Consider the following 446122-nt stretch of genomic DNA (forward strand, 5'->3'; position numbering starts at 1 on the left):
CCCGCAGGCTGCCTCGTCCCCGCCCAGCCAGGTCGACCACCCCAGCCGGCGCAGCGCATCGAGGCGCGCGGGCGGCCTGCTGTCGCGACGGATCCGCAGTTCGACATCCCAGGCGAATTCATGGCCGACAAAGGCGCGGACCCACTCGACCAGCAGCGGCAGGTCGCAGCCCTGCGGGGTCAGGCGCAGATAGCGCTCGAGCGTCAGCGGGCCGAGCACCAGCCGGAACCGGCCCTGCCGGTCGGCAACCACCTCGCCCGCCACGGCGCCCGCCCCCATCACGCTCGGGGCGCTGGTGCTTCCCAGCCGGCTTCGCTCCTCGGGCGCGATGCAGATCCAATGCGGCATGAACTCCCGCAGCCGGACCGGGATGGCGAAGAAATGCGCCAGCGTGCCCGCCAGGCCATCGGGATGGCGCGTCTCCCGGCCCAGGTGCGGGGCCGCGGCCAGCCGTGCGTGCGACGGCAGCACCGAATCGAGGATCTCGCCCGGATCGTGACCGGTCAGGCGCGCGACATAGCGGCTGAAACGCTCGTCCCCGCGGCGATCCAGCCCCTCGGTCGACTGGCTCTGCGCCCAGGCCCGGTAGATGTGCGTGAGGTAGCGGTGATGGAACAGATCGAGAAAGTCCGCGAGGGTGCTGTCGCCCGCGTTCTCCATGCGGTCGCGCACGATCTCGGTGAAATGCAATGGCAGCGGTCCGTTCGATCCGAGCATGCCCAGCCCGTACAGCCGGATCAGCGGCCGCGACGGGTCGTTGCCACCTCGGTGCGCGGCGGATTGCGACGGCATCGCGATCTCGGCGATTTCGCGCGGCGCGAAGGCCAGGGCCGCGGCCTGCCCCAGGCGAAAGGCTTCCTGCCGCGGTCGCGCCGCCAACCCGATCGGCGGCTGGTCGGGCCTGGCGGCGGCAAGCCGGCGCAGCAACGCGAAGAAGCCGAACCTCCAGGGCGCATGGCTGGCCGCGTCGAGCATCTCGGCCATCTGCCGCGCCACGGTGCCGGCGCCGGGGAGTTCCTCGTTCATGCCGTGGAATCCCCGTGGCCGCCCACGCGTGCGCCGATGCGGACCGGGCTGTCGGTCGCCATGTCGTGGTGCTCGCGCCGCGTCAGCCCGGGCAGCGCCCCGCCGGCATGTCCAACGAGCTCGGGAGCGAATGCCGAGAGCACTTCCGCGGGCTGCCCGGGTGCCAGCAGATCGGGACCATCCAGCCGGTCGAAGCCTTCGATCACCCGATCGATGCTGTCGCGGGCACAAAAAATGTCCAGTGGCGAGGAAAAGCGGGCGCCCTGTGCATTCAACTGTGCCCATGTCGGCGCGGCGCTCCCGCCCGGCTCCGCGAGGCACTGCGAGCCGGCCCGGCCAGCCAGCGCGCCGGGATCGCGGACCACGCGCACGAACTCTTCGTGCCACTGCTCGAACAGCGCGCAGCGCCCCCTCGCCCCGTCGATGGAGGAATCCCGGTCGTCACGCACCGACAGCGACCGGGAAGGCCGCGGCACCGGGGGGCCTTCGTGCAGCAACGAGGTCACGACATCCGCGCGCCGACGGTGCCGCGCGCCCGCGATGTCGAGCAGGCCGAAGGGGTCTGCCTCTGCCTCGCGATGCGGCAAGTGCTCGCGCGGCGGCGGATCCCACGGCTCGGGGGCCGACGCGGCTTCGAACGCACCGCGATCTGCCACGGCCAAAGACCGCCTCATGGCAGCACGCCCCAGGTGGCCTGCAACCGATGGCTCGCATCGACGAAACGTCCCTCGGCGTCCTGTTGCCAGAAAGCGCTGCCGGCATGCGCGCTCCAGGTCCGGTCCGGCCAGTCGGACCAGGGCAGGAAGCGAACGCCACGCACATGCGCGACAGGATCGATCGCCGGCCTCGGTGCCGTCCATCGATCGATCACGGCCTGCATCCGATGGCCTGAGGGGTCGTCGCGGCCACTGGCATTCGCGAAGGCGGGGCCCGGCGGCAGGCCTGGCGTGCCGCCAGCGCGCGACTGCTCGTCCCACAGCGCCCGGACCGCGATCGCCAGCGTCCGGATGTTCGCCGGCGAGGCCGCCGCCAGATGGCGCCCAAGCATCCGGGCCAGCCAGAACTGCCAGTCTCGCGGCTGCGCCGCATGGTTTTCGAAGTGGCGCCGGATCCAGCTCGGCCTTGCCGCCTGATAGACGACCAGCGGATGGCGGTGTCCGAGGCTGTCGCCCGAGGTCGCGATGACACCGAGAACGCATTGCCGCCGGGCGAACGGCAAGGTTCCGGGCGGCAACACGAAGGCCACCGGCAACCCCGGCCGCCGCTCCGCGCCCGACAGGGACTGCCCGGCCTTGTCCCCCGCGGACAAGGTGCATCGGCGCGCTTCTTGCGCGAGCCAGGCCCGCCAGGCCTCGATCTCTCCCTGTCCCGTTCCGAAGCGGACGAAGTCCGCATGACCGGACAACTTGCCCCAGATGGCGGGCGGTGTCACCTGCCACGACGCGATCAGTTCGCCGAACATCGGATCACCCCATGCGCCCGGGGCAGCGAAACCCCTTGAGCAGATCGCTGTTGAACGGATGCGGCTGACTGCCGGAACCGATGTCGAGCAGCGCGCGCCGTCCGTCGAACTGGAATTCGACGCTCGTGCGTCCCGGGGTCGCCGTGCTCACGAGACGGCCCTTGTCCAGCAGTCGCAACAGCGCCCAGGGCCCGCTGGCGCCCACGGTCGAGGTCGGCCCCGACACCCGCGGATTCGCGCTCAGTTCCGCCATCGATCCACCGCGCGGACCGGGCCAGTGGATGGAAAGCGCCTGCACCGGCCCATGGACATAGCGCTGGCCTTGCCCATCGATGTCGATGCCGAGGTCGGTGATGCTGGGCTCGAGCTCGAGTACCTTCAGCTCCAGCTTCCACCCGAGCTTCCTGCCATCTGCCTCGCGAAAGAAGAGATCGCGGATCTGCCGTGCCCGGTCGAAGGCCTCGAGGTTCGGACCGCCGAGCGCGAGCAGCTTGAGCAGCTCTCCCGCCAGCGTGGGCCCGGTGGTCCCCGTTGCGGCCACGGGTGCCGCCGGGCCCGCGGGGACCTCGAGACTCGCAAAGTTCCCCGGATCCTTGTAGCGCCAGGGACGCACGCTGGTATCGACAAGGGCCGCCAAGTGCTTTGCGAAGAACTCGTCGGCCGCCCCTCCCACGGCGAACATCAGCGTGAAGTCCTCGATGGAGGCATCCTGCACGGTCGCCGCCAGCGGGTAGCGGCCTTCCACGCCACGCCGGCAAGGCTCGCCGACCTGCTGCGCCATCAACCCCATGAGACGATCGAACTGGAGCTGCGCCTGGCCACGCAGGATTGCGGTCGCTCCCTGCACCACCTTGCTGCCGCCGCTCGTGGCCAGCGCGGTCAACACTTCGCGAAAAGGCGCCGGCAGCTTCCCGGCTTCGAGCAGCAGGCGCGCGCCGACCTCGGCACCACCGGGCGGCAGGCTTTGGGCGCTCAAGGCCGTGTCGGCCACCACCAGCAGCGTGTAGAACTCGTTGATCAGGCCGGTGACGGCTTCGAGCCCCGGCTTCGCGGTACCCGCCGTGCCACCCGGTAGCGCGCCCACGTCGGGCTGCCCGGTGACCAGTTCGCGCAGCGCGGCAAAACGGTCGTCCACGATCTGCCGTTCCATCCGCTCCTCGGCGCGAATGCCGAGGCGACGCCCCATCGCTTCGGTCTGCCGGCTCATCTGTTCGGCAGCCTTGTCGAGCAATCCCCTGGTCTCTTGCGCCGGAACCATCAACGGGCGCGACAAGGTGGTTTCGCGTGCGGCGGCGCGCGCGAGCCGACTCAGCGGCGAGTCGGGGGCAGCAAGCTGCCGCAGCACACCGAGGTCGAAGCCCAGGTTCGTGGCGGCTGCGTCGCTGCCGCCGACCGGGCGCACCGAAGCAAGAAAGTGCTCCCAGTGCTTGGCGTACTCCTCGAGGTAGCGGCGCCGGATGTCGGCCAGCCGCGGGTCGCCCTGTGCATCGCGCGCCGAGCCTTCGATCGAGGAAGCGGCCCCTCGCCCCATGACCCAGCCATCGTCATCGAACGCACGCGCAGCGAACTCCGGCAGGCGCTTGTCGAAGACCTCGTGATAGCCTTCGTAGGTGAAGAGGCCCGGCACGCCTTGATCGAGCGGCAACCCGCCGTCGCGCGAGAAGACGGCTCCGGCCTGCGGCCCGACCGCTCGAATCAGCGTGAAGGCTTGCGGCGCCTCCGCTTCCATCGCCGCCTTCGCGCGCTCGTAGATCCGCTGGGTCGACGCCTGCGTGCCGAGAAAATCCTGCGCCGCGCGCACCAGCGCCGCATCGGGCAGTGCATCCACTTCGAGCGCGCGTTCGCCCGAAAAGAGCGCTACTGCATGCTCGACCACCGCGGCCCGGCCGCCGAATGCGGTGGCGCCGCCGGACAGTTCCCAGTCCCCGAGCACCCAGTCGCGCACCTCGGCCGCGCCGCCCTTCATGTAGCGCGACCGGTCGAACAGCAGCTTGTAGGCGCGCAAGGCGTCGTAGGCCGCCTTCGCATCGCCCTCCTTCACGCGCTGCGACAACACGACCTCCATGCGCCGCACGATGGCGGGCAGCAAGGTGCGGTTCTGCAGGCGGGCATAGGTCTCGCCGGCCGCCGCCAGCACGCCGGGTGCGGCATAGAGCCCGTAGAGATAGGCACCACCCGGGTCGTCGAGATCCAGCCCGGGTTGACTGGGCAGTTCGCGCGCGGCGTTCAATGCATCGGTAACGTCGGTGGTCCTGAGGCCGTCGAACAACGAGCGCACCTGCAGCGACAGTGCATTCGTTCGCTGGCTCGCCGCCTCGAGATAGCGCTGGTTGTTGCCGAAACTCAGCGCCAACGCACCGGCCAGCCAGACGAACAGCACGATCACCAGCGCGTGCCCCAGGATTCGCATGAGCCTGAAACGGAACTCCCAGCGCAGGTTCGGGCGCACCAGGTGCGCTTCGGGAATGATCACCCGGGCCAGCACTCCCTGGATGAAGAAGCCTTGCTGGCCACGCGCCGCCTCCGGGTCGGCGTGTTCCTGCGACGCGCAGGCCGAAGGCACGTCGCGGGTTTCTGCGAGCCGCCGGCGCATCCGTTGCAGCAGCGTCGCGCCATCCGCCGGCAATTCGGCGCCCGCTTGCGCGCCGCTCGTGAAATAGACGCCGCGAAGCGCCTCGCGGTTCTGCGTGTCGTCGAACCGGGACGAGAGGAAGACCTGCTCCAGCAAAGGCAGCAATCGCGACGACAGTCCCGCCAGCTCGCGCGGCAGCGCGAAGAGGCGGCGTCGGCGCTCGACGTCAAACTCCTCGTTCAAGCGGGCATGAAGGCCGGCCTCGATCCGCTGCTGGAGCAGCTCGAACTCGGCACGAACCCGTGGGTGCAAGCCCTCCCCCTCCGGCGCCGGGCTGCCGCGGGAACCGAGGCGCCCCTTCAGCGCGAGCGGCAAGGTGAAACCCCAGGGCTGGGCGCGGCTGTCGCTCGTGAGCGAATGGAAGTACTCGCGGAAGCCGCGCAACCGGTCGATCTGAGCCACGATCACATAGACCGGAAAGCGGATGCCCAGCACTTGACGAAGCTCGGCCAGTCGATCGCGCAGCAGTGCCGCATGCTCGGATCGTTCGGCATCGCCCTGGGCGAGCAGCTCGGCCACGCTCAGCACGACGATCACGCCGTTGATCGGCGCGCGCACGCGATGCGAGCGAAGCAGGCCAAGAAAGCCGCGCCACTCGGCGGGATCGCGGGCGGCATGGTCGCGCTGGGTGGTGTAGCGGCCCGCGGTGTCGATGAACACCGCCTCGTTCGCGATCCACCAATCGCAGTGCGACGTTTCGGCCGGAGCATCGGACAGCATCGTCCGGCTCTCCAGCCCCCATTGGCGCGCCAGCGGAAACTGGAGCCCCGAATGGCGCAGAACTGTCGTCTTGCCGACGCCGGGGCTCCCGAGGACCATGTACCACGGCAGTTCGTACAGGTGACGCTTGCCATCCAGCATCCGGTGCAGGCGGCCGAAGCCGCGCATTTTCCGCAGTGCCGCCACGGCCGCCTGGATCCCGGCGGCCACGCGCCTGAGTTCTTCCTTCGCGGCCTCGTGTTCCTGGGGCAACGCCTTGCGAAACAGGAACCTGGCGAGCAGGTCGTCGTTGCTGCGCAAGGCCTGCCAGAGGCGGAAGCAGCCGTAGAGGGCATAGAGCGACAGGACCGCGACCAGGAGCGCGATGCGCGTTCCAATCGGCGTGAGCGGCCTGGCCTCCCCGATCGCCAGGGTCGGTCCCGCATGCCATATGAGAAGGCACAGTGCCCCGACGCCGACGAGGCTGTAAGGGCCCGAGGCCAGCCAGAGGATGCCGAGCAGCAGCAACAGCACGATCAGCGCGAGCCGCACTTCGCGCGAAGCCATGGGGCGCACGCCGCTCAGGGCCAGCAGGTCGCCCGTGAACCAGATGACGCAGGCGGCCAGCACGACGGCCAGCAGCGCCAGGAATGGCCGCGACACCACGAATGCGCCCGCTTGTTTGAGGTATGGCATGGATCCGGCGACCTTTCTCTTCAGCGATGAAGCGGCGGCGGGCTTTCGCTCCGCGCGGGCGCAGGCGCCTGGGCGTGCGGATCGATGCCCGAGTCCTGGGACACAACGATGTCGACACGCCGGTTGCGGGCACGGCCCTGCGCCGTGGCGTTGTCGTCGAGCGGAGCGGCGTCGCCTTGCCCGATGCTTCGGATGCGCGCGGCCTCGACGCCCTTGTCCCGCAGCAAGGCAGCCACGGCCGCGGCGCGCTTTTCGCTCAGCACCTGGTTGTCGGGAAACTCGCGCGTGCGTATCGGCCGGTTGTCGGTGTGCCCGACGACCTGCACGCTGCCGGATACCTGCCTGATCTCGCCGGCAACCTTGTCCAGCACCGGAAGGATTCGCGCACCGAGACTCGCGCGGCCGGGCACGAACATCTCGTCGCCCCGAAAGCTGACGGTGCTGTGGCGCGCGTTCTCGTCGACGTTCACGCTGCCGCGCGCGATCTCGGACGACAGCAGTTCCTTCAGCCGCGGCGGCCGGGCCGCCGAAGCCATCGGCGGGTTCGGCGGACGCATCCGCCCGATGGCGGCCAGCCGCTGCGTCAGGTCCCCGCTCATCGCCGAGAGCTGGTATCTGTACCAGCCGAACAGGCCTGACAGGACGAACGCGGCCACGAGGCTCGTGATCCATACCGGCACGCTGCGCGCCAGCCGAAGCCGTCCCGCCGGCCCCCCTTTCCAGTGCGGCGAGAGTTCATGCGGCACCTGGGGACGGACTGTCGCGAGCAGTTCGAACAAGCGGTGACGCACGGCTTCGAGTTGCCGGCTTCCGTGGTCGGCGGTGCTGTAGCGGCCCTCGAAACCGAGGCCGAGGACCTGGTACATCAGTTCGAGCAGATCGGCATGCTGCTCGGGATCGGTGGCCAGCCGGCCGATCAGCAGGAAGAACTTGTCGCCGCCCTTGGTGTCGCCATGGAAACGCGCCGCCAACTGGAGGCCGGCCCAGACACCCGCCTCGCCCGCCTGCCCGCCTCCCCACGCGGTGCTGTTCGCGGCCTCGTCGATCGCGGTGCACAACGCGTAGCTCGCGGCCAGCGCATGTTCATGGCGAATCCTCGCGGCGGCGCAGATGGACTGGAAGGCCGCGACTTCGCGCTCGAGCAATCCGTGCCACACCTCGACCTCCTCCTCGCCGAGGGACCGCGGCAGATCCGCCAGCGCACGCAGCAGCGGCTGGGCCGCTTCGAGCAACGGATTCCTTGCCGCCGCGATGGCCGCCAGGCGCTCGCGCACCGAACCGCCCTCGTCGAGCGACGCACTCGCGACGCCGGCATGGAAGTCATCGGCACCGAATGCCGGATCGCTCTTTTCTTCGGGGTAGTGCATGGTGCGGGGCAGGCAAGCAGGTGCGAAAGCGATGCTCAGGGCTCGCATTCGGAACCGTCGTCGACGATCCGCTCGAAGCGGCTGTTGCGGATATGGCAGGTCTTCATGCGTGCGTCCGTCATGCGCCAGACGCCGGTGCCCTGCGTGTTCTCGATCGCGACGGTGGCCGCCAATGGCACGCCGCGGTCTCGCTGTCGGCCGATCGTGAAACTCATGTGCTCGAAGCTGCAACCCTCGATCGCGAGCCGCGTGCCGGCCACGAGAACGGCCCCACGGCCCGTGCAGCGGCGAAAAGTCGTTTCACCGGTGCTGCCGATGCCTTCGCGCGCATGCGAGACCGTGTCGCCGCCCGCGAAGACACACTCCTCGAAGACCACGCCGAAACTGGCGTCTCTGCCACCGAGAATCGCAGTGCCGGAGGTCCTGCAGCGAACGAAGCGCACGTCGTCCATCACGCCGAAGTCATGGCTCGGGGCGATGAACCGGCAATCCATGAATCGGCAGCCGGACATGGCGTCGAGCCGCACGTTGCCCTCGCCCGCGAAATCGCAGTCGACGAAGCGCAGGTTGTGCCAGGCCACGCCCGCGAAGAAACCCGCGGTCAGGTCGGCACCGGCAATGGTCATGACCGCGCGGCTGCCGTCGAGCAGCCGGGCGTGCTCCCTGGCGAGCTGGGCAATCGGCGTACTCATGCCCTGCCCTCCGGATCGAGCGAGGCGCACGCTTCGCAACGCAAGGCTTGCATCATTTCTCCCGCACTCCCCAGAGTTCCATGCGCAACCCTGGAAATTCCGCCGCCACGTGCAGCGCCAGCCCCCCATGGCGAACCATGTGCTCCCAGAGGGCACCGTGCGGGTCGAGCTGGAAATAGACGAAGCCGGCGTTGAACGGGATCTGCCGCGGTGGAACCGGCAGGACCTGGAGCGGAATGCCTGGCAGATGCGACCGGATCAGTTCGGGCAGCCGATCGCTGGGCCCGGCCTTGCAGCAGGCGACGAACTGGCTGGCCAGTTGATCGGGCGGCAGGTGCGCCGCCACGGCGAAGACCAGGCTCTGATAGCCCTGGAGCTCCGCGGGCTCGACGCTCGCGACGTGCACGCCGTGGGCCCGCTCCGCCAGCGCGATGGAATGGGCGCTGCGCACCAGCACATCGTTGAGCAGCGACTGCACTTCGGCGACCAGCCCCTTGAACGACAGGTAGGGGTCCACATGCCGGTATCCGCCATGGGCCGGAGGCCGGCGATGGCCGGTGCGTCCGAAGGTGGCCAGTTCGCCGCCGAATGCGCGCAGCGCCATGAACAACTGCTGCGGCGAGGTGTCCCTGACCTGCAGCCAGTGCTCCAGCAAGGGCTCGTAGCGGTTGAGGGTCTGCAGCAGCAGGAAGTCCGAGACCTCGGCGGTCGCGCCGGACTTGCCGTCGCCGCCGGTCAACCTCGCGGCGAGCGCATCGGCGCGCAGGCGGCACAGCCCGTGCAGGTGCGTGATCCAGTCGCTCAGCAACGTACTCGCGCCATAGCCCGACACCGGCGGAATCAGGCGGTGATCGAGCGCGATGCTGCCATCGGATCGCAGCACGCTGACCCTGGCCAGCGGCAGGCCGATCCAGGCGTCCGACAGTTCTCGCTCGGGCAGCAGGCGCAGACGCAGGCGCGAGAGCTGCACCGTCTTCGGTCCCTGACCGATGGAGTTGGCGTCACGCAACTCGGTGTCGAATACACCGAAACGCGCGAGCGAGCCCATCGATGCAGCAGGGTCGTCGAAGGTGGTCTCCTCGCCGTCGGGCGTGCGGATGGGCACCGCCAGGTGAATGACCTGGTCGACATGCTCCGCAAGCACCGTGAGCGGTGCGGGAGCAAGGGCCTGGCCGGGCACGTCGAACGGCGTGCCATCCTGGAACACGCCGGCGGCGCCGGCCAGCACCAGCTTGCCGAGCGACAGCGACTCGGCATCGATCGCATACCGGTGAAAGCCCCAGTAGAACGGATCGAGCGCGACCGACCGCTTGTGCGCCAGGTGCTCGAGGTAGCGCTCCTGCTGCTGGAACAGCTGTGGGCGCAGGAAGAGTCCCTCGCTCCAGACGACCTTGTTGTACCAGCTCATGGTTCGGCGCCCGTTTGCATGGCCGCTGCTCAGTCGGCGGGAACGACCCGGATGCCGCGCGCCTGCAGCCGGACCTCGAGCTTGAGCTTGTGGGCCGGCAGCACGGCGCGGTACCAGGCGATCTCGGGCGCGGCCTCCACCTGCTGCACGGCGCGCCAATCGGAGAGCCCCAGGTCCCGATAGCCGGCCAGCACGCCGATGGCGCCCAGGTCGGGATGAGATTTGCGACGGATCGCACGCGTTTCGCCGGGTCGCAGGATGAACTCCTCGCGCACGAGCATGTCGGCGCCGATCAGCGCCTTGTCGTTGCCATGCAGCGTGAAGTAGTCGGCCGCCTCGAAGGCCGCGCTGGACTTCAGTTCGTAGAGGCGAACGAGGATCGGCGCCGGTCGGCCCTTGTCGTCCGGATTGACCTCCGCCTCGGCCATGACGGCGAGCTCCAGGCGGATCTGTTCCTTGGGCGACGGGAACTGGGCCATCGCCGGCCGCGCCATCAGCGGCACGACGAGCAGCGCATCGCGTCGGTTGAGGCGCATCGGACAAGCCAGGAATGAGGCAGCGGGAACGCGCATGTCGGGACCTCCGCTCAGGACTCCTTGTTGCCCTTGATGTCGTACCCCGCGGTCACGGCGCCCGCGCTGCCGCCCTGCGCGTTCTGCACGGCGTACTCCTGCCTGATCTTCGAGAACGAAAGCCGCACGCGCTCCTTGATGCGCAGTTCGTCCGAGTTCGCGCCGAACGTGTGGACCGCGGTGACGATCACGTCGGTGAAGGTGTACTTGAGGTACTCGAGCGGGCTGCCGCCGGCCTTGCGCACGGTCAGCCTGGCTTCCTGGACGTGCTTGCCGGTCAGGCAGTACTTCATGAGGTTGGGACTGGCGCGGTCGATGTGGTGGTCGAACTCCAGGTCTTCCACCGTGGCCTTGCCGGCGCCGCCGCCCGAACCGGCATGCATGAACGACTCCTGGAACGCCTTCCAGTTGAAGGCGAGCACCTCGATCTCGTTCTTGTGCTCGGCATCCAGGGACTCGCCCTCGATGCCGTCGATCTTCAAAAAAATGTCTTGAGACATGCGAACTCCCTGTTCTGTCGTTGTCGGCTTCCGAAAGATGCATGGACCGCGGGTCGCGGCTTGAAGGGAACAAGTGCCGGTCAGGCCTCTTCCCTGAGCGAGGGCAGCCTGGCCACGAGCCGCAGCGAGACCGTCAGCCCCTCGAGCTGGAAGTGCGGGCGCAGGAAGAACTTGGCGCCGTAGTAGCCTGGATTGCCCTCGAGTTCCTCGACCACGACCTCGGCGGCGGCGAGCGGCCGTCGCGCCTTGGTCTCCTGCGAGGAGTTCGCGGGGTCGGCATCGACGTAGTTCATGATCCAGCCGTTGAGCCAACGCTGCATGTCGTCGCGCTCCTTGAAGCTGCCGATCTTGTCGCGCACGATGCACTTGAGGTAGTGCGCGAACCGGGTGCTGGCGAAGAGATACGGCAGGCGCGCCGCCAGGTGGGCGTTGGCGGTGGCGTCGGGGTCCATGTACTCCTGCGGCCGCTGGATCGATTGCGCGCCGATGAAGGCAGCGCTGTCGGAGTTCTTCCTGTGCACGAGCGGTATCAGGCCCGCCTTGGCAAGCTCGGCCTCGCGCCGGTCGGAGATCGCGATCTCGGTCGGACACTTCATGTCGAAGCCGCCGTCATCGGTCGGAAAGGTGTGGCACGGCAGGTTTTCCACCACGCCACCCGACTCCACGCCGCGGATCATCGTGCACCAGCCATGGCGCTTGAAGCTGCGATTGATGTTCACCGCCATCGCATACGAGGCGTTGCTCCAGACGTAGTTGCGATGGTCGGCGCCCTCGGTTTCCTCCTCGAAATCGAAGGCGTCCACGGGGTTGGTCTTGGCACCGTAGGGAAGCCGGGCCAGGAACCGCGGCATGGCGAGGCCGACGTAGCGCGAATCCTCGGTGCCGCGCAGCGAGTTCCACGGCGCGTGCTCGAGGTTCGATGTGATCCGCGCGAGATCCCTGGGATTCGCGAGCTCCTGCCAGGACTCCATGCCGAGCAGCGAAGGCGCCGAGCCGGCGATGAACGGGGCATGCGAGGCGGCCGCCACCTTGGCGATCGCCGCGAGCAGTTCGACGTCGGCGGGCGTGTGGTCGAAGTAGTAGTCGGCCACCAGGCAGCCGTAGGGCTCGCCACCGAGCTGCCCGTATTCCTCTTCGTAGATGCGCTTGAAGACCGGGCTATGGTCCCATGCCATGCCGCGGTGGCGGCGCAGCGTGCGGCGGACCTCGTCCTTCGAGACGTCCATGAACCGGATCTTGAGCTTCTCGTCGGTCTCGGTGTTGCTGACGAGGTGGCTCATGCCCCGCCAGGCCGACTCGACCTGCTGGAATTCCTCCTTGTGCAGCACGAGATTGATCTGCGCCGACAGCTTGCGGTCGATCTCGGCAATGATGGCCTGGATGCTGGTGTAGGCATCGTCGGTCATGGTCGCGGCGTTGAACAGGGCCTGTTCGGCCAGGGTGCGCACGGCCGCTTCGACCGCGCCGCGGGCTTCTTCCGTCTTGGGCCGGAATTCCCGGTCGAGCAGCTCGGCGAAGTCCGGGGCTTCGACGTAGCGCCCGGGTGCGGGCTCGGCAAGAACGATGGCGTCGCTGGATGACATGGGCATCTCCTGGGAGCGGTTCGGCCGCTCAGGCGCAGGCCACGATGCCGGGATCGCATCCGAGTTCGGACGCCGGCCTGGCCGATGACGCCAGGGACCTCAGGAGCGCGGGATCCTGCAGAAGCCGGTTCATCAGGTCTTCGGCACCCGCCTTGCCGTCCATGTAGGTCTGCAGGTTGGCGAGCTGGCTGCGTGCCTCGAGCAGGCGCGCGAGCGGTTCGACTTTCTGGGCGATGGCCGCCGGCGAGAAGTCCTCCATGCTTTCGAACGTGATGTCGACCATGAGTTGCCCTTCGCCCGTCAGCGTGTTGGGGACCGCGAATGCGACGCGCGGAGCGATCGCCTTCATGCGCTCGTCGAAGTTGTCGACATCGATGTCGAGGAATTTCCGCTCCGCGACCGGTGGCAGCGGCTCGGCCGGCTTGCCCGAGAGATCGGCGAGCACGCCCATGACGAACGGCAATTCGATCTTTTTTTCGGACCCGTAGACCTCCACGTCGTATTCGATCTGCACACGCGGCGCCCGGTTTCGAGCGATGAACTTCTGGCTGCTGTTGTCGATCATGAAACCCCTCCTGAAAAGACAGTGAATGACGAACCTGCGCGGAACAGGCCCCCGAACGAAAACGATGCCCGGTTGTGCGGGTTGGCCACCTCAGGCGTACTCGATGTGACAGGCGATGCGCTTCTCGGCGGCGTCCGCCGCACCTTGCGCAAGCGTTTCCACGCCATGGCTGCGAAGGCCCACATGCACGCGGGTGATCTCGCGCCTGCTCCGCAGCGCGTCGAGCCAATGCCCCGACAGCACGGGCAACAGCTGTTGGTCCATGAACGCGGCAAGCTGCCGGGCGCCGGTGTCGCGGACCGGGCACCGCCCGATGACATGGGCGATGAGATCGTCCGCGTAGCTCAGGTCGATCCCGTGCTGCTCGCCCATCCGCTCCGCGATGCGCCGCAAATGCAGCGCGGCAATCCCCGCCAGGACCGGCGTCGACAGCGGCAGGTACGGCACCACCGTCACGCGGCCGAGAAAGGCCGCGGAAAAGACCCGGCGCAGCGGCGCTGCCAAGCCTGAACACAAGGCCTCGACCGAAGGCATCGATGCCGCGTCTCGGCAGGCATGCTCGACGAACGCCGAGCCGGCGTTGCTGGTGAGCAGGATCGTGGTGTGGCGAAAGTCGATGCGCTGTCCCTCGCCATCCTCCATCCATCCCTTGTCGAACACCTGGTAGAAGACCTCGTGCACGTCGGGATGGGCCTTCTCGATCTCGTCCAGCAGCACGACGCAGTAGGGCCGGCGGCGCACGGCTTCGGTGAGCACGCCGCCCTCGCCATAGCCGACGTAGCCCGGTGGCGCGCCGCGCAGCGTCGCCACGCTGTGCGGCTCCTGGAACTCGCTCATGTTCAAGGTGACGAGGTTCTGCTCGCCGCCATGCATCGCCTCGGCCAATGCAAGCGCGGTTTCGGTCTTGCCGACACCCGAAGGCCCGGCCAGCAGGAACACGCCCGCGGGCTTGCAGGGATCCGTGAGACATGCGCGCGCCGTCTGGATGCGCCGGGCGATGAGCTCGAGGGCCCCCGTCTGGCCGAGCACGCGCTGCTCGAGCGTGCGTTGAAGCTCCAGCACGGCCGCTGCCTCGTCGGTGAGCAACCGGCCCGCGGGGATGCCGGTCCACTCGGCGACGATCTTCGCGACGACCGCCTCGTCCACCTGGAGGAAGACCTGCGGCGTGCCTTGCTGGAGACCTCGAAGCTCTTCCTCGAGCGCCGACGCGTCGAGGTGCGGAAGATGGTCCGGCTCATCCTCCCCCTCCTTTTCTTCTTCAGCCCTCAGCGCCTGGATTTGCCGGACCAGCGCCCTCTCCCCCCTCCACTTGACCTTCTGTGCCCTGAGCTCGTCGCGGATCTTTTCGAGCGATTCCCGCGCCGCGAGCATCCGCGCCAGTCGGGTCTCGCAGCCCTGGGCAATCCGGGTCTCGTCACGCAGCAAAGCGACCTCCACCGCGAGCGACGCGATCCGTTGCCGCAGGCCGATGACAGCCGGCGGCGGCACGTGCAGCGACATGGCGACGCGTGCGCAGGCGGTGTCGAGCAGGCTGACGGCCTTGTCGGGCAACTGCCGCGCGGGCAGGTAGCGCTGCGACAACACGACGGCGGCACGCACCGCTTCGTCGAGCACGGTCACGCCGTGGTGCGCGGCAAATGTCGATGCGAGTCCTCGCACCATGTCGATGGCGGCGGAGGCCGGCGGCTCCATGACCTGCTGCACCTGGAAGCGGCGCGCGAGCGCGGGATCCTTCTCGATGTGCCGCTTGTATTCGCGCCAGGCGGTCGCGCCGATCACGCGCAGCGCGCCGCGCGCGAGCACCGGCTTGAGAAGATTGGCCGCATCCGCCGCCGCGCCCTGGCCACCAGCGCCGACCAGCATGTGCACCTCGTCGATGAACAGGATCACCGGCTGCGTCGATTGCGCGGCTTCCTGCAGCAGCGACTTGAGCCTGGACTCGAATTCGCCACGCAGGCCGGCGCCGGACAGCAGCGCGCCGACGTCGAGGCTCAGCAATCGTGCGTTGCGCAGCTTCGGCGGGACCTCGGCCCTGGCGATCGCGAGTGCCAGCCCCTCGACGACCGCGGTCTTGCCCACGCCGGCCTCGCCGGTGAGCAGGGGGTTGTTCTGGCGCCGGCGCAGCAGGATATCGACCATGGCGCCGATCTCCTGGCCGCGGCCGATGACGGGATCGATCCGCGCGGCGCGCGCACTCTCGGTGAGATCGGTGCAGTAGGTGACCAACGCTGCGCCGGACGGCGTGGCCAGCTCCATCGCACGACCCGCTTCGCACGATGGCGCCGGCATCGTGCTCGATCCATCGTAAGGCCCCTCCGCATCCTCGGGAGAGCCTGTCACGAGCGCAAGCAGCTCGTCGGGCCGCCGTTCGGCCGCCAGGGCGCGAAACGCGGGTGCAATCTCGAACAGCACGCGCCGAAGGTCCGGGCTCCGCAGCAGCGCGCTCATCAATTGCACGCCGCGGATGCAAGGATTGCCGAACTCGAGGCTGGACAGGAGCCATGCGCGTTCGATCGCGGTCTCGACGTGAGGCGAGAAGTCGCTCAAGGACGAGGCGCCGGCCGGCAGGCTGGACAAGGCTGCGGCAAGGTCGGTATCGAGCCGTTGCGTATCGATGCGATGGTGAAGGCACAGGCGGTGCAGATCGCCATCGCCGGCCTGGCGCAACTGGTGCAGCCAGTGCACGAGTTCAACCTGAGGATTGCCGCGCAATCTCGCGAACGACGTCGCCGATTCGATCGCACGAAACAGCGTGAGGTCGAGCTTTCCGAACAGGGCCCGGCGAGACCGCGTCATGGCCGTTCGCCCTCGTACGTGGGCCTCGTGCACGCCTGCGCGAAACGACGCGCTGCATGTGCGCATGGCGGCATCGATCGCTGCTTTTTTCTCTCCCTCATCGTGCGCTCCCGTGATCCTCGATGAGCGCGATTCTGTGGAGGGGGTAGCGTGTTTTTTCGTCCCCAGTTTCTAGCAATAGTTAAATGCGCACAGGCATAACTTCAACCGTGATCTTTGCCCCCAACGAGTCTTTCCAGAGCGTCAAAAGAGACGCGTGCACCCAAGAAAAAGCCCTCGAGGTTCGCGAGAACCTCGAGGGCTTGCGGCTGTCGCTTCGGCGTTCGAGAACGCCGACGGCGAGATCACATGTTGTCGATCATCACCTGGCCGAAGCCCGAGCAGCTCACTTGCGTGGCGCCGTCCATCAGGCGGGCGAAGTCATAGGTGACCCGCTTGCTGGCGATCGACTTTTCCATCGCGCTGATGATCAGGTCGGCGGCTTCCTTCCAGCCCATGTGGCGCAGCATCATTTCGGCCGAGAGGATTTCGGAGCCGGGATTCACGTAGTCCTTGCCGGCGTACTTGGGCGCGGTGCCGTGGGTGGCTTCGAACATGGCGACCGTGTCGCTGAGGTTCGCGCCCGGAGCGATGCCGATGCCACCGACCTGCGCGGCCAGTGCGTCGGACACGTAGTCGCCGTTGAGGTTGAGCGTTGCGATGACGCTGTACTCGGCGGGACGCAGCAGGATCTGCTGCAGGAACGCGTCGGCGATGCTGTCCTTGACGGTGATGTCCTTGCCGGTCTTCGGGCTCTTGAACTTCATCCACGGGCCGCCGTCGATGAGTTCGGCGCCGAACTCCTTCTGGGCCAGGGCGTAGCCCCAGTCGCGGAAGCCACCTTCGGTGAACTTCATGATGTTGCCCTTGTGCACCAGCGTGACGCTCGGCTTGTCGTTGTCGATCGCGTACTGCAGCGCCTTGCGCACCAGGCGCTCGGTGCCCTCCCTCGACACCGGCTTGACGCCGATGCCCGAGGTCTCGGGGAAACGGATCTTCTTGACGCCCATTTCCTCTTGCAGGAACTTGATGAGCTTCTTGGCCTTGTCGCTCTCGGCTTCGAACTCGATGCCGGCGTAGATGTCTTCCGAGTTCTCGCGGAAGATGACCATGTTGGTCTTGTGCGGCTCGCGCACCGGGCTGGGCACGCCTTCGAAGTACTGGATGGGACGCAGGCAGACGTAGAGGTCGAGTTGCTGGCGCAGCGCGACGTTCAGCGAGCGGATGCCGCCGCCGACGGGCGTGGTCAGTGGGCCCTTGATCGAAACGACGTAGTCGCGCACGGCGTGCAGCGTTTCCTCGGGCAGCCATACGTCGGGACCGTAGACCTTGGTCGACTTCTCGCCAGCATAGACCTCCATCCAGTGGATCTTCTTCTTGCCGCCATAGGCCTTGGCCACCGCCGCATCCACCACCTTCAGCATCACGGGCGTGATGTCCAGACCGGTGCCATCGCCTTCGATGAAGGGGATGATCGGCTGGTCGGGCACATTCAGGGAGTTGTCGGCGTTGACCGCGATCTTCTGGCCTTCGGCCGGGACTTTGATGTGCTGGTAGCTGGACATGAAGGGGGAAAACTCCGAGGGTGGACCTAATTCAGGACGACTGTCTGCGAATTCAGACAGCGAGGGAGATTCGCTGTACAGCCCGCGAACAAATCGCTGTACATTTTAGACGCAACCCATCAGTGGGCGTTTGTCAACCTGCGGGCCGCCGGCCTCGTTAGTGCCTGACCTTCTGCTCGCCGGGAGGCGTTTCCAACCAATTCTCGATAGAGGAATCATCAATGAGCAAACTTCTCGCAGTCATGATCGCTGGCCTGTTCGCAGCCGGCGCCTATGCCCAAAACCCGGCTGGCACCACCCCCGAACAAGGGAACGCCAGCAACAGCAAGGCGCAGCAACGCGCTGAAGCCCGCAAGGACGCACGTCCTGCTGGCAAGGTGGCTGCTCCCGCTGGCGACATCGCCAAGACGCCCGAAGGCGGCGCCATCGGCACCGACAAGGCTGCCACCTCCGGCGAGAAGCGCGCTGAAACCCGCGACCAGCGTCGTCGCAACAAGGACGGCAGCGTGAAGCGCAAGTCGACCCAAGGCGGCACGCCCAACTAAGGATTCGTCCTCTTGAAAGAAAGCGCTCCATCGGGGCGCTTTTTTTTCGCCCTCATTCCTTGCTCATTTTTCAGGGGACGCGCCTGTCAACCGCGACGAATGCTTTCCGTTGAACATGCACCTCCACCGGGAGGTGGTCCATACCTAACAATCTCAAAGGATTTGTCATGAAGAAGCTGTTCGCTGCCCTGGTTGCCGGTCTCGTCGCATTCGGTGCCTTTGCCCAACAACCCGCCGAACCCGCTGCGGCCGCTCCCGCGGTCACCAAGGCCAAGGCACCCGCCAAGAAGCACGCCGCCGCCAAGAAGCACAAGGCCCGCAAGGTCGCCAAGGCCCACGTCGCCACCAAGAAGGCGTAAGCTAGCCGCCTTCACAGGCCATGCCCGCCAGGCCCGCGTCAGCGGGCTTTTTTCATGGGGCCGGGCACGGCCTTCTTTGTATGGAAGAGTCTGAAAGAACCCCGATGCTCCAGCGTTTTGCCGCCCTCCTGGCCTGCTCCGTCGCCATCTCCGCCGCCCTGCTCGCTCCGGCCCACGCCCAGCAGGAACCCCAAACCAACCTCCCGCGCACCAAGCTGTCGATCGGCCTCTACACCATCGATGCGCAGATCGCCCAGGCGCCGGTCGAGCGCCAGGTCGGCCTGATGTTCCGCAAGGAGATGCCGCAGGCCGAAGGCATGATCTTCGTGTTCGAGCAGCCGGCCACCCAGTGCTTCTGGATGCGCAACACGCTGCTGCCGCTGACCGCAGCCTTTGTGGCCGAGGACGGCCGCATCGTCAACCTGGCCGACATGAAGCCGCAGACCGACGATTCGCATTGCTCCGAGGAGCCGGTGAAGTACGTGCTCGAGATGAACCAGGGCTGGTTCAAGAAGAAGAACATCAAGAAGGGCGCGAAGATCACCGGCGAATTGTTCGCCGCCGGCAAGCGCTGATTGCTTGCGTGCCCGCGCCGCCAACCGATAGCGGTTGGCCCAGCAAAAAGCCCCGCATGCGGGGCTTTTTCATTCGTGAAAGCACCGTGATGGTGCCTCTCGTCGGTCTCAGCCGAAGTTCTTCTCGGCGAACTCCCAGTTGACCAGCTTGGCCAGGAAGGTCTCGACGAACTTCGGACGCAGGTTGCGGTAGTCGATGTAGTAGGCGTGTTCCCAGACGTCGACCGTCAGCAGCGCCGTGTCGGCGGTCGTCAGCGGCGTGCCGGCGGCGCCGGTGTTCACGATGTCCACGCTGCCGTCGGCCTTCTTCACCAGCCAGGTCCAGCCCGAGCCGAAGTTGCCCACGGCCGACTTCACGAAGGCTTCCTTGAAAGCGTCGTAGCTGCCCCACTTGGCATCGATGGCCTTGGCCAGCGCGCCACTGGGAGCGCCGCCGCCCTGCGGCTTCATGCAGTTCCAGAAGAAGGTGTGGTTCCAGATCTGGGCCGAGTTGTTGTAGATGCCGCCGCTGGACTTCTTGACGATCTCCTCGAGCGTCATCGACTCGAACTCGGTGCCCTTCTGCAGGTTGTTGAGGTTCACCACGTAGGCGTTGTGGTGCTTGCCGTAGTGGTACTCGAGGGTCTCCTTCGAGTACTCGGGTGCCAGTGCGTCGAGGGCGTACGGCAGGGGTGGGAGCACATGTTCCATGGTTTTTTCTCGTGGGTTGGTTGTGGGGAATCGATGATTCTAGAAAGGAAACGTGGCGCTCACGTCGGACGCGTTCCCGTCGCGCCGCGTGACGCGACGGTCAGATCGACGGAGCCATCGGACAGGCGGGCAACGACGGCATCGCCGGGTGCGAGCGCCTTCGCGCTGACGACGGCGCGGCCGTCGGCGTCGGTGATCCAGGCATAGCCGCGCTGCAGCACGAGCGCGGGATCGAGCAGCCTCAGCCGCAGCGCGACGCGCTCCAGGCGCTCGCGGCGCTGCACCAGCGCACGGTCGAACTTCGCGGGGAAATCGTCGGCCAGCTTCTGGGCCGCTTGCGATTGCCGCTGAGTCCTCGACAGCACCGCATAGTGCAGGCGCTGTGCGTGATGCGCGAGCCGCAGCTGCTGCCGCGCCACCAGCGTCGAGGGACGGCCCAGCCGGCCGGCGGCCTGGTCGAGCCGCTGGCCCAGCGCATCGAGCCGCGCGCCGATGGCGTCGTCGAGGCGCTCCTCGAGCAGCGCGAGGGCATCGAGCCACAGCGCCCGCGGCGCGCTCACCAGCTCCGCCGCGGCGGTGGGCGTGGGAGCGCGCAGGTCGGCGCAGAAATCGGCGATGGTGAAGTCGGTCTCGTGGCCCACGCCGCTGATGAGCGGCACCGGGCTCTGCACGATGGTGCGCGCCAGGCTCTCGTCGTTGAAGGCCCAGAGGTCCTCGATCGAGCCGCCGCCGCGCACCAGCAGGATGACGTCGACCGCGGGCTGCAGCGCATAGAGCGACTGCAGCGCGCGCACCAGTTCGCCGGGCGCACCGGCGCCCTGCACCGCGGCGGGAGCCACCGTCACGGGAATATGGGGCACGCGCCGGCGCAGCGCGGTCACCACGTCGTGGAGCGCCGCGGCGCCCAGCGAGGTGACCACGCCGATGGCGCGCGGCATCACCGGCAGCGCGCGCTTGCGCGCCGGGTCGAACAGGCCCTCGGCCTCGAGGCGCGCCTTGCGCTGGAGGAACTGCTCGAACAGGGCGCCCTGCCCGGCCCGGCGCAGGCTCTCGACGACGAGTTGCAGGTCGCCGCGCGGCTCGTAGACCGCGAGGCGACCGCGCACCTCGACCTGGTCGCCGTCGCGCGGCGAGAAATCGAGCAGGCCCGCCGCGCGGCGGAACATGGCGCAGCGCAGCTGGCCCGACTCGTCCTTGAGCGAGAAGTAACAATGTCCACTCGCCGCGCGCGAGAAACCGGAGATTTCGCCGCGCACGGAAACCGGATTGAAGCGGGCATCGAGCGCATCGGCGACCGCGCGGCACAACGCGCCGACGGCCCATACGCGGGGCCCGGCGGGCGGATTCGGGTCACGCAAGTTCACAGAACCGCCGAATCGTGATTTAGCACTCTTCCACAACGGGTGCCGCGGGCGGGGCGCCGCGCCCCCGGGGTCGGACAATTGCACGGTTTCTCGTGCAAGTTGTTGATTTCATTAAAAAAAGCGGTGCCCAAAATTCAATCGATCTAATGGAAAGCCCAGTTGGCGCGGCTCGCGGCGACTTGCGCAGCAGGTTAATCACAAAGTTATCCACAGAATCTGTGCGTCTTGGCCGACACGCAAACAAGCGCCGTGGCGATGGTGGGCTCGGTGGATAATCGCCGCGCATTGACAGCCTACGGGGCCGGAGGATTCCTTGTTTTCCATCATAGTTGCTGCAGGTTGGCCCATCTGGCCGCTGCTCGCTTGCTCGGTGATCGCACTCGCGCTTGTTATAGAACGTTTCACAAGTCTCAAGACGGTGAAAGTGCTGCCGCCCAAGCTGCTCGAAGAAACCATCACGGTGTCGCACAACGCGGTGCCGGGGCCCGACGTGGTGACCAAGCTGGAAAACAACTCGATGCTCGGCCAGGTGCTGGCCGCCGGCCTGCGGGCGCTGAACGCCAATCCGCGCTGCACCGAGGACGACCTGCGCGCCGCCATGGAGGCCTCGGGCCGCACCGTGGCGCACCGGCTGGAGCGCTACCTGCCTGCCCTCGCCACCATCGCCTCGGCCGCCCCGCTGCTCGGGCTGCTGGGCACGGTGATCGGCATGATCGAAATCTTCGGCTCGCAGTCGCCCACCAGCGGCGCGGTGGGCTCGGGCAATCCGGCGCAACTCGCGCACGGCATCTCGATCGCGCTCTACAACACCGCCTTCGGCCTGATCGTCGCAATCCCGACACTGATCTTCTGGCGCTATTTCCGCAGCCGCGTCGACGAGTACCTGCTGAACCTGGAACTCTCGGGCGAGCGCTTCGCGCGCCATCTCAACGCGCTGCGCAAATGAGCGCGCCCACCGCCGCCATGGCCGCCGCCGGGAGCGCCCGATGAGCCGCGGCCGCATGCAGTTTCGCCACGGCGCACGCGACGAGCCCGAGATCAACCTGATCCCGTTCATCGACGTGCTGCTGGTGGTGCTGATCTTCCTGATGCTGTCGACCACCTACAGCAAGTTCACCGAGATGCAGCTGCGGCTGCCGACGGCGGACGTGGACGCGCAGCGCGACTATCCCAAGGAAGTGATCGTCGGCGTCTCGGCCGACGGGCGCTACTCGATCAACAAGACGCAGTTGCCCGACCGCGCCGTGGACACCGTGGCGGCGGCGCTCGCCGCGGCCGCCACCGGCGGCAAGGACAGCGTGGTGATCATCAGCGCCGATGCCAGCAGTCCGCACCAGGCCGTGGTGACGGTGATGGAAGCGGCGCGCCGCGCGGGCCTGATGCAGATCACCTTCGCCGCCCAGTCGACGGCGCAAGCCGGGCACTGAGTTGCCGTCGCAGGGGCGCAACGGCACCGACACCGGCGCAACCGCCTCGCGGCTTCGGCACGCCTGGCTGCGGCGCGGACCTCTCGCGCTGCTGCTGTGGCCCTTGTCCCTGCTCTTTCGCACCCTGGTGGCGCTGCGCGCGCTGCTCTATCGCCTCGGCTGGCTGCGGGCCGAACGCATGCCGGTACCGGTGGTGATCGTCGGCAACGTGATCGCGGGTGGCGCGGGCAAGACGCCGGTGGTGATGGCCGTGGCGCGGCATCTTCGTGCGCGGGGTTGGCGGGTGGGCGTGGTGTCGCGCGGCTACGGCCGGCATACGGACGACTGCCGCGAAGTCTTGCCCGACAGCGATCCGCGCGAGGTCGGCGACGAGCCGGCGCTGATCCGGCGCAGCACGGGCGTGCCGGTGTTCGTGGCGCGCCGCCGCGCCGAGGCGGCGCGCGCGCTGCTCGCGGCCCATCCCGCCACGCAGGTCATCGTGAGCGACGACGGCCTGCAGCACCTGGCGCTGGCGCGCGACGTCGAGATCTGCGTGTTCGACGACCGCGGCATCGGCAATGGCTGGCTGCTGCCGGCCGGCCCCTTGCGCGAACCCTGGCCGCGCGATTGCGACCTGGTGCTGCACAGCGGCGAGCACCCAGCCTTCGCCGGCGGCTTCACCGCCACGCGCCAGCTGGCGACCTACGCGGTGGCGAACGACGGCACCCGGACGCCGCTGGCCTCGCTGGCTGCGCGCCCCATCACGGCGCTGGCGGCGATCGCGCGGCCCGAGGCCTTCTTCGAGATGCTGCGCGCGCAAGGCATCGAACCCGAACGAACCATCGCCCTGCCCGATCACCACGATTTCGTCGACTGGCAGGACGACCTGCCGGCCGACCACCTGCTGCTGTGCACCGAGAAGGACGCGGTCAAGCTCTGGCGCCAGGCGCCCCGTGCGCTGGCCGTGCCGCTGCTGTTCGAACCCTCCGACGCCTTCCTCGCGGCACTCGACGCAAAGCTATCATCGACCGATGGACACCAAGCTGCTTGAACTGCTCGTCTGCCCCGTCACCAAGGGCCCCCTGACCTGGAATCCCGAAAAGCAGGAACTCTGTTCGCGCAGCGCGCGCCTGGCCTATCCGGTGCGCGACGGCATCCCGGTGCTGCTCGAAAACGAGGCCCGCACCCTGTCCGACGACGAGCTCGGGCTGTGAGCTTCACGGTTCTGGTGCCGGCCCGGCTGGCGTCGACGCGGCTGCCCGACAAGCCGCTGGCCGACATCGCCGGCGTGCCGATGGTGGCGCGCGTGGCGCAGCGCGCGGCGCAATCCGGCGCGGCGCGCGTGGTGGTGGCGGCGGACCATGCCTCGATCCTCGCGGCCTGCCAGGCCCATGGGGTGGAGGCGATCCTCACGCGCCAGGACCATCCGAGCGGCAGCGACCGCCTCGCCGAGGCCTGCGAACAGCTCGGTCTCGACGGCGACGCGGTGGTGGTCAACGTGCAGGGCGACGAGCCGCTGATCGAGCCGGCGCTGATCGACGCCGTGGCCGCGGCGCTGCTCTCGCGGCCCGATGCCGCGATGAGCACCGCGGTGCATGCCATCGATTCGGTGGCCGACTACCTCAATCCCAACGTCGTGAAGGCCGTGCTCGACGCGCAGGGCAACGCGCTCTATTTCAGCCGTGCGCCGATCCCGTGGTGGCGCGACGGCGCCGCGCCCGGCGTGCCGCCTGCGCGGCTGCCCTCGCCGGCGCCGCTGCGCCACATCGGCATCTACGGCTACCGCGCGGGCTTCGTGCGCCAATTTCCCGCGCTGCCGCCCTCGCCGCTCGAAGGCATCGAGGCGCTCGAGCAGTTGCGCGCGTTGTGGCATGGGCACCGCATCGCGGTGCACGTGAGCGACGCGGCGCCGGGTCCGGGCGTGGATACGCCGGAAGACCTGGCGCGGGTGCGGGCGCTGTTCGCCGCTACGACTTGAGCATCACCTGCCACAGCCGACCGGCCGGATCGGTCACGCGGACGTCGTAGAACCTCGGGTGCTCCCAGGTTTCGAACGGCAATCCGATCCGCTCGAGCGTCTCGAAGAAGGCATCGGGGTCGGCCTGGCTCGACACCGAGACGAAGATCTCGGTGCTCGCGGAAGGCTTGGACGGCGCCTCGGTGAAGTAGAACTCGAAGCCTTGATGGCCGGGCGCCACGTAGGAACGCCCGTCCTGGCTCGCGAACCCCAGCAAGGCCAGGAAGCGCTCCATGCGGGGCTTGTCGTTCGATCCGAGGATCACGGAAATCATGGCGTCGGCGCTTTCGGTGTCAGTCGCATTGCAGCTTCTTGTACTTCATTCGCGGCCGGCAGTTGCACTTGGCCCGCATCTCGTCGATGGTTCTGAACACGCCGTCCGAATCCTTGACCTTCTTGACCACCGTCGCCTTGTGCCCGAGCTTGGAGAGTTCCTCGAGCTCCGCGGCGTAATAGGGACTGTTGGAACCCTGCACGCCGATGGTCTGGAAGGTGTAGCCCTCGGCGGCGCGGTCGCGGATCCACTGCCGGTTGAAATCCACCGCCTCGCACATCCGGCGCCGCCACTCCTCGGGATCGGTCACGCCCTTGAGATTGGGGAAATTGTCGGGCCAGTCGTTCTTGATGGTCCGGGCGCCGAGCCTCGACGCGACGGCCTCGACGGCATCCTGCCCTTCGCCCAGCAGGATGACGCCCGCCAGGCCGTACGGGTCGATCCAGCCGATGGGGTTGGGCGCATAGGCAAAGAAGTTCTCGCCGCCGGCCAGGCCGATCGGGTCCTCGCTCACGAAGCGCCCGACATCGGGGTCGTAGTAGCGAAAGCGGCTGTAGTGCAGCCCGCTTTCGGCGTCGAAGTACTGGCCCTGGAACCGCAGGTTCTGCTCGACGGGCTGCGTCCCGGCGCGCGGCGTGCTTGAAGGCACCTCCACCTTGAGCGTGTTGCCCCAGGCCTTGTAGCTCGCGCTCCAGACGATCTCGCCATCCTCGCTGCTGAGCTCGCGCGGCGTGCCGAGGTGGTCGGTGTGGTAGTAGCGGATGCGCCAGGCATCGAGATCCACCACCGAGGCGCCGGCGTCTGGCTCGTCCTGCGCCGGCACGACGGGCGCTGCCTCGCCCTCGCCCCGGCTGCGCGCCTGGATCTGGCGTGCGGTGGCCAGCATCCGGTCGACGAAGGCGGTGCGGGACCGGCGAGGCTGCCAGTCCTGCTCGTCGTCGTCCTCTCGCGCCTCGCCCGCCGGCTCGCCCCGGAGGACTTCGGCCTGGACCTGCGCGACCGGCACGAAGCCAAGCCCCTGGTAGAGATACAGCGTCTGCAGCGCGCCGCGCTGCTCGCTCAGCAGCCGGTTGCCGTCCCATTCGAACAGCGTGCGTCCGAGCCGATCGCTTTTCTCGATGCGGCGCCCGAATGCGTCGTAGCGGTAGCGCGTGGTCTGCGTCGTGGTGCTGCCGCCCTGGCCCTGCCGCACCACGGTGACGCCCTGGAGCTGGTGCTCCACGTCCCACTCGAACTGCATGCGCGTGTGCCGGCCGATCCTCTTCTCGACCAGGTTGCCGTGGCTGTCGTAGCGGTAGCGCTTGTCCTCGAACACCTCGACGCGGTTGTCCTTGATCGCCCCCGCCGAAGGGGCGGCACCGCCGCCGGCGTCCGCGCCGGGCAGCAGGTTGTGGGCCGGATCGAACGCGAACTGCTCCTGCGACATCGGCTGCAATGCCGACAGCAGCCGGCCGATGCGGTCGTAGCCATAGCGCGCGCGGCCATGCCGGCGATCGACCAGTTCGAGCAGGTTGCCGCCAGGGTCGTAAACATACTGGCGCGCCAGCACGAAGCGCTCGTCCCATCCCGGCACGGCATCGGTGCCGGCACCGGGATCGACCCGCGCCTCGTCCGGCCGCGGGCGCGCGGTGGCCTGGGCCAGCAGGCGGCCGACCGGGTCGTAGCGATAGCGGCTCTCCAGCGCGCCCTGGCTGCGCGCGACCTCCCGATGCAGCGCATCGCGCTCGATGTCGCAGACCACCCGGCCGTCGAGGTTGATCTGGTGCAGATGGCCCGACCCGTAGTGGAGCCAGCGGATCTCGCGCCCGTCGGGCAGCACGGTGGCCAGCCGGTTGCCGAGCGCGTCGTAGCGATGGCGCTGCGTCGTGCGCAGCCCCTGGCCGACGCGGGTCTCCTCGAGCAACTGGCCCATGGCGTCGTAGCCCAGCGAGATCCGGCCGCCGTTGTCGTTGGCGGCCTCGACCAGCCGACCCGCGGCATCGTGGCGATAGTGCGTGGACTTGTGCTGCGCGACGCGCCGCCCCCGCGCGTCGAGCACGTGGCCGGCCACCAGCTTGTGCACCAGCCGCCCGCCCGCGTCGCGCTCGTAGCGGGTCACGATCGCCTGGCCGGCGGCGCTCGCCGCGGCAGCCGTCACCTCGTCCGTCAGGCCGAAGCCCCAGGGATCCTCGAAGGTCGGCGCGGTGCGCCTCGGCGGCAGGGCCTGCGGCGTGCCCGGCTGGCGCGATTGCTCGCGCGCCAGCCGCTGGTCGAGCCGCTGGCGCAGGGTCAGGCAGCCGAGCTCGATCTTCGCGAGCAGCAAGCCCGCGGGATCCCGCACGTAGCGCGTGTGGCGACCGTCGAAGCCGGTCTCCTCGACCAGCCGGCCCAGCGCGTCGTAGCCGAAGTCGTAGCGCACGGCGTTCTCGTTGTAGAGCGCCACCAGGCGTCGGGCGCCGTCGTACTCGTAGCGCAGTTCGCCGCCGGCCGCATTGCGCCGCACCAGCGGCAGTCCATCGAGCGCGAGCAGGTATTCGGTGCGGGCACCCAGCGGACTCACATGCGCCGTGAGGCGGCCCGCCGCGTCGTACTCGAAGCGCTCGACCGTGCCGTCGGCGCCGACGAGCGAGCGCAGCCGTCCGAGCTCGTCGCGCTGGTAGCGGGTGGTGTGGCCCAGCGCATCGGTCACGCTCTCGAGCCGGCCCCACTCGTCGTAGCCGTAGCCCGTGGGCTGCCCCGAGCAATCGACCTGCCGCACGACCTGTCCCGCCGCGTTGTAGCTCAGGTGGCGCGTCTTGCCGAGCGCGTCGACGATGGCGACCGGCAGGCCGCGGTCGTCGTACCGGTAGCGCGTGGGCTGCCCCAGCGCGTCGATCACCTCGACCAGGTTGCCGCGCGCGTCGTAGCGGTACCCGGTGGTGGCGCCGAGCGCATCGGCCAGGCTCGCGGGCTGGCCCGTCGCCGTGTCGTAGCGCACGGTGGTCACCACGAACTCGGTGTCGGTGGCCCCCGGAACCTGCACGCGCACCGGCCGGCCGCGTTCGTCATAGCCGTATCGCGTGGTCCGCCCCGCCGGATCGGTCAGCGCGAGCAGGCGGCCGAAGGCATCGAGCTGCCGCACGGTGCGCCCGCCCATCGCGTCGACCGTGGCGGTCCATTCGCGGTCGGCGTTGAATTCGTAGACCTCGACACGGCCCAGCTGGTCGGTCACGCGGGTCGCGCGCGCCAGGTACTCGAAGTCGTAGCGCTCGCCGTTCGAGATCTCGCTGCAACGCACCCGGCCATGAGGCGCCTCCACGTCGTAGGCGTAGGAGGCGCGCAGGCCGCCGGGCTCGGTGTGCGCCACCAGCACGTGGTTGCGGTACTCGAATTCGCGCCGCATGCCGCCGAGCCGGTCGGTCACGCGGACCAGGTCGCCCGCGCGGTCGTACTCGTAGCCCACCAGCGGCGTGCGACGCCCGCCGTCGGCCGACAGCAGCTCGACCTTGCGCAGCCGCAGCGGCTCGCGCGCGCCGGGCACGACGTGCTCGAAGCCGAGCAGCAGCACCCGCCCCGCGCTGTCGACGATGCGCTCGGGCAGCGCCGAGGGGCCGTGTTCGATGTCGATCCGGTTGTCGTTGCGGTCCATGATCGACGCCAGCAGGTAGCGGGCGCTCCGCCCCGCGCCGCCGGGGAAGCGCCGGAAGACGAAGCGCTGCTCGCCATCCAGGCCCTCCAGCTGCAGCCGCTGCGCATCGAGCGCCCTGAGCGTGAAGCGTTCGAACTCGTTGTAGTGGCTGGCACCGGGCTTAAGCGCGGGAAAGACGATGTCGCGGCCGGATTCGTCGACCAGCACGAGCTTCGCGCGCCCCTGGATGCGCCGCTCCTCCACGACGAGGCCCAGCGGCAGGGTCCAGCCCTGCCCCAGCCAGCCGACGCGCGCATTGCGCGAGACGTAGGTGCGCTGCCACGGCAGCGGCAGCGGTGCTGGCAGGTCGAAGTCGAGCTCGAGCCCGCCACCCAGCACCTTGCAGCCGAGCACCGGGTTCACGGGCTTGCCCACCACCGGGCACATCGGGCAGACATCGGGCTTGCGATCCCCCGGCGTGCTCGAATCCTCCCCGTCCGCCAGCCTGCGCGGATGCGGCTCGCCGCCCTCGTGCGGCCGCTCCTTGTGCTTCTTCTTGAACTCCTTGAGCTTGCGGATCGCCGCCGCGATGTCATCGCCCTTGGTGATGCCGGCCTTGGCCATCAGTTGCGCGGCCTTGGTCGCGCCGCCCGCCGCCGCGCCCACGCCGGCCGTCGCCAGCGAGACGGCCACGGCCTCCGCGGTCTGGCCGAGGATCACGCCCACGGCCTCGCAGCCCTTGCCCTGCTTGACCATCTCCTCGACCTGCGCGGCGATCTCGCAGAGCTGGTCCTGCAGCATGTCGGCCGCGAAGTCGAGCAGGTCGTCCATGGTGATGGAGCCGTCGCGCAGGCCGTTGATCACGCCCACCACCTGCTTGCCCGCCTCCACCGCCTGGGCACCGAACTTCTGCAGCCCGTCGACCGCGCTGCTCATCGAGCCCAGCGGATCGGAGAAGAAGGCCTTGATGCCGCCCCACACGCTGCCGAGCATGTCGCCCACCGCGGCCACGTCGCCGGTGATGGTGTTCCAGGCGCCCGAGAGCACGTCCTTGCCGCAGCCCGCGGGGTCCGCGAACATGCGGTCCTTGCTGGCCACGCCGAGGGCGGCCATGTTGGTCTTCATCTGCTCCCAGCAGGCCTTGTCGGCGATCGCCTGCTCGGGGTTGATGCTGGTGTAGACCTTGGCCGGCGCATTCCCCTTGTTGATGGTGCCCATGTGGCCGTTGAACACGGCCAGGCCGCCATCGATGTGCAGCGTCTGCGACCACTCCTTGGGCTCGAACTCGTCCATGTACGTGCCCGACATGACGCCCTTGCCCTTGCCGGCCTCGCCGCCGCGGCTGACCGGCACGCGCGAGCGGTCGAGGAAGTACTCGTTGGTGCGGCCGTCGGAACGGCTGGCGGTCTGCACCGATTCGTCGAAGTACGAGATCGTCCAGTAGGGAACCGGCACGCCCTTGTCGGGCTTGAGCGGCGTGTACTTCCAGTCGGGCGCCTTGGCCAGCGCGAAGTGTTCGTGGCGTTTCTCCGCCTGCTCGGGCGCGGCCATGCGTTCAGCGCTCCATGATGCTGAGGCTGGCCTGCGACCAGTCCTGCGCGCCGGTGGTCAGCCGCCAGACCAGCGCCAGCGTGCCCAGGTCGAGGTCGATGTGGACGGTCGACAGGTCCATGTCCAGCGGCACCACGATGCCGTCGTGGTCCGCCATCAGCGCGGTGGCCTTGAGCGCCGGCAGGCGAAAGCCGCGCACGGCCTCGAACAGGCCCTCGAGCTCCACGTCCTCGTCGCCGCGCAGATAGCCGTTGGTCTGCTGGTCGTCGGGCGCGCAGTTGAAGTAGCGCAGGTCGAAGTCGCGCGGCAGGTGCGGCGCGACCTGCTTGCGCCAGGCCTCGTCGGTGGTGCCGATGCGCGAGACGCGCGGCTGCCAGTCGCCGGGCACGGGCGCGAAGTTGAGAGTGCGGTAATGGCGGCCGGGCGCGGCGGCCAGCGTCTCCTCGGGCGACAGCAGCTGCGGCGCCGGCCATTCGCGGTCGCGCTCCCAGCGCTCGCCGCGTTCGCCGCGGTGCCGGCCGCCGAAGCCGACGCCGACCGGGTTGGCGAGCCAGGCATCGCGCGGCTCGTCGTCGCCGCTCGGATGCTCGCCGCCGAAGGCATGCTCGTAGAGCAGCGGCACGCCGCGCACCGGCGCGGGATGCGACAGCTCCCAGCCCCCCATGGCACGGTAGCGCCAGTGGCGCGGCCCGGTGAGCTGCAGCGACTTGCGCAGCGCGCCCACCTGCACGTGCGCGAGCCAGCCATGGGCCGGTTCGCCGCCCGGCGCCCTGGCCTCGCCGGTCACCAGCACGTCGGTGCGTTCGCGAAACGGGATCAGGTCGCTGGGCTGCAGCAGGCTCGACGCACCCGGCTCTCCCGCGTAGCGGTCGGCCATGTTCAGCGGCGGCTGCTCCTCGAGCGGCGACAGGCCCTGGGCCGTGATCGCGAAGGTCGCCTTGGCGGCGAGGCTGTGGTATTCCTTTTCGTCGTACAGCTCGGTGTCGAATCCAAAGGCGGGGTACGGGGTCTCGTTGATCAGGGCGATGGCCATCGTCAGTTCATGTGGATGTGCTGGCCGTCCATGTCGACGACGGTGGCGCCGTTGACCTGGATGCGGTCGCCGCGGATGGCGATGGTTCCGTCCGACTTGAGCGTGATCGACGAGGCACCGCACACCAGCGTGAGCTCGTCGCCGGCCTGGTGCACCATGGTGCTGCCGGCGTTCACGCTGACCGTCTTGCCCGAGCTCAGCGAATAGCTGGTGCCAACCGTGGTCGCGTAGCGGGTGCCGACGTTGTGCGTGTGCAGGAAGCCCACGTTGCTCATCCACATCGCGCCCACGTTGAGGTTGTAGGCGGCGCCGATGTTGGTCATCTGCGCGATGCCCACGTTCTTCAGGCTGGTCAGGCCGATGGTCTCCTGCTTGTTGGAGCCCACCGTGAGGTTCTGGTTGACGCCGATCTTCACCTTCTCGTTGTTGCCCACCGTCTCCGTGCGGTTGACGCCGATCTTGATGGTCTCGTTGAGGCCGACGTCCTCCTTGCGGTTCTCGCCGATCGAGATCGTCTCGTTCTGGTCCACGCGCTCGCCGCGGTTCTTGTGGATGGTGATGCGCTCGTTGCCGTCGACGGTCTCGGTGCGGTCGTTGTGCACCGTGATGGTCTCGTCGTGGTCCACGGTCTCGGTACGGTCGTGGCCCACGTGCACCGTCTCGTCGTGGTCGATGGTCTTGGCGCGGTCGTGACCCACCCAATGGGTCTCGTCGTGCTCGACCTCGATGTCCTGGTTGCGCTCGGCATGCAGCCACACCTGCTCGGCGCCCTTCTTGTCCTCGAAGCGCAAGGCATTGGCGTTGGCGTCGGTCGCGCCCTCGGAGCTGCGCGTGAGCAGCCCGCTCTGCGTGGCGTTGGCCGGCAGCTCCCACGGCGGCATGTTGTCGGCGTTGTAGACCCGGCCCGTGACGATCGGCCGGTCGGGATCGCCGTTCTCGAAATCGACGATCACCTCCTGGCCGATGCGCGGGATCTGGATGCCGCCGAAGTTGGTGCCGGCCCAGGGCGAGGAGACGCGGACCCAGCACGAGCTGTTCTCGTCCTTGGTGCAGTAGCGGTTCCAGTGGAAGCTCAGCTTCACGCGGCCGTACCGGTCGGTCCAGAGCTCGCGCCCGGCCGGGCCGGTGACGATGGCGGTCTGCGGGCCGGTGGTGCGCGGGCGCGGCACCGTGGGCGCGTCGGCGCGGTAGACCTTGCTGGTCGGGATCACCTCGAAGTCGACGCGGCACTCGAAGCCCTGCTGGTCGCTCGCGTCGCCCACGTCCTGCAGGTGCAGCCGCGCGTCGGTCACGAGGTACTGCCGGTTGGCCTCGTCCTGCGGATGGCGCTCGAGTTCGAGCAGGCAGCCCGGCACCACGGCGCGCAGGTTGCCCGAGCCGCTGGCGCGCTCGCCGCCGACGCCGGCCTCCTGCATGCGCACGCGCGCCAGCTGCTCGCCCTCCGACTCGACCACGTAGTCGCCGGGCCAGCCGTAGCGCTCGCGGTCGCTCTGCGCGGTCTTGCGCGGCATCGCGCTGACCTGCTGCAGCCGCGCCTTCGGCCGCTGGAAATCGAAGTCGTCGGTGACCCAGCGCCCGCTCTGCAGGCATTCGGCGGCCTGGAAGCTGTCGCAATGCTCCTCGGCGATGGTCTCGTCGGCACCGCGGAACGGCACCTTGCGGTAGGCGGCGTTGGCGTAGGGCTGGTGCGAGGACATGTCGTCCACGATCACCAGCTTGTGCGAATCCTCGGCGTGCTCGAAGTAGTAGTACAGGCCCCACTCGTGCAGCAGCCGCGCCACGAAGTCGTGGTCGCTCTCGCCGTACTGCACCTGGAACTCGCGCGGCGGATAGCTCTGCGTGGCGCGCAGCTCGAACGCGAAGCCGTAGCTGCCGAGCACCTCCTGCACGATCTCGAGCACGCTCTTGTTCTGGAAGATGCGGTAGTCGCTGGTGCGCACCGCCAGCGTCAGCCAGGGCTCGATCACCGCCTCGTAGAGCGCGCGGCGGTTCTCCAGGCGCAGGAAGCGCATGCGCGTCACCAGCCCGGAAATGTGCCGCTTGCTGCCACCCGCGCCTGGACGGCCGTCCAGCACGATGTGGGCCGTGAGCGTTTCGCCCACCATCGGCTTGATGTTGACGTTGGCCGCCTGGCGCGGGCTGTGGCCCGGGGTTTCGGGGGTCGCGAGCACCAGGCTGTAGCGGAAGAGCCGGCTCAACCCCTCCTCGCCGTCGATGGACACCGGCTGGAGGGCCGGCCGCCCCCCGAGCATGGGCATGGCCGCACAGCTGGCGTCGAGGATGCAGCCGGCCTGCGAGGAAGCAATGGGCATGAAGTTGGATGTGTCCCGTGATGCGATGAGGCGCCGGATCGTGGACACGATGGCGTCATCTTTGTTTCTTCTTTTAACTTTCCGGATCAGTCTACGAAGAGCCGCCTTTGGGGGTCAAGAAGTCCTAAGTACTGCTTTCCCGCCATCGGCGCCCTCGATGTCCGGCGAAATTGTTCACGGGGCCGCGTGCTATCCTCGACGCAATTCCGTCCGCCGCACTCTGTCTTTGTCGAGGAGTGCGTGCGCGACGCGACACAAATCCAAGAACCCTCCGAGGACACCATGAGACTGATTTTGTTGGGCGCGCCCGGGGCGGGCAAAGGCACGCAGGCGGCCTTCATCTGCCAGAAGTACGGCATTCCGCAGATCTCCACCGGCGACATGCTGCGTGCCGCCGTCAAGGCCGGCACGCCGCTGGGCCTGCAGGCCAAGGCCGTGATGGATGCGGGCGCGCTGGTCAGCGACGACCTCATCATCAATCTCGTGAAGGAACGCATCGCCCAGCCCGACTGCGCCGAAGGCTTCCTGTTCGACGGCTTCCCGCGCACCATTCCGCAGGCCGACGCGATGAAGGCCGCGGGCGTCAAGCTCGACTACGTGCTCGAGATCGACGTGCCCTTCGGCGACATCATCGAACGCATGAGCGGCCGCCGCTCGCACCCGGCCTCGGGACGCACCTACCATCTCAAGTTCAACCCGCCCAAGGTCGAAGGCAAGGACGACCTGACCGGCGAGGAACTGATCCAGCGCAAGGACGACGAGGAAGAGACCGTGCGCAAGCGGCTCGACGTCTACAGCCAGCAGACGCGTCCGCTGGTCGACTACTACTCGGCCTGGGCCAAGGCCGATCCGGCCGCCGCGCCGAAGTACCGCGCCATCCAGGGCGTGGGCACGGTCGAAGAGATCACGCAGCGCGCCCTGGCCGCACTCAGCAGCTGAGCCCCGGCTCGAATCGCGAGCCGCGCGCGGGCCCCGGGTCCCGCGACGCGGCTTTTTCTTTGCCCCCCGTTTTCAGATCAGCGCGAGCGTCAGCGCGATGCGCGCCTTGACCGGCGTCAGCGTGCCCGCGTCGCGCAGCTTGTCGCCCGGCTTCGCCAGGATGCGCCCCTGCGTGCAGCGGGTGGCGCGCAGCACCGCGATGCCGGCCTCCTGCGCCTCGAGTGCGGCCGCCTCGAGCGCATGGTGCAGCGTGCCGTTGCCGGTGGTCGCCAGCACGAGGCCGCGCAGCGGCGAGGTGGCCGCGCCATGCGCACGCAGCGCATGGATCAACGCACCGCTCGCGCCCGCGTGGCTCGTCACGATCTCCACGCGCGGCCATGCAGCCTCGTCCTCGGGAAGACGGTCAAGGACCGCGCCTGCTTCCGAAGACGGCCAGCCACGCACGCGCCGCACCTCGCCCTCCTCCACGTAGCCCACCGGCCCCGCGTCGCCCGCGTCGAAGGCATCGAGCCGGTAGGTGTGCACCTTCTGCACGTCGAAGGCACCGAGCACCGTGCCCGCGCAGACCGCGGTCACGCCCTGCGCATCCGGCGTCGCGGCCACGGCGATCGCGTCGCGCACGTTCTGCGGGCCGTCGGGCGACAGCGCGGAGGCCGGGCGCATGGCGCAGGTCAGCACGATGGGCTTGCGCGGCGCCAGCACCGACTGGAGGAAGAAGGCGGTCTCCTCGAGCGTGTCGGTGCCATGGGTGATCACCACGCCGGCCACGTCGGGCTGCGCCAGCCAGTGGGCGCAGCGCAGCGCCAGCGCGCGCCAGATCGCGAAGGACATGTCCTTGCTGTCGACCTGCGCCACCTGCTCCGCCGCCAGCGTCACGCCAGCGGGCGCCTCGATGCCGCCGAGCAGGTCGGCCACGCCCACCTCGCCGGCGGTGTAGCCGATGTTGTCGCCGCTGTTCGCCGCGCGGCCCGAGATGGTGCCGCCGGTGCCGAGCACCACCACGCGCCGCGGATTCGAGGGGGAAGAAGTCGCCATCGCTTGCCAACTTTGAAAAACTGGTTAAAAATACAGGTACTGGATGTTCAGCCAGTGCCGCAAGGAACCACCATGCAGTTCGCCGTGAAGCTTACCGCCCGCCAGCAGCAGATCCTCGATCTGATCCAGAGCGCCATCGCCCGCACCGGGGCGCCGCCCACCCGTGCCGAAATCGCGAGCGAGCTGGGCTTTCGCTCCGCCAACGCGGCCGAGGAACACCTGCAGGCGCTGGCCCGGAAGGGCGTCATCGAACTCGTGAGCGGCACCTCGCGCGGCATCCGCCTCAAGGGCGATGCACTGCGTTCGCTCGCCGAGTCGCGCAACAGCCAGTTCTCGCTCTCGCTGCCCGGCATGGCCCAGCTCGCATTGCCGCTCATCGGCCGCGTCGCCGCCGGTTCGCCGATCCTCGCGCAGGAGCACGTCGACCAGACCTACTACGTCGAAAACACGCTGTTCCAGCGCCAGCCCGACTACCTGCTCAAGGTGCGCGGCATGTCGATGCGCGACGCCGGCATCATGGACGGCGACCTGCTCGCCGTGCAGGCCACCAAGGAGGCGCGCAACGGCCAGATCGTGGTGGCGCGCCTCGGCGACGAGGTGACCGTCAAGCGCCTCAAGCGCAACAAGCAGGTGATCGAGCTGCACGCCGAGAACCCCGACTACCCGACCATCGTGGTCCAACCCGGCGAACCCTTCGAAATCGAAGGCCTCGCGGTCGGCCTGATCCGAAACACCATGCTGATGTAGCCCCGCCGAGCCGGCCCGGCGGTCTGCATCGCCGAGCCGCTTCGCGGATCCGCATCCCGCATACCCCATCCGGTCGCCGCAGGTGGCGGGCGTATGGCGCTTGGTCGCCATCACCCTGCTGCGCCCGATGACAACGAATCCTGCCTGTGTTCAACCTCAAACCTTCTTGGAGTTCACATGGGAATCGCCCTCCTCACCTTCGTCGATCTTTGGATGCCGCTGCAATCGCTCGCGAACCGCTGGCTGCCCGCCCGCCCCGCGCGCCGCAACGATGAGAGCCTGTGCGCCAGCGAGCTGCGCTACGTGTCGGTACGGCCGTCGCGCGCGGCTCGTGGCGATGGCGCCCCGAACGCATTCCCGGCCACGCCCGCGGCGCAGGCGCCCTCGCGTCCGCTGCGGGTGGTGCGTCTCGTCGATCGCCAGCAGGGCGGCGCGCGCAACAGCAACCGGGTGGTGATCTCGGGCCGGATGGCCGACGTGTGCGCCGAGCTCGATCGCCTCGCCGCGCTCGAAGCGCTCGAAGCACCCGCCGGGGCGGCCCGCCCCGCGCACCTGCACTGAAAGCGTCCTTCGGCGCGTCTCGCGCGCCGCCTCGGGGCCGGGTCCATGGGCAACCTCGCCCTTTGCCCGGCCTTCGAGCCGCTTCTCCGGCCTTCGCCCCGTTTTCGCCCCTCGAGGGCGGCAGGGCCGTATCCAAACGTTCTACGGCGCGCCGATTCCATGCTGCGAGGCACAATGGCATGCCATGAATATTGTGATCCTCGACGATTACCAGGATGCGGTGCGCAAGCTGCACTGTGCTTCGAAGCTCGATGCCTACGCAGCCAAGGTCTACACCAACACCGTCAAGGGCATCGGCCAACTCTCGGTGCGCCTCAAGGACGCCGACGTGATCGTCCTGATCCGCGAGCGCTCCCAGATCTCGCGCCAGCTGATCGAGAAACTCCCCAAGCTCAAGCTGATCTCGCAGACGGGCCGTATCAGCAGCCACATCGACGTGGCCGCCTGCACCGAGCGCGGCGTGGCCGTGGCCGAGGGTTCGGGCTCGCCGCAGGCGCCGGCCGAACTGACCTGGGCGCTGATCATGTCGGCCATGCGCCGGCTGCCGCAGTACATCAGCAACCTCAAGCATGGCGCCTGGCAGCAGTCGGGGCTCAAGTCGGCCTCGATGCCGCCCAATTTCGGCCTCGGCTCGGTGCTCAAGGGCAAGACGCTCTGCGTCTGGGGCTATGGCCGCATCGGCCAGCTCGTCGCGCGCTATGGGCAGGCCTTCGGCATGCAGGTGGTGATCTGGGGCCGCGAGGCGAGCTGCACCAAGGCACGCTCCGACGGCTTCCAGGTGGCGCAGAGCCGCCAGGAGTTCTTCGCGATGGCCGACGTGCTGTCGGTGCACCTGCGGCTCAACGACGAGACCACCGGCCTGATCACGCTCGAGGACCTCTCGCGCATGAAGCCGACCTCGCTGTTCGTCAACACCTCGCGCGCCGAGCTGGTCGAGTCCGATGCGCTGCTCGCGGCGCTCAATCGCGGCCGCCCCGGGCTGGCGGCGATCGACGTGTTCGAGAGCGAGCCGCCGCTGCAGGGCCATGCGCTGCTGCGCCTCGAGAACTGCATCTGCACGCCGCACATCGGCTACGTGGAGCAGGAGAGCTACGAGATGTACTTCGGCCAGGCCTTCGACAACGTCGTGAGCTTCATCAAGGGCAACCCCACCAACATCGTCAACCCCGGCGCACTGCAGGTCCGGCGGTGAAACCGTGAGCCAGCCGGCGCCGAGGGGCGCACTCTGGGCGCTGCTCGCCGGCAACTTCGTGATCGGCACCGGGGTGATGGTGGTGCCGGGCACGCTCAACGAGATCAGCGTCTCGCTCGATGTCAGCGCCGCCACCGCGGGTCAGCTGATCACGGCCGCGGCCTTCGTCACCTGCCTCGGCGCGCCGCTGCTCGCGGCCGCGGTGGCCGGCTGGGACCGGCGCCGGCTGCTGGCCCTCACGATGCTGTGGTACGCCGCCTGGCACGCGGTGTCGGTCTTCATGCCGAGCTTCGGCGCCCTGTTGCCGGTGCGCATGCTGGCGGTGATCGCGCCGGCCATCTTCACGCCCCAGGCGGCCGCCTGCGCCGGCATGCTGGTGCCGCCCGAACAGCGCGGGCGCGCGGTCACCTTCGTCTTCCTCGGCTGGTCGATGGCCTCGGTGCTGGGCCTGCCCATCGGCGCGCTGATCGGCGGCCATTTCGGCTGGCGCGCGGCCTTCCTCGCGATCTCGGCGCTCAGCATCGTGAGCGCGGTCTCGGTGTGGCTCACGCTGCCCAACGGCATCCGGCCGGCGGCGCTCACGGCCGCGGCCTGGGCGCGCGTGCTGCGCAGCCCGGTGCTGATGGGCATCGTCTCGATCACCGCGCTGCAGGGCGCCGGCCAGTTCGTGCTGTTCAGCTACTTCGGCCCGATCCTCAAGCAGCGCTTCGGCGCCGACGCCACTGCGCTGAGCCTGATGTGGGGCTGGTTCGGCGCCTGCGGCCTGCTGGGCAACATGGTCGTGAGCCGCGTCATCGACCGCGCGGGCGCGGGCCGCATGGTGCTCGCGACCACGGGACTGATCGCGCTGAGCCTGGCGCTCTGGCCGCTGGCGGACAGCCTGTTCTGGATCGCGGTGGTGGTCTCGCCCTGGGGCCTGGGCTGCTTCTCGACCAACTCGGCGCAGCAGGCCCGGCTGGTGGGCCTAGCGCCCGCGCTGGCGCCGGGCTCGGTGGCGCTCAACAGCTCGGGCATCTACATCGGCCAGGCCTTCGGCGCCGCGCTCGGCGGCTGGCTGCTGGCGCGCGACGCCATGCACTGGATGAGCTGGGTCGGGCTCGCGCTGCTGCTGGTCGCCATCGTGCTCAGCGCGAGCATCGACCGCAGCCGCCGGCCGGCCTGAACGGCGCGGCGAAACCCCGTCGCACCGGCGCCCGCAGGCCTCCCCGAGAAACACCGGGGAAACCCTTCTCCCGCCAGACTGCAAAATCGCTGCTGCAGCGGACGGCGTGCGCACGCGCGCGGACGGCCCGCCCGATACCTCTCAACCTTTGAAAAACCCCAGCCACACATGACAGTGAACTACACCCGGATCGGCGTCGTCGGCGCCGGTGCCATGGGGCGCGGCATCGCCCAGATCGCGGCCCAGGCCGGCAGCGAGGTGCTGCTGCTCGACAGCTTCGAGGGCGCCGCGGCGCGCGGGCGCGATGCCATCATCGCCCAATGGAACAAGCTGCACGAGAAGGGCCGCATCGACGAGGCCACGCGCGATGCCCAGATCGCGCGCGTGAAGATCGCCGAGTCGGCGCAGGCGCTGGCCGGCTGCGACCTCGTGATCGAGGCCGTGGTCGAGAACCTCGAGGTCAAGCGCAAGCTGTTCGCCGAGCTCGAAGCCATCGTCGCGCCCGATGCGACGCTGGCCACCAACACTTCCTCGCTCTCGGTGACCGCGATCGCGGCCGGCCTCAAGCACCCCGAGCGCTTCGCGGGCTTCCATTTCTTCAACCCGGTGCCGCTGATGAAGGTGGTCGAGGTGGTGGCCGGCTTCAAGACAGCGCCCGAGGTCTGCACCCGGCTCGCGGGCTATGCCGCGCAGATGGGCCACAGCGCGGTGCAGGCGCAGGACACGCCCGGCTTCATCGTCAACCACGCCGGCCGCGGCTACGGCACCGAGGCACTGCGCATCGTGGGCGAAGGCGTGACCGACTTCGTGACCGTCGACCGCATCCTGCGCGAGCAGGCGGGCTTTCGCCTCGGCCCCTTCGAGCTGCTGGACCTGACCGCGCTCGACGTGTCGCATCCGGTGATGGAATCGATCTACCGCCAGTACTACGACGAGCCGCGCTACCGTCCGAGCGTGATCACCGCGCAGCGCCTCGCGGCCGGCGCGCTGGGCCGCAAGACCGGCGAAGGCTTCTACCGCTACGAGGACGGCGCCATGCAGCAGGCGCCCGAGGCACCGGCGCCGAAGCTCGACACCCTGCCCGCCGTGTGGGTCTCGCCACGCGCCGCGCGCCGCGCCGAGCTGCTGCGCCTGGTCAACACGCTGGGCGCGCAGATCGACAGCGGTGCCACGGCCTCGCCGCAATCGCTGATCCTGGTCGCGCCGCTGGGCTTCGACGTCACCACCGTCGCGGCCGTCGACCGCCTCGATGCCACGCGCACGGTCGGCATCGACATGCTGATCGACGACGCGGCCAGCAAGCGCCGCGTGCTCGCCACCAACCCCGCCACGCGGCGCGACATGCGCGACGCAGCCCACGCCCTCTTCGCGCGCGACGGCAAGGCCGTGAGCGTGATCCGCGACAGCGGCGGCTTCGTCACGCAGCGCGTGATCGGCACCATCGTCAACATCGCGGCCGACATGTGCCAGCAGCGCGTGTGCACGCCGGGCGACCTCGAGACCGCGGTGCAGCTGGGCCTCGGCTATCCGCGCGGCCCGCTGGCCATGGGCAACCTCTACGGTCCGACCAACATGCTCGAGGTGCTGTTCAACATGCAGACCGTCTACGGCGATCCGCGCTATCGCCCGAGCCCGTGGCTGCGCCGCCGCGGCGCGCTGGGCCTGAGCCTGCTGCACGAGGAAGAGTGAGCCGCGACATGACCGCCGAACTCAAGAGCACGAGCGAAGGTCGCACCATGGTGCTGACGATCGCCAATCCCAGCCAGCGCAACGCGCTCGGCCCCGAGATCTATGCCGCCGGCATCGAGGCGCTCAACGGCGCCGAGAACAGCAGCGAGATCCGCAGCGTGGTCATCGTGGGCGAAGGCCCGTGGTTCTGCGCCGGCGGCTCGCTGCAGCGGCTGCAGGCCAACCGGCAGCGCGAGCGCTCGGTGCAGGCCGAGAGCATCGAGGGGTTGCACAACTGGATCGACTCGATCCGCACCTTTCCGAAGCCGGTGATCGCGGCCGTCGAGGGCCCGGCCGCGGGCGCGGGCTTCTCGCTCGCGCTGGCCTGCGACTTCGTGGTGGCCGCGCGCGACGCGGTGTTCGCCGCCTCGTACAGCAACGTCGCGCTGTCGCCCGACGGCGGACTGAGCTGGCATCTCGCGCAGATGCTGCCGCGCCAGCTCGCGAGCGAATGGCTGATGAACGGCGAGCGCATCGGCGCCGAGCGGCTGCATGCGCTGGGCCTGGTGAACACGCTGAGCGATCCGGGCCAGGCCCTGGCCGGTGCGCTCGCGCTGGCCGCCAAGCTCAACGAGCGCGCGCCCAACTCGCTCGCGAGCATCAAGGAGCTGCTGAGCGAAGGCCGCGGCGCCACGCTCTCGTCGCAGCTGAGCCAGGAGCGCGACCACTTCGTGCGCAACCTGCACCACGCCAATGCCGGCATCGGCATCGCCGCTTTCCTCGAGAAGAAGAAGCCCCAGTACGAGTGAGTACGCGTGACGGGCAGCGGCGCCTCGCGTCGCTCCCGTGACAACCCTACGCCTTTCAGTCGCCGACAGGACAGACCATGGACGACCCCATTCTTACCATCGAAGAACGTGAAGCGATCAACAGCGGTCGCTGGTTTTCTTCCCTCTCCCCTTCGCTCAGGCACGACATCCTCCGATGCGCATTCGTCAGACGGTACAAGGACGGCGACCTGATCGCCGCGCGCGGCGATCCGCCCGAGCACTGGATCGCCTGTGCCAAGGGCGCGGTGCGCGTGAGCTCCACGGCCGTCTCGGGCAAGCAGGTGACGCTGACCTACGTGGAGCCGGGCATCTGGTTCGGCGACGTGGCGATGTTCGACGGGGACCGGCGCACGCACGATGCCTATGCGCATGGCGACAGCACCATCCTGTGCGTGGCGCGCGCCGACTTCCAGAAGATCCTGGCCGCGCACGTCGAGCTCTACGAGGCGCTGATGCGCCTGCAGGCACGGCGCATCCGCACGCTGTTCGGGCTGGTGGAAGACCTCAACACATTGCCGCTGCGCGCGCGGCTGGCCAAGCAGCTCATCCACCTGGTGCGCAGCTACGGCGTGCCCAACCTGGACGACGGCAGCCAGATGCGCATCGGCCTGCAGCTGGCGCAGGAAGAACTCGCGCAGCTGCTGGGCGCCTCGCGCCAGCGCGTGAATCAGGAACTCAAGACCATGGAACGCGAGGACATCATCCGCATCGAGCCGGCCGGACTGGTGGTGCTCGATCGCGCGGCATTGATGCGCGTCTCGGAATCGGATCGATAGCATGAGCCAGGATTTTTCGAACTTCGTCGGCACCCGCGCGGTGTCGCAGCAGCACGCCTTCGACGTCGACGCGCTGTCGGCCTGGCTCGAGAAGAACCTCGAGGGCTTCAAGGGTCCGCTCACGGTCGAGATGTTCAAGGGCGGCCAGTCCAACCCGACCTACAAGCTGGTCACGCCCACGCAGAGCTACGTGATGCGCGCCAAGCCCGGCCCGGTCGCCAAGCTGCTGCCCTCCGCGCATGCGGTGGAGCGCGAGTTCAAGGTGATGAGCGGCCTGGCCGGCACCGACGTGCCCGTGCCGCGCATGCACTGCCTGTGCGAGGACGAGGCCGTGATCGGCCGCGCCTTCTACGTGATGGAGTTCATGCAGGGCCGCGTGCTCTGGGACCAGTCGCTGCCGAACATGAGCAATGCCGAGCGCAGCGCCATCTACGACGAAATGAACCGCGTGATCGCGGCGCTGCACACGGTGAAGTACGCCGAGCGCGGCCTCGCCGACTACGGCAAGCCCGGCAACTACTTCGAGCGCCAGATCGGCCGCTGGAGCAAGCAGTACGTGGCCTCGATCACACAGCCCATTCCCGAGATGGACAAGCTCATGGAGTGGCTGCCGGCGCACATGCCCGCGAGCGCGCGCGACGAGAACATGACCTCGATCGTGCACGGCGACTTCCGGCTCGACAACCTGATGTTCCACGCCACCGAGCCGCGCGCGATCGCGGTGCTCGACTGGGAGCTGTCGACGCTGGGCCATCCGCTGGCCGACTTCAGCTACCACTGCATGTCCTGGCACATCTCCGGCGCGACCTTCCGCGGCATCGCGGGCCTCGACCACGCGAGCCTGGGCATCCCGACCGAGAGCGAATACATCCGCAAGTACTGCGAGCGCACCGGCCTCACCACGCCCGAGGCGCTGGCGCCCGACTGGAATTTCTACCAGGCCTACAACCTGTTCCGCATGGCCGCGATCCTGCAAGGCATTGCCAAGCGGGTCGAGGCCGGCACCGCATCGAGCGAGCAAGCCGTGGCCTCGGGCCGCGGTGCCCGTCCCATGGCCGAAATGGCCTGGCAATTCGCGCAGCGAGCATGAGCCTCCCGGCTTTTCACGTCGCCCTCCGGCATGTGATCCGCCGCCCCTCGCGGGGGAGGCCCGGCCCGCTCGTGCGCTCACGAAACGCACAACGCACCCTGTGCGCACACGGCCGTACCGGCGGCTAGGCACCACCCGAGCCGCCCGCCCTTCACCCCCAACGGAGACCCCCATGGATTTCGAATACTCGGCCAAGACCAAAGACCTCCAGAAACGCGTCAGCGCGTTCATGGACGAGCACATCTATCCCGCCGAAGCCGAATACGCCGCCGAGCTCGCGGCCAACACGGCGGCCGGCAAGCGCTGGACCGCGCTCAAGACGGTCGAGAAGCTCAAGGACAAGGCCAAGGCCCAGGGCCTGTGGAACCTGTTCCTGCCGGTCGACAGCGCGGCCGCCTCGGGCTATGACGGCGCCGGCCTCACCAACCAGGAATACGCGCCGCTGGCCGAGATCATGGGCCGTGTGCCATGGGCTTCGGAAGCCTTCAACTGCTCCGCGCCCGACACCGGCAACATGGAAACCATCGCGCGCTACGGTTCCGAGGCCATCAAGGCACGCTGGCTCAAGCCGCTGCTCGAAGGCCAGATCCGCTCGGCCTTCGCGATGACCGAGCCCGACGTGGCCTCGAGCGACGCGACCAACATCTCGACGCGCATCACGCGCGAAGGCGACGAGTACGTCATCAACGGCCACAAGTGGTGGATCTCGGGCGCCGCCGATCCGCGCTGCGCCGTGTTCATCACCATGGGCAAGAGCGATCCCGAGGCGCCCAAGCACTCGCAGCAGAGCATGGTGATCGTGCCGGCCGACGCCAAGGGCATCCGCATCGTGCGCCCGCTCAACGTGATGGGTTACGACGACGCGCCGCACGGCCACGTCGAGATGTACTTCGAGAACGTGCGCGTGCCGGTCGACAACATCCTGCTCGGCGAAGGCCGCGGCTTCGAGATCGCCCAGGGCCGCCTCGGCCCGGGACGCATCCACCACTGCATGCGCCTGATCGGCCTGGCCGAGCGCGCGCTCGAGCTGATGTGCCGTCGCGCCTCGTCGCGCGTGGCCTTCGGCAAGACCGTGGCTTCGCAGACCGTGACGCAGGAACGCATCGCCGAGGCGCGCTGCAAGATCGACATGGCCCGCCTGCTCACGCTCAAGGCCGCCTGGCTCATGGACGTCGCCGGCAACAAGGTCGCGAAGAACGAGATCGCGATGATCAAGGTGGTGGCGCCTTCGATGGCCTGCCAGGTGATCGACTGGGCCATGCAGGTGCATGGCGGCGGCGGCATGTGCGACGACTTCCCGCTCGCCTACGCCTATGCCGGCGCGCGCACGCTGCGCTTCGCCGACGGTCCGGACGAAGTGCACCGCAACGCGATCGCCAAGTGGGAGCTGGGCAAGTACGCACCGGGCAAGGCCGAGGCCGAGATGCCGGTCACGCGCTTCTGAGCGAGCGCTTTCCCAAAAGAAAAGGGCGCGATCTTCGCGCCCTTTTCTTCTTCCGCCGGCGATGAAGGTTCAGAGCTTCTTCTGCATGAACATCGCGCTGCCGAAGGCCGGGTCGAGCTGGTAGTCGGCGAAACCTTCGCGCTCGTAGGCCTTGCGCGCGGACACGTTGCCCGACAGCACCTCGAGCGTGAGCTTGCAGGCACCGCGTGCGCGGGCCTCCTGCTCCACCTTTTCGAGCATACGCTGCGCGAGCCGCTGGCCGCGGTGGCTGGGCGCCACGACCACGTCGTGCACGTTCACCAGCGGGCGGCAGGCGAAGGTCGAGAAGCCTTCGACGCAGTTGATCAGTCCAACTGGTTGGCCGTCGTCGTAGGCGAGCACGCTGAAGGCCTGGGGACGGGCCGCGAGCGCGGCCGGCAGTTCGGCACGCACCTGCGCGCTCAGGGGCGTGCCACCACCGGCCGGATCGCGCGCATAGCCATCGAGCAGTTCGACCAGCGCCGCGGCCTGCGCGGAGTCGCGATAGTCGGCGAGCACGACCTCGATCGTCACTTCGCACCTTCCACCGTGGCCACGAGGCGCCTGGCGCTGGCTTCGGCCACCTGTGCATCGCGCGCCTCGACCATCACGCGCAGCAGCGGCTCGGTGCCGCTGGCACGGATCAGCACGCGGCCGGCGTCGCCGAGCTCGGCCTCGATGCGCTTCGTTTCGCTGGCCAGCGCCGCGTTGTCCTTCCAGTTCTGGCCGGGCGAAAGGCGCACGTTGATCAGCGCCTGCGGGAACAGCGTCACGCCCTCGAGCAACTGCGCCACGCTCTTGCCGCTGCGCACGCAGGCCTGCAGCACCTGCAGCGCGCTCACGATGCCGTCGCCGGTGGTGTGGCAGTCGAGCGCCAGCAGGTGGCCCGAGCCCTCGCCGCCCAGCAGCCAGCCGTGCTTCTCGAGTTCCTCGAGCACGTAGCGGTCGCCGACCTTGGCACGCACGAACTCGATGCCCTGTCCACGCAGCGCCACCTCGACCGCCTTGTTGGTCATCAGCGTGCCGACGACGCCGGCCGGCTTGCTGCCGCGCGCGATGCGCTCGGCCACCATCAGGTAGAGCAGCTCGTCGCCGTTGAAGAGGCGGCCGCTGGCGTCCACCAGTTGCAGCCGGTCGGCGTCGCCGTCGAGCGCGATGCCGTAGTCGGCCTTCTGGGCCGTCACGGCGGCGATCAGGGCTTCGGGGTGCGTGGCACCGAAACCGTCGTTGATGTTGAGGCCGTCGGGCGTGCAGCCGATGCTCTGCACCTCGGCACCCAGCTCGTGGAACACGTCGGGCGCCACCTGGTAGGCCGCGCCGTGGGCCGCGTCGACCACCAGCTTCAGGCCGCGCAAGGTGAGGTCGTTGGAGAAGGTGCTCTTGCAGAACTCGATGTAGCGGCCGGCCGCGTCGTTGAGGCGGCGCGCCTTGCCCAGGCCGGCCGACTCGGCCCAGACCGGGTCTTCCTCGAGCGCGGCTTCCACCGCGAGTTCCCACTCGTCGCTGAGTTTGGTGCCCTGCGCGCTGAAGAACTTGATGCCGTTGTCGGGATAGGCGTTGTGGCTCGCGCTGATCACCACGCCGAGGCTGGCGCGCTGCGCGCGCGTGAGGTAGGCCACGCCCGGGGTCGGCAGCGGACCGAGCAGCACCACGTCGACGCCGGCCGAGTTGAAGCCCGATTCGAGCGCCGACTCGAGCATGTAGCCCGAGATGCGGGTGTCCTTGCCGATCAGCACGGTGGGCCGGGCCTCGGTCTTCTTGAGCACGCGCCCCACCGCATGCGCGAGGCGCAACACGAAGTCGGCGGTGATCGGCGAACGGCCGACGGTGCCACGGATGCCATCGGTGCCGAAGTACTTGCGAGTCATGTTCTTGTCTTTTCTTTGGATGTTTGAAGGAATATTTCTGGAGAAAGCTGGCCCGGCTGCCGTGGCGATCCGATGGCTATGCGGCGGCCTTCATCGCGCGCCAGACCGCGAGCGCGGCGACCGTGTCGCGCACATCGTGCACGCGCACGATGGCAGCACCATGATCGACTGCGAGCACGGCGGCGGCCACGCTGGGCACCATGCGCTGCGCGGCCTGCTCGATGCCGGTGACGGCGCCGATCGAGGACTTGCGCGACCAGCCCAAAAGCAGCGGATGGCCCGCGCCGATCAGCTCGCGCTGCCGGGCGAGCAGCGCGAAATTCTGCGCCACGGTCTTGCCGAAGCCGATGCCGGGATCGAGCGCGATGCGTTCGGGCGCGATACCGAGCGCGCCCAGGGCATCGAGCTGCGCGCGCCAGAAGTCCAGCACCTGCGGCACGACCTCGCCGTCCATCGGCGCGGCCTGCATGGTCTGCGGATCGCGGTGCATGTGCATCAGGCAGATGCCGCACGAGGGATGCGCGGCGACCGCCTCGCGCGCGCCGGGCTGGCGCAGCGCCCAGATGTCGTTGACGATGTCCGCGCCGAGGTCGAGCACCGCGCGCATGACCTCGGGCTTGTAGGTGTCGATGGAGAGCGGGACGTTCAGGCGCACCGCTTCGCGCACCACCGGCAACACGCGCGCCAGTTCGGCCTCGAGCGGCACGGCGGGACTGCCGGGCCGGGTGGATTCGCCGCCGATGTCGAGGATGTCGGCCCCCTCCTCCAGCAGTTGCTCGCAGTGGCGCAGCGCGGCCGCGGTGGAGGCATGGGCGCCGCCGTCGGAGAAGGAGTCGGGCGTGACGTTCACGATGCCCATCACGCGCGGCTGCGTGAGGTCGATCGTGAAGCGGGAGGTCTGCCAGGAAGACATGGGGAGCGTCGTCATGCGGCGGTGACGGCCCGAACATGGAAAACGGGGCCTGAGGCCCCGTTGCTGTTTGATGCCAGACGCACTTCTCAGGCGGCGGTCGGCGAAGGTTCTGGATTCACGGCCGGCGTGCCGCCGTTGCCGCCACCGTTGCTGCCCGAGGGGGGCGTGCGCGGCGTCCAGTCCTTGGGCGGGCGCGGCTCCTTGCCGGCCATGATGTCGTCGAGCTGCTCGGAGTCGATGGTTTCCCATTCGAGCAAGGCCTTGGCCATGGCGTGCATCTTGTCGCTGTTCTCTTCGATCAGGCGACGCGCCAGCGCGTACTGGTCGTCGATGATGCGGCGCACTTCGGAGTCGACCTTTTCCATGGTCTGCTCGCTCATGTTGGTGGTCTTGGTGACCGAGCGGCCCAGGAACACTTCGCCTTCGTTCTCGGCATAGACCATCGGGCCGAGCGCATCGCTCATGCCGTACTTCATGACCATGTCGCGCGCCAGGTTGGTGGCACGTTCGAAGTCGTTGCTCGCGCCGGTGGTCATCTGGTGCATGAACACTTCCTCGGCGATGCGGCCGCCGAACAGCATGCTGATCTGGTTCAGCATGTACTCGCGGTCGTAGCTGTAGCGGTCCTGCGCCGGCAGGCTCATGGTCACGCCGAGGGCGCGGCCGCGCGGAATGATCGTGACCTTGTGGACCGGGTCGCACTTGGGCAGCAGCTTGCCGATGAGGGCGTGGCCGGACTCGTGGTAGGCCGTGTTGCGGCGCTCTTCCTCGGGCATGACCATGCTCTTGCGCTCGGGGCCCATGAAGATCTTGTCCTTGGCCTTCTCGAAGTCCTGCATCTCGACCACGCGCGCATTGCGGCGGGCGGCCATCAGGGCGGCTTCGTTGCACAGGTTGGCCAGATCGGCACCCGACATGCCGGGCGTGCCGCGCGCGATCACGCTCGGGTTCACGTCCTGGCCCAGCGGGACCTTGCGCATGTGCACGCCGAGGATCTGTTCGCGGCCGCGGATGTCGGGCAGCGTCACGTAGACCTGGCGGTCGAAGCGGCCGGGGCGCAGCAGGGCCGCGTCCAGGATGTCGGGGCGGTTGGTGGCAGCCACCACGATCACGCCGAGGTTGGTCTCGAAGCCGTCCATCTCGACCAGCATCTGGTTGAGGGTCTGCTCGCGCTCGTCGTTGCCGCCGCCGAGGCCGGCACCGCGCTGGCGGCCCACCGCGTCGATTTCGTCGATGAAGATGATGCAGGGGGCGTTCTTCTTGGCGTTCTCGAACATGTCGCGCACGCGGGCCGCGCCCACGCCGACGAACATTTCGACGAAGTCGGAACCCGAGATCGAGAAGAACGGGACCTTGGCTTCGCCGGCGATCGACTTGGCCAGCAGGGTCTTGCCGGTGCCGGGCGGGCCGACCAGCAGCAGGCCGCGCGGAATGCGGCCGCCGAGCTTCTGGAAGCGCTGCGGGTCCTTGAGGAAGTCGACGACTTCGCGCACCTCTTCCTTGGCCTCGTCGCAGCCCGCGACGTCGGCGAAGGTGACGGTGTTGTTGTTCTCGTCCATCATGCGCGCCTTGCTCTTGCCGAAGCTGAAGGCACCGCCCTTGCCGCCGCCCTGCATCTGTCGCATGAAGTAGACCCACACGCCGATCAGCAGCAGCATCGGGCCCCAGCTGACCAGCAGGGTCATGAGCAGGGAGCCCTCCTCGCGCGGCTTGACGTCGAACTTGACGTTGTTGGCGATCAGGTCGCCGACCAGGCCGCGGTCGAGGTAGGTGGCCGTCGTGCGGATCTTGCGGTCGTCGTTGGTGATCGCGACGATCTCGCTGCCGCCCTGGCCTTCCTGGATCGTGGCGCTCTTGATGCGGTTGCCGCGGACTTCCTCGAGGAAGTCCGAATAACCGATATTGCCTGCGCCGGCGGCGCCGCGGGTGTCGAACTGCTTGAACACAGTGAACAACACCATCGCGATGACAAGCCAGACGGCAACTTTGGAAAACCACTGATTGTTCAAACGAAGCTCCAGTCGAAAGCGCGTGACGGGAAGATGAAAATACGCGCTTGGGTACGCAGTTGCGCCCCATTTTAGGCTTTTCAAGCTGCGAAAAGCTCGGATTTCCCTAAAGCAGCCATAGCCTGACAAGGGTTTGGGCGGTTTTCGGTATCAACGCGTATCAGACGCCGGTTTTCAGGCCGATCCCGACCATGAAGGTCTCGGCCGAGCGGTCGCGCGAGGCCTTGGGCTTGAACGGCTTCACGATGCGGAAATGGGCCTTGAAGAGCTTCACGAGCTGGTCGTAGCCGCTGCCGTGGAACAGCTTGGCCACCAATGCCCCCTCGGGCTTGAGGTGGTGCTGCGAGAAATCGATGGCCAGCTCGATCAGGTGGGCGATCCGCGCCGCGTCGGCCGACTCGATGCCCGAGAGGTTGGGCGCCATGTCCGAGACCACCACGTCGGCCTTGCGGCCGCCCAGCGCCTCGGTGAGCTGGGCCAGCACCCTGTCCTCGCGGAAGTCGCCCTGCAGGAAGTTCACGTCCTCGATCGGCTCCATCGGCAGGATGTCGATCGCGACGATGGTGCCCTCGAGCGCGCCGGTGGCGGCCCCGCCCGGCGACATGCGCCGGCGCACGTACTGGCTCCAGGCGCCGGGAGCCGACCCGAGGTCGACCACCAGCTGGCCGGGCTTGATGAGGCCCAGCGCCTCGTCGATTTCCTTGAGCTTGTAGGCCGCGCGGGCGCGGTAGCCCTCCTTCGTGGCCAGTTTCACGTAGGGATCGTTGACGTGGTCGTGCAGCCACGCCTTGTTGACTTTCTTGGGCTTCGCCTTGGTGCTCATGGATTGGCCTGGGTACCGGCCCCGGTTTCTTCGGGGGCCGGCGGGTCGGCTCGTGGAGGTGCTGTTCTACGTCCGATAATACGGGGATGCCCGCCATTCAACTTACCCCTGCCGAGCGCAAGGTGCACCGCGCCGAAGCTCACCACCTGGATCCGATCGTCATGGTCGGTGGCGACGGGCTCACCCCTGCCGTGAAGAAGGAGGCCGATGCGGCCCTCAAGGCCCACGGCCTCATCAAGGTGCGCGTCTTCTCCGACGACCGCGCCGCGCGCGAAGCGATGCTGCAGGAGCTGGCCGACGAGCTCGATGCCGCCCCGATCCAGCACATCGGCAAGCTGCTGGTGCTGTGGCGTCCCAAGCCCGTGAAGGAACGCGTCGTCGACGAGGACCGCATGCCCGGCCCGCGCGACGTCAAGATCGTCAAGTACAGCAAGCGCGGCGGCCAGCGCCCCGAGATCAAGACCCTGCGCGTGCTCGGCAACCAGCGCCTCACGCCCGGCGGCACGATCAAGCGCGCCAAGGCCAAGCGGCCGCTGTCGGCCAAGAAGCGCAACCAGGCGGACTGAGCTTGGCGCCAGCACAGGGCGCCACGCGCCATATCCTCTGCATGAAATGGGGCACCAAGTACGGCCCCGAGTACGTCAATCGGCTCTATGCCATGGTGCGCCGCCACCTGAGCGGCGATTTCCGCTTCGTCTGCCTGACCGACGACGGCCAGGGCGTGCGGCCCGAAGTCACCTGCCTGCCGATCCCGCCGCTGAACCTGCACCTGGCGCCGGGCCAGCGCGACGGCGCCTGGAAGAAGCTGACGACCTTCGAGGCCGACCTGCACGGCCTGCGCGGCACCGCCCTCTTCCTCGATCTCGACGTGGTGATCGTCGGCAGCCTCGATGCCTTCTTCGAACACCCGGGCGACTTCCTGATCATCCGCGACTACGACCGCTTCTGGCGGCGCGGCCGCATCACCGGCAACTCCTCGGTCTACCGCTTCGAGCTCGGCGCGCATGCCGACGTCCTCGGCTACTTCCGCGATCATCTCGACGAGGTGCAGGCGCGGTACCGCAACGAACAGACCTACCTGTCCGACGTGCTGCACAGGCAGGGCAAGCTGGCCTACTGGCCCGACGGCTGGTGCCCGAGCTTCAAGTACCACGGCATCCCCGCCTGGCCCTCCAACTACTGGAAGGCGCCGTTCGTGCCGCGGGACGCGCGGATCATGGTGTTCCACGGCGAGGTCAACCCGCCCGATGCGCTGGCCGGCCGGCGCAACCGACGCTTTCGCTACATCCGCCCGGCGCACTGGGTCGCCGAGCACTGGACCGAGTAAGGTCCTTCCGGGCCTCAGCGCGGCCGCTGGCCGCCGCTCATGCGCCAGAGCAGCACGCTGGCACACAGCCACTGCACCAGGTACATCCCGCTGCCCACCGAGTGCCAGAGCTTGAGGTTCTCGCGCGCCACGATGCGCGGCGCCACGGCGTACTGCTGCAGCAGCGCGAGCAGCATGGCGGCCAGCACCAGGAACAGGGCCGTCAGCACCGGCGGCGTCATGCCGTCGTCGGCCTTGGCGCGGAAATGGATCAGCAGGATGAGCCCGCACAGCAGCGCGATCCAGCTCTGGGCCTCGAACAATTGCGCCGCGAAGTTGCCCGCCACCGAGGGATTGCCGAGCCGCGCGAACAGCATCGGCACGACGAGAAAGCCGATGGTCGTGAGGCTGCCCCACCAGAGGGCGGCCAGCATCAGCGCGACACGGTCCTTCATCGCAGCGCCGTTCAGAGGTAGCTGACCGCCACGATCTCGTAGCGCTTGAGGCCGCCGGGCGTCTGCACCTCGACGCTGTCGCCCTCTTCCTTGCCGATCAGCGCGCGCGCGATCGGGCTCGACACGTTGATCAGGCCTTGCTTCAGGTCGGCCTCGTCCTCGCCCACGATCTGGTACTTGACCGGATCGCCGCTGTCCTCTTCCTCGAGTTCGACCGTGGAGGCGAAGACCACCTTGCCGCCGGCATCGAGCTCGGTCGGGTCGATCACCTGCGCGGCCGACAGCTTGCCCTCGATCTCGATGATGCGGCCCTCGATGAAGCCCTGGCGATCCTTGGCGACCTCGTACTCGGCGTTTTCGCTGATGTCGCCCTGGGCGCGTGCCTCGGCGATCGCATTGATGATCGCGGGCCGCTCCACCGTCTTGAGGCGGCGCAGTTCGTCGCGCAGCTTCTCCGCGCCGCGCTTGGTGATGGGGATGGTTGTCGCCATATATCGTTCTCCATAAAGCGAAACCGCCGAACGCTGCCGTTCGGCGGTCGATGGGGGAAGGCTCTCAAACGAGAGGTCGTCCGGTCAGCCGGCTCAGGATGGCGAGCGGGCTCGAAGCGGGATTGTATTGCTTCGCCGCGTCCAGGTGCAGGGTCTGTTCGAGCATGTACTGCCCGGCCATCACCGCGTGCGAGGTCTGGTCGGAGAAGCACACCCAGACCGAGCCGGGCGGGAACTCGGCGTTCTCCTGCGGCGAGGTCTTCTGGTAGTCGAGGTCCGACTTCATGCCGTCGTGCAGCTGCAGCATCAGGTGGTCGTACTCGCTGCGGAAGGACTTGGTCACGTGCAGCGCCTGCAGCAGCCTGGCCTGCCAGCGCGCATAGGGCTTGGCGCGCGGCAGGAAGCGGCGCGCGATATCCTCGAAGGGCTCGCCCACGCGCCAAACGCGCGGCGCGCCATCGGGATTGACGTTGGTGAACACGCGCAGGATGCGCTCGCCGTAGTTGGGCCGCGAGGGAAAGGCGTCGACGTGCAGCCGCCGGTCGTCGGCACGCCACGACTGCACGCGCGTCTCGACCTGCGCCGGGCGGTAGCTGGTGGGCGCGAGCCGCAGCGCGGGCACGTAGTGCGGCAGCAGCCCATGGATGAGCTGCTGCGCCTGCGCGCGAAAACGCCCGACCATGCCGGCCGCGAGTTGCTGCACCGCCTCGTCGCCCACGGCGCCCTTGAGCCTGCCGTTGGCGTCGAGGCTGATGTTGCGCACGTCGGGCGACAGCAGCGCGGGCGTGAGCAGCGCGCGTTCCTGCGGCAGCAGCTCGAAGCCCAGCCGCGGGAAGTACAGCACCTTGCCGGCCTCGAGCGCGGCGATCCACGCCTCGTTGGGCGTGGCCGCGCTCCAGTCGTCCAGCGCCAGTTCGACGAGCTGCGTTTCCATCGCGAGGCTCAGGCCGCGGCCAGCTGCGCGTGCATCTCCTGCACCGAGATCACGTCGAGGTCGTCCATGTAGCGCATGCCTTCGACCGCGGCTTCGGCGCCGAAGATCGTGGTGAAGGTGGTCACGCGCGCCAGCAGCGCCGAGGTGCGGATCTGGCGCGAGTCGGTGATCGCGTTGCGGCGCTCCTCGACCGTGTTGATGACCAGCGCGATCTCGTTGTTCTTGATCATGTCCACGATGTGCGGGCGGCCTTCGGTCACCTTGTTCACCGTCGCGCACTCGATGCCCGCGGCGTTGATGGCCGCGGCCGTGCCCTTGGTCGCGATCAGCACGAAGCCCAGCTGCGCCAGGCCACGCGCGACCTCGACCGCGCGCGTCTTGTCGTTGTTCTTCACCGAGATGAAGGCCTTGCCCGACTTCGGCAGGTGCGTGCCGGCGCCGAGCTGCGACTTCACGAAGGCCTCGCCGAAGGTCTTGCCCACGCCCATCACTTCGCCGGTCGACTTCATCTCGGGGCCGAGGATGGTGTCCACGCCCGGGAACTTGACGAACGGGAACACGGCTTCCTTCACGCTGAAGTACGGCGGCGTCACTTCCTTCGTCACGCCCTGCGACGCGAGCGACTGGCCCGCCATGCAGCGGGCCGCCACCTTCGCGAGCTGGATGCCGGTGGCCTTGCTGACGTAGGGCACGGTGCGCGAGGCGCGCGGATTGACCTCGAGCACGTAGATCGTGTCCTTGCCATCCTTCTGCTGGATCGCGAACTGCACGTTCATCAGGCCGACCACGTTCAGCGCCTTGGCCATCGCGGCGCTCTGGCGCTTGAGCTCGGCCACGGTCTCGGCCGACAGGCTGTACGGCGGCAGCGAGCAGGCGGAATCGCCCGAGTGCACGCCGGCCTGCTCGATGTGCTCCATCACGCCGCCGATCAGGGTCTGGCCCTCGGCGTCGCGCAGACAGTCGACGTCGCATTCGACGGCGTCGTTGAGGAAGCGGTCGAGCAGCACCGGCGAATCGTTGCTGACCTTGACCGCCTCGCGCATGTAGCGCTCGAGGTCGCGCTGCTCGTGCACGATCTCCATCGCGCGGCCGCCGAGCACGTAGCTCGGGCGCACCACCAGCGGATAGCCGAGTGCCGCGGCCTTCTCGAGGGCCTCGGCTTCGGTGCGCGCGGTGGCGTTCGGCGGCTGCAGCAGCTGCAGTTCGTGCAGCAGCTTCTGGAAGCGCTCGCGGTCTTCGGCCGCGTCGATCATGTCGGGCGAGGTGCCGATGATCGGCACGCCGTTGGCCTCGAGGTCGAGCGCGAGCTTCAGCGGCGTCTGGCCGCCGTACTGCACGATCACGCCGACCGGCTTTTCCTTGTCGACGATCTCGAGCACGTCCTCGAGCGTCAGCGGCTCGAAGTACAGGCGGTCCGAGGTGTCGTAGTCGGTCGACACGGTTTCGGGATTGCAGTTGACCATGATGGTCTCGTAGCCGTCCTCCCGCATCGCGAGCGCGGCATGCACGCAGCAGTAGTCGAACTCGATGCCCTGGCCGATGCGGTTGGGACCGCCGCCGAGCACCATGATCTTCTTCTTGTCCGAGGGGTCGGCCTCGCACTCGTCCTCATAGGTCGAGTACATGTAGGCGGTGTCGGTCGAGAACTCGGCCGCGCAGGTGTCCACGCGCTTGTAGACCGGGCGAACGCCGAGCTCGCGGCGCTTCTCGCGGATCGCGGTGTCGGTGGTGCGCAGCTGCTTGGCCAGGCGACGATCGGAGAAGCCCTTCTTCTTCAGCGCCAGCAGCGTGTCGCGGTCGATGTCGGCCAGCGACTTGGTCTCGAGCTCGAGCTCGATCTTCACGATCTCCTCGATCTGCACCAGGAACCACGGGTCGATCTTGGTCAGCGCGAACACCTCGTCCACGCTCAGGCCCTGGGCGAAGGCATCGCCCACGTACCAGATGCGCTCGGGGCCGGGCTCGCCGAGTTCCTTCTCGAGCACTTCGCGGTCCTGCGTCTTCTCGTTCATGCCGTCGACGCCGACCTCGAGGCCGCGCAGCGCCTTCTGGAACGATTCCTGGAAGGTACGGCCCATGGCCATCACCTCGCCCACCGACTTCATCTGGGTGGTGAGGCGCGAATCGGCCTGCGGGAACTTCTCGAACGCGAAGCGCGGAATCTTGGTGACCACGTAGTCGATCGAGGGCTCGAACGAGGCCGGCGTGGCGCCGCCGGTGATCTCGTTGCGCAGCTCGTCGAGCGTGTAGCCCACGGCCAGCTTGGCCGCGACCTTGGCGATCGGGAAGCCGGTGGCCTTGGAGGCCAGCGCCGACGAACGCGACACGCGCGGGTTCATCTCGATCACGACCATGCGGCCGTCCTTCGGGTTGATCGAGAACTGCACGTTCGAGCCGCCGGTGTCGACGCCGATCTCGCGCAGCACGGCCAGCGAGGCGTTGCGCAGGATCTGGTATTCCTTGTCCGACAGCGTCTGCGCGGGCGCCACGGTGATCGAGTCGCCGGTGTGCACGCCCATCGGGTCAAGGTTCTCGATCGAGCAGACGATGATGCAGTTGTCGGCCTTGTCGCGCACGACCTCCATCTCGTATTCCTTCCAGCCGAGCAGCGATTCCTCGATCAGCAGCTCGTTGGTCGGCGAGGCCTCGAGGCCGCGCTTGCAGATGGTCTCGAACTCCTCCGAGTTGTAGGCGATGCCGCCGCCGGTGCCGCCGAGCGTGAAGCTCGGGCGGATCACGGTCGGGAAGCCCACGCTCTTCTGCACCGCCCAGGCCTCGTCCATCGAGTGCGCGATGCCCGAGCGCGCCGAGCCCAGGCCGATCTTGGTCATCGCGTCCTTGAACTTCAGGCGGTCCTCGGCCTTGTCGATGGCCTCGGGCGTGGCGCCGATCAGCTCGACCGGCTTTCCGGTGGCCGCGCCCTGGTACTTGTCGAGCACGCCGTTGCGCCAGAGGTCGAGCGCGCAGTTCAGCGCGGTCTGGCCGCCCATGGTCGGCAGGATCGCGTCGGGACGCTCCTTGGCGATGATCTTCTCGACCGTCTGCCAGGTGATCGGCTCGATGTAGGTGACGTCGGCCGTGGCCGGGTCGGTCATGATCGTCGCGGGATTGCTGTTGATCAGGATGACCTTGTAGCCCTCCTCGCGCAGCGCCTTGCAGGCCTGCACGCCGGAATAGTCGAACTCGCAGGCCTGGCCGATGATGATCGGGCCGGCGCCGATGATGAGGATCGATTTGAGGTCTGTGCGCTTAGGCATTCTCTTTCTCCGTCTTTTCCGTCTTGTTCTTTTCCATGAGTGCCGTGAAGCGATCGAACAGGTAGCCGATGTCGTGCGGGCCGGGCGAGGCTTCGGGGTGGCCCTGGAAGCAGAACGCGGGCTTGTCGGTGCGCGCCAGGCCCTGCAGCGTGTTGTCGAACAGGCTCACGTGGGTGGGACGCAGGTTCGCCGGCAGCGACTTCTCGTCGACCGCGAAACCGTGGTTCTGGCTCGTGATGCTGACGCGGCCGCTGTCGAGGTCCTTGACCGGGTGGTTCGCGCCATGGTGGCCGAACTTCATCTTGAAGGTCTTCGCGCCCGAGGCCAGCGCCATGATCTGATGGCCCAGGCAGATGCCGAAGGTCGGGATGCCGGTCTCGATCAGTTCCTTGACGGCGCTGATCGCGTAGTCGCAGGGCTCCGGGTCGCCGGGGCCGTTGGCCAGGAAGATGCCGTCGGGCTTGAGCTTGAGCACGTCGGCCGCGGGCGTCTGGGCCGGCACCACGGTGATGCGCGCGCCGCGCTGGGCGATCATGCGCAGGATGTTCTTCTTGACGCCGTAGTCGAAGGCCACGACGTGGAAGCGCGGCGTGATCTGCACGCCATAGCCCGACCCCAGCTTCCACTCGGTCTCGGTCCACTCGTAGGTCTGCTTGACCGACACGACCTTCGCCAGGTCGAGGCCGGCCATGCTCGGCGCGGCCTTGGCGGCGGCGATCGCCTTGTCGATCAGCGCCTGGGTGACCGCTTCCCCTTCGGCCAGTCCCAGGATGCAGCCGTTCTGCGCGCCATGCGTGCGCAGGTGGCGGGTCAGCTTGCGGGTGTCGATGTTGGCGATGGCGACGGTCTTGCCCTCCACCAGGTACTGCGACAGCGTCGCGGTATGGCGGAAGTTGGAGGCGATCTGCGGCAGGTCACGGATGATGAGGCCCGCGGCATGGATCTTGTCGGCCTCGATGTCCTCGGGATTGACGCCGTAGTTGCCGATGTGCGGATACGTGAGCGTCACGATCTGCTGGCAGTAGCTCGGGTCGGTGAGGATTTCCTGGTAGCCGGTCATCGCGGTGTTGAACACCACTTCGCCGACGGTGGAGCCGGTGGCTCCGATCGAGTTGCCTTGAAAGACCGTGCCGTCTGCGAGCGCCAGGATGGCGGGCGGGAAACTTCCCTTGAGAGACAAAAGCACTGGGTTCTCCGGATGGTTACGGTCGCCCGGCGTCCCGGGCTTCGAAGCCTTGGGACTGCTGCTTAAGGGGAAGATGGCGTGGAATGCGGCCGGGCGACGCTGATTTGCGAGTAAGCCCCCGATTGTAGCCCGGCGGCCGCGGCCTCTTGCCTCGCGGGGCATGAAGATTCGCTAGCGCGTACACCAGCCATGCGTCAATGGCATGAACCCGGCGGGCAACTGAGAATGTTTCTTATCCTTTGAGGGCCGACGCGCCGCTGGCATGCAGGCAGATGGCGGCGGCCGCGGCCACATTGAGCGATTCCTCGCCGCCGGGCTGCGCGATGCGGATGTGGTGCGTGGCCAGCGCCTCGAGCGCGGCCGACACGCCCTGCCCTTCGTGGCCCAGCAGCCAGGCGCAGGGATGCGGCAGCTTCGCCGCGTGCAGCCAGTTGCCGCGGTGCGAGCTGGTGGCGACCAGCGGCACCGCCAGTGCCGCGAGCGCCTCGGCATCGACACCCTCGATCAGCCGCAGGCCGAAATGGGCGCCCATGCCCGCGCGCAGCACCTTGGGCGACCAGAGCGCCGCCGTGCCCTTGAGCGCGATCACCTGCTGGAAGCCGAAGGCGGCGGCGCTGCGCAGCACCGAGCCGACATTGCCGGCGTCCTGCAGCCGGTCGAGCACCACGGTGGGTGCCTCGGGCAGCACCGCGGGCCGCTCGGGCAGCTCGAGCAGGAAGCCCATCGGCGCCGGCGATTCCAGCCCGCTCGCCGCCTTCAGCAGTTCGTCGTCGACGACCACGGTCTTGGCGGCATCGCGCGACCATTCGGCGGGAACCTGCGGCCAGAACGACAGCGAGAACACGGCCACCGACGGCGTCACGCCACGCGCCAGCGCGGCGCGGCACAGGTGGTCACCCTCGAGCCAGATGCGGCCCAGCTTGCGGTAGGCGCCCGGGTCCTGCGCCAGCTTGCGCAGGTCCTTGAGCAATGGGTTGTCGCGTGAGCTGATGCGGCTCGGACCCGCGGGCGTGGTCATCGGATCAGGGCGCCGAGCGCAGTTCGATGGCCACGACCTGGGTCTGCACCGCAACCGCGGGCAGCGTGGATTCGACCTGGACCACCGGCATCGCCGGCGCCATGCGCGCCAGCGCGGCCGCCACGGGACTGAACGAGCGCCGGTGGTGCACGCAGGCGCCATGCTGCAGCAGGGCCTCCAGATGCTCGGGCGTGCCGTAGCCCTTGTGGCCCGCGAAGCCGTAGTGCGGAAACTCCTGGTGCAGCTGCTCGCAGAGCCGGTCGCGGTGCACCTTGGCCAGGATCGACGCGGCCGAGATCGCCTTCACTCGCGCATCGCCCTTGACGATGGCTTCGGCCAGCACGTCGAGCTGGGGCAGCCGGTTGCCGTCCACCAGCACCTTGGCCGGCTTCAGGCGCAGGCCCTCGACCGCCCGGCGCATCGCGAGCATGGTCGCCTGCAGGATGTTGTGGGTGTCGATCTCCTCCACGCTGGCCTGCGCGATCGAGCAGCACAGCGCCTTGGCCATGATCTGGTCGTGCAGGCGCTCGCGCTGCAGCGCGGTCAGGGTCTTGGAGTCGGCCAGGCCGCGAATCGGGCGCTCGTCGTCGAGGATCACGGCCGCGGCCACCACCGGCCCGGCCAGCGGACCGCGTCCCGCTTCGTCCACGCCCGCCAGCAGGCCGGGAGCGTCCCAGGCCAGGGGCGCCTGCTCAGCCTTCAAGAACTTTCTGGATCGCATCGGCGCACAGTGTCGGCGTATCGCGCTGCAGTTGCACGTGGAGTTCGGCAAAACGCGCCTCGAGCGCGCGCACCCGCTCGGGCGCGTCGAGCCATTCGAGCGTGGCCTGGGCCAGCGCCTCGGGCGACGCGGCTTCCTGCAGCAATTCGGGCACCACGAAGTCGCGGCACAGGATGTTGGGCAGCCCGACCCAGGGCTGGAGCTGCTTGCGCTGCATCATCCGCCACGAGAGGCTGTTCATGTTGTAGGCGATGACCATCGGCCGCTTGAACAGCGCAGCCTCGAGCGTGGCGGTGCCGCTGGCGATCAGCGTGACGTCGCAGGCGGACAGCGCGGCATGCGACTGGCCGTCGAGCAGCGTCACCGCGTCGCCCAGGCCGCTGGCCTTCAGCAGCGCCTCGACCTCGGCGCGCAGGCCCGGCAGGATCGGCGCCACGAAGCGCAGCGCGGGCCGCGCCTTGCGCATCAGCGCGGCGGCTTCGAAGAAACGGGCCGCCAGGTAGCGGACCTCGGAGCGCCGGCTGCCCGGCAGCAGCGCCACCACCTGCGCGTCGGGCGCGAGGCCCAGCGAGGCGCGCACCGCCGCACGGTCGACCGTCATGGGAATCACGTTGGCCAGCGGATGCCCGACGTAGCTCGCCTGCACGCCCTGCGAGGCCAGCAGCTCGGGCTCGAACGGGAAGATGCACAGCACGTGGTCGGCCGCGGCGCGGATCTTCTCGATGCGCTCGGGCCGCCAGGCCCAGATCGACGGGCAGACGAAGTGCACCGTCTTCATGCCGCGCCCGCGCAGGCCGGCCTCGAGGTCGAGGTTGAAATCGGGCGCGTCGACGCCGATGAAGAGCTCGGGCCATTCGCGCAGCAGCCGCGCCTTGAGCTGGCGCCGGATGCCCGCGATCTCGGCGTAGTGGCGCAACACTTCGATGTAGCCGCGCACCGCGAGCTTTTCCTGCGGCCACCAGCTCTCGAAACCGTGCGCCAGCATGCGCGGGCCGCCGATGCCGGCGGTTTGCAGATCGGGCCAGCGCGCGGTGAGGCCGTCGAGCAGCAACCCGGCCAGCAGGTCGCCGGATGCTTCGCCGGCGACCAGCGCGAAGCGTCGCTGCCCGTTGGATGTCATCGCTGGACGCTCAGCGCGCGATGCCGCGCGTGGAAGTGGCGAGGAAGCCGTCCATCAACGCCACGTCGGCCGCGGCATCGGGCGTTTCGGCAGCCAGCGCGGCGATGCCGGCGCGCGCCTCCTCGAGCGTCTTGCCCTGGCGGTACAGCAGCTTGTGCATGTCGCGGATGGCCGCGATGCGCCCAGCCGAGAAATCGCGCCGGCGCAGGCCGACCAGGTTCACGCCGCGCACCGCGAGCGGGGTGCCGTCGACCACCATGTAGGGTGGCACGTCCATCGCGACATGGGTGCCGAAGCCGATCATCGCGTGCGCGCCGACGCGCATCCGCTGGAGGATGCCCACCAGCCCGCCGACGGTGACCCAGTCGCCGATATGCACATGGCCGGCCAGCGTGGTGTTGTTGGCCATGGTGATCTGGTTGCCGAGCTGGCAGTCGTGCGCGATGTGCACGTAGGCCATGATCCAGTTGTCGTCGCCGATACGGGTGACGCCCGCATCCTGCACAGTGCCGACATTGAAGGTGCAGAACTCGCGCACCGTGTTGCGGTCGCCGATCGTGAGCTCGGTCGGCTCGCCCGCGTGCTTCTTGTCCTGCGGTACCGCACCCAGCGAGGAGAACTGGAAGATGCGGTTGTCGCGGCCGAGGGTCGTGTGACCCTCGATCACGCAATGCGAGCCGATGACCGTTCCCGCACCGATACGCACATGCGGACCGATCACGGTATAGGGACCGACCGCGACCGACGGATCGAGTTCGGCCTTGGGATCGACGATGGCCGTCGGATGAACCTGCGTCATGCGCCGATCGTCAGGCGTTGATCTGGCGCATCGCGCACATCAGCGAGGCCTCGCAGGCCAGCTCGCTGCCCACCAGCGCCCGACCCTTGAACTTCGAGATGCCGGCCTTCATGCGCTCGATCTCGACCTCCAGCGTGAGCTGGTCGCCCGGCTCCACGGGCCGCTTGAAGCGCGCGCCGTCGATCGCGGCGAAGTAATAGACGGTGTTGTCGTCGGGCACGATGTCGAGCGAACGGAACGACAGCAGCGCCGCGGCCTGCGCCATGGCTTCGAGCATCAGCACGCCGGGCATCACCGGGCGATGCGGGAAATGGCCGTTGAAGAACGGCTCGTTCATGGTCACGTTCTTGAGCGCCGTGATGCGCTTGCCCTTCTCCATGTCCAGCACGCGGTCGACCAGCAGAAAAGGATAGCGGTGCGGCAGCAGCTTGAGGATTTGATGGATGTCGAGCGTCGTCGTCATGGTGGTCTTCTGTTCCTGCATCGTCGTCATTGTTGGGGGGGAGCCTTCTCCAGCGCCTTCAGTCGTTCGCGCAGGCTGTGCAACTGCTTGAGCGTTGCAGCGTTCTTTTCCCAGGTCGCATTGTCATCGATGGGGAACATGCCGGTGTACTGGCCGGCCTTGCGGATGGAGCGTGTCACCACGGTGGCGGCGGACACGTGGACGTTGTCGGCCACGCTCAGGTGGCCCAGCACGATGGCACCGCCCCCGAAGGTGCAGTTGGCGCCGATGGTCGCGCTGCCGGCCACGCCGACACAACCCGCCATCGCGGTGTTGCGGCCGATGCGCACGTTGTGGCCGATCTGGATCAGGTTGTCGAGCTTCACGCCGTCCTCGAGCACGGTGTCGTCGAGCGCGCCGCGGTCGATGCAGGTGTTGGCGCCGATCTCGACGTCGTTGCCGACGCGCACCGCGCCGAGCTGCTCGATCTTGACCCAGCCCTCCTTGCTCGGCGCGAGACCGAAGCCGTCGGCGCCGATGACCACGCCCGGATGCAGCAGGCAGCGCTCGCCGATCGTGCAGTCCTCGCTCACGGTGACGCGCGACTTCAGCACCGTGCCGGCGCCGATGCGCGCGCCACGCTCGATCACGCACAGCGCGCCGATGCGGGCCGTGGGGTCGACCTGCGCTTCGGGATGGACCACGGCCGAGGGATGGATGCGCTCGGCCTCGGGCCGTGCATGGCTCGACTTCCACAGCTGCGTGAGCCGCGCGAAATAGAGGTAGGGATCTGCCGCGACGATGTAGGCCCCGCGCGCGGCTGCGGCCTCGCTCATCGCGGGCGACACGATCACGCAGGCGGCCCTGGAGGCCGCGAGTTCCTGCTGGTATTTGGGATGGCTCAGGAAGCTGAGCGCATCGGGCTGTGCATTCTGGAGCGGGGACAGCCGCTCGATGGACAGCGTCGCATCGCCATGAAGCTCGCCCCCGAGGGCGTCAACGATGGCTCCTAGCTGCAGCGCCACGCCGGTACGCGGCGTTACTTGCCGCCCGTGGGCGAGGAAGCGGGCGAAGGCGTGCTCAGCGAGGCGTTGAGCGCCTTGATCACCTTGTCGGTGATGTCGTGCTTCGGGTTGATGTAGATCGCTTCCTGCAGGATGGCGTCGTACTTCTCGGCTTCGGCAACCTGCTTGACCACGCGGTTCGCACGGTCGTAGACCTGTTGCAGCTCTTCGTTCTTGCGGGCGTTGAGGTCTTCCTGGAACTCGCGGCGGCGGCGCTGGAAGTCTCGATCCTGCTCGATCAGCGTGCGCTGGCGCGCGTTGCGCTGGCTTTCGGGCAGCGTGGCGGCTTCGCGCTCGAACTTCTCGGAGGCGGCCTTGAGGGCATCGCCCTGCGCCGTCAGGTCCTTCTCGCGCTTGAGGAACTCGGCCTCGAGCTTGGCCTGCGCCGCCTTCGCGGGCTGCGCTTCGCGCAGCACGCGGTCGGGATTGACGAAGCCGATACGAAATGTTTCCTGCGCCTGCGCCCATGCAGGCGCCGCGACCCATGCCATCGCGGGAATCAGCAACGCGCCTGCCGCGGCGCGAATCAAATGCGTCATTAGAAAGAGGTTCCGATCTGGAATTGCAGGCGCTGGATTCTATCCTTCGGGATCAGGATGACGCCCGTGTTCGGGTCCTGCACTTCCTTCTGCTGGCGCACCGGCACGGCGTAGGCGATGCGCAGCGGGCCGAGCGGCGAGATCCAGCTGATGCCGAGGCCGACCGAGGCACGGATCTTCTTCGAAGCCTTCCACTGCTCGTCGGTGAGGCCGGCCGAGCGCGAGCCGAAGACGTTGCCGGCGTCGAAGAAGCCGTACAGGCGCAGCGTGCGGTCGTTGCCGGCGCCGGGGAACGGCGTGCTGAGCTCGGCGTTGAAGATCGCCTTCTTGGTACCGCCGAGCGCCGCGCCTTCGGTCTGGCCGAGCAGCGGCACGTCGCGCGGACCGAGCGAGTTCTGTTCGAAGCCGCGCACCGAGCCCAGGCCGCCGGCGTAGAAGTTCTTGAAGATCGGGTAGACCTTGCCGCCGAACGCCTTGCCGTAGCCGACTTCGGAGTTGATCGCGAAGGTGTACTGCTTGTTGATCGGGAAGAACTGCTGGTACTGGTAGTTGGTCTTGATGTACCGCATGTCGCCGCCGACGCCGATCTCGAGGTTGGCGCGCTGCAGGCGGCCCTTGGTCGGGACCAGGGCGCTGTCGCGGTCGTCGCGCGCCCAGCCCACGGTCAGCGGGATGCCCCAGACGCTGTCGTTCGCGCAACCGTCGATCACGTCGAAGGTGATGCCCGGCACGAGACTCGGGACCGGACGCGTCGTGCAGCCGAAGTAGCTGCGGTAGGCGTTCGGGGTCAGGAACGCGTAGGTGTTCTTGGACTTGAAGGCGTAGCGCTCCACACCGATGCCGAAGAACACGGTGTCTAGCTCGCTGAACGGCACGCCGAAGCGGATCGAGGCGCCCTGGTTGACCAGCTGGTAATCGCCATCGACCGCCGTGTTGTAGGGGCGGGTCGTGTTGTGATAGACGCTGATCGTGCGCGAGATGCCGTCCTTGGTGAAGTACGGATCGGTGGTGGTCACCGAGATCGTGCGGTTCGACTTGCTGGTGTTGACCTGCAGGCCCAGGTAGTTGCCCGAGCCGAACACGTTTTCCTGCTGGATGCCGAAAGTCAGCGAGACGCGCTCCGCGCTCGAGTAGCCGGCGCCCAGCTGCAGCGAACCGGTGGGCTTCTCGGCCACGGTGATCAGCAGGTCGACCTGGTCGGGCGAGCCCGGCAGCTCCTGGGTCTCGACGTTCACTTCGGTGAAGTAGCCCAGGCGGTCCACGCGGTCGCGCGAGAGCTTGATCTTGTCGCCGTCGTACCAGGAAGCCTCGTACTGGCGGAATTCGCGGCGGATCACTTCGTCGCGCGTGCGGGTGTTGCCACCGACGTTCACGCGGCGCACGTAGACGCGGCGCGAGGGCTCGGCCTGCAGCACCAGCGTCACGCGGTTGTTGACCCGGTCGATCTCGGGCTTGGCCTGCACGCGCGCGAAGGCGTAGCCGAAGGTGCCGAAGTAGTCGGTGAAGGCCTTGGTGGTCGCGTTGACCTGCTCGCCGTTGTAGGGTTCGCCCGGCTTGATCGTGACCAGCGTCTTGAACTCGTCGTCGCGGCCGAGGAAGTTGCCGTCGAGCTTGACGCCCGCGACCACGAACTTCTCGCCTTCGGTGATGTTGACCGTGACCGACAGGTCCTGGCGGTCCGGCGAGATCGCGACCTGGGTCGAGTCGACGCGGAATTCGAGGTAGCCACGCGTGATGTAGTAGCTCTTCAGCGTCTCGAGGTCGGCATTGAGCTTGGCGCGCGAGTACTGGTTCGACTTGGTGTACCAGCTGAGCCAGCCGCCGCTGTCCTGGTCGAACAGGTCGAGCAGCGTGCTCTCGCTGAAGTCCTTGTTGCCGACGATGTGCACTTCGCGGATGCGCGCCGAGTCGCCCTCGGTGACCGTGAAGGTCAGGTTCACGCGGTTGCGCTCGATCGGTGTGACGGTGGTCACGACCTGTGCGTTGTAGAGGCTGCGGCTCACGTACTGGCGCTTGAGCTCCTGCTCGGCGCGGTCGGCCAGGGCCTTGTCGTAGGGCCGGCCTTCGGTCAGGCCGACTTCGCGCAGCGCCTTCTGCAGCGCGGCCTTGTCGAATTCCTTGGTGCCGACGAAGTCGACGTCGGCGATGGTCGGGCGCTCCTCGACGATCACCACCAGCACATTGCCGTTGACGTCGATGCGCACGTCCTTGAACAACCCCAGATCGAACAGCGCGCGGATCGCGGCGGAACCGCGGTCGTCGCTGTAGGTGTCGCCCACGCGCAGCGGCAACGACGCGAAGATCGTTCCGGGCTCCACGCGTTGCAGGCCTTCCACGCGGATGTCGCGCACGGTGAAAGGCTCGACGGCCCAGGCTGCCGTGGCCGCCAACGTGCTGGCCACCAGTGCGGCAACGCTACGCAGGCGAAAGCGACTGAAGTTTTTGTTCATCTGTGAATTGATCCGGCGCGGAAAGGGCCGGCAAGATAGTTAACCAAAGAGCCGCGATGTGTCGTTGAACAAGGCAATCGACATCATGACCAGGAGCAGGGCAACGCCACCGCGCTGAAGCCAGTCCATCCAGACGTCGGAGACGCTTTTACCGGTCAGGCCCTCCCAAAGATAATACATCAGGTGCCCCCCATCGAGGACCGGCAGCGGGAGCAGATTGAGCACGCCCAGGCTCACGCTGATGAGTGCGAGGAACACCAGGTACTGCGTGAGCCCCAGGCTGGCGGACTTGCCGGCGTAGTCGGCGATGGTGATCGGGCCGCTGAGATTCTTGATCGAGGCCTGGCCGATGACCATCTTGGCCATCATGCGCACGGTCAGTGCCGAGACCTCCCAGGTACGGACCACGCCGCGCCAGACGCCATCGACCGGTCCCTGCCGCACGGTCACCATCTCGGGCGGCGCGCCCACGTAGGCACCGATGCGGCCGACCTTCAGGCCGCCCTCGTCGCGCACCTCGGGTACGACCTCGAGGGTCTGGGCACGGCCTTCGCGCTCGATCCGCCACGGCTGCGCCTGCGCCTTGCCGTCCTTGACCGAGGCACGGATCGCCTCGCGCAGCTGCTGGCCATCGACGATGGCGGTGTCGCCGATGGCGCGCACCAGGTCGCCGCGGCGCAGGCCCGAGCGCTCGCCGGCGCCGCCGGCCATCACCTCGCCGATCTCGGGGCGGGTCATGGGCGCGAGCACGCCGATCTTGCGGAACATCTGGGCATCGGCATCCTTGGCCTCGATGCGGCTCAGCGGCAGCACCAGCGTGCGGGCCGGCTGGCCGCCCTGCCCCGCCACCTCGAGCGTCAGGTCGTGGCCGTCGAGCGCGCCGCGGGTCATGCGCCAGCGCAGGTCCTCGAAGGACTGGACCTCGCTCAGATCGTCGCCCTCGAAGCCGGCACGGGCGATGTGCTCGCCGCCGCGCAGCCCGGCCTGCTCGGCCAGCGAGGCCGCCACCGGCCGCGCCAGGGTCGCCACCGGCTCCTGCACGCCGATCCAGTTCACGGCCGTGTAGAGGGCCACCGCCATCAGCAGGTTGGCGATCGGGCCGGCCGCGACGATGGCCGCGCGCGAGCGCAGCGGCTGGGTGTTGAAGGCGCGGTGGCGCTCCTCGGGCGCCACCGGAGCCTCGCGCTCGTCGAGCATCTGGACGTAGCCGCCGAACGGGAACAGGCCGACGACGAACTCGGTGTCCTGCCCCGGATGCTGGCGCCGCGGCTTCCAGGTGTAGACGGGCTTGCTGATGCGCCAGAGAAAACGGCCGAGCAGCGAGGGGCTGTCCGGGCTGCCGAAGGGCAGCGTGGCCACGCCGAAGCGCTTGACCTTGACGCCGCAGGCCACCGCGACCCGGTAGTGCCCGAACTCGTGCACGGTGATCAGCAGGCCGAGCGCGACGATGAACGCGACGAGGGTGAGCATCCGGAACCTTGCTTCTGGGAATCGGCGACGCGGGTGGGCGTCAGGCGGAAAGGCGCAGCGCCGCGGCATTCGCGGCGGCGCGGGCGCTGGCGTCGATGGCCAGCAGATCGGCCAGCGACGCCGGCTTGGAGGGCGCAACCGCCTCCAAAGTTTCCATGTTGACCGCATGAATGCGGTCGAAGCGCAGCCGGCGCGCCAGGAAGGCCTCGACCGCGACCTCGTTGGCGGCATTGAGCACGGCCGTGGTGCCCGGCACCGCGCGCAGCGCCTGCCAGGCCAGGTCCAGGCCCGGGAAGAGCGCCGCGTCGGGCGCGGCGAAGCTCAGGTCGGCCAGCTGGCGGAAGTCCAGCCGCGTGGCCCCGCTCTCGATGCGCTCGGGCCAGGCCAGGCCGACGGCGATCGGCACCCGCATGTCGGGCGTGCCGAGCTGGGCCAGCACCGAGGCGTCGGTGAATTGCACCATCGAATGGACCACGCTCTGCGGATGGATGACCACCTCGATCTGCTCGGGCGCCACGCCGAACAGGTGCCGCGCCTCGATCACTTCGAGGGCCTTGTTCATCATGGTGGCCGAGTCGACCGAGATCTTGCGCCCCATCACCCAGTTGGGATGGGCGCAGGCCTGCTCGGGCGTGACGGAGCCCAGGGTGTCGGGCGCGCGGGTGCGGAACGGACCGCCCGATGCGGTGAGGATGATCTTGTCGATGCGCCGCGCCCAGGTGGACGGGTCCTCGGGCAGCGACTGGAAGATGGCCGAGTGCTCGCTGTCGATCGGCAGCAGCGTCGCCCCGCCCTCGCGCACCGTGCGCATGAACAGGTCGCCGCCGACCACCAGCGCCTCCTTGTTGGCCAGCAGCAGGCGCTTGCCGGCGCGCGCGGCCGCCAGGCAGGGACCCAGGCCGGCGGCGCCGACGATGGCGGCCATGACGGCATCGACCTCGTCGTGCGACGCTATCTCTTCGATAGCGCCCGCACCAGACAGAACCCGGGTGGGCAGATGGTTCTGCTGCAGCTTTTCGGCCAGCGCGGCCGCATGGGCCTCGCTCGCCATGACCGCGAAGCGTGGGGAGAAGCGCGCGCACTGCGCGAGCATCTCGTCGACCTTGGTGGCGGCCGAGAGCGCGAAGACCTCGAAGCGCTCGGGATGGCGCGCGATGACGTCGAGCGTGTTGGCGCCGACCGACCCGGTCGAGCCGAGCACCGTCACGCGTTGTCTGGGGAAAGTGTTCACAGAAAAGCCAGCATCATTGCAATGGGCAGCGTGGGCAAGAGGGCATCCACCCGATCGAGCACCCCGCCATGGCCGGGCAGCAGCCGGCTGCTGTCCTTGGCGCCCGCGCTGCGCTTGATCAGCGATTCGACCAGGTCGCCGACCACGCTCATCGCCGCCATGAAGACCACGCCGAGCAGCAGCAGCCACCAGCCGCGCGTCGCCAGCCGGCTGTAGAGGCTGGCCACCGTGGCCTGCGCCGAGGCATCGGCCCAGACCCAGGCCAGTGCCAGCACCACCACGCCCGCCATGCCGCCCCAGACGCCTTCCCAGCTCTTGCCGGGACTGATGGCGGGCGCGAGCTTGCGGCGCGTGAACTTGAGGCCGAAGGCGCGGCCGGCGAAATAGGCGAAGACGTCGGCGACCCAGACCAGCACCAGGATCGACAGCAGGAAGTTGATGCCGATCAGGCGCGCCTGCACCGCGGCCAGCCAGGCCACCCAGAGCGCGAGCAGCCCGCCCACCAGCCTGATGCCGCGCGGCACCTTGGGCCAGCCCGGAACGGCGGCACGCAGCAGCGCCGCGCCACCGAGCACCCAGGCGGCGCTGGCGACGATCCACAGCGGCAGCAGCGGCTGGGCCAGCAGCCCGAGCCACCACGAGAACGCGCACAGCGCCACCATCTCGAGGCCCAGGAACACGGACACGCGCTGGCCGTAGCCGTTGAGACGCCCCCACTCCCAGGCCGCGGCGCCGATCAGCACCAGCATCACGCAGCCGAAGGGAACGTAGGAAGGATAGAAAAGCGCCGGCAGCAGGATCGCCAACAGGACGATCGCCGTGAGGATGCGTTGCTTGAGCATGCAGCGGGGTCGTCCGGAAAAGAGGGATCAGGCGGTCTGGCGCGATCGGGCGTCGGTCGTGACCTGCGCCGAGGTCTTGCCGAAGCGGCGCTCGCGGTTCTGGAATGCGGCGATGCCCTCGTCGAGCGCGGCCTCGTCGAATTCGGGCCAGAGCTTGTCGCTGAAGAACAGCTCGGCGTAGGCGCTCTGCCAGAGCAGGAAGTTCGACAGCCGCTGCTCGCCGCCGGTGCGGATGAACAGGTCGGGGTCGGGCACGTGGGCCAGCGCCATCGCGCGGTCGAGGTTGAGCTCGGTCAGCGGCTCGCCGCGCGCGGCCAGCTTGGCGGCGGCCTGGGCGATGTCCCAGCGGCCGCCGTAGTTGAAGCACACGTTGAGCACCAGGCGGTCATTGGCCGCCGTGGCGTTCTCGGCGTCGACCAGCCCCTTCACCATCTTCGGCGACAGGCCGCCGCGCTCGCCGACGAAGCGCAGTTGAACGCCGTCGCGGCCGAGCTTGGGCACCTCGCGCGCCAGCGCGCCGACCATCAGGTCCATGAGGCCCGAGACTTCCTCGGGCGGACGGTTCCAGTTCTCCGAGGAGAAGGCGAACACGGTGAGCACCCGCACGCCGCGATCGACGCAGGCCTTGACGCAGCGCCGCAGCGACTCCACGCCCTGCTTGTGCCCCGCCACGCGGGGCAGGAAGCGCCGCGTGGCCCAGCGGCCATTGCCATCCATGACGATGGCGATGTGGTGCGGAATGGTCTGCGGCTTGGAGGCGGCCATGGGCAGCCTCAAACGGCCATGATCTCCGCTTCCTTGGCCGTGATCAGGCGATCGATTTCCGCGATGTGGCGGTCGGTCACTTTCTGGATCTCGGCTTCGGCGCGCTTCTGGTCGTCTTCCGAAGCCAGCTTTTCCTTGACCAGCTTCTTGACCGCCTCGTTGGCGTCGCGGCGCAGGTTGCGCGTCGCGATCTTGGCGCTCTCGCCTTCGTTGCGCACCAGCTTGGTCATCTCGCGGCGGCGCTCCTCGCTCATCGCCGGCAGCGGCACGCGGATCAGCTCGCCCATCGAGGCCGGGTTGAGACCCAGGTCGCTTTCGCGGATGGCCTTCTCGATCTTGGCGCCCATGCCCTTTTCCCAGGGTTGCACGCTCAGCGTGCGCGAGTCGAGCACCGACACGTTGGCCACCTGGCTCAGCGGCACCTGCGAGCCGTAGTATTCGACATGGATCGAGTCGAGCAGCGCGGCGTTGGCACGGCCGGTGCGGATCTTGGTGAGGTTGTTCTGGAAGGCAGCGATCGACTGGTTCATCTTCGCGTCGGTCGTGCTGCGGATATCGGCAATGGTCATTCTCAAATACTCCTAGGCATGCACCAGCGTGCCCTCGTCCTCGCCCATGACGACGCGCTTGAGCGCCCCGTTCTTGAAGATCGAGAACACCTTGATCGGCAGCTTCTGGTCGCGGCACAGCGCGAAGGCCGCCGCGTCCATGATGCCGAGATTCTGCGCGATGGCCTGGTCGAAGGTCAGGCTGGCGTAGCGCGTCGCGTCGGGATGGGTCTTCGGATCGGCGCTGTAGACGCCGTCGACCTTGGTCGCCTTGAGCACCAGCTCGGCGCCGATCTCGGCGCCGCGCAGCGCGGCGGCGGTGTCGGTGGTGAAGAAGGGGTTGCCGGTGCCGGCAGCGAACACCACGACCTTGCCTTCCTCGAGGTACTGCAGCGCCTTGGGCCGCACGTAGGGCTCGACCACCTGCTCGATGGCGATGGCGGACATCACGCGCGCCACCAGCCCCTGCTTGTTCATGGCATCGGCCAGCGCCAGCGAGTTCATCACCGTGGCCAGCATGCCCATGTAGTCGGCCGTGGCGCGGTCCATGCCGACCGAGCCGCCCGCGACGCCGCGGAAGATGTTGCCGCCGCCGATCACGACCGCCACCTCGACGCCCATGTTCACGACCTCGGCCACTTCCGCGACCATGCGCACGATGGTGGCGCGGTTGATGCCGAAGGCATCGTCGCCCATCAGTGCCTCTCCCGACAGCTTCAACAAGATTCGCTTGTGGGCTGGGCGGGGATCAGACATGGGCAATTTCCTTTGAGAGTGAGCGGGGGCGAGTGTAGGGCTTGGCGGTGAAAAGGCGACAGCATGCACCGGCACGCTGTCGCCTTCTGGCGGGAACGGTCTCAGGCAGCGGCCTTGGCGGCGGCGACCTGGGCCGCGACTTCGGCGGCGAAGTCGTCGACCTTCTTCTCGATGCCTTCGCCGACCACGTACAGGGTGAAGCCCTTGACGGTGGTGTTGACGGCCTTGAGCATCTGTTCGACGGTCTGCTTGTCGTTCTTCACGAAGGGCTGGTTGTGCAGCGAGACTTCCTTGAGGAACTTCTGCACGCCGCCCTCGATGCGCTTGGCAACGATGTCGGCGGGCTGCGGCTTCTTGCCTTCGGCTTCGGCGGTCTTGCGGTCTTCTTCCGCCTTGCCCGCTGCCACGGCGCGTTCCTTCTCGATCAGCTCGGCCGGGACGTCCGAGGCGGCGACCGACACGGGCTTCATGGCGGCGATGTGCATCGCGACGTCCTTGGCGGCGGTGTCGTCACCCTCGAACTCGACCATCACGCCGATGCGCGTGCCGTGCAGGTACGAAGCCAGCTTGCCGTTGCCGGCGAAGCGCTTGAAGCGGCGGAAGCTCATGTTCTCGCCGATCTTGCCGACCAGGCCCTTGCGCACGTCTTCGAGCGTGGGGCCGAAGCCGTCCTGCTCGTAGGCCAGCGCGCCCAGCGCGGCGATATCGGCCGGGTTGTTCTGCGCGACCAGCTTGGCGGCGGCATTGGCCAGGGCCAGGAAGCTGTCGTTCTTGGTGACGAAGTCGGTTTCGCAGTTGATCTCGATCATCGCGCCGGCGGCGTCGTCGACATAGGCGGCCACCACGCCTTCGGCGGTGATGCGGCTCGATGCCTTGCCGGCCTTGTTGCCGAGCTTGATGCGCAGCAGCTCTTCGGCCTTTTCCATGTTGCCGTCGGCCTCGGTCAGAGCCTTCTTGCACTCCATCATCGGCGCGTCGGTCTTGGCGCGCAGTTCGCCGACCATGCTTGCGGTGATTGCAACCATTGTTTCTCTCCGTATTCAGAAAATCAGATTAAAAAAAAGGGGCAACGAAGCCCCTTCTTCAGGCGCGGGGACGCGCAGCTCAGGCCGAAGCGCTTTCTTCGACTTCGACGAATTCGTCGCTACCTTCGGCGATGGCCTTGACCACGTCGCTGGTCGCGCTGTTGCGGCCTTCGATGATCGCGTCGGCGATGCCACGGGCGTACAGCGTGACGGCCTTCGACGAGTCGTCGTTGCCGGGGATCACGTAGTCGATGCCTTCGGGCGAGTGGTTGGAATCCACCACGCCGATCAGCGGAATGCCGAGCTTCTTGGCTTCGGCCACGGCGATCTTGTGGAAGCCCACGTCGATCACGAAGATGGCGTCGGGCAGCGCGGTCATGTCCTGGATGCCGCCAATGTCCTTCTCGAGCTTCTCGATTTCACGGGTGAAGGTGAGCTGCTCTTTCTTGCTCAGGCTGTCGAGGCCGGCTTCCTGCTGGGCCTTCATGTCCTTCAGACGCTTGATCGAGGTCTTGACGGTCTTGAAGTTCGTCAGCATGCCGCCGAGCCAGCGGGTGTCGACGAAGGGCACGCCGGCGCGGCGGGCTTCGGTGGCGACGATTTCGCGCGCCTGGCGCTTCGTGCCGACCATCAGGATCGTGCCGCGGTTGGCCGTGAGCTGCTTGGCGTACTTGGCCGCCTCCTGGAACATCGGGAGCGACTTTTCCAGGTTGATGATGTGGATCTTGTTGCGATGACCGAAGATGAACGGGGCCATCTTGGGGTTCCAGAAGCGGGTTTGGTGGCCGAAATGGACACCGGCTTCCAGCATTTCGCGCATGGTGACGGACATTGAAATTACTCCGAAGGTTGGGTCTAAAATCCAGCCCGTTTTTGCACTCCGCCGGACGCTGCAAACCGGCTTGGCCGGCCACGCTGCATCAGCGAAGTCGCAACACCTTGATTGGGCTGGTTTGCGAATGTGTTTCCTCTGCGTGGCGCTCGTCCCTTACAGGCAAAGTACCGCGTGAGCGAAACCCAAAGAGTATAGCACGCGCCTCAGACACCCCCCTGCCCCGCCCGCCTTGCCAGCCCCTGAAGCTCCTTCGTCCCGTCATCCGTCGCGAACCGCGCGGCGGACACGCACGCTCGATGCCCCGTCCCGCACCCGGGAAACGCCCTGCGAGGCCAATGCTCTGGCATGCTGCACCGCACGACGAGACGGCACTGCTGCTTCAAAAACAATAGCTGCAGGCCCTCGTCAGATGGGCGTCAGCTCTCTTTTTTATTCTGAATCTCAATGAAAATCGCGATCGTGGGCGCCGGCATCATCGGTGTCACCACCGCCTGGGAGTTGGCGTCCGACGGCCATGAAGTGGCCGTTTTCGAACGCCGGGGCGCCGCCGCCGAGGAGGCCAGCTTCGCCAATGCCGGCGTGGTCGCGCCCGGCTATGTCACGCCCTGGGCGGCGCCCGGCATGCGCCTGAAGGTGCTGCGCTCGCTGCTGTCGTCGCACGGCGCCATCAAGCTGCGCTGGCCGCTGTCCTCGCGCGACCTGGGCTGGATGTCGCGCTGGCAGAAGGCCTGCAAGCTCGAAACCTACCTCGCGAACCGAGCGCGCATGCAGCGCTTGGCCTTCTACAGCCGCACCCGGCTGCACGAGGTGAGCGAAGCCCGCGAACTCAGCTACGAACGCAGCGACGGCTACCTGGTGCTGCTGCGTTCCAAGCGCGAGCGCAAGCTGGTCCAGCCCGGCCTCGAGGTGCTGCGCGGCGCGGGCAGCGTGTTCCGCGAAGTCGATGCCGACGAGGCCCGGCTGATCGAGCCCGCCCTCAATCCCGACACCGCGCTGGCCGGCGCGATCTACCTGCCCGAGGACGAGGTCGCCAATTGCCGCCAGTTCGCACTGTTGCTCAAGTGGGAGGCCGAGGCACTCGGCGCGCAGTTCCATTTCAACTGCGACATCGCGCCGCTGAGCCGGGCCGCGCCCACTTCGGTGTCGCTGGCGAGCGGCTCCGATGCGCTGCGCTTCGATGCGGTGGTGGTCTGCGCCGGGCTCGGCTCGGCCTCGCTGCTGCGCCCGCTCGGCCTGCGGATCCCGATGGCGCCGGTCTACGGGCACTCGGTGAGCGCGCCGGTGCGTGAGCCGCTCAATGCGCCGCGCAGCGCGATCATGGACGAGCGCTACAAGGTCGCGATCTCGCGCCTCGGCCAGCGCGTGCGCGTGGCCGGCAGCGCCGAGATCGGCGGCTCGGCCGACACGCTGAGCCAGCCCGCGATCCTCACGCTCTACAAGGTGCTGCAGGACTGGTTCCCGGGCGCGGCGACCTTGCAGTCGGGCGTGCAGCAGTGGAAAGGCGCACGGCCGATGCTGCCCGACGGGCCGCCGGTGCTCGGCGCGAGCGGCATTCCGGGCGTGTGGCTCAACCTGGGCCATGGCTCCAGCGGCTGGGCCCTGTCGTGCGGCAGCGCGCGCGTGGTGGCCGACCTGATCGCCGGGCAGGACCCGGGTGTGGACCTCGAAGGCCTGGGCGTCGAGCGGCTCGGAAGCTGAGGCTCAGGCCTCGTCCTTCGGGCCCCACTGGCGCGGATAGGCGGCCGGCTTCTCCACCGGCAGGGGCGGCGGCTCCGGCGGCCGCAGGCGACGGGCCAACCCGGACAGCAACGCGGGCCCGACCAGCACGCACACGGCCAGGCACAGCAGGTCGGCGGCCATCAGCAGCCAGCGCCACGCGCCCGCGGAACCGTCGATCAGGGGATCGAGCCAGCGGATCAGCCCGAAGCCCCAGCCCACGCTCGCGGCCCAGGCCAGGTCGCGCAGCGGCACCCAGCGCAGCGATTCGGCCAACAGGAACACGCCCCAGACGGCGGCCAGCCATCCCAGCGCCCAGCCCAGGCCCTCGTCCAGCACCATGCCCGTGACGACAAAGGCCGCGAACCACGCGAACAGCAGCGCGATCAGCCAGCCGAGGAGTCCGAGGCGTTTCATCGCGCGATCATAGGCAGGGGCAGAATCGCCCGATGCATCGCATCACCGCCGCCACCGCCGCCGACCTGTTCGACCTCGCCGCCACGCGCCGCATCGAGCAGGCCGGCGCGGCCGCCCTGCCCGCCCACGCGCTGATGCGGCGCGCCGGACTGGCGGTGGCACGGCTCGCGATGGCGATCGCGCCGCACGCCCGCACGGTCTGGGTGGCCTGCGGGCCGGGCAACAACGGCGGCGACGGCTTCGAGGCGGCCGCGCAGTTGCGGCAGCGCGGGTTCGAGGCCATCGTCAGCTTCGCGGGCGACGAGACCCGACTGCCCGCGGACGCGAAGGCCTCGCTGCAGCGGGCTCGCGATGCCGGCGTGGTCTTCGCCTCGGAGCCGCCCGCGCACTACGAACTCGCGATCGACGCCTTGCTCGGCATCGGGACCGGCCGGCCGCCCCAAGGCACGATGGCCGACTGGCTGCGCCGCATGCATGGCGAGCCGCATCCGGTGCTCGCGGTCGACGTGCCGTCAGGACTGAATGCCGACACCGGCACGCACTCGCTTGGCGAGTTGCCCGGGCAGAGCGCGGCATCGCGACGCATCTGCCTGAGCCTGCTGACCCTGAATCCCGGCCTCTTCACGGCCCAGGGCCGCGACGCGGCCGGCGAGATCTGGTTCGACGACCTCGGCTGCGGCGCGACAAGCGAACCGCCCGTGGCACGCCTGCCGGGCACCCCGTCGCTCGCGCCGCGCGCCCATGCCTCCCACAAGGGCAGCTACGGCGACGTGGCCGTGATCGGCGGCGCCTCGGGCATGGCCGGCGCGGCACTGCTGGCCGGGTCCGCCGCGCTGCACGCGGGCGCGGGCCGCACCTTCGTCGGGCTGCTCGATCCGGGCGCGGCACCGGTCGACCTCGCACAGCCCGAACTCATGCTGCGCGACGCCCGCTCGCTCGATCTCTCGGCAATGGCCGTGGTCTGCGGCTGTGGCGGCGGTACCGCGGTGCGCGAGCTGCTGCCGCGCGTGCTGTCGACCGCCCGCGCGCTGGTGCTCGATGCCGATGCGCTCAACGCGCTTGCGAGCGACGACGGCTTGCGGACTCAATTGAAGGCGCGCACGAAGCGCGGCCGGCCCACGGTGCTGACGCCGCATCCGCTCGAGGCGGCGCGGCTGCTCGGCGGTACGGCCGGCGAGGTGCAGGCCGATCGCCTGGCGGCCGCGCGCCGGCTGGCGGCGCAAACGGGCGCCGTGGTCGTGCTCAAGGGCTCGGGAACGATCGTCGCCGACGACGCGGGCACGGTGCCCGTCCTCAATCCGACCGGCAATGCCCGCCTCGCGAGCGCTGGCACCGGCGATGTGCTCGCCGGCATGGTCGGCGCGGGCCTGGCGGCGGGCCGCGGCGCCTTCGACGCCGCCTGGGAAGCGGCCTGGCACCACGGCCACCTGGCCGACGCCTGGCCGGCCGACGCGCCGCCGCTGACGGCCGGCGCGCTCGCGCGCCAGTCGCCCCGCTGACGCGCTTCTAGCCGCGACCGACGAAGGGCATCTTCGTCGCCATCACCGTGTGGAACAGCACGTTGGCCTCGAGCGGCAGGTTCGCCATGTAGAGCACCGACTGGCCGACGATCTTCACGTCGATCAGCGGCTCCACCGCGAGCTCGCCATTGGCCTGCGGCACGCCCTTGGCCATGCGCGCGGCCAGCTCCGTCATGGCATTGCCGACGTCGATCTGGCCCACGGCGATGTCGTGCTTGCGCCCGTCGAGCGAGGCCGTCTTGGTCAGTCCCTCGACCGCATGCTTGGTCGCCGTGTAGGCGGCCGAGTTCGGCCGCGGCGCGGTGGCCGAGATCGAGCCGTTGTTGATGATGCGGCCACCCTTCGGCGTCTGCGCCTTCATCGTGCGGAAGGCCTGCTGGATGCAGAAGAACATCCCGTTGAGGTTGATGTCGACCACGCCACGCCATTGCTCGGGCGTCCAGTCCTCGAAGGAACCGGGCGGGTTGCCGACGCCCGCGTTGTTGAACAGCAGGTCGACGCGGCCGAAGCGCTCGACGGTGGCGCCGAACAGCGCCTGCACCGACTCGGCGCTGGCCACGTCGGTGGGCACCGCGAAGGCGCGCGCGCCGGCGCCCGATTCCTCGGCCACCTGCTCGAGCGGCTCGAGGCGGCGGCCCGCCAGGGCCACGCTCCAGCCGTCGCCCAGCAGGGCCAGCGCCGCGGCGCGGCCGATGCCGGTGCCGGCACCCGTGACGATCGCGATGCCCTTGTTCTTCTCTGTACTCATGCCCGGTGTCTCCTTCTCGGCGTGTTCATGGATTCGAATGGATTGGATGCGATGGATGAAGGAGGCATTCAGCCGCGGCGCGTCTTGCGCCCCTTCATCTTGTTGGCGGCCTTCTTGACCGCCGACTTGAAGGCCTGCATCGCGGACTGCGGGCCGCCCGCGGCCTGTTCGCGTCCGCCGCGGGTGCCGCCGGCCGGCGCCTCGGCCTTCTGGCGCGCGCCGCGCTTGGCCGAGGCCTTGACCGGCACGCCGCCGGCCGGGGCCCCCTTGTCCTTCATGGCGCGCGCGGTGAGCTCCTCGCCTTCGCGCACCAGGCGGAAATCGATCTTGCGGCCGTCGAGATCGACGCGGCTGACCTGCACCCGCACCCGCGTGCCGATGGCATAGCGAATGCCGGTGCGCTCGCCGCGCAGTTCCTGGCGCATCTCGTCGAACTTGAAGTACTCGCCGCCAAGCTCGGTGATGTGCACCAGGCCCTCGACGTACATCGCATCGAGCGTGACGAAGATGCCGAAGGTGGTGGCCGCGGTGACCACGCCGCCGTACTCCTCGCCGAGGTGCTCGCGCATGTACTTGCACTTGAGCCAGGCCTCGACGTCGCGGCTGGCCTCGTCGGCGCGGCGCTCGTTGGCGCTGCAATGCAGCCCGGCGGCCTCCCAGGCCTGCACTTCCTTGGTCGGCGCGACCGTGGCCTTCTGCGGCTTGGTGGTCGGCGCCTTCACGCGCGAGGCCAGCCGCTTGGCGAGCTTGGCATGCGCCTCGCCCGGCGTCGGCAGCATCGGCAGCTGGTAGCGCGTCTTGCCGAGGATGGCCTTGATCACGCGGTGCACCAGCAGGTCGGGATAGCGCCGGATCGGGCTCGTGAAGTGCGTGTAGGCCTCGTAGGCCAGGCCGAAGTGGCCACTGTTGATCGGCGTGTAGATCGCCTGCTGCATCGAGCGCAGCAGCATGGTGTGGATCTGCTGCGCGTCGGGGCGGTCCTTGGTCGCCTCGGCGATGGCCTGGAATTCACCGGGCGCCGGGTCGTCGGTGATGCTCAGGCCCACACCCATGGCCTTGAGGTAGCCGCGCAGGATTTCCTTCTTCTCGGGCGTCGGGCCCTCGTGCACGCGGTACAGGCCCGGGTGCTTGCCCTCGGCGATGAAGTCGGCGCTGCAGACGTTGGCCGCGAGCATCGCTTCCTCGATCAGCCGGTGCGCCTCGTTGCGGGTGCGCGGCACGATCTTCTCGATGCGGCCGGCGTCGTCGCAGATGATCTGCGTCTCGGTGGTCTCGAAGTCGACCGCGCCACGCTTGCCGCGCTGCTTGAGCAGGGCCTTGTAGACGTCGGCGAGATTCAACAGGTCCTTGACGCGCTCCTTGCGCTTGGCCGCCTCGGGGCCGCGCGTGTTGCCGAGGATGGCCGCCACTTCGGTGTACGTGAAGCGGGCATGGCTGTGCATCACCGCCGGATAGAACTGGTAGGCGTAGATCTCGCCATCGGCCGCGACCAGCATGTCGCAGACCATGCACAGCCGGTCGACCTCGGGGTTCAGCGAGCACAGGCCGTTCGAGAGCTTCTCGGGCAGCATCGGGATCACGCGGCGCGGGAAGTACACGCTGGTGGCGCGGTCGTAGGCATCGATGTCGATCGCCGAGCCGGTACGCACATAGGCGCTGACGTCGGCAATCGCAACCAGGAGGCGCCAGCCCTTGCCGCGGCCGACCTTCGCGGGCTCGCAGTACACGGCGTCGTCGAAGTCGCGCGCGTCCTCGCCGTCGATCGTGACCAGCGGCACGTCGGTGAGGTCGACGCGGCCCTTCTTGTCGGCCGGACGCACTTTCTCGGGCAGCGCCTTGGCTTCCGCCAGGCACGCTTCGGAGAACTCGTGCGGCACGCCGTACTTGCGCACCGCGATCTCGATCTCCATGCCGGGATCGTCGATCTCGCCGAGCACTTCCTTCACCCGTCCCACGGGCTGGCCGAAGAGCGCGGGCGGCTCGGTGAGCTGCACCACGACCACCTGCCCCACCTTGGCGGGACCGGTCGCGCCCTTGGGAATCAGCACGTCCTGGCCGTAGCGCTTGTCCTCCGGTGCCACGAGCCAGATGCCACCCTCGTGCAGCAGGCGGCCGATGATCGGCTGCTCGGGGCGCTCGATGATCTCGACCACGCGCCCTTCGGGTCGCCCGCGGCGGTCGAGCCGCACCACGCGCGCCTTGACGCGGTCCTTGTGCAGGACCGCGCGCATCTCGTTGGGGGGCAGATAGATGTCGGCTTCGCCGTCGTCGCGTTGCACGAAGCCATGTCCGTCGCGATGGCCCTGAACCGAGCCTTCGAATTCATCCAGCAAGCCGCTGGAAGTGACATTATTTTTGATATGATCTCCTTCTTTCCTGAAATTCAAAGCGTACCTGCTTCGGCAAGTATGCGGGCCCAGATGGCGGAATTGGTAGACGCACTAGTTTCAGGTACTAGCGAGTAACATCGTGGAGGTTCGAGTCCTCTTCTGGGCACCAAGTTTAAATAGACTCTCACCGAGTCCTTCGATTCAAGCCACCGGTCTCCGGTGGCTTTTTTCTTGCCCGCTCCGATCATGGTCGTCATCGACGTCGGCGCGCGCGCGGTCAGTCCGCGCATCGATGCCTGTGTCGTGAACGCATCATCGTGCGCACAAAATTGCGAGCCCGCGAGAAAATCGTTTTTGATTTGATATACTCGTAGGCTTTCCTGAAATGCCCAGATGGCGGAATTGGTAGACGCACTAGTTTCAGGTACTAGCGAGTAACATCGTGGAGGTTCGAGTCCTCTTCTGGGCACCAGATCCAAGAGCAGCTTCAAAAGGTTCTTGAGATTCTTCGAATGAAGCCACCGTTTCACGGTGGCTTTTTTCTTGTCCGTTCGAATCATCAAACGGGCAGCGCGATCAGGTCGTGCCCCTCGGCGCCCACGATGCGCGCGCGCGTGAACTCCCCCACCTTGAGCGTCTTGCTGATCTTCTCGGGCGGCAGCAGCCGCACGGTGCCGTCGATCTCGGGCGCGTCGGCGTAGGTACGTCCCACGCCGCCCTTGCGGCCCAGCGCCGGCGCGGAGTCGACCAGCACCTGCATCGTCGCGCCCACGCGCTCCTGCAGCTTGGCGATCGACACCGCCTCGGCCACTTCCATGAAGCGCGCGCGGCGCGCCTCGCGCTCGGCCTCGGGCAGCATGCCGGGGATGTCGTTGGCGGTGGCGCCCTCGACCGGGCTGTAGGCAAAGCAGCCCGCGCGATCGATGCGCGCTTCGCGGATGAAGTCGAGCAGATGCTCGAACTCCTCTTCCGTCTCGCCCGGGAAACCGGCGATGAAGGTACTGCGGATCACGAGTTCCGGGCACACTTCGCGCCAGCGCGCGATGCGCTCGAGGTTCTTCTCACCGCTGGCAGGACGCTTCATGCGGCGCAGCACATCGGGGTGGCTGTGCTGCAGCGGCACGTCGAGGTAAGGCAGCACCTTGCCGCTGGCCATCAGCGGAATGACCTCGTCCACGCTCGGATAGGGGTAGACGTAGTGCAGCCGCACCCAGGCGCCATAGGGCTCGGCGATCTCGCCGAGCGTGCGCACCAGCTCGAGCATGCGGGTCTTGACCGGCTTGCCGTCCCAGAACCCGGTGCGGTACTTGACGTCCACGCCATAGGCCGAGGTGTCCTGGCTGATCACCAGCAGTTCCTTCACGCCACCCTCGAACAGCGCCTTCGCCTCGCTCAGCACGTCGCCCACGGGCCGCGACACGAGGTCGCCGCGCATCGAGGGAATGATGCAGAAGGTGCAGCGATGGTTGCAGCCCTCGCTGATCTTCAGATAGGCATAGTGGCGCGGCGTGAGCTTGAGGCCCGCCACGCCGAAGCTGTTGGGCACCAGGTCGACGAAGGGATCGTGCGGCTTGGGCAGGTTGGCATGCACCGCATCCATCACCTCCTGCGTGGCATGCGGGCCCGTGACGGCCAGCACGCTGGGGTGCATCTGCTTGACCAGATTGCCGCCCTGGTCGCCGGTCTTGGCACCCAGGCAGCCGGTGACGATCACCCGGCCGTTCTCGGCCAGCGCCTCGCCGATGGTGTCGAGGCTTTCCCGGACGGCATCGTCGATGAAGCCGCAGGTATTGACGATCACCAGGTCGGCGCCCTCGAAGGACTTGGCGGTCTGGTAGCCCTCGGCGCTCAGCTGCGTGAGGATCAATTCGGAATCGGTCAGGGCCTTGGGACAGCCCAGGCTCACGAAGCCGACCTTGGGGGCGGCCATCGTGGCTGTTTTTTCGTGGGAGGCAACTTCGCTCATAGCCTCCTATTGTCCCAGCTATCCGGGGCCACCGGTATTTCAGGGACGCTTGATGCCAAAGGCGCCCAATACCTGCTCGGTGCTTTTCTGCATCTGCTCCTGCATCTGCAGGAAGACGTTCTTCGATTGCTCCACGTAGTTGCCCATCAGGCCCTGCAGCATCGGCGACTGCATGCTCATGAAGCGCGACCACATCTCGGGCGTCAGGCCCTCGGCCTTCTCGGCGAGCTGCGCCTGCACCTCGGTCATGGCCTGGATGTTCTTCTCGAGGTAGGGCGCCATGTAGCTCTGCATGGCCTGGCCGTAGAAGCGGATGATGTTGGCCAGCACCTGCTCGGTGAACATCGGCGCACCGCCCGCCTCTTCTTCGAGAATGATCTGCAGCAGGATGCTGCGCGTGAGGTCGTCGCCGGTCTTGGCGTCGCGCACCACGAACTGGGCGCGCTCGATCACCAGCTGCTTGACCTCGGTGAGCGTGATGTAGGTGGACGTCTCGGTGTCGTAGAGCCTTCGGTTCGGGTACTTCTTGATCACACGCTGTACCGGCTTGACCCCGGACTTCTTGCTCTGCACTGCGGACTCCTTCACATGGACGCCCATGTCATCGGATGATTCTAGGGAGCGGTTTTGCTGCATCGCGACAAGGTTTACCCTGACCGCGTGCGCCCGCCGGCCGCGCGCTCACTCGGCGGCGGTGGCGTATTCCGCGCCGCAAGCCGCGCAGGCGGCCGATTCGGGCCGCTCCGCCGCCTCCTCGCGGAAGCGCAAGGGGCTCTTGTGACCATAGACGACCCAGCAACGCGGGCAGTGCTCATGGCCCGCCGTCGGCAGGTAGGCACGGGCGCGCTGCTCGGCGCGCTCCTGCGTGACCGGCATGCCCTGCCGCGCCGCGCGCTCGACCTCGCGTGCCGCCATGGTGTCGAGGCGGCCGCTCGCACGATCGTTGATGCCGTAGACGGCCCGCGCGAACTCGATCGGCGCCTGCTTCATCAACGCGGCCAGGCGTGCCTGCGCGCGCTCGCGATCCATCGCGATCGATCGCGCGTTCATCGGGCGATCCCCAGGGAGAAATGAAAAGAAAAAAGGCTCTGCACGACAGCCAAGTTAGCACAAGAAAATGGCCCGGCGGTGGCCTGCGGCGGACATCCAAATGGACGATTGCCACCACGGGAATCCGGCCGAAGGTCAGGCCGCCAATCCAGCGGACGGCCGATCGGGGGAATGGCGCCCGGACGAGGCCCGGACAGATCGATGGAAATAATTCTACCCACGGGTAGGATCTTCCTTCCCTCTCGCAAAGCCGGTCGCCTGGAGGCGACGCATCGGCGTCACGCCACACCAGAATCACCGGTTGGATGAGGAGACGGGAGACGAAGCTTCGAGCTTCATTGCAAGGGAGAGGAATCTCCCCGAAATCTCCCGTTGGGCCTGAAGACTGGTCTTCTTCAGAGGGAGATTTGGTAGGCGCGATTGGACTCGAACCAACGACCCCCACCATGTCAAGGTGGTGCTCTAACCAGCTGAGCTACGCGCCTGCGATTGTTTCGAGAAGCTGAAAGTATAGCAGGAGAAATGGCGGTTTTCGGGGCGGCCGCCCCTTTTTCATCGGCGTCGCGCGGATCGCACGCCGGCCACCGCCGTGACCACGCCCAGTACCTGCGCGAGACGCGCCGCATCGGCGATCTCCACGGTGAAGGTCATCCAGGCCGTGCCCTTGACCGACTGCGTCTGCACGCCGATCACGTTCATCTTCTCGCGCGCGAAGACATCGGAGATGTCGCGCAGCAGGCCCTGCCGGTCGGCAGCCTCCACGGCGACGTCGACCGCGTAGACCGGCGCGTCGCCCTTGGTCGCGCCCCACTCCACGTCGATCACGCGCTCGCCGTCGCGCGCGGCCATCGTGCGGAAGTTGCTGCAGTCCACGCGGTGCACGCTCACGCCATGGCCGCGCGTGACGAAGCCCGCGATGGCATCGGGCGGCGCCGGCTTGCAGCACTTCGCGAGTTGCGTCATGAGCGAGGACACGCCGACCACCAGCACGCCGCCCTTGCCCGACTTCTCGCTGGCGCGCGGCTTCTTGATCTGCACGCCGTCGTCGGGATTCGCCGGCGGCTCGGGCGGACGCAGCAGCGTCTCGATGTTGCGCAGCGAGAACTCGTCCTTGCCGACCACTTCGAACAGCTGGTCCGCCGACTTGAAACCCAGTTGCGATGCGAGGTCCTCGAGCCGCATGGCCGTGCGGCCTTCGCGCTGCAGCAGCTTCTCGACCGCCTCGCGGCCACGCGCCACCGTCTCGTGCGTGATCTGCGCATTGAACCAGGCGCGCACCTTGGCGCGCGCCCGATGGCTCGCAAGGTAGCCGAGCTCCGCATTGAGCCAGTCACGCGAGGGGCCGCCCTCCTTGGCCGCGATGACTTCCACCGTCTGTCCGTTCGACAGCGGCGTGTTGAGCGGCACCATCGCGCCGTCGACGCGCGCGCCACGGCAGCGGTGGCCCAGCGTGGTGTGCACCGTGTAGGCGAAGTCGACCGGCGTTGCGCCCTGCGGCAGCTCGACGATCGCCGCGTCGGGCGTCAGCACGTAGATGCGGTCGTCGAACAGGCCCTGGCCCTGCAGGCCGCCCGACAGGTCGCGCTCCCAGGCCAGCAGCTGGCGCAGCACCGCGATCTTGGCGTCGTACTCGCCGCTGGCCCACACGCCCGCGTAGCCCTTGTGGCCGGCTTCCTTGTAGGCCCAGTGCGCCGCCACGCCGTGCTCGGCGTGGTCGTGCATTTCCTCGGTACGGATCTGGATCTCGATCGGCTTGCCGACCTGGCCATCGACCAGCGCGCGCACCACCGTGTGCAGCGACTGGTAGCCGTTGGGCTTGGGCCGCGCGATGTAGTCGTCGAACTCCTCGTCGATCGGCTGGAAGTGCGAATGCACCCAGGCCAGCGCGGCGTAGCAGTCCTTCACGTCGGGCACCACCACGCGCAGCGCGAGGATGTCGAACACCTGCGCGAAATCGAGCGACTTGCCGCGCATCTTCTTGACGATGCTGTAGATGTTCTTCGGCCGCCCCTGCACGGTCGCGCCGATGCCCTCGGCATGCAGCTCGCGCTCCAGCCGCGAGCGCAACTGCTCGACGTAGCTCTCGCGCTCGATGCGCTTCTCGTCGAGCAGGCGCGCGATCAGCTTGTAGGTCTCGGGCTCGAGGAAACGGAACGAGAGGTCCTCGATCTCCCACTTGACCTGCCAGATGCCGAGCCGGTTCGCGAGCGGCGCGAACACCTGCAGCGATTCACGCGCCACGCCCTCGGGCACCGGCTTCTTGCTCGCGGCCGCGTAGCGCAGCGTCTGCAGGCGCGAGGCCAGGCGCAGCATCACCACGCGCAGGTCGCGCGAGAACGCCAGCAGCATCTTGCGCACGTTCTCGGTCTGCGCGCCGGCACCTTCGTTCTGGTGCGCGCGCGCCGCCGCGCGAGCCTGTTCCTGCACGCGCACGAGCTTGGTGGTCTCCACCGCCAGCGCCGCGAAGTTGTCGCCGAAGACCTTGGCGATGACTTCCTGCGGACGGTTGAGGTGCGAACAGGCGTAGACCAGGTAGCTCGCGCCCTGCATGGCCTCGGAGCCGCCCATCTTCTTGACGATGGCGGCCACCGCGTCGGCATGCGCCAGCGCGTTCTCGCCGGTGTCGAGCAGTTCGTCGGCGATCAGCGGCTCGGCGAAGGCGCGCGCCCGCGCGAGCATGTTCTCCATCACCGGCGAGCGCTCAGCGGTGGCCGCCGACAGCGGATAGTCGACGACGATGCCGTCCGAAGCCGGCATCCCCTGGAGGCTGGAGGACTCGCGCTTCACGCCGCCCTCAATCGAACAGAAAGTCCGCGACCACCGCGGCCTGCGCGGGATCGACGAAGGTCGGCGCATGACCGACGCCTTCGAACTCGACCAGCGTGGCGCGCGGGCCGCGCTGAGTCATCGCGGTGGCGGTCTCGCGCGACAGCAGGTCGGACTGGGCGCCGCGCGTGACGAGCACGCGCGCCGTGATCGCGTCGTAGAGGCCCCACATGATGGCGCCGCCCTGTGCCGCGGCTTCGGGCGTGATGGCGCGCAGGCCGACCGCGAGCGCCGGGTCGTAATGCAGCATCCACGGACCGTCCGTGCTGGCCGGCGCATCGACCTTGGCCATGCCATCGGCGCTGCGCTGCGAGGCCGGCACCACCATGGGCCGCGTCAATTCGAGCCACTGTTCGGGCGTGTGCGGACCGAAGCTGGTGGAGATCGCCCACAACGCGTCGGCCGCCTGCTGCAGGCTGTCGTAACGGCCGCCCTGCCCTACGTAAGCCGCGATGCGCTGGATCGCCGCCGCCTCGATGGTCGGACCGACGTCGTTGACGACGAAGCGCCGCACCGGTGCAGGCAGCGGCAGTTCCTTGTGCCCGGCCAGCACGAAGCCGATCAGGCCGCCCATGCTGGTGCCCACGTAGTCGAGCGTCTGGATCGGATGCTGCTGCTGGAGCTGCGCGAGCAGCGCCACCATGTCGCCCGCGTACTGCGGCACCTGGTAGGCCACCGGATCGCGCAGCCAGTCGCTGGCGCCGCGGCCGGCCACGTCGGGACAGACCACCCGCACCCGGCCTTCGGCGCGCGCCACGAGCCCACGGGCCAGCGCATCGAAATCGCGGCCTTGCCGGGTCAGACCGTGCACGCAGAGCACCAGGTGCGGGCTGCCCGCGTCGCCCCACTGCCAATAGGCCATGCGGTGGCCGCCGTGGGTGTCGTTGCACGCCACGTGGTGAAGCGTCGGTTCGGTCATGGAAACAGGGCCGTTCTGGTGCGGATAATCTTCTCGTCGCATCCTAATTCATCCGGAGATTCATCTTCATGCTCAAAGGCAAAACCGCTCTTGTCACGGGGTCCACCAGCGGCATCGGGCTCGCCATCGCCACGTCCCTCGCCCAGCAGGGCGCCGACATCGTGCTCAACGGCTTCGGCGACGCCGAGGCGCCCAAGGCGCAGATCGCGGCGCTCGGGGTGCGCGCCGAGTACCACGGCGCCGACATGAGCAAGCCCGACCAGATCGAGGACATGATGAAGTTCGCGGCCGACAAGTTCGGGCGCGTCGACATCCTGGTCAACAACGCCGGCATCCAGCACGTGGCCAAGGTCGAGGACTTCCCGCCCGAACGTTGGGACGCGATCATCGCAATCAACCTCACGAGCGCCTTCCACACCACGCGGCTGGCGATTCCCGCGATGCGCGAAGCCAACTGGGGCCGCGTCATCAACATCGCCTCGGCCCACGGGCTGGTGGCATCGGCCCAGAAATCGGCCTACGTGGCGGCCAAGCACGGCATCGTCGGCTTCACGAAGTCGGTGGCGCTCGAGACCGCGACCACCGGCATCACGAGCAACGCGATCTGCCCGGGCTGGGTGCTGACGCAGCTGGTGCAAAAGCAGATCGACGACCGCGCGGCACGCGAAGGCATCAGCGCCACGCAGGCGCAGAACGACCTGCTGGGCGAGAAGCAGCCCTCGCTGCAGTTCACCACGGTGGAACAGCTCGGCGGGCTCGCCGTGTTCCTGTGCTCGCCCGCGGCCGACCAGGTGCGCGGCGTGGCCTGGCAGATGGACGGCGGCTGGACCGCTCAATAAGAAGAATGCATGGGCGAGGCGCGCCACGCGCCCCGCCCCGCGGCCCTTTTACTTGAGCTGCACCGATCCCGAGACGTTGACCACCACGCTGGTCTTGCCCGCCTCGATCGGCACCTGCGCGTCGGCCGAGAAGGACTTGGCCGCGGCCGCCATCATGCGCGGGCGGATCGGTCCGCCGTCGTTCGCGTTCACCGACACCTCGCGCAGCGTGTAGCCCGCGAAGCCGAAGTTCTTCGAGAGCTCGGTCGCCTTCTGCTTGAAGGCGTCGATCGCGAGGGTCTGCGCCTCCGCCTCGGTCTTGGCGCGCTGCTCGCGGCTCAGGCCGAAGCCCACGTTGCCGACGGTCAGCGTCGTGATGCGGCCGGCCGTCTGGGCGATGCGCGGGAAGTCGCGGCCCTCGAGCACGAGTTCGGCCGTGCCCTGCCAGCCGTTGATCTTGCCTTCGCGCGTGTAGCGCGGCGACAGGCTGAAGTTGCCGGTGCGCACGTCGAGCTGGCCGGCCTGCGCGTTCTTGCGCGCCTCGGTCAGCGCCGCGTCGAGCGCGGCCTTCAGCTGCGTCTGCACGCTGCCGGCATCGGTGCCGTCGCGCGTGGTCACGAGCGTCATGCTCAGCAGGTCCTGCTGCACCTCGACGGTTCCGTTGGCGCTGAGCTGCAGCACGTTCTGCGGCGGCGCCATGACGGCGTTCTGCGCCATGGCCGTGCCGGCCAGGCCGGCCCAGGCGGCGCACGCCGCGATCAAGGTGATGGTTCTTTTCAAGATGGCTCTCCCAGGTTGTAGGTACGTCGACGACGTACGAGAAGAAGACGGGTGCTCGGTGCACCCGCCCTCGCGGCGCGAGCCGTGGCTCGCGCACTGCGCTCAAGGTCGCTGGCTGCGCGGCACGGGCAGGAGCCGCGCGGCCGGCATCGGTGCCGGCACGATGCGCTCGGCCGGCTGCGATTCTGCCGAATGCGCGGAGATGCCCGGCGCGGTCCACTGCCCGCGCACCTGCTGCCGCAATTCGTAGAGCTCGGCCGGCGTGAGGCGCCGCCCCGCGATGGCTTCGCCGCGGCGCATCTCGTCGCGCTGCGCGGCGCGGTGCGCGGCCACCGCGGCCCGCAGGTCGTAGCGGCGCCCATCGGCCACGCGAAGGAATTCGGCCGCCGAGATCGACGGCACACAGGCACACGCGAGCAGAAGCAGGGGTGCGGCGGATGAATGAAGTCTCTGCGCAAAAGTCATAGGGCAGAGGCACTGTGCCACCGCCACGCTTACATCGGATGACTGGACCGCGAGCGGTCGCAAGTTTTGTAACTTAGTGTCAAGGTCAAAGCAAATCCGGCTCAACCGGCTTCCAACGCCTTCAGAATCGGCGTTGTTACAAATTCGATGTTGTTGAAATGACTCAAGTTCCCGCTCGCACCGACAAGATCGTGATCGTCGACGACGACGCCCGCATCCGCGACCTGCTTCGCCGCTACCTGACCCAGGAAGGCTTCGAGGTGATCGTGGCCGAGGACGGCAAGGCGCTCAACCGCATCCTGTTGCGCGACACGGTCGACCTGATCGTGCTCGACCTCATGATGCCCGGCGAGGACGGCCTGTCCATCTGCCGCCGCCTGCGTGCCGCCAACGACCGCACGCCGATCATCATGCTCACCGCCAAGGGGGAGGACGTCGACCGCATCGTCGGCCTCGAGGTCGGCGCCGACGACTACCTCGGCAAGCCCTTCAACCCGCGCGAACTGCTGGCCCGTGTGCACGCCGTGTTGCGCCGCCGTCCGCCGCTCGAGGCGCCCGGCGCGCCCTCGACCGAGAACGAGACCGTCACCTTCGGTCCCTTCGCCTTCGACCTCGGCTCGCGCACGCTCAAGAAGGACGGCGAGGAGCTCTCGCTGACCACCGGCGAGTTCGCGATGCTCAAGGCGCTGGTGCGCCATCCGCGCCAGCCGCTGTCGCGCGAGAAGCTGGCCCAGCTCGCGCGCGGCCGCGAGTTCGAGCCCTTCGACCGCAGCCTCGACGTGCAGATCTCGCGCCTGCGCAAGCTGGTCGAGTCCGACGCCGCGGCGCCGCGCTACATCCAGACGGTGTGGGGCGTGGGCTACGTCTTCGTGCCGGACGGCACGGCCTGACGCGGCACCAGCGGTGGCCATCGGCCTCCCCACCGGAAGAGAAGTCCCCCAGGAGGACGGCGCCCAGGTCACGATGCCCAGCCCGCTCGAGGGCGCGGCGCAGCGCGACCGGCGCCCCGGGCTCAAGCTCGGCTTCAGCCTGTTCTGGCGCACCTTCTTCCTGCTCGCCCTCCTGCTGATCGGCTGCACCGTCGCCTGGCTGCAGACCTTCCGCTCGCTCGAATACGAACCGCGCGCGATCCAGACCGCGCACCAGATCGCCTCGCTCGTGAACCTCACGCGCGCGGCGCTGGTGTACTCGGACGCGATCACGCGCGTGTCGCTGATCAAGACGCTGGCCGACCAGGAAGGCGTGCGCATCCTGCCGCGCGAACCCAACGACCGCGTGCAGCCCTACACCAGCGGCGCGCTCGACCAGCGCGTGACCGAGGAGCTGATCGACCAGCTCGGCGCCGGCACCACGGTGGCCAGCCGCGTCAACGACGAGGCCGGCCTGTGGATCGGCTTCACGATCGAGAGCGACACCTACTGGCTGTTGCTCGACCCCACGCGCTTCAGCCGCGTGGGCGGGCGCACCTGGCTGGTCTGGCTCAGCACCGCCATGGCGTTGTCGCTCGCGGGCGCGGCGCTGATCACGCGGCTCATCAACCTGCCGCTCAAGCAGCTCTCGCGCGCCACCATGCAGGTGCGCGAGGGCGAGTACGAGGCGCACCGGCTCGACGAGCGCGCGCGCACCAACGAGATCCGCGCGGTCAACATCGGCTTCAACCGCATGGCCGACCAGCTCGCCAAGATCGAGCAGGACCGCGCGATCATGCTGGCCGGCATCTCGCACGACCTGCGCACGCCGCTCGCGCGGCTGCGCCTCGAAACCGAGATGAGCGTGGCCGATGAAGACGCACGCGACCACATGGCGGCCGACATCGCGCAGCTCGACGCGATCATCGACAAGTTCCTCGACTATGCGCGGCCCGACCATGTCGACCCCAAGCCGATCCTGCTGCGCGACGTGGTCGACTCCTGCACCTACGCCGTGCAGGACTACGAGGAGATGAGCATCACGGTCGACGTGCCGCCCGACCTGCGCGTGATGGGCGACGAGGTCGAGCTCACGCGCGTGATCTCCAACCTGGTCGAGAACGCGCGCCGCTACGGCAAGACGCCCGCCACCGGCATCGCCGACGTGGTGATCCAGGCACAGGCGAGCAACGACGCGGTGCTGATCAAGGTGCGCGACCGCGGCGCCGGCGTGGAGCCGGCCCAGCTCGCGCAGCTCACCAAGCCCTTCTTCCGCGGCGACGCGGCGCGCACATCGGCCGCCGGCGCGGGCCTGGGCCTGTCGATCGTGGCGAAGAACATCGAACGCATGGGCGGCACCTTCGCGCTCACCAGCACGCCGGGACGCGGCCTCGCGGCGCACATCCGCATGCCGCGCGCGATGCCGGCGCCGCCGCGGCCCGCACAGCCGCCGGTCCGCAAGCTCTGAAAGAAAAGAACCGCGCGCTCAGCGGTGCAGCAGCACCACGGCGCGCGCTTCCATCGCGCGGCCCTCGCCCACCGGGCCCAGCTTCTCGGCCGTCTTGGCCTTCACGTTGACCTGCTCGCCCGCGATGCCCAGCGTCTGCGCGATGCGCTCGCGCATGGCGGGGATGTGCGGCGCCAGCTTCGGCGCTTGCGCGATCACGGTGCTGTCGACGTTGCCGATCTGCCAGCCCTCGGCGCGCACGCGGCGCGCCGCTTCGGCCAGCAGCACGGCCGAGTCGGCGCCACGGAACTGCGCGTCGGTGTCCGGAAAATGCCGGCCGATGTCGCCCAGGCCCGCGCCGCCGAGCAGCGCGTCGGTGATCGCATGCAGCAGCACGTCGGCATCGGAATGACCGAGCAGGCCCGCGACGTGCGGCACCTCGACGCCGCCGAGGATCAGCTTGCGCCCCGCCACCAGCTGATGGACGTCCCAGCCCTCGCCGACGCGGATGTCGAAGGCATCGCTCATTGAAGTACCTTCGTGCTTCGCACTGCGGTGCGAGCTTGCTTGGGGCGGCCCGGCGCGGCGCTCATGCGACCGCCTTCTTGCGCGCCAGCAGCAACGCCTCGGCCAGCGCGAAGTCCTCGGGATAGGTGACCTTGAAGTTCTGCGCGCTGCCCGGCACCAGCAATGGCGCCAGCCCCACTGCCTCGATCGCGCCAGCCTCATCGGTCACCGCGTCGCCGACGCGCTCGAGCGCATCGAGCAGCATGCCGATGCGGAACATCTGCGGCGTCTGCGCAAGCCACTTGTCGGCGCGCGGCAGGGTCTGCGCCACGCGGCTGTCGGCCGTCGACACCTTGAGCGTGTCGGCCAGCCGGTGCGCCAGCAGGCCGCCGACGGCATCGTGCTCGCAGGCCGCGACCAGCGCCTCGATCTGGCTCGGCGTCACGAGGCAGCGCGCCGCGTCGTGCACCAGCACCCAGTCGTGCGCGCCCGCGCCCTTCTGCCGCAGCGCCAGCAGGCCGTTGCGCACCGAGGCCGCGCGCGTCACGCCGCCCACGCGCAGCAGGTGCTCGTCCTGCTGCGGGAAGAGCGGCAGCGCGGCGTCCACGTCGCGGTCCTCGGGCGCCACCACCAGCGCGATACCGGCGAAGCGCCCGTTCAGCGCGCGGAAGGCCTCCAGCGTGTGCGCCACCATCGGCGCCCCGGCCAGCCGCCGGTACTGCTTCGGCTGCGGGGACTGCGCATGGCCGGCACGGTGGCCGGAACCGGCGCACGGGATCAGCACGAAGAGGCGGGAGGAAGACATGGCGAAGCGGACGGTCGGCCGGTGCGCCGACAAGCAGAAGAAGGGCCGCCATTCTAGAATCGACCCCATTGCACACCCCTCGCCAGCCGGCGCGGGGTGTTGTGCATTTCCAGCAAGCCTTTCATGGACCTCCCCCACCTCACGGCGGGCAAGCGCTTCACGCTGCCGCGCCCCCCGCTGTCGGCCGACGCGCTGCTGCTGGCCCAGCTCGCGCGGCGCGAAAAGGCCGCCGGCCGCGCCACGGCCATGTTCACGGCCGACGCCAACGATGCCCAGCGCCTGATCGACGAGATCGCCTTCTTCGCGCCCGAGCTGCGCTGCGCCCTGTTCCCCGACTGGGAGACGCTGCCCTACGACAGCTTCTCGCCGCACCAGGACCTGATCAGCGAGCGCCTGGCCACGCTGTGGCGCATCAGCCAGAAGGAAGCCGACGTGGTGCTGGTGCCCGCCACCACCGCGCTCTACCGGCTGGCGCCGCCGTCCTTCCTCGCGGGCTACACCTTCCATTTCAAGACCAGGCAGAAGCTGCAGGACGCCAAGCTCAAGGCGCAGCTCACGCTGGCCGGCTACACCCACGTCACGCAGGTGGTGAGCCCGGGCGAGTACGCGGTGCGTGGCGGCCTGATCGACCTGTTCCCGATGGGCTCGCCGGTGCCCTACCGCGTCGACCTGTTCGACGACGAGATCGACTCGATCCGCACCTTCGACCCCGACACCCAGCGCAGCCTCTACCCGGTGCCCGAGGTGCGGCTGCTGCCGGGCCGCGAGTTCCCGATGGACGACGACGCGCGCGCGCGCTTTCGCGGCCGCTGGCGCGAGCTGCTCGAGGGCGACCCGACCAAGAGCCGCATCTACAAGGACATGGGCAACGGCGTGGCCACCGCCGGCATCGAGTACTACCTGCCGCTGTTCTTCGACGAGACGGCGACCGTGTTCGATTACCTGGGCGAGGACACCACCGTCGTGCTGCACGGCGAGCTCGAGCCCGCGTTCCAGCACTTCTGGCAGGACACCGGCGAGCGCTACCGCCTGGTGCGCGGCGATCCCGAGCGCCCGGCGCTGCCGCCCGAGGCGCTGTTCCTCAACGCCGAGCAGTTCTACCAGCGCGTGAAGCCGCATGCGCAGCTGTCGATCCGATCGACCGCCGACGCCGCGCCCTTCGCGGAGTTCGACACCCTGCCCGCCTTCTCGGTGGTGCGCGGCGCCGACGATCCGCTGGTGCGGCTCAAGGCCCACATCGCCGCCACGACGCACCGCGTGCTGATGATCGCGGAGAGCGACGGCCGGCGCGAGAGCCTGCTCGATTTCCTGCGCGCCAGCGGCGTGAGCCCGCCGGCCTTCGACTCGCTGGCCGACTTCGAGGCCGCGGCCGACGAGAAGATCGGCATCGCCACCGCCGCGCTGGCGGCCGGCTTCGCCTGGCGCGAACAGGGCATCGACTTCGTCACCGAGACCGAGCTGTTCGCCACCGGCAGCACCGGCCGGCGCCGCAACAAGAAGCAGGAGCAGGTCAGCGACGTCGAGGCGCTGATCAAGGACCTGTCGGAGCTCAACGTGGGCGACCCGGTGGTGCACTCCGCGCACGGCATCGGCCGCTACCGCGGCCTGATCCACATGGACCTGGGCCAGGGCAGCGATGCCGAGGGCAAGCCGCTGCTGCAGGAAATGCTGCACCTGGAGTACGCCGACAAGGCCACGCTCTACGTGCCCGTGAGCCAGCTGCACCTGGTGAGCCGCTACACCGGCGTCAGCGCCGACGAGGCGCCGCTGCACAAGCTGGGCTCGGGCCAGTGGGACAAGGCCAAGCGCAAGGCCGCCGAGCAGGTGCGCGACTCGGCCGCCGAGCTGCTCAACATCTACGCGCGCCGCGCCGCGCGCGAGGGCCATGCCTTCCGCTATTCGCCGGCCGACTACGAGGTGTTCGCCAACGACTTCGGCTTCCAGGAAACCGCCGACCAGAAGGCCGCGATCCATGCCGTGGTGCAGGACATGATCTCGCCGCAGCCGATGGACCGCCTGGTCTGCGGCGACGTCGGTTTCGGCAAGACCGAGGTCGCGCTGCGCGCGGCATTCATCGCCGTCACCGGCGGCAAGCAGGTGGCCTTCCTCGCGCCCACCACGCTGCTGGCCGAGCAGCACTACCAGACCCTGGTCGACCGCTTCGCCAAGTGGCCGGTGAAGGTGGCCGAGATGAGCCGCTTCCGCTCGGCCAAGGAAGTCTCGACCGCCGCCAAGGGCCTGGCCGAGGGCACCGTCGACATCGTGGTCGGCACCCACAAGCTGCTCTCGGAGTCGGTCAAGTTCAAGAACCTGGGGCTCTTGATCATCGACGAGGAGCACCGCTTCGGCGTGCGCCATAAAGAGGCCATGAAGGCGCTGCGCGCCGAGGTCGACGTGCTCACGCTCACCGCCACGCCGATCCCTCGCACGCTGGGCATGGCGCTCGAGGGCCTGCGCGACCTCAGCGTGATCGCCACCGCGCCGCAGCGCCGGCTCGCGATCAAGACCTTCGTTCGCAACGAGGGCACCGGCGTGATCCGCGAGGCCGTGCTGCGCGAGCTCAAGCGCGGCGGCCAGGTCTACTTCCTGCACAACGAGGTCGAGACCATCGAGAACCGGCGCCAGAAGCTCGAGGAGATCCTGCCCGAGGCGCGCATCGCCGTCGCCCACGGCCAGATGCCCGAGCGCGAGCTCGAGCGCGTGATGCGCGACTTCGTGGCCCAGCGCTACAACCTGTTGCTGTGCTCGACCATCATCGAGACCGGCATCGACGTGCCGACCGCCAACACCATCGTGATGAGCCGCGCCGACAAGTTCGGCCTGGCGCAACTGCACCAGCTGCGCGGCCGCGTCGGCCGCTCGCATCACCAGGCCTATGCCTACCTCATGGTGCCCGACACCGAGGGCCTGACCAAGCAGGCGGCGCAGCGGCTCGACGCGATCCAGCAGATGGAGGAGCTGGGCTCGGGCTTCTACCTCGCGATGCACGACCTCGAGATCCGCGGCACCGGCGAGGTGCTCGGCGAGAACCAGAGCGGCAACATGATGGAGATCGGCTTCCAGCTCTACAACGAGATGCTCAGCGAGGCCGTGCGCTCGCTCAAGGCCGGGCAGGAACCCGACCTGCTGTCGCCGCTGTCGGTCACGACCGAGATCAACCTGCACGCCCCCGCCCTGCTGCCCGACGACTACTGCGGCGACGTGCACCTGCGGCTGTCGTTCTACAAGAAGCTCGCCACCGCGAAGAACCCCGACCAGATCGACACCCTGCTGGAGGAGATCGTCGACCGCTTCGGCAAGCTGCCGCCGCAGGCCCAGACCCTGATCGACACCCACCGCCTGCGCGTGCTCGCGCGGCCCTACGGCGTGGTCAAGGTCGATGCGGCGCCCGGCGTCATCAACATCACCTTCAAGAAGGATCCGCCGGTCGATTCGATGGCGATCATCCACCTGATCCAGAAGAACAAGCACATCAAGCTGGCCGGCAACGAGAAGCTGCGCATCGAGCGCGAGCTCAAGGAGCCGAAGGAGCGTGCGCAGATGGTGCGCGATGTGTTGCGCAGCCTGGGCCAACCCACCACCAAGGAAAGCATTCCCGCATGAGCGCCGTCGCAGAAATCTCCCCTGGCCTCGTCCTGCAGCGTTTTTCGCCGCCGCTCGCCCTCCAGGACTTCAAGCTCATCGCCTTCGACATGGACTCGACGCTGATCAGCATCGAGTGCATCGACGAGATCGCCGACGCGGTCGGCAAGAAGGCCGAGGTGGCCGCGATCACCGAGGCCACGATGCGTGGCGAGATCAAGGACTTCAAGGAGAGCCTGCGCCGCCGCGTCGCGCTGCTGAAGGGCGTGCCGGTCGGCGCGCTGCAGCAGGTCTACGACGAGCGGCTGAAGCTCAACCCCGGCGCGGCCGAACTGGTGGCCGCCTGCAAGGCGGCGGGCCTCAAGGTGCTGCTGGTCTCGGGCGGCTTCACCTTCTTTGCCAACCGCGTGAAGGAGCGCCTGGGCATCGACTTCGCGCGCTCCAACCTGCTCGACGAGGCCGACGGCCTGCTCACGGGCCAGGTCGCGATGCAGAGCTGGGGCGACATCTGCGACGGCGCCGAGAAGCGCCGCACCCTGCTCGAGGTGGCCTCGCTGATGGGCATCTCGGCGCAGGAATGCATCGCGGTCGGCGACGGCGCCAACGACCTGCCGATGATGGGCGAGGCCGGGCTGTCGGTGGCCTATCACGCCAAGCCCAAGGTGCGCGAGCAGGCGATGGTGGCGATCGACGAAGGCGGGCTCGACCGCCTGCTCGAGGTCGTCCGGCCCTGACCGGTCAGGCCGGGCTGCCGGCCGCCGGCGACCTGGCCGCGGTACCCAGCAGCCGCTCGCGCATCGACGGCACCACGGTGTCGGCCGCGCGCTCGAGCTGCTCCACCAGGCCGCCCACGCCGACCGCGAAGCGCGCGCCCGAGGCGCTCGAGGCCGAGCCCAGCGCGATGATGCCGATGCCCTCGGTGACCACGCCGCGCGAAAACGCATAGCCGCGCTCGCGCGTCTCCTGCACGCGCGCCTTCACGTAGTCGGCATCGACGTCCTGCCCGCCGGGCTTGAGGCGCGCGTTGCTGCGATGGATGGTGCGCGCCACGTGGTCGTCGCTGCTGGCCGCGAGCAGCGCCCAGCCCGTGCCCGACATGCACAGCAGCCGGCGTGTGCCGGGCTGCACGTTGAACTGGATCGCGCGGCTGCCGAAGATCACGTGCACGTACTGCGCGTAGATGTCGTTCTCGACCGCGAGGATGGCGGTGAAGCCGGTCTCGCGCGCGATGTCGCCGAGCACGGTGAGCAACTGCCCGCCCTGGAACATCGAGTCCATCACCCAGTCGCCGATCGAGGCCAGGCGCGGCGTGGCGAGGTAGGCGCGCAGCGAGGAGTCGTAGCGCAGGTAGCCCAGCGTGGCGACGCTCTTGAGCAGCACCTGCGCGCTCGACAGCGGGTAGCCGAGCCGCTCGGAGATCTCGCGCACCGTCACCGGCCGCCGCACCTCCCGCAGGTACTCGAGCACCTGAAACACCCGCCCCGCCGTCTTGATGACCGATTGCTCCACTTCATGTTCTCCGCGGTCCCAGCCGGCATGTTGCGCGCTCGACCGCCCGGGCCGGACCGCGCGCGATGCTACTGCAACTCGATGCCGGTGATGCCCACCAGCCGCTTCCAGCGCTCGATCTCCTCGGCCTGGTAGCGGCGCAGTTCGGGCGCCGAGGACATGATCAGTTCGGTGCCCTGCTTGCGGTAGTAGGCCTGGATCTCGGGCGTCTGCGCGGCCTTCGCGAACAGCGTGCCGAGCTGCTCGAGCGCGGCCGGCGGCGCCTTCGAACTCACGGCGGCCGCGACCCAGTTGAACGCGAGGTAGTCGGGATAGCCGGCCTCGCCGACGGTGGGCACCTCGGGCAGCACGATCGAGCGCTTGGGCGCGGTGAAGGCCAGCGGCCGCACCCGGCCCGAGCGCGCGAGCTCGTTGGCGCCGGTGGCGTCGACCACCGCGAAATCGACCTCGCCCGTGAGCACCGCGTTGACGGCCTCGCCCGCGCCCTTGTAGTTGATGCCGGCGGTCTTGATCTTGGCCATCTCGTTGAACCACTCGGAGTAGAGCGTGTACGACATGGAGCCGCTCGCGTAGTTGAGCTTGCCCGGCCGCTTGCGCGCATCGGCCACGAGGTCGGCCAGCGAACGGTGGGCCGAGGCCGCCGGCACGATGACCAGGCAGGCGCCGCGCGACAGCAGCGTGATCGGCGCGAAGTCGGCGATCGGGTCGTAGGGCAGCTTGCGGAAGGTGGCGGCATTGGTGGTCAGCGTCGAGTTGCTGCCGATGAACACCGTGTGGCCGTCGTGCGGCGGATTCAGCGCCGTCTGCACGCCGATGAAGCCGTTGCCGCCGGGCTTGTTCTCCACTGTCACCGCCTGGCCCGAGAGGTCGCCGATGCTCTTGGCGAACAGGCGCGCCGTGATGTCGGTGCCGCTGCCGGGCGGGAACGGCACGATGAAGCGCATCGCGTGCGAGGGAAAGGCCCGCGCCTGCGCGAGGGTGGGCAAGCTCGCGGCACCGGCCAGCGCCGCGCCGGTGCCGAGCAGCAGCCGGCGGCGGTCGCGAGAGAAATCACTCATGGGGGTCGTCTCCTGGTTTCCTGTCTTCAGCGCCGCGAGCCCAAGAGCTCGCGCGCCACCACCCAGCGGTGCACCTCGCTGGGTCCTTCGTAGATGCGCATCAGCCGGGTCTCGTTGGCCATCTGCTGCAACGGCATTTCCTTGGTCATGCCCATGGCGCCGAAGACCTGCATCGCCATGTCGATCACGTCCCAGGCCATCTCGGTGGCGTAGACCTTGATCATCGAGACCTGCGAACGCGCCTCCTCGCCGCGGTCGATGCGCGCGGCGGCCTCGTAGGTCATGAGGCGGCAGGCATGGATGCGCGTGGCGGCATCGGCCACGCCCCACTGCACGCTCTGGCGGTCGGACAGCAGCGCGCCGAAGGTCTTTCGCATCGGCGCGTACTCGCAGACCATGTCGAGCGCGCGCTGGGCGCGGCCGATGCACCAGGCCGCCATCTGCACGCGCCGGCTCGACAGCCGCGCCTGCATCGGCGCGAAGCCCTGCCCTTCCTTGCCCAGCAGCTGGCCGGCGCCGACGCGGCAGTCCTGCAGCACCACCTCGTAGGTCGACACGCCGCCGAGCATCGGGATGCGGCGCTCGACGATGAAGCCCGGCGTGTCCTTGTCGACGATGAATGCCGAGATGCCGCCGCGCGAACCGAGCGCCTTGTCGGTCACGGCCATCACGATGGTCCAGTCGGCGCGCGCGGCGCGGCTGATCCAGATCTTGCGGCCGTTGAGCACCCAGTTGCCCTGCGCGTCGCGCTCGGCGCGCGTGCCCATCGCCGACGGATCGGCGCCCGCGCCGGGCTCGGAGATGGCGATCGCCGAGACCGTCTCGCCGCGCGCATAGGGCGCGAGGTAGCGCTCGGTCTGCGCCGCGTCGGCCGTCTTCAGCAGCATGCGCAGGTTCGGCGAATCGGGCGGCAGGTCGTAGGGCACGACGGTCTTGCCGAGCTCCTCGTTGACGCCCACCATCGCCGTCACCGGCAGGTCGGAGCCGCCGAGTTCGGCCGGCGCATCGAGCCCCCAGAGGCCGAGCTCGCGCGAGAGCACATCGAGCCGCTCGTGCTCCTCGGGCATGAGCATCAGCTGCCCGCCCTCGGCTTCGCGCTTCAGCACCGCCGGCTCCAGCGGCAGCAGTTCGTCGCGCACGAAACGCGCGACCAGGTCCTTGAGCATGCGGTGCTCGTCGTCGAGTTCGAAGTTCATGCCCCGCTCCCTCACTCGCCGGCCACCGCGCGGCCGGCCTTGAGCCGCGCGATGGCTTCCTCGCCGAGGCCGGCCTCGCGCAGGATCTCGCTGGTGTGCTGCCCCACCGTGGGCGCCTGGCGGTACACGCGCGTCGGCGTGGCCGAGAAGCGCGCCGTGGGCCGCAGCTGGCGGATCGGTCCTTCGGTCGGATGCTGCGCGTCCTCGAACAGGCCCACGGCCTTCAGGTGCGGATGCGCGGGCAGGTCGTCGAGCGCATAGATCGGCGTGGCCGGGATGTCGAGCTTCTCGCACAGCGCCATCCACTCGGCGGTGGTCTTCAGCGGCGACAGCTCGCGCAGGTGGCCGTAGAGCGCGCGCACCTGCGCGTTGCGCTCCTGCCGGTTGGCGATGCTGTAGCGCTCGGCCAGCTCGGGCTGGCCGACCTCGACGAAGAAGGCCTGCCAGTGGCGTTCCGTGTAGGGCAGCATGCTGATCCAGCCGTCGCGCGTGCGCGCCGGCTTGCGCCCGCCCTCGAGCAGCCGCGGATAGCCTGCCTTCACCGCCGAGCCCTGGAAGGTCATGCCGCCCATGTGCTCGGCCAGCACGAAGGCCGCCATGGTCTCGAGCATCGGCACTTCGACGTACTGGCCCTGCCCGCTGCGCTCGCGGTGCAGCAGCGCCGCCAGCACCGCGTTGCACACCGCGAGGCCGGTGGTCTTGTCGGCGATCAGGCTGGGCGTGTAGTCGGGCTGCTCGCGCCCCACCGAGCCCACGCCCACCAGCCCGCAGGCGGCCTGGATGATGTCGTCGAAGGCCGGCTTGTCGCGGTGCGGGCCGTCCTGGCCGAAGCCGGTGGCGGCGCAATACACCACCTTGGGATTGAGCTTCGCCACCGCCTCGTAGCCGAGCCCGAGGCGCTCGACCGCGGCCACGCGCATGTTGTGCACCACCACGTCCACCTGCGGGATCAGCGCGCGCAGCGCGGCCACGCCCTCGGGCGACTTGAGGTCGACCGCGAGCGAGCGCTTGTTGCGGTTCACGGCCAGGAAGATCGAGCTCATGCCCGGGTGCTGCGAGATGCCGTTGGCGCGCATCATGTCGCCCTCGGGCGGCTCGACCTTGATCACGTCGGCGCCGTAGTCGGCCAGCATCTGGGTGGCCAGCGGGCCGAGCACCACGGCCGTGAGGTCGAGCACGCGGATGCCCTTGAGCGGGCCCGAGGGCGCGTTGGAAGTCGTATCGGTCATAGGGAGAAAGGAAGAGGGATTCAGTTGGGCAGGCCCACGAGATGCCGCGCCATCACCACGCGCTGGATCTGGCCGGTGCCCTCGACGATGTCGAGCGCCTTCACGTCGCGGAACAGCTTCTCGATCAGGTGGTCGCCGCGGCCACCCGCGAGGCCCAGCACCTCCATCGCGAAGCTCGTGGCCTCGAAGGCGGCCGGCGGCGCGAGCGCCTTCGAGGCCGAGGCCTCGAGCATGTTCGGCTGGCGCCGGTCGGCCAGCCAGGCCGCGCGCAGCGCCATCAGCAGCGCGGCCTTGAGCTTGCGGCGCGAGCGCTCGAGCCGGTCGCGCAGCCGCAGGTCGGAGGCCAGGCCCTGGGCCTGCATGAAGGCCGCGGCCTCGTCGAGCGCGGCGCGGCCGATGCCCACCGCCATGCCGGCGATGGCCGGGCGGCCCGCGTTGAAGGTGTTCATCGCGCCCTTGAAGCCGCCCGAGCGCTGCTCGTAGTAGGCCTCGCCGCCGAGCAGGTTGGCCGCGGGCACGCGGCAGCCCGAGAGGAAGAAGGAGGTCGACTCGTAGGCCTTCAGGCCCATCTTCTTCTCGATGCGGAAGTCGCCGAAGCCCGGCGTGCCGCGCTCGACCACGAAGGCGCGGTGGCCCGCGCGGCCCAGCGCCGGATCGATAGTGGCGAACACCACGGTCCATTCGGCGCGGCCCGAGTTGCCCGAGAAGGACTTGGCGCCGTCGAGCACCCAGTGGTCGCCGTCGCGCCGCGCGCGGGTCTTGATGTTGGCCACGTCGGAACCGCCCGAGGGCTCGGTCATCGCGAAGGCACCCCAGATCGGGCGCTGCGGATTCACGAAGGGCGAGAGAAAGCGCTGCTTCTGCTCGGGCGTGCCCATCGAGAGGATCGGCGGCTCGCCCAGGCCCGGGCCCGGCAGCGCGACGCCGATGCCGCGGTCCCAGTAGGCGCCCTCCTCGGCCAGCAGCACCTGGGCCACGGCCGAGCCGGCCTTGTTGGGCGCGGGCGCATCCGCGCCGTCGGGTACCGCGTCAGCCGCGCGCCAGCGCGTGCGGCCGAAGCCCTCGGCCAGCATGCGCACGAAGAAGGGGTCGTCCACCGGCAGCGGTGCGCCCGCGCGGTCGGCGCGCCAGCCCGCGGGCCGCATCTCGTCGCGCCCGAGACGGCGCAGGGTCTGCAGGCGGGCCTGGTCGTCCGCGCTGATCGAAAAATCCATCTCAGGCTCCCTGGGTCGTTGGGTCGGTGGTGGCAAGAAAGTCGATCGGCGCGGCGATCGCGGCCGGCAGCGCGTCGTCGCGCGCGGCATCGGCGCCGCCGAGCAGCAGGCCCAGCGCGCGCAGCTCGCGCAGCTGCTTCTCGACCGGGTAGTCGCGCATGAAGCCCGCGCCGCCGAGGATCTGCACCGCGTTGGCGCCGATGAAGACCGCGTTCTCGATCGCCTCGATCAGCGCCGTGGCCGCGGCCTCGCGCGCGGGCCGGCCGGCATCGAGCCGCCACGCGGCCTCGTGCAGCAACTGGCGCGCGGCATCGACCGCGCTGTGCATGTCGACGATCAGGAAAGCCAGCGCCTGGTGGTGCGCGATCGGCTTGCCGAAGGCGACACGCTCGAGCGCATAGCGGCGCGAATAGTCGGCCGCCGCATGCATCTGGCCGACCAGCAGCGCCGCGAGCTGCACGCGCGCATGGGCCAGCGCGAGCGCGGCGGCCGCGGGGTCGGTCCACGCGGCCTCGACCGGCGCGCGGTCCACGCGCAGCTCGCTCGCGCCCGCGGCGCGCAGGCCGGCACCGGGCAGTTCGGCGAGCGCGATGCCCTGCGTGACCAGGCGCAGCCCGTCGCGGCTCAGCACCGCGAGCAGGTCGACGCGGTCGGTCGGCAGCCAGGCCGCATGGCCGCTCAGCGCATCGCCATCGCTCGTCCATTGGCCGCGCGCATCGAACACCAGCGCCGCGCGCGCATCGGGCCGTGCCAGCAGCGGCTGCAGATGGCGCTGCAGCGCCGCCTCGCCGCCGAAGGCCCGCAGCGCCTGCGCGACCGCGCCGATCGGCTGCAGCGCCAGCGCCGCGCCGGGGCAGCCGGCCGCGAGCCGCTCGGTCACCAGCACCCGCGCAAGCGCGCCGAGGCCGGCACCGCCCGCGGACTCGGGCCAGTCGATGCGATCGAAGCCGATCTGGGCCGCCTCGCGCCGCAGGGCCTCGGGCAGCGCGCGCTGCGCTTCGAAGGCGCGCTGCGAGGGCAGCAACTGTTCGTCGGAGAAACGCTGGGTCGTCTCGGCCACCAGCGCGAGTTCCTCATCGAGTGCGAAATCGATCATGGCGTGCTCCGCGCTCAGTGGCGTCCGAAGACGGGATCGCGGCGCTGCGCCATCGCGGCCACGCCCTCGCGGAAGTCCTGGGTCTGGAAGTGCTGGCGCTGCTCGCCGGCCTCGCGCTCGACCGCGGCGCGCACCGCCTCGACCAGCCCGGCGCGCAGGCTCGCGCGCGTCGATTCGACCGCGATCGGCGCCGAGATCGCGATCTCCTCGGCCAATGCCTGGGCACGCTCGCGCACCTGGTCCTGCGGCGCCAGCTCGTCGACCAGGCCGATGCGCAGCGCCTCGGCGCCATCGATGCGGCGGCCGGTGTAGAGCAGCAGCGCGGCCTGCTGCGCGCCGACCAGGCGCGGCAGCGTGTGGCTCAGCGCGAAGCCCGGGTGGAAGCCCAGGCGCGCGAAGTTGGCGCTGAAGCGCGCCTCGGCGCAGGCGACGCGGAAATCGGCCACCAGCGCAAGGCCCAGCCCGCCACCCACCGCCGGGCCCTGCACCGCCGCGATCACCGGCTTGGTCACGGCGAACAGCCGGATCGCCTGCCGGTAGAGCTCGCCCGGGTCGCGCCGCTCGCCGGCGGCGGGTGTGGGCGACGAGAAATCGGCGCCCGCGCAGAAGGAGCGCCCCTGCGCCGCCAGCACGATGGCGCGGCATGCCGGGTCGGCCTGCAGCGATTCGAAGGCTTCGGCCAGCGCCGAGATCAGCGCGAGGTCGAAGAAGTTGTGGGGCGGCCGGCACATCTCCACCGTGGCCGTGTGGCCGGTGCGGTGGATCGAGAGGTCGGACGGATTCGCTGCGGTGCTCATGGGACTCCTGTCTGGCTGTTCTTTTTCAACGATATAACAGATACATGTTTTTTAAAAGCACATATGTATTATTATTTGGCCAGCCCGAAGCCCGGGCAGGTCGGCGAACGACCGGTTCAGTCACGAACTCAGGAGCAAAAAAGATGGAGACAAGCAGGCGCCGGCTGTTGCTGGCATTGGCGGGTATCGCGGGCGCGGCGGTGGCGGGACCGGCCTTCGCGCAGGGCACGGCCTTCCCGACGCGACCGATCAAGATCGTGGTGCCGTTCACGCCCGGCAGCGGCTCGGACAACTCGGCGCGCTACTTCGGCGACCAGCTCGCCGCGCAGCTCGGCCAGGCGGTGGTGGTCGAGAACAAGCCCGGCGCCAACGGCATCATCGCGCTGCAGCAGGTGAAGAACGCGCCGGCCGACGGCTACATGCTGCTGCTGGCGAGCAACTCGCCGATGGCCGTGAACCCGCTGACCATCAAGGACCTGGGCTACGACTCGGTGAAGGACTACAAGCCGGTGTCGGGCCTGACGCGCGGCATGAACGTGGTGGTGGTCTCGAACGATTCGCCGTTCGCGAGCATCGAGGCGCTGCTGGCCGCCAGCAGGAGCAAGTCGCTCACCGTCGGCACCTACTCCGCGGGCTACCAGCTCGCGGCGGCCTGGCTCGCCAACGTGGCCGGCGGCGACTTCACCAACGTGCCCTACAAGGGACAGGCGCCGATCATGACCGACGTGATCGGCAACCAGCTCGACTTCGCGCTGGTCGACCTCGGCGGCGCGATGCCGCTGATCAAGGGCGGCAAGCTGCGCCCGCTCGCGGTCTCGGGCGAGGCGCGCAACCCCGACCTGCCCAACGTGCCGACGATCCGCGAGAAGGGCTTCAACGAGTACGTGCAGTACAGCTGGGTGTCGTTCTACGTGCGCTCGCAAACGCCCGACGACGTCACCGCGAAACTCGCCGAGGCGCTGCAGAAGACGCTGGCCACCGAGGACGCGCGCGCCTTCGTGCGCAAGTCGGGCGCCGAGCTCATGCCCTATCCGCCCGAGAAGATGCAGCGCTTCCACCTCGAGGAGATCGCGCGCTTCCGCAAGATCGCGGCCATCGCCAACATCAAGCCCGAGTGACCCAGAATGGCGGCATGAACCAAGCTGCCTCCTCGTCCGAAGCCCCCCTCTACAACGCGCCGGCGCTGGTCGCCTATGCCGATGCCCTGCTGCAGAAGTGCGGCCTCGCCGCGCCGATGGCCGCGAGCGTGGCGCGCACGCTGGTCGAGGGCGACCTGCTGGGCCACGACACCCACGGCCTCGCGCTGCTCGCCGGCTATGCGAAGGAGCTCGAGGCGGGCGGCATGGCGCGCGAGGGCGCGCCCGAGGTGCTGTCGGACCGCCCCGCCGCCGTGCTGTGGGACGGCCGGCGCCTGCCCGGCCCCTGGCTCATGGAACAGGGCCTCGACCTGCTGGTCCCGCGCGCCCGCGAACTCGGCACCGCCTCGCTGGTGATCCGCCGCAGCCACCACATCGCCTGCCTCGCGGTCTACATGCTGCGCGCGCTGCAGGAGGACATGCTGATGCTGCTGGCCTGCTCCGACCCCAACACCGCGAGCGTCGCGCCCTTCGGCGGCACGCAGGCGGTGTTCACGCCCAACCCGCTGGCGCTGGGCTTCGGGCTCTCGCAGGGCGGCGTGATGGTCGACATCTCGGCCTCGATCACCACCAACGGCATGAGCAACCGCAAGCGCGCGGCCGGCGAGACATTCGCCGAGCAGTGGCTGATCGATGCGCAGGGCCGGCCCTCGAACGACCCGCAGGTGCTGTTCGACAGCCCGCCCGGCACCCTGCTGCCGGTGGGCGGCCTGAGCCATGGCCACAAGGGCTACGGCATGGCGCTGCTGGTGGAGGCGCTGACCGGCGGCCTCGCGGGCCATGGCCGCGCCGACCCGCCCGAGGGCTGGGGCGCGACCGTGCACGTCACGCTGCACGACCTGCATGCCTTCGGCGGCAAGGCGGCCTTCCTGCGGCAGATGGACGAGGTCGCCGAACGCTGCCGCGGAAATGCGCCCATCGACCCGGCGAAGCCGGTGCGGCTGCCGGGCGAAGGCGGGTTGAAGCGTCGGGAGGCGCAATCGAGGGACGGGGTGCGGCTGCACCCGTCGATCGCGCGTTCGCTCCAGGAAGTGGAGCAGCGGCACGGCCTGCGGCTGGCGCAGGCGCTGGCCTGATCAGTTGTCCTGGTCGTCGCCGTCCTCGTCGGACGGGGCGGCCTCGCCCGCGGGCCGCGGCTTGCGCGTCGCGGGCCGCGCGAGGATCTCGAGGTAGAACTGCTTGCCGCCCTCGGCCACCACGTGGTCGATGCTGGCGGTGATGGCCGACAGGTGGATGGTCTGGGCGTTGTCGGCGCTGCTGCCGAAGCGGCAATCGAAGTCCCAGTAGTCGGCGCCGGCCGGCAGTGCATGGCCTCGCTCGCGCTTGATGTACTTGCGGATTTCGTGCTTGGTGGCTTCGAGGAGGCGGTCGGGGTGCTTGCCCTCGACCTGAAGCTGGAAGGTTTTTCTCATGGGTGATGGTAACCAATGCCCCGCCGCGCCACTGTGTACAGTCGGCGGCTCAACGGAAAGCAGGTGAAAGACATGGCGCGCGCGAACGACTGGGCAAGCAAGGTGATGGCATTGATCAACGGCGGCAATCCCACCGCGGCCATCGCGCAGATCAAGGTCGCGCCCTCGGTCAAGGACCTGAAGGCGCTGCAGACCATCATGACGCTCTCGAAGATGAAAGGCCGCTATCCGAACGTGGATGCGGCCATCGCGGACAACCTGGCGCTGCTCGCGGCGCCCCGGCTGCACCGCGCGCCCTGACGGCCGGCCTTACAGCGCCTGGCCGAGGCGCTTGACGCCCTCTTCGATCTTCGCCACGTCGGCGGTCGCGAAGCTCAGGCGCAGGGTCGCCACGTCGGGGTTCTCGGCATAGAACGGCGCGCCGGGCACGAAGGCAACCAGCTTCTCGATCGCGCGCTTGGCCAGTTCGTTGGCATTGGCCAGCTTGCCGTTGGCGCCCGTGAGGCGGGCCCAGAAGAACAGGCCGCCATTGGGCTGGGTGAAGCTCACCGCGTCGCCGAGTTCGCGCTGCAGCGCCTGGCCCATGGCCTTGGCGCGCTGGCCGTAGACCTCGCGCACATGCGCCAGCGTGGCCGGCATGCGGCCGCTCTTGAGGTACTGGGCCGCGGTTGCCTGCGAGAAGGTGCTGGTGTGGGCGTCGCTGAACTGCTTGCACATGGTGGCCTTGGCCAGCAGTTCGGCCGGGGCGATCATCCAGCCGATGCGCAGGCCCGGGCTCAGCACCTTGCTGAGGCTGCCGCAGTGCGCGAGCAATTCGCGGCTGCCGGGCACGTCCTTGCTCAGGGCCATGATCGAGGGCGGCGGCGCCTCGCCGAAGTACAGGTCGCCATAGGGATCGTCCTCGACGATCAGCGTCTGGTACTTCACGGCCAGCTCGAGCACCTTCTTGCGGCGCTCCAGGCTCAGCATCGCGCCGCTGGGGTTGCCGAAGGTGGGGATCAGGTAGACGAACTTGGGCTTGTGCTCGGCGATCAGCTTCTCGAGCTCGTCGGTCTTGACGCCGTTGGCGTCGATCGGCGCGCTGATGAGCTGGGCGCCGTAGAGACGGAAGCACTGGATGGTGGCCAGGAAGGTCGGGCCCTCGACGATCACCTTGTCGCCGGGCGAGATCATGGTCTTGCCCAGCAGATCGAGCGCCTGCTGGCTGCCGGTGGTGACGATCAGGCCGCTGGGATCGACCTCGACGCCCTTGGTCTTCATGAAGGCGCTGAGCTGCGCGCGCAGCGGCTCGTAGCCTTCGGTGGCGCCGTACTGCAGCGCGCCGCCCGCCTCCTCGGTGAGTGCCTTCTGGCTCGCCTCCTTAAGGCCCTCGACGTCGAACATCGCGCTGTCGGGGAAGCCGCCCGCGAAGCTGATGATGCCGGGCTTGCCCAGCAGCTTGAAGAGTTCGCGGATGGCGGAGGTTTCGACGTTGTCGAGGCGGGAGGCGAATTGCATGGTCAGTCTCACTTTCTGGCCGCCATTGTGGCGAAAGCCGCGGGAAATTAAGTTGCGTAGGTCATTCCCGTTTCAGCGATATATTGCGCCTGCCTTTGTCCCGCCCCATGAAAAAAGAAAACATCGCGCCCTTCTTCGCCATCCTGCAGGCCGCCAACCCCACGCCCGAGACCGAACTCGAATACGACACGCCCTTCGAGCTGCTGGCCGCCGTGCTGCTGTCTGCGCAGGCCACCGACGTGGGCGTGAACAAGGCGACGCGCAAGCTGTTCCCCGTGGCCAACACGCCGCAGGCGATCCTCGACCTCGGCGTCGAGGGCCTCGAGGGCTACATCAAGACCATCGGCCTGTACCGCAGCAAGGCCAAGCACCTGATCGAGGCCTGCCGCATGCTGGTCGAGCAGCACGGCGGCGAGGTGCCGCGCACGCGCGCCGAGCTCGAGGCCCTGCCCGGCGTGGGCCGCAAGACCGCCAACGTGGTGCTCAACGTGGCTTTCGGCGAAGCCACGATCGCGGTCGACACCCACATCTTCCGCGTCGGCAACCGCACCGGGCTGGCGCCGGGCAAGACGCCGCTCGAGGTCGAGCTCAAGCTCGAGAAGCGCGTGCCGGTCGAATACCGGCTGCATGCGCACCACTGGCTGATCCTGCACGGGCGCTACGTCTGCGTGGCGCGCACGCCGCGCTGCTGGGACTGCGCGGTGTCGACCTACTGCGACTACAAGCCGAAGACGCCCGCGCCCAAGCGCTGAAGCCGCATCAGGCCGGCCGAAGCTCGACCACCTGCCAGCCGCCGAAGGGCAGCGGCGTCGACGGCCACTCGGTGGCATCGCGCGGACAGCGCGTGCCCGCGTGCAGCAGCGACACGGCGCGCAGCACGCCCGCATGCGCGACCCACAGCGCATCGCCCTGCCCGGCTTGCCATTCGTCGTAGGCGCCGGCCACGCGCGCCATGAAGGAACGCACGCTCTCGCCATGCGCGCCGGCGCGGGTGTCGGCGAAGTCGGCGGTCCAGGCATCGAGCTCGGCGCGCGCGATGGCCGACCAGGACTGGCCTTCCCAGGCGCCGAAGTCCATCTCGGCGATGCGCGCATCGTGCTTCACGGCGAGGTCGGGCCGCAGCTTGGCGATCGCGCCGGCCAGCGTGGCACAGCGCCGCAGCGGGGACGACAGCACGGCGAGCCCCGGCGGCAGTTCCCGCGCGATGCGCTCGGCCGCCTCGCGCGTGGCCTCGGCCTCGGCCTCGAGGTCGCTCGCGCCGTAGCACAGCCCCGCCTCGGCGATCACCGGCGCATGCCGCAGCAGCCAGAGCCTGCGCATGCTCATGCCCGCCACGCCAGCGCGAGATAGATCGCGATCTCGCAGACCTGCTGCGTGGCGCCGAGCCCATCGCCCGTGAAGCCCTGCAGCCGACGTCGAAAGAGCCGCGCCATCCACAGCGCCGCCAGCGCCGCCGCGAGCAGCGCCGCCAGCGCATGCACCGCGCCGTGCGACAACGCCAGCAGCGCCAGCGCGGGCAGCGTCCACAGCACGCCGATCGCCAGCGCACCGCCGCCGATCGCATCGGCCAGCGGCTTGGCCTTGCTCGCGCCGCTGTCGCCCACATAGGGCAGCCAGCGGATCAAACCGAGCGGCGCGAGCCTCGACAGCACGTGCGCGCCGACGATGGCCGCGGCCACCGCATGCAGCCCGCCGCCGGCCAGCACCGCGATCAGCGCGCACTTGAGGCCCAGCGCCAGCACCAGCGCGATCGCGCCGAAGGCACCGATGCGCGAGTCCTTCATGATCTCGAGCGCCCGCGCCCGGTCGGCCGAACCGCCCAGGCCGTCGGCCACGTCGGCCAGCCCGTCCTCGTGGAAGGCACCGGTCAGCATCACGGTCGCGACCGTGCTCAGCACCGCCGCCGCGAACGCGCCCGCCAGGCCCGGCAGCCCCATCGCCACGCCCACGAACACCAGCGCCGCCACGCCGCCGGCCAGCCAGCCGATGCCCGGCAGGTGCGCCGCGCTCGCGCGCAGCATCTGCGGGCTGTAACCGACCCAGGCCGCGAGCCGGCCCGTGACCGGCACGCGGGTGAAGAACTGCAGCGCGAGCAGGAAGTGCCGCAGGCCGCTCATCGATCTCAGGCGTCCTTGCGCGAGACGCCGGCCGATTCGAAGCTCGCCATCTCGCGCACGATGCGGCAGGCCGATTCGAGCAGCGGCCAGGCCAGCGCGCCGCCCGAGCCCTCGCCCAGGCGCAGGCCCAGGTTCAGCAGCGGCTCGAGCCGCAGCCGCTCGAGCAGCAGCGCATGGCCCGGCTCGGCCGAGACGTGGGCCGCCACGCAGCGCTGCGCCACGTGCGGTCGCAATGCCTGCGCCACCAGCACGGCAGCGCTCGCGATGAAGCCGTCGAGCACGATCACGCGCCGTTCCTCGGCCGCCTGCAGCACCGCGCCGACCAGGGTCGCGATCTCGAAGCCGCCGAGCGCGGCCAGCGCGTCGAGCGGCGCGGTGGCATCCGCATGCAGCGCCAGCACCTCGCGCAGCACGGCGCGCTTGCGCGCCAGCCCGTCGGCGTCGAGCCCGGTGCCGGCGCCGGTGCAGCGGTCGATGTCGATGTCGGCCAGGCGCGCCAGCAGCAGCGCGGCGGCCGAGCTGTTGCCGATGCCCATCTCGCCGAGCAGCAGCGCATTGCCCGGCAGCGCGCGCACGATCTCGCGGCCATTGGCGATGGCCTGCGCGCATTGCGCGGCGCTCATCGCCGGACCGGCCGAGGCGTCGGCGGTGCCCGCCGCGATGCGCCGCTGCACCAGGCCGGGCCGCGGCTGGAAGTCGCGCCGCACGCCGCAGTCGGCCACGGTCAGCGCCAGGCCGTGCTGGCGCGCGAGCACGCTGACGGCGGCACCGCCGGCCAGGAAGTTCTCGACCATCTGCCAGGTCACGTCGCTCGGATAGGCCGAGACGCCGCGCGCCGCCAGCCCATGGTCGGCCGCGCAGACCAGCATCTGCGGCGCCTCGAGTGCCGGCGACTCGGTGCCGAGGATGGTGCCCAGGCGCAGCGCCAGCGCCTCGAGCCGGCCGAGCGCGCCCTGCGGCTTGGTCTTGTTGTCGAGCACGGCCTGCAGCCGGGCCGCGAGCGCGGCGTCGGCGATGTCGGGCACCGCGGGAAGAAGGTCGTCGTGGGTCATGCGATCAGGCCGGCGAGCACGCCGGCGTCGAAGTGGTTGTCGATGAAGTCGGCCAGGCCGTCGAAGGTGGCGTCGAGCGTGGGCGCCGCGACGCCGAACAGCGCCTGCAGCGCCGCGGGGTCCTCGAACAGCCCGTGCAGATAGAGGCCGAGCACGTTGCCGCGCGCGTTCTGCCAGGCCAGCCCTTCGGGCATCACCGCGCCGCCGTCGCCGGCCATCTGCGGATGGGCCGCGGTCTGGCCGTGGTGGATCTCGTAGCCGGCCACCGCCACGTTCGACAGCGCGGCCCATGCACCGGCCAGCGTGCCGAAGGCGGCCTCGCGGCGGCGCACGGTCTTGTCGCGCTCGAACACCGTCACCAGCGGCAGCAGGCCCAGGCCGGGCGCGTTGCCGTCGATGCCATGCGGATCGACCAGCGCCTCGCCGAGCATCTGCAGACCGCCGCAGACGCCGAGCACCGCGCCGCCGCGCGCCGCGTGCTCGGCCACCGCGCGGTCGAGCCCCTGCGCGCGCAGCCAGGCCAGGTCGCCGCTGGTGTGCTTGGAGCCGGGCAGCACGATCCAGTCGGCGCCCGCCACGTCGGCCGGCGCGCGGGCCCAGACCAGGCGCACGCCGGGCACGTTCTTCAGCGGCTGGAATTCGTCGAGGTTGCTGATGCGCGGATAGGCGATCACGGCGACGGTGCGCGTCACCGCGCCTGAGGACCGGCTGCGGTCGTCGAACACGCCGTCCTCCTCGGGCAGGCCGTGCTGCCACCACATCGGCAGGGTCGCGACCACGGGCACGCCGGTCATCTCGCGCAGTTGCTCGGGCGCGGGCGCGAGCAGCGAGGCATCGCCCCGGAACTTGTTGAGCACGAAACCCGCGAGCAGCGCGCGGTCGGCCTCGGGCAGCAGCGCCCAGGTGCCGTAGAGATGGGCGAAGGCGCCGCCGCGGTCGATGTCGGTGGCCAGCAGGCAGCGCGCCCGGGCATGGCGCGCGATGCGCAGGTTGACGATGTCGCTGGCCATCAGGTTGATCTCGGCCGGCGAGCCGGCACCCTCGATCACGACCACGTCGTTCTCGGCGCGCAGCTCGTCGAGCGCGCGCGCGAGCTGCGGCCACACGCGCTCGCTGCGTCCGCGCCACGGCAGCGCCGACAGGGTCTCGTCGACCTGCCCCATCAGCACCACCTGGCTGTGGGTGTCGCGCTCGGGCTTGAGCAGCAGCGGGTTCATGCGCACCTCGGGCCGCGCCCGGGCCGCGAGCGCCTGGAAGTACTGAGCGCTGCCGATCTCGCCGCCCTCGACCACACGCGCGTTGTTGCTCATGTTCTGCGCCTTGTAGGGCGCCACCTTGAGGCCCTGGCGCGCGTACCAGCGGCACAGCGCGGTCGCGATCCAGCTCTTGCCGGCCCCGCTGGTCGTGCCCAGCACCATCACGCAACGCGCCCCGCCGGTGTGCTCTCGCGCGCTCGCCGGCGCCGCCGCTGCCTGGAAATTCATGGCGGGATTGTCGTTGAGCGCGCGCGGGTGCCCGAAACGCAACGCCGGAATGCGGCTTCCGTCACGCAACCGGCCCGGTGAACCCACGGGCTGCATCCGGTTCGGCGAATCCTCCGTATACAGGGCTTCCCCGTCACAGCGCCCCGCGACCCCGCCCCATGCCCGCCCTCAACGACCTGGCCCTCACCGTCGAAGAACCCGAACCGGACCGTTTCCACTGGGTCCTGCTCAAGGCGCTGGACAGCGGCGAGGCCGAGGTGCTCGACTACCGCGTCTACCGCCGTGCCGCGCGCGCCGAGGCCAGCTATTCGAATGCGCTGGTGATGGGCGTGGCGGAGCTGCAGAGGATCAGCGCCGCGCGGCCGTCCGATCCCGACGCCTGAATGCGCGCGTTCAGGGCGCGAAGCCCGAGCGCCGCACCACCGGCTCCCACTGCTGCCGGTAAGCCTTGAGCATCTGCACCGTCTCGGCGTTGCTGCTGACCACCGGCGTGATGTAGAGCGCATCGGCCGCCTTCTGCAACCCCGGGTCCTGCATCACCTCGCGGATCTTCGCGGCCAGCAGCTGCACCTTGGCCGGCGGCATGCTGCTCGGCGCGAAGAAGGTGTTCCAGCCGTCGGCATCGATCTTCATGCCGGCCTCGCGGAAGGTCGGCAGCGAGGGCGCGAAGCTCGCGCGCTTCTTGCCCGACACGGCCAGGATGCGGATCTTGCCAGCCACGTGCTGCGCATAGAGCGAGTCCAGCGTGTCGATGGCGATCGGCAGCGAGCCGCCGGTCAGGTCGGCCGCCAGCGGCGCCGAGCCGCCGTAACCCTTGATCTGCGGCTGCACGCTCAGCGCATCGCCGACCATCAGGCCGAAGAAGTGCGGCAGGCTGCCGGTGGCTGGCACGCCGAAGACCGCCTCCTCGGGATGGGCCCAGAGCCGGCCCACGAGGAACATGGCGCGGTCGAGCTGCAGCTTCTGCCCCACGGCCAGCGCGAAGTCGTAGCTGCTGACCTGGGTGACGGGCACGAAGTCCTTGTCGGGGTCGTAGCCCGCGTCCTTGATCACCAGCGGCGCCACCACCATCACGGCGGGATTGCCGAGCATCAGCACGTTCTCGGTCGCGGCCGCGCGGCGCAGCTGCTTGGCCGCGAGCCGGCCGCCCTCGCCCGCGCGGTTCTCGACCGTGACGGCCACGCCGAGCTTGGGGCCGAGCCGCTCGGCGATCAGGCGCGCGATGCGGTCGGTGCTGCCGCCGGGCGCGTAGCCCACGACCAGCGTGAGCGGGCTCTCGAGGTTCTGCGCCTGCGCGGGCGCCAGGATGCCGCCGATCGCGAGCGCGAGGCAGCAGGCGGCGAGTCGTCGCCGGGAGGGAAAAAAGGGCACGGGGGATCTCCTCTCGCCAGCGGCTGGTGGCCGGCTTTTGTTACGCTGTTTATATGCAGGTAACAAATAGTTGATCTAATCCATCATCGGGCGCCGCGGCGGCGCCGCCACACACCCGCACCCTTCGTGAGTTCTTCCCCTCCTGCCTTTCCCGACGCGGCCGCGCTGCTCGCGCCCCGCTGCCTCGACGACCTGCTGCTCTACCGGCTCGCGCGCGCCGCGCGCACCGGCGGCGGCATGGCCACGCGCCTGGTCGAGGGCGGTTTCGGCATCACGCGCCGCGAATGGGGCATGGTCGCGATGCTCGCGCAGACCGGCGAGATCACGCCCTCGGCGCTGTCGGACTGCCTGAGCCTGGACCGCGTGCGCACCTCGCGCGGGCTGCGCAGCCTGGTCGAGAAGCAGCTGGTGGAACGGCGCCGCGACGACGAGGACCGGCGCGAGGTCCATGTGCGGCTGAGCGCCGCGGGGCTGCAGCTGTTCGACGAGCTGTTCCCGCGCATCGCCGAGCTCAACACCGGGCTGCTCGACGGCCTGCCGGCCGGGCATGTCGAGATCTTCCTGCAATGCCTGCGGCGGCTCGAGCAGCGCGGCAGCGCGCTGAGCGCGCAGGGCGTGGTGCCCGAGAAGGCCGACCGCCGTTCGGGCGGCACGCGCCACCGCTGGCCGAAGCGGGGCGCGTGAGGACGACGCGAAGCGCGCTCAGCTTTGCGGGCCGCGCGGTGCGCTGTCGCCCGAGGCCACCGCGCCCGGCACGTCCCAGCCGCCGCCGATCGCGCGGATCAGCCCCACGGCCGCCTGGTACTGCGCCGACTTCACCTGCAGCGCCTGGCGCCGGTTGCGCAGCTCGCTGCGGCGCGCGTCGAGCAGGTCGAGCTGGCTGATGTAGCCGTTGCGGTAGCGCGTGTCCGACAGGCTGGTCGCGCGCGCGGCCGAGGCCACGGCCGTGGCCTGCACGCCCGACTGCTCCTGCAGGATGCGGATCGACGCCAGCTGGTCCTCGACCTCCTGGAAGGCCACCAGCACCTGGTTGCGGTAGCTCGCCAGCGCGCCGTCGAGCTGCGCGTTGGCGCTCTGCAGCCCGGCCTCGCGGCGGCCGCCGTCGAAGATCGGCAGCGACAGCAGCGCGCCCACGCCCCACGAGCGGGCCGACCACTTGAACAGGTCGCCGACCTCGGGCGAGGCATAGCCGGCGGCGCCGGTCAGCGAGATGTCGGGGAACCACGCGGCCTGCGCCACGCCCACGCGCGACTGGGCCGCGAACACCGCGTTCTGCGCGGCCGACACGTCGGGCCGGCGCGTCAGCACCGTGGCCGGCACGCCGGGCGGGATCGCCGGCAGCGCGGTGGTCCAGTCGGCCGGCCGCACGCCGAAGCTCGAGGCCGAATCGCCCACCAGCACCGCGAGCGCATGCTCGACCTGGGCCCGCTGGCGATCGATCGCCAGTGCATCCGACTCGGTCGACGAGACCTCGGTCTGCACGCGCGCCACGTCGAGCTCGGCGATGTCGCCGGCCTGCTGGCGGCGCTGCGACAGGCGCAGCGTGTCGCGGTAGGCCTCGACCTGCTCGCGCACCAGCACGCGCTCGGCATCGAGGGCACGCAGCGTGAGGTAGGTCTGCGCCACCTCGGCCTGCACCGCCAGCCGCGTGCTCTGCAGCAGCGCCTCGCGGCCGGCCGCGTCGAGCCGCGCCGCGTCGCTGGCGCGCGAGAGGCGGCCGAACAGGTCGAGCTCGTACGAGAAGGTGGCGCCGGCATTGGTCATGGTGGCCGGCGAGGTGCTGGCCGTGGCCTTGTCGAGCCCGGCGCCGCGGTTGGCGCCGGCGCTCAGGCCCACCTGCGGCAGCCGGTCGGCGTTGACGCTGCGCGCGATGGCGCGGGCCTCGGCCAGCCGCGCCGCTGCGCCCTGGATGTTGTTGTTGCTGACCTCGGCCTTGGCGATGAGCTCGTTCAGGACCGGATCGTTGAAGGCCTGCCACCAGGCACAGCGCGCGGCGCCCTCGGAAGGCACGGCGCGGGTCCAGCCGGCGGGCGGCGTGGCGCCCTGCTCCTTGAACTGGGCCGCGGCCGGGGTCTCGGGCAGGCCCGAGGGCACGCTCGCGCAGCCGGCCAGGGCCAGCGCCGCCACCAGGGGCAGCACGGCCGCGCGCAGCGGCGCCGAGAGGGATGAGAGCTTGAAGTTCATGATCGACCTTCCTTCTTGTTCTGTGGTTCGTTCGTCATTCATGCGAGGTCCGCGGCGAGGCCGGCACCGGATGCAGGCCGCCGCCATGGCCGCCGCCCGATCCACCGTGCGAACCGCCCGAGGCCGGCGCCGGATGGTCGGCCGACACGAAGTCCTCGCCATGCGGCACCTCGCCGTGCAGCTTCAGCGGCCGGTTGCCCGCGATGCGGCGCATCAGCACGTAGAACACCGGCGTCAGGAACAGCCCGAAGGCCGTCACGCCGATCATCCCGGCGAACACCGCCACGCCCATCGCCTTGCGCATCTCCGAGCCCGCGCCGGTCGACAGCACCAGGGGCAGCACGCCCATGACGAAGGCCAGCGAGGTCATCAGGATCGGGCGCAGGCGCAGCCGGCTGGCCTCGATCGCGGCCTGGATCGGCGTGCGCCCGGCGAACTCGAGCTCGCGCGCGAACTCCACGATCAGGATCGCGTTCTTCGCGCTGAGCCCCACCAGCACGATCAGCCCGATCTGCGTGAAGACGTTGTTGTCGCCTCCCGAGATCCACACGCCCGCCATCGCGGCCATGATGCCCATCGGCACGATCAGGATGATCGCGATCGGCAGCGTCAGGCTTTCGTACTGCGCGGCCAGCACCAGGAACACCAGCAGGATCGCCAGCGGGAACACGAGGAAGGCGGAGTTGCCGGCCAGGATTTCCTGGTAGGTCAGCTCGGTCCACTCGAAGCTCACGCCCTTGGGCAGCGTCTCGGCCGCGATCTTGGTGATCGCGTCCTGCGCCTGGCCCGACGAATAGCCGGGTGCCGGGCCGCCGTTGATGTCGGCGGCCAGGTAGCCGTTGTAGCGCATGGCGCGTTCCGGGCCGAAGGTCGAGTTGACCTTCATCAGCGCGGCCAGCGGCACCATCTCGCCCGAGCTCGAGCGCACCTTCAGCAGGCCCACGTCCTCGGCCCGCGCGCGGTAAGGCGCATCGGCCTGGACGCGCACGGAGTACGTGCGGCCGAACTTGTTGAAGTCGTTGGCGTACAGGCTGCCCAGGTAGATCTGCATCGTGTCGAAGATGTCCGTCACCGGCACGCCGAGCTGGCGCGCCTTGGTGCGGTCGATGTCGGCATACAGCTGCGGCACGTTGACCTGCCAGCTCGTGAACATGCCCGTGAGCTCGGGCGCCGCATAGGCCTTGGCCATGAAGGCCTTGACCGCCGCGTCCATCTGGTCGTAACCGACCGAGGCCCGGTCCTCGATCTGCAGCTTGAAGCCGCCCGTGGTGCCCAGGCCCGCCACCGGCGGCGGCGGGAACATCACGATGAACGCGTCCTGGATGCTGCCGAAGGCCTGGTTGAGCTGGCCCGCCACCGCGCCGCCGCTCTGGTCGGCGCGCTTGCGCTGGTCGAAGGGCTTGAGCGTGGCGAACACGATGCCCGAGTTCGAGCTGTTGGTGAAGCCGTTGATCGACAGGCCCGGGAAGGCGATCGCGTCCTCCACGTTCGGGTTCTTCTTCATGATCTCGCCCATGCGCTGGATCACTTCGTCGGTGCGGTCGAGCGTGGCGCCGTCGGGCAGCTGCGCGAAGCCGATCAGGTACTGCTTGTCCTGCGCCGGCACGAAGCCGCTGGGCACGGCCTTGAACAGGCCGAAGGTCACGCCGACCAGCGCGAGGTAGATCACCAGCATCAGCGTCTTGCGCGAGATCACGCGCTTGACGCCGCCGCTGTAGGCCTCGGAGCCGCGATGGAAGAACTTGTTGAAGCCGCGGAACAGCCAGCCGAAGGCCCGGTCCATGCCGCGCGTCAGTGCGTCCTTCGGCTGGTCATGGCCGCGCAGCAGCAAGGCGGCGAGCGCGGGCGACAGGGTCAGCGAGTTGATCGCCGAGATCACGGTCGAGATCGCGATGGTCACCGCGAACTGGCGGTAGAACTGGCCCGTGAGGCCGCTGATGAAGGCCAGCGGCACGAACACGGCCACCAGCACCAGCGCGATCGCGATGATGGGCCCGGACACCTCGCGCATCGCGCGGTAGGTCGCCTCGCGCGGCGTGAGCCCCGCCTCGATGTTGCGCTCGACGTTCTCCACCACCACGATGGCGTCGTCCACCACGATGCCGATCGCCAGCACCAGCCCGAACAGGCTCAGCGCGTTGATCGAGAAACCGAGCACGTGAAGCACGGCGAAGGTACCGATCACCGACACCGGCACGGCCAGCAGCGGAATGATCGACGCGCGCCAGGTCTGCAGGAACAGGATCACGACCAGCACCACCAGCATGATGGCTTCGAGCAGCGTGTGGATCACCGATTCGATGGACGCGCGCACGAACTGCGTCGGGTCGTAGGCGATGCGGTATTCCAGGCCTTCGGGCATGTTCTTGTTGAGCTCGGCCATGGTCTTGCGCACGTTCGCCGAGATGTCGAGCGCGTTCGAGCCCGGGGCCTGGAACACGCCCATGCCGACGGCCGGGTCGTTGTTCAGCAGCGAGCGCAGTGAGTAGTCGGCGGCGCCCATCTCGAGGCGGCCGATGTCGCGAAGGCGCGTGACGGCGCCGTCGGTGCCGCTCTTGACGATGATGTCGCCGAACTCTTCCTCGCTCTGCAGGCGCCCCTGCGCATTGATCGAGAGCTGCATGTCCACGCCCGACAGGCCCGGCGAAGCGCCGACCACGCCGGCCGCGGCCTGCACGTTCTGGCCGCGGATGGCAGCCACCACGTCGGAGGCCGAGAGGCCGCGCTGCGCCACCTTCTGCGGGTCGAGCCAGACGCGCATCGAGTAGTCGCCGCCGCCGAAGATCTGGACCTGGCCCACGCCTTCGATGCGCGCCAGCGGGTCCTTCACGTTGAGCACCGCGTAGTTGCGCAGGTAGTTGATGTCGTAGCGGCCGTTGGGCGACACGAGGTGGACCACCATCGTGAGGTCGGGCGCGCTCTTCACCGTGGTGATGCCGAGCCGGCGCACTTCCTCGGGCAGCCGCGGCTCGGCCTGCGAGACGCGGTTCTGCACCAGCTGCTGGGCCTTGTCGGGGTCGGTGCCGAGACGGAAGGTCACCGTCAGCGTCATCACGCCGTCGGTGGTGGCCTGGCTGCCCATGTAGAGCATGCCCTCGACGCCGTTGATCTGCTCCTCCAGCGGGGTCGCCACGGTCTCGGCGATCACCTTCGGGTTGGCACCCGGGTACTGGGCGCGCACCACCACCGAGGGAGGCGCGACTTCCGGGTACTCGGAGATCGGCAGACCGCGCAACGCGATCAGGCCGGCTATCAGCATCAAGAGCGACAGCACGCCGGCAAAGATCGGCCGGTCGATGAAGAATTTAGAGAGATTCATTTCGTTGGCTCCATCGCGCGGACAGCGCGATCCACGCCGCTTCGAAAAAGACGAGCGGCATCCAGGTGGCTCCCATCAAGGAACTTCGAGTAACGCTGGCGAGCCGGCCGGTGCCGCTGTCGCCGTTGTCGGTGTCCCGGGTTTCCCGGCGCGCCGGCCTTCAGGCTGGCGCGCGGGGCCCGGTGTCGTTCAGGACTTCGCGGCCTGCGCCACTTGTTCCGTCGGTTGTTGCGCCTTGCCGTCGGCCTTGGCGTCCATGGTCACGGTCTGCGGTGCCACCAGCGCACCCGGGCGGATGTGCTGCAGGCCGTTGACCACCACGCGGTCGCCCGCCTTCAGGCCCTTGCTCACGACACGCAGGCCGTTGATCGAGGCGCCGAGCGCGACTTCGCGGTAGACCGCCTTGTTGTCCTCGCCCACGACCATCACGAACTTCTTGTTCTGGTCGGTGCCGATGGCGCGTTCGCTGACCAGCAGCGCGGTGTCGTTACGGGCCTGGCCCATGCGGATGCGGGCGAACTGGCCGGGGATCAGGGCGCCGTCCTTGTTGTCGAAGGAGGCGCGCACGCGCACCGTGCCGCTGCGGGCGTCGACCTGGTTGTCGATCAGCTGCAGCTTGCCGACGAAGGGCGTGCCCTCCAGGCCGGCCGTGCCCATCTGCACCGGGATCGATTCGATCTGGCCGCGCGCGCTGGAACCGCTCGGCAGGTCCTTCAGGGCCCGCGTGATCACCTGCTCGTCGGCATCGAAGCTCGCGTAGATCGGGCTCACCGAGACCAGCGTGGTCAGCACCGGGGCGCCGGGACCGGCCGCCACCAGGTTGCCCACCGTGACCTCGATCTTGCCGATGCGGCCCGAGACCGGGGCCCGCACCTGGGTGTAGCCCAGGTTCAGGCGCGCCGACTGCAGCGAGGCCTGGGCCGCGCGCAGGTTGGCCTCGGCTTCGCGGCCGGCGTTCACGCGCTCGTCGTATTCGCGCTGGGCGATGGCCTGCTCGTCCCACAGGCGCTTGGCGCGCTCCTGCTCGCTGCGGCTGAAGGACTGGCGGGCCTGCGCCGACGCCACCTGCGCCTCGGCGCGCTCGACCTCGGCCGCGTACGGCGCGGGGTCGATGGTCACCAGCAGGTCGCCCTGCCTGACCAGCGCGCCTTCGCGGAAATGCAGCGACTGCACGGCACCCGCGACGCGGGAGCGCACGTCGACGCGTTCGACTGCTTCGAGGCGGCCCGAGAACTCGTCCCAGGCATTGATCTCGCTCGGCGCCACCGCCGCGACCGAGACCGGAATGGCTTGCGGCGCGCCCGCGGCCGGCGCGTTGGCCTCGGCCTTGAAGCTGTGCATGCCCAGCACCGCGGCGGCCACCGCCAGCAAGGCGGTGACGCCGGTCACGGCGGGCCACAGGCCCTTGCGGGCCGCGGAGGAAAACGTTGGCTTGTTGTTCGACATGGTGATTCGTCCTTCTCTCAGATGACTCAAATGACTCGGATGACTTTTCGGGATGCAACAGTCCGTCCTGGCGCCCTCGCACCAAGAAAAACGGAAATTTCGGAAAAAGGCCGGCCGCACCGGGTGCCCCCGGTGGCTCGGCGCTAGCGGCTGGCTCTGCGGCTGGCGGCGCTGGCTAACTGGGCTTCGGGGTCGCCCCGGGGGGCGGTGTGGTGGCCGCGAAGAATTCGCGGAAGTGCTGCTGCACGGTCGCCTCGCAGACCTTGCAGCCCATGCACTCGGCGTCGTAGAGCGCCTTGGGCCACTCGGCCGCGTTGCTCAGCACCGCGCTCGTGACCTCGATGCCGGCCGAACGCAGCCGGCCCGCGAAGGTCAGCGCCTCGTCGCGCATCGCGTCGTCCTCGCCCACCAGCACCAGGGCCGGGGCCAGGGCCGAGAGGCGCAGCGAACCGCTGGGCACCGCATAGGGGTGCGTGGCGTTCGACGGGCAGCTCAGGTACTTCTCCCAGCCCGTGGCCCAGCGGCATTCGGGCGAGTCGTTGGTCGCCTTGCGCAGCGAGGCCGTGCCGGCGCAGGGATCGAGCATCGGCGACAGCAGGATCTGGCCCGCCAGCGGCGGATGGGCGCGGTCGCGCGAGATCAGCGCCACCGCCGCCGCCAGGTTGCCGCCGGCTTCCTCGCCGGCCAGGTAGACCTGGGCGCCGCGGCCGCCGAGCTTGACGCGCTGCTTGTAGAGCCATTCGAGCGCCGCGTAGCCGACCTCGATCGGCTCGGGAAACGGCGACTCGGGGGCCAGCGGGTAGTCGAGCGAGACCACCACCGCACCGGAGCCGGCCAGGAGGCGCGCCACGTTGCGGCCGTTGTCGAGGCCGCCGCAGATGAAGGTGCCGCCATGGAAGTGCAGCACCAGCGGCACCGTTTCGCCCTTGGGGCGCTGGCCGTAGACACGGGCGCCCACCGGATCGCGGCCGGGCAGCTCGATCGACAGATCGGCTTCCGCGCCTTGCCCCGCGGCGAGCGCGGCTGCTTCGGCGGAGCGGGACGATGGACGGGGTGACATGGGACGACCTCGGGAAATGGGCGATGGTTGAAATATAAGGCGCCGACTGTCGCGTTAAACAGGGATGCAAGCCCTACTCTGTTTCCAAACTACGAACAATCGGACCGGGTCACCAAAGGGTTATGGCCTTGTGTGAGAATCCGCACCCCCCGGCGAGGGCCGGGTCTAGAGAACAGGCATTCGATGGATCAGATCCAGGCCATGCGGATCTTCGTCCGCGTCGTGGAAGCCGGCACCTTCACCCGCGCGGCGGACTCGCTCGCCCTGCCCAAGGGCACCGTCACCAAGCAGATCCAGGCCCTGGAATCGCGGCTGCGCGTGAAGCTCCTGAACCGTACCACCCGCCGGGTGACGGTCACGCCGGACGGCGCCGCGTATTTCGAACGCGCGGCGCGCCTGCTCAACGACTTCGACGACATGGAGGCCAGCATGACGAATGCGCAGTCCAGCCCCACGGGCCGGTTGCGCATCGACGTCGGGACCTCGGTCGCGCGGCTGGTGATCCTGCCGGCCCTGGCCACCTTCTGCGACCGCTACCCCGAGATCCAGGTCGACCTCGGCGTCAGCGACCGCACGGTGGACCTGATCAGCGACAACGTCGACTGCGTGATCCGCGCCGGCGACCTCGCCGACCAGTCGCTGGTGGCGCGGCGCATCGGCACCCTGCATTTCGTGACCGTGGCCTCGCCGGCCTACATCAAGCGCTATGGTGCGCCGCAGCATCCGAACGACATCGAGAAGCGCCACCACGTGGTGAGCTACTTCTCGGGCACCACGCGGCGCGTCTATCCGCACGAGTTCAAGAAGGGCGACGAGCACATCGAGCTCAACGGACCCTACCGCGTGTCGGTCAACGAGAGCAACGCCCACATGGCGGCCGTGCTCGGCGGCTTCGGCATCTCGCAGTGCATCACCTTCATGGCCGAACCGCATCTGGAGAGCGGCGAGCTGATCGAGGTGCTGTCCGACTGGCAGCGCGACCCGCTGCCGATCCACGTGGTCTACCCGCCGAACCGCCACCTGAGCGCCAAGGTGCGCGCCTTCGTGGACTGGGCCGCCGAGCTGTTCGCGAAGAATCCGCGGCTGCAGCGGCGCTGAGCGCGATGCTGTTCTCGCCCGAGCGCCACGAGCCCCTGCGGACCGACGCCTGGGACGAGGGCCGCGCGCGCGAGGCCATCGAGCGCATCGTGCGCGACACCGAGGCGCGCTTCACGCCCGAGGGCCTGTGGCCCATGCATCCGGACGATGCATCGAATCCCGACCCGCAGTACCTGCTGTACTGGGGCGCGAGCGGCGTGATCTGGGCGCTGCACCATCTGCAGGAGCGCGGCGCCACGCGGCTGGCGCGCGACTACGCGCCGGTCGTGCCGGGCCTGATCGCCGCCAACCGCGCGGCCATGGGCTGCCCCGCCGATGCCGGCTTCGCGGCCTACCTGATGGGCGACACCGGCATCCGGCTGCTCGAGCACCGGCTGCGGCCCTCCGACACCGTCGCCGACGAACTCGCGCGGCTGTGCGGCGGCCACCTCGACGACCCCACGCTCGAACTGATGTGGGGCACGCCCGGCACCATGCTCGCGGCGCTGTTCATGCACGAGCGCACCGGCGAGCAACGCTGGGCCGGCATCTACCGCGACACCGCGCGGCGGTTGTGGTCGCAGCTCGAATGGTCGGAGGACTTCGGCTGCCATTTCTGGACCCAGCAGCTCTACGGCCAGCGTTCGACCTACATCGATGCGGTGCACGGCTTCGTCGCCACCACCGTGCCGCTGATCCACGGCCACCACCTGCTCGGCGACGCCGAATGGAACGCCTGGCGCGACTGCATCGCCAACACCGTGCAGCACACCGCCGACCGCGAAGGCGCGCAGGCGAACTGGCGCCCGCGCCCGTTCCCGCTGCCCGATGCTTCGCGGCCGAAGCTGGTGCAGATGTGCCACGGCGCACCGGGCTTCGTGATCTGCCTCGCGGATTTTCCGGGCGACACGCTCGACGAGCTGCTGCTGGCCGCCGGCGAAACCACCTGGCAGGCCGGCCCGCTCCACAAGGGCTCGAACCTCTGCCACGGCACCGGCGGCAACGGCTATGCCTTCCTCAAGCTGCACCGCCGCTTCGGCGACGCCGCCTGGCTGGACCGGGCGCGCGCCTTCGCCATGCACGGCATCGCGCAGACCGAGGCCGACCTGGCGGAACACGGCCACCTGCGCTATTCGCTGTGGACCGGCGACCCCGGCTTCGCGATCTACCTGTGGGATTGCATCGAGGGCACGGACCGCTTCCCGACCCTCGACTGTTTCTTCTAGGCCGGCGGCCGCCGCGCGCGCAGCTCGCCGGCCGTCGTCGCCCAGGCCTTGCCCAGCATGCGCGTGAGATAGGCCCCCGAGGCCCAGCCGACCTGCTGCGCCACCGACAGCACCGATTCGTCGGTGCTCTGCAGCAGGTGGCGCGCGCGCTCGAGGCGCCGCTGCTGCTGGAATTCGAGCGGCGACAGCCCGTAGGCCGCGCGGAACAGCCGCTCGACCTGCCGGCGCGAGAGCCGGTGCCGCGCCGCGAAGGCCTCGAGCGGCAGCGCCGCCGCGAGCTCGGCCTCGATGTCGCCGGCCAGCAGCGCGGCGATCACCGCGCCGGGCGTGCCGCGGCCATCGGGATGCACCAGCGGATTGGCCATGAGCCGTGCCGCCTCCATCACCAGCGCGCCGCAATGGGCCACGTGCGCCATCGAGGGCTCGGGCGATGCCGGCGTGCCGGCCATCTCGAGCAGCCGGTGCGACAGCAGGTTCAGCGCGCCGCTGCCCGCGCGCAGGCCCTGGCCGGCTTCGCGATGCCGTGCGCGCGCAGCGCCGTGTCCCAGAACTCCGAATCGACATAGACCGCGAGGTGCGTCTGGCGCAGGGTCATCGCGCTGGTGGCATGGGCGGCGCCGGCCGCGAACCAGAGGAAGTGGCCGGGCGAGGACTGCAGCGCGTCGCCGCGCGGATCGATCACGTCGAAGCGCCCCGCCAGCGGCACGAACAGCATGTCGCAATCGTGCGCATGCGGCGTCGTGGCGTAGCCGTCGAGCGTGCTCGCCACCGGCGTCGCCTTGTGGGCGAGGCGGTCGGAGAACGCGGAGATCCGCGGTCCGGCTGGGGCGGCTGGGGACGGCATGGGGCCGATTGTGTGGTCAATCGCGCGGCCGATGTCGCATTCGTGCGCGCGGGCGTCGCGAGCGGAGGCACGCGCGGATCGATCGGCAGGAAGACTAGGACCTCCCCTCCACCCGTTCCGCCAAGGACCTCCATGACCGCCAGCCTCCGCCCGCCACGGCGCCTCGCCCTGATGGCCGCCGCCGCCCTGCTCGCCGCCGCCTGCGGTGCCGCGGCCGCCGCCGACACCTATCCCGCCAAGCCGATCACCATCGTCGTGCCCTTCCCGGCCGGCGGCGGCACCGACGTGATCTTCCGCGCGGTGCAGGTCAGGCTGCAGGCCGAGCTCGGCGTGCCGGTGATCATCGACAACCGCGCGGGCGCCGGCGGCACGGTGGGCACGGGCTATGCCTCCAAGGCCGCGCCCGACGGCTACACGCTGGTGGCCGCCACCACCACGACCATCGCCTCGGCCCAGGCCGTCTACCCCAGGCTGCCCTACGACCCGCTGGCCGACCTCGCGCCCGTGGGCACGCTGGGCACCACGCCCTTCGTGCTGGTGGTGGCACCCACCCTGCCCGCGAAGAACCTCGCCGACTTCATCCGCGATGCCAAGGCCAGGCCCGGCACGCTCAACTACGGCAGCATCGGCAACGGCACCGCGAGCCACCTCGCGGGCGAGCTGTTCAAGCAGCGCACCGGCATCGAGATGACGCACATTCCCTACCGCGGCGCGGCGCCCGCGCAGACCGACCTGATGGCCGGCCAGATCCAGGCGCTGTTCGACAACCCCACCGCGCTCGCGCCCCAGGTGCGCGCCGGCCGCATGCGTGCGCTCGCGATCAGCCAGCCCTCGGCGGTGTTCCCCGAGCTGCCGAGCTTCGAGGCCGCGGGCATCAAGGACTTCAAGCCCGAGCTCTGGTACGGCCTGATGGCGCCCGCGGCCACGCCCAAACCGGTGGTGGAGCGGCTGCGCTCGGCGCTCGACAAGGCGCTGCAGGACCGCAACCTGCGCGCCGACATGATGGCCAAGGGCGTCTCGCCCGCGAGCTGGTCGCCCGAGCAGTTCGGCCAGCGCGTGCGCGCCGACATCGCGCTGTGGGGCGGCATCGCGCGCTCCGTCAACGCGAAGGCGGACTGAGATGACGATGCAGCTCGTTCGCGTCTTCGCCCGCCCCGGCACCCGCGCCGGCGGCAACCCGGCCCCGGTCTGGCTCGATGCCGATGCCATGTCCACCGAGGACATGCAGGCCCGCACCCGCGAGAGCGGGCACGAGTCGGTGTTCGTGCTCGCGCCCGACGATGCCGCCCGGCACCGCCTGCGCATGCGCTACTTCGTGCCGCGCCACGAGATGGAGATGTGCGGCCATGCCACGCTCGGCGCGCTGTGGCTGCTGCACGAGCGCGGCCGCTGGAGCGGCGAGCCGATCGCGGTGCAGACGCTCAGCGGCACGGTGCACGGACGCTTCGTCGACGGCGCGGTCGAGATCAGCCAGCCCAGCGCCAGCATCGCCGCGGTCGACGCGGCCCTGGTGCGCGAGATCGCGCAGTGCCTGGGCATCGGGCTCGCGCAGATCGTGTCGCCGGTGCTCAACGCCGCCACCAGCCGCGTGAAGACGCTGGTGCGGCTCGAAAGCCCCGAACTGCTGCACGGCCTGTGGCCCGACTTCGCGCGCGTCGAGGCACTGTGCGACCGGCTCGGCTCGACCGGGCTCTACCCCTTCGCATCGAACGCCGACGTGTAGGGCACCGAGGTCAGCGCGCGCCAGTTCCCGCGCTCCTCCGGCTATCCCGAGGACGCGGCCACCGGCATCGCCGCCGCCGCGCTGGCCTGGGGCCTGCGCGAGATGGCGCTGGTCGGCGCCGATGGCACGCTGGTCACGGTGCGCCAGGGCGAGGCGATGGGCTCGCCCTCGGCGATCCAGGTGCGGCTGCCCGCGCAGGCCGAGGCCGCCGAAGGCTGCTGGCTGCGCGGCGACGCGCAGGCGATGGAGGCGCTGCCGCATGACTGATGCCGACCGGCGCCTGGAGGCGCTCGCCGCGCAAGCGGGCCACGACGCCTCGCCCGCCGCGCGCCCCGCGGGCCGCTATGCGAGCTTCGCGCGCGCCGGCGACCTGCTGCATTCGAGCGGGGTGGTCGGGCGCGAGAACGGCGTGGTGATCGCGGGCACTATCGACGACAGCGACGCGGGCATCGCGCTCGGCGAACGGGCCGCGGTCGCCGCCGCCATCGCGCTGCTGCGCGCCGCGCGCACCGAGCTCGGCGACCTCGACCGGGTGCAGAAGATCGTCGCCCTCACCGGCTACCTGCAGGCCGGGCCCGGCTTCACGCAGCATGTGCGGGTGATGAATGCCGCGAGCGAGCTGCTGCGCCAGGTGTTTCCCGACCAGCCGCTGCCCGCGCGCACCACGGTCGGCGTGGCCTCGCTGCCGGGCGGCGGCGCGGTCGAGATCTCGCTGGTGCTGCAGGAGCGGCCGGCGGACTGAAGGCGGGGTCTCAGGCGCCGAGCCAGCGCACCACCAGCGGCACCAGCAAGGCCGTCGCGATGCCGTTGAGCCCCATCGCGAGCGCCGAGAACGCGCCCGCGGTCTCGTTGACCTGGATCGCGCGCGCGGTGCCGATGCCGTGCGCCGTGATGCCGACCGCGAAACCGCGCACCGCGGGCTCCTTGATGCGCAGCAGGTTCAACAGGCCCGTGGCCATGATCGCGCCCGCGATGCCGGTGATGGCGGCCGCGACCGCCGACAGCGACGGCAGGCCGCCGATCTTTTCCGACACGCCCATCGCGATCGGCATGGTGGCCGACTTCGGCGCCAGCGACATCAGCAGCTCGTGCGAACCACCCAGCGCCCAGGCGATGCCCACGGCCGACACGATGGCCGCCACCGAGCCCGCGAGCAGCGCCACGCCGATCGGCAGCCACAGCCGGCGCAGCCGCGCCACCTGGCTGTAGAGCGGCACCGCCAGCGCCACCGTGGCCGGCCCGATCAGGAAGTGCACGAACTTCGCGCCCTCGAAGTAGGTGTCGTAGGGCGTGCGCGTCGCCAGCAGCACGGCGACGATCACGATCACCGACACCAGCACCGGATTGACCACCGGGTTGGCGCCGCTGCGCCGGTGCAGCCACAGCGCGCCCAGGTAGGCCAGCAGCGTGAGCGCGAGCCACAAGAGCGGCGACTGGGCCAGGAAGACCCAGATCTCGGACAGCTTCGCGGGCGCGCTCATTGGGCGTCCTTGCCGGTGATGCGGATCATCCAGCGTAGCGTCAGCGCGGTCACCGTCATCGTGAAGGCCGCGCCCAGGATGCCCGCGGCCAGGAACGGCAGCCATTCGCGGCCCACGCGCTCGAAGTGCAGCATCACGCCCGTCACGGCCGGGATGAACAGCAGCATCAGGTTGCGCAGCAGATGGCCCGAGGTCTCGCCCAGGCTTTCGGGCACGCCGCCGCGCCACAGCAGACCCGCGAACAGGAACAGCATGCCGAGCAGCGGACCGGGCACCGGCAGGCTCAGCCACTGCACCAGCAGTTCGCCGGCGAGCTGGCAGAGAAAGAGCGTGGTGATGGCGTAGAGCATGGCAAGGTCCTCGTGGTCGTTCCTGTCGGCTAGTTTGCACCCGCCAGGCGCTGCCATGCGGCGTGCAGCGCGGCCTGGCTCGCGGGCGGCAGCACGCCCATGCGCACCTGGCCCGGCAGGCCGAACGAAGCGCAGTCGCGCAGCTTGATGCCCTCGGCGCGCAAGCCGGCCAGCAGGCCCGCGAAGTCCGTCGCCATCGGTTGCGCGAGATGGTAGTTCGCCACGCTCGGCGCGGTCTGCCAGCCCATGCGCGCGCACAACGCGAGCTGCGCGGCCTTCCATTCGCGCAGCGTGGCCAGGCTGTCGCGCACCCAGGCCTGCACCGCGGGTTCGGCCCAGGTCGACAGCATCGCCACGCCGTGCGCGCCCACGGGCCAAGATGAACCCAGGCGCAGCAATGCGCCCACCGCCTCCTGCGCGTCGGCCGGCGCGATCGCATAGGCCGCGCGCACACCCGTCATGCCCAGCGCCTTGTTGGGCGACCACATCTGCCAGAGCCGGTCGAGCCGCGCGGGCGCCAGCGCGAGTTCGCCATCGAGCCGCAACGGTTCGTAGGCGCGGTCGAGCACGCAGGGCACGTCCTCGGGCAGCGCGTCGATCGACGCGGCCAGGCCGGGCTGCGCCTGCCCCTGCGGCGCCGACGGATCGCAGCACCACGCGAGCCGCGGCCGCCGCACCGCCTGCGGCGCGCGCACCACCTGCAGGCCCCAAGCGCGCGCGGCGGCCGCGTAGTCGCCATAGGAGGTGGCCGGCAGCACGACCTCGCCGTGCGCGCCGCGGTCCTCCTGCGCCACCCAGGCGGTGATGCGACGGATGAACTCGCTCGCGCCGGCCGCGATCACGATGCGCCAGGGCGCCACGCCATGCAGCGCCGCGAGCCGCGCGCGCAAGGCCGTGTAGGCCGGATCGGGATAGCGCGTCGCATCGGCCGCGCGCACCCGCGCCAGCGCCTCGGGGCACGGGCCGCAGGCATTGGCATTGGTCGAGAAATCGTGGGCGGGTGCGCCGAGCGCGTCGGGGCCGCCATGGTTCGGGGTGAAGTCGAGCTCGCTCATCGCACCCCCATGAACAGCAGGACGACCGGCAGCCAGGCGGCCAGCGCCAGCAGCAGCACGGCGCGCTGGCCGAAGCGGGCCGCACGCGCGGTGTCGGCGGGCATCGCGGCCCGGCCCTCGGCGTTGAGCGCATAGACCGCGGGCTTGGCCAGCCGCACGCCGAGCAGCAGCGCCATCGCGGCCATCGGCCAGCCGCTGTTGGGCGACGGCGTGCGGCGCGCCTCGCGCGCGAGGCCGCGCGGCCAGCGCCCGGCCGCCAGCGCGAGCAGCAGCACCGTGAGCCGCGCGGGCAGCCACGACAGCAGGTCGTCGGCGCGCGCGGCCCACTTGCCGGCCCAGGTCCAGTCGCGGCCGCCGCGCTCGCCGCGGTAACCCCACATCGCATCGGCCGTGTTGGCGAAGCGGTAGAGCGCCGCGCCCGGCAGGCCCAACAGCAGGAACCAGAACAGCGGCGCCACCAGCGAGTCGTTGAGGTTCTCGGCCAGCGATTCGATCGCGCTCTCGCGCACCTCACGCTCGCCGAGCTGCGAGACATCGCGGCTCACGAGGCGCGCGAGCCGCGCCCGGCCCGCTTCCAGCGATTCGCCGAGCGCGGCCTCGACCGCGAGCACCTCGTCGCGCAGCATGCGCCAGGCGAACAGCGGCTTGAGCAGCAGGCCCAGCAGCAGCGCGAAGGCCCAGGCCGGCAGCGCGTTCTGCATCGCGGCCTGCAGCGCCACGGCGATCGCGAGCACGGCCAGCGCGCCCGCGCACCAGGCGATGGTGCCGAGCACGAAGGCGCGCCCGGCCTTGCCGGAAGCCGCGCCGAACGGCGGCGCGATGCGCGCGCCGGCCCAGCCCAGGTAGCGCCCGATCCACACCACCGGATGCCAGCGCGCGGGCGGTTCGCCGAGCCAGAGGTCGACCGCGAGCGCGATCCACAGCGCGGCCAGCATGGCCAGCACGGGAGCGGTGAAATCGATGGCCGGCATGGCGCGATTGTCCCGAATCAGAGGGCCGGCCGCGGCCGGCGGTGCCGCTGCCACTGGGTCAGCGCGCCGAGCGCGAGCAGCGCCGCCATGCCGAACAGCGTCCAGAGCGTGCGCACCACCGAGTCGCTGCGCGGCGCGGGCACGGTCTCGGGCTGCGGTTCGAGCCGCAGGCCGCGCACGGGTTGGGTCGCGGCCTCGTCGCCTTGTTTGCTTTCAGTGGGTGCCGGCGACTCGGCCTGCGTGGCCGGGGCCGTGGCGCCCCGCACTTCCACCGGCACCACCACCGGCTTCGGCGGCGCGGCCATCGCCGCGCGCGCGAAGCGCTCCACCGCCACGTTGCGCTCGCGCAACCCGCTGGCCTGCGCCGCCTGCGCATAGGCCCGCGCGACCTCGCGCCGCGTCGCGGCATCGGGCGACCAGTAGTTCAGGCGCACCGCATCGAGCATGCGCTCCAGCGTCTGCGCGAAGGCCGCGCGGTTCGTGCCCTCGAGCCAGGCGCGGGTGCCGAGCCGCTCGCGGTCGCGCACATAGGTGTCGTGCAGCGACTGCCACTGGTCGGGCCGCACCGTGGCCGGCGCGGTCACCTGCCAGCCCCAGAGGAACTGCGCGGTCTTCAGCACCTGCAGCGCGCCGCTGTAGCCCTCGGCCTGCTGCGCAGCGATCCATTGCGGATGCAGGTAGCGCGTCTGCATCTCGCGCGCGATCGCGCCGGCGGCGGTGTCGGTGCGCACCGCGCCGGTGTCGCGCAGGTTCTGCACATAGAGCGCCGGATCCTTGCCCGTGAGATGGCGCACCGCCTGCGCGATGCCGCCGAGGTACTGGAACGGGTCGTCGTTGGTGAGCACGCCATAGAGGTTGGAGCTGCGCGCCATCAGCGCCGCGTCGACCTGTGCGAGATTGCCCGCGAAGGCGCCGGGCCGCGCGGCGCCTTCGAGGCCCTGGCCATAGGCATGGCCCATGCGGTCGATGAACAGGCCCGCCATCTGCGCGTCGCCGCCGCCGCGGCGCTGCGAGCGCCAGAGCTCGCTCGCGAGCGCGGCCTCCTCGAGACCGGCGCCGTAGCTGCCCTGCTCGTTCGAGAACACGCGCGCGGTCGACCAGCGCGCGGCCTCCGCCTCCGACGCACCCCCGGCCCGCAGCCGCCGCGCCAGCGCCTCGCTGTGGCGCGCGACCGCATTGGCGCCCGCGGGCTCGCGCAGCGCCGCCACCTGCCGCACCGCCTCGTCGAGCCAGCGCATCACGTGCGGGAACTGGTCGCGGTACGAGCCCGTCACGCTGACCAGCACGTCGATGCGCGGCCGCTTCAAGGCCGCGGCGGGCAGCACCTCGATGCCGTTCATGCGCCCCGCATCGTCCCAGCGCGGCCGCACGCCCATCGCGTGGAAGGCCTGGCTCTCGAGCACGCCCTGGTGGCGCGAGGCCTCGCCGGCCCAGAGCGTGAACGCGATCTTCTCGGGCGCCTTGCCGCCGTGGGACTGCGCATAGGCCGCGATCCAGGCGTCCATGGCGGCCACGCCGGTGTCCCAGGCCGCGCGCGTGGGCACGCGGCTGGGATCGAAGCCGTAGAGGTTGCGGCCAGTGGGCAGGCTGTCGGGATTGCGTACCGGATCGCCGCCATAGCTCGCGCGCAGGTAGCGGCCGTCGAGGGCCGTCAGCAGGCCCTCGATCTCCTCGTTGTGCGCGAGCGTCGCGTCGAGCTGGCGCACGCGCATGGCCAGCGCGCGCAAGGTCTCGGCTTGCGCGGGCACGGTGGTCGCGCCGTCGAAGGCCGAATCGTCGAGCACCCGCGCCACCCAGCGCCCCAGCGGCGAATCGGCCATGTCGGCCGGCTCGCGCAGGAAGGTCTCGTCGAGGTCCTCGCCGAGCGCGGTCGCCAGCGGCTTGCCGACGATCTGCAGCAGCGTGGCGCGCCGGCGCCGGGCATCGGGCGCCTCGCCGAAGGTCGCGAGGCCCAGCGGCTGCGCGGTCTGCGCGAGTTCGTCGAGGTAGGGATGCAGCACCGCCACGAAGCCCGCGAAGTCGCCGCGGATGCGCGCTTGCGTCCAGGCCAGGTCGCGGTCGTAGTGCCGAGCCACGAAGTCGGCCAGCAGTTGCCGTTCGAGCGCGGCCTTGACCGGGCCGGGCGCGAGCGTCTCCCAGTCGTGCATGCGCTCGTGCATCCGCGCGAGGCCCGGGCGCAGGCCGGCCGGCGAGAACATCGGCGTGGAATGGCTGACCATGGTCGCTCGGCCGCGGCGCTTGGCGGTGGTGGCCTCGCCGAGGTTGTCCATCACATAGGGATAGACGTTGGGCAGGTCGCCGAGCACCAGCAGCGGATCGTCCTGCACCGACAGCCCGCGCTCCTTGCCGGCCGACCATTCGGCCGTGCCGTGCGTGCCCACGTGCACCACGGCCGAGGCGCCGAACTGCGTGCGCAGCCAGAGATAGGTGGCGAGGTAGGCATGGCCCAGCGGCACCGCCGAGCGATGGTAGACCTGCTGCGCCTTGTCCATCACCCTCGTGCCGGGTTCGAAGCGCGGCGGCTGGCGCAGCACCACCACGTTGCCGAAGCGCACGCGCGGAATCACGAAGGCCGGCGCGCCGTCCACCGTGCGCAGCTGGGTCGAGCTTTCGGGCGCGCCCCAGTAGGCCTCGATGCGCTGCTGCGTCTCGACGGGCAGCGCGCGGAACCATGCGAGGTAGCGCGCGAGCGGCAGCGTGTCGGCCAGACCCTGCGCGAGCAGCGGCTGCAATTCGTCGGTTCCCGGCGCCGGGTAGGACGCCTTGAGCGTGGCCTGCACCTGCGCGATCAGCGTCTCGGGCGCGGGCGCCTCGGTGCGGTAGCCGGCCGACTGCATGGCCGCGATCATGCGGCTCACGCTGCGCGGCACGTTGAGGAAAGAGGCGCCGAAGTTGGCCTCGCCCGGCGGGTAGTTGTAGACCAGCATCGCGACCCGGCGCTGGTCCGCGCTCGTGCGCTGCAGCCGCAGCAGCGCCGCGGCCTTGTCGGCGACTGCATCGATCTGCGCGGGCAGCGACTGCAGGCTGCCGCTCGCGGCATCGCGCGCGCTCACGAGCATCGGGTCGGTCATGCCGGCCAGTTCGCTCGGGCTGTAGTAGGCCGCGATGTCGGACTGCGCGAGGCCGTCCTTGCTTTGCGCCCATTGCGCCGCATCCATCGCAAGCGACGGCAGGGTCTGCAGCACCGGCACGCCGATGCGCTCGAGCTCGGCCTTGCGTTCGTTGGGCGTGAAGACCAGCGCGGCATTCACGATCAGGTCGGCCACGCGGCGGCCGCCCTCGGCCTGGGTCATGCGCGTGTAGAGGTCCTTCTGCTGGCGCGGGCCGTAGAAGGCATAGGCGCGCAGGCCGCGCTGCGCGAGCGCGGCGATCAGCGTGTCGAGCCAAGCCGTGTCCTCGCCGGTCACGGTGGCGGCATTGACCGCGATCGCGACCGTGCCGTTCGTGCCGGGCAACTGTTCGACCGCCTCGATGCTTGTTTCGATGCGCGGCCACCCCGGGTGATAGAAGCCCGCGAGCGGCGTCGCCACGGGTTCGGGCAGACCATCGGACACGCCGACCCTGGCGAGCGCCTGCATCGACGCCGAGAGGTTCGCGCTACCCGCGAAGCGCCAGTAGGCACGCAGCCGCTGCGCCCAGGCCGCGTCGACGCCACGCTCGGCCGCGAGCGGCGGCGCGGCCGTGACCTGGCCCCGGGCCACCAGCGCGAACTCGCCGACCAGCACATAGGGCGCCGCGCTGCGCGCGATCGCGTCGCCGAAGCGCGCCGCCGCGGTCTGCGCCACGCTCTGGTGCGGCGCGTCGATCACCAGCAGCCGCGCGCCCTCGAGCGCGGCCGACAGGGCTTCGGGCGAATCCCGCGTGGCCGACAGCACCTGCAGCGGCAGTCCGGCCTGCTGCGCCGCGGCCTGCAGCCGCGCCACGCGTGCGGGCGATACCAGCGAGGTCGCGAGCACGACCACCGGCCCGGTGGACGACTGCTGCGCCCAGGCCGGCAGCGCCGCCAGCCACGCCAGCAGCCACAGCGCGACCCAGCGCCGCGTCAGGCTCACTTGCCGCCCTGCACCGGCACCGCGTCGGCCGGCACGTAGACCATGGTCCCGTCCTTGAGGCGCCAGGCCGTGCCCGCGCGCTCGCCGTCGCCCTCGCCGGTCGTGCCGCTGGCCTTGAAGCGCGTGATCTTGCGGCCCTCGCGCGTGACGATCTCCATGTTCGGCTGGCCCTCGTTGCGGATCACCGTGACCTTGTCCTGCGCGAAGGGGTTCATCGGGTTGTTGATGACCGCGATCATCAGCATGCCGATCACGACCATGAAGACGTCGATCAGGTTGATGGTCGAGAGCACCGGATCGTCGTCGTCGCCGTCCAGGCTGCTGAGGATCGAGAACTGCCGTTTGCTCATGAGAGCCGGTCCCGCGCGTCGAGCAGCATCACCAGCTCGCGCATCAGCCAGCGCCGGCGCACGGTGTAGACCACGAAGGCGATCGAGGCCGAGGCCAGCGCGACGATCACGCTCGCGAAGGCCGGCGCGAGGCTCTGCGCCACGCCCTGCGATTCGCCCGAGGCCACGGCCACCAGCGCGGGGCCCATCGGGATCATGGTGGCGATCAGGCCCAGCATCGGCGCCACGCGGCTGCACAGCCGCACGCCCTCGAGTTCCTTGAGCACGGCCAGCTCCATCTGCTCCTGGCTGGCCTGCGCATGCCGCGCCAGCACCAGCGCGCGCGCAGGGTCGCGCCGGCGCTGCAGGTATTCGACGCCGAAGGCACCGAGGCACCACACGGCATAGACGAAGGACAGCAGCACGCCCAGCGTCACCGGCCACAGGAACAGGCGCGCGAGCTCGAACAGCACGGTATCGAAGGCCAGCATCAGGCGGACTCCAGGTCAGGCGAAGAAGGATCGGGATCGAACAGGTCCGAGGGCCGGCCCCAGGCCTCGTCGAACACCAGCGACGACAGTGGCGCGCGCCGCGCCCAGCGCTCGCGCTGCAGCATCGGCTCCTCGTAGAAGCCGTGCACCGGCCCGAGGCACAGCAGCGCGATCGGTTCGGCGCCGGGCGGCAGGCCCAGCAGCGCCGCCACCTCGGCCGGATCGAACAGCGAGACCCAGCCCATGCCCAGCCCCTCGGCGCGCGCGGCCAGCCAGAGGTTCTGGATCGCGCACGCGGCCGAGGCCAGGTCCATCTGCGGCAGGGTGCGGCGGCCGAACACATGGTGCTCGCGGCCGTCGGCCAGCGTCACCGCGAGCAGCTCGGCCGCGTCGAGCAGGCCCTCGACCTTGAGCCGCATGAAGGCATCCTCGCGCTCGCCGAGCGCGCGCGCCGTCAGCACGCGTTCGCGCTCGACTGCCGCATGCAGTCGCGTGCGCAGGGCCGCGTCGCGGATGCGGATGAAGCGCCAGGGCTGCATGAAGCCGACGCTGGGCGCATGGTGGGCCGCCTCGAGCAGCCGGCGCAGCAGCGCGGGCGCGACCTCGCCGCCCGCGAAATGCCGCATGTCGCGCCGCTCGTGGATGGCGCGGTAGACCGCCCTCGCCTCCTCGGCCGCGAACGCCTGGCTCATCCGGCTCAATCCTCGATGCCGCGCTGCGCCGGGATGCCGGCCTTGAACGCATGCTTGACCAGCGTCATCTCGGTCACGGTGTCGGCGAGTTCGATGATCTCGGGCGGGCAGCGGCGGCCCGTGAGCGCCACGTGCACCTGCTTGGGCCGCGCGCGCAGGGTCTCGAGCACGCCCTCGAGCGGCAGCCAGCCGTAGATCAGCGGGTAGGTGATCTCGTCGAGCACCACGAGGAAATACTCGCCCGAGAGGATCGCGGCCTTGGCCTTTTCCCAGCCGTCGCGCGCGAGCTGCCCCGAGCGCTCGAGGTCCTGGCTCTTCCAGCTGAAGCCGTCGCCCAGGCCCTCGATCGGGATGCCGATCTGCTCGAACATGCGGTGCTCGCCGAAGCGCGCGCTCGGCACCTTCATGAACTGGTAGATCTTCACGGCCTTGCCGCGGCCATGCGCGCGCAGCGCCAAGCCGAAGGCCGCGGTGCTCTTGCCCTTGCCGTCGCCGGTGTTGACGATGACGATGCCGCGGCGTTCGCCTTCGGGCTTTTCGTAGGGCTTCTCGCTGGGTGGGGTTTCTATCTGCATGGGGTGGTCTCTTTCAAGGCTGTCGAATGCGGGCAGCCGGACGCAGAGGACGCGAAGGTTTCGCGAAGGACGCCAAAGAAGACATCCAAAATTTTTCTTTGCATTCTTTCGCGCCCTTTGCGAAACCTTCGCGTCCTTCGCGTACGGCTGTCCGATCCCGCATTCATCGCGGCAACGCAATCCATTGTTCCGCCACGCGGTGCACGCGGATGCGGTGATCGAACACCTGCTCGAGCGCCGCATGCGTCGCGGGATCGCTGCTGCCGCCGTGGTGCACCACGCGGCCGCGGTCCATCACCACGAGTTCGTCGGCGGCCAGGGCCATGGGCAGTTCGTGCAGCACGCTGACCACGGTATGGCCCGCGGCGACCAGCGCGCGCACGGTCTGCATCCAGTCGGCCTGGTGCGGCGGGTCGAGGTTGGCGAGCGGCTCGTCCATCAGCAGCAGTTCAGCCTCGACCGCGAGCGCGCGCGCCAGCAGCACGCGCTGGCGCTCGCCGCCCGAGAGCTGGCCCAGCGGCCGCTCGCGCCAGTCCCAGGCCTGGGTGGCGCGCAGCGCGCGTTCCACGGCGGCGCGGTCGGCGGCGTCGGGCGCGGCCAGCCAGCGCTGGTGCGGCAGGCGACCGAGCATCGCGACGTCGTAGACCAGCAGGTCGTCGGCCGCGCCCTCGCCCGCCACGCCCTGGCCCAGCCACGAGAGGCGGCGCGCGCGCTGGCGCGCCGGCAGCTTCGCCGCGGGCTCGCCGAACAGGCGCAGCTCGCCGCGGTGCGCGAGCAGGCCGGCCAGCACCTTGAGCAGGGTCGACTTGCCGGCGCCGTTGGGGCCGACGATGCTGGTCCAGCGCGCGGCGCCGATCGCGAGATCGATGCCGTGCAGCACCTCGGTGCCGCCGAGCGCCGCGCTCACGCCGCGCACCTCGAGCGCCTGGGCGGTGGCGGCCGTCATGAGGCCGTGCCCCTCGCGGTGCGCCGGTGCATCAGCCACAGCAGGTAGCTGCCGCCCAGCACCGCGGTGAGCACGCCCACGGGCAGCTCCTGCGGCGCGATCAGCCAGCGCGCCAGCAGGTCGGCCGCCATCAGCAGCAGCCCACCCATCGCGGCCGACAGCACGATCAGCCGCGCATGCGTGGTCTTGACCACCGAGCGCACCAGGTGCGGCGCGGCCAGGCCGACGAAGGCGATCAGGCCGGTCTGCGCCACCGCGGCGCCGGTGGCCAGCGCCAGCACCACCACCAGCGCGGCGCGCATCGCGCCCAGCGGCAGGCCCAGGCTGCGCGCGGTGGCCTCGCCGAGCGCCAGGCCGTCGAGCACCGGCGCCAGCGCCCAGGCCAGCAACAGGCACAGCGCGCAGGCCAGCGCCATCACGGCGCAGGCGCTCCAGCCGACCAGGCCGGTGTTGCCGAGCGTGAAGCCCTGGATCGCCTGCAGGATGTCGGCCGAGGCGATGGTGATCAGGTCCTTCATCGCACCGAGCACCACGCCGACGATCACGCCCGCGAGCAAGAGCCGCAGCGTCTGCTGCACGCCACGCGCGAGCAGCAGCGTGAGCATCACGGCCGCCATCGAGCCGAGGAAGGCCGCGCCCGTCAGGCCCAGCCGCACCACCCACTGCGCGCTGGCGGCCGAGCCGCCGAAGAACAGCAGCGCCAGCGCCACGCCCAGCGAGGCGCCCGAGGCGCTGCCGAGCAGGAAGGGATCGGCCAGCGGATTGCGGAACAGCCCCTGCGCCACCGCGCCGGCCAGCCCGAGCAGCGCGCCCGCGAGCCAGGCGCCGAGGGTGCGCGGCAGCCGGATGTCCCAGACGATCTGCAGCGCCACGGGATCGTGGCGCGCCGACAGGAAGCTCTCGAAGCCGGTGCTGCCGATGCCCAGGCCGAGCAGCAGCAAGGCGGCGCCGAGCACCAGCAGCGCGAGGCCGAACAGCACCACGCGGCGCAGGTGGCCCGCGGGCATCAGCGCGCGCCTCCCTTGCTTGCCTTGTCGCCCAGGCACTGCGCCATCAGCCGTGCCGCCTCGTCCATGCGCGGACCGGGGCGCACCAGCACGTCGGACTGCTCGGCCGTGAAGCGGCAGATGCGCCCTTCGCGCACCGCGCGCATGGTGCTCCAGCCCGGGCGCTGCTCGAGGCCCTGCGCGCTGCGCACGCTGACCATGATCAGGTCGGGATTGGCGCGCACCACGTATTCGGGGTTGAGCTTGGGAAAGGGGCCGAGCGCCGCCGGCACGATGTTCCTGGCACCCAGCCGCGTCAGCGTCTCGCCGATGAAGGAGGACTCGCCGGCCGCGTACGGGCCGCTGTTGACCTCGAAGTACACGCGCACGCCGCGCGCGGCGGCCGGCAGCGACTGCGCCGCGGCCGACACCGCGGCATCGATGGCGCGCCAGACCGCCGGCGCCTCGTGGGTGCCGAGCACCTGGTCGAGCTTGCCGAGCACGCGACGCACGTCGGCATGGTTCTTCGGCTCGAGCACCAGCACCTTGAGGCCCAGCGCCTCGAGCCGCTCGGTCACGCGCGAGGACTTGGCGAGCAGCACCACGTCGGGCCTGAGCGCCACCACGGCCTCGACGTTGGGATCGATGCCGCCACCGAGTTGCGGCAGCGTGCGCACCGATGCGGGCGAATTCGAATAGCGATCGACGCCGACCAGCCGCGCGCAGGCGCCGAGCGCGCAGACCGATTCGGTCAGCGAGGGCAGCAGGGTCACGATGCGCTGCGGCGGCTGCGGCAGCTCCACGCTCACGCCGCGCTCGTCGACCACCTCGAGCGCGCTCGCGGGCGGCGACCACAGGCCGAGGCCCAGCGCGAGTGCCGCCAGCGCGGCGGCGAGAAACTTCTTCATCGGCCCGGCTCCTTCAGCGTCAGCGGCAATCCGGCCGTCATCAGCGTGACGCGTTGGCAGGCCGCCGCCACGTCCTGGTTGAGCCGCCCCAACGCATCGACGAAGGCGCGCGTCTCGCGGCCCAGCGGGATCACGCCCAGGCCGATCTCGTTGCCCACCAGCACCACGGGACCGCGCGCATCGCGCAGCGCGCCCAGCAGCAGGTTGACGTGCGCGGCGGGCGTGCGCGAGACCGGCCGCGCGCCCTCGGCGCGCAGCGGCATCAGCAGGTTCGTGAGCCACATCGTGAGGCAGTCGACCAGCACCAGCGACTCGGGCGTGCTCTGGGTCACGATGGCGCGCGCCAGCTCGACCGGTTCCTCGATGGTGCGCAGGCTGGGCACGCGCTCGGCGCGGTCGGCCTGGTGGCGCACGATGCGCTCGCGCATCTCGTCGTCGTAGGCCTGCGCGGTGGCGATCAGTACCGCGCGGCGCTGCTTCGGCGCGGCCGCCAGCCAGTCGGCCGCGCGCTGCTCGGCGCGACGCGACTTGCCGCTCTTCTGGCCGCCGAGGATGAATTCGTGTTCAGGCGTCAACGCGATGCTCCTGGGCAGCCGGTGCCCCGGTTTCGAGCGGCGCGGCGTCGAACAGCCGCGCGGTGGCTTCGGGACTGGAGGCGAACCAGGCGTGGAAGTAGCTCGCGCGCACGCAGCCGTGCACGTAGAGCGCCTCGCCACCGGCCGTGCCTTGCGGGCGGCGCGAATGGGCGGCCGGCACGAGCGGTGTCTCGCAGCGCGAGTAGTGGAAGGTATGGCCGCGCAGCGTGTGCGCGCCCAGCGCGAGCGCCTGCGGGCCGAGGCCGGCGAGCCGCTTCTGCAGCGTGACGCGCCCGGGCAGCAGGCCCCAGAGCGCATGCACCGCGGCTTCGTTGCCATCCCCGGGCACCGCGATCTCGTCGAACAGCGCCATCATCCCCCCGCATTCGGCCCAGATCGGCCGGCCCGCGGCCGCATGGGCGGCGAGCGCGGCGCGCAGGTCCGAACGCCGCGCGAGCGTGGCGGCATGCAGCTCGGGATAACCGCCGGGCAGCCACAGCGCATCGCAGTCGGGCAGCGCATCGCCGGCCAGCGGCGAGAAGAAGACCAGCCTGGCGCCGAGCGCACCCAGCGTGTCGAGGTTGGCCGGGTAGATGAACGAGAAGGCCGCGTCGCGCGCGATGGCGATGGTGCGGCCCGCGAGCAGCGGCGCGATCGGGGCGACCTCACCGGTGGAAGGTGGCTCGAAGCGCACCTGCGGCAGTTGCAGCGACCCCAGCGGCGTGCCGGCCAGCGCATCGGCCACGCGGTCGAGCCGCTCGGCCGCGTCGCCCAGCTCGTGCGCCGCCACCAGGCCCAGGTGGCGTTCGGGCAGCGAGAAGCCCGCGTCGCGCGGCAAGGCGCCGAGCCAGTCCGCGGGCTCGCGCAAGGCGCCGCGCAGCATGTCGGCATGGCGCTCGCCGGCCACGCGATTGGCCAGCACGCCGGCCCAGGGCATGCCGGGCCTGAAGCTCTGCAGCCCATGCGCCAGCGCGCCGAAGGTGCCGGCCATCGCTTGGGCGTCGATCACGGCCAGCACCGGCAGGCCGAAGCGCTGCGCCAGGTCGGCCGCGCTCGGCGTGCCGTCGAACAGGCCCATCACGCCCTCGACGATCACGAGGTCGGACTCGGCCGCGGCCGCATGCAGCCGCGCGCGGCAGTCGGCCTCGCCGGTCATCCACAGGTCGAGCGAATGCACGGGCGCGCCGGTGGCGAGCCGCAGCCAGTGCGGGTCGAGGAAGTCGGGCCCGCACTTGAAGGCGCGCACGCGCCGGCCCTGGCGCGCATGCAGCCGCGCGAGCGCTGCGGCCACGGTGGTCTTGCCCTGACCCGAAGCGGGCGCGGCCACGAGCACGGCGGCGCAGCGCGCCGCGCGATCGGGCAGGTGCTGGCTTACTGGGGCGTCCACTTCAATCCGACGTACGCGTTGCGGCCACCGGTGACGTAGCCGCGCGCGAGCATGTAGTCCTTGTCGCCCACATTGTCGATGCGCGCGACCAGGTCGACGTCGCGCACGATCTTCGTGCTGGCCACGAGGTTCAGCAGCGTGTAGCCGCCGAGCTTGCGCGTGTTGGCCGCGTCGTCGTAGCGCTGGCTCGAGGCCTGCACCTCGGCGCCCAGCGTCCAGCCGCCGAGGCGCCAGTCGGCACCCAGGGTGCCGTAGCGCTTGGCGCGGCGGGCCAGCAGCTTGTCGGTCGCGAGGTCGCGCGGATCCTGGAAGTCGAGCGAGGCGCGCAGCGTCACGTCGCCGATGCGGTGGCCGGCCGACAGCGTCACGCCCTCGTAGCGCGCCCGCGCGGTGCTGCCGTAGCAGCCGAAGGACGAGGCGCAGCCCCTGGCGGTCGAGTCGAACACGATCAGGTTGCGCACGTTGTTGCGGTAGACCACGATGCCGGCGTTGGTCGGGCCGTCGGTGTACTTGAGGCCGAGCTCGACGTTGCGGCTCGACTCGGGCTGCAGGTCGGGTTTGCCGTATTCGCTGAAGCGCTGGTAGAGCGTGGGCGCGCGGAAGGCGGTGCCGGCCGAGGCGGTCACGCGCAGCTTCGGCGTGATCGCGAAGCCGTAGGCGGCGCTGCCGGTGGTCTTGCCGCCGAACTCGCTGTCGTCGTCGTGGCGCACGTTGAGCTGCAACGAGTGCGGGCCCTGCACGAAGCCGTAGCCGAGCGAGACCGCGTCCTGCGAGCGCTTGCGCGCCAGGCCCTTGTCGGTGCTGCTGGTGGGGGCGTTCTCGAGCCGGTCCTCGCGGCGTTCGAGCGCGGCCGTCACCAGGTGCGGACCGAAGCGCAGTTCGTTCTGGAACAGGTAGCCGCGCAGCCGGGTCTCGGTGCGGTAGTACGAGGGCATGGTGCTGTAGACCGACTGCGAATCGGTCACCTGCAGCCGGGTGCTGTAGACCTCGTTCCATTGCGCCGACCAGGTCAGGCCGGCGGTGCGCAGCCGGTTGCGGCTCTGGTCGTCGAGGTAGTAGGCCGGCGGCTTGCTGCCGGACTTGGCGGCGTCGTAGTGCGCCTTGGTATCGCTCGACAGCGCGGTGGCCTCGAGCCGCTGGCCGGGCGCGATCTGCCAGCCCAGGCGCACGTTGCCCGAGGTGGTGTTGTAGCCGTCGCGGTCGGGGCTGGTGAAGCCGTCCTTGGGCAGCGTGCGCTTCTCGAGCGGCTGGATGTTGAAGCCGCGGCTTTCCTCGTGCGCCACGCCGAACGAATAGTCGAAGGCGTTGGCCTTGCCGCTGATCGCCGCCTCGGTGCGGAACAGGCCGTGGCTGCCGACACCCACGCCGATCGAGGGCGACACCCCCTCCTCGCCGCGCTTGGTGAACAGCTGGATCACGCCGCCGATGGCGTCGGAGCCGTAGACCGCGGCGGCCGGGCCGCGCAAGACCTCGATGCGGTCGATCTGCGCCAGCGGGATGCTCTCCCAGGCCGCGCCGCCGGTGGCCTGCGAGTCCACGCGCACGCCGTCGATGTAGACGGCGGTGAAGCGCGTCTCGGCGCCGCGGATGTAGACGCTGGTCGAGTTGCCGACGCCGCCGTTGCGCACGATCTGGATGCCGGCCTGGCGCGCGAGCACGTCGGCCACGCCGGTGGAACCGCTGCGCTCGATGGTCTCGCGGTCGATCACCGAGACATCGGCCACCAGGTCCGACAGCGGCTGCGCGGTGCGGTTGGCCGTGACCACGGTCTCGCCGAGCGCGCCGGCCGGAGTCTGGGCCGAGGCCGCCAGCGGCAACTGGGCCAGCAGCAGGCCGCCGAAGGCCGGCACCAGGGCCAGCGGCAGGCCGGCCAGGCGCATGCCGATGCGGGACGCGGGAATGCGAGCGCGCGAACGGCGCGAGAAGGAAACGCAGGAAATCATGGAGTGAGCGAACGAACGTCTATGCCCCTTGCCGGCCTCCCCGCCGGCGCCCGGGGCGCCATTGGTCCGTGCCTGCATCGACGAAGCGAAGAGCATGCGCGAACCGCCTTGTTGGCCGGTATCCGGGCTGGCAGACCGGCCCTCGCCGCCTTCCCAGGCGCCTGTTTCAGGGCGCCCAGTGGCTCGTGTGGAGAGGGTGGCGCCTTGCGGCGCCGTCTGCTTGACCGTTGCGGGGGCAGCGCAGGCGGCTTCGGTGCCGGCGCGCGGCCGGTCCCTTCACTCCTGCTTCCCGTTGAACCGCGGCGCGTGAACCACGCCGCAGGCACCAACGGGCGAGATTCTAGGCGTTGCGCCGCGCGCCTTAAGTCGAAAGTTGCGTGCGCCCGACGCTCGCCGCGTCCCGCGCACTAACATCGACGGGCTATGGGATGCCATCACCACCACCCCGCATGACCCTGCGTTCCTCGCCATTGCTGCGCCTGCGCTCCGCCCTGCAGCGCCTGTTCGGCGTATCGGGCTGGCAATCGATGCTGCTGTGGTCCATCGTCGCCGGCCTGCTCGGCACGCTCGCGACCGAGGGCTTCCGCGCCGCGCTGCGCGGCTTCGAGCACGTCGTGCTCGGCCCCGGCGACAGCCTGGTCGCGATGGCGCGCGCGCTGCCGTGGTGGGCGCGCATCGCCTTCCCCGCCGTGGGCGGCCTCGTGGCCGGCGGCCTGCTCGTGCTCGCGAAGCGCGTGGCGGTGCGCAGTGCCACCTCCAACTACATGGAGGCGATCGTGCTCGGCGACGGCCGCATCCCGGTGGCGCAGACGCTGGTGCGCAGCGCCTCCTCGCTCGTGAGCATCGGCACCGGCGGCTCGATCGGCCGCGAGGGCTCGATGGTGCAGCTCGCCGCGCTGGCCGCCTCGCTGCTGGGCCGGGTGTTCCGCTTCCCGGTCGAGCGGCTGCGCCTGCTCGTGGCCTGCGGCGCGGCGGCCGGCCTCACGGCCGCGTACAACGCGCCGATCGCGGGCGCCTTCTTCGTCGCCGAGATCGTGCTGGGCTCGATCGTGATGGAGAGCGTGGGCCCGATCCTGATCGCGGCGGTGGTCGCCAACATCGTGATGCGCGCCCTGCCCGGCTACCAGCCGCCCTACCAGATGCCGGTGTTCCCCGAGCTGCATGGCGCGGAGATCCCGCTGTTCGCGCTGCTCGGCGTGCTGCTGGGCTTCGCGGCCGCGGGCTTCCTGCGCGCGCTGCAGGGCAGCCGGGCGCTGTTCGCGCGGCTGCCGTTCGCGCTGCCGTGGCGGCTCGCGCTCGGCGGGCTCGCGATGGGGCTGGTGTCGGTGCCCTGGCCCGAGGTCTGGGGCAATGGCTACAGCGTGGTCAACGCGGTGCTGCACACGCCCTGGACCTGGACCCTGATCGCCATGGTGCTCGCGGCCAAGCTGGTCGCCACGCTGGCCACGGCCGGCTCGGGCGCGGTGGGCGGCGTGTTCACGCCGGCGCTGTTCTTCGGCTGCATGGTGGGCGCGCTGTTCGGCCATGCCGCGCAGGCGCTGTGGCCGCATGCGGTGTCGGCCCCCTACGCCTATGCGGTGGTCGGCATGGGCGCCTTTCTCGCGGGGGCCACGCAGGCGCCGCTGATGGCGATCCTCATGATCTTCGAGATGACGCTCAACTACCAGGTGATGCTGCCGCTGATGCTGGCCGGCGTGATCGCCTATTTCGTCGCGCGCTCGGCCAACGCCGGCTCGATGTACGAGATCACGCTGCGCCGGCGCGAGCAGCAGGACGAGCAGCTGCGGCTGCGCTCGCTGCACATCCGCGACCTGGTGCAGCCGGCGCAGACGGTGGTCGGCCCCGAGGCCGATCGCGAGGCGATGAGCCGGCTGTTCCTGCAGCACCCGGTGAAGTACCTCTACGTGGTCGATGCGAACCAGCGCTACCTCGGCGTGGTGCCCCTCTCGGCGCTCGGCACGGCCGCGGCCGAGGTGCGCGCGGCGGACCTGCTGTCGCAGGCCATCGCGCCGATCACCGCCGACACCAGCCTGGGCGAGGCGCTGCAGCGCTTCCTCGAGCACCTGGGCGAACGGCTGCCGGTGATCGAGAGCCCGGCCAACCCGGTGCTGCTGGGGGTGGCCGCCAAGAGCGCGTTGCTCGCCACCTACGTGCGGCTCAGCGAAGTTTGATGGCGCGGCGCGCAGGCCGCAGAATGCCGTGCCAGGCGCGGCGGGTGCCCCGGAGGACCGCCGCTTTCACGGGAAACTACAATCGCGCACCATGCCCGCCTCCAGCCCCATCGACCAGATCGCCGAGCGCGTGGAACGCCTGCTCTTGCGTCACGAAGAGGTGCAGCGCACGAATGCGCTGCTGCAGGAACAGGTCGATGCGCTGACGCGCGAGCGCGATGCGCTCAAGTCGCGGCTCGCGGCGGCGCGCACGCGGCTCGACGCGCTGCTCGAGCAGTTGCCGGCCGTACCTCCCTCCGAAGATTCCCCCGCATGAAGCAGATCGAAGTTCAGATCATGGGCCAGAGCTACCTGCTCGGCTGTCCCGATGGCGGCGAAGCGCAGCTGCGCGACGCAGTCGAACGCGTGGACGCGGCCATGTGCAAGATCCGCGACGCGGGCAAGGTCAAGGCGCGCGACCGCATCGCGGTGCTGGCCTCGCTGAACCTGGCCTTCGATCTCGCGGCGCAGGAGAGCACGGCGAAGGCCGCGCCGCCCGCCGAGCCGGCCCCGACTCCGGCCGCGGCCCCCGCCGACGACGGCGCGGTCGATCCGAAGGCCGCGCAACTGATCCACAAGCTCGATCAGGCACTGGCCGGCGACGGACATCTGCTTTAAGCGTTACGCGCTTTCTTTCTCTCGCTTGCAGAGATCGGCGCGCACTGCAAGAACTTCGATGCAAACCTGCCCACGCCGCAGGGACTCCCCTCAAAAAACCGGAAAGCGCCCGGGCGCGAAGGCGTAAAATCGTTCCTGTCTGCGGTGCGCGTTGGGCTTTATATGTCCTTGTTCCAATGCTCTACGGAGCCGGGCTTGGTATATCGCTCGACGGGTGTGATCATCTCGCGTCAGATGAACCCGAAGTCTTGCTGCCCTCGCCCACCTGAACCCCGGTTCAGGATGCGAGTCTGGCGCCCATTCGCAGACACCTATTCCTCTTCGTTGCGCTGAGTGCGCATCGAACATCGGCGATCCCCGGCATGGCGGGATCGCCCCAAGAACCCACGCTGTATTTGCATCGATACATCCGATCCTGGCTCGCGCGCGACCGTGCGCGCCGGGCCGCAGCTACGTTTCAGATAGCATTGCGGCCCATCCCCCTCCCTTTTTCCCTCGACCCGAGGCCCGTTGCCATCGCTGCACGGCGCCCTTGCCTTACCCGAAAGTCCGTGGCGTGAACGTGACCAGCCTGCTCGACCCCCTCCTGATCGCCGAACTCGCCGTCCTCGGCCTCGGCACCGGTTTTCTCGCGGGCCTGCTCGGCATCGGCGGCGGCATGGTGATGGTGCCGTTCATCACGATCATCATGGGCCACCGCGGCGTGCCGGCCGACCTCGCGGTGAAGATGGCGATCGCGACCTCGATGGCCACCATCATCTTCACCTCGGTGTCGAGCGTGCGCGCGCACCACAAGCGCGGCGCGGTGCGCTGGGACATCGTCAAGCGCCTCGCGCCCGGCATCGTGATCGGCAGCCTCGTGGGCAGCCTCGGCATCTTCGCGCTGATCAAGGGCACGGCGCTGGCGATCGTGTTCGCGCTGTTCGTGGGCTTCTCGGCCACGCAGATGTTCCTCGACCGCAAGCCCAAGCCCACGCGCCAGATGCCGGGCACCGCGGGCCAGCTCGGCGCGGGCGGTGCCATCGGCCTGGTCTCGGGCCTGGTCGGCGCGGGCGGCGGCTTCATCAGCGTGCCCTTCATGACCTGGTGCAACATCTCGATCCACAACGCGGTCGCCACCAGCGCCGCGCTGGGCTTCCCGATCGCGGTGGCCAACGTGGCCGGCTACGTGATCAGCGGCCAGTCGGTGCAAGGCCTGCCCGAAGGCTCGTTCGGCTACATCTGGCTGCCCGCGCTCGCGGTGATCGCCGTGTGCAGCGTGCTGACCGCGCCGCTGGGCGCCAAGGCCGCGCACAACCTGCCGGTGAAGAAGCTCAAGCGCGTGTTCGCGAGCATCCTCTACCTGCTGGCGGCCTACATGCTCTGGAAGGGCCTGCGCGGCTGAGCGCGCGGCCCTCTTCCGCCCCTCCTTTTCTCGACGCCACGACGCGCCCGGCCGGCGCGTCGCGCAGGCGCGCGCCGCAGTTTTTCTCAACCAGCGCCAGCAAATCTCGATGGTTCGCGGCGGCTGAAAACAGGACCATTCCGTTCACGCAAACCACACGAGGAACGGACATGAGCAAGAGACTTTCGGTTGCCATCATCGGCGCCGGCATGGGCGGCCTGGCCACGGCCGCGGCGCTGCGCCGCGTCGGCATCGACGTCATGGTCTACGAACAGGCCGAGAAATTCACCCGCCTGGGCGCGGGCATCCAGATCGGCTGCAACGCGATGCAGGTGCTGCGCGGCCTGGGCCTCGAGGCGCGCATGCGCGCCGAGGCCTTCTACCCGCGCTCCTGGAACAACAAGGACGCCTACACCGGCGAGGTGCGCTTCGACATGATCTTCGGCGAGACCGCCGAGCGGAAGTTCGGCGCGCCCTACCTGCTCGCGCACCGCGGCGACCTGCATGCCGCACTGCACAGCGCGGTGCCCGACGAATTCATTCGCCGCGGCCACAAGCTCGCGGGCTTCTCGCAGGGCGACGGCGGCGTCGAGCTGCGCTTCGCCAGCGGCGCCACCGTGCATGCCGACGCGGTGGTGGCGGCCGACGGCGTGCACTCGCTGGTCAAGGACCAGCTGTTCGGCAGGTCCGAGCCCAACTTCACGGGCCGCATCGCCTATCGCACCACCTTCTCCGCGGCGCTGCTCGGCGGCCAGGAGATCGACCAGTGCACCAAGTGGTGGGGCAAGGACCGCCACATCGTCATCTACTACGTCAAGCCCGACCGCAGCGAGGTCTACTTCGTGACCAGCCAGCCCGAGCCCGGCTTCAGGCTCGAGTCGTGGTCCACCAAGGGCGACATCCACGCGCTGCGCGAGGCCTTCGCCGACTTCCATCCGCAGGTGCGTCACGTGCTGCAGTCCTGCCCCGAGGTCCACAAGTGGGCGCTGGTCGACCGCGACCCGCTGCCGCGCTGGAGCGAGGGCAACATCACGCTGCTCGGCGATGCCTGCCACCCGATGACGCCCTACATGGCGCAGGGCGCGGCGATGGCGATCGAGGATGCGGCGGTGCTCTCGCGCTGCCTCCAGGGCACGGACCGCGACGGCGTGGCCGAGGCCTTCCAGCGCTTCGAGGCCACGCGCAAGCCGCGCACCTCGCGCGTGCAGCTGACCTCGCGCACCAACACCTGGCTGCGCGATCCGCAGGACTCCGACTGGGTCTATGCCTACGACGCCTGGAACACGCCGCTGGCCGAAGCGGCCGTGGCCTGAAGGGAGCGAGAACATGACGGACAAGACCCACACCTCGGCGAAGTTCCAGCGCGGCCTCGCCACGCGCAAGGCGGTGCTCGGCGCGGAATACGTCGAGAAGTCGATCGCCGAGGCCGACGACTTCAACTGGCCGATGCAGCAGCTCACCACCGAGTACTGCTGGGACGAGATCTGGAACCGGCCGGGCCTGGACCGGCGCAGCCGCAGCCTGCTGAACCTCGGCATGATCAGCGCGCTCAACCGGCCGCACGAGTTGCGGCTGCATGTGCGCGGCGCGATCAACAACGGCATCACGCCCGCCGAGTTGCAGGAGGTGTTCCTGCAGGTCGCCATCTACTGCGGCGTGCCCGCGGCGCTCGACAGCCTGCGCAACGCGCGCGAGGTGCTCAAGGAGATGAAGCTCGCCTGAAGCTTCGCCCTTTTGAAAAGCATCGGAGACAACGACATGGACAACCAGGCAATGCTGAGCCGCCGCGCGCTGCTCGCGCTCGCGGCCGCGTCGATGGGCACGGCGGCCCTCGCGCAGCCAGCCACCACGCGCGGCAAGGTCACGAAGATCCTCGTGGGCTTTCCGCCGGGCCAGGCCACCGACATCGTGGCACGGCTGATGGCCGAGAAGATGCAGGCCGTGACCGGCGAGAACTACATCGTCGACAACAAGCCCGGCCAGGGCGGCAGCATCGCGATGGGCCAGCTCGCGAAGTCGCCCAACGACGGCTCGACGATGATGCTCACGCACATGTCGGCCGTGGCCACCAACCCGCACCTCTACCGCAGCGTGCCCTACGACTCGCTCAAGGACTACGAGGCGGTGGGCCTGGTCGGCGACCTGCCCTTCGTGCTGGTGTGCCATCCCTCGCTGCCCTTCAGCGACGCGCAGGGGCTGGTGGCCTATGCCAAGGCCAACCCGGGCAAGCTCACCAATGCCTCCTCGGGCAACGGCACGGTGTCGCACCTCGCGATGGAGGAGTTCAAGCGGCGCGCCGGCATCGACATCGTGCACGTGCCCTACAAGGGCAGCGCGCCGGGCCTGACCGACGTGGTCGCGGGCAACGTCTCGCTGGCGCTCGAGACCGCGGCCGGCGTGCAGGCCTTCGTGCAGGGCGGCAAGCTGCGCGCGCTCGGCGCGGCCACCGCGAGCCGGCTCGACGCGCCGCTGGCCGTGCCCACGCTGATCGAGCAGGGCTTCGCCGACTTCCGCGCCTCGACCTGGCTGATGCTGCTCTACCCGGTCGGCACCTCGAAGGCGCTGGTGGCCTCGACCCACGACGCGATCGCCAAGGCCATGCGCAAGCCCGAGGTGGAGCGGCGCATGCGGAGCATCGGCGCGCTGCCGCGCTACAGCGCCAGCCCCGAGGAAGCCGCGGCCTACGTGGCGAGCGAGTTCAGGAGCTGGGGCGAACTGGTGCGCCGCAGCGGCGTGCAGATGGATTGAGCCGCGCGCTCAGGACGCCGGGGCCTGCGAGCGCAGCCATTGCTGCATCGAGGCCTCGGTGTCGCTGCCCTCGCGCACCAGCCATTCGCAGAAGCTCTCGGTCACCGGGTCGGCATGGGCCGTGCTCGCGAAGTAGCGCCGCTGCTTGGCGGCCAGCACACCGAAGGGCGCGCACAACCGGCCCGCGATGATGTCGTCGAAGGCGAGGAACAGCGGCACCAGCGCGAGGCCCAGCCCGTCGATCGCGGCCTGCAGCGCGAAGTACATCTGCTCGAAGCGGATCGCGCCGCCGGGCTTGAGCCCGGCCACGCCGGCCGCCGCGAGCCAGTCCTCCCAGGCATAAGGCTCGGTGGCGAAGCTCACGAGCGTGTGCGTGGCCAGGTCGCGCGGCTCGCGCAGCCGGCCGCCGTCGAGCAGGTCCACATGGCACACCGGCAGGATCAGCTCGCTCATGAAGGGCCGCGACACGCAGTGCGGCGGCGGCTCGAGCGCGCCCGCGATCGCGATGTCGTAGCGGCCCTCGTCGAAGTTGACCGGCGCCAGCAAGGTGGTGAGCCGCAGGTCGACCTCGGGCCGTTTGCGCTGGAAAGCCGGCAGGCGCGAGAGCAGCCAGCGCATGGTGAAGGTCGGCGGCGCATTGATGCGCAGCGCGGTCGGCACCGCCTGCTCGCGCAGCTGCATCGAGGCCACCGCCACGCGGTCGAGCGTGGCCGTCAGCTCGCCGAGATAGAGGCGCCCGGCCTCGGTCAGCGCGAGCTGCGAGGAGGTGCGCCGGAACAGCGGCACGCCCAGCCATTCCTCGAGCAGCGCGACCTGGCGGCTGATGGCGCCGTTGGTCACGCTCAGTTCTTCCGCGGCGCGCGTGAAGCTCACGTGCCGGCCCGCGGCCTCGAAGGCCCGGATCGCGTTCAGGGGTGGAAGTTTTCTGGACATGACGGGGCGACTGTAGGCCGCGATGGGTGCAAGCGGGTTGCGTTTTTCTCAACGGGCTTCAGTTTTACTCGGTGGCGGGGCCTGGGGAAGGGGCCGAGACTGGCGTTCTCATGACGACCACCCAGCATCTGTTCCTGCCGAGCGCGGCCTGCCGTGTCGCGGTCCACGTCGACGGCCCCGCGGACGGCCCCGTCGTGCTGCTCGCGCACGCGATCCTTTCATCCTCCGTTCTGTGGCGCCGCCAGGCCGAATGGCTGGCCGCCGAGGGCTGGCGCGTGCTGCGGCCCGACACGCGCGGCCATGGACGGTCGGAGGCGCCCTCACCGCCATCACTGCCCTGGCGCATGGGCGACCTGGCGCGCGACGTGGTCGAGATCCTCGATGCGCTCGACATCCGCGCCGCGCACTACGTCGGGCTCTCGCTGGGCGGCATGTGCGGCTTCGCGCTGGCCGAACGGTATCCCGAGCGCCTGGCCAGCCTGTGCCTGTGCGACTGCCGCGCCGACGCGCCCGCGGCCTTCGCGCGGCCCTGGGACGAACGCATCGCGCTCGTCGAGGCCCAGGGCTGCGAAGCGCTCGCGGGCCCGACCATCGAGCGCTGGCTGGGCCGCGGCTTCATCGAGGCCCATTCCGCCGAGGCACGGGCCCTGCATGCGGCCGCGGCCGGCACTTCGCGCGCGGGCATGATCGGCTGCGCGCGCGCGATCCAGCAACTCGACCACCGCGCGGCCGCGCGCGGCATCCGCGTGCCCACGACCCTGCTCGTCGGCGCCAACGACGCCGCGCTGCCCGATGCGATGCGCGAGCTGCGGACCGAGATTCCCGGCGCGCACCTGGAGATCGTTCCGGACGCGGGTCATTTGCCGAACATCGACCAGCCCGAACGCTTCGACGCCGCGCTGCGCGCCCACCTCGAGCGCGCCCGCCGGGCCGCCTGACACTGCGCCGGCCCTTCCGCGCGGCCTACTGCACGCGCTGCTGCCGCCACTCGCGCGGCGAGCAGCCGAAGCGCTCCTTGAACGCGCGGCTGAAATGCGCCGCGTCGTTGAAGCCGCGGCCATAGGCGATCTCGGCCACCGGCCGGCCCGCGAGGCGCGGCTCGAGCAGGTCGCGGCTGCAGGCCTCGAGCCGACGCTCCCAGATGTACTGCGCGGGCGTCAGCGGCTCGCTCTTGAAGACGCGATGGATCTGGCTGGCCGACACGCCGAGCTCGGCCGCGAGGCTGCCCACCGACAGCGCGGGGTCGCCGAGCTGTTCCTCGATGCGCCGCTTCACGCGCGCGAGGTGGTAGGCCGTGAGGCTGCTGAGCGAGGGCGCGCTGGCCGCCGGCAAGGTCTGCAGCCCCGCCACCAGGATGTTCTGCACGCCATTGGCCACCGCGAGCGCCGAGGCCGGCTGCAGCGTCTCGATGTCCTCGCGCAGGGTGCGGATCATGCCCAGCAGCAGGTGGCCCGCGCCCTGGCGGCCCGACACGGTGGTGGCCGTCAACGCCTGCGTCTCGCGCAGCTCGCTGCGCAGCCGGTCGCCGGGCAGCTTGAGCACGATCTGCTCGAAGCGGTCGTCGAACAGCAGCTGGTAGGGCCGCGTGCTGTCGTAGAGCGCGAAGTCGCCGGCCTCGAGCACCGCGTCGCGCCCGTCCTGGCGCACCACGCCGCGGCCCTGGGCCTGGATGCTCACGAGGAAGTAGTCGTCGCCCGAGCGCGCGATGTGGCCCGAGGTGCGCAGCACCTTCTGCGGGCCCGAGCGCACCACCGACACGTCGAGCCCGGGCAGCGTGTGCTGGCGGATGCTGCCCTCGAAGTCCTCGGACTCGTCGGGCCGCACCGGATCGCAACCGAGCTGCACATAGACGTTGCAGATCATGTCGGTCCAGTAGGCCAGCCGCTGCGGGCGAGCCACGGCATCGGTGCTGAGCAGCGTGTTCATCGGTGGAATCTCGAAAAACGGGGATCGGCGGGCATGCAACGCAGGAACAAGAACGCCGCAAGCTGCGGTCAAGGCGTTCCAGCGCGGCGAATCTACGCTTCATGCAACCCGCATGCCACCGCGCAAACCCGCGCCGGGGCGAGGCGGCGAATCCACGTTCCCCACCGAAAGGCCCCGCCATGCCCACCACCGTTCATCCCAAGCTCCGCGTCGCCGCCGTGCAGGCCGCGCCCCTGTTCCTCGACCTCGACGGCACCATCGACAAGACCATCGACCTGATGGCGCAGGCCGCCGCGCAGGGCGTGAAGCTCATTGCCTTCCCCGAGACCTGGATTCCTGGCTATCCCTGGTGGATCTGGCTCGACTCGCCGGCCTGGGGCATGCAGTTCGTGCAGCGCTACCACGACAACTCGCTGGTGATCGGCTCGGCCGAGTTCGAGCGCCTGCAGGCGGCCGCGCGAGCGCATTCGATCTGGCTCTCGTTCGGCTTCAGCGAGAAGGCCGCGGGCAGCCTCTACATCGCGCAGGCGCTGATCGACGACCAGGGCCAGGTGGCGCAGACGCGCCGCAAGCTCAAGCCCACGCACGTGGAGCGCACCGTGTTCGGCGAAGGCGACGGCGCCGACCTGCACGTGGTGCCCACCGCCATCGGCAACATCGGCTCGCTGTGCTGCTGGGAACACCTGCAGCCGCTGAGCAAGTACGCGATGTACTCGCAGAACGAGCAGATCCACTGCGCCGCGTGGCCGAGCTTCTCGCTCTACCGCGGCGCGGCCAACGCGCTGGGCGCCGAGGTCAACAACGCCGCGAGCCAGGTCTACGCGGTCGAGGGCGGCTGCTTCGTGCTCGCGCCCTGCGCCACGGTGTCGAAGGCGATGAGCGAGCTGATGTGCACCGATGCCGGCAAGCAGCAGATGCTGGGCGTGGGCGGCGGCCATGCGCGCATCTACGGGCCCGACGGCTCGGCCCTGGGCACGCCGCTGCCCGAGACCGAGGAAGGCCTGGTAATCGCCGACATCGACCTCGGGATGATCTCGCTCGCGAAGGCCGCGGCCGATCCGAGCGGCCACTACTCGCGCCCCGACGTCACGCAGCTGCTGCTCAACAAGACGCGCCGCGAACCCGTGGTGGTGCAGCTCACGCCCGTGCCCGAGGGCAATGCGGCCGAGCCGGTCGAGGCCTGAGCGCGCACGAAGGAGCCGCGCCATGGAATCCGCCATCGACGAGCACCTGAGGTGCCCGCGCACGCGCACCCGCCGCGTGGAGGACGACTACACACCGCCCTACCCCGTCTGGTCGGCGCGCGCCGACCGCGCGGTCACGCAGGTGGTGATGGGCTACTTCGGCGTGCAGTCGCTCGGCGCCGCGCAGCAGGGCCGCGCCTGCGCCGCGCTGATGCGCATCGCGCGCGACTTCGCGCGGCCCGATGGCCCGCTGCACCACGACCTCACGCACTACGTGGATGCCGAGGGCCACGACAACATGATCGCGATCGCCTACTGGACCGATCCGGCCGCCTTCGCGCGCTGGAGCGCGACGCCCGAGATCGACGGCTGGTGGCAGTCGGAGGAGCGGCTGCACGAGGGCCTGGGCTACTTCCGCGAGATCGTGTCGCCGCGCGTGCAGCACTTCGAGACCATGTTCAACACGCCCGACCGGCTCGAGGGCATCGGCGTGGCCATGGGTGGCGTGAGCGGCGAACTGCAGGAGCATGGCTACTGGGGATCGATGCGCGACCGCATCCCGTTGTCGCAGACCGATCCGATGTCGCCCTCGGGCACGCGCGCGGCGGTCGGCGACGCGCCCGCGCCGGGCCGGCGCGTGCGCATCGCGGGCCATGAACACGTCGCGATGATCCGCTCGGGCCAGGAATGGACCGACACCACCGGCCAGGAGCGCACGCTCTACCTCGAGGAGATGGAGCCGGTGCTGCGCGAAGGCATGGACTTCCTGCGCGACCAGGGCCTGGCCATCGGCTGCTACAGCAACCGCTACATGCGGCATCTCGATGCGCAGGGCGCGCCGCTGCAGAAGTCCTTCGGCCTGAGCTTCTGGCGCTCGCTGGCCGACATGGAGCGCTGGGCCGAATCGCATCCGACCCACGTGGCGATCTTCGGCAGCTTCATGCGCTATGTGCAGGCGCTGAACTTCCAGCTGCAGCTGCGCGTGTACCACGAGGTGTCGGTGCTCAAGGCCGACGAGCAGCGCTACGAATACATCAACTGCCATGCACGCACGGGATTGATGAACGGTTGAGAGCGCCGCATGGCGGATGCCTTAGGATTCGCGCCCCGAACCCCAGGACCCCGATCATGTGGCGCGAATTCGAAAGCCTCGTCGAAAGCTCGATGAAGGAATGGAAGATCCCGGGGCTCGCGCTCGCGGTGATCGAGGATGGCGAGGTCTCGCTGCTGAAGGGCTATGGCGTGCGCGACCTGCGCGGCAGCGAGCCCGTGACCGCCGACACGCAGTTCCTGCTGTGCTCGATCACCAAGTCCTTCACCGCGGCCGGGCTCGGCCTGCTGGTCGACGAGGGCCGGCTCGCCTGGAGCCGGCCGGTGCGCGAAGTCATCCCGGAGTTCCGGCTGCACGATGCGGTGGCGACCGCGCAGCTCACGGTGCGCGATCTGCTGAGCCACCTGAGCGGCCTGCCGCGCCACGACTGGCTGCACATGCCGGCCGACCTGACGAGCGCGCAGATGCTGCCGCTGCTGCGCCACCTGGTGCCGAGCCGCGAGCTGCGCGAGGCCTTCCAGTACTCGAACCTCGGCTACATGGTCGCGGGCATCGTGATCGAGCGCCTCAGCGGACAGGGCTGGCAGGACTTCATGACCGAGCGGCTGCTCAAACCGCTGGGCTTCACGCGCTACGGCTTCGGCATCGACGCGCTGGTGGCGGCCGCCGATGCGGCCCGCCCGCACACCATGGTCGAGGGCGATCCCGTGCCCGCGCAGCTGTGGCCGGTGCCGACGGCCGCGGGCGGCGGGCTCAATGCCAGCGCCGCCGATCTCGCGAAGTGGATGCGCTGCCTGCTCGACGAAGGCCGCGTGGGCGACACGCCGCTGCTGTCGGCCAGGACGGTGCGCGAGATGGGCATGCCGCGCGCCTGGATGTCGCGCTCCGAGCATGCCGAGATCGGCGATTCGCACTACGGCCTGGGCCTGTTCTGCGAGAACTACCGCGGCGACCGCACGCTCGCGCATTCGGGCTCGTGGTTCGGCTGGGCCACGCTGATGACCGTGGTGCCCTCGCGCCGCGCGGGCGTGGCGGTGCTGACCAACCGCGCGCCGGGCGCCGTGACCTCGATCCTCACCTTCGCGGCGCTCGATCGCATCGCGGGCCGCGAGCCGGTCGACTGGTTCCAGCGGCTGCTCGCGAAGCGCCGCGCCGACCTGGTGCAGCAGCGGGTCGACGAGAAGGCGCGCACGGACCGGCGCCGCACCGGCACGCAGCCCAGCCATGCGCTCGAGGAGTACGCGGGCCGCTACGAGCATCCGGCCTACGGCTGCATCGAGATCGCGCACGAGGGCGACCACCTCGCCTGGCACTGGCGCGGCGCCGCCGGCGCGCTCACGCACTGGCACTACGACATGTTCGTCACGCCGGACCGGCCGACGGTGTTCCACCCCGACAACCTCGCGCTGAGCTTTCTCTACGACCGCGCGGGCCGCATCGACCGCATCGCGGTGCCCTTCGAGCCGATGGTGGAGGACATCGTGTTCAGGCGCGCGAAGGACGCGCCGCCAACCTAGGAAGAGAAAGGCCTAGGCGAACAGCCCCTTGTGCTCGCCGCGCAGCAGCGCCTTCTGCACCTTGCCCATGGTGTTGCGCGGCAGCTCCGGCACGATGAAGCAGCGCTTCGGGATCTTGAAGTTCGCGAGCTTCGCCTTGAGCTCGGCCACGATCGCGTCGCCATCGAGCGTGGCGCCGGGCTTCGCGATGACGATCGCCACGCCGACCTCGCCGAAGTCGGGGTGCGGCACGCCGACCACCGCGCTCTCGGCCACGCCGGCCATCTCGTTGATGTAGCCCTCGATCTCGGCCGGATAGACGTTGTAGCCGCCGCTGATGATCAGGTCCTTGCTGCGCCCGACGATGGTGATGTAGCCGCGGCCGTCGATCTTGCCCACGTCGCCGGTCTTGAAGAAGCCGTCGGCCGTGAACTCCTCCTTGGTCTTCTCGGGCATGCGCCAGTAGCCCGCGAACACGTTGGGACCGCTGACCTCGATGCCGCCGATCTCGTCGGTGGTGCAGTCGCGGCCCTGGTCGTCGCGCACGCGCAGCTGCACGCCCGGCAGCGCGAAGCCGACGGTGCCGCCGCGGCGCTCGCCCTGCTCGGGGCGGTAGGGGTTCGAGGTCAGCATGATGGTCTCGCTCATGCCGTAGCGCTCGAGGATGGTGTGGCCGGTGCGCTCGCGCCACTCGTCGAAGGTCTCGATCAGCAGCGGCGCGGAACCCGCGACGAACAGCCGCATGTTGCGCACCGCCTCGCGCGTGAGGCCGGGCTCGGCCAGCAGGCGCACGTAGAGCGTGGGCACGCCCATGAACACGGTGGCCTCGGGCAGCTTCGCGGCGATGCGCTTGGGATCGAACTTCGAGAACCAGAGGATCTTGCTGCCGTTGAGCAGCGCGCCGTGCAGCGCCACGAACAGGCCGTGCACGTGGAAGATCGGCAGCGCGTGGATCAGCACGTCGCCCTCGGTCCAGCCCCAGTAGTCCTTGAGCACTTCGGCATTCGACAGCAGGTTGCCGTGCGTGAGCATCGCGCCCTTGCTGCGTCCGGTGGTGCCGCTGGTGTAGAGGATCGCGGCCAGGTCGTCGGCCGACTTCGTGGCCGGCTTGTGCACGTCGCTGCAACTGGCCGCGACCTCGAGCAGGGTGCCGCTGCGGTCGTCGTCGAGCGTGAACACGTGGCGGGTGCCGGCGGCCGTGGCCAGCGGCGCTACCCAGGCCGCGTTGCGGCTGGTGCAGACCACCACGGCGGGCTCGGCGTTGCCGATGAAGTACTCGATCTCGGCGCTCTGGTAGGCGGTGTTGAGCGGCAGGAACACATAGCCCGCGCGCAGGGTCGCGAGGTACAGCAGCATCGCCTCGACCGACTTCTCGACCTGCACCGCGATGCGCGCGCCCTTCTCGAGCTTCAGCGCGTCGAGCAGGTTGGCGATCATCGCGCTCGCGCGGTCGAGGTCGCGCCACGAGTACGCGAGGCCGTTGTCGGTCTCGACCGCGATGGCGTCGAGGTCGGCGGGAAAGGCCGCGCGCAGGGCGGCGAACAGGTTGGCGTTGGCGGTCTTCTTCATCGGTCGGACTTCACAGGAGGCGAAAAACGAAAGGCGGGTCAGAAATCGGGCGCGCGCTTGGCGAGGAAGGCGGCGATGCCTTCGCGGTGCTCGGCCGAGTCGGCGTAGTCGTAGGCGGTGGCGACCAGCGCGGCGACCGGCTCCACCTCGGGCGGCGCGGTGTTGGCGCCGGTCACGGCATGGTGCAGCACGGCGAAGGTGCGCTTGTGCATGCGCGCGGTCTGCGGCGCGAGCCGCGCGATGCGCTCTGCATGCGCCTCGGCCGCGGCGGCCACCTCGGCATCGGGCAGCACCGAGAGCAGGAAACCCGCGTGGTAGAGCCGCGTGGCATCGTGCACGCCGGCGGCCAGCAGCATGTCGCGCGCCAGCGTGTCGCCGATGGCGCCATGCACCAGCGCGGCCTCGCGCGGCGCCATCGGAAAGCCGAGCTTCGCGATCGGCGCGCCGAACTTCGACGAGGCGCCCGCGAGGCGGATGTCGCAGCAGCTCGCGATCTCGATGCCCGCGCCCATGCAGGCACCCTCGACCTGCGCGACCAGCGGCAGCGGGCAGTCGAGCAGCGCCTGCAGCGCGGCCCAGACCTCGTTCTCGTGGAATTCGCGCAGGCTCGCGGCCTCGAAGCGGAACGACGGGTACTCGGAGATGTCGCCGCCCGCGCAGAAGGCGCCGCCCTCCCCGCGCACGATCACGCAGCGCAGCGCCGGGTCGGCGCCGAGGCCGGCCACGAGCGCGCGCAGCTCGCGCCACATCGCGCGCGTCATCGCGTTCAGGCGCGCCGGGTTCGACAGCGTGAGGAACGCGAGCGCGCCCTCGCGGCGCAGGCTGACGCTGCCCGCGCTCATTCGAGCTTGGCGCCCGAGGCCTTGACCACGGCGGCCCAGCGCTTGATCTCCGAATTGACGAAGCCGCCGTACGCGGCCATGGTCAGGTTCGGGATCTCGGAGCCGTTCTGCGCCCAGATGGCCTTGAGCTCGTCGCTCGCGAGCGATTTCTTCATGTCCTCCACCACCTTGGCCTGCACGTCGGCCGGCGTGCCCTTGGGCGCCCAGAGGCCGTACCAGGTGGTCACGGTGTAGTCGGGCAGGCCCACCTCGGCCGCGCAGGGCACGTCGGGAAAGGCCGGGTTGCGCTTGGCACCCGCCACCATCAGCGCCTTGATGCGGCCGCTCTTGATGTGCTGCGCCGAGGAACCGAGGCCGTCGAACATCAGGTCGACGTTGCCCGAGATCAGGTCGGCCAGCGCCGGGCCCGCGCCGCGGTACGGGATGTGGGTGATGAAGGTGCCGGTCTGGATCTTGAACAGCTCGCCCGCCAGGTGGTGCGAGGTGCCCGCGCCGGCCGAGCCGTAGTTGAACTTGCCGGGGCTGCGCTTCACGAGCGCGATGAACTCCTGGATGGTCGCGGCGGGCACGCGCTTGGGATTGACCACCACCACCTGCGGCACGTTGGCCAGCAGCATCAGCGGCACGAAGTCCTTCTCGATGTCGTAGTCGAGCTTGGGATAGATCGAAGGCGCGATCGCATGGTGCACCGCGCCCATGAACAGCGTGTAGCCGTCGGCCGGCGCCTTGGAGGCGATGCTCGCGCCCAGCGTGCCGCCCGCGCCGCCGCGGTTGTCGATCACCAGGGTCTGGCTCGTGAGCTTGGCGAACTGGCCCGACAGCGGACGCGCGAAGGCGTCGGTGCCGCCGCCGGCCGGGAACGGCACGACCACGTTGACCGGCTTGGTCGGCCAGTTGCCCTGCGCGGTCGCGGCGCCGCCGCAAAGAACCGCCGCGCCCGCAGCCGCCAGGCGCAACACGTCGCGCCGCTGAAAACTCTGGTTCATCTGTCTCATCTCCTGTCGTTGTGGATCGCCGCGCGAGCGACGGCCGGCGCTGTATGCGCCGGGCTTGAGGCCCGATCAGCCTTTCTTGAAAAACAGACTTTCGACGTCTCCCGACACGGCCACCTTGCCCTGCGCGAGCCAGTCGCGGTGCCGGTCCAGACGCTTGAGATCGTATAGGTAGTTCACCATGAGGCCATAGGACTGCTTCTGTCCCTTGGGCGACGGATCGCCGGCCCAGTTGAGGCGCTCGACGCGCGCGCCGTTGCCCAGGTGGAAGCGCGCGACCGGGTCGGCCGGCGTGCCGTCGACCAGCGAGCGGCCCAGGTACTCGGCCGCGCACTGCAGCAGCCACTGGCGCAGCGGCGACTTGGGGTCCAGGCTCGCGGCGGCATCGACGGCGGCCAGCAGCCGGTCGGGCGTGGGCGGCAGCGAGCCCACGAGGCGGCCGATCTCGGCGGCGCGCTTCTCGTCGAGGCGCGCGGTCATGTCGGGGGCGTTCTTCGCGAGCCAGGTGCGAAAGCCCGGGATCGGCGACAGCGTGGCGAAGGTCTTGAGCCGCGGCAGCTCGTCCTGCAGGGTCTCTACCACGCGCTTGATCAGCGAGTCGCCGAAGCTCACGCCGCGCAGGCCGTTCTGCGTGTTGCTGATCGAATAGAAGATCGCGGTGGTGGCGCGCGCCGGCGGCACCGGCACGGCCGTCTCGTCGAGCAGCGGCGTGATGCCGTCGCTCACGCGGTCGACCAGCGCCACCTCGACGAAGATCAGCGGCTCGTTGGGCAGCCGTGGATGGAAGAAGCCGTAGCAGCGGCGGTCGCTGTCGTCGAGCCGGTTCTTCACGTCGTTCCAGCTCTTGATGTCGTGCACCGCCTCGTAGCGGATCAGCTTCTCGATCAGCGAGGCCGGCGAGTTCCAGTCGATGCGGCGCAGCTCGAGGAAGGCGACGTCGAACCAGGTCGAGAACAGCTGCTCGAGCTCGGCGTCGAGCGCGAGCAGGCGGCGGTCGCCCTTGAGGCCGGGCAGCAGCTCGGCGCGCAGGTCGACCAGGAAGCGCATGCCCGCGGGCTCGACCGCGAAGCGCTGCAGCAGGCGCATCCGCGGCGACACCAGCGCGCGGCGCAGCTTGAGCTCGGCCTGGCCCTCGTCGGGCGTGCCGACGGCGGCCTGGTGCTGGTCGCGCGCGGTCTTGAGCTTTTGCGCGTCGGCGGCGAAATGCTCGCTCATCAGGGCCCAGAAATCGCGCCGCTCCTCGGGCGTGGCGGCGGCGTATTCGATCGCGATGGCATGGGCACGGCGGCCGCCCTCGACCTCGCTCACGCGCGGGTCGATCACCGACTGCATGGCGGCCAGCACGCGGCGCAGCGCGCGCGGCGACAGTGCCTCGTCGGCCTTGCGCAGGGTGGCTTCGAGCCGCTCGGCGGTGGTGCGGGCGCTGGGCTTGGGCGCGGACTTGGCGGCACCCTTCGCGGGGGCGTCGGAGGCCACCGGCACCTTGCGTTCGTTCTTGTCGCCCGTGCGCAATCGCGCCTGGAACCATTCGGTCGCACTCATCGTGGATGCACTCCCATGCAGAAAGAAAAAGACGAGGAAGAGATGGCGGACGCGGACACGACGGCGCCGCGCTTCATGGCATGACCCGCGATTTCTGCTGGTTGCGCATCACCTCGCGCAGCGCCTCGCGCTGGCGCGTCATGTGGGTGCGCATCGCGGCATCGGCGCCTTCGCTGTCGCGCGCCTTGAGCGCCGCGAACACCGCGAGATGCTCCGACAGGCTCTGCTCGAGCCGCCCCGGCGCATGCAGCTGCTGCTGGCGCGCGAGCTTGAGGATCTTGCGCAGGTCGCCGATCACCTGGGCCAGCCACTTGTTGTCGGCCAGCTGGATGATGGCCTCGTGGATCAGGTGGTTGGTGGCGTAGTAGTCGTTGATGCGCTTGGCCTTGGCGTGGCGCACCAGCCGCTCGTGCAGGGCGTCGAGCTCGTGCAGCTCGGCATCGCTGGCGTTGCGCGCCGCCTCGAAGGCGCAACGGCCCTCGAGCAGCGCGATGACCGGGAAGATCTCGTCGAGGTCGCGCTCGGTCACCTCGCGCACGAAGCAGCCGCGGCGCGGCTCGTGGCGCAGCAGGCCTTCGGCGGTGAGCACCTTGAGCGCCTCGCGCAGCGGCGTGCGCGAGATCGACAGGCGCTCGCACAGCGCGATCTCGTCGACGAAGCTGCCGGGTGCCAGGGTGCCGTCGAAGATCTGCTCGCGCAGCGTGGTGGCGACTTCGTCGTGCAGGGAGTTGTGGACCAGGCGCATGGCGGGTTCGATCGCGTAATTTCCTGTAATTACGCGTAATTCTGAGCCCGGATGCGAGGCAGCGCAAGGGCCGCGCGTGAAACGCGGGGCTCCGGACTTACCCTGGTCAGACGATAGGTTGCGTGGCCGGCGGTGCGGCACGCAGCAGGTGCAGCAGGCGCGGGACGGGGCGGTGCCCCACCCTCCCCGGCTCCCGGTGCGGCGTCAGGCCTTGCTGGCCACCGGCGGCGGCGCCTGCTCGCGGCGCGAGGCCCAGACCCACAGCGCGATGCCGCCCAGGATCATCGGCACGCAGAGCCACTGGCCCTGGCTCAGGTCGAGCGCGCGCAGGCCCAGCTCGTTGCCCGGGTGGGCAAAGATCTTGTCGGGCTCGCGGAAGAATTCGGCGATGAAGCGGAAGATGCCGTAGCCCACGAGGAAGAAGGCCGACACCTGGGCCTGCTTGCGCGGCTTGCGCGCGTAGAGCCACAGCAGCACGAACAGCAGCAGCCCCTCGAGCAGGAACTGGTAGACCTGCGAGGGATGGCGCGGCAGCATCGAGCCGCTCTGCGGGAACACCATGCCCCAGGGCAGGTCGGGGCTGCTTAAGCGGCCCCAGAGTTCGCCGTTGATGAAGTTGCCCACGCGGCCCGCCGCGAGCCCGGTCGGCACGCAGGGCGCGACGAAGTCCATCACCTGCCAGAACGGCCGCGCGCGCGAACGCGCGAACCAGACCATGGCCGCGATCACGCCGAGCATGCCGCCGTGGAAGCTCATGCCGCCTTCCCAGACCTTGAAGATCTCGAGCGGATTGAACAGGTAGAACTCGGGCCGGTAGAACAGGCAGTAGCCGAGCCGGCCGCCGACGATGACGCCGACCACGCCGAGGAACAGGATGTCCTCGATGTCCTTGCGCTGCCAGGCCCCGGCGCCCACGAGGCTGCGGTAGGGCTCGTGCTTGAGCCGCAGCGTGCCGAGGAAGTAGAACAGCGCGAAGGCCGCCAGGTAGGTCAGGCCGTACCAGTGGATGGCGATCGGCCCGAGCTGCAGGGCGATGGGATTGATCTGCGGATACATGAGCATCCGCGGATTGTGCCCGCGCCGCATGACGCGGCCGGGGGCGTGGGGGCATCCGGGGGCGCGGGCCTCAGCGCCCGAACTTCCACCAAACGATGCCGGCGACGGCGGCCGGCACGGCGAACACCAGCAGGAAGATCGGCAGCTCCTCGGCCACGCTGTAGCCGGCCTCGATCACCCCCACCGCCATGTTGATGCCGGCGCCGACGAACCAGGCCGGCACGAACCAGAGCGCGGCCGTGCCCAGGGCCGCGTCGCCGCCGCCGCCGAGCACGCGGCCGGCCAGCAGGAAAAAGGCCAGCAGCACGAAGCCGCTGCCCATCACGATGAGCGTGTGCATCGCTTCTCGGCGCGATGCGTCAGCGCGTGGTGTAGCCGCCGTTGGCGAAGATGGTCTGGCCGGTGATCCACCAGCCCTCGGTGACCAGGAAGCGCACGATGGGCGCGATGTCCTCGATGTCGGTCAGGCCCTTCTTCGAGAACTTGCTGAGCGCGGCGGCGCTGCTGTGGTAGTCCACCGCCTCCTTGCTCTCCTGGCCGTAGAAGAAGGGCGTGTCCATCGGGCCCGGGCCGATCGCGTTGACCGAGATGCCGCGCTCGCCGAACTCCTTGGAGGCGGCGCGCGTGTAGTGCTCCACCGCGGCCTTCGAGCCCGGGTAGATCGCATAGAACGGCGTGTAGGCCGCGAGCAGCGAGCTCACGATCGTGACGATGCTGCCGCCCTCGGCCAGCGTGCGGCCGGCCTGCTGGATGAAGAAGAAGGCGGCCTTGGCATTGGCGTCGAAGCTCTTGTCGTAGTCGGCTTCGGTGACCTCGAGGATCGGCTTCTTGATGACCACGCCCGCGGTGTTGATCGCGATGTCGACCTGGCCGAACTGCTTGACGGCCTGGTCGAACAGCTTGACGTTGTTCTCGACCACCGCGAGGTCGCCCTGCACCAGCAGGGTGTCGGCGCCCTTGGCCTCGAGGGCGGCGGCGGTCTTCTCGGCATCGGCGCGCGAGCTGTCGCTGTTGTAGTGGATGGCGACGCCGCGCACGCCCCCGTCGACCAGTTGCTGGGCGACGAGCGCGCCGAGGTTCTTGCCGCCGCCGGCGATGACGGCGACCTTGTTCTTCAATGTGCGTGCGGACATGGGGATCTCCTGGGTTGAAAGCCATTGATGTGTGACACGGGGGCAGTGTATTGATCGTCAGACGGCCGATAAATAGGCAATTCGAGGCTAGACTGTTCGGAAATCCCCAAACAATCCCTTCCCGCCCGGCGCCCTTCTCATGGACCGCATCGACCTCCTCCAGGTCTTCCTGCGCGTGGCCGAATCCGGCAGCTTCACGCGCGCCGCCGACCGCCTCGGCCTGCCGCGCGCCACCATCTCGACCGCGGTGCAGCAGCTCGAGGCGCGGCTGGGCTCGCGGCTGCTCCACCGCACCACGCGGCGCGTGGGCCTCACGCCCGACGGCGAGGTGCTGCTCGAGCGCGCCCGCGCGCTGGTGGCCGACATGGACGACCTCGAGCAGCAGTTCCTGCCCGCGCACGGCAGCGTGGGCGGGCGGCTCAAGGTCGACGTGCCCAGCCGCATCGCGCGGCTTTTGATCGCGCCCGCACTGCCCGATTTCTTCGCGCGCTACCCGGCGCTCGAGCTCGAACTCGGCTCGAGCGACCGCGCGGTCGACCTGGTGCACGAGGGCGTGGACTGCGCGCTGCGCGTGGGGCCGCTGGCCAGCAGCAGCCTGGTGGCGCGGCCGCTCGGGCACTTCACGCTGGTCAACTGCGCGAGCCCGGCCTACCTGGCGCGGCACGGCACGCCGCGCACGCCGGCCGACTTGCCGCAGCACCTGGCGGTGAACTACGCCTCGCCGACCAGCGGCCGCGCGGCGCCCTGGGAATGGCAGCGCGACGGCGAAACCGCCTCGCTGCGCATGCGCAGCCAGGTGACGGCCAACAACGCCGAGACCTACATCGCCTGCGCGCTCGCGGGCCTGGGGCTGATCCAGATCCCGCTGTACGACGTGCGCACGCAGCTCGCGGCCGGCGAGCTGGTCGAGCTGATGCCCGACGCGCGCGCCGAGCCGCTGCCGGTGCACCTCGTGTACCCGCACCGGCGCAACCTGTCGCGGCGCCTGCAGGCCTTCGCGGGCTGGCTCGAGACGCTGCTGGCCGCCGCGCTCGACGGGCCGCCGCCCTCTTCCGCCGCTACGCCGCGCCGCGCGCGGCCGCCGGCTGGCGCTCCCGCACGAACGCGATGAAGCGCTCGAGCGCCGGGTTGGCGGCCTCCGCCGGCCACACCAGGCTGGTTTCGCAGCGCGGCAGCGCCGACGCGGCGCGGCGCCGGCCCGCGGGCGCGAACTCGCCGGCGCCCCGGTAGACCACGCCCGCGCGCCGGAACTGCGTGACGCTCTCGGGCACCCAGGCCACGCCGATGCCGCCCGAGACCAGGTTGACGATGGTCTGCATCTGGATCGCCTCCTGCGCCAGCTGAGGCACGCGCCCGGCCGCGTGGTAGAGCGCGAAGACCGCGTCGTGCAGCGAAGGCACGATGCGGCGCGGGAAGATCACCAGCGGCTCGGCCAGCACCTCGGCCAGCGGCAGCTTCTCGGCGCTCGCGAGCGCGTGCCGCTGCGGCAGGGCCAGCACCAGCGGCTCCTGCGACACCGCCAGCCGCGCCAGCCCCGGCGGCGCGGCGCCCGGCGAATGCAGCATCAGGCCGGCATCGATCTCGCCGCGCGCGAAGGCCTCGAGCTGCACGTCGCCCGTGGCCTCGACCAGCTCGAGCGCCACCTCGGGGCAGAGCACGCGGAACTCGCGCACCCAGTCCGGCAACTGCTCGAAGCCCACGGTCGAGACGAAGGCGATGCGCACCCGCCCCACCTGCCCGGCCGCGGCCGCGCGGGCGCGCGCCGGCAGCGCCTGGGCGCGCGCCAGCAGCTCGCGCACGTCGGGCAGCAGCGCCTCGCCGGCCGGCGTGAGCGCCACGCGGCGCCGCGTGCGGTCGAACAGCACCACGCCCAGGGTCTTCTCGAGCTGGGCGATGGCCTGCGTGACCGGCGGCTGGGTCATGTGCAGGCGCTGCGCGGCGCGGCCGAAATGCAGTTCCTCGGCCACGGCCACGAACTGGCGCCAGGCCCGCAGGTCGATCAGGCTTTCATTCATATGCCAAGCATATCAATCAGCCTCTCAAAATGGATTGGAAGCAATCAATCAGAAGTCCGATACTTGGCGCTCCCCGGTTTTCCCTCCCCACGATCGAAGAGACACCCACCATGGACACCAAGCCAATCCAGATCAATCGCCGCAGCGCCAACATCGTCGAAGGCAAGAGCCGCGCGCCCAACCGTTCGATGTTCTACGCGATGGGCTACGAGGAAGGCGACTTCAAGAAGCCGATGGTCGGCGTCGCCAACGGCCACAGCACCATCACGCCCTGCAACTCGGGCCTGCAGAAGCTGGCCGACGCGGCCATCGCGGGCATCGAGGAAGCCGGCGGCAACGCGCAGGTGTTCGGCACCCCCACCATCTCCGACGGCATGGCCATGGGCACCGAAGGCATGAAGTACTCGCTGGTGAGCCGCGAGGTGATCTCGGACTGCATCGAGACCTGCGTCGGCGGCCAGTGGATGGACGGCGTGCTGGTGGTCGGCGGCTGCGACAAGAACATGCCCGGCGGCCTGATGGGCATGCTGCGCGCCAACGTGCCCGCCATCTACGTCTACGGCGGCACCATCCTGCCGGGCCGCTACAAGGGCCAGGACCTCAACATCGTGAGCGTGTTCGAGGCCGTGGGCCAGAACGCCGCCGGCAACATGAGCGACGAGGACCTGCTCGAGATCGAGAAGCGCGCCATTCCCGGCACCGGCTCGTGCGGCGGCATGTACACGGCCAACACCATGTCGAGCGCCTTCGAGGCCCTCGGCATCTCGCTGCCCTACTCGTCGACCATGGCGAACCCGCACGACGAGAAGGCCAACTCGGCCAAGGAATCGGCCAAGGTGCTGATCGAGGCGATCAAGAAGGACCTGAAGCCGCGCGACATCGTGACCAAGAAGGCGATCGAGAACGCGGTGGCGGTGATCATGGCCACGGGCGGCTCGACCAACGCGGTGCTGCACTTCCTCGCGATCGCGCACGCGGCCGGCGTGGAATGGACCATCGACGACTTCGAGCGCATGCGCAAGAAGGTGCCGGTGATCTGCGACCTGAAGCCCTCGGGCAAGTACCTCGCGGTCGACCTGCACCAGGCCGGCGGCATTCCGCAGGTCATGAAGGTGCTGCTCAACGCCGGCCTGCTGCATGGCGACTGCATCACCATCAGCGGCCAGACCATCGCAGAAGTGCTCAAGGACGTGCCCGACGTGCCGCGCGCCGACCAGGACGTGATCCGCCCGATCGACAAGCCGATGTACGACGAAGGCCACCTGGCGATCCTCAAGGGCAACCTGTCGCCCGAAGGCGCGGTCGCCAAGATCACGGGCCTCAAGAACCCGGTCATCACCGGCCCGGCGCGCGTGTTCGACGACGAGCAGTCGGCGCTCAAGGCCATCCTCGACGGCAAGATCGTGGCCGGCGACGTGATGGTGCTGCGCTACCTCGGCCCCAAGGGCGGCCCGGGCATGCCCGAGATGCTCGCGCCCACCGGCGCGCTGATCGGCGCGGGCCTCGGCGAGAGCGTGGGCCTGATCACCGACGGCCGCTTCTCGGGCGGCACCTGGGGCATGGTGGTGGGCCACGTGGCGCCCGAAGCGGCGGCCGGCGGCACCATCGCCTTCGTCCACGAGGGCGACTCGATCACCATCGATGCGCACGCGCTCAAGCTCGAGCTCAACGTGCCCGAGGCCGAGATCGCCAAGCGCCGCGAAGGCTGGAAGGCCCCGGCCCCGCGCTACACGCGCGGCGTGCAGGCCAAGTTCGCGTTCAACGCCTCGAGCGCGAGCTCGGGCGCGGTGCTCGACAAGTTCTGAAGCCCGGCGCTCAGGCCGTGGCGGCCGGTGGCTGCCACGGTTTCGCCACGTCCTCGTAGCCGATGGACTTCGGGCGCAGGCGCGGCAGCAGGTCGTCGAAGCGCGCGAAACGCAGCACTTCGCGCGGCGGACCGCGGTCCAGGTCGTCCACGACCAGCACGGCCGGGACCTCCGCGCCGCTGCCGCGATAGTCGAGCATGACCACCCTGCCGTGGTCGGCCTCGAGCACCAGGAGGCGCCGCGGCTCGTCGAAGCCTTGCTTCCACGGCGTTTCGCCGGGCGGGAACACGATGCGGTCCGACAGCTCGGCCAGCGTCGCGAGGTACTCCATCGGCATCAGGTAGCGCAGGACCTCGCTGTACGGCTGGCCGTCGCCGTCGGCGATGTCGACCCAGCGGCACGAGACGCCGCCGCCGTTCTTCACGCGCCACAGCGCCACGAGCGCACGTGGCAGCCGCAGGCCCAGCCGCGCCTCGGTCTGCGCGACCAGCGCATCGTCGGCCACCAGTTGCGGCTCGGAGCCGTCCTTGCGCTGCACGGCATTGAGATGGAAGAAATGCGACTGCGCCTCGCCCCAGAACATCGAGGCGCGCCATTGCTCCGGTGCCTCGCCCAGCGGCGGGCCGAGATCGCGCGCGACCGTTCGCGCCACGCCGCGCTCCGGACGCACGCGCCGCAGCGCCGCGAAGAAATCGTCGAAGCTCTCGAAGGCGATGTCGACCGGCTCCACGCCGGGCTGGCGATCGAAGTCCGCGATCAGCACCCGCGCCTGCGGCCCGCGCGTGTAGTCGAGCAGGGTCATGTCGCCGTAGCGGGCCTGCAGCACCACCAGCTTGTCGGCGCCGGCCGGCACGTCCTCGGGATCGTGCGTGAAGTCCTCGTAGTGCTCGGCCACGGTGCGCAGCTCGGCCAGCGTCGCGAGGCTCGAATAGTCGATGGAGAAGGCACCGCGCCAGTCGTCGTGGAACGGCCCCGCGTCGCGCTTCAGCGGCACGTAGAGCCAGCCCACGTAGCCGCCGTTCATGCGCCCATAGAGCGCGCGCAGCGTGTCGGGCAGTCGAAAGCCCAGCCGCGCCTCGGCGGCTTCGATCATGGCTTCGCTGGCCGCGAACGGCGGCTTCTCGACCGGCGTGCCGCGCTGCGCGAGCGCTTCGCGCGCGGCATTGGTGCGCCAGTAGCCGGGGGACTCGAAGAAGGTGTCGCGATCGAGCGGCGCCGGATCGATGTCGAGTTCGGGCTCGGCCTCCGCTGCGGGCGATGCGCGCGATGGCGTGGCAGCCACGGGCTCGGGCGCCGCGGCCTCGAGCCGGATGATCGCCGCGCTCACGGCGACTGCCAGCACGAACAGCGCCGCGGCCCACTGCGCATCGGCGCCCGAGAACACAGCGATCGGCGCGGTGGGCGCCAGCAGCATGCTCAGGCCCAGACCGAGCAGGTAGAACACGCCCGCGAGCACCGCCTGGATCGGCAGCGTCACCAGCGCCGACAGCACGATCCGCTTCGCACCGCCGAGCCGCCAGGCCAGCGTCCAGGCATTCCACTTGCCGAGCGCATAGAGCACGGTGAACAGCGGCGTCGCGAGCAGCACGATCCATGGCGAGCGATGCAGCCAGCCGGCCGCGCCCATGGCCAGCACGATCAGCAAGCCCATGGCGATCCGCAGCACGGGCGCGAGCCCGCTCGACGGCATGCGTGTGGTCATTTCGATCCTCCCCGGTGAAGCGCCGCGATGCATGCGGCGCGTCGGAAGAGTTTCACATGCGGACCACGGCGGGCCCGTCAGCGCACAGGACTCAGCGGCGTGGGCGCGATCCGGTGCCGGTCTTCAGGCCCATGTTGGCCTTCTGCCGGTCGATGCGCGCCTGACGGCGCGCGTCCTCGCGCTCGACCACCTTGCGCTTGGTGTAGCCCGAGGCATCGGCCCAGGCCCACCAGGCCACGGCGAGCGCGAAAGGAATCAGCACGATCCACCAGCTCCAGGTGCCGACCGGGCCGACTTCGAAGTATTTGAGGGCCACGCCCAGGATGCCCAGCACCAGAAACCACATCGCGAATCCTCCGGGTCGTATCGCGCGATGCGGTCGCGCGCCGGTGGCCGGCGCTCCCTACAATCATCATCGCGTTGAGCCATCGAATGTAACTCAGCCCTTACACAAACAGAGAATCCGATCCCCATGAAAAGAGCCCTGCTGTTCGCGACCCTGGCCCTCGGCCTGGCAGCCCCCGCCTTCGCCGACCTGGCGCTGGCCACCTCGAAGAACTGCATGAGCTGCCATGCGGTCGAGCGCAAGGTGCTCGGCCCCTCGTTCAAGGACGTGGCGGCCAAGTACAAGGACAACGCGGGCGCGGCCGACATGCTGGCCGGCAAGATCATCAAGGGCGGTTCGGGCGTGTGGGGCCCGGTGCCCATGCCGGCCAACAACCAGGTCAGCGAAGCCGACGCGAAGAAGCTCGCGGCCTGGATCCTGTCGACGAAATAAGGCGGCCCCTCAGATCCGCGGCTCGATGTCCGCGGGCAGCGAGGGCCGGCGCTCGATGCGGTCCTCGAGCTGGCCGATGTGCGCGGCCAGCGTGTTGTCGGACTGGTCCGAACGCAGCCGCACCGCGGACTCGAGCTGGTCGATGCGCGCCAGCAGCGCCGTCTGGCGCTCTGCGTTCTGCGCCATGTGCTGGTTCTCCTGCGCCTGCAGGAAGTTGCGCAGCTCGGTGAAGCGCGAGGCCTCGGCCTTGTCGGCGAGGTCGCGCTGCACCTGCATCTCCTTGGTGTGGCGCTTGGTGTCGAGCAGCACCGCGCTGTGCAGGTACAGCACGTAGACCAGGAAGAAGGCCGCCAGCACCACGGTGAGCCCCAGCATGATCAGGCCCAGCGGCGCCGAGACGGTCATGAAGCCCAGCCACACGTCGGTGGGCGTGGACAGCGTGCCCCAGTTGAGCGCGGCCAGCGCCGCGATCAGCAGCACGATGACGAACAGGAAAGCGGATCTCACGCCCATGGGGGCCTCCTTCGGAAAGATCGAACACGTTGGGAACCCGCGCGCTTCGAGGCGCGCGGTGGTGCCAGCGGTTTTACCTCAGCGAAGGGGCCTGCCCGGCCCTCGGCCCGGCACAGACGCCCCTGTCCTACAGCAGGAATGCCGTGTTGATCAGTTCGTCTGCGACAACTGCTCCAGGATCGCCGGGTTCTCCAGCGTCGAGGTGTCCTGCGTGATCGCCTCGCCCTTGGCGATGCTGCGCAGCAGCCGCCGCATGATCTTGCCGCTGCGCGTCTTGGGCAGGTTGTCGCCGAAGCGGATGTCCTTGGGCTTGGCGATCGGACCGATCTCCTTGGCCACCCAGTTGCGCAACTCGGTGGCGATCTGTTTCGCCTCCTCGCCGGTCGGGCGCGCGCGCTTGAGCACCACGAAGGCGCACACCGCCTCGCCCGTCACGTCGTCGGGACGCCCCACCACCGCGGCCTCGGCCACGAGGTCGGTCTTGGACACCAGCGCCGACTCGATCTCCATCGTGCCCAGCCGGTGGCCCGAGACATTGAGCACGTCGTCGATGCGGCCCGTGATGCGGAAGTAGCCGCGGTCCGCACTGCGCACCGCGCCGTCGCCCGCCAGGTAGATCGTGCCGCCCATCTCTTCGGGGAAATAGCTCTTCTTGAAGCGCTCGGGGTCGTTCCAGATGGTGCGGATCATCGAGGGCCAGGGCCGCTTGATCACCAGCATGCCGCCCGCGCCGTTGGGCAGGTCCTTGCCGGTCTCGTCCACGATCGCGGCCATGATGCCCGGCAGCGGCAAGGTGCACGAGCCCGGCACCAGCGGCGTGGCGCCCGGCAGCGGCGTGATCACGTGGCCGCCGGTCTCGGTCTGCCAGAAGGTGTCGACGATCGGGCAGCGCTCGCCGCCGATATTTCGGTGGTACCACATCCACGCCTCGGGATTGATCGGCTCGCCGACCGAGCCGAGGATGCGCAGGCTCGTGAGATCCCAGTTCTTCGGATGCACCTTCTCGTCGCCCTCGGCCGCCTTGATCAGCGAGCGGATCGCGGTGGGCGCGGTGTAGAACACGCTGACCTTGTGCTTCTCGATCATCTGCCAGAAGCGTCCCGCATGCGGGAAGGTGGGGATGCCCTCGAACACCACCTGCGTGGCGCCGGCCGCGAGCGGGCCGTAGGCGACGTAGGTGTGGCCCGTGATCCAGCCGATGTCGGCGGTGCACCAGAACACGTCCTCGGGGCGGATGTCGAAGGTCCAGTCCATCGTCATCTTGGCCCACAGCAGGTAGCCGCCGGTGGCGTGCTGCACGCCCTTGGGCTTGCCGGTGGAACCCGAGGTGTAGAGGATGAAGAGCGGGTGCTCGGCATTCACCGGCTCGGGCGCGCACTCGCTGCTCTGGCCGGCCAGCGCCTCGGCGAAGGTCTTGTCGCGGCCTTCGACGCGGTTCCAGGCCGAGGGTGTGCGTTCGTAGACGAACACGGTCTTGATCGACTCGCAGCCGCCGAGCGCGATGCCGTCGTCGACGATGGCCTTGAGCGGCAGCTCCTTGCCGCCACGCAGCTGGAAGTTGGCGGTGATGACCGCGACCGCGCCGGCATCGATGATGCGTTCCTGCAGCGCCTTGGCCGAGAAGCCGCCGAACACCACGCTGTGGGTGGCGCCGATGCGCGCGCAGGCCTGCATCGCGATCACGCCCTCGACCGTCATCGGCATGTAGACGATGACGCGGTCGCCCTTCTGGATGCCGGAGGCCTTGAGCGCATTGGCGAACTGGCTCACGCGCGCGAGCAGTTCCTTGTAGGTGACCTGGGTGACGGTGCCGTCGTCGGCCTCGAAGACGATGGCGGTCTTGTTCTCGACGGGCGTGCCGATGTGGCGGTCGAGGCAGTTGGCGCTGGCGTTGAGTTCGCCGTCGCCGAACCATTGGTAGAACGGCGCGTTCGATTCGTCGAGGATCCTGCTGAAGGGCTTGGCCCACTGCAGGTGGCTCGTGGCCTGGCGGCTCCAGAAGCCCTCGAAGTCTTCCTCCGCTTCCTTGCACAGCGCCTCGTAGGCGGCCATGCCGGAAATGCGGGCGCCTTGCGTGGCGCGGGCATCGGGCGGGAACACGCGGTTCTCGACCAGGACGGATTCAATGTTCTTCGATGCGCTGCTCATGTCTCGTGTCTCCTGGATGAATTGCGGCCGTAATGTCGGCGCGACCACTTACGGGCCACTGACGCCAAACTGGCGTGCTGCTGACAGACCCCCGATGTTAGAGCCCGGGGTTATCACGAGTGCGTCACCGGGACACCCCTAGAATCTCGCTCCCCGTCACACACGCCCCCTCGATGTCCTCCCCCGACCCTTTCGATCCCCGGAACATGCCTGTTCACGCCCGCACCTCGCCGTTGCGCCCGCTGCCACGGCTGATCTTCGCGAGCCGCTGGCTCCAGCTGCCGCTGTACCTGGGGCTGATCGTGGCGCAGGCGGTCTACGTGGTGCATTTCCTGGTCGAGCTGCTGCACCTGGTCGAGGCCGCCTTCGGCAGCCAGACCGCGCTGCAGGCGCTGGTCAACAGCATCGGCTACAAGACCACCGCGCCGGTGGCCGCGCTCAACGAGACGGTGATCATGCTGGTGGTGCTGGCGCTCATCGACGTGGTGATGATCTCGAACCTGCTGATCATGGTGATCGTGGGCGGCTACGAGACCTTCGTGAGCCGCATGGACCTCGAGGGCCACCGCGACCAGCCCGAGTGGCTGAGCCACGTGAACGCCTCGGTGCTCAAGGTCAAGCTGGCCACCGCCATCATCGGCATCAGCTCGATCCACCTGCTCAAGACCTTCATCAACGCCGACAACTACACCGACAAGGTGCTGATCGCGCAGACGGTGATCCACATCGCCTTCCTGTTCTCGGCCATGGCCATCGCCTACACCGACCGGCTGATGGCGCATCCTCCCGCCGACCACTGAAACTCAGGCCGCCAGCGGCAGGTCCCAGGCCGGCACCTCGGTGAAGCGCCGCGCCAGGAAATCGAGCATGGTGCGCAGGGTGGCCGGCATGTGCTTGCGCGAGGTGTAGACCGCGTACATGCCCACCACCTGCGGCTCGAAATCGGGGAACAGCGGCACCAGCTCCCCGCCGTGCACGAGCTGCGCCGTCAGGTAGGTCGGCAGCATCGCGATGCCCGCGCCCGCGCGCGCCAGGCCCATCAGGCTGGCCGCGTCGTTGGCCGACACGTTGCCGTCCACGGCCACCGACACCGGCGCGCCGTCGCTCTTGCGCGTGAAGCTCCAGAGGCTGTGACCGAAGTAGGAATGCGTGAGGCAGTTGCGCTGCGCGAGTTCGTCCACGCGCTGCGGCGTGCCGTGCTCGGCCAGGTAGGCCGGCGAGGCGCAGACCACCGAGCGGCAGTCCGTGAGCCGGCGCGCGATCAGGTTGGGATCGATCTCGGCCGCGGTGCGGATCGCGAGGTCGATGCGCTCGTCGACCAGGTTCACGGTGCGGTCGAGCAGCACCAGGTCGACCATCACGCCCGGATAGAGCCGCACGTAGTCGGCGATCGCATCGGCCAGTTGCGCCTGCGCGAACGAGGTGCCGGTGGTGATGCGCAACTGCCCGCGCGGCGCCTCGGCCGGATGGCGCACCGCGGCCTGCATGTCGCCCGCGAGCTCCAGCAACTGGCGGCAGCGCGGCAGCAGTTCCTCGCCCGCGGCCGTGAGGCTCAGGCGCCGGGTGGTGCGGTGCAGGAGGCGCGCGCCGGTCCATTGCTCGAGCTCGGCCACGTAGCGCGTGACCACGGGGCGCGACATGTCGAGCAGGTCGGCGGCGGCCGAAAGGCTGCCCGCGTCGACCACGGTCACGAACACCCGCATTGCGTTGAGACGGTCCATTCGAACGATTTTAGGAATAAAGAAGCGCGAATTTCGAGGTATTTCTTTCGAAATGAGAAACCTAAGATGAGCCTCATCGCCCTCTTTCCATCGCTCGTTCCAAGGAGTCCTCCATGAGCCACATCGCCATCATCGGCGCCACCGGTCGCGCCGGCGGCCGCCTCCTCGAAGAAGCGCTGCGCCGCGGCCACACGGTCACGGCCATCGCACGCCATGCCAGCGCGAAGCTTTCCGATCGCGCCAACGTCAAGGCCGTCGACCTCGACGTGCTCGACGGCACCGCGCTCGAGAAGGCCCTGGCCGGCCACGACGCCGTGTTCAGCGCCGCCCACTTCGCGACCGTGCCGCCCGCGGCCATCATCGAACCCGCGAAGCGCGCGGGCGTGAAGCGCCTGCTGGTGGTCGGCGGCGCCGGCAGCCTGTTCGCGGCACCGGGCCTCAAGGTCATCGAGACGCCGAACTTCCCCGAGGCCTACAAGGCCGAGGCCTCGGCCGGCGGCGTGTTCCTCGAGGCGCTGCGCGCCGAGAAGGAACTCGACTGGACCTTCCTCTCGCCCTCGGCCGAATTCGTCGAAGGCGAACGCACCGGCAAGTTCCGCCTCGGCCAGGACGACCTGCTGGTCAGCGCCGAGGGCCGCAGCTGGATCACGTTCGAGGACTACGCGATCGCCTTCATCGACGAGCTCGAGAAGCCGGCGCACTCGCGCCAGCGCTACACGATCGGGTACTGAGCACGGGATCGGACCGCCGAACGCAGAAGGAAGACAAAAGCTACGCAGAAATCGCAGAAAAGAAATTTCTGGATTTCTTCTGCGACTTCTGCGCGACCTTCGCGACTTCTGCGTTCGGCTGCCCGCCTTTTCAGCGGCCCGTCATGTTCTCGGGCACCACCCACTGGTCGAACTGCTCGGCCGTGAGGTGGCCCGAGGCGATCGCGGCCTCGCGCAGGCTGGTGCCTTCCTTGTGCGCCTTCTTCGCGATGTAGGCCGACTTGTCGTAGCCGATGTGCGTGTTGAGCGCGGTCACCAGCATCAGCGAGCGCTGCACCAGCTCGGTGATGCGCTCGCGGTTCGGCTCGATGCCCACGGCGCAGTGGTCGTTGAAGCTCACCATGCCGTCGGCCAGCAGGCGCACGCTCTGCAGGAAGTTGTGGGCCACCATCGGGCGGAACACGTTGAGCTCGAAGTTGCCCGAGGCGCCGCCGATGTTGATGGCGACGTCGTTGCCGAACACCTGCGCGGCCAGCATCGTGACGGCCTCGCTCTGGGTCGGGTTGACCTTGCCCGGCATGATCGACGAGCCCGGCTCGTTCTCGGGAATGCTCAGTTCGCCGATGCCGCTGCGCGGGCCGCTCGCGAGCCAGCGCACGTCGTTGGCGATCTTGTTCATGCTGGCGGCGAGCGTCTTCAGCGCGCCGTGGGCGTGCACCAGCGCGTCGACGCTGGCCATCGCCTCGAACTTGTTCGGCGCGGTCACGAACGGCAGGCCGGTGAGCTTCGCGAGCTCGGCCGCCACCTGCTCGGCATAGCCCTTGGGCGCGTTGAGGCCGGTGCCCACGGCCGTGCCGCCCAGCGCCAGTTCGCTCAGGTGCGGCAGCGCGGCGCGCACATGCGCCTCGCCATGCGCGAGTTGCGCCACGTAGCCCGAGAACTCCTGGCCCAGGGTGAGCGGCGTGGCGTCCTGCAGGTGGGTGCGGCCGATCTTCACGATGTCGGCGAAGTCCTTCGACTTCTGCTCCAGCGTGCCGCGCAGCTTGGCGATGGCCGGCAGCAGCTTGTGCGTGATGGCCTCGACGGCCGCCACGTGCATCGCCGTCGGGAACACGTCGTTGCTCGACTGGCTGCGGTTCACGTCGTCGTTGGGATGCACCAGGCGGCCCTCGCCGCGCTCGCCGCCCAGCAGTTCGCTCGCACGGTTGGCCAGCACCTCGTTGACGTTCATGTTGGTCTGCGTGCCCGAGCCGGTCTGCCAGACCACCAGCGGGAACTCGCCCGGGTGCTTGCCGGCGATGACCTCGTCGGCCGCGGCGACGATGGCGTTGGTCTTCTTCTCGTCCTGCAGGCCCAGCGCGTGGTTGACCACGGCCGATGCGCGCTTGACCTGGGCCAGGGCCTTGATGATCTCGCGCGGCTGCTGCTCGCCCGAGATGTCGAAGTTCTGCAGCGAGCGCTGCGTCTGCGCGCCCCACAGCTTGTCGGCCGGCACGTCGATCGGTCCGAAGGTGTCGCGCTCGGCACGGGTCTTGGGGGAAGTCGTCATGAGAAAAGCTCCGCAGTCTTGGAAATGGGTGCGCCCGCTCGCCGGACGCGGCCCCGAGTATCGCCGGATAAGAATGGCTCTCATCTGACGCGGCCATTGCGTTCCAGACTACAGCCGTTCGCAGGCGGCGGATTGACACGCTTCATGTCAAAAAGTTATAATCATCGTCTTTCGCGGACCTGCAAGTCATTTACAAAACCCATTACCGGATGACGCTGCAGCTCCCACCGGCACTACTCGCGGATCTTCGAATCCCGTCGCGGTGCAGGTTCTCCCGCCGGGCCCTGCCCGGCACACCGGCCGGATAGTTCCGGCCCCACTGCCACGTCAGGCTTCTCCAGGCGGCGCCCCTCGACCAGGCCCGTCGCCCTGCGAGCGAAGCATCCGGCGGGCACTGGTTTCGTCGCCACGTCGTCCTCAGTGCCTTCCGGCAGCCATCGGCTGATGGCGTGGCCGCTGCCGTCCCGCCTCCAGGCGGAACGGCGCCCGTCCAACCTTCGCACAAGGAGCCCGGCATATGGCCAAAGGAATTCTCATCGACCACGTCTTCAAGGTCTTCGGCGACGCGCCCGACGACGCGCTGGCGCTGGTGCGCCAAGGTCTGTCGAAGAAGGAGATCCTCGCGAAGACCGGCCAGTCGATCGGCGTGTTCGATGCCACCTTCGAGATCCAGGCCGGCGAGATCTTCGTGATCATGGGCCTGTCGGGCTCGGGCAAGTCGACGCTGGTGCGGCTGCTGAACCGGCTGATCGAGCCGACCGCGGGCCGCATCGTGATCGACGGCGCCGACATCAACGAACACTCCGACGCCAGGCTGCGCGCGCTCCGCCGCAAGGACATCAGCATGGTGTTCCAGTCCTTCGCGCTGATGCCGCACATGACGGTGCGCGAGAACACGGCCTTCGGGCTCGAGCTGTCGGGCACCGGCAAGAAGGAGCGCCTGGCGCAGGCCGACCTCGCGCTCGCGCAGGTGGGGCTGGCGGGCTGGGGCGACAGCTATCCCGACGAGCTCTCGGGCGGCATGCAGCAGCGCGTGGGCCTGGCGCGCGCGCTGGCCTCCGATCCCTCGATCCTGCTGATGGACGAGGCCTTCTCGGCGCTCGACCCGATCATCCGCACCGAGATGCAATCCGAGCTGCTGCGCCTGCAGCAACAGCAGCGCCGCACCATCGTCTTCATCTCGCACGACCTCGACGAGGCGATGCGCATCGGCGACCGCATCGCGATCATGAAGGACGGCCAGGTGATCCAGGTCGGCACGCCCGACGAGATCCTGCGCTGCCCGGCCAACGACTACGTACGCAGCTTCGTGCGCGGCGTGGACGCGGCGGCCGTGTTCAAGGCCGCCGACATCGCGCGCAAGCCCCTCACCGTGGTCTGCGAGCACCCCGAGCGCGGCGCCCGCGCGGCGCTCAAGCTGCTCGAGGACCAGGACCGCGATTTCGCCTACGTGACCAGCCCCGACCGGCGCTACCTCGGCACGGTCTCGGCCGACACGCTGCGCGCGGCGCTCGACGGCCATTCGGGACCGCTGGGCCTGCGCCATGCCTTCCTCGCCGACCTCGGCACGATCGAGGCCGACGCGCCCGTGGCCGGGCTGATCGGCCAGGTGGGCCAGGCGCCCTGCGCGGTGCCGGTGGTGGCGGCCGACGGCCGCTTCTGCGGCGCGATCAGCAAGACCACGCTGCTGAAGTTCCTCGATCGCGACACGCCGCCGATCGATCCCGCGCTGCCGCCCGCCCCCGCCGCGAGCGCCGCCCCGGCCCATGTCCTGGCCTGAACCCGATTTCGAAGGAACCGCCGAGATGAACGACACCACCCTGCCCTCCGAACTCGCCACCGCCAACGATGCCGCCGCCGCGCTGGCGCAGCAGCCCGCGCCGGCGCCCGTCGCGCTCGATCCCTGGGAGGCCCTGTCGGCCGCGCCCGATCCCGCGGCCACCAGCGCCTGGCTCGACGCACCCGTGCCGCCCGACGCCGCGCACCAGCTCGCCGGCCAGGCCGACGCCGCCGGCTTCCAGCTGCACCGCCTCTGGGACGGCTCGCTGCCGGTCGAGTCCTGGATCAACCAGGGCCTGGGCTGGGTGGTCGAGCATTTCCGCCCCTTCTTCCAGACCGTGCGGCTGCCGATCGACAGCACCCTGAACTCGGTGCAGAGCCTGCTGACCGGGTTGCCGACGCTCGCGATGATCGCGCTGATCGGTCTGCTGGCCTGGCAGTTCGCGGGCCGCGCGCTGGCCATCGGCAGCACCGTCGCGCTGCTGCTGGTCGCGATGCTGGGCATCTGGCCCGAGGCCATGGTCACGCTGTCGCTGGTGCTGACCTCGCTGGTCTTCTGCATGGTGATCGGCCTGCCGCTGGGCGTGCTGCTGGCCAGCAGCGACCGCGCCCAGCGCGTCATGCGCCCGGTGCTCGACGCGATGCAGACCACGCCGGCCTTCGTCTATCTGGTGCCGGTGGTGATGCTGTTCGGCATCGGCAACGTGCCGGGCGTGATCGTGACCATCGTGTTCGCGCTGGCGCCGCTGGTGCGCCTGACCAACCTGGGCCTGCGCCAGGTGCGACCCGACCTGATCGAGGCCGCGCGCGCCTACGGCGCTTCGCCCTGGCAGATGCTGGTGAAGGTGAAGCTGCCGCTGGCCATGCCCTCGATCATGGCCGGCATCAACCAGGCGCTGATGCTGTCGCTGTCGATGGTCGTCATCGCTTCGATGATCGCCGTGGGCGGCCTGGGACAGATGGTGCTGCGCGGCATCGGCCGGCTCGACATGGGCCTGGCCACCGTCGGCGGCCTGGGCATCGTGCTGCTCGCGATCTCGCTCGACCGGCTGACGCAGGCCATGGGCCGGCCGCGCCGCGGCGGCCAGCGCTGGTGGCATGGCGGACCCGTGGGCCTGGCGCTGTGCATGCTGCAGCGCGCGGTGGCGCCGGGCGCATCGCGCGGCGCGGAAGAAGCCGTGCCGGCCCTTTCGACCCAGACCCGCTGAAGCTTCAGGAGGAACACGACGCATGAAGACATCCATGAATCCCATCGCGCGCGGCCTCGGGCTGCTGGCCCTGGCCTTCGCGGCCGCGGCGACCTTCACCCTGCCGGCGCACGCCGCCACCGACCTGCCCGGCCAGGGCATCGTCGTCAAGCCGCTCAAGAGCTCGCTGGCCGAGGAAGCCTTCCAGACCCTGCTCGTGATGCGCGCGCTCGAGAAGCTCGGCTACACGGTCGAGCCGATGAAGGACCTGGAGCCCGCGACCGAGCACCTGGCGATCGCCAACGGCGACGCCACCTTCATGACCAACCACTGGAGCCTGCTGCACGCCGACTTCTACAAGAACAGCGGCGGCGACGCGAAGCTGTGGCGCCAGGGCGTGTACGCCGACGGTGCGGTGCAGGGCTACCTGATCGACCGCAAGACCGCCGAGCAGTACCACATCACCAACATCGCGCAGCTCAAGGAGCCGGCGATCGCGAAGCTGTTCGACACCGACGGCGACGGCAAGGCCGACCTCACGGGCTGCAACCCCGGCTGGGGCTGCGAGCTCGCGATCGAGAACCACCTGGGCGCCTACGGCCTGCGCGACACCGTGACGCACCGCCAGGGCAGCTATGCCGCGCTGATGGCCGACACCATCGCGCGCTTCAAGCAGGACAAGCCGATCCTCTACTACACCTGGACGCCCTACTGGGTCAGCGCCGTGCTGCGACCCGGCGCCGACGTGGTGTGGCTGCAGGTGCCGTTCTCGGCGTCTCAGAGTGGCGAGAACGTGGACACGCGCCAGCCCAACGGCAAGAACTACGGCTTCCTCGCCAACCAGGAGCGCATCGTCGCCAACCGCGAGTTCGCCGAGAAAAACCCGGCCGCGGCGAAGCTGTTCGAGGTCATGAACGTGCCGATCGGCGACATCAATGCGCAGAACCTGCGCATGAGCGAAGGCGCCAACAGCCAGCAGGACGTGGAGCGGCATGCCGACGGCTGGATCCGCGCGCACCAATCGCTGTTCGACGGCTGGATCGCGCAGGCGCGGGCCGCGGCCCAGTAGCCATCGGCCGCGCGGCCGGGATCAGAAGGCGACCCGGTCGGCGCCCTTGAGTGCCAGCATGGCGCGCGCCTCCTCGGGCGTGGCGATCTCGTGGCCCAGTTCCTCCAGCAGGCGGCGCACCTTCGCCACCTGCTGCGCGTTCGAAGTCGCCAGCTCGCCGCGCGCGATCTGCAGCGAATCCTCCAGGCCCACCCGCACATGGCCGCCCAGCGTCGCGGCCGCCACGGCCAGCTGCATCTGGCTCGCGCCCGCGCCCAGCACCGACCATTGGTAGCCGGTGCCAAAGAGCTTGTCGGCGGTGCGCTTCATGAAGACCAGGTTCTCGAGGTCCGCGCCGATGCCGCCGAGGATGCCGAGCACGAACTGGATGAAGACCGGGGCCTCGAACAGGCCGCTGTCCATGCAGAACTTCAGGTTGTAGAGCTGGCCCACGTCGTAGCACTCGTGCTCGAACTTGATGCCGTGCGTTTCCAGCGCACGGGCCGCCATGCCGATGTCGCGGAAGGTGTTGCGGAATATGTAGCCGTCGGACTCGCGCAGGTAGGGCTCCTCCCAGTCGAACTTCCATTGCTTGTAGCGCTGCGCGAGCGGATGCATGGAGAAGTTCATGCTCCCCATGTTGAGCGAGCACATCTCCGGCGAGAAGCGCAGCGCCGGCGCGATGCGTTCGGCCACCGTGTGGTTGAGGCTGCCGCCGGTCGACAGGTTGACCACAGCGCCGGTGGCGGCACGGATGGCGGGCAGGAAGGCCTGGAAGCGTTCCGGCTCGATGGAGACCGCGCCCGTCTCCGGATGCCGCGCATGCAGGTGCAGCACCGCGGCGCCGGCCTCGGCCGCCTCGATGGCCTGGCGGGCAATGTCCTCGGGTCGGTAGGGCAGCGCGTCCGACATGGTGGGCGTGTGGATGGCGCCGGTTACGGCGCAGGTGATGATGACTTTTCTAGAAAGCTTGGTCATGGCGTGGCCGATGGGGTGGGTGTGCGAAGGGGTTCGGGCATGGCATCCAGCCCGATGGGGGCACGTTGCCAGACCAGTTTCAGGACGGTCTCCACGCCCGCCTGCGGCTGCGGCGCGGTGCGCAGCTCGACCGTGTCGCCGGCCAGCCGCACCTCGCGGCGCAGGCGGGTCCCGACCCAGTTCGGGTAGCTCGAGATGTCGACGTGATGCACGATCCAGTCGCCCTCGCGGACGTAGCGCCCGGCATAGCCGATCGACGAGCGGTACGCCGCTGCGCTCTCGGCGTCGGTGGCGTCCTGCCGGTCCGAGCCCGAAAGGCACGCGCGGCCGTCGTGCGTGATGAGCGCCGTCATGCGGCCGTCGGAACCGTAGTGGATGACGCCCGAGGGCCGGGCGCCGTAGACGTCGAAAAGGCGTTCGCCACGGGGGTCCACGGCATAGGCCTCGCGCAGATACCAGGTCCCGAGCAAGGTGTCGTCCGCTACTGCGCTCATGGCAGCACCGCCACGGCCCGCACCCAGCCGGCCGAGGCCTTGTGGATCTTCACGGGGAAGCAGATGACGTGGAAGCCGCTGGCGGGCAGGAGGTCGAGGTTGGTCAGTTTTTCCATCTGGTAGTAGCCCGTGGTGCGGCCGGCCTTGTGCCCCTCCCAGATCAGGGAGGCGTCTCCGGTGGCGGCGTAGCGCCGGGCGGTGTGCGAGAAAGGGGCGTCCCAGGACCAGGCGTCGGTACCCACCACGCGCACGCCCTGCTGCGTCAGCCAGAGCGTGGCCTCGCGGCCCAGGCCGCAGCCGCTGTCGAGGTAGTCGGGTTGGCCGTAGCGCGCGGCGGCGGCCGTGTTCACCAGCACGATGTCCAGCGGCTGCAGCACGTGGCCGATGCGCTTCAGCTCCGTGCCCAGGTCATCGACCGTGGCGACATGCCCGTGCGGCAGGTGGCGCAGGTCCAGCTTCACGCCGGGGCGATGGCACCAGTCCAGCGGCACCTCGTCGATGGTGGCCGCGGGCCGGCCGCCGTCCATGGTCGAGGCGTAGTGCCACGGCGCGTCCATGTGAGTGCCGTTGTGGGTGGACAGGTCGATTCGCTCCACTGCCCAGGCCTCGCCATCGGGCAGGTCCTCGGGCCGCAGGCCGGCGAAGGGCCCGGCCAGGGCCGAGAAGGTCTCGCGGTGGTGCTGGTAGCGGATGCGCGGCCCGTTGCCCGGGCGGTCCACCGGCAGGTCGTTCTCGATGGCGACGGACAGGTCGATCAACTGCATGGATGCCCCCGCCCTCACTGCTGCGCCAGGCCGATGGACTTCACCAGTCCGGGCCAGCGCTGCGTTTCCGTCTTGAGGTGCGCGGCGGCCGCCTGCACCGTGCCGCCCACGGGCTCGTTGGCGAACTCGCGGAACTTCGCGGCCACCTCGGGCTGCGCGAGGACCGCGTTCGCCTCGCGATTGAGGCGCGCCACCACGTCGGCGGGCGTGCCGGCCGGCGCCACCAGCATGAACCACAGGGAGAAGTCGATGCCCGGCAGGCCGGCCTCCGCGAAGGTAGGCACCTCGGGCAGCAGGCTGGTGCGGGCGCGGGTGGAGACGGCCAGCGGCCGCACCTTGCGCGACTCGATGAAGGGCCGGATGGTGCCCACGTTGTCGCACAGCGCCTGCACGCTGCCGCCCAGCAGGTCGGTGATGGCGGGGGCGGCGCCCTTGTACGGCACATGGGTCACGCTGGCGCCGGCCTCACGGGCGAACAGCCCGGCGCAGATATGGTGCGGCGAGCCCTCGCCGGCGTTGGCCAGGGTCAGTTGGCCCGGATGCTGGCGCGCGAAGGCCATCAGCTGGCGCAGGTCGCCCACGGGAGTGCCCGGGCCCGCCACCAGCACCAGCGGCGCCGACGAGACCTGCACGATGGGCGCGAACGCGCGTGCCGGGTCGTAGGGCATGCGTGCGTACAGCCCCGGGTTCACGGCCAGCGGGCCCAGGCCCGCGAGCAGCAGCGTGTAGCCGTCGGGCCGCGCCTTGGCCACCGCGTCGGCGCCGATGTTGCCGTTGGCGCCGCCCCGGTTGTCGACCACGAAGGGCTGGCCCAGGCGCTGCGAGAGCTTGTCCGCGAGCAGGCGGGCGATGTTGTCGGTGCCGCCGCCCGCGGGGTAAGGCACGACCAGGCGAACGCTGCGCTCGGGGTACTGGGACCAGGCCGGCGCGGCGGCGAGCACGGCCAGGGAAAAGGCGGCGGCAGTGCCGCGCAAGAAAGTGGACAGGGTCATCGCGTCTCCGTCGGCGGTCGATCCGCCCTTTCATTTAGTTAGTCGATTGACTAATCGTAAACGCGGAATCGTTCCCCCTGCAAGTACCGTTACCATCGGCCTCGATGCCCGCACCCACCACAGCACCGCCCGCCAAGACGCCTCGCGCACCTCGCAAGACCGATGGCCGCGAAGCCATCCTGCGCGCGGCCGAGCGGCTGTTCGCGGAGCACGGATTCGAAGGCTGCTCGCTGCGCGCGGTGGCCGACCTGGCCAAGGTCAACCAGGGGATGATTCATTACTTCTTCAAGTCGAAGGACGCCCTCTTCCTCGAGACCTACATGCGCGGCGGCCAGCCGCTGGTGGACGAACGCATGCGGCTGCTCGATGCCGAAGAGGCGCTGCAGGAAGGCCGCCCCATCGGGCTCGAGCGCCTGATCGAGATCTTCCTGACGCCGGCCGTGACCCTCGCGCTCAGCGGCGCGCGGGGCCGCAACTTCCTGCGCATGCAGGCCCATCTGCAGCTCGACGGCACGCGCTTCGGCAGCAAGCTGCGCAGCTCGCTCTACGACGACTCCTCGCGTCGCTTCGTGCGCGCCTTCGCGCGCAGCCTGCCCGGGCTCTCGCAGGAGCAGGTCGCCTGGCGCTTCATCTTCGTGCTGGGCACCTACCAGTACGTGCTGGCCGACACCGGCCGGCTCGAAGTGATCTCCGACGGTGCGAGCAACGGCCGCGAATTCGACAAGGCGCTGCGCGAGATGATCCCGTTCCTGGCGGCGGGCATGCGCGCGGCGGGGCCCGCCTGAACGCTCCAGCCGGCGAAACCCGGCGCTGAGATAATCGGGGGGCGTTTCCACACCCTAAAAAAAGCCCCCCCACCATGACGACCACGATCCAGCAGGCCGACCTGATCGAATCGATCAGCGCCGCGCTGCAGTACATCAGCTACTACCACCCCGCCGACTACATCGCCCACCTGGCCAAGGCCTACGAGCGCGAGCAGAGTCCCGCCGCCAAGGACGCGATGGCGCAGATCCTCACCAACAGCAAGATGAGCGCGACCGGCCAGCGCCCGATCTGCCAGGACACCGGCATCGTCAACGTGTTCCTCAAGGTGGGCATGGACGTGCGCTGGGGCGGCTTCACCGGCAGCCTCGACGACGCCATCAACGAAGGCGTGCGCCGCGGCTACAACCACCCCGACAACACGCTGCGCGCCTCGGTCGTGGCCGATCCGCAGTTCGACCGCAAGAACACCAAGGACAACACGCCCGCGGTGATCTTCACCGAGATCGTGCCCGGCGACAAAGTCGAGGTGACGGTGGCCGCCAAGGGCGGCGGCAGCGAGAACAAGAGCAAGCTGGTGATGCTGAACCCCGGCGACAGCGTGGTCGACTGGGTGCTGAAGACCGTGCCGACCATGGGCGCCGGCTGGTGCCCGCCGGGCATGCTGGGCATCGGCATCGGCGGCACGGCCGAGAAGGCCGCGCTGCTGGCCAAGGAAAGCCTGATGGACGACCTCGACATGCACGAGTTGCAGGCCAAGGCTGCGCGCAAGGAGGAATTGACCAAGGTCGAGGCCCTGCGCCTCGAGCTGTTCGAGAAGGTCAACGCCCTGGGCATCGGCGCGCAGGGCCTGGGCGGCCTCGCGACCGTGCTCGACGTCAAGATCAAGATGTACCCGACCCACGCGGCCAGCAAGCCGGTGGCGATGATCCCGAACTGCGCCGCCACGCGCCATGCGCACTTCGTGATGGACGGCAGCGGTCCGGTCTACCTCGAGGCGCCCTCGCTCGACCTGTGGCCCAAGATCGACTGGGCACCCGACGAGAAGAAGAGCAAGCGTGTCGACCTCGACAAGCTCACGCCGGCCGAAGTCGCGAGCTGGAAGCCCGGCGACACGCTGCTGCTCAACGGCAAGATGCTCACCGGCCGCGACGCCGCGCACAAGCGCATCCAGGACATGCTGGCCAAGGGCGAGAAACTGCCGGTGGACTTCACCAACCGCGTCATCTACTACGTGGGCCCGGTCGATCCGGTGAAGGGCGAGGCCGTGGGCCCGGCCGGCCCGACCACCGCCACGCGCATGGACGGCTTCACCGAGATGATGCTGGCCCAGACCGGCCTGATCGCGATGATCGGCAAGGCCGAGCGCGGCCCGGTCGCGATCGAGGCGATCAAGAAGCACAAGAGCGCCTACCTGATGGCCGTGGGCGGCGCCGCCTACCTCGTGAGCAAGGCGATCAAGACCGCCAAGGTGGTGGGCTTCGAGGACCTGGGCATGGAAGCCATCTACGAATTCGACGTGGTCGACATGCCGGTGACGGTGGCGGTCGACGCCGGCGGCACCAGCGCGCACATCACCGGCCCGGCCGAGTGGCAGAAGCGCATCGCCAGCGGCGAATTCAAGACCATCACGCTGGAACCCGCTTGAGCCTCGCCGCGCGTCCGCAGCCGCCCGCTTCCGCTTCGCCCGTCGGCGTGTTCGACAGCGGCGTGGGCGGGCTGAGCGTGCTGGGCGCGCTGCGCGCCGAGCTGCCGCGCGAGCGCTTCGTCTACTTCGCCGACACCGCGCATGCCCCCTACGGCGAGCGCGGCGACGCCTACGTGACCGAGCATTCGCGGCGCGTGGTCGATACCCTGGTGCGCGAGCACGGCATCAAGGCGCTGGTGGTGGCCTGCAACACCGCCACCACGGCCGCGATCCACGTGATGCGTGCCGAGAACCCCGAGCTGCCGATCGTCGGCCTGGAGCCCGCGATCAAGCCCGCGGTGGCGGGCAGCGCCACCGGCCACGTCTCGGTGCTGGCCACGCGCGGCACGCTGGCGAGCGCCAAGTACGCGGCGCTGCGCCATACCTTCCCCCATCCCGAGCGCATCCGCTCGGTGCCCTGCGACGGGCTGGTGGCGGCGATCGAGCGGCTCGACGAGCTCGCCATCGACCAGCTCTGCGCCCACTACATGACGCTGGCCGGCCCCTTCGGCGGCGACGCCGGCGAGACCGACACCGTGGTGCTCGGCTGCACCCACTATCCGCTGCTGCAGGACCGGCTGCGGCGGCATGCGCCCTCGGCCGTCCGCTTCCTCGATTCGGGCGTGCCGGTGGCGCTGCAGACGCGGCGGCTGCTCGCCGCCGCGGGCCTGCTGCAAGAGCACGCGAGGCCCCTGGACGACGCCTGGGTGACGCTGCGCAGCAGCGGCGACGCAGCGGTGCTCGAGACCGCCGCATCGCGCTGGCTGGGCCTGCGCCCTTCCGACCTGCTGCCCGATCGGCCGCAGGCGAGCACGGCCTGAACGGCCGCCCCATCCCATGCGCCCGCTGCGCCATCTCGCCCTCCTGCTCGCCGGCCTGCTCGCGGCCGGCGCGGGCCATGCGGCCTGCGAGAGCGGCCTGGCCGAGCGCATGCACGCCAAGCTGCATCCGCAGCGCCCGCTCGACGAGCGGCTGGCCGCCTGCAAGCCCTGGCCGGCCTATCCGGGACGCAGCATCGTCGTGCTGCCGATGCCGCGCGAGACCAGCGACAACGGCGCCAAGGTCTACGACCTCGAGGTGCTGCTGATCCAGCGGCCCGACAACGGCAACACCGAGCGCGACACCGTCATCGGCCGGATCTTCCAGGCCGAGGCGCTCGACGAGGACCGCCGCAACCTGATCCAGGACGTGCGCATCGACACTTCGCGCTACGTGCTCGCGAGCGACACCCGCGCCTTCGGCCTGCGCGTGCGCTACCGCGACATCGGCACGGCCAGCGCCGCGAGCGAGACGCTGCGCCTGTACGTGCAGCAGGGGGCGAAGCTGCGCCAGGTGCTGCAGGAGATCGAGCTCGACCGCGAGAGCGGCGAATGGGATGCCTCGGCCTGCGCCGGGCATTTCGAGAAGCTGCGCACCATGCTGTCGGTGGCCAAGGCCGCGAGCAACGGCTATGCCGACCTGATGCTGTCGCGCACCGTGGTGCAAAGCCGCGCGCAGCCGTCGGAGGACCAGGGCTGCGTCGAGAAGGCGCTGCCCGCGCGTTTCAGCGCGGTGACGCTGCGCTACGACGGCGAGCGCTACAAGGTACCGAAGTCGCTGCGGCAGTCTTCGTTCTGACATCGCGTCTTTACCGTCGAGCACCCCGGTGTTTCACGGAAATGTCATTCCAAAGTACCAGCATGCGCGGTTTGTTCAAAACAACCACCGCGCACCATGACAACGCCCACTCCGCTTCGTTCGACCCGCATTCCCTTCAAGCCCATGCTGCTCGCCAGCGCCCTCTCGCTGATGCTGGCCGCCTGCGGTGGCGGCGGTAGCGACGGCGGTTTCGTCGGCTTCCCGCCGCCGCCCACGAACACGGCACCGCCCGCGCCCCCGCCGGCGCCGCAGGGCCAGCTCGTCTCGAGCGCGACCTTCACGCCCAATGCCGGCACCAAGGTCGGCTCCTCCGACGCCTCCACCGCCTTCGCGCTGCCCGACGGCTTCATGATCGTGGCCGATGACGAAGCCAACGTGCTGCGCGTGTACCCGCGTGCCGGCGGCGCCGCGGTCAAGGAATGGAGCTACCAGGACAACGGTCCCAAGCTGACCGACGAGCTCGACCTCGAGGCCGGCGTGCGCATCGGCGACACGCTGTATCTCACCGGCTCCAACAGCAACAAGAAGGACGGCTCGGACGCGCCCGCGCGCTCGCACCTGCTCGCGGTCAAGGTCAGCGGCACCGGTGCCGCCACCACCTTCGACTACGTCGGCGAGTTCGCGCAGCTCGAGAGCCAGCTCGTGGCCTGGGACACGGCCAACGGCCACGGCCTGGGCGCCAACCACTTCGGCTTCGCCGTCTCGGCCGCCAAGGGCGTGATCCCCGAGCAGGTCAACGGCTTCTCGATCGAGGGCATGGCCTCCTCGCCGGGCGACACCGCGCTGTGGCTGGGCTTCCGCGCCCCGCAGACCGACACCGCCACGCGCACCAAGGCACTGATCGTTCCGGTGCAGAACTACGCCGCGCTGGTGAACAAGACCGCCAGGCAGGCCAGCTTCGGTGCGCCGATCGAGATCGACCTCGGCGGCCGCGGCATCCGCTCGATCGACAAGGGCACCGATGGCCGCTACCTGATCACCGCCGGCCCCGCGGGCCCAGCCAGCGCCGACGTAGACCGCAACTTCGCGCTGTTCGCGTGGAGCGGCAATGCGGCCGACGCGCCGGTCGAGCTCTCGAACGACCTCGACGTGCTGCGCAAGAGTTCGACCAACCTCGACCCCGCGCAGACGGCTTCGGCCGGAAGCTTCGAGTCGGTCGTCGAGGTTCCAGGACCGGTCCAGGCCGGCACCCAGGTCCAGTTGCTGCTCGACAACGGCGACAGCATCTGGAAGAACCAGAGCAAGCCCTCGAAGGACCTCTCGCCAGCCGACCAGAAGTTTGAAGGCTTCGTCGTGCGCCTGGGCCAGCCCTGGGTCGACACCGCGGCGCCGGTGCTCAAGAGCGCATCGCCCAAGGGCAACGACGGCAGCGTGGGCGTGAACTCGAAGATCACGCTGAACTTCAACGAAGGCGTGCGCCTCGGCGCCGGCAACATCGTGCTGCACAAGGCCGACGGCAGCGTGGTCGAGACCTTCTCGGCCACGAGCCCGGCCGCGCGCGTGCAGCGCGCCTTCAACGTGCTGACCTTCACGCCGAGCCAGCCGCTCGCCGCGTCCACCGGCTACTACGTGACGGTCGACGCCAATGCGGTCCTCGATGCCAAGGGCAACGCCTTCGCGGGCGTGTCCGACGCGAGCACCATCGCTTTCACCACCAGCGCGCCGCCTTCGTACGGCCCCGGCGACATCCTGTTCCTGGGCCTGAACGCCGACAGCCCCGATGCCTTCGCCTTCGTGCTGCTCAAGCCGATGGACAGCGGCACGCGCATCATCTTCACCGACCGCGACCGCACCGCCGACAAGGAGTTCGACGGGGTCACCAACGAGAGCGCCTACGTCTGGACCGCCGACCGCGACCTCGCGGTGGGCACCATCGTGACGATCCAGCCGGACGTGAGCAAGGGCACCAACCCGCTCGCCAACATCGGCACCACGCAGGGCGCGGGCGGCGGCCTCAGCGCCACCAACGAGACGGTCTACGCCTTCGTCGGCGGCACCATCGCGGGCCTGGGCGACGGCGCGGCCGGTGCGATCAGCGGCGTGGGCAACTACCTGGCGAGCATCACGGTGGGACCGGCCACGGGCGCCGGCAGCATCCCCGCGACGCTGAGCGCCGCGGGTGCCGCGATCAACTTCCCCGACAGGTTCGACGTGCTCTACAACGGCCCGATGCTGCCGGCCTCGCCGACGCCGGCCGACATCGCGAGCTTCGCGGCCAGCGTGAAGAACACGGCCAACTGGAAGACGCAGGTCAAGGCGGCCTGGCCGATCACCAACGGCAGCCTGTTCGGCGGCTCCTGAGACCTACCCCTGCCCTCGCAGCGCGGCCTCGCGGCCGCGCCGCACGTCGATCGGCCACAGCAGCAGCAGGCCGGCGACGAAGAGCACGGCGGTCGACAGGATCGCGATGCGCTGGTTGCCGGCCGTGAGCCAGGTGACCGCGCCGTAGGCCAGCGGGCCGACGATGCTCGCGAGCCGCGTGGCGAAGGACCAGAGGCCGAAGAACTCGGCCATCTGGGCCGGCGGCGCGAAGTAGCCGGTCATCGCCCGGCCGGCCGACTGGCTCGAGCCCATCGCGAGGCCCGCGATGGCCGCGGCCCACCAGAAGCCGCCCTTGGTCGTGACCACCGCGGCGATCACGCAGACCGCGACCCAGGCCACCAGCGTGACGGCCAGCGAGGTCTTGTGGCCGATGCGGTCCTGCACGTAGCCGAAACCGAAGGCACCGAGCGCGGCCGCGATGTTGAGCACGAAGATCAGCACCATGGTCTCGCTCGCGACGAAACCGATCACCTGCTCGGCATAGATCGCGGCCAGCGTGATCGCCACCGCCACGCCGCCCTGGTAGCAGACGGTGCAGGCCAGCAGGGTCATGAAGTCGCGGTAGGCGCGCGCCTGGCGGAAGGTGGAGCGCAGCTGTTGCCAGGCGCTGGGCGCCCTGGCGTCGCCGAGGGCCTGCGCACTGGGCCTGGCGCGCTCGGGCAGCAGCACGAAGGTGGCGCAGGCGGCCGTGCCGTAGATCGCGGCGGTGATCAGCATCGTCACCGGCACGAAGTGCGAGGCCGGCAGGCCCCGCGCCTGCGACCACAGCACGTAGGCCAGGCACAAGCCCAGCGCCAGCATGCCGCCGACATAGCCGAAGGCCCAGCCCCAGCCGCTGACCTTGCCCATGCCTTCGGGCGTCGCGAGCTCGGGCAGGAAGGCGCCGGTCAGCGACTCGCCGTAGGAGTAGAAGGTGTTCGACACCACGATCAGCAGCATCGCGACGGCCACGCCCGTGGCGCCCGAGAAGCGCGGCGAGAGCGCCAGCGCCGCGGTGCCGATGACGCAGCCCACGGTCGTGATGACCAGCAGCCGCTTCTTGGCCGCGCGCAGGTCGGCCCAGGCACCGATGGCCGGCATCGTGAACATCACGATCGCGTAGGAGATGCTGAGCGCCACCGTCCAGGCGAACGGGCCCCAGGGCGCGCCCTTGGCGATGCCGCCCACGAAATAGGCGGCGAACACGGCCGTGATGACCACGGTCGTGTAGCCCGAGTTGGCGAAGTCGTACATGGCCCAGCCGAACACCTCGCGCTTGCGCACGCCGGCGTTGAGGGCGGAGGAAGGAAAGAGCGCTGCCATGCGGCGGATGGTGGTGGCGCCGCGTGGCAGGCGTGTGGCGCTCAGTGCAGGTGGCGCGGGCGGCGTCCGCCGCCATGGCCGCTGCCGCCGCCACCACCGGTGCCGCCGGTGCCGCGCGGGCGCTTGCCGATCTCGAGCGAGTTCACCAGCGCATCGAAGCGGTCGCTGAACAGGCGGTCGATCTCGGCCACCACGCCGCCGAGCTCGGCGCCGTCGAAGTGGCGCTCCATCAGGTTCACCACGTCCTCGATCAGCAGGTCGCGCTGCACCTGCATGATCGCGGCTGGATTCGGGCCCACGAACAGCATCACGAAGTCGTCGCGCGACTCCTCGTCGGGGTCGCCCTCTTCCTCGTCGAAATCGGTGTCGTAGAAGGTGACCTCGATGGCCGCGCCGCGTTCGGAGAGTTCGTTCAGCGCCATGCACATCTCGTCGAGCGCCTGGCGGAAGTCCTCGTCGCCGGCCACGGTCCAGCACATCTGGAGCATGTGGTCCTTGGGCTCGAAACGGATGCCGGGTTCTTCCTCGTAGGAGCTGGCGGCACCGTCGGCGAGCGACTTGGCGCCCGCGTATTTCCACAGCGGCTTCAGCGCTTCCTGGATCTGGTCGAAACCGACGTCCGAACGCAGGGCCACGTCGCCATGCACATGAATTTCGAATGGAGCGTTGTAGCGAGGCATTGAATGCTCCCTTGTTAGATGTGGTGCCCGGAACGGGGGTCGAACCCGTATGCCCCGATTAAGGAAGCGGCGGATTTTAAGCCTGAGCATGGCATCCGCACCGGACTAAGGATGGGCTTGGATGAGGCTTGCTGCAGCAGGTTTTCCCCGAGGCCAGTGCCTTCGATCATATCCCGGTGCGCGATGCAAACCGCCCCGGTTCCCCTCCGCCTGGCTCCTAGCCGGCCCCTGGAATCGGGGCCTTTCAGGAGCACCTCATGGCGAAGGTCAAACTCACCAAGTCCGTCGTTGACACATCGCAGGCTCAAACCTGCGACGTGGAACTCCGGGATACGCTCGTTCCGGGCTTCTTGTGCAAGATTACACCAACGGGCCGCAAGGTCTTCATGGTTCAGTACCGCACGAACTCCGGCGTGCGGCGCAAGCCGGCAATCGGCCAGTTCGGCGAACTGACGGTCGAACAGGCGCGATTGCTTGCGCAAGACTGGCTGGCCGAAGTCCGGCGCGGGGGCGATCCCGGACTCGACAAGGCCGAATCCCGCAAGGCGCCGACGGTCAAGGAGCTGTGCGGCCGGTTCATGGACGACCACTCCAAGCCGCACAACAAGCCCAGCACACAGGCCGGCTACCAGTACCAGATCGACAGCTTCGTCATCCCGGCCTTCGGCAGCAAGAAGGTTCACGAGGTCACACGCCACGACATCACCGCGCTGATGAAGCGCATGGAGAAGTCGCCCACCCAGGCTAACCGGGTGCTGTCGCTCGTCCGCAAGATGTTCAACCTGGCCGAGCTGTGGGGCTACCGGCCCGATGGCTCCAACCCGTGCCGCCACGTCCCCAAGTACCCGGAAAAGGGTTCGACCCGGCTCATCACCGACGACCAGATGACCAAGCTGTTCACCTATCTGGAGAAGGCCGAGGCCGAAGGCTTGGAGCATCCCACCCACCTGCTGGCAGTCCGGCTGCAATTCGAGTTCGCCGCACGCATGTCGGAAGTCCTGCTCTTGCAGTGGGATTGGCTCGACCTACCCAACGGCCGGGTGGTCTGGCCGGACAGCAAGACCGGCGATATGTCCAAGCCCTTGAGTGAGGAAGCCCGCCGGCGGCTGACCAATGCTCCTCGCTACGGCGATTCGCCCTATGTCTGCCCGGCGATCCTCGACCACAGCAAGCCCCTCAGCACCCACACCTACTATCAGGCGTGGCGGCGCATCCTTGACCGTGCCGGTGTGCCGAAGGTCGGCACTCACGGTATCCGCCACCGCTCGGCGACCGACATTGCCAATTCGGGCGTTCCCCTAAAGGTCGGCATGGCGCTGACAGCGCACAAGACCGCGGCGATGTTCATGCGCTACGTCCATACCGAGGACGATCCGGTGCGGCAAGCGGCCGAACTAGTGGCGGCCCGGCGCAAGACGATCACGGGTGCGCAACGCCAGGCGGAGGTCGAAGCATGAGAAGGAGGCCCACCCGGGAAATCCGAGACAGTGTCTCGGAAATGTGGACGCGGGCTCGCCCCTTCTCCTTGACTTCCATTCGTCTATAAACGAAAATAACAATGTACCGAATCGAGCACTACCTCTCGGCCGACGTACAGAAGGATCTCTACACCGACTGGCTGCGGCGCTTGCGTGATGCACAAGCCAAGGTGGCGGTCATCCGCCGCGTGGCCCGTATCGAGCAAGGCAACTTCGGCGACCACAAGTTTTGCCGAGATGGCGTGTGGGAGCTGCGCATCGACGCGGGGCCTGGCTATCGGGTTTATTACGGCCTAGCGGGGCAACGGTTGGTGCTGCTGCTGTGTGGTGGCGACAAGCGCACCCAGGATGCGGACATTGACCGGGCGGTGGGCTATTGGCAGGACTGGCAACGGAGAATCGACGAATGAGAGGCAAATCCCATGACGAGGCGATGGCCGAGCTGTACCGCAACGATCCGGCGCTCGCACTTGAAGTCATCAACAACATCCTGGCCGATGGCGACCAAGCCGAACTGATGACCGTGCTGCGCCAGCTTGCGCAGACAGTCGGCGGCGTGCAGGCGGTGGCCGAACAGGCTCACCTTAACCCGACGCAGCTTTACCGCACGTTGTCGCCGAAGGGCAATCCCGCCCTGAACAGCTTGACCGCCATCCTCAAGACGATGGGCCTACGCTTGGCTGTGCAGCCGCTGGCTTCTGCGCCCTCGGCGCACGCGGCTTGATGTTCGATGCCTATGGCAAGCATCGTTCATCCGATTCACTTTGAAGACTACAGCGGCGTTCAATTTGAGCGCCTTGCTTTTGCTTATCACGTTCGTACCGGCTGGCGCGACCTGATCTGGCACGGCCAATCGGGTAGCGACCAGGGACGAGACATCTTCGGAATCGAGGAGTTTGACGATCGACCTTCGCGCAAGACGATTATCCAGTGCGCTAATCGTGACATGCTGACCCTGGCGAAAGCCCGAACCGATATGGAGAAGGCTGTCGAGGCTACTGGCGGTACGCCAGATGCTTTCAAATTCATCTGTCGTGGTGCAGTCTCTGACGCCAGCAGAACACGGATCAGCGATAGCGCTGCTGCACTTGGCGTAGCGCATGTGACGATCTGGTCGAGCGTCGAGTTCGAGGAGAACCTGCGTTTGCGTGGCGAATACCTCTTGCACCGCTTCGTCCAGGGAGTCGAGTTCCCCGAAGCCGAAGCTGAGATCCGAAAATTCGTTGATGACTTCCCTGGCTTATCCGACGCCGAGGCGCTGGGTTTGATGGCTGCCGTATTCGACCGGCCTGCTTTTCGCACACCTTTTCAACAGGAAAGTTCGCTACCCGCCTTCCAGCAAGCTGTTGAGGACACCATTCGAGCACTCAACACCGGAGCGTGGAGAACACGTGAAGGCACCGAAATTCGGCGCATTCCATCGATCCATCACATCAGAGATCAGCGTGTTCGCAAGGTGCTGGCCCAGGTTGTGCGTCAAGTCGATGAACTGCGCCGCATCTTCGTCTCTCGCCTCCGAGAAGGCGAGATCCGGCATTGTGAATGCGGCAAGGCGGACTGCCCCACCTACATGCTCAGTTCTCGTGTAGCGGACGAACTGGATTGCGCCCGTGACCGCATCCTCGCTACCTTTCGCTCGGTGCATGCACCGTTCGATGTTGTCGTCCGCTAAACGCGGAGAGGTCGGCAATGGCGGCGCAAATTGACCTGTTCAGTTCTCAGCATCTTGAAGCTGCCTGCCGTGTGCTTGCAGACACCGAGCGCGGCTTGAGTGGCACACAGATTGGGAGGCTGCTGCAAGAGATGGAAGTGATCGACCCATCGCCGGGCATGACGAAGTGGAAGCGGTTGTTCAACGCGCTCGCCGAGTTGCAGAACAAGCATCAGCGAGGCAACCATCTGATTATGTTCATCAACCGCGCAATGAACCCGGTGAACTACGTGCGCGATCCTGGAACATTTGCTTGGCTGCGGGATGAACTCAATGTCGTGCTGGCGTTCTCTGGCTTCTATGTTCGCGACGATGGCAAGGTGGGATATGCCGACAAGGCGACGACGTTGGATGCAGCCCGCGCACGCGCTGGACGTCTCAAGGCGGCGCTGGAAAGCAGAGTCGTCCATGCGGAGGTCTTGAATTACTGCCGAGCCGAGCTGTTGGACGAGAACTATTTTCATGCGGTCTTCGAGGCGAGCAAGGGTGTCGCCGAGCGAATTCGCATACTGTCGGGGTTGACCGGCGATGGTGCCGACTTGGTGAACAAGGCGTTCGCGGGTCAGCAGCCAATCTTGGTCTTGGGACCACTGAGCACCGAGTCCGAAAAGAGCGAGCAGAGAGGATTTGCGAACTTGCTAATCGGTCTGTTCGGCGCCGTGCGCAATCCCTTGGCCCATGCCCCGAAGACGAATTGGCCTATGTCTGAGCAGGATGCGCTCGACATCTTGACGCTGGTTTCACTGATCCATAGAAAACTGGATGGCGTGCAGAAAGCGGCAGTGTCCTTTTCGTAGGCGTCGCAACGCCGTCCTGATCGATTGTTGTATCGTGATACGACAATCACCTGCCTCCTCTGAATAGACCGTCCCAGCCTGTTGAACGAGATTCAAATGGCTTAAAACAAGGAATCTTCATGTCGCAAGCGGCGTTCAATGTCTTCGATGCGCTGTCCGCTTGGGGCAAGACGCTTTCCAACTGGCAGCGGTGCCTGCTGGTCAAACTCGTTGGCGCCGTCGATTTCCCGGACGAGGCTTTGGATGAGGTCTACCGCGAGTACTTGATGGACCAGCAACTGGCCACCACGGAGATGCCACGCGCCACATGGGACATCGCCTTGCCCCAGATCCAAGGCGGCCCCACAACGGACTCAAGCGTAGTGACCGCCATGACCGCACTGACCGGCGTCAACGCCCTGGCGCCGGGTGAAACACTGACTTTCGGGCGCAAGCTCACTGTGATCTATGGTCCCAACGGTGCGGGCAAGTCCGGCTATGCGCGAGTGCTCAAAGCCGCATGCTTCACCCGTTCCAAGCAAACCGCGATTCTCGGCGATGTGAAGTTGGCCAAGCACAAACAACCCACGCCTAGCGCGACGTTTGCCTTCGACGACGGCTCCAACACGACATTTGTCTACAAGGAGCCTTGCCAGCGACTGCGCGACAACTTCGCGGTGTTCGACTCGACCTGCGTGCGTGTCCATCTGGATGAGCGCAATGCCTTCCAAGTCATGCCTTATCTGTTCGATGTTTTTCCCCGCATGGTGGAGGTCTTCGGAAAGCTCCAGCGCAAGCTGCGCGATGACATCGCTCTACGTTCCCACGCTACGGACAAGTTCGCGATTCCAGGCAGCACGTCCGAAGTCGCTTCGCTGCTGATCACCCTGACGGCACAGACGGACCTCGTTGGCTTGCAGGCATTGGCCGCCTTCGGCGACGAGGAGCGCGCGCGCCTGGAATCGGTTGTCCAGCAACTCGCGACACTCAGGACCACCGATCCCAAGGAGATCATTCGCCAGAATGAGCAGCGCATCATCGATCTGGACGCACTGAAAGCATCGATCTCAGGTTTGCACATGGCTGTATCGCCTGCAGTCGCGGAACAGATCACCAATGCCGTCAAGCAGATTCAGACGCTGACGGAAAAGGCGTCAGCGCTCTCAGCGGCACAGTTGGGCGAGGAGCCGGTGCAGCCCATCGGCACAGCAGCATGGCGTGACCTGCTGGCTGCGGCCATTGCTTACAACGCCGAAGCCTATCCTGACGAGGCGTTTCCACCGAAGGCGGATGCGGCCCGATGCGTGCTTTGCCATCAGGTTCTCGACGAAGACGGCATTGCACGATTGACCCGCTTCTATCAGTTCGCAACCAGTGGTGTCGAAGCGCAGCTTGGCCAGGCCAAGACAACGCTCGCAGGGTATGGCACGAAGTTGTCGAAGATCAGTCTCGCCTTCTTCGACGAGGGCAGTGTCGCGCGCCGGACCTTGACCGAGGTGGATGCCGCAATGGCCGCGGCGGTTTCCAGTCATGTCGAAGGCTATCGGGAAGTCATCGGAGCATTGGCGCGGGCGGTTGCCGGTGCCTTCGACCCTGGCTTGAGCATGTTGGACCATGACCCGGTCTCGGTACGCATCACGGAGTTGGTTGAGCGCCTGAAATCCGACAACGATGCCTTGCGACAGAAGGACCCCAAGGTACTGATGGGGTCGTTGATGGCAGAGGAGCGATTGTTACTCGATCGCCAGGTGCTCTCCGGCCAGTACGATGCCATCGCTGCGGCGGTGGCAGACCTCAAATGGGTGGTGAAGGCCAATTCGTGCATCCGCGGCTTTGCCGTATCCCAACGCGAAGTGACCAGCAAGCAGAAAGCGCTGGCCACAGAACTGGTGGCGCAGGGCTTCATCGCGCGATTCACGGAGAACTGCGCCGCCCTGCAGCTCAAGCTGCCGGTGCAATTCCGCTTCGCGGGCGATGCTGGAACGACTGATCGCAAAATCGAGATTGCCAACGCCAGCGTGGCCGGCATCGACCCGTCTTCGGTGCTGAGCGAGGGCGAACAGACCGCCGCGGCATTGGCCGACTTTCTCACTGAAGTGGAACTCAACGGTTCCTGTTTGGGCGTGGTGTTCGATGACCCCGTGACCTCGATGGACCATGTACGCAAAGAGGCGATCGCACAACGCCTGGTGGACGAAGCCGCCAAGCGGCAGGTGATCGTCTTTACGCACGACATCCTGTTTACGAACTATCTGGCGACGGCTGCGGTGGAAAAGGGTGTCGATTTCGCGGGCCGGACCGTGTGGCGTGGCGAGGCCGAAGAGCCAGGTGTCATCGACAGCCTGGCCTTCCCTCACGAACATTACGAAGGTGCTGCACACGATCGCGCACGAAAGCACCTTGACGTCGCCCGCACGCTGGATGGCGACAAGCAGCGCGACAGCCTGGAGAAGGCGTGTGGCAGCCTGCGTACCGCCTATGAGGACTTCATTCAGCGAAAGCTGTTCGGCAATGTCGTGCGCCGCTGGCGGGAGAACATCACCTTCACCCTCAGTCAGGTGTATTTTGATGAAGGCATTGCTGCACAGGTTCACACGCGCATGGTGATGTTATCCCGATACATCGATGCTCACTCCCACTCGCCAGACTTCCACGAAGTGCCGTTGACGATTGATTTCGTGGTTGACGAATTGGCACAGATGGACCGCATCAAGGCTGAGTACAACACAGCGCGCAAGGCATGGGAGAAAGCCAAGCCCCAGGCGGCGACCTTTAGCTGATCCGGACTTCAATGGCAAAGCCCACGATTGTTCTCGACAAGAACTACCTGCAAGGATCGACGGCGGCGCACATGCTGCAACTCGCGCAGTCGCACCAGTTGCTGATGGCCGACGTACTTTTCTACGAGTTGATCTCGTCGTCCGAACCGGGACGCTCGCGCTGCTTCGCCAAGTTTCCCAAGATCGAGAACCCGGTGATCTTGGTCAATCACGTAGGGGCGCTGCTGAAACAGGAGATAGAGTCGCACGAAGCCTGCGGCAAGCCCTCTACGCGGTACGAGGATATCCGCTTCCAATTCAACGAGGCGCTGACCGGCGCGAACTACGCGCTGCCGCCTTCGGCGGCTGAGGCGCTTCAGGAGCAGACGGCGGAACTTCGTGAAGATGTCGAACGATTTCTTGACCGGGTGCGCTTGATTCCGACCCTAATCCCAAATCTTCTGGAAGGCACCAGCGCGGAGCGACAGTCACTGCGGGAGGCCGCCGAGGAGGTCATCGCGACCAATACCGATGCAATGTTGAAGTTCTACGGGAGCCTGGAAGTCCCTTCGGGCGAACTTCCACTACCGCCTGCCACGATCATGACCCGGGATTGGGCACTATTTCGTTGGCAGCAGGTCCAGTTGCTTTTCGCGCTGGACGCATATTGTCGTTATGGTGGACGTGTTCCCGACACACTGAGCGGAAAAGCCTACGAGAAAATCGAGCACGATGTTCTCGACGCGCACTACCTCCTGTTGGGAACACTGGAAGGATCGTTCGCCACGCGAGAAAAGAAACTGCAGCGGTGGTTTGGTCTGCTTTGTCCCGACGGCCAGCTCTATTCCTAGCCAGTGGCCTTGCGCAGGCATCTTTTCAGATCGTCGGGTAGACCACCTTCTCGTTGTGATCGCTGAAATCGTCGCTCCACGTCAGCTTGATGGAGTGCTTGCTTTTGCTACCCAGTGATATGGACGCAATCAATTCCACCGACTGGAGCGTGTCCAGTGTCTCTAGCGGAAATTTCGAGTCGATGTCCGATTGAACCAGGCAGTCGTTGCCATCGGGAAACGACAGCGACACGTTGCGCGCGGCCGATTTCCCCTTGTTCCAGATTTTCAGCCGTCGGTTGTTGCTGCCGATCTTGATGAACGTCGCGCCGAGGTCCGCTTTCTTAATGTTGAGGATTTCAGTGGCTTCTTTTTCCAGAAGTAGCTTGTTCAGTCGATCCTGGCTCTCAATCAACTTGTTCTGTTTCTGATTGAATCTGAACGTCGTCCAAGTGGCGTACGCGGACAGCAAAAGAGCGCCTATGGCGATGGCATCACCAACACTGATTGGGAAGGGCATCATCGGATCTTGATGTTCTTGCTGCCGCGGAATGCCCTCTTCAGCGATTCGTGCAGTTCCTTCTGAAGATCTTTGACGACGGCTTTCCCGATCTCCTTGGCATGCGCTTGCACGTTCTCATCGTTGGCTCGGATGAGATCATCCTTGGAAATCTGCAACCCACAGTTGCCGCAGGTGAACAGTTCGCTCGTCTGCCCATCAGCGCCGTCGTGTGAAAACTCAGTGCCACCGCACGTTGGGCAATTCAGACAGACCGACCGGTTGTACTTGTCCGCTTTGAACGTCATGCCGTATCTCCGATCGTGTCAACGCTGTGAGCCGTGAATGATCGCAGCGAAGAAAAGAATAGCATCGCTGCACGGGGATCTTTCGTCGACGCGATGCCTATTTATTCTATCTGACAGTCTTCATTGCGTCCCGGCGTGCCGCCGCCGGGTTCGAGGGCTGCGCCCCGCGCTTCGTGCCGAATCGCGGCCATTCGGCTTTGCCCCCTGACGCCTCCGGCCCTTTCGAGCCTGCGCGTTCCGCTTGCCCTAAAAGCCGAGTGTGTGCAGCGGGCGGGTGTGGGCAGTCTTGCTGTTCCCTTCACCGTATCACGGCGTTCTCGCCGTCAAGGGCGGCGCGCGCCATGCGCGCTTGCGTCCTGTCGGCCGTCTGCGACCCCTGACTGCTTGCGCTGCGCCGTGCCCCGGAAGGGTCGGGCAATTCCGCCCGGCATCCTTGCAGGAGTTCACCATGAACAACGCACTCATCACTGACGAGCAGCGCATCGTACTGCTGGCCAACGGCCGCGAATCCTTGGAGAACCCGGACTTTGATCCGGCCCCCGTGGTCAAGCTGTTCACGCCGGACGCCGGCGCGACCTGGCTGCTGACCGAGATTGATCCTGACGACCACGACCACGCTTTTGGTCTTTGCGACCTGGGCCTGGGGGCGCCGGAAATCGGCTGGGTCAGCCTGGGCGAGTTGGCGATCGTGCGCGGCGGGCTGGGCTTGCCGATCGAGCGCGACCTGTCTTTCCGCGCTGAGAAGCGGTTGAGCGCCTACGCGCGCGAGGCGCGGCTGAGCGGGCGGATAGCTGTCTGACTCGGCCTTGGGCGGATGGCCCAGCAGCGCATCCCGTATCGGGATGCGCTTACTGCATCGTCAGCGAGGCCAGTCGTCGCTACGAACGCCTTCAAAGAAGCCAGGGCCGACTTCGATACGCAGTGAAGAGTGACGGCGCAAGATCTTCTGCGCTATCTCGGGCGATGCGTAGTCCGTGAAGTCGAGGAGGTAGCCGTAGACCATTTCACCGCTACTGCCGTCCAACTCCATTGCTTCTACATCGGCGAGATTGCCAACCTCATGCAGTTCGAGGCCCAGCAGTTCGGCATAGGATTGCGATACGCTGCGCGGCGGTGGCTCGCCGTCGTGGTCGTCATCCCCCCAGTTCGTATCGAGTTCCGCTTTGGTGACTTGGCAGTCCACTGACCCAAAGCACTGGCTGCCCAATCGCTCCACGCTCAAAGTGCCCTCCACATTCACGATGTGGCCCGCGTAGGGACGCTCAGTGTCGATGCCCAAGCCAACATGGCCATCCAGGTCGATTTCCAGCGAGCTGCCAACGGGGACGTTTTCAGACTCAACCTCGAAATCGAAATAGACCTCATCAATGCCATCGTAATTGGCGTTGGCCATCTCGCTGTTCACGTCATCGTCTTCGATGACCACCTGATCCACATGCTCACGCAGATAGTTATCGAAGCCTGCGTGAGAGGCGTGAATGTGTGTGTGGGGTGCTCGTTCCTTGAAGGCTGCGTCGATCAGCTCATGCAGTTGGCTTGGCGCGGGGGCTGCGCCAAGTTCGCTGGCGCGCCTATCGAGCGAGTCGTAGTCGAGTACAACGTGGTAGACATTGCTCAAGTCTTTGGGTTCGAGTGCGGCTACCTGGGCGGCCTGGTAGGCGGCAAGGCTCTTGTAGCCGAGTGCAGCAACAATGATTTGCTGCGCATGGCCAAGCTGCACAGGGGCGGCCACAGAAACGCTGTTCTTGCGAACAGAATGGGCAAGGTCGGAAATGCCGATGGGCATACGATTCTCCTGATTTCAGCGCAGGCCAATCGAGCGATTACTTGGCCTACGCCCAGGCGATATCGCATGGTGGTGGCAAGAAATACGGGGGGAAAGCAGAACGCAGTCTTGATTGAGCCGCTCGAAGCTCAGGCGGACAGGGCCTTGCCCACATTGTCCGCGAAAAATCCGCCGAAGACAAATCCCGCGATGCCCAAACTGCATGGGCGTCCCCGGCCACCTGGGAGATGGCCGGTCGCGCTGTCGTGCTGCGCATCGAGCCGCCTGCGGCGTCTCGCCCCTGACGGGCTTCCATCGTTCCCTCGCTCCGCTCGGCTGACGCCTCCGGCCCGGCTTCCAGCTTCGGGCCTGCGCGCTTCGCTTGCCGTGCGGTCGGCGTGTGGGGAAGGCCGTTGCCTTGTCCAGCCGTCTCCCCTGACTTCATCACCTTCACCGCGACTGTAGCCCGCGCCCGTGTGCCGTCAAGGCGCGCAGGGCCGTGTCCTCGGCTGCGCCTGCGGGCCGCACCAACCCTGCGCTTGCCTCCTTGACGGCGCCCGTTCGCGCGCTCCTGACCGTCGCGGGCGATGAACTCAGGAAAGACGGTGGCAACAGGGCCAACCGGGTTCCTCGTGCCGACCGCACCGAACAGCCGAAAGGCTGGGCTCCGAATCTAGGAATCCGGTGTGCGGTTTTCTTCAACAGCCTTTTTGTTCAGGAGAAAGACATGCAACTCGCATCCCGTTTCGCTTCCCGCTCCCCTTCGCTGCGCAGTGACTACCCGCTGTCCGATGACCAGATTCATCGCGTGGCCCCGTCCATCTTCGCGGATGCCCCGCACGAAAGCCGTTCGCAGCGGTACGCCTATATCCCCACCGCCGCCGTGCTGACCGAGCTTCGCAAGGAGGGATTTCAACCCTTCATGGTGACGCAGACCCGCGTGCGCGATGAAGGCAAGCGCGAGCACACGAAACACATGCTGCGCCTGCGCCACGCCAGCCAGATCAACGGCGCAGAGGCCAACGAAATCGTGCTGCTGAACTCGCATGACGGCACCAGCAGCTATCAGATGCTGGCCGGAATGTTCCGCTTCGTTTGCAGCAATGGTCTTGTGTGCGGCGACACCGTGGCGGACGTGCGCGTACCCCATAAGGGCGACGTAGCCGGTTCCGTCATCGAAGGCGCTTTCGAGGTGTTGAGCGGCTTCGAGCGGGTGAAGGATTCCCGCGATGCCATGCGCGCTATCACGCTGGATGAAGGCGAAGCCGAAGTGTTCGCCCGTTCCGCGCTGGCCCTCAAGTACGACCCCACCGACAAGAAGCCCGCGCCCATCACCGAATCGCAAATCTTGATGCCGCGCCGGTTCGACGACCGCCGCCCCGACCTGTGGAGCGTGTTCAACCGCACGCAGGAAAACCTGACCAAAGGCGGATTGCATGGCCGCAGCGCCAACGGACGCCGCCAGCAGACCCGCCCGGTGCAGGGCATTGATTCCGATGTGCGCCTCAATCGCGCCCTCTGGATGCTGGCCGATGGCCTGCGCCAGTTGAAAGCCTGAACCGTTTCCCCGCCGGAGGGGCGGTTCCCCTCCATTCCCTTGTTTCACTCGATTGGAGATTCACCATGAACGCCGTTACCCAAACCGAAGCCCGCGCCGTCAATACCGCCGCCGCTATCCCGTTGGAAGCCGCCGACCCGACCAAGAACCTGATTCTGGTTCCACTGTCGCGGCTGGTGCTGCGCCCCACGGGCCGCAACGTGCGCAAGACCCCGCGCATGTCCATCCCCGAACTTGCCGCAAGCATCCAGCGTGTCGGCCTGCTGCAAAACCTGATCGTGATTGCATCCGCCGATGGCGAGCATTACGAAGTCGTGGCCGGTGGCCGTCGCCTCGCAGCCCTCAAGCTGCTGGCGAAAAAGCACCGAATCAGCAAGGAATGGGAAGTGCCTTGCCTGCTGGTGGCCGATGGCACCGCCCGCACCGCCAGCCTCACCGAGAACGTGCAGCGCGAAGCCATGCACCCGGCAGACCAGTTTGAAGCCTTCGCGGCGCTGGTGGCCGAAGGCCGCCCCATCGAGGACATTGCGGCGGATTTCTCCGTTACGCCGCTGGTGGTGCAGCGCCGCTTGAAGCTGGCGAACGTGTCGCCCCGCCTCATGGCCGACTATCGCGCCGATGCCGTGAGCCTTGACCAGTTGATGGCCCTTGCCATCACCGATGACCACGCCGCGCAGGAAAGCGCGTTCTACGATGCGCCAACCTGGCAGCGTCACCCGTCCAACCTGCGCGAACGCCTCACCGAAAGGGAAATCGACGCCTACCGGCATCCGCTGGTGCGCTTCGTCGGGCTGGACAGCTACGAGGCCGCAGGCGGTGGCATCCGCCGTGACCTGTTCGCCGAAGATGACGCGGGCGTGTATCTGACCGATGCCGCGCTGCTGGAAGGGCTGGCGTTCAATAAGCTGACGGGCATTGCTGCCGAGGTGAAGGCCGAAGGCTGGGCATGGGTGGATGCCACGCCAGGCGTGACCCATGCCGACCTGCACGCCTTCCAGCGTGCGCCGAAGGAGCGGCGCGAACCGAACAAGCGTGAAGCCGCACGCATCGAGAAGCTGCAAACCAAGATGCACGAACTGGCCGAAGCCGTGGATGCTGCGCTGGACGCTGACGATGAGGAAAAGGCCGACGCCTTGCAGGAGGAAGGCGAAACCCTGGGCGAGCAGTTGCAGGTGCTGGAAGATGGCTTGCAGGACTACGGCGCGACCGTGAAGGCCGCAGCCGGTGCCATCGTCACCATCGACCGCAACGGCGAAGCCGTGATTCATCGCGGCTTGATGCGCGAGGCCGAGGCCAAGGCGCTGCGCACGCTGGAAAGGCTGCGCCAAGGTTTCGGCAGCGAAGGCGAAGCCGCGAACGACGACGAAGGCGAGGACGACGAGCCACCCAAGACCGCCGCCATGTCCGACCGGCTGGCGCAACGCTTGAGCGCCCACCGCACCGCCGCGCTACAAATCGAAGTCGCCCGGCATCCGCAAGCCGCGCTGGCCGCCGTGGTGCATGGCATGGTGCAGACCGTCTTGCAGGAACGCCGCTACGGCCGCAGCCGTGATTCTCTGCCGCTGGGCGTGGGCCTCAAAGTGCAAGACCGGCTGGAAGGCATGGCCCCGGACTGGCCGGAAACTCCCGCCGCCGTGGCGCTGTGCGAATTGCAACAGGTGGCGGGCGAAGCCTTGCCGGAGGACAGCGCCGAACTGTTTGCCGCGCTGCTGGCGAAGCCGCAAGATGAACTGGTGCGGCTGCTGGCCGTGTGCGTGGCTTCCACGGTGGACGTGGTGACGCCCCGTGCCACACCGCACCAGCCCGGCGAGGAACTGGCGCAGGCCGTGGGCCTCGACATGGCTGCATGGTGGAAGCCGACCGCAGAAGGCTACTTCAAGCACGTTTCCAAGGCCGTGATTCTGGAAGCCGTGGGCCAGTACGCGCCCGAGCACGTCACGCGACTGGCGAAGTTGAAGAAGGCCGACATTGCCAGCGAAGCCGAGCGGTTGGCCGATGGCACGGGCTGGATGCCTGCCATCTTCAAGACCGAAGGCCCGGAAGCTGCGCCGCAGGAAACGCAGGCGCAGGATGCCCCGGAGGATGCCGAGGCAATGGCGGATGAACCCGCCGAGGCGCTGGCCGCTTGACCCGCGCCGAAGGCAAGCGCCCCGGCCTCGACCGGGGCGCTTCGCTGCAAGGAGAAGCCCCCATGACCCGCATCACCAGCAGCCGCCCGCGCATGGCGGCGATCTACGCGCCCAGCACGGTACGCGCTCGCCGCTGGCACGACGATGGCGACGTGCGCGGCTACCGCCCGCCCTCGGGCTGGTCGGCCCGCGCCGACCTCACCGACATTCACCCCATCACGGGCCGCGCCTTGCCGCGTGCCGTGTGGTGGCTCATCGAGACGAAGGAATAACCGCGTTCAGCACCGCGCCCAGGCCGTTCCGTCCTGGGCGCGGTGGACGCAAAATCCGGGCGCGGCAGTGGCCGCGCCCGGTGTTCAAGGCCAGCAGCCGAGTCAGAACGCCGCCGCCTTCGCGGTGGCTCAGGCGGTGGCGTTGAAGGCATCGCTGTAGCGCGCGATGCCTTCGGGCACTGGCCCATGCAGGGCCAGCGCCATGAAGTAGCCGGGCGGCACGCCCGGCAGTTGCAGGCCCGCATGGGCCTGAAAACCAAAACGCGCGTAATACGCGGGATCGCCTAGCAGCACGCAGCCTGCGGCCTGCATGGCCCGCAGTTCAGACAGCGCCTGCTCCATCAGGCGCGAGCCGATGCCGTGCCCCTGCCTTTGCGGCAGGACGGAGATCGGCCCCAACCCGTACCAGTCCTCAGCCTGGCGGCCGTGGCCGTCGGTGATGGTCACGGGCGACAGGGCCACATGGCCGATGATCTGGCCGTGTTCTTCGGCCACGATGGAAAGCGTCAGTTCGTTGGCAGTGCGCAGTGCGCGCACGATGAATTGCTCGGTGTGGCTGGTGTGCGGCGCATCGGCGAAAGCGGCCGTCGTGACGGCTTCGATGGCAGCAATGTCGTCCGGGGTTTCGTGTCGGAGCTGGAGAGTCATGGGCTTGTCTTGGGTTACTTCCTGAAAATATAGAACGGCCTGGGCGTGTCGGCGCGAGGCGCCGCCGGGCTTTCGGGCTGCGCCCCGTGCTTCGTGCCGAATCACGGCCATTCGGCTTCAATCCCTCACGCCTTCGCGCCTGTGGCGCTGCGCGCTTCGCTTGCGAGGAAGGCTGCGCCCCGCCGCAATGGGCGGAGCTTGTGGGGCTACGCCCCGGCTTGCTGCGGCAGGTTGTGCAAAAGCGTGCCGTCCTCGACGCTGGCGATTCGTTGCCTGTACGTCACGAAGGACGGTTCACCGACACACCGCTCGGCCTCGCCCGATGGAGCTTCCTCACCACGCCTCAAGCATGTGCCGCGAGCTGCGGCTGGGGCGCTCTGGCCTTGTCGTCGGGGCATTGACCTGGCCCGCGTCAGGGCGCAAGCCGGTGAAGCCGTCACGCGGGGATGCCGAGTCGGCCCTGTCTCCATTCGGGAGCGGGCGGCCTGTGCGTCCTTGTCTTGTTGTGAATCCTGGCGGTGGCGCGGCTGCGCCTTGGGCTTCATGGCCGCAACCTTCCAGCGAAAACAATTTCCCCTGCGCTGCGCGCATTCCTCGCGGGACAAATTCTTTTCGCCTCCAGGTTCTCCACGGTGTTGCGACCGCTGCGCGGTGCGGCCAGCCCATCCCCCGCCGGACGGATCACAACAAGGACGCACTGGCGCGACCTTGTTCAACCCGAAAGGAGAAATCATCATGGCCAACATCGGCACCTTCACCGCAGACAAAGACGGCTTCAACGGCCAGCTCCGCACCCTGACGCTCAACGTCAAGGTCAAGCTGGTTCCCAACGACAAGGGCAACAACGAGAGCGCCCCCGACTTCCGCCTGCAAGCGGCTGGCCACGACATCGGCGCGGCGTGGAAGAAAACCAGCGAGGCCGGACGCCCCTACGTGTCCGTGACCCTGGACGATCCTTCATTCCCGGCAACGGTCTATGCCCGCCTGATCGAGAACGAGGACGGCACGCACGACCTGATCTGGTCGCGCAACAAGCCCAAGGCGGCCTGACGGCCGCCCACAGCGCCCCGCCCATTGCGGCGGGGCGCTGTGCTGCTCATCGCAGCACCGCACGCACGGGGTTCGGCAACGGGTGCCTCTTGGCATGTTCACCAGGGCCGGTATTCATCGGTGGATGGCCCGCAGCCCGTGGCGTAGCAAGCCCAGGATGGCGTGTCGGCGCTGCAAGCGCCGCCGGGCTTTCGGGCTGCGCCCCGTGCCGGCAAGCCGTCACGGCCATTCGGCTCCAATCCCTCACGCCTTCGCGCCTGCGGCGCTACGCGCTGGCGCTTGCACTCCAGGGGAAAGCCCTGTGGGCTATCCCCGCCGCGCGATGCTTGGCGCCCCTCGATGCCGCCGAACCGGCTGCGCCGGATCGGCCCGGCCAGCGCCTACGGCTGGGCCGCTGCCGCGAGCTAGCTTTCAGCCTCGCTCATCAGCACCGCCGTGCTGCATTCGAGCGCGCCGGCAATCTTGAAGATCAGCGATAGCGTGGGCTGGTGTTCGCCACGCTCCACCTTGCCCATGTGCGAACGCTCGACGCCGGCCAGGTGCGCCAGCGTCTCCTGGGCGATGCCGCGTTCCGTGCGCAGCGCACGCACCGCCGCGCCGAAGGCTTGAGCCAGCTCGGCGTCGAAGGTGGTGGCGCCGGCCGGTCGGCCGGGCTGGACGGATCGCTTCTGCATGGACAGAAGCGTCGATTCGCAGCACAATTAAAACCACGTTATCTTTAACTCATTCATCAAAAGCTCACTGTTCTGCGCTTCTACAGAAATCCGCATTTGCGGGTTTCAACAAAGGCGCGAAATCACGGAACCGCCATCGTGTTTATGCCCAAATCCGCAGGTACGGCTTTGCGCTTTTGCGCTTCGGCGGATTCGTGCGGCCGGAGGGTGGCGCCATGACGGCACTCATCACCGAGGACGACCGCGCGCGCCTGCTGGCCCACGGCAAGGCCCGCGCCGCTGGCGAGGCCATCGACCCGGTGCCCGTGGTGCGGTTGTTCACGCCGGACGCGCATGTGACCTGGCTGCTGGCCGCGCTCGATCCTGCGGACGGCGATACGGCCTACGGCCTGATCGACCTCGGGCTGGGGATGCCAGAGCTGGGGACGGTGAAGCTGTCCGACCTGGCCGGCATCGTCGGGCCGCGCCAGCAGCCCGTGCTACGCGACCTCTATTTCCGCCCCACGCGCACGCTGTCGGAATACACCCGGCTGGCCGAGCGCGACGGAGCGATCCCGGACTGAATACGGCCTACTGTGACTTTTTCAGTCTGGCGTCATGCCGGGCAGGTCTCAATCGGGATTCTTGCGGCATACCCCGGCCAGTCTGATCGAAACAGTCATGATGCCTGGCTTGGGTTGCGGCAGGCTGGCCGATACGGCGTCCCACGGTCGGGGCGCTGCCACCGCCGCATTGAGACGGAAACCGCAACGCATCGGAGCCAATCGGTCTTGACAACCCCAGTCACCATTTTTACCCATGACGTTCTGACGATGGCGATGTAGCGCGTAGCCCAGCCGTGGCGGCGATTCCTGTTCCCAGGAGGTTGCGTCATGGCCGACCGCGCCGCCGAGCCTTGGTATCCGACTGCCGCGTATCTGTACGTGCTGCATCTGGACAGCCTTGCGCTCGCCTGGGAGTACCTGCGCAGGCACCCCGACTACCGGCTCGACTGGCTGCGCCATCGTCGTCGGTCGCAGGCGGCACAGGAAGCGGCGCAACGCTGGGGCTTGCGCCTGCTGGAAGACCCGGCCCTGGATGCGCGCGACGCGCATCCGGCCTGGCTGCCCGGCCACGCTGCGATGGTGCAGCTCTACCCGGATGAAGATCCGCCACCCGATGCCTCGATCTTCGCGTTCTGGCGCATCCCTGGCCATAAGCAACTGCTCCATGACGGCAAACGGCTGGCGCTGATCGCGCGCAGCCCAGGCCATTGCCTGCGCTTTGCGCTGGCCCCCGGCCTGGAAGACGGCATGGCTGTCGCCTATGCCCATCGCGGCGGCACTGCCGCGCCTGTGCGCGGTCATGTGCCCGGCGTGACCTTCGCCGCCACGCCCAGGCCAACACCTTCCGCGCTGCTGGAACTGCACACCTTGCAGGCGCTCGACGCGACCCTGGCGGGCGCGTCCTCGCGTGAGGTCGGCGAAGGCTTGTTCGGTGCCGACGCCGTGGCCGACTGGTACGCCGACGGCGGCTTGCGCTCCAAGGTGCGCCGCTTGGTGCGGCGTGGCGATGCGCTGATGCGCGGCGGCTATCGCCGCCTAGCACAGCTTGCGCCGCTTGAGAAGGGTCGTTTTGAAGGCGACGCAAAACGACCCTGAGCAAGTGGGCCGCGTTTTCTGAGACTGCCTCCATCCGGTTGCGCTGTGTGGCCGGAGCTTTGAAAGCTATGGAGGTTCACACCATGCGTCCTGCTCCCTTGCGGCCTGCCGCCGCTGTCTCGACCGCTGCCGCGCAGCCCCAACGCTATCTCACCAACGACGAAGCCGCCGAGTACCTGCGCCTGTCGCCGCGCACGCTGGAAAAGCAGCGCGTGATCGGCGGCGGCCCGCGCTTTCGCAAGTTCGGCCGGCGGGTCATGTACGCCGTGGCCGACCTCGATGCCTGGGCCGCCGACCGCAGTTTCGAGACGACTTCCGATCCCGAGTACGCCGAGCACCACTCGGCCGACAGCCGTGCGCGCTGATCGGCGGCGCGTGGATGGCCTTCGCCATGTCCACACCCTTGCAGGAGCGCGAACAGCTCGACCTGTTTCGCGCGCTGCCGGGCGACATGGCGCCACGCGACAGCCAGGACTTGATGGCCTTTCCGTTCTTCTCGCTGGCGAAGTCCAAACGGGTCAAGCCCATCGACTTCCGGGCGGGCAACGTGACGATCCGCGTGGAAGGCACGCAGGAGCACGGCATCGCCACGATCTGGGATGCCGACATCCTGATCTGGGCCGCCAGCCAGATCGTGGAGGCGCGCGACGCGGGCCTGCGGCCTTCGCGCTTGATGCAGGTACGCCCCTACGAGGTGCTGCGCTTCATTGGGCGCGGTACGTCGCTGCGCGACTACCAGCGCCTCAAGGCTGCGCTGGATCGGCTGCAATCGACCACGGTGGCCACGTCCATCCGCGAGACGACCGGGCGGCGATTGCATCGGTTTTCCTGGATCAACGAGTGGAAGGAACTGGCCGATGCCAGCGGCACGCCGCTGGGCCTCGAACTGATCCTGCCGGACTGGTTCTTTGCCGGCGTGCTCGACGCCGCCCTGGTGCTGACCATCGACCCGGCGTATTTCCGGCTCACGGGCGGCATCGAGCGGTGGCTGTACCGCCTGGTGCGCAAGCACGGCGGGCGGCAGCCGGGCGGCTGGCAATTCGACTTCCAGCACCTGTACCGCAAATCGGGCAGCGTGGCGCGCTACTACGACTTCGCCGCCGACCTGCGGGCGCTGGTGGCGCGGCAAGCCTTGCCGGGCTACCTGTTGGGCATCGAGCACGCGTCCGGGATTTCCTCGCCGCTGCTGACCTTCCGGCCCGTGCCGCAAACGGCACGGGGATAACTTCGGGAGAGTCTGTGGATGGACTCGTGCTATCAGGCAACAGAGGTGTCGTGCTATCAGGCAACGAATCCTCGTGCTATCAGGCAACAAAATCGGCCGCAAACCCGCGCCAGCACTGGGTTTCGCGTCCCTCTAACTTCCCTAACTTAAATTCTCTAACTTTTAGTAGAAGCGCCGCGCCACGGTGGATAACCACCACACGGCATGAAAGGCAGCAGCAAAAGCCCGGCTTTCCAGCATGGAGGGCCAAGCCATGATCGTTGCTCTGCTCAATCAGAAAGGCGGCGTGGGCAAGACCACGCTCGCCACGCACATCGCCGGCGAGCTGGCGATGCGCGGGCAGCATGTCATGCTGCTGGACGCCGACCCGCAGGGTTCATCGCTAGACTGGACACAGCGCAGAAGCCAGCAAGGCTTGCCAAGGCTGTTCAGCGCCGTGGGCCTCGCACGCGAAACGCTGCACCAAGAGGCGCCAGAACTCGCCAGGCGGGCCGATCACGTCATCATCGACGGCCCGCCCAGGATCGCTGCCTTGGCGCGTTCCGCGCTGCTGGCGGCCGAGCGCGTGCTGATTCCCGTGCAGCCCAGCCCCTATGACCTGTGGGCCAGCGCGGAGATGGTGGCGCTGATCCGTGAGGCGCAGGTGTTTCGGCCAGCGCTGCGCGCGGCCTTCGTCATCAATCGGCGCGTCAGCACCACCGTGATCGGGCGCGAAGCGCGCCAGGCTCTGGCCGACCAACCGCTTCCTGCGCTGCGCGCGGAAGTGCATCAGCGCATCGTGTTCGCCGACAGCGTCGCCGCTGGCCGGCTTGCACGCGAGACGGCGCCGGACAGCACCGCCGCACGCGAAATCACTGCGCTGGTCGATGAACTATTGCGGTGGACGACATGACAACGACGCCGCCACCGAACAGCAAACGCACGGCCAAGCGCGTCGGCATCGGCGCGCGTCCGCCCGCGAATCCGCACGCCGAGGCGTGGATTCGCCAGGGCGATGCCGATGCGCTGGGCAAGGGCGACCTCTACACGGCTCGCCTGACCCTCGACATCACGCCCGCGATGCGGGCGCGCATCAAGGTGTCGGCCTTCACGCAGGGCGTGACCGTGGCCGACCTGCTGCGCGGCCTGCTGGAGCGGGAGTTTCCAGAGCACCGCAGGGAGAACACCCCATGACTGCATCCGTTTCGTCTGCCGCCGCGCCTGTTGCGTGCGCGGCCACGGCTGCGCACGCAGCACCTTCCGGCCAGCCTGCCAGCACGCCGCTGACGCGCGTGGCGCTGGCCTACATCGAACCGCGCTTCAAGCTCTACCTGCGCTTCGGCGAACCTGCGCGCACGCTCCAGCTCGACCGCTGGCGGCGCTGCGCGGTGTTCCTGCCGGGCGCCATGTTCAGCCGCATCCGCTGGCAGGCCAACGACTACGGCACGATCCGCTGGCAGCTCATGGTGATGCAGGCTTGCACGCCGCTGGATGCGGCGCAGCGCATCCCCGGCGTGCAGCCGGGCGCGCGCCTGCTGCTGCACGCCGAGGGGGAGAACCAGGTGCGCGCCGTGCTGGAGCGCATCGACGCCATCGAGGCGCTAGGCATCGCGCCATCCGCCGCTTCGCCCGTGTACTGGCGCACGCTCGCCAACCGGCTCGCTGCGCGTCTGCCGCTGCCCGAATACACCGCCGAGCGGCACGCCGCCTGGCTGACCGGGAGGGCACTGCCATGACCGCCGTTTCGACTGCCGGCGCCGCGTCGCGTCCTCGCTCGCCCCGCGCACGTTTGCGCGCTCGCCTCGTACTGGCGGGCCTGTCCGCCTGCGGCCTCGCTGCGCTGGCCTGGGCGTCCTTCGTGCAGCCGCTGCCGCGCCTGATCTACAACCCGTCCGACAGCGTGGCGGTCGGCTGGTATCGCGTCAATCCGCAGCGCCACGGCACCGGCTCGCTGCCGCGTCGGCTGGAAGTGGGCAGCATCGTCCTGACCACGCTGCCGCCAGACGCCGCCGCGCTGGCCGCGCAGCGCGGCTACCTGCCGGCGCGCGTGCCGCTGCTCAAGCGCGTGGGCGCCATCGCGCCGCAGGAGGTGTGCATCACTGGCCGCATCGTCCGCATCGACGGCGTGCCTTCGGCCGCTGTGCTGCCTGCCGACCGCTGGGGCCGGCCGCTGCCATCCTGGCAGCAGTGCCGTCGCCTCGAACCCGGTGAACTGTTCCTGCTCAGTGTGACCAACCCGGCGTCGTTCGACAGCCGGTATTTCGGGCCGGTCAGTGTGGGCGCCGTGATTGGCGTCGCGCATCCGGTCTGGCTGGAGTCCCGCCCATGATGGCCGCCGACTTGCTGCACGTTGCCGTGCATCTTGTCGTGCCATCGGGCGTGTCGTGCTGCTGGCCGTCGCCGTGTCGTCGCGCGTGCAGTGCGAGCGCATCCGCGCCGCACTTCGCGCTGCCTTCGGCGCAGCCGTCCAACGTGCAGGTGTCTTGCCTCGAACGCGCCCGGCCTGTGGCCGTCGCTGCGTTCGCCGGCGTGCTGGCTGCTCGTGCAGCAGCGCCGCCGGGCCGCCGCTGCCCGGAGCGCCAGCGAGGGGCAAAGGCGGAAGGCAAGATTGAAGGGCGCGGCACCACGGTGCGCGCAAAGCCAGTCTGCACATGGGTTTGGGGCAGCACGCGCCACAGGGTGGCTTCGTGCCGCCAACAGCGCAAATGCCATGCAGGCATTGGGAACACCGTGTGCCGCATCCGCTCGGGCGCGATGGGCTTGGCTGGAGGCGCATCATGAGCCAGCGCGGAAACTCGGATGGTGATGACCGTTTCCGCGTGCGGCCAGGCAAGCCGAAGCAGCGCGGCGACACCTTCATTGCGCAGGTGCTGCGTCAGACCAGCAAGGCGGCTGGCGTTACAGGCGGCAAGCGCGGAATGGGTGGCAAGGTGAGGGGCAAAACCACCGGCAAGGCGCCTGGTTCTCGTCTGGGGCGCGGGCATACGGCGGCGAGCTTCACGGGCCAGTCCTTGACTGCCTATTCACGCCGGGCCACGGTCAAGGTTCGGCTGGTGTATTTGCAGCAGGCCAGCGGCAAATCGACGGTGCAGCACCTGCGTTACATCGGGCGCGAAGGCGTGGATCGCCAGGGCGAACAGGGACGGGCCTATGGGACCATCACCGACGAGGCGGACACGGCAGCTTTCGAGGAACGCGGGCGGGGCGACCGTCACCAGTTCCGCTTCATCGTCTCGCCCGAGCATGCCGACCAACTCGAAGACCTGCGCACCTATACCCGCCACCTGATGCAGCGCATGGAGGCTGATCTGGGCACCCGGCTGGACTGGGTGGCGGTGGATCACTGGAACACCGACAACCCGCACACCCACGTCGTGCTGCGCGGCAAGGACGATACGGGCAAAGACCTCATCATCTCGCAGGAGTACATCACCCGCGGGATGCGCGAGCGGGCGATGGAGCTGGCCACCGAATGGCTCGGGCCACGCACCGAGCTGGAGATCCAGCGCACTCTGGCCCGCGAGGTGGAGCAGGAGCGCTGGACTTCTCTGGATCGAACCTTGCAGCGTGAAGCGGTAGAGGGATTGGTGAAAATCGAACGCTTCAATGATCCCAAGCTGCAGCGCCAGCGCCTGCTGCTGGTCGGGCGACTGCAACGGCTTCAGCGCATGGGCTTGGCGACGGAAACCCAGCCTGGCACCTGTGCCGTCCACGCCGAAGCTGAGTCCACCCTGCGGGCGATGGGCGAGCGCGGCGACATCATCCGCACCATGCAACGTGCGATGGGCGGCAGGCAGCGCGACCTGGCCGTGTTCCAGCCGGCCGAAGATGGGCACTCCATCATCGGCCGCGTAGCGGGCAAGGGGCTGGCCGACGAACTGTACGACCGGGGCTATCTCGTGGTCGATGGCATCGACGGCAAGGCGCACTACGTCGCGCTGTCGCCCAGGACGAAACTGGAGCAGTATCCGATGGGCGCGGTGGTCGAGGTGAAAGGCTCTGCCGAGATACGGGCGGCGGACAAGACCATCGCCGCGATGGCAAGCAATGGCCTGTACCGCACCGACCATCACCTTGCCATCGCGCAAGGGCAGACTGTCCCTGGCCGCGATCCGCAAGAAGTCGTGGCAGCCCATGTCCGGCGCCTGGAAGCCCTGCGCCGGGCTGGCATCGTGGAGCGCGTGGCCGAGGGGCTATGGAAGGTGCCGGACGACCTGCCCGAGCGTGGCCGCCAGTACGACGCGCAGCGCCTGGGCGGCGTGGCCGTGGAGCTAAAATCGCACCTGCCCATTGAGCGTCAAGCTCGCGTCATCGGCGCCACCTGGCTCGACCAGCAGTTGATCGGCGGCGGCTCCGGCTTGGGTGATTTGGGTTTTGGTAGCGAGGCCAAGCAGGCAATGCAGCAGCGTGCCAACTTCCTGACGGAACAGGGGCTGGCCGAGCGGCGCGGGCAGCGCGTGATCTTGGCGCGCAACCTGCTGGGCACGCTGCGCGACCGGGAACTGACGCTCGCCGCGAAGGACATTGCCGCCGAAACCGGCTTGGGGTATCGCCCCGTGGCTGACGGCCAGCGCGTGGCCGGCATCTACCGGCGCAGCGTGATGCTTGCCAGCGGACGCTACGCACTGCTCGATGAGGGTATGGGGTTCAGCTTGGTGCCTTGGAAGCCGGTGCTTGAACAGCGGCTGGGGCAGCAACTCGTCGCCACAATGCGAGGCGGGAGCGTGTCATGGAAGATCGGGCGACGGCGCTACCTGTCCATCCAATGATGAATGGAGCAAATCAGAGATTCAACACGCCCCCTCATTCGGGCCAGCAATCACTGGGATTTTACCGTGTGTTGGCTTTGATACCGAGGTGATGGACTGCACAACTCTCTCCGTCTGTTTGTGACAGAGGGCTGACTTCAAAGCTTTGCTACTACCGTACGCAAGTGAGGCACGTTTCGGCAATTCCGGTGTGTTTTCTTCTAGTATTCTTCTACCAACAATGCACGTATCTGTTGCAGCGCAGCAGGATCGTCCATGGTGGTGAGGTCACCCGGATCGCGCCCCTCGCACACGGCCTGGATGGCGCGGCGCAACAGTTTGCCGCTGCGGGTCTTGGGTAGCACTGTCACGAAGCGCACCCGTGCCGGGCGCGCCACGGCACCCAACTGCTCGTCCACCCGCTTCATGATCTCGCCCTCCAGCTTGAGTTTCGAGGCATCGTCGTAGAGCGAAGAACTGTCCTTGGCCACCACGAAAGCCATCGCCACCTGCCCCTTGAGCTGGTCGGCAACCCCTACCACCGCCACCTCGGCCACATTGGCGTGGCTGGAAATGCTTTCCTCGATCTCCCGCGTGCCCAGGCGGTGGCCCGCCACGTTGATCACATCGTCGGTGCGGCCCAGGATGTAGAAGTAGCCATCCTGGTCGCGAATGCCCCAGTCGAAGGTGCTGTAGACCAGCTTGCCGGGAATGCTCTTCCAGTAGGTGTTGACGAAGCGCGCGTCGTCCTTCCAGACCGTCTGCATGAAACCCGGTGGCGTGGGCCCTTCGATGACGACCACCCCTTTCTCATCGGCACCGGTGAGTTCTTCGCCGGTGGATTCGTGCAGCAGCTTGACGCTGTAGCCATACATCGGCACACCCGGGCTGCCGAACTTGCTGGCTTTCTTCTCGACACCGTTGGCGATGGTGAGAATGGGCCAGCCGCTCTCCGTCTGCCAGTAGTTGTCGATGATGGGCACCCCCAGGCTGTCGCTGATCCAGCGCGCGGTGGGTTCGTCCAGCGGCTCACCGCCCAGGAACAGGGCCTTGAGGCTGGAGAGGTCGTACTGCTTGAGGTAGGCCGGGTCCTGCTTCTTGAGCACGCGCACGGCGGTGGGCGCACTGAACATCACCGTCACCTTGTACTTCTCCACCAGGCGCCACCAGATGCCGCCATCGGGCCGGATCGGCAGGCCTTCGTACAGGATGGTCGCCATGCCCGCGATCAGCGGGCCGTAGACGATGTAGCTGTGCCCCACCACCCAGCCGATGTCGCTGGTGGAGAAGTAGGTCTCGCCGGGTTCGCCCATGAAAATGTGCTTCATGCTGGCGGCCAGGGCCACGAGATACCCGCCCGTGTCGCGCTGCACGCCCTTGGGCTTGCCCGTGGTGCCGCTGGTGTAGATGGTGTAGCTGATGGCGGTGGACTCCATCCACTCACAGGGCACCTGTGCGTCCAGGTGCTGCTCGCGCAGGGCCGCGTAGTCGTGGTCCCGCCCGGGCACAAGGCTCATCGGCGCCAGGCCACGGTTCACCATCACCACCGACGCTGGCTTGTGGGTGGACAGCCGCAGCGCTTCGTCCAGCAGCGGCTTGTACTCAACCACCTTGCCGCCGCGCGATCCGGCATCGGCGCTGACGATGGCCACAGGGGCGGCGTCATCGATGCGGTTGGCCAGCGAATGGCTGGCGAACCCCCCGAACACCACCGAGTGGATGGCGCCAATGCGCGCACAGGCCAGCATCGCGAAGGTGGCCTCGGGAATCATGGGCATGTAGATGAGCACGCGATCGCCCTTCTTCACGCCCTGCCCCAGCAGCACCGCCGCCATGCGCTGGACCTCGGCATGCAGCTCCCGGAAGCTGTAGGTGCGCTCGGTGTCCGTTTCGGTGGACACGTAGATCAGCGCGTTCTGGTCTGCGCGGTCTTTCAGGTGCCGGTCCACCGCGTTGTGGCACAGGTTGGTCAGCCCGCCCTCGAACCAGTGCGCGAACGGTGGGTTGTCGTGGTTGCACACCCGGTCGAAGGGCTTGTGCCAGTCCACCAACCCGGCCTGTTCGGTCCAGAAGGCATCACGGTCGTCGATGGAGAGATTGCGAAAATCATTGAATCTCATCAGGATGTACTAGGTTAAGTTAAGTATGACGTCACTGGCCGCCAAAGCTGTACCAACGAACTTGTTCTAAATCAAACAGAACGACCACACATCTGCGTCTGCCTTGAGAGCGAACATTTTCTTAATCCGATCTGAAGTAGAAGTAATCAGAGCACCCCTCTGCCGCTCAATTGGCGTCGACAGGATCATCCCTGCTTACCTCAGGAAAAATCCAGATCGAAAACACCATAAACCCGCCCAAGAAAAATGCAGCCCAACCAGCCGTTCGAAGATCAATCGAAAACTCATACAAACCTATCACCCCGAAGAGCATCAAAATCAGTATGGAAATAATTACTTTGAATTTAGTTGGCATTTAATCACTCCGGATATTTGGCAGTCATGTTAGAAGCTTGCCGATTTCACAACGCCATCATTTGAATTGGGTGTACGAACTGTTTTTCGAAGATCTTGCTTCAAATAACGCGTGCTGTAGCCGTTAAAGATATGACCCCAAAATCCTCTTTTGAGATCGGAGGTTCCAAACAACCAATCAAAAATAGGGGTTCCGATACCCATATTAACTTCCATCATCAATGGATGATCGTGATGCGCCGTATGATGCCGGCGCGCAGTATTAATAATCGGCGTATTTCGAATAAGCCAGTTGTCGTTCACATGGCATGAGAAATGAACGAGTTCATAGAACATGTAGCTACCCGTCAGCGCGGCCATCAACAGCCAGCCGAAATTAGGGGAGAGAATCCAGCCAGCGACGAGCGATGGCACGAGAGACAGCAAGGTAAGCACGATCATTGTGAAAGGGGGAAAGAACGTTACACGCCAATCTCTATGATCCGCGAAACGCATTTCTTCGCGCGTAAAGAACTGATGATGCATCAATGTGTGTCGCACATAGAGCGCCCGGAAAATGACGTTCTTGCGAGGCCGATGCATTACATGCGCATGCAGCAAGTATTCGGTGAGTTGATAAGCCATGAAACCCAATGGCAAGGCCAGCCATTCCCACAGTTGGACGTTGCGAAGATTGGCAGCATAGATGTAGAGCGCCGTGAAACCGCTGATGGCAATGATCGCCAAGTGCAGCCAACCGTGGTACCAACCCGCCACACGATGTCGATACTCTTTGCGATATCGACGCTGGCGTTCCTTCATCATAGTAGATTGAAGCTCCATGAAAACCTCCAATTAAATTCACCCCAACAGGGGCATGCCTGCCAACAACACTCGATTTCAGCCGCAGTCAATACCTTGACTTGCTTCGTAGCCAGTTTTCAATATCTGCGGAAGCAATGCTCCACTCATTATCAAAATTTGCAACCATGACCTTCATGAAAGATTCGCAAGAATCAGCGGAAAGATTCAAGTCACCGGTGTGATCCAAAAGAAGAGCGAAAGCCAACTGCCGCGGCTCGGCACCTTCGTACCCCCATTCGAACCCCATTTCCGCATAGCGACGCAGGTCGGTCCGGTCAGGCAACAATTGGCCATCGGCGAGCACTTTAATTCCATCGATAGTTCGATCGCCCGTATATGTCTTCATATCTCGCCCCTGGTCAAGTTTGAGGTTCCGCATCCACGGCACCCGCGATAATTTTCATAACCTCCACGTCCCCGAGAGCTCCGCTCAACGAGCCCGTGTAAATAATTTCACCGCGCTCAATCACCACTAGTTTATCTATGTAATCTGGAACATGATGCAAATTGGATTCAGCCATCACAATGGCTTTCCCAGATTGGCGAATCGCGGCGACTCCCTCCGCTACAAGTGGAATGATGGCGGGTGAGAGACCTTCAAAAGGTTCGTCGAGTAAAAGGAGTTCTGCGTCGAGAGCCAATGCGCGGGCGATAGATACCATCTTGCGCTCGCCACCCGAAAGCTCTGCCCCCCCGCGTTTACGGTATCGTTCCAGCTTGGGGAAAATACGATATGCTTCCGAAATGCGCTCCGCAGCAGGTCTGCCACAGGTACGAGTCCACGTCGGAAGTTCAATGTTTTCCTCGACCGTGAGGTCGGCATACACTTCCGATTCTTCAGGGGAAAAGCCAATGCCCAGTTGCGCAATCTGCCATGTGCTCAAGCGCGCAAGATCTTTATCTTCCCACGAGATGCGCCCGGAAACGGGCCGAAGATAGCCCATCAACGACCGAAAAGTGGTGGTCTTTCCCGCTCCATTTCTGCCGAGAAGACATACCAGTTCACCGGCGCGAACCTCAAGACTGATACCTCGAAGAATTCGACTTCCCTGGATGTCCACGGTCAGTTCGGACACGTTCAGCATGGCTGGTGTTCCCCCTCGTTTTTTTTCTGACTACTGTGGACAGGGCCGATCACTGCTTCAAGCATCAAGGAGTCCTTAAAGAAAACATCCGGAGACATATCTCCAATCACACGCCCTTCCTGAAGCGCGATCACCCGATGCGAGTAACGTGCGACCAGTGTCATGTCATGCTCGACTTGAATGATGGCGCTCACCCCTTCCGAGCGTGCCGCCTTCACTAACAGTTCCATAATCCCGTATTTGTCTCCACTTGAGACGCCCGAAGTAGGTTCATCTAAAAGGATGGCCTTAGGACGAAGTGCAAATGCGCTGGCGATATCAAGGAGTTTTTTCTCTCCTTGTGAGAGAGAACCAGCTCGTTCAAAAAGCTTGTGATGCAAGCCAAGTGTTCCAGCAATATGCTGAACTTCGTCCTCGATCTGAGGATCTTTGGTCAATGTTCGTAATGGATTCGAAGCTCTACGCAACCTTGAACTTACAGCAACTGCGATCGTCTCCCAAACGCTCACCTCTGGAAAAATATTGACCAGCTGGAATGAACGGGCCATGCCCATCGCAGCCAACTTAACCGGACCTACTCCAGCAATACTATTTCCCATGAAATGCACCGTCCCTTGGGAGGGGGCCGCCAACCCCGTCAACACATTGACGAGTGTGGTCTTCCCTGCTCCATTCGGGCCGACTATTGACACGAATTCACCGCCTCCGATCTCCAAAGACACATTCTTTAGAGCTTGGTACGATCCATAAGATTTGGATACATTGCATGCGCTCAACATGGCACTCATTGGGCATCTCCCCTTACACGACGTTGCAAGTGATTGGAAATCGTGCCGATCAATCCTTCTGGAAGCACAAGCACGAGAAACACCAACGTAGCACCCAACATAAATCTCCAGTAGGCCGTACTCGATACCAGTACTTCATGCAGCAGAACAAAAATGAGCGCCCCTACCCCAGGCCCCACAAAGGTTCCAGCCCCCCCAAGAATCATCATGAAAATAAGATTGCCTGACTGAGGCCAATACGCAAGCTCCGGATCAGCAAGTCCAGTGGAAACCCCCAACATCGCGCCAGCGATTGCACCGAAAACGCCAGACACTACAAAGGCAAACAGTCGGAGGCGATAGACACGTACGCCAAGGTACCGAGCCTTGCTCTCATTGTCTCTAATAGCGCGCAGCTGGAGGCCAAGAGGCGAACTGACGATGCGCCAGGTGAGCAATCCGAGCAGCACATAAACTATCAAACAGTAGTAATAGAACGGACCACTGAGAAACTGAGTCGCAGTCATATCCCAATCCTGCCCCAGTAACATCGGCCGCAGGACACGCATACCTTGATCACCTCCTGTCAAGTTGTAGAACTTGAACAGGAAAGAGTGAAGAAGCATGCCAAACGCAAGTGTGAGCATGCCAAAGAAGATATGTGTGAAACGGACACAGAGAGCACCAATCGCCAATGCGAATAGTCCTCCCAAACTCGCTGCTGCGATCAAGATCAACTCAAAGTGGAGAACGCCCGCCTGGGTCGCTGCGGCCGCCACGTATGCCCCTACAGCCAAGAACATTGCATGGCCAAAGGACAGCAACCCCGTGTAGCCAAACAGAAGATTCATGCCGAGAAGAGCGATTCCAAATGCCAAGGCAGGCATAAGCATCACGGTGCTGTACGGCGTTAGCATCAAAGGTGCAATTGCAAGTCCAGCTAGCAACACAACAAATGGAATAACGCCGTTAAGCAACCGCGGCTTCGGCCGAGGCCGAATTCTCGGAGAAATTACGTCAAATACTGCGCTCAAGATGCGCTCCTTCCAAACAATCCAACAGGGCGAATCAAGAGGACAACAACGACAACTAGATAGATGGAGAGAATCTCCACTTCAGGAGCTAACGAAACTGCGAACGCCCGCATGAGCCCGACAATGATGGCGCCAACAGCAGCCCCAGCCATGCTGCCCAAGCCCCCGATCACAACAACTGCAAAGGCCTCCACCACGAGTTCAGCGGCCATGGTCATAGAGGCAGCCGAAGTGGGAATAACCAATGCCCCACCCACAGTTCCTAGAATGCAGCCCAGCGTAAAAACCATTGTGAATACTTTGGATGAATTAACACCCAATGCTTCAGTCATGTTCCGATTTTCAGCCGTAGCCCGTACGATCCGTCCAATACGGGTTCGCTTGAGTGACAATCCTAAAATCATTGCGATTAGGATGCTCGCTCCAATGACAAGAAAGTTATATACAGGGATCTGCAATCCACTTATGTCGATCGTTCCATATATTCCATATAGAGAGCTGTCCATTGATCTCGGTGCAGCACCCCAGAAAAAACGAAAAACATCCTGGAACATCAGCAAAAGACCAAAGGTCAGCAAAAGTTGATAGCTAGGGTCTCGCCTATATACGGGACGTAACAACAACTCTAACGGAGCTCCGACTGTTCCAACGAGTACACCAGACAACACAAGTGCTGGAACAAGAAAAATCATCGGCATTTGCCATTGGTGCAAGAGGCCGACAGCCGTAATAGCAAAAAACGCTCCCAGCGCATAGAACGAACCACAGGCAAGATTGACGACCTTTTGAACGCCAAAGATGAGTTGCAGACCGCAGGCGACAAGAAACAAAATCGCGGCTTGGAAGAGACCGGCTAAAAAGAGGTTGGCATACTGCATTGAAGCATCCATTTCATGCGTGTACGGAATTTTTAACTTAGCGGAGTACGCTTAAAGCACACTCCGCTAACGAATAATTACACGCGGAAATCTGCAGTCTTGATCCATTTCCAGTAGTCTGCGCCTGCAGGCTTCTGCAATTGATCAGAAAACGCGGCGGTAATATCGGACAGCCCCGGGTACTCATGCTGAGTACTGTTCTTACTGAAGCCTTGGTAGAACATCTGTTCGGCAATCTTGTCGGCCCGATAACGCCCTCGGCCACCTAGACTTTCGATGTCGTTTCCGGCAATGGCATCAGCGATCTCATCAGTTTTTGGCCAGCGGCCGGCAGCCTTCGCCGCCTTCTCGACACCGGCTTTGTAAGCCATCAGATTGAAGTAGGCGCGGTCAGCCGATGTGGTCGGAATGGCCTTGTAGCGGTCCCTGTATTCCGCAACAAACGACTTCTGCAATTCGGATGCTCCGGGCAAGTCAAAGTAGAAGGTGTTCTGCCCCAGCAATGCACCCTCGGGAACGAAACTGGACCGCAGGTCATTGATTTGACCACCCGCCACGGTCGACACGATCTTTGCGTTGGCCAGCAGACCTGCCGCGGAGGCCTGCCGAAGAAAGATAGGAAGATCGGAGAGGAAGAGCGAATTGAAAATCAGATCAGGCTTGGCGGCGTTCAATGCCGCCACGTTCGTCGTGAGATCGGTGGCACCAACCCGGATCCATTGCTCAGAAACAACCTTGGCCTCGATGTCATAGCGAGACAACAACGTCTTGAACGTTTCCCAGCAGTTTCGCCCATACGAATAGTCGGAATTCACTCCTGCAATAGTTGCGAACTTACCTTTGAAGCGTTTGATGGCCATGAGCGAACTCATCACTGCTTCACACTCGTTGTCAGTCGACCGGAACACAAAACGAGTTTTTGGCATCGACTCTTGCACTCCGTTTTGTGTCGTTCCATCCCAGCACTGGAGCAGAACACGCTCATCCTCTGCGACGGGGGCGACTGCCAGAGTAACGCCGGTAGAAATCAGTCCATGAATGGCGTCCACCTTCTCCTGCAGTGCCAGATGGCGAAACCGCTCAACTGTGTCCTTGGGAGTGGTCTCCTCCTGAATGACGAGCTCCACTTTCCTACCTGCAATCCCCCCCGACCGGTTGATTCGGTCCACCCCCCACCGAACGGCTCGAATGCTGTCCTCCCCCATGAAGGCAGCCACCCCTGATCGCGGCGCCAACAGGCCAAGACGCAGAGGTCGGTCCTGCGCAAACAGAGGCCCACCCACAGATATCGCCGCCGCACCCAGGGTTGCTTGGGTAAAAGTGCGCCGACTTAACTTCATTTTGTCTCCTTTGCATGACACAGATAGATGAGGACCAATCGATGTCATGCAGTTTCGCAGTCATATGCCAACTTGCATGACACAAGTATATTACATGAGCGGCAAAAGTATCTCATAGAGGGTTTTCCCTTGAAATGAGGTACTAAGAGGATGTGCGGCCGAGAGGTGGCCCCATCGGTCTGAACACGAGTCGGGCGACGACAAGTGGAACGCTGCCGGGGTTGACCGCAGTGCAGAGATGTCCACGGTGGCGGGCGGGCGTCGCTTGCGCGAACGCACGACCGACGCGGTGGGCATCTCGTGTGACCGCCCATGCTGATGGCGATGCCCTCGCCCTTGAGCCGCTCGGTGAACACCATGCTGGTGAACTGCGAACCCTGGTCGGTATCGAAGATCTCCGGCTTGACGTGACGCGCGATCGCATGGTCGAGCACGCGCACGCAGAAGTCCGCTTCCATCGACATCGACACGTCCCTGGCCGGGACCTTGCGGCTATGTCAGTCAATGATCGCGGCCAGGTACACGAAGCCGCGTGCCATCGGGATGCAGGTCAGGTCCATCGCCCAGACCTGGTTCGCACGCTCGATCGCCAGGCCGCGCAACAGGTACGGGTAGATCACACATGCTGCGGCTCGTGTTGGGCTTGCTGTACAGCGCCTTGATGCCCATGCGCCGCATGAGGGGCGCCACGTGCTTGCGCCCGACCTCGAAGCCTCGTGCCTTGAGCATGTGGCGCGGCATGCGGCTGCCGGCGAACGGTTGACCTCCAGCGCCACCTTGGCCTTGAACGCCGGTGAGAAGTTCCGGCGTGGTCTTCTGCTCATGCTCTCGCTCCATGTCAGCCCGCTCTTCGCGGACCGCTCACAGGGCAGAGTTTTCACTCATCGCCGTGTTCAGATTTCCGGGGCCACCTTTGTGGTCCAGCGGCGCAACAAGAACGTGGCGGCGGTGGCACTCGCCAGCAAGAACGCTCGAATCGTCTGGGCGTTGCTGGCCCGTGATCGGCGTGACGAGACGGGTTACAGGAAGGCGGCCGAGGTCGCGTGATCGAACCTTTGAAGTTTCCAACTTCTTGCTGTACGCGAAATCGAGGCAGGGTCAAACTGCCTGACTTAATCTCCGCGCGCCGGGGCCAATTCGCAGCACCAAGGTACCCAAGTTCTAATTGGTGATGGTCTCTCGCGCAAAGCTCTCGATGTAGTCAACAAGACGATCGGAGGCCGCAGCGGCATCCTTAGAGTGACCCCTGGCTATCGCCTCGGCCATTTTTGAATGCAATGTGGCCGCCAGCGGAAGATCTCCAACCCTGCGATAGTGCTCGAACCAGAACCTGCGCGATAAACCGCGCATGAGCGCCATCGTCTTGGTTATGAACTCATTGCGAGCCGCTTTCCACATGCACTCATCGAGTTCTCGATCTAGCTGAGCAAAAAGCCCTTCGTCGCGCGCGCTAGCTGCATGAAGCAGAGAAGCGCCGATCTGGGCAAAATGCGCCCTCTCCTCCTCTGTTGCCCGCTCTGCTGCGAGTTGTGCGAGAAGACGTTGCACTTCCCTTCGCAACTCCAGCAATCGGAGTTGGGTGCGAATATTGGTTTCGGAAACAAGAACCCCTCGCTTGGGGAGGACCACAACCAGTCCCTCTCCGGCGAGACGCTGGAGCGCCTCTCTGATTGGTGTTCTACCAATTTCCAGCAGTTCCGACAAACCATACTCAGAAAGCACCACGCCTGGTGCTAGCTGCAGAGTAATGATCATCTCCTCAAGCCTCTTATAAGCCTGCTCGGCCAGAGTCGGCGCTTCAGTTCGGTTGGAGTTGGATTTTTGTCTCCTAGAGGAAACAGCGAGCGACTTCTTCATGCAATGCCTTTGCCGGTATAAAACGAGCCCTTCGTCAGCGCGATGGGGCAAAAAACAAGTTGTGTCCTGTTGACATGCTAGCTGAACTTGGACAGCACATGGTCCTCGGCCGCTTCGCAGTGCCCTTGCTCTGGGTCCACTGTATCTGGTCCGTTGTCCGCGACCTCTGCATCACCTACGCGAGGAAAGGTCTGCGCAACGTGATTCGCAGCGCCGATTCGGAAGCATCTTGACTACGCCACGCTACGCATGGTTGCTTCAAATCACTGCCCGTACGCGGCGCTACATGATGGTTTCGGTGCCCTTCGAGGCCGCCCCGCATAAGGCTGCGGACGCACTCATCCCTGCGCGCCCCATCAAGCTGCGCCGAGCCATCCACAGGTTCGACAGCGCGAACAGCGTGACGATCTGAACTGTGTTCTTCGCCAGGCCGCGGTACCGCACCTTCGTGTAGCCGAACTGCCGCTTTAATACACGGAACGGGTGCTCGACCTGGGCTCGGATGCTCGCCGTCAGCTTCTCCGCCTGCTCTGCCAGGAAGTCGGGCTGCAGGAATGGGTTCAGCTTGCGGCGGTCGCCGGCGCGCATCGCCACGTGCCACTGCAGCCCCTGAGCCTCGCCGCGCTTGTGAACGCCGCGGTAGCCGGCGTCGCCGAAGGCGACCTCCTCAACGCCGTGCAGCAAGCTGCCTGCCTGCGTCACGTCGTTCACGTTGGCCGACCAGCCCACGACGCTGTGCACCAGTCCCGACTCTGCATCGACGCGTTCTTCGTCGAACTCGGCGCTGCGATCAGCGTGGCGTCGACCACCTTGCACTTCTTCATCAACAGGCCCTTGGCCTGCAGGATGTCGTTGACCACTCGCAGCATGTCGGTCGCCAGGTCGTGCTTCTCCAGCAGGTGGCGGAACCTCAGGATCGTCGTCTCGTCCGGCAACCGCGCCACGTCGCCTGGCTTGGCGAACTCGCGAAACACGGGCATGTCGTGCAGCGCCTCTTCCATCGCCGGGTCGCTCAGCGCGAACCACTGCTGGAGGTAATGAACCCGCAGCATCGTCTCGATGGCAAACGGCGGCCGGCCCGTCTTCGCCTTCAGGTAGTACGGCTTCACGATCTGCACCAGCGCCGACCACGGAACCACGCGCTCCATCTCCTCCCAGAACTCCCGCTTGCGCGTCTTCTTAGTCGACAGGTTCAGGCCCAGTCCGAGTTGCTTCATGCCGCAGATCATCGCAGGGCGCTGCCGTTCACGCTACGCGGCCAGCGCCTGAGTTTTGCAGACATTCCCTAGAGCCCGAATGACGTAAGCGGCGGCAAGCGAGAGTCAGCCTCGACTCGCGTCAAGCTTCTTAGCCAGCCGACAACGGAATCTTGCTGACATCTTGAATATTACCGAGATATGTGTAAGATGCTAGACGGCCGAGACTCTGAACCCCCTCTGCCCTTTTCATATTGCAAGGAGACGTGTATGAGATTCACTGGAAAAACTGCTTTCGTGACAGGCGCCGCGAGCGGCATTGGTGAAGCCACAGCAAGGATGTTTGCGCGCGAGGGCGCGCGCGTGGTCATCGCTGACCTACTAGAGCAAGAAGGCCAAGCAGTCGCACAGTCGATTACCGAGGGGGGTGGCGAAGCATGCTTCGTCAAGCTAGACGTCACTGAAGAGGAAAACTGGAAGGAAGCCCTTCAGAAGGGGGAGCAATCCTTCGAAGCCATTCATATCGTTGTAAGCAATGCCGGCATAAGCGGTATGGTTCCTGATCATGAAAAGGTCGACTATCTCGACCGACTGACGTCAATCCATATCCGCGGCACCTTCCTAGCCATCCGCCATGGCGCCCGCGCCATCACTCGTGCAGGTGGGGGATCAATCATCACGATTTCCTCCATCGCAGCGTATGCAGGCATGCCCGGTCTCCACATGGGCTATTGCGCCGTGAAAGCCGGGGTGTTGGCCATGACGCGCTCTGCTGCAGGCGAGTACGCAAGATCAGGGATCCGGGTAAACGCCATCGTTCCCGGTCTTCTGCCCCCCATGCGAACCTCAGTGGTGTCCGCTGATCCCAAAATGCGGGAAAAGTTCTTTGAAACCGTTCCACTGGGCGGCACCGGTAAGCGAGAAGACGCCGCGAACGCAATCTTGTTTCTTGCATCAGAAGAGGCTGGGTACGTGACTGGCGCCGAGATACTGCTGGACGGCGGCTTCTTGGCATATCGATACTGAGTCTCGCCCCATGAACACCTTTGTGATGGTCCATGGGGCCTGGTCAGCAGGTTGGGCGTGGTGGCGAATGCACTCTCTCTTTTTGGCAGCGCATCACCGACTCCTGACGCCAACCTGTACGGGGCTGGGTGAACGCTCGCACTTGCTTGGACCTCGTATCGACCTGCATATGCACGTCGATGATGTCGTCCGTGCTATCGAGTCGGAGAACCTCAACCATGTCATCTTGGTCGGGCACAGCTATGGGGGAATGGTCGTGACTGGTGTGGCCGACAGAATCCCCGATCGGATTCAACAGTTGATATACATCGACGCACTACTACCGGAGTCCGATGAGTGCGCATTGGATCTCATGCCAAAGGCTCAGCGAGCCGCCATCCTGGAAGACGTCAAGAACAATGGATTCGGTTGGCTGGTCCCCCCAAGCCCACTTCCGCCGGACACCCCTGACCATGATCAAAAGCTCGCCCAAGGGAGGCGCGGACCGCAACCCCTTGCTACGTTCACATCTCCTCTATGTCTAGCGGGAGAAGCTTCAAACATCCCTTCTGCGTATATTTACTGTACGAAGACTGGTCTGTATGACACCTTTGGTCTTTCGGCGTCCCGCGCTCAAGCCCGAGAAGGGTGGAAATATTATGAGCTGCCTGCTTCGCACAACCCCCACATCACCATGCCAGAGCAACTCACCACCTTGCTCTTGTCAATTGCCGATTTAACCAACTAAAAGGCTCCTCCTCGAGTATCGACGGAGTGTGTCTGCGGCCATCGTTGCACACGTAAGGCCAGGCTCTCAACGATTCGGGAAATGCAATCGTGGCGGGGCGTCATGATCGCTCCGATTTTCATCCGATCTACATCTGTACGGGACGCCAATCGTCGTCCACACAGATCGTTGTGACGAGATTGAGCATGGAGGCTCTGCGATGAAGATGCATTTTGAGAGGGCACTATATGGAGCTTCGTCATCTGCGTTGCTTCTTGGCCGTTGCTGAAGAACTCCACTTCGCACGAGCAGCGGAGAGGCTGCACATTGAGCAGTCGCCTCTGTCGCGCGCTATCAAGGAGTTGGAGGTGGAACTCGGGGCGGTGTTATTTGCTCGCACCACTCGCAGCACTCGATTGACGCTCGCTGGCCGACTGTTCTTGGAACACGTGCGTCGCGTGTTCACTGTCTTGGAGCAAGCCCGCGATAGCGTGAAAGCGGCGGCCAATGGTTTCCATGGGCAATTGCGAGTGGCATTGTCGGACGGCATCACACCGTCGCGCCTACCGGCTCTGCTGGCGCTATGCCGACAAGAAGAGCCTGAACTTGAACTCCGATTCTTCGAGGTACCGCTATCACAGCAGATCAAAGGTCTGCACGACGATCTGTACGACGTGGGGTTTGCGCAGTCTGATGAAGTAGGTGACAGCATCGCCGCCATACCTGTATGGCGAGACGCGCTCATAGTAACGGTGCCAGCCCGGCATCCGCTGCTTGCGTACAAGCGCATTCCTTTGGAGGAGTTGCTGCGCTATCCGCTGGTTCTATGCGATCCACAAGTTTGCGAAGGCCATGCCAGATTCGTAGATCGTGTGCTACGCCGGGCCGGCACGGAGCCGTTGGTCGCAGAACGGGTTGCTACGTGCGATCTGATGATGGTGCTGGTGTCGGCTGGCCTGGCGCTTGGGTTTACGGGTGCCGCGCGCATTGCCGCTAACCCTGACGCAGGTGTGGTGGCCCGACCGCTGGCATTGCGCGTGCCGCCGCTGACAACTTACCTACTGTTCCCCGAAGGCGAGCCGTCCGATGTTCTGGCCCGGTTCATTGAGCGCGTGCAGGCCATTGAATCTCCGGAACCCCCAAGGCCCAAGCCGGGCCATCATTCCGATCCCTTGGAGGAATCCACGCCATGAAGAAGCTCATCCAGTTCCTGCTGGTGGCCGCGCTGACTGCCTGCGGCAATTCCGAGACGCCACAAACGACCAACGTTCCGGAGGCGAATATCCCGACGGTGGAAGAACTGGCGGCCAACCCCGAACGGCTCAAAGAGCTGCGCCAACAATGCAAGACGGATCGCCCCAAGCTGGGCGACGTGCTGTGCAATCGGGTAGCCGAAGCCACGCGCAAGCGGTTCTATGGCGACGGTGAAACGCCGTACACACCACCGAAGGAATCAGCCAAGTTCTGATCGTTGGCGGTTCGCAGCATCGCCTCAATATTTCTGCTCGACACGCCGCAATGCGTTATCGCTTGCGGTGTTTTTCATTGGTTCGCCCCTGCACTAATTCTGTCTTTTTGCTCGACCTTTCTGCTCGAAGCAGTCTTTGACCGGCACTGACCCGACACCCATCCTGACGCCTGCGGCACGTTCTTGTGCCGCCTTCCCCATGAGGAATCAGCGCAGGAGAAATCGGAGGCCAGGTCATGCAAGGGACGAACGTGCTGTTCGGTCAGATCGCCGTGGTATTCGGCATCGTGATCGCCGGCGTGTGGGGCGCCACACAATGGACAGCAGCGGCTCTTGGCTATCAACTACGCCTTGGCTCGCCCTGGTTTGACCTTCTCGGCACACCGATCTACCACCCGTGGAAGCTGTTTGAGTGGTGGTTCGTTTTCGATGCCTACGCGCCGCGCGTGTTCGATACCGGCGGCGCCATCGCGGGCGGCAGCGGCCTGCTGGCGGTGGTGGTCGCCATCGGCATGTCGATTTGGCGCTCGCGCCAATCGCGCCTTGTCACGACTTACGGCTCTGCCCGCTGGGCGAACGCGCAGGACATTCGCATGGCGGGCCTCACGCAGCCGGCCGGCGTGTTCCTGGGCCAGCATGACCGCCAGTACCTGCGGCATGAAGGCCCGGAACATGTCCTGACCTTCGCGCCCACGCGCTCCGGCAAGGGCGTGGGCCTGGTGGTGCCCACCTTGCTGTCCTGGCCCGCATCCGCCGTCATCCACGACATCAAGGGCGAGAACTGGCAGATCACCGCCGGCTGGCGCTCGCGCTTCTCACATTGCCTGCTGTTCAACCCGACCGATGCGAAGTCGGCGGCCTACAACCCGCTGCTGGAGGTACGGCGCGGCGCGCATGAGGTGCGCGACGTGCAGAACATCGCGGACATTCTGGTTGATCCCGAAGGCGCGCTGGAGAAGCGAAACCATTGGGAAAAGACCAGCCACGCACTGCTGGTCGGGGCCATCCTGCATGTGCTCTACGCGGGCAAGGACAAGACGCTGCGCGGCGTCGCCAACTTCCTTAGCGACCCGGCCAGCCCCTTCGAGCTGACCTTGCATCGGATGATGACCACGCCGCACCTCGGCGATGGGGCGCATCCGGTCGTCGCGTCGGCGGCGCGTGAAGTCCTCAACAAGAGCGACAACGAACGCTCGGGCGTGCTGTCCACGGCCATGTCGTTCCTCGGCCTGTACCGCGATCCCACGGTGGCCGAAGTCACTTCGCGCTGCGACTGGCGCATCGCAGACCTGATCGCGGCAGCGCATCCTGTGTCGCTGTACCTGGTGGTGCCGCCTTCGGACATTTCGCGGACGAAGCCGCTCATTCGCCTGATCCTCAACCAGATCGGTCGGCGCCTCTCCGAATCGCTCGATGGCTCCGATGGCATCGAGCGCCGCCACAAGCTGCTGCTGATGCTCGACGAGTTCCCGGCGCTGGGGCGCTTGGACTTCTTCGAGACGGCACTGGCCTTCATGGCCGGATACGGCATCCGCAGCTTCCTCATCGCGCAGTCGCTCAACCAGATCGACAAAGCCTACGGCCAGAACCATTCGATTCTCGACAACTGCCATGTGCGCGTGACGTTCGCCACGAACGACGAACGCACCGCCAAGCGGATCTCCGAGACGCTGGGCACGGCCACCGAGCTGCGTGCCCAGCGCAACTACGCGGGCCATCGGCTCGCGCCGTGGCTGGGCCACCTGATGGTGTCGCGCCAGGAGACGGCCCGCCCGCTGCTGACGCCGGGCGAAGTCATGCAGCTTCCACCCGACGAGGCAGTGGTGATGGTGTCCAGCATGGCGCCGATCAAGGCGAAGAAGCTGCGCTACTACGTGGACAGCAACTTCAAGCGTCGCGTGCTGCCGCCGCCCGCGCTGGCGGACGGGCAGTACGCCGACGCGCCGCCATCGCGGCCCGATGACTGGAGCGGGCTGGCGATTCCGCTGATGCCGGCAGCACCGGGCACGGCATCCGCCGACGACTTGGACAGCACCGACGACGGCGGCCCATGCCGTCAGCCCGAACTCTCCGAAACCGTCGCCTACGACCCCGTGCTGGCCGCGCCTGCGGCCGACCTTGGGCTGCTCGATGACGACGACGACCTGCCGCTTCCCCTTCCTCGCCAGCTTGATCCAGCCATGCAGCGCACGGCCCGGCTGGCTTCCCTCGACCCCAACGACGGAATCGAGCTATGAGCCACTACCGCCTGAACCTCTTTATCCAGCCCGAGCACGCCAAGCGGCTCGATGAGCTTGCCGCCAAGAAAGGCGTGTCCAAGTCGTCCATCGTCGCGGCGGCGCTCGCATCGTGGCTGTCGCCCGATGCCGCCGACCAGCGCGAAGCGGCCATCGCCAAGCGGCTGGATCGCCTGTCGCGCCAGGCCGAGCGCATGGAGCGCGACCAGAACATCGCCATCGAAACGCTGGCGCTGTTCATTCGCTACTACCTCACGGTCAGCACACCAGTCCCCGAGGCGCACCAAGACGCGGCACGCGCGCAGGGCAAAGCGCGCTTCGAGCAGTTCACCGAGCAGCTTGGCCGCCACCTGCTGCGGGGCCGCAGCCTGGTGCGCGACGTGGTGGAGGAACTGCATCCCGACCCGATGCGGATGGAAGACGCGGCGGCAGCCGCGCAAGCGCAGGAGCGTGCGTCATGAGTGCCGTTCCGCAGTCCATGACCGCCACGTCGCTCGACCGCCGCATCCAGATGTTGCGCACGGCGATGGGGCCGCTGATCGCCGCCGCGCTCGAAGACCCGGACGTGGTGGAGGTGATGCTGAATCCTGATCGCACCCTTTGGGTGGATCGGCTTTCTAGTGGGCGCGCGCCGATGGGCGTGGAACTGTCCGAGGCGGACGGCGAGCGAATCATCCGCCTGGTCGCGGCCCACGTCGGCGCAGAAGTCCATCGCGGCCAGCCGCTGCTGTCCGCCGAGTTGCCCGAAACCGGCGAACGCTTCGAGGGCATCTTGCCGCCGGCAGCGCCGGGGCCGGCCTTCGCGCTGCGCAAGCGTGCCATCGGCGTAATTCCGCTGGAGCGGTACGTCATCGACGGAATGATGACCAGCGCGCAAGCGGGCTTTCTCGTTCGCGCCGTGCGCGAGCGGCAGAACGTGCTGATCGCCGGCGCCACCAGCAGCGGCAAGACCACGCTCGCCAATGCTTTGCTCGCCGAAATCGCCGCCACCGGCGACCGCGTGCTGGTGCTCGAAGACACGGTGGAGCTGCAATGCGCGGCCCGTGACCACGTTCCTCTGCGCACCCGCGCAGGCGTGGTGTCCATGACCGAGCTGGTGCGCTCGTCCATGCGCCTGCGGCCTGATCGCGTCGTCGTTGGCGAAGTGCGCGGCGCCGAGGCGCTGGATCTCATCAAGGTGTGGGGCACCGGCCATCCCGGCGGCATCGCCACGATCCATGCCGGCTCCGCACTCGGCGCGCTGCTGCGCTTGGAGCAACTGATTCTCGAAGTGGCGGTGAACCCGCCCCGTGCGCTGATCGCCGAGGCGGTCAACGTGGCGATCCACATCGCCGGGCGCGGGCGCAAACGCCGCATCGAGAGCATCGCCCGCGTCGTCGGCTTCGACGGCGTGGGCTACCAACTGGCGGACGCGCTGGAAACGCCGTTTCCCGAGCTGCCGCCGCTTCCCAATGCCGCACCCGCTGCGGCGACTTCCCCATCCCCTGACTCACTTGGAGAACTGCCATGACGCAGATGACCATTCCTGCTTTCCGTTTTTCTGCAAATCCGGCTTTGCGCCACGCGCGGCTGCGCTGCCTGGCCCGCCCTGCGGGGCAAGGGCTGCTGCTGGCCGCGCTGCTGCTGTTCCTAGCCGGAACCGCGCAGGCCGCCGGTTCCTCGATGCCGTGGGAAGGCCCGCTGCAATCCATCCTCGAATCCATCCAGGGGCCGGTGGCGCGAATCGTCGCGGTCATCATCATCATCGCCACGGGCCTCGCGCTCGCCTTCGGCGACACGTCCGGCGGATTCCGCAAGCTGATCCAGATCGTCTTCGGTCTGTCCATCGCGTTTGCGGCTTCCAGCTTCTTCCTGTCGTTCTTCAGCTTCTCCGGCGGGGCGGTCGTATGAGTGCCCCGGACACCTTCAGGGACGGCTTCGAGGTGCCGCTGCATCGCTCACTGACCGAGCCGATTCTGCTTGGCGGTGCGCCGCGCACCGTGGCGATCGCCAACGGCACGCTGGCCGCCGCTGTCGGCTTGGGCCTGCAACTGTGGATTCCCGGCGTGGTGCTCTGGATCGTCGGCCATTCGCTGGCGGTGTGGGGTGCGCGCGTCGATCCGCAGTTCATGCAGGTCTTCGCCCGGCACATCAAGCACCGCCCGCTGCTGGACGTGTGAGGGGAGGACGCCGCGATGCTGAATCTCGCCGAATACCGCCAGCGCCCGGCCTTGCTTGCCGACTGGCTGCCCTGGGCCGGGCTGGTCGCGCCGGGCCTCGTCTTGAACAAGGACGGCAGTTTCCAGCGCACGGCCCGGTTTCGCGGGCCTGACCTCGACAGCGCGACGCAAGGCGAGCTGGTCGCCACGTCGGCGCGGTTGAACAATGCGCTGCGCCGCATGGGATCGGGCTGGGCGCTATTCATCGAAGCCGAGCGCCGGCCTGCGGCCGACTATCCGCACTCGGAGTTTCCCGAGCCGCTTTCGTGGGTGGTGGAGGAAGAACGCCGGGCCGCCTTCGAGGAATCGGGTAATCACTTCGAGAGCGGCTATCACCTGACGCTGCTTTACCTGCCGCCGGAAGAATCCCGCGCTCGTGCAGCCAGGATGCTCTACGAGAACACGCCGACGAATGGCGTGGACTGGCGCGAGCGGCTGCAAGCCTTCGTCGCGGAAACGGATCGCGTCTTCGACCTGCTCGACAGCGTGATGCCGGAAATTGACTGGCTCGATGACGCGCAGACGCTGACCTACCTGCACGCGACCATCTCGACGCTGCGCTATCGCGTGGGCGTGCCCGAAGTGCCGTTCCACATCGACGCGCTGCTGACCGATTCCGCGCTGGTCGGCGGCCTGGCGCCCATGCTGGGCGACCAGCACCTGCGCGTGGTGTCGGTGCGAGGTTTCCCGACCTCGACCTGGCCGGGGATTCTGGACGACCTCAACCGCCTGGGGTTTGGGTATCGCTGGAGCACGCGCTTTCTGTGCCTCGACAAATCCGAGGCGGAACGGGGGTTGGGGCGCTTGCGCCGCCAGTGGTTCGCCAAGCGCAAGAACGTCATCGCGCTGTTGCGCGAAACGATCTTCCAGCAGGAAAGCCCGCTGGTCGATACCGACGCGAACAACAAGGCGGCGGACGCGGATGCCGCCTTGCAGGAACTGGGCAGCGATCAAGTCGCCTTCGGCTACCTGACGGCGACCGTCACCGTCATGGACGAGGACGCCGGCGCAGCCGACGAGAAGCTGCGCATGGTGGAGCGTGCCATCCAGGGCCGGGGCTTCGTCACCATTCCCGAAACGCTCAACGCCGTGGATGCGTGGCTGTCGTCCATTCCGGGCAACGCCTACGCCAACGTGCGTCAGCCCATCGTCTCGACGCTGAACCTGGCGCACATGATGCCGGTATCGGCGGTATGGGCCGGGCCGGAGAAGAACGACCATCTCGACGGCCCGCCGCTGATCGTCACGCGCACCGATGGCGCCACGCCGTTCCGGCTGGTGACGCACATCGGCGACGTGGGCCACACGCTGGTCGCGGGGCCGACTGGCATGGGCAAGTCGGTCTTGCTTGCCACGCTGGCGATGCAGTTCCGCCGCTACCGCGGCTCGCGCATCTTCGCCTTCGACATGGGGCGCTCGATGCGAGCCACGATCCTCGGGCTGGGCGGCGAGCACTACGACCTCGGCACGGATGGCGAAATCGCTTTCCAGCCGCTCGCACGCATCGACCGCGAGGGCTACCGCACCTGGGCCGCCGAATGGATCGAAGGCCGCTTGCTGCACGAAGGCGTGGCGGTCGGCCCAGACGAGAACGCGGCCATCTGGTCGGCGCTGGGAAGTCTCGCCGGTGCGCCGGTGGAGCAGCGCACGATGACCGGGCTTTCCGTGCTGCTGCAATCGAACACGCTTCGGCAGGCGTTGTCGCCCTATGTGCTGGGTGGCGCGCACGGCAAGCTGCTGGACGCCGACCACGACCGGCTGGGCATGGCCGACGTGCAGTGCTTCGAGATGGAGGAGCTGATGCACAGCAAGGCCGCCGTCATGGCCGTGCTGCATTACCTTTTTGCGCGTTTCGATGAACGCTTCGACGGGGCGCCCACGCTGCTGATCCTCGATGAAGCGTGGCTGTTCCTCGACGACCCGGTGTTTGCCGCACGCATCCGCCAGTGGCTCAAGACGCTGCGCAAGAAGAACGTCAGCGTCATCTTCGCCACGCAGAGCCTCGCCGACATCAAGGATTCGAGCATCGCGCCCGCGATCATCGAGAGCTGCGCGAGTCGGATTTTCTTGCCCAACCCGCAGGCGACGGAACCGCAGATTCGCACGATCTACGAAGGCTTCGGCCTGAACAGCCGGCAGATCGAGATCGTCGCCACCGCGAGCCCCAAGCGCGACTACTACTACCAATCCCGCCTCGGCAATCGCCTGTTCGACCTCGACCTGGGGCAGGCGGCGCTGGCCTTCGCGGGCGCTTCCACGCCGCAAGACCAGCGCGACATAGACCGCGTGCTGCTGGACGCCGGCGTGCCCGGCTTCGCGGGCGCCTGGCTGCGCCATCGCGGCCTCGATTGGGCGGCCGACCTGCTGGCCTCGTTCCCCGGCCTCGCGCCGGGTTCTTTCCGTACCACCGACCACCCACAGGAGAACCTGCCATGAAAAAGCGTCTTGTCGCCGCCGCCATCTCGGCCATGCTTTGCACTGCCACCGCCCACGCGCAATGGGTTGTGATCGACCCCACGAACCTCGTGCAGAACACGCTGACCGCGATCCGCACGCTGGAGCAGATCAATAACCAGATCCAGCAGCTCCAGAACGAAGCGCAGATGCTGATGAATCAGGCGCGCAACCTCGCCAGCCTGCCGTCCAGCGTGGTCGGCCAGTTGCGCGCCAATCTGGCGACCACGCAGCGGCTGATCGACCAGGCGCGCGGCCTGGCCTACGACGTGACGAATCTGGATCGGGAGTTCCAGCGCCTGTATCCCGAGCAGTACGCCGCCACCGTCAGCGGCGACCAGATGTACCGCGATGCGCAGGAGCATTGGCGGAACACGCTCAACGGCTTGCAGACCACCATGCGGATGCAGGCCCAGGTGTCGCAGAACCTGGGCGAAGACGAAAGCGTGCTGGCCGACCTCGTGGGCAAGAGCCAGTCGGCCGAAGGCGCGCTGCAAGCCATGCAGGCCATGAACCAGTTGCTGGCCTTGCAGGCCAAGCAGTCGATCCAGTCGCAGCGGCTCCAGATCACGCAAGATCGGGCCGCCTCGCTGGAGTTGGCACGGCAGACCGCGGCCACGGAACGCGCCCGCGAGGTGCGGCGGCGTTTCCTGGGCGATGGCACGCCATACACGCCGCAGCGCGTGGATTTCTACGGCAACTGACGGGAGGCCGCTATGCGATGCGTCCTCGTCCCGTCTGTTCTGGTACTTGCTGCGCTGCTGGCCGCTTGCAGCGAACAGCCGGCTGACCACCTTGCCGATGCCTTGGCCGCCGATCCCTTGCGGCTCAAGGCATTGCGCGCGCAATGCGCGGACGACCGGCAGGCCACGGGCGAGGACGCTTGCCGCGCCGCCGCCGAAGCCTTCCGGCGGCGCTTCTTCTCCGGCCAGGCTGGGCCGGATGAATACCAGACGCTGGCCGACCTGCCGCCGATCCCGCCGAGCTTCGAGGAACCGGCCGATGGCATGGCGCCGGCCGTTCCCGCCGAACCGAAGGACACGCCATGAATGACGTGACCATCATCGACCAATTCCTCAACACCTTTGCCGCTTATATCGACTCGGGTTTCGGGCTGCTGCGGGGCGAAGTGGCGTTCCTCACGGCCACGCTGATCGTCATCGACATGACGATCGCCGGCCTGTATTGGGCCATGAGCCATGCCACCGGCCAGGGCGAGGACGTGATCGCCAAGCTGCTGCGCAAGGTGCTCTACGTCGGTGCCTTCGCCTACATCATCAATAACTTCAACTGGCTGGCCAGCATCGTGTTCCGCTCGTTTGCGGGATTGGGCATCACAGCCACCGGCTCGGCCATCACGATGGAGAACTTCTTGCAGCCGGGCCGGCTGGCGAAAACCGGCATCGACGCCGGGGCGCCGATTCTGGAGCAGATCGGCGAGATGGCGGGCTTTCCCGAAGTGTTTGTGAACCTCGACCCCATCGTGGTGATGTTCCTCGCGTGGCTGGTCGTGGTCTTGTGCTTCTTCGTGCTGGCGATCCAACTGTTCATCACGCTGATCGAGTTCAAGCTGACCACGCTCGCCGGATTCGTGTTGGTGCCGTTCGCGCTCTGGAACAAGACCGCGTTCCTCGCCGAGAAGGTCTTGGGCAACGTGGTGGCCTCCGGCGTCAAGGTGCTGGTGCTGGCCGTGATCGTCGGTATCGGCTCAGGCTTGTTCGCTCAGTTCCAAGTCCATCCTGCCGAGCCGTCCATCGACCACGCGCTGGTCATCATGCTGGCCTCGCTCACCTTGCTGGCGCTCGGGATCTTCGGCCCCGGCATCGCCACGGGCCTCGTCTCCGGTGCGCCGCAGCTCGGCGCTGGCGCAATGGCCGGTGCTGCTGTCGGCGCTGCCGGCACGGCCGTCGCCATCGGCGCCGCCGCGACGGGCGTGGGTGGCGCCGTGGCTGCTGGTGCGCGCATGGCCCCGGCTGCCGCCAAGCTGGCCGGTAGCGGTGCGCGCGCCGCTACGTCGGCGGCCAGCAGTGCGAAGTCGGCGTTTCAGGCCGGTTCCGCCGCCGCTGGCGGCGGCGCAAAGGGCGCGATGGCGGGCCTGGGCAACGTCGCCAAGACCGGCGCGCGGGCGGCCGGGCGAGGCGCTGCATCCCGCGCTTCCGCTGCCGGGCAACGCATGGCCGCTCCCTTCCACGCTGGCTGGAATGGCGCTGCTGCCGATGGTGGCGCGGGCGCGGCATTCGGTCAGGGTGCCGCAGGCGAGGCCGCATCCGGCGCCGCTACGGCGCAGACACAGGAACGGCCCGCTTGGGCCAAGCGCCTGCATCGCCGCCAGCAACTCACCCACGCCGCGACCACCACCGCCCACACGCTGCGCGGTGGCGATGGCGGCGGCTCCGGCCAGGGGCCGAGCCTGCGCGGCTCCGACGAATAAAGCGATTCATAAGGAGAACTGACCATGCGATTCAAGAAGCCGCAGGTGCGCTATGCCGACACGCCGCAACCTGCCACGCCGTACCAAGCCGCCGGCCAGGTGTGGGACGACCGTATCGGCTCGCCGCGCGTGCAGGCGAAGAACTGGCGGCTGATGGCCTTCGGCTGCCTGACGCTCGCGCTGCTGATGGCTGGCGGCCTGGTGTGGCGCTCGGCGCAGTCCATCGTGACGCCCTACGTCGTGGAGGTGGACAACGCGGGCCAGGTCCGCGCCGTGGGCGAGGCCGCCACGTCGTACCGGCCCACTGATGCGCAGCAGGCGTACTACATCGCGCGCTTTGTGACGCTGGTGCGCTCGCTGTCCATCGACCCCATCGTCGTCCGCCAGAACTGGCTGGACGCCTACGACTACACGACCGACAAGGGCGCAGCGGTGCTCAACGACTACGCGCGTGTGAACGATCCGTTCGCACGCATCGGCAAGGAGTCGGTGACGGTGCATATCACCAGCGTCGTGCGAGCCAGCAACACCTCGTTCAACGTGCGCTGGACGGAACGCCGCTACGTCAACGGCGCCGCGGCCGGGCTGGAGCGGTGGACGGCCGTGGTGACCATCGTGCTCCAGCTACCACGCACCGAAGAACGCCTGCGCCGCAATCCCTTGGGCATCTACGTCAATGGTCTGTCGTGGAGCCGCGAGCTGGATTCTTCCGAAGGAGCCAAGCCATGAATGATCTTCTCCGTAAATCCGCTTTGCCAGTGATCCTGCTTGCATCCACCGCCTTGTTTTCGGGCTGCGCCACGCAGGGCAAGCCGCCGCCCGTGATCTCGCTCGATGAGCCGGTGCTTGCCCAGCCGCTGCCAGAACCTCCTGCGCCGGTGGAGGTGGTGGCCGTGCCCGAGGTGCTGCCGATGCCGGCGCAGTTGAAGCCGTTGCCCGAAGCCGAGGACGCCAAGCCCATGCCGGAGCCGGCAGACGAGAAGGTGCGCGTCTCGCGCGCCAATGCCGAGGCCCGCGTCGCACCTACGCGCGAGGGCTACGTCAACGCGATTCAGGTGTGGCCGTTCACCGACGGCGCGCTGTATCAGGTCTATGCGGCCGTGGGCCGCGTGACCGTGGTTTCGCTCCAGCCGGGCGAGGAGCTGGTGACGGTCGCCGCCGGAGATACCGTGCGCTGGATCGTGGGCGACACGTCCAGCGGACGCGGTGCCGAGTTGCGCGTGAACGTGCTCGTTAAGCCGATCCGCTCGGGCCTCAGGACCAATCTTGTCATCACCACCAGCCGCAGGACGTACCTGTTGGAGCTGGCCTCGACGGAAAAGACGTGGATGGCGTCGGCGTCCTGGGAATATCCGCGCGACCGGATGCTGGCCTTGCAGCGCCAGGCGCAGGCGGCCAGCGCAGTCGCGCCGGTGGATTCCGGCTTGTCGTTGGAGAACCTGCGCTTCCGCTACGCGGTCAGCGGCAGTAATCCGCCGTGGAAGCCGCTGCGCGCCTTCGACGACGGGCAGAAGGTCTATATCCAGTTCCCCGCCGGCATCGCGCAAGGCGAGCTGCCGCCGCTGTTCGTGATCGGGCCGGAAGGCGACGGGCAACTGGTCAATTACCGCTTCCGCTCGCCGTACTACATCGTGGATCGGCTGTTCGGCGCGGCCGAACTGCGCCTGGGCGGTGACAAGGGCGACGTGGTGCGGATCAAGCGCACGGACGGCGTCGCGCGGAGGAACTGACCATGAGCCAGGACGACACCCCCGACCTCGCCACGCCGCAGGCGGACAAGGTCGCACCGGAGGCGGTGGCGCTGCGCGCCCAGCCGCGCCCGGTCACACGCCTGAACCGGCGCACGCTGGCCATCCTCGTTGGCGGCCTATCGGTCGCCGTGCTCGGCGCCACGATTTGGTCGCTGCAGCCCCCGCGGCGCGCGGCCAGTGAGCAGACCGAGCTTTACAACGTCGAGCGCGTGTCGAAGTCCGAAGGTCTGGATGGCCTGCCGGCGGACTACTCGAAGCTGCCGCCGAAGTTACCCGAATTGGGGCCGCCGCTGCCGGGCGATCTTGGCCCCGCCATCGTCAACTCGCAGCAGCCCGTGACGCCAGCATATGCGCCACCGGGCCATGATCCCGAGGATGCCTTGCGCAAGGAGGCCGATGCAGCGGCGGCTTCGTCGGTGTTCTTCCGCTCGGGTGGCCAACGTGCAGCCACGGTGGCGCAGGCAGCGCCGGTGGCGCCTGGCGCAGCAAGCACGCTCGCGGCCTTCGATCCGCTCGCCGGCGGGCCGGCCTCGACGGCGGCCCAGCCTGCCGACCCGACTGCCGTGCAGAACCGGCAAGACCAGAAGGAGGCGTTCCTGAAAGGCGGCGCTACGGAAACCCGCAACTCCGGCAACTTGGCGCTGCCGGCGTCGCCCTATCAGGTGATGGCCGGAACGGTGATCGCTGGCGCCTTGGTCACGGGCATCAAATCAGACTTGCCGGGCGACGTGATCGCCACGGTGACAGAGCCGGTCTTTGACACGGCCACAGGCAAGTTCCTGCTGATCCCGCAGGGATCGCGCATCCTCGGGCGCTACAACAGCCAGGTCAGCTACGGGCAGAGCCGCGTACAGGTAGTGTGGAACCGGATCATCCTGCCCGACACGTCCTCGCTCACGCTCGACAACCTTGTCGGCACCGACCCGGCCGGTTACGCCGGCCTGGAAGACGATGTGAACTGGCATTGGAATCGCATCGTCGCGGGCGCTGTGCTGACGACGCTGCTGGGCGTCGGCGCCGAGCTGGCCGCGCCTGATAACCGCCAGAACGGCAACCGCATCGTCATCGCCGGCCGTGACAGCGCCCAGGACAGCATCAACCAGGTCGGCCAGGAGATCACCCGGCGCAACATGAACATACAGCCGACGTTGACGGCGCGCCCCGGCTTGCCGGTGCGAGTCATCGTTAACCGGGATCTCGTGCTGCGGCCCTATCAGCCGCTGTTCTTCAACCGGGGAGCTTCGCAATGAGCACGACCAAGAAGCTGCGGCTCGGGCCGCTGCCCAAGACCGAGAGCGTCAAGCTGACATTCGCGTGCCCGGCCAGCCTGAAAGCCGACCTCGACCGCTATGCCGCGCTGCACGCGCAGTCGTATGGCGAAGCGGTCGATGCCGCGACGCTGATCCCGCACATGCTGGAGGCATTCATGGCTGGGGATCGAGGCTTCAAGCGCACGCAGCCCAAGAACGGAAAAGCCGCCCCTGCGTGAACAGGGGCGGCTCTAGATTGGTGCCCGAGGCCGGAATCGAACCGGCATGACCGTAAGGTCGAGGGATTTTCTTACCACTTCGACTTTCGCCGCCAACGCGCATGCGCTGTTCGTGGTCTGGAGCACGCCTTCACCATAGCCTTGCGGCCGTAGGTGCCCGCCGTCTGCTCTCTACACCTTCCCAAACTGTTGCTTGGGCTTGGCTCGGCGTTGGCTCGGGTGCAGAAGCATCCAGGGCTTTCGCCGATTTTGACGGGCTTCACTCCGGGCGTTTCCCCCCGAAGGCTCAAATTGTTCAAGTCCCTTGTGTCTACCGATTTCACCACTCGGGCGTAGCGTGCAATGCGCTGGAAACACCTACCTCCATCTACTGGCGCCTAGCTGGCTCCTGACCGTCAAGCCAAGCTATGAAGCTGCATCATGGACGCTCGCAAACCGTTGTCACTATTGGCCTTCTGGCCCGTTGGCGCAAGCAAGAAGGACTTGACAAAACAGATTTTAAGTCCGATGTGTCTACCAATTTCACCATCCGGGCCCCGGGTTGAACGACGACGATACCCCAAACGAAACGAGCCCCGTCAACGTGGTTGGCGGGGCCTGGTGTATCGACGCTGGATTCAACGGGAGAAGTGTGGAGGCGCGATCCGGAGTCGAACCGGACTAGACGGATTTGCAATCCGTTGCATAACCGCTTTGCTATCGCGCCACGCAGAAAAACGAAATCGAACTAGCGAAAAAAAGGGAAGCTGTTGCTTCCCTTTTTCAAAACTGGAGCGGGAAAAGAGTCTCGAACTCTCGACCTCAACCTTGGCAAGGTTGCGCTCTACCAACTGAGCTATTCCCGCGTTTCGAGCCTTGAATTATAGACCAGATTTTCGGGGTTTCGCAAGGCGAGCCCCCGAATTTCATGATCGTGTCGTTCAGTGCTTGACCGAGCCTTCCGATGCCTGCGACTCGCGCTGCTTCGCGATCTCGGCCACGGCCGCCGCCGAGGCCGCGACCTCTTCGTCGGACAGCGGCGTGGGCTGCTTCTCGAGCGCGATCTCGAGCACCTTGTCGATCCACTTGACCGGCACGATCTCGAGCCCGTTCTTCACGTTCTCGGGAATGTCCTGCAGGTCCTTGGCGTTCTCCTCGGGGATCAGCACCGTCTTGATGCCGCCGCGCAGGGCCGCCAGCAGCTTTTCCTTCAGGCCGCCGATCGCCGTGACCTCGCCGCGCAGCGTGATCTCGCCGGTCATCGCCACGTCGGCGCGCACCGGGATGCCCGTGAGCGCCGACACGAAGGCCGTGGTCATCGCAGCGCCCGCGCTCGGGCCGTCCTTGGGCGTGGCGCCGTCGGGCACGTGGATGTGGATGTCGCGCTTCTCGAACACCTCGTCCTTGATGCCCAGGCGGCGCGAGCGGCTGCGCACCACGGTGCGCGCGGCCTCGACCGATTCCTTCATCACGTCGCCCAGCGAACCGGTGCGGCTGATCACGCCCTTGCCGGGCATGGTCACGGCCTCGATCGTCAGCAGGTCGCCGCCGACCTCGGTCCATGCGAGGCCGACCACCTGGCCGACCTGGTTCTGCTTCTCGGCCAGGCCGAAGGTGAACTTGCGCACGCCGAGGAAGTCGTTGAGGTTCTCGCCCGTGACCACGACCTGGGGCGTCATCTGCTTGAGCAGCAGGCCCTTGACCACCTTGCGGCAGATCTTCGAGAGCTCGCGCTCGAGCGAACGCACGCCGGCTTCGCGCGTGTAGTAGCGCACGATGTCGCGCACGGCCTCCTCGGTGACGAGCAGTTCCTCTTCCTTCACGCCGTTGTTCTTCAGCTGCTTGGGCAGCAGGTACTTGATCGCGATGTTGGTCTTCTCGTCCTCGGTGTAGCCCGAGAGGCGGATGACTTCCATGCGGTCCAGCAGCGCCGGCGGGATGTTCATCGAGTTCGAGGTGGCGACGAACATGACGTCGCTCAGGTCGAAGTCGACTTCCACGTAGTGGTCGCCGAAGGTGTGGTTCTGCTCGGGGTCGAGCACCTCGAGCAGCGCGCTCGACGGGTCGCCGCGGAAGTCGGTGCCCAGCTTGTCGATCTCGTCGAGCAGGAACAGCGGATTGCGCGTACCGATCTTGCTGAGCCCCTGCAGCACCTTGCCCGGCAGCGCGCCGATGTAGGTGCGGCGGTGGCCGCGGATCTCGGCCTCGTCGCGCATGCCGCCGAGCGCCATGCGGGTGTACTTGCGGCCGGTCGCCTTGGCGATCGACTGCCCGAGCGAGGTCTTGCCCACGCCCGGCGGGCCCACGAGGCACAGGATCGGCGCCTTGACCTTGTCGACACGCTGCTGCACCGCGAGGTATTCGAGGATGCGGTCCTTGACCTTCTCGAGGCCGTAGTGGTCGGCGTTGAGCACCGCCTCGGCGTTCGCGAGGTCGTGCTTGATCTTGGTCCGCTTGGCCCAGGGCAGGCCCACCAGCACGTCGATGTAGTTGCGCACCACGGTGGCTTCGGCCGACATCGGCGACATCAGCTTGAGCTTCTTGAGCTCGCCCTCAGCCTTCTTGAGCGCGTCCTTGGGCATCTTGGCGAGCTTGATCTTCTTCTCGATCTCCTCGATGTCCGCGCCCTCCTCGCCTTCGCCGAGCTCCTTCTGGATCGCCTTGACCTGCTCGTTGAGGTAGAAGTCGCGCTGGTTCTTCTCCATCTGGCGCTTCACGCGGCCACGGATCTTCTTGTCGACGTTGAGGATGTCGACCTCGCGCTCGAGCTGGCCGAACAGGTTCTCCAGCCGTGCCTTGGTGTCGTCGAGATCGAGCACCGCCTGCTTGTTGTCGAGCTTGAGCGGCAGGTGCGCGGCGATCGTGTCGGCCAGGCGGCCCGGATCGTCGATGCTCGAGATCGAGGTCAGGATCTCGGGCGGAATCTTCTTGTTGAGCTTCACGTACTGGTCGAACTGCTGCATCACCGCGCGGCGCAGCGCTTCGACCTCGGTGCCCTTCTCGCCGCCCTCGGGCGCCGCCACCGGCGTCACGTTGGCCGAGAAGTGGGTCTCGCCGTCATCGATGCGGTTCACGCGGGCGCGTTGCTGGCCCTCGACCAGCACCTTCACCGTGCCGTCCGGCAGCTTGAGCATCTGCAGGATGGTCGAGACGCAGCCGACCTCGAACATGTCCTCGACCGAGGGCTCGTCCTTGGCGGCGGCCTTCTGGGCCACCAGCATGATGCGGCGCTCGGCCTCCATGGCCAGCTCGAGCGCCTTGATGCTCTTGGGGCGCCCCACGAACAGCGGGATCACCATATGGGGGAACACGACGACATCGCGCAGCGGCAGCAGCGGCAGGTCGATGGCGTCGGCGGGCAGAGGGGTATGACCGGACATGGATATCCTTTGATTGATCAAGCAAAGATGGACGGCGACACGGGCATTTCAAGCCCGCGGCCGCAGTCTTTGTCGAAGACGCCGGGCATCTCGGGGGGAAGAGCCGGCGCGGGAGTCACTCAGGCCTTCTTGGCTGCCTCGCGGTACACGAGCAGCGGGGGCTTGTTCTCGTCGATGGTCGATTCCTCGACCACGACCTTGTCGACATTGGTGGCATTGGGCAGCTCGAACATCGTGTCGATCAGCGACTGTTCGAGGATCGAACGCAGGCCGCGCGCGCCGGTCTTGCGGGCCAGCGCCTTGCGCGCGATCGCCTTGAGGGCGGCGGGACGGATCTCGAGGTCCACGCCCTCCATCTGCAGCAGCTTGGTGAACTGCTTGACCACGGCGTTCTTGGGCTCGGTGAGGATCTGCACCAGCGCGTCCTCGCTGAGCTCGGCCAGCGAGGCCACCACGGGCATGCGGCCCACGAGCTCGGGGATCAGGCCGAACTTGATCAGGTCCTCGGGCTCGACGTCGCGGAACACCTCGGTGAGGCTGCGCTGGGCCTTGCTCTTGACGCTGGCGCCGAAACCGATGCCCGAGGCCTCGGTGCGGTTCTCGATCACCTTCTCGAGGCCCGCGAAGGCTCCGCCGCAAATGAACAGGATGTTGGTCGTGTCGATCTGCAGGAAGTCCTGGTTCGGGTGCTTGCGCCCGCCCTGGGGCGGCACGCTGGCCATGGTGCCTTCGATGAGCTTGAGCAGCGCCTGCTGCACGCCCTCGCCCGACACGTCGCGCGTGATCGAGGGGTTGTCGGACTTGCGCGAGATCTTGTCGATCTCGTCGATGTAGACGATGCCGCGCTGCGCGCGTTCGACTTCGTAATTGCAACTCTGCAGCAGCTTCTGGATGATGTTCTCGACGTCCTCGCCGACATAGCCGGCCTCGGTCAGCGTGGTGGCGTCGGCCATCACGAAGGGCACGTCGAGCTGGCGCGCCAGCGTCTGCGCGAGCAGCGTCTTGCCCGAGCCCGTGGGGCCGATCAGCAGGATGTTGCTCTTGCTGAGCTCCACGTCCTCGCCCTTGGCCTTCTCCTTGTGGCGCAGGCGCTTGTAGTGGTTGTAGACGGCCACCGACAGCATGCGCTTGGCCGGCTCCTGGCCGATCACGTAGTTGTCGAGGTTGGTCTTGATCTCGAGCGGCGTCGGCAGGTCGTTGCGCGCATCGCGCGCTTCTTCTCCGGCGGGCAGTTCGTCGCGGATGATCTCGTTGCAGAGATCGATGCACTCGTCGCAGATGAAGACCGAAGGACCCGCGATCAGCTTCTTCACCTCGTGCTGGCTTTTGCCGCAGAACGAGCAGTAGAGCGTTTTTTCGCTGGAAGTGCCTTTTTTCTCGGCCATGGACAGGTGCCTCGTAACGGGTTTGGACAATGATAACGAAACAAAAACGGCGTTTCCCGTGTGGAAAACGCCGTTGTTGCCTTTTTGGCGCCGCCGGCGTCGTGACGCCAGGGCGCCGGGCCCCTGCTCAGGGGCGCTTGGCGATCACCTGGTCGACCAGGCCGTAATCCTTGGCCTCGTCGGCCGTCAGGAAGTAGTCGCGCTCGGTATCGGCCTTGACCTTGTCCAGCGGCTGGCCGGTGCGCTCGGCCAGGATGCGGTTCATCTGGTCCTTGGTGCGCAGGATGTCGCGCGCATGGATCTCGATGTCGGTGGCCTGGCCGCGGGCGCCGCCGAGCACCTGGTGGATCATGATCTTGGAGTTGGGCAGCGAGAAGCGCTTGCCCTTGGCACCGGCCGCGAGCAGGAACGCGCCCATGCTGGCCGCGAAGCCCACGCACAGCGTGGAGACCTCGGGCTTGATGAACTGCATGGTGTCGTAGATCGCCATGCCGGCCGTGACGCTGCCGCCCGGGGAGTTGATGTAGAACGAGATGTCCTTGTCGGGGTTCTCGCTCTCCAGGAACAGCAGCTGGGCCACCACGAGGTTGGCGGTCTGGTCGTTGACCTCGCCCACCAGGAAGATGATGCGCTCCTTGAGGAGCCGCGAGTAGATGTCGTAGGACCGTTCGCCACGGCCCGATTGCTCGATGACCATCGGGACCATGCCGAGGCCTTGGATTTCCTGTGCGCTCATGAATTTGCTCCGGAGAAGGGTTCGTTCGCTGTCGTCAATCTGAACTGTACGCCTGAGTGAAATGGGGCTCGTGCCGCAAAGCACAAGCCCCATGGCGTCCCGGGCCGAGGCGGCGATCAGGCCTGTTGCTGCTGCGCCATCAGTTCGTCGAACGACACCGACTTCTCGGCGACCTTGGCCTTGCCGAGCACGAAATCGGTCACGTTGTTCTCGATCACCACGGCCTCGACTTCGGCCAGGCGGTTGTTGTCGCTGAAGTACCAGCGCACCACGTCCGCCGGCTTCTCGTAGCTCGAGGCCAGCTCGTCGATGTGGGCCTTGATCTGCTCGGGCTTGGCCTGCAGGTTGTTGGCGCGCACCAGCTCGGCGACCACCAGGCCCAGGCGCACGCGGCGCTCGGCCTGGGGACGGAACACTTCCTCGGGGATCGGTGCCTTGTCGGCGTCCTTGATGCCGCGCTGCTTGAGCTCGGCGCGCGCGCCTTCGATCATGCGGTTGACTTCGGACTGCACGCTGGCGTTGGGCAGGTCGAGCTCGGCGTTGGCCACCAGCGCATCCATCACGGCGTTCTTGTTGCGCGCCAGCAGGCGGAACTTGACCTCGCGCTCGAGGTTCTTCTTGATGTCGGCGCGCAGGCCCTCGACCGTGGCGTCGGCGATGCCGAGCGACTTGGCGAGCTGCTCGTTGACTTCGGGCAGGTGCGAGGCCTCGATCTTCTTCAGCGTGACGAGGAAGTCGGCCTGCTTGCCGGCCACGTCCTGGCCGTGGTAGTCGGCCGGGAACGACAGCGGGAAGGTGCGGCTGTCGCCGGCCTTCATGCCGCGCACGGCGTCTTCGAATTCCTTGAGCATCTGGCCTTCGCCGACCACGAACGGGAAGTCCTCGGCCTTGCCGCCCTGGAAGGGTTCGCCGTCGATCTTGCCTTCGAAGTCGACGGTCACGCGGTCGTCGTCCTGGGCCACGGCATCCTGCGCGCGCTGCGCGAAGGTGCGGCGCTGCTTGCGCAGGATGTCCAGGGTCTTGTCGATCGCGTCGTCGCCCACTTCGGCCGACAGCTTCTCGACTTCGGCGCCCGACAGGTCGTTGATCTTGACTTCGGGGAACACCTCGAACACGGCGTCGAAGGACAGCTCGCCCTCGGGCGCGCCTTCCTTCTCGGTGATGCGGGGCTGGCCGGCCACGCGCAGCTTGGCTTCGTTGGCGGCCTGCGAGAAGGCCTCGCCGACCTTGTCGTTCATGACCTCGTACTGCACCGAGTAGCCATAGCGCTGGGCCACGACGTTCATCGGCACCTTGCCGGGACGGAAGCCGTCCATCTTGACGGTGCGCGCGAGCTTCTTGAGGCGCGAATCGACTTCGGACTGGATGATGCCGACCGGCAGGGTCAGCGTGATCTTGCGTTCGAGCTTCTCGAGGGTTTCAACGGTCACGGTCATGAACTTCTTCCTAGTGAGGGATTGGCTGGTGCGCGGGGCCGGACTCGAACCGGCACGTTCTTGCGAACGTCAGGACCTAAACCTGGTGCGTCTACCAATTTCGCCACCCGCGCTTTTGCCTTTTTCAGGTGAATGCAAAAGCGGACGGCCTGGGCGCCGGGGAGAACCCGGCAGTCCAAGACCGTCCGCTCGAAATCGGTCAACCGCGCATTTTAGTCGAAACCGGGAGGCTCCCGGCTCGACCTGCATGCGGAGTTCGCGGCCTCGCGGGGCGGGACAAACCCTGCATTCCGCGCGCTCAAGCCGCCTGGGGGGCCGGCAAGGCGCCGTTGCCCTGCGGTGCCGGCGGCGGCGCCTCGTCGCGCTTCACGCGGAACGCCGCCGCGTACATCGCCGGCAGCGCCAGCAAGGTCAGCACCGTCGCCACGATCAGCCCGCCCATGATGGCGACCGCCATCGGCCCCCAGAACACGCTGCGCGAGAGCGGGATCATCGCCAGCACGGCGGCCGCGGCGGTCAGCACGATCGGGCGCAGGCGGCGCACGGCCGACTCGACGATGGCATCCCAGGCCGGCACGCCGGCCGCGCGGTCGTGCTCGATCTGGTCGATCAGGATCACGGCGTTGCGCTGGATCATCCCCATCAGCGCGATCACGCCGAGCAGCGCGACGAAGCCGAAGGGCCGGTTCAGCACCAGCAGCGCACCGGCCACGCCGGCGATGCCCATCGGGCCGGTGATGAACACCAGCAGCGAGCGGCTGAAGCTGTGCAACTGCAGCATCAGCAGCGTGAACACCAGGAACAGCATGATCGGCACGCCGGCCACGATGGAGGCCGAACCCTTGCTGCTCTCCTCCACCGCACCCGCCACCTCGATGCGATAGGCGCCCTGCCCGGCCGCATGCCAGCCGGCCTCGAGCTCGCGCAGCTTCGGCAGCAACTGGTCGGTCACGGTCGCGCCCTGCAGGCCCTCGGTCACGTCGCCCTGCACGGTGATCGCGTAGTCGCGGTTCTCGCGCCACATCACGCCCGGCTCCCAGGTGAACACCGGCTTGGCGATCTGCGCCAGCGGGATCGAGCGGCCCGAGGCCGTCGGCAGGTAGGCGTTGCCGATGTCGGAGATCGCTTCGCGCTCGTCGGCCGACTGGCGCAGCACGATGTCGATCAGCAGGTCGTTCTCGCGGTACTGGCCCACGGTGGTGCCGCTGAACATGGTGCGCGAGGCCTGCGCGATGGCCTGGCTGGTCACGCCGAGCGCGCGCGCCTTGGCCTGGTCGACCTCGAGGCGGATCACCTTCACCGACTCGTTCCAGTTGTCGTTCACGCCGCGCATGTTGGCGTTCTCGCGCAGCACGGCCTTGACCTCGTCGGCGCGCGCGCGAAGCTGCGTCGGGTCGGTACCGATCACGCGGAACTGCACCGGGTACGGCACCGGCGGCCCGTTGGGCAGCAGCTTCACGCGGCCGCGCACCTCGGGGAATTCCTGCGCCAGCAGGCCGGGCAGCGACAGCCGCAGCGTCTCGCGCACCTTGAGGTCGCTCGCCAGCACGATCAGCTGCGAGACGTTGGACTGCGGGAACACCTGGTCCAGCGGCAGGTAGAAGCGCGGCACGCCCGAGCCGATCCAGGTGCTGACGGTCTTCACGCCGGCTTCCTTGAGGATGCGCTGCTCGACCCGCTTCGCCACTTCCTCGTTGGCCTGGAACGAGGTGCCCTCGGGGAACCAGATGTCGACCAGGATCTCGGGCCGGCTCGAGTCGGGGAAGAACTGCTGCTGCACCTTGCCCATGCCGACGATGCCGAGCGCGAAGATCAGCACGGTGGCGCCGATGGTCAGCCAGCGATGCTGCACGCACCAGTTCACCGCGCGGCGGAAGGCGTTGTAGAACGGCGTGTCGAACAGCTCGTGCGGCGGCGCATCGGGGTCGTGCGGCTTGACCTTGAGCAACAGCGTGCCCAGGTAAGGCACGAAGTACACCGAGACGATCCACGACAGCACCAGCGCGATCACCGTCACGGCGAAGATCGCGAAGGTGTATTCGCCGGTCACCGACTTGGCGATGCCGATCGGCAGGAAGCCCGCGGCGGTGATCAGGGTGCCGGTGAGCATGGGCTTGGCCGTCACGTCGTAGGCGAAGGTGGCGGCGCGGACCTTGTCGTAGCCCTCCTCCATCTTCCGCACCATCATCTCGACCGCGATGATCGCGTCGTCCACCAGCAGGCCCAGCGCGATGATCAGCGAGCCCAGCGATATCTTGTGCAGCCCGATGCCGAAGTAGTTCATCGCCAGGAAGGTCACGGCCAGCACCAGCGGGATGGTGATCGCCACCACCAGGCCCGGACGCATGTCGATGTACCAGCCGAAGCGCCCGCCCTTGTGCAGGCCCAGCGAGATGATGCTGACCGCCAGCACGATGGCCACGGCCTCGATCAGCACGCGCACGAACTCGTTGACCGAGCTCGCCACGGCGACCGGCTGGTCCTGCACCTGCGCGAGCTTCACGCCCAGCGGCAGCTGCTTGTCGATGCCAGCGGTGGCCGCGCGCAGCGCCTTGCCCAGCGCGATGATGTCGCCGCCCTTGGTCATCGACACGCCCAGCGCGATCACTTCCTTGCCCTGGTGGTGCACCTTGACCGAGGGCGGGTCGATGTAGCCGCGGCGGATCTCGGCGATGTCGCCGAGCTTGAGCTGGTTGCCCGAGCTGCCGCGGATCGGCATCTCGCGCAGCTGGTCGACGCTGGTGAACTGGCCGCCCACGCGCACCTGCACCACGTCGAGCGGCGACTGGATCGTGCCGGCGCTCTCGATGGCGTTCTGCGAGCCCAGCTGCTGCAGCACGGCGTTGAAGTCGAGGCCCAGCTGCGCCAGGCGCTTCTGCGAGATCTCGATGAAGACCTTCTCGTCCTGCACGCCGAACTGGTCGACCTTGGCCACGTCCTTCACGCGCAGCAGCTGCTGGCGCACGTCGTCGGCCAGGGTCTTGAGCTCGGCATAGCTGAAGCCCTCGCTCTCGAGCGCGTAGATCACGCCGTAGACGTCGCCGAAGTCGTCGTTGAAGAACGGCCCCTGCACGCCCGCGGGCAGGGTGCCGCGCATGTCGCCGATCTTCTTGCGCACCGTATACCAGACGTTGGCGACCTCGCTCGCCTTCGAGGAGTCCTTGATCTGGAAGATGATCTGCGACTCGCCGGGCTTCGAGTAGCTGCGGATCTTGTCGGCGTACGGCGCCTCCTGCAGCGTGCGCTCGAGCTTGTCGGTGACCTGCTCGGCCACCTGCTGCGCGGTGGCGCCGGGCCAGTAGGTGCGCACCACCATCGCGCGGAAGGTGAAGGGCGGATCCTCGTCCTGCCCGAGCTGGAAGTAGGCGAAGGCGCCCAGCACCATCAGCACCAGCATCAGGTAGCGCGTGAGCGGCGCGTGGTCGAGCGCCCATTTCGAGAGATTGAAGCCGCCCGCGCGGCCGGCCGGCTCGGTGCCGTGCGTCGCCTTGTCAGCGCCGCTCATTTGCCGGCACCCGCTGCGATCTCCTTCTTGTTGGCGGCCACGGGCGCGACGCCCTGCGTGGCACCGCCCGCGTCTGCACCGCCCGCCGCCACTTCGCGCGGCTGGTAGATCGTGACCTTCTGGCCCGGCGACAGCACGTGCACGCCCGCCACCACCACCTGCATGCCGGGCGTGACGCCGGCGCCGATCACGGCCTCGTTGCCGTCGGCGGTCGCCACCTGCACCGGCTGCGAGCGCACGGTCATGGTCGACTTGTCGAGCACCCACACGGCCGTGCCCTTGCCTTCCTGGCGCAGCGCGCTGGTCGGCAGCTTGACGACGGCGGGGCCGCCGCGCGCGAGCGCCTGCGGCCGCGCATAGACCGTGGCACCGAGCGCGGGCGCGCTCGCGGCATCGATCGCCACCTTCACGGTGAAGGTGCGCGTCACGGCATCGGCGCTGGCCGCCACCTCGCGCACCTGGCCCTGCAATTCCTCGCCGCCCGACCAGCCGCGCACCGCGACCGCCGAGCCGGGCTTGATCAGGCCCGCGCGGTCTTCCGGCACCGCGAACACCACGTCGCGCGCGCCGTCCTGCGCGATCCGCACCACCGGCGTGCCGGCCTGCACCACCTGGCCCGGTTCGGCCTCGATGGCGGTGATGACGCCGGCCACGTCGGCCACCAGCGTCGTGTAGGCGGCCTGGTTGCCCTGCGACGAGAGCTGGGCCTGGGCCTGCTCGAGCTGCGCCTGCGCCGCCTTCCAGGTCGATTCGCGGCGCTCGAGCTCGGCGCCGCTGATGAAGTTCTGCTCGCGCAGCTCGCGGTAGCGCTTGAGGTCGGCCGCGGCCAGGTCGCGGTTGGTCAGCGCCGCGGCCTGCTGGGCGCGCGCGGCTTCGGCGGCCAGCCGGTAGTCCTGCGGATCGAGCTGGGCCAGCACCTGGCCGGCCTGCACGCGCTGGCCGAGTTCGGCCTGGCGGCGCGTGATCTTGCCCGCCACGCGGAAGCCCAGGCGCGACTCGACGCGCGCCCGCACCTCGGCCGAGAACTCGGGCTGGGCGTCATAGGCACTGGTGCCCACGGTCACCAGCTTGACCGCGCGTACCGGTTCCTCCGCGGGTTTGGACGGCGAGCAGCCGGCCAGGGCCACGAGGGCGGGAACCAGCAGCCAGGCGGCAGCGCGGTCGAGCGAGAAGATGGATTGGGAGGCGGTCATGAGACACCCTGGAAGGAACGAACCGGGCCTTTAATGACCCACCGGTTAGTAATCTAGGGTAAACGTGAACCGCTGTCAATTACCCGCCGGTCAGTAGCGCCGGCGGCCGCCTCGTGCTCAGGTCCGCTGGCCCATTTCCACCAGCCGGTTGTCGGGCAGCTCGAAGTAGTCGGAGGCACGCCCCGCGTTGCGCTGCAGCCAGCCGAACAGCGCGCGCCGGATCGGGTTGAGACCCGGCAGGTGCTCCTCGCCCACCGAGGCGCGCGAGACGAAGTACGAGGTCTTCATCGAGTCGATGGCGAGCGTCTTCTGGTAGGCCAGGATGCGGATGAACTCGGGCACGTCGGGCCGCTCCATGAAGCCGTGGCGCGCGGTCACGATCCAGATGCCGGTCATCAGCGACTCGGCCTCGATGCGCAGGCGCGCGTCGACGCGCGGCGTGTCGCAGGGCAACACGCGCAGCACGATCACCTGCTCGTGCAGCACCTGGTTGTGCTTGAGGTTGTGCAGCAGCGCATGCGGCACCGAGGTCACGTTGACGTTGAGGAACACCGCCGTGCCCTGCACCCGGTGCGGCATGTGGTGGGCCAGCGACTCGAAGAAGGGCCGCAGCGGCAGGCTCTCGGCCGCGGCCGCCTCCAGCCCCAGGCGCCGCCCCTTGGCCCAGGTGGTGAACAGCAGCATCACGCCCGCGGCCACCGCCAGCGTGAGCCAGCCGCCCTCTGCCACCTTGAGGCTGTTGGCGACCACGAAGGTCAGGTCGACCGCCGCGAAGGCCGCCACGCCCAGTGCCACCGCCGGCTTGTTCCAGCGCCACAGCCCCCAGGCCACGATGCCGGCCAGCAGGGTGGTCGTGACCATGGTGATCGACACCGCGATGCCGTAGGCCGCCGACAGCGCGCTCGAGCTGCGGAAGCCCAGCACCAGCAGCAGCACGCCCACCATCAGCAGCCAGTTGACGGTCGGCACGTAGATCTGGCCGATGGCCGTGCCCGAGGTCTGGATCACGCGCATGCGCGGCAGGTAGCCCATGCGCATCGCGTGCGCCGTGAGCGAGAAGGCGCCCGAGATCACGGCCTGCGAGGCGATCACCGTCGCCATCGCGGCCAGCAGCACCATCGGCAGCACGCCCCAGGCCGGAAAGAGCCGGAAGAAGGGGTTGTCGATCGCCTGCGGATTGGCCAGCACCAGCGCGCCCTGGCCGAAATAGTTGAGCACCAGCCCCGGCAGCGCGATGAAGAGCCAGGCGAGCCGGATCGGCCGCGCGCCGAAATGACCCATGTCGGCATAGAGCGCCTCGCCGCCGGTGAAGGCCAGGAACACCGCCCCCAGCACCGCCAGCGACTGCAGCCGGTGCTCGACCAGGAACAGCACGGCGCGCCGCGGATCGAGCGCCGCCAGCACTTGCGGCTGGGCCAGCACCTGCATCAATCCGGCCACGCCGATCACCACGAACCACAGCAGCATCACCGGCCCGAACACCTTGCCGACCGCACCGGTGCCCTTCTTCTGCACCGCGAAGAGCGCGATCAGGATCGCCACCGTGATCGGCAGCACCGCGCGCTCGAGCACCGGCGCGCGCACCTCCAGCCCCTCGACCGCCGACAGCACCGAGATCGCGGGCGTGATCAGGCTGTCGCCGTAGAACATGGCCGCGCCCACCAGGCCCAGCAGCCCGATCAGGTGGCCGAGCCAGGGCTTGGCACCGATGCGCGAGGCCGCATTGCGCGCCAGCGCCTGCAGCGCCAGGATGCCGCCCTCGCCATCGTGGTCGGCGCGCAGCACGAACACCACGTACTTGAGCGTCACCACGAACAGCAGGCCCCAGAAGATCAGCGACAGCAGCCCGAGCACCGCGTCGGGCGAGAACGGCACGCCGTGCTCGGGATTCAGGGTTTCCTTGAAGGCGTACAGCGGCGAGGTGCCGATGTCGCCGAACACGACGCCGAGCGCCGCGATCACGACCAGGCCCTTGCCGGCCGGGTGCGCCGCGTCGCCTTGCGCGGTGGAGGTCCTGGCCGCTGCATTCATGGGGCAAGAATCGAGAGTGGGAACGCCGGGAGCATAGCCGCGCTGGTTGACAATCGCAGCGTGTCCCAGACGCCCCCTCCCCCCCACGCCGCCGCCGCGCCGACGCACTACGAGAATTTTCCCGTGGCCTCGTGGCTGTGCCCGCCGCGGCTGCGCGCGCCGATCGCGGCCATCTACCATTTCGCGCGCACCGCCGACGACATCGCCGACGAGGGCCAGGCCACGCCCGGGGAACGCCTGGCCGAGCTGCACGCCTACCGCGCCGCGCTGGCCGACGCGGCCCGGGGCCGGGTCGACCCGGCCGGGCCCTGGGCCGGGGTGTTCGGCCCGCTGGCCCACAGCATCGAAGCCTTCGGCCTGCCCGAGACGCTGCTGGCCGACCTGCTCGACGCCTTCATGCAGGACATCGTGAAGACCCGCGACGGCAGCGACTACGCCGACCGCGAGGAACTGCTCGACTACTGCCGCCGCTCGGCCAACCCCGTGGGCCGGCTGCTGCTGCACCTGTACGGCGTGCACGACGCGCCCTCGCTCGCGCAGAGCGACGCCATCTGCAGCGCGCTGCAGCTCATCAATTTCTGGCAGGACCCGAGCGTGGACCTGCCGCGCGGGCGCTTCTACTTCCCGCTGACCGACTGCGCCCGGCGCGGCTTCACGCGCCAGCACTTCAAGGTGTTCGCGCCGCTCTCGCCCGCCTACCCGCCGCCGCAGGAGGCGATCAACCTGATCTCGGTGGTGTCGTTCTGGGCCCGCGAGCTGATGCAGCAGGGCGCGCCGCTGGTGCACCGCCTGCCGGGGCGCGCCGGCTGGGAGCTGCGCCTGGTCGTGCAGGGCGGCCTGCGCATCCTCGACAAGATCGAGGACCTGGGCTTCGACAGCTTCACGCAGCGGCCCACGATCGGCAAGGCCGATGCCCCCGTGCTGCTCTGGAAGGCGCTGCGGATGCGGAGACAATCACGGCCCATGAACGCAGCGCCCTCCCGATGAATCCCGAGCAATACGTGCAAGACAAGGCCGCCGCCTCGGGCAGCAGTTTCTATTACGCCTTCCTGTTCCTTCCGAAGCCGCGGCGCGCGGCCATCACCGCCTTCTACGCCTTCTGCCGCGAGGTCGACGACGTGGTCGACGAGGTCAGCGATCCCGGCGTGGCCGCCACCAAGCTGGCCTGGTGGCGCACCGAGGTGGCCCAGTCCTTCGCGGGCACGCCGCACCATCCGGTGATGCAGGCGCTGATGCCGCACGTGGCGGCCTATGGCATCGAGGCGCGCCAGCTCGACCAGGTCATCGAGGGCTGCCAGATGGACCTCGAGCAGACCCGCTACCTCGACTTCCCCGGCCTCGCGCGCTACTGCCACCTGGTGGCGGGCGTGGTGGGCGAGGTGGCGGCGCGCATCTTCGGCCAGGCCGAGGCGCAGACCACCGCCTACGCGCACAAGCTCGGGCTCGCGCTGCAGCTCACCAACATCATCCGCGACGTGGGCGAGGACGCCCTGCGCGGCCGCATCTACCTGCCGGTCAACGACCTGCAGAAGCACGAGGTCAAGGCGCACGAGATCCTCAACCGCGTGCATTCCGAGCGCTTCGTCGCGCTGATGAAGTTCCAGGCCCAGCGCGCCCATGCCGCCTACGACGAGGCGCTGGCGCTGTTGCCCGCGGCCGACCGCCGCGCGCAGAAGCCCGGCCTGATGATGGCCAGCATCTACCGCACCCTGCTGCGCGAGATCGAGCGCGACGACTTCCAGGTGCTGAACCAGCGCGTGAGCCTCACGCCCGTGCGCAAGCTGTGGCTGGCCTGGAAGGTGCAGGCGCTGGGCCGGCTGTGAGGCTGGCGGTCGTCGGCGCGGGCTGGGCCGGCCTGGCCTGCGCGGTCGAGGCCGTGCGCCAGGGCCATGCGGTCACCCTGTTCGAGGCCGCGCCCCATGCCGGCGGCCGCGCGCGCCGCGTCGACGACATGCACGGCATGGCGCTCGACAACGGCCAGCACATCCTGATCGGCGCCTACAGCGCCACACTGCAGCTGATGCGCGATGTCGGCGTCGATCCCGAGCGGGTGCTGCTGCGCCTGCCGCTGTCGCTGCGCTTCGCCGATGGCGGCGGCCTGCAGCTGCCGCGGCTGCCCGCGCCGCTCGACCTGCTGGCGGGCATCTTCCAGGCGCGCGGCTGGACCTGGCGCGACAAGTCCGCCCTGCTGCGCACCGCGATCGGCTGGCGCTTCAAGGGCTTTCGCTGCGACGCCTCCACCACCGTCGCCGAGCTCTGCGCGGGCCTCACGCCACGCGTGATGCAGGAGCTGATCGAGCCGCTGTGCGTCTCGGCGCTCAACACGCCCGTCGCGCAATCGAGCGGCCAGGTCTTCCTGCGCGTGCTTCACGATGCCCTCTTCAGCGGCAGCGGCGGCGCCGACCTGCTGCTGCCGCGCGCCGACCTCGGCGCGCTGCTGCCCGATGCGGCGCTCGCCTGGCTGCGCGCGCATGCCGCGAACCTGCGCATCGGCCAGCGCGTGCGCGCGATCGTGCCCGAGGCGAAAGCGTGGCGCGTCGACGGCGAAGCCTTCGACCGCGTGGTGCTGGCCTGCGCGCCCTGGGATGCCGCCCGGCTCGTGCGCGCCGGCGGCCTGCCGGCCGAGGCCTGGTGCGCCAGCACCGAGGCACTGCGCTTCGAGGCCATCGCCACGATCTACCTGCGCGGCGCGAGGCCGCTGGCCGAACCGATGCTCGCGCTGCGCAGCGACCCGGCCACGGCACCGGCCCAGTTCGTGTTCGACAAGGAACGGCTCTGCGGCCTGCCGGGCGTGCTCGCGATGGTCGTGAGCGCCAACGAGACGCCGCGCGAGCTGCTCGAGACGCAGGCGCTCGCGCAGGCGGCCGCGCAACTGGGCCAGGCCGGCCTGGGCGTCGTGCAGACCGTGGTTGAGAAGCGCGCGACCTTCGCCTGCACGCCCGGGCTGGCCCGTCCGCCCGCGACCATTGCGCCCGGCCTGCTGGCCTGCGGCGACTACGTCGAAGGCCCCTACCCCGCCACGCTCGAGGGCGCGGTGCTCAGCGGCCTGGCCGCCGCGAGGGCGACGGCGTGACCAGCGAGTTGCGCTACCTCGACTTCGACCACAGCGAGGACGCCGACGGCCATGGCAGCTTCGATGCGATGGCCTCGGTCGCGCCCGAGCGCCTGGGCGAGGTGCAAGCCGAGATCGACCGGGTGCTGGCCTGGGCCGAGGCCGCCTTTCCCGATGCGCGCGGCGCGCTCGACGAGGGAGCGGTGTGGGACTATGACCTGCAGCACACGCGCGACGATGCGCGCTTCGAGACCCTGGCCCTCTCGCTGAGCGGCACGGCCGATTTCTGCGCCGCGCTGCGCGAGCGCTTCGGCCTCGATTAAGCGGCGGTCTTGTTGCGCAACCGCAGCAAGCTCAGCCCCAGCAGCACGAAGGCGCCACCCGAGACCTTGTTGAACAGCCGCGTGCGGCGCGGGTCCGACAGCTGCTTGCGCAGCAGGCGAGCGAGCAGCACGTAGAAGGCGTGCGACAGCACCGAGGCCGCCGCGAAGGTGGTGGTCAGCACCGCGAACTGGGTGGCGATCGGCGCGTCCTGCGTGAGGAACTGCGGGAACAGCGCCGAGAAGAACAGGATGCTCTTCGGGTTGGTCAGCGCCACCGTCAGGCCATGGCCGAACAGGCGCCAGCTCGAACGCGGCGAGCTCGCCGCCGAGGCACCCTGGAGGTCGGCGAACACGCTGCCCTGGCTGCGCCACTGCTTGATGCCGAGGTAGATCAGGTAGGCCGCGCCCGCCAGCTTCAGCACCATGAAGGCATGGGCCGAGGTCGAGAGCACCACGCCCAGCCCGGCCATCGCGGCGGCCGATACCATGAAGAGCCCCGTCGCATTGCCCAGCGAGCTGATCATCGCGCGGCGCGGCCCCACGGACATCGAGTTCGACACCGCCAGCAGCACCGCGGGGCCGGGCGTGAAGGCGACGAGCAGGGTCACGCCGCAGAAGAGGAGCCAGTTGGACAGATGCATGGGGAGCTTTCGCGCGGCGCGCTCGCGCCGCAGGCCGGGGAAGCAAAACTATAGTCGGGCCACCCGTTCGCCGCAGCCGCGGCGGAAATTGCCCTCACGGCCCACCCTCTCCCTTCACCCACCATGGTCACCTGCTACCTGCGCTACATCGTCGACCCCTACAAGCTCGGGGAGTTCGAGCACTACGGCAAGCTCTGGATCCCGCTGGTCGAGAAGTTCGGCGGCAAGCACCACGGCTACTTCCTGCCCTCGGAAGGCGCGAACAACGTGGCACTCGCGATGTTCAGCTTTCCCAGCCTCGCGGCCTACGAGCAGTACCGCGCCGACTCGATGCAGGACGCCGACTGCCAGGCCGCCTTCCGCTATGCCGAGGAAACGCGCTGCATCCTCAGCTACGAGCGCAGCTTCTTCCGTCCGGTCTTCGGGTAAGGCTCAGGCGCCGAGCGCCACGCACAGCGCGTGCAGGTTCGGCACGATCAGCTGCGGCCGCGCGCCATGCACCCAGGGGCGCTCGTCGCGCACCAGCCAGGCCGCCTGCATGCCGGCGTCGAGCGCGCCCACCACGTCGAGCTCGGCATCGTCGCCCACATGCAGCACGTCCTTGGGCAGCAGGCCGACCGAGGCCGCGGCGGCGCGGAAGATCGGCGCATGCGGCTTGCCGCTGCCGAAGGCGCGCGCATTGAAGGCGGTGCGGAACCAGCGCCCCACGCCGGTCTTGTGGATGTCGGCATTGCCGTTCGACACCGCCACCAGCGGATAGCGTTCGCTGAGCCACTTGAGCGCGGGCAGCGCGTCGTCGTAGAGCGTCACGCGCTGGCGCTCGGCGAAGAAGGCATCGAAGGCCGGATCGGCCAGCGCCGGGTCCTCGCCCGCGCGGCGCAGCGCGGTGCGTATCGATTCACGGCGCAGCGCGCTGAGGTCGTGCGCGAGATCGGAACGCTCCTTGGCCGTGGCTTCGCGCAGCTCGCGCAGCACGCCCGGCGTGACCAGCAGGGCCGCCGTCTTCGGCGCCTCGCGCAGCAGCCAGGCATGCAGCACGGCCTCCGCGCGTTCGATGGTCGGCCAGATCGGCCAGAGGGTGTCGTCGAGGTCGAGGGTGATGGCGCTGATGCGCTTGAGATCGAGCGGCGCGCTGCTCGCGGGGACCGTGGGGTCGGAAGTCATGCCCGAGAATATCGCATGCCTCCAAGTCCCTCGCTCGCCCCCGGCAACGACCATCGCAGCACCGCCGTCCTCTGGTGCAACCTGGGTTCGCCCGATGCCCCCACCGCCAGCGCCGTGCGCAGCTATCTCGCGGACTTCCTCGGCGATCCGCGCGTGGTCGAGATCCCGCGCCTGCTCTGGCTGCCGATCCTGCACGGCATCATCCTGCGCGTGCGGCCCGCGAAGTCGGCCGCCAAGTACGCGAGCATCTGGCTGCCCGAGGGCTCGCCGCTCAAGGTCTGGAGCGAACGGCAGGCGCAGCGCCTGGGCGACATGCTGGGCCGGCGCGGCCACCGCGTGGCGGTGCGCGATGCGATGCGCTATGCCAATCCCTCGATCGGCGCGCGGCTCGATGCGCTGCAGGCCGAAGGCGTCGAGCGCGTGCTCGTGCTGCAGGGCTACCCGCAGTACTCGGCCACCACCACCGCGAGCGTGATCGATGCCGTCAACGACTGGAGCCGCGCGCAGCGCAGCGTGCCCGAGTTCCGCTTCGTCAACCAGTTCCACGACGACGCCGGCTACATCGAGGCGCTCGCGCGGCGCATCGAGGCGCACTGGCAGGACCAGGGCCGCGGCGAGGTGCTGCTGTTGAGCTTCCACGGCATTCCCGCGCGCAACATCGAGCTCGGCGATCCCTACCAGTCGCAGTGCCTCGAGACCGCGCGCCTGCTCGCCACGCGTCTGGGCCTCGCGCCCGCGCAATACCGCGTGACCTTCCAGTCGCGCTTCGGCAAGGCCAAATGGCTCGAGCCCTATACCGAACCCACGCTGCGCGAACTCGGCGCGGCGGGCGTGAAGCGCGTCGACGTGGCCTGCCCCGGTTTTCCGGCCGACTGCCTCGAAACGCTCGAGGAGATCGCGATGGAAGGCCGCGAGGCCTTCCTGCATGCGGGCGGCCAGCAGTTCAGCTACATCCCCTGCCTCAACGACGACCCGGCCTGGATCGACGCCCTCGCCGACATCGCCGAGCGCCATCTCGCGGGCTGGAGCACGCGATGAAGCCCGAGCTGCACGAGGCCAACCGCCTCTCGTGGAACGCGGCCACGCTCGCGCACAACAGCCACAAGGGCGACCAGGCGGCCTTCTTCCGCGACGGCGGCAGCACCCTGTTCCCCGAGGAGGCCGGCCTGCTCGGCGAGGTGAAGGGCCTGTCGGTGCTGCATCTGCAATGCAATGCCGGGCAGGACAGCCTGAGCATCGCGCGCCTGGGCGCCGAGGTGACGGGCGTCGACATCTCCGACGAGGCCATCGACTTCGCCACCCGGCTCTCGCAGCAGTCGGGCATCGCGGCGCGCTTCGTCCGCTCGGACGTCTATGACTACTTCCGCGACGCGCAGGCACGCGGCGAGCGCCACGACATCGTGTTCTGCTCCTACGGCACGCTGTGCTGGCTCTCCGACATCGCGGCCTGGGCACGCGGCGTGGCGCAGTTGCTCGCGCCCGGCGGCCGCTTCGTCTTCGTCGAGTTCCATCCGTTCGCGCTGGTGTTCGACCCGACCTGGAAGTTCCACTACGACTACTTCAACGACGCCCCCGTGCCCGAGGAAGGCGTGGGCGACTACGTGGCCGCGTCGGGCGACGGCCTCGTGCGCGAAGGCTACGAGCGCGGCGTGGAGAACTTCAGCAACCCGCACCCGAGCTTCGAATTCACCTGGGGCCTGGGCCAGGTGACGACCGCGCTGTCGCAGGCCGGGCTGGTCATCGAGCGGCTCGACGAGTACCCCTACGCCAATGGCTGGAAGCCCTTCGAGGGCATGCGCGACATCGGCGGCCGCCGCATGGCGCCGCCCGAGGGCATGCCACGCATTCCGCTGATGTATTCGATCCGCGCACGCAAGCCATGAAAAATCTTCGCGCCCGTTTCTTCTGGGGCCTGCTGCTGCTGCCCTTCATGACTCCCCCCGCCTTCGCCGAGCTCGTCTTTATTTCCCCAGGTGTATGGGAAGGCACACTCGGCACCAAGGCCATCGTGGCCTGCTTCAACTTCGACTACCCGAGCGGGAGCTATTTCTACAAGCAGTACAAGAAGCCAATTCAGCTGACGCGCAAAGAGCAAGATGGTCTGTGGCACGAGGCAAACGGAACCGGGCTGTGGCTACTCGATCCAGGCCAAGGCACCACGCTTTCCGGCACTTGGAGCAGCGTGAAGGATGCCCTTGTCAAATTGCCGATCAGTCTCAGCCTTGTCGACTCCTCCAAAAGTAAAAGAGCTTGCGGCAGCGAGAGTTACACAAGCCAGATCGAAGCCCCACCGAAGATCGAGATCGGCAAGAAGAAGGAATTCGCCCCCGGCCGCAGCTTCCGCCCGCTGCGTTTCGCGGGACAGGCAACCGTCGAACTCTTCGGCCCCGAACCCACGCTCGCGGCCATCAACCGGGAGCTTCGCCGCGACTTCGACACTGGCAAGGACGCGATCAAGGAGTATTTCGACAAGCGCCGCGAGTTTCTGGGCCGGGTCGGTGTGCCCGCAGAGGACGAGAACACCACCGAGCCCGAATACTGGACCTCGCAGTGGCTCAGCATCCGCAACTACACCTGGGCCGCGGGCACGGGCCGCTCCGGCATCTCCTGGTTCTATCGCACCTGGGACGTTCAGACCGGCAAGCAGGTCGACCTGTGGACATGGTTCGGCTCCCGCAAGGAGTCGTTGCACGTCCCCGGAGCTGGCCCCGTCGTCGCCACCAGCGGCGGCTCGATGACGCCGAAGCTGCGCCGCTTCGTGTTCCGCCACGAGGGCATCGATCCCGGGAAGGTGGAGGAGAACTGCGAGTCCAACTACAAGGAAGACGCCTACTACGACCTCACGCTGGAAGCCAAGGGCATGCGCTTCGCGCAGCCCGACTTCGGCGACGGCTGCGCGATCGAGATCGAAGTGCCCTACGCCGAACTCGGCCCGGTGCTCACGCCGGCGGGAAAGGCGGCGGTGCGGCGCATCCTCGAATCGGCGAAGTAGCGCTGCCGATTCAGGCCGGCTGCCTGCGCGCCAGCAGCGCCTCGATCGCGGCTTCCATCTCGGCGTATTCGCCCTCGCCGAAATGCCGCCGCATCACCTGCCCCTTGGCGTCGACCAGATAGAACGCGGGCCAGTACTGGTTGTCGTAGGCCTTCCAGGTGGCGAAGCCGTTGTCCTGCGCCACCGGGTAGCGGATGCCGAAGCGCTCGATCGCGTCCTGCACGTTGCGCGTCGACTTCTCGTAGGCGAACTCGGGCGAATGCACGCCCACCACCACGAAGCCCTGGTCCTTGTACTTCTCGTACCAGCGCACCACGTGCGGCAAGGTGCGGATGCAGTTGATGCAGGAGTAGGTCCAGAAATCGACCAGCACCACCTTGCCGGCCAGCCCCTGCAGGGTGAGCGGCTCCGAGTTGAGCCACTTGTCGATGCCCGCGAACTCGGGGGCCTTGCCGTAGTCGCGCAGGCCTGGCGACACGGCCAGCGCGCTGCGCACCGGCCATCCGCCGCCCACGGCCGCCACGAACGCGGAAGCGCCGGCGGCCAGCCCCGAGAACGCCCTTCTGGACAACATGTTCATGATCGCGAACCTCGCTCGAATGTCAGACCGTCAGCGGTCAGGCGCGATTGTTCGCGGCACGCGCCGCGCGTGCGCAGGTGTCACGGCAATTTGAAGTTTGTCCCGGCGGCGTGAAGACCAGGGTCAGGGCCGCCGCCCTTCGCGGCCTCAGAACTTGCCGAGATAGTCCATCTTGCCCACGGGCACGCCGGCATTGCGCAGCACGTCGTAGGCGGTGGTGGCGTGGAAGAAGAAGTTGGGCAGCGCGAACTGCAGCAGGTAGCGCTGCGCGGTGAAATGCACCTCGGTGCCGCGCGCGGTGACGACCACCGGGCGGTCCTCGTGGCCATCGATCTGCGCGCGGTCCACGCTCAGGAGGAACTCCTCGGTCTTCGCGATGCGCACCAGCAGTTCGTCGTAGCTCTTCTCCTCGTCGGGGAAGCTGGGCGCGGTCACGCCCGCGATGCGCGCGGTGCCGAGCTTGGAGGCATCGCTCGCGCGCTGCACCTGGCCGGCCAGCGTGAGCATGTCGGGCGCGAGGCGCGCATCGACCAGGGTCGAGGGATCGATGCCGTTGGCCTGCGCATGGGCCAGGCCCTTGCCGAGCACGTGGCGCAGCTGGGCCAGCCCGCGGGTGAAGACCGGCACGGAAATGTCGTACATCGAAAGCGCCATGGTGCGAATGCCTCTGTGTGTTGCTGTGGGGTGATGACCGGCGGCGATTGTGGAGGCCGCCGTTCCCTCAGCGGCCGGCGGCGCGAATAAACCCTTCGATGCACTCCAGTTGTTCGGGCACGTTGAGCGCGGGCGCGTGACCGCAGCCCTGGATCTCGACCACCTCGAGCCGCCCCGCCGCGCCCGGGCCGCGATGCCGCATGGCCTCGACCACCTCGGGCAGCACCAGGTCGGACTCGGCGCCGCGCAGGCACAGCACCGGCGCCTCGACGGCGTCGTAGTGCGGCCAGATCAGGTAGTCGTCCTCGCGCGTGCTGAACTGGCGCACCATGGCCGGGTCGTAGTGCGGCGTGACGCGGCCGTCGGGCAGCCGGCGCTTCGAGGTCTCGGCGAGCCGGCGCCACTGCGCGTCGCTGAGCCAGCCATAGGGCTTGTAGACGCCGCGGAAGAAGGTCTCGAGCTCGCTCACCGTGTCGAAGGCCGGCGGGTTGCCGGCATAGGCGCGGATGCGCTCGATCGCGGCCTGCGCGAGCTCGGGCGCGTTGTCGTTGAGCACCAGGCTCGCGATGCGCGCCTTCATGCGCGGCACGACCAGGCCACCCGCGCAGACCGTGCCGATCGCGCCGCCCATCGAGGTCCCGACCCAGTGCACGCGCTCGAGCTGCAGCTCGTCGCACAGCGCCTCGGCCAGTTGCGCATAGAAGGCGAGCCGGTACTCCTCGTCAGGCAGCGGGCTCCATTCGCTCAGGCCGCGGCCGATGGTGTCGGGGCAGATCACGCGGAAGCCGCGCGCGGCGAAGTGCTCGGCCAGTTCGTCCATGTCGCGGCCGGTGCGCGCCAGGCCGTGCCAGGCGATCAGCACCTGCGGATCGGGCCCGGCCGCGGGCCAGTCGAGCCAGTGGATCTCGCGGCCCGCGAGCCGTGCGTAGTGGGAGGAAGGAACGATGCGGGAAGTCATGGAGTCGCTCATCGCGCGGCCTCACGCGGCATTCGCGCGGCGGGCCCGCAGCTTGCCGACGATGCCGGTGGGGAAGTAATAGACGGACAGCACGAACAGCACGCCGAGCCACAGCAGCCAGCGGTCGGGCGACAGCAGCGCGGCCAGCCACGGCAGGCCGCTCGCGGCCTCGCTGCCCATGCGCAGCAGATCCTGCAGATAGCTCTGCGCGACCACGAACAGCACCGCGCCGATGGCCGCGCCGTAGATCGTGCCCATGCCGCCGATCACCACGATCAGCAGCACGTCGACCATGATCTCGAAGCTCAGCGAGGTGTCGGGGCCGTTGTAGCGCAGCCAGATCGCGAGCATGGCGCCGGCCAGCGTGGCGAACAGCGCCGACAGCACCGCGGCCGTGGTGCGGTAGACCACCACGCGGTAGCCGATCGCCTCGGCGCGGAACTCGTTCTCGCGGATCGCCTGCAGCACGCGGCCGAAGGGCGAATTCACGATGCGCAGCATCGCCAGCACCAGCACCACGGCGGCCACGAACAGCAGGTAGTAGCACAGCAGGCGCCCGTCGAGCGAGACGCCGAGGAAGGGTTCCTCCGCGAACTCGAAGCTCGGCGAGATCAGCTCGGGCAGCTTGAAGGTCAGGCCGTCCTCGCCGCCCGTGAAGTCCGACAACTGCGAAGCCAGGGTCTGGAAGGCCGAGGCCACGGCCAGCGTGATCATCGCGAAGAAGATCGCGCGCACCCGCAGCGAGAACAGGCCGATGGCGAACGAGAGCACCAGCGAGACCGCGAGCGAGGCGCCCAGCCCCACCAGCACCGCGCCCCAGTCGGGCCCGAGCCGCGAGGCCGAGATCGCGATGCCGTAGGCGCCGATGCCGAAGAACATGGTGTGGGCGAAGCTCACGATGCCCGTGTAGCCCAAGAGCAGGTCGAAGCTCGCGACCAGCACCACGAACACCAGGATCTTGGCCGCGACGCTGAGCGCCTTCACGCCCGGGAACAGGAAGGGCGCGAAGGCCAGCGCGAGGAACAGCGCCACCAGCAGCACGGCCAGCAGGCGGCTTCGGGGCATGTCGTTGGAAAGAAGTCGTCTCAGCATGGAAAGGCACCTGAAAGCGGGAACGGGGTCCGTACGCGAAGGACGCGAAGGTTCCGCGAAGGTCGCGAAAGAACAGCCAGAAAAATGATTTGAATTTCCTTTTGCGTCCTTCGCGAAACCTTCGCGTCCTCTGCGTCCGGATGTCCGTATTGGCTGTTCATCGGTTCGCCACCGGGTACACGCCCTGCGGGCGCCACAGCAGCACCGCCACCATCAGGAAGATGCTCGCGAACTGCGTGAGCGTGGGCAGCAGGAAGCCGATGTAGTTGGTCATCAGCCCGACGAGCAGCGCACCGAGCAGCGCGCCGCCGGTGGAGCCGAGGCCGCCGATGATGATGACGATGAAGATCAGCACGTTGACCTGCGCGCCCATCTGCGGCACCAGGTTCTGCTGGAACAGGCCCCACATCACGCCGCCCAGCCCGGCCAGCGCGCTGCCGACCACGAACACGCCGACGAACAGGCGGCCGATGCGGTAGCCGAGCGACTCGACCATCTCGCGGTCCTGCACGCCGGCGCGGATCAGCAGGCCGATCTTGGTGCGGCTCAGGGTCCAGGCCAGCAGGCCGAACACCACCACGCCCACCGCCACCGCGAGCAGCCGGTACTTGCTGATCGCCGCGTCGCCCACCAGCAGCGAGCCGCGCAACGCCTCGGGCAGCGGCAGCGGCACCTGCGCCGGGCCCCAGATCACCTTGATCAGTTCCTCGCCGATGATCATGCCGCCCATCGTGATGAGGATCTGCTTCAGGTGCTGGCCATAGACCGGCCGCACGATGAAGCGCTCGAAGGCCAGGCCGACCGCGCCGGCCACCGCCATCGCGACCAGCATGGCCGGGAAGACCGCCACCAGGTTGCGCCACAGCTCCTGCGAGCCGGTCCAGTCGCCCATCAGGCCGAGCACGCTGCTGGCCACGAAGGCGCCCAGCGCGATGAACACGCCGTGGCCGAAGTTCAGCACGTCCATCAGGCCGAACACCAAGGTGAGGCCCGAGGCGATGATGAAGATGATCATGCCCATCGCGAGGCCCGCGACCGTGAGCGTGAGCCAGGTCGAGAACGAGCCCGTGAGCGGCAGCGCGACCAGCGCGAGGACGGGCACCAGCAGCAGCGGCTTCCAGTCGAATTCGAGTTTCATAGAGCCAATCCCAACAGCGACTGCTGCAGTTGCGCATCGGCCGCGAAGGCCGCCATCGAGCCGTTGTGCACCACGCGGCCGTTGTCCATCACCGCGACCGCATCGCCGAGGCGCAGCGCGAAGTTGATGTTCTGTTCCACCAGCAGGATCGTGACGCCGCTGCGCTTGAGCTCGTCGAAGGCGTCGATCATGTTGTTGATGATGGCCGGCGCGAGGCCCTTGCTGGGCTCGTCGACGATCAGCAGCTCGCGCGGCTCGACGATGGCGCGCGACACGGCCAGCATCTGCTTCTGGCCGCCCGAGAGCTTGCCCGCGGGGTGGTTCCAGAACTTCTCGACCGCGGGGAACAGCTTGAAGATCCACTGCAAACGCGTGTCGTCCATCTGCTGCGCGTTCTTCGCGCCGCGCGCGGCCAGCAGCATGTTCTCCTTCACCGTGAGGTCGGAGAAGATGCCCATGTTCTCGGGCACGTAGGCGATGCCCAGCTCGGCGATCTGCGGCGTGCGCAGGGCCGTGATGTCGCGCTCGCCGAAGCGCACCCTGCCCTGCGACGCATGCCACAGGCCCATGACGGTGCGCAGGGTGGTGGTCTTGCCCGCGCCGTTGCGGCCCAGCAGCATCGTGAGCTGGCCCTTGGGCACGGCGAGGTCGACGCCGTGCAGGATGTGATAGGCCCCGATGTGCGTGTGCACGCCCTCGAGAGTCAGCAGGTTGGTGCTCATGCCGCGGCCTCCTTCGCGATGCCCAGGTAGGCTTCCTGCACCACCGGCGAGGCGATCACGGTGGCCGGATCGCCGTCGGCCACCAGCGTGCCGTTGTGCAGCACGATGATGCGGTCCGCGAGCTCGCGCACCACGTCCATCTTGTGCTCGACCAGCAGGATGGTCTTGCTACGGTCCTGCTTGAGCTGGCGGATCAGGTCGAGGATCACGGGCGCCTCGGCCGCGTTCATGCCGGCCGTGGGCTCGTCGAACATGAAGACCTTGGGCTCGAGCGCCATCAAGAGCGCCACCTCGAGCTTGCGCTGGTCGCCGTGCGGCAGGCTGGCCACGGTGGCATGCTCGCGCGACTTGAGGTTGGTCTGCGCCAGCAGCTCGTCGGCGCGCGCGGTCAGTGCCGCATGGTCGCTCCAGATGCTCCAGAGGTTGAGCCCGCGGCGGTGCGCGCCCTCGCGCGTGGCCTGCACCGCGAGGCGCACGTTCTCCAGCACCGTGAGGTTGGGGAACAGGTTGGTGAGCTGGAAGGCCCGCCCCAGCCCGGCGCGGGTGCGGGCCGACGGCGACAGCCCCGACAGCGGCTGGCCGTCGAGCGACACCGTGCCCGCGCTCGCCTTGAGCTGGCCCGAGATCAGGTTGAAGTAGGTGGTCTTGCCCGCGCCGTTCGGGCCGACGATGGCCGTCAGCGTGCCCGGCGCGAATGCGCAGCTCACGCCGTTGACGGCCACGTGCCCGCCGAAGCGGATGGTCAGATCTCGGGTCTCAAGCATCGTTGGTCATTGCGAAAACGAAAAATCCAGGAAGGTCGACCGGCCTCAACAGCTGCCGATCACGTAGTAGTTGGGGCCGGTCTGCTTCAGCGTGGTGGTCACGTAGATGTTCCACAAGCCCATCGATTGCCCCGAGCCGTAGGCATAGGTCAGGCCCCACAGCGCATAGGCGCGGCCGGCCACGGTGTGGGCGTAGTTGCTCGCGGTGAAGCAGGTGCCGCCTCCGCTGCCGCCCGTGGTGGTGCCGGTGGCCGCGGCCGACATCGCGCCCTCGGCATTGGCCGCGGTGAGGCCGGTCACGGTCCAGCTGTAGCTGGTCGAGGGTGCCAGGCCGGTGTCGGTGTAGCTGGTGCCGGCCACCGGCGAGGCGTTGACCTTGCTGCCGCCGCGGTAGACGTTGTAGCCGCTGGCGCCGGCCACGGCGGTCCAGCCGATGACCATGCTGCTGCTGGTCGCGCCCGAGGTGCCCACGCCGGTGGGCGCGGGCAGCGCGCTGCCGCCCCCGCCGCCGGTCACGCGATCGACCATGGCCTTGACGGCCGCCATCTGCGGGCCGGACTTCTTGGCGTAGTTGACGCTGCCGTAGCCCCACCAGTCCCAGCAGCTGTTGGTGGCCGCTGTGCTGGTCTGCGGATAGACCAGCACGATGTTGTTGGTGTCGGCCCAGCGGTTGTAGCCGGTCTTCTTCACGTACTGGTCGCCCACGTCCGTGTAGTTCTGCTTGCAGCCGTGCAGCACCACGTGCACGCGGCAGCTGTTGCCGCTGCCGGCCGCGCAGGCCGCGGGCGTGTAGAGCCAGCCGGTGGCGGCCATGCCCGAGCCGCCCGAGAACTCGCCCTGGTTGAACTCGGTGAAGCTGCCGCCCAGCGTGCCGTTGTTGCGCGCGTTGAGCGGGCCGTAGAGGTGCTGGAGGATCTCGCCCGCGAGATCGAAGCCGCAGTTGTTGATGTAGGGCGAGGCCGTGGTGGCGCAGGCGCCGCCGAAATCGTCGGTGACCATCGCATGGCCCGCGCCGAGGTTGTTCTTGTAGACCGTGTTGGCCGCCGGCACGAAGCTCTGGTAGTAGGTCTTGAGGTCGTCCATCACCGGCTGCTTGACCGTGTTGTCGGAGGTGCCAGAGAACAGGTAGACCTTCGAGCCCGAGAGGTTCGACACCGGGTCGATCGCGCCGCTGGCGGCCCAGCTGTTGGTGGTGCTCACGAGCGTGGACACCGGGATGCTGCTCGCATGCGTCATGCAGCGGCCGGTGGCGTTGAGCACCGAGCCTTCGGCGCAGTAGTACGGACCGCCGGCCACCACGCCGGCGCCGCGCTTGAAGGTGGCCGAATAGGCCACGTGCAGTTGCACCGCCATGAAGCCGCCGGCCGACAGGCCGGACACGCTGACCTCCGCCGGGTTCGCGCCGAGCGCCGGCAGCGGCACCGCCGCCGCCGCGCCCTGCGCGGCCACCGCCATGGCCGCGGCCATGGCCAATCTCTTCCAGTTCCAATTCATCGCTGGCATCGCTGTCTCCTTCCGTTATGGGTGTAAGAACGCTGCTTGGCTGATCGAGGACTCGGCCGTGGAGCGCGCCGCCCGCGCGGACGCAGGCTGGCGCTTCGCCCGGCGGCCATCCGGGGCGAAAGAGAAAGAAGAAGGTGGGGCGGCGCTCAGGCGCCGCGCCCGGGTGGCGGGAAGCGCCGGACTCAGCGCTTGTTCTTGATGGGAATGTCCATCTCTTCGGGCTTGATCTCGTGCACCAGCTCCGGCACGCCCCAGGCGAAGGCCGGGTCGACCTTGATCTTGAAGTGGTACATCGACTGCATCGCCTGGTGGTCTTCCTTGCGGAAGGTCATCTTGCCCTTGGGCGTGTCGAAGCTCATGCCTTCCATGGTGCTGATGAGCTTGTTGGTGTTGGTGTCGCCGTTGGTCTTCTTGAGCGCCGTCACCACCGCCATCGCGGCCGAGAAGCCGCCGGCCGTGAAGAAGTCCGGCGGCGTCTTGAATTCCTTGTAGTGCGCCGCGACCATCGCCTCGTTCACCGGGTTCTTCGGAATGCCGAAGTAGTAGTAGGCCGCGCCTTCCATGCCCGGCAGCGCCTTGTAGGCCGCCATGGCCGGCAGGATGTTGCCGCCGGTGGCGATCTCGATGCCGTAGCGCTTCAGGTCGAGGTCGACGATCTTGAACGGGTTGCCCGCGCCGGCCCAGACGATCCAGATGATCTTGCGGCCCGGCTGGTCCTTGAGCTTGTCGATCAGGCGCTGGGCGCCGGCCGTGAAGTCGGTGGTGGCGGGCGGCAGGTACTCCTCGTGGACCAGCTTGGCCTTCTTGAGCGCGGCACCGAAGGCCTTCACGCCGTCGCGGCCGAAGGCGTTGTCCTGCGCCAGCGTGGCGACCGTCACGCCGGCCTTGTCGACGGCCACCGCGTTGGAGATCGCGTCCTGGCTCGAATTGCGGCCGGTGCGGAAGATGTACTTGTTCCACTTGTCGCCGGTGATCGAGTCGGCCACGGCGGGCTCGACCAGCAGGATCTTCTTGTACTCCTCGGCCACCGGCAGCATCGCCAGCGCCACGCCCGAGGCGGTCGGGCCGACGGCCAGCGCGGCCTTGTCGTCGGAATAGGCGGCGGCCAGCAGCGACTTGCCGAGGTCGGGCTTGCCCTGGTCGTCCTTCTCGATCACGACCAGCTTCTTGCCCGCGACGGTCATCGTGCCTTCGGTGGCGTAGTTCAGGCCCATCATGAAGCCGGTCTGCGTCTGCTTGCCGTAGGCCTCGAGCGCCCCGGTCTTGCTGTAGATGTGGGCGATGCGGATCTCACCGGACTGGGCCCAGGCGGGTGCGGCGGCGGCGCAGGCGGCGAGCGCGGCCAGGGCGACGAGGTGGCGACGGTTCATTCGTTGTCTCCTGATAAAGATGACTGAATATTGCACACTTCGTGCCATGCGCTAAACCGTTGATTACAAAGGTTTCCTCATTCGAGGAAGGCGCGATTCGGCTGAATTCAGAACAGTTGTCGTGTCTGAATTTCAGGCGACTGTCTATTTTTTAGTCAGGGTTTTCTCGGAGGCCCGGCGCTCCTCGATCCACTGCCTGAACTGCCGCTCGGCCTGCAGCCGGAACTCGTTGCGCGCATGGTTGCAGGCCGCATGGGCCAGCCGCCGGTGCCTGGGCGAGCGCACGCCGCCCAGGGTGGCGTCGACCAGGTGCTCGATGGTGGCCGATTCGGGCCGGCCATGCGGTTCGTCGAAGTCCATCGGCAGGCCGCACCAGTGGCAGTTGGGGCCGAAGGTCGAACGCAGTGCGCGGACGCTCACAGGCTGGCGTACTCGAGGATTTCCTGGCCCATCAGCGTGCAGTCCTTGCCCGCCACGTGATAGATCAGGCGCATGCGGTAGTTGCCCTTGTAGATCGAGCCCCAGACCTCGAGCACGCGGAACTGCTGCGCCTTGTTGGCGGGGTTGCGCAGTGGCGGCAGCTCCTTGACCTCGGAGCCGACGCGGATGCGATCGTCCTCGCCGAAATGGAACACCAAGAGCTTCTTCGCGCGCGCGACCGCCTCGTCGGCACAGGGCGGCGCGGCCAGGGCGGCGCCGGCACAGGCGCACGATGCGGCGAGGACGAGGGAGCGGATCGGTGTCTTCATGGAAGGCTCTGGTGGAAGGCAGGTTCGGAGGTGGGTGGAGGCCGCATTGTCAGGTGGGCGTGTCGACCTCGTCCCACTCGCGGTCCTCGAAGCGCACCAGCCAGTTCAAGGCGCGATGCCGCTCGGCGATCACGCCCGCATCGAGTTCCGGCGGCACGGGGACCTGCTGGAGCCCGGCCTGGCGTACGCGCCAGTGCAGGCGGTAGTGCAGGTCGAGCGCATCGAGGATTTCGCCTTCGCCGCGCATGCGCAGCGAACGCAGCGCGCCCGGCAGGTCGCGGGCTTCCAGCATCGTGCGCGCGGCGAGCGGCACGTCGCAGATCGCGCCAGGAAAAGGCAGCGCATCGACCAGGCCCATCGCCCACTCGAGCAGATACAGGCACTCGTAGCGCCAGCCGAACTGGACGACATCGGACGCCAGCGGTTCGGGGGCCGAGAGGAAAGCCTGCTCCGCCGGCGTGAGGTGCGCCCGTGCGGAAGGCAGCCGCTCGAACAGGTCCTCTGGCGCCAGCGGCTCCTTGCTCGCGAGGGACTCGGCCCGCGCCGATACCGCCAGCAGCGCGAAGGCCCGGCCCGCGATCTCCTGCGGCGCGCGCAGCCGCAGCTCGGGCTCGCAGACCAGCGGCGGCAGGTGCCGCGGGACCTCGATGCCCCGCGCCGCGAGCGCTGCCTCGGTGCGCGCCTTGCGTTCCCAGGCCTCGGCCGGATAGGGCAGCGCGGCTTCGCCATCGGGCTCCTCGCCCGCCGCCGACAAGAGGATGCGCCCCCGGGGATCGCGGATGCTGCCGTCGGGCAGGAACACGATCGCGTTCGCGCGCACGGCCCAGTCCGACAACGCATCGAGCATGCCCTCGTCGAGCGACAGGCTCAGGTGCTGGCGCACGCGCTGGACATGACGCATCACGTGATAGCGGTTGCGCGACATCGTCCCGTCGCCGCGACTCAGCACGTAGCCGACGAAACCGGCCAGGTGGGGCGCGAGTTCGGGGTCCGACAGATCGCGGCGACCCTGCAGGGCATGGGGAAACTCGAGCGCCGGTACATCGGCGCGCGTGCAGTAGGCGTTGACCAGGACCCGCTCGCCCTGCCCGGCCTCCTCGGCGCGGCCTGGCGCCGGCCGGCCCAGCGCCCCCTTCAATCGCGTCAACAAGCCCTTCATCGATGCTCTCCTCCTTCGTGGTCCGCGCTCGGCGCGCGGGTCAATCCGCCTGGTTCGTCATGCGCTCGTACAAGGTCGCGCGCGAGATGCCCAGCAACCGCGAGGTCGCGAGCTTGTTGCCCCCGGTCGCCGCCAGCGCCGCGCCGATCGCGCGGCGCTCGAGCTCGGCCACCTGCTGCGCGAGCGGCCGCAGCAGCGCGGCCTCCTCGTCGGCATCGTGGGCGTCGCGCAGCGCGGCGGGCTGCGCGATCTGCTCGAGGCCGGCTTCGCGCAGGATGCGCTCGAGCTGCGCCGCGTCGATGCGCTGCGAGTCGCTGCGCATGGTCACCTGCTCGAGCACGTTGCGCAGCTCGCGGATGTTGCCGCGCCAGTGCTGGCCGGCCAGCAGCGCGAGCGCATCGGGCGTGAGCTCGGGCGGGGCCTCGCCGCTGCGCAGCGCCATGTCCTCGCCGAGCGCCTCGACCAGCGCCGGGATGTCGGAACGCCGCTCGCGCAGCGGCGGCACGCGCAGCGGCAGCACGTTGAGGCGGTAGTAGAGGTCCTCGCGGAACTGGCCGCGGCGCACCAGCTCGGGCAGGTCGCGCGAGGTGGCGGCGATCACGCGCGCGTCGAAGGGAATCAGCTTGTTCGAACCGAGCGGCTCGATCTCGCCCTCCTGCAGCGCGCGCAGCAGCTTGGCCTGCAGGCCCAGCGGCATGTCGCCGATCTCGTCGAGGAACAGGCTGCCGCCGTCGGCCAGCTTGAACTTGCCCTCGCGCCCGCGCTTGTCGGCGCCGGTGAAGGCACCCGGCGCGACGCCGAAGAACTCGGCCTCGAGCAGGGTGTCGGGCACGGCCGCGATGTTGAGGCTCACGAACTGGCCCCTGGCGCGCGCCGAGGCGGCATGGATCGCATGCGCGAGCAGTTCCTTGCCGGTGCCGGTCTCGCCGAGCAGCAGCACCGGGCTCGCCGACTGCGCCGCGCGGCGCGCATGGCGCTTGACCTCGACCGCGGCCGGGCTGCTGCCGATGAAGCTCGCGAAGGTGTACTTGGAACGCCGCTGGCCCTCGGCCGCCTGCTGGTAGAGCGGGTTGTTGCGCTGGCTCGCGAGCTCGCGCCGCGCATCGTCGAGGTCGCGCTGCAGCAGCGCGAACTTGCTGATCAGCGGCTGCAGCGTGGTCTCGGGCTGGTCGAACAGCACGATGCCGATGGCGCCGATCACCTCGCCCGCGCCGTCGGCGCGCTCCTCGCGCAGCGGGATGCGGCTCACGACGAAGGTGCCGGCCTTGTTGGTCAGCAGGTCGATCAGGATCGGCTCGCCGCTATCGAGCACGCGGCGCATCTGGGTGTTGGGGATCACGTCCTCCACCATGTGGCCGAGGAACTGGTCGATCGACGAGAAGCCCAGCGCGGGCAGGAAGCGCCGGTAGCCTTCGTTGACCCAGACGATGCGCCCGCTGCGGTCGACCAGGAACATGCCCTGGCTCATGCGCGAGAACAGGTGGAACATGGAACGCGCGGCCAGCGCGAGGATGCCGTCGGCATCGAGCGGCAGGGCGGAGGGCGCGGCGGCGGTAGGGGCAGGCATGCGCGGATCGTAGCCTGCATCAATCCGCAACAAATCCGGCATCGCCGGGCGGCGCGGCCGGGTCAGAATGCACGGGCGCCCTTCCCGCCCCCAACGCGTCCCACCCGCGCCCTCGTGTCCGACCGGCCCGCGCCGCTCCTTTCTTCAGGAGGCCTTCAGCATGGGCTCAGGCCGGCCTAAGTTAATCAATCGTTTGATTTCCGGCATGGTGTAATCGCCCGCATGAAGTCCACGGCTCCTCCTTCGACGGTGCCGGCGCGCAAGAACGCCGCGCCCGCCGCGACCCCGCGCGCGCCCCGCAGCGACGGCGCCGAGGCGCGCCAGCGGCTGCTCTACACCGCGCTGCGGCTGTTCGCGCAGAAGGGCTTCGCCAAGACCTCCACGCGCGAGATCGTGCGCGAGGCCGGGGTCAACATCTCGGCCATCAGCTACTACTTCGGCGACAAGGCCGGCCTCTACGCCGCCACCTTCAGCGAGCCCATGGGCGGCAACGCGGGCGACTTCGTGGCGCTCTACGCCGCGCCCGGCCTGTCGCTGGAGGAATCGCTGCGCATCTTCTTCGCCAAGATGGTCGAGCCCTTCGACCAGGGCGAGGTGGTGCGCCAGTGCATCCACCTGCACATGCGCGAGATGCTCGAGCCCACCAGCCTGTGGGCCAAGGAGCTCGAGCGCGACATCAAGGACCCGCACCGCGCGATCGCGGCGATGCTGTGCCGCCATCTCGGCGTGGCGCGCGCCGACGACGACATCCACCGGCTGACCTTCGCGATCACGGGCCTCGCGATGCAGCTGTTCGTGAGCCAGGACGTGATCGAGGCGATCCGTCCCGCGCTGCTGCGCACGCCGCGCGCCGTCGACACCTGGGCCCGGCGCCTCGCCGGCTATGCGGTGGCGCTGGTCGAGGCCGAGGCGCGGCGCCGCGCCGCCGAACCGGTGCCGCCCGCGCGCGCGCGGGCGCCCCGCCCTCCATCCCGCTCCGGGAGAAAGACAGCATGAGACGAGTTCCAAGACCGATCGCCATCCTCTGCCTCAAGGCAGGCCTCGGGCTCGGCCTGGCCACCGGCCTCGCCGGTTGCGGCCTGACCCGGCCGCCCGCCGCGGTCGGCGCGCCCGCCCCCGCGCAATGGCATGCGCCGTTGCCGCACGGCGGCTCGCTCGCCCAGTTGGCCGAATGGTGGCGCCAGCTCGACGATCCGCTGCTGGTCGACCTGATCGCGGCCGCCGAGGGCGCGAGCCCCAACGTGGCGAGCGCCGCGGCGCGGCTGGCCGAGGCGCGCTCGACCCGCGTGCAGGCCGGCGCCGCGCTGCTGCCCAGCCTCGATGCGACCGGCTCGGCGAGCCGGGGCACCGCGGGGCTGACGGGCGGCACGCCATCGGGAAGCAGCGGCGGCGCCGGCTCGGGCTCGGGCAGCACCTCGGCCACCACGCCGATCACCACGCTGCAGGCCGGCCTGCAGACCAAGTGGGAGATCGACCTGTTCGGCCGCCTGCGCGCCGACCGCGACGCGGCCGTGCAGCGCGAGCGCAGCGCCGATGCCAAGTGGCACGAGGCGCGCGTCTCGGTCGCGGCCGAGACCGCCAACGCCTACTTCGCCGAGCGCGCCTGCCAGCAGCAGCTGCGCGTGGCCGAATCCGACACCCGCTCGCGCGGCGAGACCGCGCGCCTGACCGACCTGTCGATGCGCGCCGGCTTCACCGCGCCGGCCGACGCCGCGCTCGCGCGCGCCAGCGCCTCCGACGCCTCGGGCCGGCTGACGCAGCAGCGCGCCCAGTGCGCGGTGCAGCGCAAGGCGCTGGTGGCGCTCACGGGCATCGCCGAGACCGAGCTCGAGACCCGGCTCGCCGCGGCACCCGCGCAGCGCGCGCTGCCCGCCGTGGGCCGCATCGACAGCGTGCCGGCCAACGCCATCGCCCAGCGGCCCGACGTCTACGCGGCCGAGCTCGGCGTGGCCGCGGCCAGCGCCGACGTGGGCTCGGCCGAGGCCGAGCGTTATCCCCGGCTCACCATCTCCGGCAACATCGGCCGCACGGGCTTTCGCGTCAGCGGCTTCCGCGAATCGATCGAGACCTGGACCGTCGGCCCGGTGGCGCTCACCGTGCCGCTGCTCGACGGCGGCGCGCGCGCGGCCAATGCCGACGCGGCCAAGGCGCGCTACACCGAAGCCGTCTCGCTCTACCGCGCCAACGTGCGCCAGGCGGTGCGCGAGGTCGAGGAGGCGCTGGTCAACCTCGACGCCACCGATGCGCGCACCGGCGACGCCGACACCGCGGTGCAGAACTACCAGGCCTCGTTCAATGCCACGCAGGCGCGCTTCGACAGCGGCCTGGCGAGCCTGTTCGAGCTCGAGGATGCGCGCCGCACGCTGTTCAGCGCGCAGACCGCGCGCGTCTCGCTGCAGCGCGAGCGCGCCGAGGCCTGGGTCGCGCTGTACCGCTCCATGGGCGGCGGCTGGACCCGCCCGGGCACCGCGGCAGCCGCCGCCGAAGCCGCGCCGAAGCGCCCCCCCGTGACCATCATCACCACGCCGGGCCGCACCCTCACCATCCACCGCTCTTCCACCCCGGCCGCCAAGGTCGCGACGTCGCCATGAAAAGCCCCTCCCGCACCACCCTCATCGTCGTCCTGGTCGTCGTCGCCGCCGTCGCCGTCGCCGGGGCACTGTTCCTGTTCGGCCGCGGCAAGCCCGCCGACGCACCGGCGCCGCAAGGCCGGCAAACGCCCGCCAAGGACGGCAAGGCCGCCGCGTCGCGCCCCGTGCTCACGGTCACCATCGGCCAGCCCGAGGCCACCGAGCTCGCGGTGACGCTCGCGGCCAACGGCAACGTCGCGGCCTGGCAGGAGGCCAGCGTGGGCTCCGAGTCGAACGGCCTGCGGCTGGCCGAGGTGCGCGTCAACGTCGGCGACGCGGTGAAGAAGGGCCAGGTGCTCGCCACCTTCTCGCCCGAGACGGTGCAGGCCGACATCGCGCAGGCCAAGGCCTCGCTGGCCGAGGCCCGCGCCACCGCGGCCGACGCGGCAGGCAACGCGGCGCGCGCACGCACCCTGCAGGCCACGGGCGCGCTGAGCCAGCAGCAGATCAACCAGTACCAGACCAGCGAGCAGACCGCGAAGGCGCGCGTCGAGGCCGCCGAGGCGGTGCTCGCGGCGCAGCAGGTGCGCGGGCGCAACACGCAGGTGCTGGCGCCCGACGACGGCGTGATCTCCGCGCGCAGCGCCACCGTGGGCAGCGTGGTGGCCGCGGGCACCGAGCTGTTCCGGCTGATCCGCCAGGGCCGGCTCGAATGGCGCGCCGAGGTCACCTCGGCCGAGATCGCGCGCATCGCGCTCGGCACGCCGGTGTTCGTGGTGGGCGCCAGCGGCGCGCAGGTGCAGGGCAAGGTGCGCAGCATCGCGCCCACGGTCGATCCGCAGACGCGCGCGGCGCTGATCTACGTCGACCTGCCGCCGGTGCAGCAGAACACCGGCATCAAGGCCGGCATGTTCGCGCGCGGCGACTTCGAACTCGGCCGCAGCAGCGCGCCCACGGTGCCGCAGAGCGCGATCGTGCCGCGCGACGGCTTCAACAACCTGTTCCTGCTGAAGGAGGACAACCGCGTCTCGCAGCTCAAGGTGCAGACCGGCCGCCGCGTGGGCGACCGCGTGGAGATCACGAGCGCGCTGCCGCAGGGCGCGCGCATGGTGGTCCAGGGCGCGGGCTTCCTCAACGACGGCGACCTGGTGAAGGTGGTCGATGCCGCAGCGACCGCCCCGGCCGCCGCCGCATCGGCACCGGCCGCGCCGTCCGCCGGCAACGGCAAGTAAGCCAGCCCCGGAGAAACCGCCATGAACGTTTCCGCCTGGTCCATCCGCAACCCCATCGCGGCGGTGATGCTGTTCGTGCTGCTCACCTTCGGCGGGCTTTTGTCCTTCAACGCGATGAAGGTGCAGAACTTCCCCGACATCGACCTGCCGACCGTCACCGTCTCGGCCTCGCTGCCGGGCGCCGCGCCCTCGCAGCTCGAGAACGACGTCGCGCGCAAGATCGAGAACTCGATCGCCACCGTGCAGGGCCTCAAGCACATCACGACCAAGGTGCAGGACGGCGCGGTCACGCTGATCGTCGAGTTCCGGCTCGAGAAGCCGGTGCAGGAGGCCGTGGACGACGTGCGCTCGGCGGTGCAGAAGGTGCGCGCCGACCTGCCGGCCGACGTGCGCGACCCGGTCATCACCAAGCTCGACTTCGCGGCCCAGCCGGTGCTGGCCTTCACCATCGCCTCGAGCCACATGGACGCCGAGGCGCTGTCGTGGTTCGTCGACAACGACGTGAGCAAGAAGCTGCTGGCGCAGCCCGGCGTGGGCGCGGTCTCGCGCGTGGGCGGCGTCACGCGCCAGGTGCACGTGGACATCGATCCCAACAAGCTGCAGGCGCTCGGCGCCACCGCCGCCGACATCTCGCGCCAGCTGCGCCAGGTGCAGGTGGAGAGCGCGGGCGGCCGCTTCGACCTCTCGGGCAGCGAGCAACCGGTGCGCACGCTCGCCACCGTGACCTCGGCCGACCAGCTCAACGCGATGCAGATCGCGCTGTCGGACGGCCGGCGCGTGCGCCTGGACCAGGTGGCGCGCATCAGCGACACCATCGCCGAGCCGCGCGCGGCCGCGCTGCTCGACGGCAAGCCGGTGGTGGGCTTCGAGGTGGCGCGCAGCCGCGGCGCCAGCGAGGTGGAGGTGGGCGCGCTGGTGCACAAGGCGCTCGACGAGCTCAAGGCCCAGCGCCCCGACATCGAGCTCACCGAGGCCTTCAACTTCGTGGAGCCGGTGCAGGAGGAATACGACGGCTCGCTGCACCTGCTGTACGAAGGCGCCATCCTCGCGGTGCTGGTGGTGTGGCTGTTCCTGCGCGACATGCGCGCCACCTTCGTCTCGGCCGTGGCGCTGCCGATGTCGGCCATCCCGGCCTTCATCGGCATGCACCTGCTGGGCTTCTCGATCAACGTGGTGTCGCTCTTGGCGCTGTCGCTGGTGATCGGCATCCTGGTCGACGACGCGATCGTGGAGGTCGAGAACATCGTGCGCCACCTGCGCATGGGCAAGTCGCCCTACGACGCGGCGATGGAGGCGGCCGACGAGATCGGGCTGGCGGTGATCGCCACCACCTTCACGCTGATCGCGGTGTTCCTGCCCACGGCCTTCATGAGCGGCGTGGCCGGCAAGTTCTTCAAGCAGTTCGGCTGGACCGCTTCGCTCGCGGTGTTCGCCTCGCTGGTGGTGGCGCGGGTGCTCACGCCGATGATGGCGGCCTACCTGCTCAAGCCCATCGTCGACCAGGAGAAGGAGCCGCGCTGGCTGTCGGTCTACATGCGCTGGGTCACCTGGTGCATGACGCACCGCTTCAAGACCATGGTGCTGGCCACCCTGTTCTTCTTCGGCTCGCTGGCGATGATCCCGCTGCTGAAGACCGGCTTCATCCCGCCCGACGACAACTCGCAGACCCAGGTCTACCTCTCGCTCGCGCCCGGCGCCACGCTGGCGCAGACGCAGGCCACGGCCGAGGAGACGCGCCACCGGCTGATGAAGATCCGCCATGTGCGCAGCGTCTACACCACCGTGGGCGGCGGCAGCGCGGGCGGCGATCCGTTCGCGAACTTCGGCACGCCCGAGACGCGCAAGGCCACGCTGACGGTGAAGCTCGACCCGCGCGGCGACCGGCCGCGCAAGCAGGTGATCGAGAACGAGATCCGCCGCGCCCTCGAGACCCTGCCCGGCGTGCGCAGCACGGTGGGCCTGGGCGGCTCGGGCGAGAAGTACATCCTCTCGCTGTCGGGCGACGACCCGGCCACGCTGGTGAGCGCCGCGCGCGACGTGGAGCGCGACCTGCGCACCATCCCCGGCCTGGGCAACATCACCTCGACCGCGAGCCTGATCCGGCCCGAGATCGCCGTGCGCCCCGACTTCGCGCGCGCCGCCGACCTGGGCGTGACCAGCAGCGCCATCGCCGAGACGCTGCGCGTGGCCACCCTGGGCGACTACGACCAGTCGCTGCCCAAGCTCAACCTCGCGCAGCGCCAGGTGCCGATCCTGGTGAAGCTCGAGGACAGCGCGCGGCAGGACCTGGCGCTGCTCGAACGGCTGACCGTGCCCGGCAGCCGCGGCCCGGTGATGCTGGGCCAGGTGGCGCAGCTCACGGTCGAGGGCGGCCCGGCCGTGATCGACCGCTACGACCGCTCGCGCAACGTCAACTTCGAGATCGAGCTCTCCTCGGTCGGCCTGGGCGACGCCAAGAACGCCGCGATGGCCCTGCCCTCGATCCGCAACCTGCCGCCGGGCGTGCGCGTGACCGAGGTCGGCGACGCCGAGGTGATGACCGAGCTGTTCAACAGCTTCGGCCTGGCGATGCTGACCGGCGTGCTGTGCATCTACATCGTGCTGGTGCTGCTGTTCAAGGACTTCCTGCACCCGGTGACCATCCTGTGCGCGCTGCCGCTCGCGCTGGGCGGCGCCTTCGTCGGCCTGCTGCTGGGGCAGAAGGCGCTGTCGATGCCCTCGCTGATCGGCCTGATCATGCTGATGGGCATCGCGACCAAGAACTCGATCCTGCTGGTGGAGTACGCGATCGTGGCGCGCCGCGACCATGGCATGAACCGCTGGGAGGCGCTGCTCGATGCCTGCCACAAGCGCGCGCGGCCGATCATCATGACCACCCTGGCCATGGGCGCCGGCATGGCGCCGATCGCCTTCGGCTGGAGCGCCGCCGACTCGAGCTTCCGCTCGCCGATGGCGATGGCGGTGATCGGCGGGCTGATCACCTCGACGGTGCTAAGCCTGCTGGTGGTGCCGGCCGTGTTCACCTACGTCGACGACATCGAGCACTGGATCCGGCGCACGGTGCGCAGGCTGCGCGGGCAGCCGCCGGATCCGCACATCGACGACGACCTGAAGGTTCAGCAGCACTGAATACGGGAACCGGACGCAGAGGACGCGAAGGTTCCGCGAAGGGCGCGAAAGAAATCCAGAAATGCTTTGGGTGTTCTTTCGCGCCCTTCGCGTGATCTTCGCGTCCTTCGCGTCCGGATACCCGAATTGAAGAACTCCAACGCCCTCAGAAATCGAAGCTCGCCTGCACCTGCCAGGTCCGCGGCGGCGCCACCGAGATGAAGTTGCGCCCCGCGATGGTCCAGTAGTTGTCGTCGAGCAGGTTCGAGATGCCGGCGCGCAGGGTGGTGGCCACGCCGTTCACGCGCGTGGCGTAGCGCGCGCCGATGTCGATGCGCTTCCACGAGGGCACGCGCTGCGTGTTGGCGAGGTCGACCCAGGCGCTGTCGGTATAGATGTAGCGGCCGGTCAGCGTGAGGCCGGGCACGGCCGGCACGTCGTACTCCAGGCCGAGGTTGGCGGTGAACTCGGGCACGCCGATGGCCTTCCTGCCGTCGCTCGCGCCGCCCGCGGTCTTCGACATGCGCGCGTCGATCCAGGCCACGCCGCCCAGCAGGCGCAGGCCCTTGCCGATCTCGCCGAAGCTTTCGATCTCCACGCCCTTGTTGCGCTGCAGGCCGGCGGCGCGGAAGAAGTTGTCGCTGTCGACGAAGGCCGTGGCCTTGCGGATGTCGAAGTACGCGACGGTGAGGCCATGGCTGCCGCGGTCCCACTTGAGGCCGAACTCGTGCTGGCGCGACAGATAGGGCGCGAGCTGCTCGCCCGCGTTGCGCGCGCCGGCCGGCGCCACCGCGCCCTGGGCCAGCGATTCGGCGTAGTTGCCGTAGACCGAGATGCCGTTGTCGAACTTGTAGAGCGCGGCCACCGTGGGCGTGGTCTTCGACTGGTCGTAGGGCAGCTTCCTGATGCGCTGGTGGCGCGCGCCCAGCGTGACGAACAGGCGCTCGTCGAAGGCCGAGATCGTGTCGGCCACCGCGAGGCTGTCGAGGTCGAGCGCCGGGCTGTCGACGCCCTGCACCACCGGCACGCCGAAAGCGAAGGGATTCGGCACCAGGTTCGGCGTGTAGATGCTGCCGACCACGCGCTGGGGCAGCGGCAGCGACTGCGAACGCATGTCGAGCAGCTGCTGGCGCTGCGACACGGCGCTGAGCGCGAGCTTGTGCTTGGTCGCCCCGAGCGAGAAGCTGCCGCGCACGCCGACGTCGGCCACCTGGTTGGACTGCGTCCACAGCAGGCTCGAGGCGCTGCTGTAGCTGACCTGGCCCAGGCCGTTGATGGTGGTCTGGTCGATGTAGCGGCGCTCGGGCGCGGTCTCGCGCAACTTGCCGAAGCGCGCATAGGCGGTCCAGTTGTCCGCGAAGTCCCACTCGGCGCTCAGCAGCGCGAAGGGCTGGCGCACCTCGAGCATCTCCCACGAGGGCTTGGGATGCACCTTGGGATCGGGCGGCGGCGGCAGCGCGGCACCGGCCTGCAGCAGCCAGTGGTTGAACAGCGGCGACGAGGTGCGCCGCGTGTAGCCGGCATCGAGCACGGCACGGAAGCGGTCGCCGCGGTAGTCGAGCGCGATCTGCGCCGCGGCCAGGCGCCGGTCGGCGCCGTCGTAGACCCGGCCGTCCTCGGCACTGAGGTTGATGCGCGCGCCGAACTGGTGGTCGGCGCCGAAGCGCTGGCCCAGGTCGACATGGGTGCCGAGCAGCGAGCGCTGGTTGGCCGACAGCGTGATCGAGCGCACCGGCGTGTCGGTGGCGCGCTTGGGCACCAGGTTGAAGCTGCCGCCGGTGGTGCTGCCGTAGCCCGAGGCACCGACCAGCCCGGCCGCGGGCCCCTTGAGCACCTCGAGGCGCTCGTAGTGCTGGATCGGGATGTTGCTGTACGCGAACAGGCCCTCGAGGCCGTCGAACAGGTAGGCGTCGCTGTTGGTGAGGAAGCCGCGGATCGAGCTCTGGTCGAGCGGCGAGGTGGCCGACAGGCTGGTGCGGATCGAGGGATCGTTGGCCACCATGTCGTTGACGTTGCGCGCGCCCTGGTTGCGGATCAGCTCGGCCGTGTAGGCCTTGGTGCTGAACGGCGTCTCGAAGATGTCGGCCGTGCCCAGCATGCCGAGCCGGCCGCCGCGCGCCACCTGCCCGCCCGCGTAGGGCGCCGCGAGCACGTCGGCCGCGGGGCCGGCGGCCGTGACCGTCACCGGCGCCAGCGCCGCGCCGCCGGCGCCGGGGACCACGGGCGCGCGCGTCTCCACCCGGCGCAGCGAGAAGCCGCCGCCCTGGCGCGGCACGGCCTCGAGCGCGCTGCCGGCCAGCAGCGCGGCCAGGCCGCTGGCGATGCCGTGGCGGCCCTCGAGCCCGCGCGTGACGGCGCCCGCGACCAGCGCCGGGTCGTAGCTGAGGTTGACGCCCGCGCTGCGCGCGAAGCGGTCGAGCGCGGCATCGAGCGGACCGGCGGGCACGCTGAAGCTGCGGATCTCGTCGGGCGCCTGCGCGCGCGCCGCCTCGGGCAGCGCGGCGGCGGCGAACGCGCCGAGGGCCAGCGCGGCATGCAGCGCCGTGTGCAGCGCGAAGGTCGGCGCGCCGGCGGCGCGGAATCGGGAAAGGCTCATGGGTCTGGACAGGCTCGAAGGATGGAAGGCGCTCGTCGCCGAGCGGGTTCATCCAGGAGGTCGGACGAGAAACGCGATCCCCTCAGTTTTTTCGCGCCGTCCTCGAAATTTTTCTGAAAGGCCCGTTCAGGCCGGCGGGCCGACCGAGACCCAGTAGCGCGTGCGCAGCCGCACCGAGATCGGCTGCGTCTGCGCGAGGAACTGCAGCGCGCGATCGCTGTCGCGCACATGGAACACGCCCGAGACGCGCAGCTCGGCCACGGCCGGATCGCACAGCACCACGCCATGGCGGTAGCGGCCGAGCTCGGCCAGCAGATCGGCCATGCGGATGTTCCGGCCGGCGATCACGCCGTCGACCCAGCCGTCCTCGTCGAAGCCGCGGCTGGCGGCCGGCGAGCTGCCCGATTCGGCGAGCCAGCGGCTCTGGCCCGCCTGCACCACGGCCTCGGCCGGACCGTCGCCCGGGTGCAGCGCCACCGCGCCCTGCTGCACGCTGACGCGCGCGCGCCGTTCGTCGATGCGCACCACGAAGCGCGTGCCCAGCGCCTGCATGCGGCCGAACGGCGTGTAGACCCAGAATAGGCGCTTCGCGGCGGCGCCGGCATCGTCGCCGGTGTTGACCATGATCTCGCCGCGCCGCAGCACCACGAGGCGGCGCTCGCCGTTCAGGTCGGTGCTGACCGCGCTGTCGGTGTTGAGCACCAGCGTCGTGCCGTCGGCCAGCCGCAGGGTGCGCTGCTCGCCGGTGCCGGTGCTGGCATCGGCCAGCAGGCGCTGCCAGGGCGCGTGCTCGCGCAGCAGCCAGCCCGCGCCCAGCGCCACGCCGGCCAGCGACAGCAGCTTGAGCGCGGCACGGCGGCCGCGCTGCTGCCGGTGCAGCTGCGCGGCCTGCAGGGTGTCGCGCGCGGGGCCGGCCGGCATGCCGGCAAAGCCGCACCGCAGGTCGCCGACGCGCTGCCAGGCCTGCGCATGGCGCGGATCGGCCGCCAGCCATTGCGCGTGCGCGCGCCGCATCTTCGGGGTGGGTTCGCCATGGGCCAGCCGCACCGACCACAGGATGGCGGCGTCGATCACGCTGTCGGGCAAAACAGTGCTCATCGAAATACCTTCGTGCTTCGCACTGCGGTGCGAGCTTGCTTGGGGCGGCCCGGCGCGGCGCTCATGCCTCGAAGCGGAACGCGTAGCAGGCGCGCAGCGCCTTCGCCACGTAGCGCTCGGCCGTGGCCAGCGACACGCCCAGCCGCTCGCCGATCTCGCGGCAGCTCAGGCCGTCGAACTGGGCCAGCAGGAAGGCCGTGCGCACGGCGGGCTTGAGCGTGTCGAGCATGCGGTCGATCTCGACCAGCGCCTCGAGGATCAGCAGGCGCTGCTCGGGCGAGGGCGCGGTGGCCTCGGGCATTTGCGCCAGCGTTTCGAGCCAGGCCTGCTCGAGCTCGCGGCGGCGCCAGTGGTCGATCACCAGGCCGCGCGCCACCGACGACAGGTAGGCGCGCGGCTCCTTCATCGCGACCGGTTCCCTGCGCGCCAGCAGGCGGATGAAGACGTCGTGCGCGAGGTCCGCCGCATCGAAGGCATTGCCCAGGCGGCGGCGCAGCCAGCCCTGCAGCCAGCCGTGATGGTCGCTGTACAAGCTTCGGACTTCCTGCTGCAAGGCGGATTCGGCCGCGGCCATGGCACTCCTCCAACGAGTGCCGGGCACCCATCAACGAATAAGAATGGTTCTCATTTTATGGAATTTGACCGACCTCTGAAACCGTTCGTGTTCGTGCACAGGGCGGCAACCCAAAGAAAAAAGCGCCGCGGGCATCACTGCCCGCGGCGCTTTGTCGAAGAAAGACCGGCCTCAGCCCGAGGCCGCCAGCCGCGCCAGCTTCTTCTCGCTCATGCGCTTGGCCACGCGCGGCAGCACCAACACGGCGAGGATCACGACGATGATCACGATCGATTCGGGCCGCTGGAAGAACACCACCGGGCTGCCCTGCCCCATCGCGATGGCGTTGCGCAGGTTGGCCTCGGCGAGCGGGCCCAGGATCATGCCGACCACCACCGGTGCGGTCGGGAAGTCGAAGCGCCGCATCACCACGCCCAGCAGGCCGATGGCATAGAGCAGGAACAGGTCGAAGGTGTTCTGGCGCATGCCGTAGGCACCGACGGTCGCGAAGATCAGGATGCCGGCATAGAGCTGCGGCTTCGGGATCTTCAGCAGCTTGACCCACAGGCCCACCATCGGCAGGTTCAGCACCAGCAGCATGAGGTTGCCGATGTAGAGCGAGGCGATCAGCGCCCAGACCAGCGCGGCCGAAGTGGTGAACAGCTGCGGGCCCGGCTGGATGCCGTAGTTCTGGAACGCACCCAGCATGATGGCCGTGGTGTTCGAGGTCGGGATGCCGAGCGTGAGCAGCGGGATCAGCGCCGCGGTCACGGTGGCGTTGTTCGCGGCCTCGGGACCGGCCACGCCCTCGATCGCGCCGACGGTGCCGAACTCCTTCTTCGCTTCCTCGTCCTTCGCGAGCTTCTTCTCGGCGGCGTAGCTCAGGAAGGTCGGGATCTCGGTGCCGCCGGCCGGGATGCAGCCGAAGGGCGTGCCGATGGCCGCGCCGCGCAGCCAGGCCGGGATCGAGCGCTTCCAGTCGCGCCCGGTCATGTGCACCCGGGTCAGCTTGTTCTGCCCCTCGACCACGCGGCCTTCGTAGAGCACCGCGTAGAGCACCTCGGCCACCGCGAACAGGCCCACGGCCACCAGCACGATCTCGATGCCGTCGAGCAGCTCGGGCATGTCGCCGGTGTAGCGGCCCTGGCCCGAGATCTGGTCGAGGCCGACGCAGCCGATCGCCAGGCCCGCGAACAGCGCCGTCATGCCGCGCAGCGTGCTCTTGCCGAGCACCGCGCTCACGGTGGTGAAGGCCAGCAGCATCAGGAGGAAGTACTCGGGCGCCGCGAGCCGCACCGCGTAGTCGGCCACGAAGGGCGCGAACAGCGTGACGACCACGGTGGCGATGGTGCCGGCGACGAAGGAGCCGATGGCCGCGGTGGCGAGCGCCGCGCCCGCGCGGCCGCTCTTGGCCATCTTGTTGCCCTCCATCGCCGTCACCATGCTGGCGGTTTCGCCGGGCGTGTTGAGCAGGATCGAGGTGGTCGAGCCGCCGTACATGGCGCCGTAGTAGATGCCCGAGAAGAAGATCATCGAGGCCGTGATGTCGACCTTGCCGGTGATCGGCAGCAGCATCGCCACCGCCACCGCGGGGCCGATGCCGGGCAGCACGCCGACGGCCGTGCCCAGGGCGCAACCAATGAGGCACCACAGCAGGTTGATCGGGGTGATCGCGGCCGCGAAGCCGGCCAGGAGTGCGTTGAAGATGTCCATGTCAGGCCTCCCGCTGGGCCGCCCCGAGGGAGGCCTGCGCCCCCCCGGGGGGCAGCGAATACACGAAGTGATGAGCGTGGGGGTTCATGTTAGATCCACCCTGTGGCAGTGAGGCCCGGCAGGCTAATGGCCAGGAACTTGGTGAACATCCAGAACACCGGCGCCGAAATCGCGGCGCCGGTCAGGAAGTCGACCACCCAGGTGCGCGCCGAACCGGCGGCCGGCTGGCCGCTCGCGCGGCGCAGGCCCTGCACCGCGAGCAGGTAGCACAGCGCGCAGCTCAGGATGAAGCCGATGGTGGTGATCAGCGCCGCGTTGAGCAGCAGCCCGGCCGAGACCCACACGAAGCCGGGCCAGTAGGCGCGGTCGCCGCCCGAGGGCGCCTCGAGTTCGCGAAAGCCGCCGCTGCGCGCCTCCCAGGTGATCCAGGCGCCGCAGACCATCAGCACGATGGACACCAGCCAGGGCAGGAAGTTGGGCCCGACACCGCCATAGCCGGCTTCGGAGGAGATGCCGATCGCGCCGAAGGCCAGCGCCGCGCCGGTCAGCAGCACGCCGATGCCGACGGCGGTTTGAGGCCAGGGCGCGGCGGGGGGGGCGCCCGCTTCGGGCGGCGCCATCGAGGGATGTGGTGTTGTCATTTCTGCTCCCGGATTCGAGCGAGACGGGCTGGATTTGAAAACGGCACGCTGTCGTGAGTGACAGCGCGCCGTGTGGGCTGGGCAGAGCGGGCGCTCAGACCATGCCGGACTTGGCCATGATGGCGCGCAGGCTCGCGAAGTCGTCGTCGACGAACTTGGTGAAGGCGTCGCCCGAGATCACGGCCGGCGTCCAGTCGTTCTTCTTGAGCGACTCGGCCCACGAGGCGCTCTTGAGCGCGGCCAGCACCATGTCGGTCAGGGCCTTGCGCTGCTCGGCGCTGATGCCGGGCGCGCCGTACACGCCGCGCCAGTTGCCGATCTCGACGTCGATGCCCTGCTCCTTGAGCGTGGGCACGTTGATGCCGGGCAGGCGTTGAGCCGAGGTGACGGCGATGGGCTTCATCTTGCCGGCCGCGATGTATTCGGCGAACTCGCTGTAGCCGCTGCCGCCGATGGTGACGTTGCCGCCGAGGATGGCCGCGGTGGCCTCGCCGCCGCCGCGGAAGGCCACGTAGTTGATCTTCGAGGGATCGGCGCCGACCTTCTGCGCGATCATGGCCGCGGCGATGTGCTCGGTGGAGCCGCGCGAACCGCCGCCCCACTTGACGCTGCCCGGGTCCTTCTTGAGCTGCTCGACCACGTCCTTCATGGTCTTGAACGGCGAATTCGAGGGCAGCACGAAGACGTTGTATTCGGTGGTCATGCGCGCGATCGGCGTGGCCTGCTCGAGCTTGACCGGCGGCTTGCCGGTGATGATGCCGCCCAGCATGACCGAGCCCATGACCATCAGCGCGTTCGGGTCGCCCTTGGAGCCGTTGACGAACTGGGCCAGGCCCAGCGCGCCGGCGGCGCCGCCCTTGTTGTCGTAGGCCACCGTGTCGGCCACCTTGGCATCGGTCAGTGCCTTGCCGAGCGCGCGACCCGTGGTGTCCCATCCGCCGCCGGGGTTGGCGGGAATCATCATCTTGACGTTGGCGGCGGCGCGCGCCGACAGCGGCAGCGCGCCAGCGGCGGCCAGCGCGGCCAGGGACTTCAAAAAGGTATCGCGACGCATCGTTGGTGTCTCCTGAGGGGAAAGAACGGAACCTGACTAGGACCTGAGCCGCTATCATGCGCCGCCCCGCTGTCAGTTGGCTGTCCGGCGGACTGGGGAAAACACCGAAGCCCGCTCCCCGCCCCGAGCCCTCTTCCAGGCCCACTTCCGAGTCCCTTTCCAAGCCTTGCGCGCGCGCCCCGCCGGCCGCCCCGATCCATGAAGTTGCTGCTGGTCGAAGACGATCCCTCGATGCAGGTCACGCTGCAGCGCAGCCTCGCGCGTAGCAAGATCGACGTGCGCGTGTGCGGCGACGGCGCGCTCGCGCTCGCGCACTGGCGCGCGGTCGAGCCCGACGTGGTGGCGCTCGACCTGAGCCTGCCGAACCTCGACGGCCTGCAGGTGCTGGCGCAGGCGCGCGCCGAGGGCCTGCGCACGCCCGTGCTGCTGCTGACCGCGCGCGGCACCGTGGGCGACCGCATCGTCGGCCTGAACGCCGGCGCCGACGACTACCTGCCCAAGCCCTTCGATCTCGACGAGCTCGAGGCCCGCATCCGCGCGCTGCGCCGGCGCAACCAGAACGCCGGGCCCGACCCGGTGCTCAACCCGCAGGAGGTCGGCGGCCTGCGCTTCGAGCCCGACAGCGGCGCCATCTACCACCGCGCCGAGGTGCTCGAACTCACGCCGCGCGAACTCGCGCTGCTCAAGGCGCTGATGATGAAGCCCGGCCATGCCGTCACCAAGGAACGGCTGTTCGAGCTCGTGTTCCCCGGCGAGACCGACGTGCAGTACGAGGCGGTCGAGGTGGTGGTGTACCGGCTGCGCAAGAAGCTCGTGGGCACCGGCGCCGCGCTGATGACGCTGCGCGGGCTCGGCTACCTGCTTCGCGCGGAGTCATGACGACCAACCTGTCGCTGCGCGCGAGGCTGCTGTTCGGCATCCTCGCGCCGGTCGCGCTGCTGATCGTGATCAACAGCGTGAGCCTCTACCGCCAGAGCCTGGCCGCCGCCACCACCGCCTACGACCGCACGCTGCTGGCCTCGGCCAAGACCATCGGCGAGCAGCTCGACGTGGCGGGCTACGACGAGCAGGCCGAGCTGCGCGCGATCGTGCCCTACTCGGCGCTCGAGGCCTTCGAGGCCGACAACCGCAGCCGGCTCTTCTACCGCGTCTCCACGCTGCACGGCGAGATGATCTCGGGCTTCGGCGAGCTGCCGTTCTGGCACGGCCGCATTCCCGATCGCACGCCCTACGCCGCGCTGGTCGACTTCTACGACGCGCGCTTTCGCGACCAGCCGGTCCGCGTGGCGGTGCTCTTGCAGCCGGTGGCCAGCGCGCGCGGCCGCGGCATGGCCGTGGTGCAGGTGGCCGAGACCCTGGAGCTGCGCGAGACCCTGGTGCGCAAGCTGCTGCTCGACACGCTGTGGCGCCAACTGCTGCTGATGGGCGTGATCGCGGCCGTCACCGTGTTCGTGGTGCAGCGCGCGACCCGGCCGGTGCGCCAGCTCGGCGAGGCGATCGAGCGGCGCGCCGCCGACGACCTGTCGCCGATCGACGCGCCCGATGCGCCGCGCGAGCTGCGTCCGCTGATCGATGCCACCACCGAGGTCATGGGGCGGCTGCAGCGGCTGCTCGACCACCAGAAGCGCTTCGTGCGCGACAGCGCGCACCAGCTGCGCACCCCGCTGGCGGTGCTCAAGGCGCAGGTGCAGTCGGCCCGGCGCGGCGACCTGGCGCCCGAGCAGGCGCTGGTCGAGATCGCCCAGACCGTGGACCGCGCCACCGCGCTGGCCAACCAGATGCTGTCGCTGGCCAAGGTCGAGCAGTTGCGCCAGCAGCCCGAGTCGGTGCGGCTCGACCTGGCCGAGGTGGCGCGCCAGATCGTGCTCGACCTGTCGCCGCTGATCGCCGACAAGGCGCTCGACTTCGAGCTCGATGCCGACCAGCCGGTGCCGGTGCGCGCCCACCGCTGGATGCTGCAGGAGCTCACGCGCAACCTGCTGCACAACGCGATCAAGCAAACACCGGCCGGGGGCGCGCTCTCGGTGGCGGTGCGCGCCGAGGCCGGCGAGGCGATGCTGCGGGTGCGCGACAGCGGCCCGGGCATCTCCGCCGAGTTGCGGCGGCGGCTGTTCGCGCCCTTCTCGGCCGGCGACAGCGCCAGCGGCTCGGGCCTGGGCCTCGCGATCTGCCGCGAGATCGTGCTCGCGCTCGACGGCCGGATCGCGCTCGACAACCGCACGGGCCCCGACACGCGGGACAATATCGCCGGGCTCGACGCCGTCGTGCACCTGCCCCTGGACCGGCACACCTCCTGATTTATGGATCGTCTTCGCATCGACAAATGGCTTTGGGCCGCCCGCTTCTTCAAGACCCGCTCGCTGGCGGCCGAGGAGATCGGCAAGAACCGCATCCTGGTGAACGGCGACGTCGCCAAGGCCTCGCGCGAGGTCAAGGTTGGCGACGCGGTCGCGATGCGGCTCGGCCCGCTGACGCGCACCGTCACCGTGCGCGGCCTCAGCGGCCAGCGCGGCCCGGCGCCGGTGGCCCAGCAGCTCTACGAGGAAACGCCCGAGAGCCTGGCGGCGCAGGCCGCCTTCCGCGAGCAGCGCCGCATGGGCAGCGAGCCCGCGCTCGCCATCGAGCAGGGCCGCCCGACCAAGCGCGACCGGCGCGTGCTCGACGACGCGGCGCGCCATGCCGAGTGGGACAGCCGCTGGAGCGCCTCGATCGATCCCGACGAGCGCTGACAGCCACGGCGCGCGCATCGCGTACCCTGTGGCCTTCGTTCATTCAACGGAGACCGCAGGCCATGGCCAGCTTCAAGAAGTACCGCGTCGGCAGCAAGTTCCAGCTTTCCCGCATCGATCCCGGCGACACGCCCTTCCTCAAGGGCAACGAGGCCGCGCAGCGCGACCGCCTCGACGCCCTGGCGATCGAGCTCGACGAGCTGCAGAACCTGCTGCATGCCGAAGGCCGCCGCAAGCTGCTGGTGGTGCTGCAGGGCATGGACACCAGCGGCAAGGACGGCACCGTGCGCTGGGTGTTCTCGCGCACCTCGCCGCTGGGCGTGCGCGTGAGCGCCTTCAAGGCGCCCAACGACGAGGAGCGCGCGCACGACTACCTGTGGCGCTGCCATGCCGTGGTGCCGCGCACCGGCGAGGTCATGGTGTGGAACCGCAGCCACTACGAGGACGTGCTGGTGCCGGTGGTCGAAGGCTGGATCGACAAGGCCGAAACGAAGCGCCGCTATGCGCAGATCGAGGACTTCGAACGCCTGCTCGTGGAGACCGGCACCACCATCGTGAAGTGCATGCTGCACATCGACAAGGAGGAGCAGCGCCAGCGGCTGCAGGCGCGCATCGACACGCCCGGCAAGGAATGGAAGTTCAGCATGGCCGACCTCGAGGTGCGCACCAAGTGGGATGCCTACCAGCGCGCCTACGACAAGGCGCTGGCCGCGACCTCGAGCGCGCATGCGCCCTGGCACGTGATCCCGGCCAACAGCAAGCGGCACCGCAACCTCATGATCGCCGAGCTGCTGGTGAAGACCCTGCACGAGATGGACCTGAAGCCGCCGCCGGCCGACCCCGCGCTGCGCGGGCTGGTCGTGAACTGAGCTGCACGCGCTCAAGGGCCGAGCGCCCGCGCGCGGACTGCGCGAGCGCCTACGCGGCGCCGTCACCGAAGCGAACTAAGGTTCCACCGTGCGGATCGAAGCCCCTGCGACGGTGCTTCGCCGCGCATCCACTCCCATGAAGGACTCCAACATGAAAAAGACCCTCTTCATCCTCGCGGCCGCTCTCGGCCTGCTCGCGTCCTCCGGCGCCGCCCTGGCGCAGCCGCATCCCGGCCCGGGCTACGACCGGCCGCACATGGCGCCGGTCCACCGCAAGCACAAGGTCTGGGTGCCCGCGCATCGCGAGCATGGCCGCTACGTGCGCGGTCACTACGTCTGGCGTTGAGCCTGACCCAAAGAAAAAGCGGCGCTCGAGGCGCCGCTTTTTCTTGGCCGGCGGGAAGCCGCCTCAGGAGCGCCGGACCGGCGCCTGCGCCAGCACGCGGCACTGGCCGAACTCGCAGCGCACGGCCCAGGTGCCGCCGTTCTCGCAGGGCACGGTATAGGCCTCGTAGCCCGGGCCCTTGGCCGTGAGTTCGGCGCGCGGCTGCAGGTTGCAGCGGCCGTTCTTCGCGATCCGCTCGACGTTGTAGGTGTCGACGCCGGTGCGCCGCGGCGCGAACGACTCGACCGGCGAGTAGCCGTAGGCATAGAAGCTGTCGCGCACGTTCGGGTCGAGGTTGCGGTAGCCGCGCTTGGCCATGCAGTGCACGACGGCGATCTGCTGGTGCTCGGCGATCACCGACTCGGGCGGGCGCGAGTTCATGTCGACGATGACGGCGGCGAGGCCGGTCCAGGCCGCGGCGCCCGCGATGCCCTGGCCGTGCACCGTGATCAGGCCCAGGCCGAAGGCGGCCCACATCCAGTCGTTGTCCTCGTTGCGCGCGGTGATGCGCGTGGCGGCCGTGCGGCATTCGGCCACGTCGGCGTCGTAGCGGACACGGTCCACGCCTTGCATCGCGACCTTCGGCACGTAGGACAGGCCGCGGCCGGTTCCGGGCTCGGTCGGCGTCGGCGGCGTGCTCACGCAGCCGGCCAGGGCCACGACCGCGCACGCAAGGCTCAACAGCAGCTTCATGGGATCCCCTCGTCCTCTACTTCGCGTAAGTTGCGGCGGATTTAACCATACATAAAGTTACTTTTGCATCGCCTCGTTGCGGATCAGCGACGCGTGCGTGCCGCGCTCCTACGCCGGACGGCGGCCCGCCTTGGGCACACTGCCCCCATGCAATCCACGAGCACCCGGCCCGGCAGCGCCATCCGCGAACTCTATGCAGCCCTGTGGCATTTCGCCGCCGGCGCGCGCGCCCAGCTGCTGGGCGCCACCGCGCTGCTGGCCAGCTCGCAGCTGATCCGCCTCACCCTGCCCTATCTCGCGGGCCAGGCCATCAATGCGCTGCAGCGCGGCGACTTCGGTGGCGCCGGCCGCTGGATCGCCACGCTGGCCGGCGTCTACGTGGGCGCCTGGGCGCTGCACGGGCCGGGCCGCATCCTCGAACGCAACGTGGGCGTGAAGGTGCGCGAGACCCTGGCCGACCAGCTCTATGCGCGCATCGCCGCCGCGCCGCTGGCCTGGCACGACGGCCATCACTCGGGCGAGCTGCAGCACCGGGTGCACCAGGCCAGCCGCGCGCTGTCGGACTTCGCGCAGAACCAGTTCATCTGGCTCACCAACGTCGTCAACTTCGTCGGGCCGCTGGTGGCGCTGGCGCTGCTGTCGCGCATCAGCGGCGCCACCGCGCTCGCGGGCTACGTGCTGATCGCGGTCGTGATCCTGCGCATCGACCGCGCGCTGATGCGGCTGGCGCGCACCGAGAACGACGCCGACCGCCGTTACGTGGCGGCGCTGCTCGACTTCCTCGGCAATGCCTCGACCGTGATCGGCCTGCGGCTGCGGGGCGCCTCGCGGCTGCTGTTGCGCCGGCGCATGCGCGCGGTGTCCGAGCCGCTGAAGCGCACCGTGGTGCTCAACGAGGGCAAGTGGTTCGCGGTCGACCTGATGGGCCTGGCGCTGACCTGGGGGCTGGTGGTGATCTACGTCTGGCAGTCGCGCGCGCCGGGCCAGGCGGTGATGCTGGGCGGCGTGTTCATGATCTACCAGTACGCGCAGCAGGCCGCGGGCGTGGTCACCTCGGTGGCGGCCAACTTCAGCTTCTTCGCGCGCATGCACACCGACTACGGCAGCGCGGCGCCGATCTGGGAGGCGCCGAAGGGCGACTCGCTGGCCACGCCGCCCGAGCAGGTGCCCGCGGCCGAACGCATCGATGCCGAGGCCGTCTGGCAGACGCTGGCCATCGATGCGCTGGACTGGAACTACGCGCCGCGCGGCAACGCGCCCGCCCCGACCGTCCCCGGCGAGGAACGCCCGCGCGGCGGCCTGCACGCGGTGTCGCTCGCCTTGCGGCGCGGCGAACGCGTGGCGCTGGTCGGCCCGAGCGGCGGCGGCAAGAGCACCTTGCTGCGCGTGCTCGCGGGCCTCTATGCGCCGCAGGGCGGCACGCTCGCGCTCGACGGCCAGCCCGCCGACTGGACGCAGCTGCGCCGCCTCGCCACGCTGATCCCGCAGGAGACCGAGCTGTTCGAGGCCAGCGTGCGCGAGAACCTCGCCTTCGGCCTGCCCTTCGACGACGACGCGCTGCGCGCCGCGCTGCATGCGAGCACTTTCGACGAGGTGCTGGCCGCCACCCACGGCGACCTCGACACGGCGGTGTCGGAGCGTGGCTTCAACCTCTCGGGCGGCCAGCGCCAGCGGCTGTGCCTGGCGCGCGGCGTGCTCGCGGCCCAGGGCAGCTCGCTGCTGCTGCTCGACGAACCCACCAGCGCGCTCGACGCCGCCACCGAGGCACGCGTGCTCGAGCGCATCGCGCAGGCCTTCCCGCGCGCCTGCGTGGTGGCCTCGGTGCACCGGCTGAGCCTGCTCGAGCGCTTCGACGCGGTGGTGCTGATGGAGGCCGGCCGCGTGGTCGACGCCGGTCCGCGCGACGCGGTGTTCGCGCGCCAGCCCTTCCTGCAGCGCATGGTGGCGCCCGCGGCGCGCTGAGCCGGCCCCTAGAATCTCGCGCTTTCGGGCACGAGCACCGCACTGCGCATGAACCCCAAGGCCGGCAAGGCAAGCATCAAGGACGTGGCCACCCTCGCGGGCGTGTCGCTGGGCAGCGTCTCGCGCGTGATCAACAAGGTCGAGAACGTGAGCCCCGCGCTGCGCGAGCGCGTGGAGCGCGCGATGCGCGAGCTCGACTGGCGGCTCAACCATGCGGCGCAGACGCTGCGCTCGCGCAGCTCGCACACGGTGGGCTGCATGTTCACCGACGTCGCCAACCCGCTCTACGCCAAGCTCTACCGCACCTTCGAGGCCAAGCTGCGCAAGGCCGGCTACATGGTGCTGCTGGCCAACAGCCTCAACGATCCGCAATGGGAGCTCGAGATCCTCTCGATGTTCCAGAGCCGCCGCATGGACGGCGTGATCATCGCGCCGGGCAACGAGCGCGACCCGGCGGTGCTCGAGGCGGTCGAGAAGCTCGGCATCCCGGCCGTGATCCTCGACCGCGACATGGACGTGGCGCAGGACCAGCTGCTGTTCGACCATCCGCGCGGCATGAAGGAGGCCGTGATGCACCTCGCGGGCCTGGGCCATCGCGAGATGGGCCTGGTGGTGGCCGACATGCAGAACCGGCCGATGCGCCGCCGCATCGAGGGCTTCACGGCCGGCCTCGAGGCCAGCGGCCTGGCCGCGCAACCGGGGCACATCGTGCGGCTGCCGACCTCCACCAGCCCCGCCTTCGACGCGGTCACGCAGCTGCTCGAAGGCACGCCGCGCCCGACCGCGCTCGTCACCCTCGGCACCAGCGTGCTGGCCGACGTGCTCAACGCCATCGCCGCGCAGGGCCTGCGCATTCCGCAGGACATCTCGCTGGTCACCATGGGCGACCCCGACTTCGCGCGCAGCCACCGCCCGCCGATCAGCAGCGTGACGGTGAACCTCGACCGCGCGGCCGAGGACGGCGTGAAGATGCTGCTCGAGCGCATGCGCGAGGCGCCCGACGCGCCGCCGCGCCGCGTGCTCGCGCCCACGCAGTTCGTGCTGCGCGGCTCGTGCGGGCCGGTGCCGGCGCCGACGGCCCCGAAGCCGCGCAAGCGCGCGGCCTGACCCGCCCTCCACGCTGTTCGACGCATCGCTCCTACACCTTTCAATGAAACGATTCACCCTGGGAGAAACACCGTTCTTCGACACGGGCCTCGCGACTTAAGCTGCCGACCACGCCCTCCATCGTCCCCGGCCTCGTGCCCGCAACGTGAACACCTCCACCGCCCCCACACCCCATGCCGAGGCCGCCAGCAGCAGCCTCGAAGGCCGCGTCGCGATCGTCACCGGCGCCGGCTCGCGCAGCGCCGAGATCGGCAACGGCCGCGCCGCCGCGATCCTGCTCGCGCGCCGCGGCGCGCGCGTGCTGCTGCTCGATGCGCAGCCCGAGTGCGCGCGCGAGACCGAACGCATGATCGCGGCCGAGGGCGGCAGCACGCTCGCCCTGGGCTGCGACGTCTCGGACGCCGCGCAATGCCGCCAGGCCGTGGCCCATGCGGTCGAGGCCTGGGGCCGGGTCGACATCCTGGTCAACAACGTCGGCATCGGCGGGCCGGCCGGCAACGCGGTCGACCTCGACCTCGAGGCCTGGGACCATGCGCTGCGCGTCAACGTCACCTCGATGATGCTGATGGCGAAGTACGCGATCCCCGAGATGCGCAAGCTGAACCGCGGCGCCATCGTCAACATCGCCTCGGTCGCGGGCCTGATCGGCGGCACGCCGGCCCTGCTCTATCCGACCTCGAAGGGCGCGGTGGTCAACATGACCCGCGCCATGGCCGCGCACCACGGCGTCGAGGGCATCCGCGTCAACTGCGTGGCGCCCGGCATGGTCTACACGCCGATGGTCGCGGGCCGCATGACGCCCGAGGTGCGCGAGCAGCGCCGCAAGCGCTCGCTGCTGCAGACCGAGGGCTCGGGCTGGGACGTGGGCCAGGCCGTGGCCTACCTCGCGAGCGACGAGGCACGCTGGGTCACGGGCGTGATCCTGCCGGTCGACGCCGGCACCACGGCCGGCAACGCGCCCTCGCCCGGCCTGCGGCCCGACACCCGCGCCGCCTGACATCCACCGACCGAGGACCCCGCCCATGCCCCGCGTTCCCCTGCTGCCCGAGCATCCCGAAGACCCCGGCGCCGCCGCGCTGTTCGAGCGCGTGCGCGCGGCGCGCGGGCCGGACTTCCACCTGCCCCATCTCTACCGCGTGCTGGGCACCGCGCCCGAGCTGTTCCGCGGCTGGCTCGACTTCGCATGGCCGCTGCGCCTGAACGCGAAGACGCCGCGGCCGCTGCGCGAGCTGATGATCCTGCGCGGCGCGCAGCTCTCGGGCACCGCCTACGAATGGGCCCATCACCTGCCGATGGCCACCGAAGCCGGCGTGAGCGAGGCGCGGATCGACGCGCTCGCGCACTGGCGCGACAGCGATCTCTTCGATGCCGACGAACGCGCGGTGCTGCAGCTGGCCGAGGAGGTCACGCGCGGCCCCTCGGCCTCGGCGGACACCGTGGCGCAGCTCAAGACCCTCGGCTTCGACGACGCGGCCGTGGTCGAACTGGTGCTGACCGCGAGCTTCTATGTCTGCGTGAGCCGCTTCCTGCAGTCGATGGACGTGGAACTCGAGCCCGGCTACGAGGCGCACCGCGCGCGCATGTGAGCGCCGTCAGGCGGTGGCGGAGGCCTCGCTGAGCAGCCCCATGAAGATCGGCCGCACGTAGAGCTCGACCACCGAGGCCTCGCTCGCGTCGGGCACCCAGCGGTGCAGCTCGGCCGCGCCGTTGATCAGACCCACCACCAGCTGCGCCGCGATCGCGGCGTCGAGCGGCCGCACCGATCCGTCGACCAGGCCGTCGACCAGCATCGCCGCCATGCGCTCGATGCGCTGCTGCAGCGTCTTGTGCACGCGCGCGCGGTCGGCCGCCTCGGGCAGCGCGCTGGTCGACGACAGGCGCAGCAGCGGCCCCTCGGCCGAGAGCTGGAAGCGCACCAGCATGCGCGCCGCCAGGCCCGCGCGCTGCCAGCCGCTGTCGCCGGACGCCTCCGCGAGATCGAAGGCCCGGCGGATGACCTGGAAGGTGCGCTCGAAGCAGGCCGAGATCAGGTCCAGCTTGTTGTCGTTGTGGTGATAGAACGAACCCTTGGTGACGTTGAGCCGCGCCGAGATCTTGTCGACCGAGGCGCCGCGGTAGCCCTGCTCGTTGAGCAGCGCGGTGGCCGCGCGCAGGAAGGCATCCATCGCGGCGTTGTCGGTCGGCGCGTGCAGCACGGTCTCCTCGGACAGCGCCGCCGCCTCCTCCCATCGCGCCGCCGGTGCACCCAGCCCGTGCAGCGCGATGTCGGCCACGCGCTCCACCATGCGCGGGTACTGCGCCTCCTCGTAGCGGCCGAACCAGGCCGGCAGCCAGTGCACCAGCGACAGCAGCAGGTGGGTGCGCGCATTGCGCATCTCGCGCGGCCAGTGCGCCGTGGTGTCGTCCTTGAACAGGCCGCGCACGCGGCGGAACATGCCGGTGTAGGCGGTGTGCACGGTCTCGAGCTGCGGGCTCGGCAGCGCGCGCACGTCGCTGAAGGCCACCACCGGCGGATGCTCGCCGAGCGCCACCGCCGCCAGCAGCGCGGCATGGCCCGCCAGGAAGGCACGCACCCGCGCCGCCACCGTGGCCTCGCGCGCCGCGGCCTCGGCGATGGCGTCGAACAGCGCGATGGCGCGCAGGAAGCAGGCCGCGGCCAGGTCTTCCTTCTTGCGGTAGTAGTAGGTGACGCTGTTGGTCACCAGGCCCACGCTGGCCGCGATGCCGGCCAGGGTCGCGCCCTTGACGCCCTGCGCATTGAACTGCGCCGCGGCCGCGTTGAGGATGGCATCGCGCTTTTCCTGGAAACGCGCGGTCTGCGGCTCGCGGGCGGTGACGGCGGTCATGGGGGCAGGCTTCTTCGGCGGCGGGTGGGGCGGTGGGCCGCGATTATGCCGGGCTCCGCCCGGGCACGCCCCAGTCTCGCGAGGACGGGCGCGCATGAATCGAATAATAAGTATGCGGAATTCAAACAGAACCAGCCATACGAGTCACCTATGTTCCACAATTTTAGAATTACCGGTTTGTATGGAAGCGACTCCCCTGCTATCGTCGCCGGGCCCGGCATCCGCCGGATCCGACGAACGAAAAAAGAGGAGACCGTCGTGGACTTCACCCTGTCCGACAAGCAAGTGCACTGGCGCGATCGCGTGATCGCGTTCATGAAGGCGCACGTCTATCCCGCCGTGCCCACCTACATGGCGCAGATGCAGGGCTTCGGCGAGAACCGCTGGCAGGTCGTGCCGATCGTGGAGGAGCTCAAGGCCAAGGCGCGCGAGGCCGGACTGTGGAACCTGTTCCTGCCGCTCGATTCGGTGCCGCAGGACAGCCCCTACAAGGGCGCCGGCCTCACCAATCTCGAGTACGCCGTCTGCGCCGAGGAGATGGGCAAGGTCGGCTTCGCCTCCGAGGTCTTCAACTGCTCGGCGCCCGACACCGGCAACATGGAGGTGCTGATCCGCTACGGCACGGAGGAACACAAGAAGCGCTGGCTGCAGCCGCTGCTCGAGGGCCGGATCCGCTCGGCCTTCCTGATGACCGAGCCCGACGTGGCCTCCTCCGACGCCACCAACATCGAGACCTCGATCCGCCGCGACGGCGACCACTACGTGATCAACGGCCGCAAGTGGTGGTCCTCGGGCGTGGGCGATCCGCGCTGCGAGATCGCCATCGTGATGGGCAAGACCGACCCCGAGGCGCCGCGCCATTCGCAGCAGTCGCAGATCCTGGTGCCGCTGGACACGCCCGGCATCGAGATCGTGCGCATGCTGCCGGTGTTCGGCTTCGACGACGCGCCGCACGGCCATGCCGAGGTGGTGTTCCGCGACGTGCGCGTGCCGGCGGCGAACCTGCTGCTCGGCGAGGGCCGCGGCTTCGAGATCGCGCAGGGCCGGCTCGGCCCGGGGCGCATCCACCACTGCATGCGCTCGATCGGCGGCGCCGAGGTGGCGCTCGAGAAGATGGTGCGCCGGCTGCAGTCGCGCACCGCCTTCGGCAAGCGCATCGCCGACCAGTCGGTGTGGGAGCAGCGCGTGGCCGAGGCCCGCATCGACATCGAGATGACGCGCCTCTTGTGCCTCAAGGCGGCCGACCTGATGGACCGCGTGGGCAACAAGGTGGCGCGGCTGGAGATCGCGATGATCAAGGTGGCGGCGCCGCGCACCGCGCTGCGCATCATCGACATGGCGATCCAGGCCCATGGCGCGGCCGGCGTCACCACCGACTTCGGCCTGGCCAAGCAGTACGCCAGCATGCGCACCATGCGGCTGGCCGACGGACCCGACGAGGTGCACAACCGCTCCATCGCCCGCATGGAGTACGGGCGCTACGCGAACTGACCATTTCGAGGAGACACGAAACCATGTCCTTGTTCTCGCTGGCCGGCAAGGTGGCCATCGTCACGGGTTCCTCGCGCGGCATCGGCCGCGCCATCGCCGAGCGCCTGGCCGAGCACGGCGCGAAGGTCGTGATCTCGTCGCGCAAGCCCGAGCCCTGCGCCGAGGTGCGCGACGCCATCAACGCCGCGCACGGCGCGGGCGCGGCGATCTCGATCCCGGCCAACATCTCGTCGAAGGAGGAGTTGCGCCACCTGGTCGAGGAGACCACGCGCCAGCTCGGGCGCGTCGACATCGTGGTGTGCAACGCCGCCTCGAACCCCTACTACGGCCCGCTGGCCGGCATCGAGGACGACCAGTTCCGCAAGATCCTCGAGAACAACGTGATCGCCAACCACTGGCTGATCAACTTCGCGGCGCCGCAGATGATCGAGCGCAGGGAAGGCTCGATCATCATCGTCTCGTCGATCGGCGGCCTGCGCGGCTCGCCCGTGATCGGCGCCTACAACGTCTCGAAGGCGGCCGACTTCCAGCTCGCGCGCAACCTCGCGGTGGAGTACGGGCCGCACAACGTGCGCGTGAACTGCATCGCGCCGGGCCTGATCAGGACCGACTTCGCGCGCGCTCTCTGGGAAGATCCCGAGAACCTGCGCCGCCGCACCGAGAGCACGCCGCTGCGGCGCATCGGCGACCCCGACGAGATCGCGGGCGCGGCCGTGTTCCTGGCCTCGCGGGCCGGCGCCTTCATGACCGGGCAGAGCCTGGTCATCGACGGCGGCGTGACCTGCTGAGGAAGCGGGCCATGTCCTCGCTCGACGACTTCCGCGCCGAAACCCGCGCCTGGCTCGAAGCCCATTGCCCGCCCGAGATGCGCACGCCCGCGCGCGGCGAGGACGAGGTCTGCTGGGGCGGACGCCATTTCCGCTTCCGGTCCGAGGCGCAGCGCCTGTGGCTCGCGCGCATGGCCGAGCGCGGCTGGACCGTGCCGGCCTGGCCGCGCGACTACGGCGGCGGCGGCCTCGATGCCGCGCAGGCACGCGTGCTGGCCGAGGAGATGCGTTCGCTCGGCTGCCGCGTGCCGCTGCAGAGCTTCGGCATCTGGATGCTCGGCCCGGCGCTGCTGAAGTTCGGCACCGAAGCGCAGAAGCGCGAGCACCTGCCGCGCATCGCGCGCGGCGAGATCCGCTGGTGCCAGGGCTACTCCGAACCCAATGCCGGCTCCGACCTGGCCTCGCTGCAGACGCGCGCCGAGGACCGCGGCGACCACTTCGTCGTCAACGGCCAGAAGATCTGGACCAGCTATGCCGACCAGGCCGACTGGATCTTCTGCCTGGTGCGCACCGACCCCGGCGCGAAGAAGCACACCGGCATCAGCTTCGTGCTGTTCGACATGGCGACGCCGGGCGTGAGCACGCGGCCGATCCGGCTGATCTCGGGCAAGTCGCCGTTCTGCGAGACCTTCTTCGACGACGTGCGGGTCGAGAAGCACAACGTGGTCGGCGAGCTCAACGCCGGCTGGACCGTGGCCAAGTACCTGCTGACGCACGAGCGCGAAATGATCGGCGCCATCGGCGACCGCGCGGCGCCGCGGCCGATGGGCGAGCTGGCGGCGCAGTGGCTCGGGCTCGACGAAGGTGGCCGCCTCGCCGACCCGCTGCTGCGCGCGCGCATCGCGGCCTTCGAGGTCGACGAGGCCGCGTTCCGGCTCGCGATGGCGCGCACCGGCGACCTGGCTCGCAACGCCGAAGGCGGCGGCGAGCACGGCGTGCATCCGGCCTTCTCGTCGGTGCTGAAGTTCTACGGCGCCGAGCTCAACAAGCGGCGCTTCGAACTGCTGATGGCCGCCGGCGGCAGCGATGCGCTCGAGTGGGACAGCGAACGCTCGCAGCATGGCGCGCACGCGCGGGCCTGGTTGCGCACCAAGGGCAACTCGATCGAGGGCGGCACCAGCGAGGTGCAGCTCAACGTGATCGCCAAGCGCCTGCTCGCGCTGCCCGACGCCTGACCCCTCTCTTCCTTCACCGACACCGCGAGGAACCCCGGCGATGCCGCTCGTCCTGACCGAAGAACAGACCCTGCTGCGCGACAGCGCGCGCGGCTTCATCGCCGAGAACGGCCCCGTCGCGCAGTTGCGCCGGCTGCGCGACGCGAACGACCACGACGGCTTCTGCCGCGAGCTCTGGGCGCGCTTCGCCGGCATGGGCTACACGGGCGTGCTGGTGCCCGAGGCGCACGGCGGCCTGGGCCTCGGCGCGGTCGAGGCCGGCGTGGTGATGGAGGAGATCGGCCGCCAGCTCACGGCCTCGCCCTTCCTCGCCTCGGGCGTGGTCGCGGCCACCGCACTGATGCGCGCGGGCAGCCCGGCGCAGCAGGCCGAATGGCTCGCGGCCATCGCTTCGGGCGAACGCATCGTGGCGCCGGCCTTCGACGAGCGCAGCAAGCACGACCCCGCGTGCATCGAACTGCGCGCGCAGCCCGCGGCCGAGGGCTGGCGGCTCGACGGCGCCAAGTGCTTCGTGGTCGACGGCCATGCGGCCGATGCCTTCGTGGTGTCAGCGCGCGCGCCGCAAGCGCCGGGCCCCAGCCTGTTCCTGGTACCGGCCGATGCCGCCGGCCTCGCGGTCGAGCGCGTGGCGATGGTCGATGCGCGGCCGACGGCGCGGCTGGTCCTCGACGGCGTCGCGCTGCCGGCGGCCGCGCTGCTGGGCGAGGCGCATGGCGCGGCGGCCGCGATCGAGGCCGCACTCGACGCGGGCCGCGTCGCGGCCGCGGCCGAGCTGCTCGGGCTGGCCGAGGCCGCCTTCGAGCGCACGCTGGCCTACCTCAAGGAACGCCGGCAGTTCGGCCGCGCCATCGGCGAATTCCAGGCGCTGCAGCACCGTGCCGCCCTGCTGTGCACCGAACTCGCGATCACGCGCGCCGCGCTGGTCCATGCCCAGCAGACGCTGGCCGCCGGTGGGGCCGAGGCCGCGGCCGCCGCCTCCATCGCCAAGTCGCGCGCGGGCAGCACCGCCACGCTCGCGGTGCAGGAGGCCGTGCAGATGCATGGCGGCATGGGCATGACCGACGAGTTCGACGCCGGCCTCTACATGAAGCGCGCGCGCGTGCTGCAGGAGCTGTGGGGCGACGCGGACTTCCACGCCGACCGCCTGGCGCGGCTGCGCGGCTACTGAGCGGGAGCGCGACGATGAGCGCATCGCAGGACACCGACAGCTTCACCGGCACGCGCGAGGTCGCGCCGCAGCATGCCTTCGACGTGGCCGCGCTCGCGGCCTTCATGCGTGCGCACGTGGAAGGCTTCGAGGGCGAGCTGGCGGTCGAGCAGTTCAAGGGCGGCCAGTCGAACCCGACCTTCCGCCTGAGCGCGGGCGGACGCCGCTACGTGATGCGGCGCAAGCCGCCGGGCGTGCTCCTGCCCTCGGCCCACGCGGTGGACCGCGAGTACCGCGCGATCCGCGCGCTGGCCGCCACGCCGGTGCCGGTGGCGCGGCCTCTCGCGCTGTGCCAGGACCCGTCGGTGATCGGCACCGACTTCTACCTGATGGACTGCGTCGAGGGCCGCATCCTCTGGGACCCGGCGCTGCCCGGCATGGACCCGGCCGCGCGCGCGGCGCACTACGACGAGCTCAACCGCGTGATCGCCGAGCTGCACCGCGTCGACCCGCTGGCCGTGGGCCTGGCCGACCATGGCAAGCCCGGCCACTACATCGAGCGGCAGGTGGCGCGCTGGACGCGCCAGTACCGCGCCGCCGAGACCGAGACCATCGAGGCGGCCGACCGGCTGATCGAGTGGCTGCCGCGGCACATTCCCGCGGGCGACGAAACGCGCATCGTCCATGGCGACTACCGCATCGACAACGTGATCTTCCATCCGGACGAACCGCGCATCCTCGCGGTGCTCGACTGGGAGCTGTCGACGCTGGGCCATCCGCTGGCGGACTTCGCCTACCACTGCATGAGCTGGCGCATGGGCGGCCACTCGCGCGGCCTCGCGGGCGCGGACCTGGCCGCGCTGGGCATTCCCTCCGAGGCCGAGCACCTGCGGCGCTACCTCGAGCGCAGCGGCCGCGCGCCCGACGCGGTGAGCGCGCGCGACTGGAACTACTACCTCGTGTTCAACATGTTCCGGCTGGTGGGGATCCTGCAGGGGATCATGGCGCGGGCGCTCGCGGGCAATGCCTCGAATGCGAAGGCGCTCGAGGCCGGCCGGCGCGCGCGGCCGCTGGCCGAGCAGGCCTGGGCGATGGCGCGGGCGCTGGACTGAGCCCGGCGCCGCGCCGGCGGCCGCGTCAGGCCGCCGCGGCGCGCGCGTTCTCGCGCTCCTGCAGCTCGCGCCACTGCACCTTGCCCGTGCCCGACTTCGGCAGGCTGGCCACGAACTCCACGATGCGCGGAATCTTGTAGGCCGCCATGTTGGCGTGCGACCAGTCGACGATCTCCTGCGCGCCGATCTTGTCCACGAAGGCCGGGCGCAGCACCAGCAGCGCCTTCACGGTCTCGCCGCGCCGCGCGTCGCTGACCGCGATCACGCAGGCCTCCTGCACCGCCGGATGCTGGTGCAGCAGCGCCTCGACCTCGGCCGGCCAGACCTTGAAGCCGGCCGCGTTGATCATGCGCTTGAGCCGGTCGGTGAAGAAGAAGTAGCCCTCCTCGTCGGTGCGGCCCAGGTCGCCGGTGCGCAGGAAGGGCTGGCCGTCGATCTCGACGAAGGCCTGGCGCGTGGCCTCGGGGTTGTTCCAGTAGCCGCGCATCAGCTGCGGCCCGTGCACCACGATCTCGCCGACCTCGCCCGGCGGCAGCTCGGCCAGCGTCTGCGGATCGACCACGCGCGCGTCGACGTCGAAGATCGGGATGCCCAGGCACTGCGCCTTCGGCGCCTGCGGCGGGTTCATGTGCGTGGCGGCCATGGTCTCCGACATGCCGTAGCCCTCGCCATAGCTCAGGCCCAGCCGCTCGCTCATCTGCTCGGCCACCGCGCGCGGCATCGCCGCGCCGCCGCCGCCGATGCGCCGCAGGCTGCCGAGCTTGTAGTCGTCGAGCCGCGGGTTGGCCATGAAGTCGATCACCATCGCGGTGATCAGCGCCATGCTCGTGACGCCGTAGCGCTGCACGCACCGGGCGGCCGCGTCGCGGTCCCAGCGCGGCAGCAGCACCGTGGTGGCGCCGTTGTAGATGGTGCCGTTGAGCCCGCTCTGCATGCCCGTGACATGGAACATCGGCAACACCGACAGCGTCACCGAGCCCTGGTTGCCCGAATACCAGAGCCCGCCCGAGACGGTGTTGACCATGGTGCTGCGGTGCGTGTGCATGCAGCCCTTGGGCAGGCCGGTGGTGCCCGAGGTGTAGGGCATCACGCAGAGGTCGTCGGGGCCGCCGGCCAGCGGCGCGGGTTCGCGCGCGGCCGCGAGCACGTCCGACCAGGCGACGGCGCCCGCGGCGATGTCGGCCTCGGACAGCGCACGCCGCGGCTCGGCCACGAAATCGGGCACCGGCAGGCTGGTGGGCTCATGCAGGTAGTCGCTGTAGCTGGCCACCACCAGGTGCGCCAGCTCGTGGCCCAGCAGCGGCTGGATGCGCGCCAGCAATTCCTGCGACGCGAACGCGACCTTCGCGCCGCTGTCGCTCGCGCAGTGCCGCAGCTCCTGCGCGAGGTTCATCGGGTTCACCGGCACCACCACCGCGTCGGCGCGCAGGATGGCGTAGTAGGCCAGCATGAACTGCGGGCTGTTCTGCATGTAGAGCAGCACCCGGTCGCCGCGCGCCACGCCGCCGACCTGCTGCAGCCAGGCCGCGATGCGCTCGGTCTCGCGCTGGAAGCGCGCATAGCTCACGGCGTTGTCGTAGAAGACCACGCAGGCCTTGTCCGGGTAGCGCAGCGCCGAGATCTCGAGGTTGCGGTAGAGATGCGTCGCGGGCATCGGGATCGACGGCGCCACGTGCGATGGCAGGTGGGCAAGGTGCCGGTTGGACATCGTCCTCTTTCGTTGGTGGATGGGCGGGTCTGCGCAGCCGTCCTGCTTTCGCTCGGGAACATACTGCAACTTCTAATTCTCCAGATCACACCCTATAGCCGTCAATTATTTCGCAGGGAAAACACTGAGTAAATTCGCCATTGATCTTGCCAGAAAGCCATACCTATAATTCTTACGACCGGCGTTCACCGCCGGATTCCGCCGAAGAAAACACTGCTCGCGCTTTTTTTTTGGCGCCAGCGATGAAACGATTCAGGAGACAAGCCTTGCGCCCCTCAGGCCACGCGCCCCCATGCCCTTCGCCGCGCGCTGCGGTGAAACGATTCATCGAGGCCGCGGGCACCGGGAATGCGGTGCCGGCCCTCGCGCGCCGCGCCGGCCATGTGCTGCTGGTGGTGGCGCTGCTGAGCATCGCGACCTTCCTGATGCTCGAGCTGCTGCCGGGCAACGTGATCGACGCCATGCTCAGCGACAACGCACGCCCCGAGGAGATCGCGCGGCTGCAGCGCGAGCTCGGCCTCGACCAGCCGATGCACCTGCGCTTCCTCGGCTGGCTCGGCAACGCGCTGCAGGGCGACCTGGGCACCTCGCCGCTGAGCGGCGAAGCGGTGTCGCAGGCGATCGCGCACCGGCTGCCGGTGTCGATTCAGCTGATGCTCCTGGCGCAGTTGATCGCCCTGGCGCTGGCGCTGCCGCTGGGCATCTGGGCCGGCTACCGCGCGGGCGGCACGGCCGACCGCGCGATCTCGAGCGCCGCCTTCGGCGTGCTCGCGGTGCCGCATTTCGTGCTGGGCCTGCTGCTGATCCTGCTGTTCGCGATCTGGCTGCGCTGGTTCCCGGCCACCGGCTACGTGCCCTTCGCGAGCGATCCCCTCGCGAGCCTGCGCTCGCTGGCGCTGCCCGCGCTCACGCTGGCGCTGGTCGAGGCGCCGATCTACCTGCGGCTGCTGCGCAGCGACATCGCCAGCACGCTGCGCGAGGAGTTCATCACCGTCGCGCGCGCCAAGGGGCTCTCGGACCTGCAGATCCTGGTGCGGCATGCGCTGCGGCCCTCCTCCTTCAGCCTGATCACGGTGATGGGCATCAACGTCGGCCACCTGATCGGCGGCGCCGTGATCATCGAGACGCTGTTCGCGCTGCCCGGCGTGGGCCGGCTGCTGATCGAGGCCATCACGAAGCGCGACTTCGTCACCCTGCAGGGCGTGGTGCTGTTCATCGGCGTGGCCTTCGTGCTCGTGAACCTGGCGGTCGACGCGGCCTACGCGCTGCTCGACCCTCGCGTGGGAGAGCGCCATGCACGCTGAATCGCTGCCCGCCGCGCCGGCGCAGGCCGCCGCCGCCGTGCCGAAGCGCCGCATCGGGCTGCGCGGCGTGCTGCGCCTGGGCCTGCCTTGCGCCTGGCTGCTGCTGGTGCTGGGCTGCGCCATCGCGGCCGACTGGCTGCCGCTGCCCTCGCCCACCGACATGGACTTCGCGGCCGCCGAGCAGGGCCCGAGCGCTGCCCACCTGCTGGGGGCGGATCTCGATGGCCGCGACATCCTCTCGCGGCTCGCGCATGGCGCGCGCGTGTCGCTCGCCGTGAGCCTGGTCGCGCCGCTGATCGGGCTGGTGTTCGGCTCGGCGCTGGGCCTGCTCGCGGCCTGGTACGGCGGGCCGCTGCGCACCGCGATCCTCGCGCTGCTCGATGCCATGCTGGCCTTTCCGAGCCTGGTGTTCGCGCTCGGCCTCACGGTGGTGCTCGGGCCCTCGGTGCAGAACGTGACGCTGGCGCTCGGCGTGATGTCGATCCCCGCCTTCGCGCGCATCGCGCGCGCCAACGCGCTGCCGCTGATCGGCCGCGAGTTCGTGCTGGCCGCGCGCACCGCGGGCGCGAGCGACCTGCAGATCATGCTGCGCGAGATCCTGCCGAACATGCGCATGTCGCTCCTGACCTACGCGCTCACCATCATGTCGGTGATGATCGTCGCGGAGGGCTCGCTGAGCTTCCTCGGCGTCGGCGTGCCGCCGCCCACGCCGAGCTGGGGCGGCATGATCGCCGAGGGCCGCGAATCGCTGGAGCGCGTGCCGCATGCGAGCCTGATCCCCGCGGCCGCGATGTTCCTCACCGTGCTGAGCCTGAACCTGCTCGGCGACGGCCTGCGGCAGCGCCGCGGCGGCGGGCGCGGAGGTCTGCGATGAACGACACCCTGCTCCAGGTGAGCCGGCTCGGCGTGCGGTTCCAGACCCCGCGCGGCACGCTGCACGCGCTCGACGACGTCTCGCTCGCGGTGGCGCGCTCGCGCACCCTGGCGATCGTCGGCGAATCGGGCTCGGGCAAGTCGGTGCTCTCGCGCTCGATCCTGCGGCTGCTCGGTCCCGCCGCGACGACCTCGCCCGAAGCGCGGATCCTGTTCGACGGCCGCGACCTGCTGCGGCTGGACCGCGCCGCCATGCAGGCGGTGCGCGGGCGGCGCATCGCGATGGTGTTCCAGGACCCGATGACGGCGCTGAACCCGGTGCGGCCGATCGGCGCGCAGCTCGCCGAGGGCATGCGCCAGCACCTGCGGCTCACGCGCCACGAGGCCGAGGCGCGCGCCGTCGCGCTGCTCGCGCAGGTCGGCATCGGCTCGCCCGAGCGCCGCCTGCGGCAGCTGCCGCACGAGCTCTCGGGCGGCATGCGCCAGCGCGTGGTGATCGCGATGGCGATCGCCTGCGAACCCGAGCTGCTGATCGCCGACGAACCCACCACGGCGCTCGACGTGACGGTGCAGGCCGAGATCCTCGACCTGCTGCGCCGGCTGCAGCGCGAGCACCGCATGACCATGATCCTCGTCACCCACGACCTCGGCGTGGCGGCCGGCCATGCCGACGACATCGCCGTGATGTACGCGGGCCAGGTCGTCGAGCAGGCACCGACCGCCGCGCTCTTCGACGCGCCGCGCATGCCCTACACGCGCGACCTGCTGCGCTCGATCCCGCGGCTCGACGATCCGCCGCATGCCGCGCTGCACACCATCGGCGGCCGGCCGCCCGCCGTGCACTCGCTCGCCGGCGGCTGCCGCTATGCACCGCGCTGCGACCGGCGCAGCGCGCATTGCGAGGCGCTGCGGCCCGCGCTCGAAGCCGTCGATGGGCGCGGCGACCGGGCCTGTCGCTGCTGGCGTCCGCTGGAGCACGCGGCATGAACGGCATCGATCCATCGACGGCACCGGTGCTCGCGGTGCGGGACCTCGAGGTGGTCTATCCGCTGGCCGGCCGGCAGGCCATGCGCGCCGTCGACCGCGTGGGCTTCGAGATCGCGCACGGCGAGACGCTGGCGCTGGTCGGCGAGTCGGGTTGCGGCAAGTCCTCGGTCGCCAAGGCCGTGATGCAGCTCGCGCCGCTGGCCGGCGGCGCGATCGCGCTCGAGGGCCAGCCGCTCGCGCGGCTCGATGCGCGCGCGCTGCAGCGGCTGCGCCGCCGCTTCCAGATGGTCTTCCAGGACCCGATCTCCTCGCTGAACCCGCAGCGCACGGTGCGCGAGATCCTCGAATTCCCGCTGCGCGTGAACGGCCTGTTCGATCCGGCCGCGAGCGCCCGGCGCATCCGCGAGACGCTCGAGATCGTGGGCCTGGACAGCGAGAGCGTGCTCGGGCGCTATCCGCACGAGTTCTCGGGCGGCCAGTGCCAGCGCATCTCGATCGCGCGCGCCCTGATCCTCGAGCCGGTGCTGCTGGTGTGCGACGAGCCGGTGTCGGCGCTCGACGTGTCGGTGCGCGCGCAGGTGCTCAACCTGCTCAATGCGCTGCGCGGCCGGCTCGGCCTGAGCATGCTGTTCATCTCGCACGACCTCGCGGTGGTGCGCAACGTGGCCGACCGCGTGGCCGTGATGTTCCTCGGCGCGATCTGCGAGATCGGCCCCGCGCGGGAGGTGCTCGAGCGTCCGGCCCATCCCTACACCGCGGCGTTGCTGAGCGCGGTGCCGCGCGCCGATCCGGGCCTGCAGCCGCGGCGCATCGCGCTGCGCGGCGAGATGCCCTCGCCGATGGCGCTGCCCGCGGGCTGCCGCTTCCGCACCCGCTGCCCGGGCGCGCAGGCCGCCTGCGCGGCCGCCGCGCCGCCGCTCGCGCGCCTGCCCGACGGGCGGGAGGTCGCGTGCCACTTTCCGTTCTCGGTGGCGGTGCCGCCGCCCGCCGCTGTCGCCCCCCTGGAACCCGAGGAAATCACCGCATGAAGCACTCCGCTCCCGTCTCTCGCATCGCCGCGCTGTGCGCCGCCGGCCTGCTCGGCACCGCCCTGCTCGTCCCCTGCGCCCACGCGCAGAAGAAGGGCGGCACGCTCACGCTCGGCATGGAGGCCGAGTTCAGCGGCTTCAATGCCGCGAAGGCCAAGATCTTCAACCAGAACACCAGCGCGCCGGCCTCCTCGGTGATGGAGACGCTGTTCGTGTTCGAGGGCAAGCAGATCGTGCCGCGGCTGGGCCTGAGCTTCGCCGAGGCGCCCGACCGCCTGAGTGCGACCGTGAAGCTGCGCCCGAAGGTCAGGTTCCACGACGGCACGCCCTTCGACGCCGACGCGGTGGTGGCGCACTACGCCTGGCTGATGGCACCCGAGAGCGGCATCAACCTGTCGATCATCGCGCCGGTCAAGACGGTGGAGAAGGTCGACGACCTGACGGTGCGCTTCGTGCTGAAGCAGCCGTGGTCGGCGCTGCAGTCGGCGCTGGCGTCGGAGAACCTCGTCAACTTCTTCGGCTCGCCGGCCGCGATCAAGGCCGATCCCGAGGGCTTCCATCGCAAGCCGGTCGGCACCGGGCCCTTCGTGTTCAAGGAATGGCAGGCCGGCGACCGCATCGTGATGGAGCGCAACCCCGATTACTGGGACCCGAAGCTGCCCTACCTCGACCGGCTGGTCTACCGCGTGCTGCCCGACGGCAACACGCGCTACCAGAGCATCAAGTCGGGCCAGGTCGACATCGGCCGCATGGACACCGCGAACCACGTGCTCGACGCGAAGAAGGACCCGCAGCTCAAGGTGCACGAGTACCAGGGCTCGGGCGCGATCTCGTGGAACTTCAATGCATCGAAGGAGCCCTTCAATGACCAGCGCGTGCGCGCGGCCGTGGTGCATGCCTTCAACAGCAAGGCGATGCTCGACACCTTCTTCCTCGGCACCACGGTCGCCACCACCGACCTGCTGGGCTCGAACTCGGAATGGCACTGCCCGAAGCTGAACTGGCGCGGCTACGACCTCGCCAAGGCGCGCGCGCTGGTGGCCTCGGTGGGCAAGCCGATCAAGTTCCAGCTGGTGTCGACCAACACGCCCGCGGGCCGGCGCCAGGCCGGCATGGTGCAGCAGTTCGTGAAGGAGGCCGGCATGGAGGCCGAGATCCGGCTGGTCGAGCAGAGCCAGAACGTGCGCGTGGGCCTGAGCGGCGACTACCAGATGGACGTCTGGCGCTTCAGCGACATCGTGGGCGAGCCCGACGTGGCGCTGGCCTATTACTTCGGCGGCGAGAACGGCGCGCCCGTGAGCCGCCACGACACCGCGAAGGTCGACGCGATCCTCGCCAAGGCGCGCGCCGAGACCGACAAGGGCAAGCGCAAGGCCATGTACTGCGAGGTCGCGCAGATCGTGTCGGACGAGGCGTTCCAGCTGATCCCGATCCGCGTCACCTATTACGCGGTGGCGAGCCCCAAGGTCCGGGACGTGCCGCCGATGCTCAACAGCGTGATCCGCACGCGCGCGATCTGGCTCGACCGCTGAGCCGCCCCATTCCTCCAACCACCAACGGACACACCATGGCCCGCATCCCCTACTTCGACCTCGCGCAGGCACCCGACTCCTACACCCGGCTGATCGCCTCGCGCCCGCCGCTCAACCTCTACCGCATGCTGCCGCACGCGGGCAAGGCGGCCGAGGGCTTCCTCGCGCTGGGCGGCGCGATCCTGCGCGACAACCGGATCGACGCGAAGCTGCGCGAGATCGCGATCCTGCGCGTGGGCATCCTCAGTGGCGCGAGCTACGAGGTGCACCAGCACAAGCGCGTGGCGCGCCGCGTCGGCCTGGCCGAGGACAAGATCGCCGCGCTCGAGAAAGGCGCCGACACCGCCGCGCTCGACGAGACCGAACGCATGGTGCTGGCCTACACCGACCAGGTACTGCTGCACGTGAAGGCGCCCGACGCGATGTTCGAGGCGCTGTGCGAACGGCTCACGCCCGGCGGAGTCGCCGAGCTCACGCTGGTGATCGGCTTCTACATGCTGGTGAGCCGCTTCCTCGAGAACTTCGAGGTCGACATCGAGCCGCCCGGCACGGTCGAGTGAACGGCCGCCCTTCCCGCCCTTTCCCCGAACAACTTCTTCCTTCAGCACCATGAACCTCGCTCCCCAGGAACTCGACCCCCGCCTCCAGATGCACGACGAAACGCTGGGCCGCTCGCCGGGCCGCGGCCGCCTGCAGGGCCGCCGCGTGCTCGTGATCGGCGCCGGCCAGCGCGACATCCCCGAGGAACAGCCGCCCGTGGGCAACGGCCGCGCGATCTCGCTGCTGTTCGCGCGCGAGGGCGCGAGCCTGGCCTGCGTCGACATGTCGCGGCCCGCGGTCGAGCAGACCTGCGCGCTGGTCGAGCGCGAGGGCGGCCGGGCCTTCGCCGAGGTCGCCGACGTGCGCGATGCCGCGGCCATCGCGCCGCTGGTGCGGCGCTGCGCCGAGCGCCTGGGCGGGCTCGACGGGCTGGTGCTCAACGTCGGCATCTCGCGCGCCCTGCCGCTGGACCGCCAGACGGCGGCCGACTGGGACGAGGAGTACGCCGTCAACGTGCGCAGCCACATGCTGTTCAGTCAGGCGGCGCTCGAGCTCATGGCGCCGGGCTCGGCCATCGTGCTGATGTCCTCGCTGGCCGCGGTGCGCAACAGCGGGCGCAACCCGGCCTACGAATCCTCGAAGGCCGCGCAGGTGGCGCTGGCGCGCGCCATCGCGGTGGCTGGCGAGCCGCGCGGCATCCGCTGCAATGCGCTGCTGCCGGGCCTGATGGACACGCCCATGGGCCGCGACGCCTCGCGCCGGCGGCCGGGCCGCGCGGCGGCCGTGCCCTTCGGCCGCCAGGGCACGGGCTGGGAGGTGGCCTACGGCTGCCTCTACCTGATCTCGAACGAATCGAGCTACGTCAACGCGCACGCGCTGATGGTCGACGGCGGGCTGGGCGTGGGCGTGGCCCGCGCCTGAGCGGGGAGACCTCCTCATGAACGCAGACGCCTCGCGCCGCGGCGCGCTCCTGGCCTTGCTGGCGGCGGCGCTCCCGCTGCCGGCCAGCGCCCAGGCCGACAGCTTCCCCACGCGCCCGATCAAGCTGGTGGCCGGCTTCACGCCCGGCGGCGCCACCGACATCACGGCACGGCTGCTCGCCAACCAGATGGGCAGGATCCTCGGCCAGCCGGTGGTGGTCGAGAACAAGCCCGGTGCCTCGGGCAACATCGGCGCCGAGTTCGTCGCGCGCGCGCCGGCCGACGGCTACACGATCATGTACACCACGAGCACGGTGCACGGCATCAACCCGAACCTGTTCGCGCGCCTGCCCTACGACCCGGTGAAGGACTTCGCGCCGATCATGCGCGTGGGCAAGACCACCATGGTGCTGATCGCGAACAACGACTTTCCCGCGAAGACCGTCGGCGAGCTGATCGCGCAGGCCAGGGCCAGGCCCGGGCGCGTGGCCTATGCGAGCGCCGGGCCGGGCAGCACCTTCCACCTGACCACCGCGCTGTTCGCCCATCGCGCGCAGGTCGAGCTGCTGCACGTGCCGTACAAGGGCAGCGGGCCCGCGCTGTCGAACCTGATGTCGGGCGACGTGCAGGTGATGTTCGACAACATCTCCTCCTCGCAGTCGCTGATCAGGGCCGGCAAGGTGCGGCCGATCGCGGTGGCGGCCACGGCGCGCTCGGCGGTGCTGCCCGAGGTGCCGACCATCGCCGAGTCGGGCCTGCCGGGCTTCGGCATCTATTCGTGGGGTGGCCTGGTGGCGCCGGCCCATACGCCGCGCGAGGTGATCCGCAGGCTCAACGAGGCCGCGAACAAGGCGCTGCAGACCGAGGAGGTGCGCCAGGCGATGCGCGACAACGCGAGCGAACCGCAGGGCGGGACGCCCGAGGAGTTCGCGGCCTTCATCCGCAGCGAGATGGCGTTCTGGGGCGACGCGGTGAAGCTGACCGGCGCGAAGGCGGACTGATTCAGTCGGCGCTGCAGTTCCAGGCGCGCACGAACTGGACCGCCTTGGCCTGGGCGCGCTGGAAGGCGATGTCCCAGGTCGGCTGCTCGGAAATCACCAGGGCGCAGCGTGGAACGCCGTCCAGGAAGATCTCGGCCACGCCGGCGCAGGAGCCGTCGGCATTCATCGTGGGTTCGAAGGCGCCGGTCCAGTGATCCGGCAGTTCGAGAACGAGGGAGGGAGCGTGCATGTGCGCTCCATCTTAGGACTCAGGCTCGAAATCGACAACAAAAGTTAACATTCTTGCCGGAACAAAATCACGTTTTCTGCGCAAAAGCAGAAATGATTTGCTGGCAATTCGGCAATGTTTCGACTGGATTTGGGCCAGCCTGCCCGCTGTCGTTCCGGCTCAGGGCCGCGGCAGGCTCGAGAGAAAGGTCGAGACGAACAGCGATGCGGCCCGCCCGACCTCGAGCACCTCCGACAGATCGAAACGCTGCGGCGTGGCGCCGCTGTCGTCGCCCGCATGCCGCACCTCGATCAGCACCTCGCTCGCGAGCTCGCGGTCGCCGCGGGCCTTTCCGTCGGGCATCAGCCAGGTATCGAGCATTTCCGGCGGAATCCGGCGAAAGATGGCGACCGCCGGCACGTAGCGGAAACATCGCTCCTCGGCCGTGGCGATGGGCATGCTGACGCGACAGGCGAAGCTGTCCTGCAATGTGTTTGTCACTCCCTGTACCTTTTTTGTGTGACGAGTTACGTAAGTTAATTCCTCCCTGCATGGGTAGGAAGAATCGAGTTACGTTTTGCATGGACGGTTTGTGAATAACACACGCTTGCGGATTCACAGTTCACGGTTTCACGTCCTCATTGCCGTCGCCGATGGCTTTCAGGCCGACGCAATTCACAAGGCTTGACCGCGCGACGCTAAGGTTTTGACCTTCGTGACGCGCACGACTCCGCCTACAACCAAAGACATCAGGTAACTGACGGCAACCTTTGTTAAATCACCCGACCATCGCTCCAGCCCATCGACAACAGGAGGTACTGATGAGCTTCAAGGAGATCAACGATCGTTTCGGCCTGCAGTTCCAGCGCGGCAGCCGCGTGTTCTGCGACGGACGCCTGGGCACCATCACCGGCGCGACCCATTCGCACATCCGCGTGCGCTTCGACGGCCGCCAGAACGGCGCGCCCTGCGATCCGCTGGAAGTGCGGCTGGTGGACACGATGCCGGCGGGCGTGCCTGCCATGCCCGAGTCGCAGGTGTCGGTGCACGGGCAGTAGGCGAAACGATCGGGCGGCCATGCAATGCCGCCGCCATGCTGTCAGGCCGCGAAGGAACGAAAAGAAGGAAGCGCCACCCAGAGCGCATTCCGAGCGGCCAAGAAAAAAGCCCAGAAGCAGCGATGCTTCTGGGCTTTTCCGTCCTTGGACTTGCGTCCTCGGCACGGGTCTTGGCGGAACCGGATATTTTCGCTACACCTTAGAACGCTTCAGGTACTCACCACCTTTGGTCACACGATACACAGCACGCTTAGCAACATGCAACGAAACCCCATACTCCGAAGCCAACTCCCGATAGGTCACCCCACCCTGCTTGTAGCGTAAAACCAACGCAGCCTCACAATCGGGAGCCAAACTACGAACACGCCCAGGCTCCCTACCACGCTCCCGAGCAGCTATCTGCCCGGCTATGGACCGCTCCCGGATCATCGACCGTTCCAATTGAGCAACCGCCCCAAGAATCTGCACCATGAACACACCCATGCTGTTCGTCGTGTCCAACGGTTCAGTAATACTTTTTATCGTAGCCCCAACTTTCTCAAGCCTACGAAGAATGTCCAATAGATCGAACAGGCTCCGAGCCACCCGATCGATCTTATAGACCACCAGCACATCCCCACGCTGGACAGAAGCGATACACCGCGCTAGCTCCGGCCGTCCACGCTGCGACGCCCCACTCGCTTTCTCCTGAAAAATAACCTCACAGCCGTGCCTATTGAGTGCATCAAGCTGTAGATCCGTCTCCTGCTCACGCGTGGAAACCCGCGCATACCCTATCAACATAGAACACCTGTACGAAATTCACGTTGGACATGTAACCGCACAGGTCGCGAGAAACTCGACCCCTGTACGGAATCGAGACCCAACATGTAACAAAACGAGAGCAGTAACAGCCGCCCAAAAGAAGGATGCCCCCCAAATGACAAAACTACCGATAGTCCTACTGCTAGCCGCAAGCGCAACCACCGCAGCAACACAAGAAAAACTACCTCTTCACAAATGCAGGGGAGCAGACAAATTCGAGTACTGGACAGTAGCCCCCTGCGCCCCGGGCGACAACGCAACCGCCACCAGCTGGTACGACCCCAAAAAACCGATGGCGCCACAGATACGCAACTCAGAGTGCACCATCAAAGAAATCAAAGAGGAAGGAAAAAAACACCCCCTACAACCAGGAACCGCTACACAAGTAACAACACCCTCAAAGTGCAACTAAGATGCAGTATTACGATAGGCAAAACCACCCTGTTTAGCCAATGCAGCGTACTGTGCATATCGGTGTGCGGCAGCATCGACCATCGAGGCCTCAGTGGTTCGCTTCGATAACGGGTCAGGCTCACTGTAGAGGAGCCACACCGTGTTGAGCTTATTGCACATGTGTTGCACTACTGTATGCCCCTCCGGCAACGTCCACGACATGCCGATAGCCTCAGCCAAGCTCACACCAGGAAATTCCATCGTCACAGCCTTTGGCGGCGTCAAGTCACGACTACTGTCCCACATACGAGCACCGAACTCACCGTTCTCGTAATCTTTCGTGAGGTACTTCGAGACGTAGCCGGCTATCTTGGCAGGGCTACAGTAACGATTGAATCGACCATCACGGCCACCAACGAAGCACAGGCCATTGTTCGGGCCTACAACATCGCGCCACAAGGCCGTCCCGACCTTCCAGCTCACGACCTTAGCCCCTCGAAACTGCATGAGCCTCGGAAGCCTATCGCAAGCCACATGGACATGCCACGCGCCGCGCTCCTGCCGCTCGAAACCCCACACCCCACGAAAGCCAGGGAGAGCCTTGCGCATCTTCCGAAGCCAAGCCGCAAAGTGCTTGCGACAGAGAGCCAAATCTTCTTGATTCGCCCTGTATGTAAGGGTTAGCAACTCGTTAAAGCCGGCCTGCTTAATTTTCCAGCGACAGTTCCGCTTCGCGCGCTGGCCAGACTTCCAGCGCGCACGCTTCGCACGTTCCTCCGCCTGCTGCGCCCCAAGCAAAGTACCCGACTGGTCGACCTCGACCACATGAGCATCCGGGTTGTCAGGATCACTTGTGGCAGGGATGTACAGGTAACGAGGCTGTATGAGCGTCTCCGCCTGTCCATTCTCAAAACGCTGGACACGCACCGTGACCCCATCACGAATCTTCTCGCACCAAAACCCCCGACGCTGTACCATCGCGCTCATATCGCAGTCCTCGAATCGTTGCGGTATCTGTCCCGGGTGGCCTGCCAGCTACGCCGGGACTTTCTTTTGGGCCTTCGGCCCTACTTCAAACCTCTTGCACTACCTCGACCGACCGCTGTTTGCATGTGTCGGTCGTAATGTGTTCTTTTAATAAATTACGGCCGCGCTACGCGCGGCCCCGGGCGCGCGGCCTGCGGCCTTCCCGCGCCCTCGGGAGGCGACAGCGACGACTCACAGGGCCCAGGGCAGGGGAAGGGCCACCATGGGGGCGTCCCCCCATCCCCCCCGACCTCCGCTCAGCAGGATCGACGCCCCCACCATCCGAAGTGCCCAGCGCGACGCACAAGGACCCCACCGCCGCCGCCACCAGGCCGAACGCGAACACCGCACCCGCCAAGACGGACAGGCCCTCCCAGAACCAATACGAATAGCCCCACTGGAAACACTCAGGAAGGGCCACACCGAGCAACGAGGCCACAGCAAGCACCAACCAGTGCAGCATGGCGACCAAACCAACCACCCCTATGGCCAAGGTGCCGACGACCGCCCACCAGAAAGTAAACCGCTCCAAGCCCTTGATCGTGATTTCCTGACTCATCGACCCGACCCTCCAAACTTTGACGCAACTTGCTGCACCGGCACTGGCGCCTCGAAGACCGCAGGCGCACCTCCACCCCCACCACCACCGGTTAACCGCGCCTGGGGCCGTTCTCGCGGATCGGCGCCCCCTTGGCGACCGTCAGGCTCGAAATCCAAGAAGAAGCCATTCGCGGCAAAGTCTTTACACATGGACTCCGACACCGGATAGGGCGTGCCCTGTTGCGTGTAGCACCTACACCCCTTGCGCGCACCCTCACGCACCGCCACGGCCGCATACACACACGCTGCAGGGTAGGGCGCACGGACAGGCTTCGACACGTCGTCGTACCGCGGGGCCGTGAAAGCCAAACCATCCACCCTCGGTTGATAAGCCTTGAAACTGGACACGTCACGCGCGGCAGCACCAGACGGAATCTGTGACAGCGGGTTGCCCTGATCTCCACCCACTAACCCACTCGCAACCTGCGACCCAAGCGGCTTGGGATTCAGCGGGTTGGCAACGCCAGACACTTTCTCCCCAAACCCCGAAATCTGCTGATAACCGAACCAGCAAAGGCCGAGGAAACCAATGACGAGGACCGGGAAGGCGAGCACCTTGGCAGGAATGCGAACCTTCATGTTGTGGGACGTGGCCGACTCATACCAGCCATAGACATGCTTGGGATACGTGAACGTCGTCTTGATCGACTTGTTCAAATCGCCCTTGTCATCGATATCGATACACCGGTTGAGCTCCATAGCCACGGAATTCGGAAGACCGAAGGTCCGACGCAGATGGATATGACGATCCACGAACGCCCGCAGGGCGAAATCAATTTGCTTAGGGTACTGGCAGGTGAAGATGAAGATGAACCCGCGATGCCGATGCTTGTCTAGTCGCTGGACTGCCTCAGGGACCGGGTGCGACGGCGAGCGCATCGGAAAAAAGTCCTGCACCTCGTCGACGTAGACGACCGACCCATCCGGCAAGCTCATCCAGTCCTTGGGGTCGCACACCTTCCAATCGTCACGCTTCAACCCACGCACGTTCGCCACATAGACCTGATGCCCTTCACTGGACAACCGATCCGCCTCGAGCAAAGCACGCAAGGTCTTGCCCGCACCAGGCAACCCAGTGATCAGGAGGTTACTCATTTCTTGAACCTCAGCACACGAAACGACAGCTTCACGGCGATGGCGCTACCCCACGATGCAAGATAAATCTGCACGGCGGTATAGATACCCATGATTTTGAAAATCGCGAGCACGTTCGCAGGAGCACCAGAGAACGACGCGTTGATCATGTTCGAGGCCATAGTGAACGCCTCATTGAGCCCTTGATAGCTCACAAAGGCGATACCCAGGCCGGTCAACACACGCATAAGGACCTGACCCACCACCCCAGTAAGGGCAGTCATGATGATGCCGACTAGAAAAGGCATGGTGTACCTCAGTCTCGGGTGACAACGGACAGAAACGTCCGCAAAGCCAAAAGCAACGCAACTGCGATAACGACAGGGCGAGCACCCTCACCGACATCGCAGAGCGGTTGCAACGACAAGGTGTACTGTTCACCCAACAACTGCATGGGAAATCCAGCAGGACAAGCAGCAGTAACCGACGTAGAGCCAAGCCAAGACGTCCATGCACTGTTCCCACTTGACCCATCGTTCACATAGAACTCTTTGGAAATGTCCCCCGAGGCCTGTATGTCCTTGATACCGTTTTGCTTCCAGGGCGCATCCCACTTCTCATAGTCACAACGCGCACGATGCTGTTCTTGCGCCATCGCACACTGGACAGCATCCCCCTTGCAAATGAACCCACCAGCACACGAACCAGAGAAGGCACTCTCGCCATCGCATTGCGCGCTCTTAGGATTCTCCTGACAAAAGGCACTTTGCGCCTTCGTCGTGCTCCCTGAAGTAGTGCCCGTACAGCTAGACGCCGAACCATTGGGACCACTCGGCGTAGTACCTGGCGGACAGGTGCTATTGGGGTTGCCTTGAATATTGGTCGTCGTGTTGTTGGTCGTAGTGCACGAGCCATTGGTACACACCGTCGTGCCACTGGTGCTCGTCGTCGTGGTACTCCCATCCGGGTTCTGCTTCACCTCCTGACCCGATTGCGGACTCTTGGACGCCCCGGGCGTGTCAACGTTTTCTGCACACACATGCTGCCCGTTGACCGTCCCATCGAACGTCCCAGGCGGGCACGTAGTTGGCGCAGCACCGCCGGGAGGGATGTTGTCAGGAGGAGGCTCAACAGTGATGGGGGGGAGGGTAGGCGTGCTCCCACCATCACCGTTGGCAGACGAAGACCTGTCACACGAGGCACCCATCCCCCACCCACCGGTGTAGTACGCCGTCCCACTGCACATCCAGTACGGGTTACCCACCCCCTGCAAACGAACCTGCTTACACGTGGGATCCGTCACCTTCACGATGCATCGCGCACCACTACCTTGCTTGCAAATCTCACTGTTCAATCCGTTCGGTGCGGGACCATAACCACCGTCATATTTCCAGCTCCCATCAGCCTGACCAGCCTTCGCCTGACAGTCATTCGGGATCAACTCACAAGCTGTATGCGCGGCGTTCTCCTGATAACCAGAGGCGCAAACACACTGGGACCCATTCAACGAACTGTTAGACGGACACTGCAGTGCGGTGCGCACTTGTATCGCCGAGGACTTATCGTCAGAACCAACCGACCCATTACTCTTTTGCTTCTTAGAGTGCAGGCACGCACCATACGGCCCCGCGACCCCCACATCCACCACACGCGGGTTGTACAGGTCGTAGACAGTCGCGTAATTCTGGAAATTGACCGCCCGCCAGGCCATCCAGGCAGCACACAAAGCCTGGGTATCAGTAGCCGACACATTGCCTTGCGAGAGCCAATACTCTTGACCCGAAGTGGCCGGAATGATGGCCCGTGCCGCGCCGGTGAACAACGACAACAAGGCACAACAGACAAGCAAAAAATGCCTCATCGCATCCCCGCAGTCGTAAGCATGAGCCAGAGGGCAACGACACCAACCAACATCACGATATTGTTTGAGTAATCAAGCATTTCGGGCATGAAAAAACCGGGGACATTTCTGCCCCCGGCCCAAGTCAGGGCTTAGCCGCCCGCAACGAAGCCCTTGATCCAGCGATAGGTCATCACGACCACGGCCAGACCGATCAGGGCGCCACCCACCGTGGTAATGGCCGTCTTCGCCTGATCGATGCCGGTGGTCACCACCGAAACGTCGATACCCGTCGACTGCGCCATCGCGCCACCCGCAGCAGCCAAAACAGCCGCCGCAACCAGACCCTTTCGGGTCAGCTTCTTCTTGTCCATGTGGACCTCCGTGACGGTGCAACAGCGCACCCGGAGATGGAGGGCGTTTCACAACGATGCCCCACAACCGGCTACGCTTTCACCGTCCGTCACGTCACGCGTTAGAGCGAGACGTCCACACGAACCGAATCACCAAACCGAGCGCGAAGGCCAGGATCAACAGGCCCCACACTGCGGTACTCAACTGCCCCGCCTCATGGGCCGTCAGCGGTTGAATGAGGTTCGCCAAACCTCCGATTTCCTCTCTTGTTGCAACTATGTGGCGTGTAGTGCAAGCCGGGTCAGCGACGACCACGTCGAGGGCTGTACCGTTGATCACGACCGTCTCAGCCTTAACGCAGTACATCAACGCCACCCAAGCCCGAGACTGACACCCAGGCCAAAACCGTAGAGACAACCCAGCGCATGCAACAGATGGCGACGAGCGAAGAACCAGCCGTCATCGAGATACACATGCGCAAAACGAACCATGTACCTCACGAAGTAGTACAAGAGCACAGCCGCACCGAACCAACCACACCACGACGCAAACGCATATGCGAGGAGGACCATGCTGGCCGGCTCAACAGCGTCGACCATCAAAAATCCTCCCGATGCCGCCGATCCTCACGAGCAATCCGCTCACGGATACGCCGACGAAAGACAGCGGCCTGTTCCTCACGCGCCTCCAGCATGCGCACACGCTCGCCGAACGAAACCGCAGCAACACGCCGTGCCATCAAACGACCCGCAACCAGCTTTGCAACGTCATAGAGCCCGTCAGCAACAGCAATGCCCAAGACCACTGCGCCACCGCCCCACAACCCACCGTAGACGAACAAATCCGCAATAAGCCGGGCGAGATCGGGACACGAAGTCATCACATCCATCACACCCCCTCCTCCCAACGAATGCGAGGCACCTTGGAATGGTCACGATGCCGAGCGACGTAGATACGCTCCCCACGGCGCGCAGCAGCATCAACCCACATGGCAACTTCCAGCGCCACGCAGAACACAGCCACCACGAGGAGGAACGCATCCATCACGATGCAGACGGCGCCGGTTGAGCCGAGCGACCCTTGACCGGCAACGGCGTGAGGCCCACGAGCTTCGCGATGATCCGACCTTGGTTCTCGCCGTAGGAGCCGGCTTCGAGCGCGAATGCACCCGTGTAGGTGCCCGGCTTCGCGACCTCCTCCAACTGCTTGGGAATGACCAACACACCGACCGCAGCCACGGTGCCGTCATCGTTAATCAGCACGCACTGCGCCTCGGGAATCTTGTAGTCCTGCCCGGTCTTTTTGGACTTGCCCTCTTTGGTGTTGACCACGAGGATTTGAATGATGGATTGCATGGTGTATTGCCCTTGAGAAAGCACAGCCACATCGACTGCCGGATGCGCACTCAGGAAGCGCGCAACGAGCAAGCGACGCAGCGACGTCAAAAGAGCCTCCGCTGCACCCAGAACTCACGGCGACGGATCAGCTTCCAGCGCTCAGCGGACGTCACGAGTGCCTCCCCGGGCGAGATTCATACGCATCGCCGAGCACTTGACCGCACGACTCAAACCCACTGTGAGCGCCGCAGGGAATCAAGTCAGGCGCATCGAGCAACCCGTAGAACTGCCAGTCCCCAAACATGTCATCCCTGCGCCCAGGCCGAGACGGAAGGTCATGAAACACCTGACGAGGCGGCACCCAAGGACCGCCATACGGCAGAGGTGTGCCCGCCTGCTGGCCGGAGGCCGAGGGAGCGGCCAAGCCCGGCTCAGCCTCGTTTTCACCAGCAGGGGGGCACACGGGACGCTGCGCGAAGGCAGCGAAAGAGATTTGGGTTTGAGACATTGGCCGCTCCTAAAATGGTTGTCAAATTGAGCACGTACTCATTTTTGACAACACCATCTTAGCGGGCCGTAATCATTTATGACAACACTTACCTCATTGGAAATTCTTATTGAGAAAGCATCGTCAGTAGCCGGCGGCCTACGACGACTAGCCGCATTGATGGACATGAACCCATCGAACCTGATTGCGATGCGAAAGGGCGAGCGCCCCTGCACGTGGAGGACACGCGGCAAGCTCCGAGCAATAGCCGGCGAAGACCCCGCGCGCGCATTCATGGCGGCGATGGCAGAGGACCTAGAGCAATCGGAAAACGCAGACGAAAAAAAAGCCGCCGATGGCTTCAAAGCCATGCTGGCAGCGTTTCCCGAGGACAAAGAAGAAAGCCCCGCCGATCCTGAGATCAACGGGGCCTCTATATGGCGGAACCGGAGGGATTCGAACCCTCGATGAGGCTCTACACCCCATACTCCCTTAGCAGGGGAGCACCTTCGGCCACTCGGTCACAGTTCCTGAAAGAAGCCGAGATTATGCCATCACTCAGGCGGCTGGTTGGTCCAGATCGAAGGCTTTGTGCAACGCGCGCACCGCCAACTCCATATATTTTTCGTCGATCACGACCGAGGTCTTGATCTCGCTGGTCGAAATCATCTGGATGTTGATGCCCTCTTCGCTCAGCACGCGGAACATCTTGCTCGCCACGCCCACGTGGCTGCGCATGCCGATGCCCACGATGCTGACCTTGCAGATCTTGGTGTCGCCGACGATCTCGGTCGCGCCCAGCGAAGGCATGACCTTGGCCTGCAGCAGGTCGACGGTGCGCGCGTACTCGTTGCGGTGCACCGTGAAGCTGAAGTCGGTCTTCCCGTCCTTGCTGAGGTTCTGGATGATCACGTCGACCTCGATGTTGGCGTCGGCCACCGCACCGAGGATGTGATACGCGATGCCCGGCTTGTCGGGCACGCCGAGCACCGAGATCTTGGCTTCGTCGCGGTTGAAAGCGATGCCGGATACGACGGCTTGTTCCATGTTTTCGTCTTCCTCGAAAGTGATCAGCGTGCCGGACTTGGCCTCTTCATTGATGTCGATGTCCCAGGGCGTGAAGCTGGACAGCACGCGCAGCGGCACCTTGTACTTGCCGGCGAATTCCACCGAGCGGATCTGCAGCACCTTGGAGCCCAGGCTCGCCATCTCGAGCATCTCCTCGAAGCTCACGGTCGAGAGGCGGCGCGCATCGGGCTCGACGCGCGGGTCGGTGGTGTAGACGCCGTCGACGTCGGTGTAGATCAGGCACTCGTTGGCCTTCATCGCGGCCGCGATCGCCACCGCCGAGGTGTCGCTGCCGCCGCGGCCCAGCGTCGTGATGTTGCCGGCATCGTCCACGCCCTGGAAGCCGGTGATGACGACCACGCGGCCGACCGCGAGGTCGGCGCGCACGCGGGCATCGTCGATGCTCTCGATGCGGGCCTTGGTGTAGGAGCTGTCGGTGCGCACCGACACCTGCCAGCCCGCGTAGCTCACGGCCTCCACGCCCTCGGCCTGCAGCGCGATCGCCAGCAGCGCCGACGAGGCCTGCTCGCCCGTGGAGGCGAGCATGTCGAGTTCGCGGTTGTGCGCCTCGGCCGGTTTGCTGGGCGCGAGCTCTTTCGCCAGGCCGAGCAGGCGATTGGTTTCGCCGCTCATGGCACTCGGGACCACGATCATCTGGTGGCCGGCGCGCGCCCACTTGGCGACGCGCTTGGCGACATTGCGGATGCGCTCGGTCGAGCCCATCGACGTGCCGCCGTATTTGTGAACGATCAATGCCATGGGTGAATTCTGAGAGAAGAAAAATCCCGCGCTTCAACCATATGCGGCGCATGCGGCGAAGGCGGCGCCCCGCAGGCTGTCAGCGCGAGGCTGGTGGCGAGGGCGGGGCATTGTACCAATGCAGCCGATCCCCCCTGCGTTCGGCGAAACCGTCGGCCACCTTGAGGTGGATCCGGTGGCCGCGCGTGGTGCAGGCGCGGACCTGGTCGAGCAACTGGTCGAGCTGCGCCGCGCTCGGTGCGCGACCGTGCACGCGCGCGAGCCAATGGCGCAATACGTTGGCCTGCCGGGCACGCGACAACGCCTGCAGCGCGGCGATCCGCGGCGGCTCGCCGACGGTCTCCAGATCCTGCGCCGCGACCTCGTCGAGCAGTTGCTGCGCCTGCGCCGCATGGCCGGCACTGCGCGCGAAGGTGCCGCGGAACTGCGGGAAGGCCTCGGCCAGCGCGGGCAGCAGCACGGCGCGGATGCGGTTGCGCGTGAAGCGCGCGTCGGTGTTCGTCGGATCCTCGATCCACGGCAGCCCGGTGGCCTCGAGCCATGCGCGGATCTCGCTGCCAGGCACCGCGAGCAGCGGCCGATGGAAGTCGATGCCGCCGCGCAGCGCATGCGCGGGCATGGCCGAAAGACCCGGCAGCCCCGCGCCGCGCGACAGCGCCAGCAGCAGGGTCTCGACCTGGTCGTCGGCGTGATGGCCCAGCGCGATGGCGCGCACGCCCTGCTCGCTCGCCATCGCGGCCAGGGCCTCGTAGCGCGCGCGCCGCGCCGCATCCTCGGGGCTGTCGCCGGCCGCATGGCGCGCATCGACGCGCCGCGCGCTCGCGGGCACGCCGAGCCGCTCGCAGACCGCGCGGCAATGGCGTTCGAAATCGTCGGCCGCCGACTGCAGGCCGTGATGCACGTGCAAGGCACGCACCTGGCCCGGCCAGCGCGCGGCGCAGGCCGCCAGCAGTGCGGTGGAATCGGCCCCGCCGCTGAAGCCCACGGCCAGCGGCAGATGCGCCGGCTCGAACGCGGCCAGGGCCCGTTCGAAGGCGGCGGTCATGAAAGCTGCGTCGGCCGGCTCAGCGGCCGGCGTCGGCCTTGGTGTCGGTGAAGCGGCCGTAGCTCTGGAGGCGCTCGTAGCGGCGGTCGAGCAGTTCGCGCGGCTTCAAGTCGCTGACCTGGCGGAACGCATCGTTGAGCGCGCGCTTGAGGAAGGCGGACATCTGGCGATGGTCGCGGTGCGCGCCGCCGACCGGCTCGCTCACGATCTTGTCGACCAGGCCCAGGGCCTTGAGGCGGTGCGCGGTGATGCCGAGCGCGTCGGCGGCTTCCTGCGCCTTCTCGCTGGTCTTCCAGAGGATCGAGGCGCAGCCTTCTGGGCTGATCACCGAATACACGGAGTACTGCAGCATCAGCACCTGGTCGCCGACCGAGATCGCCAGCGCGCCGCCGGAGCCGCCCTCGCCGATGATGGTCACGATGATCGGCACCTCGAGCTGCGCCATCTCGAAGATGTTGCGGCCGATGGCCTCGGACTGGCCGCGCTCCTCGGCGTCGATGCCGGGATAGGCACCGGGCGTGTCGACGAAGGTGAAGACCGGCAGCTTGAACTTCTCGGCCGTCTTCATGAGGCGCAGCGCCTTGCGGTAGCCCTCGGGCTTGCTCATGCCGAAGTTGCGCGCGGTGCGCTCCTTGGTGTCGCGGCCCTTCTGGTGGCCGAGCACCATGCAGGGCGTGCCGTTGAAGCGCGCGAGGCCGCCGACGATCGAGAGGTCGTCCGAGAAGTGGCGGTCGCCGTGCAGTTCGACGAAGTCGGTGAAGATCTCGTGGACGTAGTCGAGCGTGTAGGGGCGTTCCGGATGCCGCGCGATCTTGGTGATCTGCCAGGGCGTCAGGTCGCTGTAGATGTCCTTGGTGAGTTGCTGGCTCTTTTTGCCGAGCTGATCGATTTCTTCCGAGATGTCGACCGCGGATTCGGTCTGCACATAGCGCAATTCTTCGATCTTGGTTTCGAGCTCCGCGATGGGTTGCTCGAAGTCTAGGAAGGTTCGTTTCGCCAACGTCTTCTCCTGTTTTTCAGTATGCGACGACCGGCGCCGGGTCGAGAGAGCGCCAAATATACCAAGTCGCCACGCTGCAATACGGGGCCCAGGCCACGGCCACGTCGCGGGCATCGCTGCGGCTGACGGGGTCGCCCGAAAAATAGTTGACGCTGATGCCGTTGAGCAGCCCCAGGTCGTCCACGGGCAGCACGTTGGGCCGCATCAGGTGGAAGATCAGGAACATCTCGGCAGTCCAGCGCCCGATGCCGCGGATGGCGACGAGCTCTTCGATGATCAGCTCGTCGGCCATGTCCTTCCAGGCATCGACGTGCACCTTGCCCGAGTCGAAATGCAGCGCGAGGTCGACCAGGTAGTCGATCTTGCGCACCGACAGGCCGGCCGCGCGCATGTCGTCGACCTTGAGCTTGAGCACGTTGCGCGGCGTGAGCTTGCGCGGCAGCGCGGCGAAGCGGTCCCAGACCGACTGCGCGGCCTTCACCGAGATCTGCTGCCCGACGATGCTGCGCGCCAGCGTGACGAAGGCGTCGCCATGCGATTCGAGGCAGGCGTCGCCGAACTGCGGAATCAACCGCTTCATCACGCGGTCTTTCTTGGACAGATGCCTGCAGGCCTCCTCCCAATAGTCCGGCGTGATGATCTCGACGCTCGTCTTGGGCAGGGTGGGCATGGGATTGGTCGTTCCGTTCACTGGGCAACGGCCCAGGTGGTGCCGGTGGGCGAGTCCTTGAGCACGATGCCCTGGTCGAGCAACTCCTTGCGGATGCGGTCGGCCTCGGCGAAGTTCTTCGCGGCCTTGGCATCGGCACGCTGTGCGATCAGCACCTGGATGGCCGCGTCGTCGAGCGCGCTGCCCGCCTGCAGGAAGGCCTGCGGGCTGCCCTGCAGCAGGCCGAGCACGCCGCCCAGCGCCTTGAGCAGGCCCGCGACCTCGGCCGAGCGCGTGCGGTTGACCTCGCCCGCGAGCTCGAACAGCACGGCGATCGCCTCGGGCGTGCCGAAGTCCTCGTCCATCGCGGCCTTGAAGCGCGCCGCGTGCGATTGTGTCCAGTCGATCGCCACGTTCGCGGGCGCCACCGCGTCGAGCGCGGTGTAGAGGCGCTTGAGCGAGTTGCGTGCATCGTCGAGATGCACGTTGCTGTAGTTCAGCGGGCTGCGGTAGTGCGTGCGCGCGACGAAGAAGCGGATGGTCTCGGCGTCGTACTTCTCGAGCACGTCGCGGATCAGGAAGAAGTTGCCCAGGCTCTTGGACATCTTCTCGTCGTCGACGTTGATGAAGCCGTTGTGCATCCAGGTGCGCGCGAACGGCGCCTGGCCGGTCGCGCCCTCGGATTGCGCGATCTCGTTCTCGTGGTGCGGGAACTGCAGGTCGGCGCCGCCGCCGTGGATGTCGAAGCGTTCGCCCAGCAGGTCGCAGGCCATGGCCGAGCACTCGATGTGCCAGCCCGGGCGGCCGGGCCCGAACTCGCTGGCCCACTTCACCTCGTCGGGCTCGCTGGGCTTGGCGCTCTTCCAGAGCACCGGGTCGAGCGGATCGTCCTTGCCGTCGAGCACGGCCACGCGCTCGCCCGCATGCAGCTCGTCGAGCGACTTGCCGCTGAGCTTGCCGTAGCCGGGAAACTTGCGCACCGCGTAGTTCACGTCGCCGTTGGGCGCGCGATAGGCCAGGCCCTTCTGCTCGAGCGTGCCGATCATCGCGAGCATCTGCGGAATGAACTCGGTGGCGCGCGGCTCGTGCGTGGGGCGCTCGATGCCAAGCGCATCGGCATCCTCGTGCAGCGCGTCGATCATGCGGTCGGTCAGCGAACGGATGCTCTCGCCATTCTCGACCGCGCGGCGGATGATCTTGTCGTCGATGTCGGTGATGTTGCGCACGTAGGTCACGGCGAAGCCGCTGGTCTTGAGCCAGCGCTGCACCACGTCGAAGGCGATCATCGAGCGCGCATGGCCCAGATGGCAGAAGTCGTAGACCGTCATGCCGCAGACGTACATGCGCACCTGACCGGGCAGCAAAGGGGAGAACTCCTCCAGTTCACGCGAAAGCGTGTTGTAGATGCGCAGACTCATGAGATTCGGAAAGCGTCGTGTCGCGCTCGTGCGATGCGGGCGAACGACGGTGTTTTCAGGGGTGATGGGGCTGTGGCGACGAGGCGGCTGGACAGGGGCCCTCGGCTACAATGCCGGGCAGTATAAACGGCTGCCGCCGAGTCTTCTTCCGGGTGTTTTCGAGCCCTTGCGCAGCGCAAGGCTTGCTCCCGACCCGGCTCCACCCCGCCCCCAATTCCGCGGCATTCGTGCCGCACTTTTGCAGAGGCTTCATGAAGAACGCCGTGTTTCCCAGACTTTCGATCGCCATCGCCCTGCTGTTCGGCCTGTGGGCCTCCGCGGCCCAGGCCAACGACTACGACGACGTCAACCTGCTGCTGCGCCAGGGCAAATCGAACGAGGCGCTGGCCAAGGCCGACACCTACATCGCCGGCAAGCCGCGCGATCCGCAGATGCGCTTCCTGCGCGGCGTGATCCTCACCGAGCAGGGCAAGAAGGACGAGGCCGTCAAGACCTTCACCCAGCTCACGCAGGACTTCCCCGAACTGCCCGAGCCCTACAACAACCTCGCGGCGCTCTATGCCTCGCAGAGCCAGTTCGACAAGGCGCGCGATGCGCTCGAGACCGCGCTCAAGCTCAACCCCAACTACGCCACGGCCGAGGAGAACCTCGGCGACGTGTATGCGCGCCTCGCCGCCCAGTCCTACACCAAGGCGCAGCGCTTCGCGACCACCAACACCAGCGTCGCGCCGAAGCTCGAACTGATCCGCCAGATCTTCACGCCGAAGGCCGAAGCCGACGCGGCCGCGCTGCCCGGCGCCGCGCCCGTGGTGCGCAAGCCGGTGGGCCGCACCAGCAAGTAGGCGACGCGAGCCGCCGTCGAAACGCGGCCTCGCGCCGGAACGTTTTTCGCAGGCTCGCGCTCCCACGGCCAGCCTTCATCTTTTTCATCCCTCGGACACGGAGCTCTTTCCTTGACGATCCAAGCCCTCTCCCGTTTCAGCCGCCGCGGCGCCCTCGTGTTCGCGGCCACCCTCGCCTTCGCCGCCGCGGGCCATGCCCAGGCGCAGCAGCGCGTGAAGCTCGCGACCTCGGCCGGCGACATCGTGGTCGAGCTCGATGCGGCCAAGGCGCCGAAGACGGTCGAGAACTTCCTGCAGTACGTCAAGGACAAGCACTACGACGGCACCGTGTTCCACCGCGTGATCGACGGCTTCATGATCCAGGGCGGCGGCTTCACGGCCGACCTGCAGCAGAAGCCCACGCGCGCGCCGATCCCGCTCGAGGCGAGCAACGGCCTGAAGAACGACAAGTACACGATCGCCATGGCGCGCACCGGCAACCCGAACTCGGCCACCTCGCAGTTCTTCATCAACGTGAAGAACAACGACTCGCTCAACGCCCCCAACCCCGACGGCTACGGCTACACGGTGTTCGGCAAGGTGGTGGCGGGCACCGACGTGGTCGACAAGATCCGCGGCGTCGCCACCGGCAACAAGAACGGCATGCAGAACGTGCCGGTCACGCCGGTCGTGATCCAGTCCGCCACCCTGGCGAAGTAAGCCAGCCCCACCTCTTTCAAGGAGCATCCAGCATGAGCAATCCCCAAGTCGACCTGCACATCCAAAACCTCGGCGTGATCACGCTCGAACTCGACGCCGAGAAGGCGCCGAAGTCGACCGCCAACTTCATCGAGTACGTGAAGAAGGGCCACTACGACAACACGGTGTTCCACCGCGTGATCCCCGGCTTCATGGTTCAAGGCGGCGGCTTCGAGCCTGGCATGAAGCAGAAGCCCACCGGCGCGGAGATCGAGAACGAGGCCAACAACGGCCTGAAGAACGCGGTCTATACCGTGGCGATGGCCCGCACCAGCGCGCCGCACTCGGCCACCGCCCAGTTCTTCATCAACGTGGCCGACAACGGCTTCCTCAACCACACCGCCCCCTCGGCCCAGGGCTGGGGCTACGCCGTGTTCGGCAAGGTGGTCAAGGGCACCGAGGTGGTCGACAAGATCAAGGCCGTGAAGACCGGCCGCAAGGGCTTCCATGACGACGTGCCGCTCGAGGACGTCGTGATCGAGAAGGCCGTCGTCGTCGGCGAATGACGACAGGGCCGGCGGCGGCATGAGCATGGCAGCCACTGCACCCGCGGCCTTCGCGGAACTGGTGGCGCCTGCCTCCTGGCGCACCGTCGACCTGATCTCCGACCTGCACCTGCAGGCCGGCGAGCCCGCCACCTTCGAGGCCTGGCGCGGCTATCTCGAGACCACGCCGGCCGACGCGCTGGTGATCCTCGGCGACCTGTTCGAGGTCTGGGTCGGCGACGACGCGGCCGACGAGCCGGGCTTCGAGGCCCAGTGCGCCGAGCTGCTGCGCCGCACGGCCGCGCGGCTGCCGGTGTTCTTCATGCACGGCAACCGCGACTTCCTCGTCGGCGCCGCGCTCGCGGCCCGAAGCGGTCTCACGCTGCTCGACGATCCCACGGTGCTGGTGCTGCACGGCGAACGCTGGCTGCTGAGCCATGGCGACGCGCTGTGCCTGGACGACACCGACTACCTGCGCTTTCGCGCCCAGGTGCGCACGCCCGAGTGGCAATCGGCCTTTCTCGCGCGCCCGCTCGCCGAGCGCCGCGCCCTCGCGCGCGCGATGCGCGTGCAGAGCGAGGACCGCAAGCGCGATCCCTCGGTGGTCTGGGCCGACGTCGATGCCGATGCGGCGCGCGACTGGCTCGCGCGTGGCAACGCACGCACGCTGATCCACGGCCACACGCACCGCCCCGCCGACCACGACCTCGGCGGCGGCCTGCGCCGCCTCGTGCTCAGCGACTGGGATGCCGCCGCGCATCCGCCGCGCGCGCAGCTGCTGTGCCTGTCCCCGGCGGGCGCCCAGCGCGTCGATCTGCGCTAGACACACCCCACGCGATGCTCGACTGGCTGCGCCGCCTGCGCCATCCGCGCGCCCTGCCCCCGATTCCCGAAGCCGCCTGGCAGGCCACGCTCGCGCGCTATGCCTTCCTGGCCGAGCGCCCGGCCGCCGACGTCGAGCGGCTGCGCGTGCTCACGGCGCAGTTCCTGCGCGACAAGCAGTTCCATGGTGCCCAGGGCTTCGTCATCACCGACGAGGTCGCGCTCGCGATCGCGGCGCAGGCCGTGCTGCCGGTGCTGCACCTGCGCGGCGGCCTGGTCTGGTACGACGATTTCGTCGGCATCGTGGTGCATCCCTCCGAGGTGGTCGCCCAACGCAAGGTGGTCGACGAGGCCTCGGTGGTCCACGAATACGAGGAAGTCGTGGCCGGCGAGGCCATGGACCACGGTCCGGTGATGCTGAGCTGGCAGGACGTGCTCGCCAGCGGCGCCACCAGCGAGGGCGGCTACAACGTGGTGATCCACGAGTTCGCCCACAAGATCGACATGCGCGGCGGCGATGCCGACGGCTGCCCGCCGCTGCCGCCGGGCTTCGCGGGCAGCCGCAATGCGCGCGAGGCGCGCGCGGCCTGGCTCGGCGTGCTGCAGCCCGCCTACGAGGCCTTCCGCGAGCAGACCATCATGGCCGAGCGCTTCGGCGCCGAGCCGCCCTGGCTCGACGACTATGGCGCGACCTCGATCGGCGAATTCTTCGCGGTGGCCTGCGAGGCCTACTTCGTGAACCGCGCGAACTTCGGGCGCGACTTTCCGGGCGTGCTCGAACTGTTCGACCGCTTCTTCGGCCCGCCGCCGAGCCGAGGCTAGGCGGCGATCCTCGCGCCCGGCGCGATCGTCGACGGCGCCGCGTTGAGGGTCTCGATCGCGAAGCCGGCCGCGGCCTTGTAGCGCGCCATGTAGGCTTCGCGCTCGGCCGCCGGAATGACCTGCTCGATGTCGTCGAACACGCCGCCGCAGCGCTCGTCGACCAGGCCCAGCAGGCCGAACGGACCGGCACCGCGGTTGCGCAGCACCAGCGCCGAGATGTCGGCGCACAGGCGCTCGTCGTAGGCGCGCAGCGCGGCCGGCGTCACGCCGTGCGAGAGCATGGAGGCGCCGAGCACGCGCGCATCGACGATGGCCTGGCTCGCGCCGTTGGAACCCACCGGGTACATCACGTGCGCTGCGTCGCCGAGCAGCGCGACATGGCCGTCGACCCAGGTCGGCACCGGGTCGCGGTCGATCATCGGGTACTCGAAGACCTCCTTCGCACCGCGCAGCATCGAGGGCACGTCGAGCCAGCCGAAGTCCCAGCCCTCGAAGTGGTGGGCGAAGTCGCTCAGTTCGACGCGCCGGTTCCAGTCGCCCTGCGTCCAGCCCTCGGCGTTGTCGACCGTGATCTCGGCGATCCAGTTGATGGTGGCCAGGCCCGTGGCGGGATCGGGCGGCGAGATCGGATAGAGCACCACGCGATGCCGCAGCGAGCCGACGCCGACGAAGGACGCGCCGCTGCGCACCGGCACGCCCGGCGTGGTGCCGCGCCACATGATGGCGCCGCCCCACTGGATCGGCGGCTGCTGCGGATGCATCTGCGCGCGCACCGCCGAATGCAGGCCGTCGGCCGCCACCAGCAGGCGGCCCTCGACCTCGCTGCGCTGGCCGTCGCGCGACTCGACCAGCGCGGTCACGCCCTGCTCGCCGTTGCGATAGCCCGTGACCCGCTGGCCGAGCTGGATCGCATCCGGCCCGAGCCGCTCGAGCGCCGTGCGATACAGCAGCATCTGCAGCTCGCCGCGATGCAGCGAGTACTGCGGCCAACGGTAGCCCGCGCGCAGTCCGCGCGGCTCGGCATAGACCTCGTTGCCGTTGCGCCCGACCAGCGCCCATTCGCGCGCCTGGATGCCGATGCGGTCGAGCAGGTCGTTGCCGATGCCGAGCTCGTGCAGTTCGCGCACCGCGTTGGGCTGCAGGTTGATGCCCACGCCCAGCGGCTGCAGCGCGGGCACCGCTTCGAGCACGCGGCAGGGCACGCCGATCTGGTGCAGGGTCAGCGCGAGCGAAAGACCGCCGATGCCGCCACCGGCGATCAGTACGGGAGATGCGTCAGGAGTGGAGGCCATGCGGCGATCGTCGGAAGTCGGAAAAAGGAAAGGCCGCACGAAGCGGCCCGAGGAATGCCGGGCTCGCCACGGGCGCCCGGGCCCGCGGCGGCGCGTCGGCCGCTTACTTGCGCAGCAGCGCCTTCAGCGCGTTCTGCAGGCGCCGCGCGCTGGTCACGTCGTGCGCAGCGGCCAGCACCTTGCCGGCATCCTGGCCCCAGGTCTGGGCCGGCGCCGGATCGCCGCGCTTGGTCAGCAGCTTGAGCTGCAACGCACGGCGTGCTTCGAGCTGCTCGGCGGGCGTGGGCACTTCGGCGGCCATCTCGAGGCGCAGCAGCGCTTCGGCGGCCTCGTCGGCACGCGCGGCCGGCGAAGCGCCGATTGCCTGCGACCAGCTGCTGCGCACCGCGGGCGTGACCGCGCGGCCGAGTTCCTGCACGCTCGGCAGGCGCGCGGCATCGCGCTGCTCCCAGGCGCCGAGCACCTGGGTCAGCGCTTCGCCGTGGGCCTGGGCCGCCAGCTTGCGCAGTGCCATGTCGGCACGCTCGAGCGCCTCGCGCTGGGCACGGAAGGCGGTGTCGCCCAGGCGAGGACCGCGGTCCTCGCGCGGCGGGTAGTCGCCGAAGCGGCCGCCCGGTGCGCCACGGTCGCCGCGATCGCCACGGCCATCGGGGCGCGGACCGCCACGGTCGCCGCCCGGACGGCCAGGGCCGCCGGGACCGCCGGGTCCGCGCCGGTCGCCGAAGCGGCCACCGCCGCGGGCCGCGGGTGCCGCGGGTTCGGACTTGCGGTTGCCCGGACGGTCGTCGCCGCGCACGGCCACCACCGGACGGGGCGCGGGCTTGGGCGGCGCGGCCGGCGCCGGGGGTTCGGCCGCGGCGGCTTCGCCGGCATCGTGCGCCGCGCTGTCGGCACGCGCCGAGGCGTCGGCACCGTCGGCCGGAGCCACCAGGTCGGGCGCGGCGGCGGATTCATGGGCCGGCACGGCCGCGGGCGAAGCCTCGGCATCGCGGGGCGACGGCGCCTGCTCGGCGCTCTCGCCGAATTCGGCGGCCGCCTGGTCCGGTCCAGCCACCTCGGTCGCGCCGACCGCCGGGCCGTCGCCCGATGCGGCCCGTTGCGGCGCCGGTGCCGGAGGCGGCACCTCGCCGCGCAGCGCGGCTTCGAGCTGGGCGATGGCGGCGCGGATCTTCTGCGCGTCGCCGCTGGCATTGGCCGCGTCCAGCGCCTTCGAGGCGTTGAGCACGTGGCGATCGCGTTCGCTCATCGCGGCGGACGCCTTCTCGCGCTCGGCCGACTTGCGGTTGAAGGCTTCGTCGATGGGCGCGCGGAAGGCATCCCAGAGCTTTTGTTCCTGGCGGCGGTCGAGCGGCACGCCCTGCGCCTCGGCCTGCCAGCGCTGCTGCAGCGCCTTGACGGCGTCGATGCGCAGCACGGGCTGGGCACCCAGTTCCGTGGCTTCGGCGATCATGGCCTGGCGGCGTTCGATGCTGGCCTTCTGGGCGGTCTCGAACGGCGCGCGCGCGGCGCCGAAGGCCTCGTTCCACTGCGGCTGCAGCTCGGCGAACACCTTCTCGCCCACGTGGCCGGCGTCGCGCCAGCGGTCGGCGAACTGGTGCAGCGCGCGGTTGTGCGCCTTCAGGTCGGTGGCGCCCGCGTGTTCGGCGGCCCAGGCCTTGACCTCCTCGATCAGGGCCACGCGCAGCGCGCGATGCTCGGCCGCGTCGGCGCGCACCTTCTCGAGCCAGGCCTCGACCACCTTGTGGGCCTCGTTGCAGGCTTCGTCGAAGCGCTTCCACAGCGCATGGTTCGGCACGCCGCCCTGGTCGGCCTGCTTCCACTGGTCGCGCAGGGTGCGCAGGGTTTCCTGCATCTTGCGGCCGCCCAGGGCCTGGCCTTCGGGGCGCTTGAGCAGGCCCTCGGCCTTGGCGACGAGGTCCTCGCGCACCTTGTCGGCGCTCCAGCGCTGCCAGCCTTCGAGCTCGCCGGCCGCCACCAGCGCGGCATGCACGCGCGCCTCGAGCGGGGCCTCGACCAGCTTGCCGTGTTCCTTCAGCACCGCGCGCAGCGCGGCGGCGGCGCCGGCGCTGGCCTTGCCATGGCCTTCGGCGGTTTCCTGCTCGAGCTTGGCCAGCGCGGCCTGCACGGCCTCCTGCGCGGCGGCACGCACCGCGGGGTCGACCTTGGGTGCCGGCGGACGCGCGGGTGCGGCGGCCTTGGGCGCGACGGCCTCGCCGCGCGCGGCGCGCAGTTCGTCGGCCCAGACGGGCACCGGCGGCAGCGGCGCGGCGGCATCGGCCGCGGCGGCGATGGCCTGCGCCAGCGCGCTGTGGAAGGCGTCCGACACCACGAGCAGCTGTGCCTTCGAGGCTTCGAGCTGCGGCGCGAACTTGGCGTCGAGGCTGGTCCAGTTGGCGTCGGCGGCGATGTCGGCGGCCTGCTGCTGCCAGTGCGTCACGTCGGTGCGCAGCGATTCCTCGGCGACCTGCGCATCCTTCCAGCCCTTGGTCGACAGCACCTCGAAGCGCTGCGCCAGCAGCACGGCGGCCTCGCGGTGGACCTGGGCGCGGTGCTGCAGGTCCTCGATGCCCTTGATGCGCTCGGCCAGCCGTGCCTTGAGGCCGGCCAGCGGCTCGCGCGACAGCGGCGCGCCAGCCTTGGCGGCATCGCGCTGCCAGGCGAGCGCGTCGGCGATGTTGAGCTTGGACTGGCCCAGCAGGCCCTCGGCCTTCTGCGCCCATTCGGCGGCGATGGCCTCCTGCCCCTTGGCGCGCTTGAGCTCGTCGAGTTTCTCGCGCAGCAGGCGGGCGGCGCCCTTGTCGCGGCCGCTCAATTCCTTGAAGACTTCCTGCATCTGCTCGGGTGCCGGATTGCTCGCGAGCCAGTCGCGGATGCGCGAGGCACGTTCGCCCGAAGTCGGCGCGGTGAAGGCGCCGCCGGTCAGCGAATCGAGGGCCTGAAGGTCGTGTGGCTTGGAAGAATTAGAGGTCACGTGCGCGAGATCGTTGTCTGAAGAGAGAAAGCGAAGGCGCCGGCAGAGGCCGGCGCAGACCGCCATTTTGACCCACTTGCCGCGCGCCGTCGAAATCCACCTTGCGGCGCGACCCGGCGATGCGGCGAAACGACGCCGGGGCCGGGGGCGCCGCAGGGGAAAACGGTGCCTGCATATATAGCAATGCACCGCAGAAAACCAAGGGCCCCGGGGCCCCGCCGGCGCTCAGCGCATCGCGAGCTTGAGCTCGGCGCCCGGCTTCCAGTCGTCGCCGCTGGCCGTGGTGCGCACCGCGCCGAGGAACAGGCGCTCGCTCGTCAGCTTCTGCGAGAGCAGATAGTCGCGCACGGCGGCCCCGCGCTCCACCGCCAGCTGGCGCATCGACTCCTCGTCGACCGGCACGCTCGCGAGCAGCAGGTTCTCCATCTCCTTGAGCGGCAGGTCCTTGGCCAGGCCGACCATGTTGCGCGGCTTGGTGATGTCGGCGCGCTTGTAGACGGCGGTCAGCAGCGCGGGGTACTCGGCGTCGGTGACCGGCGGCACGTCGGTGCCGGCCTGGCCGCCGCGCACCGCGGCGCGGCGCTTTTCGGCCAGGGCCATCTGGCGCACGCGCTGGCGCTGGTAGGCATCGCGCTCCTTCTCGAGGCTGGAGGTGCCGATCACGGTCATCTCGAGCGTCGGCCGGTCGACCAGCGCCTTCACGACCTTGTCGAGGCTCTCCTTGGCCGAGGCGCTCAGCACCGAGCTGCCGGCCTCGAAAGTGATGGTGCTCGACTCGCCGCTGCCGCCGCCGCCCAGGCCGCCGGTCAGCAGGCTGAACGGCGCGGTGACGGCCTTCACGATCAGGTTGACCACCGCCTTGAAGATCAACGGCCCGATGCTGAACTGCGGATCGTTGAGCGAGCCGCGCAGCGGCAGGTCCACGTCGATCACGCCGTTGCGGTCGGCCAGCAGCGCCACCGCGAGCTTGACCGGCAGGCTGTTGGGCGCGCCGGCGACCTCCTCGCCGAACTGCAGCTGGTTGAGCACCAGCTTGTTGGTGGCGGTGAGCTGGCCGTCGGGCGCGATCTTGTAGTTGACGTCCATGCTCATCTTGCCGCGCTCGATGCCGTGGCCGGCGTAGCGCACCGAGTACGGCGACAGCGGCGCGAGGTCGAGGTCGCGCATCTTCGCGGTGATGTCGAGCTCGAGCGGCTTGGCCAGCGGATTGAGCTTGCCGGTGATCTCGAGCGCCGCGGTCTGCTGCGCCTTGCCGCGCAGCTCGAGCTCGGCGAGTGCCGGCCGGCCGCCCTGCCCGTTCGGCGGATTCGACGAGAAGGAACTGAGCTTGCCGGTCAGCTCGCTGAGGTCGGCCGAGTAGTTGGGCTTGACGAACAGGTCGGTGAAGTCGATCTTGCCGTTGACCAGGCTCATCGGGCCGAAGTTGATGACGGGCGCCGGGCCGCTCGGTGCGGCGGGCGCGGCCTGGGCCACCGCGGCGGGCGCGGAAGCCGGTGCCACCGGCGTCGAAGGCCCGCCGACCATCAGCTCGGCCGGCACCGGTGCGCCGCCGCCCGCGGGCCGCTCGGATCCGCGCGTGGTGGTGGTCGTGCCGCCCAGGCTGCGGCGCGAACGGGTCTCGGCCGTCGTGGCGGCGGCGGCCTTGGACTCGGCCTCGCCCTTCTTCGTGAGGCTCAGCAGGTTGAGCTGGCCGCTGGGATCGATGATGACCCGGGCGAAGAAGTCGGTCAGCGTGGTCTCGCGCACGTCGACCGTGGGCGCCGCGTTGGGCTCCAGGCCCACCTGCAGGCCGCGCAGGCTCAACGTCTTCCAGCTCAGCAACTGGTTGTCGTTGCGGTCGAAACCCGGCGACTGGGTCAGCGACACGCTGTTGGCGCGGAAGTCGTCGAGCGCCGTGTCGCCCGCGAGCTTCACGCTCATGCCGGCCGGGGCGCTCGCGTAGTTCACGCTGCCGCGGTAGCTGACGAAGGCCCGGCGGATGTCGACGTTGAGCGCGTCGGCGTAATAGGCCTTGAACGCATGGGCCGGGAACGAAGCCACCTCGAGCCGGCCTTCGGCGGCCAGCGGCTTGAGCACGATATGGCCCTTGTAGTCGAAGCGGCCTGGATCGGCGCGGCGGCCCGAGCCGATGCGGCCCGACACCTGCAGCGGCGACTTGGTGGCGGTTTCGGGGGCGAGCTTCTGGGCATTGAGCTTGAAGGCCGTGATCTCGACCGCGACCGGCGTGGCCCCGGCCTTGTCGGCGTAAGAGAGGCTGCCGTTGTCGACCGCGAGCGTGCCGACCGTGAGTGCCCAGGGCCTGGTGTTGGTGCCCGGCGGCGCCGATTCGGGGCCGCTGCCGGCCGGCTTGGGTGCCGCCACCTTGGCTTCGGCTTCGGGCTTGCCGCCCGCGCCGGCCGGCGTCTTGAGCCAACGCTCGAACATCCAGCGCTTCTCGCTGTCGCGCTCGATGCTGAGCTTGGGATTGGTGGCGGTGAAGGTGCCCACGGCCAGCGTGTGCTTCGCCATGTCTACCTCGGTATCGAGCAGCTCGAAGCGGCCGACGCTCGCGAGCGCGGTCTTGGCCTGGGTCAGCGCGAGGTTGTCGGCCGCCACCCGCCTGGCCTTGAAACGCAGGTCCGGCGGGGCCCAGGCGATGTCGATCTGGCCGCTGAGCTTGCCGTCGAGCGTGGGCTCGAGGCTGTGGGCCAGGTACGGCGCGGCCAGCGACAGCGGCAGCGCCTCGACCTCGGTCTGCACGTCGGCCGCCTTGTCGGTACCGCTGCCCTTGAACTTGAGCGTGGCGCCGCCGACCGCGGTGCTGCCGCTGAACTGGGCCGGCTTCTCCATCGGCCAGGTGATGGCGGTGACGTCGAGGCCCAGATCGGTGACGTCGATGGAAGCGCCGGGCTGCACGGTCTCGTCGCGCCAGCCGATGCGCCCGCCGCTGAGGGCGACCTTGTCGACCTGGACCTTGAGCACGGGCTTGGGCGCCGCCACGCCCGCGGCACCGCTGGCGGCACTGGCAGATGAAGCGGGCGGTGCCGGCGGCTTGGCCGCGACCACCTTCTCGGTCTGGCCGGTGGCCGGATCGCGCGCCATCAGGTTGAGCTGGCCCGAGGCATCGCGCGCCACCACCAGTTGCGGGCTCGCCAGCGCGACCTCGCTGAGGTGGAACACCGACTCGAGCGGCCGCACGTCCGCCAGCGCAAGCTTGAGCGAGTCGAAGGCCAGCAGGTCGCGCCCGCGCGCGTCGGCCAGCTTGGCGCCGTGCGCCTCGACCGTGCCGGTGACCTTGAGGCCCACCGTGGCGGCCTGCTGGAAGTCGATCTTCAGGTCGGCGTCGAGGCTGCCGGCCTGCAGTTGCACCGGCATGCCGCCCGGGATGTAGCCCAGGTAGGGCACGAGATCGAGCCCCTTGAACTGCACGTGGGCATCGGTCTTGCGGCTGGCGGCGAAGGGGGTCGACTGCGCGGCCGAGTCGAACTTGCTGCCGTTGAGCGCGAAGGCCAGCTTGGGCTCGGTGTTGACCTCGCGCTGCGAGGCCAGGTTGCTGAGGAACGGCACCTTGAGCACGAAGTCGCGCAGCTCATGGCGGCGCTTGACGGTCTGGTCGTCGAAGTCGACCGCGCCCTCGGTGATCGCGATGTTGTAGATGGCGAAGCGCGCGGGCTCGGCCTTGGGGTCGGGCGGCGGGCCGGAGGCCAGCTTGGCGAGGATGTCGTCGATGTCGTACTTGCCGTCGGCCTGGTGGGTCAGCAGGATCGCCGGCGCCTCCACGCTCACCGCATCGATCACGGGCGCGAGGCGAAAGATCGACTGCAGCTCGGCATCGGCATAGATGCGCCGCACGGCGAGCTGGGTGCCCTTGCCGTCCGCGGTGGCGATGCGCAGGTTGTTGAGCGTGAGCTCGAGGGTCCAGGGCTTGAAGCCGATACGCTCCACCGTGACCTGGCGGCCCAGCTTCTCGCTCGCGATCTTCTGCAGCTGGCTCTTGGCGATCGGCGGCACCGCCAGCCAGGCCAGGACCCAGAGGCCCAGAAGCACCAGCAGTGCAACGATTCCGCGTCGCACCCATTTGTTCTTCCTTAAGCTTTGTATCGAGGCGGCTGCATTCATTCGCGCGAGTGTGCCCCAAACAGATGCCAAGCCAGAAACAAGAAAGCCCGGCGACGCGACGAATGTCATGTCACCGGGCTTGATGGCGGGCATACGACCCATTGCCATCGTTTCGCTCGACCGGAAGTCGATGGTTCCTGTCGTGCTGGCGGCAAGAGATTGCCGCCGTGGTTCCTCCGCCGTTCGGCCCCGGCTCGCACCGTGACCGGCTGGCTTCGGAAAGCACCTGAAAACCTCAGGCCCGTTCAGCTTAGGCGGCCTTCCCCGGCTTTTCAAACCCGATGTTGCAAGGGATTTCCCTTAAGAAAGACGCCGTCTCGCGGGTCGGTTTGAAACATTTGTTCGACAGTTTTAAGAATTAAGACGGAATTCCTTATGCTTGACCGGGTATTTAGCAACGATAGAATCCCGCCTGCTCCGGACGCCCGACGCGACGGAGCCACCCTGTATCCGCTGCCGACTCCCCCCGGCTTGATCAGGCGGCCGCGCACCTTATCCCCCGAGCGCGGAACCTGATTGGTACCAATCCAAGCGCCGCTGCCTCCATCCCATCGCCCTTCCCGGCGCTGCGACAGGTGCCGCACAGAAAGGAAGAGCGATGAACAAGGCGTTTGATGCCACGGCCCGCGGGCTGAGGACATTCGTGTCCGATGTGGCAGACGGCTTTTTTGAAATCACGCACAACGGTTTCGCCCTGCTGGGCCTGGCCATCGTGTTCGCGGCCCTCGCCCTCGTGGCGCGGCCCGACCTGCGCCATCAAGGCGAGGAACAACTCATGGGCTGGCTGCAGTCGCGCAAACCCGCGCCCGAAGCCACCGACCTCGAGCCGACCGCGATCGAGCGCACGACGGCCGCGAGCCCCGGCGACCTGCCCAAGCAGCAGGCCGCCGTGGCCTACTGGCTCAGCAAGAAGTACCGCGTCGCGGCCGAGCCGCTGAGCGTGCTCGTGGCCGAGGCCTACAACATCGGCAAGCACACCAAGCTCGACCCGACGCTGATCCTCGCGATCATGGCGGTCGAGTCCAGCTTCAACCCGTTCGCGCAGAGCCAGGTCGGCGCGCAGGGGCTGATGCAGGTCATGACCCGCGTGCACGGCGACAAGTACGAGCCGGCCGGCGGCACGCTGACCGCCTTCGACCCCGTCACCAACATGCGGGTCGGCGTGAAGGTGCTGCAGGAATGCATCGCCCGCGCCGGTTCGCTCGAAGGCGGCCTGCGCTACTACGTGGGCGCGGCCAACCTCGAGGACGACGGCGGCTACGCCGGCAAGGTGATGGCCGAGCGCGAGCGCCTGCTGCAGGTGGCCAGCGGCCGCGCGCCCTCGCCGTTCGCGCCGACGCCGCCGGTGCTGCGCCCGCAGCCGCTGCCGATACCGGTGGTAGCCCCGGCCAAGCCCGACGAGACGACCGAGCCGGCCAACGGCCCGACGCCGCCCAAGGTGGCGCTGCTGTCCGCCGTCTCCTGAATCTCCTTTCGCGCGCCGCCGGGCCAGCCCGATCCGCTACACTCGGCCCGGTACGCGACTGGCGATAGGCGCGGTGCCGACGAGGCACCCGCGCTGACGTGGACTACCACTGGGAAGCGTACCGCCCGCGACGTCGCTCCAGACGCGCGGGCGATCAGCCGTTCGCCTGGGCAGCCCTTGTTTGGTTGAAGAACAAGGACCTCGTCTTCAAAGGACTGCCATGTACCAACGCAACATCCTGGTCGAACAGACCGATCCCGAAATCTGGGCTGCCATCCAGGCCGAAAACGCGCGCCAGGAACACCACATCGAGCTGATCGCGAGCGAGAACTACGCCTCGCCGGCCGTCATGGCCGCGCAGGGCTCGCAGCTCACCAACAAGTACGCCGAGGGCTACCCGGGCAAGCGCTACTACGGCGGCTGCGAGCACGTCGACGTGGCCGAGCAGCTGGCCATCGACCGCGTGAAGCAGATCTTCGGCGCCGAAGCCGCCAACGTGCAGCCCCATTGCGGCGCCTCGGCCAACGAGGCCGTGCTGCTGGCCTTCCTGAAGCCCGGCGACACCATCATGGGCATGAGCCTGGCCGAAGGCGGCCACCTGACCCACGGCATGCCCCTCAACATGAGCGGCAAGTGGTTCAACGTGGTGAGCTACGGCCTGGATGCCAACGAAGCCATCGACTACGACGCGATGGAGCGCAAGGCGCACGAGCACCAGCCCAAGCTGATCATCGCGGGCGCCTCGGCCTACTCGCTGCGCATCGACTTCGAGCGCTTCGCCAAGGTGGCCAAGGACGTGGGCGCGATCTTCATGGTCGACATCGCCCACTACGCCGGCCTGGTGGCCGCGGGCGTCTACCCGAACCCGGTGCCGCACGCCGACATCGTGACCTCGACCACCCACAAGAGCCTGCGCGGCCCGCGCGGCGGCATCATCCTGATGAAGTCGCAGCACGAGAAGGCGATCAACAGCGCGATCTTCCCGGGCCTGCAAGGCGGCCCGCTGATGCACGTGATCGCCGCCAAGGCGGTGGCCTTCAAGGAAGCGCTGTCGCCCGAGTTCAAGGCCTACCAGCAGCAGGTGGTCAAGAACGCCCAGATCGTGGCCGAAACGCTCACGCAGCGCGGCCTGCGCATCGTGAGCGGACGCACCGAAAGCCACGTGATGCTGGTCGACCTGCGCGCCAAGGGCATCACCGGCAAGGAAGCCGAGGCCGTGCTGGGCAGCGCCCACATGACCATCAACAAGAACGCGATCCCCAACGACCCAGAGAAGCCGATGGTGACCAGCGGCGTGCGTGTCGGCACGCCGGCCATGACCACGCGAGGCTTCAAGGACGAAGAGGCCCGCATCACCGCGAACCTGATCGCCGACGTGCTCGAGAACCCGCGCGATGCCGCGAACATCGAGGCCGTGCGCGCCAAGGTCCATGCGCTGACCAGCCGTTTCCCGGTCTACCGCTGAACCCGAAGAAGAAGCCCTGACCGCATGAAATGCCCTTTTTGCGGTCATCTCGAAACGCAGGTCGTCGAGACCCGCGTTTCGGAAGACGCCGACTTCGTGCGCAGGCGCCGCCAGTGCGGTGCCTGCGACAAGCGCTTCACCACCTACGAGCGTCCCGACGTCAATTTCCCGGTCGTCGTGAAGAAGGACGGCAGCCGCGCCGACTTCGACTCGACCAAGGTCCGCGCCTCGATGATGCTGGCGTTGCGCAAGCGGCCGGTGAGCATCGAGCAGATCGACAACGCGCTGCTGCGCATCGAACAGAAGCTGCTCGCCAGCGGCCTGCGCGAGATCGAGTCGACCAAGGTCGGCGAACTCGTGATGCGCGAACTCAAGAAGCTCGACAAGGTCGCCTACGTGCGCTTCGCCTCGGTCTACCGCAGCTTCGAGGACGTGGACGAGTTCCGGCAGCTGCTGCGCGACATCTGAGCCGCGGCCGGCGAAGGCCTACCCGCCGCCCCGCCCGCACACCCCCGTTCCGCATTCCCCCGCCTGGTCGGGATTGCAGCTGCGCGCGCGCCCCGACGCCGAGAGGACGATGGCCGCGCGCCGTCTTGTCTCGGCCTTGAACACCAGGCAGCCCGCGCCGAAGCCCGCATTGCGCGCGCGCCGCGAGAAGCCGTTGCCGTCGTAGTGCACGCCCTGCACCAAGCCGTCGCCCAACCCCGGGTCGACGGCGATGCCCGGCGGCAGCCTGTCGAAACGGCGCAGGACGCGCGGCGCGCCTTTGCCGTCCGGGTCGGCGACGACCGCCCAGCCCCCGTTCCACCCGGCGCCGCCTTCCGCCAGCACGCTGACCGGCTCGCCGCGCCGGATCGCTTCGATCCGTGCCGTTCCGAGCGCGGCGACGAAGGCCTGCGAGGCGGCCTCCAGCCGCTGGTGGAGCAGCAGCGCGCGAAAGCCCGGCACGCCGACGGCGGCCAGGACGGCGACGATGGCGATCACGGTGAGCAGCTCGATCAGCGTGAGCCCGCGAGCCCGTCCCGCGCGCTTCATTGCCAGCACCGCTCACGCTGCGCGCCGTCGCAGCCGCGGCCGCCCGTGCTGTCCAGCCACAGGTTGCCGACCGGCGGGTCCGAGAAGCCGGGCTTGAGCCGCGCCGAGAGCCGCAGGCAGTCGTCGAGGCTGCGCTGGCCGTCGCAGTGCTCGCTGCGCACGAGGTACTTGCCGCCCTGCCCGCTCTCGGCGGAATCGCCTTCGTAGCGCCGGTAGCGGCCATCGACGGTGAAGTGGCGCTCCTGCTGCTGCATCTGAGCGAGCAGCGCCGAACGCGCCTCGGCGCGCCAACTGCGATGCGCCGCATCGAGGTACGAGGGGAAGGCGATGGCCGCGAGGATCGCGACGATCGCGAGCGCGATCAGCAACTCGATCAGGCTCCAGCCGAGGGCCGCGCCCGCTCGGTGGCAGCGGCGGGAGATCATGGCCGCGTCCTTTGCGGGTCCGGCACCTGCCGCCAGCTGAGGCGGCCGGCCCGCCGCGCTGCCGTGGCGTCCTCGAGCGGCTGGGCCACCGACACCGCCTTGTCCCGGCGGGTACCGGGGCTCAGGACCGCGAGCCGCCGGGTCTCGGTCCTGCGCCCGGTCGGATCGGCGGCGCCGTACGACGCATCGCCCTGCTGGACCACCAAGGGCGCTCCGAGCAACCCCGCCTCGGAAGGCACGCAGGTACCGCCCTTCGACAGGCCGGTCATCGCATCCACGGCACAGCTGCGGCCCCCGCCGTCGTCGCAGGCCGCCCGCGGCGGGATCAGCGTGTTGAAGAACAGGCGGCCGTCGGCGAGCACCGGCCGCGCGACCTGGCGCTCGCCCTGGTCGCGCGACGCGGGCAGGTCGAGGTACCAGCCACGCCGCTGCGTCGTCGTGCGATCGAAAGCGCCATAGACGAATGGCGGGCCTTCGATGGCCGTCAGCCCGCCCTCGACGGAACGCGCCCGCCGCGGCGCCAATTGCCCCCGCGCTTCGCCCGCACGGATCGGCGTGCCCGTGTCCTGCACCGCATACACGGTCTGGAGGCCGCGGCGAGAGGCACCGAGGTCCGTCGGCTCGACGAACTTGCCGGTGCCGAACAGCACGATGCCGCCGCCGCCCGGACCGAGCCCCACCTCCGGCGGCACCGTGATCGGCTGGCGCCGGCTGCCCGCGTCGCCGTCCGTCGCGACCGTCAGCGGCACGCCGCCGAAGCCCAGCGCGTTGGCCTCGCTCCACGGCGCATCGCGCTCGAAGTCGAACTTCCACAGATTGCCCTGGGTATCGCCGGCATAGAGCCAGCGGACCGTTCCGTCGTCGGCCGCATGGTCGCCGGGCGCGCTCGCGAGTGCATTGACGAGGCTGGCGTCCGCGGGCCGGGGCAACAGGATCTTGTGATAGTCGAGGCCGCGCCGCCAGGGCGTGCCGGCCGGCTTGTCGAGCGACAGCAGGAACAGCGCGGCCCGCTTCTCGGGGTTGCGGTTGTTGAAGCCCGAGGGCACGACCGCGAACCAGGCGTGGGTGGCCGGATGGCCCGTGGTCGCGGCCCGGGTGCGGAACTTCAGGATGCGCGGCGGCTGCATCAGGTGGCCCATGTCGGGGTCGTCGGCAGCACCGAACTCCCACAGCACCTTGTCGGCCGAGAAGGCGCCCGGATCGCTGACCTCGAGCGCGAAGACGCCTGCAGCGCCCGCGCCCAGGCCCGAGACCAGCACGCTCTTCCACTGACCGCTGGCCATGCGTGCCTCGGCCACGGCGGGCGTGCCGTCGACATGGGCGCGATGCGGGCCACCGGCCAGCGCGAGCGTGCCAAGCACCGGGAACAGCAGACGCGGGACATAGCCGAACAGCTCCTCGCCCGTGCGCGCCGAGAAGGCATGCAGCATGCCGTCGTTGGCGCCCAGATAGACGGCGGGCTCGCGCTGGCGGTAGGTGGCGAGGAAAGCCGGGTAGCCAGCCTCGCGCGAAGCGGGATCGGGTGCGCCCACGTACACCGGCGCCGCATGCGCGATGTCGCCCATCACCGAGTCGCGCACGCGCAAGCGGCCGCCCGCGAACGAGGCTTCGTTCCGGCGCTCGCCGCGCAGGTAGTTCAGACGATCGCGGGCCAGGGTATCGATCGATGCGGCCGATGCGATCGACGCGGGCTCGGCCGCCGGATCTGGATCCGCGCGCAGCGAGCGCCGCAAGGGCTCGTCGAGCGCCGCCCATTCGAAGGGGATGCCGAGGCCGGCGGTCGACAGCGTGAAGAGCCTCCGCGAGGCCGCCGCACCGGGCTTCTCCAGGCGCGCGTCGAGCAAGGCACCCGCATCCCACGACGGCTGGTCGGCCACGCGCAAGGCACCGGTCTCCGGCGCCACGAACAGGCGAAACGATTGCAAGGTGCCGGACCAGCGCCGGCTGTCGGAACGAGAGCGGTAGAGGCTCGCGCCGGCCGCCCCCACCGTGTCCGAGGAGATCGCGGCCGTGGCATTCGCGCCCAGCGACGGCGCGGTGGCACGGCGCAGCACGCCGCGCAATGCATCCGCCGTCGATCGCGCATCGCTGGCCAGGAAGTAGTTGGCAGGCATCGGCCGCCCGTCGTTGTCGAGCCCTTCCGCCCATTCGGCGTTGCCGAACCATGCCGGCCGGCCCGCCGCGTCCGGGGCGCCGAAAAGCGCGGTGCTGCGGAACGGATCGCCATCGCCGTTGCGGTCCACGAATCCGCCGTACTTCGCGGCCAGGTAGAGCGCGCTGCCGCGCTGGCGCGCGCCCACCGAGGCACCGCGGCCGGCATCGAGGTCGATCGCGAAGGTCTGCACGCGCGCATCGGGATGGTCGGCGCGGATGCGCTGGGTGTGCGCCCAATAGGCGAGTCCCGCCATGCCGAAGGAACCATGGGCCGCGCCGGCATCCCGGTTCTCGAACGCAGCGACGCGGCGGGCCCCGTACGCGACGTCGGGCTCGAAGGCCGCGCCCGGCCATGGACGTTCCTCGCGGGCATCGAGGCCGCCTATGCTCAGGACATGGTTGCGCTGGCAGTTGCCAAGCACCGGATCCACGGCTGCCGGCGGCTTGGCCTGCAGATAGCGCAGCGATGCATGGAACAGCTCGCCCGCGGCATCGGCGCGCGCGTACTCGCCCGAACGTCCGAAGCGGTTCACCGCCGCGACGATGCCCTGCGCGGTGCCCGCGGGGTCGTCGCGAAACACGCCCGTGCGCGCATCCCACTCGGCCCGCGGGTTCGCAACCCGATCGAAGCCGACATCGGTCTTCTCCGGCCCGATGGACTTCATCGCTTCGCGCGGCACGCCGCCATGGCGCCCGGGATCGCCGCCGAACACGGCGAAGCGCGCATCGCCCGCGTTGACCTGCAGGGCTCCCACCGGTTTGTGGTGCCCGCCGGGATACGCGACGCACAGATCGCGGCGCACGACCGCCTCGTCGGCGGCGCAGACCTCGACGCGCGCGAAGTGGATATCGGCCCCGGCCGCCGAGACGCAGCCACGGTCCGCATCGGCGCGGGCGTCCGCATCGACGACCAGCCGATCCCCGCAGTTGCGGATGCGCAGCGTCCCGTTCGCGCGAAGCCTGCCGGGCGGAACCAGCCACTCGAGATGCCCGCGCACGGTCTTGACGGGAAGCTCGAGGCCGGCCTCGATCGGCCAGGTCGCGCGCTGCAGCACGGTCCGCTCCGGCGTGTCCGCCACGCGGTCGCCGCCGGTCAGCGCCATGCGCAGATGGTCGAGCGGCGATGCCGTGGCCCAGTTCAGCAGATTGCCGCTCCATTGCCCGTTGCAGACGAGCTCGCCACCGGCGAGCGTGGCGGCCGTTGCCAGGCGACGGAAATGGCCTTCGACGCGCAGGTAGTCGTAGCAGCCCTTCGCATCCCAGTAGCCGCCGTAGACCCTGGCGGGTTCGAAGCTGCCGAGGTACGCCGGTCCCGCGTTCCGGCCCCGGATCGACAGGTCGATCACGACGTTGGGGTCGGGCTGGCCCGCCAGCGCGTGAAGCGGCACGCTGGTCAGCAGCGCATCGGGCGGCATGGCGGACGGTATGGCGGACGACGCGCCGGCCCATGCCGGCCCCCTCCATGTCGTGCAGCAAAGCAGGACGATGCACACGATGAATGTTCGAAGCGAGGGCATGGCGGTCCGATCAGGAAGAAGGAGAAGAAGCGACGGAACAACCGGGACTCGCCGATGGCTTCGCCAGCGTGGTCTGCAGCAGCACCCGTGTCTCTTCGCGCGGCCCGTAGCCGATGGCGGTGACGCGGAAGACATGCGGCGTCGCGGCGGCCGCGCTCGCGCTGTGCAGCACGCCCTGCGCGCCGCCACCGCGGCTGCGCAACGCTTCGACGACATAGCGCGGCGCGCGTGCCGACAGCCCACCGGCACCGGTGGCATAGACCTGCCCCGTGAAGCGGCCATAGGCCACCGACCGGCCGGCATCGGGTGCGAAATCGACCCGCATCCACGCCGGCTCGGCGCCCACCGGCGCGGCCGCGCAAAGCCCCAGCCGTGCACCGGTGCCGGCGCAATCGGCGACGAAGGCCGAGACATCGCGGCCATCGAACAGGCACAGCCGCCGGGCCGCATGGTCGCTGGGCCCGAGCACATCGCGCTCGGCATCGAGCAGCGCGGCCTCGGCGGCCTGGAACGCCACCTCGGCATCGCGCTCGTTGCGCACGATCCGCTCGCCGACCAGCGCGTTCTGCGCCGCGGCCAGGCCGAGCACCGACACGACGAGCAGCAGCATCAGCACGACGATCAGCGAGAAACCCCGCGAGACGCGCGCGCTCCGGTTCATGGCGCGTCCGCGCGCTGGCTGTTGCGCAGCGCCACCGTGAAGCTCATCACACGCCGCAGCCGCCCATCGGCGGCGGGCCGGAAGCGGGCCGAAGGGAACTCGGGGCCGAGCGGATGAAGCTGCGCCTCTTCGGGCGGTGGCCAACGGCCCGGCCGCGCGCTGCGCGCCACCATCCCGATGCGCAGCGCCACCACCTGGCGCCAGGCCGCGTGGCCCAGCGACGAGGCCGTGGCCAATGCGTCGAGTTGCGCGGCATCGAGCCACTGCTCGGGCGTGCCGTCGCCATCGAGGTCGCGCCCGAACAGCACGCGAAACACCTCGATGCCGCGCGCCAGCGGTTCGGACCGGAAGCTGCCACCCCGGTCCCCGCGGTACTTGCAATAGAGCTCGGGCTCCCCGTCGGCGGCCTCGGCCACGTGGAAGATGCTCCAGGCGCGGTCGGCCGGCGTGGCGGTGCCGGCGCCCGGCGCGGCCTGCGCGAAGCCCATGCAGTCGACCATGGTGCCGTCGGCTTCCGTGGCATTGCCGTCGTCGTCGGTGCGCGAGCTGCCGGCAAAGCGCACGAGCAGCGAATCGCTGTCGTTCACGCCGCGGGCGCCGTGCTTCCCGTAGCTCTCGCCGCTGGCGCCGACGCGCGTGTTGCGCGCGCCGACGATGTCGAGGTCGAAGGGGTCGTTCCCGGCGGCCACGGCCGAATCGCCGGCCGCGCGATCGGCATAGCCGGCCTGCCGCACCGTGCGCCGCACGACGAAGGCCGCGAAGCGCAGCGACTCCTCCACCGTGCGGGCCTCGGACTCGGCCACGAACAACTGCCGGCTGCCGCCGAAGGCCAGCATGGCCATGAGCACGACCACCAGGCCGAGCGCCAGCGCGACCATCAGTTCGACCAGCGAGATGCCGCGCTCAGCCACCGCGCGCGCCCTCGACCGCCTGCCCGGGCATCAGCGGCAGCGCGAGCCGCGGCGCTGCCGATGCCCCCGCGCGGCGCTGCGCCTCGCTCGCGTTGCGCGGCAACCAGCCGAGCTTGACGACCAGCAACGGTCCGTCGGCCTCGCAGGCCCAGGCATGGGCGCCCGATGCATCGTTCCATGGATTGCCGTCGAAGCAGACCGTGGCGCGCGCGCCGGGCAGGGCCTTCGCGGCGCGGCGCTTCCACGCCTGCATGTCCCAGCGCGCGAGGTCCTCGGGCTTGCAGGCGGCGGAGGCCGCCGCGCAATCGGGACCGTCGGTCTCGCCCGTGGCGGAGGCCGCGGTCCAGCTCGCCACGAGGTAGCCATTGGCCGCATCGCGCCGCGCCGCCACGCTCCGGTTGAGCCGCGTCTTCTCCGACAGCTCGCGCACCAGGTTCAGCGCCGCGCCGAAGTTCGCGGCCTCGCCGCTCGCGCGCACCGCGTGCAGCAGCATCGCCGCCGCGCCGAGCAGCCCGAGGCTCAGCAGCGCGATGGAGACCAGCACTTCCACGAGCGAAAAACCCGAGGCGGCGCGCGCCGATCGATTCGACCTTTTCATGTCCATCCCTCCCCCGTTCTCTTCTTGTGTCGCGTGTCTCGCGATCGAACGGCAAGCGTACGAGCGCCCCATGCGCGGACGCCGCGCCGTCCATCCGCATTCGCGCGCCGCTCGTATGATCCCGGCGCACCCGTGTCAACTTTTCCTCGCGAAGCCTCCATGCCCTCCCCCGAACACGACGCCCAGCACATGGCGAGCGCCCTGCGCCTGGCCGCGTCGGCGCTGCTGATCACCGACCCGAACCCGCGCGTGGGCTGCGTGATCGCCGATGCGCAGGGCAGCGTGCTCGGCCAGGGCCACACGCAGAAGGCCGGCGGCCCGCATGCCGAGGTGATGGCGCTGCGCGACGCGGCGGCACAGGGGCATTCGGTCGCGGGCGCCAGCGCCTACGTCACGCTCGAACCCTGCGCCCACCATGGCCGCACCGGCCCGTGCTGCGACGCGCTGATCGCGGCCGGCATCGGCCGTGTCGTCGCCTCGCTCGCCGATCCCAATCCGCTGGTCGCGGGCCAGGGCTTCGAGCGGCTGCGCGCGGCGGGCGTGGCGGTCGAGGTGGGCCCAGGCGCCGAGGAAGCGCGCGAGCTCAACCTCGGCTTCCTCTCGCGCATGGTCCGCAAGACCCCCTGGGTGCGCATGAAGGTCGCGGCCTCGCTCGACGGCCGCACCGGCCTCGCCAACGGCGTGAGCCAATGGATCACGGCCGAGGCCGCGCGCGCCGACGGCCACGCCTGGCGCGCCCGGGCCAGTGCGGTGCTGACGGGCGTCGGCACGGTGCTCGAGGACAACCCGCGCCTGGACGTACGGCTGGTCGAGACGCCGCGCCAGCCGCACCTGGTGATCGTCGACAGCCACCTGCAGACGCCGCCTGACGCTCACCTTTTCATAGCAGGCCGCGCGGTCTGGATCTACGCGGCGGTGCGCGACGAAGCCCGCGCCGCGGCGCTCGAGGCGCGCGGCGCCACGGTCAGTTGCCTGCCGAATGCCCACGGCAAGGTCGACCTGGGGGCGATGCTGCGCGACCTCGCGGCGCGCGGCGTCAACGAACTGCACGTGGAATCGGGCCACAAGCTCAACGGCTCGCTGCTGCGCGAGGGCTGCGTCGACGAACTGCTGGTCTATCTCGCGCCCAAGCTGATCGGCAGCGGCCTGGACATCGCGAGCCAGATCCACGCCGGCGGCCCGCTGGTCTCGCTGGCCGGGGCGCTGCCGCTGGCATTCCGCTCGGTCGACATGATCGGGCCCGACCTGCGGATCGTGGCGCGCGTGGCCGGCCGGGACGCTTTCTGACGCCGCCCGCGGCGCGCCGGCCGCCGTCCAGAGCCGCCCGCGCGACCCCGCCGGCGGTCCCGAAGTGCCAGGAAATGCCGCGGGCCTTCCGGACCTGCGAAAATGCGCGGATGTTCACCGGAATCATCACCGGCGTGGGGCGCATCGCCGCCATCCACGACCTCGGCTCCTCCTCCTCCCACGGCAAGAGACTCGGCATCGCGGCGCCCGACGGCTACCTCGACGACGTCGGCCTCGGCGACAGCATCGCGCTCAACGGCGCCTGCATGACCGTCACCAGTTTCGACCCCGCGCAGAGGCTCTTCACCATCGACATCTCCGCCGAATCGCTCGATAAAACGGCGGGCCTGACCGAGGAAGGTGCGCGCATCAACCTCGAGAAAGCCCTGCGCGCGAGCGACCGCCTCGGCGGCCACATCGTCTCGGGCCACGTCGACGGCATCGGCACCGTGAGCCGCTTCGAGCCCGTGGGCGAGAGCTGGGAGCTGCGCGTGGTCGCGCCTCAGGCGCTGGCGCGCTTCCTGGCCTACAAGGGCTCGATCACCATCAACGGCGTGAGCCTGACGGTCAACACCGTCGCCGACGCGGCCGACGGCAGCAGCGGGATCAGCATCAACCTGATCCCGCACACCGTGCAGAACACCTCGCTGGGCGACCTGCGCGCCGGCTCGCGCGTGAACCTCGAAATCGACACCGTGGCGCGCTACGTGGAGCGCATGCTCCAGGCGGGCGTGCTGCAGCCGGCCCGGCCGGCCTGACACCGACATTCCCCGCATCCAAGGACCCCGCCCCATCATGAACGCATCCGTCACGCCGATCGGCGCCTCGCGCGCCAATCGGACGCCCGCGCCGATCTCCCCGGTCGAGGAGATCGTGGCCGAACTGGCCGCCGGCCGCATGGTCATCCTCGTCGACGAGGAAGACCGCGAGAACGAGGGCGACATCGTGGTCGCCGCCGACCACATCACGCCCGAGGCCATCAACTTCATGGCCCGCCATGCGCGCGGCCTGATCTGCCTCACGCTGTCGCGCGAGATGTGCGAACGCCTGCAGCTGCCGCCGATGGTGGCGCGCAACGGCACCAAGCACGCCACCGCCTTCACGGTATCGATCGAGGCCGCCGAGGGCGTGACCACCGGCATCTCGGCCGCCGACCGGGCCCGCACCGTGCAGGCCGCGGTGGCGCGCAACGCCGTGGCCGCCGACCTGGTGCAGCCCGGCCACATCTTCCCGCTGCAGGCAGTCGACGGCGGCGTGCTGATGCGCGCCGGCCATACCGAGGCCGGCTGCGACCTCGCCGCCATGGCCGGCTGCTCGCCCGCCTCGGTGATCTGCGAGGTGATGAACGAGGACGGCACGATGGCGCGCCTGCCCGACCTGCAGCTGTTCGCGGCCGAGCACGGCCTCAAGATCGGCACCATCGCGGCGCTGATCGAGCACCGCAGCCGCACCGAATCGCTGATCAAGAAGGTCGGCTGTCGCGAGATCCAGACCGCCTGGGGCGCGTTCACCGCCCATGCCTTCGTCGACCAGCCCAGCGGCGGCGTGCACCTCGCGCTGGTGCGCGGCAAGTGGGCGCCCGAGGACACGGTCGACGTGCGCGTGCACGAGCCGCTGTCGGTGCTCGACGCGCTCGAAATCAACCGCTCGCTGCACTCGTGGAGCCTGGACGCCAGCCTCTCGCACATCGCGCAGCTCGACCGGGGCGTGGCCGTGCTGCTGAACTGCGGCGAGACGGCGCACGAGCTGCTGGCCCAGTTCGACGGCACCGCGCGCCCCGCGCAGGCGCCCGAGCGCGGCCGCATGGACCTGCGCAGCTACGGCATCGGCGCGCAGATCCTGCGCGAATGCGGCGTGCAGAAGATGAGATTGCTCGGCACGCCGCGGCGCATGCCGAGCATGGCGGCCGGCTACGGCCTCGAGATCGCCGGCTATCTGGCAAAGGACTGAACGACATGCAAGGTGCAAACCAGGGCGCGGCCGACAAGCCGCTGGACGGCAACAGCGGCAAGGGACTGCGCATCGGCATCGTGCAGGCGCGCTTCAATGCCGACATCACCGATGCGCTCGCCAGCGCCTGCCTCGACGAGTTCGCGGCGCTGGGCGTGGCCGCCAACGACATCCACCACGTGCGCGTGCCCGGCGCGCTCGAAGTGCCGGTCGCGCTGCAGGCGCTGGCCGAGCGCGGCGGCTACCACGCGCTGGTCGCGCTGGGCTGCATCATCCGCGGCGAGACCTACCACTTCGAACTGGTGGCCAACGAATCGGGCGCGAGCGTGAGCCGCGTGGCGCTCGACTACAAGCTGCCCATCGCCAACGCCATCCTCACCACCGAGAACCTCGAGCAGGCCGTCGCCCGCCAGACCGACAAGGGCCGCGACGCGGCCCGCGTGGCGGTCGAAATGGCGCGACTGCTGGCCGACCTTTCATGACCGACGACAACACCCAAGAAGACCAGGGAGGCGCTGCGCCGCAGCGTTCCGCACGACCGGACAAGGCGCGAGCGACGCGCACCGGCCTCACAGCCACCGGCGCGCGCAAGGCCTCGGCCAAGTCCAACCGCACCCGCGCGCGCGAGTTCGCGCTGCAGGCGCTCTACCAGCACCTGGTGGGCCGCAACGAGCCGGCCGCCATCGACAGCTTCACGCGCGACCTCGCGGGCTTCCACAAGGCCGATGCCGCGCACTACGACGCGCTGCTGCACGGCTCGATCGAAGGCGCCGAGCAGCTCGACGCGCTGATCGTGCCGCTGCTCGACCGCAAGCTGGCCGAGATCTCGCCGATCGAGCATGCCGTGATGTGGATCGGTGTCTACGAGTTCCAGCATTGCCTCGACGTGCCGTGGCGCGTGGTGCTCAACGAATGCATCGAGCTCGCCAAGGAGTTCGGCGGCACCGACGGCCACAAGTACGTGAACGCGGTGCTCAACGGCCTCGCGCCCCAGCTGCGTCCGCTCGAGGTCGAGGCCGACCGCGCGACCGGCAAGGCGCGGCCCTGATCCCTTCCCCTCTTCCTCCTTCTTCTTTCGCGAAGCACCCCGCATGAGGATTTCGACCCGGGCCGAGCGCATCGAGCCCTTCTACGTGATGGAAGTGGCCAAGGCCGCCGGCAAGCTGGCGCGCGAGGTGGCCCACACCGACCGGCCGATGATCTTCCTGAACATCGGCGAGCCCGACTTCACCGCGCCGCCGCTGGTGCAGGAAGCCGCGGCACGCGCGGTGCGCGCCGGTGCCACGCAATACACCCAGGCCACCGGCCTCGACCATCTGCGCGAACGCATCAGCCAGTGGTATCGCGACCGCTTCGGCGTCGACGTGCCGGCGCGCCGCATCGTGGTCACGGCCGGCGCCTCGGCCGCGCTGCAGTTGGCCTGCCTCACGCTGATCGAAGCCGGCGACGAGATCCTGCTGCCCGACCCCAGCTATCCCTGCAACCGCCACTTCGTGAGCGCGGCCGAGGGCAAGGCGGTGCTGATCCCGACCACCGCCGAGGAGCGTTTCCAGCTCAGCGCCGACAAGGTCGAGGCCGCGTGGACCGACAAGACCCGCGGCGTGCTGCTGGCCTCGCCCTCGAACCCGACCGGCACCTCGATCGCGCGCGACGAGCTGCGGCGCATCCACGAGGTGGTGAGTTCGCGCGGCGGCATCACGCTGATCGACGAGATCTACCTGGGGCTGTCCTACGACGATGCCTACGGGCAGACGGCACTGGCGATCGACGACAACGTGATCAGCATCAACAGCTTCAGCAAGTACTTCAACATGACGGGGTGGCGGCTGGGGTGGCTGGTGGTGCCCGATGTGCTGGTGCCCGTGGTCGAACGGCTGGCGCAGAACCTGTTCATCTGCGCGAGCACGGTGGCTCAGTACGCTGCGCTGGCTTGCTTCGAGGCGGAGAGCATTGCGGAGTACGAGCGGCGACGCGGCGAGTTCAAGGCGCGGCGCGACTGGTTCATTCCGCAGCTCGAGGCGTTGGGGCTACCGGTTCCGGTGGTTCCGGATGGCGCTTTCTACGCCTGGGCCGATTGTTCGGGGCTGGCTGCTCGGCTCGGGATTTCGGGGAGCTGGGATTTTGCGTTCGAGGCGATGAAGCGGGCGCATGTGGCCGTGACTCCGGGGCGCGACTTCGGGACTGCTGATACTGCTCGCTTTGTTCGGTTCTCTACGGCTAGTTCGATGGCGCATCTTGAGGAAGCTATTGGTCGGTTGCGTGGTTTGGCTGGATGAGGGGTTCGGCTTTCTGGTTTGACGCTGCTTTTTTGTTGAGGCCGTTGGCCGGGAATTCGCCCCGGCGGGCGAGTCACTTTCTCTTGTCTCGCCAAGAGAAAGTAACCAAAGAGAAGGCGACCCCGCTGTCTGTGTCCCTTCGCTTCGCTACGGGCAACCTGCGGTGCTCGGGGAAAGCGGGGGTCCGCAGAACTCGCTGCACTTCGTTCCGCTCAGACAGCTGCGGCCCTTATCCCGCTTTCCCCTGCGCTCCTCGGCACAGCCAGAGGGGATCAGGGTCAACGCGCCGTGGCGCGTCCTTGTGTGGTGAGTGCGCATGCGTAGGCCCTGGATCTTTCGCTGAGGCCGAGCGAAGCGAAGGCCTGTCGGGTATCTGCGGCCGAGCGCAGCGACGGCCCGAACCACCCCTCTGGCTGCGCCGAGGAGCGCAGCGTTTCGCGGATCAGGGCTCGCAGCTGTTTGAGCGAAGCGAGTTCTGCGAGACCCCGCGAAACGCGAGCACCGCAGGTTGCCCGCAGCTTCGCTGCGGGTCGCAGACAGTGGGTCGCCTTTTCTTTGGTTACTTTCTTTTGGCGAAGCAAAAGAAAGTGACTCGCCCGCCGGGGCGAGACCCGGCCAACAGCCTCAAAAAAGAATGACCTACGAGTTCCCCCTACGCGTCTATTGGGAAGACACCGACGCCGGCGGCATCGTCTTCTACGCCAACTACCTCAAGTTCATGGAACGCGGCCGCACCGAATGGCTGCGCTCCCTGGGCGTCGAGCAGAACAAGCTGCGCAATGAAACAGGCGGCCAGTTCGTCGTCAGCGAGACCCAGATCAAATACCACCGCCCCGCCCGCCTCGACGATCAGCTCATCGTCACCGCCGACCTGCGCCAGATGGGCTCCGCCTCACTGATAATCGCGCAGACCGTGCTGCTGAAGCCGGAGCAGGCGGGCGCCACCCCCACCCTCCTGTGCGAAGGCACGATCCGCATCGGCTGGGTCGACGCCGCCAGCCTGCGCCCGGCACGGATTCCGGCGCAGGTTTCGGGAACCCTCGAACGCTATCGCGGCTCCATGACTCAACCCTTCAAGCCATGAATCAAGATCTCTCCATCATCAATCTCCTGCTCCATGCCAGCTTCATGGTGCAAGCGGTCGTGCTCCTCCTGGTGATCGTCTCGATCGCGAGCTGGGCCGCGATCATCCGCAAGTACTTCGCGCTCAAGCGCATGCGCGCGCTCAACGACGACTTCGAACGCGAGTTCTGGTCGGGCACCAGCCTCAACGAGCTGTTCGCCTCGGCGGCGCAGAACGCCAAGTTCGCCGGCCCCATGGAACGCATCTTCGCCTCGGGCATGCGCGAGTACCAGAAGCTGCGCGAACGCCACGTGAGCGACGCCGCCACGCTGCTCGACGGCGCCCGCCGCGCGATGCGCGCGAGCTTCCAGCGCGAACTCGACGCGGCCGAACAGAACCTGTCCTTCCTCGCGACCGTGGGCTCGGTCTCGCCCTACGTCGGCCTGTTCGGCACGGTCTGGGGGATCATGCATGCCTTCACCGGCCTGGCCGCGCTGACCCAGGTCACGCTCGCCACCGTGGCACCCGGCATCGCCGAAGCGCTGGTGGCCACCGCCATCGGCCTGTTCGCCGCCATCCCGGCCGTGGTGGGCTACAACCGCTTCGCGCGCGAGATCGACAAGATCGCGATCGCCCTGGAGACCTACATCGAGGAGTTCTCGAACATCCTCCAGCGCAACCTGTCCTCCAACCCGTCCGCGGCGGCCCCGGCGGGCCCCTCGGCCACCAACCGCTGAACCGGAGCGCGCACGCATGCCCGCCGTTTCGTCCCGCGGCCGCGGTCGCCGCACGATCAACGAGATCAACATGGTCCCGTTCATCGACGTGATGCTGGTGCTGCTGATCATCTTCATGGTCACCGCGCCGCTGATCACGCCGAGCGTGATCAACCTGCCCACGGTCGACCGCGCCAACAAGCAGCCCGACAAGCCGATCGAGATCGTCATCAAGAGCGACGACGAGGTCCAGGTCAAGAAGGATCCCTCCCAGGGCACCGGTGGCGCCTCGGTGCCGATGACGCAGATCGGCAGCATCGCCAAGGCCGCGCAGAACGGCGACGACCAGCGCCCGGTGGTCATCAGCGCCGACAAGTCGGTCAAGTACGAGACCGTGGTGAAGGCCATGAACCAGCTCAAGCGCGCCGGCATCGAGCGCGTGGGCCTGTCGGTCCAGACCACCAACGCCAAGTAGCGCCAGCCGGACCCGAGAACGCATGTCACTCGCCCTCGATCGCCCCGAGTTCGCGCCGCCGCCGCAGCGCGGCACGCCGCGCGCCGTGGTGCTCGCACTGATCGCGCACGCGCTGCTGATCGCCGCCCTGACCTGGGGCGTGCGCTGGAAGAGCGAAGGCGACGACGACGCGGTGGAAGCCGAGCTGTGGTCGCCCACGCAGCAGGTGGCCGCGCCGCGCATCGCCAACCCGCCGCCGGCCCCCGAGCCCACGCCCGCACCGCCGCCTCCCCCACCCCCGCCGCCTCCTCCGCAGGCCGTGCGGCCCGATCCCACGCCGGCGCCCAAGGCGCCCGACATCGCGCTCGAGCGCGAGAAGAAGCTGCGCGAGGAAAAGGAACAGCGCGAGCGCGAACAGGAACAGCAGCGCCAGCAGGAAAAGAAGCGCCAGGAAGCGCAGGCCAAGAAGGAGAAGGACCAGCTCGAGGCCAGGAAGCGCGAGGAAGAGCGCCAGAAGGAACTGCAGCAGCAGAAGCAGGCCGAGCAGCAGAAGCTCGCGGAACAGAAGAAGCGCGACGACGCCAAGAAGCTCGAGCAGCAGAAGGCGCAGCTCGACAAGGACCGCCAGGACAACCTGCGCCGCCTGATGGGCCAGGCCGGCTCCACGGCCGAGCAGACCACCGGTCCGCGCTCGGGCAAGGGCGCGGGCAGCGGCGGGCCGTCGGCCGGCTACTTCGGCCGCGTGGCCGCGCTCATCAAGCGCAACGTGGTGTTCGATCCGAACTCGATCAGCGACAACCCCGCGGCCGAGATCCAGATCCAGACCTCTCCCGACGGCACCATCGTCGGCACGCCGCGCCTCGTGAAGTCCAGCGGCAATGCCGCCTGGGACGACGCCGCGCTGCGCGCGGTGCAGAAGACCGAGGTGATGCCGCGCGACGTCGACGGCCGCGTGCCCTCGCCGTTCCCGATCATCAGCGTGCGGCCGAAATCGCAGTGATGCACTGAAGCGCGCGACGCGGGGCCATGGCCCCGCGCCGCCGCAGTCTTAGCGCCGAATGAGCGCGCGCGCCGGCCCGGAACTCGCGGCCTCCGGGCCCCTCTACCGCCCACAACAACACGGCGGGGAAGAGCGCTCCCTCACAAGAACGATGAAGCCCAACGGACACATCCGGTATGGCAGCAGCCCCCTGCTCGCGAGCAGGACACCGGTCTGGCGCAGCAAGCTCATCGTCGCGGCCGTGGCCTTCGGCTTCCTGCTGCTCGCGGTGCGCGCGGCCTACGTGCAGGTCTTCGACAACGACTTCTTCCAGCACCAGGGCGAGGTGCGCTACCTGCGCACGCTCGAGCTGCCGGCCAACCGCGGCCGCATCCTCGACCGCAACGGACTGATCCTGGCCTCCGACATTCCCGCGCCCAGCATCTGGGCCATTCCCGAGGACATCGAGCGCGACGATCCCGCCGTGCAGGCCCGGCTGCACGAGGCGGCACGGCTGCTCGGCATGCCGCAGAAGGACTTCGACAAGAAGCTCGAGGACGAGGACAAGAGCTTCGTCTGGATCCGGCGCCAGGTCGACGAGTCGGTCGCCAAGCAGGTGGCGGCGCTCGGCATCAAGGGCCTCTACCTGCGCCGCGACTACCGCCGCCAGTACCCCGAGGGCGAGGCCGCGGCCCACCTGGCCGGCTTCACCAACGTCGAGGACATCGGCCAGGAAGGCGTGGAGCTGGCCTTCGACAAGGACCTGGCCGGCAAGGCCGGCTCGCGCCACGTGCTCAAGGACCGGCTCGGCCACATCGTCGAGGACACCGAGGATCAGGTGCCGCCGACCGACGGGCGCGACATCCAGCTGAGCATCGACGACCGCGTGCAATCGGTGGCCTACGAGAAGATCCGCGACGCCGTGGTCGCGAACAAGGCCCGCGCCGGCAGCGTGGTGGTGGTCGACGCGCGCACCGGCGAGCTGCTGGCGATGGCCAACTACCCGAGCTACAACCCCAACGACCGGCGCAACCTCAGCGGCGAGCAATTGCGCAACCGCGCCATGACGGACGTCTTCGAGCCCGGCTCGACCATGAAGCCGATCACCATCGCGACCGCGCTGCAGCTCGGCCGCGTCACGCCCAAGACCATTATCGACACCAACCCGGGACGCATCACCGTCTCGGGCGCCACCATCCACGACGACGAGAACTTCGGCGTGCTCACGGTCGAGGGCGTGATCCAGAAGTCGAGCAACGTCGGCGCCACCAAGATCTCGCAGCGCATGTCGGCGCAGGAGATGTGGAACTCGCTGACCGCGGTCGGCCTGGGCCAGAAGCCGCAGACCGTGTTCCCGGGCGCGGTGACCGGGCGGCTGCGGCCGTGGAAGTCGTGGCGGCCGATCGAGCAGGCCACCATGTCCTATGGCTACGGCCTGTCGGCCTCGCTGTTCCAGATCGCCCATGCCTACACCGCCTTCGCGCACGACGGCGAGGTGATCCCTGTCAGCCTGCTGAAGAACGACGGCACGCCGCCCACGGGCGTGCAGGTGTTCTCGCCGCTGGTGGCCAGCGAGGTGCGCCAGATGATGCACCTGGCGGCCGCGCCCGGCGGCACCGCGCCGCTGGCCCAGACCATGGGCTATTCGGTCGGCGGCAAGACCGGCACCGCCCACAAGCAGGTCGGCAAGGGCTATGCCTCCGACAAGTACCGCGCCTGGTACACCGGCATGTCGCCGATCGACAAGCCGCGCATCATCGTCGCGGTGATGGTCGACGAGCCCGGCGCCGGCAAGTACTTCGGCGGGCTGGTGGCCGCGCCGGTGTTCAGCCAGGTGGTGCAGGAGACCCTGCGCATCATGAACGTGCTGCCCGACCTCGCGGTCGCGCCGATGGCGCACTGACGAAGGACGGCGCCGCCGCGGTGCTCGTTTAGGATCGTCGGCAACTCTTGTTACCGGCGATCCCGACATGGTCGACTCCTCTCCCGTCGCGCTCGGCGACCTCGTTCCACTGCCCTACCAGCAGGCGCTGGCCGCCCACCTGCAGGCGAACGAGCCCGAGGCCTGGCGCTGGGCCGCCTCGGCCGAGGCGCGCGAGGAGCATGCGGCCGCCGTGCGTGCCGAGCTGCTGCGCCAGTCGTACCGGCTCGACGCCGACGCGCACCCCGAGCTGCACGCGCATGCCGCGCTGGTCGCTCAACGGCTCGGCGTCACGGTGCCCATCACCCTCTACCAAGGACAGGACGGCGCGATGAACGCCGCCATCCACACGCTGCCGGGCGAGGCCCACATCGTGCTCTCGGGCCCGCTGCTCGAGCGGCTGCAGGGGCCCGAGCTGCAGGCCGTGCTCGGCCACGAACTGGCCCACCACCTGCTGTGGACGCGCGACGAAGGCCGCCACCTGGCGGTCGACCGGCTGCTGCAGGCGACCGCGGCCGATCCGCGCGCCGACGCGAGCCACCTGCAGACCGCGCGGCGCCACAGCCTCTACACCGAGGCCTTCGCGGACCGCGGCGCCTGCGTGGGCTGCGGCGCGCTCGAGCCCGCGGTGAGCGCGCTGGTCAAGGTGCAGACCGGCCTCGCGCAGGTCCACGCCGCGAGCTACCTGCGCCAGGCCGACGAGATCAGCGCCGGGCCCGAGGCGGCCACGCGCGGCACCAGCCATCCCGAGGTCTTCGTGCGCGCCCGCGCGCTGCGGCTGTGGAGCGAGCGCGATCCGCAGGCCGATGCCTGGCTGGCCGGCGCGCTCGAAGGCCCGCTCGACCTCGCCACGCTCGACGTGCTGGGCCAGGAGCGCGTGGGTGGCCTGACGCGCGCCGTGGTCGCGCGGCTGCTGCGCGAGCCCTTCATGCAGTCCGAGGCGCTGCTTGCGCATGCGCGGCGCTTCTTCCCGGGCTTCGTGCCCTCGCTGCCGCAGGCCGTCGAACCGCCGCCGCCCGATCCGCTGCCCGCCGGGCTGCACGACTACATGGCCAGCGTGCTGGTCGATTTCGTCGCGGCCGATCCCGAGCTCGACGATGCCGCGCTGGCCGCGGCGCTCGCGCTGGCCGAGCCGCTGGGCTGCGCCGCGCCGTTCGAACAGCGGCTCGCGCAGGACCTCAAGCTGGCCAGGCGCACGCTCGCGCGCGTCAAGCGCGACGCCGCCAGCGTGCTCGACAAGGCCCGGGCCCAGCACGCACGGAGCGCCACGGCATGACGGGCATCGCACCGCTGTTGCAGTTGCTCGACACCGCCGACGCGCACGGCGGCCTGCAGACCGACGACGTGCTGGCCCTCGCGCTGCCGCTGCTGCGCGAGGTCTCGGCGCTGCACGAGCAGGGCCGTGTCGCCGCGCTGGGCCATGCGATGGCCTACCGCGTGAACGAGGTGCCCGCGCTGGAACTGGCCCAGCCCGCGGGCGCCGAGCCGAAGCGCAACCCGCAGGCGATCGCGCCGCTCGAGCGCCCGGTGGCCTCGGTGCTGCGCGTGGTGGGCGAGGAGCGCGTCACCGTCGAAGGCGGCATCGGCGTCGCGCGCGAGAACCTCGAGGTGCTGCCCGAGGCCACGCCCGACACCGTGCCGCAGCGCCCGGCCTACCTGCCCGGCTACGGCGCCTGGGAGCAGCGTTTCGCGCACCACGACGCGCTCAGCGACATGCTGTGCCTGGGCCAGGTGCTGGCCAGCCTGGCCTGCGGACTCGACTTCACGCAGGGCGACGAACTCGCGCGCTTCGCCGAGCACCGCGGCAACCTGTTCGAGATCAACCGCCGGCTGCACCCGGTGCTGGCCGCGGTGATCGTCGAGATGACGGCGCTCGACCGCCACGAGCGCGCGCGCGACCTGCCCTCGGTGATCCGCCGCCTCGAGACCTACCGCGACCAGCCGCTGGACCTGGGCCTGGAGCGCCTCGCGAACCCGAAGGACGGCGCGGGCCAGCGCCGCCAGGCGATCCAGCTGCACCTGCGCGACCGGCTGTTCGACCTCTCGCGGCGCAACCGGCTGCTGTACTTCAAGCCCACGCAGGCGCACGTCAACCTCACGGTGGCCAGCGTGCCGCTGGTGGTCGACCTGCAGAGCATCCGCGTCGACCAGCTCTGCGTATGGGACGGCCGCTTCGCCGCCGAGGTCGCGAGCGGCGATCCGGTGCCGCTCGCGCGCTGGCTGCGCTTCGAGGACCAGCCCTACCTGCCCGGTGCGCTCGACCGCATCCTGCAGGAGGCGCGGCGCGACCGCGCCGAATACGGCCTGTCGCAACTGTCGCTGGTGATCGCCTTCCTGCGCTGGCACAACCTCAAGGAGGACGCGGACGAGCGCATCGTCTCGCCGCTCCTGATGCTGCCGGTGGAGCTCTCGCGCAAGAAGGGCGTGCGCGACCAGTACCTGCTCGAGGCCGCGGGCCCCGAGGCCCAGGTCAACCCGACGCTGCGGCATCACCTGCGCCAGCTCTACGGCATCGTGCTGCCCGAGAGCATCGACCTGCGCGAGACCTCGATCGAGCAGTTCCATGCCGAGCTGGCCGCGCAGATCGCGCGCACCGAGCCCGGCGTGCAGTTGCGGCTGCTGCGGCAGCCCGAGATCGCGCTGATCCACCAGCGCGCGCGCCAACGGCTCGAGCAGTTCAAGCGGCGCGTGCGCGAACGCGCGCCCTCGGCCGTGCCCGTCGCGGCCACCGACTACAGCTATGCGCAGGACGATTTCCGCCCGCGCGGGCTGCAGCTCTTTCATGCCCGCGTGCAGCGCGTGCCGCTGCCGCTGGCCGGCGCCGTGGGCGCCCGCCCGACGCCACGCGCACCGCAGATGGCGCCGCAGACGGCGCCCGCCGAGGCCGAGCGCCAGACCTTCGCATTGCGCGAGAACGCCGGCAATCCCTACCAGTGGGACGTGGACCTCACGGCCGTGACGCTCGGCAACTTCAACCACCGCAAGATGTCGCTGGTGCGCGACTACAGCGGGCTGGTCGAATCGGACATGGCGAGCGAGGCCTTCGACCGCGTGTTCTCGCTGCAGCCGCGCCAGGTCGACACCGAGACGCCCGCCGTGCTGCCGCTGGCCGAGCAATGGCCGGTGGTGCAGGCCGACGCGACCCAGACCGCCGCCGTGGCGCTGGCGCGCACCGGGGCCAGCTACATCATCCAGGGGCCGCCGGGCACCGGCAAGTCGCAGACCATCACCAACCTCATCGCCGACTACGTGGGCCACGGCCGGCGCGTGCTCTTCGTCTGCGAGAAGCGCGCCGCGATCGACGTGGTGTTCCACCGCCTGCGCCAGCAGGGGCTGGACGAGCTGTGCTGCATGATCCACGACTCGCAGGGCGACAAGAAGGCCTTCGTGCAGAACCTGCGCCAGACCTACGAGCAGTGGCTCGAGGCGCCCTCCACGCTCGAGGCCGAGGGCGGCGAACGCACGCGGCTGCTCGATGCGATGGACCTCGACCTGCGCGCGCTCGAGCGCTTCGATGCCGCGATGCGCGAGGTGCCCGCGCACCTGGCCGTCACGCTGCGCGAACTGGTGGCACGGCTGGTCGCGCTCAAGGCCGTCGATCCCAAGCTCACGCCGCTGCAGGCCGAGGCCCTGCCCGACTATGCGGCCTGGCGTCGCCATGCCGAACTGGCCGCGCGGCTGCACCTCGCCGTCACCGAGAGCCTGGGCACGCCCACGCTCGCGCAGCATCCGTTCGCACTGCTCGCGCCCGCGCTGCTGCGCCAGCCCAAGCCGCTGGCCGCGCTGGTCGAAGGTTCGGAGCGCGCCACGGCGCAAAGCGGTGCCTGCCGCGATGCGCTGGTCGAGGCCTGGCCGCCGCTGGCCGAAGCCGGCGTGACATGGCGCGACGCGCTCGCGCTGGTGGCCGATGCGCGCCGCGTCGCGACGCTGGCCGCGCGCGGGCAGCTCGCGCTGCTCGATGCGGCCCATCCCGCGAGCCAGGCGCTGAATGCCGCGCTGGCCGAACGCCGCGGCCTGCAGCAGGCGCTCGACGAGAAGCTGCAGCGCACGGCCCATTGGCGCGACAAGCTATCGCCCGCCGATACCGAGGCCGGTCTCGCGCAGGCCCGCGCGCAGCAGCACTCGCTGCTGCGCTTCCTCCAGCCTTCGTGGTGGCGGCTCGCGGGCGAACTCAAGCGCCGCTACGACTTCGCCGCGCATGCGGTGCGGCCCAAGCCCGCGCAGCTGCTCGAAGAGCTGCTGGCCGAACACACGGCCCGCGCCGCGCTGCAGAAGCAGGCCGCGCAGCTCGAGGCCGACTACGGCTGCACCGACCCCGAGGCCTATGCGCAGCAGATGCAGGCACTGCGCGGCCTCGACGATGCCGGCAGCCTGCGCGTGGCCTTCCAGGCCCATCTGCGCAGCGCACCCGGCGCGAGCCGCGACGTCGAACGCCTGGTCGCCACCGGCTCACGCTGCGACGCGCTCGATGCGCTCTGGCGCGACCTGGTCCACGACCCGGCGAGCCTGCCGCTGGCCACGCTCGAAGACCTCGCGCGCACGCTGCACGACCAGGCCGATGCCCTGCCCGCGGTGCTCGCGCCGCTGCAGGAACTCGCCGATGCCGACCCGGCCGTGGCCGCCGCGCTGCGCGGCCTGCCGCTCGCGCCCGAGGCGATCGAATTCGCGGTCGCGCGCGAGGGCCTGGAGCGCGTCTACCGCACCGAGCGCTGGCTGCCTCGCTTCGATGCAGCCACGCTCGCGCGCCATGCGCAGCGCCTGGGCGATGCCGAGCGCCAGTTGCTCGGCCGCAATGCGCGCACCCTGGCCGCGGCCGTGCGCCAGCGCTTCCGCGACCATGTGCACAAGAGCGCCCTGCCCGCGAGCCAGCTCGATGCCGAGGGCAAGGCGTTCAAGAAGAGCTACAACGCCGGGCGCCGCGAGCTCGAGCACGAGTTCGGCAAGACCATGCGCTACAAGGCGATCCGCGAACTCGCGAGCGGCGAGACCGGCCAGGTGGTGCGCGACATGAAGCCGATCTGGCTCATGAGTCCGCTGTCGGTGTCCGACACGCTGCCGCTCGCGGCCGACCTGTTCGACGTCGTGATCTTCGACGAGGCGAGCCAGATCCCGGTCGAGGAAGCGGTGCCCGCGCTCTACCGCGCGCCGCAGATCATCGTGGTGGGCGACGAGATGCAGCTGCCGCCGACCAGCTTCTTCTCGTCGGGCCGCGATGCCGAGGACCAGACCGTGTCGGTCGAGGACGAGGACAACGAGGGCGACCGCATCGCGGTAGTGCTCGACGCCGACAGCCTGTTGAACCAGGGCGCGCGCAACCTGCCGGCCACCCTGCTGGCCTGGCACTACCGCAGCCGCTACGAGTCGCTGATCGGCTTCTCGAACGCGGCCTTCTACGCCGGCAACCTCTACACCATCCCCGACCGCAGCCTGCCGAGCGAGACGCGCGCCGAGATCCTGGTGCAGTCGGGCGCCGCCTCGGCCGAGTCGGTGGCCGCGCAGGCCGATGCGCTGCTCTCGCGCGCCATCAGCTTCCACCGCGTGACCGACGCGGTCTACGACAGCCGCCGCAACAGCGGCGAGGCGCGCCACATCGCGCAGCTGGTGCGCGAGCTGCTGCGCCGCGGCACCGGGCGCAGCCTCGGCATCGTGGCCTTCTCGGAAGCGCAGCAGGGCGAGATCGAGGCCGAGCTCGACAGCCTCGCCGCGACCGACAGCGAGTTCGCGGCACGGCTCGAGGCCGAGTACGTGCGCGAGGAGGACGACCAGTTCTGCGGCCTGTTCATCAAGAACCTCGAGAACGTGCAGGGCGACGAGCGCGACATCATCCTGCTGAGCATCTGCTACGGCCCGAATGCCGAGGGCCGCATGCTGATGAACTTCGGGCCGATCAACCAGCGCGGCGGCGAGAAGCGGCTCAACGTGATCTTCAGCCGCGCGCGCCACCACATGGCGGTGGTCTCGACGATCCGCCACGAGGCGATCACCAACGACCACAACGAGGGCGCAGCGGCGCTGAAGAATTTCCTGCGCTATGCCGAGTGCCTGTCGCGCGGCGACGATGCGACCGCCACGCGCGTGCTCGAGGGCATGAACCCGCTGACGCGCGGCGCGGCGCGGGCGGGCCACGTGCCGGCCGACGCGGTGAGCGTGCAGCTCGCGGCCGCGCTGCGCGCGCGCGGCCATGCGGTGGACGAGCAGGTGGGCCAGTCGCGCTTTCGCTGCGACCTGGCGATCCGTGCCGCCGGCACGGGCTCAGATGCGGGAGACAGCCATTACGCGCTCGGCATCCTCGTGGACACGGCAGCCCACTACGAGAACCGCAACGTGCTCGAGCGCTATGTCTCGCGCCCGCGGATTCTCGATGCCTTCGGCTGGGAGGTGCGGCAGGTGCTCGCGAAGGACTGGCTGCACGCACCGGAGGCGGTGCTCGACGGGATCGAGCACGCGCTGGTCAGCAAGAGCGCAATCAGCGCATCACGACCAGCTGCTTGACGTCGAGCTCGACCTTGTTGCCCACGAGGTCCTTGTCGAACTCGCCGGTGATCTCGACGCGCACCTTGTCGTCGATCTTCACGCCGGGCGGAAAGTGCTTGGCGTCGATCTCGACCTTCATGCGGCCGGTGTCGTCGGCGAAGGTGTAGCGCTCGCCGCCGTCGTGCGAGACGATGAAGCCGCGCAAGGTGGCGTGCTGGTCGTCCTTGCCGGTGTCGAGCAATTGCTTGACGGTCATGGCGGGCACCGAGCTCGGGCCGCTGTACTGGGCCAGGCTGCTCAGGGGCAGCGACAGCGCCAGCGCGGCGGCGGCCAGGAAGGCCTGCTTGATGGATGCGTTGCGGGTGCCGGTTGCGGTCTTGTGTGGCATGGCGAATGTTCCTCCTCGAACTGCCGGTTGAAAACGCGCAGGCGCGAAGCCTGCCCCCGGTAAGAAGGCCCAGGCCGCGCGGAGTTCCCCATATCGCTTTTTGCCGCCCCTGCGCGGCGCGCGGTTATTCGTAGATGACCGCGGCCTTGCCCGCCTCGGCCTGCGCGGTCCAGCTCGCGAGCGCCGCATCGGTCGGGAAGAACTTCGCGCGCTCGCCGAGCTGCAGCTCGACCTGCGCGCCGCCGCGCGCCATCGACAGGCGCACCGGCAGGCCCTGCACCAGCTCGCCATGCTCGCTCTGCTCGGTGCGCGCCGGGAAGTCCTTGAGCAGGCGCGCGATGTCGGGTGCCTTGCCGTTGACCGCCACGCGCAGGAACTTGCCGAAGCGGCAGCGCGCGCCGGCCAGATCCCAGACCTGCTGCACCTGGAAGCGCGCCTCGAAGCCGCCGCGCGCGGGCTGCAGCCGGCCCGAGACGATCACCAGCTCGTCGTCCTTGAGCGTGTTGCGGTTGGCGTTCATCAGCGCCTCGTCGGCGGTGGCGTCGATCGAGTCGGACTTGTCGTCGAGCTTGAAGATCGCGAGCCGCCCGCGCTGGCCATTGATGACGCGGAAGTCGCTCACGATGCCCGCGATCACCTGCTGGTCGCGGCTGTCGAGCAGGTCGGTGATCTCGCGCTTGCAGAAGCGCCGCACCTCGTGCGAGACCTCGTCGAACAGGTGGCCCGACAGATAGAAGCCGACCGCCGTCTTCTCGAAGGTGAGCCGCTCCTTCACGCCCCAGGGCGTGGCGTCGACCAGATCGGGTTCGGCCGTGGCCGAGCCGTGCTCGCTGTCGCCGAAGATGTCGACCTGCGAAGCATTGGCGGCGGTCGCGTTGGCGAACTCGAAGGCGCGGTCGACCGAGGCGATCAGCGAGGCGCGGTTCTGCTGGATGGCATCGAAGGCACCGGCCTTGATCAGCGCCTCGACCGTGCGCTTGTTGATGCGCTGGCGATCGATGCGCACGCAGAAGTCGTACAGGCTCTTGAACGGACCGCCCTCCTCGCGCGCGCGCACCACGGCCTCGACCGCGAGCTGGCCCGTGCCCTTGACGGCGCCCAGGCCGTAGCGGATGACCTTGTCGGTGACCGGCTCGAAGCGGTAGTTGCCGCGGTTCACGTCCGGCGGCTCGAAGGTCAGGCCGAAGTTCTTCTGCGCGTCCTCGAACAGCACCTTGAGCTTGTCGGTGTCGTCCATTTCCACCGTCATGTTGGCGCAGAAGAATTCGGCCGTGTAGTGGACCTTGAGCCAGCCCGTGTGATAGGCCAGCAGCGAGTAGGCGGCGGCGTGCGACTTGTTGAAGCCGTAGCCCGCGAACTTCTCCATCAGGTCGAAGATCTCGTCGGCCTTGTCCTGCGCGATGCCGTGCGTGCTCAGGGCGCCCGCTCGGAATTTCTCGCGGTGCTCGGCCATCTCCTCGAGCTTCTTCTTGCCCATCGCGCGGCGCAGCAGGTCGGCGCCGCCGAGCGAATAGCCGCCCAGGATCTGCGCGGTCTGCATCACCTGCTCCTGGTAGACCATGATCCCGTAGGTCTCCGAGAGCATCTGGGCCACCGCCGGATGCGGATACTCCACGTCCTCGCGGCCGTGCTTGCGCGCCACGAAGCTGGGGATCAGGTCCATCGGGCCCGGGCGGTACAGCGCGTTGAGCGCGATCAGGTCCTCGAGCCGGGTCGGCCGCGCGTCTTTCAGCATGCCCTGCATGCCGCGCGATTCGAACTGGAACACGGCCTCGGTCTTGCCCTCGGAGAACAGCCGGTAGGTCGGCGCGTCGTTGAGCGGAATGTTCTCGTAGGCGAAGTTCTCGCGGCCCTTGTGCCGCTTCATGATGAATTCGCGCGCGATCTCGAGGATCGTGAGCGTGGCCAGGCCCAGAAAGTCGAACTTCACGAGGCCGATGGCCTCCACGTCGTCCTTGTCGTACTGGCTCACGGCCGAGTCGCTGCCGGGCTGCTGGTAGAGCGGGCAGAAGTCGGTGAGCTTGCCGGGCGCGATCAGCACGCCGCCGGCGTGCATGCCGATGTTGCGGGTCATGCCCTCGAGCTTCTGCGCCAGCTCGACCACGGTCTTGACCTCTTCCTCCTTCTCGAGACGTTCGGCGAGCTGCGGCTCCATCTCGAGCGCGTAGTTGTTCTTGTCGCCCTCGATCTTCTGCGCCGGCGGGTACTGCAGCGTGACCGACATGCCGGGCTTGTTCGGGATCAGCTTGCTGATGCCGTCGCAGAACATGTAGCTCATGTCGAGCACCCGGCCCACGTCGCGGATGGCCGCGCGCGCGGCCATGGTGCCGAAGGTCGCGATCTGGCTCACGGCGTTGCGGCCGTACTTGTCCTTCACGTAGTCGATCACGCGGTCGCGGTTGCCCTGGCAGAAGTCGATGTCGAAGTCGGGCATCGAGACGCGCTCGGGATTCAGGAAGCGTTCGAACAGCAGGTTGTATTCGAGCGGATCGAGGTCGGTGATCTTCAGCGCATAGGCCACCAGCGAGCCCGCGCCCGAGCCCCGGCCCGGACCGACCGGGCAGCCGTTCTGCTTGGCCCAGTTGATGAAGTCGCCCACGATCAGGAAGTAGCCCGGGAACCCCATCTTCAGGATGGTGTTGATCTCGAACTCGAGCCGCTCGACGTAGCGCGGCCGCTGCGCGTCGCGCTTGGCCACGTCGGGGAACAGGTGTTCGAGGCGCTTCTCGAGCCCCTCGAACGATTCCTGGCGGAAGAACTCGTCGATCGGCATGCGCACGCCTTCGCTCACGAAGGGCGTGGGGAAGTCGGGCAGTTGCGGCTTGCCGAGCACCAGCGTCAGGCTGCAGCGCTTGGCGATCTCGACCGTGTTGGCCAGCGCGCTCGGGATGTCGGCGAACAGCGCCTGCATCTCGGCGCTCGACTTGAAATACTGCTCGGGCGTGAAGCGGCGCACGCGCCGCGGGTTGCCGAGGATCTCGCCCTCGGAGATGCACACGCGCGCCTCGTGCGCCTCGTAGTCCTCGCGCGCGGCGAACTGCACCGGGTGCGTGGCCACCACCGGCAGCCCCAGCCGCGCGGCCAGCTGCACCGCGGCCAGCACGTGCGGCTCGTCCTCGGGACGGCCGGCGCGCTGCAGCTCGATGTAGAAGCGGTGCGGGAAGATGCCCGCCAGGCGCAGCGCGAGCTCGGCCGCGCGTTCGCCCTGCCCCGCGGCCAGCGGCGCGCCGAGCGGACCGGCCTGCGCGCCCGACAGCGCGATCAGCCCGCCCTGCAGTTCCTCCACCCATTCGAGCTTGCAGGCCGCCTGGGCCTGGCCGCGGCCGACGTTCTGCGTCCAGGCGCGCGCCAGCAGTTCCGAGAGGTTGAGGTAGCCCTGCTTGTTCTGCACCAGCAGCACGATGCGCGTGAGCGTCGCGGCATCCTTGCCCATGCCCTCGAGGAAGATCTCGGCGCCGATCACGGGCTTGACGCCCTTGCCGCGCGCTTCCTTGTAGAACTTGATCCCGCCGAACAGGTTGTTGAGATCGGTGATGGCCATCGCGGGCTGCTTGTCGGCAGCGGCGGCCTTGACGACTTCGTCGATGCGATTGGTGCCGTCGACGACGGAGAACTCGGTGTGCAGGCGCAGGTGAACGAACATCCGTCCATTGTAGGAAGGCGGGCCTCCACGATGTGAGTTGGCGCGGCCCCTATTGACACCCGGGCCGCCCCTCGTTCGAGAGTGCCCGAGTCAGGAACGGGTCAACCAGCGGCGCCTAGAATTCCCGCCGTGCAAGAGACCCAAGAGATATTGAACATCGCGGCCTACAAGTTCGTGGCCATCGAGGACGGCCCCGCGCTGCGCGAACGCCTGCTGGAACGCAGCCGCGCGCTGGGACTGATGGGCACGATCCTGATCGCGCCCGAGGGTATCAACATGTTTCTGGCCGGCGAGCCCGGCGCGATGGCGGACTTCCTGGGCGGCGTGCGCGCCGACGCGCGCTTCGCCGACCTCGAGACCAAGGACAGCTGGTCCGCCGCCCAGCCGTTCCGGCGCATGCTCGTGAAGCTCAAGCGCGAGATCATCCGCATGGACCACCCCGCGATCCAGCCCGCGGCCGGCCGCGCGCCGGGCGTGGATGCGCCCACGCTCAAGCGCTGGCTCGACCAGGGCCACGACGACGCGGGCCGCGAGATCGCGCTGCTCGACACGCGCAACGCCTTCGAGGTCGACCACGGCAGCTTCGAGGGCGCGATCGACTGGCGCATCGAGAAGTTCACCGAGTTCCCGCCCGCGCTGCGCGAGCACCGCGCCGAGTTCGCGGGCAAGACGGTGGTGAGCTTCTGCACCGGCGGCATCCGCTGCGAGAAGGCCGCGATCCTGATGCGCGAGGAAGGCGTCGACAACGTGCTGCAGCTCGAGGGCGGCATCCTCAAGTACTTCGAGCTGGTGGGCGGCGCCCACTACCAGGGCGACTGCTTCGTGTTCGATGGCCGCGAGGCGCTCGCGCCCGACCTCAGCGCCCGCGCGGCCAAGGCCAGCGCGCGCGCCGCCGAAGACCCCGATCTCCACAAGAAACGATAGGCCGACCTCCCCGCGATGCGCATCCTGCTGGTGGAAGACGAACTGGACATGGCCTCCTGGCTGGTGCGCGCGCTCACGCAGGGCGGCTTCGTCACCGACCATGCGCCCGATGCGCGCACAGCCGGGGCCTTCATGGCCGGCACCGAGTACGACGCGGTGGTGCTCGACCTGCGGCTGCCCGACAAGCACGGCCTCGCGGTGCTGGCCGACATGCGCAATGCCGACGACCGCACGCCGGTGCTGATCCTCACCGCGCAGGGCGCGCTGCAGGACCGCGTGCGCGGGCTGCACCTGGGCGCCGACGATTTCCTCACCAAGCCCTTCGAGCTGGTCGAGCTCGAGGCGCGGCTGACCGCGCTGGTGCGGCGCAGCCGCGGCCGCCAGCATCCGCGGCTGCAGTGCGCCTCGCTGGCCTACGACGGCGAGAGCCATGCCTTCACGCTGCGCGGCACGCTGCTGGCGCTCACGCCGCGCGAGCACGCGGCCCTGAGCGCGCTGCTCATGCGCAGCGGCTCGCCGGTCGGCAAGTCGCAGCTGTTCGGCAAGGTGTTCACCAACGACAGCACCGCCGGGCCCGATGCGATCGAGGTGGTGCTGCACCGGCTGCGGCGCAAGCTCGCCGACAGCGACGTGCGCATCGTCACCGTGCGCGGGCTGGGCTACATGCTCGAAGGCATCGCCGATGGACCCGCACGCGCCGGCACCGTCTCCATCCCCCACTGACAGCTGGCGCTTCGGCATCCGCGCGCGCCTGCTGGCGCTGCTGCTGCCGGGCATGGTCGCGCTGCTCGCGCTCGACAGCTGGAGCGACTACCAGGCGCTGACCGAGAGCCTGGTCGACGCCTACGACCAGAGCCTGCTCGAGCCCGTGCAGGCGCTGGCCAACGGCATCGTGGTGGCGAGCGACGGCAGCGTGCGCGTGCAGGAGGCCTTCTCGGTGCAGGCGATGTTCGAGTCGACCCACCTGCGCTACAAGTACCTGCACGTGGGCGCGGCGCCGGTGGTCCGGGGCGAGACCGGCACCGAGCAGACGCTGATGGGCGTGCCCGACCTGCCCGCGCCGCCGCCGAGGAGCGGCGGCCCCGAGGGCGCGCCGGTGTTCTACGACGCCACCTACCAGCAGCATCCGGTGCGCGTGGCCGCGCTGCGCCAGACGGTCTACAACAGCCACGCGGGCAGCGCCTACACCGTGCTGATCCAGGCCGCCGAAGGCACCGGCCCGCGCCGGCGCGCGCAGGACGAATCGCTGCGCCAGGAGCTGCTGCGCGCCGCGCGCATGGTGGTGGTGATGGCGCTTCTGGTGTGGCTGGGCGTGGCCTGGACCCTGCGCCCGCTCGAGCGGCTGCGCCGGTCGCTGCGCGAACGCGCGCGCGACGACATCCAGCCGCTCGATCCCGCCGGCGTGCCGCAGGAGGTGGTGCCGCTGGTCGACGCGGTCAACCACCACATCGGGCGCCATCGCCGCATGGTGGCCGAGCATTCGCAGTTCCTCGCCGATGCCTCGCACCAGTTGCGCACGCCGCTGGGCATCCTGTCGATCCAGGCCGGCTACGCGGTGCGTGAGACCGACCCCGAGCGCATGCGCGAATCGCTGCATGCGATCGTCGCGCAGCTCGCGCGCACGCGGCGCCTGAGCGAGCAGTTGCTGGCGCTCGCGCATGCCACGCACGAGGGTGAGACCGAGGCCGCCGCGCCCGCGATCGTCGACCTCAACGCGATCGCGCGCGCCGTGGTGCTGCAGTACCTGCCGCTCGCGCGCGAGCACGACCAGGACCTGGGCTGGGTCGACGCGCGCGGCGACACCGCGACCGAGGGCCTCGCCGCGCCCGACGAGGAGGAGGACGCGGCCTCGCCCGTGATCCCGGTGCGCGCGAACCCCGCCGAGCTGCACGAGCTGCTCGCGAACCTGGTGCACAACGCGATCAAGTACACGCCGCGCGGCGGCAACATCACGGTGACGGTGCGGCGCGATGCCTCGCAGGCGCTGGCCGAGGTCTGCGACAGCGGCCCGGGCATCGCGCCCGAACGGCGCGCCAGCGTGTTCGAGCGCTTCCAGCGCGACCCGGCCTCGCAGGGCCCGGGCGCACCCGCGATGCAGGGCGCCGGCCTCGGCCTCACCATCGCGCGCGGCTATGCGCGGCGCAACGGCGGCGAGATCCTGCTGGACAGCGCCGACATGCCCGAGAGCGCCAACGGCGGCGGGCTGCGCGCGATCCTCCGATTGCCGCTCGCTCGTACGTGATAACACGTATTTTGGGCCCCGAAGGCCCTTGCAAGCGTGTTGCGAAAGGGGATTGAAAGCCCCGCTTCCTAGACTGCATCGCTTCAGCCCGAAGGAGACATATGCAGCACAGCACGGGTGGTGGCGCGGCCTCGCAGGCATCGCGCGCCCCATCGACATTCAAGAAAGACTATTACGGCGGGGCCCTGATGGTGATCGTCGGACTGGCCGCCGCCTACGCCGGCTACGGCTACCGCGTCGGCGAACTCGCGCACATGGGGCCGGGCTTCTTCCCGGTCGCCCTCGGGCTGCTGCTGGCCTTCATCGGCCTCTTGATGGTGATCTCGGCGCGCGGCCAGCAGCCGGCGCCCGAGGCCGCGGGCTCGCACGGCCATCCCGCCGGCCTGCCCGACCTGCGCGGCTGCGTCTGCATCGTGCTGGGCATCCTCTCGTTCCTGCTGCTCGGCGAGTACGGCGGGCTCTTGCCCGCGACCTTCGCGATCGTGTTCATCTCGGCGCTCGGCGACCGCGACAACACGCTGCGCGAGGCCTTCCTGCTCGCGCTCGCGATGATGGCCATCGCGGTGGTGGTGTTCTGGTGGGCGCTGAGCCTGCAGCTGCCGCTGTTCCAGTGGGGAGGCTGAGACCATGATCGGACAATCGCTCCACGACCTCTGGTTCGGCTTCGGCGTCGCGTTCCAGGGCTCCAACCTGCTGTGGTCCTTCTTCGGCGTGCTGGTGGGCAACCTCATCGGCGTGCTGCCCGGCATGGGCGCGCTGCAGGCCATCTCGATCCTGCTGCCGCTCACCTACGTGATGCACCCGGTGCCCGCCATCCTGATGCTGGCCGGCATCTTCTACGGCTCGCAGTACGGCGGCGCGATCGGCGCCATCCTGATGAACATGCCCTCGCACCCGCCGCACGCGGTGACCTGCCTCGACGGCTATCCGCTGACGAAGAAGGGCAAGGGCGGCGTGGCACTCGGCGTGACGATGATCTCCTCGTTCTTCGCCGCCTCGGTGGGCATCGTGGTGATGATCTTCGCCTCGCCGCTGCTGGTGCAGATCGCGTTCAAGTTCGGCCCGACCGAGATCTTCTCGATCATGATGCTGGGCCTGCTCGCGGGCTCGACCATGTCGCGCGGCTCGGCGCTCAAGGGCGTGGCGATGACGGTGTTCGGCCTGCTGTGCGGCGTGGTCGGCACCGACGTCAACAGCGGCAGCTTCCGCTTCGCCTTCGACCTGCCCGAGCTCAGCGACGGCCTCGAGCTGGTCGCGATCTCGATGGGCCTGTTCGGCGTGGCCGACTTCCTGCTCAACGTGAACCGCATGAAGAGCATCGGCGACACCGGCACGCTCAAGCTCAGCGACATGCGCCCGAGCAAGGAAGAGCTCAAGCGCGCCTTCCCCGCCATGATCCGCGGCACCGTCGTCGGCACGATCTTCGGCGCGATGCCGGGCACCGGACCGACCATCACCACCTTCATCGCCTATGCGCTCGAGCGCAAGGTGTCGAAGACGCCCGCGGCCTTCGGCACCGGCATGATCGAAGGCGTGGCCGGGCCCGAGGCCTCGGCGCATTCGAAGACGCAGGTCGACTTCATCCCGACCATGAGCCTGGGCATCCCGGGCGACGCGGTGATGGCGCTGATCCTCGGCGCGCTGCTGATCCAGGGCATCCAGCCCGGCCCGCAGCTGATCACCGAGCACCCGGACATCTTCTGGGGCCTGATCGCCAGCTTCTGGATCGGCAACGTGATCCTGGTGGTGCTCAACGTGCCGCTGATCGGGGTCTGGGTGAAGCTCCTGAAGGTGCCCTACAAGTACCTGTTCCCGGCGGCGATGTTCTTCATCGCGGTGGGCGTGTTCAGCACGCAGAACAGCCTGTTCCAGATCTGGGAGGTGCTGGTGTTCGGCATCATCGGCGCGCTGCTGATGTCGCTCGAGTTCTCGGTCGCGCCGATCCTGCTGGGCTTCGTGCTCGGGCCGATGGTGGAGGAGAACTTCCGCCGCGCGCTGCTGCTCTCGCGCGGCGACATGTCGGTGTTCGTCACGCGCCCGATCAGCGGCACCTTCATCGGGCTGTGCGTGCTGCTGCTGATCGGCGTGGGCTACTCGGCCTGGCGCGGTTCGCGCCGCAAGTCGCAGCTGCTGCCCGACGCGCCCGACGGTGCGCCACCGGCCGAAGCGGTGACGCTGGGCAAGTAGTTTTAGAGGCCTTCGGCGAAGGCCAGCACGCGGCGCCCGTCAGCCTCGGTGTAGACCGCGGCCGGCGTGAGCCCCACGTAGCGGCCGCCCTCGTGCGGCCGCGCTTCCACCAGCTGGAAGCCCACCACCTCGCCCGACTTCACGTAGCGGGTCTCGATGTAGATGCCGGTCTGGCCGGCCTTGTTGACCGGCAGCTGCGCGACCGCCGCATAGTCCTCGGCCTTGAGCAGTGCCGTGAGGCGGTCCTTGAGGTGGAAGTCGTACCAGGCCTGCTTGTAGACCTGCGACTCGCCGGTCTTCACGTGCTTGAGCATCACCAGCAGCTTGCGCTGGAACAGCTTGAGCTCCTTCATCAGGAACTCGAACAGGTCGCCGTATTCGCCCGGTGCCGTTTCCGGTGTCTTCTGAATCGCCATCTCGCCTCGCTCGCTTTCTTCAACGTCGTTGTGGTTGTGGGTCGCGGGGCCGGTGTTCCCTCCCTCGCGGCGGGCGCACTTTACTATCGGGCGATGACGTTTCGCGCCAACTGGCGCGCGACGATGCAACAGAGTTTCACAAGTGAACCCTATCGTTTTCAGAACCGCGACGCGCACCGATCTGGCCGCCATCGTCGCCCTGCTCGCCGACGATCCGCTGGGCCGCGAACGCGAGGCCGCGGGTGCTTCACCCGCTGTCGTCGATGCGCGCTACGTCGCCGCCTTCGAGGCCATCGCGGCCGATGCGAACCAGCAACTGGTGGTGGTGACCGAGGGCGACACGGTGGTCGGCACGCTGCAACTCTCGTTCATTCCGGGCATCGCGCACCAGGGTGCATGCCGCGGCCAGATCGAGGTCGTGCGCATCGCGGCGCAGCGGCGCGATGCGGGGCTGGGCCAGCGGATGTTCGAGTGGGCGATCGCGCGCTGCCGCGAGCGGGGCTGCACCCTGGTGCAGCTCACGACCGACAAGCGCCGGCCCGATGCCCATCGCTTCTACGAGCGGCTGGGCTTCGTGGCGAGCCACGAGGGCTACAAGCTCGCGCTGTAGAACTCAGGTGGGCGTGCTGCCCGTGTCGGGCTCGCGCACGCCGAAGGGCTTGCCCGGCAGCGGGATGAACTCGGTCTCGCCGGGCACGTGGCCCATGCGCTGCGCGGCCCAGTCCTCGCCGGCCTGCAGGATGCGTTCGCGCCGGCTCGAGACGAAGTTCCAGGTGATGTAGCGCGGCCCGTCGAGCGGCTCGCCGCCGATCACCACCAGCCGCACCGGCGCGGTCACGGGCGCCGTGAGGTTGGCGCCCTGCCCGTCGGCCAGCACGGCCATGGTGTGCATCGGCACGGCCACGCCGTCGAGGCCGATGTCGCCATCGATCGGGTAGACCGCGAGCTCGGGCGCCAGCGCGGGCAGCGCGAAGCTCGCGCCGGCCGGCAGCGCGATGTCGAGGTAGACGGTCCGCGAGAAGGTCGTGACGGGCGAGCGCGCGCCGAAGGCCTCGCCCACCAGCACGCGCACGCCCACGCCCTGCTCGAACAGCGCGGGGATCGCATCGGCCGCGGTGTGCTCGAAGGCGGGCTCCACTTCCTCATGGGCCTGAGGCAGCGCGGCCCACAGCTGCAGGCCGTGATTGACGAAGGTCTCGGCCAGCAGGCGTTCGGGCTTGCGCTCGGAGTGCACGATGCCGCGGCCCGCGGTCATCCAGTTGATGGCGCCCGGCAGGATCTCCTGCACGCTGCCGATGCTGTCGCGATGCATCATCGCGCCCTCGAACAGGTAGGTGACGGTGGCCAGGCCGATGTGCGGATGCGGGCGCACGTCGTGCGCATGGCCCGGCTGCTCGGTGGCCGGGCCGAAATGGTCGAAGAACACGAAAGGGCCGACCGAGCGGCGCACGGCCGCGGGCAGCAGGCGCCGCACGTTGAAGCCGCCCCCCAGGTCCTTGTCGTGCGGTTGCAGCAAACGGGTGGCGGGGGTGGCGTCGGTCATCGTGTTCTCTCCGTGGGTGCCCCGGGCCGGGGGCGGCCCGCTCAGGCGATGGTCAGCCGCGCGATCTTGCCACCGCGGCCACGCGCTCGCCGAAAGACCGCGCGGTGTCGAGGTCACCGCGGGGAATCTCGGCCGGGCTCGCGTCCGAGGGCGACTGCGTCAGCAGGCCGCCGTAGCCGCCGATGTAGTTGGTCGAATCGCGCGTGGCGGCCTTGTTGTTGGTCGGCAGGATGCCCATGCTGACCCAGATGCCGCTGTGCTGCATCGCGAGCGTCCACAGGTAGGTCATGGTCGTGACCTTGTCGCCGTTGATGGTGGCGCTGTTGGTGAAGCCCGCGAAGAGCTTGTCCTTCCAGCCCTGCGTGTACCAGACCTTCGACGATGCATCGGCGAATTTCTTGAACTGCCAGCTCACGCCGCCCATGTAGGTGGGCGAGCCCAGGATGATCGCGTCGGCCGCGGCCAGGGTCTCCCAGCCGCCCTCGGGCAGGTTGCCGTCCGCGTCGATGGCGAGCAGCTGCGCGCCCGCGCCGTCGGCCACGGCTTGCGCCACGCGCTGGGTATGGCCGTAGCCGGAATGGAAGACGACGACGATGTTGCTCATGTTCGGTGGCTCCTTGCGATGGGAATGGATGCGGGGATCAGCGCTTGTCGATGCTGAAGCGGCCGGGACCGAAGGCGGCGAAGGCGAGCAGGCCGCCGGCGATCGCGATGTTCTTGTTGAAGTTGATCTGCTGCGCCATCTTCATCGCGTCGGGCACGGCCCAGTACTTGTGGAAGAACAGCGCGGTCGCGACCGTGAAGATGGCCATGGCGATCGCGGTCCAGCGGGTCTTGAAGCCCAGCAGCAGCGCGATGCCCAGGCCGAGCTCGACCACGATCGCGATCGCCGCCGCCACCTCGGGCAAGGGCAGGCCGGCCGAGGTGATGTAGCCCACGGTGCCGCCGAAGCCCATGAGCTTGCCGATGCCGGCCGGGATGAACAGGTAGGCGATCAGGATGCGGCCGATCAGCGCCAGCGTGTCCTGCGCGCCGTTGGGGGTGGTGGTGGTTGCCATGGTTCGAACTCCTCGGTTGTGTTGAATGGAATGAAGGGAACGGGTCGCGAAAAAAGGCCGGGCCCTCGCCCGGCCCGGGAACACATCAGGCGGCGAGGTCGAACACCAGCACCTCGGCATCCTTGCCGCCGGCCAGCGTCAGCCGCGATTCGCCCTCGAGCAGCGCGGCGTCGCCGCCCGCGAGCTTCTGGCCATTGACCTCGAGCTCGCCGCGCACAAGGTGCACGTAGCCCTTGCGCTTCGGATCGAGCGCGAGGCTCGCGCGCTCGTCGCCGTCGAGCAGGCCCGCGAACAGGCGCGCATCGGCATGCACCGTGACCGAACCGTCGGCGCCGTCGGGCGAGGCCACCAGGCGCAGCTTGCCGCGCTTCTCGGCCGCATCGAACTTCTTCTGCTCGTAGCCGGGCTCGATGCCGCGCACGTTGGGCTGGATCCAGATCTGCAGGAAGTGCGTGGTCTCGTCGGCCTTGTGGTTGAACTCGCTGTGCATCACGCCGCGGCCGGCGCTCATGCGCTGCACGTCGCCGGGCGGGATCGATTCCACGTTGCCCATGCTGTCCTTGTGCGCCAGCTCGCCCGAGAGCACGTAGCTGATGATCTCCATGTCCTTGTGGCCATGGGTGCCGAAGCCGGCACCGGCGGCCACGCGGTCCTCGTTGATCACGCGCAGGTTGCCGAAGCCCATGTGGGCCGGGTCGTAGTAGTTGGCGAAGGAAAAGCTGTGGAACGAGCGCAGCCAGCCGTGGTCGGCATAACCGCGTTCCTGGGATTTACGGACTTGCAACATCGTCGGACTCCTTGGGCCGGTCCCGTGGGGATCATCGGCCTTCTTCGTATGCCGCGCCGGATGCGCAGCGGATGGGAAGAACTTTAGGCCCGCGCCCCCGAGGGAAAAGCGCCGCGCTTTGATGGCATCATTCAAATTTTTTGATCAATGGAGCCGCGACCATGCCCAGCCCCCGCGACGTGCTGACCCCCGATGCGCTCGCCATGCTGCAGACCGTGGCCCACACCGGCAGCTTCGCCGCGGCGGCGCGCGCGCTCGACCTCGTGCCCAGCGCGCTGAGCTACCGCGTGCGCCAGATCGAGGATGCGCTCGACGTGCTCTTGTTCGACCGCAGCGCGCGGCAGGCGAAATTGACCGAGGCCGGCGCCGAGCTGCTGCGCGAGGCGGCGCGACTGCTCGGCGAGATCGACGCCGTGGCCAACCGCGTGAAGCGCGTGGCCACCGGCTGGGAGCCGATGCTCACGATCGCGGTCGACAGCGTGATCGCGCGCGATCCGCTGCTCGACCTCGCCACCGCCTTCTTCGCGCTCGAGCCGCCGACCCGCCTGAAGCTGCGCGACGAGACCCTGCTGGGCACCATCGAGGCGCTGACCAGCGGCGAGGCCGACCTCGCGATCGGCGCGGTGCTCGATGCCGCCAGCCTGGCGTTCACCGCCACCGGCCTGCGCAGCCTGCCGCTGGGCGAGCTGCGCTTCATCTACGCGGTGGCGCCGCACCATCCGCTGGCGCGGCTCGAGGAACCGCTGAGCGACGCCGTGCTGCGCCAGTACCGCGCGGTGGCCGCGGCCGACTCGGCGCGCAGCAGTCCCGGCATGACGGTCAACCTGGTCGGCGGACAGGACGTGCTGACCGTGCCGACCATGCAGGCCAAGCTCGCGGCGCAGCTGCACGGCCTGGGCGGCGGCTTCCTGCCCGAGCCGATGGCACGGCCCTACATCGAGGCCGGCCACCTGGTCGAGCGCCGCACCGAGCGCCAGCCGCCGCTGGGCAGCATGCACTGCGCCTGGCGCGTGCGCGCGGCCGGCAAGCCCGGGCGCGCTCTCGAGTGGTGGCTCGCCCAGTTCGAGCACGAGGGCACGCGGCGCGCGCTGCTCGAACGGCACCGCGGCCGTTGATGCCCGCGGGACGCGCATCGTCGTTTGCCCCAGGGTGGCTGCGGCACGCGCGCAGACCGGGTTAGAGTCGGCGCAGCATCCACCGTCTTCACCTCGTCACAAGAAAAGGGTCCAGCATGACCACTCGTCCTCGCGCCAAGGCAGACCGCCACCGAACCCCGGCCCCCTCCCCCGACACCGCACCCGCCGCCGCGCCGCGCCACTACGCCGTCGTCGGCGCCGGCATGGCCGGCGTGGCCTGCGCGCGCACGCTGGTGCAGGCCGGCCACAGCGTCACGCTGTTCGAGCGCGGCGACGGGGCGGGCGGCCGCATGGCCAGCGTCGACACCGCCTTCGGCCGCTTCGACAGCGGCGCGCAGTACTTCACCGTGCGCGACGCGCGCTTCGCGCAGGCACTCGAAACCGTGCCCGGCCTGTGCCGGCGCTGGAGCGCCAACCTCGTGCGCGTGCTCGATGCCCACGGCCGCGTGGCCGAGGCCGCGCTGCCCTCGCTCGAATCGCACTGGGTGGCCCAGCCCGGCATGGACTCGCTGGTGGCGCAATGGGCGCGGCCGCTGGGCGACAGCCTGGTCACCGGCACGCAGGTCACGCGCATCGAGCCCGACGCGCTCGATGCCGCGCGCTGGCAGCTGCGCACCGCCGGTGCCGGCGACTCGCAGCGCGTGTACTCGGGCTTCGACGCGGTGCTGCTCGCGGTGCCGCCCTCGCGCGCCCGCGCGCTGCTCGAGGACGGCAAGCTGTCCCGCAGCATCAGCCGCCAGGTCGAGCCGGTGCGCATCGCGCCGTGCTGGACGCTGATGATCGCCTTCCCGCAGGCCAACCAGCCGACCATGTCGCACCTGGGCCCGCAATGGAACGCCGCGCGCAGCACGCACCACCGCGTGGCCTGGCTGGCGCGCGAATCGTCCAAGCCCGGCCGCGAACGCATCGAGCGCTGGACCCTGCAGGCCAGCGCCACCTGGTCGCAGGAACACCTGCGCGACGACGCGCCGCGCATCGAGGCCAAGCTGCTGCGCGCCTTCTCCGAGATCACCGGCATCCATGCCACGCCGGCCCATGCGCAGGCGCTGTGCTGGGCCGAGGCCCAGACCCAGGTGCCGGTGGGCCAGAGCCACCTGTGGGACGCCAAGGCGCGCATCGGCGTGGCCGGCGACTGGTGCATCGGCCACCGCGTCGAGGACGCCTTCGTCTCGGGCCTGTCGCTCGCGCTCGCGGCACTGTAGTTCGCGTTCCGGGGCCGGCCGCGGCCCCCTGCCGTTTTCCATGCCTCCCGTCGGCCGCTTCGCTCCCTCGCCCACCGGCCCGCTGCACGCGGGCTCGCTGGTCGCCGCGCTCGCGAGCTGGCTCGACGTGCGCGCGCAAGGCCCGCGGGCGCGCTGGCTGGTGCGCATCGAGGACGCCGACACCGAGCGCTGCCTGCCGGGCATGGGCGAGCGCATCCTGCGCCAGCTCGCCGACTGCGCGCTGATCCCCGACGAAGAGCCCGTGTGGCAGACCGCGCGCACCGCGCGCTACGAGGCTGCGCTGGCTCGCCTGCGCGAACGCGGCCTCGCCTACCCCTGCGGCTGCTCGCGCAAGGACATCGACGAAGCGCTCGCGCGGCTCGGCCGGCAGCACGAGCGCCATGGCGAGCGCGTCTACCCCGGCACCTGCCGCGACGGCCTGCATGGCAAGCCCGCGCGCGCCTGGCGCTTCGCCACGCAGAAGTTCGAGGCCGCGGCGCCGGGCGAACTCCACTGGGTCGACCGCCGCCTCGGCGCGCAGGGCCAGGACGTCGCCCGCGAGGTCGGCGACTTCGTGCTGCGCCGCGCCGACGGCCCCTGGGCCTACCAGCTCGCGGTGGTGGTCGACGATGCCGACCAGGGCGTGAGCGACGTGGTGCGCGGCGAGGACCTGGCCGACAACACCGCGCGCCAGATCCTGCTGCAGCGCGCGCTCGGGCTGCCAACGCCGCGCTACCTGCACACGCCGCTGGTGCGCGGCGCCGACGGCCACAAGCTCTCGAAGCAGAACGGCGCGGCGGCCTTCGACACCGCCACCCCCGAGGCCGCGCGCGCCGCGCTCGAGGCGGCGGCACGCGTGCTCGGCCTGGGCCCGGCCGCAGGCGCTTCCTGCGCCGAGGCGCTGGCCGGCTGGGTGCCCGCATGGCGCGCTCTCTACAATTCGCGGCCGCAATGACCTTTCCCGATACCGTGTCCCACGACCTTCCGCCCGCCGACGACGCAGGCGACAGCACTACGCCCCATCCGCTGCACCGCCGCCTCAAGAGCTTCGTGAAGCGCGGCGGCCGCACCACCGACGGCCAGGCGCGCGCCTTCGCCGAGCTGGGCCCGCTGTTCCTGCTGCCCTACCGCGAGCAGACGCTGGACCTGGCCGCCGCCTTCGGCCGCGAGGCGCCGACCGTGCTCGAGATCGGCTTCGGCATGGGCGAGGCCACGGCCCACATCGCGACCGTGCGGCCCGACACCGACTTCCTCTGCTGCGAGGTGCACGAGCCCGGCGTGGGCGCGCTGCTCAAGCGCATCGGCGAGCAGAGCATCCCGAACATCCGCATCTGCGCGCACGATGCCGTCGAGGTGCTCGACCACATGCTGCAGCCCGCCACGCTGGCCGGCGTGCACGTGTTCTTTCCCGATCCCTGGCACAAGAAGCGCCACAACAAGCGCCGGCTGATCCAGGCCGAGTTCGTGACCAAGCTCGCGCAGCACCTGCGCCCCGGCGGCTACATCCATTGCGCCACCGACTGGCAGCCCTATGCCGAGCAGATGCTCGAGGTGCTGTCGGCCGAGCCGCTGCTGCGCAACACCGCCGCCGACTACGCGCCCAAGCCCGACTACCGACCGCTGACCAAGTTCGAGAACCGCGGCCTCAAGCTGGGCCACGGGGTCTGGGACCTGGTGTTCGAGCGCGCCTGAGCGCACCGCCCCTTCGTCAGTCTTCGACGACGAAGCGGAACGGCAACCGCATCGCGCTGCGCAGGCCCTGGCCGTTCGCGTCGCGCGCCGGCTCGAAACGCCAGGCCTGGAGCGACTTCGTCACCGCCTGCGACAGCAGCGGATGCGGCGAGCTGAGGATCCGGATGCGATCGGCACGCCCCTCGGGGTCGACGTCGAAGGCCGCGACCACCGTGCCCGCCACGCCCTGCTCGGCCAGTTGCGAGGGATAGGGCGGGATCGAGCGCTGCAGCACGCGCGCGTCGGACACCGGCGCTGGCCGCCGCGCCGGTGCCGGATCCGCCATCGGCGCGGGCGCGGGCGCGATCGTGGGGGGCGCGGCGATCTCCAGCGCCGGCGTCCCGGTCCCGCCCTGCGAGAAGCCGGCCTCCGGTGCCTCCGGCGCCCTGTTCCGGGCCAGGTCGGTGCAACCGGCCAACACGGCACATCCCAGTGCCAGCACAGCGATCTTGTTCATGCGGGCGATTCTGCATGGGCAAAACTTCCCGTCGGGCATCCAAATTGCTACACTTTTTTACTATTTTTAGCAAAAGGTGTCCGATGAACGACGCACGCAGACAGTGGCTGATGAAGACCGGCGCCCTGCTGACCCTGGGCACGGCCCTGCCCCGCGCGTTCGCGCAGGCCACCCGCGCGGCCGCGCCCGCCGGCGCCCGCGTGGTGCTGCTCGGCCAGTCGGTGCCGCTGACCGGCACGGCCGGCGAGATCGGCCTGGCCTTCGCGGCCGGCAGCCGGCTCGCGGTGAGCGACTTCAACGAGCGCAATGCCGCCAGCGGCCTGCAGCTCAAGCTGCTGCAGCTCGACGACGGCTACGACGCCGCCCGCGCGGCGGCCAACGCCCGCACCCTGCTGTCGCGCGACAAGGCCGACATGCTGTTCGGCTTCGTCGGCACCGCCAGCAGCAATGCCGGCGCCGAGGTCGCCACCCAGCAGGGCAGCCTGCTGTTCGCGCCCTTCGCGGCCTCGGACACCCTGCGCGGCCCCGCGCATCCCAACGTGTTCCATGTGCGCCCCGGCATGATCGACGAGGCGCTGAAGATCGTGCGCCAGTGCGCCACCGTGGGGCAGACCCGCATCGCGCTGGTGGGCGACGACGACGCGATGGGCCATGCCGGCCTCGCGGCGGTGCAGCAGGCCGTGAGCGAACTCAAGCTGCCGCCGCTGGTCGCCACCGCGCTGGTGCCCGCGGGTGGCGGCAAGCCGCTCGAGGAGGCGCTCAAGGCCGTGCAGAAGCCCTCGCCGCAGGCCATCGTGCTGGTGTCGCTCTCGGGCACCACGGCCAATGCCATCCGCGCGCTGCGCAAGAGCGGCTACACCGGCAGCTTCATGGCCTTCTCGATCGTGGGCATCGACCCGCTCTACGCCGAACTCGGCAAGGACATCGGCGGCATCGTGATCTCGCAGGTCGTGCCCTCGCCGCGGCCTTCGGCGATCCCGATCGTCAAGGAGTACCGTGCCGCGGTCGACAACTCGGACCAGGCGCCTTCGTACGAAGGCCTCGAGGGCTTCATCGCCGCCAAGACCGTGGGCGAGGCGGTGCGCCGCGCGGGCCGCGGCTTCACGCCGCAGAGCCTGCAGCGCGTGATGGGCGCGATGACCGACTACGACGTCGGCGGCTTCCGCATCAACCTGCGCCCGGGCCTGCGCGACAACGTGCGCAGCATCGACCTGATCAGCATCTCTTCGGACGGCCGCGTGCTGCGCTGAAGCTTCAGGCCAGGTTCGGGTGGTAGCCCACGGGCGAATAGATCACCACCAGCGCCGTGGCCGGCCCCGCGAGCGCATGCCCGCGGTGCGGGATGCGCGCGTCGAAATGCAGCGTGTCGCCGGGCTCGAGGATGAACTTGTCGCCCCCGACCTGCCACTCCACGCGGCCCGTGAGCACGTGCATCATCTCCTCGCCCTCGTGCTCGAAGAACACGAACTTGTCGACCTTGTCGGGGAAGGTGAACAGGAAGGGCTGCAGCGCGCGGTCGGTGGTGGCGTCGGTCAGCGCGAAGTAGTCGTAGCCGAAGGCGCTGCCGCCCATCACGGTCGGGCGCTTGTCGGCATGCCGCACCAGGCTCACGCCGCGCCAGCTCTGCTGCGCATGCGCGTTGTCGGTGAGCAGGCTCGCGGCCTCGATGCCCAGCACGCTCGCGATGCGCGCCAGCGAGCCGATCGGCGGCACCTTCTGGCCGCTCTCGATGCGCGAGAGGTAGGCCTTGCCGAAGCCGGCCTGTTCGGCCAGCGCCGCGAGCGTGAGGCCCGCCTCGAGGCGCCGCTGCTTGAGGCGCACGCCGAGGTCCACATGGGCCGGCACCTCGGCGGGGGCCGCTGCCACGGCTGGAGCGGCGGGGGCCGCCGCGCGCCTGGGCGCGCGGGCGGTTTTCTTTGAAGCAACCATGCTCCGAATTTAATGGAACCGGTTTACCTGCCGGCACACCCGGTTGCCCGGATGGCCGGCACCGCGCGAGAAGAACTCAGTTCTTGTCGGCTTCGAAACCCGCTGCGTTGAAGAACACATTGGGCTTGCGATAGATCGCGAGGATGGTGCAGCCCTCGTCCGAGCGCGTCTCGTGCAGCGAGCCCGGCTGGCGCCAGACGAACTGGCCCGCGCGGCAGATGCCGTCGTGGTCCGAGAACGAACCCTCGAGCACCCAGCTCTGCTCGATCTCGGGATGCTTGTGGAACGGCAGCACCGCGCCGGGTTCCCATTTGAGCAGCACCGTCATCTCGCCCGATGCGTCGTTGCGGTAGAGCACTTTCATCTGGATCTTCGGAAACTGCGAGGGCCGCCATTCGAGCGTGGCGGGATCGACGTAGACGGAACCACCGATGGTGGGTTGCAGCTTGCCGGAGAGGCGTTCCTTGAAGACGGCGGACATGGTGTTTGACTCCTGTGAATGAATGGATGGGTGGGGGACGGGGGACATCGCCGCAGCGGGTGGATTCGATTCTAGATCGAAGTTTCCCATTGGACAACTTTCGAAATCACGGAACGGATCAGGCGGCGAAGCGCAGCCGGTTGGCCTCGCGCGCGGCGCCGTATTCCATGATCCGGGCCACCTCGGCCGCGGGTGCGGGGCCGAAGCGTTTCTCGATCAGGTACAGCACGGCGTCGATGCACAGCGTGACGCCGCCGCCAGTGACCACGCGGCCGTTGTCGACCACGAGCGCGGGCTCGGTGCGGATCGCCGGATAGCGTTGCCGCAGCTCATCGAGCGGCGAGGTCTCGGGTGGCACCACCTCGAACTTGGTGGTCGCGCGCAGGCCGTCGAGCACGCCGGCCTCGGCCAGGATCATCGCGCCGGTGCAGACCGAGCAGACCAGCGCTTCGGGCGCCACGCGGCGCACGAACTCGAGCACGCGCGCATCCTGCGAGGCGGCGCGCCAGCCGGGCCCGCCGGGCACCAGCAGCACGTCGACCTCGCGCACCTCCTCGAAGCTCTTGTTCGGCAGCACCTGCAGGCCGTTGGCGAGCGTGACCGGCGCGCGGTCGAAGGACACGGTCTGGTAGCCGAGCTCGGGGATCACGCGCCGCGCCATCGAGACCACGCCGATGGCGGCGAGGTCCACGGGCTCGATGCCCTCGTAGAGCAGGAAGGTCATGTGCATGCGCGGGTCTCCGTTCTGAATGAAAAAGGCGTGGGGGTCATGGTTCGAGGATCAGGCGCTCGCGCTTGGCGGTGTCGAAGGCATGCGCGTCGGCATCGGCCAGCGCCTGGGTGCCGACTGCCAGCGGCCACTGCGCAGCGAGCCGCGCATTGAGCGCGATCCAGTCGCGCTGGTCGGGCGCGAGGTCGGCTGCGGGATGGATCGCCTGCACCGGGCACACCATCTCGCACAGGCCGCAGTTGGCGCAGGCGCGCGGATCGATGACCACGAAGTTCGGTCCTTCGTGGAAGGCGTTCTGCGGGCACACCGACACGCACTCGCCATAGCGGCATGCGATGCAGGCTTCGGTCACGACGAAGGTCATGCGGCCGCGCTCAGAAGTTGCGCACCGAGTCGTCGCGCGTCTCGTGCGCGAAGAAGGCCGCCACCAGGGTCACGCAGGCCAGGCCGATCAGCATGATCGACACGCCCGCGGTGCCGCCGAGCTTGCCCACCAGCAGGGTGGCGAGGATCGGCGCCAGTCCGCCGCCGAGCGCGGCCGACACCTGGAAGCCGAACGAGGCGCCGGTGTAGCGCACGCGTGCGCCGAAGAGCTCGGGAAAGTAGGTGGCCTGCGGGCCGAACATCAGGCCGTGGCCGAAGCTCAGCGCCACCGCGGTCGCGGCGATGATGATCCACGGATCGCGCGTGTCGACCAGCCAGAACAGCGGGAACGCGAAGACGATGGTGAAGAGCGTGCCCGCGAAGTAGAACGGGCGGCGCCCGACGATGTCCGACAGCCAGCCGAACAGCGGAATCGTCACCACCTCGATCGCCGCCGCGACCATGATCGCGTTGAGCAGCATCTCCTTGGGCAGGCCCAGGTTCTTGGTCGCGTAGACCACCATGAACACCGTGAGCATGTAGACCCACGAGACCTCGCAGATCTTCAGGCCGACCGCGATCAGGAAGTTCTTCGGATCGCGGAACACCGCTTCGGCGAAGGGATTGCGCGCGATCTCCTTCTTGGCCTTCATCTCGAGGAACACCGGCGACTCCGACACCCGCGTGCGGATGAAGGCACCGAGCGCCACCAGCACCACGCTCAGCAGGAAGGGCACGCGCCAGCCCCAGGCCATGAAGTCCTCCTCGGGCAGGGTCGACACCATCGAATAGACGCCCGCCGACAGGATCAGGCCGATCGGGAAACCGACCTGCACCAGGCTGCCGCACAGCCCGCGCCGGCGCTTAGGCGCATGCTCGAGCACCATCAGCGCCGCCCCGCCCCACTCGCCGCCCAGGCCGATGCCCTGCACGATGCGCAGCACGATCAGGAGGATCGGCGCCCAGATGCCGATCTGCTGGTAGGTCGGCAGCAGGCCGATGGCGAAGGTGCCGAGTCCCATGATCGCGAGCGTCAGCAGCAGCATCGACTTGCGGCCCAGCCGGTCGCCGAAGTAGCCGAACACCGCGCCGCCGAAGGGCCGCGCGAAGAAGCCCACGGCCGCGCTGCCCAGCGCGGCCAGCGTGCCCATCAGCGGGTCGTCGGCGGGAAAGAAGATCTTGTTGAAGACCAGCGCGGCGGCGGTGCCGTAGATCAGGAAGTCGTACCACTCGATGATGGTTCCGACCGAGCTGGCGAACACGACACGGCTGACTTCGGAGCTGTCGGTCTCGGCCGACCGTCCCTCCTGGGCCAGCGCGGGGTTTGCGGGGTGATTCATGGTGGTGGCTCTCCGATGCGAGGTTGATGGCTCTGCTGGCGGGGACCGCCCGCCTCGAGGGCGGCGGCGGCACGGGTTGCCCGTTTTCGTGCACGGGCGTTGGAAGCTGCGCGAAGATTAGTTTTGTTTCCCAATGGGAAACATATCGCTTTCCCTGAGATGAAATATCCGCCGCTCCAGGGGTAAATCCCGTATCGAGAGTTGCCCAGTTTTGGCGAATAAGTTTCCCATCGGGCTACTTCTTCGCAAGAGCCATGCCACGGGACGGCGCCGGAGACCGCCCTCTTAGAATCCAGGCCCAAGAGATGGCGTACCTCTTCGAACCGCCGCACCTCCGTGCGGCTGATGACGCCTACAGACACCTGACCTCGTCAGGGCTGTAGGCGCTCGCGTGCATGCATCCCCCGCTGGTCAGGCCGATCGATCCGAGCCCCTGAACCATGCGCAAACTTTCCAACTTCGAACCGCTGCAACTGCTGCCCTTCATCGGCCGATGGCTGCTGCTCGCCACGCTCGTGGCCGCCCTGGCCGGCACCGCCTCGGCCTTCTTCCTGCACGCCCTCGACCTGGCCACGGCCTGGCGCGAGGCCCATCGCTGGATCGTCTGGCTGCTGCCCGTCGCCGGCATGGCCGTGGGCTGGGTCTATCACCGGCTCGGCAAGCAGGTGGACGCCGGCAACAACCTGCTGATCGAGGAGATCCACGACCCTCGCCAGGTGGTGCCGCTGCGCATGGTGCCGCTGGTGCTGGGCGGCACCGTGGTCTCGCACCTGTTCGGCGCCTCGGTCGGCCGCGAGGGCACGGCCGTGCAGATGGGCGGCGCGCTGGCCGATCAGCTCACGCACGTGTTCCGCCTGCAGCGCGAGGACCGCCGCGTGCTGCTGATGAGCGGGATCGCCGCGGGCTTCGCGTCGGTGTTCGGCACGCCGCTGGCCGGGGCCATCTTCGGCCTCGAGGTGCTGGCCATCGGCCGCATGCGCTACGACGCGCTCTTTCCCTGCATCGTCGCGGCCTTCGTGGCCGACCGGGTCTGCACCGCCTGGGGCATCCACCACACCCACTATGCGATCGGTGCGGTGGGCGCCATCGACGCCTGGCGCGTGCTCGCGGTGGTCCTCGCGGGCATCTTGTTCGGCCTGGTCGGCATGCTGTTCGCCACCGCGGCCCATGCGCTGGGCGCGCTGGTCAAGCGCCTGATCGCCTACCCGCCGCTGCGTCCCTTCGCGGGCGGCGTGGTCATCGCCACGGCGGTGTGGGCGCTCGATGCCCACCGCTACATCGGCCTGGGCATCCCCGACATCGTCCGCTCGTTCCAGGCGCCCATGCAGCCCTGGGATTTCCTCGCCAAGCTGGTCTTCACCGTCGCCTCGCTCGGCACGGGCTTCAAGGGCGGCGAGGTCACGCCGCTGTTCTACATCGGCGCGACCCTGGGCAACGCGCTGGCGCCGCTGCTGCACATGCCCTTCGCGCTGCTGGCCGGCATCGGCTTCGTCGCCGTCTTCGCGGGGGCCGCGAACACCCCGATCGCCACCACCCTGATGGCGATGGAACTGTTCGGCGCCGACATCGGCCCCCTGGCCGCGATCGGCTGCGTCACCGCCTACCTGTTCTCGGGGCACACGGGCATCTACCGCGCGCAGCGCATCGGGCATCGCAAGCACCACGGGCGCGCCGCGGAGGACGGCAGGCGCGCCTGAGCGCCGGACGGTTCAGGCCGTGCTGTCGAGCAGCAGCTCCGCGAAGCGCTGCTGCACGTAGAGCGCGGTGGCGCCCAGCGGCCGCCCCTGCAGCCACAGCATGCGCACCGACAGCCGCGGCAGCGCGAGCGCGGGGCACGGCAGTTCCTTGAGGGCCTGGCGGTAGCCCTCGTAGTGCGCGATGTTGACGGGCAGCACGGCCCATCCGAGCTTGTCGGCCACCATCTCGGCCGTGCTGTAGAAGCTGTCGGAGCGCCAGACGCGCGGGCTGTAGGCCACCTCGTGCACGTCGTCCGCATGCATCAGCAGTTGCCGGTGCCCGACCAGGTCCTTGCGCCGCACGGTGCGGCCGTCGGCCAGCGGATGGTCGACCGCCACGAACACGCCCTGCGGCACGCTGCCGATGCGGCGCAGCTCGAAGCAGGCGCGCGCCGGGCCACGGTCGAAATGGAAGGCCACGCTCGCGCGCTCCTGCTCCACGTAATCGGCCACCTCGGTGGCGGTGCCGTTGAGCAACGTGAGTTCGAGGCTCGGGTACTTCACCGAGATCTCGCGCAACAGCGTGGCGATGGCGGTGTACGGCAGCGCCTCGTCGAAGGCCATCGAGAGCGCGGCCTCGCTGCCGTCGTGCAGCGAGCGCGCGCGCTGGTCGAGCTGCTCGGCCTGGCGCAGCAGCTCGCGCGCCTCGAGCAGCAGCACCTGCCCCGCCTCGGACAGCTGCGCATTGCGCCGCGAGCGATCGAACAGCGCCACGCCGAGGTCGGCCTCGAGCAGGCCGATGGCGGTGCTCACGGCCGACTGCGCCTTGCCGAGCCGGCGCGCGGCCGCCGAGAACGAGCCGCAGTCGGCGGTGGTGACGAACTGGCGCAACTGGTCGACGGTCCATTCCATGGGCCTGCCTCTTTCTATCTATTTATCAGATGGGTTTCATCTTTATTCATCCATTCTATTGAAGCAAGATCGGCAGTCCAGGCGAGGCGACCTCGCCCCGTCCCTGAAAAGAGAAGTCCGTTCGTATGCCGATCTCCCGTCTCGCGATGCCCCGCATCCATACCGCCCCCATCGACCTGAACTGGTGCCACGACCCCGCGCAGGAAGCCGCCATCGCCGCGCTGTTCATGCGCCAGCTGAGCCCGCGCTACATCTCGCATTCCGAGCTGCAGGGCGAGCGCGCCGTCGCGCCCGGCGAATGGCGCCGCGACCTGCCCGAAGTGCTGCGCGCCGAACTGCGCGAAACGCTCGCGCTGCCGCCGGCCACGGCCGCCTCGCTGATCGCCACCGCGCATGCCGGCGATGCGCTGGCCGCGATCGCGCTGGTGTCCATCGACGAAACCCGGCGCGCCGCGCGCGCCTTCGCCACGCTCGACGACCTCGTGGTCGATGCGCCGTTCCAGTCGGCCGGCGTCGGCGGCCAGCTGTTCGACTGGGTCTGCGCCGAACTGCGGCAGCGCGGCATCGCGCGCCTGTTCCTCGAGAGCGGCCTCGGCAACCAGGGCGCGCACCGCTTCTTCGAGGCGCGCGGCTGCATGCCGGTCTCGGTCACGATGCTCAAGGAACTGGAGGCCTGAGCGATGAATACCGTGTTCAGGCAATGGGTCACCCTGGTGATCGTCTCGATGGCGCTGCTCTTGATCGTGGTCGACATGACCGTGCTCTACACGGCGCTGCCCACGCTCACGCACGATCTCGCGGCCTCCTCGTCCGAGAAGCTCTGGATCGTCAACGCCTACACCGTGGTGGTGTCGGGCTTCCTGCTCGGCATGGGCGCGCTCGGCGACCGCGTGGGCTACAAGCGCATGTTCCTCGCGGGCCTGATCGTCTTCGGCGTGGCCTCGCTGTGCGCCGCCTATGCCGGCAGCCCCGCGGCGCTGATCGCGGCGCGCGGTCTGCTGGGCGTGGGCGCCTCGATGATGATGCCGGCCACGCTGGCCATCATCCGGCTCGCCTTCGCCGACGAGCGCGAGCGCGCGGTCGCCATCGGCGTCTGGGCCTCGGTCGCCTCGGGCGGCGCCGCGTTCGGCCCGGTGGTCGGCGGCGTGCTGCTCGAGTACTTCTGGTGGGGCTCCGTGTTCCTCGTCAACGTGCCGGTGGTCGTGCTCGCGCTGGTGCTCGGCGCCTGGCTGCTGCCGGGGCGGCGCGCGGGCGCCACCGCGCACCCGAAGCCCTTCGACGTCCTCGGCTCGGTGCAGGTGTTCGTGGCGCTGGTCTGCCTGGTGCTCGCGATCAAGGAATTCGCCAAGCCCGCGCCCTCGGGCCTCGCGATGGGCATCAGCGGCGCGCTGAGCCTGCTGGCCATGACGCTGTTCGCGCGCCGCCAGCGTCGCAGCGCGAGCCCGCTGGTCGACTTCCGGCTGTTCCGCGACCCCTATTTCTCGGGCGGCGTGATCGCGGCCATCGTGGCCTCGGTGGCGCTGATCGGCGTCGAGCTGGTGTTCAGCCAGCGGCTGCAGCTGGTGAGCGGCCTCACGCCGCTGCAGGCCGGCCTGACGATCCTGCCGGTGCCGCTCGCCGCCTTCGTGGCGGGCCCGCTCGCGGGCATGCTGCTGCCGCGCATCGGTTCGCGCCCGCTGATCCTCGGCGGCCTGCTGGCCACCGCGCTCTCGCTGTGCGGGCTGGCGCTGGCCGTCGATGCCACGGGCGCATTCAAGCTCGCGGTGCTGGTGCTGCTGGGCCTGGGCGTGGGCGCGACCATCACGGCGGCCTCGAACGCGATCATGAACAACGCGCCGGCCGAGCACGCGGGCATGGCCGCGTCGATCGAGGAGGTGTCGTACGAACTGGGCGGCGTGCTCGGCATCGCGCTGCTCGGCAGCGTGCTCTCGTCGACCTACACGGCCACGCTGGCCATTCCCGACACGCTGGCGGTGCCGGCCTCGGCGCGCGACGGCATCGATGGCGCCCTGCTCGCGGCCGAGACGCTGCCCACCCAGGCCGGCACGCAGCTCGTGGCGCTCGCGCACACGGCCTTCGACCAGGCCTTCTTCGCGGTGATGGCGGTGGCCGTGGCGATCGTCGTCGCGGCGGCCTGCTCGGTGGCCGTGCTCGGCTGGCGCAGCGCGAAACCGCGCTGCGCCTGAGCCCAGCTCTCAGCCCTTCGCGGCCTCGTCGATCAGCGCCGCCACCTCCACCGGCATCGACGCCAGCGAGGCGTGGCTCGCGGCCAGCGTGATGACCTTGCGCGCGCCGAGGCGCGCCGACATGCGCTCCTGGTTGGCCGGCGCGATCATGCGGTCGTCGCTCGAGATCTGGTACCACGAGGGCTTGTTCTTCCAGGCCGGCGCCGTGATGGCGTCGCCGAAGGTGCTGGCCAGCGGCGCCTTCTGCGTCACGCCCATCACCAGCCCCTCATCGGCGCTCAGGTCCTGGCAGAAGCTCTCGTGGAACTTCTCGGGCTTGACCCACAGGTAGCCGTCGCTGTCGGGCGCGAGGTTGGGCACCGCGACCGGCGGATGCTGCTCGGTGATGGCGCCGGGGCTCTCGCCCGCATCGGGCGCGAAGGCCGCGATGTAGACCAGCCCGACCACGTTGGGCAGGTCGCCCGCCTGCGTGATGACGGCGCCGCCATAGGAGTGGCCCACCAGCAGCACCGGACCCGGCACCTGCGCCACCATCCTGCGCGTGCGCTCGGCGTCATCGGCCAGCGAGGTCAGCGGCAGCTCGACCGCGCGGATGCCCACATGGCCCTTGCGCGAAAGCTCGACGATGACCTTGGCCCAGTGCGCGGCGCCACCCCAGAAACCATGGACCAGAACGACTGTCGGCATGTTGCTCATGATTCGGAACCTTCCCTGTAGAACGAAAGACCGCCAGGCCCCCATGGCATGGCGGGAGGCCGTTATACGCCGCGCCATCGACCCGTCGGTGACAACCGTTCAGCCCGTGCTGACCATGCGCTGCAGCGCCTCGAGTGACAGCAGTTCGATGCGGCCATAGCCCAGCGCCACCACGCCCTCCCCCGCGAGCGCATTGAGTTCCTTCGACAGCGTCTGGCGCGTCACGCCGAGCATCATCGCCAGCGCTTCCTGCGGCAGCGCCACGCGCTGGCGCGTGTGCTGCGACTGCGTGGCATCGCCGCGCGCCAGCACCAGCAGCCGGTGCGCGACGCGCGCGCGCAGGCTGCGCAGCGTGGCGTCCTCGGCCAGGCCGTAGAGCATGCGCACGCGCGCGGCCAGCATGGCGGCGATCGCGTTGGCGAACAGCACGTCGCGCATCAGCAGCCCGAAGGACCGCGGCGAGATCACCAGCAGGTCCAGCGCCTCGAGCGCGGTGGCATCGTGGGTGCGCGGCGAGCCGTCGATCAGCGTGATCTCGCCGAACCAGTTGCCGGGCTCGAGCACCGCGAGGATCGCCTCGCGGCCGTCCTGGCGCAGCGACGAGATCTTGATGGTGCCCGCGGCCAGCCCGAAGAAGCCGCCGTCGGCGATCACCGGATCGCCCTGGCGGAACACCATGGCGCCGCGCCGCAGGTGGATCAGCTCGGCCGCGCCCAGCAGGTTCTCGCGCTGCGCGCGCGGCATGCTCATGAACCAGGGGTTGGACTCCATCGCCGCGCGATGGGCGGCGGACAGGCGCGGTTTGGCGGGAGCGGACATGCGGTGCGGCGGTGGCCGGAAAGAGGTGGAGGCCGATGGCGCGAGACAAGTCGGCGACAGACGCGGGCGGGGTTTACCAGCAGCCTCAATTGTCAAATTCTTGACAGTTGAGCGTCAAGCCCGGGTCTACAGTGCCCTCACCCACGAACGAGAGACCCACCGGAGACGACAACGATGAATGCACGGGCAAGCTTCAAGACCATGCAGGACAGCACGCGCGAGGACTGGCAGCTGATCGGCGGCGAATTCATGCAGTTCACGCGCGGCCTGCCCGAACGCGTGATCAAGCACCTGCAGATCCTCGAGGGCGACTACGGCGGCTTTCCGGTCGACCGCTACACCCACTCGCTGCAGACCGCCACGCGCGCGCTGCGCGACGGCCGCGACGAGGAATACGTGGTGTGCGCGCTGCTGCACGACATCGGCGACACGCTCGGCAGCTTCAACCATCCCGACATCGCCGCCGCGATCCTCAAGCCCTTCGTGAGCGAGGCCAACCACTGGATGGTGCAGAACCACGGCATCTTCCAGGGCCACTACTTCTTCCACCACATCGGCCTGGACCGCGACATGCGCGACAACTTCAAGGGCCACCCGCACTACGAGCGCACGGCCGAGTTCTGCGCGCTCTACGACAACCCGGCCTTCGACCCGAAGGCCGAGACCCTGCCGATCGCCGAATTCGAGCCGATGCTGCGGCGCGTGATGGCGCAGCCGAAGCAGAGCATCTACAAGTCGGCGCTGAAGGAGCCGGCCACGGCCTGACCCCCTACCTCCAAAGGACCCCCACCATGAACGCCACCACCCAATCCGAAGTCCAGAAGCTCGTCTCCGCCGAGGAATGGCAACTGCGCGTCGACCTCGCCGCCTGCTATCGCCTCGTGGCGCTGTACGGCTGGAGCGACCTCGTGTTCACCCACATCAGCGCGCGCGTGCCCGGCCCCGAGCACCATTTCCTCATCAACCCCTACGGCCTGATGTTCGACGAGATCACGGCCTCGAGCCTGGTCAAGGTCGACCAGCAGTGCAACAAGATCATCGACTCGCCCTACCCCGTGAACCCGGCCGGCTTCGTGATCCACAGCGCCGTGCATGCCGCGCGCGAGGACATCCAGTGCGTGCTGCACACCCACACCAAGGCCGGCATCGCAGTGAGCGCGCAGAAGAACGGCGTGCTGCCGATCAGCCAGCAGTCGACCTTCGTGCTGGCCTCGCTGGCCTACCACGACTACGAGGGCGTGGCCTTCCGCGACGACGAGAAGCCGCGGCTGCAGGCCGACATGGGCCACGCCAACTTCCTGATGCTGCGCAACCACGGCCTCCTGACCTGCGGCAAGACCATTGCCGATGCGTTCCTTTCGATGTACACCTTCGAGAACACCTGCCAGATCCAGATCGCGGCCCAGTCGGGCGGCAGCGAACTCACGCACGTGAACCCGCAGATCATCGAAGGCGTGGGCCAGGCCATGAAGGTGCAAAGCGGCGGCCTCGGCGGCATGTTCGTCTGGCCCTCGCTGATCCGCAAGCTCGACCGCATCGACGACAGCTACAAACAATAAGACGCGTCGACCCCGGTTTCCCAGGCTGCCAGCACCCGCGCGACGGGGGCCGGCAGCCATTTTTTTAGATCCAGAAGAACGAATGAGGAGACAAGACCCATGGACGCCACGCTCATCGTGACCCGCTTCCTGTTCGGCGCGCTCGCGCTCGTGATGTTCGGGCTCGGGCTGTCGCTCTCGCTCGACGACTTCCGGCGCCTGTTCCGGCATCCGAAGGCCGTGACCATCGCGCTGCTGCTGCAGGTCGTCGGCCTGCCGCTGGCCTGCTACGCGATCATCGTGGGCTTCGGGCTCTCGCCGGTGTTCGCGATCGGGCTCATGCTGCTCGCGGCCTCGCCCGGCGGCATCTCGGCCAACCTGTTCTCGCACCTGTTCGGCGGCAACGTGGCGATGAACATCTCGCTCACGGCCGTCAACACGCTGCTGTCGATCGTCACGCTGCCGCTGATCGCCAACTGGGCCATCAACCATTTCGCGCAGAGCGGCCAGGTGGTGCCGCTGCAGACGCGCAAGCTGGTCGAGGTGATCGCCATCGTGCTGATCCCGGTGGCCATCGGCATGTTCGTGGCTTCGCGCCGGCCCGGCTTCGCGGCGCGCATGGAGAAGCCGACCAAGATCTTCAGCGGCGTGGTGCTCGCGGTGGTCACGGTGCTGGCGATCGCGAACGAGTGGAAGACCATGGCCGCCACCTTCGCCGAGATCGGCCTGCCGGTGGTGCTGTTCAATGTGCTGAGCCTGCTCGCGGGCTACTACCTGAGCCGCGCCGCGGGCCTCGAGAAGCCGCTGGCCACCGCCATCAGCTACGAGATCGGCATCCACAACTCCACCTTGGCGATCTTCGTCGCGGTCAGCGTGCTCGGCAGCTTCCAGCTCGCGCTGCCGGCCGCGGTGTACTCGGTGGCGATGTACGTCACCGCCCCGCTGTTCGGATGGTTGCTGCTGCGCCGCCGCGCGAGCGAAGTGGCGCCTGCGCGATGATGCGCGCATGGAATTGAGGCAACTGCGCTACTTCGTCAAGGTCTGCGAACTGCGCAGCATGGGCCGCGCGGCGGTCGAGCTCGGCGTGGTCACCTCGGCGCTGAGCCAGCAGATCAGCCGGCTCGAGAGCGAGCTCGCCACCCGCCTGCTGCAGCGCAGCTCCACCGGCGTCACGCCCACCGATGCCGGCCTGGCCTTCCTGCAGCAGGCCCAGCTCACGCTGCGCCATGCCGACGACGCGGTGCGCGCGGCGCAGCAGGCGCGGCTGTCGGGCCATGTGAGCGTGGGCCTCGCGCCCACCACCGCCACCGTGCTCGGCGTGCCGCTGATGCGTGCCATGCAGGAGCGCTATCCCGAGGTGCGGCTGCACATGGTCGAGGCGCTGTCGGGCCATCTCACGACCATGCTGCATGCGCGCCAGCTCGACCTGGCCGTGCTGTTCCAGACCGACACGCCGCGGCGCTGGAGCGTCTCGCCGCTGCTGGCCGAGAAGCTCTTCGTCGTGGCCTCGCCCACGCTCGCCAGGCGCCCCATGGGCACCAAGGTGCGGCTCTCGCAGCTGGCCGAGGTACCGCTGATCCTGCCGAGCGGCAGCCACGGCCTGCGCGCCACGCTGATGGCGGCCTTCCTGCGCGCGCGCGTGCAGCCGAACATCGTGGCCGAGGTCGACGGCCTCGCGCTGCTGATGGACGCGGTGCGCGCCGGCTACGGCGCCACCGTGCAGCCCGGCGCCGCCACCGCGCGCCACGACCGCGACGACCTCGAGCTCACGCAGATCGCCGATGCCCACGTGGGCCGGCGCAACCTGCTCGTGAGCCTGTCGGACGACGAGCTCTCGCCGGCCGCGCTGGCCACGCGCGTGGTGGTGGCCGACACCGCGCGCAGCCTCGTTCGCGACGGCCGCTGGACCGGCGCCAGTCTTCTCGAAAACTGAACACCCGTTGCCGCTTTCGGCCTTTCGCGTGAAGGCCGCGCTGCCTAAAGTCTCCTGGATTCCAAGGAGACCCACGAGTGATAGACGTACTGGTTGTCGGCGGCGGCAATGCCGCGCTGTGCGCCGCCCTGATGGCGCGCGAGGCCGGCGCTTCGGTGCTGCTGCTGGAGGCCTCGCCCAAAGAATGGCGCGGCGGCAATTCGCAGCACACCCGCAACCTGCGCTGCATGCACGACGCGCCGCAGGACGTGCTGGTCGATGCCTACCCTGAAGAGGAGTACTGGCAGGACCTGCTGAAGGTGACGGGCGGCCTCACCGACGAGCACCTCGCGCGGCTCGTGATCCGCGCCTCGTCGAACTGCCGCGACTGGATGCGCGGCCACGGCGTGCACTTCCAGCCGCCGCTGTCGGGCGCGCTGCACGTGGCGCGCACCAATGCCTTCTTCATGGGCGGCGGCAAGGCGCTGGTCAATGCCTACTACCGCAGCGCCGAAAGGCTCGGCGTGCGGATCCGCTACGACACGCCCGTGGCCTCGGTCGAGCTCGACGGCGAGCGCTTCGTGGCCGTGCGCACCGAGGCCGGCGAACGCATCGCGGCCAAGAGCTGCGTGCTCGCGGCCGGCGGCTTCGAATCGAACCGCGAATGGCTGCGCGAGGCCTGGGGCCGGAACGAGCGCGGCGAATGGCCGGCCGACAACTTCCTGATCCGCGGCACGCGCTTCAACCAGGGCGTGCTGCTCAAGCACATGATCGCCGCGGGCGCCGACAGCATCGGCGATCCCTCGCAGGGCCACATGGTCGCCATCGACGCGCGCGCGCCGCTCTACGACGGCGGCATCTGCACGCGCATCGACTGCGTCTCGCTCGGTGTGGTGGTCAACCGCGAAGCCCGGCGCTTCTACGACGAGGGCGAGGACTTCTGGCCCAAGCGCTATGCGATCTGGGGCCGGTTGGTGGCGCAGCAGCCGGGGCAGATCGCCTGGTCGATCATCGACCAGAAGGCGGTCGGCCGCTTCATGCCGCCGGTGTTCACGGGCACGCAGGCGAACACGCTCGGCGAGCTCGCGCAGAAGATCGGCCTGGACGAAGCCACCTTCGTGCGCACCGTGCAGGACTACAACGCCGCCTGCCGTGTCGGCCGCTTCGACCACACCGCGCTCGACGACTGCCATACCGAGGGCCTCGCGCCCGCCAAGACGCACTGGGCGCGCCCGCTCGACACCGCGCCCTTTTACGCCTACCCCGTGCGCCCCGGCATCACCTTCACCTACCTGGGCCTGAAGGTGGACGAGACCGCGGCCGTGCGTTTCGGCGGCCGGCCCAGCCCCAACCTGTTCGTGGCCGGCGAAATGATGGCCGGCAACGTGCTCGGCAAGGGCTACACGGCGGGCGTCGGCATGAGCATCGGCACGGCCTTCGGTCGCATCGCCGGCACGCAGGCAGCGAAGGCCGCCAAGAACATTTCGAAGAATTCCCCGGAGACCCCTCTTGCAGCAGCTCACTGATCTCGTCGCCCGCGCGCGTGCCGATGCGGACGGCATCGGCGCCCCCCCGTCGCGCGTGATCCCGATCCAGCCCGCCCTGCCGCTGACCGCCCCCGAGGGCGAGGTCGCGCGCATCCTGCAGATCTGCAACGCCTGCCGCTACTGCGAGGGCTTCTGCGCCGTGTTCCCCGCGATGACGCGGCGGCTCGAGTTCGGCAAGGCCGACACGCACTACCTGGCCAACCTCTGCCACAACTGCGGCGCCTGCCTGCATGCCTGCCAGTACGCGCCGCCGCACGAGTTCGCGGTCAACGTGCCGCAGGCCATGGCCCAGGTGCGCATGCAGACCTACCACGACTACGCCTGGCCCGCCGCGATGGGCTCGCTCTACGAGAAGGCCGGGCTCACGGTCGCGCTGGCCCTGGCCGGCGGCCTCGCGCTGTTCCTCGTGCTCGCGGTCGCGATGAGCGGCTCGCTGCTGCACGAGCCGCTGGCGGGCAACTTCTACGCGATCTTCCCGCACAACTTCCTCGCGCTGCTGTTCGGCACGGTGTCGCTGTTCGTGCTGCTCGCGCTGGCCCTGGGCGTGCGGCGCTTCTGGCGCGAGGTCTCGCCGGCCAACGACCCCGGCAACGCGCCGGCCATGGCGGGCGTGCGCGGGCCCGCGAGCGCGGAAGCGGCGCACGACGCGCTGCGCCTGAAGTACCTCGGTGGCGGCCATGGCGAGGGCTGCAACAACGAGGACGACCGCTTCACGCTGTGGCGCCGGCGCTTCCACCACTTCACCTTCTACGGCTTCATGCTGTGCTTCGCCTCGACCTGCGTGGCCACGCTCTACCACTACCTGTTCGACCTGCATGCGCCCTATGCACTGACCAGCCTGCCGGTGCTGTTGGGCACCGCGGGCGGCATCGGCCTGGTGGTCGGCCCGATCGGCCTCTTGTGGCTCAACCTGCGGCGCGACCCGGCGCATGGCGACGTCGCGCAGCGGCCCATGGACCGCGGCTTCATCGCGCTGCTGCTGCTGACCAGCCTCACGGGCCTGGCGCTGCTGGCCTGGCGCGACACGCGATTCATGGCGCTGCTGCTGGCGGTGCACCTGGGCGTGGTGATGGCGCTGTTCCTCACGCTGCCCTACGGCAAGTTCGCGCACGGCATCTTCCGCTGCGCGGCACTCTTGAAGTTCGCGATCGAGAAGCGCCTGCCCAGCCGCCTGCAGCTCGGCGCCGACTGAAGCCAACCCGATATCGAAGAAAGGACCTGTGCGATGACGAACCCTGGCGTGCTCCAGATCCCCTCCATGAAGGACAAGTGCTCCGCCGCCGAATGGCAGGCGCGCATCGACCTCGCCGCCTGCTACCGGCTGGTCGACCTCTACGGCATGTCCGACATGATGGCCAACCACATCTCCTCGCACGTGCCCGGCGAGAAGGGCGCCTTCCTCATCAACCCCTACGGGATGATGTACGAGGAGATCACCGCCTCGAGCCTGATCAAGGTCGACCAGGACGGCAACATCCTGTCCTCGCCCGACTTCGGCGAGCTGAACTACGGCATCAACAAGGCCGGCTACGTGATCCACAGCGCGGTGCATGCCGCGCGGCCCGACGTGGCCTGCGTGATCCACACCCACAGCTGGGCCTCGATGGCGGTGTCCTCGCTCGAATGCGGGCTGCTGCCGCTCACGCAGACCGCGATGCGCTTCCTCAAGATCGGTTACCACGACTACCAGGGCGTGGTGCTCAACACCGCCGAGCAGGCCTCGCTGCTGGAAGACCTGGGCGACCGCGAGGCCGTGATCTTCCGCAACCACGGCGCGCTGGTGGTGGGCCGCAGCGTGGGCGAGGCCTTCAACTGGATGCACCGGCTCGAGCTGGCCTGCCGCGCGCAGATCGGCGCGATGTCGTGCAACACGCCGCTCAAGGCCGTGCCGCAGAGCGTGCTCGAGGAGACCTGGAACAACTACCAGCCCGGCACGCGCCGCCCCTACGGGCTCATGGAATGGCCGGCGCTGCTGCGCAAGCTCGACCGCATGGATCCGGGCTTCCGCGACTGAAGCCCCCGCCTCCCCCGAAGAACCAAGACGACACCCGATGAAAAGAAGACTGTTCCCCGCCGTGCTGGCCATGCTCGCGGCAGCCATCGCCCTGCCCGCCTTCGCGCAGAAATTCCCGCAGAAGCCCGTCACGCTGGTGGTGCCCTTCGCGCCCGGCGGCAACCTCGACGTGGTCGCGCGCACGCTCGCGCCCGCGCTCGGCCAGATCCTCGGCCAGTCGGTGATCGTGGACAACCGTGCCGGTGCCGGCGGCGCGATCGGCGCCTCGTACGTGGCGCGCGCGCAGCCCGACGGCTACACGCTGCTGGTCAGCACGCCCAATGCGCTGGTGGTGCTGCCGCTGATGACGAAGACCACCTATGCGCTCGACAACTTCGCGCCCATCGGCCTCGCCGCCACCACGCCGCTGGTGATCGCGGTGCGCGGCCAGGGTCCGTACAAGGACATCGAGGGCCTGCTCACCGCCGCGCGCGGCAAGCCGGGCCAGGTCACGGCCGGCCATGCGGGCCCGGGCACCACCAACCACATCGCGCTGCTGCAGCTCGAGCAGGCCGGCAAGCTGAGCCTCAACACGGTTCCCTACAAGGGCTCGGCACCGGCGCTCACCGACCTGCTGGGCGGCCAGATCGACCTGGTGGTGGACCAGCTCACGAGCTCGGCGGCCCACATCCAGTCGGGCATGCTGCGCGCGGTGGCCGTGATGTCGAAGGAACGCGACCCCGCGCTGCCCAACGTGCCGACCCTGCGCGAGGCCGGCCTCAAGGACTTCGACGCCACCACCGCCACCGGCCTGCTCGCGCCGGCCGGCACGCCCGCCGAGGTGGTGCAGGCGCTCAATGCCGCGCTGCGCAAGGCGCTGGCCGACGAGAACGTGAAGCGCCGCCTGATCTCGGTCGGCAGCCCCGGCCAGGCCTCGTCGCCCGAGGAGTGGCTCGCGACGCTCAAGAAGGAAGACGCCGGCGCCCGCCTGCTCGCGAAGAGCGGCAAGCTCAAGGTCGACTGAGGAGGCACGCCGCATGACCCGCCCCTGCCTGCCTCCCCACGAGGCCTTCGCACCCGTGGCCTTCGCGCTGCCGCCCGGCGCCTGCGACAGCCATGCCCACGTCTTCGGTCCCTACGCAGAATTCCCGCTCGCCGAGGACCGCAGCTACACGCCCGCCGAATACCCGGGCGCGGCCTTCATCGCGCACCTCGACCGGCTCGGCCTCGCGCGCGGCGTGCTGGTGACCGGCAGCGCGAGCGGCACCGACAACGGCGCGGTGCTCGAAGCCCTGTCGCAGTACCCCGGGCGCCTGCGCGGCATCGCCGTGCCGCGCGCCGACACCGGCGATGCCGAGCTCGACCGCTGGCATGCGGCGGGCATCCGCGGCGTGCGCTTCAACCTGTTCCAGCGCGACGGCCATGCGGTCTACCGCAACGGCGTCGGCATCGAGGTGCTGGAGGCACTCGCGCCGCGCCTCGCGGGGCGCGGCTGGCATGCGCAGATCTGGATCCACGCACCCGACCTGGTCGAGCTCGCGCCGCGCCTGCTGCGCCTGGGCCTGCCGCTGGTGATCGACCACATGGGCCGCATGGCGGCCGCGCGCGGCATCGAGGACCCGGGCTTTCGCACGCTGTGCCGGCTGCTGGCCGACGGCAAGGCCTGGACCAAGATCTCGGGCGCCGACCGCAACACCGGAATGGGCGCGCCCTACGCCGACATCGATCCCTTCGCCGAAGCGCTGCTGCAGGCCAATGCCGAGCGCGTGGTGTGGGGCAGCGACTGGCCGCACATCAACTACTTCGAGGCGCAGCAGGTGCCCGACGACGGCGCCCTGCTGAACCTGCTGGCGCGCTGGCTGCCCGACGCGGCGCAGCGCCGGCGCGTGCTGGTCGACAACCCGGCCGCGCTGTACGACTTTCCCCCGCCCGTGTAGAGCCCACCCACCCTCCGAGGATCACAAGAATGAAACGAGACAAGCCCTCCCTCCTGCCGCGACCGCTCATGGGCCTGGCCGCGGCCCTGCTGCTGGCCGCCGGCCTCGGCGCCGCGCCGCGCGCGCAGGCGCAGGCCGCCTATCCCGCCAAGCCCGTGCGCGTGGTGGTCGCCTTCACCGCGGGCGGCACCACCGACATCCTCGCGCGCGCCGTCACGCAGCAGATGTCCGAGAAGCTCGGCCAGCCCTTCGTGATCGACAACAAGCCCGGCGGCGGCGGCAACATCGGCACCGAGTTCGTGGTGCGCGCGCCGGCCGACGGCTACACGCTGATCGTCAACTCGGTGGGCCCGATGGCCGTCAACCAGACGCTCTACAAGAACCTGCCCTACGACCCGCTGCGCGACCTGGTGCCCGTGGTGCAGATCGCCGACGTGCCCAACGTGCTGGTGGTGAACCCCGAGGTGCCCGCGAAGACGCTCGAGGAATTCATCGCCTATGCCAAGGCCAACCCGAACAAGCTCAACTACGGCTCGACCGGCATCGGCACCTCCTCGCACCTGTCGAGCTACATGCTCGGCAAGCGCATCGGCGCCGACACGCTGCACGTGCCCTACAAGGGCGCCAACGCGCTCACCGACCTGCTCGCCGGCCGCATCCAGTTCATGTTCGCGACCATTCCCTCGGTGATCCCGCACATCCGCGCGGGCAAGCTGCGCGCCATCGCGGTCAGCAGCCTCAAGCGCTCGCGCTCGCTGCCCGACGTGCCGACCGTGGCCGAGAAGGGCTTCGGCGATTTCTCGGCCGGCTCCTGGTTCGGCTTCTTCGCGCCCAAGGGCACGCCCGCGCCGGTGATCGCGCTGCTCAACAAATCGGTCAACGACGCGCTGCCCTCGCTCGAAGCGCAGATGATCCGCGAGGGCGCCGACCCGGTGGGCGGCACGCCCGAGCAGTTCGGAAAGTTCACGCGGCAGGAGTACGAGAAATGGAAGAGCATCGTTCGCGAGTCGGGCGCGACGGCCGAATGAGCGGGCCGCTGCGCATCCTGATGACCGAGGCCGCCGCGCGCCAGGCGGGCACGGGCCTGGCCGAGGCGCTGGCCGGCCGTGCGCACGTGGTGGTGGCCGAGGGCGACGATGCCGACGTGGCCTTCGTCTCGCGCGACGTCACGGGCCTGTCGACCAAGCATGAGCTGCTGCCGCACACCCGGCACTTCCACGATGCACTGCGCCATGCACCCTCGCTGCGCTGGGTGCATGCCCATTCCTCGGGCGCCGACCGGCCCGTGTACGGCGAACTGCGCGCGCGCGGCGTCGAGGTCACGACCTCCTCGGGCGCCAATGCGGGCGTGGTGGTGCAGACCGCGCTGGCCGGCGTGCTGATGCTCGCGCGCCGCTTCCCGCAGTTGCTCGCGGCGCAGCGCGAGAAGACCTGGGCGCCGCTCGTGGGCAGCGGGCTGCCGCGCGACCTCGCGGGCCAGACCGCGGCGATCGTGGGCTGGGGGCCGATCGGGCAGGGCCTGGGCACGCTGCTGTCGGCGCTCGGGCTGCGCGTGGTCTCGGTGCGCAGCAGTGACCATGCCGCGCTGGCGCCCGCCGTCGAGAGCCTGCGCTTCGAGGACATCGGCCGGGTGCTGCCGCGCGCCGACTGGCTGCTGCTCGCCTGCCCGCTGACCGAGCGCACGCGCGGGCTCGTCGATGCCGCCGCGCTCGCGCTGCTGCCACCGGGCGCGCGGCTCGTGAACGTCGCGCGCGGCGAGGTGGTCGACGAACCCGCGCTGATCGAGGCGCTGCGCGGCGGCGCGCTCGCCGGGGCCTATCTCGACGTGTTCGCGCACGAGCCGCTGCCCGCCGAGTCGCCGCTGTGGTCGCTGCCGAACGTCATCGTCACGCCCCACACGGCCGGCCATTCGGACGGCAACGAGGCGCGCGTGGCCGCCCTCTTCCTCGACAACCTGCGGCGCTGGAACGCCGGCCTTCCTCTGCTGAACCGCGTGGCCTGACCACCCTCTTCATAACAACACCAAGACCCCACGACCATGAAAAGACAAGCCTTCCTCCGCACCTCCCTCGCGACCCTGCTGTTCGCCGCGGGCACCCTGCCCGCGCTCGCCGCCGACTGGCCGGGCAAGCCCATCACCCTCGTCGTGCCCTTCGTTGCGGGCGGCACCACCGACATCGTCGCGCGCACCGTGGGCCAGAAGCTGTCGGAATCGCTCAAGCAGCCGGTGATCGTCGACAACCGCGGCGGCGCGGGCGGCACCGTGGGCGCGACCCTCGCGGCCAAGGCGCCGGCCGACGGCTACACGCTGTTCCTCGCCACCATCGCGCATGCGATCGCGCCGGGCCTCTACAAGAAGCTGGCCTACGACTTCCAGCGCGACTTCGACCCGGTGGCGCTGGTGGCCTCCACGCCCAACGTGCTGATCGTCAACGACAAGGTGCCCGCGAAGACCGTGGCCGAACTCGTGGCCTACATCAAGGCCAATCCCGGCAAGGTCAACTTCGGCTCGGCCGGCAACGGCAGCACCGAGCACATCTCGGGCGAGCTGTTCCGCTCGATGACGAAGACCGAGATCGTGCACGTGCCCTACAAGGGCGGCGCGCCGATGATGGCCGACCTGATGGGCGGCCAGATCCAGATGGCGATCGAGACCAGCCCCTCGGCCTCGCCGCACATCAAGGCCGGCAAGGTGCATGCGCTGGCCGTCACCACCAGGGCGCGTTCGCCCGCCTACCCCGGCGTGCCCACGCTCGACGAGGCCGGCCTCAAGGGCTACGACATGACGACCTGGTTCGCGCTGATGGCACCGCACGGCACGCCGCCGGAGATCGTGCAGCGGCTCAACACCGAACTGGCGCGCGCGCTGCAGCAACCCGACGTGGTCAAGCGCTTCGAGGAACAGGGCGTGACGGCCGGCCGCATGAAGCCGGCCGAGCTCGCGGCCTTCATCGGCAGCGAAACCACCAAGTGGGTCAAGGTGGCGAAGGAGTCGGGCGCGACGGCCGAATAGCCCACGGCTCGTGTGAACGGGTCGGACATCGCCCTACGGTCAGGGCGGAAACCCGCTTGCGGCCGCGGCGGGCGATGTCTGCAGAATGGGCGCCCATGCACGTCGGAAAAAAAGCCCCGCTCCTCTTTCTTGCCCTCGGTCTCCTCGCCAGCCTCCTCGCCTCCGCCCAGTCCCCCGTCTCGCCCGCCCCGGCCGCCACCGATCCGCGCATCGAAGCGCTGATCGCGCGCATGACGGTCGAGGAGAAGGTCGGCCAGCTGAGCCTCTACGGCCCGGCCGACACCAACATTCCCGGCAATCCGCAGGCCAACCGGCGCAATGCGCAGCTCGAGGCCGACGAGGTGCGCGCGGGCCGCGTGACCGGGCTCTTCAACAACGAGGGCCTGACGCGCAAGCGCGAGCTGCAGCGCATCGCGGTCCAGGAATCGCGCCTGGGCATTCCGCTGATCTTCGGTGCCGACGTGATCCATGGCTTTCGCACCATCTTCCCGATGCCGCTGGCCGAGGCCGCGAGCTGGGAACCCGCGCTGGCCGAGCGCACCGCGCGCGCGGCGGCGGTCGAGGCCAGCGCCGACGGCTTCCGCTGGACCTTCGCGCCCATGGTCGACATCGCGCGCGATGCGCGCTGGGGCCGCGGCATCGAGGGCGTGGGCGAAGACCCGCTGCTCGCGAGCCGCTTCGCCGCCGCGCGCGTGCGCGGCTTCCAGGGCGAGGACCTGTCGCGCGCCGATGCGCTGCTCGCCACGCCCAAGCATTTCGCGGGCTACGGCGCGGCCGAGGGCGGGCTCGACTACAACACCGTCGACATCTCCGAACGCACGCTGCGCGAGGTCTACCTGCCGCCGTTCCGCGCCGCGCTCGACGCGGGCGCGCTGTCGCTGATGAGCGGCTTCCACGAAATCTCGGGCATTCCCTCGACCGCCAACCCGGCCCTGCTGACCGGCGTGCTGCGCGGCGAGTGGGGCTTCCGGGGCTTCGTGGTGTCGGACTACACGGCCGACGAGGAACTGATCGCGCACGGCTACGCAGCCAACGGCCGCGAGGCCGCGAAGCAGGCCTTTCTCGCGGGCACCGACATGAGCATGCAGAGCGGCCTCTACATGCGCGAGCTGCCGGCCCTGGTCGCCGCGGGCGAGGTGCCGATGGCACGGCTCGACGACGCGGTGCGCCGCGTGCTGTACGCCAAGCTCAGGCTCGGCCTGTTCGACCAGCCGATGCGCGGCCTCGACGGCCCGCCGGCCACGCAGCGCGCCGAGGACCCGGCCTTCATCGCGCTGGCGCGAGAGAGCGCGCGCCGCTCGATCGTGATGCTGAAGAACGAGGGCGCGCTGCTGCCGCTCGCGAAGACCGGCACCCGGATCGCGCTGATCGGCCCCTTCGCCTCGGGCACGCAGGACCTGCTGGGTGCCTGGAGCCTGTTCCCGGGCCAGAGCGCGCCGGTGGGCATCGACCAGGGCCTGCGCGCCGCGCTCGGCGACGCGGCGTCGCTCACGGTCACGCGCGGCTCGAACGTCGAGTCGCTGCTGCCCGGCGGCATCGAGGCCGCGGTGGCCGCGGCGCGCCAGGCCGACGTGGTGGTGCTGGCCATCGGCGAAGGCGAGCGCATGTCGGGCGAGTCGCGCTCGCGCGCCGACATCGGCCTGCCGCTGGTGCAGCAGGCGCTGGCCGAGGCGGTCGCGGCCACCGGCAAGCCGATCGTCGTGCTCTTGAGCAACGGCCGCGCGATGGCGCTGCCGCCGGTGGTGCGCGATGCGCGCGCGATCCTCGTGACCTGGTTCCTCGGCGTGCAGACCGGCCACGCGATCGCCGACGTGCTGTTCGGCGACTTCAATCCCTCGGGGCGGTTGCCGGTGAGCTTTCCGCAGGCGGCGGGACAGGTGCCCTACTACTACGCCCACAAGCGCACCGGCCGGCCGCTGCCGAGCGACGCGCCCGGCACCGCCTTCAAGACGCGCTACATCGAGACCCCCAACGAGGCGCTCTATCCCTTCGGCTTCGGCCTGGGCTTCGCGCCGGTGCGCTACGACAGCGTCGCGCTCGACAGCGAGCAGTTGCCGATGACGGACGGCACGCTGCGCGTGCGCGCCACCGTCACCAACACCGGCCAGCGCGAGGCCGAGGAAGTGGTGCAGCTCTACATCGCGCAGCGCACCGCGAGCGTGACGCGGCCGGTGCGCGAGCTCAAGGACTTCCACAAGCTGCGCATCGCGCCCGGTGCCTCGGTGCAGGTCGAGTTCGCGCTGCGCGCGGCCGACCTGGCCTTCATCGGCCGCGACCTGCGGCCCACCGTGGAGCCCGGCGACTTCGACCTGTGGGTGTCGCCCTCGGCCGTGGGCGGGCTGCACGCGCGCTTCGCGCTGGTGCCTTGAAGCTCAGCCGCGCGGCGGCAGGAACGACAGGTCCACGTGGTAGCGCTTCGGATTCGCGGGATCGACGTAGACCGCGATCCGGCGCCCGCTCAGGTGCCGCGTGGGATCGAACCAGATGTTGGCGCTGCGGAACTGCCGCAGCTCGCGCCCGAAGCCGGCGCGCGCCTCGACGATGGCGCGGTAGGGATGCCGGCCGTTGACCTGGAACGTGGTGTTGAGCTCGACCTCGCGCAGCTCGGCATCGATGCGCTGGCCGTGCTGCAGCAGCCAGGCCGCGCGCTTCGCATTGCGCTCGCCGACGAACAGCATGCCGCCGCCCACGCCCGCGAACATCAGGCCCAGCAGCGTGAGCAGCCACTTGGCCTCGTTGGGCACCACGATCGCGATGACCAGCAGACCCAGGCCGACGGCGATGAAGATCCACTTGAGCAGCGTCAGCGACGTGTTGTGCATGAGGGGTACGGCGGGTTGCGGGGAGACCGCTGCGTTATAGCAGGGCCTCCTCTCCACCCGCGCCCTCAGTCGAACACGCCCGTGAGCGCCACGCGCGTCACCACGCCCGAACTGCTCGCGCCCACGCCGAGCGTGACGCTGTAGCGGCCGTCCTGCGAGGTGTGGCGCAGCGAGCCGCCGATCGCGCTCTCGCTGCGGTAGTTGCCCAGGCCCACGGCATAGCTGATCTTGCCGGGCACCATCGGCGCGGCCTCCATCGCGGCCACGCTGGCGATGCCGGCGTAGGCACGGCGGGCCGTGTCGTCGATCTGGCCCTGCAGGCGGGCGGCCGTGAGGTCGGTGTAGGCCTTGCCGATCGGCAGGCCCTGCGCGGCCACGGTGTCGGTGTAGGCATTGGCCTGGCTCACGCCCTCTTTCACCATGCCCTGCACCTGGCCGACGTTGGTGGCGTCGGTGGGCGCGCTGCCCGGGGCCACGCCGGTGATCTGGCGGTTGCCCAGCGCCACCTCGCCCAGCGACGACTGCACGCCGGCCATGCCGATGGCGGTGTAGTTGGCGAGCGCGCCGCGCGTGGTCGTGCTGCCGGCGCCGAGCGCCACGCTGTTCGCATGGTTCACGGTCGCGCCGTTGCCGATCGCCACGCCCGAGTCCTCGAAGGCCTGCGCATTGGTGCCGATGGCCAGCGCGTTGTCGGCACTGGCGCGCGCGCCGGCGCCGATCGAGGCGGTCTGGTTCGCGCTCACGTAGGCGCCCGAGCCCGAGCCGATCGCGATGTTGTCGTTGCCGCGCACGTGCTGGCCCGCGCTGTTGCCCTGCGCGAGGTTCGAGTTGCCGCTGACCGCCTGGCCCGCCATCGTGCCCGAGGACAGGTTGTTGCTGCCCTGCACGCCGCCGCCCGCGGCCTGGCCGGTGGCGATGTTGTTGTTGCCCGAAACGCCCGCGCCGGCCTGCATGCCCGAGGCCTGGTTGCCCACGCCGGTGACGCCCGCGCCCGAGCCCTGGCCCATCGACAGGTTGTTGCTGCCGTTGACGTTGTTGCCCGCGCCCGTGCCGTAGGCCTGGTTGCCGTTGCCCTTGACGTTGCTGCCGGCACCGGTGCCGTAGGCCTCGTTGTCGTTGCCGGTCACGTTCTGGCCGGCGTTCTGGCCGGTCGCGTCGTTGCGGCTGCCGGTGACGTTCGAGCCGGCCGCGTAGCCGGTCGAGTTGTTGTAGTCGCCGGTCACGTTCTGGCCCGAGCTGCGGCCCATGGTCTGGTTCCAGCCGCCGTTGACGTTGGTGCCCGCGTAGTAGCCGATCGCCTGGTTGGCATTCTTGCCCGACACGTTGCTGCCCGCGCCCTCGCCGATCGCCAGGTTCCAGTTGGTGCCGACGTTGTTGCCCGCGCCCTCGCCGAGCGACACGTTGTTGCTGCCCGTCACGTTGCTGCCGGCATTGGTGCCGATGCCGGTGTTGTCGCTGCCCGTGACCTTGTTGCCGGCGCCGTTGCCCATGGCGTTGTTGTTGCTGCCGGTCACCGTCATGCCGGCGTTGGTGCCGGTGGCGTTGTTGTCGCTGCCGGTCACGCCGCTGCCGGCATGGAAGCCGGTGGCGTTGTTGTGGTCGCCGGTGACGTTGTCGCCCGCGCTGCGGCCGATCGACTGGTTCCAGCCGCCCTTGACGTTCTGGCCCGACTCGAAGCCGATGCCCACGTTGGCATTGCCGCCCGAGACGTTGGTGCCGGCGTTGTTGCCGATCGCGAGGTTCCAGTTGGTGCTGACGTTGTTGCCGGCGCCCAGGCCGATCGAGATGTCGCTGGTGCCGGTGACGTTGCTGCCGGCGCCCTGCCCGATGGCCTGGTTGGTGGAACCGGTCACGTTGTTGCCGGCGTTCTGGCCGATGGCCTGGTTGCCGCTGCCGTTGACCGTCTTGCCCGCGCCCTCGCCGATCGCCTGGTTGTTGCTGCCGGTGACGCCGGTGCCGGCACCGGTGCCGATCCCGAGGTTGGCCTTGGCCGGGTCCCAGACCACAGGCACCGTCTGCGCCAGGGCCGGGCCGCAGATCGCGGCCAGGGCGAGCGATGCGCCGAGCAGGCTCGCGCCGCGCGGCATGCGCTTGTTCTTCTTCATGCTGTTTCTCCTCGTCGGTTGGAAGGCGCGCTCAGCCCTGCAGGTGCATCGCCATCGCCGGGTCGCTCACGCCGGGCTTGCCGGTCTCGACCCGGCCCGCGAAGCGGCGCACCACGTTGTCGGCGGTCACGGTGAAGTCGTACCAGTGGCCGCTGTCCTTGAGCTCCCAGTGCAGCGTGCCCATGTCGCCCTTCGGCGCCTTGAGGGTCCAGGGACCGTCGGTGCGGTAGGCATTCGACTGCACGGTCACCGTGCCGTCGGCGCTGCCGTTGTTGTGCACCTTCACGTAGACATTGCCTGCGGCCGGGTCGTAGCAGACCTGCACCTCGGGCTTGAAGGCGGCCGAGTTCGAGGCCATCGCGTCGCCGCTGAAGCTGCGCACGAAGCCGTTGGTGCCGTAGACCCAGAGCTCGTACTTGCCGCCATCGGTGGCGCCGGTGTCCCAGTAGTCCTGCAGCTGCTTGCCGGCTTCCACCGTGTAGCGGCGCGGGATTCGGTCCAGGTGCAGCTTGTCGTAGACGTGGAACACCGCGCCCTGCTCGCCCGTGTTGCTGAAGATCAGCGAGACCAGGCCGCGCGCCTCGACGCGCGCGCTGGTGTGCAGCTCGTAGGGCAGCGCGCGCGAGAAGCGCGTGCCGGTCTCCTGGAACAGCGGCTTCGCGGGGCTGGGAGCCTTGGTGATGACGCCGGTGTTGCCCAGCGCCTTCTGCGCCAGGTTGATCGCGGGGTAGCCGCTGGTGTCGGGCAGCTTGGGCACCACCGGGTCGTTCGGGCTCACGAAGTCGAAGCAGCTCGTGAGGTCGCCGCAGACCGCGCGGTGCCAGGGGCTGATGGCGTCGATCGTGATGCCGAAGCGCTTCTCGAGGAAACGGCCCATCGAGGTGTGGTCGAACACCTGCGAGTTGACCCAGCCGCCCTTGCTCCACGGCGACACCACGTACATCGGCACGCGCGAGCTCAGGCCCCAGGGGCGGATCTTGCCGCTCACGGTGTCGGCGGCGGTGAGGTAGCTGCCGACCGAGGCGTCGAAGTACTCGCCGTCCAGCGGCACGGTGGACTTGCCCATCAGGTTGCCGTTGGCGTCGTACGAAGGCACCGCGGGCATCGCGAGGTGGTCGAAGAAGCCGTCGTTCTCGTCGAAGGTCACGAACAGCGCCGTCTTGCTCCAGACCGCGGGGTTCGAGGTCAGCGCGCCCAGCACGTCGGCGATGAAGTCGGCCGCGCCGGCCACGCCCTCGCTGCTGCCCGGGTGCTCGGCGAGTGCCTGCGTGGGCAGCACCCACGAGACCTGCGGCAGGGTGTCGTTCATCACGTCCTGCTTGAGCTGGGCCAGGAAGTTGGTGGCGCCGTCGGCCGCGGCGGGGCCGCCTGTGAGGCCGTGCTGGTAGATCGGCGAGCCGGGCTGCGCGGTGCGGAAGCTCTGGAAGGCCAGGCAGCCGTTCATGGCGCCGGTCCAGTTGTTGTTCATGTTCTGGTAGATGTGCCAGCTGATGCCGTTCTTCTGCAGCACGTCGGGCAGCGTGTCCCACTTGAACGCGTTGTTGACGTACTTGTAGTTGTAGGCGCCCGTGGTCGGGTCCTTCTGGCCGGTGCCGTCGGTCTCCTGCGCGCGGCCCGCGACCCAGTTCGACGGGCTCGGCCAGCAGCGCGAGTTGACGGGTTCCGAATCGGTGTCGGTGCTGTTGATGCCCTTCTTGCGCAGCTCGGGATTGAAGTTGGAACCCGACCAGAACACGATGCGGTTGGGATCGGTGCCGGTGAGGATCGAGCAGTGGTAGCCGTCGCAGATCGTGAAGGCGTCGGCCAGCGCGAACTGGAACGGGATGTCCTCGCGCAGGTAGTAGCCCATCGTCACCTGGTTCTTGAACTGGATCCAGCGGTCCATCTTCCCCTGCGCCCAGGCCGCCTGCTGGTCGGGAAAATTGTGCGGCGCGCCCGAGCCGATCAGCGCGTTGGCGATCGTGGAGTCGCGGCGGAAGGGCTGGATCTCGGGCGCGCCCGCGGTCACGTCGGGCTGGAAGAACACCGACTTGCCGTTGGCCAGCGGGATCGGGAAGCGGTCGCCGAAGCCGCGCACGCCCTTCAGGGTGCCGAAGTAGTGGTCGAAGCTGCGGTTCTCCTGCATCAGGATCACGATGTGCTTGATGTCCTGGATGGTGCCGGTGTCGACGGCGGCCTCGACCGCCAGTGCCTTGCGGATCACGGGCGGGAGCATGGTGAGGGCCGAGGCCGCGCCGATGGCGCCGGCCGACTTGCGGAAGAAATCGCGACGGGAGGGGGTGTTCATGGGAGGTTCTTTCAACGCGGGGGCGAAGGGATGTCGGGACGAAGGCGCGGGCTCAGGGCGCGCACTTGAGCGCGGGCTGGGCCGGCGGGTTGCCGTTGCCGTTGTTGTTGCCGTCGCCGGCCGGCGGGGTCTGGCCCGGCGGCAGGAACGGCAGGCCGCCGCCCCCACCACCGCCGCCACCGCAGGCGGCGAGGCTCAGGCACAGGAGAAGGCCTGCCGCAGCGAGGCCGTACCGGGAAGATGCTGTTTTCATGAGGGTTCCTTTTCGGATCGAGGGAGATGGGAGACGAAGGCGCGGCCGAGGCCGCTCCGCGCGGCGGACGGGCCGCGCGAGAGTTCGGACGAGAGGCGGGGAAAGGAAGCGGGCGCCGCGCACGCGGTGCCCGCTCGGACTCAGGGCTCAGCCATAGCGGCTGCGCAGCCGGGCGGCGACGCGGTCGAGCACCAGCACGGTCAGGAAGATCGCGATCAGGATCGTGCCGACGTGCGCGTAGTTGTACATGTCGTAGCGGCCCTTGAGCTCCTGGCCGATGCCGCCCGCGCCGACCAGGCCGACCACGGTGGCCATGCGCACGTTGCGGTCGAGCACGTAGAGCGTGTAGGCGATGAACTGCGGCATCACCTGCGGCAGCACCGCGAAGCGCATCACCTTGAGCTTGCTGGCGCCGATGGCGCGCAGCGCCTCCTGCGGCTTGTCGTCGGCGGTCTCGATGTCCTCGGCGTAGAACTTGCCGAGGAAGCCCGCCGAATGCAGCGCGAGGGCCAGCACGCCGGCGATCGGGCCGAAGCCGTAGGCCAGCACCAGGAACAGCGCGCTCACCAGCTCGGGCACCGCGCGGAACAGGCCGACCACGCTGCGCGCGAGGCCGTAGGCCAGGCGGTTGGGCGCGTAGTTCCTCGCGCTGCACCAGGCCAGCGGCGCGCTCAGCACGATCGCGATCAGCGTGGCCCAGACCGCGATCTCGAAGGTCTCGAGCATCTTCACCGCCACGTGCCACAGGTAGCCCAGCGGCTCGACCAGCACCTCGCGGCGCTCGACGCGGTCCTCCATCTGCAGGGTCTCGGGATTGAGCTTGGGCTCGTGCGTCTCGATCGTCTCGACGCGCGAGAACCAGGGCAGCCGGTTGCGGTCGAAGCCCTCGATGCGCGCGACCTCGGTCTGCTCGGAGATCTGCGGCGGGAACAGCGAGCGCGCGATCGAGCCCAGTCCCGAGAGCACCTGCGAGTCGTCGCGCAGGCCCACCGCGGCGAGCACGCCCTCGCCGGTCAGCGAGAGCATGCGGCCCAGTTCCACGCGCTGGCCCGCGAAGAAGCCCGCCACGATCACCAGCAGCAGCACGAGCAGCGTCCGGGTGCCGAAGGGCCGCGGCAGGTCCCAGGCCGAGGCCGGGCGCGACGCACGCGCCTCGGGGGTCGTCGGGATCGTGTTCATCGCGCCAGCTCCAGGGCACCGGCATGCAGCGGCAGCGCCGCCTCGGGCTCGCCGGCCAGCGACGGCCGGGCCGCGGGGGCCGCATCGTCGCGGCCATAGATCGCATCGAAGACCTGCGACTGGAACATCCGCGGCGCGCCGTCGAACACCACCACGCCGCGACGCAGCGCCACGATGCGGTCGGCGAACTCACAGGCCAGTTCGACCTGGTGCAGGCTGCACAGCACCGTGGTGCCGCGCTCGCGCGCCTGCCGGCGCAGCAGCGACAGCACGTCGTGGCTGGTCTGCGGATCGAGGCTGGCCACGGGCTCGTCGGCCAGCACCAGCGGCGGATCGAGCATGAAGGCGCGCGCGATGCCCACGCGCTGCTGCTGGCCGCCCGAGAGCTCGCTCACGCGGCGCAGCAGGTGCTCCTCGCCCAGGCCCACCGACTCGACCAGTTCGCAGGCCTTGCGCCGCTGCGCGTCGGTGAACAGGCCGAGTAAAGCGCGCCAGGTGCCCAGGGCCGGCAAGGCGCCGGCGAGCACGTTCTCGGCCACGCTCGAGCGCAGCACCAGGTTGAACTGCTGGTGGATCATGCCGATGCGCGGACGCACGCGCGCCAGCGAGCCCGCCGCGATGCGCACGCCCTCGACCCGCACCGTGCCCTGCGTGGGCACGACCAGGCCGTTGGCGGTGCGCAAGAGGGTCGACTTGCCCGCGCCCGAGGCGCCCAGCACCACGCAGAACTGGCCCGCGGGCACCTCGAGCGAGACGCCGCCGAGCGCGCGCGTGCCGTCGGGGTGGCGCATGGCGACCGATTCGAACTGCAGCATGGGCGTGCTTCCGGCGGCGGGCGCTGCGGCGTGCGTGCGATCGCCGGCGATCAACGCTCGGCCGCCTTGGCGAGGATGCGGCCCTTGAGGTCGTCGGTCAGCAGGCCCAGCTTCTCGGCGGCGACGTTGAACTCCTCCTCGGAGAACTTGGTGTCGTAGCCGTCGATCTTGCCGCCGCCGTAGCCGCGGATCATGTCGGGCGTGACGCCAGGGGCCTTGTTCACGGTCTGGAAGGCGTCCTTGAGCTTGGTCTTCAGCGCCTCGGGCAGCTTGGAGTTCAGCGCCAGCGGCGGATAGGGAATGGCCATGCTCTTGGCGATCACCTTGATGGTCTTCGGATCGGCCGCGCCCTGCTTGACCGCCTTCTCGTACGAGTCGAACGAGAGCGAGGCCACGTCGACCTGGTCCTGCACCAGCGCCGCCAGGCTGCTGGCGTGGCTGCCGGTCATGCGGATCGCCGACAGGTCCTTGGCCGGGTCCATGCCGGCGTCGAGCAGCATCGCGACCTGGAAGGTGAAGCTCGAGGCCGAGTTCACGTCGCCGAAGGCCACGCGCTTGCCCTTGAGGTCCTTGATCGAGGCGATCGGGGCGTTGGCCTTGGCGAACATGCCGGCGTAGTAGACCGAGGCGCCCTTCTCCACGCCCACGGCCAGCAGCTGCGCGCAGCCGCGCTTGTGGGCCTGCACGTACGACACCGGGCCGAAGAAGGCGATGTCGGCGAGCTGGTTGCACATGCCCTCGACGACGGCGCCATAGGACTGGCCGACCTTGAGGTCGAAGTTCAGGCCGGTGCTGCGCGTGATGGCGTTGAACACCGGCGCGTAGTCGGCCTTGGTGCCCGACTCGGTGCCGCCGTCGGCGGGAATCAGCAGCACGCGCAGCGGATGCTCGCGCGAGCCGTCGGCCACGGACTGGGCATGGGACGGGAGGGCCAGCAGCGTGCTGAACGAGACCGCGGCGGCGGCGATGGCCAGGAGTTTCTTCATGATCGATTCCTTCGGTTCGGGGGCGTTTCTCGGGCGAGTGCCTCGCTCGGTTGCGTTGAACTTTAGAAGTCGAAGATGACAAGCAAATGAAATAAGCTCATTTGAAAATTAGCAATCAACTGAGCAATGTTCAATACAATCCCGCCCCACGGCCAGGACACCCCGTTCCCCCGATGGCCCGAACCGGAGATCCATGAAGAACATCGCATCCAAGACCCGGGCGCCGGGAGGCCCCGCGGCAGCGGACCTGGCACCGCTCGCGCAGGCGCGCCACCTGCTGCTCGACCTCGACGGCACGCTGGTGCGCCAGAACGAGGCCATCGACGGCGCGGCCGAGCTGCTCGAGCGTTTCGAGGGCCGCTTCGCGATCGTGTCGAACAACTCGACCCACACCGCCCAGGGCCTCGCGCTGCGGCTGCGCCGGCTCGGCCTGCGCGCGCCGCCCGAGCGCATCGTGCTGGCCGGCGAGCTCGCCGTGAGCCTGCTCGCGCGCCAGCACCCCACCGCGCGGCTGATGGTGGTGGGCACGCCCGCCTTGCAGCGCCATGCGCGCGCGCTCGGCTTCCGGCTGGTCGCGTCCGAGGCCGAATTCGTGCTGCTCGCGCTCGACATGCGCTTCAGCCATGCCCGGCTCGGCGCGGTGGCCAACGAGCTGCTGCGCGGCGCGCGGCTGGTGGTCACGAACGCCGACGCCACCCATCCGGGCCCGCACGGCCGCGTGGTGCCCGAGACCGGCTCGCTGCTCGCGGCCGTGCTCACGGCCAGCGGCGCGCAGCCCTGGCGCATCGTCGGCAAGCCCGAGCCGCTGCTGTTCGAGGAGGGCCTGCGCTGCCTGGGCGCCGAGCCCGCGAGCACGGTGGTGATCGGCGACAACCCGGCCACCGATGCCGCGGGCGCCGCGCGGCTGGGCATGGCCTGCCTGCTGGTCGGCACCGCGCCCGAGGCGGTGGCGCCGTCGGTCGCCGGCCTGCTGCATGCGCGCGCCACGGCCGAGGTGACTGCCCTGCCCGCGCGGCCGAGCGAGCGCAGCCGCCTCAGTACCGCTTGAGCGACAGCACGTCGAAGGTCTGGCGCAGCGTGCGCACCGAGGTGTCGTAGTCCGACAGCGCCAGGCAGGCGATCAGCACGTCGATGATCGCGAGCTGCGCGAGCCGGCTGGTCATGGCCTCGGTGCGGAAGTTGGTCTCGCGCGCCATGGTGAACAGCAGCACGTCGGCGAAGGCCTGGATCGGCGACTTGCCGAAGTTGGTGATGCACACGGTCGAGGCGCCGGCCTCCTTGGCCAGCCGCGTCGCGGTCACGGTCTCGTGCGTGCTGCCCGAGTGCGAGATGGTCAGCACCGCCACCCGCGAGTCGGTGAGCGAGGCGCTGATCGCCTGCACGTGCGAATCGACCACCACCTTCGCGTTGAGGCCGATGCGCAGCATGCGGTAATGCGCGTCCTCGGCGATGGTGGCGGAGCTGCCGATGCCGTAGATCTCGATGCGCTCGGCATCGCGCAGCAGCTTCACCGCGCGCTCCATCGAACCGGCGTCGAGCGTGGCCTGCGTGTCGTGCAGGGTCTGCACGTTGCTCTGGAAGATCTTGCGGATCACCGCATCGGCCGCGTCCTGCGGATCGAGGTCCTCGTGGATGAACTGCACCGGCCGCACGATCTCCTGCGCCAGCGCGATCTTGATCTGCTGGAAGCCGGTGGCGCCGAGGTTCTTGCACAGGCCGACGATGCTGCCTTCGCTCGAACCGGTGCGCTCGGCCACCTCGCTGACCGACATGTGGACCACCTCGCGCGGATTCTTCACGATGAAGTCGGCGATGCGCTGGCCCACCGGGCCGAGCGAGGACCAGAGGGTCTCGATGCGCGCGAGCACCGCGAACACCGGGGCGCCGCCGGAGGCATCGGCGGCCGAGGCCTTGCCGTTGGGCGCGGGGGTGACGCTGGTGGACTTGGCGGTGGAGTTGCGCTTCATGGGCGGCGAGCTTACCCGCGCTCGATGGCGGTTTCGCGCATCCCTCAGTCGAGGCCGTGGAAGCTGCTGTCGTCGGGGCCGATGTGCGAGGGCGGCGCCCAGGCCGCGTCGCGCATCGAGCGGCTCACCAGTTTGTCCACGCCCAGCAGCGTGGCGAAGATCGCCATGCGCACCGGGATGCCGTTGTCGGTCTGGCGGAAGATCGCCAGCCGCGGGTCGTTGTCGAGGTCCGTGCTCAGGTCGTGCGAGCCCGGGCGGCCGTCGCGCGGCAGCGGATGCATCAGCACCACGTCCTTCCGGCACGAAGCATCGACCAGCGCGCGGTCGATCGCGAAGGCCTGGTCGAAGCCCTCCAGCACCTCGTCGTGCGCGAAGCGCTCCTTCTGGATGCGCGTCGCGTAGACCACGTCGGCGCCAGCCAGCGCCCGCGCCGGCGCGGTGGCGGTCTCCACCACGTGGCCGTTGCGGCTCACCAGCGCCACGATTTCCGCCGGCATCGCGAGCTGCGGCGGCGCGACCAGCGTGAACTTCAGGCCGCGGTACAGCGCGAGCAGCTTGATCAGCGAATGCACGGTGCGGCCGTACTTGAGGTCGCCGACCATCGCGACATGCGCGCCGTCGACCAGCTTGCCCAGGCGCGAGAACTCGCGCTGGATGGTGTAGAGGTCGAGCAGCGCCTGGCTCGGATGCTCGCCCGGCCCGTCGCCGCCGTTGATGACCGGCACATTGGTGGCGCGCGCGAATTCGGCGACCGAGCCCTGCTCGGGATGGCGCACCACGATCGCGTCGGCATAGCCGCTGATCACGCGGCTGGTGTCGCGGATCGATTCGCCCTTGGCCATCGAGGAGAAGGTGAAGCCCGTCGTGTCGCAGACCGAGCCGCCGAGCCGGCAGAAGGCCGCGCCGAAACTCACGCGCGTGCGCGTGCTGGCCTCGAAGAACAGGTTGGCCAGCACCGCGCCCTCGAGCACGCGGCTGACCTTGCGGCGGCGCGCGATCGGCTGCATCACGTCGGCGAGCCGGAACAGCTCGTCGATGGCATCGCGGTCGAACTGGGCCACCGACAGCAGGTGCTGCGCGCCGTCGACATGGAGCGACCGGCGCAGCGCGCCATCATGTGCGCTCTGCGTATATTCGCTGGGCCGCCCACTGGAGGCCAGGATCTCGCTCACGAAGCGCCGTGCGACCTCGGGCATGGCCCGGAATTCGTTCGACTCGTCGGGCAGCAGCCAGGCATCGAGCGCCCTTCTCCGGCTGCCGATGCGCTTGGCGAAGGCGTCGCGCGTCATGTTGAGCTGACGCATCGCGTCGCGGAGGAGCACCTGTTGCGGCATGTTCATGGGCCGCGAGTTTATACGCAATGCGTATATTTTGACAACGCCGTGGAAAAAAGCTGCTCCCCTTCGCTGCGCAGCAGCGTCACCAGCCGCCGCGCCGCGGGCGACAGGTAGCCCTCCTTGCGGTAGGTGACGCCCAAGTGGCGGCGCAGCGTGGTTTCCTTGAGCGGCACCTCGCGCAGCGTGCCTTCGCGCCCCGCCGCGCCCAGCGTGTGGCGCGACAGGAAGCTCAGCAGGTCGGTGCGCGAGATCAGCCGCGGCAGCAGCGGGATCGAGTTGGCGTTGACCTGCACGGTCGGCAGCGGCAGCCCGCGCGACTGGAAGGTCGCATCGAGCCACTGGCGGCTGGGAATGGGATCGGCCGGCAGCACCCAGCGCCATTGCAGCAGGGCCTTCATCGTGGGCCGCGGCATGTCGAACACCGGGTGCTGCGGACTGGCCGCGACCACCACCACGTCCTCGACGATCGAATGCGTGACGAAGGCCGGGTCGTGCTCGGGCATGAGGCCGATCAGCAGGTCGATGGCGCCTTCGCGCAACCGCTCGCGCAGCGCCATGCTGGGCGCGACGGTGATGTCGATGCGCGTGTCGCCGGCCTCGGCCAGCAGCAGGTTGCAGACCTCGGGCAGCACGTGCTCCGCGGCGATGGGGCCGCTGCCGATGCGCACATGGCCCGCGTTGCCCTTGGCGAAATCGCTGACCTCGCGCAACGCCTCCTCGGTGGCGCCGCGCAGCAGCCGCGCGCGCGCCAGCAGCACCTCGCCCACGGCGGTGAGCTGGATGCCGCGGCCCTTGCGCTCGAACAGCGCGCTGCCGAAGGCTTCCTCGAGCCGCTGCACGGCCTTGGTGAGCGCGGGCTGGGTGCGGCCGAGCTTGTCGGCGGCCTGGCCCAGGTGGCCCGCGTCGGCCACCGCCTCGAAGTACTTCAGGTCGCGCAGCTGTATGTCCATTCATAGCTCCGAGGAATCATTGAATGAACATTATCGATTGGACGGAATGAGTTGGGCTTTCGAGAATCCGCCCCGCATCGCAAGGAGACCCATGAAGCCCACCGTCCTGGTGACCGCGCCGCGCCTGGCCAAGGCCGGCACCGACCTGCTCGCCGCGGCCGGCGCGCGCATCCTCTACCTCACGCACGCGGACAGCGCCGAGGAGGTCGAACGCCTGATGGCCAGCGAACCCGTCGACGCGGTCGTCTCGCGCACCGTGCCGCTGTCGGCGCGGGCCATCGCCGCCTGTCCCACGCTGAAGGTGGTCTCGAAGCACGGCGTGGGCGTGAGCAACATCGACGTCGAGGCCGCCACGGCGCGCGGCATCCCGGTCTACGTCACGCCCGGCGCCAACGCGCCCTCGGTGGCGGAGATGACGCTGGGCCTGATGCTCGCCGCCGCGCGCCGCATCGGCTGGATGGACCGCGAGCTGCACGAGGGCCGCTGGTCGCGTGCGCAGGACGGCGTCGAGCTGCAGGGCCGGACCCTGGGCCTGGTCGGCTTCGGCCAGGTCGGCCAGCGCGTGGCGCGCGTGGGCCTGGCGCTGGGCATGCGGGTGGCCGCGTTCGATCCCGCGATCGGCGAAGGCGCGACCCCGGTGGCCGGCGTGCGCATGCTGCCCTCGGTCGAGGCGCTGCTGCCGCTGAGCGAGGTGCTGAGCCTGCACGTGCCGCTCAACCGCCACACGCACCGGATGCTGGGCGCGGCACAGCTCGCGGCCCTGCCGCGCGGCGCGATCCTCGTCAACACGGCGCGCGGCGAGGTGGTCGACGAGGCCGCGCTCGTCGACGCGCTGCGAAGCGGCCACCTGCACGCCGCCGGCCTCGACACGATGGCCGACGAGCCGCTGCCCGCGCACAGCCCGCTGGCGGCCCTGCCCAACGTGGTGCTCACGCCGCACGTCGGCGGCTCCACGCCGGCCGCGCTCGCGGCCATGGCCGAAGGCGCCGCGCGCAACGTGCTCGGCTGGCTGCAGGGCCGTCCCGCCGATCCCTCGGCCTGCGTGAACCCGCAGGTCCTTTCCTCCTCCATCCCCGCCCACGGAGTCAACGCATGACCACGCCCCTTTCCTGGCCGCCCGGCTACCGCATCAACCCACGCGCCGCGGGCCCCGATGCCGCCATCGTCGATGCCTTTCGCGCGCTGCCCGTGGCCGCCATCGGCGACGCGATGAGCCGCCACATCGGCACCGTCGGCCTGCGCCAGTACCACGCGCGGCTCGACACGGTGCTGTGCGGCCCGGCCGTCACCGTGCGCGTGCGGCCCGGCGACAACCTGATGATCCACAAGGCGCTGACGATGGTCGCGCCGGGCGACGTGCTGGTCGTCGACGGCGGCGCCGACCTCACGCAGGCGCTGGTCGGCGGGCTGATGCGCACCACCTGCATCGCGCGACAGCTGGCCGGCCTGGTCATCGACGGCGCGGTGCGCGACCTGTGCGAGTGGGCCGGGGACGGCATGCCGATCTTCGCGCGCGGCCACACGCACCGCGGCCCGAGCAAGGACGGCCCGGGCGAGGTGAACGTGCCCGTTTCGTGCGCGGGCCTGGTCGTGCTGCCGGGCGACCTGGTGGTGGGCGATGCCGACGGCGTCATCGCCGTGCCGGCCGCCGAAGCCGCGAGCGTGCTCGAGAAGACGCGCGCGCACCTGGCCCGCGAGGCGGCAATCCGCGAGGCCAACCGCGCCGGCACCGCCGATCCCGAGCGCTTCGACGCCGTGCTGCGCGCCAAGGGCCTGCCGGTCTGAGCCCCGCCCCCGCCGAGAGAGCCACGAGAACCCAAGGAGACAAGACATGGACCGAAGAAATTTCCTGCAGGCCACCACCCTCGCCGCGCTGGCCCAGGCCGCCGGCATGGCGCGCGCGCAGAACGACTGGCCGCAGAAGCCGCTGCGGCTGGTGGTGCCCTTCACGCCGGGCGGCGGCACCGACGCCACCTCGCGCCTGATCGCCGAGCGGCTCACCGTGCTCGAGCGCTGGACGGTCGTCATCGACAACAAGCCGGGCGCCGCCGGCAACATCGGCCTCGACGCAGTGGCCAAGGCCGCGCCCGACGGCTACACCATCGGCATGGGGCAGACCTCGAACCTCACGATCAACCCCTGGCTCTATCCGAAGATGCCCTTCGACGCCTTGAAGGACTTCACGCCCATCGCCGAAGTGGCGGCGCAGCCCGTGGTGCTGGCGGTGCGCGCCGACTCGCCGCTGCGCACCCTGGCTGACTTCGTCAAGGCCGCCAAGGCCAGGCCGGGCCAGTTCAGCATCGCGCAGGCCGGCAGCGGCACGGTCGGCCACCTGGCCGGCGAGATGCTCGCGCGCCGCGCGGGCCTCCAGGTGCTGCAGGTGCCGTACAAGGGCGCGGGCCCGGCCATGACCGACCTGCTGGGCGGACAGATCGGCCTGTATTTCGGCAGCAGCGTGTCGGTGATGCCGCAGCTCTCGGGCGGCAAGGCGCGCGCGCTGGCCGTCACCTCGGCACAGCGGCTGCCCGCGCTGCCCGACGTGCCCACGGTGGCCGAGCAGGGCTTCCCGGGTTTCGAGGCGACGACCTGGGTCGGGCTGGTCGGTCCGGCCGGACTGCCCGCCGACGTGGTGGCGCGCCTCAACGCCGCCGTGGTGAAGGTGGTGGCGCGCAAGGAGGTGCAGGACAAGCTCGCGCTGGAAGGCAGCGTCCCCGTCACCGGTACGCCGCAGCAGTTCGATGCCTACATCCGCGCCGAGCACGCCAAGTGGGGCGCGCTGATCCGCGACGCCGGCATCAAGCTGGACTGAAGCGCATGGACCGGATCGACTGCGCCGTGATCGGCGCCGGCGTGGTGGGCCTCGCGATCGCGCGCTCGCTCGCGCTGGCCGGGCGCGAGGTGGTGATCCTCGAGGCCGAGCACGCCATCGGCACGCACACCAGCGCGCGCAACTCGGAGGTGATCCATGCGGGTCTCTCGTACGCGCCGGGCTCGCTCAAGGGAAGGCTGTGCGTGGCCGGCAAGGCCGCGCTGTACGCCTATTGCGCCGAGCGCGGCATCGGCCACCGGCGCATCGGCAAGCTGATCGTGGCGGTGGAGGACGCCGAGCTGCCCGAGCTCGACAACTACCTGAAGCTGGGCGCGGCGCACGGCGTGACCGACCTGCGCCTCATCGGCGCGGCCGAGGCGCGCGAGATGGAACCCGAGGTGGCGTGCGTGGGCGCACTGCATTCGCCCTCGACCGGCATCGTCGACAGCCACGCGCTGATGCTGTCGTACCTGGGCGATGCGGAACGCGCGGGCGCCGCGCTCGCATTGCACAGCCGCGTGCTGGCCGCGCGCCCGACCGCGGACGGCATCGTGCTCGACGTGGGCGGCGCCGAGGAGACGAGCGTGCTGTGCGGCACGGTGGTGAACGCCGCCGGCCTGGGTGCGCAGGCGGTCGCCTCGCGCATCGAGGGCATGCCGGCCGAACGGGTGCCGCCGCTGTACCACGCGATCGGCCACTACTTCTCGCTCGCGCGGCCGTCGCCGTTTCGCCATCTCGTGTACCCGGCGGGGCGCGATGGCGCATTGCGCGCGCACGTGACGCTGGACCTCGGCGGCCAGTGCCGGTTCGGCCCCGACCTGGGCTGGCGCGACGGCGTCGACTACGGCTTCGATGCCTCGCGCGAAGCGGCCTTCTATCCCGCGGTGCGCCGCTACTACCCCGGCCTGCGCGACGGCGAGCTGCAGCCCGGCTACACCGGCATCCGCCCGCGCCTCGCGGGACCGGGCTCGTCGATGCACAACACGGCGACGGACTTCGTGATCCAGACGCCGCGGGTGCACGGGATACCCGGACTGGTCAACCTGTTCGGCATCGAGTCGCCGGGGCTGACCGCTTCGCTCGCGCTGGGCGCGCACGTGGCGGGGCTGGTGTCGGCGATGGGCTAGACAAAAAAAACGGGCCCGAAGGCCCGTTCCTGTCGGCACCCGAGGTGCCATGGCTGCGGCGCTGGCTCACAGGCCGGCTTGGCGCGTGAACGACACGCTGGGCTTCTTGTAGGCTTGCGGCACTTCGTCGCGGTAGAAGGCGCGGCGGTCCAGGCTTTGCAGCGGATCGTGGGCCTTGGCAACGGCTTCGGCACGGACGGCCGAGCGATCGGCGGTCGAGCTGAAGGGCTGCGCACCGGCGGTGGCACCTTCGCTGTAGGCGTCGCCGGCACGGGCGGCGGCCACGGCTTGCGATTCGACTTCGGCACGCGAGACGGTGGAGTGCACGGTGTGGACGCCGTCATAGGTTTCGGCATGTGCGCCGGTGGCGGCAAGCAGGGCAACGGCAACGGCGGCGAGGATCTTCGAGGCGGTCATTTGGTATCTCCTTCAGGTTGAACGGTGGTTTGTCCGTGAGGAGAAGTTTGATCCTGTTCGACCCTTTTGAATCACCGCAAAAAGAATCACGGCGTTCGCCGTTTCGAAACAATCAAGAAAGTTTTGGGCAAGTTTCACGCATGCGAGCGAGCCACCGAATCTGCCATTTTCATAGGGAGATCGGCCGAAAGCACTACTTTCACGCATCCTTTGCATGCTTCCGACGCATGCATGAAAACTTGCCAAATCCTCAATGCGAGATCATCCAGGGCCGCCGCGACGGTGCCGACTTGGCACCGTTCGACGCGGTCACCGTGGCACCGCGGCGCGCATTCGTCGAGCAGCATCCGCAGCCCGATGGATGGCGCAATCGCGCGTAGTCGCGCGAGCTCGCGGGCTCGTGCCTTGCGCGCTCGTTGGTGGCCATCGCGAGGCGCGTGTCGGCCGCCATGAGCGCGAGCCGCGGCGCGGCCGAGAGCACGCGCGGCGAGGCGCCGCCGCAGTCGGGGCAGGCGGCGGGCTCGTCGCGCAGCGCCGAGGGGCGCAGCGCCTCGAAGCCGCCGCAGCGTGCGCAGTCGTAGTCGTAGGTGGGCATGCGGCTTCCTTCTCCAATGCCTCAGCGCAGGTCGGGCGACAGCGGCATGTCGATGCTGCCGTCGATCATCTTCACCGGCCCCGTGGCGTTGGGATTGATGTCGAAGTCGAAGATGCCCGTGGGCAGCCACAGCGTGGCGCAGGAGTTGGGCACGTCGACCACGCCGCTGATGTGGCCCTGCACCGGTGCCGTGCCGAGTATCGAGTAGGCCTGCGCGCCCGAGTAGCCGAACTTCTTCAGGTACTCGATGGCGTTGAGGCAGGCCTGGCGATAGGCCACGTTGACGTCGAGGTAGTGCTGCTTGCCGCTCTCGTCGACCGAGATGCCCTCGAAGATCAGGTAGTCGTTGTACTGCGGCGTGATGGGGCTGGGCTTGAAGATCGGGTTCTTGATGCCGTACTTGGCCATGCCGCCCTTGATCAGCGAGACCTTCATGTGCACCCAGCCGGCCATCTCGATGGCGCCGCAGAAGGTGATCTCGCCGTCGCCCTGGCTGAAGTGCAGGTCGCCCACGCTGAGGCCCGCGCCGTCGACGTAGACGGGGAAGAACACCTTCGAGCCGCGCGACAGATCCTTGATGTCGCAGTTGCCGCCATGCTCGCGCGGCGGCACGGTGCGCGCGCCCTCGGCCGCGGCCTTGGCACGCGCCTCGCCGGTCATCTTGCCCATGTGGGCGGTGCCCGCGAACGGCGGGTTGGCCAGGCCCGGCACGCGATCGGGGTCGGTCGCGATCAGCGCCTTCTCGCGCTCGTTCCACATGTCGAGCATGGGCTTGTCGGGCAGGCAGCCGATGAGGCCCGGATGGATCAGGCCCGCGAAGTTCACGCCGGGGATGTGGCGCGAGCTGGTGAACATGCCCTTGAAGTCCCAGATCGATTTCTGCGCCTCGGGAAAATGATCGGTGAGAAAGCCGCCACCGTTCTTCTTCGAGAAAAATCCGTTGAAGCCCCAGAGGCTGTCCTGCTTGGCGCCGATGTCGAGCAGGTCGACCACCAGCAGGTCGCCGGGCTCGGCGCCCTTCACGCCCACGGGGCCCGAGAGGTAGTGCACGGTGCTCAGGTCGATGTCGCGCACGTCGTCGGCACTGTCGTTGTTCTTGATGAAGCCGCCGGTCCAGTCGAAGGTCTCGAGGATGAAGTCGTCGCCGGGATTGACCCAGCAGGCCATCGGGATGTCCGGATGCCAGCGGTTGTGGATCATCTCGTTCTCGGTGGGCGACTTGGTCAGATCGACCTTGATCAGCGTGTCCGTCATTGCAGTGGCTCCTGGTTGGGGTTGTGGTTAAACAGAGAGATAGGCCTTGATGCGCTCGACGTCGGTCTTGTCGCGCGCGGTCTCGTGCACGAGGCGCCCGCCTTCGATCACGAACAGGCGGTCGGCCACGTCCATGGCAAAACTCAGCACCTGCTCCGACACGACGATGGTCAGGCCGCGCAGCTTGCGGATCTCGTTGAGCGCCTTGGCGATGTCCTTGATGATCGAAGGCTGGATACCCTCGGTGGGCTCGTCGAGCAGCAGCACCTTGGGATCGGTGACGAGGGCACGCGCGATGGCCAGCTGTTGCTGCTGCCCGCCCGAGAGGTTGCCGCCCTTGCGCCGGCGCATGTCCCACAGCACGGGAAAGAGCGCGTAGATCTCCTCGGGGATGCGGCGGGTCCTGGAGTTCTCGAGGCCGGTCTCGATGTTCTCCTCGACGGTCAGCGTGGGGAAGATCATGCGGCCCTGCGGCACGTAGGCGATGCCCTTGGCAACGCGCCTGAAACTCTCGTCGCGCGAAACATCCTGTCCCGCGACCTCGATGCGGCCGCTCTTGAGGGGGAGCACGCCCATGAGGCTCTTGAACAGCGTGGTCTTGCCCATGCCGTTTCTTCCCATGATGGCGACGGTCTCGTTGGCCATGCCCTCGAACGAGATGCCGTGCAGGGCTTCGCTCTGGCCGTAGGCTACGTGGAGGTTTTCTACCTTGAGGTTGATGTTGCTCATTGTTGGGCCTTTGTTCCTGCGTGTTCTTTTTGGGGGGCGCTGCTGTTCGAAGCACGACGGTTCGGGGCACGTGCACAGGACAGCGGGTACTTCCCTCCGCGAATGTCCCCCGCCTTCGGCTCCTCCTTGATTTCGCTGCGGGAAGCACCCACTGCCCTGTGCACGAGGAGCGCAGTCGTTGTGCGGCCGGTTCTACGGCCGTGTCCCGGCTCACGTCGATGGGGTACTCCCCGCAGCGAAATCAAGGAGGAGGCCGAAGGCCGGGGGACATTCGCGGAGGGGAGTACCCCGTCGGCGTGAGCCCGCCCCGAACGAAGAGCACAAAACAGACGCATCAATGCCCCAAATAAACGTCGATGACCTTCGGATCCGCCTGCACCTTCTCCATCGGCCCCTCGGCCAGGATCTTTCCCTGGTGCATCACAGTGACCTTGTGCGCGATCTGCTTCACGAAAGCCATGTCGTGCTCGATCACGATCACCGCGCGGTTCTGGCAGATGCGCTTGAGCAGTTCGGCCGTGAGCTCGCGTTCGCGCGCGCTCATGCCGGCGATGGGTTCGTCGAGCATCAGCAGCTCGGGTTCCTGCATCAGCAGCATCCCGATCTCCAGCCACTGCTTCTGGCCATGGCTCAGCAGGCCCGCCTCGGTGTCGAGCCGGTCGGCCAGGCCGATCTCCGTCGCCACGGCCTGCACGCGTGCCTTGACTTCGTCGTCGCACTGGAAGGCCAGCGCGCCGAACACCGAGCGGCCCTTGGGAAACGACACCTCGAGGTTCTGGAACACGCTGAGGTTCTCGTAGATCGAGGGGGTCTGGAACTTGCGCCCGATGCCCAGCCGCACGCGCTTGTGCTCGGCCATCTTCGTGAGCTCGGTGTTCTTGAACTTGATGCTGCCGCTGCTGGCGCGCGTCTTGCCGCAGATCAGGTCGAGCAGCGTCGTCTTGCCGGCCCCGTTCGGGCCGATGATCACGCGCAGCTCGTTGCGGTCGATGTAGAGCGTGAGGTCGTCGATGGCCTTGAAGCCGTCGAAGGACACGCTGAGGTCTTCCACGGCGAGCGCGAAATCGGTGTTGCTCATGGTCGGTCTCCAGTTCAGGCGCGCTGGCTGCCCACGCCTTCGGGCAGCGTGGGTTCAGGTTCGGGCACGACGGGAGCAGCGGCCACTGCAGGCGGCTTGACCGCGGCCTCGCGCAATGCCTGGCGACGCGACTTCCACCACGGACGGATCTTTTCTTCCCACAGGCCCGCCAGGCCCATCGGGAAGGCCATCGTCACGCCGATGAACAGCCCGGCCATCAGGAACAGCCACAGGTCCGGGAAGCTCTCCGAGAACAGCGTCTTGCCCGCGTTCACCAGCAGCGCGCCGTAGACCGCGCCCACCAGGCTCATGCGGCCGCCCACCGCGCAGAAGATCACCATCTCGATCGAGGGCACGATGCCCACGAAGCTCGGCGACATGAAGCCCACCTGCAGCGCGAACATCGCGCCGCCGATGCCCGAGAGCCCGGCCGCCAGGCAGAAGGTGAAGACCTTGAAGTTCGACACGTCGTAGCCCGAGAAGCGCACCCGGTCCTCCTTGTCGCGCATCGCCAGCAGCAAGGTGCCAAGCTTGCTGGTCTGGACCCAGCGGCACAGCACAATGGCCGCCACCAGCAGCGCCACGCAGACGTAGTAGAGGATGTACTTCGCGCTGTCGGTGCGCGTGTCCCAGCCCAGCATCGTCTTCAGGTCGGTCATGCCGTTCACGCCGCCGGTGTAGCCCTGCTGGCCGATGATCAGCACCGTGAGGATCAGCGCCACCGCCTGCGTGATGATCGCGAAGTAGACCCCGCCCACGCGGCGCTTGAACATCGCGAAGCTGATCAACCAGGCCAGTGCCATCGGCACCGCCACCACCAGGATCAAGGTCAGCGGCAGGCTCTTGAACGGCAGCCAGAACGCCGGCAGCGCCGTGATCTGGTTCCAGTCCATGAAGTCGGGAATGCCCGGCGTCGACTGGATCTTCGTCGACACCGGGTCGGAGGCCTCGAGCTTGAGGAACATCGCCATCGCGTAGCCGCCGAGCCCGAAGAACACGCCCTGCCCGAGGCTCAACACCCCGCCGTAGCCCCACACCATCACCAGCCCCACGGCGACGAAGGCATAGGTGAGGTACTTGCCCACCAGGTTGAGTCGGAAGATGTCGAGCGACAGCGGCAGCACCACCGCGAGCAGCAGCACCAGAAGCAGCAGGCTGCCGAGCTGGTAGCGCTGGATCGAGGCCTTGAGGAAATTCATCGGGAGTTCTCCGGGAAAGCGAAAGTCAGCGACGCACCTTGACGGCGAACAGGCCCTGCGGCCGCATCATCAGGATCAGCACGATCAGCGACAGCGTCAGCACCTTGGCCATCGAGCCGGTCATGAAGAACTCCGAGACCGACTGCGTCTGCGCGATGCCGAAGGCCGAGACCACGGTGCCCAGCAGGCTGGCCGCGCCGCCGAAGGTGACGACCAGGAAGGCGTCGACGATGTAGAGCGAGCCCGAGGTCGGCCCGGTCGAGCCGATGGTGGTGAAGGCCGCGCCCGCCACGCCCGCGATGCCGCAGCCGATCGCGAAGGTCAGGCGGTCGGTCTTCTTCGTGTCGATGCCGGTGGCGTTGGCCATCGTGCGGTTGGCCACCGTGGCGCGCACCCGCAGGCCCCAGCGGCTCCGGTGCAGCGCGATCAGCACGCCGCCCGTGACCAGCGCCGTGAGCACCAGCACGAACATGCCGTTGATCGGGATGTCGAGGCCCTCATGCGGCGTCCACGAGCCCATCAGCCACTCTGGCAGGGTCGGGCTCACTTCCTTCGGACCGATGAAGGTGCGGAAGATCTGCTGCAGCCCGAGGCTCACGCCCCAGGTCGCGAGCAGCGTGTCGAGCGGCCGCTTGTAGAGATGGCGGATCAGCGCCCACTCCACCAGCCAGCCGACGATGAAGGCGAACACGAAGGCCAGCGCGATCGAGATCGGGAAGTAGTACGGCATGAAGGCCGGTGCCAGGTGCTCGGTGACCTGCGCCGCGAGGAAGACCGAGTAGGCCCCGATGGTCATGAACTCGCCGTGCGCCATGTTGATGACGCCCATCTGGCCGAAGATGATCGCGAGCCCCAGGCCCATGAGCAGCAGCACCGCGAAGAGGCTCAGCCCCGCGAAGCCCTGCATCAGGCCGATGTTCCACATGTCCGACAGCGTCATGGCGACAGTTCCAGGTGTTGGGGTAGTTGCTCCTTCCCCCTCTGGGGAAGGTCGGGATGGGGGCATGCGGCGTGCGCGGTGGTGACGCCGCTTGCCCCCACCCCTGCCCTCCCCCAGAGGGGGAGGGAGAAAGACAGAGACAGGCAGGCAGGGATTACTGGTAGCCCTTGGGGAACGGATCCGGCTTGATCAGCTCGGCCGACTCCGCCACCACCTTGAAGGTCCCGTCCGGCTGCCCCTGGCCGATGCGCGCCTTGCTCCACAGGTGGTGGTTCGCGTCGAGCTTCACGTAGCCCTCGGGCGCGGTCTTGAGTTCGATGCCCGGCGAGCCCGCCACCACCTTGTCGACGTCGAAGCTGCCGGCCTTCTCGACCGCGGCCTTCCACAGCCACGGGCCGAGGTAGCCGGCCTGCGTGACGTCGCCGATCACCGCGTCCTTGCCGTACTTGGCCTTGAAGGCGGCGACGAACTTCTTGTTGTTCTCGTTGTCGAGCGACTGGAAGTACTTCATCGACGAGTAGAAGCCCGCGAAGTTCTCGCCGCCCACGCCGGTCATCTCGTCCTCGGTCACGGCCAGGGTCAGCAGGAACTGCTTGTCGCCCGTGATGCCCGCGGCCTTGAGCTGCTTGTAGAAGGCCACGTTCGAGCCGCCCACCACGGCCGCGAAGATGCAGTCGGGCTTGGCGACCTTGATCTTGTTGATCAGCGAGTTGAAGTTGGTGTGGCCCAGCGGGTAGTACTCCTCGCCCTTGACCGAGCCCTTCTGGAAGTTCTCGATGTGCTTGCGCGCGATCTTCATCGAGGTGCGCGGCCAGATGTAGTCGGAGCCGACGAGGAAGAAGGTCTTCGCCTTCTTCTCCTTCGCGCCCCAGTCCAGGCCCCAGATGATCTGCTGCGTCGCTTCCTGGCCCGTGTAGATCACGTTCTTGCTCTGCTCCAGGCCTTCGTAGAAGGTCGGGTAGTACAGGAGGCCGTTCTCCTTCTCGAACACCGGCAGCACGGCCTTGCGCGAGGCGCTGGTCCAGCAGCCGAAGACGGCCGCGACCTTGTCGTTGACCAGCAGCTTCTTCGACTTCTCGGCGAAGGTCGGCCAGTCGGAGGCGCCGTCCTCCTTGATGACCTTGATCTTGCGGCCCAGGATGCCGCCCATCGCGTTGATCTGGTCGATCGCGAGTTGCTCGGCCTGGATCGAGCCGGTCTCCGAGATCGCCATCGTGCCGGTGGACGAATGCAGCTGGCCCACCGTCACCTCGGTGTCGGTCACGGCCAGCTTGGTGGTGTTGACCTTGGCCGTGGGGAACTGGCCCTGGCCGAAGCTCAGGCCGCTCAGGCCCATCACGGGCAGCGCGGCGGCGCCTTGCAGCAGGCGGCGGCGACGCAATGCCAGGGCATCGAGGGAAAGATCGGAATCACGCGACATCGAAGAACTCCAGCAGGTTGAGGAAAGTACAGGCCGCGCACCATCGAAGTGCATCGGACGGTGCGGCTGGCACCATGGCTGGAACTTTAGAAATCACTGGCCGCTGCGCGAATACGTCATTCAACGTAGCGGCCCGCGCATCGCCTGCCCGCAGACTCGCGGGACCGACGACGACGGACCGGGGGGCGCACGGCGGGCACGGAGCGCTTCTTGCAATGCAGCTGCACCATGCCGATCCCCTCGCCGTCGCCGTCTCCACGAGACACCCCGATGCCTTCCGTCAATTCCGTGAGCGGGCAGAAGATCTTTCGCATCCGGCGCGACTACAACGCCTGGGTCGCGAACGAGACGCTGGAGGACTACGCGCTGCGCTACACGCCGCGCAGCTTCCGCAAGTGGTCGGAGTTCCGGGTCGCGAACGCGGCCTTCGGCGCCACCTCCTTCCTCGCGCTCGAGGCCATCGGCGGCGCGATCGCGTTGAGCTACGGCTTCTCGAACGCGCTGTGGGCGATCCTGGTGGTGGGGCTGATCACCTTCCTCACGGGCCTGCCGATCTCCTACTACGCGGCGCGCCACGGCGTCGACATGGACCTGCTCACGCGCGGCGCCGGCTTCGGCTACCTGGGCTCCACCCTCACCTCGCTGATCTACGCGAGCTTCACCTTCATCTTCTTCGCGCTCGAAGCCGCCATCCTCGCGCTCGCGCTGCAGATGTACCTCGACTGGCCGCTGTGGCTGCTCTACCTGGTGTCGTCGCTGGTCATCATTCCGCTGGTGGCGCGCGGCATCACGCTGATCTCGGGGCTGCAGCTGTGGACGCAGCCGATCTGGATCGTGCTGTTCGTCTGCCCCTTCGTCGCGGTGCTGCTCAAGAAGCCCGAGCTCTATGCCGACTTCACCGGCCTCGTGGGCCGGGTCTCCAACAGCAGCGGCTTCGATCCGCTGATGTTCGGCGCCGCCGCCACGGTCGCCTTCTCGCTGGTGGTGCAGATCGGCGAGCAGGTCGATTACCTGCGCTTCCTGCCCGAGAAGACGGCCGCCAACCGCGCGCGCTGGTGGACCGCGGTGCTGGTGGCCGGACCCGGCTGGATCGTGCCGGGCATGCTCAAGATGATGGGCGGCGCCTTCCTGGCCTTCCTCGCGCTGCAGCACGAGATCCCGGCCAACCATGCGATCGAGCCGACGCAGATGTACCTCACGGGCTTCGCCTACGTGCTGCGCGACCCGGGCTGGATCCTCGGCATCACGGTGCTGTTCGTGGTGGTCTCGCAGATGAAGATCAACCTCACGAACGCCTATGCCGGCTCGCTGGCCTGGTCGAACTTCTTCGCGCGGCTCACGCACAGCCATCCGGGCCGCGTGGTGTGGCTGGTGTTCAACGTCGTGATCGCGATCCTGCTGATGGCGCTGGGCGTGTTCGCCGCGCTCGAGCATGTGCTGGGCTTCTACAGCAACATCGCGATCGCCTGGGTCGGCGCGCTGGTGGCCGACCTGGTCATCAACAAGCCGCTGGGCTGGAGCCCGAAGACCATCGAGTTCAAGCGCGCCCACCTCTACGACATCAACCCCGTGGGCCTGGTCGCCACGCTGGTGGCGGCGGCGCTCGCGATGCTGGCCTACTCGGGCGCCATCGGCCAGTGGGCGCGCTCCTTCTCGCCCTTCATCGCGCTGGCCACCGCGCTCGCGGTCTCGCCGCTTTTGGCCTGGCGCACGCGCGGGCGCTACTACCTCGCGCGGCGCGACATCGCGCACTGGACGCCGGGGCAGATCGTCAAGTGCTCGGTCTGCGACAACGGCTTCGAATCGGAGGACATGGCGCACTGCCCGGCCTACAGCGCGCCGATCTGCTCGCTGTGCTGCACGCTCGAGTCGCGCTGCCACGACCGCTGCAAGACCGACTCGCGCGCGGCCGAGCAGATGAGCGGCTGGCTGCAGTCGCTGCTGCCGCCGGCGCTGTCGGCGCGGCTCAACTTCCGCGTCGCCCACTACCTGATGGTGGCGGCCTCGCTGGTGGCGCTGCTGGCCACGGTGATGGGCGTGGTCTATGCGCAGGAGGCGATCACCGGCGCCAGCGCGGTCGATCCGCGGCTGCGCGACGCCTTCCTCAAGGTCTTCACCCTGCTGTCGCTGGTGGCGGCGGTGGCGGCCTGGTGGGTGGTGCTGGGCAGCGAGAGCCGGCAGATGGCGCAGGAGGAGTCGAACCGCCACAACCACCTGCTCACGCTCGAGATCGAGGCCCACCAGCGCACCGATGCCGCGCTGCAGGCCGCCAAGGAAGCGGCCGAGGCGGCCAACCAGGCCAAGACCCGCTACGTGGCCGGCATGACGCACGAGCTGCGCACGCCGCTCAACAGCATCCTGGGCTACTCGCAGATCCTGCTCAAGGGCGACGCCGCGCTGCCGCCGCGCGAGGCGGTGCAGACCATCCACCGCAGCGGCGAGCACATGCTGGGCCTGATCGACGGCCTGCTCGACCTCGCGCGCATCGAGGCCGGCCGGCTGCAGCTCGAGCCGGCGCCGCTGGCATTGCCGGCCTTCCTCGACCAGGTGGTGCACATGGTGCGGCCGCAGGCCGAGAACAAGGGCCTGGCCTTCGTCTACACCCACGCCGGGCGGCTGCCGCCCTGGGTGCATGCCGACGCCAAGTGGCTGCGCCAGATCCTCATCAACCTGCTGACCAATGCCGTGCGCTTCACCGACAGCGGCACCGTCACGCTGCACGTGGATGCGCGCCGCGAGGTGCTGCGCTTCGACGTGATCGACACCGGCATCGGCGTGGCGCCGCAGGACCACCAGCGCATCTTCCTGCCCTTCGAGCGCGGCGCGGCCGGGCGCCGGCGCGGCGAGCCCGGCACCGGCCTGGGCCTCACGATCACCGGACTGCTGACCTCGCTGATGGGCGGCGAACTCAAGCTGGCCGACACCTCCTCGGCCGGCAGCACCTTCAGCGTGCGCGTCTACCTGCGCGCGGTGGCCGACCCCGGCCCGCAGGCCAGGGCCGGCGCGCTGCGCCAGCCGGTGTCGGGCTACCTCGGCGAGCGCCGCACGCTGCTGGTGGTGGACGACCAGCCGGTGCAGCGCCAGATGCTGGCCGGCATGCTGGCGCCGCTGGGCTTCGAGGTGCGCGAGGCCGCGAGCGGCACCGAGTGCCTCGACAGCCTGCGCGAGGAGCTGCCCTCGGCGATCCTGCTCGACCTCAGCATGGACGACCTCGACGGCTGGCAGACCGCGGGCCTGGTGCGCGCCTCGGGCTTCGATGCGCTGCCGATCATCATCGTCTCGGCCAACATGTTCGAGAACCAGGCCGAGCGGCTGCGCGCCGCGGGCTGCCAGGCCTTCGTGGGCAAGCCGGTGATCGAGTCCGAACTGATCGCCACGCTCGAGCGCCACCTCGGCCTCGAATGGCTCGATGCCGCCGACGCGCTGCGCCCGCGAGCCGACGAGGAGCTCGCGCCGGTTCGCCCGCCGCGGCTGCTGCTCGGCGAGGACGAGCGCGCCGAACTGATGCGGCTGGTGCAGATGGGCCACGTGCGCGGCCTGCACCAGGCGCTCGACCGGCTGGCCGCCCGCTCGCCGGGCGCGGCCGCCACCTGCACCTGGCTGCGCGGCATGGTCGCGCGCTTCGAACTCGACTCCCTCCGCCAAGCCCTCGCCGAAGATGCTGACACCCTCGCCTCCCCTTCCTGAAGCCGAACGCCCCGTGGTGCTGGTGGTGGACGACGCCCCCAGCAGCCTGGGCATGCTGTGCGACACGCTCGAGGCCAGCGGCTACACCGTGCTGGTGGCGGCCGACGGCGAATCGGCGCTGCAGCGGCTCGCGCTGGTGGTGCCCGACGCCATCCTGCTCGACGGCATGATGCCCGGCCTCTCCGGCTTCGAGACCTGCCGCCGCATCAAGGCCGACGCGGCGCTCGCGCACATCCCGGTGATCTTCATGACCGGTCTCTCGGAAACCGCCGACGTGGTCGAGGGCTTCGAATGCGGCGGCGTCGACTACGTGGTGAAGCCGATCCGCGCGCAGGAGGTGCTGGCACGCCTGCACACCCATGCGCGCAACGCCCGCATCACGCGCATGGCGCGCGACGCGGTCGACGTGGCCGGCATGGGCGTGGTCTTCGTCGATGCGCG

411 protein-coding genes, 7 tRNA genes, 4 pseudogenes and 3 riboswitches (2 of these 425 running past the window's edge) are annotated in these 446122 nt (G+C 68.7%); of the genes and pseudogenes, 194 read left to right on the plus strand and 228 right to left on the minus strand.

Features of this window, described 5'->3' with window-relative positions:
- The 13 genes from tssG to icd all read right to left on the minus strand — a co-directional run.
- Positions 1 to 984 carry the 5' portion of a type VI secretion system baseplate subunit TssG gene (gene tssG / locus AC1HIL_RS21205; protein ID WP_479672793.1) on the minus strand. Its footprint begins 63 nt before the window's first position, so 984 of the gene's 1047 nt are visible here — the first part of the coding sequence; it begins with the start codon at positions 982 to 984; its stop codon lies beyond the left edge, outside the window.
- Positions 985 to 1022: 38 nt separating this feature from the next.
- Positions 1023 to 1682, minus strand: a complete 660-nt coding sequence (locus AC1HIL_RS21210) for a TagK domain-containing protein (protein WP_479672429.1) — start codon at positions 1680 to 1682, stop codon at positions 1023 to 1025.
- A 14-nt stretch (positions 1683 to 1696) separates the two neighbouring features.
- Entirely contained in the window at positions 1697 to 2488 is a 792-nt protein-coding gene (locus AC1HIL_RS21215; RefSeq protein ID WP_057594832.1) for a TagF domain-containing protein, read from the minus strand.
- 4 nt (positions 2489 to 2492) lie between these two features.
- A complete protein-coding gene (gene tssM, locus AC1HIL_RS21220) occupies positions 2493 to 6515 on the minus strand; it encodes a type VI secretion system membrane subunit TssM (protein ID WP_479669944.1) in 4023 nt (1340 codons plus the stop codon).
- 20 nt (positions 6516 to 6535) lie between these two features.
- Positions 6536 to 7882, minus strand: a complete 1347-nt coding sequence (tssL, locus tag AC1HIL_RS21225; protein WP_479669945.1) for a type VI secretion system protein TssL, long form — start codon at positions 7880 to 7882, stop codon at positions 6536 to 6538.
- A 35-nt stretch (positions 7883 to 7917) separates the two neighbouring features.
- The gene (locus AC1HIL_RS21230) at positions 7918 to 8574 is read right to left on the minus strand and encodes a hypothetical protein (protein ID WP_479669946.1); all 657 of its coding nucleotides are present in this window, start codon (positions 8572 to 8574) and stop codon (positions 7918 to 7920) included.
- A gap of 52 nt (positions 8575 to 8626) precedes the next feature.
- Positions 8627 to 9982 carry a type VI secretion system baseplate subunit TssK gene (tssK, locus tag AC1HIL_RS21235; RefSeq protein WP_479669947.1) on the minus strand — a complete coding sequence of 452 codons (1356 nt, stop codon included), beginning with the start codon at positions 9980 to 9982 and terminating at the stop codon, positions 8627 to 8629.
- 29 nt (positions 9983 to 10011) lie between these two features.
- A complete protein-coding gene (gene tssJ / locus AC1HIL_RS21240) occupies positions 10012 to 10518 on the minus strand; it encodes a type VI secretion system lipoprotein TssJ (RefSeq protein WP_479669948.1) in 507 nt (168 codons plus the stop codon).
- 50 nt (positions 10519 to 10568) lie between these two features.
- Complete coding sequence (locus AC1HIL_RS21245; protein ID WP_261205584.1) at positions 10569 to 11054, minus strand: Hcp family type VI secretion system effector; 486 nt, start codon at positions 11052 to 11054, stop codon at positions 10569 to 10571.
- A gap of 80 nt (positions 11055 to 11134) precedes the next feature.
- On the minus strand, positions 11135 to 12637 hold the full coding sequence (tssC, locus tag AC1HIL_RS21250; protein ID WP_479669949.1) for a type VI secretion system contractile sheath large subunit: 1503 nt from the start codon (positions 12635 to 12637) through the stop codon (positions 11135 to 11137).
- Positions 12638 to 12665: 28 nt separating this feature from the next.
- Positions 12666 to 13202 carry a type VI secretion system contractile sheath small subunit gene (gene tssB, locus AC1HIL_RS21255; protein WP_057594839.1) on the minus strand — a complete coding sequence of 179 codons (537 nt, stop codon included), beginning with the start codon at positions 13200 to 13202 and terminating at the stop codon, positions 12666 to 12668.
- A 90-nt stretch (positions 13203 to 13292) separates the two neighbouring features.
- A complete protein-coding gene (gene tssH, locus AC1HIL_RS21260) occupies positions 13293 to 15998 on the minus strand; it encodes a type VI secretion system ATPase TssH (protein WP_479669950.1) in 2706 nt (901 codons plus the stop codon).
- 344 nt (positions 15999 to 16342) lie between these two features.
- The gene (gene icd, locus AC1HIL_RS21265) at positions 16343 to 17602 is read right to left on the minus strand and encodes an NADP-dependent isocitrate dehydrogenase (RefSeq protein ID WP_413763427.1); all 1260 of its coding nucleotides are present in this window, start codon (positions 17600 to 17602) and stop codon (positions 16343 to 16345) included.
- Positions 17603 to 17823: 221 nt separating this feature from the next.
- Between icd and AC1HIL_RS21270 the strand changes: the two genes are divergently transcribed.
- The 3 genes from AC1HIL_RS21270 to AC1HIL_RS21280 all read left to right on the plus strand — a co-directional run bounded on the left by AC1HIL_RS21270 (position 17824) and on the right by AC1HIL_RS21280 (position 19081).
- Positions 17824 to 18147, plus strand: coding sequence for a hypothetical protein (locus tag AC1HIL_RS21270; RefSeq protein ID WP_057594841.1), 324 nt, complete (start codon positions 17824 to 17826; stop codon positions 18145 to 18147).
- Positions 18148 to 18314: 167 nt separating this feature from the next.
- Positions 18315 to 18506: a hypothetical protein gene (locus tag AC1HIL_RS21275; RefSeq protein ID WP_261205580.1), complete on the plus strand. Its 192-nt coding sequence runs from the start codon at positions 18315 to 18317 to the stop codon at positions 18504 to 18506.
- Positions 18507 to 18610: 104 nt separating this feature from the next.
- Positions 18611 to 19081: a DUF192 domain-containing protein gene (locus tag AC1HIL_RS21280; protein WP_057594843.1), complete on the plus strand. Its 471-nt coding sequence runs from the start codon at positions 18611 to 18613 to the stop codon at positions 19079 to 19081.
- A 108-nt stretch (positions 19082 to 19189) separates the two neighbouring features.
- Here AC1HIL_RS21280 and AC1HIL_RS21285 read toward each other — a convergent pair whose 3' ends face one another.
- Positions 19190 to 19771: a superoxide dismutase gene (locus tag AC1HIL_RS21285; protein WP_261205579.1), complete on the minus strand. Its 582-nt coding sequence runs from the start codon at positions 19769 to 19771 to the stop codon at positions 19190 to 19192.
- A 59-nt stretch (positions 19772 to 19830) separates the two neighbouring features.
- A complete protein-coding gene (gene xseA / locus AC1HIL_RS21290; protein ID WP_413763424.1) occupies positions 19831 to 21135 on the minus strand; it encodes an exodeoxyribonuclease VII large subunit in 1305 nt (434 codons plus the stop codon).
- A gap of 313 nt (positions 21136 to 21448) precedes the next feature.
- Between xseA and AC1HIL_RS21295 the strand changes: the two genes are divergently transcribed.
- The 5 genes from AC1HIL_RS21295 to kdsB are packed head-to-tail and all read left to right on the plus strand — an operon-like array spanning position 21449 to position 24519.
- Positions 21449 to 22081, plus strand: coding sequence for a MotA/TolQ/ExbB proton channel family protein (locus AC1HIL_RS21295; protein WP_057596380.1), 633 nt, complete (start codon positions 21449 to 21451; stop codon positions 22079 to 22081).
- Between the two features lie 55 nt (positions 22082 to 22136).
- Positions 22137 to 22562, plus strand: a complete 426-nt coding sequence (locus tag AC1HIL_RS21300; RefSeq protein ID WP_409976473.1) for an ExbD/TolR family protein — start codon at positions 22137 to 22139, stop codon at positions 22560 to 22562.
- A gap of 1 nt (position 22563) precedes the next feature.
- Complete coding sequence (gene lpxK / locus AC1HIL_RS21305) at positions 22564 to 23592, plus strand: tetraacyldisaccharide 4'-kinase (RefSeq protein ID WP_479669951.1); 1029 nt, start codon at positions 22564 to 22566, stop codon at positions 23590 to 23592.
- Complete coding sequence (locus AC1HIL_RS21310; RefSeq protein ID WP_057596378.1) at positions 23573 to 23755, plus strand: Trm112 family protein; 183 nt, start codon at positions 23573 to 23575, stop codon at positions 23753 to 23755. Before lpxK ends, AC1HIL_RS21310 begins: the two co-directional genes overlap by 20 nt.
- Complete coding sequence (kdsB, locus tag AC1HIL_RS21315) at positions 23752 to 24519, plus strand: 3-deoxy-manno-octulosonate cytidylyltransferase (RefSeq protein WP_479669952.1); 768 nt, start codon at positions 23752 to 23754, stop codon at positions 24517 to 24519. Before AC1HIL_RS21310 ends, kdsB begins: the two co-directional genes overlap by 4 nt.
- On the opposite strand, the gene AC1HIL_RS21320 is transcribed toward kdsB, so the two are convergent.
- From AC1HIL_RS21320 to AC1HIL_RS21335, 4 genes are read right to left on the minus strand one after another with little or no spacing between them, the layout of a single operon-like run.
- The gene (locus AC1HIL_RS21320) at positions 24509 to 24832 is read right to left on the minus strand and encodes a hypothetical protein (RefSeq protein WP_479669953.1); all 324 of its coding nucleotides are present in this window, start codon (positions 24830 to 24832) and stop codon (positions 24509 to 24511) included. The two genes, kdsB and AC1HIL_RS21320, sit on opposite strands and share 11 nt — an antisense overlap.
- Before the next feature lie 19 nt (positions 24833 to 24851).
- Positions 24852 to 29969 carry an RHS repeat-associated core domain-containing protein gene (locus AC1HIL_RS21325; RefSeq protein ID WP_479669954.1) on the minus strand — a complete coding sequence of 1706 codons (5118 nt, stop codon included), beginning with the start codon at positions 29967 to 29969 and terminating at the stop codon, positions 24852 to 24854.
- Between the two features lie 4 nt (positions 29970 to 29973).
- Positions 29974 to 31002, minus strand: coding sequence for a DUF2169 family type VI secretion system accessory protein (locus AC1HIL_RS21330; protein WP_479669955.1), 1029 nt, complete (start codon positions 31000 to 31002; stop codon positions 29974 to 29976).
- 2 nt (positions 31003 to 31004) lie between these two features.
- Entirely contained in the window at positions 31005 to 33314 is a 2310-nt protein-coding gene (locus AC1HIL_RS21335; RefSeq protein WP_479669956.1) for a type VI secretion system Vgr family protein, read from the minus strand.
- Between the two features lie 282 nt (positions 33315 to 33596).
- Here AC1HIL_RS21335 and adk point away from each other — a divergent pair, with 282 nt between their 5' ends.
- Positions 33597 to 34253, plus strand: coding sequence for an adenylate kinase (gene adk, locus AC1HIL_RS21340; protein ID WP_057596372.1), 657 nt, complete (start codon positions 33597 to 33599; stop codon positions 34251 to 34253).
- Positions 34254 to 34325: 72 nt separating this feature from the next.
- Here the strand turns inward: adk and AC1HIL_RS21345 are convergent, their stop codons facing one another.
- Complete coding sequence (locus tag AC1HIL_RS21345; RefSeq protein WP_479669957.1) at positions 34326 to 35288, minus strand: asparaginase; 963 nt, start codon at positions 35286 to 35288, stop codon at positions 34326 to 34328.
- A gap of 72 nt (positions 35289 to 35360) precedes the next feature.
- Between AC1HIL_RS21345 and lexA the strand changes: the two genes are divergently transcribed.
- The 9 genes from lexA to AC1HIL_RS21390 all read left to right on the plus strand — a co-directional run bounded on the left by lexA (position 35361) and on the right by AC1HIL_RS21390 (position 44758).
- A complete protein-coding gene (lexA, locus tag AC1HIL_RS21350) occupies positions 35361 to 36035 on the plus strand; it encodes a transcriptional repressor LexA (protein ID WP_057596370.1) in 675 nt (224 codons plus the stop codon).
- A 177-nt stretch (positions 36036 to 36212) separates the two neighbouring features.
- Positions 36213 to 36596 (plus strand): hypothetical protein, encoded by a 384-nt coding sequence (locus AC1HIL_RS21355; protein ID WP_479669958.1) that lies wholly within the window; start codon positions 36213 to 36215, stop codon positions 36594 to 36596.
- Positions 36597 to 36780: 184 nt separating this feature from the next.
- The gene (locus AC1HIL_RS21360; protein ID WP_261210695.1) at positions 36781 to 37788 is read left to right on the plus strand and encodes a D-2-hydroxyacid dehydrogenase family protein; all 1008 of its coding nucleotides are present in this window, start codon (positions 36781 to 36783) and stop codon (positions 37786 to 37788) included.
- Positions 37789 to 37792: 4 nt separating this feature from the next.
- Positions 37793 to 38950 carry an MFS transporter gene (locus tag AC1HIL_RS21365; RefSeq protein ID WP_261210694.1) on the plus strand — a complete coding sequence of 386 codons (1158 nt, stop codon included), beginning with the start codon at positions 37793 to 37795 and terminating at the stop codon, positions 38948 to 38950.
- A gap of 168 nt (positions 38951 to 39118) precedes the next feature.
- Positions 39119 to 40639 (plus strand): 3-hydroxyacyl-CoA dehydrogenase, encoded by a 1521-nt coding sequence (locus AC1HIL_RS21370; protein ID WP_479669959.1) that lies wholly within the window; start codon positions 39119 to 39121, stop codon positions 40637 to 40639.
- Positions 40640 to 40647: 8 nt separating this feature from the next.
- Complete coding sequence (locus AC1HIL_RS21375) at positions 40648 to 41427, plus strand: oxepin-CoA hydrolase, alternative type (RefSeq protein ID WP_057596382.1); 780 nt, start codon at positions 40648 to 40650, stop codon at positions 41425 to 41427.
- Between the two features lie 77 nt (positions 41428 to 41504).
- Positions 41505 to 42224, plus strand: a complete 720-nt coding sequence (locus tag AC1HIL_RS21380; RefSeq protein ID WP_057596365.1) for a Crp/Fnr family transcriptional regulator — start codon at positions 41505 to 41507, stop codon at positions 42222 to 42224.
- 1 nt (position 42225) lies between these two features.
- A complete protein-coding gene (locus AC1HIL_RS21385) occupies positions 42226 to 43314 on the plus strand; it encodes a phosphotransferase (protein ID WP_057596364.1) in 1089 nt (362 codons plus the stop codon).
- Positions 43315 to 43486: 172 nt separating this feature from the next.
- Complete coding sequence (locus AC1HIL_RS21390) at positions 43487 to 44758, plus strand: acyl-CoA dehydrogenase family protein (protein ID WP_057596363.1); 1272 nt, start codon at positions 43487 to 43489, stop codon at positions 44756 to 44758.
- Positions 44759 to 44827: 69 nt separating this feature from the next.
- Here AC1HIL_RS21390 and AC1HIL_RS21395 read toward each other — a convergent pair whose 3' ends face one another.
- From AC1HIL_RS21395 to AC1HIL_RS21415, 5 genes are all read right to left on the minus strand, one after another.
- Positions 44828 to 45310, minus strand: coding sequence for a GNAT family N-acetyltransferase (locus tag AC1HIL_RS21395; protein ID WP_479669960.1), 483 nt, complete (start codon positions 45308 to 45310; stop codon positions 44828 to 44830).
- The gene (glmM, locus tag AC1HIL_RS21400) at positions 45307 to 46644 is read right to left on the minus strand and encodes a phosphoglucosamine mutase (RefSeq protein WP_479669961.1); all 1338 of its coding nucleotides are present in this window, start codon (positions 46642 to 46644) and stop codon (positions 45307 to 45309) included. The genes AC1HIL_RS21395 and glmM overlap by 4 nt, the downstream gene beginning before the upstream one ends.
- A 76-nt stretch (positions 46645 to 46720) precedes the next feature.
- Positions 46721 to 47557, minus strand: a complete 837-nt coding sequence (folP, locus tag AC1HIL_RS21405; RefSeq protein ID WP_479669962.1) for a dihydropteroate synthase — start codon at positions 47555 to 47557, stop codon at positions 46721 to 46723.
- Between the two features lie 86 nt (positions 47558 to 47643).
- Positions 47644 to 49566 (minus strand): ATP-dependent zinc metalloprotease FtsH, encoded by a 1923-nt coding sequence (ftsH, locus tag AC1HIL_RS21410; protein WP_057591678.1) that lies wholly within the window; start codon positions 49564 to 49566, stop codon positions 47644 to 47646.
- 160 nt (positions 49567 to 49726) lie between these two features.
- Positions 49727 to 50389 carry an RlmE family RNA methyltransferase gene (locus AC1HIL_RS21415; RefSeq protein ID WP_479669963.1) on the minus strand — a complete coding sequence of 221 codons (663 nt, stop codon included), beginning with the start codon at positions 50387 to 50389 and terminating at the stop codon, positions 49727 to 49729.
- Between the two features lie 86 nt (positions 50390 to 50475).
- Between AC1HIL_RS21415 and AC1HIL_RS21420 the strand changes: the two genes are divergently transcribed.
- Both AC1HIL_RS21420 and AC1HIL_RS21425 read left to right on the plus strand, forming a co-directional pair.
- A complete protein-coding gene (locus AC1HIL_RS21420) occupies positions 50476 to 50955 on the plus strand; it encodes a YhbY family RNA-binding protein (RefSeq protein WP_057591676.1) in 480 nt (159 codons plus the stop codon).
- Between the two features lie 41 nt (positions 50956 to 50996).
- The gene (locus tag AC1HIL_RS21425; RefSeq protein WP_057591675.1) at positions 50997 to 51716 is read left to right on the plus strand and encodes a hypothetical protein; all 720 of its coding nucleotides are present in this window, start codon (positions 50997 to 50999) and stop codon (positions 51714 to 51716) included.
- Positions 51717 to 51730: 14 nt separating this feature from the next.
- Here the strand turns inward: AC1HIL_RS21425 and AC1HIL_RS21430 are convergent, their stop codons facing one another.
- From AC1HIL_RS21430 to rpsB, 21 genes are all read right to left on the minus strand, one after another.
- Positions 51731 to 52150: a DUF4149 domain-containing protein gene (locus AC1HIL_RS21430; protein ID WP_057591674.1), complete on the minus strand. Its 420-nt coding sequence runs from the start codon at positions 52148 to 52150 to the stop codon at positions 51731 to 51733.
- Between the two features lie 11 nt (positions 52151 to 52161).
- A complete protein-coding gene (greA, locus tag AC1HIL_RS21435) occupies positions 52162 to 52641 on the minus strand; it encodes a transcription elongation factor GreA (protein ID WP_057591673.1) in 480 nt (159 codons plus the stop codon).
- Positions 52642 to 52705: 64 nt separating this feature from the next.
- Positions 52706 to 53575, minus strand: coding sequence for a Kdo hydroxylase KdoO (locus AC1HIL_RS21440; protein ID WP_057591672.1), 870 nt, complete (start codon positions 53573 to 53575; stop codon positions 52706 to 52708).
- A gap of 8 nt (positions 53576 to 53583) precedes the next feature.
- Positions 53584 to 56832: a carbamoyl-phosphate synthase large subunit gene (carB, locus tag AC1HIL_RS21445; RefSeq protein WP_057591671.1), complete on the minus strand. Its 3249-nt coding sequence runs from the start codon at positions 56830 to 56832 to the stop codon at positions 53584 to 53586.
- Positions 56825 to 58018, minus strand: coding sequence for a glutamine-hydrolyzing carbamoyl-phosphate synthase small subunit (carA, locus tag AC1HIL_RS21450; RefSeq protein WP_057591670.1), 1194 nt, complete (start codon positions 58016 to 58018; stop codon positions 56825 to 56827). The genes carB and carA overlap by 8 nt, the downstream gene beginning before the upstream one ends.
- A 232-nt stretch (positions 58019 to 58250) precedes the next feature.
- Positions 58251 to 59036 carry a TrmH family RNA methyltransferase gene (locus tag AC1HIL_RS21455; protein ID WP_479669964.1) on the minus strand — a complete coding sequence of 262 codons (786 nt, stop codon included), beginning with the start codon at positions 59034 to 59036 and terminating at the stop codon, positions 58251 to 58253.
- A gap of 4 nt (positions 59037 to 59040) precedes the next feature.
- Positions 59041 to 59757 (minus strand): ribonuclease HII, encoded by a 717-nt coding sequence (gene rnhB / locus AC1HIL_RS21460; RefSeq protein ID WP_479669965.1) that lies wholly within the window; start codon positions 59755 to 59757, stop codon positions 59041 to 59043.
- Positions 59729 to 60877 (minus strand): lipid-A-disaccharide synthase, encoded by a 1149-nt coding sequence (gene lpxB / locus AC1HIL_RS21465; protein ID WP_398499071.1) that lies wholly within the window; start codon positions 60875 to 60877, stop codon positions 59729 to 59731. The genes rnhB and lpxB overlap by 29 nt, the downstream gene beginning before the upstream one ends.
- 10 nt (positions 60878 to 60887) lie before the next feature.
- The gene (gene lpxA / locus AC1HIL_RS21470) at positions 60888 to 61676 is read right to left on the minus strand and encodes an acyl-ACP--UDP-N-acetylglucosamine O-acyltransferase (RefSeq protein WP_479669966.1); all 789 of its coding nucleotides are present in this window, start codon (positions 61674 to 61676) and stop codon (positions 60888 to 60890) included.
- A 10-nt stretch (positions 61677 to 61686) separates the two neighbouring features.
- Positions 61687 to 62169, minus strand: a complete 483-nt coding sequence (fabZ, locus tag AC1HIL_RS21475) for a 3-hydroxyacyl-ACP dehydratase FabZ (RefSeq protein ID WP_172705594.1) — start codon at positions 62167 to 62169, stop codon at positions 61687 to 61689.
- Positions 62166 to 63143, minus strand: a complete 978-nt coding sequence (lpxD, locus tag AC1HIL_RS21480) for a UDP-3-O-(3-hydroxymyristoyl)glucosamine N-acyltransferase (RefSeq protein WP_479669967.1) — start codon at positions 63141 to 63143, stop codon at positions 62166 to 62168. The genes fabZ and lpxD overlap by 4 nt, the downstream gene beginning before the upstream one ends.
- Before the next feature lie 14 nt (positions 63144 to 63157).
- Positions 63158 to 63721 carry an OmpH/Skp family outer membrane protein gene (locus AC1HIL_RS21485; protein ID WP_057591666.1) on the minus strand — a complete coding sequence of 188 codons (564 nt, stop codon included), beginning with the start codon at positions 63719 to 63721 and terminating at the stop codon, positions 63158 to 63160.
- Positions 63721 to 66171 (minus strand): outer membrane protein assembly factor BamA, encoded by a 2451-nt coding sequence (gene bamA, locus AC1HIL_RS21490; RefSeq protein WP_057591665.1) that lies wholly within the window; start codon positions 66169 to 66171, stop codon positions 63721 to 63723. The genes AC1HIL_RS21485 and bamA overlap by 1 nt, the downstream gene beginning before the upstream one ends.
- 39 nt (positions 66172 to 66210) lie before the next feature.
- On the minus strand, positions 66211 to 67641 hold the full coding sequence (rseP, locus tag AC1HIL_RS21495) for an RIP metalloprotease RseP (RefSeq protein WP_479669968.1): 1431 nt from the start codon (positions 67639 to 67641) through the stop codon (positions 66211 to 66213).
- Positions 67642 to 67681: 40 nt separating this feature from the next.
- A complete protein-coding gene (gene ispC, locus AC1HIL_RS21500) occupies positions 67682 to 68872 on the minus strand; it encodes a 1-deoxy-D-xylulose-5-phosphate reductoisomerase (protein ID WP_479669969.1) in 1191 nt (396 codons plus the stop codon).
- On the minus strand, positions 68869 to 69714 hold the full coding sequence (locus AC1HIL_RS21505) for a phosphatidate cytidylyltransferase (protein WP_057591662.1): 846 nt from the start codon (positions 69712 to 69714) through the stop codon (positions 68869 to 68871). Before AC1HIL_RS21505 ends, ispC begins: the two co-directional genes overlap by 4 nt.
- Positions 69715 to 69741: 27 nt before the next feature.
- Positions 69742 to 70479 (minus strand): polyprenyl diphosphate synthase, encoded by a 738-nt coding sequence (gene uppS / locus AC1HIL_RS21510; RefSeq protein ID WP_057591661.1) that lies wholly within the window; start codon positions 70477 to 70479, stop codon positions 69742 to 69744.
- An 8-nt stretch (positions 70480 to 70487) separates the two neighbouring features.
- On the minus strand, positions 70488 to 71048 hold the full coding sequence (gene frr / locus AC1HIL_RS21515) for a ribosome recycling factor (RefSeq protein WP_057591660.1): 561 nt from the start codon (positions 71046 to 71048) through the stop codon (positions 70488 to 70490).
- Between the two features lie 12 nt (positions 71049 to 71060).
- Positions 71061 to 71783 carry a UMP kinase gene (pyrH, locus tag AC1HIL_RS21520; RefSeq protein ID WP_057591659.1) on the minus strand — a complete coding sequence of 241 codons (723 nt, stop codon included), beginning with the start codon at positions 71781 to 71783 and terminating at the stop codon, positions 71061 to 71063.
- Positions 71784 to 71884: 101 nt separating this feature from the next.
- Positions 71885 to 72808 carry a translation elongation factor Ts gene (gene tsf, locus AC1HIL_RS21525; RefSeq protein WP_057591658.1) on the minus strand — a complete coding sequence of 308 codons (924 nt, stop codon included), beginning with the start codon at positions 72806 to 72808 and terminating at the stop codon, positions 71885 to 71887.
- 79 nt (positions 72809 to 72887) lie between these two features.
- Complete coding sequence (gene rpsB, locus AC1HIL_RS21530) at positions 72888 to 73640, minus strand: 30S ribosomal protein S2 (protein WP_057591657.1); 753 nt, start codon at positions 73638 to 73640, stop codon at positions 72888 to 72890.
- 447 nt (positions 73641 to 74087) lie between these two features.
- On the opposite strand from rpsB, the gene AC1HIL_RS21535 reads away from it, so the two are divergent.
- Positions 74088 to 75341 (plus strand): D-amino acid dehydrogenase, encoded by a 1254-nt coding sequence (locus AC1HIL_RS21535; RefSeq protein WP_057591656.1) that lies wholly within the window; start codon positions 74088 to 74090, stop codon positions 75339 to 75341.
- Between the two features lie 3 nt (positions 75342 to 75344).
- Here the strand turns inward: AC1HIL_RS21535 and AC1HIL_RS21540 are convergent, their stop codons facing one another.
- Positions 75345 to 75776 (minus strand): hypothetical protein, encoded by a 432-nt coding sequence (locus AC1HIL_RS21540; RefSeq protein WP_479669970.1) that lies wholly within the window; start codon positions 75774 to 75776, stop codon positions 75345 to 75347.
- Positions 75777 to 75808: 32 nt separating this feature from the next.
- Here AC1HIL_RS21540 and AC1HIL_RS21545 point away from each other — a divergent pair, with 32 nt between their 5' ends.
- A complete protein-coding gene (locus AC1HIL_RS21545; protein WP_479669971.1) occupies positions 75809 to 77275 on the plus strand; it encodes an NAD(P)H-hydrate dehydratase in 1467 nt (488 codons plus the stop codon).
- Positions 77276 to 77282: 7 nt separating this feature from the next.
- Here the strand turns inward: AC1HIL_RS21545 and AC1HIL_RS21550 are convergent, their stop codons facing one another.
- Both AC1HIL_RS21550 and rnr read right to left on the minus strand, forming a co-directional pair.
- Entirely contained in the window at positions 77283 to 78044 is a 762-nt protein-coding gene (locus tag AC1HIL_RS21550; protein WP_093342279.1) for an SDR family oxidoreductase, read from the minus strand.
- A 68-nt stretch (positions 78045 to 78112) separates the two neighbouring features.
- Complete coding sequence (rnr, locus tag AC1HIL_RS21555; RefSeq protein WP_422096825.1) at positions 78113 to 80377, minus strand: ribonuclease R; 2265 nt, start codon at positions 80375 to 80377, stop codon at positions 78113 to 78115.
- A gap of 81 nt (positions 80378 to 80458) precedes the next feature.
- Here rnr and AC1HIL_RS21560 point away from each other — a divergent pair.
- Together AC1HIL_RS21560 and AC1HIL_RS21565 are read left to right on the plus strand one after the other, a co-directional pair.
- A tRNA-Leu gene (locus AC1HIL_RS21560) sits at positions 80459 to 80543 on the plus strand.
- 218 nt (positions 80544 to 80761) lie between these two features.
- A tRNA-Leu gene (locus AC1HIL_RS21565) sits at positions 80762 to 80846 on the plus strand.
- 87 nt (positions 80847 to 80933) lie between these two features.
- On the opposite strand, the gene rimO is transcribed toward AC1HIL_RS21565, so the two are convergent.
- From rimO to AC1HIL_RS21595, 6 genes are all read right to left on the minus strand, one after another.
- Positions 80934 to 82340: a 30S ribosomal protein S12 methylthiotransferase RimO gene (gene rimO / locus AC1HIL_RS21570; RefSeq protein ID WP_261210677.1), complete on the minus strand. Its 1407-nt coding sequence runs from the start codon at positions 82338 to 82340 to the stop codon at positions 80934 to 80936.
- 39 nt (positions 82341 to 82379) lie between these two features.
- Positions 82380 to 82940 (minus strand): polyhydroxyalkanoate synthesis repressor PhaR, encoded by a 561-nt coding sequence (phaR, locus tag AC1HIL_RS21575; RefSeq protein ID WP_057591651.1) that lies wholly within the window; start codon positions 82938 to 82940, stop codon positions 82380 to 82382.
- A gap of 81 nt (positions 82941 to 83021) precedes the next feature.
- Entirely contained in the window at positions 83022 to 83390 is a 369-nt protein-coding gene (locus AC1HIL_RS21580) for a hypothetical protein (protein WP_172705593.1), read from the minus strand.
- A 408-nt stretch (positions 83391 to 83798) separates the two neighbouring features.
- Positions 83799 to 83875, minus strand: a tRNA-Val gene (locus AC1HIL_RS21585).
- A 67-nt stretch (positions 83876 to 83942) separates the two neighbouring features.
- Entirely contained in the window at positions 83943 to 86147 is a 2205-nt protein-coding gene (locus AC1HIL_RS21590) for a RelA/SpoT family protein (RefSeq protein WP_057591685.1), read from the minus strand.
- 37 nt (positions 86148 to 86184) lie between these two features.
- Positions 86185 to 87135 (minus strand): alpha/beta fold hydrolase, encoded by a 951-nt coding sequence (locus AC1HIL_RS21595; protein WP_479669972.1) that lies wholly within the window; start codon positions 87133 to 87135, stop codon positions 86185 to 86187.
- 68 nt (positions 87136 to 87203) lie between these two features.
- Here AC1HIL_RS21595 and AC1HIL_RS21600 point away from each other — a divergent pair, with 68 nt between their 5' ends.
- Complete coding sequence (locus AC1HIL_RS21600; RefSeq protein WP_422096822.1) at positions 87204 to 87974, plus strand: 3-hydroxybutyrate dehydrogenase; 771 nt, start codon at positions 87204 to 87206, stop codon at positions 87972 to 87974.
- 48 nt (positions 87975 to 88022) lie between these two features.
- Here the strand turns inward: AC1HIL_RS21600 and AC1HIL_RS21605 are convergent, their stop codons facing one another.
- The gene (locus tag AC1HIL_RS21605; RefSeq protein WP_172705481.1) at positions 88023 to 88733 is read right to left on the minus strand and encodes an SIMPL domain-containing protein; all 711 of its coding nucleotides are present in this window, start codon (positions 88731 to 88733) and stop codon (positions 88023 to 88025) included.
- Between the two features lie 102 nt (positions 88734 to 88835).
- Complete coding sequence (locus tag AC1HIL_RS21610) at positions 88836 to 89102, minus strand: hypothetical protein (RefSeq protein ID WP_479672776.1); 267 nt, start codon at positions 89100 to 89102, stop codon at positions 88836 to 88838.
- Positions 89103 to 89356: 254 nt separating this feature from the next.
- Between AC1HIL_RS21610 and ompR the strand changes: the two genes are divergently transcribed.
- Complete coding sequence (gene ompR, locus AC1HIL_RS21615; protein WP_057591647.1) at positions 89357 to 90088, plus strand: osmolarity response regulator transcription factor OmpR; 732 nt, start codon at positions 89357 to 89359, stop codon at positions 90086 to 90088.
- Positions 90089 to 90161: 73 nt separating this feature from the next.
- Positions 90162 to 91574 (plus strand): sensor histidine kinase, encoded by a 1413-nt coding sequence (locus AC1HIL_RS21620; RefSeq protein ID WP_479672430.1) that lies wholly within the window; start codon positions 90162 to 90164, stop codon positions 91572 to 91574.
- 18 nt (positions 91575 to 91592) lie between these two features.
- Here the strand turns inward: AC1HIL_RS21620 and ispF are convergent, their stop codons facing one another.
- Together ispF and ispD are read right to left on the minus strand one after the other, a co-directional pair.
- On the minus strand, positions 91593 to 92081 hold the full coding sequence (ispF, locus tag AC1HIL_RS21625; protein WP_479669974.1) for a 2-C-methyl-D-erythritol 2,4-cyclodiphosphate synthase: 489 nt from the start codon (positions 92079 to 92081) through the stop codon (positions 91593 to 91595).
- A 61-nt stretch (positions 92082 to 92142) separates the two neighbouring features.
- Complete coding sequence (ispD, locus tag AC1HIL_RS21630) at positions 92143 to 92865, minus strand: 2-C-methyl-D-erythritol 4-phosphate cytidylyltransferase (RefSeq protein WP_057591644.1); 723 nt, start codon at positions 92863 to 92865, stop codon at positions 92143 to 92145.
- Positions 92866 to 92988: 123 nt separating this feature from the next.
- Between ispD and mfd the strand changes: the two genes are divergently transcribed.
- Positions 92989 to 96468: a transcription-repair coupling factor gene (gene mfd, locus AC1HIL_RS21635; protein ID WP_479669975.1), complete on the plus strand. Its 3480-nt coding sequence runs from the start codon at positions 92989 to 92991 to the stop codon at positions 96466 to 96468.
- The gene (serB, locus tag AC1HIL_RS21640; RefSeq protein WP_479669976.1) at positions 96465 to 97181 is read left to right on the plus strand and encodes a phosphoserine phosphatase SerB; all 717 of its coding nucleotides are present in this window, start codon (positions 96465 to 96467) and stop codon (positions 97179 to 97181) included. Before mfd ends, serB begins: the two co-directional genes overlap by 4 nt.
- A 4-nt stretch (positions 97182 to 97185) precedes the next feature.
- Here the strand turns inward: serB and AC1HIL_RS21645 are convergent, their stop codons facing one another.
- From AC1HIL_RS21645 to AC1HIL_RS21675, 7 genes are all read right to left on the minus strand, one after another.
- Entirely contained in the window at positions 97186 to 97956 is a 771-nt protein-coding gene (locus AC1HIL_RS21645) for an IclR family transcriptional regulator (protein ID WP_057591639.1), read from the minus strand.
- A 68-nt stretch (positions 97957 to 98024) separates the two neighbouring features.
- A complete protein-coding gene (locus AC1HIL_RS21650; protein WP_296730058.1) occupies positions 98025 to 99014 on the minus strand; it encodes a Bug family tripartite tricarboxylate transporter substrate binding protein in 990 nt (329 codons plus the stop codon).
- A 26-nt stretch (positions 99015 to 99040) separates the two neighbouring features.
- Positions 99041 to 100210 (minus strand): acyl-CoA dehydrogenase family protein, encoded by a 1170-nt coding sequence (locus AC1HIL_RS21655; RefSeq protein WP_413763402.1) that lies wholly within the window; start codon positions 100208 to 100210, stop codon positions 99041 to 99043.
- Positions 100211 to 100221: 11 nt separating this feature from the next.
- A complete protein-coding gene (locus AC1HIL_RS21660; protein ID WP_057591636.1) occupies positions 100222 to 101439 on the minus strand; it encodes a CaiB/BaiF CoA transferase family protein in 1218 nt (405 codons plus the stop codon).
- Between the two features lie 20 nt (positions 101440 to 101459).
- A complete protein-coding gene (locus AC1HIL_RS21665) occupies positions 101460 to 102653 on the minus strand; it encodes an acyl-CoA dehydrogenase family protein (protein WP_479669977.1) in 1194 nt (397 codons plus the stop codon).
- Position 102654: 1 nt separating this feature from the next.
- A complete protein-coding gene (locus AC1HIL_RS21670; RefSeq protein ID WP_479669978.1) occupies positions 102655 to 103749 on the minus strand; it encodes an acyl-CoA dehydrogenase family protein in 1095 nt (364 codons plus the stop codon).
- A gap of 14 nt (positions 103750 to 103763) precedes the next feature.
- Entirely contained in the window at positions 103764 to 104546 is a 783-nt protein-coding gene (locus AC1HIL_RS21675; RefSeq protein WP_057591633.1) for an enoyl-CoA hydratase/isomerase family protein, read from the minus strand.
- A 143-nt stretch (positions 104547 to 104689) separates the two neighbouring features.
- Between AC1HIL_RS21675 and AC1HIL_RS21680 the strand changes: the two genes are divergently transcribed.
- The gene (locus tag AC1HIL_RS21680; protein WP_479669979.1) at positions 104690 to 105664 is read left to right on the plus strand and encodes a tripartite tricarboxylate transporter substrate binding protein; all 975 of its coding nucleotides are present in this window, start codon (positions 104690 to 104692) and stop codon (positions 105662 to 105664) included.
- Between the two features lie 14 nt (positions 105665 to 105678).
- The gene (locus AC1HIL_RS21685) at positions 105679 to 106758 is read left to right on the plus strand and encodes an Ldh family oxidoreductase (RefSeq protein ID WP_479669980.1); all 1080 of its coding nucleotides are present in this window, start codon (positions 105679 to 105681) and stop codon (positions 106756 to 106758) included.
- Here AC1HIL_RS21685 and AC1HIL_RS21690 read toward each other — a convergent pair whose 3' ends face one another.
- On the minus strand, positions 106759 to 107094 hold the full coding sequence (locus AC1HIL_RS21690) for a DUF6172 family protein (RefSeq protein ID WP_479669981.1): 336 nt from the start codon (positions 107092 to 107094) through the stop codon (positions 106759 to 106761).
- Positions 107095 to 107166: 72 nt separating this feature from the next.
- Here AC1HIL_RS21690 and AC1HIL_RS21695 point away from each other — a divergent pair, with 72 nt between their 5' ends.
- Positions 107167 to 107394, plus strand: a complete 228-nt coding sequence (locus AC1HIL_RS21695) for a hypothetical protein (RefSeq protein ID WP_057591683.1) — start codon at positions 107167 to 107169, stop codon at positions 107392 to 107394.
- Positions 107395 to 107403: 9 nt separating this feature from the next.
- On the opposite strand, the gene AC1HIL_RS21700 is transcribed toward AC1HIL_RS21695, so the two are convergent.
- On the minus strand, positions 107404 to 108591 hold the full coding sequence (locus AC1HIL_RS21700) for an aminotransferase-like domain-containing protein (protein WP_208510862.1): 1188 nt from the start codon (positions 108589 to 108591) through the stop codon (positions 107404 to 107406).
- Positions 108592 to 108698: 107 nt separating this feature from the next.
- Between AC1HIL_RS21700 and nth the strand changes: the two genes are divergently transcribed.
- Positions 108699 to 109343 (plus strand): endonuclease III, encoded by a 645-nt coding sequence (nth, locus tag AC1HIL_RS21705; protein ID WP_057591628.1) that lies wholly within the window; start codon positions 108699 to 108701, stop codon positions 109341 to 109343.
- A gap of 7 nt (positions 109344 to 109350) precedes the next feature.
- Here nth and AC1HIL_RS21710 read toward each other — a convergent pair whose 3' ends face one another.
- Genes AC1HIL_RS21710 through AC1HIL_RS21725 form a run of 4 tightly spaced genes read right to left on the minus strand, consistent with a single transcriptional unit; the run spans position 109351 to position 113244 of the window.
- Entirely contained in the window at positions 109351 to 109917 is a 567-nt protein-coding gene (locus AC1HIL_RS21710) for a histidine phosphatase family protein (RefSeq protein WP_479669982.1), read from the minus strand.
- Positions 109914 to 110708 (minus strand): adenosylcobinamide-GDP ribazoletransferase, encoded by a 795-nt coding sequence (locus AC1HIL_RS21715; RefSeq protein ID WP_479669983.1) that lies wholly within the window; start codon positions 110706 to 110708, stop codon positions 109914 to 109916. Before AC1HIL_RS21715 ends, AC1HIL_RS21710 begins: the two co-directional genes overlap by 4 nt.
- A 5-nt stretch (positions 110709 to 110713) precedes the next feature.
- Positions 110714 to 111760 carry a nicotinate-nucleotide--dimethylbenzimidazole phosphoribosyltransferase gene (gene cobT / locus AC1HIL_RS21720; RefSeq protein ID WP_479669984.1) on the minus strand — a complete coding sequence of 349 codons (1047 nt, stop codon included), beginning with the start codon at positions 111758 to 111760 and terminating at the stop codon, positions 110714 to 110716.
- Positions 111757 to 113244, minus strand: a complete 1488-nt coding sequence (locus AC1HIL_RS21725; RefSeq protein WP_296776655.1) for a cobyric acid synthase — start codon at positions 113242 to 113244, stop codon at positions 111757 to 111759. Before AC1HIL_RS21725 ends, cobT begins: the two co-directional genes overlap by 4 nt.
- A 158-nt stretch (positions 113245 to 113402) precedes the next feature.
- Here AC1HIL_RS21725 and AC1HIL_RS21730 point away from each other — a divergent pair, with 158 nt between their 5' ends.
- On the plus strand, positions 113403 to 113627 hold the full coding sequence (locus AC1HIL_RS21730; protein WP_422096811.1) for a hypothetical protein: 225 nt from the start codon (positions 113403 to 113405) through the stop codon (positions 113625 to 113627).
- Positions 113628 to 113637: 10 nt separating this feature from the next.
- Here AC1HIL_RS21730 and AC1HIL_RS21735 read toward each other — a convergent pair whose 3' ends face one another.
- Positions 113638 to 114615: a tripartite tricarboxylate transporter substrate-binding protein gene (locus AC1HIL_RS21735; protein WP_057591624.1), complete on the minus strand. Its 978-nt coding sequence runs from the start codon at positions 114613 to 114615 to the stop codon at positions 113638 to 113640.
- Positions 114616 to 114741: 126 nt separating this feature from the next.
- Here AC1HIL_RS21735 and AC1HIL_RS21740 point away from each other — a divergent pair, with 126 nt between their 5' ends.
- Complete coding sequence (locus AC1HIL_RS21740; RefSeq protein WP_057591623.1) at positions 114742 to 115299, plus strand: MarR family winged helix-turn-helix transcriptional regulator; 558 nt, start codon at positions 114742 to 114744, stop codon at positions 115297 to 115299.
- An 18-nt stretch (positions 115300 to 115317) separates the two neighbouring features.
- Here the strand turns inward: AC1HIL_RS21740 and AC1HIL_RS21745 are convergent, their stop codons facing one another.
- The 4 genes from AC1HIL_RS21745 to AC1HIL_RS21760 all read right to left on the minus strand — a co-directional run bounded on the left by AC1HIL_RS21745 (position 115318) and on the right by AC1HIL_RS21760 (position 122624).
- Positions 115318 to 116799: an efflux transporter outer membrane subunit gene (locus AC1HIL_RS21745; RefSeq protein WP_479669985.1), complete on the minus strand. Its 1482-nt coding sequence runs from the start codon at positions 116797 to 116799 to the stop codon at positions 115318 to 115320.
- 34 nt (positions 116800 to 116833) lie between these two features.
- Entirely contained in the window at positions 116834 to 120118 is a 3285-nt protein-coding gene (locus AC1HIL_RS21750; protein ID WP_261210655.1) for an efflux RND transporter permease subunit, read from the minus strand.
- Positions 120119 to 120307: 189 nt separating this feature from the next.
- Positions 120308 to 121564: an efflux RND transporter periplasmic adaptor subunit gene (locus AC1HIL_RS21755; protein ID WP_057591620.1), complete on the minus strand. Its 1257-nt coding sequence runs from the start codon at positions 121562 to 121564 to the stop codon at positions 120308 to 120310.
- A gap of 175 nt (positions 121565 to 121739) precedes the next feature.
- A complete protein-coding gene (locus tag AC1HIL_RS21760; RefSeq protein ID WP_057591619.1) occupies positions 121740 to 122624 on the minus strand; it encodes an alpha/beta hydrolase in 885 nt (294 codons plus the stop codon).
- 183 nt (positions 122625 to 122807) lie between these two features.
- Between AC1HIL_RS21760 and AC1HIL_RS21765 the strand changes: the two genes are divergently transcribed.
- Both AC1HIL_RS21765 and AC1HIL_RS21770 read left to right on the plus strand, forming a co-directional pair.
- A complete protein-coding gene (locus AC1HIL_RS21765; protein ID WP_261210653.1) occupies positions 122808 to 123722 on the plus strand; it encodes a LysR family transcriptional regulator in 915 nt (304 codons plus the stop codon).
- 5 nt (positions 123723 to 123727) lie between these two features.
- The gene (locus AC1HIL_RS21770) at positions 123728 to 124927 is read left to right on the plus strand and encodes a lanthionine synthetase C family protein (RefSeq protein ID WP_479669986.1); all 1200 of its coding nucleotides are present in this window, start codon (positions 123728 to 123730) and stop codon (positions 124925 to 124927) included.
- Here AC1HIL_RS21770 and AC1HIL_RS21775 read toward each other — a convergent pair.
- Positions 124924 to 125376: a helix-turn-helix domain-containing protein gene (locus tag AC1HIL_RS21775; protein ID WP_479669987.1), complete on the minus strand. Its 453-nt coding sequence runs from the start codon at positions 125374 to 125376 to the stop codon at positions 124924 to 124926. The genes AC1HIL_RS21770 and AC1HIL_RS21775 overlap by 4 nt on opposite strands.
- 26 nt (positions 125377 to 125402) lie before the next feature.
- Entirely contained in the window at positions 125403 to 125771 is a 369-nt protein-coding gene (locus AC1HIL_RS21780; RefSeq protein ID WP_479669988.1) for a hypothetical protein, read from the minus strand.
- Between the two features lie 132 nt (positions 125772 to 125903).
- Here AC1HIL_RS21780 and AC1HIL_RS21785 point away from each other — a divergent pair, with 132 nt between their 5' ends.
- The 3 genes and pseudogenes from AC1HIL_RS21785 to AC1HIL_RS21795 all read left to right on the plus strand — a co-directional run bounded on the left by AC1HIL_RS21785 (position 125904) and on the right by AC1HIL_RS21795 (position 128236).
- Positions 125904 to 126890 carry a Bug family tripartite tricarboxylate transporter substrate binding protein gene (locus AC1HIL_RS21785; protein ID WP_479669989.1) on the plus strand — a complete coding sequence of 329 codons (987 nt, stop codon included), beginning with the start codon at positions 125904 to 125906 and terminating at the stop codon, positions 126888 to 126890.
- Between the two features lie 7 nt (positions 126891 to 126897).
- Positions 126898 to 127761: pseudogene (locus tag AC1HIL_RS21790) on the plus strand (PhzF family phenazine biosynthesis protein).
- Positions 127754 to 128236: a RidA family protein gene (locus tag AC1HIL_RS21795; RefSeq protein WP_479669990.1), complete on the plus strand. Its 483-nt coding sequence runs from the start codon at positions 127754 to 127756 to the stop codon at positions 128234 to 128236. The pseudogene AC1HIL_RS21790 and the gene AC1HIL_RS21795 overlap by 8 nt, the downstream one beginning before the upstream one ends.
- 10 nt (positions 128237 to 128246) lie before the next feature.
- Here AC1HIL_RS21795 and AC1HIL_RS21800 read toward each other — a convergent pair whose 3' ends face one another.
- From AC1HIL_RS21800 to AC1HIL_RS21870, 15 genes are all read right to left on the minus strand, one after another.
- Entirely contained in the window at positions 128247 to 128975 is a 729-nt protein-coding gene (locus AC1HIL_RS21800) for an LrgB family protein (RefSeq protein WP_057591612.1), read from the minus strand.
- Positions 128972 to 129325, minus strand: coding sequence for a CidA/LrgA family protein (locus AC1HIL_RS21805; protein ID WP_057591611.1), 354 nt, complete (start codon positions 129323 to 129325; stop codon positions 128972 to 128974). The genes AC1HIL_RS21800 and AC1HIL_RS21805 overlap by 4 nt, the downstream gene beginning before the upstream one ends.
- A gap of 29 nt (positions 129326 to 129354) precedes the next feature.
- Positions 129355 to 130380: an aminotransferase class I/II-fold pyridoxal phosphate-dependent enzyme gene (locus AC1HIL_RS21810; RefSeq protein WP_479669991.1), complete on the minus strand. Its 1026-nt coding sequence runs from the start codon at positions 130378 to 130380 to the stop codon at positions 129355 to 129357.
- Positions 130377 to 131351 carry an adenosylcobinamide-phosphate synthase CbiB gene (cbiB, locus tag AC1HIL_RS21815; protein WP_479669992.1) on the minus strand — a complete coding sequence of 325 codons (975 nt, stop codon included), beginning with the start codon at positions 131349 to 131351 and terminating at the stop codon, positions 130377 to 130379. Before cbiB ends, AC1HIL_RS21810 begins: the two co-directional genes overlap by 4 nt.
- 17 nt (positions 131352 to 131368) lie before the next feature.
- Positions 131369 to 135403 carry a cobaltochelatase subunit CobN gene (gene cobN, locus AC1HIL_RS21820; protein ID WP_479669993.1) on the minus strand — a complete coding sequence of 1345 codons (4035 nt, stop codon included), beginning with the start codon at positions 135401 to 135403 and terminating at the stop codon, positions 131369 to 131371.
- Positions 135400 to 135753: a DUF2149 domain-containing protein gene (locus tag AC1HIL_RS21825; protein ID WP_479669994.1), complete on the minus strand. Its 354-nt coding sequence runs from the start codon at positions 135751 to 135753 to the stop codon at positions 135400 to 135402. Before AC1HIL_RS21825 ends, cobN begins: the two co-directional genes overlap by 4 nt.
- A complete protein-coding gene (locus AC1HIL_RS21830; protein ID WP_261210642.1) occupies positions 135750 to 136223 on the minus strand; it encodes a MotA/TolQ/ExbB proton channel family protein in 474 nt (157 codons plus the stop codon). Before AC1HIL_RS21830 ends, AC1HIL_RS21825 begins: the two co-directional genes overlap by 4 nt.
- Positions 136223 to 136915 (minus strand): 5,6-dimethylbenzimidazole synthase, encoded by a 693-nt coding sequence (gene bluB / locus AC1HIL_RS21835; protein ID WP_479669995.1) that lies wholly within the window; start codon positions 136913 to 136915, stop codon positions 136223 to 136225. The genes AC1HIL_RS21830 and bluB overlap by 1 nt, the downstream gene beginning before the upstream one ends.
- Before the next feature lie 5 nt (positions 136916 to 136920).
- Positions 136921 to 137490: a cob(I)yrinic acid a,c-diamide adenosyltransferase gene (gene cobO / locus AC1HIL_RS21840; RefSeq protein ID WP_261210640.1), complete on the minus strand. Its 570-nt coding sequence runs from the start codon at positions 137488 to 137490 to the stop codon at positions 136921 to 136923.
- Positions 137491 to 137653: 163 nt separating this feature from the next.
- A complete protein-coding gene (locus AC1HIL_RS21845; protein ID WP_422096803.1) occupies positions 137654 to 138436 on the minus strand; it encodes an ABC transporter ATP-binding protein in 783 nt (260 codons plus the stop codon).
- Positions 138433 to 139443, minus strand: coding sequence for a FecCD family ABC transporter permease (locus AC1HIL_RS21850; protein WP_296742538.1), 1011 nt, complete (start codon positions 139441 to 139443; stop codon positions 138433 to 138435). The genes AC1HIL_RS21845 and AC1HIL_RS21850 overlap by 4 nt, the downstream gene beginning before the upstream one ends.
- Positions 139443 to 140330 carry an ABC transporter substrate-binding protein gene (locus AC1HIL_RS21855; protein ID WP_479669996.1) on the minus strand — a complete coding sequence of 296 codons (888 nt, stop codon included), beginning with the start codon at positions 140328 to 140330 and terminating at the stop codon, positions 139443 to 139445. The genes AC1HIL_RS21850 and AC1HIL_RS21855 overlap by 1 nt, the downstream gene beginning before the upstream one ends.
- Positions 140327 to 140905, minus strand: a complete 579-nt coding sequence (gene cobU, locus AC1HIL_RS21860) for a bifunctional adenosylcobinamide kinase/adenosylcobinamide-phosphate guanylyltransferase (protein ID WP_261210637.1) — start codon at positions 140903 to 140905, stop codon at positions 140327 to 140329. The genes AC1HIL_RS21855 and cobU overlap by 4 nt, the downstream gene beginning before the upstream one ends.
- The gene (locus tag AC1HIL_RS21865; protein ID WP_479669997.1) at positions 140895 to 142292 is read right to left on the minus strand and encodes a cobyrinate a,c-diamide synthase; all 1398 of its coding nucleotides are present in this window, start codon (positions 142290 to 142292) and stop codon (positions 140895 to 140897) included. Before AC1HIL_RS21865 ends, cobU begins: the two co-directional genes overlap by 11 nt.
- Positions 142277 to 144235 (minus strand): TonB-dependent receptor domain-containing protein, encoded by a 1959-nt coding sequence (locus tag AC1HIL_RS21870; RefSeq protein WP_057594569.1) that lies wholly within the window; start codon positions 144233 to 144235, stop codon positions 142277 to 142279. Before AC1HIL_RS21870 ends, AC1HIL_RS21865 begins: the two co-directional genes overlap by 16 nt.
- A gap of 96 nt (positions 144236 to 144331) precedes the next feature.
- A riboswitch (cobalamin riboswitch) is annotated at positions 144332 to 144579 on the minus strand.
- Positions 144580 to 144684: 105 nt separating this feature from the next.
- Between AC1HIL_RS21870 and AC1HIL_RS21875 the strand changes: the two genes are divergently transcribed.
- The 7 genes from AC1HIL_RS21875 (at position 144685) to AC1HIL_RS21905 (ending at position 151195) form a co-directional block, all read left to right on the plus strand.
- Entirely contained in the window at positions 144685 to 146406 is a 1722-nt protein-coding gene (locus tag AC1HIL_RS21875; RefSeq protein WP_479669998.1) for a ClcB-like voltage-gated chloride channel protein, read from the plus strand.
- A 91-nt stretch (positions 146407 to 146497) separates the two neighbouring features.
- Complete coding sequence (locus tag AC1HIL_RS21880) at positions 146498 to 146722, plus strand: hypothetical protein (protein WP_057594567.1); 225 nt, start codon at positions 146498 to 146500, stop codon at positions 146720 to 146722.
- Positions 146719 to 147063: a cell division protein ZapA gene (locus AC1HIL_RS21885; RefSeq protein WP_479669999.1), complete on the plus strand. Its 345-nt coding sequence runs from the start codon at positions 146719 to 146721 to the stop codon at positions 147061 to 147063. Before AC1HIL_RS21880 ends, AC1HIL_RS21885 begins: the two co-directional genes overlap by 4 nt.
- 562 nt (positions 147064 to 147625) lie before the next feature.
- Entirely contained in the window at positions 147626 to 148447 is an 822-nt protein-coding gene (locus AC1HIL_RS21890) for a sulfite exporter TauE/SafE family protein (protein WP_057594573.1), read from the plus strand.
- 170 nt (positions 148448 to 148617) lie between these two features.
- Positions 148618 to 149760 (plus strand): FAD-dependent monooxygenase, encoded by a 1143-nt coding sequence (locus AC1HIL_RS21895; protein WP_479670000.1) that lies wholly within the window; start codon positions 148618 to 148620, stop codon positions 149758 to 149760.
- Positions 149761 to 149773: 13 nt separating this feature from the next.
- Positions 149774 to 150169 (plus strand): carboxymuconolactone decarboxylase family protein, encoded by a 396-nt coding sequence (locus tag AC1HIL_RS21900; protein ID WP_261210631.1) that lies wholly within the window; start codon positions 149774 to 149776, stop codon positions 150167 to 150169.
- Positions 150170 to 150205: 36 nt separating this feature from the next.
- Positions 150206 to 151195, plus strand: coding sequence for a Bug family tripartite tricarboxylate transporter substrate binding protein (locus tag AC1HIL_RS21905; protein ID WP_479670001.1), 990 nt, complete (start codon positions 150206 to 150208; stop codon positions 151193 to 151195).
- A 9-nt stretch (positions 151196 to 151204) separates the two neighbouring features.
- Here AC1HIL_RS21905 and AC1HIL_RS21910 read toward each other — a convergent pair whose 3' ends face one another.
- Positions 151205 to 152128 carry a LysR substrate-binding domain-containing protein gene (locus tag AC1HIL_RS21910; protein WP_064262364.1) on the minus strand — a complete coding sequence of 308 codons (924 nt, stop codon included), beginning with the start codon at positions 152126 to 152128 and terminating at the stop codon, positions 151205 to 151207.
- A gap of 110 nt (positions 152129 to 152238) precedes the next feature.
- Here AC1HIL_RS21910 and AC1HIL_RS21915 point away from each other — a divergent pair, with 110 nt between their 5' ends.
- Positions 152239 to 153066, plus strand: a complete 828-nt coding sequence (locus tag AC1HIL_RS21915; protein ID WP_479670002.1) for an alpha/beta fold hydrolase — start codon at positions 152239 to 152241, stop codon at positions 153064 to 153066.
- Positions 153067 to 153091: 25 nt separating this feature from the next.
- Here AC1HIL_RS21915 and AC1HIL_RS21920 read toward each other — a convergent pair whose 3' ends face one another.
- The gene (locus AC1HIL_RS21920) at positions 153092 to 154054 is read right to left on the minus strand and encodes an AraC-like ligand-binding domain-containing protein (RefSeq protein ID WP_057594560.1); all 963 of its coding nucleotides are present in this window, start codon (positions 154052 to 154054) and stop codon (positions 153092 to 153094) included.
- Between the two features lie 179 nt (positions 154055 to 154233).
- Here AC1HIL_RS21920 and AC1HIL_RS21925 point away from each other — a divergent pair, with 179 nt between their 5' ends.
- From AC1HIL_RS21925 to AC1HIL_RS21935, 3 genes are read left to right on the plus strand one after another with little or no spacing between them, the layout of a single operon-like run.
- On the plus strand, positions 154234 to 155238 hold the full coding sequence (locus AC1HIL_RS21925) for a carbon-nitrogen hydrolase family protein (RefSeq protein WP_422096796.1): 1005 nt from the start codon (positions 154234 to 154236) through the stop codon (positions 155236 to 155238).
- Between the two features lie 22 nt (positions 155239 to 155260).
- A complete protein-coding gene (locus tag AC1HIL_RS21930; protein ID WP_479670003.1) occupies positions 155261 to 156310 on the plus strand; it encodes a phenylacetaldoxime dehydratase family protein in 1050 nt (349 codons plus the stop codon).
- A gap of 56 nt (positions 156311 to 156366) precedes the next feature.
- A complete protein-coding gene (locus AC1HIL_RS21935) occupies positions 156367 to 157806 on the plus strand; it encodes a serine hydrolase (RefSeq protein ID WP_479670004.1) in 1440 nt (479 codons plus the stop codon).
- Positions 157807 to 157818: 12 nt separating this feature from the next.
- Here AC1HIL_RS21935 and AC1HIL_RS21940 read toward each other — a convergent pair whose 3' ends face one another.
- The 8 genes from AC1HIL_RS21940 to AC1HIL_RS21975 all read right to left on the minus strand — a co-directional run bounded on the left by AC1HIL_RS21940 (position 157819) and on the right by AC1HIL_RS21975 (position 165664).
- The gene (locus tag AC1HIL_RS21940; protein WP_431509153.1) at positions 157819 to 159354 is read right to left on the minus strand and encodes a malonate--CoA ligase; all 1536 of its coding nucleotides are present in this window, start codon (positions 159352 to 159354) and stop codon (positions 157819 to 157821) included.
- A 38-nt stretch (positions 159355 to 159392) separates the two neighbouring features.
- Positions 159393 to 160196 (minus strand): enoyl-CoA hydratase/isomerase family protein, encoded by an 804-nt coding sequence (locus AC1HIL_RS21945; protein WP_479670005.1) that lies wholly within the window; start codon positions 160194 to 160196, stop codon positions 159393 to 159395.
- The gene (locus AC1HIL_RS21950; RefSeq protein WP_479670006.1) at positions 160193 to 161182 is read right to left on the minus strand and encodes a Bug family tripartite tricarboxylate transporter substrate binding protein; all 990 of its coding nucleotides are present in this window, start codon (positions 161180 to 161182) and stop codon (positions 160193 to 160195) included. Before AC1HIL_RS21950 ends, AC1HIL_RS21945 begins: the two co-directional genes overlap by 4 nt.
- 75 nt (positions 161183 to 161257) lie before the next feature.
- Positions 161258 to 162730: a malonyl-CoA decarboxylase gene (locus AC1HIL_RS21955; protein ID WP_261210625.1), complete on the minus strand. Its 1473-nt coding sequence runs from the start codon at positions 162728 to 162730 to the stop codon at positions 161258 to 161260.
- A gap of 73 nt (positions 162731 to 162803) precedes the next feature.
- Positions 162804 to 163475 carry a GntR family transcriptional regulator gene (locus AC1HIL_RS21960; RefSeq protein ID WP_057594552.1) on the minus strand — a complete coding sequence of 224 codons (672 nt, stop codon included), beginning with the start codon at positions 163473 to 163475 and terminating at the stop codon, positions 162804 to 162806.
- Positions 163476 to 163679: 204 nt separating this feature from the next.
- On the minus strand, positions 163680 to 164537 hold the full coding sequence (gene lgt / locus AC1HIL_RS21965; protein ID WP_479670007.1) for a prolipoprotein diacylglyceryl transferase: 858 nt from the start codon (positions 164535 to 164537) through the stop codon (positions 163680 to 163682).
- 64 nt (positions 164538 to 164601) lie between these two features.
- Entirely contained in the window at positions 164602 to 164871 is a 270-nt protein-coding gene (locus AC1HIL_RS21970) for a hypothetical protein (protein ID WP_057594550.1), read from the minus strand.
- Positions 164872 to 164890: 19 nt separating this feature from the next.
- Positions 164891 to 165664, minus strand: coding sequence for an SDR family oxidoreductase (locus AC1HIL_RS21975; protein ID WP_261210623.1), 774 nt, complete (start codon positions 165662 to 165664; stop codon positions 164891 to 164893).
- Positions 165665 to 165803: 139 nt separating this feature from the next.
- On the opposite strand from AC1HIL_RS21975, the gene AC1HIL_RS21980 reads away from it, so the two are divergent.
- Positions 165804 to 166775 (plus strand): LysR family transcriptional regulator, encoded by a 972-nt coding sequence (locus AC1HIL_RS21980; protein WP_057594548.1) that lies wholly within the window; start codon positions 165804 to 165806, stop codon positions 166773 to 166775.
- Here AC1HIL_RS21980 and AC1HIL_RS21985 read toward each other — a convergent pair.
- A complete protein-coding gene (locus AC1HIL_RS21985; protein WP_479670008.1) occupies positions 166723 to 167679 on the minus strand; it encodes a LysR family transcriptional regulator in 957 nt (318 codons plus the stop codon). The two genes, AC1HIL_RS21980 and AC1HIL_RS21985, sit on opposite strands and share 53 nt — an antisense overlap.
- Positions 167680 to 167789: 110 nt before the next feature.
- On the opposite strand from AC1HIL_RS21985, the gene ilvD reads away from it, so the two are divergent.
- A complete protein-coding gene (ilvD, locus tag AC1HIL_RS21990; protein ID WP_057594546.1) occupies positions 167790 to 169484 on the plus strand; it encodes a dihydroxy-acid dehydratase in 1695 nt (564 codons plus the stop codon).
- A gap of 10 nt (positions 169485 to 169494) precedes the next feature.
- Here the strand turns inward: ilvD and AC1HIL_RS21995 are convergent, their stop codons facing one another.
- Positions 169495 to 171186, minus strand: coding sequence for an SMI1/KNR4 family protein (locus tag AC1HIL_RS21995; protein ID WP_479670009.1), 1692 nt, complete (start codon positions 171184 to 171186; stop codon positions 169495 to 169497).
- 91 nt (positions 171187 to 171277) lie between these two features.
- Positions 171278 to 171532: a TIGR04438 family Trp-rich protein gene (locus tag AC1HIL_RS22000; protein ID WP_057594544.1), complete on the minus strand. Its 255-nt coding sequence runs from the start codon at positions 171530 to 171532 to the stop codon at positions 171278 to 171280.
- Between the two features lie 126 nt (positions 171533 to 171658).
- On the opposite strand from AC1HIL_RS22000, the gene AC1HIL_RS22005 reads away from it, so the two are divergent.
- A complete protein-coding gene (locus AC1HIL_RS22005; RefSeq protein ID WP_057594543.1) occupies positions 171659 to 171964 on the plus strand; it encodes a c-type cytochrome in 306 nt (101 codons plus the stop codon).
- A 9-nt stretch (positions 171965 to 171973) separates the two neighbouring features.
- Here the strand turns inward: AC1HIL_RS22005 and AC1HIL_RS22010 are convergent, their stop codons facing one another.
- Together AC1HIL_RS22010 and acs are read right to left on the minus strand one after the other, a co-directional pair.
- On the minus strand, positions 171974 to 172477 hold the full coding sequence (locus AC1HIL_RS22010) for a hypothetical protein (protein ID WP_057594542.1): 504 nt from the start codon (positions 172475 to 172477) through the stop codon (positions 171974 to 171976).
- A 150-nt stretch (positions 172478 to 172627) separates the two neighbouring features.
- Positions 172628 to 174625: an acetate--CoA ligase gene (gene acs / locus AC1HIL_RS22015; RefSeq protein ID WP_479670010.1), complete on the minus strand. Its 1998-nt coding sequence runs from the start codon at positions 174623 to 174625 to the stop codon at positions 172628 to 172630.
- A gap of 173 nt (positions 174626 to 174798) precedes the next feature.
- On the opposite strand from acs, the gene AC1HIL_RS22020 reads away from it, so the two are divergent.
- Complete coding sequence (locus tag AC1HIL_RS22020) at positions 174799 to 175425, plus strand: YqhA family protein (RefSeq protein WP_057594540.1); 627 nt, start codon at positions 174799 to 174801, stop codon at positions 175423 to 175425.
- Positions 175426 to 175428: 3 nt separating this feature from the next.
- Here the strand turns inward: AC1HIL_RS22020 and AC1HIL_RS22025 are convergent, their stop codons facing one another.
- The gene (locus AC1HIL_RS22025; protein WP_057594539.1) at positions 175429 to 176346 is read right to left on the minus strand and encodes a LysR family transcriptional regulator; all 918 of its coding nucleotides are present in this window, start codon (positions 176344 to 176346) and stop codon (positions 175429 to 175431) included.
- A 113-nt stretch (positions 176347 to 176459) separates the two neighbouring features.
- Here AC1HIL_RS22025 and AC1HIL_RS22030 point away from each other — a divergent pair, with 113 nt between their 5' ends.
- Positions 176460 to 177077 (plus strand): NAD(P)-dependent oxidoreductase, encoded by a 618-nt coding sequence (locus AC1HIL_RS22030; protein WP_261218081.1) that lies wholly within the window; start codon positions 176460 to 176462, stop codon positions 177075 to 177077.
- A 130-nt stretch (positions 177078 to 177207) separates the two neighbouring features.
- On the opposite strand, the gene fumC is transcribed toward AC1HIL_RS22030, so the two are convergent.
- A complete protein-coding gene (gene fumC / locus AC1HIL_RS22035) occupies positions 177208 to 178605 on the minus strand; it encodes a class II fumarate hydratase (protein ID WP_422096787.1) in 1398 nt (465 codons plus the stop codon).
- A gap of 517 nt (positions 178606 to 179122) precedes the next feature.
- Between fumC and proV the strand changes: the two genes are divergently transcribed.
- From proV to proX, 3 genes are read left to right on the plus strand one after another with little or no spacing between them, the layout of a single operon-like run.
- A complete protein-coding gene (gene proV, locus AC1HIL_RS22040; RefSeq protein WP_057599067.1) occupies positions 179123 to 180385 on the plus strand; it encodes a glycine betaine/L-proline ABC transporter ATP-binding protein ProV in 1263 nt (420 codons plus the stop codon).
- A 25-nt stretch (positions 180386 to 180410) separates the two neighbouring features.
- Complete coding sequence (proW, locus tag AC1HIL_RS22045) at positions 180411 to 181592, plus strand: glycine betaine/L-proline ABC transporter permease ProW (RefSeq protein ID WP_479670011.1); 1182 nt, start codon at positions 180411 to 180413, stop codon at positions 181590 to 181592.
- 22 nt (positions 181593 to 181614) lie between these two features.
- A complete protein-coding gene (gene proX / locus AC1HIL_RS22050) occupies positions 181615 to 182640 on the plus strand; it encodes a glycine betaine/L-proline ABC transporter substrate-binding protein ProX (protein ID WP_479670012.1) in 1026 nt (341 codons plus the stop codon).
- 21 nt (positions 182641 to 182661) lie between these two features.
- Here proX and kce read toward each other — a convergent pair whose 3' ends face one another.
- The 4 genes from kce to AC1HIL_RS22070 are packed head-to-tail and all read right to left on the minus strand — an operon-like array spanning position 182662 to position 185847.
- On the minus strand, positions 182662 to 183597 hold the full coding sequence (gene kce / locus AC1HIL_RS22055) for a 3,5-dioxohexanoate:acetyl-CoA acetone transferase (RefSeq protein WP_479670013.1): 936 nt from the start codon (positions 183595 to 183597) through the stop codon (positions 182662 to 182664).
- Complete coding sequence (locus tag AC1HIL_RS22060; RefSeq protein ID WP_479670014.1) at positions 183594 to 184091, minus strand: lipocalin-like domain-containing protein; 498 nt, start codon at positions 184089 to 184091, stop codon at positions 183594 to 183596. The genes kce and AC1HIL_RS22060 overlap by 4 nt, the downstream gene beginning before the upstream one ends.
- A complete protein-coding gene (locus AC1HIL_RS22065; protein ID WP_479670015.1) occupies positions 184088 to 184855 on the minus strand; it encodes a cyclase family protein in 768 nt (255 codons plus the stop codon). The genes AC1HIL_RS22060 and AC1HIL_RS22065 overlap by 4 nt, the downstream gene beginning before the upstream one ends.
- Positions 184856 to 184869: 14 nt before the next feature.
- Complete coding sequence (locus tag AC1HIL_RS22070) at positions 184870 to 185847, minus strand: Bug family tripartite tricarboxylate transporter substrate binding protein (RefSeq protein WP_479670016.1); 978 nt, start codon at positions 185845 to 185847, stop codon at positions 184870 to 184872.
- 104 nt (positions 185848 to 185951) lie between these two features.
- On the opposite strand from AC1HIL_RS22070, the gene AC1HIL_RS22075 reads away from it, so the two are divergent.
- The 5 genes from AC1HIL_RS22075 to AC1HIL_RS22095 all read left to right on the plus strand — a co-directional run bounded on the left by AC1HIL_RS22075 (position 185952) and on the right by AC1HIL_RS22095 (position 192238).
- Complete coding sequence (locus AC1HIL_RS22075) at positions 185952 to 186632, plus strand: TetR/AcrR family transcriptional regulator (protein WP_057597723.1); 681 nt, start codon at positions 185952 to 185954, stop codon at positions 186630 to 186632.
- Between the two features lie 74 nt (positions 186633 to 186706).
- Positions 186707 to 188260: a fumarate hydratase gene (locus tag AC1HIL_RS22080; protein WP_209545105.1), complete on the plus strand. Its 1554-nt coding sequence runs from the start codon at positions 186707 to 186709 to the stop codon at positions 188258 to 188260.
- On the plus strand, positions 188257 to 189120 hold the full coding sequence (murI, locus tag AC1HIL_RS22085; protein WP_479670017.1) for a glutamate racemase: 864 nt from the start codon (positions 188257 to 188259) through the stop codon (positions 189118 to 189120). The genes AC1HIL_RS22080 and murI overlap by 4 nt, the downstream gene beginning before the upstream one ends.
- A 16-nt stretch (positions 189121 to 189136) precedes the next feature.
- Positions 189137 to 189916: a PA3715 family protein gene (locus AC1HIL_RS22090; protein WP_479670018.1), complete on the plus strand. Its 780-nt coding sequence runs from the start codon at positions 189137 to 189139 to the stop codon at positions 189914 to 189916.
- Between the two features lie 96 nt (positions 189917 to 190012).
- The gene (locus tag AC1HIL_RS22095) at positions 190013 to 192238 is read left to right on the plus strand and encodes an Ig-like domain-containing domain (RefSeq protein ID WP_479670019.1); all 2226 of its coding nucleotides are present in this window, start codon (positions 190013 to 190015) and stop codon (positions 192236 to 192238) included.
- A 3-nt stretch (positions 192239 to 192241) separates the two neighbouring features.
- On the opposite strand, the gene AC1HIL_RS22100 is transcribed toward AC1HIL_RS22095, so the two are convergent.
- Both AC1HIL_RS22100 and AC1HIL_RS22105 read right to left on the minus strand, forming a co-directional pair.
- The gene (locus AC1HIL_RS22100; protein ID WP_261212716.1) at positions 192242 to 193561 is read right to left on the minus strand and encodes an MFS transporter; all 1320 of its coding nucleotides are present in this window, start codon (positions 193559 to 193561) and stop codon (positions 192242 to 192244) included.
- Positions 193562 to 193602: 41 nt separating this feature from the next.
- The gene (locus tag AC1HIL_RS22105; RefSeq protein ID WP_479670020.1) at positions 193603 to 194241 is read right to left on the minus strand and encodes a DUF6806 family protein; all 639 of its coding nucleotides are present in this window, start codon (positions 194239 to 194241) and stop codon (positions 193603 to 193605) included.
- A gap of 257 nt (positions 194242 to 194498) precedes the next feature.
- On the opposite strand from AC1HIL_RS22105, the gene AC1HIL_RS22110 reads away from it, so the two are divergent.
- The 7 genes from AC1HIL_RS22110 (at position 194499) to AC1HIL_RS22140 (ending at position 201816) form a co-directional block, all read left to right on the plus strand.
- The gene (locus tag AC1HIL_RS22110) at positions 194499 to 195698 is read left to right on the plus strand and encodes a tyrosine-type recombinase/integrase (protein ID WP_056581584.1); all 1200 of its coding nucleotides are present in this window, start codon (positions 194499 to 194501) and stop codon (positions 195696 to 195698) included.
- 101 nt (positions 195699 to 195799) lie between these two features.
- A complete protein-coding gene (locus AC1HIL_RS22115; RefSeq protein WP_198149213.1) occupies positions 195800 to 196129 on the plus strand; it encodes a type II toxin-antitoxin system RelE/ParE family toxin in 330 nt (109 codons plus the stop codon).
- On the plus strand, positions 196126 to 196443 hold the full coding sequence (locus tag AC1HIL_RS22120; protein WP_056581600.1) for a helix-turn-helix domain-containing transcriptional regulator: 318 nt from the start codon (positions 196126 to 196128) through the stop codon (positions 196441 to 196443). The genes AC1HIL_RS22115 and AC1HIL_RS22120 overlap by 4 nt, the downstream gene beginning before the upstream one ends.
- Before the next feature lie 12 nt (positions 196444 to 196455).
- Entirely contained in the window at positions 196456 to 197391 is a 936-nt protein-coding gene (locus AC1HIL_RS22125; RefSeq protein WP_056581602.1) for a hypothetical protein, read from the plus strand.
- A gap of 17 nt (positions 197392 to 197408) precedes the next feature.
- The gene (locus AC1HIL_RS22130; protein ID WP_056581607.1) at positions 197409 to 198227 is read left to right on the plus strand and encodes a TIGR02391 family protein; all 819 of its coding nucleotides are present in this window, start codon (positions 197409 to 197411) and stop codon (positions 198225 to 198227) included.
- A gap of 119 nt (positions 198228 to 198346) precedes the next feature.
- Positions 198347 to 200986 (plus strand): AAA family ATPase, encoded by a 2640-nt coding sequence (locus tag AC1HIL_RS22135; RefSeq protein WP_056581610.1) that lies wholly within the window; start codon positions 198347 to 198349, stop codon positions 200984 to 200986.
- 11 nt (positions 200987 to 200997) lie between these two features.
- Positions 200998 to 201816, plus strand: coding sequence for a hypothetical protein (locus AC1HIL_RS22140; RefSeq protein WP_056581614.1), 819 nt, complete (start codon positions 200998 to 201000; stop codon positions 201814 to 201816).
- Positions 201817 to 201841: 25 nt separating this feature from the next.
- Here AC1HIL_RS22140 and AC1HIL_RS22145 read toward each other — a convergent pair whose 3' ends face one another.
- Both AC1HIL_RS22145 and AC1HIL_RS22150 read right to left on the minus strand, forming a co-directional pair.
- Positions 201842 to 202318: a hypothetical protein gene (locus tag AC1HIL_RS22145; protein WP_082548878.1), complete on the minus strand. Its 477-nt coding sequence runs from the start codon at positions 202316 to 202318 to the stop codon at positions 201842 to 201844.
- A complete protein-coding gene (locus AC1HIL_RS22150) occupies positions 202315 to 202602 on the minus strand; it encodes an ECs_2282 family putative zinc-binding protein (protein ID WP_082548881.1) in 288 nt (95 codons plus the stop codon). The genes AC1HIL_RS22145 and AC1HIL_RS22150 overlap by 4 nt, the downstream gene beginning before the upstream one ends.
- Before the next feature lie 448 nt (positions 202603 to 203050).
- Here AC1HIL_RS22150 and AC1HIL_RS22155 point away from each other — a divergent pair, with 448 nt between their 5' ends.
- Positions 203051 to 203401, plus strand: coding sequence for a DUF2958 domain-containing protein (locus AC1HIL_RS22155; RefSeq protein ID WP_056582602.1), 351 nt, complete (start codon positions 203051 to 203053; stop codon positions 203399 to 203401).
- A gap of 60 nt (positions 203402 to 203461) precedes the next feature.
- Here the strand turns inward: AC1HIL_RS22155 and AC1HIL_RS22160 are convergent, their stop codons facing one another.
- Positions 203462 to 204388, minus strand: a complete 927-nt coding sequence (locus AC1HIL_RS22160) for a hypothetical protein (RefSeq protein ID WP_056581617.1) — start codon at positions 204386 to 204388, stop codon at positions 203462 to 203464.
- Positions 204389 to 205094: 706 nt separating this feature from the next.
- On the opposite strand from AC1HIL_RS22160, the gene AC1HIL_RS22165 reads away from it, so the two are divergent.
- The 3 genes from AC1HIL_RS22165 to AC1HIL_RS22175 all read left to right on the plus strand — a co-directional run bounded on the left by AC1HIL_RS22165 (position 205095) and on the right by AC1HIL_RS22175 (position 208326).
- Complete coding sequence (locus AC1HIL_RS22165; protein ID WP_056581620.1) at positions 205095 to 205925, plus strand: DUF932 domain-containing protein; 831 nt, start codon at positions 205095 to 205097, stop codon at positions 205923 to 205925.
- Positions 205926 to 205990: 65 nt separating this feature from the next.
- Positions 205991 to 208054: a ParB/RepB/Spo0J family partition protein gene (locus tag AC1HIL_RS22170; RefSeq protein ID WP_056581626.1), complete on the plus strand. Its 2064-nt coding sequence runs from the start codon at positions 205991 to 205993 to the stop codon at positions 208052 to 208054.
- A gap of 62 nt (positions 208055 to 208116) precedes the next feature.
- Positions 208117 to 208326: a hypothetical protein gene (locus AC1HIL_RS22175; protein WP_056581629.1), complete on the plus strand. Its 210-nt coding sequence runs from the start codon at positions 208117 to 208119 to the stop codon at positions 208324 to 208326.
- A gap of 129 nt (positions 208327 to 208455) precedes the next feature.
- On the opposite strand, the gene AC1HIL_RS22180 is transcribed toward AC1HIL_RS22175, so the two are convergent.
- Positions 208456 to 208974, minus strand: coding sequence for a GNAT family N-acetyltransferase (locus tag AC1HIL_RS22180; protein ID WP_056581635.1), 519 nt, complete (start codon positions 208972 to 208974; stop codon positions 208456 to 208458).
- A 735-nt stretch (positions 208975 to 209709) separates the two neighbouring features.
- On the opposite strand from AC1HIL_RS22180, the gene AC1HIL_RS22185 reads away from it, so the two are divergent.
- Positions 209710 to 210024, plus strand: coding sequence for a DUF736 domain-containing protein (locus AC1HIL_RS22185; RefSeq protein WP_013517162.1), 315 nt, complete (start codon positions 209710 to 209712; stop codon positions 210022 to 210024).
- 404 nt (positions 210025 to 210428) lie between these two features.
- Here the strand turns inward: AC1HIL_RS22185 and AC1HIL_RS22190 are convergent, their stop codons facing one another.
- Positions 210429 to 210698 carry a helix-turn-helix domain-containing protein gene (locus AC1HIL_RS22190; protein ID WP_479670021.1) on the minus strand — a complete coding sequence of 90 codons (270 nt, stop codon included), beginning with the start codon at positions 210696 to 210698 and terminating at the stop codon, positions 210429 to 210431.
- 215 nt (positions 210699 to 210913) lie between these two features.
- On the opposite strand from AC1HIL_RS22190, the gene AC1HIL_RS22195 reads away from it, so the two are divergent.
- The 9 genes from AC1HIL_RS22195 (at position 210914) to AC1HIL_RS22235 (ending at position 218311) form a co-directional block, all read left to right on the plus strand.
- Entirely contained in the window at positions 210914 to 211261 is a 348-nt protein-coding gene (locus AC1HIL_RS22195; protein WP_056581638.1) for a DUF2958 domain-containing protein, read from the plus strand.
- Positions 211262 to 211570: 309 nt separating this feature from the next.
- Positions 211571 to 212338, plus strand: a complete 768-nt coding sequence (locus tag AC1HIL_RS22200; RefSeq protein ID WP_056581641.1) for a DUF2285 domain-containing protein — start codon at positions 211571 to 211573, stop codon at positions 212336 to 212338.
- Positions 212339 to 212421: 83 nt separating this feature from the next.
- The gene (locus AC1HIL_RS22205; protein WP_013721771.1) at positions 212422 to 212703 is read left to right on the plus strand and encodes a helix-turn-helix transcriptional regulator; all 282 of its coding nucleotides are present in this window, start codon (positions 212422 to 212424) and stop codon (positions 212701 to 212703) included.
- 14 nt (positions 212704 to 212717) lie between these two features.
- Positions 212718 to 213563: a replication initiator protein A gene (locus AC1HIL_RS22210; protein ID WP_369882130.1), complete on the plus strand. Its 846-nt coding sequence runs from the start codon at positions 212718 to 212720 to the stop codon at positions 213561 to 213563.
- Positions 213564 to 213816: 253 nt separating this feature from the next.
- On the plus strand, positions 213817 to 214455 hold the full coding sequence (parA, locus tag AC1HIL_RS22215; protein ID WP_056582609.1) for a ParA family partition ATPase: 639 nt from the start codon (positions 213817 to 213819) through the stop codon (positions 214453 to 214455).
- A complete protein-coding gene (locus AC1HIL_RS22220; protein WP_056582611.1) occupies positions 214452 to 214736 on the plus strand; it encodes a hypothetical protein in 285 nt (94 codons plus the stop codon). Before parA ends, AC1HIL_RS22220 begins: the two co-directional genes overlap by 4 nt.
- Complete coding sequence (locus tag AC1HIL_RS22225; RefSeq protein ID WP_056581644.1) at positions 214733 to 215278, plus strand: DUF2840 domain-containing protein; 546 nt, start codon at positions 214733 to 214735, stop codon at positions 215276 to 215278. The genes AC1HIL_RS22220 and AC1HIL_RS22225 overlap by 4 nt, the downstream gene beginning before the upstream one ends.
- Positions 215275 to 215871, plus strand: a complete 597-nt coding sequence (locus tag AC1HIL_RS22230) for a S26 family signal peptidase (protein ID WP_056581647.1) — start codon at positions 215275 to 215277, stop codon at positions 215869 to 215871. Before AC1HIL_RS22225 ends, AC1HIL_RS22230 begins: the two co-directional genes overlap by 4 nt.
- 448 nt (positions 215872 to 216319) lie before the next feature.
- Positions 216320 to 218311 (plus strand): relaxase/mobilization nuclease and DUF3363 domain-containing protein, encoded by a 1992-nt coding sequence (locus AC1HIL_RS22235; protein WP_056581648.1) that lies wholly within the window; start codon positions 216320 to 216322, stop codon positions 218309 to 218311.
- Positions 218312 to 218511: 200 nt separating this feature from the next.
- On the opposite strand, the gene AC1HIL_RS22240 is transcribed toward AC1HIL_RS22235, so the two are convergent.
- The 10 genes and pseudogenes from AC1HIL_RS22240 to AC1HIL_RS22285 all read right to left on the minus strand — a co-directional run.
- Positions 218512 to 220410 carry a propionate--CoA ligase gene (locus AC1HIL_RS22240; RefSeq protein WP_056581650.1) on the minus strand — a complete coding sequence of 633 codons (1899 nt, stop codon included), beginning with the start codon at positions 220408 to 220410 and terminating at the stop codon, positions 218512 to 218514.
- Between the two features lie 166 nt (positions 220411 to 220576).
- On the minus strand, positions 220577 to 220765 hold the full coding sequence (locus AC1HIL_RS22245) for a hypothetical protein (RefSeq protein WP_081266257.1): 189 nt from the start codon (positions 220763 to 220765) through the stop codon (positions 220577 to 220579).
- A gap of 29 nt (positions 220766 to 220794) precedes the next feature.
- A complete protein-coding gene (locus tag AC1HIL_RS22250; RefSeq protein ID WP_081266375.1) occupies positions 220795 to 221586 on the minus strand; it encodes a sterol desaturase family protein in 792 nt (263 codons plus the stop codon).
- 67 nt (positions 221587 to 221653) lie between these two features.
- Positions 221654 to 221953, minus strand: coding sequence for a DUF6166 domain-containing protein (locus tag AC1HIL_RS22255; protein WP_082548887.1), 300 nt, complete (start codon positions 221951 to 221953; stop codon positions 221654 to 221656).
- A 13-nt stretch (positions 221954 to 221966) separates the two neighbouring features.
- Positions 221967 to 222692, minus strand: a complete 726-nt coding sequence (locus tag AC1HIL_RS22260; RefSeq protein ID WP_081266255.1) for an ABC transporter ATP-binding protein — start codon at positions 222690 to 222692, stop codon at positions 221967 to 221969.
- The gene (locus AC1HIL_RS22265) at positions 222686 to 223480 is read right to left on the minus strand and encodes an ABC transporter ATP-binding protein (protein ID WP_066123746.1); all 795 of its coding nucleotides are present in this window, start codon (positions 223478 to 223480) and stop codon (positions 222686 to 222688) included. Before AC1HIL_RS22265 ends, AC1HIL_RS22260 begins: the two co-directional genes overlap by 7 nt.
- Positions 223477 to 224493 (minus strand): branched-chain amino acid ABC transporter permease, encoded by a 1017-nt coding sequence (locus AC1HIL_RS22270; protein ID WP_056581651.1) that lies wholly within the window; start codon positions 224491 to 224493, stop codon positions 223477 to 223479. The genes AC1HIL_RS22265 and AC1HIL_RS22270 overlap by 4 nt, the downstream gene beginning before the upstream one ends.
- Positions 224490 to 225371, minus strand: coding sequence for a branched-chain amino acid ABC transporter permease (locus tag AC1HIL_RS22275; RefSeq protein ID WP_056581653.1), 882 nt, complete (start codon positions 225369 to 225371; stop codon positions 224490 to 224492). The genes AC1HIL_RS22270 and AC1HIL_RS22275 overlap by 4 nt, the downstream gene beginning before the upstream one ends.
- 77 nt (positions 225372 to 225448) lie before the next feature.
- On the minus strand, positions 225449 to 226711 hold the full coding sequence (locus AC1HIL_RS22280; RefSeq protein WP_056581658.1) for an ABC transporter substrate-binding protein: 1263 nt from the start codon (positions 226709 to 226711) through the stop codon (positions 225449 to 225451).
- Between the two features lie 305 nt (positions 226712 to 227016).
- Positions 227017 to 227470, minus strand: a pseudogene (locus tag AC1HIL_RS22285) (transposase); the annotation flags it as partial.
- Between the two features lie 156 nt (positions 227471 to 227626).
- Here AC1HIL_RS22285 and AC1HIL_RS22290 point away from each other — a divergent pair.
- Positions 227627 to 227758: pseudogene (locus AC1HIL_RS22290) on the plus strand (IS110 family transposase); the annotation flags it as partial.
- A gap of 114 nt (positions 227759 to 227872) precedes the next feature.
- On the opposite strand, the gene AC1HIL_RS22295 reads toward AC1HIL_RS22290, so the two are convergent.
- The gene (locus tag AC1HIL_RS22295) at positions 227873 to 228568 is read right to left on the minus strand and encodes a GntR family transcriptional regulator (RefSeq protein ID WP_082548890.1); all 696 of its coding nucleotides are present in this window, start codon (positions 228566 to 228568) and stop codon (positions 227873 to 227875) included.
- A 282-nt stretch (positions 228569 to 228850) separates the two neighbouring features.
- A pseudogene (locus AC1HIL_RS22300) lies at positions 228851 to 229785 on the minus strand (IS5 family transposase).
- Positions 229786 to 230034: 249 nt separating this feature from the next.
- On the opposite strand from AC1HIL_RS22300, the gene AC1HIL_RS22305 reads away from it, so the two are divergent.
- From AC1HIL_RS22305 to AC1HIL_RS22385, 17 genes are all read left to right on the plus strand, one after another.
- The gene (locus tag AC1HIL_RS22305; protein WP_056581660.1) at positions 230035 to 230790 is read left to right on the plus strand and encodes an SDR family NAD(P)-dependent oxidoreductase; all 756 of its coding nucleotides are present in this window, start codon (positions 230035 to 230037) and stop codon (positions 230788 to 230790) included.
- A gap of 10 nt (positions 230791 to 230800) precedes the next feature.
- A complete protein-coding gene (locus AC1HIL_RS22310) occupies positions 230801 to 231517 on the plus strand; it encodes an alpha/beta fold hydrolase (protein ID WP_082548893.1) in 717 nt (238 codons plus the stop codon).
- 227 nt (positions 231518 to 231744) lie between these two features.
- Positions 231745 to 232689: a LysR family transcriptional regulator gene (locus tag AC1HIL_RS22315; RefSeq protein WP_066123738.1), complete on the plus strand. Its 945-nt coding sequence runs from the start codon at positions 231745 to 231747 to the stop codon at positions 232687 to 232689.
- Positions 232686 to 232964, plus strand: a complete 279-nt coding sequence (locus tag AC1HIL_RS22320) for an EexN family lipoprotein (protein WP_056581661.1) — start codon at positions 232686 to 232688, stop codon at positions 232962 to 232964. Before AC1HIL_RS22315 ends, AC1HIL_RS22320 begins: the two co-directional genes overlap by 4 nt.
- Positions 232965 to 233200: 236 nt before the next feature.
- Positions 233201 to 235201, plus strand: a complete 2001-nt coding sequence (locus AC1HIL_RS22325; RefSeq protein WP_056581665.1) for a conjugal transfer protein TraG — start codon at positions 233201 to 233203, stop codon at positions 235199 to 235201.
- Positions 235198 to 235662, plus strand: coding sequence for a ribbon-helix-helix protein, CopG family (locus AC1HIL_RS22330; protein WP_003111089.1), 465 nt, complete (start codon positions 235198 to 235200; stop codon positions 235660 to 235662). Before AC1HIL_RS22325 ends, AC1HIL_RS22330 begins: the two co-directional genes overlap by 4 nt.
- On the plus strand, positions 235659 to 236711 hold the full coding sequence (gene trbB / locus AC1HIL_RS22335; RefSeq protein WP_056581667.1) for a P-type conjugative transfer ATPase TrbB: 1053 nt from the start codon (positions 235659 to 235661) through the stop codon (positions 236709 to 236711). The genes AC1HIL_RS22330 and trbB overlap by 4 nt, the downstream gene beginning before the upstream one ends.
- A complete protein-coding gene (locus tag AC1HIL_RS22340) occupies positions 236708 to 237091 on the plus strand; it encodes a TrbC/VirB2 family type IV secretion system protein (RefSeq protein ID WP_056581670.1) in 384 nt (127 codons plus the stop codon). Before trbB ends, AC1HIL_RS22340 begins: the two co-directional genes overlap by 4 nt.
- Complete coding sequence (locus AC1HIL_RS22345) at positions 237088 to 237360, plus strand: VirB3 family type IV secretion system protein (RefSeq protein ID WP_056581671.1); 273 nt, start codon at positions 237088 to 237090, stop codon at positions 237358 to 237360. The genes AC1HIL_RS22340 and AC1HIL_RS22345 overlap by 4 nt, the downstream gene beginning before the upstream one ends.
- Before the next feature lie 15 nt (positions 237361 to 237375).
- Entirely contained in the window at positions 237376 to 239835 is a 2460-nt protein-coding gene (gene trbE / locus AC1HIL_RS22350) for a conjugal transfer protein TrbE (RefSeq protein WP_056581673.1), read from the plus strand.
- Complete coding sequence (gene trbJ, locus AC1HIL_RS22355; protein WP_056581676.1) at positions 239832 to 240557, plus strand: P-type conjugative transfer protein TrbJ; 726 nt, start codon at positions 239832 to 239834, stop codon at positions 240555 to 240557. Before trbE ends, trbJ begins: the two co-directional genes overlap by 4 nt.
- A 12-nt stretch (positions 240558 to 240569) precedes the next feature.
- Positions 240570 to 240902: an EexN family lipoprotein gene (locus tag AC1HIL_RS22360; protein ID WP_056581679.1), complete on the plus strand. Its 333-nt coding sequence runs from the start codon at positions 240570 to 240572 to the stop codon at positions 240900 to 240902.
- Positions 240899 to 242284: a P-type conjugative transfer protein TrbL gene (gene trbL, locus AC1HIL_RS22365; protein ID WP_056581682.1), complete on the plus strand. Its 1386-nt coding sequence runs from the start codon at positions 240899 to 240901 to the stop codon at positions 242282 to 242284. Before AC1HIL_RS22360 ends, trbL begins: the two co-directional genes overlap by 4 nt.
- A gap of 24 nt (positions 242285 to 242308) precedes the next feature.
- Positions 242309 to 243013, plus strand: coding sequence for a conjugal transfer protein TrbF (gene trbF, locus AC1HIL_RS22370; protein ID WP_066116900.1), 705 nt, complete (start codon positions 242309 to 242311; stop codon positions 243011 to 243013).
- Positions 243010 to 244014, plus strand: a complete 1005-nt coding sequence (trbG, locus tag AC1HIL_RS22375) for a P-type conjugative transfer protein TrbG (protein WP_056581687.1) — start codon at positions 243010 to 243012, stop codon at positions 244012 to 244014. The genes trbF and trbG overlap by 4 nt, the downstream gene beginning before the upstream one ends.
- Before the next feature lie 2 nt (positions 244015 to 244016).
- Entirely contained in the window at positions 244017 to 245285 is a 1269-nt protein-coding gene (locus AC1HIL_RS22380; RefSeq protein ID WP_056581690.1) for a TraB/TrbI/VirB10 family type IV secretion system protein, read from the plus strand.
- On the plus strand, positions 245282 to 245524 hold the full coding sequence (locus AC1HIL_RS22385) for a DUF2274 domain-containing protein (RefSeq protein ID WP_056581693.1): 243 nt from the start codon (positions 245282 to 245284) through the stop codon (positions 245522 to 245524). The genes AC1HIL_RS22380 and AC1HIL_RS22385 overlap by 4 nt, the downstream gene beginning before the upstream one ends.
- Positions 245525 to 246156: 632 nt before the next feature.
- On the opposite strand, the gene AC1HIL_RS22390 is transcribed toward AC1HIL_RS22385, so the two are convergent.
- From AC1HIL_RS22390 to AC1HIL_RS22435, 10 genes are all read right to left on the minus strand, one after another.
- Positions 246157 to 246230, minus strand: a tRNA-Cys gene (locus AC1HIL_RS22390).
- 63 nt (positions 246231 to 246293) lie between these two features.
- Positions 246294 to 246369 (minus strand) — tRNA-Gly (locus AC1HIL_RS22395).
- A gap of 75 nt (positions 246370 to 246444) precedes the next feature.
- Complete coding sequence (lon, locus tag AC1HIL_RS22400) at positions 246445 to 248883, minus strand: endopeptidase La (RefSeq protein ID WP_057594285.1); 2439 nt, start codon at positions 248881 to 248883, stop codon at positions 246445 to 246447.
- Between the two features lie 119 nt (positions 248884 to 249002).
- Positions 249003 to 250268, minus strand: coding sequence for an ATP-dependent Clp protease ATP-binding subunit ClpX (gene clpX, locus AC1HIL_RS22405; RefSeq protein ID WP_057594286.1), 1266 nt, complete (start codon positions 250266 to 250268; stop codon positions 249003 to 249005).
- A gap of 127 nt (positions 250269 to 250395) precedes the next feature.
- Entirely contained in the window at positions 250396 to 251004 is a 609-nt protein-coding gene (clpP, locus tag AC1HIL_RS22410) for an ATP-dependent Clp endopeptidase proteolytic subunit ClpP (protein WP_057594287.1), read from the minus strand.
- Positions 251005 to 251120: 116 nt separating this feature from the next.
- Positions 251121 to 252440 (minus strand): trigger factor, encoded by a 1320-nt coding sequence (tig, locus tag AC1HIL_RS22415; RefSeq protein WP_479670022.1) that lies wholly within the window; start codon positions 252438 to 252440, stop codon positions 251121 to 251123.
- A gap of 26 nt (positions 252441 to 252466) precedes the next feature.
- A tRNA-Leu gene (locus AC1HIL_RS22420) sits at positions 252467 to 252553 on the minus strand.
- A 185-nt stretch (positions 252554 to 252738) separates the two neighbouring features.
- The gene (locus AC1HIL_RS22425) at positions 252739 to 255945 is read right to left on the minus strand and encodes an efflux RND transporter permease subunit (RefSeq protein WP_479670023.1); all 3207 of its coding nucleotides are present in this window, start codon (positions 255943 to 255945) and stop codon (positions 252739 to 252741) included.
- On the minus strand, positions 255942 to 257138 hold the full coding sequence (locus AC1HIL_RS22430; RefSeq protein WP_413763352.1) for an efflux RND transporter periplasmic adaptor subunit: 1197 nt from the start codon (positions 257136 to 257138) through the stop codon (positions 255942 to 255944). Before AC1HIL_RS22430 ends, AC1HIL_RS22425 begins: the two co-directional genes overlap by 4 nt.
- A 117-nt stretch (positions 257139 to 257255) precedes the next feature.
- Positions 257256 to 259169 (minus strand): potassium transporter Kup, encoded by a 1914-nt coding sequence (locus tag AC1HIL_RS22435; RefSeq protein WP_479670024.1) that lies wholly within the window; start codon positions 259167 to 259169, stop codon positions 257256 to 257258.
- 60 nt (positions 259170 to 259229) lie between these two features.
- Here AC1HIL_RS22435 and hpnC point away from each other — a divergent pair, with 60 nt between their 5' ends.
- The 4 genes from hpnC to AC1HIL_RS22455 are packed head-to-tail and all read left to right on the plus strand — an operon-like array spanning position 259230 to position 262544.
- A complete protein-coding gene (gene hpnC, locus AC1HIL_RS22440; RefSeq protein WP_057594291.1) occupies positions 259230 to 260156 on the plus strand; it encodes a squalene synthase HpnC in 927 nt (308 codons plus the stop codon).
- Positions 260153 to 260992 (plus strand): presqualene diphosphate synthase HpnD, encoded by an 840-nt coding sequence (hpnD, locus tag AC1HIL_RS22445; RefSeq protein WP_479670025.1) that lies wholly within the window; start codon positions 260153 to 260155, stop codon positions 260990 to 260992. Before hpnC ends, hpnD begins: the two co-directional genes overlap by 4 nt.
- The gene (gene hpnE, locus AC1HIL_RS22450) at positions 260989 to 262242 is read left to right on the plus strand and encodes a hydroxysqualene dehydroxylase HpnE (RefSeq protein WP_479670026.1); all 1254 of its coding nucleotides are present in this window, start codon (positions 260989 to 260991) and stop codon (positions 262240 to 262242) included. Before hpnD ends, hpnE begins: the two co-directional genes overlap by 4 nt.
- On the plus strand, positions 262239 to 262544 hold the full coding sequence (locus AC1HIL_RS22455; protein WP_413763348.1) for a hypothetical protein: 306 nt from the start codon (positions 262239 to 262241) through the stop codon (positions 262542 to 262544). The genes hpnE and AC1HIL_RS22455 overlap by 4 nt, the downstream gene beginning before the upstream one ends.
- Here AC1HIL_RS22455 and AC1HIL_RS22460 read toward each other — a convergent pair.
- On the minus strand, positions 262541 to 263185 hold the full coding sequence (locus tag AC1HIL_RS22460; RefSeq protein WP_479670027.1) for a LysE family translocator: 645 nt from the start codon (positions 263183 to 263185) through the stop codon (positions 262541 to 262543). The genes AC1HIL_RS22455 and AC1HIL_RS22460 overlap by 4 nt on opposite strands.
- A gap of 123 nt (positions 263186 to 263308) precedes the next feature.
- Between AC1HIL_RS22460 and AC1HIL_RS22465 the strand changes: the two genes are divergently transcribed.
- Positions 263309 to 263614, plus strand: a complete 306-nt coding sequence (locus AC1HIL_RS22465; protein WP_261212727.1) for an NIPSNAP family protein — start codon at positions 263309 to 263311, stop codon at positions 263612 to 263614.
- 3 nt (positions 263615 to 263617) lie between these two features.
- On the opposite strand, the gene AC1HIL_RS22470 is transcribed toward AC1HIL_RS22465, so the two are convergent.
- Positions 263618 to 264349, minus strand: a complete 732-nt coding sequence (locus tag AC1HIL_RS22470) for an HAD family hydrolase (RefSeq protein WP_261212728.1) — start codon at positions 264347 to 264349, stop codon at positions 263618 to 263620.
- Between the two features lie 15 nt (positions 264350 to 264364).
- Between AC1HIL_RS22470 and hemH the strand changes: the two genes are divergently transcribed.
- From hemH to AC1HIL_RS22485, 3 genes are read left to right on the plus strand one after another with little or no spacing between them, the layout of a single operon-like run.
- The gene (gene hemH, locus AC1HIL_RS22475; protein ID WP_479670028.1) at positions 264365 to 265387 is read left to right on the plus strand and encodes a ferrochelatase; all 1023 of its coding nucleotides are present in this window, start codon (positions 264365 to 264367) and stop codon (positions 265385 to 265387) included.
- The gene (locus AC1HIL_RS22480; RefSeq protein ID WP_479670029.1) at positions 265384 to 266232 is read left to right on the plus strand and encodes a class I SAM-dependent methyltransferase; all 849 of its coding nucleotides are present in this window, start codon (positions 265384 to 265386) and stop codon (positions 266230 to 266232) included. The genes hemH and AC1HIL_RS22480 overlap by 4 nt, the downstream gene beginning before the upstream one ends.
- Positions 266229 to 267341, plus strand: coding sequence for a hypothetical protein (locus AC1HIL_RS22485; RefSeq protein WP_479670030.1), 1113 nt, complete (start codon positions 266229 to 266231; stop codon positions 267339 to 267341). The genes AC1HIL_RS22480 and AC1HIL_RS22485 overlap by 4 nt, the downstream gene beginning before the upstream one ends.
- A 10-nt stretch (positions 267342 to 267351) precedes the next feature.
- On the opposite strand, the gene AC1HIL_RS22490 is transcribed toward AC1HIL_RS22485, so the two are convergent.
- The 13 genes from AC1HIL_RS22490 to AC1HIL_RS22550 form a co-directional block, all read right to left on the minus strand.
- A complete protein-coding gene (locus AC1HIL_RS22490; protein WP_479672431.1) occupies positions 267352 to 267915 on the minus strand; it encodes a thioredoxin family protein in 564 nt (187 codons plus the stop codon).
- Between the two features lie 153 nt (positions 267916 to 268068).
- Entirely contained in the window at positions 268069 to 268575 is a 507-nt protein-coding gene (locus AC1HIL_RS22495) for a DUF1993 domain-containing protein (protein WP_057594301.1), read from the minus strand.
- 67 nt (positions 268576 to 268642) lie between these two features.
- Positions 268643 to 269533, minus strand: a complete 891-nt coding sequence (locus AC1HIL_RS22500; protein ID WP_479670031.1) for an alpha/beta fold hydrolase — start codon at positions 269531 to 269533, stop codon at positions 268643 to 268645.
- Between the two features lie 21 nt (positions 269534 to 269554).
- Entirely contained in the window at positions 269555 to 270625 is a 1071-nt protein-coding gene (locus AC1HIL_RS22505; protein WP_057594302.1) for a branched-chain amino acid ABC transporter permease, read from the minus strand.
- Between the two features lie 157 nt (positions 270626 to 270782).
- On the minus strand, positions 270783 to 271763 hold the full coding sequence (locus tag AC1HIL_RS22510; protein WP_057594303.1) for a branched-chain amino acid ABC transporter permease: 981 nt from the start codon (positions 271761 to 271763) through the stop codon (positions 270783 to 270785).
- Positions 271760 to 272485, minus strand: a complete 726-nt coding sequence (locus AC1HIL_RS22515; RefSeq protein ID WP_479670032.1) for an ABC transporter ATP-binding protein — start codon at positions 272483 to 272485, stop codon at positions 271760 to 271762. Before AC1HIL_RS22515 ends, AC1HIL_RS22510 begins: the two co-directional genes overlap by 4 nt.
- Positions 272482 to 273249, minus strand: coding sequence for an ABC transporter ATP-binding protein (locus AC1HIL_RS22520; protein WP_208508136.1), 768 nt, complete (start codon positions 273247 to 273249; stop codon positions 272482 to 272484). Before AC1HIL_RS22520 ends, AC1HIL_RS22515 begins: the two co-directional genes overlap by 4 nt.
- 45 nt (positions 273250 to 273294) lie before the next feature.
- The gene (locus AC1HIL_RS22525; protein ID WP_413763340.1) at positions 273295 to 274752 is read right to left on the minus strand and encodes an extracellular catalytic domain type 2 short-chain-length polyhydroxyalkanoate depolymerase; all 1458 of its coding nucleotides are present in this window, start codon (positions 274750 to 274752) and stop codon (positions 273295 to 273297) included.
- Between the two features lie 182 nt (positions 274753 to 274934).
- On the minus strand, positions 274935 to 276122 hold the full coding sequence (locus tag AC1HIL_RS22530; protein WP_057594307.1) for a substrate-binding domain-containing protein: 1188 nt from the start codon (positions 276120 to 276122) through the stop codon (positions 274935 to 274937).
- Between the two features lie 144 nt (positions 276123 to 276266).
- Positions 276267 to 276542 carry a hypothetical protein gene (locus tag AC1HIL_RS22535; protein ID WP_479670033.1) on the minus strand — a complete coding sequence of 92 codons (276 nt, stop codon included), beginning with the start codon at positions 276540 to 276542 and terminating at the stop codon, positions 276267 to 276269.
- On the minus strand, positions 276539 to 276871 hold the full coding sequence (locus AC1HIL_RS22540) for a hypothetical protein (protein ID WP_057594309.1): 333 nt from the start codon (positions 276869 to 276871) through the stop codon (positions 276539 to 276541). The genes AC1HIL_RS22535 and AC1HIL_RS22540 overlap by 4 nt, the downstream gene beginning before the upstream one ends.
- A gap of 49 nt (positions 276872 to 276920) precedes the next feature.
- Positions 276921 to 278030: a DUF4272 domain-containing protein gene (locus AC1HIL_RS22545; protein ID WP_479670034.1), complete on the minus strand. Its 1110-nt coding sequence runs from the start codon at positions 278028 to 278030 to the stop codon at positions 276921 to 276923.
- 40 nt (positions 278031 to 278070) lie between these two features.
- Positions 278071 to 279597: a sigma-54 interaction domain-containing protein gene (locus AC1HIL_RS22550; RefSeq protein WP_479670035.1), complete on the minus strand. Its 1527-nt coding sequence runs from the start codon at positions 279595 to 279597 to the stop codon at positions 278071 to 278073.
- A 222-nt stretch (positions 279598 to 279819) separates the two neighbouring features.
- Here AC1HIL_RS22550 and AC1HIL_RS22555 point away from each other — a divergent pair, with 222 nt between their 5' ends.
- Genes AC1HIL_RS22555 through AC1HIL_RS22570 form a run of 4 tightly spaced genes read left to right on the plus strand, consistent with a single transcriptional unit; the run spans position 279820 to position 286528 of the window.
- Positions 279820 to 280593, plus strand: coding sequence for a CerR family C-terminal domain-containing protein (locus AC1HIL_RS22555; protein ID WP_479670036.1), 774 nt, complete (start codon positions 279820 to 279822; stop codon positions 280591 to 280593).
- Complete coding sequence (locus AC1HIL_RS22560; protein WP_479670037.1) at positions 280590 to 282188, plus strand: efflux transporter outer membrane subunit; 1599 nt, start codon at positions 280590 to 280592, stop codon at positions 282186 to 282188. Before AC1HIL_RS22555 ends, AC1HIL_RS22560 begins: the two co-directional genes overlap by 4 nt.
- Positions 282185 to 283399: an efflux RND transporter periplasmic adaptor subunit gene (locus AC1HIL_RS22565; RefSeq protein ID WP_479670038.1), complete on the plus strand. Its 1215-nt coding sequence runs from the start codon at positions 282185 to 282187 to the stop codon at positions 283397 to 283399. The genes AC1HIL_RS22560 and AC1HIL_RS22565 overlap by 4 nt, the downstream gene beginning before the upstream one ends.
- Before the next feature lie 21 nt (positions 283400 to 283420).
- Positions 283421 to 286528, plus strand: coding sequence for an efflux RND transporter permease subunit (locus AC1HIL_RS22570; protein ID WP_261212746.1), 3108 nt, complete (start codon positions 283421 to 283423; stop codon positions 286526 to 286528).
- A 145-nt stretch (positions 286529 to 286673) separates the two neighbouring features.
- Here AC1HIL_RS22570 and AC1HIL_RS22575 read toward each other — a convergent pair whose 3' ends face one another.
- The 6 genes from AC1HIL_RS22575 to AC1HIL_RS22600 all read right to left on the minus strand — a co-directional run bounded on the left by AC1HIL_RS22575 (position 286674) and on the right by AC1HIL_RS22600 (position 294162).
- Positions 286674 to 289103, minus strand: a complete 2430-nt coding sequence (locus AC1HIL_RS22575) for a TonB-dependent receptor (protein ID WP_479670039.1) — start codon at positions 289101 to 289103, stop codon at positions 286674 to 286676.
- Between the two features lie 126 nt (positions 289104 to 289229).
- Positions 289230 to 290201, minus strand: a complete 972-nt coding sequence (locus tag AC1HIL_RS22580; RefSeq protein ID WP_479670040.1) for a FecR domain-containing protein — start codon at positions 290199 to 290201, stop codon at positions 289230 to 289232.
- 61 nt (positions 290202 to 290262) lie between these two features.
- The gene (locus AC1HIL_RS22585) at positions 290263 to 290775 is read right to left on the minus strand and encodes a sigma-70 family RNA polymerase sigma factor (RefSeq protein WP_057596500.1); all 513 of its coding nucleotides are present in this window, start codon (positions 290773 to 290775) and stop codon (positions 290263 to 290265) included.
- A gap of 171 nt (positions 290776 to 290946) precedes the next feature.
- A complete protein-coding gene (locus AC1HIL_RS22590) occupies positions 290947 to 292467 on the minus strand; it encodes a tripartite tricarboxylate transporter permease (protein WP_057596501.1) in 1521 nt (506 codons plus the stop codon).
- An 89-nt stretch (positions 292468 to 292556) separates the two neighbouring features.
- The gene (locus AC1HIL_RS22595) at positions 292557 to 293108 is read right to left on the minus strand and encodes a tripartite tricarboxylate transporter TctB family protein (protein WP_261212756.1); all 552 of its coding nucleotides are present in this window, start codon (positions 293106 to 293108) and stop codon (positions 292557 to 292559) included.
- A 94-nt stretch (positions 293109 to 293202) separates the two neighbouring features.
- Positions 293203 to 294162 (minus strand): Bug family tripartite tricarboxylate transporter substrate binding protein, encoded by a 960-nt coding sequence (locus AC1HIL_RS22600; protein ID WP_057596503.1) that lies wholly within the window; start codon positions 294160 to 294162, stop codon positions 293203 to 293205.
- A gap of 198 nt (positions 294163 to 294360) precedes the next feature.
- On the opposite strand from AC1HIL_RS22600, the gene AC1HIL_RS22605 reads away from it, so the two are divergent.
- The 5 genes from AC1HIL_RS22605 (at position 294361) to AC1HIL_RS22625 (ending at position 298106) form a co-directional block, all read left to right on the plus strand.
- A complete protein-coding gene (locus tag AC1HIL_RS22605) occupies positions 294361 to 295041 on the plus strand; it encodes a response regulator transcription factor (RefSeq protein WP_261212757.1) in 681 nt (226 codons plus the stop codon).
- Positions 295038 to 296459, plus strand: coding sequence for a sensor histidine kinase (locus tag AC1HIL_RS22610; protein WP_296739673.1), 1422 nt, complete (start codon positions 295038 to 295040; stop codon positions 296457 to 296459). The genes AC1HIL_RS22605 and AC1HIL_RS22610 overlap by 4 nt, the downstream gene beginning before the upstream one ends.
- A 3-nt stretch (positions 296460 to 296462) precedes the next feature.
- Positions 296463 to 296891, plus strand: coding sequence for an RNA-binding S4 domain-containing protein (locus AC1HIL_RS22615; RefSeq protein WP_057596506.1), 429 nt, complete (start codon positions 296463 to 296465; stop codon positions 296889 to 296891).
- Positions 296892 to 296953: 62 nt separating this feature from the next.
- Positions 296954 to 297760 carry a PPK2 family polyphosphate kinase gene (locus tag AC1HIL_RS22620; protein ID WP_057596507.1) on the plus strand — a complete coding sequence of 269 codons (807 nt, stop codon included), beginning with the start codon at positions 296954 to 296956 and terminating at the stop codon, positions 297758 to 297760.
- 151 nt (positions 297761 to 297911) lie between these two features.
- Positions 297912 to 298106: a hypothetical protein gene (locus tag AC1HIL_RS22625; RefSeq protein WP_057598659.1), complete on the plus strand. Its 195-nt coding sequence runs from the start codon at positions 297912 to 297914 to the stop codon at positions 298104 to 298106.
- 63 nt (positions 298107 to 298169) lie between these two features.
- Here the strand turns inward: AC1HIL_RS22625 and AC1HIL_RS22630 are convergent, their stop codons facing one another.
- Positions 298170 to 298838 (minus strand): hypothetical protein, encoded by a 669-nt coding sequence (locus AC1HIL_RS22630; RefSeq protein ID WP_057596509.1) that lies wholly within the window; start codon positions 298836 to 298838, stop codon positions 298170 to 298172.
- Positions 298839 to 298985: 147 nt separating this feature from the next.
- Here AC1HIL_RS22630 and AC1HIL_RS22635 point away from each other — a divergent pair, with 147 nt between their 5' ends.
- The 4 genes from AC1HIL_RS22635 to AC1HIL_RS22650 all read left to right on the plus strand — a co-directional run bounded on the left by AC1HIL_RS22635 (position 298986) and on the right by AC1HIL_RS22650 (position 303493).
- Positions 298986 to 300800: an ABC transporter ATP-binding protein gene (locus AC1HIL_RS22635; RefSeq protein ID WP_479670041.1), complete on the plus strand. Its 1815-nt coding sequence runs from the start codon at positions 298986 to 298988 to the stop codon at positions 300798 to 300800.
- A gap of 48 nt (positions 300801 to 300848) precedes the next feature.
- Complete coding sequence (locus AC1HIL_RS22640; protein WP_057596511.1) at positions 300849 to 301907, plus strand: LacI family DNA-binding transcriptional regulator; 1059 nt, start codon at positions 300849 to 300851, stop codon at positions 301905 to 301907.
- Positions 301908 to 302052: 145 nt separating this feature from the next.
- A complete protein-coding gene (locus AC1HIL_RS22645; protein WP_479670042.1) occupies positions 302053 to 302904 on the plus strand; it encodes an SDR family NAD(P)-dependent oxidoreductase in 852 nt (283 codons plus the stop codon).
- Between the two features lie 25 nt (positions 302905 to 302929).
- On the plus strand, positions 302930 to 303493 hold the full coding sequence (locus AC1HIL_RS22650) for a carboxymuconolactone decarboxylase family protein (protein WP_479670043.1): 564 nt from the start codon (positions 302930 to 302932) through the stop codon (positions 303491 to 303493).
- Between the two features lie 6 nt (positions 303494 to 303499).
- Here the strand turns inward: AC1HIL_RS22650 and AC1HIL_RS22655 are convergent, their stop codons facing one another.
- Positions 303500 to 304753 carry a TetR/AcrR family transcriptional regulator gene (locus tag AC1HIL_RS22655; protein ID WP_057596514.1) on the minus strand — a complete coding sequence of 418 codons (1254 nt, stop codon included), beginning with the start codon at positions 304751 to 304753 and terminating at the stop codon, positions 303500 to 303502.
- Between the two features lie 258 nt (positions 304754 to 305011).
- Here AC1HIL_RS22655 and AC1HIL_RS22660 point away from each other — a divergent pair, with 258 nt between their 5' ends.
- From AC1HIL_RS22660 to AC1HIL_RS22680, 5 genes are read left to right on the plus strand one after another with little or no spacing between them, the layout of a single operon-like run.
- The gene (locus AC1HIL_RS22660) at positions 305012 to 306244 is read left to right on the plus strand and encodes an acyl-CoA dehydrogenase family protein (RefSeq protein ID WP_057596515.1); all 1233 of its coding nucleotides are present in this window, start codon (positions 305012 to 305014) and stop codon (positions 306242 to 306244) included.
- Between the two features lie 23 nt (positions 306245 to 306267).
- Complete coding sequence (locus tag AC1HIL_RS22665; RefSeq protein ID WP_057596516.1) at positions 306268 to 307032, plus strand: SDR family NAD(P)-dependent oxidoreductase; 765 nt, start codon at positions 306268 to 306270, stop codon at positions 307030 to 307032.
- A gap of 11 nt (positions 307033 to 307043) precedes the next feature.
- Positions 307044 to 308246 (plus strand): acyl-CoA dehydrogenase family protein, encoded by a 1203-nt coding sequence (locus AC1HIL_RS22670; RefSeq protein WP_479670044.1) that lies wholly within the window; start codon positions 307044 to 307046, stop codon positions 308244 to 308246.
- A 40-nt stretch (positions 308247 to 308286) separates the two neighbouring features.
- On the plus strand, positions 308287 to 309414 hold the full coding sequence (locus AC1HIL_RS22675; protein WP_479670045.1) for an acyl-CoA dehydrogenase family protein: 1128 nt from the start codon (positions 308287 to 308289) through the stop codon (positions 309412 to 309414).
- 14 nt (positions 309415 to 309428) lie between these two features.
- A complete protein-coding gene (locus AC1HIL_RS22680) occupies positions 309429 to 310505 on the plus strand; it encodes a phosphotransferase (protein WP_261212774.1) in 1077 nt (358 codons plus the stop codon).
- A gap of 25 nt (positions 310506 to 310530) precedes the next feature.
- Here AC1HIL_RS22680 and AC1HIL_RS22685 read toward each other — a convergent pair whose 3' ends face one another.
- Entirely contained in the window at positions 310531 to 312213 is a 1683-nt protein-coding gene (locus AC1HIL_RS22685) for a long-chain fatty acid--CoA ligase (RefSeq protein ID WP_479670046.1), read from the minus strand.
- A gap of 314 nt (positions 312214 to 312527) precedes the next feature.
- Between AC1HIL_RS22685 and AC1HIL_RS22690 the strand changes: the two genes are divergently transcribed.
- Genes AC1HIL_RS22690 through AC1HIL_RS22725 form a run of 8 tightly spaced genes read left to right on the plus strand, consistent with a single transcriptional unit; the run spans position 312528 to position 320398 of the window.
- Positions 312528 to 313517, plus strand: coding sequence for an ABC transporter permease (locus AC1HIL_RS22690; RefSeq protein WP_261212778.1), 990 nt, complete (start codon positions 312528 to 312530; stop codon positions 313515 to 313517).
- Entirely contained in the window at positions 313507 to 314391 is an 885-nt protein-coding gene (locus tag AC1HIL_RS22695) for an ABC transporter permease (RefSeq protein ID WP_479670047.1), read from the plus strand. Before AC1HIL_RS22690 ends, AC1HIL_RS22695 begins: the two co-directional genes overlap by 11 nt.
- Positions 314388 to 315377 carry an ABC transporter ATP-binding protein gene (locus AC1HIL_RS22700; RefSeq protein WP_479670048.1) on the plus strand — a complete coding sequence of 330 codons (990 nt, stop codon included), beginning with the start codon at positions 314388 to 314390 and terminating at the stop codon, positions 315375 to 315377. The genes AC1HIL_RS22695 and AC1HIL_RS22700 overlap by 4 nt, the downstream gene beginning before the upstream one ends.
- Positions 315374 to 316405 carry an oligopeptide/dipeptide ABC transporter ATP-binding protein gene (locus tag AC1HIL_RS22705; RefSeq protein WP_479670049.1) on the plus strand — a complete coding sequence of 344 codons (1032 nt, stop codon included), beginning with the start codon at positions 315374 to 315376 and terminating at the stop codon, positions 316403 to 316405. Before AC1HIL_RS22700 ends, AC1HIL_RS22705 begins: the two co-directional genes overlap by 4 nt.
- Positions 316402 to 317937, plus strand: a complete 1536-nt coding sequence (locus tag AC1HIL_RS22710) for an ABC transporter substrate-binding protein (RefSeq protein WP_422096743.1) — start codon at positions 316402 to 316404, stop codon at positions 317935 to 317937. The genes AC1HIL_RS22705 and AC1HIL_RS22710 overlap by 4 nt, the downstream gene beginning before the upstream one ends.
- A gap of 35 nt (positions 317938 to 317972) precedes the next feature.
- Positions 317973 to 318497 carry a carboxymuconolactone decarboxylase family protein gene (locus AC1HIL_RS22715; protein ID WP_261212786.1) on the plus strand — a complete coding sequence of 175 codons (525 nt, stop codon included), beginning with the start codon at positions 317973 to 317975 and terminating at the stop codon, positions 318495 to 318497.
- Positions 318498 to 318546: 49 nt separating this feature from the next.
- The gene (locus tag AC1HIL_RS22720; protein WP_479670050.1) at positions 318547 to 319398 is read left to right on the plus strand and encodes an SDR family NAD(P)-dependent oxidoreductase; all 852 of its coding nucleotides are present in this window, start codon (positions 318547 to 318549) and stop codon (positions 319396 to 319398) included.
- A gap of 16 nt (positions 319399 to 319414) precedes the next feature.
- Positions 319415 to 320398 carry a Bug family tripartite tricarboxylate transporter substrate binding protein gene (locus AC1HIL_RS22725; RefSeq protein ID WP_064262298.1) on the plus strand — a complete coding sequence of 328 codons (984 nt, stop codon included), beginning with the start codon at positions 319415 to 319417 and terminating at the stop codon, positions 320396 to 320398.
- A 1-nt stretch (position 320399) separates the two neighbouring features.
- Here AC1HIL_RS22725 and AC1HIL_RS22730 read toward each other — a convergent pair whose 3' ends face one another.
- Entirely contained in the window at positions 320400 to 320627 is a 228-nt protein-coding gene (locus tag AC1HIL_RS22730; RefSeq protein ID WP_057594459.1) for a hypothetical protein, read from the minus strand.
- Positions 320628 to 320786: 159 nt separating this feature from the next.
- A complete protein-coding gene (locus AC1HIL_RS22735) occupies positions 320787 to 321107 on the minus strand; it encodes a hypothetical protein (RefSeq protein WP_296725272.1) in 321 nt (106 codons plus the stop codon).
- Between the two features lie 320 nt (positions 321108 to 321427).
- Between AC1HIL_RS22735 and AC1HIL_RS22740 the strand changes: the two genes are divergently transcribed.
- Positions 321428 to 321664, plus strand: coding sequence for a hypothetical protein (locus tag AC1HIL_RS22740; protein WP_057594461.1), 237 nt, complete (start codon positions 321428 to 321430; stop codon positions 321662 to 321664).
- A 192-nt stretch (positions 321665 to 321856) separates the two neighbouring features.
- On the opposite strand, the gene AC1HIL_RS22745 is transcribed toward AC1HIL_RS22740, so the two are convergent.
- The 9 genes from AC1HIL_RS22745 to AC1HIL_RS22785 form a co-directional block, all read right to left on the minus strand.
- A complete protein-coding gene (locus tag AC1HIL_RS22745) occupies positions 321857 to 322447 on the minus strand; it encodes a recombinase family protein (protein ID WP_479670051.1) in 591 nt (196 codons plus the stop codon).
- Positions 322448 to 322876: 429 nt separating this feature from the next.
- Complete coding sequence (locus AC1HIL_RS22750; protein ID WP_479670052.1) at positions 322877 to 323848, minus strand: rolling circle replication-associated protein; 972 nt, start codon at positions 323846 to 323848, stop codon at positions 322877 to 322879.
- A gap of 594 nt (positions 323849 to 324442) precedes the next feature.
- Complete coding sequence (locus tag AC1HIL_RS22755) at positions 324443 to 325582, minus strand: zonular occludens toxin domain-containing protein (RefSeq protein WP_479670053.1); 1140 nt, start codon at positions 325580 to 325582, stop codon at positions 324443 to 324445.
- Positions 325579 to 325869: a DUF2523 family protein gene (locus AC1HIL_RS22760; protein WP_479670054.1), complete on the minus strand. Its 291-nt coding sequence runs from the start codon at positions 325867 to 325869 to the stop codon at positions 325579 to 325581. Before AC1HIL_RS22760 ends, AC1HIL_RS22755 begins: the two co-directional genes overlap by 4 nt.
- 8 nt (positions 325870 to 325877) lie before the next feature.
- Complete coding sequence (locus AC1HIL_RS22765; RefSeq protein WP_479670055.1) at positions 325878 to 327422, minus strand: virulence factor TspB C-terminal domain-related protein; 1545 nt, start codon at positions 327420 to 327422, stop codon at positions 325878 to 325880.
- A gap of 131 nt (positions 327423 to 327553) precedes the next feature.
- Positions 327554 to 327775, minus strand: a complete 222-nt coding sequence (locus AC1HIL_RS22770) for a major capsid protein (protein ID WP_479670056.1) — start codon at positions 327773 to 327775, stop codon at positions 327554 to 327556.
- 345 nt (positions 327776 to 328120) lie between these two features.
- Entirely contained in the window at positions 328121 to 328354 is a 234-nt protein-coding gene (locus AC1HIL_RS22775) for a hypothetical protein (RefSeq protein WP_479672777.1), read from the minus strand.
- Entirely contained in the window at positions 328354 to 328644 is a 291-nt protein-coding gene (locus tag AC1HIL_RS22780; RefSeq protein ID WP_479670057.1) for a hypothetical protein, read from the minus strand. Before AC1HIL_RS22780 ends, AC1HIL_RS22775 begins: the two co-directional genes overlap by 1 nt.
- Before the next feature lie 154 nt (positions 328645 to 328798).
- Positions 328799 to 329110 (minus strand): hypothetical protein, encoded by a 312-nt coding sequence (locus AC1HIL_RS22785; protein ID WP_479670058.1) that lies wholly within the window; start codon positions 329108 to 329110, stop codon positions 328799 to 328801.
- 655 nt (positions 329111 to 329765) lie between these two features.
- Between AC1HIL_RS22785 and AC1HIL_RS22790 the strand changes: the two genes are divergently transcribed.
- Positions 329766 to 330050 carry a hypothetical protein gene (locus AC1HIL_RS22790; RefSeq protein WP_479670059.1) on the plus strand — a complete coding sequence of 95 codons (285 nt, stop codon included), beginning with the start codon at positions 329766 to 329768 and terminating at the stop codon, positions 330048 to 330050.
- On the opposite strand, the gene AC1HIL_RS22795 is transcribed toward AC1HIL_RS22790, so the two are convergent.
- From AC1HIL_RS22795 to cysS, 6 genes are all read right to left on the minus strand, one after another.
- Positions 330018 to 330110 (minus strand) — tRNA-Ser (locus tag AC1HIL_RS22795). The genes AC1HIL_RS22790 and AC1HIL_RS22795 overlap by 33 nt on opposite strands.
- A 27-nt stretch (positions 330111 to 330137) precedes the next feature.
- Positions 330138 to 331406 carry an aspartate kinase gene (locus tag AC1HIL_RS22800; protein ID WP_057594462.1) on the minus strand — a complete coding sequence of 423 codons (1269 nt, stop codon included), beginning with the start codon at positions 331404 to 331406 and terminating at the stop codon, positions 330138 to 330140.
- A gap of 79 nt (positions 331407 to 331485) precedes the next feature.
- Positions 331486 to 332451, minus strand: coding sequence for a tRNA lysidine(34) synthetase TilS (gene tilS, locus AC1HIL_RS22805; protein ID WP_479670060.1), 966 nt, complete (start codon positions 332449 to 332451; stop codon positions 331486 to 331488).
- 19 nt (positions 332452 to 332470) lie between these two features.
- A complete protein-coding gene (locus AC1HIL_RS22810) occupies positions 332471 to 333451 on the minus strand; it encodes an acetyl-CoA carboxylase carboxyltransferase subunit alpha (RefSeq protein WP_057594464.1) in 981 nt (326 codons plus the stop codon).
- A gap of 16 nt (positions 333452 to 333467) precedes the next feature.
- A complete protein-coding gene (locus tag AC1HIL_RS22815; protein WP_057594465.1) occupies positions 333468 to 334121 on the minus strand; it encodes a DNA-3-methyladenine glycosylase family protein in 654 nt (217 codons plus the stop codon).
- Positions 334122 to 334138: 17 nt separating this feature from the next.
- A complete protein-coding gene (cysS, locus tag AC1HIL_RS22820) occupies positions 334139 to 335518 on the minus strand; it encodes a cysteine--tRNA ligase (protein WP_413763218.1) in 1380 nt (459 codons plus the stop codon).
- A 251-nt stretch (positions 335519 to 335769) separates the two neighbouring features.
- Here cysS and AC1HIL_RS22825 point away from each other — a divergent pair, with 251 nt between their 5' ends.
- From AC1HIL_RS22825 to AC1HIL_RS22845, 5 genes are all read left to right on the plus strand, one after another.
- Positions 335770 to 336360, plus strand: coding sequence for a tetratricopeptide repeat protein (locus AC1HIL_RS22825; protein WP_057594467.1), 591 nt, complete (start codon positions 335770 to 335772; stop codon positions 336358 to 336360).
- A 111-nt stretch (positions 336361 to 336471) separates the two neighbouring features.
- Positions 336472 to 337059, plus strand: a complete 588-nt coding sequence (locus tag AC1HIL_RS22830) for a peptidylprolyl isomerase (RefSeq protein ID WP_082321896.1) — start codon at positions 336472 to 336474, stop codon at positions 337057 to 337059.
- Positions 337060 to 337091: 32 nt separating this feature from the next.
- The gene (locus tag AC1HIL_RS22835) at positions 337092 to 337604 is read left to right on the plus strand and encodes a peptidylprolyl isomerase (protein ID WP_057594469.1); all 513 of its coding nucleotides are present in this window, start codon (positions 337092 to 337094) and stop codon (positions 337602 to 337604) included.
- Positions 337605 to 337629: 25 nt separating this feature from the next.
- Positions 337630 to 338406, plus strand: coding sequence for a UDP-2,3-diacylglucosamine diphosphatase (locus AC1HIL_RS22840; protein ID WP_057594492.1), 777 nt, complete (start codon positions 337630 to 337632; stop codon positions 338404 to 338406).
- Positions 338407 to 338420: 14 nt separating this feature from the next.
- Positions 338421 to 339227 carry a M90 family metallopeptidase gene (locus AC1HIL_RS22845; RefSeq protein WP_261212804.1) on the plus strand — a complete coding sequence of 269 codons (807 nt, stop codon included), beginning with the start codon at positions 338421 to 338423 and terminating at the stop codon, positions 339225 to 339227.
- Here AC1HIL_RS22845 and AC1HIL_RS22850 read toward each other — a convergent pair.
- The 3 genes from AC1HIL_RS22850 to AC1HIL_RS22860 all read right to left on the minus strand — a co-directional run bounded on the left by AC1HIL_RS22850 (position 339224) and on the right by AC1HIL_RS22860 (position 347588).
- The gene (locus tag AC1HIL_RS22850; RefSeq protein ID WP_479670061.1) at positions 339224 to 340519 is read right to left on the minus strand and encodes a flavin-dependent oxidoreductase; all 1296 of its coding nucleotides are present in this window, start codon (positions 340517 to 340519) and stop codon (positions 339224 to 339226) included. The genes AC1HIL_RS22845 and AC1HIL_RS22850 overlap by 4 nt on opposite strands.
- A gap of 103 nt (positions 340520 to 340622) precedes the next feature.
- Positions 340623 to 343490, minus strand: coding sequence for a DUF349 domain-containing protein (locus tag AC1HIL_RS22855; RefSeq protein WP_479670062.1), 2868 nt, complete (start codon positions 343488 to 343490; stop codon positions 340623 to 340625).
- 225 nt (positions 343491 to 343715) lie between these two features.
- Positions 343716 to 347588: a DUF748 domain-containing protein gene (locus AC1HIL_RS22860; RefSeq protein ID WP_479670063.1), complete on the minus strand. Its 3873-nt coding sequence runs from the start codon at positions 347586 to 347588 to the stop codon at positions 343716 to 343718.
- Positions 347589 to 348186: 598 nt separating this feature from the next.
- Here AC1HIL_RS22860 and AC1HIL_RS22865 point away from each other — a divergent pair.
- The 3 genes from AC1HIL_RS22865 to nrdR all read left to right on the plus strand — a co-directional run bounded on the left by AC1HIL_RS22865 (position 348187) and on the right by nrdR (position 350986).
- The gene (locus tag AC1HIL_RS22865) at positions 348187 to 349053 is read left to right on the plus strand and encodes a lytic transglycosylase domain-containing protein (RefSeq protein ID WP_057594473.1); all 867 of its coding nucleotides are present in this window, start codon (positions 348187 to 348189) and stop codon (positions 349051 to 349053) included.
- A 44-nt stretch (positions 349054 to 349097) separates the two neighbouring features.
- Positions 349098 to 349232: riboswitch (ZMP/ZTP riboswitch) on the plus strand.
- A gap of 41 nt (positions 349233 to 349273) precedes the next feature.
- The gene (gene glyA, locus AC1HIL_RS22870; RefSeq protein ID WP_057594474.1) at positions 349274 to 350518 is read left to right on the plus strand and encodes a serine hydroxymethyltransferase; all 1245 of its coding nucleotides are present in this window, start codon (positions 349274 to 349276) and stop codon (positions 350516 to 350518) included.
- A gap of 24 nt (positions 350519 to 350542) precedes the next feature.
- On the plus strand, positions 350543 to 350986 hold the full coding sequence (gene nrdR / locus AC1HIL_RS22875) for a transcriptional regulator NrdR (RefSeq protein ID WP_057594475.1): 444 nt from the start codon (positions 350543 to 350545) through the stop codon (positions 350984 to 350986).
- 18 nt (positions 350987 to 351004) lie between these two features.
- On the opposite strand, the gene AC1HIL_RS22880 is transcribed toward nrdR, so the two are convergent.
- The 6 genes from AC1HIL_RS22880 to pilV all read right to left on the minus strand — a co-directional run bounded on the left by AC1HIL_RS22880 (position 351005) and on the right by pilV (position 357819).
- Positions 351005 to 351553 (minus strand): GspH/FimT family pseudopilin, encoded by a 549-nt coding sequence (locus AC1HIL_RS22880; protein ID WP_479670064.1) that lies wholly within the window; start codon positions 351551 to 351553, stop codon positions 351005 to 351007.
- A complete protein-coding gene (locus tag AC1HIL_RS22885; RefSeq protein ID WP_057598813.1) occupies positions 351550 to 351978 on the minus strand; it encodes a type IV pilin protein in 429 nt (142 codons plus the stop codon). Before AC1HIL_RS22885 ends, AC1HIL_RS22880 begins: the two co-directional genes overlap by 4 nt.
- Complete coding sequence (locus AC1HIL_RS22890) at positions 351975 to 355547, minus strand: pilus assembly protein (protein ID WP_479672778.1); 3573 nt, start codon at positions 355545 to 355547, stop codon at positions 351975 to 351977. Before AC1HIL_RS22890 ends, AC1HIL_RS22885 begins: the two co-directional genes overlap by 4 nt.
- Positions 355548 to 355659: 112 nt before the next feature.
- Entirely contained in the window at positions 355660 to 356310 is a 651-nt protein-coding gene (locus AC1HIL_RS22895; protein WP_479670066.1) for a pilus assembly protein, read from the minus strand.
- Entirely contained in the window at positions 356307 to 357221 is a 915-nt protein-coding gene (locus AC1HIL_RS22900; RefSeq protein WP_479670067.1) for a PilW family protein, read from the minus strand. Before AC1HIL_RS22900 ends, AC1HIL_RS22895 begins: the two co-directional genes overlap by 4 nt.
- A complete protein-coding gene (gene pilV / locus AC1HIL_RS22905) occupies positions 357214 to 357819 on the minus strand; it encodes a type IV pilus modification protein PilV (RefSeq protein ID WP_479670068.1) in 606 nt (201 codons plus the stop codon). The genes AC1HIL_RS22900 and pilV overlap by 8 nt, the downstream gene beginning before the upstream one ends.
- Positions 357820 to 357978: 159 nt before the next feature.
- Here pilV and ribD point away from each other — a divergent pair, with 159 nt between their 5' ends.
- The 13 genes from ribD (at position 357979) to AC1HIL_RS22970 (ending at position 374957) form a co-directional block, all read left to right on the plus strand.
- Complete coding sequence (gene ribD, locus AC1HIL_RS22910; protein ID WP_479670069.1) at positions 357979 to 359106, plus strand: bifunctional diaminohydroxyphosphoribosylaminopyrimidine deaminase/5-amino-6-(5-phosphoribosylamino)uracil reductase RibD; 1128 nt, start codon at positions 357979 to 357981, stop codon at positions 359104 to 359106.
- Positions 359107 to 359216: 110 nt separating this feature from the next.
- A complete protein-coding gene (locus AC1HIL_RS22915) occupies positions 359217 to 359864 on the plus strand; it encodes a riboflavin synthase (protein WP_479670070.1) in 648 nt (215 codons plus the stop codon).
- A gap of 37 nt (positions 359865 to 359901) precedes the next feature.
- Positions 359902 to 361056, plus strand: a complete 1155-nt coding sequence (ribBA, locus tag AC1HIL_RS22920; protein WP_057594484.1) for a bifunctional 3,4-dihydroxy-2-butanone-4-phosphate synthase/GTP cyclohydrolase II — start codon at positions 359902 to 359904, stop codon at positions 361054 to 361056.
- Positions 361057 to 361061: 5 nt separating this feature from the next.
- On the plus strand, positions 361062 to 361538 hold the full coding sequence (gene ribH / locus AC1HIL_RS22925) for a 6,7-dimethyl-8-ribityllumazine synthase (RefSeq protein WP_057594485.1): 477 nt from the start codon (positions 361062 to 361064) through the stop codon (positions 361536 to 361538).
- Positions 361535 to 362104: a transcription antitermination factor NusB gene (gene nusB / locus AC1HIL_RS22930; protein ID WP_479670071.1), complete on the plus strand. Its 570-nt coding sequence runs from the start codon at positions 361535 to 361537 to the stop codon at positions 362102 to 362104. Before ribH ends, nusB begins: the two co-directional genes overlap by 4 nt.
- A gap of 43 nt (positions 362105 to 362147) precedes the next feature.
- Entirely contained in the window at positions 362148 to 363332 is a 1185-nt protein-coding gene (locus AC1HIL_RS22935; RefSeq protein WP_057594487.1) for a pyridoxal phosphate-dependent aminotransferase, read from the plus strand.
- Between the two features lie 634 nt (positions 363333 to 363966).
- A complete protein-coding gene (ybgC, locus tag AC1HIL_RS22940; RefSeq protein ID WP_093344330.1) occupies positions 363967 to 364416 on the plus strand; it encodes a tol-pal system-associated acyl-CoA thioesterase in 450 nt (149 codons plus the stop codon).
- A complete protein-coding gene (gene tolQ / locus AC1HIL_RS22945; RefSeq protein WP_057594489.1) occupies positions 364413 to 365132 on the plus strand; it encodes a protein TolQ in 720 nt (239 codons plus the stop codon). Before ybgC ends, tolQ begins: the two co-directional genes overlap by 4 nt.
- Before the next feature lie 16 nt (positions 365133 to 365148).
- On the plus strand, positions 365149 to 365586 hold the full coding sequence (locus AC1HIL_RS22950) for a biopolymer transporter ExbD (protein ID WP_057594490.1): 438 nt from the start codon (positions 365149 to 365151) through the stop codon (positions 365584 to 365586).
- A gap of 22 nt (positions 365587 to 365608) precedes the next feature.
- The gene (tolA, locus tag AC1HIL_RS22955; protein ID WP_296730922.1) at positions 365609 to 366565 is read left to right on the plus strand and encodes a cell envelope integrity protein TolA; all 957 of its coding nucleotides are present in this window, start codon (positions 365609 to 365611) and stop codon (positions 366563 to 366565) included.
- Between the two features lie 151 nt (positions 366566 to 366716).
- Positions 366717 to 368447 carry a peptidoglycan D,D-transpeptidase FtsI family protein gene (locus tag AC1HIL_RS22960; RefSeq protein WP_261207401.1) on the plus strand — a complete coding sequence of 577 codons (1731 nt, stop codon included), beginning with the start codon at positions 366717 to 366719 and terminating at the stop codon, positions 368445 to 368447.
- 67 nt (positions 368448 to 368514) lie between these two features.
- Positions 368515 to 369741 (plus strand): M48 family metalloprotease, encoded by a 1227-nt coding sequence (locus tag AC1HIL_RS22965; protein WP_057596762.1) that lies wholly within the window; start codon positions 368515 to 368517, stop codon positions 369739 to 369741.
- Positions 369738 to 374957 (plus strand): DUF4011 domain-containing protein, encoded by a 5220-nt coding sequence (locus AC1HIL_RS22970; protein WP_479670072.1) that lies wholly within the window; start codon positions 369738 to 369740, stop codon positions 374955 to 374957. The genes AC1HIL_RS22965 and AC1HIL_RS22970 overlap by 4 nt, the downstream gene beginning before the upstream one ends.
- Here the strand turns inward: AC1HIL_RS22970 and AC1HIL_RS22975 are convergent.
- Both AC1HIL_RS22975 and dnaE read right to left on the minus strand, forming a co-directional pair.
- Positions 374932 to 375327 (minus strand): YgiW/YdeI family stress tolerance OB fold protein, encoded by a 396-nt coding sequence (locus tag AC1HIL_RS22975; protein WP_261207376.1) that lies wholly within the window; start codon positions 375325 to 375327, stop codon positions 374932 to 374934. The genes AC1HIL_RS22970 and AC1HIL_RS22975 overlap by 26 nt on opposite strands.
- A gap of 124 nt (positions 375328 to 375451) precedes the next feature.
- Positions 375452 to 378970, minus strand: coding sequence for a DNA polymerase III subunit alpha (gene dnaE / locus AC1HIL_RS22980; protein ID WP_057596760.1), 3519 nt, complete (start codon positions 378968 to 378970; stop codon positions 375452 to 375454).
- A gap of 129 nt (positions 378971 to 379099) precedes the next feature.
- On the opposite strand from dnaE, the gene AC1HIL_RS22985 reads away from it, so the two are divergent.
- From AC1HIL_RS22985 to AC1HIL_RS23005, 5 genes are all read left to right on the plus strand, one after another.
- A complete protein-coding gene (locus tag AC1HIL_RS22985; protein ID WP_479670073.1) occupies positions 379100 to 379894 on the plus strand; it encodes a sulfurtransferase in 795 nt (264 codons plus the stop codon).
- 15 nt (positions 379895 to 379909) lie between these two features.
- Entirely contained in the window at positions 379910 to 380617 is a 708-nt protein-coding gene (locus AC1HIL_RS22990; RefSeq protein ID WP_479670074.1) for a response regulator, read from the plus strand.
- Positions 380577 to 382136 carry a sensor histidine kinase gene (locus AC1HIL_RS22995; protein ID WP_057596757.1) on the plus strand — a complete coding sequence of 520 codons (1560 nt, stop codon included), beginning with the start codon at positions 380577 to 380579 and terminating at the stop codon, positions 382134 to 382136. The genes AC1HIL_RS22990 and AC1HIL_RS22995 overlap by 41 nt, the downstream gene beginning before the upstream one ends.
- A 101-nt stretch (positions 382137 to 382237) precedes the next feature.
- Positions 382238 to 382759, plus strand: a complete 522-nt coding sequence (locus AC1HIL_RS23000) for a tripartite tricarboxylate transporter TctB family protein (protein WP_479670075.1) — start codon at positions 382238 to 382240, stop codon at positions 382757 to 382759.
- Between the two features lie 4 nt (positions 382760 to 382763).
- Positions 382764 to 384323 carry a tripartite tricarboxylate transporter permease gene (locus AC1HIL_RS23005; protein ID WP_057596755.1) on the plus strand — a complete coding sequence of 520 codons (1560 nt, stop codon included), beginning with the start codon at positions 382764 to 382766 and terminating at the stop codon, positions 384321 to 384323.
- Positions 384324 to 384325: 2 nt separating this feature from the next.
- Here AC1HIL_RS23005 and AC1HIL_RS23010 read toward each other — a convergent pair whose 3' ends face one another.
- Positions 384326 to 384739: a hypothetical protein gene (locus tag AC1HIL_RS23010; protein ID WP_057596754.1), complete on the minus strand. Its 414-nt coding sequence runs from the start codon at positions 384737 to 384739 to the stop codon at positions 384326 to 384328.
- Positions 384740 to 384881: 142 nt separating this feature from the next.
- On the opposite strand from AC1HIL_RS23010, the gene AC1HIL_RS23015 reads away from it, so the two are divergent.
- Complete coding sequence (locus AC1HIL_RS23015; protein ID WP_479670076.1) at positions 384882 to 385349, plus strand: N-acetyltransferase family protein; 468 nt, start codon at positions 384882 to 384884, stop codon at positions 385347 to 385349.
- A gap of 3 nt (positions 385350 to 385352) precedes the next feature.
- Here AC1HIL_RS23015 and AC1HIL_RS23020 read toward each other — a convergent pair whose 3' ends face one another.
- The 4 genes from AC1HIL_RS23020 to AC1HIL_RS23035 form a co-directional block, all read right to left on the minus strand.
- On the minus strand, positions 385353 to 386282 hold the full coding sequence (locus tag AC1HIL_RS23020; RefSeq protein WP_057596752.1) for a pirin family protein: 930 nt from the start codon (positions 386280 to 386282) through the stop codon (positions 385353 to 385355).
- A gap of 52 nt (positions 386283 to 386334) precedes the next feature.
- Positions 386335 to 386886, minus strand: a complete 552-nt coding sequence (locus AC1HIL_RS23025; RefSeq protein WP_057596751.1) for a flavodoxin family protein — start codon at positions 386884 to 386886, stop codon at positions 386335 to 386337.
- 37 nt (positions 386887 to 386923) lie between these two features.
- A complete protein-coding gene (locus tag AC1HIL_RS23030; protein WP_057596750.1) occupies positions 386924 to 387340 on the minus strand; it encodes a DoxX family protein in 417 nt (138 codons plus the stop codon).
- 85 nt (positions 387341 to 387425) lie between these two features.
- Entirely contained in the window at positions 387426 to 388127 is a 702-nt protein-coding gene (locus tag AC1HIL_RS23035) for a pirin family protein (RefSeq protein ID WP_479670077.1), read from the minus strand.
- Between the two features lie 161 nt (positions 388128 to 388288).
- On the opposite strand from AC1HIL_RS23035, the gene AC1HIL_RS23040 reads away from it, so the two are divergent.
- From AC1HIL_RS23040 to trmB, 4 genes are all read left to right on the plus strand, one after another.
- On the plus strand, positions 388289 to 389242 hold the full coding sequence (locus AC1HIL_RS23040; RefSeq protein WP_057596748.1) for a LysR family transcriptional regulator: 954 nt from the start codon (positions 388289 to 388291) through the stop codon (positions 389240 to 389242).
- Between the two features lie 116 nt (positions 389243 to 389358).
- Positions 389359 to 390465, plus strand: a complete 1107-nt coding sequence (locus AC1HIL_RS23045; protein ID WP_479670078.1) for an NAD(P)/FAD-dependent oxidoreductase — start codon at positions 389359 to 389361, stop codon at positions 390463 to 390465.
- A gap of 40 nt (positions 390466 to 390505) precedes the next feature.
- Entirely contained in the window at positions 390506 to 391420 is a 915-nt protein-coding gene (gluQRS, locus tag AC1HIL_RS23050) for a tRNA glutamyl-Q(34) synthetase GluQRS (RefSeq protein ID WP_479670079.1), read from the plus strand.
- Complete coding sequence (trmB, locus tag AC1HIL_RS23055) at positions 391417 to 392157, plus strand: tRNA (guanosine(46)-N7)-methyltransferase TrmB (RefSeq protein WP_261207227.1); 741 nt, start codon at positions 391417 to 391419, stop codon at positions 392155 to 392157. Before gluQRS ends, trmB begins: the two co-directional genes overlap by 4 nt.
- A 16-nt stretch (positions 392158 to 392173) precedes the next feature.
- On the opposite strand, the gene AC1HIL_RS23060 is transcribed toward trmB, so the two are convergent.
- A complete protein-coding gene (locus tag AC1HIL_RS23060; protein ID WP_261207225.1) occupies positions 392174 to 392653 on the minus strand; it encodes an energy transducer TonB in 480 nt (159 codons plus the stop codon).
- A gap of 83 nt (positions 392654 to 392736) precedes the next feature.
- On the opposite strand from AC1HIL_RS23060, the gene AC1HIL_RS23065 reads away from it, so the two are divergent.
- The gene (locus tag AC1HIL_RS23065) at positions 392737 to 393903 is read left to right on the plus strand and encodes an ABC transporter substrate-binding protein (protein WP_057597525.1); all 1167 of its coding nucleotides are present in this window, start codon (positions 392737 to 392739) and stop codon (positions 393901 to 393903) included.
- Positions 393904 to 393907: 4 nt separating this feature from the next.
- On the opposite strand, the gene AC1HIL_RS23070 is transcribed toward AC1HIL_RS23065, so the two are convergent.
- The 5 genes from AC1HIL_RS23070 to AC1HIL_RS23090 all read right to left on the minus strand — a co-directional run bounded on the left by AC1HIL_RS23070 (position 393908) and on the right by AC1HIL_RS23090 (position 397496).
- Positions 393908 to 394519 (minus strand): helix-turn-helix domain-containing protein, encoded by a 612-nt coding sequence (locus AC1HIL_RS23070; RefSeq protein ID WP_057597524.1) that lies wholly within the window; start codon positions 394517 to 394519, stop codon positions 393908 to 393910.
- A gap of 139 nt (positions 394520 to 394658) precedes the next feature.
- On the minus strand, positions 394659 to 395063 hold the full coding sequence (locus AC1HIL_RS23075; protein WP_057597523.1) for a cupin domain-containing protein: 405 nt from the start codon (positions 395061 to 395063) through the stop codon (positions 394659 to 394661).
- 118 nt (positions 395064 to 395181) lie between these two features.
- A complete protein-coding gene (locus tag AC1HIL_RS23080; protein WP_413763196.1) occupies positions 395182 to 395793 on the minus strand; it encodes a DJ-1/PfpI family protein in 612 nt (203 codons plus the stop codon).
- 37 nt (positions 395794 to 395830) lie between these two features.
- Positions 395831 to 396157: a ferredoxin family protein gene (locus AC1HIL_RS23085; RefSeq protein ID WP_479670080.1), complete on the minus strand. Its 327-nt coding sequence runs from the start codon at positions 396155 to 396157 to the stop codon at positions 395831 to 395833.
- Between the two features lie 10 nt (positions 396158 to 396167).
- A complete protein-coding gene (locus AC1HIL_RS23090) occupies positions 396168 to 397496 on the minus strand; it encodes an MFS transporter (protein WP_057597520.1) in 1329 nt (442 codons plus the stop codon).
- A 292-nt stretch (positions 397497 to 397788) separates the two neighbouring features.
- A riboswitch (Fluoride riboswitch) is annotated at positions 397789 to 397858 on the plus strand.
- Between the two features lie 78 nt (positions 397859 to 397936).
- Between AC1HIL_RS23090 and AC1HIL_RS23095 the strand changes: the two genes are divergently transcribed.
- Complete coding sequence (locus AC1HIL_RS23095; protein ID WP_479670081.1) at positions 397937 to 399193, plus strand: voltage-gated chloride channel family protein; 1257 nt, start codon at positions 397937 to 397939, stop codon at positions 399191 to 399193.
- A gap of 12 nt (positions 399194 to 399205) precedes the next feature.
- Here AC1HIL_RS23095 and AC1HIL_RS23100 read toward each other — a convergent pair whose 3' ends face one another.
- Complete coding sequence (locus AC1HIL_RS23100; RefSeq protein WP_057598144.1) at positions 399206 to 400084, minus strand: LysR family transcriptional regulator; 879 nt, start codon at positions 400082 to 400084, stop codon at positions 399206 to 399208.
- Between the two features lie 125 nt (positions 400085 to 400209).
- Here AC1HIL_RS23100 and AC1HIL_RS23105 point away from each other — a divergent pair, with 125 nt between their 5' ends.
- Positions 400210 to 400761 carry a GNAT family N-acetyltransferase gene (locus tag AC1HIL_RS23105; protein WP_479670082.1) on the plus strand — a complete coding sequence of 184 codons (552 nt, stop codon included), beginning with the start codon at positions 400210 to 400212 and terminating at the stop codon, positions 400759 to 400761.
- A gap of 3 nt (positions 400762 to 400764) precedes the next feature.
- Entirely contained in the window at positions 400765 to 402270 is a 1506-nt protein-coding gene (locus tag AC1HIL_RS23110) for an MFS transporter (RefSeq protein WP_479670083.1), read from the plus strand.
- A 9-nt stretch (positions 402271 to 402279) separates the two neighbouring features.
- Here the strand turns inward: AC1HIL_RS23110 and AC1HIL_RS23115 are convergent, their stop codons facing one another.
- Together AC1HIL_RS23115 and AC1HIL_RS23120 are read right to left on the minus strand one after the other, a co-directional pair.
- Positions 402280 to 402966 (minus strand): alpha/beta hydrolase, encoded by a 687-nt coding sequence (locus tag AC1HIL_RS23115; RefSeq protein WP_057597479.1) that lies wholly within the window; start codon positions 402964 to 402966, stop codon positions 402280 to 402282.
- A gap of 99 nt (positions 402967 to 403065) precedes the next feature.
- Positions 403066 to 403785, minus strand: coding sequence for a Crp/Fnr family transcriptional regulator (locus tag AC1HIL_RS23120; RefSeq protein WP_057597478.1), 720 nt, complete (start codon positions 403783 to 403785; stop codon positions 403066 to 403068).
- Between the two features lie 174 nt (positions 403786 to 403959).
- Here AC1HIL_RS23120 and AC1HIL_RS23125 point away from each other — a divergent pair, with 174 nt between their 5' ends.
- From AC1HIL_RS23125 to AC1HIL_RS23185, 13 genes are all read left to right on the plus strand, one after another.
- Positions 403960 to 404550: an HD domain-containing protein gene (locus AC1HIL_RS23125; protein ID WP_057597477.1), complete on the plus strand. Its 591-nt coding sequence runs from the start codon at positions 403960 to 403962 to the stop codon at positions 404548 to 404550.
- 26 nt (positions 404551 to 404576) lie between these two features.
- The gene (locus tag AC1HIL_RS23130; protein WP_057597476.1) at positions 404577 to 405344 is read left to right on the plus strand and encodes a class II aldolase/adducin family protein; all 768 of its coding nucleotides are present in this window, start codon (positions 404577 to 404579) and stop codon (positions 405342 to 405344) included.
- Between the two features lie 99 nt (positions 405345 to 405443).
- Positions 405444 to 406322 carry a bile acid:sodium symporter family protein gene (locus AC1HIL_RS23135; RefSeq protein ID WP_296736958.1) on the plus strand — a complete coding sequence of 293 codons (879 nt, stop codon included), beginning with the start codon at positions 405444 to 405446 and terminating at the stop codon, positions 406320 to 406322.
- A 7-nt stretch (positions 406323 to 406329) separates the two neighbouring features.
- The gene (locus tag AC1HIL_RS23140) at positions 406330 to 407256 is read left to right on the plus strand and encodes a LysR family transcriptional regulator (RefSeq protein ID WP_057597474.1); all 927 of its coding nucleotides are present in this window, start codon (positions 406330 to 406332) and stop codon (positions 407254 to 407256) included.
- 77 nt (positions 407257 to 407333) lie between these two features.
- Complete coding sequence (tcuA, locus tag AC1HIL_RS23145) at positions 407334 to 408761, plus strand: FAD-dependent tricarballylate dehydrogenase TcuA (RefSeq protein ID WP_479670084.1); 1428 nt, start codon at positions 407334 to 407336, stop codon at positions 408759 to 408761.
- Positions 408745 to 409974, plus strand: a complete 1230-nt coding sequence (tcuB, locus tag AC1HIL_RS23150; RefSeq protein ID WP_479670085.1) for a tricarballylate utilization 4Fe-4S protein TcuB — start codon at positions 408745 to 408747, stop codon at positions 409972 to 409974. The genes tcuA and tcuB overlap by 17 nt, the downstream gene beginning before the upstream one ends.
- Positions 409975 to 410007: 33 nt before the next feature.
- Positions 410008 to 410796 carry a class II aldolase/adducin family protein gene (locus tag AC1HIL_RS23155; RefSeq protein ID WP_479670086.1) on the plus strand — a complete coding sequence of 263 codons (789 nt, stop codon included), beginning with the start codon at positions 410008 to 410010 and terminating at the stop codon, positions 410794 to 410796.
- Positions 410797 to 410833: 37 nt separating this feature from the next.
- Positions 410834 to 411799, plus strand: coding sequence for a tripartite tricarboxylate transporter substrate binding protein (locus tag AC1HIL_RS23160; protein WP_479670087.1), 966 nt, complete (start codon positions 410834 to 410836; stop codon positions 411797 to 411799).
- Positions 411800 to 411812: 13 nt separating this feature from the next.
- Positions 411813 to 412712, plus strand: coding sequence for an amidohydrolase family protein (locus AC1HIL_RS23165; protein ID WP_479670088.1), 900 nt, complete (start codon positions 411813 to 411815; stop codon positions 412710 to 412712).
- Between the two features lie 68 nt (positions 412713 to 412780).
- Complete coding sequence (locus AC1HIL_RS23170) at positions 412781 to 413740, plus strand: Bug family tripartite tricarboxylate transporter substrate binding protein (protein ID WP_479672433.1); 960 nt, start codon at positions 412781 to 412783, stop codon at positions 413738 to 413740.
- The gene (locus tag AC1HIL_RS23175; protein ID WP_479670089.1) at positions 413737 to 414714 is read left to right on the plus strand and encodes a D-2-hydroxyacid dehydrogenase; all 978 of its coding nucleotides are present in this window, start codon (positions 413737 to 413739) and stop codon (positions 414712 to 414714) included. The genes AC1HIL_RS23170 and AC1HIL_RS23175 overlap by 4 nt, the downstream gene beginning before the upstream one ends.
- A gap of 36 nt (positions 414715 to 414750) precedes the next feature.
- Positions 414751 to 415725: a tripartite tricarboxylate transporter substrate binding protein gene (locus AC1HIL_RS23180; RefSeq protein WP_479670090.1), complete on the plus strand. Its 975-nt coding sequence runs from the start codon at positions 414751 to 414753 to the stop codon at positions 415723 to 415725.
- Between the two features lie 95 nt (positions 415726 to 415820).
- Complete coding sequence (locus tag AC1HIL_RS23185) at positions 415821 to 418094, plus strand: glycoside hydrolase family 3 N-terminal domain-containing protein (protein WP_479670091.1); 2274 nt, start codon at positions 415821 to 415823, stop codon at positions 418092 to 418094.
- Between the two features lie 3 nt (positions 418095 to 418097).
- Here AC1HIL_RS23185 and AC1HIL_RS23190 read toward each other — a convergent pair whose 3' ends face one another.
- From AC1HIL_RS23190 to AC1HIL_RS23220, 7 genes are all read right to left on the minus strand, one after another.
- Positions 418098 to 418547 (minus strand): DUF3592 domain-containing protein, encoded by a 450-nt coding sequence (locus AC1HIL_RS23190; RefSeq protein ID WP_479670092.1) that lies wholly within the window; start codon positions 418545 to 418547, stop codon positions 418098 to 418100.
- A gap of 65 nt (positions 418548 to 418612) precedes the next feature.
- Positions 418613 to 420652 (minus strand): YadA family autotransporter adhesin, encoded by a 2040-nt coding sequence (locus tag AC1HIL_RS23195; protein WP_479670093.1) that lies wholly within the window; start codon positions 420650 to 420652, stop codon positions 418613 to 418615.
- Positions 420653 to 420683: 31 nt separating this feature from the next.
- Positions 420684 to 422939: a phosphocholine-specific phospholipase C gene (locus tag AC1HIL_RS23200; RefSeq protein ID WP_261207165.1), complete on the minus strand. Its 2256-nt coding sequence runs from the start codon at positions 422937 to 422939 to the stop codon at positions 420684 to 420686.
- A 52-nt stretch (positions 422940 to 422991) separates the two neighbouring features.
- Positions 422992 to 423192, minus strand: coding sequence for a hypothetical protein (locus AC1HIL_RS23205; RefSeq protein ID WP_057598534.1), 201 nt, complete (start codon positions 423190 to 423192; stop codon positions 422992 to 422994).
- A 147-nt stretch (positions 423193 to 423339) separates the two neighbouring features.
- Positions 423340 to 424371, minus strand: coding sequence for a phosphonate ABC transporter, permease protein PhnE (gene phnE / locus AC1HIL_RS23210; RefSeq protein ID WP_261207160.1), 1032 nt, complete (start codon positions 424369 to 424371; stop codon positions 423340 to 423342).
- Positions 424368 to 425186 carry a phosphonate ABC transporter ATP-binding protein gene (locus tag AC1HIL_RS23215; protein ID WP_261207158.1) on the minus strand — a complete coding sequence of 273 codons (819 nt, stop codon included), beginning with the start codon at positions 425184 to 425186 and terminating at the stop codon, positions 424368 to 424370. The genes phnE and AC1HIL_RS23215 overlap by 4 nt, the downstream gene beginning before the upstream one ends.
- Positions 425187 to 425236: 50 nt before the next feature.
- Positions 425237 to 426172, minus strand: coding sequence for a phosphate/phosphite/phosphonate ABC transporter substrate-binding protein (locus AC1HIL_RS23220; RefSeq protein ID WP_479670094.1), 936 nt, complete (start codon positions 426170 to 426172; stop codon positions 425237 to 425239).
- A gap of 193 nt (positions 426173 to 426365) precedes the next feature.
- Here AC1HIL_RS23220 and AC1HIL_RS23225 point away from each other — a divergent pair, with 193 nt between their 5' ends.
- Complete coding sequence (locus tag AC1HIL_RS23225) at positions 426366 to 427220, plus strand: HAD-IIA family hydrolase (RefSeq protein ID WP_261207154.1); 855 nt, start codon at positions 426366 to 426368, stop codon at positions 427218 to 427220.
- Here the strand turns inward: AC1HIL_RS23225 and AC1HIL_RS23230 are convergent.
- The 3 genes from AC1HIL_RS23230 to AC1HIL_RS23240 are packed head-to-tail and all read right to left on the minus strand — an operon-like array spanning position 427207 to position 430426.
- Positions 427207 to 428139, minus strand: a complete 933-nt coding sequence (locus tag AC1HIL_RS23230; RefSeq protein WP_261207153.1) for a MurR/RpiR family transcriptional regulator — start codon at positions 428137 to 428139, stop codon at positions 427207 to 427209. The genes AC1HIL_RS23225 and AC1HIL_RS23230 overlap by 14 nt on opposite strands.
- Before the next feature lie 44 nt (positions 428140 to 428183).
- A complete protein-coding gene (locus AC1HIL_RS23235; RefSeq protein ID WP_479670095.1) occupies positions 428184 to 429479 on the minus strand; it encodes an aspartate carbamoyltransferase in 1296 nt (431 codons plus the stop codon).
- Between the two features lie 11 nt (positions 429480 to 429490).
- Entirely contained in the window at positions 429491 to 430426 is a 936-nt protein-coding gene (locus AC1HIL_RS23240) for a LysR family transcriptional regulator (protein ID WP_057593116.1), read from the minus strand.
- Between the two features lie 91 nt (positions 430427 to 430517).
- On the opposite strand from AC1HIL_RS23240, the gene AC1HIL_RS23245 reads away from it, so the two are divergent.
- From AC1HIL_RS23245 to AC1HIL_RS23260, 4 genes are read left to right on the plus strand one after another with little or no spacing between them, the layout of a single operon-like run.
- Positions 430518 to 431522, plus strand: coding sequence for a hydroxyacid dehydrogenase (locus AC1HIL_RS23245; protein WP_479670096.1), 1005 nt, complete (start codon positions 430518 to 430520; stop codon positions 431520 to 431522).
- The gene (locus AC1HIL_RS23250) at positions 431519 to 432211 is read left to right on the plus strand and encodes an RraA family protein (protein WP_057593114.1); all 693 of its coding nucleotides are present in this window, start codon (positions 431519 to 431521) and stop codon (positions 432209 to 432211) included. The genes AC1HIL_RS23245 and AC1HIL_RS23250 overlap by 4 nt, the downstream gene beginning before the upstream one ends.
- Before the next feature lie 46 nt (positions 432212 to 432257).
- A complete protein-coding gene (locus AC1HIL_RS23255; protein WP_057593113.1) occupies positions 432258 to 433235 on the plus strand; it encodes a Bug family tripartite tricarboxylate transporter substrate binding protein in 978 nt (325 codons plus the stop codon).
- Positions 433236 to 433240: 5 nt separating this feature from the next.
- Positions 433241 to 434362 carry an NAD(P)/FAD-dependent oxidoreductase gene (locus tag AC1HIL_RS23260; RefSeq protein ID WP_479670097.1) on the plus strand — a complete coding sequence of 374 codons (1122 nt, stop codon included), beginning with the start codon at positions 433241 to 433243 and terminating at the stop codon, positions 434360 to 434362.
- A 66-nt stretch (positions 434363 to 434428) separates the two neighbouring features.
- On the opposite strand, the gene AC1HIL_RS23265 is transcribed toward AC1HIL_RS23260, so the two are convergent.
- The 8 genes from AC1HIL_RS23265 to urtA all read right to left on the minus strand — a co-directional run bounded on the left by AC1HIL_RS23265 (position 434429) and on the right by urtA (position 441994).
- Positions 434429 to 434779 carry a hypothetical protein gene (locus AC1HIL_RS23265; protein ID WP_057593112.1) on the minus strand — a complete coding sequence of 117 codons (351 nt, stop codon included), beginning with the start codon at positions 434777 to 434779 and terminating at the stop codon, positions 434429 to 434431.
- A gap of 250 nt (positions 434780 to 435029) precedes the next feature.
- Positions 435030 to 435374 (minus strand): zinc ribbon domain-containing protein, encoded by a 345-nt coding sequence (locus AC1HIL_RS23270; RefSeq protein ID WP_479670098.1) that lies wholly within the window; start codon positions 435372 to 435374, stop codon positions 435030 to 435032.
- A gap of 21 nt (positions 435375 to 435395) precedes the next feature.
- Positions 435396 to 436628 carry a formamidase gene (gene fmdA / locus AC1HIL_RS23275; RefSeq protein ID WP_057593110.1) on the minus strand — a complete coding sequence of 411 codons (1233 nt, stop codon included), beginning with the start codon at positions 436626 to 436628 and terminating at the stop codon, positions 435396 to 435398.
- 27 nt (positions 436629 to 436655) lie between these two features.
- Positions 436656 to 437357, minus strand: coding sequence for an urea ABC transporter ATP-binding subunit UrtE (gene urtE / locus AC1HIL_RS23280; RefSeq protein WP_057593109.1), 702 nt, complete (start codon positions 437355 to 437357; stop codon positions 436656 to 436658).
- Positions 437358 to 437691: 334 nt separating this feature from the next.
- On the minus strand, positions 437692 to 438435 hold the full coding sequence (urtD, locus tag AC1HIL_RS23285; protein WP_057593108.1) for an urea ABC transporter ATP-binding protein UrtD: 744 nt from the start codon (positions 438433 to 438435) through the stop codon (positions 437692 to 437694).
- A 14-nt stretch (positions 438436 to 438449) separates the two neighbouring features.
- Positions 438450 to 439634 (minus strand): urea ABC transporter permease subunit UrtC, encoded by a 1185-nt coding sequence (gene urtC, locus AC1HIL_RS23290; RefSeq protein WP_479670099.1) that lies wholly within the window; start codon positions 439632 to 439634, stop codon positions 438450 to 438452.
- A 25-nt stretch (positions 439635 to 439659) separates the two neighbouring features.
- On the minus strand, positions 439660 to 440574 hold the full coding sequence (gene urtB / locus AC1HIL_RS23295) for an urea ABC transporter permease subunit UrtB (RefSeq protein ID WP_057593106.1): 915 nt from the start codon (positions 440572 to 440574) through the stop codon (positions 439660 to 439662).
- A 154-nt stretch (positions 440575 to 440728) separates the two neighbouring features.
- The gene (gene urtA, locus AC1HIL_RS23300) at positions 440729 to 441994 is read right to left on the minus strand and encodes an urea ABC transporter substrate-binding protein (RefSeq protein WP_057593105.1); all 1266 of its coding nucleotides are present in this window, start codon (positions 441992 to 441994) and stop codon (positions 440729 to 440731) included.
- Positions 441995 to 442264: 270 nt separating this feature from the next.
- Between urtA and AC1HIL_RS23305 the strand changes: the two genes are divergently transcribed.
- Positions 442265 to 445681: a hybrid sensor histidine kinase/response regulator gene (locus AC1HIL_RS23305; RefSeq protein ID WP_479670100.1), complete on the plus strand. Its 3417-nt coding sequence runs from the start codon at positions 442265 to 442267 to the stop codon at positions 445679 to 445681.
- On the plus strand, positions 445653 to 446122 hold the 5' portion of the coding sequence (locus AC1HIL_RS23310) for a response regulator transcription factor (protein WP_057593104.1). It continues 442 nt past the right edge of the window; only the first 470 of its 912 coding nucleotides appear in the window; it begins with the start codon at positions 445653 to 445655; its stop codon lies off the right edge, out of view. The genes AC1HIL_RS23305 and AC1HIL_RS23310 overlap by 29 nt, the downstream gene beginning before the upstream one ends.

The organism is Variovorax sp. ISS6, from assembly GCF_056523145.1.

Bases quoted from the DNA above. Each gene is read 5' to 3' on its own strand.
- AC1HIL_RS21215 (WP_057594832.1), bottom strand. From the start codon at position 2,488: ATGTTCGGCGAACTGATCGCGTCGTGGCAGGTGACACCGCCCGCCATC.
- tssM (WP_479669944.1), bottom strand. From the start codon at position 6,515: ATGCCATACCTCAAACAAGCGGGCGCATTCGTGGTGTCGCGGCCATTC.
- tssL (WP_479669945.1), bottom strand. From the start codon at position 7,882: ATGCACTACCCCGAAGAAAAGAGCGATCCGGCATTCGGTGCCGATGAC.
- AC1HIL_RS21230 (WP_479669946.1), bottom strand. From the start codon at position 8,574: ATGAGTACGCCGATTGCCCAGCTCGCCAGGGAGCACGCCCGGCTGCTC.
- tssK (WP_479669947.1), bottom strand. From the start codon at position 9,982: ATGAGCTGGTACAACAAGGTCGTCTGGAGCGAGGGACTCTTCCTGCGC.
- tssJ (WP_479669948.1), bottom strand. From the start codon at position 10,518: ATGCGCCTCAACCGACGCGATGCGCTGCTCGTCGTGCCGCTGATGGCG.
- AC1HIL_RS21245 (WP_261205584.1), bottom strand. From the start codon at position 11,054: ATGTCTCAAGACATTTTTTTGAAGATCGACGGCATCGAGGGCGAGTCC.
- tssC (WP_479669949.1), bottom strand. From the start codon at position 12,637: ATGTCATCCAGCGACGCCATCGTTCTTGCCGAGCCCGCACCCGGGCGC.
- tssB (WP_057594839.1), bottom strand. From the start codon at position 13,202: ATGATCGACAACAGCAGCCAGAAGTTCATCGCTCGAAACCGGGCGCCG.
- tssH (WP_479669950.1), bottom strand. From the start codon at position 15,998: ATGACGCGGTCTCGCCGGGCCCTGTTCGGAAAGCTCGACCTCACGCTG.
- icd (WP_413763427.1), bottom strand. From the start codon at position 17,602: ATGTCCAGCTACCAGCACATCAAAGTCCCGGCCGAAGGCCAGAAGATC.
- AC1HIL_RS21270 (WP_057594841.1), top strand. From the start codon at position 17,824: ATGAGCAAACTTCTCGCAGTCATGATCGCTGGCCTGTTCGCAGCCGGC.
- AC1HIL_RS21275 (WP_261205580.1), top strand. From the start codon at position 18,315: ATGAAGAAGCTGTTCGCTGCCCTGGTTGCCGGTCTCGTCGCATTCGGT.
- AC1HIL_RS21280 (WP_057594843.1), top strand. From the start codon at position 18,611: ATGCTCCAGCGTTTTGCCGCCCTCCTGGCCTGCTCCGTCGCCATCTCC.
- AC1HIL_RS21285 (WP_261205579.1), bottom strand. From the start codon at position 19,771: ATGGAACATGTGCTCCCACCCCTGCCGTACGCCCTCGACGCACTGGCA.
- AC1HIL_RS21300 (WP_409976473.1), top strand. From the start codon at position 22,137: ATGCAGTTTCGCCACGGCGCACGCGACGAGCCCGAGATCAACCTGATC.
- AC1HIL_RS21310 (WP_057596378.1), top strand. From the start codon at position 23,573: ATGGACACCAAGCTGCTTGAACTGCTCGTCTGCCCCGTCACCAAGGGC.
- AC1HIL_RS21320 (WP_479669953.1), bottom strand. From the start codon at position 24,832: ATGATTTCCGTGATCCTCGGATCGAACGACAAGCCCCGCATGGAGCGC.
- AC1HIL_RS21325 (WP_479669954.1), bottom strand. From the start codon at position 29,969: ATGGCCGCGCCCGAGCAGGCGGAGAAACGCCACGAACACTTCGCGCTG.
- AC1HIL_RS21330 (WP_479669955.1), bottom strand. From the start codon at position 31,002: ATGGCCATCGCCCTGATCAACGAGACCCCGTACCCCGCCTTTGGATTC.
- AC1HIL_RS21335 (WP_479669956.1), bottom strand. From the start codon at position 33,314: ATGCCCATTGCTTCCTCGCAGGCCGGCTGCATCCTCGACGCCAGCTGT.
- adk (WP_057596372.1), top strand. From the start codon at position 33,597: ATGAGACTGATTTTGTTGGGCGCGCCCGGGGCGGGCAAAGGCACGCAG.
- AC1HIL_RS21345 (WP_479669957.1), bottom strand. From the start codon at position 35,288: ATGGCGACTTCTTCCCCCTCGAATCCGCGGCGCGTGGTGGTGCTCGGC.
- lexA (WP_057596370.1), top strand. From the start codon at position 35,361: ATGCAGTTCGCCGTGAAGCTTACCGCCCGCCAGCAGCAGATCCTCGAT.
- AC1HIL_RS21355 (WP_479669958.1), top strand. From the start codon at position 36,213: ATGGGAATCGCCCTCCTCACCTTCGTCGATCTTTGGATGCCGCTGCAA.
- AC1HIL_RS21360 (WP_261210695.1), top strand. From the start codon at position 36,781: ATGAATATTGTGATCCTCGACGATTACCAGGATGCGGTGCGCAAGCTG.
- AC1HIL_RS21370 (WP_479669959.1), top strand. From the start codon at position 39,119: ATGACAGTGAACTACACCCGGATCGGCGTCGTCGGCGCCGGTGCCATG.
- AC1HIL_RS21375 (WP_057596382.1), top strand. From the start codon at position 40,648: ATGACCGCCGAACTCAAGAGCACGAGCGAAGGTCGCACCATGGTGCTG.
- AC1HIL_RS21380 (WP_057596365.1), top strand. From the start codon at position 41,505: ATGGACGACCCCATTCTTACCATCGAAGAACGTGAAGCGATCAACAGC.
- AC1HIL_RS21385 (WP_057596364.1), top strand. From the start codon at position 42,226: ATGAGCCAGGATTTTTCGAACTTCGTCGGCACCCGCGCGGTGTCGCAG.
- AC1HIL_RS21390 (WP_057596363.1), top strand. From the start codon at position 43,487: ATGGATTTCGAATACTCGGCCAAGACCAAAGACCTCCAGAAACGCGTC.
- glmM (WP_479669961.1), bottom strand. From the start codon at position 46,644: ATGACTCGCAAGTACTTCGGCACCGATGGCATCCGTGGCACCGTCGGC.
- folP (WP_479669962.1), bottom strand. From the start codon at position 47,557: ATGTCTTCCTGGCAGACCTCCCGCTTCACGATCGACCTCACGCAGCCG.
- AC1HIL_RS21415 (WP_479669963.1), bottom strand. From the start codon at position 50,389: ATGAGCACCAAGGCGAAGCCCAAGAAAGTCAACAAGGCGTGGCTGCAC.
- AC1HIL_RS21420 (WP_057591676.1), top strand. From the start codon at position 50,476: ATGCCCGCCATTCAACTTACCCCTGCCGAGCGCAAGGTGCACCGCGCC.
- AC1HIL_RS21425 (WP_057591675.1), top strand. From the start codon at position 50,997: ATGAAATGGGGCACCAAGTACGGCCCCGAGTACGTCAATCGGCTCTAT.
- AC1HIL_RS21430 (WP_057591674.1), bottom strand. From the start codon at position 52,150: ATGAAGGACCGTGTCGCGCTGATGCTGGCCGCCCTCTGGTGGGGCAGC.
- greA (WP_057591673.1), bottom strand. From the start codon at position 52,641: ATGGCGACAACCATCCCCATCACCAAGCGCGGCGCGGAGAAGCTGCGC.
- AC1HIL_RS21440 (WP_057591672.1), bottom strand. From the start codon at position 53,575: ATGGAAACGCAGCTCGTCGAACTGGCGCTGGACGACTGGAGCGCGGCC.
- carB (WP_057591671.1), bottom strand. From the start codon at position 56,832: ATGCCTAAGCGCACAGACCTCAAATCGATCCTCATCATCGGCGCCGGC.
- AC1HIL_RS21455 (WP_479669964.1), bottom strand. From the start codon at position 59,036: ATGACCACGCCCGCGGGTCCGAGCCGCATCAGCTCACGCGACAACCCA.
- rnhB (WP_479669965.1), bottom strand. From the start codon at position 59,757: ATGCGATCCAGAAAGTTCTTGAAGGCTGAGCAGGCGCCCCTGGCCTGG.
- lpxB (WP_398499071.1), bottom strand. From the start codon at position 60,877: ATGACATCCAACGGGCAGCGACGCTTCGCGCTGGTCGCCGGCGAAGCA.
- lpxA (WP_479669966.1), bottom strand. From the start codon at position 61,676: ATGACGCAGGTTCATCCGACGGCCATCGTCGATCCCAAGGCCGAACTC.
- fabZ (WP_172705594.1), bottom strand. From the start codon at position 62,169: ATGACGACGATGCAGGAACAGAAGACCACCATGACGACGACGCTCGAC.
- AC1HIL_RS21485 (WP_057591666.1), bottom strand. From the start codon at position 63,721: ATGACGCATTTGATTCGCGCCGCGGCAGGCGCGTTGCTGATTCCCGCG.
- bamA (WP_057591665.1), bottom strand. From the start codon at position 66,171: ATGAACAAAAACTTCAGTCGCTTTCGCCTGCGTAGCGTTGCCGCACTG.
- rseP (WP_479669968.1), bottom strand. From the start codon at position 67,641: ATGCTCACCCTCGTCGCGTTCATCGTCGCGCTCGGCCTGCTGATCACC.
- AC1HIL_RS21505 (WP_057591662.1), bottom strand. From the start codon at position 69,714: ATGCTCAAGCAACGCATCCTCACGGCGATCGTCCTGTTGGCGATCCTG.
- uppS (WP_057591661.1), bottom strand. From the start codon at position 70,479: ATGGCCGCCTCCAAGCCGCAGACCATTCCGCACCACATCGCCATCGTC.
- frr (WP_057591660.1), bottom strand. From the start codon at position 71,048: ATGACCATTGCCGATATCCGCAGCACGACCGACGCGAAGATGAACCAG.
- pyrH (WP_057591659.1), bottom strand. From the start codon at position 71,783: ATGTCTGATCCCCGCCCAGCCCACAAGCGAATCTTGTTGAAGCTGTCG.
- tsf (WP_057591658.1), bottom strand. From the start codon at position 72,808: ATGGTTGCAATCACCGCAAGCATGGTCGGCGAACTGCGCGCCAAGACC.
- rpsB (WP_057591657.1), bottom strand. From the start codon at position 73,640: ATGTCCGTCACCATGCGCGAAATGCTGGAAGCCGGTGTCCATTTCGGC.
- AC1HIL_RS21535 (WP_057591656.1), top strand. From the start codon at position 74,088: ATGAAAATCGCGATCGTGGGCGCCGGCATCATCGGTGTCACCACCGCC.
- AC1HIL_RS21540 (WP_479669970.1), bottom strand. From the start codon at position 75,776: ATGAAACGCCTCGGACTCCTCGGCTGGCTGATCGCGCTGCTGTTCGCG.
- AC1HIL_RS21545 (WP_479669971.1), top strand. From the start codon at position 75,809: ATGCATCGCATCACCGCCGCCACCGCCGCCGACCTGTTCGACCTCGCC.
- AC1HIL_RS21550 (WP_093342279.1), bottom strand. From the start codon at position 78,044: ATGAGTACAGAGAAGAACAAGGGCATCGCGATCGTCACGGGTGCCGGC.
- rimO (WP_261210677.1), bottom strand. From the start codon at position 82,340: ATGAGCGAAGTTGCCTCCCACGAAAAAACAGCCACGATGGCCGCCCCC.
- phaR (WP_057591651.1), bottom strand. From the start codon at position 82,940: ATGGGCGTCCATGTGAAGGAGTCCGCAGTGCAGAGCAAGAAGTCCGGG.
- AC1HIL_RS21580 (WP_172705593.1), bottom strand. From the start codon at position 83,390: ATGAACGCGCGATCGATCGCGATGGATCGCGAGCGCGCGCAGGCACGC.
- AC1HIL_RS21590 (WP_057591685.1), bottom strand. From the start codon at position 86,147: ATGCCGGCTTCGGACGGCATCGTCGTCGACTATCCGCTGTCGGCGGCC.
- AC1HIL_RS21595 (WP_479669972.1), bottom strand. From the start codon at position 87,135: ATGACCGAACCGACGCTTCACCACGTGGCGTGCAACGACACCCACGGC.
- AC1HIL_RS21600 (WP_422096822.1), top strand. From the start codon at position 87,204: ATGCTCAAAGGCAAAACCGCTCTTGTCACGGGGTCCACCAGCGGCATC.
- ompR (WP_057591647.1), top strand. From the start codon at position 89,357: ATGACTCAAGTTCCCGCTCGCACCGACAAGATCGTGATCGTCGACGAC.
- AC1HIL_RS21620 (WP_479672430.1), top strand. From the start codon at position 90,162: ATGCCCAGCCCGCTCGAGGGCGCGGCGCAGCGCGACCGGCGCCCCGGG.
- ispF (WP_479669974.1), bottom strand. From the start codon at position 92,081: ATGAGCGATGCCTTCGACATCCGCGTCGGCGAGGGCTGGGACGTCCAT.
- ispD (WP_057591644.1), bottom strand. From the start codon at position 92,865: ATGTCTTCCTCCCGCCTCTTCGTGCTGATCCCGTGCGCCGGTTCCGGC.
- mfd (WP_479669975.1), top strand. From the start codon at position 92,989: ATGGACCTCCCCCACCTCACGGCGGGCAAGCGCTTCACGCTGCCGCGC.
- serB (WP_479669976.1), top strand. From the start codon at position 96,465: ATGAGCGCCGTCGCAGAAATCTCCCCTGGCCTCGTCCTGCAGCGTTTT.
- AC1HIL_RS21650 (WP_296730058.1), bottom strand. From the start codon at position 99,014: ATGAGTGATTTCTCTCGCGACCGCCGCCGGCTGCTGCTCGGCACCGGC.
- AC1HIL_RS21655 (WP_413763402.1), bottom strand. From the start codon at position 100,210: ATGAACTTCGAACTCGACGACGAGCACCGCATGCTCAAGGACCTGGTC.
- AC1HIL_RS21660 (WP_057591636.1), bottom strand. From the start codon at position 101,439: ATGACCGATACGACTTCCAACGCGCCCTCGGGCCCGCTCAAGGGCATC.
- AC1HIL_RS21665 (WP_479669977.1), bottom strand. From the start codon at position 102,653: ATGGATTTTTCGATCAGCGCGGACGACCAGGCCCGCCTGCAGACCCTG.
- AC1HIL_RS21670 (WP_479669978.1), bottom strand. From the start codon at position 103,749: ATGATCGATTTCGCACTCGATGAGGAACTCGCGCTGGTGGCCGAGACG.
- AC1HIL_RS21675 (WP_057591633.1), bottom strand. From the start codon at position 104,546: ATGAGCACCGCAGCGAATCCGTCCGACCTCTCGATCCACCGCACCGGC.
- AC1HIL_RS21680 (WP_479669979.1), top strand. From the start codon at position 104,690: ATGGAGACAAGCAGGCGCCGGCTGTTGCTGGCATTGGCGGGTATCGCG.
- AC1HIL_RS21685 (WP_479669980.1), top strand. From the start codon at position 105,679: ATGAACCAAGCTGCCTCCTCGTCCGAAGCCCCCCTCTACAACGCGCCG.
- AC1HIL_RS21690 (WP_479669981.1), bottom strand. From the start codon at position 107,094: ATGAGAAAAACCTTCCAGCTTCAGGTCGAGGGCAAGCACCCCGACCGC.
- AC1HIL_RS21695 (WP_057591683.1), top strand. From the start codon at position 107,167: ATGGCGCGCGCGAACGACTGGGCAAGCAAGGTGATGGCATTGATCAAC.
- AC1HIL_RS21700 (WP_208510862.1), bottom strand. From the start codon at position 108,591: ATGCAATTCGCCTCCCGCCTCGACAACGTCGAAACCTCCGCCATCCGC.
- nth (WP_057591628.1), top strand. From the start codon at position 108,699: ATGAAAAAAGAAAACATCGCGCCCTTCTTCGCCATCCTGCAGGCCGCC.
- AC1HIL_RS21710 (WP_479669982.1), bottom strand. From the start codon at position 109,917: ATGAGCATGCGCAGGCTCTGGCTGCTGCGGCATGCGCCGGTGATCGCC.
- AC1HIL_RS21715 (WP_479669983.1), bottom strand. From the start codon at position 110,708: ATGAGCGGCCTGCGGCACTTCCTGCTCGCGCTGCAGTTCTTCACCCGC.
- cobT (WP_479669984.1), bottom strand. From the start codon at position 111,760: ATGACCCACGACGACCTTCTTCCCGCGGTGCCCGACATCGCCGACGCC.
- AC1HIL_RS21725 (WP_296776655.1), bottom strand. From the start codon at position 113,244: ATGAATTTCCAGGCAGCGGCGGCGCCGGCGAGCGCGCGAGAGCACACC.
- AC1HIL_RS21730 (WP_422096811.1), top strand. From the start codon at position 113,403: ATGCCCGCCCTCAACGACCTGGCCCTCACCGTCGAAGAACCCGAACCG.
- AC1HIL_RS21745 (WP_479669985.1), bottom strand. From the start codon at position 116,799: ATGAACTTCAAGCTCTCATCCCTCTCGGCGCCGCTGCGCGCGGCCGTG.
- AC1HIL_RS21750 (WP_261210655.1), bottom strand. From the start codon at position 120,118: ATGAATCTCTCTAAATTCTTCATCGACCGGCCGATCTTTGCCGGCGTG.
- AC1HIL_RS21755 (WP_057591620.1), bottom strand. From the start codon at position 121,564: ATGTCGAACAACAAGCCAACGTTTTCCTCCGCGGCCCGCAAGGGCCTG.
- AC1HIL_RS21760 (WP_057591619.1), bottom strand. From the start codon at position 122,624: ATGTCACCCCGTCCATCGTCCCGCTCCGCCGAAGCAGCCGCGCTCGCC.
- AC1HIL_RS21765 (WP_261210653.1), top strand. From the start codon at position 122,808: ATGGATCAGATCCAGGCCATGCGGATCTTCGTCCGCGTCGTGGAAGCC.
- AC1HIL_RS21770 (WP_479669986.1), top strand. From the start codon at position 123,728: ATGCTGTTCTCGCCCGAGCGCCACGAGCCCCTGCGGACCGACGCCTGG.
- AC1HIL_RS21775 (WP_479669987.1), bottom strand. From the start codon at position 125,376: ATGGCCGGCACGCCGGCATCGCCCGAGCCCTCGATGGCGCACGTGGCC.
- AC1HIL_RS21780 (WP_479669988.1), bottom strand. From the start codon at position 125,771: ATGCCGTCCCCAGCCGCCCCAGCCGGACCGCGGATCTCCGCGTTCTCC.
- AC1HIL_RS21785 (WP_479669989.1), top strand. From the start codon at position 125,904: ATGACCGCCAGCCTCCGCCCGCCACGGCGCCTCGCCCTGATGGCCGCC.
- AC1HIL_RS21795 (WP_479669990.1), top strand. From the start codon at position 127,754: ATGACTGATGCCGACCGGCGCCTGGAGGCGCTCGCCGCGCAAGCGGGC.
- AC1HIL_RS21800 (WP_057591612.1), bottom strand. From the start codon at position 128,975: ATGAGCGCGCCCGCGAAGCTGTCCGAGATCTGGGTCTTCCTGGCCCAG.
- AC1HIL_RS21805 (WP_057591611.1), bottom strand. From the start codon at position 129,325: ATGCTCTACGCCATCACCACGCTCTTTCTCTGCCAGCTCGCCGGCGAA.
- AC1HIL_RS21810 (WP_479669991.1), bottom strand. From the start codon at position 130,380: ATGAGCGAGCTCGACTTCACCCCGAACCATGGCGGCCCCGACGCGCTC.
- cbiB (WP_479669992.1), bottom strand. From the start codon at position 131,351: ATGCCGGCCATCGATTTCACCGCTCCCGTGCTGGCCATGCTGGCCGCG.
- AC1HIL_RS21825 (WP_479669994.1), bottom strand. From the start codon at position 135,753: ATGAGCAAACGGCAGTTCTCGATCCTCAGCAGCCTGGACGGCGACGAC.
- AC1HIL_RS21830 (WP_261210642.1), bottom strand. From the start codon at position 136,223: ATGCTGGCCTTCGATACCGTGCTGTTCGAGCTCGCGCGCCTGTTCCTG.
- bluB (WP_479669995.1), bottom strand. From the start codon at position 136,915: ATGAGCCAGGCGTTCGCGGCCGAGGAGGCGAGGGCGGTCTACCGCGCC.
- cobO (WP_261210640.1), bottom strand. From the start codon at position 137,490: ATGCAGATAGAAACCCCACCCAGCGAGAAGCCCTACGAAAAGCCCGAA.
- AC1HIL_RS21845 (WP_422096803.1), bottom strand. From the start codon at position 138,436: ATGACGGCCGCCACCGCCCAGGCGCTCGAGGTGCGCGGCGTGAGCGCG.
- AC1HIL_RS21850 (WP_296742538.1), bottom strand. From the start codon at position 139,443: ATGCCCGCGGGCCACCTGCGCCGCGTGGTGCTGTTCGGCCTCGCGCTG.
- AC1HIL_RS21855 (WP_479669996.1), bottom strand. From the start codon at position 140,330: ATGAAGAAGTTTCTCGCCGCCGCGCTGGCGGCACTCGCGCTGGGCCTC.
- AC1HIL_RS21870 (WP_057594569.1), bottom strand. From the start codon at position 144,235: ATGATTTCCTGCGTTTCCTTCTCGCGCCGTTCGCGCGCTCGCATTCCC.
- AC1HIL_RS21875 (WP_479669998.1), top strand. From the start codon at position 144,685: ATGACCCTGCGTTCCTCGCCATTGCTGCGCCTGCGCTCCGCCCTGCAG.
- AC1HIL_RS21880 (WP_057594567.1), top strand. From the start codon at position 146,498: ATGCCCGCCTCCAGCCCCATCGACCAGATCGCCGAGCGCGTGGAACGC.
- AC1HIL_RS21885 (WP_479669999.1), top strand. From the start codon at position 146,719: ATGAAGCAGATCGAAGTTCAGATCATGGGCCAGAGCTACCTGCTCGGC.
- AC1HIL_RS21895 (WP_479670000.1), top strand. From the start codon at position 148,618: ATGAGCAAGAGACTTTCGGTTGCCATCATCGGCGCCGGCATGGGCGGC.
- AC1HIL_RS21900 (WP_261210631.1), top strand. From the start codon at position 149,774: ATGACGGACAAGACCCACACCTCGGCGAAGTTCCAGCGCGGCCTCGCC.
- AC1HIL_RS21905 (WP_479670001.1), top strand. From the start codon at position 150,206: ATGGACAACCAGGCAATGCTGAGCCGCCGCGCGCTGCTCGCGCTCGCG.
- AC1HIL_RS21910 (WP_064262364.1), bottom strand. From the start codon at position 152,128: ATGTCCAGAAAACTTCCACCCCTGAACGCGATCCGGGCCTTCGAGGCC.
- AC1HIL_RS21915 (WP_479670002.1), top strand. From the start codon at position 152,239: ATGACGACCACCCAGCATCTGTTCCTGCCGAGCGCGGCCTGCCGTGTC.
- AC1HIL_RS21920 (WP_057594560.1), bottom strand. From the start codon at position 154,054: ATGAACACGCTGCTCAGCACCGATGCCGTGGCTCGCCCGCAGCGGCTG.
- AC1HIL_RS21925 (WP_422096796.1), top strand. From the start codon at position 154,234: ATGCCCACCACCGTTCATCCCAAGCTCCGCGTCGCCGCCGTGCAGGCC.
- AC1HIL_RS21930 (WP_479670003.1), top strand. From the start codon at position 155,261: ATGGAATCCGCCATCGACGAGCACCTGAGGTGCCCGCGCACGCGCACC.
- AC1HIL_RS21935 (WP_479670004.1), top strand. From the start codon at position 156,367: ATGTGGCGCGAATTCGAAAGCCTCGTCGAAAGCTCGATGAAGGAATGG.
- AC1HIL_RS21940 (WP_431509153.1), bottom strand. From the start codon at position 159,354: ATGAAGAAGACCGCCAACGCCAACCTGTTCGCCGCCCTGCGCGCGGCC.
- AC1HIL_RS21945 (WP_479670005.1), bottom strand. From the start codon at position 160,196: ATGAGCGCGGGCAGCGTCAGCCTGCGCCGCGAGGGCGCGCTCGCGTTC.
- AC1HIL_RS21950 (WP_479670006.1), bottom strand. From the start codon at position 161,182: ATGAACCAGAGTTTTCAGCGGCGCGACGTGTTGCGCCTGGCGGCTGCG.
- AC1HIL_RS21955 (WP_261210625.1), bottom strand. From the start codon at position 162,730: ATGAGTGCGACCGAATGGTTCCAGGCGCGATTGCGCACGGGCGACAAG.
- AC1HIL_RS21960 (WP_057594552.1), bottom strand. From the start codon at position 163,475: ATGCGCCTGGTCCACAACTCCCTGCACGACGAAGTCGCCACCACGCTG.
- lgt (WP_479670007.1), bottom strand. From the start codon at position 164,537: ATGCTCATGTATCCGCAGATCAATCCCATCGCCCTGCAGCTCGGGCCG.
- AC1HIL_RS21970 (WP_057594550.1), bottom strand. From the start codon at position 164,871: ATGCACACGCTCATCGTGATGGGCAGCGGCTTCGTGCTGCTGGCCTTT.
- AC1HIL_RS21975 (WP_261210623.1), bottom strand. From the start codon at position 165,664: ATGTCCGCACGCACATTGAAGAACAAGGTCGCCGTCATCGCCGGCGGC.
- AC1HIL_RS21980 (WP_057594548.1), top strand. From the start codon at position 165,804: ATGGACCGCATCGACCTCCTCCAGGTCTTCCTGCGCGTGGCCGAATCC.
- AC1HIL_RS21985 (WP_479670008.1), bottom strand. From the start codon at position 167,679: ATGAATGAAAGCCTGATCGACCTGCGGGCCTGGCGCCAGTTCGTGGCC.
- ilvD (WP_057594546.1), top strand. From the start codon at position 167,790: ATGGACACCAAGCCAATCCAGATCAATCGCCGCAGCGCCAACATCGTC.
- AC1HIL_RS21995 (WP_479670009.1), bottom strand. From the start codon at position 171,186: ATGACCACACGCATGCCGTCGAGCGGGCTCGCGCCCGTGCTGCGGATC.
- AC1HIL_RS22000 (WP_057594544.1), bottom strand. From the start codon at position 171,532: ATGTGGTTTCTGGTGCTGGGCATCCTGGGCGTGGCCCTCAAATACTTC.
- AC1HIL_RS22005 (WP_057594543.1), top strand. From the start codon at position 171,659: ATGAAAAGAGCCCTGCTGTTCGCGACCCTGGCCCTCGGCCTGGCAGCC.
- AC1HIL_RS22010 (WP_057594542.1), bottom strand. From the start codon at position 172,477: ATGGGCGTGAGATCCGCTTTCCTGTTCGTCATCGTGCTGCTGATCGCG.
- acs (WP_479670010.1), bottom strand. From the start codon at position 174,625: ATGAGCAGCGCATCGAAGAACATTGAATCCGTCCTGGTCGAGAACCGC.
- AC1HIL_RS22020 (WP_057594540.1), top strand. From the start codon at position 174,799: ATGTCCTCCCCCGACCCTTTCGATCCCCGGAACATGCCTGTTCACGCC.
- AC1HIL_RS22025 (WP_057594539.1), bottom strand. From the start codon at position 176,346: ATGGACCGTCTCAACGCAATGCGGGTGTTCGTGACCGTGGTCGACGCG.
- AC1HIL_RS22030 (WP_261218081.1), top strand. From the start codon at position 176,460: ATGAGCCACATCGCCATCATCGGCGCCACCGGTCGCGCCGGCGGCCGC.
- fumC (WP_422096787.1), bottom strand. From the start codon at position 178,605: ATGACGACTTCCCCCAAGACCCGTGCCGAGCGCGACACCTTCGGACCG.
- proV (WP_057599067.1), top strand. From the start codon at position 179,123: ATGGCCAAAGGAATTCTCATCGACCACGTCTTCAAGGTCTTCGGCGAC.
- proW (WP_479670011.1), top strand. From the start codon at position 180,411: ATGAACGACACCACCCTGCCCTCCGAACTCGCCACCGCCAACGATGCC.
- proX (WP_479670012.1), top strand. From the start codon at position 181,615: ATGAAGACATCCATGAATCCCATCGCGCGCGGCCTCGGGCTGCTGGCC.
- kce (WP_479670013.1), bottom strand. From the start codon at position 183,597: ATGACCAAGCTTTCTAGAAAAGTCATCATCACCTGCGCCGTAACCGGC.
- AC1HIL_RS22060 (WP_479670014.1), bottom strand. From the start codon at position 184,091: ATGAGCGCAGTAGCGGACGACACCTTGCTCGGGACCTGGTATCTGCGC.
- AC1HIL_RS22065 (WP_479670015.1), bottom strand. From the start codon at position 184,855: ATGCAGTTGATCGACCTGTCCGTCGCCATCGAGAACGACCTGCCGGTG.
- AC1HIL_RS22070 (WP_479670016.1), bottom strand. From the start codon at position 185,847: ATGACCCTGTCCACTTTCTTGCGCGGCACTGCCGCCGCCTTTTCCCTG.
- AC1HIL_RS22075 (WP_057597723.1), top strand. From the start codon at position 185,952: ATGCCCGCACCCACCACAGCACCGCCCGCCAAGACGCCTCGCGCACCT.
- AC1HIL_RS22080 (WP_209545105.1), top strand. From the start codon at position 186,707: ATGACGACCACGATCCAGCAGGCCGACCTGATCGAATCGATCAGCGCC.
- AC1HIL_RS22090 (WP_479670018.1), top strand. From the start codon at position 189,137: ATGCGCCCGCTGCGCCATCTCGCCCTCCTGCTCGCCGGCCTGCTCGCG.
- AC1HIL_RS22095 (WP_479670019.1), top strand. From the start codon at position 190,013: ATGACAACGCCCACTCCGCTTCGTTCGACCCGCATTCCCTTCAAGCCC.
- AC1HIL_RS22100 (WP_261212716.1), bottom strand. From the start codon at position 193,561: ATGGCAGCGCTCTTTCCTTCCTCCGCCCTCAACGCCGGCGTGCGCAAG.
- AC1HIL_RS22105 (WP_479670020.1), bottom strand. From the start codon at position 194,241: ATGCCTCGCTACAACGCTCCATTCGAAATTCATGTGCATGGCGACGTG.
- AC1HIL_RS22110 (WP_056581584.1), top strand. From the start codon at position 194,499: ATGGCGAAGGTCAAACTCACCAAGTCCGTCGTTGACACATCGCAGGCT.
- AC1HIL_RS22115 (WP_198149213.1), top strand. From the start codon at position 195,800: ATGTACCGAATCGAGCACTACCTCTCGGCCGACGTACAGAAGGATCTC.
- AC1HIL_RS22120 (WP_056581600.1), top strand. From the start codon at position 196,126: ATGAGAGGCAAATCCCATGACGAGGCGATGGCCGAGCTGTACCGCAAC.
- AC1HIL_RS22125 (WP_056581602.1), top strand. From the start codon at position 196,456: ATGGCAAGCATCGTTCATCCGATTCACTTTGAAGACTACAGCGGCGTT.
- AC1HIL_RS22130 (WP_056581607.1), top strand. From the start codon at position 197,409: ATGGCGGCGCAAATTGACCTGTTCAGTTCTCAGCATCTTGAAGCTGCC.
- AC1HIL_RS22135 (WP_056581610.1), top strand. From the start codon at position 198,347: ATGTCGCAAGCGGCGTTCAATGTCTTCGATGCGCTGTCCGCTTGGGGC.
- AC1HIL_RS22140 (WP_056581614.1), top strand. From the start codon at position 200,998: ATGGCAAAGCCCACGATTGTTCTCGACAAGAACTACCTGCAAGGATCG.
- AC1HIL_RS22145 (WP_082548878.1), bottom strand. From the start codon at position 202,318: ATGATGCCCTTCCCAATCAGTGTTGGTGATGCCATCGCCATAGGCGCT.
- AC1HIL_RS22150 (WP_082548881.1), bottom strand. From the start codon at position 202,602: ATGACGTTCAAAGCGGACAAGTACAACCGGTCGGTCTGTCTGAATTGC.
- AC1HIL_RS22155 (WP_056582602.1), top strand. From the start codon at position 203,051: ATGAACAACGCACTCATCACTGACGAGCAGCGCATCGTACTGCTGGCC.
- AC1HIL_RS22160 (WP_056581617.1), bottom strand. From the start codon at position 204,388: ATGCCCATCGGCATTTCCGACCTTGCCCATTCTGTTCGCAAGAACAGC.
- AC1HIL_RS22165 (WP_056581620.1), top strand. From the start codon at position 205,095: ATGCAACTCGCATCCCGTTTCGCTTCCCGCTCCCCTTCGCTGCGCAGT.
- AC1HIL_RS22170 (WP_056581626.1), top strand. From the start codon at position 205,991: ATGAACGCCGTTACCCAAACCGAAGCCCGCGCCGTCAATACCGCCGCC.
- AC1HIL_RS22175 (WP_056581629.1), top strand. From the start codon at position 208,117: ATGACCCGCATCACCAGCAGCCGCCCGCGCATGGCGGCGATCTACGCG.
- AC1HIL_RS22180 (WP_056581635.1), bottom strand. From the start codon at position 208,974: ATGACTCTCCAGCTCCGACACGAAACCCCGGACGACATTGCTGCCATC.
- AC1HIL_RS22185 (WP_013517162.1), top strand. From the start codon at position 209,710: ATGGCCAACATCGGCACCTTCACCGCAGACAAAGACGGCTTCAACGGC.
- AC1HIL_RS22190 (WP_479670021.1), bottom strand. From the start codon at position 210,698: ATGCAGAAGCGATCCGTCCAGCCCGGCCGACCGGCCGGCGCCACCACC.
- AC1HIL_RS22195 (WP_056581638.1), top strand. From the start codon at position 210,914: ATGACGGCACTCATCACCGAGGACGACCGCGCGCGCCTGCTGGCCCAC.
- AC1HIL_RS22200 (WP_056581641.1), top strand. From the start codon at position 211,571: ATGGCCGACCGCGCCGCCGAGCCTTGGTATCCGACTGCCGCGTATCTG.
- AC1HIL_RS22205 (WP_013721771.1), top strand. From the start codon at position 212,422: ATGCGTCCTGCTCCCTTGCGGCCTGCCGCCGCTGTCTCGACCGCTGCC.
- AC1HIL_RS22210 (WP_369882130.1), top strand. From the start codon at position 212,718: ATGGCCTTCGCCATGTCCACACCCTTGCAGGAGCGCGAACAGCTCGAC.
- parA (WP_056582609.1), top strand. From the start codon at position 213,817: ATGATCGTTGCTCTGCTCAATCAGAAAGGCGGCGTGGGCAAGACCACG.
- AC1HIL_RS22220 (WP_056582611.1), top strand. From the start codon at position 214,452: ATGACAACGACGCCGCCACCGAACAGCAAACGCACGGCCAAGCGCGTC.
- AC1HIL_RS22225 (WP_056581644.1), top strand. From the start codon at position 214,733: ATGACTGCATCCGTTTCGTCTGCCGCCGCGCCTGTTGCGTGCGCGGCC.
- AC1HIL_RS22230 (WP_056581647.1), top strand. From the start codon at position 215,275: ATGACCGCCGTTTCGACTGCCGGCGCCGCGTCGCGTCCTCGCTCGCCC.
- AC1HIL_RS22235 (WP_056581648.1), top strand. From the start codon at position 216,320: ATGAGCCAGCGCGGAAACTCGGATGGTGATGACCGTTTCCGCGTGCGG.
- AC1HIL_RS22240 (WP_056581650.1), bottom strand. From the start codon at position 220,410: ATGAGATTCAATGATTTTCGCAATCTCTCCATCGACGACCGTGATGCC.
- AC1HIL_RS22245 (WP_081266257.1), bottom strand. From the start codon at position 220,765: ATGCCAACTAAATTCAAAGTAATTATTTCCATACTGATTTTGATGCTC.
- AC1HIL_RS22250 (WP_081266375.1), bottom strand. From the start codon at position 221,586: ATGGAGCTTCAATCTACTATGATGAAGGAACGCCAGCGTCGATATCGC.
- AC1HIL_RS22255 (WP_082548887.1), bottom strand. From the start codon at position 221,953: ATGAAGACATATACGGGCGATCGAACTATCGATGGAATTAAAGTGCTC.
- AC1HIL_RS22260 (WP_081266255.1), bottom strand. From the start codon at position 222,692: ATGCTGAACGTGTCCGAACTGACCGTGGACATCCAGGGAAGTCGAATT.
- AC1HIL_RS22265 (WP_066123746.1), bottom strand. From the start codon at position 223,480: ATGAGTGCCATGTTGAGCGCATGCAATGTATCCAAATCTTATGGATCG.
- AC1HIL_RS22275 (WP_056581653.1), bottom strand. From the start codon at position 225,371: ATGCAGTATGCCAACCTCTTTTTAGCCGGTCTCTTCCAAGCCGCGATT.
- AC1HIL_RS22280 (WP_056581658.1), bottom strand. From the start codon at position 226,711: ATGAAGTTAAGTCGGCGCACTTTTACCCAAGCAACCCTGGGTGCGGCG.
- AC1HIL_RS22295 (WP_082548890.1), bottom strand. From the start codon at position 228,568: ATGAAGAAGTCGCTCGCTGTTTCCTCTAGGAGACAAAAATCCAACTCC.
- AC1HIL_RS22305 (WP_056581660.1), top strand. From the start codon at position 230,035: ATGAGATTCACTGGAAAAACTGCTTTCGTGACAGGCGCCGCGAGCGGC.
- AC1HIL_RS22310 (WP_082548893.1), top strand. From the start codon at position 230,801: ATGAACACCTTTGTGATGGTCCATGGGGCCTGGTCAGCAGGTTGGGCG.
- AC1HIL_RS22315 (WP_066123738.1), top strand. From the start codon at position 231,745: ATGGAGCTTCGTCATCTGCGTTGCTTCTTGGCCGTTGCTGAAGAACTC.
- AC1HIL_RS22320 (WP_056581661.1), top strand. From the start codon at position 232,686: ATGAAGAAGCTCATCCAGTTCCTGCTGGTGGCCGCGCTGACTGCCTGC.
- AC1HIL_RS22325 (WP_056581665.1), top strand. From the start codon at position 233,201: ATGCAAGGGACGAACGTGCTGTTCGGTCAGATCGCCGTGGTATTCGGC.
- AC1HIL_RS22330 (WP_003111089.1), top strand. From the start codon at position 235,198: ATGAGCCACTACCGCCTGAACCTCTTTATCCAGCCCGAGCACGCCAAG.
- trbB (WP_056581667.1), top strand. From the start codon at position 235,659: ATGAGTGCCGTTCCGCAGTCCATGACCGCCACGTCGCTCGACCGCCGC.
- AC1HIL_RS22340 (WP_056581670.1), top strand. From the start codon at position 236,708: ATGACGCAGATGACCATTCCTGCTTTCCGTTTTTCTGCAAATCCGGCT.
- AC1HIL_RS22345 (WP_056581671.1), top strand. From the start codon at position 237,088: ATGAGTGCCCCGGACACCTTCAGGGACGGCTTCGAGGTGCCGCTGCAT.
- trbE (WP_056581673.1), top strand. From the start codon at position 237,376: ATGCTGAATCTCGCCGAATACCGCCAGCGCCCGGCCTTGCTTGCCGAC.
- trbJ (WP_056581676.1), top strand. From the start codon at position 239,832: ATGAAAAAGCGTCTTGTCGCCGCCGCCATCTCGGCCATGCTTTGCACT.
- AC1HIL_RS22360 (WP_056581679.1), top strand. From the start codon at position 240,570: ATGCGATGCGTCCTCGTCCCGTCTGTTCTGGTACTTGCTGCGCTGCTG.
- trbL (WP_056581682.1), top strand. From the start codon at position 240,899: ATGAATGACGTGACCATCATCGACCAATTCCTCAACACCTTTGCCGCT.
- trbF (WP_066116900.1), top strand. From the start codon at position 242,309: ATGCGATTCAAGAAGCCGCAGGTGCGCTATGCCGACACGCCGCAACCT.
- trbG (WP_056581687.1), top strand. From the start codon at position 243,010: ATGAATGATCTTCTCCGTAAATCCGCTTTGCCAGTGATCCTGCTTGCA.
- AC1HIL_RS22380 (WP_056581690.1), top strand. From the start codon at position 244,017: ATGAGCCAGGACGACACCCCCGACCTCGCCACGCCGCAGGCGGACAAG.
- AC1HIL_RS22385 (WP_056581693.1), top strand. From the start codon at position 245,282: ATGAGCACGACCAAGAAGCTGCGGCTCGGGCCGCTGCCCAAGACCGAG.
- lon (WP_057594285.1), bottom strand. From the start codon at position 248,883: ATGTCCGGTCATACCCCTCTGCCCGCCGACGCCATCGACCTGCCGCTG.
- clpX (WP_057594286.1), bottom strand. From the start codon at position 250,268: ATGGCCGAGAAAAAAGGCACTTCCAGCGAAAAAACGCTCTACTGCTCG.
- clpP (WP_057594287.1), bottom strand. From the start codon at position 251,004: ATGAGCGCACAGGAAATCCAAGGCCTCGGCATGGTCCCGATGGTCATC.
- tig (WP_479670022.1), bottom strand. From the start codon at position 252,440: ATGACCGTGACCGTTGAAACCCTCGAGAAGCTCGAACGCAAGATCACG.
- AC1HIL_RS22425 (WP_479670023.1), bottom strand. From the start codon at position 255,945: ATGAGCGGCGCTGACAAGGCGACGCACGGCACCGAGCCGGCCGGCCGC.
- AC1HIL_RS22430 (WP_413763352.1), bottom strand. From the start codon at position 257,138: ATGACCGCCTCCCAATCCATCTTCTCGCTCGACCGCGCTGCCGCCTGG.
- AC1HIL_RS22435 (WP_479670024.1), bottom strand. From the start codon at position 259,169: ATGAATGCAGCGGCCAGGACCTCCACCGCGCAAGGCGACGCGGCGCAC.
- hpnD (WP_479670025.1), top strand. From the start codon at position 260,153: ATGAATCCCGAGCAATACGTGCAAGACAAGGCCGCCGCCTCGGGCAGC.
- AC1HIL_RS22460 (WP_479670027.1), bottom strand. From the start codon at position 263,185: ATGCATCTGTCCAACTGGCTCCTCTTCTGCGGCGTGACCCTGCTCGTC.
- AC1HIL_RS22465 (WP_261212727.1), top strand. From the start codon at position 263,309: ATGGTCACCTGCTACCTGCGCTACATCGTCGACCCCTACAAGCTCGGG.
- AC1HIL_RS22470 (WP_261212728.1), bottom strand. From the start codon at position 264,349: ATGACTTCCGACCCCACGGTCCCCGCGAGCAGCGCGCCGCTCGATCTC.
- hemH (WP_479670028.1), top strand. From the start codon at position 264,365: ATGCCTCCAAGTCCCTCGCTCGCCCCCGGCAACGACCATCGCAGCACC.
- AC1HIL_RS22480 (WP_479670029.1), top strand. From the start codon at position 265,384: ATGAAGCCCGAGCTGCACGAGGCCAACCGCCTCTCGTGGAACGCGGCC.
- AC1HIL_RS22485 (WP_479670030.1), top strand. From the start codon at position 266,229: ATGAAAAATCTTCGCGCCCGTTTCTTCTGGGGCCTGCTGCTGCTGCCC.
- AC1HIL_RS22490 (WP_479672431.1), bottom strand. From the start codon at position 267,915: ATGTTGTCCAGAAGGGCGTTCTCGGGGCTGGCCGCCGGCGCTTCCGCG.
- AC1HIL_RS22495 (WP_057594301.1), bottom strand. From the start codon at position 268,575: ATGGCGCTTTCGATGTACGACATTTCCGTGCCGGTCTTCACCCGCGGG.
- AC1HIL_RS22500 (WP_479670031.1), bottom strand. From the start codon at position 269,533: ATGACTTCCCGCATCGTTCCTTCCTCCCACTACGCACGGCTCGCGGGC.
- AC1HIL_RS22505 (WP_057594302.1), bottom strand. From the start codon at position 270,625: ATGCTGAGACGACTTCTTTCCAACGACATGCCCCGAAGCCGCCTGCTG.
- AC1HIL_RS22510 (WP_057594303.1), bottom strand. From the start codon at position 271,763: ATGAAACTCGAATTCGACTGGAAGCCGCTGCTGCTGGTGCCCGTCCTC.
- AC1HIL_RS22515 (WP_479670032.1), bottom strand. From the start codon at position 272,485: ATGAGCACCAACCTGCTGACTCTCGAGGGCGTGCACACGCACATCGGG.
- AC1HIL_RS22520 (WP_208508136.1), bottom strand. From the start codon at position 273,249: ATGCTTGAGACCCGAGATCTGACCATCCGCTTCGGCGGGCACGTGGCC.
- AC1HIL_RS22525 (WP_413763340.1), bottom strand. From the start codon at position 274,752: ATGCCAGCGATGAATTGGAACTGGAAGAGATTGGCCATGGCCGCGGCC.
- AC1HIL_RS22530 (WP_057594307.1), bottom strand. From the start codon at position 276,122: ATGAACCGTCGCCACCTCGTCGCCCTGGCCGCGCTCGCCGCCTGCGCC.
- AC1HIL_RS22540 (WP_057594309.1), bottom strand. From the start codon at position 276,871: ATGAAGACACCGATCCGCTCCCTCGTCCTCGCCGCATCGTGCGCCTGT.
- AC1HIL_RS22545 (WP_479670034.1), bottom strand. From the start codon at position 278,030: ATGAAGGGCTTGTTGACGCGATTGAAGGGGGCGCTGGGCCGGCCGGCG.
- AC1HIL_RS22550 (WP_479670035.1), bottom strand. From the start codon at position 279,597: ATGCCTGCCCCTACCGCCGCCGCGCCCTCCGCCCTGCCGCTCGATGCC.
- AC1HIL_RS22555 (WP_479670036.1), top strand. From the start codon at position 279,820: ATGAAGTCCACGGCTCCTCCTTCGACGGTGCCGGCGCGCAAGAACGCC.
- AC1HIL_RS22560 (WP_479670037.1), top strand. From the start codon at position 280,590: ATGAGACGAGTTCCAAGACCGATCGCCATCCTCTGCCTCAAGGCAGGC.
- AC1HIL_RS22565 (WP_479670038.1), top strand. From the start codon at position 282,185: ATGAAAAGCCCCTCCCGCACCACCCTCATCGTCGTCCTGGTCGTCGTC.
- AC1HIL_RS22570 (WP_261212746.1), top strand. From the start codon at position 283,421: ATGAACGTTTCCGCCTGGTCCATCCGCAACCCCATCGCGGCGGTGATG.
- AC1HIL_RS22575 (WP_479670039.1), bottom strand. From the start codon at position 289,103: ATGAGCCTTTCCCGATTCCGCGCCGCCGGCGCGCCGACCTTCGCGCTG.
- AC1HIL_RS22580 (WP_479670040.1), bottom strand. From the start codon at position 290,201: ATGAGCACTGTTTTGCCCGACAGCGTGATCGACGCCGCCATCCTGTGG.
- AC1HIL_RS22585 (WP_057596500.1), bottom strand. From the start codon at position 290,775: ATGGCCGCGGCCGAATCCGCCTTGCAGCAGGAAGTCCGAAGCTTGTAC.
- AC1HIL_RS22590 (WP_057596501.1), bottom strand. From the start codon at position 292,467: ATGGACATCTTCAACGCACTCCTGGCCGGCTTCGCGGCCGCGATCACC.
- AC1HIL_RS22595 (WP_261212756.1), bottom strand. From the start codon at position 293,108: ATGACAACACCACATCCCTCGATGGCGCCGCCCGAAGCGGGCGCCCCC.
- AC1HIL_RS22600 (WP_057596503.1), bottom strand. From the start codon at position 294,162: ATGCGTCGCGATACCTTTTTGAAGTCCCTGGCCGCGCTGGCCGCCGCT.
- AC1HIL_RS22605 (WP_261212757.1), top strand. From the start codon at position 294,361: ATGAAGTTGCTGCTGGTCGAAGACGATCCCTCGATGCAGGTCACGCTG.
- AC1HIL_RS22610 (WP_296739673.1), top strand. From the start codon at position 295,038: ATGACGACCAACCTGTCGCTGCGCGCGAGGCTGCTGTTCGGCATCCTC.
- AC1HIL_RS22615 (WP_057596506.1), top strand. From the start codon at position 296,463: ATGGATCGTCTTCGCATCGACAAATGGCTTTGGGCCGCCCGCTTCTTC.
- AC1HIL_RS22620 (WP_057596507.1), top strand. From the start codon at position 296,954: ATGGCCAGCTTCAAGAAGTACCGCGTCGGCAGCAAGTTCCAGCTTTCC.
- AC1HIL_RS22625 (WP_057598659.1), top strand. From the start codon at position 297,912: ATGAAAAAGACCCTCTTCATCCTCGCGGCCGCTCTCGGCCTGCTCGCG.
- AC1HIL_RS22630 (WP_057596509.1), bottom strand. From the start codon at position 298,838: ATGAAGCTGCTGTTGAGCCTTGCGTGCGCGGTCGTGGCCCTGGCCGGC.
- AC1HIL_RS22635 (WP_479670041.1), top strand. From the start codon at position 298,986: ATGCAATCCACGAGCACCCGGCCCGGCAGCGCCATCCGCGAACTCTAT.
- AC1HIL_RS22640 (WP_057596511.1), top strand. From the start codon at position 300,849: ATGAACCCCAAGGCCGGCAAGGCAAGCATCAAGGACGTGGCCACCCTC.
- AC1HIL_RS22650 (WP_479670043.1), top strand. From the start codon at position 302,930: ATGCCCCGCGTTCCCCTGCTGCCCGAGCATCCCGAAGACCCCGGCGCC.
- AC1HIL_RS22655 (WP_057596514.1), bottom strand. From the start codon at position 304,753: ATGACCGCCGTCACCGCCCGCGAGCCGCAGACCGCGCGTTTCCAGGAA.
- AC1HIL_RS22665 (WP_057596516.1), top strand. From the start codon at position 306,268: ATGTCCTTGTTCTCGCTGGCCGGCAAGGTGGCCATCGTCACGGGTTCC.
- AC1HIL_RS22670 (WP_479670044.1), top strand. From the start codon at position 307,044: ATGTCCTCGCTCGACGACTTCCGCGCCGAAACCCGCGCCTGGCTCGAA.
- AC1HIL_RS22675 (WP_479670045.1), top strand. From the start codon at position 308,287: ATGCCGCTCGTCCTGACCGAAGAACAGACCCTGCTGCGCGACAGCGCG.
- AC1HIL_RS22680 (WP_261212774.1), top strand. From the start codon at position 309,429: ATGAGCGCATCGCAGGACACCGACAGCTTCACCGGCACGCGCGAGGTC.
- AC1HIL_RS22685 (WP_479670046.1), bottom strand. From the start codon at position 312,213: ATGTCCAACCGGCACCTTGCCCACCTGCCATCGCACGTGGCGCCGTCG.
- AC1HIL_RS22695 (WP_479670047.1), top strand. From the start codon at position 313,507: ATGCACGCTGAATCGCTGCCCGCCGCGCCGGCGCAGGCCGCCGCCGCC.
- AC1HIL_RS22700 (WP_479670048.1), top strand. From the start codon at position 314,388: ATGAACGACACCCTGCTCCAGGTGAGCCGGCTCGGCGTGCGGTTCCAG.
- AC1HIL_RS22705 (WP_479670049.1), top strand. From the start codon at position 315,374: ATGAACGGCATCGATCCATCGACGGCACCGGTGCTCGCGGTGCGGGAC.
- AC1HIL_RS22710 (WP_422096743.1), top strand. From the start codon at position 316,402: ATGAAGCACTCCGCTCCCGTCTCTCGCATCGCCGCGCTGTGCGCCGCC.
- AC1HIL_RS22715 (WP_261212786.1), top strand. From the start codon at position 317,973: ATGGCCCGCATCCCCTACTTCGACCTCGCGCAGGCACCCGACTCCTAC.
- AC1HIL_RS22720 (WP_479670050.1), top strand. From the start codon at position 318,547: ATGAACCTCGCTCCCCAGGAACTCGACCCCCGCCTCCAGATGCACGAC.
- AC1HIL_RS22725 (WP_064262298.1), top strand. From the start codon at position 319,415: ATGAACGCAGACGCCTCGCGCCGCGGCGCGCTCCTGGCCTTGCTGGCG.
- AC1HIL_RS22730 (WP_057594459.1), bottom strand. From the start codon at position 320,627: ATGCACGCTCCCTCCCTCGTTCTCGAACTGCCGGATCACTGGACCGGC.
- AC1HIL_RS22740 (WP_057594461.1), top strand. From the start codon at position 321,428: ATGAGCTTCAAGGAGATCAACGATCGTTTCGGCCTGCAGTTCCAGCGC.
- AC1HIL_RS22745 (WP_479670051.1), bottom strand. From the start codon at position 322,447: ATGTTGATAGGGTATGCGCGGGTTTCCACGCGTGAGCAGGAGACGGAT.
- AC1HIL_RS22750 (WP_479670052.1), bottom strand. From the start codon at position 323,848: ATGAGCGCGATGGTACAGCGTCGGGGGTTTTGGTGCGAGAAGATTCGT.
- AC1HIL_RS22755 (WP_479670053.1), bottom strand. From the start codon at position 325,582: ATGAGTAACCTCCTGATCACTGGGTTGCCTGGTGCGGGCAAGACCTTG.
- AC1HIL_RS22760 (WP_479670054.1), bottom strand. From the start codon at position 325,869: ATGCCTTTTCTAGTCGGCATCATCATGACTGCCCTTACTGGGGTGGTG.
- AC1HIL_RS22765 (WP_479670055.1), bottom strand. From the start codon at position 327,422: ATGAGGCATTTTTTGCTTGTCTGTTGTGCCTTGTTGTCGTTGTTCACC.
- AC1HIL_RS22770 (WP_479670056.1), bottom strand. From the start codon at position 327,775: ATGGACAAGAAGAAGCTGACCCGAAAGGGTCTGGTTGCGGCGGCTGTT.
- AC1HIL_RS22775 (WP_479672777.1), bottom strand. From the start codon at position 328,354: ATGGTCGACGCTGTTGAGCCGGCCAGCATGGTCCTCCTCGCATATGCG.
- AC1HIL_RS22780 (WP_479670057.1), bottom strand. From the start codon at position 328,644: ATGGATGTGATGACTTCGTGTCCCGATCTCGCCCGGCTTATTGCGGAT.
- AC1HIL_RS22785 (WP_479670058.1), bottom strand. From the start codon at position 329,110: ATGCAATCCATCATTCAAATCCTCGTGGTCAACACCAAAGAGGGCAAG.
- AC1HIL_RS22790 (WP_479670059.1), top strand. From the start codon at position 329,766: ATGAACCCATCGAACCTGATTGCGATGCGAAAGGGCGAGCGCCCCTGC.
- AC1HIL_RS22800 (WP_057594462.1), bottom strand. From the start codon at position 331,406: ATGGCATTGATCGTTCACAAATACGGCGGCACGTCGATGGGCTCGACC.
- tilS (WP_479670060.1), bottom strand. From the start codon at position 332,451: ATGACCGCCGCCTTCGAACGGGCCCTGGCCGCGTTCGAGCCGGCGCAT.
- AC1HIL_RS22815 (WP_057594465.1), bottom strand. From the start codon at position 334,121: ATGCCCACCCTGCCCAAGACGAGCGTCGAGATCATCACGCCGGACTAT.
- cysS (WP_413763218.1), bottom strand. From the start codon at position 335,518: ATGAGTCTGCGCATCTACAACACGCTTTCGCGTGAACTGGAGGAGTTC.
- AC1HIL_RS22825 (WP_057594467.1), top strand. From the start codon at position 335,770: ATGAAGAACGCCGTGTTTCCCAGACTTTCGATCGCCATCGCCCTGCTG.
- AC1HIL_RS22835 (WP_057594469.1), top strand. From the start codon at position 337,092: ATGAGCAATCCCCAAGTCGACCTGCACATCCAAAACCTCGGCGTGATC.
- AC1HIL_RS22840 (WP_057594492.1), top strand. From the start codon at position 337,630: ATGGCAGCCACTGCACCCGCGGCCTTCGCGGAACTGGTGGCGCCTGCC.
- AC1HIL_RS22845 (WP_261212804.1), top strand. From the start codon at position 338,421: ATGCTCGACTGGCTGCGCCGCCTGCGCCATCCGCGCGCCCTGCCCCCG.
- AC1HIL_RS22850 (WP_479670061.1), bottom strand. From the start codon at position 340,519: ATGGCCTCCACTCCTGACGCATCTCCCGTACTGATCGCCGGTGGCGGC.
- AC1HIL_RS22860 (WP_479670063.1), bottom strand. From the start codon at position 347,588: ATGAATGCAGCCGCCTCGATACAAAGCTTAAGGAAGAACAAATGGGTG.
- AC1HIL_RS22865 (WP_057594473.1), top strand. From the start codon at position 348,187: ATGAACAAGGCGTTTGATGCCACGGCCCGCGGGCTGAGGACATTCGTG.
- glyA (WP_057594474.1), top strand. From the start codon at position 349,274: ATGTACCAACGCAACATCCTGGTCGAACAGACCGATCCCGAAATCTGG.
- nrdR (WP_057594475.1), top strand. From the start codon at position 350,543: ATGAAATGCCCTTTTTGCGGTCATCTCGAAACGCAGGTCGTCGAGACC.
- AC1HIL_RS22880 (WP_479670064.1), bottom strand. From the start codon at position 351,553: ATGAAGCGCGCGGGACGGGCTCGCGGGCTCACGCTGATCGAGCTGCTC.
- AC1HIL_RS22885 (WP_057598813.1), bottom strand. From the start codon at position 351,978: ATGATCTCCCGCCGCTGCCACCGAGCGGGCGCGGCCCTCGGCTGGAGC.
- AC1HIL_RS22890 (WP_479672778.1), bottom strand. From the start codon at position 355,547: ATGCCGCCCGATGCGCTGCTGACCAGCGTGCCGCTTCACGCGCTGGCG.
- AC1HIL_RS22895 (WP_479670066.1), bottom strand. From the start codon at position 356,310: ATGAACCGGAGCGCGCGCGTCTCGCGGGGTTTCTCGCTGATCGTCGTG.
- pilV (WP_479670068.1), bottom strand. From the start codon at position 357,819: ATGAAAAGGTCGAATCGATCGGCGCGCGCCGCCTCGGGTTTTTCGCTC.
- ribD (WP_479670069.1), top strand. From the start codon at position 357,979: ATGCCCTCCCCCGAACACGACGCCCAGCACATGGCGAGCGCCCTGCGC.
- AC1HIL_RS22915 (WP_479670070.1), top strand. From the start codon at position 359,217: ATGTTCACCGGAATCATCACCGGCGTGGGGCGCATCGCCGCCATCCAC.
- ribBA (WP_057594484.1), top strand. From the start codon at position 359,902: ATGAACGCATCCGTCACGCCGATCGGCGCCTCGCGCGCCAATCGGACG.
- ribH (WP_057594485.1), top strand. From the start codon at position 361,062: ATGCAAGGTGCAAACCAGGGCGCGGCCGACAAGCCGCTGGACGGCAAC.
- nusB (WP_479670071.1), top strand. From the start codon at position 361,535: ATGACCGACGACAACACCCAAGAAGACCAGGGAGGCGCTGCGCCGCAG.
- AC1HIL_RS22935 (WP_057594487.1), top strand. From the start codon at position 362,148: ATGAGGATTTCGACCCGGGCCGAGCGCATCGAGCCCTTCTACGTGATG.
- ybgC (WP_093344330.1), top strand. From the start codon at position 363,967: ATGACCTACGAGTTCCCCCTACGCGTCTATTGGGAAGACACCGACGCC.
- tolQ (WP_057594489.1), top strand. From the start codon at position 364,413: ATGAATCAAGATCTCTCCATCATCAATCTCCTGCTCCATGCCAGCTTC.
- AC1HIL_RS22950 (WP_057594490.1), top strand. From the start codon at position 365,149: ATGCCCGCCGTTTCGTCCCGCGGCCGCGGTCGCCGCACGATCAACGAG.
- tolA (WP_296730922.1), top strand. From the start codon at position 365,609: ATGTCACTCGCCCTCGATCGCCCCGAGTTCGCGCCGCCGCCGCAGCGC.
- AC1HIL_RS22960 (WP_261207401.1), top strand. From the start codon at position 366,717: ATGAAGCCCAACGGACACATCCGGTATGGCAGCAGCCCCCTGCTCGCG.
- AC1HIL_RS22965 (WP_057596762.1), top strand. From the start codon at position 368,515: ATGGTCGACTCCTCTCCCGTCGCGCTCGGCGACCTCGTTCCACTGCCC.
- AC1HIL_RS22970 (WP_479670072.1), top strand. From the start codon at position 369,738: ATGACGGGCATCGCACCGCTGTTGCAGTTGCTCGACACCGCCGACGCG.
- AC1HIL_RS22975 (WP_261207376.1), bottom strand. From the start codon at position 375,327: ATGCCACACAAGACCGCAACCGGCACCCGCAACGCATCCATCAAGCAG.
- dnaE (WP_057596760.1), bottom strand. From the start codon at position 378,970: ATGTTCGTTCACCTGCGCCTGCACACCGAGTTCTCCGTCGTCGACGGC.
- AC1HIL_RS22990 (WP_479670074.1), top strand. From the start codon at position 379,910: ATGCGCATCCTGCTGGTGGAAGACGAACTGGACATGGCCTCCTGGCTG.
- AC1HIL_RS22995 (WP_057596757.1), top strand. From the start codon at position 380,577: ATGGACCCGCACGCGCCGGCACCGTCTCCATCCCCCACTGACAGCTGG.
- AC1HIL_RS23000 (WP_479670075.1), top strand. From the start codon at position 382,238: ATGCAGCACAGCACGGGTGGTGGCGCGGCCTCGCAGGCATCGCGCGCC.
- AC1HIL_RS23005 (WP_057596755.1), top strand. From the start codon at position 382,764: ATGATCGGACAATCGCTCCACGACCTCTGGTTCGGCTTCGGCGTCGCG.
- AC1HIL_RS23010 (WP_057596754.1), bottom strand. From the start codon at position 384,739: ATGGCGATTCAGAAGACACCGGAAACGGCACCGGGCGAATACGGCGAC.
- AC1HIL_RS23020 (WP_057596752.1), bottom strand. From the start codon at position 386,282: ATGACCGACGCCACCCCCGCCACCCGTTTGCTGCAACCGCACGACAAG.
- AC1HIL_RS23025 (WP_057596751.1), bottom strand. From the start codon at position 386,886: ATGAGCAACATCGTCGTCGTCTTCCATTCCGGCTACGGCCATACCCAG.
- AC1HIL_RS23030 (WP_057596750.1), bottom strand. From the start codon at position 387,340: ATGGCAACCACCACCACCCCCAACGGCGCGCAGGACACGCTGGCGCTG.
- AC1HIL_RS23035 (WP_479670077.1), bottom strand. From the start codon at position 388,127: ATGTTGCAAGTCCGTAAATCCCAGGAACGCGGTTATGCCGACCACGGC.
- AC1HIL_RS23040 (WP_057596748.1), top strand. From the start codon at position 388,289: ATGCCCAGCCCCCGCGACGTGCTGACCCCCGATGCGCTCGCCATGCTG.
- AC1HIL_RS23045 (WP_479670078.1), top strand. From the start codon at position 389,359: ATGACCACTCGTCCTCGCGCCAAGGCAGACCGCCACCGAACCCCGGCC.
- gluQRS (WP_479670079.1), top strand. From the start codon at position 390,506: ATGCCTCCCGTCGGCCGCTTCGCTCCCTCGCCCACCGGCCCGCTGCAC.
- trmB (WP_261207227.1), top strand. From the start codon at position 391,417: ATGACCTTTCCCGATACCGTGTCCCACGACCTTCCGCCCGCCGACGAC.
- AC1HIL_RS23060 (WP_261207225.1), bottom strand. From the start codon at position 392,653: ATGAACAAGATCGCTGTGCTGGCACTGGGATGTGCCGTGTTGGCCGGT.
- AC1HIL_RS23065 (WP_057597525.1), top strand. From the start codon at position 392,737: ATGAACGACGCACGCAGACAGTGGCTGATGAAGACCGGCGCCCTGCTG.
- AC1HIL_RS23075 (WP_057597523.1), bottom strand. From the start codon at position 395,063: ATGTCCGCCGTCTTCAAGGAACGCCTCTCCGGCAAGCTGCAACCCACC.
- AC1HIL_RS23080 (WP_413763196.1), bottom strand. From the start codon at position 395,793: ATGCACATGACCTTCCTGCTCTACGAGGGCATCGAGCCCGTGGACCTC.
- AC1HIL_RS23085 (WP_479670080.1), bottom strand. From the start codon at position 396,157: ATGACCTTCGTCGTGACCGAAGCCTGCATCGCATGCCGCTATGGCGAG.
- AC1HIL_RS23090 (WP_057597520.1), bottom strand. From the start codon at position 397,496: ATGAATCACCCCGCAAACCCCGCGCTGGCCCAGGAGGGACGGTCGGCC.
- AC1HIL_RS23095 (WP_479670081.1), top strand. From the start codon at position 397,937: ATGCGCAAACTTTCCAACTTCGAACCGCTGCAACTGCTGCCCTTCATC.
- AC1HIL_RS23100 (WP_057598144.1), bottom strand. From the start codon at position 400,084: ATGGAATGGACCGTCGACCAGTTGCGCCAGTTCGTCACCACCGCCGAC.
- AC1HIL_RS23105 (WP_479670082.1), top strand. From the start codon at position 400,210: ATGCCGATCTCCCGTCTCGCGATGCCCCGCATCCATACCGCCCCCATC.
- AC1HIL_RS23110 (WP_479670083.1), top strand. From the start codon at position 400,765: ATGAATACCGTGTTCAGGCAATGGGTCACCCTGGTGATCGTCTCGATG.
- AC1HIL_RS23115 (WP_057597479.1), bottom strand. From the start codon at position 402,966: ATGAGCAACATGCCGACAGTCGTTCTGGTCCATGGTTTCTGGGGTGGC.
- AC1HIL_RS23120 (WP_057597478.1), bottom strand. From the start codon at position 403,785: ATGTCCGCTCCCGCCAAACCGCGCCTGTCCGCCGCCCATCGCGCGGCG.
- AC1HIL_RS23125 (WP_057597477.1), top strand. From the start codon at position 403,960: ATGAATGCACGGGCAAGCTTCAAGACCATGCAGGACAGCACGCGCGAG.
- AC1HIL_RS23130 (WP_057597476.1), top strand. From the start codon at position 404,577: ATGAACGCCACCACCCAATCCGAAGTCCAGAAGCTCGTCTCCGCCGAG.
- AC1HIL_RS23135 (WP_296736958.1), top strand. From the start codon at position 405,444: ATGGACGCCACGCTCATCGTGACCCGCTTCCTGTTCGGCGCGCTCGCG.
- AC1HIL_RS23140 (WP_057597474.1), top strand. From the start codon at position 406,330: ATGGAATTGAGGCAACTGCGCTACTTCGTCAAGGTCTGCGAACTGCGC.
- AC1HIL_RS23155 (WP_479670086.1), top strand. From the start codon at position 410,008: ATGACGAACCCTGGCGTGCTCCAGATCCCCTCCATGAAGGACAAGTGC.
- AC1HIL_RS23160 (WP_479670087.1), top strand. From the start codon at position 410,834: ATGAAAAGAAGACTGTTCCCCGCCGTGCTGGCCATGCTCGCGGCAGCC.
- AC1HIL_RS23165 (WP_479670088.1), top strand. From the start codon at position 411,813: ATGACCCGCCCCTGCCTGCCTCCCCACGAGGCCTTCGCACCCGTGGCC.
- AC1HIL_RS23170 (WP_479672433.1), top strand. From the start codon at position 412,781: ATGGGCCTGGCCGCGGCCCTGCTGCTGGCCGCCGGCCTCGGCGCCGCG.
- AC1HIL_RS23175 (WP_479670089.1), top strand. From the start codon at position 413,737: ATGAGCGGGCCGCTGCGCATCCTGATGACCGAGGCCGCCGCGCGCCAG.
- AC1HIL_RS23180 (WP_479670090.1), top strand. From the start codon at position 414,751: ATGAAAAGACAAGCCTTCCTCCGCACCTCCCTCGCGACCCTGCTGTTC.
- AC1HIL_RS23185 (WP_479670091.1), top strand. From the start codon at position 415,821: ATGCACGTCGGAAAAAAAGCCCCGCTCCTCTTTCTTGCCCTCGGTCTC.
- AC1HIL_RS23190 (WP_479670092.1), bottom strand. From the start codon at position 418,547: ATGCACAACACGTCGCTGACGCTGCTCAAGTGGATCTTCATCGCCGTC.
- AC1HIL_RS23195 (WP_479670093.1), bottom strand. From the start codon at position 420,652: ATGAAGAAGAACAAGCGCATGCCGCGCGGCGCGAGCCTGCTCGGCGCA.
- AC1HIL_RS23200 (WP_261207165.1), bottom strand. From the start codon at position 422,939: ATGAACACCCCCTCCCGTCGCGATTTCTTCCGCAAGTCGGCCGGCGCC.
- AC1HIL_RS23205 (WP_057598534.1), bottom strand. From the start codon at position 423,192: ATGAAAACAGCATCTTCCCGGTACGGCCTCGCTGCGGCAGGCCTTCTC.
- phnE (WP_261207160.1), bottom strand. From the start codon at position 424,371: ATGAACACGATCCCGACGACCCCCGAGGCGCGTGCGTCGCGCCCGGCC.
- AC1HIL_RS23215 (WP_261207158.1), bottom strand. From the start codon at position 425,186: ATGCTGCAGTTCGAATCGGTCGCCATGCGCCACCCCGACGGCACGCGC.
- AC1HIL_RS23220 (WP_479670094.1), bottom strand. From the start codon at position 426,172: ATGAAGAAACTCCTGGCCATCGCCGCCGCCGCGGTCTCGTTCAGCACG.
- AC1HIL_RS23225 (WP_261207154.1), top strand. From the start codon at position 426,366: ATGAAGAACATCGCATCCAAGACCCGGGCGCCGGGAGGCCCCGCGGCA.
- AC1HIL_RS23230 (WP_261207153.1), bottom strand. From the start codon at position 428,139: ATGAAGCGCAACTCCACCGCCAAGTCCACCAGCGTCACCCCCGCGCCC.
- AC1HIL_RS23235 (WP_479670095.1), bottom strand. From the start codon at position 429,479: ATGAACATGCCGCAACAGGTGCTCCTCCGCGACGCGATGCGTCAGCTC.
- AC1HIL_RS23240 (WP_057593116.1), bottom strand. From the start codon at position 430,426: ATGGACATACAGCTGCGCGACCTGAAGTACTTCGAGGCGGTGGCCGAC.
- AC1HIL_RS23245 (WP_479670096.1), top strand. From the start codon at position 430,518: ATGAAGCCCACCGTCCTGGTGACCGCGCCGCGCCTGGCCAAGGCCGGC.
- AC1HIL_RS23250 (WP_057593114.1), top strand. From the start codon at position 431,519: ATGACCACGCCCCTTTCCTGGCCGCCCGGCTACCGCATCAACCCACGC.
- AC1HIL_RS23255 (WP_057593113.1), top strand. From the start codon at position 432,258: ATGGACCGAAGAAATTTCCTGCAGGCCACCACCCTCGCCGCGCTGGCC.
- AC1HIL_RS23260 (WP_479670097.1), top strand. From the start codon at position 433,241: ATGGACCGGATCGACTGCGCCGTGATCGGCGCCGGCGTGGTGGGCCTC.
- AC1HIL_RS23265 (WP_057593112.1), bottom strand. From the start codon at position 434,779: ATGACCGCCTCGAAGATCCTCGCCGCCGTTGCCGTTGCCCTGCTTGCC.
- AC1HIL_RS23270 (WP_479670098.1), bottom strand. From the start codon at position 435,374: ATGCCCACCTACGACTACGACTGCGCACGCTGCGGCGGCTTCGAGGCG.
- fmdA (WP_057593110.1), bottom strand. From the start codon at position 436,628: ATGACGGACACGCTGATCAAGGTCGATCTGACCAAGTCGCCCACCGAG.
- urtE (WP_057593109.1), bottom strand. From the start codon at position 437,357: ATGAGCAACATCAACCTCAAGGTAGAAAACCTCCACGTAGCCTACGGC.
- urtD (WP_057593108.1), bottom strand. From the start codon at position 438,435: ATGAGCAACACCGATTTCGCGCTCGCCGTGGAAGACCTCAGCGTGTCC.
- urtC (WP_479670099.1), bottom strand. From the start codon at position 439,634: ATGAATTTCCTCAAGGCCTCGATCCAGCGCTACCAGCTCGGCAGCCTG.
- urtB (WP_057593106.1), bottom strand. From the start codon at position 440,574: ATGACGCTGTCGGACATGTGGAACATCGGCCTGATGCAGGGCTTCGCG.
- urtA (WP_057593105.1), bottom strand. From the start codon at position 441,994: ATGTCGCGTGATTCCGATCTTTCCCTCGATGCCCTGGCATTGCGTCGC.
- AC1HIL_RS23305 (WP_479670100.1), top strand. From the start codon at position 442,265: ATGCCTTCCGTCAATTCCGTGAGCGGGCAGAAGATCTTTCGCATCCGG.